Genomic DNA, 461,373 nt, shown 5'->3' on the forward strand with positions numbered 1-461,373 from the left:
GGCGGGCGGCCAGCTCGTCGCACAGTTTCGCGCGGTCGCCCGGGTCGGCCAGGTCGGCGGGTCGCACGTCGACGGTGACGTGATACTGGTCGCTCAGGCGGGCGGCGAGATCCTTCAGCAGATCCTCGCGTCGCGCGGTGACGATCAGATTGTGTCCGCGGGCGGCGAGTTCGGTGGCCAGCGCTTCACCGATGTTCTGCGAAGCTCCGGTGACAACGGCGCGCGCCTCGGGGCTTGGAGCGGGTACCGGCATGCGCCAATCGTAGACAGCCGGCGAAACGCGATCCGCAGCCGATCGGTGGCGCCGCTAGAGTGCCGGGCATGAGTCAGCCGGAGTTGCGTTCCGCCGCCCCCGTGCGATCTCGCGTTGTGGCGTGGGCGCTGTGGGACTGCGGCTCGACCGGCCTGAACGCGATCGTGGCCACGTTCGTCTTCGCCGTGTATCTGACCAGCAGCGTCGGGGTGGGCATCGGGGGCAGCACCACCCCGGCGAGCTGGCTGGGCCGGGCCGCGGCCATCGCCGGGCTGACCGTCGCGATATTGGCGCCCGCGGTCGGTGTGTGGGTGGAGTCACCGCATCGCAGGCGGGTGGCCCTGAGCGTGCTGACGGCCGCGGCGGTGACGCTGACCGCCTCGATGTTCTTCATCCGCGACCGGCCCGGCTACCTGTGGGCGGGCCTGGTGCTGCTGGGGGCGACGGCGGCCTGCGGCGACTTGGCCAGCGTCCCGTACAACGCCATGCTGCGCCAGCTTTCGACACCGCAGACCGCCGGCCGGATATCCGGATTCGGCTGGGCGGCGGGCTACGGCGGCAGCGTCCTGCTGTTGCTGGTGATCTACACCGGATTCATCTCCGGATCGGGCTCGGGACCGGGCGCGACGCGTGGACTGCTGCGAATTCCCTTGCAGGACGGGCTTTATGTCCGCGAGGCGATGCTGGTGGCGGCGGCCTGGCTGGCGGTGTTCGCGCTGCCGTTGCTGTTCGTGGCGCAACGGCTGAGCGGGCCGGCCGAGCTGTATCAGCCCACGAGCATGCTGGGCGGTTACCGCAAGCTGTGGACCGAGGTTTCCGCGGAATGGCGCCGCGACCGCAACCTGGTGTACTTCCTGGTCGCCAGCGCGCTGTTCCGGGATGGGCTGGCGGCGATCTTTGCCTTCGGCGCGGTGCTCGGCGTGAACGTGTACGGCATCTCCCAGGCGGACGTGCTGATCTTCGGGGTGGCGGCGTGCGTCGTCGCCGCGGTGGGCGCCGTGCTGGGCGGGTTCGTCGACCACCGGGTCGGATCGAAGCCCGTCATCGTGGCCTCGCTGGCCGCGATCATCACCCTGGGACTGACCCTGATGGCGTCGTCCGGCCCGGCGGCCTTCTGGGTGTGCGGGCTGCTGCTGTGCATGTTCATCGGGCCGACGCAGTCGTCGTCGCGCGCCCTGCTGCTGCAGATGGCCAAACACGGCCGGGAAGGCGTCGCGTTCGGCCTCTACACCATGACCGGGCGGGCGGTAGCGTTCCTGGCGCCATGGCTGTTCTCGGTGTTCGTCGACGTGTTCGGCGCCGTGCGCGCCGGCCTGGGCGGGATTTCGCTGGTCTTGATCGCCGGGTTGGTGGCGATGCTGGTGGTCCGCGTCCCGCAGCGCGGGGTCCCGGTCACCGAAGCCGTGGCCGAGCCGTCGTAGGGCGCCTCAGCCCGATGGGCCGACCCGCTGCGCCCGGCGCATGCGCCGCGCTTGCGATCGGCACTAGCCCCGCGCGTCGCAGATCGTCAGCCCCCCGCCGACGCGCTTGCTCACCTGAACCCCGTTAACGGTGACGGTGCAGGTGACGCTGTGCCCGATGTTGACGATCGTGACGTTGGCCGGGTGCGCCGCCGACTTCGCCAGGCTGACCTGCTTGCTCCACGGCAGCTCGACGTTGAATTCGGTCTGGATGAGGTCGCCGGTGTCGATGTACATGATGCTGATCGCGCGGCCTTCGCCCGTGACGGTGTAGACGACGTCTTGCATTGCCGCCGGACCCGTCGTCGAGGTGGGCAGCTCGGGGCCGCTCGTCGGGGGTATCGGCGCCGGGATGAGGGTCGGCGACTTACGCGCCGACGGGGTCGGGCTCTCCGGCGTCGTTTCTGGCATCGCCGGCAACGGCGGAACGGCGGTCTGGGTCTTGATCGCGTCGTTGGCGAGCGCCAGCGCAATCACCAAGGCGACGACCAGCAGCACCGCCGCGCCGGCGGCGATCCACAGCCAGCGCGGCGATTTCGGCCCCTCGGGAGGTGGGGGAGCCATGCCCCGCGAGTGCGGGTCGTCCGACGGCGGCAGCTCTTGCTGCCAATACGCCGGTAACCGCTTTGTCGTGTTCGTCTCGTTGGCGGTGGCCGCCCAGGGCGGCATCGTCCCGCCATAGGTGGGCGCGTACGGCGTCTGATCGGCGTACGCGGGGTCGGCGGGCGGCGCGTACCCGCGCTGTTGCGGCCCCGGTAGCGATGGACTAAACCGCTCGGTGGGACGTGAATCGTTCATGTCCACCTCATGGCTTGCAGGGTACCTGTGCGGGGCGCTGAAGCGCTTACTCACCTTGTGGCGGGGAGCTCAGGGGCACTGGTTTCCGGCCTCGAGCGCGGCGATCGTCATCGCCCGCATGACGGCGCGCGATCGTGCGGCGCCCGCGCCCTTGCTGCGCGACGTATCGGGGGATTTCATGCTGTGCGGCGTCGAATTCAGCAGGCCGAACACGGCGTGCGCGGTCAGCCGGGCGTCGGCCTCGGCCAGCTCGGGGCTCAGTTCGCGCAGGACCCCCACCCAGACCTCGACGTATTGACGCTGCGCCTTGCGCACCTGCTTCTCGGCCGCCCCGGGCAGGTACGCCAGGTCGCGATCCTGGATGCGGATCAGGTCGGGTTCGGTCAGGGCGAAGTCGAGGTGGAAGTCGATCAGGCCGTCCAGCGCGGCGGAAGCATCGGAGTTTCGGGCCCGCACCTGCCGGGCGCCGGCGAGCAGCCGGGTGCTGATGCCCACCAGCAATTCGACCAGAAGCGATTCCTTATTGGGGAAATGCCGGTAGATGGCGGGACCGCTGACGCCGGCCGCGGCGCCGATGTCCTCCAGTCGGACCGCGAGAAATCCACGCTCGGCGAACAGCCGCTCGGCGGCGGACAGCAGTTGTAGGCGGCGGTCGGATTTCAACTGGCTCCGACGATTTGGGGCCTCAGCGCCAGCGGCCTGGCCTTCGGAGGCAGACGTTGTCATGACGGACCTCCGTGTGGTGAATCGTCACCAACGTAGCACGAGTTATTCGCAATTAACTCGCGTTATTCGCCGGGCACGGTGCCCCCTGGACCGGCAACGCCGGCAATGGTATTCTCAGGCACCGAGTTAATGACCATTAACTCAAAAGCTGGCCCGCCCGACGGCAAGGAGGCTGCTGCGGCGATGGACAAGGTGATGACCTCGCCCGCGAAGGCTCCCGAGGCGTCGTTCGCCGATGAGCACCGCCGGCTAGTCGGCGAGCTGAACACCAGGCTGGCCGCGGCCGCGCTCGGCGGAAACGAGCGCGCACGGGAACGTCACGTCAGCCGCGGGAAGCTGTTGCCGCGCGAACGGGTGGACCGCCTACTCGACCCCGGCAGCCCGTTCTTGGAGCTCTCACCGCTGGCCGCCGACGGCATGTACGACGACGAATCTCCCGGCGCCGGCATCATCACCGGGATCGGCCGGGTGTCGGAGCGCGAGTGCGTGATCGTCGCCAACGACGCGACGGTCAAGGGCGGCACCTACTACCCGATGACGGTCAAGAAGCACCTGCGCGCGCAGGAGGTGGCGCTGCAGAACCGGCTGCCGTGCATCTACCTGGTGGACTCCGGCGGGGCCTTCCTGCCGCGCCAGGACGAGGTCTTTCCGGACCGCGAGCACTTCGGCCGCATCTTTTTCAACCAGGCGACCATGAGCGCCAAGGGAATTCCGCAAGTCGCCGCGGTGCTGGGTTCGTGCACCGCGGGCGGCGCCTACGTGCCGGCGATGAGCGATGAGGCCGTCATCGTGCGCGAGCAGGGCACGATCTTTTTGGGCGGCCCGCCGCTGGTCAAGGCGGCGACCGGCGAGATCGTGTCGGCTGAGGAGCTCGGCGGCGGCGACCTGCACTCCCGGGTGTCCGGTGTCACCGACCACCTCGCCGACGACGACGAACATGCGTTGCGGATCGTCCGCTCGATCGCGGCCACCTTCGGCCCGCGCGAGCCCAGCCCGTGGCAGGTGCGATCCCCGGTCCCGCCGCCGTGCGCGCAGACGGAGCTCTACGACGTGGTGCCGCCGGACCCGCGGGTGCCCTACGACGTGCATGAGGTCATCGTGCGCCTGGTCGACGGCGGCGAATTCAGCGAATTCAAGGCCAACTACGGCAAGACCCTGGTGACCGCGTTCGCCCACATCCACGGCCACCCGGTGGGGATCGTGGCCAACAACGGGGTGCTCTTCAGCGAATCCGCTTTGAAGGGAGCGCATTTCATCGAATTGTGCGACAAGCGCAAGATCCCGCTGCTGTTCCTGCAGAACATCGCCGGGTTCATGGTCGGCCGGGACTATGAGGCCGGCGGCATCGCCAAGCATGGCGCCAAGATGGTCACCGCCGTCGCCTGCGCCCGGGTGCCCAAACTGACCGTGGTGATCGGCGGATCCTATGGGGCCGGCAACTATTCGATGTGCGGACGGGCGTACTCGCCGCGGTTCTTGTGGATGTGGCCCAACGCCCGGATCTCGGTGATGGGCGGCGAGCAGGCCGCCTCGGTGCTGGCCACCGTGCGCGGTGAGCAGCTCAGCGCGGCGGGCAAACCGTGGTCGGCCGACGAGGAAGAGGCGTTCAAGGCGCCCATCCGCGGGCAGTACGAGGACCAGGGCAACCCATACTATTCGACGGCCCGGCTGTGGGATGACGGGATCATCGACCCGGCCGACACGAGAACATTTGTCGGGCTTGCCCTTTCGGTGTGCGCCCAAGCACCGTTGGAACCCGTCTCCTACGGCGTCTTCCGGATGTGAGTGCAGTGTTCGAGACAGTATTAGTGGCCAACCGCGGCGAGATCGCCGTGCGGGTGATCCGGACGCTGCGCCGCCTGGGCATCCGTTCGGTGGCCGTCTACAGCGATCCCGACGCCGGCGCGCGGCACGTCCTCGAGGCCGACGAGGCCGTCCGATTGGGACCGGCCGCGGCGCGCGAGAGCTACCTGAGCATCGACAAGGTCGTCGACGCGGCCGTGCGCACCGGCTCTCAGGCGATCCACCCGGGGTACGGATTCCTCTCCGAGAACGCCGATTTCGCCGCGGCCTGCGAGCGGTCCGGTGTCGTGTTTCTCGGGCCTCCCGCGCAGGCGATTCAGGTGATGGGCGACAAGATCACCGCGAAGAACGCGGTTGCCGCCTTCGACGTTCCGGTGGTTCCCGGCGTGGCCAAACCGGGGCTGAGCGACGACGCGCTGGTCGCGGCCGCCGACGAGGTCGGATACCCCGTCTTGATCAAGCCCTCGGCGGGCGGCGGCGGCAAGGGCATGCGCCTGGTCGAGGAGCCGGCGAAGCTGCGCGAGGCGCTGGTCAGCGCCCGGCGCGAGGCCGCCTCCGCGTTCGGCGACGACACGCTGTTTCTGGAACGGTTTGTGTTGCGCCCCAGGCACATCGAGGTGCAGGTGCTCGCCGACACGCACGGCAACGTCGTGCACCTCGGCGAGCGGGAGTGCAGCCTGCAGCGACGCCATCAGAAGGTCATCGAGGAGGCACCCTCGCCGCTGCTCGACGAGGCCACCCGGGCGCGCATCGGGGCGGCCGCCTGCAACACCGCGCGCAGCGTCGACTACGTCGGCGCGGGCACGGTCGAGTTCATCGTCTCCGCCGAGCGTCCCGACGAGTTCTTCTTCATGGAGATGAACACCCGCCTGCAGGTGGAGCATCCGGTCACCGAGGCCGTCACCGGGCTGGACCTGGTGGAGTGGCAACTGCGCGTCGCCGCCGGCGAGAAGCTGACGTTCGCCCAGGACGACATCGAACTGCACGGGCACGCGATCGAGGCGCGGGTGTACGCCGAGGATCCGGCGCGCGGATTCCTGCCCACCGGAGGCCGGGTGCTGCGGGTCTTCGAACCCTCCGGCGACGGCGTGCGGGTCGACTCGTCGCTGCTGCCCGGCACGCTGGTCGGCAGCGACTACGACCCGATGCTGAGCAAGGTGATCGCCCACGGGGCCGACCGGGACGAGGCGCTGGCGACACTCGACCGGGCGCTGAGCCAAACCGCGATCCTGGGCGTGCAAACCAACATCGAATTTCTGCGGTTCCTGCTCGCCGACGAGCGGGTACGCGCCGGCGACCTGGACACCGCCCTGCTGGACGAGCGGTTGGCGGACTTCGCGCCGCTGCCGGCCCCCGACGACGTGCTCGCGGCGGCCGGCCTCTATCGGCAATCGGCCCTGGCGTCCCGGGCGCGCCACTTCGCCGGCAATCCCTGGGCGGCGCCCACGGGATGGCGCGTGGGCGGCAGCGCGGCGCCGGTTCGCACCGACATGCGCACCCCGCTGCGCAGCGAGACCGTGTCCGTGTGGGGGCTTCCCGAGTCCGCCACGGTGCAGGTCGGCGACGGGGAAACCTATTCGGCCGCTGTGCAAGTCGAGCCGGCACGGATGAGCGCGGTGATCGACGGCCTGCGCCGCGACTACCGGTGGGCCGAAGCCGACCGGCACCTGTGGATCGCCGACGAGCGGGGCACCTGGCACCTGCGCGAGGCCGAGGAGAACAAGATCCATCGCGCCGTGGGCGCGCAGCGGGCCGAGATCCTCAGTCCGATGCCGGGCAGCGTGATCGCCGTCCAAACCCCCTCCGGCACCGAGGTTTCCGAAGGCGACGTGGTGGTCGTCATCGAGGCGATGAAGATGGAACACTCGCTGGCCGCACCCGTTTCCGGGCAGGTGGAGGTGCTGGTCTCCGTGGGTGATCAGGTGACCGTGGATCAGGTGCTGGCCCGGCTGATCCCGGAAGAAGAAAGCAAGGACGAGACATGACCACATCCATAACCGCGGGGACCCTCCCCAAGGAATACGAGGACCTTCGCGACACGGTCGCCGAGTTCGCGCGCACCGTGGTGGCCCCGGTGTCGGCCAAACACGATGAGGAGCACAGCTTTCCGTACGAGGTCGTCGCGAAGATGGGGGAGATGGGCCTGTTTGGCCTGCCGTTCCCCGAGGAGTACGGCGGCATGGGCGGCGACTACTTCGCGCTGTCGCTGGCGCTCGAGGAACTCGGCAAGGTCGACCAGTCGGTGGCGATCACGCTCGAGGCCGGTGTGGGTTTGGGCTCGATGCCCATCTACCGGTTCGGTACCGAGGAGCAGAAGACCAGGTGGTTGCCGGACCTGACTGCCGGCCGGGCGCTGGCCGGCTTCGGGCTCACCGAGCCCGGCGCGGGCTCCGACGCGGGTGCGACGCGCACCACCGCGCGGCTCGAGGGCGGTGAGTGGGTGATCAACGGCAGCAAGCAGTTCATCACCAACTCGGGCACTGACATCACCTCGCTGGTCACCGTCACCGCCGTCACCGGCAGCGTCGGGGGAGACAAGAAAGAGATCTCGACGATCATCGTGCCCAGCGGCACACCGGGTTTCACCGTCGAACCGGTCTACAGCAAGGTGGGCTGGAACGCGTCGGACACTCATCCGCTGAGCTTCGCCGACGCCCGGGTCCCGGAGGAGAACCTGCTGGGCGAGCGTGGCCGGGGGTATGCGAATTTCCTGTCGATCCTGGACGAGGGCCGCATCGCGATCGCCGCGCTGGCGACGGGGGCGGCGCAGGGCTGCGTCGACGAGAGCGTCAAGTATTCCAAGGAACGCCAGTCGTTCGGCCAGCCGATCGGCTCGTACCAGGCGATCAGCTTCAAGATCGCGCGAATGGAAGCGCGTGCCCATGTCGCCCGCACGGCGTATTACGATGCCGCTGCAAAGATGTTGGCGGGCAAGCCCTTCAAGAAGGAGGCGGCCATCGCGAAGATGATCGCGTCGGAAGCGGCGATGGACAACGCCCGCGACGCCACGCAGATCCACGGAGGGTATGGCTTCATGAACGAGTATCCGGTGGCGCGTCACTACCGCGACAGCAAGATCCTCGAAATCGGTGAGGGCACCACCGAGGTGCAACTGATGCTCATCGCGCGATCGCTCGGACTGTCATGACGGACGGCAAGTCGATTGTCCAGCGCGGCTTGTGGTTTGAAGAGTTCGAGATCGGCACCACCTACCTGCACCGCCCCGGCCGTACGGTCACCGAAGCCGACAACGTCTTGTTCACCACGCTGACCATGAACACCCAGTCGCTGCACCTCGACGCCGCCTGGGCGGCCGAGCAGCCGGGCTTTCGGGGCGAGCGCCTGGTGAACTCCATGTTCACCCTCTCCACCGTGGTCGGACTGTCGGTGTCGCAACTGACGCTCGGCACCATCGTGGCCAATCTCGGCTTCTCCGAGGTGTCCTTCCCCAAACCCGTCTTCCACGGCGACACCCTGTACGCCGAAACCGTGTGCACGGCCAAGCGGGAATCGAAGAGCCGGCCCGGCGAGGGCATCGTCACCCTCGAGCACACCGGACGCAACCAGCACGGCGACGTCGTCGCGCGCGCCGCGCGCACCACGCTGGTCCAGAAGCGCCCGTCCAACCAGGAGGCCAAGTGAACCTGCACGCCGCCGGCCCCGGATGGCTGTTCTGCCCGGCCGACCGGCCCGAACGTTTCGCGAAGGCCGCCGCCGCGGCCGACGTGGTGATCCTCGACCTCGAGGACGGGGTGGCCGAGGCGGACAAGCCCGCCGCCCGCAAGGCGTTGCAGGAGACGCCGCTGGACCCCGAGCGCACCGTCGTGCGCATCAACGCCGCCGACACCGACGAATACCCCCGCGACCTCGAGGCCCTGTCCGCGACCGCCTACACCACGGTGATGCTGTCCAAGACGGAATCGGCGGCGCAGGTGGAAGCGTTGGCGCCCCGCGACGTCATCGCGCTGCTGGAGACGCCGCGCGGCGCGGTCTTCGCCACCGAAATCGCGGCGGTCCGGGGCACGGTTGCGCTGATGTGGGGCGCCGAGGACCTGGTCGCCACGCTCGGTGGTAGCTCCAGCCGCCGGGCCGACGGCACGTACCGGGACGTCGCCCACCATGTGCGGTCGACGGCGCTGCTCAACGCGTCCGCCTTCGGCCGGGTGGCGCTCGACGCGGTCCACCTCGACATCCGCGACCTCGACGGCTTGCGGGCCGAGGCCGAGGACGCCGTCGCGCTGGGGTTCGGCGGGACCGTGTGTATCCACCCGAGCCAGATCCCGGTGGTGCGCGAGGCGTATCGCCCCAGCGAGGACCGGCTGGACTGGGCGCGACGGGTGCTGGCGGCCGCGCGCAACGAGCGCGGGGTCTTCGCCTTCGAAGGACAGATGGTCGACTCACCGGTGCTCAAGCACGCGCAGATGACGTTGCGCAGGGCGGGTGAGACCGTCCCGGGCTGACCGTTTCATGGCTTTCCAGCGACACGTCGTTTGGGGAGCGCGACACGCTCCGCAGTCTTCGCAATCAACGCGGTGTCTTCTCATTTGAGGGCATAATGGGAAATACGCCAGTGTCGCGGCGAGCGAAGCCTTTCGTGTAGCTGGCGATCGACTTCCGCTCGCGGTAGGTCTCGGCTGACCGTTTGCTGTGACCCGCTGTGGCTCGCGGGGCCACGCGGCACCCAGCGAGGGAGGCGGTGTGGCGCAGATGTCTTCGATGGCCATGGCGGTCGACCTCGAACCGGTCCAACTCGTGGCCGCCGATGGCTCGCCGACATCCGAACGCCGTTACGGCCGCGACCTTCCCGCGGAGACGCTGAGCTGGCTCTACGAGCTGATGGTGATCACCCGGGAACTCGACGCCGAATTCGTGAACCTCAAGCGCCAAGGCGAACTGGCGCTCTTTGCGTCGTGCCGCGGTCAGGAGGCCGCCCAGATCGGCGCGGCGGCGTGCCTGCGCAAAACCGACTGGTTGTTCCCCCAATACCGCGAGCTGGGCGCCTTTTTGGTGCGCGGCATCCCGCCGGGGCACGTCGGGGCCGTGTGGCGCGGTACCTGGCACGGCGGCCTGGAATTCACCAAAAAGTGCTGCGCCCCGCTCTCGATCCCGATAGGCACCCAGACCCTGCACGCCGTCGGCGCCGCGATGGCAGCGCAACGGCTGGGCGAAGATTCGGTGACGCTGGCCTTTCTCGGTGACGGCGCCACCAGCACGGGAGACGTGCACGAGGCGCTGAACTTCGCGGCCGTGTTCACCACGCCCTGTGTGTTCTTCGTGCAGAACAACCAGTGGGCGATCTCGACGCCGATCCACAAACAGACCGCCGCACCGTCGCTGGCGCACAAGGCGATTGGCTACGGCATGCCCGGAGTCCGGGTAGACGGCAATGACGTCTTGGCCTGCTACGCCGTGACGGCCGAGGCCGCCGCCCGTGCCCGCGCCGGCGGCGGCCCGACATTGATCGAGGCGATCACCTACCGGATGGGCCCGCACACCACCTCCGATGACCCGAGTCGATACCGGACGCAGGACGAGGTCGATCACTGGGCGGCGCTGGACCCGATCGCGCGGTACCGCTCCTACCTGCGGGCCCAGGGCCTGTGGTCGGAACGCTTGGAGGAACGGGTCATTGGCCGCGCACAGCGGATGCGCACCGAATTGCGCGACGGGGTGGTCGATGCGCCCGATTTCGACATCGACGAGGTGTTCACCTCGGTGTACGCCGAAATCACGCCGGGACTGCAGGCGCAGCGACAGCAGCTGCGGGCCGAACTCGACCGAAGCGATTGAGAGGCGTCAATGACTCAGCTCGCTGATCGTCCCGCCGGCCACGACGAAACACTCACGGCGGCAGTGGAAAACGTTGCCCTCGGTGCGCAGTCGCTGACCATGGTCCAGGCGCTCAACCGCGCCCTGCACGACGCGATGGCCGGCGACGACCGGGTGTTGGTGTTCGGCGAGGACGTCTCCGTCGCCGGTGGGGTGTTCCGGGCAACCGAGGGACTGGCCGAGGCGTTCGGCGAGAGCCGCTGCTTCGACACGCCGCTGGCGGAGTCCGCCATCATCGGGATCGCGGTGGGGCTGGCGCTGCGCGGATTCGTGCCCGTGCCCGAGATTCAGTTCGACGGGTTTTCCTATGCGGCCTTCGACCAGGTGGTCAGCCACCTGGCCAAGTACCGCACCCGCACCCGCGGCGAGATCAACATGCCGGTGACCGTCCGCATCCCGTCGTTCGGGGGAATCGGTGCCGCAGAGCATCATTCGGATTCCACCGAGTCGTACTGGGCGCACACCGCCGGATTGAAGGTGGTGGTGCCCTCCAGCCCCGCCGATGCGTATTGGCTGCTGCGCCACGCGATCGCCTGCCCGGATCCGGTCATGTACCTGGAACCGAAGCGGCGCTACCAGGGCCGCGGCGTGGTCGACGCCTCCCGGCCCGAACCACCGATCGGGCGAGCGATGGTGCGCCGTCCGGGCACCGATGTCACCGTCGTGACCTACGGCAGCCTGGTCGGCACCGCCGTGGGCGCGGCGGAAGAGGCTCAGCGCCAACGCGGTTGGAGCCTGGAGGTCATCGACCTGCGCTCATTGGTGCCCCTGGACTTCGACACCGTCGCCGCGTCGATCCACCGGACCGGGCGCTGCGTGGTGATGCACGAGGGACCCCGCAGCCTGGGGTTCGGCGCGGAGCTGGCCGCCCGCATCCAGGAGGAGATGTTCTACGAGCTGGAGGCGCCGGTGTTGCGCGCGTGCGGGTTTGACACCCCCTACCCGCCTGCGCGGTTGGAGAAGTGGTGGCTGCCCGGCCCCGACCGGCTGCTGGACTGCGTCGAGCGCGCGTTGGAACAGCCGTGAGCGCCCCGTCCGCGCAGGAGCGGGTCAAGCCGTTTCGGGTCCCCGACCTCGGCGAGGGGCTGGAAGAGGTGACGGTGACGCATTGGAACGTCGCGGTGGGTGACGACGTCGAGCTCAACCAGGTGTTGTGCACGGTGGAGACCGCCAAGGCCGAGGTCGAGATCCCCAGCCCGCACGCCGGACGGGTCGTCGAAACCAACGGTGCCGAAGGCGATGTGCTCAAGGTGGGGGAGGTGCTGGTGCAGATCGACACGACACCGCGCAGCGACGACCCACCGGCGGCTGAAACGGCGCCGCCCACACTGGTCGGCTATGGCGCCGATGCCGGCGTCGACAGCAGCCGGCGGAGCGGCCGCCCGCTGGCCGCCCCTCCGGTGCGCAAACTGGCCAAAGATTTGATGGTCGACCTGGCCTCGTTACCGCACCGCCCCGGTGCCGTCATCACCCGCGAGGATGTGCTGTCGGCGGCCGGCGGGACCGGGAACGGCGCCGATGTCCGATCGGTTCGTGGCGTGCAGGCCCGGATGGCGGAGAAAATGGCCCTGTCGCACAAGGAGATTCCGGCGGCGAAGGTCACCGTCGAGGTGGACTGCACCGAGTTGATGCGGCTGTCCGATCGACTCGGCGCGACGGACCAGCAGATCACACCCTTCGTGCTGACGTTGCGGCTGCTGGTCATGGCGTTGCGGCACAACGAGATCCTGAATTCGGCCTGGGTGGAGTCCCCGCAGGGTCCGCAGCTGCGCGTCGAACACCGAGTGCACCTGGGCATCGCCACGGCCACCGAACGCGGTCTGCTCGTCCCGGTCCTCGCCGACGCCCACGCCAAGACCACCCGAGAATTGGCCGCTCGCGCAGCAGAATTGATCGCCGGCGCGCGTGCGGGCACCCTGACGCCGGGTGAGTTGCGGGGCTCGACGTTCACCGTCTCGAACTTTGGGGCGTTGGGTGTGGACGATGGCGTACCAATGATCAACCACCCCGAAGCGGCCATCCTCGGGATGGGAGCGATCAAGCCGCGACCGGTGGCCCTCGGCGCCGAGATCGTGGTGCGCCCGACGATGTCGCTGACCTGTGTGTTCGACCATCGCATCGCCGATGGCGCACAGGCGGCCCAATTCGTCTGTGAGTTACGGGATCTGATTGAGTCACCGGAAATCGCGCTGCTCGATTTGTGACCCTCTACCTCGGCCGGCTACTTGCGTTGCGCGGCGGCCAATCGCTGTGCGAATTCGGGTGACTGGATCGAGTGCGCCTGCGGCCCAAGCTCGGCGCGCATGGCTTGCTGGTGTTGCTCGTGGTCCAGCGAACCCGGACTGATGGTGGCGCGCATGGTCGCCTTGGTCGCCAGCACGACCTCGCGCGGCGCGGTCGCCGGCCCGGCGGCGAGCTCCAGCGCCGCGGCCACCGGATCGTCGGCGACACTGAGCGCCAGGCCATGGCGCACCGCGGCCTCGGCGTCGAAGCGCATGCCGAACAGCAGGGCCGCGCGGGCGGCCTGCGGTCCGACCGCGCGCTGCAACATCCACGTCGCACCGCCGCCCGGGTGGAGCCCCAGCTTCTGGAACCGCGCATCGAACAGCGCCGCGGGTCCGGCGATGCGCACGTCGGCGGCCAGGGCCAGATTCAGACCGGCGCCGACGGCCGCCCCGTTGACGGCGGCGATGGTGGGCAGCCGGCAACTACCGATGGCCATGAAGCCGTCGTACAGCTGCTGCAGGCCGGTCTCGGCCGCCCCGCCGCCGGCGGCGCCCAGGGCGCTGAGGTCGGCTCCCGCGCAGAACGCCTTGCCGGCCCCCGTGACCACCACCGCGTGCACGTCGTTATCGGCTTCGACCCGCTCGACGGCGTCGCGCAGCAAACCCGACATCTCGGCCGTCACCGCGTTGCGGCGGTCGGGATCGTTGACCGTGATGAGCGCGACGCGGTTGTCGATATCGAGCAACACCAGATCGGACTGGGCCATGTCGGGCACCTCCGGCTTGGGGTTTGCGGGACCGCCTGCCCGCCGGTTCGTTCGGCGGCGGAGTGACGGGCGAGGTAAGGGTACTGCGCCGCCGGTTGCCCGGCTCGGCCGGTGTGAGCGCGATTACCGACGGACGCGGGAGAAAGGGCGCTACAAAGAACATCGGCGATCGGTCTTTGGACGTCTCGGTGGTTGAACGCCATTCACCGCCGAGCCGAGTTCGCCGGGCCCCGGAGCGGTGCGACGCGCCAATCTTTGCCGGTGCGACAGGGAAGTCGGAATCTACAACTAATGCTGTGTTTATGAAAACGTTATCTGCAACTTCTGGGACTCTTCGTCCAATTTCCGGAATGACCTGCGCAAACGCATGACCTGCCCGGCCATTGGGCCCTGGGACCCAGGCGGACATGCGGAAGATTAGGACTCCGGTTTCGCCAATTTCTTGGCCAGCTCGTCGAGTTCGGCTTGACGCTCACGCACCGCACACGCCCGCTGATCGAAGCCCGCCCCCTGGATGACGGTCCTCGGCATGGCATTGCTACGCAACTTAATATTGGCGTAATGGATTGCCGCGTCGATCATTTCGATGTAGCGCTCCGCGTCATTCTCCGAGCAGGAGCCCTCGATCCGCTGGACTTCGTCCCAGCACGGATATGAGGAATACCGGGCGTCGAGTTGCTGCTGTGATACCTGAGATCCGAAGTAACATCGCCAATCTCGGCTCAGCCAGCCCCTGGTCTTCACTTCGACTTTGATGCGACTTCCTACGCCGGCTATGAACCTCGGCTCTCCGACACGGACTACCGGCTGCCAGTCATTTGACGCCATATATCGCCAACCCCTCGAAGAGAAGACGCCCTAACTAATGATCTCCCCGAGGGCGTCAACTGCTCGTCACGACACGCTGTTCCCAGAATACTGAATCTGCAAACTTTGGATAGTCACTTTGACCAAGCCCGGGCGTCCGCTGGTATGCGGCCGGGCCGAATAGCCATTACCGCCGGTTCTAACGGTGCGTTCTGTGGCCGTTGATTTTCCCCCTAAATTGCGCCGTGACCTGCATCACCGCGCCAATCGAGCGGGTGTCCGACCGGGTGCGGCGACGCGTGACGCGACCGGCCCCGCCCAATCCCGCGCTGATTCGAAAGCGAGAAGCGGGGTGGCAGTACGTCGCGGCCCGCTGACCTCACAACGACAAGTGGCGCAACAGGTTTTGGTCACTCCCGGCTCCTGCGGGAGTTTCTGCCGTTTCTGCCAAACACGCCGCGGGGAATGCCGCCCGGGCGCACGCTTTCCCATTATGACCAGGGGGAAAAGTTCTGTTCGCGCTGGTCCTCGCATTCGCCGTCTCAACGACGTCGGTGAGCTGTTTACCCATTGACATACCCACCTGCCCGGCGGGCGGCGGTCCGGTCGGCTGCTGATCACCTGCGCTATAAGGCGGGGGCCACCCCGTCGTCACGTGCTGCCCGACGTAGCGGGATTCCCTGCGCCGCCCGCGGATTTGCCTGCCCGCGCCCCCGGCAGGATTCGAACCTGCGACCTAGGGATTAGAAGGCCCTTGCTCTATCCACCTGAGCTACGGAGGCAATGTGCAGGTCAGTCTATCCAACCGCACCCCCCGGCCCGATTCCCCGCCGCCACGCGCACGAAAAGCCTTCCCGCGCCGCGTTTATCGGTTATCGTGATGAACCTCGACACACGTACAACATCGGCCGGCAATCCGCCGTTAACCGCAGCGAGGCGTGTGCCTGACGTCGAGGGGTGACGTTGTCATGAGCGTGGCCAGTGACCTGACTTCGCGCTGTTCGTGGGCCGGCGCCCAGGCATCACGCCTGGCGGCCGACGCCAAAGTCGCCTATCGGGCCGGCAGCCTGCTGCTGCGAGGCGGCCCACTCGCGCTGGGCTTTTTCACCGGCTGGCTCTTCACCGAGTTCCCGCCCCACGTCGTCACCGGTCACGCACTGTCGCGGGTCGCGCATCCGTCGATCGGACGGGTCGGCAAGACGTTGGCCGCCCAGCGGGCGGATCAAACCCTCACCACCGCGCTCGAGGAGGCCTTCGGCCCCGGCTTCCGTGAACAGGTATGCCACCCGACCACCGTCGGGACCGTATGTACCCCCCGCGGTGGCCTGTTGGGCAGGCCCGGGCCCCACCGCCGGTATGCGGCACAGACTTCCGACATCTCCTACGGCCCCCGCGGCCGCGACAACCTGCTCGACATCTGGCGGCGCGACGACCTGGCCCCCGGGTGCCGGGCGCCCGTGCTCATCCAGGTGCCGGGCGGAGCATGGGCGCTGAACGGCAGGCGCCCGCAGGCCTACACGCTGATGAGCCGCATGGTTCAACTGGGCTGGATCTGCGTGTCGATCGACTACAGCAAGAGCCCGCGCAGCGCCTTCCCCGCGCATCTCATCGACGTCAAGCGGGCGATCGCGTGGGTCCGGGAGAACATCGCCGACTACGGCGGCGACCCCGACTTCATCGCGATCACCGGCGGGTCCGCGGGCGGGCACCTGGCCTCCCTGGCGGCGCTCACCCCGAACGACCCCGATTTTCAGCCCGGTTTCGAAGACGCCGACACCACCGTCCAAGCGGTCGCCCCCTACTACGGCGTCTACGACTTCACCGACTTCGACAACATGCACGAACTGATGCTGCCGTTCCTGGAGCAGTTCGTCGTGAAGGCCCGCTACGCCGACGAGCCGGAGCGGTTCACCGCGGCGTCGCCGATTTCCTATGTGCACCCCGACGCGCCGCCGTTCTTCGTGCTGCACGGCGAGAAAGACGAACTGGTTCCCAGTGGCCAGGCCCGCGCCTTCTGCGCGGCGCTGCGCGGGGCCGGTGCCGCCACGGTGGCGCACGCCGAACTCGCCAACGCGCATCACGCTTTCGACATCACCCCGACGGTTCGGTCGCGGCTGGCCGCCGACGCCGTCGCCGACTTCCTGGGTGTCGTCTACGGGCGGCGCGTCAGCTCGGTCCTGGATTCGCTGCCGCTGTCGGCCACTTCCGCCAGCTGACGGCCGGCTGAGCGCGCGCTGCAGTCCTCGCATCTCCTTTCACCAGGGGGGTAACCCGACTAGCGTTGTGGTGACCATCAGGGTTCGCGGACCAAGGCGGGAGCGTGATCGACGGTGACAAGGTTGGTTCGTCGAGTTGATGACCATGACTGAGTCCGTCGAGGCAATCAAACTGTCCGACGAGCTTGGGCCGGTCGACTACCTCATGCACCGGGGCGAAGCGAATCCCCGTACCCGCTCGGGGATCATGGCGCTGGAGCTGTTGGACACCACACCGGACTGGCAGCAGTTCCGGGCCCGGTTCGAAAACGCCTCCCGGCGGGTGCTGCGGCTGCGGCAGAAGGTCGTCGTCCCGACGTTGCCGACGGCGGCGCCGCGCTGGGTGGTCGATCCCGATTTCAACCTGGATTTCCATGTGCGCCGGGTGCGCGTGTCCGAACCCGGCACCCTGCGTGACGTCTTCGACCTCGCCGAGGTCAACCTGCAATCACCGATGGACATCTCCCGGCCGCTGTGGACGGCCACCCTGGTCGAGGGCTTGGCGGACGGGAAGGCGGCGACCCTGTTGCATGTCAGCCACGCCGTCACCGACGGCGTCGGCGGGGTCCAGATGTTCGCCGAGATCTATGACCTCGAGCGCGACCCGCCCGCGAAGCCGACACTGCCGCTGCCCATCCCGCAGGACCTGACGTCGAATGACCTGATGCGCCAAGGCATTAACCACCTCCCGCTCGCGGTGGTCGGCGGCGTCCTGGGCGCGCTGTCGGGGGCGGTGTCGGCGGCCGGGCGAGCGGTGCTGGAACCGGCGGCCACCGTCTCGGGAATCGTCGGATACGCCATGTCGGGCATGCGGGTCCTCAACCGGGCCGCCGAGCCGTCGCCGCTGCTGCGTCGGCGCAGCCTGACCACCCGCACCGAGGCGATCGACATCCCGCTCTCCGACCTGCACAAGGCCGCCAAAGCCGGCGGCGGATCGATCAACGACGCCTACCTCGCCGGGCTGTGTGGAGCCTTGCGCCGCTACCACCAGGCGTTCGGCGTGCCGATCAGCACGCTGCCGATGGCGGTGCCGGTCAACCTTCGGGCCGAAGCGGACAACGCCGGCGGCAACCGGTTCACCGGTGTCAACCTGGCCGCCCCGATCGGCACCGTCGACCCGGTCTCCCGCATGAAGAAGATCCGCGCGCAGATGACCCAGCGCCGCGACGAGCCCGCGATGAACATCATCGGTTCTTTTGCGCCGGTGCTCAGCGTCTTGCCCACCGCCGTGCTGGAAGGCCTCACCGGCTCGGTGATCGGTTCGGACGTGCAGGCCAGCAATCTGCCCGTCTTTCCGGGTGACACCTACCTCGCCGGCGCAAAAGTCTTGCGGCAGTACGGTATCGGCCCGCTGCCGGGCGTGGCGATGATGGTGGTGTTGATCTCGCGTGGCGGGTGGTGCACCATCACCGTGCGCTACGACAGGGCCTCGGTACGCAACGACGCGCTGTTCGCCCAGTGCCTGCTCGACGGTTTCGACGAAATTCTGGCACTGGCCGGTGATCCGCCCCCGCGCGCGGTCCCCGCCTCGTTCACCGAGTCGGCCGTGTCGTCTCGATCGGCGTCGGGCTCATGAGCGCATCCAAAGGGGGGGCCGACGACACCCCGGAAACCGGGGCGGACATGCGACTGCCCGGCTCGGTGGCCGAGATCATGGCCAGCCCCGCCGGCGCGAAAATCGGCGCGTTCTTCGACCTGGACGGCACCTTGGTCGCCGGGTTCACCGCGGTCATCCTGACCCAGGAGCGGCTGCTGCGCCGCGACATGGGCGTGGGAGAACTGCTCGGCATGGTCCAGGCCGGCCTGAGCCACACCCTGGGGCGCATCGAGTTCGAGGACCTCATCGGCAAGGCCGCCGCGGCGCTGGCGGGCCGGTTGATCGACGACTTGGACGAGATCGGCGAGCGGCTGTTCGTCCAGCGCATCGAGTCGCGGATCTACCCCGAGATGCGCGAGCTGGTGCGCGCCCACATGGCCCGCGGGCACACCGTGGTGCTCAGCTCGTCGGCGCTGACCATCCAGGTCAATCCGGTCGCGCGGTTCCTCGGCATCCCCAACACGCTCACCAACAAATTCGAGACCACCGAAGACGGCATACTCACCGGCGGTGTCCAGAAGCCGATCCTGTGGGGTCCGGGCAAAGCCGCTGCGGTGCAACGCTTTGCGGCCGAGCACGACATCGATCTCAAGGACAGTTACTTCTACGCCGACGGTGACGAGGACGTCGCGCTGATGTATCTGGTCGGCAATCCGCGGCCGACGAATCCCGAAGGCAAGATGGCGGCGGTGGCCAAGCGCCGCGGCTGGCCGATCCTGCGGTTCAGCAGCCGCGGTCCGGTGGGCCTGCGGCGCCAGGTGCGCACGCTGGCCGGGCTCGGCTCGATCGTCCCCGTCGGGGCCGGCGCGGTGGCGATGGGTGTGCTGACCGGAAGCCGGCGGCGCGGCGCCAATTTCTTCACCTCCGTGTTCTCCCAAACGGTGCTCGCGACCACCGGAGTGCATCTCAATGTCGTCGGGAAAGAGAACCTGACCGCGCAGCGTCCGGCCGTCTTTATCTACAACCACCGCAACCAGGTTGACCCCGTCATCGCCGGCGCGCTGGTGAACGATAACTGGGTCGCCGTGGCCAAGAAGGAGTTGCAGAAGAACCCGATCATGGCCCTGCTCGGTAAGGCATTGGACGGGGTGTTCATCGACCGGGACGACTCGGCCTCCGCGCTCGAGACGATGCGCACGGTCGAGGAGAGGGCCAAGAACGGGCTTTCCATTTTGATGGCCCCGGAGGGCACCCGCCTGGACACCACCGAGGTCGGTCCGTTCAAGAAGGGGCCGTTCCGCCTCGCGATGGCCGCGGGCATTCCGATCGTCCCGATCGTGATCCGCAATGCCGAGCTCGTTGCCGCCAGGAACTCGGCCATCATCAACCCCGGCACGGTCGACGTCGCGGTCTTTCCTCCGATCTCGGTGCAGGACTGGACAGTTGACACGCTCCCCGAGCGCATCGAGGAGGTGCGTCAGCTGTATCTGGACACGCTCGCCAACTGGCCGGTCGGCGAACTGCCCGAGGTCGACCTGTACGCCGAAAAGAAGGCGGCCGCCCAAGCCCGCAGCCGGACCACCAAGACCACCGCCACCAAGACCACCGCCAAGAAGACCACCGCGAAAAAGGGCGCAGCGAAAAAGGCCCCGGCCAAATCGGCGAGCAAGTCCCGCGCGAAAAAGGCTGCGCCCACGGCGAATCCGAACGCATCCGAGGTTGCTCTCAAGGACGGTGAGGTGCAACAGCCCGCCGCGGACGGAACCGTCGGCGCCGAATCACCGGAATCGCCGCCCCGAGGGCGTCCGTGACCGAACCGGCGGCAGATACCAGCGCCATCCTCGCCGAAACCGACTCGCTGGTATTGGCCTCGATGGCCTCGCCGATCGAAATGGAACTGGTCACGACGTGGCTGGATCAGCAGCGTTCCGACCATCCGGGCGCGAACTTCGACCTGGTCACGCTGCCCGCGCTCAACGCGCCGCCCGAAGCGATGACGTTCTTGGCCGAGCAGCTTGAGTCGGGGGAGGACCGTTCGATCGTGCCGGTGCGGGTGTTCTGGCTGCCCCCGCCGGATCGCGGGCGGCTCGCGAGGCTGACGGGGCTGCTGCCCGGCCGGGACCCCTACCACCCCAACCAACGCATGCAGGCCCAGATCCTGCGCGGCGCTCCCCAGCGGGCGCGGGTGGTGGCCGGCGAATCGGCCACGGTCTCCGAACTCCGCCGGCAGTGGCGTGACACCACCGTCGGCGACGACAAGAGCGACTTCGCCCAATTCGTGATCCGCCGCGCGATCTTGGCGATGGAACGCGTCGAGTACCGGATCCTCGGGCCGCAGTACAAGTCGCCACGGCTGGTGAAGCCGGAGATCTTGGCGTCCAACCGGTTTCGCGCCGGCCTGGCGAAGATTCCGGGCGCGACCGTCGACGAGGCCGGGAAGATGCTCGACGAACTCGCCACCGGGTGGAGCAGGGCGTCGGTCGACCTGGTCTCGGTGCTCGGCAGGATGATCAGCCGCGGGTTCGATCCCGAGATCGACTACGACGAGTATCAGGTCGCCGCGATGCGCACCGGCCTGGAAGCCCACCCGGCGGTGCTGTTGTTTTCCCATCGGTCCTACATCGACGGCGCCGTGGTGCCGGTGGCCATGCAGGAGAACCGGTTACCGCCGGTGCATGTCTTCGCCGGGATCAACCTGTCGTTCGGGGCGATGGGGCCACTGCTGCGGCGTTCCGGTGTCATCTTCATCCGCCGCAACATCGGCAACGACCAGCTGTACAAGTACGTGCTGCGCGAATACGTCGGCTACATCGTCGAAAAGCGGTTCAACCTGAGCTGGTCCATCGAGGGCACCCGCTCGCGCACCGGAAAGATGTTGCCGCCCAAGCTCGGTCTGCTGGCCTACGTTGCCGACGCGTACCTGGATGGCCGCAGCGAGGACATTCTGCTGCAACCGGTTTCGATCAGCTTCGACCAGCTGCACGAGACCGCCGAATACGCCGCCTACGCCCGAGGTGGGGAGAAGACCCCGGAGGGCGTCGGCTGGCTGTACAACTTCATCAGGGCGCAGGGCGAACGCAACTACGGCAAGATTTACGTCCGGTTCCCCGAAGCGGTGTCGATGCGCCAGTACCTCGGCGCCCCGCACGGCCCGCTCACACAGGACCCGGACGCCAAGCGGCTTGCCCTGCAGAAGATGTCGTTCGAAGTCGCGTGGCGGATCCTGCAGGCGACACCGGTGACGGCGACCGGTCTGGTGTGCGCCCTGCTGTTGACCACGCGCGGCGCGGCGCTGACGCTGGGCCAGCTGCACCACACGCTGCAGGACTCGCTGGACTATCTGGAACGCAAACAGAATCCGATGTCCACCAGCGCATTGCGCCTGCGCTCGCACGACGGTGTCCGGGCGGCGGTCGACGCCCTGTCCAACGGGCACCCCATCACCCGGGTCGACGGCGGCCGGGAGCCGGTGTGGCACATCGCGCCCGAACACCAGCACGCCGCCGCGTTCTACCGCAACTCGGTGATCCACGCGTTCCTGGAGACCTCGATCGTGGAGCTCGCGCTGGCCCACGCCAGGCATGCCGAGGGCGACCGCATGGCGGCGTTCTGGGCCCAGGCGACGCGGCTGCGCGATCTGCTGAAGTTCGACTTCTATTTCGCGGACTCGGCGACCTTCCGGGACCACATCGCCGAAGAGATGGCGTGGCACGACAACTGGCAAGCCCACGTCGCCGCCGGCGGCGACGAGATCGACGCCCTGCTGTTCGCCAAGCGTCCGCTGATGGCCGACGCGATGCTGCGGGTGTTCTTCGAGGCCTACGAGATCGTCGCCGACGTGCTGCGCGACGCCCCGGCCGGCATCGGCCACCAGGAACTGACCGACTTGGCGCTCGGCGTCGGTCGACAATATGTGGCCCAGACCCGGGTCCGCAGCAGCGAATCGGTGTCGACGCTGTTGTTCGCCACCGCGCGCCAGGTCGTCGAGGATCAGGACCTGATCGGCCCCGCCCCGGACCTGGCCGAACGGCGAGCCGCCTTCCTGCGCGAATTGCGCGACATTCTCCGGGACTCCAACTACGTCGGACGCATTGCCCGGGATCAGTTCGTGGCCCGCGAGCTCAAGGCGCGTCAGGACCGGCTGGGCAGCCGACCCGGGTAGCCGGCACCCGCGCCCATACCCTGGGTGTATGACCGTCGCCCCGCCGGCCGGCACGGCCCCGACCGCTGCCCCGTCCCAGCGCCGCGCGTTGGTGTGGCCGGTGCTGGCCGGCGTCGCGGCCCTGGCGGGCTGCACGGCCGCCGGGATCGGGACGCTCTCGCTGGCAAGCGCGCTGACCGCGACGGGCCTGCCCGATCCGGGCCCGGTGACCACGCTGGGGTTGCCGTTCGTTCGTGCGGCGGGGGAGATCGCCGCGGTCCTGGCGGTCGGGTCGTTCCTGTTCGCCGCCTTCCTGGTGCCGCCGCAACGCAGCGGCGTCCTCGACGCCGACGGCTACCGCGCGCTGCGGTTGGGGACGGTGGCGTCGGGGGTGTGGGCGGTGTGTGCGGCCCTACTGGTCCCACTGACCATCTCCGACGTGTCCGGTCGCGCGGTCGTCGACATCGGCCCGGCGCGCATCTGGTCGTTGGCGGGTCTGATCGCCACCGCCTCGGCCTGGCGCTGGACCGCGATCCTGGCCGCCGTGATCACGGTGGCGAGCCTGTCGGTGCTGCGCTGGTCGTGGACGCCGGTGTTGCTCGCCGCGTCGGTGCTGACGCTCATCCCGCTCGGCCTGACCGGTCATTCGTCGGCCGGCGGCTCGCACGACCTGGCCACCAACGGCCTGCTGATCCACCTGGTCGCCGCCAGCCTGTGGGCCGGCGGCCTGCTCGCCTTGCTCGCCCACGCCCTGCGTGGCGGCGCCCACACCGGCCTGGCGGCGCGGCGCTTCTCGTCGATCGCGCTGTGGTGTTGGGTGGCGATGGCGTTGAGCGGTTTGGTCAACGCCCTGGTGCGGGTCCAGCCCGGCGATTTGCTCAGCACCGGTTATGGGCGCCTGGTGGTCGCCAAGTTCGTCGCGCTGTGCCTGTTGGGTGGCGTCGGCTGGCGCCAGCGGCGCGTGAGTGTGGCTGCGCTGCAGGCGGATCCGAGCCCGTCGCGGGCACGCGCCGCGCTGGCCAGGCTGGCGCTGCTCGAGGCCGCGCTGTTCGGCCTCACGTTCGGCATCGCCGTCGGGCTGAGCCGCACCGCGCCGCCGCCCCCGCCGGCCCGGCTGCCGTCGGTCCCCGAAGCCGAGATCGGTTATGACTTCGACGGGCCCCCGACCGTGGCACGCATTCTCTTCGACTGGCGCTTCGATCTGATCTTCGGCACCGCGGCCATCGTCCTCGCCGCGCTGTATGTGGCAGGCCTGGTGCGGCTGCGCCGGCGCGGCGACAGGTGGCCGCCGGGCCGGACCGTGTCCTGGCTGCTCGGCTGCCTGGCGTTGCTGTTCGTGACGTCCTCGGGAATCGGGCGCTACATGCCGGCGATGTTCAGCATGCACATGGTGGTCCACATGTGCCTGTCGATGCTGGTGCCGATCCTGTTGGCGTTGGGCGCTCCGGTCACCCTGGCGTTGCGGGCGCTGCCCGCGGCGGGGCGCTCATCCGGCCACCAAGATCCGCCGGGCATGCGGGAGTGGCTGCTGGCCGGGCTGCACAGTCGCTTCTCGCGATTCCTCACCAACCCCGTGGTGGCCACGGTGCTGTTCGTCGCCGGGTTCTACGGGCTGTACCTGTCCAACCTCTTCGACATCACCGCGAGCAGTCACGCCGGGCACCTGGCGATGAACCTGCACTTCCTGTTGAGCGGCTACCTGTTCTATTGGGTGGTGATCGGGGTGGACCCGACGCCGCGACCGATCCCGCCGCTGGCCAAGGTGGCCGTGGTGTTCGCGTCGCTACCGCTGCACGCATTCTTCGGGGTGGTGTTGATGGGCACCAAGAAGGTGCTCGGCGCCGACTACTACCGCTCGCTGGGTCTGAGCTGGCACACCGACCTGCTGGGTGACCAGCGGCTGGGCGGCGGCATCGCCTGGTCGGCGGGGGAATTTCCGCTGGTGATCGTGATGCTGGCGCTGCTGGTGCAGTGGGCGCGCAGCGACCGTCGCACCGCCAAACGATTGGACCGGGCCGCCGACCGCGACGATGACGCCGAGCTGGCGGCCTACAACGCGATGCTGAGCCGGCTGGCGCAGCGCGAGGGGTCGGGACCGGCGCGCGAGGAATCCGCCACCGACTAGGTGTAGTGAAACCGGGCCTGGAGGATCTGCAGGTCATCGCCGACGACCCGATAGACGAGCCGGTGTTCCTGGGTAATTCGCCGAGACCAGGCGCCGACGAGCCCGTATTTCAGGGGCTCAGGCTTGCCGATGCCCGCCTGCGGCGACCGGCAAGCCTCCGCGATGAGCTTGTTGATCCGCTTGAGCACGGCCCGGTCGGCCGTCTGCCAGTGCAGGTAGTCGTTCCACGCCTTCCAATCATCGGCGGACATCAGCATCGATCCACAGTCACGGTTTCGTCCACAGGGCGGGTGGGCCGGCGCCCGTTGTCCCGTCGAGCCGTCGGTGCCGCCGCGCCTACTGGCAGCCATAGCCACAAACGCAATCGAAAGGGATCAACCCATGTTTGAAACACCGCTCACCGTCGTCGGCCACATCGTCAACAACCCGGAGCGACGGCAGGTCGGCACCCAGGAGGTCATGAAATTCCGCGTCGCCAGCAATTCGCGCCGGCGCACGGCCGAGGGCGGCTGGGAGCCCGGCAACTCGCTGTTCATCAACGTCAATTGCTGGGGCAAGTTGGTCACCGGGGTGGGGGCCGCGCTGGGCAAGGGCGCACCCGTGATCGTGGTGGGCCACGTCTACACCAGCGAGTACGAAGACCGCGACGGCAACCGTCGCTCGTCACTGGAGATGCGGGCGACCTCCGTCGGGCCGGACGTGTCGCGCGCGATCGTCCGGATCGAGAAACCCGGATACACCGGTCCGACCACCGCGGATGCCACCGCAGCGAGCGGACCCGCGGACGCCGACGGCGACACCACCGAGGCCGACGACGGCACGGGCGGTGACGGACTGCCTCTCTCGGCTTAGCCGTCGCCCGGCGGTGCCTAGGATGGTCCGCGGGGATCCCCCCGATACCCGCAAGACCAGAAAGGCACAACCGCGGCATGGCTGAGTTCATCTACACGATGAAGAAGGTCCGCAAGGCGCACGGCGACAAGGTGATCCTGGACGACGTCACGTTGAGCTTCTATCCAGGCGCCAAGATCGGCGTCGTTGGGCCCAACGGCGCCGGCAAGTCGAGCGTCTTGCGGATCATGGCGGGCCTGGACAAGCCGAACAACGGTGACGCCTTCCTGGCCAACGACGCGACCGTCGGCATCCTGCTGCAGGAGCCGCCGCTGAACGAGGAGAAGACCGTTCGCGGCAACGTCGAAGAGGGCCTGGGCGAGATCAAGGTCAAGCTCGACCGCTTCAACGAGGTCGCCGAGCTGATGGCCACCGACTACTCCGACGAGCTGATGGAGGAGATGGGCCGGCTGCAGGAAGAACTCGACCACGCCGACGCGTGGGACCTCGACTCGCAGCTGGAGCAGGCCATGGACGCGCTGCGCTGCCCGCCGCCCGACGAGCCGGTGACCAACCTGTCCGGCGGTGAGCGCCGCCGCGTCGCGCTGTGCAAGCTGCTCCTGTCCAAGCCCGACCTGCTGCTCCTCGACGAGCCCACCAACCACCTCGACGCCGAGAGCGTGCAGTGGCTCGAACAGCACCTCGCCTCGTATGCGGGCGCGATCCTGGCGGTCACCCACGACCGGTACTTCCTGGACAACGTCGCCGAATGGATCCTGGAACTCGACCGCGGCCGGGCCTACCCGTACGAGGGCAACTACTCCACGTACCTGGAGAAGAAGGCCGAACGGCTCGCGGTGCAGGGGCGCAAGGACGCCAAGCTGCAGAAGCGGTTGACCGAGGAGCTGGCGTGGGTGCGCTCCGGGGCCAAGGCGCGCCAGGCCAAGAGCAAGGCACGGCTGCAGCGCTACGAGGAGATGGCCGCCGAGGCCGAGAAGACGCGCAAGCTCGACTTCGAGGAGATCCAGATCCCGGTCGGTCCGCGGCTGGGCAACGTGGTGGTCGAGGTCGAGCACCTTGACAAGGGCTTCGGCGGACGCACCCTCATCAAGGACCTGTCGTTCACCCTGCCGCGCAACGGCATCGTCGGGGTCATCGGCCCCAACGGCGTCGGAAAGACCACGCTGTTCAAGACCATCGTCGGTCTCGAGGAGCCGGACAGCGGCACGGTCAAGGTCGGCGAGACCGTCAAGCTGAGCTACGTCGACCAGACCCGCGCGGGCATCGACCCGAAGAAGAACGTCTGGGAGGTCGTCTCCGACGGGCTGGACCACATCGTCGTCGGCCAGACCGAGGTGCCGTCGCGGGCCTACGTGTCGGCGTTCGGGTTCAAGGGACCAGACCAGCAGAAGCCGGCCGGCGTGCTCTCGGGCGGCGAGCGCAACCGGCTCAACCTCGCGCTGACGCTCAAGCAGGGCGGAAACCTCATCCTGCTCGACGAGCCCACCAACGACCTCGACGTCGAAACCCTGGGCTCGCTGGAGAACGCCCTCGAGCAGTTCCCCGGCTGCGCGGTGGTGATTTCGCACGACCGGTGGTTCCTGGACCGCACCTGCACCCACATCCTCGCGTGGGAGGGTGACGACGACAACGAGGCCAAGTGGTTCTGGTTCGAGGGCAACTTCGGGGCATACGAGGAAAACAAGATCGAACGGCTCGGCGCCGAGGCGGCGCGGCCGCACAGAGTGACCCACCGCAAGCTGACGCGCGACTAGTGTCGGCTCTGCCCCCCGCCGCGCGGGAACGGGGCGTTTGAGCGCAGTGACAACCGTCGCCAGTTGGGAGCAGTCGGCATGACGATCGATCCCGGAGCCAAACAGGACCTCGAGCCATGGACGACCTTCACCCAGCAGCAGGACATTCCCCAGTGGATCTCGAAAGCCTATGTGGAGAGCTATCGCGGTCCCCATAGCGACCAGTCCGGCGGCGCGGAGACCAGGCCCATTGACCTGACGGTCCCGGCGGCGATCGTCACCCCGGCCATGCTGAGCGCGCACTACCGGCTCGGCCAGCACCGCCCCGACGGCGAGAGCCGCGTCGCCGTCTACCCCGCGGAGGACCCCGCCGGGTTCGGGCCGGCGCTGCAGGTCGTCACCGACCACGGCGGCATGCTGATGGATTCGGTCACCGTGCTGCTGCACCGGCTCGGCGTTCCCTATACGGCGATCATGACGCCGGTGTTCGACGTGCACCGCAACCCCGCCGGCGATCTGCTCAGCGTCGAAGCGAAGCCCGAGGGGGCATCGCAATACGCCGGCGAGGCATGGATCCACGTGCAGCTCCTGCCGTCCGTCGACAGCAAGGGGCTCACCGAGGTCGAGCGGCTGCTGCCCCGGGTTCTCGCCGACGTGCAACAGGTCGCCAGCGACGCATCGGACCTGATCGCCGCGCTCAACGACCTCGCCGCCCAGGTCGAAGCCAACGCGCAAGACCGCTTTTCGGCGCCGGACCGCGACGACGTCGCGGCCCTGCTGCGCTGGCTGGGCAACGGGAATTTCCTGCTGCTCGGCTATCAACGCTGCCACGTGCACGACGGCCGCGTCTCGGGTGACGGGACGCCCGGGCTCGGCGTGCTGCGCACCCGCACCGGCTCGCGCCCCCGGCTGACCGACGACGACCGGCTGCTGGTCCTGGCGCAATCCGTGGTGGGCAGCTACCTGCGCTACGGCGCCTACCCGTACGCCATCGCCGTTCGCGAATACGCCGACGGCGGCGTGCTCGAGCACCGCTTCGTCGGGCTGTTCACGGTTGCCGCCATGAACGCCGACGTCCTGGAGATCCCCACGATCTCGCGTCGGGTCCGCGAGGCGCTGGCGATGGCCGACAGCGACCCGATCCACCCCGGCCAGCTGCTGCTCGACGTCATCCAAACCGTTCCGCGCTCGGAACTGTTCACGCTCAGCGCCGAACGGTTGTTGGCGATGGCCAAAGCGGTGGTGGATCTGGGTCCGCAGCGAAATGCGTTGTTGTTCCTGCGCGCCGACAGCCTCCAGTACTTCGTTTCCTGCCTGGTGTATCTGCCCCGCGACCGCTACACCACGGCGGTGCGGCTGCAGATCGAAGACATCCTGGTACACGAATTCGGCGGCACGCGGCTGGAATTCACCGCGCGGGTCAGCGAATCACCGTGGGCGCTCATGCATTTCATGGTGCGCCTGCCTTCCGATGACCCCGGCGCCACGCCGGTCGACGTCTCCGAGGACAACCGGATCCGCATCCAGGGCATGCTGAGCGAAGCGGCGCGCACCTGGACCGACCGGCTGATCGCCGCCGCCGCCGAAGGCTCCGTCGGGCACGCCGACGCGGAGTACTACGCGGACGCCTTTCCCGAGGTCTACAAGCAGGCCGTCACCCCGGCCGACGCCATCGATCACATCGCGATCATCAAAGAGCTGCACGACAATTCGGTCAAGCTGGTGTTCCTCGAAGGCGAGGACGGATCCGCCCAGCTGACCTGGTTCCTGGGCGGGCGCACCGCCTCGCTGAGCCAGCTGCTGCCGATGCTGCAGAGCATGGGCGTGGTGGTGCTCGAGGAGCGGCCGTTCACGGTCACCCGCTCCGACGGGCTGCCGGTGTGGATCTATCAGTTCAAGATATCCCCGCACCCGACCATCGAGTCGGCGTCGACGCAAGCCGAGCGCGACGAGATGGCCGAGCGATTCGCCGACGCCGTCACCGCGATCTGGCAGGGACGCCTCGAGATCGACCGCTTCAACGAGCTGGTGATGCGCGCGGGGCTGCGCTGGCAACAGGTCGTGCTCTTGCGCGCCTACGCAAAGTACTTGCGGCAGGCTAGCTTTCCCTACAGCCAGTCCTACATCGAATCGGTGCTCAACGAGCACCCGTCGACCGCGCGGTCCCTGGTCGCGCTGTTCGAGGCGCTGTTCGACCCGAACCCGAGTTCCTCGACCGGCCGTGACGCGCAGGCGGCCGCCGCCGCGGTCGCCGCCGACATCGACGCCCTGGTGGGTCTGGACACCGACCGCATCCTGCGCGCCTTCGCGTCGCTGGTGCAGGCGACGCTGCGCACCAATTACTTTGTGACACGCAAGGGTTCGGCCCGGGCCCGCAACGTGCTGGCGATCAAACTGGACGCTCAGCTGGTCGACGAGCTGCCGTTGCCGCGCCCCAAGTACGAGATCTTCGTCTATTCGCCGCGGGTCGAAGGCGTGCACCTGCGGTTCGGCCCGGTGGCCCGCGGCGGCCTGCGCTGGTCGGACCGTCGCGATGACTTCCGCACCGAAATCCTGGGTCTGGTCAAAGCGCAAGCGGTCAAGAACGCGGTCATCGTGCCCGTCGGGGCCAAGGGCGGATTCGTCGTCAAGCGGCCACCGTTGCCCACCGGGGACGCCGCGGCCGACCGGGACGCCACCCGCGCCGAAGGCGTCGCCTGCTATCAGCTGTTCATCTCCGGCCTGCTCGACGTCACCGACAACGTCGACCACGCGACCGGAAAGGTCAACCCGCCAACGGAAGTCATCCGTCGCGACGGTGACGACGCCTACCTGGTGGTGGCGGCGGACAAAGGCACCGCCACGTTCTCCGACATCGCCAACGACGTCGCCAAGTCCTACGGCTTCTGGCTGGGCGACGCGTTCGCGTCCGGCGGCTCGGTCGGCTACGACCACAAGGCCATGGGCATCACCGCCAAGGGCGCGTGGGAGGCCGTCAAGCGACACTTCCGGGAGATGGACGTCGACACCCAGACCGAGGACTTCACCGTGGTCGGCATCGGCGACATGAGCGGTGACGTCTTCGGCAACGGCATGCTGCTGAGCAAGCACATCCGCCTACTCGCCGCCTTCGACCACCGGCACATCTTCCTCGACCCCGACCCCGACGCCGCGGCCTCGTGGGAGGAACGCCGGCGGATGTTCGAGCTGCCGCGCTCCAGCTGGGACGACTACGACACGTCGCTGATCAGCGAGGGCGGCGGGGTGTACAGCCGGGAGCACAAGTCCATTCCGGTCAGCCCCCAGGTCCGCGACGTGTTGGGCTTGGACGGCTCAGGCGATGACGTCACCGAGATGACCCCGCCCAACCTGATCAAGGCCATCCTGCAGGCGCCGGTGGACCTGTTGTTCAACGGCGGGATCGGCACCTACATCAAGGCCGAGTCCGAATCCGACTCCGACGTCGGTGACCGCGCCAACGATCCGGTGCGGGTCAACGGTTCTCAGGTTCGCGCCAAGGTGATCGGCGAGGGCGGCAACCTCGGGGTGACCGCCTTGGGCCGCGTCGAGTTCGACCTGGCCGGCGGCCGGATCAACACCGACGCGATGGACAACTCGGCCGGAGTGGACTGCTCCGACCACGAGGTCAACATCAAGATTCTGATCGACTCCCTGGTCACCGCCGGCAAGGTCAAGCCGGAGGAACGCAAGCCGCTGCTGGAGTCGATGACCGACGAGGTCGCCCAACTGGTGCTCACCGACAACGAGGACCAGAACGACCTGATCGGCACCAGCCGCGCGAACGCGGCCAGCCTGCTTCCGGTGCACGCCAGGCTGATCCAGTACCTGGTCGACGAGCGTGGCATCAACCGGGAACTCGAAGCACTGCCGTCGGAAAAGGAGATTCAGCGGCGGTCCGAGGCCGGCATCGGGCTCACCTCACCGGAGATGTGCACCCTGATGGCGCACGTGAAGCTGGGGCTCAAAGAGGAGATGCTCGAAACCGAACTGACCGAACAGGACGTCTTCGCGTCCCGGTTGCCCCTGTACTTTCCGAAACCGTTGCGGGAACGGTTCACCGGCGAGATCCGCACCCACCAGCTGCGCCGCGAGATCGTCACCACCATGCTGATCAACGACCTGGTGGACGCCGCCGGCATCAGCTACGCCTTCCGGATCACCGAAGACGTCGGGGTCGGGTCGGTAGACGCGGTGCGCACCTACGTCGCCACCGACGCCATCTTCGGCGTGAGCGAGATCTGGCGCCGCATCCGCGCGGAGAATCTGCCGGTCGCCCTGTCGGATCGGCTCACCCTGGACACCCGACGCCTGATCGACCGCGCCGGACGCTGGCTGCTCAACTACCGCCCACAGCCATTGGCGGTCGGCGCCGAGATCAACCGGTTCGCCGCCAAAGTGAAGGCGCTGACGCCGCGGATGTCGGAATGGCTGCGCGGTGACGACAAGGCCATCGTGGAATCCGAAGCCGCGGAATTCGCCTCCCAGGGCGCGCCCAAAGACCTGGCCTACACGGTGGCCGCCGGGCTCTACCACTTCAGCCTGCTCGACATCATCGACATCGGCGACATCAACGACATCGACGCCGCCGAGGTCGCCGACACCTATTTCGCCCTGATGGACCGGCTCGGCACCGACGGCCTGCTGACGGCAGTCTCCGAGCTGCCCCGCAGGGACCGCTGGCACTCGTTGGCGCGCTTGGCAATCCGTGACGACATCTACGCCTCGCTGCGGTCGCTGTGCTTCGATGTGCTCGCCGTGGGGGAGCCCGACGAAAGCGGTGAAGAGAAGATCGCCGAGTGGGAGCACCTGTCCGCGTCCAGGGTCGAGCGGGCCCGACGGACGCTCCTCGAGATCCAGGAAAGCGGGGACAAGGATCTCGCGACGTTGTCCGTCGCCGCGCGACAAATCCGTCGCATGACCCGCACGAGCGGAAGAGGTTCATCGAGTTGAGCATCGGCTTCGTCGCGCCCGTGCTGGTGCGCTGGTCGGACATCGACATGTACCAGCACATCAACCACGCCACCATGGTCACCATCCTCGAAGAGGCGCGGGTGCAGTTCCTGCGCGAGGCGTTCGAGGTCGACATCTTGACGATCGGGTTGCTCATCGCCGAGGTCAAGGTCACCTACAAGGGTCAGCTTCGGCTGGCCGATTCTCCACTGCAGGTGACGATGTGGACCAAGCGGTTGCGGGCGGTCGACTTCACGCTGGGCTACGAAGTGCGTTCGGTCAACGCGGATCCGGACTCGAAGCCCGCCGTCATCGCCGAGTCGCAACTGGCCGCCGTCCACATCGAGGAGGAGCGGCTGGTGCGGCTCTCGCCGCAGCATCGGGAGTATCTGCAGCGGTGGATCAGGTAGCCGACCGCGGCCTGTGGCTGGGCGCGCAGTTTCGGGCCGAGCACCGCCGGGATCTGGCCGCGTTCCTCGAGCGCGCGCTGCGACTCGACGATGCGGCGATCATCCGCTTGCGGACCCGATCCGACGGGCTTCTGACCGCCTGGGTCGCAACGGGTTTCGACGTGCTGGCCAGCAGAGTGGTGCCGGGCGAGGTCCGGCCCTCGGACCTGTCCGTGGGTGCGGACGCGCTGGCGCGCGGCCTGGCCGCGATGGACGACTCGGGCTACGTCGATCCCGGATTCGCGATGGACTCGGCGTGGCGGGGCGGCCTGCCCCCGGAATCCGGCTTCACCCACATCGAGGACATCCCGGCCAAGGTGGTGCTCGGTCTGGCCCAAAGCGGCGCGCGACTTGCCAAGGAGCACAGCAGTTCTCACGGCCCGCCGGTGTCGCTGCTCGACCAGGAGGTCATCCAGGTGAGTGCCGCCGACGTCCACGTGGGGCTGCCGATGCGCTGCGTGTTCGCGCTGACCGCGATGGGTTTCCTGCCGCAGTCGCCCGATGCCGTCGACGCCCAGGAGTTGATCCGGGTCCGCATCACGCCGACGTGGCTGCGCCTGGACGCCCGGTTCGGTTCGGTGTATCGCCGCCGCGGCGACCCGGCGTTGCTGCTGGGCTGACGCCCCGGTTTGGCGAACGAAATCAGGCTGAGTTTAACGCGGCGTCGGCGGTCCAGTGGCCGCGGACATCAGGGGCCGTAACTCAGCCACAGCGGCAGCACGGCATCCAGGTAGTCCATGAATTTCTTGAGCCCTACCCGGAATTGCCCATACCCGTAGGGGTCTTGCGCATACTGCGGAAACGCGATCCCCACCCCGAACAGGCCGGGGGCAAGGATTCCGTTGGTGCGGTTGTAGTCCAGTTGCCCAAACTGCGGTGTCTCGGGCAATCGCCGGCGTTCGAAGCCGACGGTGTAGACCACCCGGTCACACCGGGCCAGCTGCCCGGAGAACTCCGGCGCCGATACCAGGCATCGCTCCAATCGGTCCGGCAGCACCCCGTCGATGTTTTCCCGCGCCCACACCGCAGCCTGGCCCTTCAGCCCGGTGTCATCGAACAGGATCCAATCCGCAAAGTACACAGCGTATTTCAGTGGGCTTCGGTAAAAGTTGATCACCCGCTCGACGGGATGGCGCAGCAGATTCGGCAGCACGATCATGGACGAGTGCGACGAGCCGAACACGCCGACCGTCGCACCCCGCAGCGGCTCACGCGCGAGCTTCTCGGGATCGAGGGCGACCTCCACCGGAATCTCGTCGAGCTCGGGGTAATGAAGCTTCTTGGCGACCGCCCCGACGGCCAGGATCACGTTGGTGGCCACGATGTCGTCCTGTTCGGTCTCGATGCGCCATCGCCGGTTTTCCAGGTACAGCGCGGTCGCGGTCGTCGTGAAGGTGGCGACCTGCTCACGAAGCTGCCCCGTGATCCACACCAGCGGCTCGGCGACCAGGCCCAGCGCGCACGTCTCCTGGGGGTCGATTTCGCGCAGCGGCAGGGGCGGCGCTTCGTCGAACCGAAATGACTTGGAGCCGTTGAAGTATTCGAGGAACAGACCCACGTGCGTGTTGCTCGACACCGACCGCCACTTTTGCCCGATGTCGCCGCCGGCGAAGGCGGGATCGATCCACGCGATCCTTTCGGCCGCGACGCCGTGATCCAGCAGCCTCCCCACCGCGGCGACGCCCGCCGGCCCGGCCCCGATCACTGCCCACGCGTAGGAAGTCATGCACCACATATAGAGCAGTGCGCGGCGAAACGCCCACCGGGACTCGGGCCGTGAGGCCCGAACCGGCTACGCCAGCCAGGCCGCGGAGTCCGGGGGGAGTTTCCCGTCCAGCAACGGCGCGCTGGCCAGGACGAGTTCCCCCGGCGGCAGGGGCACCGGCTGTGCGCCACAGTTGAGGGCGCACACCAGGCCGCCGGGACGCCGGAAGATCACCGCGTCGCCGGAGGCGTCCAGCCAGTCGACACCGTCGCCGTCGAACTCGACGCGACGCTTGCGCAATTCGAGTGCGCGCCGGAAAAACGACAGCGTCGAGTCGGGATCGGCGCTCTGCTTGTCGACGGTCAGCGCCGCCCACTCCTTCGGCATCGGCAACCAGGTCTCGGCGCAGGACGAGAAACCGAACGGGGGCTCGTCGCCCGACCAAGGGATAGGCACCCGGCATTTGTCGCGGCCGCGCTCGGTGTGTCCCGAGCGTTCCCACGTCGGGTCCTGCAACACCTCGTCGGGCAGCTCGACGTCGGGCAGCCCCAGTTCCTCGCCGTTGTAGATGAACACCGCGCCCGGCAGGGCGAGCATCACCATCGCCATCGCGCGGGCCCGGCGCAGGCCGAGGTCGCCGCCGCCGTAGCGGGTGACCTCCCGGCCGACGTCGTGGTTGGACAGCGTCCAGGTCGGGACGGCGTCCTGCAGGGCGGTGGCGGCGAGCGAGTTCTGGATCGCGTCACGGATCTCGGCGCCGTCGAATTCGATCCTCGCCAGCCGGAAGTTGAATCCGAGGTGCAGCTCATCGGGCCGCAGGTACTCCGCCCAGCGGGCGTTGTCGGTCACCCACACCTCGCCGACGGTCACCGCCCCCGGGTAGTCGTCGATCACCCTGCGGATGTCGCGGTGAATGTCGTGCACGCTCGGGTGGTTGAAGCGCGGGTCGTCGTCGGTGTGGTGCAACACCTTGGACTCGACGTCGGGCGCATCCGGCAGGCCGGCCGGCTTGGCCATGCCGTGCGCCACGTCGATGCGGAAGCCGTCCACGCCGCGTTCCAGCCAGAAGCGCAGCGTCTTCTCGAAATCGTCGAAGACGTCCGGGTGCTCCCAATTCAGGTCCGGCTGCTCGGTGTCAAACAGGTGCAGGTACCACTGGCCGGGTTGACCGTCGGGTTCGACCACCCGGGTCCAGGCGGGGCCGCCGAAGACGGAGGTCCAGTTGTTGGGCGGCAGCTCCCCGTCGGCGCCGCGGCCGTCGCGGAAGAAATACCGCTCCCGCGCGTCGGTGCCCGGCCCGGCGGCCAGCGCCGCGGCGAACCACGGATGGGCCGAACTGGTGTGGTTGGGCACCACGTCCATGGTGATCTTCATGCCCCGCCGGTGCGCCGCGGCGATCAGCCGTTCGATGGCCGCCATCCCGCCGAACAACGGGTCGATGTCGCGCGGATCGGCGACGTCATACCCGTGGTCGGCCATCGGGGAGACCGTGACCGGGTTGAGCCAGATCGCGTCCACGCCGAGCTGCTCGAGGTGATCCAGGCGGGCCGTCACCCCGTCCAGGTCGCCGACGCCGTCGCCGTCGCTGTCGGCGAACGACCGCGGATACACCTGATAGAACACCGCGCTCGACCACCACGCTGCCGGGCTCATGCTGCTCCGTTCGCTTCGCTGGGCATCAGAACTGGGCATCAAAACGACGAGTTCACCAGCGAGTCGGCGGCCATCTCCAGATAGCTGAGCAACTCGCGGCGGTGCTCGTCGTCGAGTGTCGCCGAATCGATGGAGGCCACCGCCGTGTGCATGCAGCGCAGCCACGCGTCGCGCGCCAGGGGAGTGATCCGGAACGGGACGTGACGCATCCGCAGCCGGGGGTGTCCGCGCCGGTCCGAGTACGTGCGCGGGCCGCCCCAATACTGCTCGAGGAACATCCGCAAGCGCTCCTCGGCGCCCTCGAGGTCATCCAGCGGGTACAGCTCGCTCAAAATCTCGTCCTCGGGCACCTGAGCGTAAAACCGCGACACGATCGCGTGGAAGGTCTCGGCACCGCCGACGGCGTCGTAGAAGGACTGTCCTACCTCATCCATCGCCGTCCATTGTGGGGCATCGTCGCGACGGCAAGCCGCGGCGGCCCGACGCCGCTCTCGCTGTTCACCGGTTGGACACGGCGTTTCACCTGCAATAGGGGTGCGATTGGCGGCGAATCATGGTGGACTGTTCGCGGAGGATCTATGGCGCAGGGCAAGAGACGCCGCAGCCACCGCAGTAGTCAAGTGGCCACGGCAGGGTCAACCGGGCCCACAACCGTGTCATCGCTGCACAGTGTCGAGATCCATCCGCCGGCCCGCCCGGAGAGCGCTTCCATCTGGAGTCGCCGGCGGGTGTTGCTGCTGAATTCCACCTACGAGCCGCTGACCGCGCTGCCGATGCGGCGCGCGATCGTCATGGTGATCTGCGGCAAGGCCGACGTGGTGCATCACGACCCGGCCGGGCCCGTCATCCACTCGGCCACCCGCTCGATCGTCGTGCCCTCGGTGATCCAGCTGCGCTCGTATGTCCGCGTTCCCTACCGGGCGCGCGTTCCGATGACCCGGGCCGCCCTGATGCACCGCGACCGGTTCTGCTGCGCCTACTGCGGGGCGAAGGCGGACACCGTCGACCACGTGGTGCCCCGCAGCCGCGGCGGCGACCATTCCTGGGAGAACTGCGTCGCCTGCTGCTCGACCTGCAACCATCGCAAGGGCGACAAGCTGCTCAGCGAGCTCGGCTGGGCGCTGCGCCGGCCGCCGATGCCGCCGACGGGCCAGCACTGGCGGCTGTTGTCGACGGTCAAGGAGCTGGACCCGGCCTGGGCCCGATACCTCGGCGAAGGCGCGGCCTGAGCCACAATCTGGTGTCCGGTCGCGCCGGTGGATCGCTTGGTGGGATACGGTTTGCGTCGTGAGTCCTATGCATCTCCACCTGATCATCGTCGGTATACCCGTGTTGCTGGTGGTCGCGCTGTCGGTGCTGATCTGGTCCCGCAAGGGGCCGCACCCGGCGTCCTACAAGCTGGGCGAGAAGTGGACGCATCCGCCGATCCTGTGGGCCGCCATCGGCGAAGAGGTCGGCCACAGCCATGGGGGGCACGGCACGTCGGAATTCTCAGTCGGAGGTGGCGCCAGTGGCACGTGGTGAGGTAGCGACGAGGGAACCCGCCGAGCTGCCCTACGGCTCGGTGATCACCGCCAGCGGACGGATCTCCGGAGTCACCGAGCCCGGCGAACTCTCGGTGCAGTTCCCGTTCTCGACCAAAGATCTCGTCGCGGTGGACGACGCGCTGAAATTCGGGTCGCGGTCCTCCAAGACGCGTTTCGCGATCTACCTGGGCGACCTGGGCAACGACACCGCCGCGCGGGCCCGCGAGATCCTGGCCGACGTGCCGACGCCGGACAATGCGGTGCTGCTGGCCGTCTCGCCCGACCAGAAGGTCATCGAGGTGGTCTACGGTTCCGCGGTCCGCGGCCGCGGCGCCGAATCGGCCGCGCCGCTGGGTGTGGCCGCCGCTTCCTCGGCATTCGAGCGCGGCGATCTGGTGGACGGGCTGGTCAGCGCGATCCGCGTGCTGAGCGCCGGCATTTCGCCGGCTTAGCTACTCGGCGTCGAAACGGCGCGCCCGCAACGATCGCTTCACCCCGGCCTGGCCCTCGAGCACCAGGCGGCGCAGCGCCGCCGGCACCTCGGGGTCGGACAGGAACTCGTCGGCCGCGGCGATGCCGTCCTCGCTGATGTCCCAGTGCGGGTACAGGCCGATCACCACCGTCTGCGCCACTTCGCTGGACCGGCGCGCCCACACCCCCGAGATCGCCTCGAAATACCGCGCGGTGAACGGCTTGAGCAGCTCATGCTGCGCCGGCGGGGCGATGCCCGCGATGATCGCGCGGGCGGTGATGTTGGCCAGGGTGTCGTCCTCGACCACCCTCGTCCACGCCTCCTCCTTGACCTGCAGTTGGGGCCGCGCCGTCGCGGCCTGGGCGCCGTGCCGCTTGCCGGCGGCGGTCGGGTCCCGCTGAACCTCGGCGTCGATGAACGGCGTGGCGGGCCCGTCGGCGTCGATGTCGCCGGCGGTGGCCAGCGCGGTGACGATCCGCCACCGCAGGTCGGTGTCGATCTCGAGGCCCGGCAATCCCAGGTCTTCGGGGGAGCGGTCGAGCAGGTCGGCCAGCGTCACCACATGGCGCGTCGACAGGACCGACGAGCACAGCGTGTTGACGAAGGCGAGCTGGTGATCCGATCCGGGCTGCGCGGCGCGCGCCAATTCCAGCAGCCGGTCGCCGAACTGCGGCCAGCCCTCCTCGCGCGCCCAGCCGGGCTCGGCGTAGGACGTCAGCGCCGTCTGCGCCTGAAGCAGCAGCCGCTGCGCCACCCCGACCTCGGTTTCGGCGTGCACGCCGCCCGCCACCAGGGCCACGAAATCGCGGGCCCGCAGCTCGGCCTCGCGCGTCATCTCCCAGGCCGCCGACCAGACCAGCGAGCGGGGCAGCGGCTCGGCGATGTCGGCGATGCGACCCAGGGCGGTGCGCAGGGACTCGGCGTCCAGCCGCAACGAGCAGTACGTCAGGTCATCGTCATTGACCAGGACCAATTGGCCCCGCGAAACCCCAACCAACGCAGGGACTTCCGTCACCGGGCCCTCGACGTCGAGCTCCTCGCGGCGCACCCGCACCAGCTTTCCCGACCCGTCATCGTCGTAGACGCCGATGGCCAGCCGGTGCACCCGGGTCTCGCCGGCGCCCGGGGCGGCTCCGCTCTGGGTCACCGCGAACCGCGTGAACCTGCCGTCACCGTCGACGTCGAAATCGGGCCGCAGCGTGTTGAGCCCGGTCGTCTTCAGCCACTGCTGACCCCAGTCGGACAGGTCGCGTCCCGACGCCTTCTCCAGCGCGGCGACCAGATCGTCGAACGTGGCGTTGCCGAACGCGTGGGTGCGGAAGTAGTCGCGCAGCCCGGCCAGGAAGTGCTCGAGCCCGACGTAGGCGACGAGCTGCTTGAGCACCGATGCGCCCTTGGCGTAGGTGATGCCGTCGAAGTTCACCTCGACCGCGGCCAGGTCCGGGATATCGGCGGCGATCGGATGGGTCGAGGGCAACTGGTCCTGACGGTAGGCCCACGACTTTTCGACCGTCGCGAACGTGGTCCATGCCTCGGTGAATTCGGTTGCCTCGCTTTGGCATAGCACCGACGCGAACGTCGCGAAGGACTCGTTCAGCCACAGGTCGTCCCACCACGCCATGGTGACCAGATCCCCGAACCACATGTGGGCCATCTCATGCAGCACGGTCTCGGCGCGACGTTCGTAGGACGCCCTGGTGACCTTGCTGCGGAAGACGTAGTCCTCCAAGAAGGTCACCGCGCCGGCGTTTTCCATTGCGCCGGCGTTGAATTCGGGGACGAACAGCTGATCGTATTTCCCGAAGGCGTAGGGTAAGCCGAAGTTCTTGTGGTAGAAGCCGAATCCCTGCTTGGTCTGGGTGAAGAGCCGCTCGGCGTCCATGTAGGGCGCCAGCGACGCCCGGCAGTAGATGCCCAGCGGGATTTCGCCGTGTTCGTCGGCGTAGGCGTCCTTCCACTCGGCGTACGGGCCGGCGATCAGGGCGACCAGGTAGGTGCTCATCCGCGGGGTGGTGGCGAAGGTGTGCAGGCCGTCGGTCACCGACACCGTCGCGCCGTTGGAGATCACCTTCCAGTGCCGGGGCGCGGTCACCCGCACGTCGAAGGTCGCCTTGAGGTCGGGCTGGTCGAAGCAGGCGAACATGCGCTTGGCGTCGGCGGTTTCGAATTGGGAGTACAGGTAGGTCTCGTTGTCGACCGGGTCGACGAACCGGTGCAGACCCTCACCGGTGTTGGAGTAGCGGCAGTCCGCGTCGACCACGACGACGTTGCGGTCGGCCAGGCCACGCAACTCGATGCCGGTGGATTCGTCGTATCCGGAGACGTCGAGGTCGCGACCGTTGAGCGTGGCGCCGCGCACCGTGTCGGCGGCGATGTCGATGACCGTGTCGGCGCCGGCGAGGGCGTCGAACACCACCGTGGTCACCGAGCGGAAGGTCCGTTCGCCGGGACCGCCGTGGGAGTCGGTGAGGTCGAGGTCGATCTGGTAGCTGGCGACGGTGATCAGCGAAGCGCGCTCGACGGCTTGTTCGCGGGTGAGGTTGGGGAGTGCCACGTGTCCAACTTACGGGTCGGGCGAACCGGGAACAGGAGCGAGAGGCCTACGGTTGTGCAGATCAGACTTTCAACCGACGAGAGGACAGGACATGCCCGACAACGCGCCCGCGAAGAACAAGGCCGATTTCTGGTTCGATCCGCTGTGCCCGTGGGCGTGGATCACCTCGCGCTGGATCCTCGAGGTGGAAAAGGTTCGCGACATCGAGGTGAACTTCCACGTGATGAGCCTGGCGGTGCTCAACGAAAACCGCGAGGGCCTGCCCGACGAATACCGCGAACGCTTGGCGAAGGCCTTCGGCCCGGTGCGGGTGGCGATCGCGGCCGAACAGGCCCACGGCGCCGAGGTGCTGGCGCCGCTGTACACCGCGATGGGAACCCGGATTCACAACGAGGACAACAAAGAACTGGACGACGTGATCAAGCAGTCGCTGGCCGAGGTGGGCCTGCCGGCCGAGTTGGCCGACGCCGCCGACAGCGACGCCTACGACGAGGCGCTGCGCAAGAGCCACCACGCCGGGATGGACGCGGTCGGCGATGATGTCGGCACGCCCACCATCCACGTCAACGATGTGGCGTTCTTCGGTCCGGTGCTCTCGAAGATTCCGCGCGGTGAGGAAGCGGGCAAGCTGTGGGACGCCTCGGTGGCCTTCGCGTCCTACCCGCACTTCTTCGAGCTCAAGCGCAGCCGCACCGAGAAGCCCGACTTCGCCTAGGTGGGCTGGCCCGACGCCGACCGCCCGGCCAGGCGGGCGTTCTACTGCGACCGCCCCGCTGGCCGGGCGCCGGTAGGCCGCCGCCCCGCTTGCCGTCGCCGCCGCCAGGGCGGCGGGTGGCTGTGTAAGGATTGCGGGCATGCGCGTCTACCTCGGCTCTGACCACGCCGGATTCGAGCTCAAGCAGCAGATCATCGAGCACCTCGCGAAGTCCGGCCACGAGCCGATCGATTGCGGCGCCTTCACCTACGACGCCGACGACGACTACCCGGCCTTCTGCATCGCGACCGCGACGCGCACGGTGGCCGACCCGGACAGCCTGGGCATCGTGCTGGGCGGGTCGGGCAACGGCGAGCAGATCGCGGCCAACAAGGTGCCCGGCGCCCGGTGCGCGCTGGCCTGGAGCGTCGAAACCGCAAGCCTGGCCCGCGAACACAACAACGCGCAACTGATCGGCATCGGCGGTCGCATGCACACGGCGGCCGAGGCGCTCGCCATCGTCGACGCCTTCGTTACCACGCCATGGTCGAAAGCCGAACGCCACCAACGGCGTATCGACATCCTCGCCGAATACGAACGCACCCACCAAGCCCCGCCGGTACCCGGCGCGGCGGGCTGACGCTGGAAAGGTCCGCGCGTGCCCGAAGGGCATACCCTGCACCGGCTGGCCCGGCTGCACCAACGCCGCTACGCCGGCGCGCCCGTATCGGTGTCCAGCCCGCAGGGCCGCTTCGCCGACGCGGCCGCGACGGTCGACGGCCGGGTGTTGCAACGCACCAGCGCGTGGGGCAAACACCTGTTTCACCACTACGCCGGCGGCCCGATCGTGCACGTGCATCTCGGCCTGTACGGCGCCTTCACCGAATGGGAACGTCCCGACGACGGGTCGTTTCCCGAGGCGGTCGGGCAGGTGCGGATGCGCATGATCGGCGCCGACTACGGCACGGACCTGCGCGGCCCGACGGTGTGCGAGGTGATCGACGAAGGGCAGGTCAGCGACGTGTTGGCCCGGCTTGGTCCCGACCCGCTGCGCGGCGACGCCGATCCGTCGTGGGCGTGGAAGCGAATTGCCAAGTCGCGCAGGCCCATTGGGGCACTGTTGATGGATCAGACCGTCATGGCCGGCGTGGGCAACGTGTACCGCAGCGAGTTGCTGTACCGCCACGGCATCGACCCCTTCCGCCCCGGCCGCGACGTCGGCGAGGACGAATTCGATGCGGCCTGGACCGATCTGGTGGCACTGATGAAGGTCGGTTTGCGCCGGGGCAAGATCATCGTGGTGCGGCCCGAACACGACCACGGCACGCCCTCGTATCGCCCCGACCGCCCCCGCACCTACGTCTACCGGCGCTCCGGCGAACCGTGCCGCGTGTGCAAAGCCCCGATCCGCACGACCGTGCTGGAGGGCCGCAACGTGTTCTGGTGTCCGACCTGCCAAAAATAATGGCGAAACATCGCCGCCTCCGGTTTGAATTCAATCGGGGTGGGCATGTGTTGTCTCCATGAAGACTCTCGCTCGATCAGCAGCAACGATTTCCGCCATCGCGGGTCTGGGCTTGGCGGGGCTGGGCGTCGCGACCGACGCGCAGGCGCATCCCGCTCCGTTCCCGCAGTGGTGCCCCGGCGATTTCTGGGACCCCGGCTGGGGCGACAACTGGGACACCGGGAATTGCCACGACAATTGGCGCGGACCCGGGCCCAATCCGTACCTCAACCCCGGCGGACCCGGCGGTCCCGGTGGGCTGGGCGGTCCCGGTGGACCCGGCGGACCGGGTGGGCCCGGCGGTCCCGGTGGACCCGGCGGGGGTGGTCCCGGCGGTGGTGGACACGGCGGCGGTGGCGGCGGTGGCGGCGGCCATTAACGGCGCCGCTAGATGACACCCAGCACGGAGTAGACCGCGTTCGACAGGACCAGGCTGCGGGGGTCGGCGTTGGCCTTGGTGGGGTCGAAGTGATTCGCCACATAGGCGTAGCCGATGCGGTGCTCGAGATCGACGAACCCGAACGAACCGCCCAGCCCGCCGTGGCCGAAGATCCGCGGGTTGGGTCCGTTGACGCAGCGTTGGTTGAGCATGTACCCGAGACCCCAGCCGTGGTCGGCGACCCGCGGCCCCAGTACCAGGTCGGTTTCCAGCCCGCCCTGACAGACCCGCACCAGGTCCATGTGCTCGCGGCTGAGCACCTTCTCCTGGGCGAGCGCGTTGTAGAAGGTCGCCAACCCCAGCGCCGACACCTGACCGTTGGTGCCGGGGAACTCGAGTTCGCGCCACAGGCCCAGATCGTGTGAGCCGAGCTCGTCGTCGGGGGCGAATCCCATCGAGATGGACAGGCCCGCCTTGGGGTGCTCGGCCAGGCTGGTCGGCCAGCCCGGCGCCTTCGCGTCGGCCAGCAGGTCCCGGGCGTGCGGCTTGTTGATCCGCTCGGCGCAGCGGTGCTGTTCGGCCAGCGGCAACCCGATGTGGACGTCGGCGCCGAACGGTTCGGCGATCTCGGTCCGCAGGTACTGACCGATCGTGCGGCCCGTGACCCGGCGGAACACCTCGCCCATGATGAAGCCGAAGGTGGTCATGTGGTAGCCCTGCGCGGTGCCCGGCTCCCACCAGGGCTCGGCGGCGGCCAGCTGTTCGCAGACGTAGTCCCAATCCGCGACCTGTTCCCAGCGCATCCGGGTGCGCGGCCCGATCACGCCGGAGCGGTGGCTCATCACCATCGCCAGCGTGATGTCCTGTTTGCCCGCCTGAGCGAACTCGGGCCAGTAGTGGGCCACCGGCGCCTGCAGGTCCAGCTCGCCGCGGTCGGCCAGTTGGTGCACGCAGGTGGCCGACAGGCCCTTCGTGCCGGACAACACGGTGGTCAGGGTGTTCTGCTGCCAGGGCCGGGTGCGGGCCGCGTCGGCCCAGCCGCCCCACAGGTTGACGACGAGAGACCCGTCCACCCACACCGCGACGGCCGCACCGACCTCGTCGCGCAGGGTGAAATTGCGCTCGAACGCGTCGCGAACCCCGACGAAGTCCGACGCGCATGAGCCATGGATCGACGGGTCCGTCGTCAGGTCGCTCATGGCGCCTCTCTATCGAGCAGATAGTTAGCCCCGAGCGGGCGACGGGAATCGAACCCGCGTAGCTAGTTTGGAAGACTAGGGCTCTACCATTGAGCTACGCCCGCATGTATTTAGTCGAGCGTGACTGTAGCTGGCGACGAAGATCAAATCTAATCGACGCGGCTTTGTGATCACTCCGTGAGGTCCGCGAGGTCGCCGCCCAAGCCTGTGACGGACCTGGCTTTGCGGGGCCTTAGGATCATCGAGGTCAGCGCGGGGTGTAGCGCAGCTTGGTAGCGCATCCGCTTTGGGAGCGGAAGGCCGCAGGTTCAAATCCTGTCACCCCGACCAGCACGACCGGCCGCACGCTGCGCGGCCCACCGACGACCAGGAACGAGCACCGAGGAGCACACCCGTGAAGAGCACCGTCGAGCAGTTGAGCCCCACCCGGGTGCGCATCAATGTGGAGGTCCCGTTCTCCGAACTCGAGCCGGACTTCCAGCGGGCCTACAAGGAGTTGGCCAGGCAGGTGCGCTTGCCCGGCTTCCGGCCCGGCAAGGCGCCGGCGAAGTTGCTGGAGGCCCGCTTCGGCCGCGAGGCGATGCTCGACCAGGTCGTCACCGACGCGCTGCCCGCGCGGTACGGACAGGCGGTCGCCGAGTCGGAGGTGCACCCGCTGGGCCAGCCCGAGATCGAGGTCACCAAGAAGGAGTACGGCGAGGAGCTGGCGTTCACCGCCGAGGTCGACATCCGGCCCAAGCTCACCCTGCCCGACCCGGGTTCGCTGACCATCTCGGTGGACCCGATCGAGGTCAGTGACGACGACGTCGACGCCGAACTGCAGTCCCTGCGGGCTCGATTCGGCACCCTGACCGGGGTGGACCGGCCGGTCGCCGACGGCGACTTCGTCTCCATCGACCTGTCGGCCACCATCGACGGCGAAGAGGTGCCGGGCGCCACCGCGCAGGGGCTGTCCCACGAGGTCGGCTCCGGCCGGCTCATCGCGGGCCTCGACGAGGCGCTGGTCGGGTTGTCCGTCGACGAATCCAAGGAGTTCACCGCGCAGTTGGCCACCGGCGAGCACGCGGGCAAGGACGCGCAGGTGACCGTCACGGTCAAGTCGGTCAAACAGCGCGAGCTGCCCGAGCCCGACGACGAGTTCGCCCAATTGGCCAGCGAATTCGACACCATCGAGGAGCTGCGGTCCAACCTGCGCGAGCAAGTCGGCCGGACCAAGCGGGCGCAGCAGGCCGAAGCCATCCGCGACGCCGCGATCGACACGCTGCTCGAGCAGGTCGACATCCCGCTGCCCGAAGCGATCGTGAAGGCGCAGGTCGACAGCGCGCTGCACAACGCCCTGCACAGCCTCGACCACGACGAATCCAAGCTCGACGAGGTGCTCGCCCAGCAAGGGAAGTCGCGCGAGGAGTTCGAGACCGAGACGCGCACCGCCGCCGAGACCGACGTCAAACGGCAGCTGCTGCTCGACGCGCTCGCCGACGAGCTCGAGGTCCAGGTCGGCCAGGACGACCTGACCGAGCGGCTGGTGGCCACGTCGCGCCAGTACGGCATCGAGCCCCAGCAGCTCGTGGCCTACCTTCAGGAGAACAACCAGCTGCCGGCCATGTTCGCCGATGTGCGCCGGGCGCTGGCCATCGCCGAGGTGATCCGCGCGGCGACGGTCACCGACACCGCCGGAAACACCGTCGACACCGACGAGTTCTTCGGCAAGCGCGCGGGGGCGGACGAGGCCGCCGATGACGTCTCCGGTGACGCCGAAGAATCCACGAAGGCCGACGCCGAGGAGTGACCGCGCGATGACGCTGTGAGCGAACGCGCCCGTTTCAGGGGCGCGTGGCCGCGAAACGGCGGGCCCGGTTGGTTAGTGTCGGTGAAGACAGATCTGACAGAAAGCAGGTACCCCGGTCGTGACTGACATGCGTTCAAACTCGCAGGGTCTCAACCTCACGGACTCCGTCTATGAGCGCTTGCTGTCCGAGCGCATCATCTTCCTGGGTTCGGAGGTGAGCGACGAAATCGCCAATCGGCTGTGCGCGCAGATTCTGCTGCTCGCCGCCGAGGACTCCACCAAAGACATCTCGCTCTACATCAACTCGCCCGGCGGCTCGATCAGTGCCGGCATGGCGATCTACGACACCATGGTGCTGGCGCCCTGCGACATCGCCACCTACGCGATGGGCATGGCCGCCTCGATGGGCGAGTTCCTGTTGGCCGCGGGCACCAAGGGCAAGCGGTACGCGCTGCCGCACGCCCGCATCCTGATGCACCAGCCGCTGGGCGGGGTGACCGGGAGCGCGGCGGACATCGCCATTCAGGCCGAGCAGTTCCACGTCATCAAGAAGGAAATGTTCCGGCTGAACGCCGAATTCACCGGCCAGTCGATCGAACGCATCGAGGCGGATTCCGACCGCGACCGCTGGTTCACCGCGCAGGAAGCCCTGGAATACGGCTTCGTCGACCACATCATCACCCGCGCCGCCCACATCACCAATGGAGAAGCCCAGTGAACCCCGAAACCCAGCCCCAGGCGCGCTATATCCTGCCGTCGTTCATCGAGCACTCCAGCTTCGGTGTCAAGGAGTCGAATCCCTACAACAAGCTGTTCGAGGAACGCATCATCTTTCTCGGCGTCCAGGTGGACGACGCGTCGGCGAACGACATCATGGCGCAGTTGCTGGTGCTCGAGTCGCTGGACCCCGACCGCGACATCACCATGTACATCAACTCGCCCGGCGGCGGATTCACCTCGCTGATGGCGATTTACGACACCATGCAGTACGTGCGCGCCGACATCCAGACGGTGTGCCTGGGGCAGGCCGCCTCGGCGGCCGCGGTGCTGCTGGCCGCCGGGACCCCGGGCAAGCGGATGGCGCTGCCCAACGCCCGTGTGCTGATCCACCAGCCTTCGCTGCAGGGCGTCATCCAGGGGCAGTTCTCCGACCTGGAAATCCAGGCCGCCGAGATCGAGCGGATGCGCACCCTGATGGAGACCACGCTGGCCCGCCACACCGGCAAGGACGCCGCGACGGTCCGCAAGGACACCGACCGGGACAAGATCCTGACCGCCGAAGAGGCCAAGGACTACGGGATCATCGACACCGTGCTGGAGTACCGGAAGCTTTCCGCCCAGAGCGCGTAGCCTCTTTTCGCCGAGCGTGCACTCACGGCGAGTTTTCGGCTGATTTTTCGCCCTGGTTGCACGCTCGGCGCAAGGGGGCCAGCTCGGCGATGTCCACCGGGCCGACCCGGCAGCAGCCGCCGACAATGCGGGCGCCCGCCGAAACCCACTGCGCCGCAAGCCCCGTCGCGAACGTGCGCGGGCCGACCCACGCGCGACCGTCCCAGCGTTCGCCGCTGTTCGGATAGACGATGACGGGCTTGCCGATCTCCGATGCGCTCGCGATCGCGGGCAACACGTCGTCGGGCGCGCAGCAGTTGACCCCGACGGCCACGATCTCGTCGACGCCCGCGGCCACCGCGAAGGCCTCGGTCAGCGGTTGCCCGGCGCGGGTACGGGCCCCGTCGATGGTGTAGCTCAGCCACGCCGGCATCCCGACCGAGCGCACCACGTCGACCAACGCTTCCGCCTCGTCGACGTCGGGAACGGTCTCGCAGGCGAGGACGTCGGCCCCGGCGTCCGCCAGGGTCTCCAGCCGGGGCCGATGCCAGCGCGCCAAGGCCCCGACCGACAGGCCGTAGCGTCCGCGGTATTCCGAGCCGTCGGCCAGCGCCGCGCCGTACGGTCCGACCGAGGCCGCGACGAGCAGGCCCCCGAATTCGCCAGGGCCGGCCTCGTCCCGCGCGGCCTTCGCGAGCTCGACGCTGCGGCGCAACAGCAGGTCGGTTTCCCGACGATCCAGTCCGCGCGCCGCGAAACCCTCGAACGACGCCTGGTAGCTGGCCGTCGTCGCGATCGTGGCCCCCGCGCGAAAGTAGGCGGCGTGGACGGCGACGATCTCGCGTGGGGCGTCCGCGAGCAGCCTGGCCGACCACAACCGGTCGGACAGGTCATGGCCGCGCGCTTCCAGCTCGGTGGCCAAGCCGCCATCGAGCAGCACGGTTCCGCTGGGCCACCGCAAGCCCACGGCCAAACCCACGTGGCCACTGTAGGGTGATTTCTTGGGGGTTCACCCACGCCTCGTGTGATCGTCTCGGGGTCGGGTCGGCACCTCCGTCGGAGGCGGGATCGGGCGGCCGCCGGACTCGGTCGCATTACAACCGCGACACGCCAAAGACACGCAAAGCGCGTCTTTCGCGAGCGACGGGCACCGTCTGGCTATATCTTTCCTCCATACGGAAGCGGCATGAACTCCCGCAAATACCATGGGCGCGATTCGGCGTTTATGGTCGCGGCGGGCCCGATCAAGCGGGTAGCGTCGGTGAATACATGCGGGACAGGGAAGTCCAACGGCGAAGAGGAAGTAGGCACTGACGCACCATGGCACGCATCGGAGACGGCGGGGACCTGCTGAAGTGCTCGTTCTGCGGGAAGAGCCAGAAGCAGGTCAAGAAACTCATTGCTGGCCCCGGTGTGTACATCTGCGATGAGTGCATCGATCTGTGCAACGAGATCATCGAAGAGGAGCTTGCCGACGCCGACGACGTGAAGCTCGATGAGCTCCCCAAACCGATCGAGATCCGGGAGTTCCTCGAGGGCTACGTCATCGGGCAGGACACCGCCAAGCGGACGCTGGCGGTCGCGGTCTACAACCACTACAAGCGGATCCAGGCCGGGGAAAAGGGCCGGGACTCGCGCCACGAGCCGGTCGAGTTGACCAAGTCCAACATCTTGATGCTCGGTCCCACCGGCTGCGGCAAGACCTACCTGGCCCAGACGCTCGCCAAGATGCTCAACGTCCCGTTCGCCATCGCCGACGCGACCGCCCTGACCGAGGCCGGCTACGTCGGTGAGGACGTCGAGAACATCCTGCTCAAGCTCATCCAGGCCGCCGACTACGACGTGAAGCGCGCCGAGACGGGCATCATCTACATCGACGAGGTCGACAAGATCGCCCGCAAGAGCGAGAACCCGTCGATCACCCGCGACGTCTCCGGGGAGGGCGTGCAGCAGGCCCTGCTGAAGATCCTGGAGGGCACCCAGGCGTCGGTTCCCCCGCAGGGCGGCCGCAAGCACCCGCACCAAGAGTTCATCCAGATCGACACCACCAACGTGCTGTTCATCGTCGCGGGGGCGTTCGCCGGCCTGGAGAAGATCATCTACGAGCGCGTCGGCAAGCGGGGCCTGGGCTTCGGCGCCGAGGTCCGCTCGAAGGCCGAGATCGACACCACCGACCACTTCGCCGAGGTCATGCCCGAGGACTTGATCAAGTTCGGCCTGATCCCGGAGTTCATCGGCCGGCTGCCGGTGGTCGCCTCGGTCACCAACCTGGACCGCGAATCGCTGGTCAAGATCCTGTCCGAGCCGAAGAACGCGTTGGTCAAGCAGTACCTGCGGCTCTTCGAGATGGACGGCGTGGAGCTCGAGTTCACCGACGACGCCCTGGAGGCGATCGCGGATCAGGCGATCCACCGCGGCACCGGCGCGCGCGGCCTGCGCGCCATCATGGAAGAGGTCCTGCTGCCGGTGATGTACGACATCCCGAGCCGCGACGACGTCGCCAAGGTCGTGGTGACCAAGGAGACCGTGCAGGACAACGTGTTGCCGACGATCGTGCCGCGCAAGCCGTCGCGCACCGAGCGCCGCGACAAGAGCGCCTAACTAGCTCCTGGAGCTCCCCAGCACGCCCCGCGATAGCAGCGACGTGGTCCCGCGGCGCCTTGCGCACGGCCTGGACCTGCTGAACTTCCTGCTCGCCGACGTGCGTGACGGGCTCGGCCCGTACCTGTCGATCTATCTGCTGCTGACCCACCACTGGGATCAGGGCTCGATCGGATTCGTCATGGCGGTCGGGGGCATCGGCGCGATCGTCGCGCAGGCCCCGGCCGGCGCCCTGGTGGACCGGAGCACCGCCAAGCGGGCGCTGGTCATCGGCGGCGCGCTGACGATCACCGCGGCGTCGCTGGCGATGCCGTTGTTCCCCGGGTTGTATTCGATCTCGGTGCTGCAGGCGCTCACCGGCATCGCCGGATCCGTCTTCGCCCCGGCGCTGGCCGCGATCACCCTGGGGCTCGTCGGCTCGCGTCGCTTCGCCCGCCGGATCGGGCGCAACGAGTCGTTCAACCACGCCGGGAACGCCACGGCGGCGGCGATCACCGGCGGCCTGGCCTACTTCTTCGGGCCGGTTGTGGTGTTCTGGGTGCTTGCGGTCATGGCGGCCGCCAGCGTGGTTGCGACGCTGTGGATTCCGGGCGACGCGATCGACCACGACGTCGCCCGGGGCATGGACCATGCGCCGGGGGAACCGCACCCGAGCCCGTCCCGGCTGGCGGCCCTGCTGAGCAATCGCCGGCTGATGATCTTCGCCGCCACGGTCATCGCCTTCCACTTCGCCAACGCGGCCATGCTGCCGCTGGTCGGCCAGCGGCTGGCGCTGCACAACAAGGACGTCGGGACCGCGCTGATGGCGGGCTGCATCGTGGCCGCGCAGGTCGTCATGGTGCCGGTGGCCTACGTCGCCGGAGCCAAGGCCGATTCCTGGGGCCGCAAGCCGATCTTTTTGGCCGGGTTCGCCGTCCTGGCCGCCCGTGGCTTTCTCTACACGCTCTCGGACAACCCCTATTGGCTGGTGAGCGTGCAGCTGCTGGACGGCGTCGGGGCCGGCGTGTTCGGCGCGCTGTTTCCCCTCGTCGTGCAGGACGTGACGCACGGGACCGGCCGCTTCAATGTCAGCCTGGGGGCGGTGACGGCCGCGACGGGCGTCGGCGCCGCGGTGTCGAACCTCGTCGCGGGCTCGATCGTGGTCGCGGCCGGCTACAACGTCGCCTTCGCGTTCTTGGGTGCTCTGGCGGGCGCCGGGTTCGTGTTGTATCTGGCTGCGATGCCGGAAACGGCGGCGGCCAAAAGCGGCGGCGGAGGCGCGGCATCCCGAAGCAGACACGGTATGAACGACGGTTGGGTAACGCGCAAGACGTGACCAACACCACAGTTTACTGGTCTACTCGTCAGTAGACGGCGCTGACGTCGCCTTTTGTCCGCGAACGCGGCCGAGATGATGCGGCGGAGTCGGCCATGGCGATCGAAAATCAGTGCCATAATTGGTACCGCCAGTGACATAAAACCGTGATGGCCGGAGACTCCCTTCGCCGACGCGTAACCTGAAGCTGCGCGAACTGTCTGTCCGGTGAACAAATGGAGGGCAAAGACGTGGATCCGAACGGCAGCGGAGCCGGATCAGACTCACAGAACGGGGCTTCCCCGAACGGATCTGCCCGTCAGCGCCTCGAACAGGTCGTCATTCGCTTCGCCGGTGACTCCGGAGACGGCATGCAGCTCACCGGCGACCGGTTCACTTCCGAGGCAGCGCTTTTCGGCAACGACCTGGCGACCCAGCCGAACTATCCCGCCGAGATCCGGGCGCCCGCAGGCACTCTGCCCGGCGTCTCGTCCTTCCAGATTCAGATCGCCGACTACGACATCTTGACCGCCGGCGACCGGCCGGACGTGCTCGTCGCGATGAATCCGGCTGCGCTCAAGGCCAATATCGGCGACCTGCCCCGCGGCGGCATGGTGATCGCGAACTCCGACGAGTTCACCAAGCGCAACCTGACCAAGGTGGGTTACGTCACCAACCCGCTCGAGACCGACGAGTTGTCCGACTACGTCGTGCATTCCGTCGCGATGACGACGCTGACGCTCGGCGCGGTCGAGGCCATCGGCGCGACGAAGAAGGATGGCCAGCGCGCCAAGAACATGTTCGCGCTGGGCCTGCTGTCGTGGATGTACGGGCGGCCGATCGAAACCAGCGAGAAGTTCATCCGGGAGAAATTCGCCCGCAAGCCCGAGGTCGCGGAGACCAACGTGCTGGCGCTGAAGGCCGGCTGGAACTACGGCGAGACGACCGAGGCGTTCGGCACCACCTACGAGGTGTCCCGGGCGACCCTGCCGTCGGGCGAATACCGGCAGATCTCGGGAAACACCGCACTGGCGTACGGCATCGTCGCGGCCGGCCAGCTCGCGGACATCCCGGTCCTGCTCGGCAGCTACCCGATCACGCCGGCCTCCGACATCCTGCACGAGCTGTCCAAGCACAAGAACTTCAACGTGCTGACCTTCCAGGCCGAGGACGAAATCGGCGGCATCTGCGCGGCGATCGGCGCCTCCTACGGCGGCGCGCTGGGCGTGACCACCACGTCGGGGCCGGGCATTTCGCTCAAGTCCGAGGCGCTCGGGCTGGCCGTGATGACCGAACTGCCGTTGCTCGTCGTCGACGTGCAGCGCGGCGGCCCCTCGACCGGGCTGCCCACCAAGACCGAACAGGCCGACCTGCTGCAGGCGCTGTACGGCCGCAACGGCGAGTCGCCGGTGGCGATCCTCGCGCCCCGCTCGCCGTCGGACTGCTTTGAAACCGCGCTCGAGGCCGCGCGCATCGCGGTCTCGTACCACACCCCGGTGATCGTGTTGTCCGACGGCGCGATCGCCAACGGCTCGGAGCCGTGGCGCATTCCGGACGTCAGCACGCTGCCGCGCATCACGCACGCCTTCGCCAAGCCCGACGAACCGTTCCAGCCCTACGCCCGTGACCCGGAGACGCTGGCCCGGCAGTTCGCCGTGCCCGGCACCCCGGGGCTCGAGCACCGCATCGGCGGTCTGGAAGCGGCGAACGGCTCGGGCAACATCTCCTACGAGCCGGTCAACCACGACCTCATGGTCCGGTTGCGGCAGGCCAAGATCGACGGCATCTCCGTTCCCGATCTCGAGGTGGACGATCCGACCGGCGACGCCGAGCTGCTGTTGATCGGATGGGGCAGCTCTTACGGCCCGATCGGCGAGGCCTGCCGGCGCGCCCGGCGCAAGGGCATCAAGGTGGCGCACGCGCACCTGCGCTATCTCAACCCCTTCCCGGCCAACCTGGGCGAGGTGCTGCGGCGCTACCCGCAGGTGGTGGCGCCCGAAATGAACCTGGGCCAACTGGCGTTGGTGCTGCGCGGCAAGTATCTGGTCGACGTGCAGTCGGTCAGCAAGGTGCAGGGTGTCGCGTTCCTGGCCGACGAGATCGGCCGCGTCATCCGCGCCGCGCTGGGCGGGACGTTGGCCGAAGTCGAGAACGACAAGACGATGGTCGCCAGAATGGCGGCGGCAACGGTTGGGGCGGGCGCATGATTCGCGCCGGCGCCGACGCAGAGCGAAGCGATGAGGAGGAGCGGCGCTCGTGACTGACCTGATCGGCAATCTGGCGGGCAAAGACCTCGGTGTGACCCCGAAGTTGACCAAGAACGACGGGGTCCCCACCTTGTCCGCCGAGGACCAGCCCCAGAAGTCCAAGGACTTCACCAGCGACCAGGAGGTGCGTTGGTGCCCGGGCTGCGGGGACTACGTCATCCTCAACACCATCCGCAACTTCCTGCCGGACCTCGGGTTGCGCCGCGAGAACATCGTGTTCATCAGCGGCATCGGCTGCTCGAGCCGCTTCCCCTACTACCTCGAGACCTACGGATTCCACTCGATCCACGGCCGTGCGCCCGCCATTGCCACCGGCCTGGCGCTGGCCCGCGAGGACCTGTCGGTGTGGGTGGTCACGGGCGACGGCGACGCCCTGTCGATCGGCGGTAACCACCTGATCCACGCGCTGCGCCGCAACGTCAACATCACCATCCTGCTGTTCAACAACCGGATCTACGGGCTGACCAAGGGGCAGTACTCGCCCACCTCGGAGGTCGGCAAGGTCACGAAGTCGACCCCGATGGGGTCGCTGGACCACCCGTTCAACCCGGTGTCGCTGGCCCTGGGCGCCGAGGCGACCTTCGTCGGCCGCGCGCTGGACTCCGACCGCAACGGCCTGACCGAGGTGCTGCGCGCCGCCGCCGGGCACCGGGGCGCCGCCGTCGTCGAAATCCTGCAGGACTGCCCGATCTTCAACGACGGCTCCTTCGACGCGCTGCGCAAGGAAGGCGCCGAGGAGCGGGTCATCAACGTCCGTCACGGCGAGCCGATTGTGTTCGGCGCCAACGGCGAATACTGCGTGGTGAAGTCCGGGTTCGGCCTGGAGGTGGCCAAGACCGCCGACGTGTCCGTCGACGAGATCGTGGTGCACGACGCGCACAGCGACAACTCGGCCTACGCGTTCGCGCTGTCGCGGCTGTCGGATCAGAACCTCGAGCACACGGTGCTGGGCATCTTCCGCAATATCAACCGGCCCACCTACGACGACGCGGCCCGCTCACAGATTCAGGCGGCCCAGTCGGCTAAGCCGTTCGACTCCGCGGCGCTGCAGTCGCTGCTGCGGGGCCGCGACACCTGGACCGTCGACTGACGTGGCCGAGCGGGTGGCGGACACCACAGTGTCCCTGGCTGGAATAGTGCTGGCCGGTGGCGAATCGCGGCGAATGGGCCGCGACAAGGCGACCCTGCCGGGTCCCGGCGGGGCCGCCACGCTGCTCGAGCACGTGGTCGGGGTGGTCTCCCAGCGCTGCGAGCCGATCTTCGTGATGGCCGCGCCGGGGCAACCGCTGCCCGAGGTGCCGGCGCGCGTGCTTCGCGACGAGGTGCGCGGCCAGGGGCCACTGCCGGCGACCGGGGGCGGCCTGCGCGCCGCGGCGGAAACCGGCGCACGCTTCGCCTTCGTCTGCGCCGTCGACATGCCGCTGCTGTCAGCGAGTTTGATCGACGACCTGATCGGGCTGGCCACCGAGACCAACGCCGAAATCGTGCTGCCGTGGGACGGCCGCAGCCACTACCTCGCCGCGGTGTATCGCACCGATCTGGCCGAGCGGATCGACGGCCTGGTCGCCGCCGGTGCCCGCTCGATGCGTGCCTTGATCGACGCCTCCGACGCCCAGCAGATCGTGCTGCCGGAATCGCGTTTCCTGGCCAACGTCAACTCGGAGAGTGACCTGCGCGCTCTGGCGCAGCTGCAGGCCTGACGCCGTCCGCTGCGCCGGTCTGTGAACCGTCGTGATCCGTTGGGGCAGTGTCGATTTGAGGCTTCCTCGCGGAAATGCCCGCGCCCGTCCTGGCCCCGTCCGGGTGCATGCGCCCCAGTGAATCCCGGCCTGCCGGCAAAGTCGCCTCCATTCCTGAAAAATTTTGTCGCTGAACACGTTTAGCGAAAGTCATTGCCAGAAAGCGTAATCACGAGGTCTCATCAACCGATTCGGCTGGGTGGGACTGTGACGGACGAATATCACTGCAAGACACCGTAATTCGTCGTCTCTCGACTTTTTCTTGCCTTTCCCGCGTGGCGACGTGAGAAGCGGTGCCGGCATGCGGTACGCTGCGCCCCCTTCCGACCGGGACGGCAGATGCGTTGTCACTGCGGCGAATCGGCAATATCGACCCGAATAATCGTGCGCCAGCTCACAAAATACGCGTGATTAGGCTCACCATTTGTTTGCGGATCCGGCCGACGTGCCCGTGCCGAAAATTCGACCGTGACCTGCGTGAATGGGCCTGCTATCACCGCGTGATCGCGTCGTTACCGAAACGAGACCTGCGATTTCCGAAGATGACGAACGCGCCGGTGTTCTCTACGGTCCCTGTTAGCCCGCAACGGGTTACGGAAAAGTAATCAACAAAACTGAATCCACAGACCCGCGTGTGAGCGGCGCCACGGACGGCGAGAGCCCAACCGTGGTCGGTGGGTGACAACCCGCCGGGCATACCTGGCCCGCCGCTATCGTGCCTGACCCAGACGGCACGTTCCAAAGCAGGCATTCAAGCCAACACCTTCAGCCCACCTGCGTGGGCTTGCTTTGGCGCGCGCGCAGCGAAAGGAAAGATATTGCAGAACGTCCGTAAGACGCTCATGCTTGCCGCGGTCACGGGCACGCTCGTGACCATCCCGTCGGCCACCGCCCACGCAGACGAAGCGGTGAGCTTCGACCCGAACATTCCTGCTGCCGCCCCGGACGCCCCCGCCCCGGACGCCCCCGCGCCGGACGCCCCGGCGCCGGACGCGCCTCCGGCCCCGGAAGCCCTGCCCCCGGCCCCGGACGCGCCTCCGCCCCCGGCCCCGGACGCCCCTCCGGCTCCGGATGCCCCGCCGGCGCCCGTGGGCTTCGACCCGAACGTTCCGCCGCCTCCTGGCCCGGACGTCCCGCCGCCCCCGCCCGTCAGGGCGTACAGCGTCAACTGGGACGCCATCGCGCAGTGCGAGTCGGGCGGTAACTGGAGCATCAGCACCGGCAACGGCTACGCGGGTGGCCTGCAGTTCACGCCCAGCACCTGGCGCGCGAACGGCGGTAGCGGCTCCCCGTCCGGCGCGAGCCGCGAGGAGCAGATCCGCGTCGCCGAGAACGTGCTGCATTCTCAGGGCATCGGCGCCTGGCCGGTGTGCGGACGCCGCGGCTGACCGACGGCTTCTGGCATACATATAAGCCGCACATATAAGGAGTGCCGGGCCCCGTGCCCGGCACTCCTTGTCTCCAGCGGTCGCCACCCCCGTAGTCGGGTAGCGTCGGGCCCGTGACCGCAACGCCGCGCGAATTCGACATTGTGCTGTACGGGGCGACCGGCTTCGTCGGGAAGCTCACCGCCGACTACCTGGCCCGCTCGGCACCGGACAAACGGATCGCCCTGGCCGGCCGGTCGCCCGACCGGCTGCGCGCCGTCCGCGACACGCTGAGCGAAACCGCGCGGTCGTGGCCCGTCCTGAACGCGGACGCCTCATCGCCCTCGACGCTGAACGAGATGGCGGCGCGCACCCAGGTCGTCATCACCACGGTCGGGCCCTACACGCGCTACGGGCTGCCGCTGGTGGCCGCCTGCGCCGCGGCGGGCACCGACTACGCCGACCTGACCGGGGAGGCGATGTTCGTCCGCGACAGCATCGACCAATTCCACAAGCAGGCCGCGGATACCGGCGCCCGCATCGTGCACGCGTGCGGATTCGATTCCGTGCCTTCGGACCTCAGTGTGTATGCGCTGTACCGCGCGGCGCGCGACGACGGCGCCGGCGAGCTCGCCGACACCGACCTGGTGGTCCGTTCCTTCTCGGGCGGGGTGTCCGGCGGCACCGTCGCGTCGATGCTGGAGGTGCTCGACACCGCGTCCCGCGATCCCGAGGCCCGCCGCCAACTCGCCGACCCGTACACGCTCAGCAGCGACCGCGGCGCCGAACCCGACATCGGTCCGCAGCCCGACCTGCCCTGGCGTCGCGGTCGTCGGATCGCGCCGGAACTGAGCGGGCTGTGGACCGCGGGCTTCGTCATGGCGCCCTACAACACCCGGATCGTGCGGCGCAGCAACGCACTGCTGGACTGGGCCTACGGCCGCCAGCTGCGCTACAGCGAAAGCATGAGCCTGGGCTCGTCGCCGATCGCGCCGGTGGCCTCCGCCGTGGTCGGCGGGGTGGGCGCCGCGACCTTCGGGTTGGGCAGCCGCTATTTCCGGCTCCTGCCGCGCCGGCTGGTGGAGCGCATCGTGCCCAAACCGGGCACCGGCCCGAGCGAGTCCGCCCGCGAGCGCGGCTACTACCGCATCGAGACCTACACCACCACCAGCACCGGGGCCCGCTACGTGGCGCGCATGGAACAGCGCGGCGACCCGGGCTACAAGGCGACGTCGGTGCTGCTGGGGGAGTGCGGCATGGCGCTGGCATTCGACCGTGACAAGCTCCGGGACCTGCACGGCGTCCTCACGCCCGCCGCCGCGATGGGCGACGCGCTGCTGGACCGGTTCCCCGCCGCGGGTGTGTCCTTGCAGGTTGAACGGCTCGCGGGGTGACCCGGCTCACGGTTCGGGCACTTACACGAGGGTAAACGGCGCTCCCTAGAATTGACGGGTGACCGCCAGCCCCAGCCCCGCCACCGACCTGCCCAAGTCGTGGGATCCCGCTGCGGCCGAGGGCGCGATCTACCAGAAGTGGGTCGACGCCGGATACTTCGCGGCGGACCCGGCCAGCGCCAAGCCCGGCTACTCGATCGTGTTGCCGCCCCCGAACGTGACCGGCAGCCTGCACATGGGTCACGCGCTCGAACACACCATGATGGACGCCCTGACCCGCCGCAAGCGGATGCAGGGATATGAGGTGTTGTGGCAGCCGGGAATGGACCACGCCGGCATCGCCACCCAGAGCGTGGTGGAAAAGCAGCTCGCGGTCGACGGCAAGACCAAGGAGGACTTCGGCCGGGAGCTGTTCGTCGAGAAGGTCTGGGACTGGAAGCGCGAGTCCGGCGGCGCCATCGGCGGCCAGATGCGCCGGCTCGGCGACGGGGTCGACTGGAGCCGCGACCGGTTCACCATGGACGAGGGCCTGTCGCGGGCCGTCCGCACCATCTTCAAGCGGCTCTACGACGCCGGGCTGATCTATCGGGCCGAGCGGCTGGTCAACTGGTCGCCGGTGCTTCAGACCGCGATTTCCGACATCGAGGTCGACTACCTCGACGTCGAGGGCGAGCTGGTGTCGTTCCGCTACGGCTCGCTCGACGACTCGCAGCCGCACATCGTGGTCGCGACCACCCGGGTCGAGACGATGCTCGGCGACACCGCGATCGCCGTGCACCCCGACGACGCGCGATACCGCCACCTGGTCGGCACCACACTGGCGCATCCCTTCGTCGACCGTGAGCTGGTCGTCGTCGCCGACGAGCACGTGGACCCCGAATTCGGTACCGGCGCAGTCAAAGTCACGCCCGCACACGACCCGAACGACTTCGAGATCGGGCTGCGGCACGGGTTGCCGATGATCTCGATCCTGGACACCAAGGGCCGAATCGTCGATACCGGAACGCAATTCGACGGGATGGACCGCTTCGAGGCCCGCGTCGCGGTCCGCGAGGCGCTGGCCGCCGAGGGCCGCGTCGTCGAGGAGAAGCGACCATACCTGCACAGCGTCGGGCACTCCGAGCGTAGCGGTGAACCGATCGAACCGCGGCTGTCGCTGCAGTGGTTTGTCCGCGTCGAGTCGCTGGCCAAGGCGGCCGGCGACGCGGTGCGCAACGGCGACACCGTGATTCACCCCGCAAGCCTGGAGCCGCGTTGGTTCGCCTGGGTCGACGACATGCGCGATTGGACGATCTCGCGGCAGCTGTGGTGGGGCCACCGCATCCCGATCTGGTACGGGCCCAACGGGGAGCAGGTGTGCGTGGGTCCCGACGAGACGCCGCCGGAAGGCTGGGAACAGGACCCCGACGTGCTGGACACCTGGTTCTCCTCGGCGCTGTGGCCGTTTTCCACCCTGGGCTGGCCGGACAAGACCCCCGAGCTCGAAAAGTTCTACCCCACAAGCGTTCTGGTTACCGGCTACGACATCTTGTTCTTCTGGGTGGCCCGGATGATGATGTTCGGCACGTTCGTCGGCGACGACGACGCCATCACCCTGGACGGTCGCCGCGGCCCGCAGGTGCCGTTCACCGATGTCTTCCTGCACGGGCTGATCCGCGACGAATCCGGGCGCAAGATGAGCAAGTCCAAGGGCAACGTCATCGACCCGCTGGACTGGGTGGAACTCTTCGGCGCCGACGCCCTGCGGTTCACGCTGGCCCGCGGCGCCAGCCCGGGCGGTGACCTGGCGATCGGCGAGGACCACGTCCGGGCGTCGCGCAATTTCTGCACCAAGCTGTTCAACGCCACCCGCTTCGCGCTGCTCAACGGCGCGCAGCTGGCGCCCCTGCCCCCGCCGGCCGAACTCACCGACGCCGACCGATGGATCCTCGGGCGACTGGAAGAGGTTCGCGCGGAAGTCGATTCGGCGTTCGACAACTACGAGTTCAGCCGCGCCTGCGAAGCGCTCTACCACTTCGCCTGGGACGAATTCTGCGACTGGTACGTGGAATTGGCCAAGACGCAACTGGCCGAGGGGGTCGCGCACACGACGGCGGTGCTGGCGGCGACGCTGGACACCCTGCTGCGGCTGCTGCACCCGGTGATCCCGTTCATCACCGAGGCCCTCTGGCAGGCGCTGACCCACAACGAGACCCTGGTGATCGCCGACTGGCCGCAGCCGTCCGGGATAGCCCTGGATCAGGTTGCCGCGCAACGCGTTACCGACATGCAGAAGCTGGTGACCGAGGTGCGCCGGTTCCGCAGCGATCAGGGGCTGGCGGACCGCCAGAAGGTGCCGGCCCGGATGACGGGCGTCGAGGGAGCCGATCTGGGCACCCAGGTGAGCGCGGTGACGTCGCTGGCGTGGCTGACGGCCGCCGGGCCGGAATTCCGCCCGTCGGCGTCGGTGGAAGTCAGGCTGAGCGGCGGCACCGTCGTCGTCGAACTGGACACCTCGGGCACCATCGACGTCGCCGCCGAGCGTCGCCGGCTGGAAAAGGATCTGGCCGCGGCCCACAAGGAGCTGGCGTCGACCACCGCCAAATTGGCCAACGAGGACTTCCTGGGCAAGGCCCCCCAAAACGTCGTCGACAAGATCCGGGACCGTCAACGCCTGGCCCAGGAGGAAACCGAGCGGATCAACGCGCGGCTAGCCGGGCTGCAATGACCGAGCCGCCCGAGTGGGCCGAGGACCCCGAAGTTCCCGGCGCGGTTCCCACCCCGGACCCGACCCCGGACGAGATCGCTGCCCTGTTGCAGGTCGAGCACCTGCTGGACCAGCGCTGGCCCGAAACCAAGATCGAGCCGAGCCTGACCCGGATCAGCGCGCTGATGGACCTGCTGGGTTCACCGCAATTGGCCTACCCGTCGATCCACGTCGCGGGCACCAACGGCAAGACCTCGGTGGCCCGGATGATCGACGCGCTGATCACCGCGCTGCACCGGCGCACCGGGCGCACCACCAGCCCGCACCTGCAATCGGCGGTGGAACGCATCTCGATCGATGCCAAGCCGATCAGCCCCGCGCAGTACGTGGCGACCTACCGCGAGATCGAGCCGTTCGTGCAGATGGTCGACGCGCAATCGCAGGCCGCCGGCGGGCCCGCGATGAGCAAGTTCGAGGTGCTGACCGCGATGGCGTTCGCCGCGTTCGCCGACGCCCCCGTCGACGTCGCCGTGGTCGAGGTGGGGATGGGTGGGCGCTGGGACGCCACCAACGTGATCAACGCCCCGGTGGCGGCCATCACCCCGATCGCCCTCGACCACGTCGACTACCTGGGCGACGACCTCGCCGGCATCGCGGGGGAGAAGGCCGGCATCATCACCCGGGCGCCCGAGGGCGCACCCGACACCGTGGCGGTCATCGCGCGTCAGGCGCCCGAGGCGATGGAAGTGTTGTTGGCCCAAACCGTTCAAGCCGACGCCGCGGTGGCCCGCGAGGATTCGGAGTTCGCCGTGCTGGGCCGCCAGGTCGCCATCGGCGGGCAGGTGCTGCAGCTGCAGGGGCTGGGCGGGGTGTATTCCGACGTCTACCTGCCGCTGCACGGAGAACACCAGGCGCACAATGCGGCCCTGGCGCTGGCCGCCGTCGAGGCCTTCTTCGGCGCCGGCGCGCAGCGTCAGCTCGACGTCGAGGCGGTTCGCGCGGGTTTCGCCGCCGTCGTCAGCCCGGGCCGGCTGGAGCGGATGCGCAGCGCGCCCACTGTGTTCATCGACGCCGCGCACAACCCCGCCGGTGCCGCCGCGCTGGCGCAGACGCTGGCGGGCGAATTCGACTTCCGCTATCTGGTAGGGGTGCTCAGCGTGCTGGCCGACAAGGACGTCGACGGCATCCTCGCCGCCCTGCAACCGGTGTTCGACGCCGTCGTGGTCACCCACAACGGGTCCCCGCGGGCGGTCGATGTCGAATCGCTGGCCCTGGCGGCGCGCGAGACGTTCGGGCCCGACCGGGTGAGCACCGCCGAGAACCTGCGCGACGCCATCGACGTCGCGACCGCGCTGGTCGACTCCGAGGTGGAGGGGGCCGCGCTCGACGGCCACGCCGAGGACTTCTCCGGGACCGGGATCGTCATCACCGGCTCGGTCGTCACCGCCGGCGCGGCGCGCACCCTGTTCGGGCGTGATCCGCAGTGACCGACCAGAACCGGCCCGACCCCTGGCGCAGCTTCGGCGCGGTGATGGCCCTCACGCTGTTTCTGGAAGCGATCGTGGTGCTGCTCGCGATCCCGGTGGTGGGCGCGGTCGGCGGAGGCCTCACGACGGCGTCGCTGGCCTACCTGATCGGCCTGGCCGTACTGCTGATCCTGATGGGCGGGGTGCAGCGCAAACCCTGGGCCATCTGGGCCAACCTCGGAGTGCAGGTGATCCTGCTCGCCGGCTTCGCCGTGTATCCCGGCGTGGGGTTCATCGGCGTGTTGTTCACCGGGTTGTGGGGCTTGATCGCCTACTTCCGGGCCGAGGTCCGGCGCAGGCAGGGGTAGCCCGGCGGTACGCTGTCCGCCGTGACCGAACGGACATTGGTACTGATCAAGCCGGACGGCGTCCAGCGACAGCTGGTGGGGGAGATCATCGGCCGGATCGAGCGAAAAGGCCTCACCCTCGCCGCGCTGATACTCCGGCACGTCAGCCAAGACCTCGCCGCCCAGCACTACGCGGAACACGAGGGCAAGCCTTTCTTCGAGTCGTTGCTGGCATTCATCACCTCGGGGCCGGTGGTCGCGGCCATCGTGGAGGGACCGCGCGCGATCGCGGCGTTTCGGCAGCTCGCGGGCGGTACCGACCCGGTCGAGAAGGCGATCCCCGGCACGATCCGGGGCGATTTCGGGCTCGAGACGCAGTTCAATCTGGTGCACGGCTCGGATTCGATCGAGTCGGCCAAGCGAGAAATCGGGCTCTGGTTTCCCGACGCCTAGAGCTGCGACGATCGTCCCCGCGGCGCGTTGCGGACCGGGGTTCGTCCGACCGGGCTGCATCAGGTGTGGCTTGGGCGCCGACGTGATGTGGGATACTGATGTCGGGTGAACGTCGCCGGACCGGCGTCAGACACCCGAATGAAGACTTAGACAAGCGCGACCATAGCCCCGTCGCCTTGGTTCGCTGCATGTCAGGCCGTCATTCAGCACGGCGCCGAGTGGGTTCTAACCTGAGCCGCTCGGGGCGAGACCATCACAAGCCCGGGAGAAGTGACCCGGGCCCATAGCGAAGCCCTCGCGTGGCCGCGTCGCAACGACGCGCCCGGGGGCTTGAGGAGAATACGTGGTAGACGGTGCACCAACTGCAGACCCATCAGAAGAATCGGCCCGGTCCGGGGAGCTGCCCGACCGGTTGAGGGTCCATTCGTTGGCCCGGACGCTGGGAACCACCAGCAAACGGGTCCTGGACGCGCTCAGCGAGCTGGACGGGCGCATTCGCAGCGCACATTCCACCGTGGACCGCGCCGACGCGGTGCGGGTGCGTGACCTGCTGGCCGCCCAGCCCCAGGAAGCCCCGGACGCCGCCACCGAACCCGTCGTGGATGGCGGCGAGGGTGCCGGCGAACCCGAATCCCGGCTGATGCTGGAAACCCCCGACAACGCCGCCGAGCGGCCGCATTACATGCCGCTCTTCGTCGCGCCGCAGCCACTGGACAGCGACGACGACAGCGACACCGACACCGACGAGGGCGCCGACTCCGACGATTCCGACGGCGACGACGACGAGCAGGCCGACCGCCCGTCGAATCGGCGGCGCCGTCGCGGCCGCCGGGGCCGCGGCCGCGGGCGCGGCGAGCAGGGCGGACCCGAGGGCCAGAACGACGGCGACGACGACGAGCCGCAGGGCCGGGTCAAGAAGGGCGCCCAGTCCGACTCGGGCGATTCCGACGAGGCCGACGACGAGGACTCCGACGACGGCGACGACTCCGAGGGCGGTGACGACGGTTCGGCGGATGGTGGCAGCCGTCGCCGCCGGCGGCGACGGCGCCGCAAATCCGGATCGGGCGACGACAACGACGAGGGGCCTTCACCCGACGACCCGCCCAACACGGTCGTGCACGAGCGGCCGCCCCGCAATGGCAAGAACGGCGGCGACGGCGGCAGCGCGAGCAACGAGATCAAGGGCATCGACGGCTCGACTCGGCTGGAGGCCAAGCGCCAACGACGCCGCGACGGCCGCGACGCCGGGCGGCGCCGCCCCCCGGTGCTGACCGAGGCCGAATTCCTGGCCCGCCGCGAGGCCGTCGAACGCGTCATGGTCGTCCGGGACCGGGTCCGCAGCGAGCCGCCGCACCAGGGTTCGCGGTATACCCAGATCGCGGTCCTCGAGGACGGCATCGTCGTCGAGCACTTCGTGACCTCGGCCGCGTCGGCGTCCCTGGTCGGCAACATCTACCTCGGCATCGTGCAGAACGTGCTGCCCTCGATGGAGGCGGCCTTCGTCGACATCGGCCGCGGCCGCAACGGCGTGCTCTACGCCGGCGAGGTCAACTGGGAGGCCGCCGGACTCGGCGGGTCCGACCGCAAGATCGAACAGGCGCTCAAGCCCGGCGACTATGTCGTCGTCCAGGTCAGCAAGGACCCGGTCGGGCACAAGGGGGCGCGGCTCACCACGCAGGTGTCGCTCGCGGGTCGCTACCTGGTCTATGTGCCGGGGGCGTCGTCGACCGGGATCAGCCGCAAGTTGCCCGACACCGAACGCCAGCGCCTCAAGGAGATTCTGCGCGAGGTGGTGCCGTCCGACGCGGGGGTGATCATCCGGACCGCGTCCGAGGGCGTCAAGGAAGACGACATCCGCAACGACGTCACCCGCCTGCAGGAGCGCTGGAAGCAAATCGAGGCCAAGGCCATCGAGATCAAGGAGAAGGCCGCCGGGGCGGCTGTGGCGCTCTACGAAGAGCCCGACGTGCTGGTCAAGGTCATCCGCGACCTGTTCAACGAAGACTTCGCGGGCCTGGTCGTCTCCGGGGACGAGGCCTGGAACACCATCAACGAATACGTGAATTCCGTTGCGCCCGACCTTGTTTCGAAGCTGAGCAAATACGAGCCTCCTGCCGGGCCGGACGGGTCGAGCGGGCCGGACGTGTTCGCCGTGCACCGCATCGACGAGCAGCTGGCCAAGGCGATGGACCGCAAGGTCTGGCTGCCCTCGGGCGGCACCCTGGTGATCGACCGGACCGAGGCGATGACGGTGGTCGACGTCAACACCGGCAAGTTCACCGGCTCCGGGGGGAACCTCGAGCAGACGGTCACGAAGAACAACCTCGAGGCGGCCGAGGAGATCGTGCGCCAACTGCGGCTGCGCGACATCGGCGGCATCGTCGTCATCGACTTCATCGACATGGTGCTGGAATCCAACCGCGATCTGGTGCTGCGCCGGCTCACCGAGGCGCTGGCCCGTGACCGCACCCGCCATCAGGTGTCCGAGGTGACGTCGCTCGGTTTGGTGCAGCTGACCCGCAAGCGGTTGGGCACCGGACTGGTCGAGGCCTTCTCGACGTCGTGCCCGAACTGTGGCGGCCGCGGCATCCTGCTGCACACCGACCCGGTGGACTCGGCGCCGTCGAACGGCCGCAAGTCCGAGTCCGGGGGCCGTCGCGGCCGGCGCAAGAAGAACAAGGCCGAGGAGCCGGTGGTGGCAAAGGTGCCCGTCCACGCTCCTGGCGAACACCCGATGTTCAAGGCGATGGCGGCCGGCTCGTCCACACAGGCGACAACCGAGGACGACGAATCCGACGAGGCCACCGAGGAAACCGGCGACGAGTTCGACGAGAAGAAGGCGCGGCGCGGCGAGGACGTCTCCGACGCGGACCAAGAGGACTTCGACGACACCGACGACGACTCGGACGACGACTCCGAAGACGACTCGGACGACGATTCCGACGACGACTCGGACGACGATGACCTCGATGACGAGGAAGACCTGGGCGACGACGACGAGGACCTCGAACTCGACGACGACGACCTGGACACCGAGGACTCCGACGATTCCGACGACTCCGACGATGCCGACGGTGGTTCGGCCGCGGCTGACCAGGGCGGCCCGCCCCCGGGGCGCCCCCGGCGCCGACGCGCGGCGGGCAGGCCCGCCGGGCCGCCGATCCACGCGGACTGAGCCCCGACAGCCAGGTCGTGTCCGGTTTGACCCTGTAGCCGCTGGTCACGTACCCTTGGACAGTTGTCGTCAGGCCGGGCGACTAAGCTTTGGCCGGCGGCAGCGGGACTCCCGGGGAATCGGAGCAGGCCCGCAACCCAGACCCACCACGTGCACCGCGGCTGGTTCGCGCGCGACGCGCCGAGCAGCGGCTAGAAGAAGGAGCAGAGCAACGATGGCGACCTACGCAATCGTCAAGACGGGCGGCAAGCAGTACAAGGTCGCCGTCGGGGACGTGGTCAAGGTCGAGAAGCTCGACTCTGAGCCGGGTTCGAACGTGTCGCTGCCGGTCGCACTGGTGGTGGACGGCGCCAAGGTCACCACCGACGCGGCGGCGCTGGCCGAGGTCGCGGTCACCGGCGAGGTGCTCGAGCACACCAAGGGCCCCAAGATCCGCATCCACAAGTTCCGGAACAAGACTGGCTACCACAAGCGTCAGGGCCACCGTCAGCAGCTGACGGTCCTGAAGGTCACCGGTATCAAGTGATGAGCCGTCAGGCGAAGAACAGACAGCACTGAGTAAAGGACGACGCAATGGCACACAAGAAGGGCGCTTCCAGCTCGCGCAACGGTCGCGATTCCGCCGCACAGCGGCTGGGCGTGAAGCGATTCGGCGGCCAGGTCGTCAAGGCCGGCGAGATCATCGTTCGTCAGCGCGGCACCAAGTTCCACCCGGGCGTCGGCGTCGGGCGCGGCGGCGACGACACGTTGTTCGCCAAGGAAGCCGGCGCCGTCGAATTCGGAATCAAGCGCGGCCGCAAGACCGTCAACATCGTCGCGGCCGGACAAGCCACCGACTGAGCGCCGCGAGCGTGCACCCACTGCGATAATTCGAGGCGATTCTCGCAGTAGCCGCACGTTCGGCGAGCGAGACGGGTGAGAGGACCCACGATGCCTCGGTTCGTCGACCGCGTCGTCATCCACGCGCGCGCCGGTTCCGGGGGCAACGGCTGCGCCTCGGTTCATCGCGAGAAGTTCAAGCCGCTCGGCGGCCCCGACGGCGGCAACGGCGGCCGCGGCGGCAGCATCGTCTTCGTCGTCGATCCCCAGGTCCACACCCTGCTGGACTTCCATTTCCATCCCCACGTCACCGCGCCGTCGGGCAAGCAGGGGATGGGCAGCAACCGCGACGGCGCCGCCGGCGCCGACCTGGAAGTCAAAGTCCCCGACGGAACCGTCGTTCTCGACGACAACGGCCGGCTGCTGGCCGACCTGGTGGGCGCGGGCACCCGCTTCGAAGCGGCCGCCGGTGGTCGCGGCGGCCTGGGCAACGCCGCGCTCGCCTCCCGCGCGCGCAAGGCTCCCGGTTTTGCGCTGCTGGGTGAGCAGGGCGAGACCCGCGACCTGACGCTGGAACTCAAGACCGTCGCCGACGCCGGCCTGATCGGATTCCCGTCGGCCGGCAAGTCGTCGCTGGTGTCCACCATCTCGGCGGCCAAACCCAAGATCGCCGACTACCCCTTCACCACGCTGGTCCCCAACCTCGGCGTCGTGTCGGCCGGCGAGCACACCTTCACCGTCGCCGACGTTCCCGGCCTGATCCCCGGCGCCTCGCAGGGCCGCGGCCTGGGCCTGGACTTCCTCCGCCACATCGAGCGATGCGCCGTGCTGGTGCACGTCGTCGACTGCGCCACCGCCGAGCCCGGCCGCGACCCGATCTCCGATATCGACGCTCTCGAGGCAGAGCTTGCCGCGTATACGCCCACCCTGCGGGGGGACGCGACGCTGGGCGATCTCGCCGAGCGGCCGCGCGCGGTGGTGCTCAACAAGATCGACGTTCCCGAGGCGCGCGAGCTCGCCGAGTTCGTTTACGACGAGATCGCCGAGCGCGGGTGGCCGGTGTTCTTGGTGTCGACGGTCGCGCGAGAAGGTCTGCAGCCATTGATCTTTGGGCTGTGGAGGATGATCTCGGAATACAAGGCCGCCCAACCCGAGATCGTGCCGCGCCGCCCGGTGATCCGTCCGATCCCCGTCGACGACAGCGGCTTTCGCGTCGAGCCGGATCCGCAGCAGCCAGGCGCCTTCGTGGTCAGCGGCGCGCGGCCCGAACGCTGGGTGCGTCAGACCAACTTCGACAACGACGAGGCCGTGGGGTATCTCGGCGACCGCCTGGCGCGCCTCGGAGTCGAGGAGGAACTGCTGCGGCTGGGTGCGCGCGCGGGGTGCGAAGTGACCATCGGCGACATGACGTTCGATTGGGAGCCGCAAACGCCTGCGGGACAACAGGTTGCGCTGTCGGGCAGGGGAACCGACGCGCGGCTCGAGCGCAGCGAGCGGGTCGGCGCCGCGGAGCGCAAGGCCGCCCGGCGCCAGCGCAGAACCAGAGCCGGCGACGATGCAGAGCGCAGCGATGCGGAGGAGCGGCGCCCGTGACCCCGCAGCGTGACGCCATCCGGAACGCGCGCAGCCTGGTGGTCAAGGTGGGCACCAACGCGTTGACCACCGAAGCCGGGGTATTCGACGCGGGCCGGCTGGCCGGCCTCGCCGACGCGATCGAGACGCGGATGAAGGCGGGCACCGACGTCGTCATCGTGTCCTCGGGTGCCATCGCCGCCGGCATCGAACCTCTCGGATTGTCCCGTCGCCCACGGGATTTGGCGACGAAGCAGGCCGCGGCCAGCGTCGGTCAGGTCGCGCTGGTGAATTCGTGGAGCGCCGCGTTTGCCCGGTACGGACGCACGGTCGGGCAGGTGCTGCTGAGCGCGCACGACATCTCGATGCGCGCCCAGCACACCAACGCTCAGCGCACGCTGGATCGGCTGCGGGCACTGCACGCGGTGGCGATCGTCAACGAAAACGACACGGTGGCCACCAACGAGATCCGGTTCGGCGACAACGACCGGCTCTCGGCGCTGGTAGCCCACCTGGTCGGTGCCGAGGCGCTGGTGTTGTTGTCCGACATCGACGGGCTGTACGACTCCGATCCGCGCAAAACCGAAGGCGCGCAGTTCATCCCGGAGGTCGCGGGTTCGGCGGACCTGGTCGGCGTGATCGCCGGGCCCGGCAGTGACTTGGGCACCGGCGGCATGACGTCAAAGATGTCGTCGGCGCTGCTGGCCGCCGACGCCGGTGTGCCGGTGCTGCTGGCCGCCGCCGACGAGGCCTCGACCGCACTCACCGACGCCTCCGTCGGCACGGTGTTCGCCGCGCGGCCCGCGCGGATGTCGGCGCGGAAATTCTGGGTGCGGTACGCCGCGGAGGCGGCCGGCGCGCTGACCCTCGACGAGGGCGCCGTGCGCGCGGTCGTCGGGCAGCGCCGTTCGCTGCTGCCCGCGGGGATCACCGCGGTGTCCGGCCGGTTCTTCGGCGGCGACGTCGTCGAATTGCGCGGGCCGGACGCGGCGATGGTGGCCCGTGGCGTGGTCGCCTACGACGCGACGGAACTGCTCACCATGATGGGCCGCTCCACCAGCGAGCTGCCCGGCGAGCTGCGCAGGCCCGCCGTGCACGCCGACGACCTGGTGGCGGTCTAAGGGCGAGCAGACGCAGAATCGCATGATTCGTTCTTCGAACGTGCGATTCTGCGTCTGCTCGCGCTAGGGGTCAACTCGCCGATGTGGGTTTGAGATACAGTGCGCCCCAAACGATCTCGGCGAGGGTGGCGGCTAGCTCGGCGTCGTAGCCGGGCGGCCGCGCGGGCAGGTTCTGCTGGCAGGCGCGCTCGACCATCCAGGTCAGCGCGCTGGCCGTGGTGAGCGCCGCCAGCTCGGGGCGGATCGAGCCGTCGGCCTGGCCCTCTTCGATGACCCTGGTGAGCTGTTCGGAGATGCCGGTCAGCAGTTCGCGATACGCCTCCCCGGTCGGTGGGTCGTAGGCGGCCATCTCGTTGAGCGCGACCAGCACCGCTTGGTGCCGTCGATAGATGGCGATGATGCTGCTCATCGCCGCGCGCACGTCGTCGGGGTCGTGCCGCCCGGCCACCGTCCACCAGCGCCGCGCGCCGTCGGCCAGGTCGCCGAACACCTGGCCCGCGAGTCGGCGAAGCAGATGGCCCTTGTCCTCGAAGTAGATGTAGAAGCTGGCGCGGGAGATGCCCGCCTCGCCGGAGAGCCGATCCACGCTGAGCTCGGTGAAGCTCGCGCCGTCGCGCATCAGCCGTTCGGTGGCGTCGAGCAGCCGGCGCTCCATTTGCTCGCGCCGCTGCTCGCGCCCCACGCTTCGGTGGCCTTGCGGCTTGCGGGTGAGCGACGGCATGCGCCGAGCATAGCCGAGCTTTCGACATCTTGACTAGACACACTGTCTAGGCATATCGTCGCGTGGAGTTTGTGACCGGCGTCATACAGGAGAGGACAGCGCCATGGCCGTGATGACGGGTACACCCGGGGCCGAGAAGTCCGGCCGCGCCTACGACGAGATCGACCTGTCCTCGCGGGCGTTTTGGTCCACGACGGCGGCGGATCGCGAACGCTCCTTCGCCGTGCTGCGCGCCGAGCGCCCGGTCAGTTGGCATCCTCCGGTCGAAGACTCGCTGATGCCCGACCCCACCGATCCCGGCTTCTGGGCGGTCACTCGGCGCGCCGACATCGTCGCGGTCAGCCGCAACAACGACGCCTTCCTGTCCGGCCAGGGGGTGATGTTCGAGAGCATTCCCGTCGAGCTGCTCGAGGCGTCGCAGTCGTTCCTGGCGATGGATCCGCCGCGGCACACCAAGTTGCGCAAGCTCGCCCACGCCGCGCTGAGCCCGCGGCAGGTGCGCCGCATCGAAGACTCGATCAAGGCCAACGCCAAGACCATCGTCGAAGAACTGCGGACCGCCGGCAGCGGTGCGGATTTCGTCGACCACTGCGCCAAGGAGCTGCCCATCCGGACCCTCTCGGACATGATGGGAATCCCGGAATCCGAGCGCGAGCGCATGGCGCACGCCACCGACGCCCTGGTCTCCTGGGCCGACCCGGAATTCCTCAACGGACGTCCGGCGATGGAAGTCCTGGTCGAAAACCAGCTGTACCTTCACCAGGTCGTCGGCGCCCTGGCCACGGAACGCCGCGAGCGCCCGGGCGATGACCTCATCAGCAGCCTGGTGACCGCCGAAGTCGACGGGGACCGCCTGGAAGACGCGGAGGTGGCCGCGTTCTTCGTGCTGCTCTCGGTGGCGGGCAACGACACCACCCGCCAGACCATCAGCCACACGCTGAAGGCGCTCACCGATTTCCCCGACGAAAAGGCTTGGCTTCTCCACGATTTCGACAACCGGATCGGTACCGCCGTGGAGGAGTTCATCCGGTGGGCGACCCCGGTCATGACCTTCCGCCGCACGGCGGCGACGGATATCGAGCTGGGCGGTCAGACCATTCTGGCGGGGGAGAAGGTGGTGATGTTCTACCCGTCCGGCAACTGGGACACCGACGCGTTCGACCATCCCGAACGCCTGAACCTGGCGCGCGACCCCAATCCGCACGTCGGTTTCGGCGGTGGCGGGCTGCACTTCTGCCTCGGCGCGCACGTCGCCCGCGCGCAGCTGCGCGCCATCTTTCACGAGCTGTTTCGTCAGCTGCCCGGCATCCAGGCGGGCGAGCCGACGTACCTGGCGGGCAATTTCGTGCACGCCGTGCGCAGCATGCCGTGCACCTTCTAATGCGTTGTCAGCGGCGATAACTCGTCGGCAAGCAGCGCGAGCAGTTCGGAGCAGCCGCCGTCGACCTTCACGGTGGCCAGGTCGTCGCCGCGGGTGCTGCCGCGGTTGATGATGGCGACCGGGATGCCCAGGGCGGCCGCGTGCCGCACGAATCGATAACCGGAGAACACCGTCAGCGACGACCCCGCGACCAGCAGCGCGTCGGCCTCGTCGACCATCCTATAGGCCGCTGCCACAACGTGTTTGGGAACGCTGTCGCCGAAATAGACGATGTCGGGTTTGAGCATGCCGGCGCAGCGCGCGCAGTCGAGGTAGCGGAACGACGCGGTATCGGCGACGACGGCGTCGGCGTCGGGAGCCACCGCCAGCCCGCCGATCGCCTCGGCGCGCTCGATGAATCCGGGGTTGAGCGCCTCCAGCTGTTCGGCCAGCGCCGCGCGGCTCGTCGTGTGGCCGCAGCTCAGGCAGATCACCCGCGCGTAGGTGCCGTGCAGGTTGATGACGCTGCGGCTGCCGGCCTTGGTGTGCAGCAGGTCGACGTTCTGGGTGATGACGCCGGTGACCACCGACGCGTCCTCGAGCGCCGCCAGCGCCCGATGGCCCGCGTTGGGCAGCGTGTCGGCCATGTGCCGCCAACCGACGTGGTTGCGCGCCCAGTACCGCTGCCGAAACGCCGCGTCGCCGGTGAACTGCTGGATGGTCATCGGGTTGCTGGGCGGTGAATCGGGCCCGCGGTAGTCGGGGATGCCGGAATCGGTCGAGACGCCCGCGCCCGTCAGCACCGCGATCCGGCGCCCGGCCAGCAGCGTGACCAGCTCGGGGGATTCTGCGCGGGAGACGGTCACCTGCCCAGGGTACGGATCAGGCCGGGTCCAGGCAGTCCGCCGCGGTCGTGAGCTCGGCGGACATGTTCTGCTCCATCATCTTGCAGGCCGCCGCGCCCAGGTCGGCGTCGATGTGGGCGACCGCATCGGTCGGGATCACGACGGGGAAGTGCCGCACGTACGCGTCCAGGGCCGTGTACAGGATGCATTGCTCGGTGACCTGGCCGGTGATGATCAACCGCTTGGTGTCCAGCCGGCTCAGCAGGTACGCCAGCGCAGTCGAATAAAAGGCGCTGTGGCGGACCTTGGTCATCAGCCGGCTGCCTTCGGCCGGCGCGATCGGCTTCACCAGATCGGGCCGCGCGCCGTCAAGCGCCGAGCGGACGATCCCGGAGAACTCGGCGGTGAAATCGCCGTAGTTGTCGTTGACATAGATCAGGTCGACCTCGTCGGACGTGCGTGCCCGCCGGACCAAATCGGTCAAAGGCTCGATGATCTTCTCGACATTGGGTATTAGATCGTCAGCGTCGGGATGTTGATAGGTATTCATCATGTCGACGACCAGGACCGCTGTGTCGCTCATGGCGTTGGGGATACCCGGCGGCGAGGAGTTGACACCCCCGAGGCGACAATGGAAGGGCGATGGACTTTTACAACGCTTACAGCCAGGGCTTTGCCCGCGTCGCCGCGTGCACGCATCACACCGTCATCGGTGACCCCGCGGCGAACGCCGAGGCGGTCCTGCGGATGGCCCGGGAGTGCCACGACGACGGCGTAGCGCTGGCCGTTTTCCCGGAGCTGACGCTGTCCGGTTACTCCATTGAAGACATCGTCCTGCAGGACCTGTTGCTCGACGACGTCGACAGGGCCGTCGCGGACATCGTCGCGGCCTCCGCCGAGTTGTTGCCGGTCCTGGTGGTCGGCGCGCCCGTCCGCCACCGGCACCGCATCTACAACGCCGCCGTGGTCATCCACCGCGGCGAGGTGCTCGGCGTGGCGCCGAAGTCGTACCTGCCCACCTATCGGGAGTTCTACGAGCGCCGCCAGATCGCGCCCGGCGACGACGAGCGCGGCACCATCCGGCTCGCGGGGGTCGAGGCGCCGTTCGGTCCCGATCTGCTGTTCGCCGCCTCCGACGTGCCCGGCCTCGTGCTGCACGTGGAGATCTGCGAGGACATGTTCGTGCCGATTCCGCCCAGCGCCGAGGCCGCGCTCGCGGGTGCGACGGTGCTGGCCAACCTTTCCGGTAGCCCGATCACCATCGGCCGCGCCGAGGACCGCTGCCTGCTGGCTCGTTCGGCCTCCTCTCGTTGCCTGGCCGCCTACGTGTATTCGGCTGCGGGCGCGGGCGAATCGACGACCGATCTGGCCTGGGACGGGCAGACCATGGTGTTCGAAAACGGTGTCCTGCTGGCCATGTCCGAGCGCTTTCCGATGGGGGAGCGGCGCAGCGTCGCCGACGTCGACCTCGAATTGCTTCGCTCGGAACGGCTCCGGATGGGCACGTTCGACGACAACCGGCGCCACCACCGGACGACGGCGGAGTCGTTCCGGCGCATCGAGTTCCGGCTTGACCCGCCTGGCGGCGACATCGGGCTGTGGCGTGAGATCGAGCGGTTCCCCTTCGTGCCCGCCGACCCGCAACGGCTGGAACAGGATTGCTTCGAGGGCTACAACATCCAGGTAGCCGGCCTCGAACAGCGTTTGCGCGCGCTGGATTTCCCGAAGATCGTCATCGGGATATCCGGTGGGCTGGACTCGACGCACGCGTTGATCGTCGCCGCGCGGGCGATGGACCGCGAACAACGCCCGCGCAGCGACATTCTGGCGTTCACCCTGCCGGGCTTCGCCACCGGGGACCGCACCAAGCGCAACGCGATCGAGCTGTGCCGCGCCCTGGGTGTGACGTTCGCCGAGATCGACATTCGCGAGACCGCGCAGCTGATGCTCAAGGAGATCGATCACCCGTTCTCGCGCGGTGAGAAGGTTTACGACGTCACCTTCGAGAACGTCCAGGCCGGCTTGCGCACCGACTACCTGTTCCGGCTGGCCAACCAGCGCGGTGGCATCGTGCTGGGCACCGGCGACCTGTCCGAGCTGGGCCTGGGCTGGTCGACTTACGGTGTCGGCGACCAGATGTCGCACTACAACGTCAACGGCGGCGTGCCCAAGACGCTGATCCAGCACCTGATCCGCTGGGTGATTTCCTCGCAGCAGTTCGAGTCGAAGGTCAGCGAGGTGCTGCAGTCCGTGCTCGACACCGAGATCACGCCTGAGCTGGTTCCCAGCGGCGAAGAGGAAGAGCTGCAAAGCAGCGAGGCGAAAGTCGGCCCGTTTGCGCTGCAAGACTTTTCACTGTTCCACGTGCTGCGGTATGGATTCCGGCCGTCAAAGATCGCGTTTCTGGCCTGGCATGCGTGGAGCGATTCCGAGCAAGGCAACTGGCCGCCGGGATTTCCCGAAGACAAGCGTCCGTCGTACTCGCTCAAGGAAATCCGGCACTGGCTGCAGGTATTCGTGCAGCGGTTCTACTCGTTCAGCCAGTTCAAGCGTTCGGCATTGCCCAACGGGCCCAAGGTGTCGCACGGCGGCGCGCTGTCGCCGCGGGGTGACTGGCGCGCCCCCTCGGACATGTCCGCGCGCATCTGGCTCGACGAGATCGAACGCGAAATCCCCGAGGACTAGGTGTAACCCTTCGACAGGTTGTGAACGGCGTGGTGAGCGGAAGTAGGTGAGGACCTCCGGTATCGGTGTGGTTACCACACACACCCCGATTACCGAGAGGTCCTCATGTCCCACGCTAATGCCTGTTTGACCCCACGTGGCCGGTTGCGGCTTGCTCGTTGTGTCGTCGATGACGGTTGGACGTATGCCCGAGCCGCTGAGCGGTTCCAGTGCTCGACGGCCACGACCAAGAAATGGGCCGACCGTTACCGTGCCGGCGGGCCTGAGGCCATGGTCGACCGCTCCAGTCGCCCACATCGCAGTCCAGGTCGGCTTTCTCAGCGTCGGGAGCGGCGGATCATCAAGGTGCGCTTCACGCGGCGCTGGGGCCCGCATCGCATCGCCGCCTACCTGCGGCTGGCCCGCTCGACGGTGGAGGCGGTGCTGCGCCGTTACCGCATGCCGTTGCTGCGCCATCTCGACCAGGCCAGTGGGCTGCCGGTGCGCCGGGCCAAACCGCGCCGTTATGAGCATCCGCACCCGGGGACCTGGTCCACCTCGACATCAAGAAGCTGGGCCGCATCCCCGACGGTGGCGGGCACCGCAAACTGGGACGGCAAGCCGGTCGACGTAACCGCAGCGGTGTGGGGTATGCGTTTTTGCACCATGCCGTCGATGATCATTCGCGGCTGGCCTACTCCGAGATCCTCACCGACGAACGCAAAGACACCGCAGCCGGGTTCTGGTTGCGGGCTAACGGGTTTTTCGTCGATCACGGGATCACCGTCAGGCGTGTGTTGACTGACAACGGAAACTGTTATCGGTCAAAGGCTTTCACTGATTCTCTCAGCGCGAAGATCACCCACAAACGCACCCGCCCGTACCGTCCTCAGACCAACGGGAAAGTCGAGCGGTTCAACCGCACCCTGGCCAGCGAATGGGCCTACGCGCAGACTTACCTGTCTGATGCCGACCGCGCGGCGACTTATCAGGACTGGCTGCACTACTACAATCACCATCGACCCCACACCGGCATCGGCGGAAAAACACCCATCGACCGCCTACGCGTTCACAACCTGCCAGTGAAGAACAACTAGGGCGCGGCCGCCGCGGGCAAAGCGGCTAGGACGCGTTCTGAAGCGCCTTGTCGATCGCCTCGGCGTCCGGTGCGCAATCACCGGCGCCGGGAACCAGCGTCGCCAGCGCGCCGGCCGCGCAGGCGCGGCGTAGCGCGAGTCGCCGCTCACCCGCCGAGCCGGGATTGGGCGGCCAGTTCGCGGCCAGCACACCGGCGAACACGTCGCCGGCGCCGGTGGTGTCCACCGCGTCCACCGCGGGGGAGGGCACCGAGTACTCGCCGTCGGCGCCGGCGTAGCGCGCGCCGCGCGAACCCAGGGTGACCACCAGGTGTGCTGGGCGCCAAGGCCATTCGTTGGCCTCCTCTTCGTTGGTGATCACCACGTCGGCGGCGGCCGCCAGCTCGCCCAGCGAAGCGGGATCCTGGCCGGCCGGTGAGGCGTTCACGACGACGACCGCTCCGGCCGACCGGGCGTGTTGCGCCGCCGCGATCGCCGTGTCGACCGGAATCTCCAGCTGGGTCAACAGCACATCGCAGTCGGCGACCACGCCGCGCGCGCGGTCATCGGTCAGCGTGAACCGCCCGTTGGCTCCCGGCGCCACGACGATGGTGTTCTCGGCGTTGGCATCGACGACGACGACGGCGGTGCCGCTGGGCCCGGGGATTTCCACGGCCCCGTCGAGCCCGACACCGTTGGCCCGCAGGTGGGCGCGCAACTGCTCGGCGGCCGGGTCGTCGCCGACGGCCCCGACGAACTGCACGCGCGCGCCCGCGCGCGCGGCTGCCACCGCCTGGTTGCCGCCCTTGCCGCCGGGGGCTTGTGTCATCGACGACGCCAACACCGTTTCGCCGGGCCGCGGGAGGGCGCCGACGCCCAGCGACAGATCGATGTTCACGCTGCCCACTACGCATACCCCTGCCATGGGGCCCGACGTTAGTAGCGTCGCGATGGCGATGCACACGTGGGGCACCGGCGCTTTGACGCCCAATCGCGTCACGGCAAACGCATCAATATCTCGGCGTGCGCGCGCTAGTCTGCTGCGTGAGGAGCTGGATCCCGAGAAAAGGGGCAGGCAATTGACGACCAGCGAGCTAACCGATGCCGCACCCCGCATCGAACCCGGCCCGGCTCACCAGCCCGTCACGCGTACGCGCCAGCCGCGCAGCCGTTTCCGGTTCGGCATCCAATCCAAAATCCTGATCACCATGCTGCTCTCGAGCATTTTGGGCGTCGCGGTGATCGGTCTCATCGGAGCCGTGTCCGGCCGCACCGCATTGCGGGAAGTCGAATCCGAACGGCTCATCGAGATGCGCGAGTCCCAGAAGCGGGCAGTGCAGGCGTTGTTCAGGGAGCTGACGAGTTCGCTGATCGTGCAAAGTGGCGGTTTCGGCATCAACGAAGCGACGGCGAACCTCAGCACCGCCTTCGCCCAACTGGCCAACGCGAACATCACGCCGGCCGAAGAACAGACCCTGGTCAATTACTACGAAAACGACATGATCAAACCGATCAAACGGATCACCGGTAACGCGATCGATCTCAAGGCGGTGCTGCCGAGTTCCAACGCGCAGAAATACCTTCAGGCGCACTACACCGCGGCGCCCAGGCCGACGGCCGACTCGCCGCCCGCCGAGGACGCCGGCGACGGCAGCGCGTGGTCGGCCGCCAACGCCCGCTTCGACTTTTTCCTGCGCGGCATCGTCACGCGTTTCGATTACCGGGATGCGCTCCTGCTGGACATGCAGGGCAACGTCGTCTACAGCGTCATGAAGGGTCCGGATCTGGGGACCAACATTCTCACCGGTCCCTATCGCGGATCCAACCTGCGTGGCGCCTACCAAAAAGCCGTGGCGTCCAACGATGTCGACTTCGTCTGGATCACCGACTTTCAGCAGTATCAGCCGCAACTGGACACCCCCACCGCGTGGGTGGTGTCGCCGGTCGGCATGAACGGCAAATTCGAAGGGGTCATGGCCCTGCCGGTGCCGATCGGGAAGATCAACACGATCATGACCGCCAACAAGCATTGGGAAGCCGCGGGGATGGGTCCGGCCACCGAGACCTACCTGGCCGGCCCCGACGACCTGATGCGTTCCGACTCAAGGGTATTCATCGAAGACCCGAAACAATACCGGCACGAGGCCATCGAGGCCGGCACCCCGCCCGACGTCGTGGACCGGGCCCTGCGGCTGGGGGGCACCACGTTGGTCCAGCCGGTGCCGACCGCGGGTCTTCGCGCCGCGCAGCGCGGGGAAACCGGCGTCATGAGCGCCACCGACTACACGGGCAATCGAGAGTTGGAAGCCTACGCGCCGCTGGACATCCCCAACTCCGATCTGCACTGGTCGATCCTGGCGACCCGCGACAACTCCGACGCTTTTGCGCGGCTGGGCCGGTTCAGCAAGAACCTCGTGATCGCAGTCACGGCAATGATTTTCGCCATCTGTGTGGCCTCGATGTTCGTCGCCCAGGCGGCGGTGCGCCCGGTCCGGCGCCTCGAGGAGGGAACCCGAAAGATCAGCTCCGGCGACTACGACATCAACATCCCGGTGCGCACCCGCGACGAAATCGGCGATCTCACGGCGGCTTTCAACGAGATGAGCCGCAACCTCGCGATCAAGGAGGAGCTGCTCAACGAGCAGCGCCGCGAGAACGATCGCCTGATGCTGGCCCTGATGCCCGAGTCGGTGCTGCAGCGTTATCGCGAGGGCGAGGAGACCATCGCCCAAAAACATCAGGACGTCGCCATCATCTACGCCGACATCGTCGGCCTCGACGAAATGTTCACCGAGATGCCGGAAGACGAATTGGTGGGCACCGTCGACGAACTTTTCCGGCAGTTCGATTCGGCCGCAGAATCCCTTGGTGTCGAACGGATCCGCACGTTCCACAACGGTTATCTCGCCAGCTGTGGGGTCGTCACCCCGCGACTGGACAGCATCCACCGTGCCGTGGACTTCGCCCTCGAAATCGGCCGCATCATCGATCGGTTCAACAGCCAAAGCCGCCATCAGCTGGGCCTTCGCGTCGGCGTCAACACCGGCAACGTGGTCAGCGGATTGGTGGGCCGCTCCGGCCTGGTCTACGACATGTGGGGCGGCGCGGTGAGTCTGGCCTACCAAATGCACAGCGGCGCACCGCAGGCCGGCATTTATGTCAGCTCGCAGGTGTACGAAGCGATGCGCGATGTCCGGCAGTTCACTGCGGCGGGCACGATTTCGGTCGGCGGGACCGATCAGGCCATCTACCGGTTGCTGGAGCGGTGATGAACATCTTCGGCTCGTCATGGTTCTACTGGGCGGTCGGTATCGCGATCGGATTGCCGGTCGGGATGATCCTGCTGACCGAACTACACGATGCGCTGCTGCGCAGGCAAAGCCCCCTGGCCCGGCAGGTCGGATTGCTGCGCAACTACCTGCTGCCGCTCGCCGCGCTGTTGTTGCTCCTGGTTCAGGCCTCGGGGATTCCGGCCGGCGACATCCCGGTGCGCATCCTCACCACCGTGTTCGGCCTGCTGGTGGTGGTGCTGCTGTTGTCCGGGCTCAACGCGACCGTGTTCGAGCGGGCTCCCGAAAAGAGCTGGCGCAAAAGGCTTCCCACCATCTTCATCGACGTGGCCCGCATAGCGCTGATCTGCGTTGGCCTGGCGGTGATGTCGTCGTACATCTGGGGTGTGCGGATCGGCGGGGTGTTCACCGCGTTGGGCGTCACGTCGGTCGTCATCGGTCTGATGCTGCAGAACTCGGTCGGGCAGATCGTCTCGGGCCTGTTCATGCTGTTCGAGCAACCGTTCCGGATCGACGACTGGCTCGACACCGGCACCGCGCGCGGACGCGTCGTCGAGGTGAACTGGCGCGCCGTACACATCGACACCGGCAGCGGAATCCGGATCATGCCGAACGCGGCGCTGGCCACCACGTCGTTCACCAACCTCAGTCGCCCGCCCGGGCCGCACAAAGTGGCGATCACGACGACCTTCTCCGCCGCCGACGCGCCCGACCGGGTGTGCGCGGTGCTGTCGCGGGTGGCCCGGGCGCTGCCACAGCTCAAGCCCGGCAGCGTGCCTCGCTCGGTGCCCGTGGGCGCCGGCGAGTATCGCACGACGATCGGGTTGGACTCACCCGCCGACGCCGGCGCCGCGACGGCCACGTTCCTGCGGTGGGCCTGGTACGCCGCCCGACGGGAGAATCTGCACCTCGACGACGCCGATGACGACTTCTCGACGGTCGAACGCGTGGAGCACGCGCTGCACGAGGTGGTGGCGCCGGCGCTGCGGCTCAGCACCGAAGAACAGCGGTCATTGCGCTCCTCGGCGCGAATCGTCCGATACGGCACCGACGAGCTCGTGGAGGACGCCGGACAGGTGCCCACGGCGATGACGTTCCTGGTGGCCGGCCGGGTGCAGCTCACCGCCACCGCCGACGACGGGACGGTCGTGCCCATCAGCACCCTGTCCGAGGGGGCGTTCCTCGGACTGACGGCGTTGACCCGCCAACCCAACCTGGCCAGCGCGTATGCGGTCGAAGAGGTCACGGCGCTCGAAATCGACCGAGAACACATCGAGCATCTCGTGATGCGCGCACCGGCGCTGCTGCAGAACTTCGGCACCATCCTCGAGGAGCGGCGCAGCAAGGTGCGCACCGCCCGGCGCGGCGAGCGCGTCGGGTAGATCGGCCCGCGTCACCCGGGCTTTTGCGGCCGGATACCCTGGTTCAATGAGTCTGCAGGCACCATTGCGCAGCGGAGCGGCCCAACAGCGGGAGCCTGATTTGCGCCGGGAGGTGCACGACGCCGCCCGCCGCGCCCGCGTCGCCTCCCGTGTGCTGGCATTGTTGCCGACCGTCGCCAAAGACCAAGCGCTGCGCTCGGCGGCCGACGCCGTCACCGCCCACGCGGAATTGATCCTGTCCGCCAACGCCGAAGACGTCGAGGCCGCCCGCGCCGCCGGAACGCCGACCGCGATGCTCGACCGACTGGCCTTGGATACCAAGCGAGTTGAGGGCATCGCGGCGGGCCTGCGTCAGGTCGCCGGGCTCCCCGATCCCGTCGGGGAGGTGTTGCGCGGCTACACGCTGCCGAACGGGCTGCAGCTGCGCCAGCAGCGGGTCCCGCTCGGCGTCGTCGGAATGATCTACGAGGGCCGACCCAACGTGACCGTCGACGCGTTCGGCTTGGCGTTGAAGTCCGGCAACGCCGTGCTGTTACGCGGCAGCTCGTCGGCGACCCGGTCCAACCAGGCGCTGGTGCAGGTGTTGCGGGCGTCGCTGGTCAGCGAGGACCTGCCGGCCGATGCGGTGCAGCTGCTTTCGTCCGACGACCGCGCCACGGTGACGCATCTGATCCAGGCGCGTGGCCTGGTCGACGTGGTGATCCCGCGCGGCGGAGCCAACCTGATCAACGCAGTGGTCCGCGACGCGCAGGTGCCCACGATCGAAACCGGGGTCGGCAATTGTCACGTATACGTCCACGAGGGCGCCGATCTGGACGTCGCGGAGCGGATCCTGCTGAATTCCAAGACGCGTCGGCCGAGCGTCTGCAACGCCGCGGAGACGCTGCTCGTCGACGCCACGATCGCCGAGGAGGCGTTGCCGCGTCTGGTGACCGCCCTGCAAGACGCCGGCGTGACCGTGCATGGGGGCTTTTCCCAGGACGCACACGAGGACGATCTGCGGCGCGAGTACTTGTCGATGGACATCGCGGTGGCGGTGGTCGACGGTATCGACGCCGCGATCGCCCACATCAACGAGTACGGCACCGGCCACACCGAGGCCATCGTGACCACCAATATGGCTGCGGCGCAACGGTTTACCGACGCTATCGACGCCGCGGCGGTGATGGTGAACGCGTCCACGGCGTTCACCGACGGGGAGCAATTCGGTTTCGGAGCCGAAATCGGCATCTCCACCCAGAAATTGCACGCCCGCGGTCCCATGGGGCTGCCCGAACTGACCTCGACCAAATGGATCGCGTGGGGAGACGGACAGACGCGTCCGGCCTGAGATCCCCGTGCAGAAAGCGTTTTAGGAGAACCGATTGTGAGTGTGCCCGCCCGGTCAAAGCCGCTGTTCGAGGACATCGACGACGTCTCGCGGCGGTTGGCCGAGACCGGCTACCTGCCCGACACCGCCACCGCGACGGCCGTGTTCCTGGCCGACCGCCTCGGCAAGCCGTTGTTGGTGGAGGGCCCGGCCGGCGTGGGCAAGACCGAATTGGCCCGCGCCGTGGCCCAGGCCACGGGGTCGGGCCTGGTGCGCCTGCAGTGCTACGAGGGGGTCGACGAGGCCCGCGCGCTCTACGAATGGAACCACGCCAAGCAGATTTTGCGCATCCAGGCCGGCTCCGGGGACTGGGACCAGACCAAGGACGACGTGTTCAGCGAGGAGTTCCTGCTGCAGCGTCCGCTGCTGACCGCCATTCGGCGCACCGAGCCCACGGTGCTGCTCATCGACGAGACCGACAAGGCCGACATCGAGATCGAGGGCCTGCTGCTGGAGGTGTTGTCCGACTTCGCCGTGACCGTGCCCGAACTGGGCACGATCACCGCCGAGCGCACGCCCCTGGTGGTGCTGACCTCCAACGCGACCCGCGAACTGTCCGAGGCGCTCAAGCGTCGCTGCCTGTTCCTGCACATCGACTTTCCCAGCCCCGATTTGGAACGCCGCATCCTGTTGTCCCGCGTTCCCGAGCTGCCCGCACACCTGGCCGAGGAGCTGGTGCGCATCATCGGCGTGCTGCGCGGGATGCAACTCAAGAAGGTGCCGTCCATCGCCGAGACCATCGACTGGGGCCGCACGCTGCTCGCGCTGGGCCTGGACACCATCGACGACGCGGTCGTCGCCGCCACACTGGGCGTGGTGCTCAAGCATCAATCCGACCAACAGCGCGCGGCCGGCGAGCTGCGGCTTAACTAGGAACACCGCCATGGCCGCCCGCCGCATACGCCCCTCCCGGCCGCTCGCCCCGCACGGGCTGCCCGGGCACCTGGTCGGCTTCGTGGAAGCGCTTCGGGCAGCGGGGATTTCGGTCGGCCCGTCGGAGACGGTGGACGCCGGCCGGGTGATGGCCACCCTCGGTCTGGGCAACCGCGAGGTGCTGCGCGAGGGGATCGCGTGCGCGGTGTTGCGCCGGTCGGATCATCGCGAAACGTATGACGCCATGTTCGACCTGTGGTTCCCGGCGGCGCTGGGCGCGCGCGCGGTGGTCGCCGAGGACGAGGCCGACGACACCCCAGACGACAACGCGTTGCCACCCGACGACGTCGAGGCGATGCGCCAGATGCTGCTGGATCTGCTGGCCGACAACCCCGATCTGGCCGACATGGACGAGCGCCTGGTGGCGATGATCGCCCGCATCGTAGAGGCCTACGGGAAATACAGTTCCAGCCGGGGCCCGTCCTTCTCGTCCTACCAGGCGCTCAAGGCGATGGCCCTGGACGAACTCGAGGGCAAGCTGCTGGCCGGGCTGCTCGCCTCCTACGGCGACGAACCCACACCCACACAGGAGGAGATCGCCAAAGCCCTTGCGGCGCAGCGGATCACCCAGCTGCGCAAGATGGTCGACGCTGAGACCAAGCGGCGGACCGCGGAGCAACTGGGCCGCGATCACGTCCAGATGTACGGCATACCCCAGCTTTCCGAGAACGTCGAATTCCTGCGCGCCTCCGGCGAGCAGCTGCGCCAGATGCGCCGGGTGGTCGCGCCGTTGGCGCGGACCCTGGCGACCCGGCTGGCCGCGCGCCGGCGGCGCAGCCGCGCCGGGTCGATCGATCTCCGCAAGACGCTGCGCAAGTCGATGTCCACGGGCGGGGTGCCGATCGACGTGGTGCTGGCCAAGCCGCGCCCCGCCCGGCCCGAACTGGTGGTGCTGTGCGACGTCTCCGGCTCGGTCGCCGGCTTCAGTCACTTCACCCTGCTTCTGGTACACGCTCTGCGCCAACAGTTCTCGCGCGTTCGCGTGTTCGCGTTCATCGACACCACCGACGAAGTGACCCACATGTTCGGGCCCGAGGCCGACCTGGCCGTGGCCATCCAGCGGATCACCCGCGAGTCGGGCGTCTACAGCCGCGACGGCCATTCCGACTACGGCAACGCGTTTGCGTCTTTCGTGCAGGCGTTCCCGAACGTGCTCTCCCCGCGCACCTCGCTGTTGGTGCTGGGGGATGGCCGCACCAACTACCGCAACCCGGAAACCGAGCTGCTGTCGCACATGGTGACCGCCAGCCGGCACGCACACTGGCTGAACCCCGAGCCCAAGCATCTGTGGGGAAGCGGCGACTCGGCGGTGCCGCGCTATCAAGAGGTCATCGCCATGCACGAATGCCGGTCCGCCAAGCAGTTGGCCGCGGTGATCGACCAGCTGCTGCCCGTGTGAGGTCGCTGCTGCCCGTGTGAGGCCACGGCTGCCCGTGGGAGGTCCTGGCCGCACCTCTTGTCACACCAGTCACGGCAGTCTCCGTCCGAGACGACACTGCTTGCGCCCACCTCCGAGCGACAAGCCGGCCCGCCTCCGGTGTTGTCGCTCGGAGGTGGGCACAAGGCATGCGACCCCGAGCGGGGACTGATGGGGCGCATGTGACGACAGCTCGGACAGGCCCTGATCACCGCCTCAAGTAAGCTGGCACATCGTGCAAAAGCAGCTTCGCAGGTTAGGAGTGATGGGTGGGACGTTCGACCCCATCCATTACGGCCACCTGGTTGCCGCCAGTGAGGTCGCCGACCTGTTCGACCTCGACCAAGTCGTGTTCGTGCCCAGCGGCCAGCCCTGGCAGAAGGACCGCGACGTCTCCGCCGCCGAGGACCGCTATCTGATGACGGTGATCGCCACGGCGTCCAATCCCCGGTTCTCGGTGAGCCGGGTCGACATCGACCGCGCCGGCCCCACCTATACCAAGGACACGCTGCGCGACCTGCGCGCGCTGAACCCGGATTCCCAGCTGTTCTTCATCACCGGCGCCGACGCGCTGGAATCCATCCTGTCCTGGCAAGGCTGGGAGGAACTGTTCGACCTGGCCCGCTTCGTCGGCGTCAGCCGCCCCGGCTACGAGTTGAGCCACGACCACATCACCGGCGTCCTGGGCGAGCTCGCCGATGACGCGTTGACGCTCGTCGAGATTCCGGCGCTGGCGATTTCGTCGACCGACTGCCGCCGCCGCGCCGAGGAGCACCGTCCGCTGTGGTACCTGATGCCCGACGGCGTCGTGCAGTACGTCTCCAAGCGGCGGCTCTACAGCAAGCCGGGCGGCGAGGAGCCCAGGTGAGCGCCACGCGGGAAGCCATCGACATGGCGACGGTGGCCGCCGGCGCCGCCGCCGCGAAGCTCGCCGACGACGTCGTCGTCATCGACGTCTCCGCCCAGCTCGCCATCACCGACTGCTTCGTGATCGCCTCGGCGTCCAACGAGCGACAGGTCAACGCCATCGTCGACGAGGTCGAGGAGAAAATGCGCAAGGCGGGCTACAAACCCGCGCGGCGCGAGGGCACCCGCGAAGGCCGCTGGACGCTGCTGGACTATCGCGACATCGTCGTCCACATTCAGCACCAGGACGACCGCGACTTCTATGCCCTGGACCGGTTGTGGAGCGACTGCCCGGTGGTGCCGGTGGACCTGGACGAGCGCGGCGGGGACTCCGAAGACTCGAGCGCGCAATGAAGATTCGTCGGCTGATCATGTTGCGGCACGGGCAAACCGAGTTCAACGCCGGCAGCCGGATGCAGGGCCAGCTGGATTCCGAACTCAGCGAACTCGGACGGGCGCAGGCCATCGCCGCCGCCGAGGTGCTGGGCAAGGTGCAGCCGTTGCTGATCGTGTCGTCGGACCTGCATCGCGCCTACGACACCGCGGTCAGGCTGGGGGAGGTGACCGGCTTGGCGATCCGGGTGGATCAGCGGCTGCGGGAGACGCATCTGGGTGACTGGCAGGGATTGACCCATACCGAGGTCGACGCGCAGGCCCCCGGCGCCCGATTGGCCTGGCGCGAAGACGCCACCTGGGCCCCGCATGGCGGCGAAAGCCGGGTGGACGTCGCGGCGCGCAGCGTGCCGTTGGTCGCCGAACTGGCCGCCGCCGAGCCGGAATGGGGTGATCCCGACGGGCCGGACCGCCCGGTGGTGCTGGTGGCCCACGGCGGGCTGATCGCCGCGCTGTCGGCCGCGTTGTTGAAGCTTCCCGTCGGCAACTGGCCGGTTCTGGGTGGCATGGGCAACGCCAGCTGGGTTCAGCTTTCCGGCCATTCCGGCGACGAGGACGACGAATTCGAGAGCATCCGCTGGCGTCTGGACGTATGGAACGCCTCGGCACAGGTGTCCAACGATGTCCTCTGAACAACGTCCCACACTGCTGATCTTCGCCGACTCGCTGGCCTACTATGGCCCCACCGGCGGCCTACCAGCCGACGATCCCCGCATCTGGCCGAACATCGTTGCCGCCCAATTGGATTGGGATGTGGAACTGATCGGTCGCATCGGCTGGACGTGTCGGGACGTCTGGTGGGCGGCAACCCAGGACCCGCGGGCGTGGGCGGCGCTACCGCGCGCGGGAGCCGTCATCTTCGCCACCGGCGGCATGGATTCGCTGCCGTCGGTGCTGCCCACCGCGCTGCGTGAGCTGATCCGCTACGTGCGACCGCCGTGGCTGCGACGGTGGGTGCGCGACGGCTACGGGTGGCTGCAGCCCAGGCTCTCCCCGGTGGCCAGGCCCGCCCTGCCGCCGCACCTGAGCGCCGACTATCTCGAACAGACTCGTGGGGCAATCGATTTCAACCGCCCCGGGATCCCGATCGTGGCCTCGCTGCCGTCGGTGCACATCGCCGACACCTACGGCCGGGCCCACCACGGTCGGGCGGGGACCGTGGCCGCCATCACCGCGTGGGCGCAAAGCCACGATGTACCGCTGGTCGATCTCAAAGCCGCTGTCGCAGAACACGTGATGAACGGACGGGGAAACCCCGACGGAATCCATTGGAATTTCGAGGCCCACCAGGCGGTCGCGGAGCTGATGCTCAAGGCGCTCGCCGAGGCCGGCATCTCGAACGAGAAACCCCGCGGGTAGCGCTCGTGACTGTCGTGGTGGTGACCGACTCGTCGGCCCGTCTGCCGGCCGACCTGCTCGACAAGTGGGGGATACGTGTTGTGCCCCTGCACATCCTGCTCGACGGCACCGACCTGCGTGACGGCGTGGACGACATTCCGGGTGACATCCACAAGCTGGCGGCGACCACCGCGGCGGCGACCCCGGCCGAACTCGCCGACGCGTACCAACAGGCGCTGGCCGACAGCGGCGCCGATGGTGTGGTGGCCGTGCACATTTCGTCGGCGCTGTCGGGAACCTGCCGGGCCGCCGAGCGCACCGCGGCCGACCTGGATCCCAACGTGCGGGTCATCGACTCCAAATCGGCGGCGATGGGCACCGGATTCGTTGCCCTGGCCGCCGCCCGGGCGGCGGCCACGGGCGGTGACCTGAACACCGTCGCGGATGCTGCCCGCGAGGCCGTGGCCCGCGGACACGCCTTCATCGTGGTGCACCGGCTGGACAACCTGCGCCGCAGCGGCCGCATCGGGGGCGCCAAGGCCTGGCTGGGCACCGCGTTGGCGCTCAAACCGTTGTTGCGTATCGATGACGGGAAACTCGTTCTGGCCCAACGGGTCCGGACTATCAGTCACGCGACGGAGGCGATGATCGACCGGGTCTGCCAGGTCGTCGGCGACGGCACCGCAGCCCTGGCGGTGCACCACGTCAACAACCCGGACGGCGCCACCGAGGTGGCGACGGCGCTGGGCAAGCGGCTACCGGCGTGTGAGCCCGCGATCGTCACCGAGCTGGGACCGGTGCTGGCGCTGCACGTCGGCGCGGGCGCGGTCGCGGTGAGCGTGGCGCTCGCCGAAGCTTAGTGGCGATCGCAAGCGCGGCGTAGCCGGGCGCTGCGGGTCGCCACCATCGGCCTAGGCGCTGACCGGCCGTCGCGCGTTGTCGCCGCGCGGGTGAACAACCTGCGGCCACCAGAACCACCGCCCGAGCAGGGTAGCGATCGACGGCATCAGCAGTGTGCGCACGATCAGCGTGTCGAGCAGCAGACCGATGCAGACCGTCGACCCGAACTGACCGAGCACGCGCAGATCGCTCCCCAGCATGGACGCCATGGTGAACGCGAACACCAGACCCGCGGCCGTCACCACCCCACCGGTCCCGGCCATCGACCGAATGATCCCGGTCTTGAGGCCGTGATGGATCTCTTCCCTGAACCGGGACACCAGCAGCAGGTTGTAGTCGGATCCCACGGCCAACAGGATGATGACCGCCAGCGCCATCACGATCCAGTGGATATTGATGCCGAACAAATCCTGCCAAATCAGCACGGACAGACCGAAAGACGCCGCGATCGAGCTGGCAGCGGTGCCGACGATGACCAGCGCGGCCACCACGCTTCGGGTCAGCAGCAGCATGATCATGAAGATCAGCGTCAGTGACGCGATGACGGCGATCATCAGGTCGTACTTCTCACCGTCAGCCATGTCCTTGAACGTCGCGGCGGTTCCGCCGAGATACACCTTGGCGTCGGCCAGCGAGGATTGCTTCAGCGCCTCCTGCGCGGCGGTGCGTTCGGCCGCCACCCGTTCGATTCCCTCCGGCGTCATCGGATCGTCCTGGTGGGTGATGAAGAATCGCGCCGACTTACCGTCCGGCGACAAGAACATGCGCAGACCCGTCTGGAAGTCGGGGTTGTCAAAGGCTTCTGGTGGCAGGTAGAAGAAGTCGTCGTTCTTCGACTGATCAAAGCTCTGACCCATGACGATCCCGGTGTTGCTCATCGCCTCCATCTGGTCGATCATCGCCTTGAACGTCTGATAGAGCGTCAGCGTGATGCCTCTGGTCGTTTTCAAAGTGGCGATCAGCGTGGGAAACAGCTCGGTCAGGTCGCGTGACGCTTTGGCGGTGTGCGTGATGTCGGTCGTCAAATAGTGGAACTGCTCGGCCAATTGGTCGAACCCGTCGAACGTGTCGAACAAAGATCGCAGCCCGATGCACACGGGAATGTCGTAGCAGTGCTTCTCCCAGTAGAAGTACGTGCGGACCGGCCGGAACGTGTCGTCGAAATCGGCGATGTGGTCGCGCAGGCTGTCGGTGATCTGCGACGTCACCTGCGTGGTCTTGGCGCTGTCGTCGGCGGCGTTGGCCAAATCGAGCGACACCTCGTACTGGCGCTGCGTGGTGTCGATTTGGGTCTGCAAGTCATCAGCCATTTTGAGGATGTCGTTCATGCGCTCCTTGAGAAAGCCCATGTTCTGCATCGTCGTCTGGCTCTGGACGCTGTTCTGGAACGGAATCGAGCTGTGCTGAATCGGGATGCCCAGCGGCCTGGTGATGTCCTGAACCATGGCGATGCCGAGCGTGCGCATCTCGTTTTTCGCCACCCGGTCCAATACCAGCATGTCGGCCGGGTTTCGCATGTCATGGTTGGATTCGACCATCAACAAGTCGGGGTTCATCCGGGCCTCGGAGAAGTGCCGATTCGCGGCTTCTTGCCCTTGATTGGCGGGGGCTGACAACGGCAGGTAGTGACGGTCGTTGTAGCTGGGCTTGAAGCCCGGCAGTGCCACCATGCCGACCAGGACGATGGCGGCGCTGACGGCCAAAATCGGTGCGGGCCAACGCACTACCGCGGTGCCCACCCGGCGCCACAGTCGCCCTCGCTTCGCCTGCCTTTCGAAGAAGTGGAAGCGACTGCCGACGAAGACGACCGCGGGGCCGAGGGAAAGCCCGGCGAGCACCACGACCAGCATGCCGATCGCCACCGGCGCGCCCATGGTGTTGAACCAGGGCAGGCGGGTAAAACTCAGGCAGTAGGTCGCTCCCGCGATCGTCAGTCCGGAGCCCAGGACGACCGGGGCGACGCCCTTGAATGTGGTGTAGTAAGCCGTTTCTCGGTCCTCACCGGCGGCCAACGCTTCTTGATATCGCCCGACGAGGAAGATGCCGTAGTCAGTTCCCGCGGCGATCGCCAGCATGGTGAGGATGTTGGCGGCGAACGTGGTGAGCCCGAATGCGTTGTTATAGGCCAGAACCGCGACGACGCCCCGCGCACACGCCAGCGCCACGAAGGTCATGAAAAGCTGGATCAGCGTCGTGACGATCGACCGGTAGACCAGCAGCAGCATGATCGCGATCGCGCCCAGAGTGAACAGCGTGATCTTGGCCAGGCTGGCGTTACCGATGATGTGCATGTCGTCGGATAGCGCCGCGGGGCCGGTGACATAGGCCTTCACGCCGGGTGGCGCCTTGTTCTCATCGATCACCTTGCGGACGGCGTCCACGGAGTCGTTGGCCTGCGTGGTGCCCTGATTACCGGCGAGGTTCACCTGCACGTACGCGCCCTTGGCGTCGGCGCTCTGCGCTCCCGCAGCGGTCAGGCGGTCGCCCCAGAAGTCCTGGATGTGCTGGATGTGCGCGGGATCCTTGCGCAGGTCTCGGATCAGCTTGTCGTAGTACTTGTGCGCGTCCGGGCCCAGCGGCTGCTGACCCTCCAGGACGATCATCACGGTGCTGTTCGAGTTGAATTCGTGGAAGTTACTGCCCAGCCGCATCATCGCCTTCATCGACGGCGCGTCCAGGGGAGTCATCGGCGCCGAATGCGCCTCGCCGACCACTTCCAGGGAGGGGACCAGGACGTTCACCAAGACGGTGATCACTAACCAGCCCAGGATGATCGGGATCGCAAAGATGCGGATCGCGTGGGGGAGGTAGGGGCGGTGGCCGCGCTCGGCCTTCGACAGGCCGCGAGTGCTGATCGGGCCGGTGGCTGCGTCGTCTTCGGCGCTTCTGGCGCCGGAATCGGTCTCGTTGTTCACATTGCTCATGCGGACTTCACCAGGCAGAAGGTCTGGGCGTTATGGCCGTCGGAGTTCTGGTTGTCGCGGACGACGCCGTCCACGGTGATCTTGCAGTTGATCGTGGGGCCGTTGCTTTGCGCCATGATGTTGGCGCTCACCGAGGGCAACGTGGTCGAGATCGTCGTCGACCACGGCAGCGGCGCGTTGTCGACCTGATGCGTGTTGGCGTTCTCGTCCCAATAGTTGATGTTTGCCGTGGTGCCCGGGGCGCCGGAAATCTCGTAGACGACGACCTTCGGGTTGAACTGCACGATTTCGATCCCCTTGCCGGCGTTCGCGTTGAGATCTTCCGAGCCGAAGAGCTTGTGCAGCCGTGACACCACGAGTGCAGACAAAGCCAAAACGACCACCAGCAGCAGCGGGATCCACGCCTTTTGCAGCACGCGGGTCAAGACACCGGGGCGAGGACTTGATTTCGGATCAGCCATCACCCGACCGCCTTTCGCCCACCGCTTCGGGCCTCGCCGCAAAGCTCACCAACCATCGCCGACGACATCGATGTCAACGGAAAATTTGCTCAGCTAGGCATCCTAACCATAGTGCACGCAAGCGTTCCTCCTGGGGCGGCCGGCTGTGGCGAACGGCATAGGCCCTATCGGGCGAGCCGGCCGGTGACCGGCGGCAAATCCGCCAGCGTCACGATGCCCGGCCTGGCCGCCACCACCGCCGGGACGGCGTTGGTCACCGGCATCGCGGTGTAGATCATTCCCAATCCCATGAACCCGGGCTCCGTCCAGTCCTTGGGCGGCAGGCAGTGCAGAACCGTGCGCATGTTGGGCAGGCCGAACACCTGAATGACGTGCCCGTGCTCGAGTGGTTTGGGCGGGACGACATGGTTGCCCATGGTCCAGTTGAACCCGACGCTGACGACGTTGCGATCGCCGACCCAGCCGCGGTGGTAGCCGTAGACGCTGCCGACGGTTCCGGCGGGAATCTTCATGAACCCCAGATCCGAGTCGCCGGTCGCCGCGGTGAACGTGACGTCGAAGGTCATCTTGTCCAGCTTCGCGCCGATCTCGTCGGCCATCATCGCGGCCGACTCGGCGAAGACCTCGCTCTCCCGGCGCACACTGTCGGCCAGCCCCGGGGTGTCGGGGTCTTGCGAGAACCCCATGGCGGTTTGGGTTTCGGCCGATTCGTAGGTCGAGCAGTCCACCGACTCGGTGATGCGAATCTCGTCGACGCGCTCGCACGAGGCGGACAGCACCATGCCGACCATGTTGGTCATGCCCGGGTGCGCGCCGCTGCCGAAGATCGTCGAATTGCCGCGTCGGCAGGCGTCTTCGATTCGCTTGCGGTCCTGCGGCGTCTGCTTGCCGCCGGTGATCCAGGCCGCGCTGGTGCACACGTTGACCCCCGATTCCAGCAGCCGCACCAGCTCGTCGATGTCGGGCCACAACGGGTTGTAGCAACACGCGTCGGCGCCCAGGGCGATCAGCGCGTCGATGTCGTTGGTGGCCTGCACCCCGGTCGGCTCCGGCCAGCCCGCCAATTCGGCGGCGTCGACCCCGACCTTCTCCTCGCCGTGGGCGTACACGCCGACGAGTTCCATGTCGGGCCGCCCGATGATGGCGTGCAGCGAGCGCCGCCCGATGTTCCCGGTCGTCCACTGGATGACGCGTAGGGGACGGTCAGTGCTGGTTGCGCTCATCGTGGCTCCTTTGCCGCTGCGGGGGTGGAACCATTATGCGAAGCGCGCTACCGGCCGGCGCGCGCGCGTCCACCGGGCGGGCTCAGGCGTCCAAACGGGCGAATTGGTGTTGGCTGTACTGCTCCACGCAGGCGGCGCGCCGGATCTTGCCACTTGTCGTGGTCGGAATGGACCCGGGCGGTACCAGGACGAGGTCCCCGACATTCACGCCGTGGTTATTGGAAATCGCCGAGGTGACGTCGGTTTTGATGGAGGTGAGCCAGTGCCTGACGTCGTGGGTCTCCCCGCTGGAATCGCCACGCTTCTTCAGCTCGATGACCGTGACCAGCTTCTCGGTGCTGTTCACCGGCACCGAGATCGCCGCGACCCGACCACCCGTGATCTCTTGGACCGTCGCCTCGATGTCCTCGGGATAGTGGTTGCGCCCGCGGATGATCAGCAGGTCCTTCATGCGGCCGACAATGAACAGCTCGCCGGAGTGGATGAAACCCAGGTCGCCGGTCCTCAGCCAGGGACCGTCGGGCGTCCCCGGTGACGGGTCGACGAGCGTGGCGCCGAAGCATCGCTGCTCGGCCGGCGTTTTGCGCCAGTATCCGTCGGCGACGTTCTCGCCATGCACCCAGATCTCGCCGACCGCGTCGGGCGGGCATTCGCGGCTCGTCTCGCTGTCGACGATCCGGAGCATGGGCGACTGCGGCACCCGGTACTTGACGAGCGCCGTCGCTTTCGCGGTCGCCGTTCCCCTTCCGGGTGCGCACGGCCGAACGCGGCCCGCCCCGAGCTCTTCGGCGTCGAAGTGGCCCGCCGGCGCGGATTCACTCCAGGTGCCGGTCGCCACGAAGACGGTCGCCTCGGCCAAGCCGTATGAGGGACGCATCATGTGGTCCCGGAAATTGAAGTGCGCGAACCGATCCACGAAGCGGTGCAGGGTGGCCGCCTCGACACGCTCCGCGCCGCTGATGATGCCCAGCACGTCGCCGAGGTCCAGGCCGGCCAGGTCTTTGTCGGTGGTCTTGCGGGCGGCCAGGTCGAAGGCGAAGTTGGGCGCCGACGACCAGGTGTGCGGATGTTCGGCCAGCGTTCGCATCCACCTGGCCGGCCTCTCCAAGAACGCGACCGGACTCGTCAGCTCGGCGCGGTGGCCGCTCAGGATGGGCGCGCAGACGCCCAGCACCAGACCCATGTCGTGGTAGAAGGGCAACCACGACACGATCGTGGCCTCGGTCGGAAACTTGGTTCCGAAGTCCACGAAGAAGCTGCGCATCAGCTGTTCGAAATTGGCCTCGAGGTTTCGATGCGAAATCATCACCCCGGTCGGCGTTCGGGTCGAACCCGAGCTGTACTGCAAATACGCGACGGTCGGCAAATCATCCGTCGGAACGTTTGCTTCGCCCTCGACATCGAGGTTCATCGAATCGATTTCGACGATCTTGGGGACATCGTCCATGCGTGCCCGGTCGACGTATTCGGCGACATCCTCCGCGACGTCGGACGTCGTGAGAACCACCGACGGCGACGTGTCGGCGAGGACCGCGCTGACCCGCGCATCACTGGAACCGCGATGCGGCAGCGGCAGCGGCACGGCGATGAGCCCGGCCTGCATAGACCCCAGGAACGCCGCGATGTAATCCAGGCCCTGGGGCGCCAGGATCACCGCCCTGTCGCCGACCGACCCGTGCGGGCCGAGGTCCCGTGCCACATTGAGTGTGCGGCGCGAGACTTGCGACCACGTGAGCGTCTCGCGCACACCGTCCCAGTCGTGCTGGTAGTCGGTGAACGTGTAGGCAACGTCGTGGGGCCGCAGGCTGGCGCGTCCGTGCAGCATGGCGAGGATCGACGACTGAGACATAGGCGCGCTCAGTCGGTAACTTCGCTTGCGCCGTGCGAGAACACGGACGTGGCACCTGCGAGGATCTGCGAGAGCGGGTCGGCGTCGCCGCCGAAGGTCGCCTGGTTGGCCGGCGCGGTGACCTCCGCCGGGTCGAAGCCGTGCACCGGGTCCACCTGAACCGGGGCGGTCGACGGGTCGTCGTTTCGCGAGTAGCCCGCATTCACGCGGGGAATCAGGATCGCGTCGAGCTTGTTCAGCGTGTCCTCGTCAATCCCGACGTATTTCAGCGGCATGACCAGCGGAAGGTGCTTTTCCGGAACCATGATCGTCGTGTCTTTCGCGCCCCTGGAGTTGATCGTCGTCCTGATGTTCTGCGGCGGCACCATGCTCGGGTTCGTGAAGGCCACCGCCGTGTGACCGGTGGCGAGGCCGAGCAGCGTGTTGGCGAGCGCGAACATGTTGTCCGGCCGGTCGGGGAAGTCCGCGATCGAGTCGTACGCGGCCACGAACCTGTTTGTGTCGTACTGGCTCTCATACGGCGGCGGCATGGTGTAGTCGAGCGCGGGGACGACGCTGCCGACCGGGAACATGGCGGTCAGGAAACTCTGACCGAAGGCGTGACGCCCGATCGGATCGCCGAACGTGGCGAAGTTGAGCTTGTCGGGCGGGGGAGCGGTCGGGTCGTTCGCCAGCCGAGCCTGCACGCCGTCGACCACGAACGCGCCCTCCGACAAGCCGATCGCCGTACCCGGGCGGCCGGTGCGGATCGCCGCATCGAGGTTGTCGATTCCCACGTCCACCGACTCGCCGACGCTGGGGCCGTCCGCGCCCAGCCCCGGGAACTGCTCATCGAGCTTGCCGATGCCCGGGAAGAGCCGCTCCAGCACGTGCCCCTGAACCTGGCCCGCCGGGTAACGGACGATTTCGCGCTTCTGACCGGGGAACCATTGGGCGCCCTCCTGACGGATGTACTCGTCGTAGGGGATGCCCAGAACGTGAGCGCCGCCGAGCGCGAACGCAGTCTGGTCGCCCGGGGCCCCCGGAGTCGGCGGACCGCCGATGGGCGACTCGTCGGCGGTCGCGGTATTGACGCCGAAACACCCTGTGGCACCGACGGTTACCAGCGCCGTCACTCCCGCGAGTAGTTTCTTCATCCCTACTCCTGACCGCTCGAATTCGCCTCGTAGTCTCACATACATCATGTGCAGGTGCTAACCGGGCCGCGGCTCGGCGCGTCCATCCAGTGACGGTTTTGGCGACGGCACGCCCCCCTGTGACGGCCACCAGTTCGCCCGTCCGACCAGCGCGGCGATGGCGGGAACGGTGATGGTGCGCACCAAGAAGGTGTCCAGCAATATGCCCACCCCGATCACGAAACCGCCCTGGACCACGGTGCTGATGCTGGAGAACAAAAGGCCACACATCGAGGCCGCAAAGATCAGACCCGCCGCGGTGATCACGCCGCCCGTCGAGCCCAGCGTCCGGATGATGCCGTAACGCATGCTGTGTCCAGACTCCTCGCGCATTCGCGAGACGAGCAGCATGTTGTAGTCGGCCCCCACCGCGACCAACACCACGAATGCCAGCGGGGGCACACTCCAATGCAATTGCTGGCCCAATAGATATTGAAATACCAGCACGCCGATGCCCACCGCCGACAAATACGAAATGACCACGGAAGCAACCAGATACAGCGGCGCGACAACCGCGCGCAGCAGGGCGATCAAGGTTAAAAGGACGACGATGAGCGTCACCGCGATGATGAACCGGATATCGTGCTGGTAGTAGTCACGCGTGTCCTTCAGCGCGACGGTATATCCGGCCATCGACACGGTGGCGTCCGCCAACGCGGTATTCGGCTGCGCTCCACGAGCCGCCGCGATGATCGCGTTGACCTGATCCATGGCTTCCGTGCTGAACGGATTCAGTTTGGTTTGAACCAAATACCGCACCGAGTGGCCGTCCGGCGAAATGAAGACCTTGGCCGCCTTCTGAAACTGCTCCAATTGCAGCAGCTGGGGCGGGATATTGAACCCGGCCATTGCCGGATGTGCCGCATCGCGTTTCAGTGACAACAGAAACGCCGCCGACTCGTTGAGTCCGCTACCGAGCTGCTTGAGTTGGTCGACGAGTTGAGCAACGGCGTCGGCCACCTGGCGGCTGCCACCGGCCAATCGGTTCGCGCCGTCTTGCACAGTGTTCAGATTCGTTTGCATGCCACCGGGTTTGTCCAACCCCATGGAGTGCAACACCTTGGTGAGCTTGGCCAGCGAGGCGCGCACGCGGTCGGTCGACGCCTTGAGCGTCCGTTTGTCCGGGGACTCCTGCAGTCGATGGGCCAACTCGTTGATCGCATCGAGGTCCGCTTGGTTTTGCGGGCCGACCAGTTGCTCGAACGCCCCGCGGGTGTCGCTGCACGACGGATCGGCATCGCATCGCGGGTTGCCCTGCAGCGCCGCCAGCACCGGGCCTATCCAGGCGAAGACGTTCTTGGCCGCCGAGAAGTTCCAACCCATGGAATTGCTGATCGCGTTGACATGGTCGACGAGCTGGGCCGTGAGGTCGACCTGTTTCACCAGCGCGTCGCCGCTGTACTGGTTCTTCGCCGACGCGAAGGCGCTCTCCAGTTCCTGCACACTCGCGGCGAGCTGGACGACCTGGCCTCGCACGTTGCCGAGGTTGTCGGCCAGCGTGCCCGCGCCGGCGACCAACCGGTTGAGGTCGCCTGTGTGATCTTTGATCAGGGTGGACCCGTCCGCCAGCAGGGTGCCGATGGCACCGGCCTGATACGTCGCCCGGAATTGTTCCGGCACATTGCCGGTCGGGCGCGTGATGCCGCTGACGGCAGCGACATTCGGCAGTTGGCTGACCCGGTCCGCCATCTGTTCCAGGTCCGCGAGGGCCTTGGGCGTGCGCAGGTCATGTGGCGATTGGACCAGGATGTATTGCGGAATGGACTGATTCACCGGGAAATGGCGATCCAGCGCGGCGTACCCGATGGAGCTCGGCGCCGAAGTCCGCAGGGCCTTGCGATCGTCGTAGTTGTAGCGCACCAGGCCGGCGCAGCTGGCCAGGACGATCAACACCAGCACACTGGCAATCAGATTGACCTTCGGTCGCCGTACGATGCGGATGCCCGAACGCCGCCAGAATCGTGCGGTCAGTTCGCGCCGGGGTTCGACCCAGCCGCGTCGCCCCGCAAGCACCAGGATGGCCGGCAGCAACGTCACCGCGGCGAGGAATGCCACACCGATCCCGATCGCCGCCGACGCCCCGACCGTTTTGAACACGCCCATCCGGGCGAAGCTGATGAGGAGAAACGTGATGCCGACGGTGGCGGCGGATGCGGCGATCACTTTGCCGATCGAGAACATCGCACGCCGGACCGCCTCATCGGAATTCGCACCCGACCGCAAATAGTCGTGATACCGGCTGATGAGAAAGACCGCGTAATCCGTTCCGGCGCCGGCCATTATGGCGCTGAGGAAGACGACGGACTGGTTCGAGACGCCCGACCCGGTCAGTTGGGAGTAGCCCGCTACCACCGCCTGGGCGATGACCAGGGATGTGCCGATGCTCAGCAACGGCAGCAGCATGGTGACCGCGCTGCGGTAGATCACCAGCAGGACGACGAGCACCAGAACCGCGATCGCCAGCTCGATGGGCATCCGATCCCGAGCGCCGGCGACCGTGAGGTCGGCGACGGTCGCCGCGGGGCCGGTCAGGTTGACCGTCAGCGGCGTGCCCGTGACGACGCGTTGGACGATGCCGTCGATCCGGTTGAACGCGGCATACGAGCTGGGAGTGCCCAGCTCGCCCGCAACGCCGACCGGGAGCACCCAGGCCTTGCGGTCTTTGCTGGTCACGGCCGAGCGCAGGGCCGGTGTGCTGACGAAATCCTGCAGCATCAACACATCTCGCGTGTCCTGGCGCAGCGTGTCCACCAGTGTGCGGTAGGTGGCTTCGTCGGCCGGGCCCAGACCCTTGTCGTTGGTGAGGACCACCAGCAGGAGGTTTTCCGAGCCCGACTCGTGAAACGCCTCGGTCATCTTTCGGGCCGTGACGCTCGATGGCGCGTCGCTGGGCAGGATGGCGAGCGGGTGCTTCTCGGCCATCTCGCCGAGCGATGGGAAGGTCAGCGGCAGCGCGACCGCAATCGCGACCCAGATCCCGATCACTGCCCAGGGCCACCGCACCACAAAATCGGCTAGCCGTCGCATACCGCCCTCACCCCCGGTCGGCGGCAACTCAGCCGCCCTCGACCGGGCCCGGTCAAACCACGCGATTTCGCATCACGTGCCATCGAAGTGCTCCACGCTACGCGACGCGCCCCCAGCTCCCGCTGCCGGCGACCCGCACACAGACCGACTTCATCGCTTCCATATAGCGGACAACCGATTTCCGGGCGACCGGGTTGTCGGGATGCATAATCGCCATGACCGTGCCCTCGCCGTACCGGAATATGTAAATGGTCAGCTGATGTGAATACCGGCCGTCCGGGTAGATCCCGATATTGTTTGCGAGTCCCAGGTCGGCGGCGGCAAGAATGGCGTTGAGGGGGGCGGCGCCGCCGTGAAAGAAGTTCGACACCGGAAAGTTTGGCTGCGGCCAGCTCAGCCACGGCGCCAGTTCCAACACGCGGTAGTAGGGCACCTTTGCCATGTCCAGGCTGTTATCGAAAGAAGCCTGCGCCGCCCATGCGGCGTCGCCGAAAGAGGCGGCGGCTATCGGCACGGTGATCGGAATCAAGCCGGTAAACCAACCCTGCGTCATGAAATTGTCGGTGGCTTTGCGTGAATCCCGGGGAGTGAGACCGTAATACGTCAGGGCGCCGGTGAATTCGTGCTCCACCAGGGCGAGGCAGGCGAACAGGCCCCCGACAAAGCGCGCGCCGGCCGCCGCGCAGGCCGATTCGAATCGCTCCGTCTGCGCGTCGTCCATCAACAGTTCGGACGTCATGTCGCTCCTACTGGATTCCTGCGGGTTACCCAGCGGCAGCGGAAATTCGGGAAAGCCCCCATTATTGTTCTCGGCGAAGTCAATCCACGCGCGCACCTCAGGCGAATCAAGAGTCAACGTCGACGTGTATTCGCGTTCGCGGATGCAGAAATCGTCGAAGCTGCCGGCATCGGGAAGAGTAAGGGCCTCACCGCCCCCGCTCAACGCCGTGTACATGCCGTTGGCCTCCATCATCGTGGTGCCGATCAATGTCGCGTCCCCGTGGACATGATCCATGGCCGCAAAGAACGTGAAATGGTTCTCGCTCTGGATAATTCCGAACGTGAAGCAGCCCCATTCCAGCGGATTCGGTATGGCCACCACGTGAGCATGAATTTCCTCAGCCGTCATCTCGCCGTGTTCAACCGGCGCGAATTCGATGTCGGCGGGATCGCCGATGGTGTGCCTGATGAACTCCCCGTCACCGGTGTCCTCGAACCAACTGCGGAAGGTGTCGTGCCGGCGCAGGTAGGTGTTGACGGCGTGGTTCATGGCGGCGATGTCGCACGTCCCGGCGACCTCACAGGTGGCGATGATCTGCCGTGAGAAATTCAGCCCGGCGGCCGTGCGGTCGCGGTAGTTGCGAAGGTGTTGGCCCTGCATGTAACTGACCGGCACCGAGCTGACCGGGGCTTGTCGTGCCTTTTCGGCGGCCGCGGCGGTCGGGTGCCATGAGGTGACCGAGCCCGGCGTCAGCGTCCAATCATCGAGTGAGCCGATCGTTATCTTCCCGATGCGCAAAACTTCGTCCTCCTCGGTTTGAACTGCCGCGGCACGCTGGCGTCGCGACCAAGATAACCCTCGAAGTGATCGCCGTCGCAGCCGTGCGCGGGCCACCGCCTACACTCGCTCACGGATCCGACCGGTCTTTGGCGACCGAGTTGCGGCGATCGAGTTGTGGCGATCGTGCGGCCGGGCGGGGACGCAGGGCGGCGGCCGCGCCGGCTGTCGCTGCGCAGTGCGGCGCTGCACACGCGGTGCTGGCCTAAAGGACATGATTCTCCGAGTGCAACTGGGCCCCCGCGCGGATCGATCTTGACCGGCCAAGAGAGGACAAGCGCATGGCATCCGTCGAAGGTCTGGGGGAATCGGCATCGGGTTTTGCGATCGTGGGTTATGCGGCGCGATTTCCGGGCGCCGCCGACGCGGATGAGTTCTGGGACGTCTTGCGGCACGGCCGGGATGCGATATCCGAAGTGCCGCAGGACAGGTGGGATGCCGATGAATTCTTCGACCCCGAGCCTGGTGCGCCGGGCAAGGTCGTCACCCGCCGTGCGGGCTTCGTCGACGACGTAACGGGGTTTGACGCCCCGTTCTTCGGCTTGTCGACGCGCGAGGTCAGGTTGATGGACCCGCAGCACCGGATCTTGCTGGAAACGGCGTGGCGCGCGGTCGAGCATTCGGGCTACGCACCAACGGATCTCGCTGACAGCAACACCGGTGTCTTCGTCGGTTTGGCCACGCACGACTACCTCGGAATGGCCTCCGACGAGCTGACCTATCCCGAGATCGAGGCCTACATGGCCATCGGGACGTCCAACGCCGCCGCGGCCGGGCGGATCAGCTATCGGTTGGGGCTGCAGGGTCCCTCTGTCGCCGTCGACACCGCGTGCAGCTCGTCGCTGGTGGCCATCCATCAGGCGTGCCAGGCCCTGCGCCTCGGCGAATGTGACCTCGCGCTGGCCGGCGGCGCCAACGTCCTGCTCACCCCGGCCACCATGATCACGTTCTCCAGCGCACACATGCTCGCGCCCGACGGTCGGTGCAAGACATTCGATGCGGCCGCCGACGGCTACGTGCGCGGCGAGGGATGTGGCGTCATCGTGATCAAGCGCCTCGAGGACGCGTTGCGCGACGGGGACCGGATTCGGGCGGTGATCCGCGGCAGCGCGATCAACCAGGATGGCGCTTCGGGTGGGTTGACGGTTCCGAACGGGGTTGCCCAGCAACGGGTCATCGCCGACGCGCTCAAGCGTGCCGACCTCGAGCCCCGCGATGTCGGCTACCTGGAAGCGCACGGCACCGGGACATCGCTCGGCGACCCCATCGAGGCCCAGGCCGCGGGAGCGGTGCTGGGGGCCGGGCGCGAACCCGACCAGCCCCTGCTGATGGGGTCGGTGAAGACCAACATCGGACACCTGGAAGCGGCCGCGGGCATCGCGGGCGTGATCAAGGTGATCCTGTCCCTGGAGAACGAGCTGCTGCCCCAGCACCTCCACTTTCAGAACCCGTCGCCCCACATCCCCTGGGATCGGCTGGCGGTGGAAGTCGTCAAGGAGGCCACGCCCTGGAAACGCAACGGACAACGGCGCATTGCGGGGATCAGCTCATTCGGCTTCGCCGGGACGAACGCTCACGTCATTGTCGAGGAAGCGCCCGAACAGGCGGTATCGGCCCCCGCGGCACCGGCCCCGGTCGATGCGCCCGGGGGCCGGCGGTTCAGCATCCTTCCGCTGTCGGCCCGAACGCCCGCCGCATTGATGCGGCTCGCCGATGAATACCGCGCCTGGCTGGGCGCGAACCCGGAGGCCACCCTGGCGGACGTGTGCTTTACCGCCGGGGCGGGGCGGGCGCACCTGGAGCACCGGGCCGCGTTGGTAGTCAATTCGCGCGAATCCGCCATGGAGCTGCTGGGCGCGCTCGCCGAGGAGCGCCCGGCGCCCGGTTTGTATCGCGGAGAATCCCATGACACACCGAAGACGGCGTGGCTGTTCACCGGTCAGGGCAGCCAATACCCCGGCATGGCCCGGGAGTTGTTCGACACCGAGCCGGTGTTCGCCGAGACGCTGAATCGTTGCGCCGCTGCCGTCGCCGACATTCTCGAAAAGCCGTTGCTGGACGTCGTTTTCGATGTGGACAGCCCGGACAGCGAAGCGACGCTGCAGCAGACCTCCTACGCGCAGCCGGCCTTGTTCGCCGTGGAGCTGGGCCTGGCCCGGCTGTGGCAGTCGTGGGGCTTCGAGCCCGACGTGGTGCTGGGCCACAGCGTCGGCCAGTACTCTGCGGCCTGCGTCGCGGGCGTGCTCAGCCTCGAGGACGGCGCGCTGTTGATGGCCGAACGCGGCCGTCTGTTCGGCAGCTTGCCTTCCGGTGGCCGGATGGTCGCGGTGTTCACCGCGGCCGAGCGGGTCGAGCGGCTGACCGACGAGTCTCCCAGCCTGTCGGTGGCCGCCTACAACGGCGCCAACACCGTATTGTCCGGTCCGGCAGCCGATTTGGAACGCGCGGTGGCCGCATTGTCGGCCGATGGTGTCCGGTGCGACTGGCTCGACACCAGTCACGCGTTCCACTCGGCGCTCCTGGACCCCATCCTCGACGAATTCGAGGCGTATGCGGGAGGATTCGACTTCGCTGCGCCGCAACGGATTTTGATCGACAACCGCACCGGAACCGCGCTGGGTCGCAGCGTGAAGCTCGACGGTGCCTACTGGCGCCGGCACGCGCGCCAGCCGGTGCAATTCGCCAAGAGCGTGCGCACGCTTGCCGAGATGAACTGCAAACTGCTGCTCGAGATCGGCCCGCGACCGGTCCTTACCGCCGCGGCCCTCGGCGCGTGGCCCGACCCGGCCACCGCGCCCCGGGTGATCACGTCGCTGCGGCGCAATACCGCTGACCACCGCCAGATCACCGAAGCGGTCGCCGACGCGTATGTGCTGGGCCACCTGCCCGATTTCGCCGCCTTGCGGCGGCCGCACGCGCGAAAGCTCGACCTGCCCACCTATCCGTTCGAGCGCCGTCAATACTGGTTCCGGGACGCTCGCGAGCGCCCCGAGCAACCCCGGGACACCGGCGGACCGCGAACCGAAGCCGTCCGCCTGCTCGAGGACGGCCGAATCGAGGAACTCGCCGCCCTGCTCGGCGGTGCGAGCGACGACCAGCACACCCTGCAGGTGCTCACCAAGCTTGCGGCGCAACACAATCAACAGCGCACGACCCGGTCCATCGCGGACGACCGCTACGAGATCCGCTGGGACAGGTCAACCTCTCCGCTCTCCGGTGCCGACGTGGACCAGGCAGGCAGCTGGATCGTCGTCTCCGACGATGCCGACGCGGTCCCGCCGTTGGTCGACCTGCTGGCCGCGCGCAACGAACCGCACCAAGTGGTCGGGTTGCCGGCGTCCGACGCCGACGAGGAACGGCTCGCGGAAACGTTGCGCGCTGCGGCAACCGAGGATGCGACGTTACGCATCGTGCATGTCGCGGCCCTGGAAGCCGGGGCCACACCGTCGATGCGGTCACTGTTGCGGATGCAACACCGGATCCTGGGCGGAACGCGGCGGGTCTTTCGGGCGGCGGTGGCCGCCGAACTGCGCGGCCCCATCTGGATCGTGACCCGCGGCGCGCAGCGCGTCGCCGACACGGACACGGTGGCGCCGCATCAGAGTTGCCTGTGGGGATTCGGCCGAGCCGCCTCGCTGGAACTCCCGCACGTGTGGGGCGGACTCGCGGACCTGTCAGAGGGCGGCGACAACGCGGCCGACGAATGGTCTGCGCTCGTCGACCGGATCGCCGCGCCGCACGGCTCGGCCGTCCGGGAAGACCAGCTCGCGCTGCGTGATCGGGCGGTCTACACACCCCGGTTGGCGCGGCGCTCTGCGCCGCCGAGCGGGACACCGCTGCACCTGCGCGGCGACGCAACATATCTGGTGACCGGCGGGCTGGGCGCGATCGGACTGGAGATCGCCGGCCACCTGGCCGCGAATGGCGCCCGGCATCTGGTTCTGACCAGCCGGCGCGATCCCAGCGATGCCACGCAACAGCGCATCAACGCCCTGGGCGAACAGCACGGCTGCCAAATCCGCGTCGTGGCCGCCGATGTCGCCGACGCGCACGACGTGGCACGCCTGCTGGCAAGCGTTCAGGCCGAGCTGCCACCGCTGGCCGGCATCGTGCACGCCGCGGGCGAGATCGGCACCACGCCGCTGAGCGCGCTGCAGGACGCCGAGATCGATCGCGTCTTCGCCGGCAAGGTTTGGGGCGCTTGGCATCTGAGCGAGGCGGCGGCCGACCTCGATCTCGACTTCTTCATCAGCACCTCCTCGATCGCCTCGGTGTGGGGCGGATTCGGCCAGACCGCCTACGGCGCCGCGAACGCCTTCCTCGACGCGCTGGCCTGGCGCCTGCGCGGGCAGGGCATCTTCGCCGTCAGCGTCAACTTCGGGCCGTGGTCGGCGGGCATGGCCGACGCGGAATCCCGCGCCCGACTCGATCAGCGCGGAGTCCGGACGTTGTCTCCCGCCGATGCGCTCGCGGGTCTGGCCGATGCCGTGGCCGCTGCGGCGGGGCAGGGCCTCGTGCAGGGTGTGGTGGCCCGCATCGACTGGGCCCGCTTCTTGCCGCTCTATCAGCAGGCGGGCAGGCGGGCGTTCCTGGCGGAGTTGGAACGCGAGGTGCCCGGGCTGACGAGTACGGCGGGGCCGTCCGCGATCGTCGCGGGGAAGACCCCGTTGGTGGAGCGGCTCACCGGCGCCCCGGTGCAGCAGCGCAAGAAACTTCTGACCGACTACCTGCGGGACGCGGTGGCGGAGGTGACGCGCGTCGATGCCGCGGAGATCCGGGAGGACGCAGGCTTTTTCGATCTCGGCATGGATTCGCTGATGGCCGTCGAATTGCGGCGCCGCATCGAACAGGGCGTGGGCAAGGAGATCCCGGCCACCCTGGCGATGGACCACCCACGGCTGTCCGACGTGGCCGACTACCTGCTGCGCGACGTGCTCGAACTCGGCGACCCGGGGTCGCCGAAACCGAGACCGCAGCCGGCATCGGTCGTGACGACGCGCACGGATGAACCGATCGCGATCGTCGCGGTGTCCTGCCGCTTCCCCGGCGCACCCGACCCGGAAGCGTTCTGGGAGTTGCTGTCCGACGGGGTCGATGCGATCCGCGAGGTCCCCGAGGACCGCTTCGACATCGACGAGTTCTACGACCCCGATCCGGACGCAGCGGGCAAGACCTACACGCGGTTCGGCGGCTTCCTCGACGAAATCGACGGGTTCGATCCCGAATTCTTCGGCATCTCACCCCGCGAGGCCGTCTGGATCGAGCCGCAGCAGCGGCTGATGCTCGAAACGGTGTGGGAGGGCCTCGAAAGGGCGGGGTACGCGCCGGCCGCCTTGCGCGGCAGCCCAACCGGGATTTTCGTGGGCGTGGCGGCCAACGAATATGCGCACCTGTTGTCCTCGGAGTCGATCGACAAGATCGAACCCCACTTCATCACCGGCAACGCGCTCAACGCCATCTCCGGCCGGGTCGCCTTCGCGCTGGGATTGGAAGGACCGGCGGTGGCGATCGACACCGCATGCAGCTCGGCGTTGGTCGCCGTCCACCAGGCCTGCCAGGCGCTGCATTCCGGTGACTGCGACATGGCGCTGGCCGGCGGCGTGAACGTGTTGCTGAGTCCGGTGACGGTCGTCGCGGCCTCCCGCGCGCGGATGCTTTCGCCCGTCGGGCGCTGCAAGACCTTCGACGCCTCCGCCGACGGTTACGTGCGCAGCGAGGGCTGCGGGATTCTCGTACTGAAGAGGCTGAGCGACGCGGAGCGCGATGGCGACCGGATATGCGCGGTCATCCCCGCCAGCGCGGTCAACCAGGACGGGGCGTCCAGCGGCCTGACGGTGCCCAATGGCGGTGCGCAGCAACGGCTTATCGGCTCGGTGCTGGCTCGCGCCGGCCTGACGGGCGGGGACGTCGACTATCTCGAGGCGCACGGGACGGGCACCCCGCTCGGTGATCCGATCGAGGTACAGGCGGCCGCGGCCGCCTACGGGGATGCCCGCGACGCGGACCGGCCGCTGTTGATGGGCTCGGTGAAGACCAACATCGGGCACACCGAATCGGCTTCCGGCGCAGCCGGTTTGATCAAGGTCGTGTTGTCGCTGCAGCACGAGGTCCTGCCGCAAAGCCTGCACTTCGACGAGCCGTCGCCGCACATCCCGTGGGATTCGCTGCCGGTGCGGGTCGTGGACACGGCGATGCCGTGGCGGGCCAACGGCAGACCGCGGCGCGCCGGGGTGAGTTCCTTCGGGTTCACGGGCACCAACGCGCACGTGCTGGTCGAGGAGGCGCCGGCGAGAGCCGCCTCCGCCGACCGGCACCCTGTCGACGACGACGCGACGGAGTCGACGGACCGGGCCCGGGATGGACAGCCGAGCGTGCTGGCGCTGTCCGCGCGGTCACCGGAAGCGCTGGTGGCGTTGACGCGGCGCTACCAGAAGTGGCTGACCACCCACCCGGACGCGGATCTCGCCGAGGTGTGCCTCACCGCCGGAACGGGCCGCTCGCACTTTGAACACCGCGCCGCGCTGGTCGTGGACTCGGTCGAGGGTGCGCGCGAGGCGCTGGCCGAATTGGCCGAGAACCGCCTGCGACCCGGCGTCGTGCGGGGCGAGCACACCCACCACCCGACGACGGCCTGGTTGTTCACCGGCCAGGGCAGCCAGTACCCGGGGATGGCGCGTGAATTGTTCGACACCGAGCCGGTTTTCGCCGACACCGTGACACGTTGTGCCGACGCGGTCGGCGAGATCCTGCCGCATCCGTTGCTGGAGGTGCTGTTCGCCACCGATCGCGAAACGGGAGGCGAAGCCGGAGAAAGGCTGCGGCACACGTCCTTTGCGCAGCCGGCGCTGTTCGCCGTCGAGATGGGCCTGGCCCGGCTCTGGCAGTCGTGGGGGATCCAACCCGATGTGGTGCTGGGGCACAGCGTGGGCCAGTACGCGGCGGCATGTGTGGCTGGCGTGTTCAGCCTCGAGGACGGCGCCCGGCTGATGGCCGAGCGCGGCCGGATGTTCGGCAGCCTGCCCGAAGGTGGGCGCATGGTGGCGGTGTTCGCCGACGCCAAGCACGTCGAGCAGGCCGCCGGCGAATTCCCGCGAGTGTCGGTCGGGGCATACAACGGACCCAACACCGTGCTGTCTGGGCCGGGCGAGGACCTCGAGCAGATCGTCGCCAAGTGCGGTGACGAGGGGATCCGCTGCACGTGGCTGCAGACCAGCCACGCCTTCCACTCGGAACTGTTGGATCCGGTGCTCGACGAATTCGAGTCGTACGCGGCGCAATTCCGGTTCGCCGCCCCGACGATGCCGCTGGTGTGCAACCGCACCGGCGCCGTGCTGACGACCCAGACGCCGCTGGACGCGCAGTACTGGCGTCGGCATTCCCGGCAGCCGGTGCAGTTCGCCGAAAGTGTGCGCACGGTGGCGGCCCTGGGTTGCTCGGTGCTGATGGAGATCGGGCCGCAACCCGTACTGACGGGCGCCGCGGTGCAGGTCTGGCCGGAGCACCTGTCCGCGCCGCGCGCGATCGTCTCGCTGCGCAAGGGTATTGGCGATCGGCGCCAGATCGCCGACGCGCTGGCCGCGGCCTACGTCGGCGGGCTTCGCCCCGATTTCGCTGCGCTGCAGGGTCAGCCGCGTCGCAGGCTCGAGCTGCCCACCTATCCCTTCCAGCGCCGCCGCTTCTGGCCCAAGACGTCCGGCATCGCCGTCGACGGAGGGGCCGGTTCGTCCTCGGGCATCCTCGGCAACGCGAAGGACCTCGCCTCCGGCGACTCGGTCTACACCAGCAGGCTGTCCGTCAAATCGCAGCCGTGGCTGTCCGATCACGTCATCTACGGGACCGTCGTCGTCCCTGGGGCTACCTACGCGGCGATGGCCCTCGCCGCGGTCGGCGCCCCGGCACGGGTGAAGGACGTCTTCTTCTACGAGCCGATCATCCTGCCCGAGAAGAGCTCTCGCGAGGTGCAGCTCACCCTGCACCCGCTGCAGGACGGCGGTGGGTCCACGTTCCAAGTGCACAGCCGCCCGTACGGTGAACGCGGCGCCGAATGGTCGCTGAACGCCGAGGGCACCGTCGGCACCGGCGCGGATGACGAGCCGGTATCCGAGGGTGATCCGATCGACGAAACGATCGAGCGCCTGAACCGCATGCGCCCGCAGGAATTGTTCGAGACCTTCGCCGACCTGGAGCTGGCGTGGGGGCCGACCTGGTCGGGGTCGCTGAAGTCGCTGTGGCTCGGCGAGGGTGAGGCGATCGGCGACATCCTCGTCGGCGAAGAACTCGCCGAACAACTCGGCAGCGAACCGATGCATCCGGTGCTGATGGACCTGTGCACCGGTGTCGCATTCCCGGCCTTCCCCGCGCTGCTCGCGGCCGAACAGGGCGTCAACGATCTGTTCCTGCCGCTGCGCTACGGCCAAGTGGCGTTGCGGGAGAAGATGCCTCGGCGGTTCTACTGCCACGCGAGGTGGCACAGCAGCGAGCTCAACAGCGAAACCCAGGTCTTCGACCTCGATTTCGTGGACCGGGATGGCCGTCACCTGGGCGGAATTCGCGAATTCACGGTCAAGCGCGCACCGCGCGAGGCGTTGCTGCGGGGCCTGGGTGGGGACGCCACCCGGCTGCTCTACACCCTCGGCTGGCACGAGGTGCCGCCACCGGCGAGCGAAGAAGCCGGCGAGCCCGCCGGTACCTGGCTGATCGCCGGCTTCGACGAACTGGCCGCCAAGGTCCCCGGGTGCATCCCGCTCGACCGCGCCAACGATCCGGATCCGTTGGGGCAGGTGCTGACTGAAGCCCACGAGCGCGGGTTGCCATTCTCCGGTGTCGTCTGGCGCAGCACGGCGCCGAACGGGGAAGAGACGAGCGCGGACGTCACGGCGCGCCTCGAGACCGAGATCGCCAATCTGCTCAGCGCCGTGCACACCGTGCAACGCGGGGAGGTGAAGCTGCCCGGCGGATTGTGGATCGTCACCGAGCGTGCGGTGGCCACCGAATCCGGCGAGCCCGTCGAACCGGTGCAGGCGGCGCTGTGGGGCTTCGGCCGCACCACGATCAACGAGGAACCGGCGCTGCGCGCCAAGCTCGTCGATTGCGACGGCTCACCCGAGGCCGTGCACGCGCTGGCCGCGCTGCTTGGCACCCCGGTCGACGAACCGGAACTGGCCGTGCGGCAAGGAAAGCTGCTGGCCTCGCGGTTGTTGCCGTGGGCGCGCAGCGGTCATCTCACGGTGCCACGCGGGCGCGACTTTGCCCTGGCGCCCACCGAACGCGGCGCGATCGACAACCTGCGGCTGACCGAGGCGGAGGTGCCCGCGCCGGACGAGGGCTACGTGCAGGTCCGGGTCGAGGCCGCGGGCCTCAACTTCCGCGACGTGCTCAACGTCCTCGGCCTCTACCCGGGCGATCCCGGACCGATCGGCGGCGACTTCGCCGGCGTCGTCACCCAATTGGGCGCCGGCGTCACCGGAGTCGAAGTGGGACAACGTGTCTACGGCTCCATGCAGGGCGCGTTCTCCAGCCGGTTCAATGTGCCAGCCCAGTTCCTGGCGCCGATCCCCGATGGGGTGAGCGCGGTCGAGGCGGCCACCATTCCCGCCGCGGCGCTGACGGTGCGGCTGTCCTTCGACTGGGCGCAGCTGAAACCTGGTGACAAGGTCCTCATCCACGCCGCGAGCGGCGGTGTGGGCCTGGCGGCGGTGCAAATGGCGCAGCGGTTCGGTGCCGAAGTGTTCGCCACGGCGAGCACCTTCAAGCGTGCGACGCTGCGCAAGCTCGGCGTGAAGCGCGTCTACGACTCGCGGACAACGGATTTCGCCGATCAGATCCTGGCGGACACCGGCGGTGCCGGCGTGGACGTGGTCCTCAACTCCCTGACCAGCGAGGGGTTCATCGAGGCGACGCTGAAGGCCACCGCCCAGAACGGCCGCTTCGCCGAGATCGCCAAGCGCGACATCTGGACACCCGAGCAGATGGCCGAGGCGCGTCCCGATATCGCCTACGAGATCGTGGCATTGGACACGGTGATGTTCACCGAACCCGATCGCATTCGCGACTTGCTCACCGAGGTGTCGCAAGGCTTGGCCGACGGCGAGTGGACGCCGCTGCCCGCCGAGATCTATCCCCTGACCGAGGCGAGGGCCGCGTTCCGCCGCATGCAGCAGGCGCGGCACATCGGGAAGATCGTGGTCCAGATACCGAATCCGCTGCAGCCGCGGCCCGATCGGAGCTACCTGATCACCGGCGGGCTTGGCGCGATCGGTCTGCACACAGCGTCGCATCTGGCCCAACTCGGTGCCGGAGACATCGTGCTGACCAGCCGGCGCGAGCCCGGTGCGGACGCGCAACGGCTGATCGAGGAGATCACCGAGCGCTACAAGTGCCGCGTCCACGTCTTCGCCACCGACGTCGGCGACGAGTCCGCGGTGGCGGGTCTGCTGGAGCGCATCCGGTCGGAGTTGCCGCCGCTGGCCGGTGTGGTGCACCTGGCGGGCGTGCTCGACGATGCGCTGCTGTCGCAGCAGACCGTGGAGCGATTCCGAACGACGCTGTTGCCCAAGGCGATCGGCGCCTACCACCTCGACAGGCTGACGAAGGCCGACGAGCTGGACTTCTTCATCGTGTCGTCGTCGGTGTCGAGTTTGTTCGGTTCGCCCGGCCAGTCCAACTACGCGACTGCCAACGCGCTGCTCGACGGTCTGGTCGCGCAGCGCAGGGCGCAAGGCTTGCCCGCCACGGGGGTCAACTTCGGTCCCTGGGCCCAAGGGGGCATGGCGTCTTCGGACGCCGCGACCGCCAATATCAGTGCGCAGGGCCTGATTCCGCTGGAACCGTCGGCCGCGCTCGGCGCCCTCGCCGAGGTCGTGGCGAACGGCACCGGTCAGGCCACCGTCCTCAAGGCCAACTGGCAGCGTGCCGCGAAGGTGCTGGGCAGTTCGCGTCCGCCGATCCTCGATCTGGTGTTGCCCAGTGCCGCCGGGGAGGTGACCGGTGACAGCGAGTTGCTCAAGCAGCTGATGGAGATTCCGGTGCCCCAGCGTGCCGGTTTCGTGACCGAATTCCTGCAGCGCGAGGTGCAGAACTTCCTGCGGCTCGCGTCGCCGCCCGCCGCGAGCAGCCGGTTCTTGGACCTGGGCACGGATTCGCTCATGGCCATCGAGCTCCGCAACCGGCTGCACAGCCAGTTCGGCGGCAAGTTCACCATCAACGCGACGGCGGTCTTCGACTATCCGACCATCGGGGGGCTCGCCGAATATCTCGTGGCCCAGCTGCCCGATGCGGAACCGGAACCGGTCGAGGAGGCGTCGTAACATCCGGCGCCGGCGCGCCGGCGCGAACGTGGACTTGTGGCGCGGAAAGCCGGCGTGTCGGCCCAACAACTCGACGTTCGGCCGGTTACGCGCTCAGTCGCTGATGTCGAATCCCGCGTTGATCTTGGTCGGTCGCACCCGCACCACGAGCTCGCCGGGCGAGGAGTTGCGCCGGCCGAACTCCTCGGCGCGCTCGGCGCCCATGTACCGGGCGCCGGTTCGGGTGGCGATGTCCAGCACGTCCGCGGGGTCTTCGCTCACCGTCGCCACGCCCTGCACCTGGACGAACGAGTAGGGCGGGTGCGGGTCGTCGACGCAGATCACGACGCGTGAATCACGCGCTATCGCACGCCCTTTCGACGTGTCACGGCCGGTGTTGAAGGCCAGCTGACCCTCGTCGACGACGAACCACACCGGGGTGACCAGCGGCCGGCCGTCGGCGGCGACGTACCCCAGCATCCCGGTGCGGGTGCCGGCCGACAGAAACTCGATGACCCTGTCCGACAGCTCGGCCATGGGTCAGAGGCGGACCAGCTCGTAGTCGCCGAGCCGGTCGATCAGGTTGTGCAGGTGCTCGCCGGAGGTGCCCAGGGTGTGCTCGATGGCGGTGAGCCGGGCGGCGTAGTGGCTGATCGGATATTCCGCGGTGACGCCGATGCCGCCGTGCATCTGGATCGACTCCTGCGCGATGTGCCGGCCCGAGCGGCCGATCTGCAGCTTGGCCCGCGAGGCGATCACCGGATCGAGGTTGCCGTCGGCGATCGACATCGCCGCGTACAGGCTCATGCTGCGGGCCAGTTCCAGCGACACGTACATGTCGGCGGCCCGCTGTGTCAGCGCCTGGAATTTGTTGAGCGTGACACCGAACTGCTTGCGGGTCTTGAGGTAATCGGTCGTCAGGCGCAGCGATTCCTCCATCGCCCCGAGCGCCTCGGCGCACAGCGCCGACTGGATGCGGATGATGGCGTTGCGGATGGCGCCCGACGCGTCGGCCGCCTCACCCAGAGGTTCGGCGGCGGCGGAGTCGAGGTCGATCTGGGCGCCGCGCTGCCCGTCGAAGGTGCGGTACGGGTGCCGTGTCACAGTCTTTTCGACGCTCGCGTCGACCAGGAACAGGCCCGTGCCGCCGTCGGGCAGGGCGGCGCTGACCACCAGGGTGTCGGCGCAGTCCCCGGCGAGCACCGGGTTCTTACGGCCGCTCACCGTCCACGAATCACCTTGCTGCGCAGCCTTGGTGGTCAACGCGGCGGACGGCCTGCGTTGGCCCGGTTCGAGGTGGGCGAAGGCCAACAGCCGCTGCCCGGACGCGACCTCGTCGAGCAGCTGCTTCTGTTCCTGGCTGCCCAGCTCGGCGACCAGCGCGCCGGGTCCCAGCGCGGCGTGCAGGACGGGTTCGGGGGCCAGCCGGCGCCCGATCTCGGTCAGCACCACCGCGATCTCGATCTGGCCGGACTCGTCGGGCTCGAATCCCAGCCCGAGGATCCCGGTGTCGGCGAGCTGGCTCCAGACCTCGCGGCTCCAGCCCAGATCGGAGCCGATGACCTTGTTGCGGCTTTCCGGGTCATAGGTGCGCGCCAGTAGGTCGCGGGTGGTGTCTCGGAGCAGGGACTGCTCGTCGCTCAACTGAAAGTCCATGGCTGCCTCACAATCCCAGAATGGTGGACGCGATGATGTTGCGTTGCACTTCGCTGCTGCCGCCGTAGATCGACGTCTTGCGGTAGTTGAGGTAGTGCGGCGCACTGTGCTGCGCCCAGGACGGCGACGAGATGTCTTCGCCGTTGGCCGGTAGCGCATCCGGCCCGGCGACCTCGACGAGCAGTTCGGTGGCGATCTGCTGCAACTGGCTGCCGCGCAGTTTGAGCACCGACGAGGCCGGGTTGGGCTGCCCGTTGGCGGAGTCGGTGACTACACGCGACTGCGTGAGTTCCAGTGCGAGCAGCTCGTTTTCGGCTTCGGCCAGCCGCGCCGCGAACAACGGATCGTCGAGCACCCCGGTGGCCGCGGCGTGCTTCTTCACCTCGGCGAGGCGCACCTTGGTCCGGCCCACGCCGGCGATGCCGGTGCGCTCGTTGCCCAGCAGGAATTTCGCGTACGTCCAGCCCTTGTTCTCTTCTCCGACAAGCTGATTGGCCGGCACGCGGACGTCTTCGAAAAACACCTCGTTGATCTCGTGGCCGCCGTCGATCGTCTTGATGGGCCGCAGCGTGATGCCCGGCGTCTTCATGTCGAACAGCAGGAACGAGATGCCGGCCTGGCGCTTGGGCGCCTGGGGGTCGGTGCGGACCAGGCAGAAGATCCAATCCGCGTACTGGCCGAGGGTGGTCCAGGTCTTCTGGCCGTTGACGACGTAGCTGTCGCCGTCGCGGACCGCGGTGGTGCGCAGCGACGCCAGGTCCGACCCGGCCTCCGGCTCGGAAAACCCTTGGCACCACCAGATGTCGAGGCTGGCCGTCGGGGGCAGAAAGCGTTGTTTGACTTCCTCCGAACCGAATTCGGCGATCACCGGGCCCACCATCTTGGTGTTGAAGTTCAGCGGCTCCGGGACGCACGCCAGCTGCATCTCGTCGGCCCAGATCTGGTGCTGGGTCGGCGTCCAGTCCTTGCCGCCCCACTCGACCGGCCAGTTCGGTACCGCCAACCCGTGTTCGTGCAAGATTTTGTGGCTGGTGACGATGTCGTCGCGGTTCACTTCCGCCGAGCCCTGGCGCACCCGGTCGCGCAACTCCTGGGGGATCTTGGTCGTGTAGATGCTGCGGAGTTCGTCGCGGAACGCGGCTTCCTCGGGTGTGAGCGCCAGTTGCATGGCAGCCTCCTGTCGTGTCGGGGTGACCGTGGCGACCCATCACCCAGAGCCGATTTCTGGCGATGCTGGTCGTTCGCTCAACCTCCATCTTGACCCATCCCCTGCGGGCGCTGTGCACAGCCTCGGGTTAATCCACAGATCGGCCCCGAGGCGTCCTGCGCCGGGCCGGTTGCGGCGGCGGGCGGACCTACGGTCGGCCCATGCGAACAGAACTTCCGGCCGAGCGCCTGCAGCGGCGGCTCCGCGCCGAACCGGATGCCGATGCGGCCGCCGGGGATTCCGGGACGACGTCGGCCGAGGACTCCGCGAACGACGACCAGAACTCGCTGCTGCCGCGCTGGCTGCCCGACGCGTCCGACGATCGGGGCTGGGTGGCGAAGGTGCGCGCCGACCCGGGACGCGCGGGCGCCATCGGGCTGGCGATCGTGGCGGCGCTGGCGGTGCTGGTCACGGTGTTCACGTTGGTGCGCGACCGGCCGGCGCCGGTGATGTCGGCCAAGCTGCCGCCGGTCGAGAAGGTGGCGACGGCGAGCCCGCGCTCCTCGGCGAGCCCCGCCGCCGAACCGGACCACCCGGTGGTGGTCAGCGTCGTCGGCCTGGTGCACACCCCTGGGCTGGTGACGCTCGCGCCCGGCGCCCGCATCGCCGACGCGCTGCAGGCCGCCGGCGGCGCGGTGAACGGCGCCGACACCATCGGACTGAACATGGCCCGACCGCTCGGCGACGGTGAGCAGATCGTGGTCGGTCTCGCTCCCGCTCCGGGACAGCCGACGGCGCTGGGCAGTTCGGTGGCCTCCGGATCGCCGCCCACGTCCAAAGCGCCGCCCCCTCGGCCGGGGGCGGGGCCCGGGTCGGCCAAGCCGAAAGCGGGCGAGGCGGTCAACCTCAACACCGCGACCGTCCAGGAACTCGACGCGCTGCCGGGCGTCGGGCCGGTCACCGCCGCCGCGATCGTGGCGTGGCGGCAGGCCAATGGCAGGTTCACCAGCGTGGACCAGCTCGCCGATGTCGAGGGCATCGGGCCGGCGCGGCTGGAGAAGCTACGCGCCCTGGTCCGTGTCTGAGGGTGCATCACCCCGGGTTGGGTGCCCCGCCCGGCGCCCGAGTCGATGTGCGCCTGGTGCCGCCGGCGCTGACCTGCTGGGCGGTGACCGCCGGCGGGATCTGGTGGCCGATCGGGCGCGCCCTCGCTTGGTGCTGCGTCGTGTTGATCGGCGCCTCGGCAGCGCTGGCGTGGCGCGCGCGAGACCGTCCCGCTGCAGGGGCGCGGTTACGGGCGATCAGCGCCGCGCTCGCGGCGATCGGCGTCGTGGGGGCGGGTTTCGGGTTCGCGATCGCGTTGCGCGCCGACGCGGTCGATCGCCACCCGATCGCCGCGGTGTACGGCATGACCGCCGCGGTCACGGTCACCCCCACCGAGAGCCCGGTGTCGTTGGGTAGCGCCCGGTTGATGTTTCGGGCCACCCTGCAACGCCTGCGGGACGACGAGATCTCCGGGCGGGTGGTCGTTTTCGCGCGCGCCGCGGATTTCGGTGGGCTGATGGTGGGACAACCACTGCGGTTCAGCGCGCGCATCGGCCGCCCGATGCGGCGCGATTTGACGGTCGCGGTGCTCAACGCGTCGGGCCGGCCGACCATGGGCGCCGCGGGCGCCGTGCAACGTGTGGCGCACGGCGTGCGCAGCCGGTTCTCCGCGGCGGTCCGCGAGGCGTTGCCCGGCGAGCAGGCCGCGCTGCTGCCCGCGCTGGTGCTCGGCGACACCTCGGCGGTGTCCAGCGACACGGGCCGTGACTTCCGCGCGGCCGGCATGACGCACCTGATGGCGGTGTCGGGGGCCAACGTGACGATCGTGTGTGCCGCCGTGCTGTTCTCGGCCCGATTACTCGGCCCCCGGACGGCCGTCGTCCTTGCCGCGCTGGCTTTGGTGGCCTTCGTCATCGTCGTGCAACCGACCGCCAGCGTGTTGCGGGCCGCGGTGATGGGCGCCATCGCGTTGGCGGGAATGCTGTCTTCGCGTCGGCGCCAAGCCATTCCGGCCCTTGCCGCCGCGGTGCTGCTGTTGTTTGCCGTCGCCCCGCAGCTGGCCGTCGACGTCGGGTTCGCGTTGTCGGCGCTCGCCACGGCCGCGCTGATCGTCGTCGCACCGGTCTGGTCGCGGCGGCTGACGGCCCGAGGTTGCCCCAAGCCGCTGGCCGATGCGCTGGCCGTCGCCTGGGCCGCGCAGATCGTGACCGCGCCGCTGGTCGCGGCGATCTCCGGCCGGTTCAGCGTGGTCGCCGCCGCCGCCAACCTCGTCGTGGCGGCCGTGATCGCGCCGATCACGGTGTTGGGCACCGCGGCCGCGGCACTCTGCCCGGTATGGCCGGCCGCCGCGCGGCTGCTCATTCGCTTCACCGGCCCCGAGTTGTGGTGGGTGGCCGGCGTGGCCCGCTGGGCGGCCGGCCTGCCCGGGGCGACGGTGCCGGTCCCGGAGGGCACGCCCGGCACGATGCTCGTCGGCGGTGTGACCGTGCTGGCGATCGTGCTGTGGCGGTGGCGCCCGTTCCGCCTCGTCTCGGGGGTGGCCGCGCTGGCCGGGCTGGCCTGGGCGCTGTCCGGGATCGTCGGTCGGCCGTGACACCATCATGGGGTGAGCGAGGTTTCGCCGTTGCACCTGGTGCTGGGAGATGAGGAGCTGCTGGTCGAGCGGGCGGTGGCCGACGTGCTGCGGTCGGCGCGGAAACGGGCCGGCAACGACGCGGACATTCCGGTCAACCGGATGCGAGCGGGTGACGTCAGCACCTACGAGCTCGCCGAGCTGCTGAGCCCCTCGCTGTTCGCCGACGAACGCATCGTCGTGCTGGAGGCCGCCGGCGAAGCGGGCAAAGACGCTGCCGCAGTGATTGTTTCGGCCGCGACCGACATGCCGGCGGGCGTCGTGCTGGTGGTGGTGCACTCGGGCGGCGGGCGGGCCAAGGCGCTGGCCACCGACCTGCAGAAGCTCGGCGCCCAGGTGCACCCGTGCGCGCGGATCACCAAGCTCAGCGAACGCATTGACTTCGTCCGCAAGGAGTTCCGCGCCCTGCGCGTCAAGGCCGACGAGCAGACCGTGACCGCGATGCTGGACGCGGTCGGCTCCGACCTGCGCGAGTTGGCGTCCGCCTGCTCCCAATTGGTCGCCGACACCGGCGGGGCCGTCGACGCCGCCGCGGTGCGGCGCTATCACAGCGGCAAGGCCGAGGTGAAGGGCTTCGACATCGCCGACAAGGCGGTGGCCGGTGACATCGAGGGAGCAGCCGAGGCGCTGCGCTGGGCGATGATGCGCGGCGAGCCCCTGGTGGTGCTGGCGGACGCCCTGGCCGAGGCGATCCACACCATCGGCCGCGTCGGACCGCTGTCGGGCGATCCCTACCGGATGGCGTCGCAGCTGGGCATGCCGCCCTGGCGCGTGCAGAAGGCCCAGAAACAGGCCCGGCATTGGTCCCGCGACACGGTGGCCGCGGCGATGCAGGTGGTCGCGGCGCTCAACGCGAACGTCAAGGGGGCGGTGGCGGACGCCGACTATGCCCTGGAATCCGCGGTCAGGCAGGTTGCCGAGCTAGCCGCCCAGCGCGGACGCTGAGGCCGGGCCTCAGAGCTTGTTGAGGGCCTGCGCCAGCGCCGACTTCTTGTTGGCGGCCTGGTTCTTGTGAATCACGCCCTTGCTGGCGGCCTTGTCCAGCTTGCGGTTGGTCGACACCAGCAACTCGGCGGCCTTCTCCTTGTCGCCGGCGCTGGTGGCCTCGCGGAACGCGCGGACGGCGGTGCGCAGCGACGACTTCACCGACTTGTTGCGCAGGCGAGCGCGCTCGTTCGTCTTGTTGCGCTTCTGCTGCGACTTGATGTTGGCCACGCTCGAGTTCCTTCTTCGATCAGACGTTTGGTTGGGGCGCCGGAAATCACCACAGCGATTGCCCAGGTTATCAGTGAGTTACGTTTTCTCCCAAAACGGGAACACGTCGGCTGCCAGAACATCGATTTGAGGCAGCATCTGAACAGTGAGTCTGACGAACCAGCTTGAGGAGACCAGGCGGGGTTTTCGCGCTGCGCGTTCTGAGCGGATTTTCGGCGGATACAACACATCCTCGGACGCCTACGACATGGCCTTCGACGAGATGTTCGAGGCCCAGGGCGCCGTTCGTGGCCCCTACAAGGGCATCTACGCCGAACTCGCGCCGTCGGACGCCTCGGAGCTCGAGGCTCGCGCCGAAGCGCTCTCGCGCGCGTTCCTCGACCAGGGCATCACCTTCTCTTTGTCGGGCCAGGAGCGGCCCTTTCCGCTGGACTTGGTGCCGCGGGTCATCTCGGCCGCCGAGTGGGCCCGGCTCGAACGCGGCATCACCCAGCGGGTCAAGGCGCTCGAGATGTACCTCGACGACATCTACGGCGACCAGGAAATCCTCAACGACGGGGTGATCCCGCGCCGGTTGGTCACCTCGTGCGAGCATTTCCACCGCCAGGCGATGGGCATCGTCCCGCCCAACGGCGTCCGGATCCACGTCGCCGGCATCGATCTGATCCGCGACGAAAAGGGCAATTTCCGGGTCCTCGAGGACAATCTGCGCTCGCCGTCGGGCGTCTCCTATGTAATGGAGAACCGCCGCACCATGGCCCGCGTCTTCCCGAACCTGTTCGCCACGCATCGCGTGCGTTCCGTCGACGACTACGCCTCCCACCTGCTGCGGGCGCTGCGCAACTCCGCGGCCACCAACGAGGCCGACCCGACGGTGGTGGTGCTGACCCCGGGCGTCTACAACTCGGCGTATTTCGAGCATTCGCTGCTGGCCCGTCAGATGGGCGTCGAGCTGGTCGAAGGGCGCGACCTGTTCTGCCGCGACAACCAGGTGTACATGCGCACCACCGAAGGGGAGCGCCAAGTCGACGTCATCTACCGGCGCATCGACGACGCCTTCCTGGACCCGCTGCAGTTCCGCGCCGACTCGGTGCTCGGGGTGGCCGGCCTGGTCAACGCCGCCCGCGCCGGAAACGTCGTCATCTCCAGCGCGATCGGCAACGGCGTCGGCGACGACAAACTCGTCTACACCTACGTGCCCACCATGATCGAGTACTACCTGGGCGAGAAGCCGCTGCTGGCCAACGTCGAGACGCTGCGCTGCTGGCTCGACGACGAACGCGAAGAGGTGCTCGACCGGATCGACGAGTTGGTCCTCAAGCCGGTCGAGGGATCCGGCGGCTACGGCATCGTGTTCGGCCCGGAGGCCTCCGAGAAGGAGTTGGCGGCCGTCGCCAAAAAGATCCGCGACGATCCGCGCAGCTGGATCGCCCAGCCGATGATGGAGCTTTCGACGGTGCCGACGCAGGTCGGCAGCGCGCTCGCCCCCCGCTACGTCGACTTGCGTCCGTTCGCGGTCAACGACGGCAACGACGTCTGGGTGCTGCCCGGCGGCCTGACCCGGACGGCGCTGGTCGAGGGGTCACGGGTGGTCAACTCCAGCCAGGGCGGCGGCTCGAAGGACACCTGGGTGTTGGCGTCGCGGGCATCAGCCGGCGACCACGAGCTCGAGGCGGCGGAGGTGGTGCGCGCGTTGCCGACCTCCATGCCCGACCCCATGCTGGACGACTCGCCGCGGCTGGCCTCGCAACAGCCGCAACCCACCGAACGGCCCGTGCGCGAGCAGCTCGAACAGCAGCAGCAACAACGGGCGGTGTTCGATGCTGGCACGTAACGCCGAGGCGCTCTACTGGATCGGGCGCTACGTCGAACGCGCCGACGACACCGCGCGGATTCTGGACGTTGTCCTGCACCAGTTGCTCGAGGATTCCAGCGTCGACCCCGATCAGGCTTCGCGCCTGCTGTTGCGGGTGCTCGGCATCGATCCACCGGATCATGAACTCGACGTGTGGTCGTTGACCGATTTGGTGGCCTACAGCAAAAACGCCCAGGGCGGCTGCTCGATCGTCGACGCCATCACCGCGGCCCGCGAAAACGCGAAGTCAGCGCGGGAGGTGACGTCCAGCGAGATCTGGGAGTGCCTCAACACCACCTACCACGCCCTGCCCGAACGCGAGCGCGCCGCCAAACGCCTTGGGCCGCATGACTTCCTGTCGTTCGTGGAGCGGCGGGCGGCGATGTTCGCCGGGCTGGCCGACTCCACGCTGTCGCGCGACGACGGGTATCGCTTCATGGTCTTGGGCCGGGCGATCGAGCGCGTCGACATGACGGTGCGGCTGTTGCTGTCGCGGGTCGGGGACAGCGCCTCGTCCCCGGCATGGGTGACGCTGCTACGGTCGGCGGGCGCGCATGACACCTATCTGCGCACGTATCGCGGTGTGCTCGACGCGGGGCGGGTGGTCGAGTTCATGTTGCTCGACCGGCTGTTTCCGCGTTCGGTGTTCTACTCGCTGCGGCTGGCCGAACACAACCTCGACGAACTGGTCCGCAATCGGCAGAGCCGGATCGGGGCGACCGCCGAGGCCCAGCGGTTGCTCGGGCAGGCCCGCAGCGAGTTGGAGTTCGTCCAGCCCGGGGTGCTGCTCGAGACGCTGGAAAGCCGGCTGGCGGGACTGCAGCGCACCTGCCACGACGTCGGGGAAGCCTTGGCGCTGCAGTACTTTCACATCACGCCGTGGGTGGCGTGGTCGGACGCCGGTCAGCGCCCCCGACTGGTCAGCAGGAAAGAGGACGGCTGATGTGGCGGCTGCGGGTGGTGCACACCACGGGGTACGCCTACCAGTCACCGGTGACCGCCTCCTACAACGAAGCCCGGCTGACGCCGCGGTCGAACAACCGCCAGAACGTCATCCTCAACCGCGTCGAAACCATCCCGGCAACCCGGTCCTACCGCTACATCGACTATTGGGGTACCGCGGTGACGGCGTTCGATTTGCACGCGCCGCACACCGATTTGACGGTGATGTCCTCTTCGGTCGTGGAGACCGAACGCGCCGAGGCCCCGGCCACCGAGGTGGGCTGGGACGACCTGCGCTCGGATGCCGTGATCGATCGCTTCGACGATTTGCTCCGCCCCACCGGGCATGCCCCCGCCAGCAAGCGGGTGGCCTCGGTGGGCAAGAAGATCAGCAAAACCCACGCGCCGGCCGAAGCCGTTGTCGCCGCGGCCCATTGGGTGCGCGACGAACTGGACTACCTGCCGGGAACAACCAGCGTGCACTCGTCGGGGCTGGACGCGCTCAAGGCGGGCAAGGGTGTCTGCCAGGACTTCGTACACCTGACGCTGATGTTGTTGCGCGGCATGGGGATTCCCGCGCACTACGTTTCGGGATACCTGCATCCCAAACGCGACGCCGTCGTCGGGGACACCGTGGAAGGGCGCAGTCACGCCTGGATCGAGGCGTGGACGGGCGCCTGGTGGAGTTATGACCCCACCAACGACACCGAGATCACCGAGCAGTACGTCGGCGTGGGTGCGGGTCGCGACTACGCCGATGTTTCCCCGTTGAAGGGCATCTACTCCGGAGAGGGCGCCACCGACCTCGACGTGATCGTGGAGGTGACCCGGCTCGCCTAGGGGCCGGTATGCAGCGCTACCGTGACGTGCGATTGGCGTTGATCTCCTCGTGGTGCGTCATGGCCCATTGGGCCAACGAGATCACCAGCGGTAGCAATGTCCGCCCGAGTTCGGTCAATTCGTACTCGACTCGCGGTGGCACCTCGGCGTAGGCGGTGCGGTCGAGCAGGCCATCCTCGACAAGATGCTTGAGCGTCAGGGTGAGCATCCGCTGCGAGATGCCTTCCACTGCCGCCTCCAGTGCACCGAACCGCATCGGACCGTCACGCAACGTGCCGATTACCAGCAGGCTCCACTTGTCGCCGATGCGATCCAGGACTTCCCGGACCGCACCGCCCTCCGGTATCCGTGGCGTCTTTCGTGTGACGTTGGTCATAGCGAGGTCTCCGTCCTGGATACATACATCGATGTGCCTTATGCGGCCGCCCCAGCGCTGACACACGATATGGCTACGCACAAATGGTAAGGATTGGGGAACATCGTGAACATTGCACTGTGGGCCGTGCAGGGTCTACTCGCATTCGTCTATCTCGTCGCGGGCGGGCTCAAAGTCGTTCGGCCGCGCGAACAACTCGTAGCGTCGGGCCGGCTCGACTGGATGAAGGACCACTCGGACGCCGCGGTCAAGGCCGTCGGCGCGGTCGAGATCGTCGGCGCGCTCGGCGTGATCCTGCCCGAGGCAACCGGCATCGCCCGCATCCTGACCCCGATCGCTGCGGTGGGTCTGGTCATCGTGCAGATCGGCGCGATGCGCGTGCACCTGACGCGTAACGAGCGACAACCTTTGCCCATCAACGTGATTCTCTTGTTGCTCGCGGCTTTCGTCACCGTCGGCCGATCCGTGAGTTGAGCCCTCCGCCAGGGTGCCGCTGTCCTCTCGCCCGACGCGCTAGGTAGCCCGACGCAGAGGCGCCAACGGCGAGCGGGTGCGCGATACCGTTTGGCAATGAACGGTATCCGCGAAACCGGGGCCCACCCCGAGGCGAACCGCCCCCACCGCGGGCCGCCCCTGACGGCGCTGTCCCTGCTGTGCGTCGGGCTGCTCTTCGGGGGGATTGCGATCGGCGTCGGGATCGGCGGTGTCATGCCGTTGCCGTACGGCCCCGTCGGCGCGGTGGCCGCGTACGTGCGGGCCCAGCCAACCGCCGTGCGCGTCATGGCCGTTGCGACGTTCGCGTCGGCGGTCCCGCTGGCGGTCTACGCGGCGACGGCCGCCGCACGGGTGAGGCAACTCGGCGCCGGCCCCGCGGCGGCCGCGATCGCGCTTACGGCCGGCGCCTTGGCCGCCGGCGCGCTCGGCTTGGCCGGCGTGCTGGGTTGGGCGATGTCGTGGCCGGAAGTCAGCGCCGACACCGCCGTGGCGAGAGCGCTGTACTTGCTCGTCTTTCTCACTGGCGGCCCGGCCCACATCGTGGCGTTGGGCCTGTTGGTGGCCGCGATGGCGGCGCCCGGGGGAGTGCTGCCCGGCCCGCTCGCCCGGGCCGGCCTGGCGACCGCCGTCCTCGCCGAATCGGCGGCCGGCGTTTTGATCTGGCCCGCGCTGGGGGTGCTGTTGCCGGTCGCCCGGGTGGTGGCGCTGACCTGGCTGGTGGTGGCGGGTGTCGCGATTACCCGTGCGGCGCAACGCGATTCGTCGTCCCGGTAGGGCGTCAGGTGGGCGCGTCGACCTGAACCCGGTGCAGGTCGTCGCCGAGCTCGATGCGCCCACCGAACTGCTCGGCGGCCAGCGCCCGCCACTGCTCTTCCTGGCCGGGCACCAGCGCGGGCACGTAGTGCGTCATGACCAGGGTGCCGACGCCCGCGCGGGCGGCGGTCGCCGCCGCCTCTTCGACCGAGGAGTGGTAATCGCAGATGTCGACGAGCCGCTGCTGCGGGATGGTGGCGACGATGTCCTTGCGGATCACGGTGTGCACCAGGGCGCCGGCCCCGGCCGCGAGCTCGTCCAGGCTCGCGCACGGCACGGTGTCGCCGGCCAGCACCACCGATGCCCCCTCGTATTCGATGCGGAACCCGATGGTCGGGGCCACCGGCCGGTGATCGGTGGCGCCCACCCGGATCGATACGCCGTCGCGGTCCCACACCGGACCGTCGGTGTATTCGTGGACCTCGACGGCCGGCGGCGCATTCAGATCGGCGTGATGGGCGATGCGGTAGCCGATGTCGTGGTGAAACGCCTTCAGCGTCGCCTCCACCAGTTCCGCGGTGCCGGGCGGCCCGATGATGGGCAGCGGCGCGGGATCGGGGGTGAAGGTGCTGATCCACCGCGTGATGAGGACGTCGCCGAGGTCGCCGACGTGATCGCTGTGAAGGTGAGTGAGGAGCAGCGCCGACAAGCCGGCCGCACCTACCCCGACCGCCGCCGCGCGCTGCAGCACCCCGCGCCCGCAGTCCGCCAAAAACACCTGCCCGCCGGCCCGCACGAGGGTCGACGGCCCGGCCCGGTTCGGGTCGGGGATCGGACTTCCGGTGCCCAGCAGAGTGACCTCGATCATGGCCCTATCTTGCAGGTCCCCGCGGTTTGCGGTGGCCCGATCGAACGATCCGGCAGGCCGGCGGCGCTTGGACACGATCTGTGTGCAGGTTCTCTTGGTGGCTTTTCCGCCGCGCGAGTTAGCCGTAGCCTGATGTGAAGCGGATCACAAACCCGGCTGGAGGCCTTGATGCGGATTGCGGACGTCTTGCGGAACAAGGGCGCGGCGGTGGTGACCATCAACCCGGACGCGACGGTTCGTGAGCTGCTGGCGGGTCTGACCGAGCAGAACATCGGCGCCATGGTGGTGGTCGGCGACGAGGGGGTCGTCGGCATCGTGTCGGAGCGCGACGTCGTGCGCCAGCTCCACACTCATGGCGCCAGCGTGCTGTCACGCCCGGTCTCCAAGATCATGACCAGCATGCTGGCCACGTGCACGAAGGCCGACACCGTCGATGCGATCAGCGTGCTGATGACCAAGAACCGGGTGCGTCACGTGCCGGTGTTGGACGGGAAGAAGCTGATCGGCATCGTCAGCATTGGTGACGTGGTGAAGACCCGGATGGAAGAACTCGAGGCCGAGCAGCAGCAGCTGCAGTCCTACATCACCCAGGGCTGACTCGGCGGCGGCTTGCTCAACCCGCCGGCCCCGCTCGCCGAACGTGCAGCAGGGCGATAACTTCGCCGTTTTCTCGCCGCGAGTGCACGCTCGGCGACTTGGCCGACTCAGCGCCAGGAGTAGTCGGCGCGCAGCCGCGCCGCCACGACATCGAAGATCTCGCGATCCAGAATGGCGCCCTCGCGCCGAATGCCCTCTTCGGGCACGTCGAGCACGCGGTCCAGCCGAACCCAACTGGATCGTCCCTCGTAATCCCAACTGCCCGAGCCGATTCCAACCCACTCCGGATCGGCGGCGTGGCGCTCCTGGCTGGAGACCATCAACCCCAGCAGGGTGCCGCGGTCGCGTCCCACGACCAGCACGGGCCGGTCCTTACCCCGGCTGGGATCGTCCTCGTAAACCACCCACGTCCAGACGATCTCGCCGGGATCGGCCCGGCCGTCCAGGCTCGGCGCGTACACGAGTTTGCGGGCCCGCTGCGCGGTGGGCCGACTGTTGCTGGTCACCGGCCGGCCCGCGACCGTCGTGTCGGACGGTGGCGGCGCCGCGGCGGCGATGACGTTCGCGGTGATCCGCACGGCCTGTTGCAACTCGCGCAGGACGGTCTGGGAATTCTGGACGTGCCGGGCCAGCCGCGGGGCACCGTTGAACACCAGATTCTCGGCAAACCGCTGGAACGTCTTCCACTGCGATTTCCGGGCAGACGCCATATTCGCAGCATAGACGCGAGCAATCGGGCGCGACTGTGTCCAAGTAGGTCCGGGCGACGCTGCATAGATACGCTGGACATGCCGCGAACCGCCAGTAAAACGGCCGCGCAGCGCCCATCACGTTTGACGTAGACCAGGAGATTCCCATCAGCAGTTTCGCCGACAAGACCTTCACCGCGCCGGCGCAGATTCGGAATTTCTGCATCATCGCCCACATCGATCACGGCAAGTCGACGCTGGCCGACCGGATGCTGCAGCTCACCGGCGTCGTCGATGAGCGCTCGATGCGCGCCCAGTACCTGGACCGGATGGACATCGAGCGCGAGCGCGGCATCACCATCAAGGCGCAGAACGTCCGGCTCCCGTGGAAAGTCGACGCCGAAGACCATGTCCTGCACCTGATCGACACCCCGGGCCACGTCGACTTCACCTACGAGGTGTCGCGCGCCCTGGAGGCCTGCGAGGGCGCGGTGCTGCTGGTCGACGCCGCCCAGGGCATCGAGGCGCAGACCCTGGCCAACCTCTACCTGGCGCTGGACCGTGACCTGACCATCATCCCGGTGCTCAACAAGATCGACCTCCCGGCGGCCGACCCGGACCGCTACGCCGGAGAGCTCGCCCACATCATCGGCTGCGAGCCCGACGACGTCTTAAGGGTGTCCGGCAAAACCGGCGAGGGAGTGGCCGAGCTGCTCGACGAGGTGGTGCGCCAGGTGCCGCCCCCGCAGGGCGAGGCCGACGCGCCCCTGCGAGCGATGATCTTCGACTCGGTCTACGACATCTACCGCGGCGTGGTGACCTACGTCCGGGTGGTCGACGGCAAGATCACCCCGCGCGAACGCATCGCGATGATGTCCACGGGCGCCACGCACGAACTGCTCGAGGTCGGCATCGTTTCGCCCGAGCCGAAGGCCAGCGAGGGCCTGGGTGTGGGCGAGGTGGGTTACCTGATCACCGGGGTCAAAGACGTCCGCCAGTCCAAGGTGGGTGACACCGTGACGACGGCCAAGCGCGGCGCCGCCGAAGCGCTGACGGGATACCGCGAGCCCAGGCCGATGGTCTACTCGGGGCTGTATCCCGTGGACGGTTCGGACTATCCGGTTCTGCGCGACGCGCTGGACAGGCTGCAACTCAACGACGCGGCCCTGACCTACGAGCCGGAGACGTCGGTGGCGCTGGGCTTCGGATTCCGTTGTGGCTTCTTGGGTTTGCTGCACATGGAGATCACCCGGGAGCGCCTGGAGCGAGAGTTCGACCTGGACCTGATTTCGACGTCGCCCAACGTCGTCTATCGCGTGGTCAAAGAGGACAACACCGAAGTCGTCGTGACCAACCCGTCGGACTGGCCCGAAGGCAAGGTCCGCACCGTCTACGAGCCGGTGGTGAAGACCACCATCATCGCGCCCAGCGAATTCATCGGCACCATCATGGAACTGTGCCAGTCGCGCCGCGGCGAGCTCGGCGGAATGGACTACCTGTCACCCGAACGCGTGGAGCTGCGCTACACCATGCCGCTGGGCGAGATCATCTTCGACTTCTTCGACTCCCTGAAGTCACGCACCCGCGGCTACGCCAGCCTCGACTACGAGGAGGCCGGCGAGCAAGAGGCCCAGCTGGTCAAGGTCGACATCCTGTTGCAGGGCGAGGCGGTCGACGCGTTCAGCGCGATCGTGCACAAGGACGGCGCCTCGGCCTACGGCAACAAGATGACCACCAAGCTCAAAGAGCTGATCCCACGCCAGCAGTTCGAGGTGCCGGTCCAGGCGGCGATCGGATCGAAAATCATTGCGCGCGAAAACATCCGAGCCATCCGCAAGGACGTGCTGTCCAAATGTTACGGCGGTGACATCACCCGCAAGCGCAAACTTCTGGAAAAGCAGAAGGAAGGCAAGAAGCGGATGAAGACCATCGGGCGGGTCGACGTACCGCAGGAGGCGTTCGTCGCCGCGCTGTCCGCGGACGCGGCGGGGGACAAGGGCAAGAAGTAGCCATGCGGATACTCAAAGCGGCGGCGACGCTCGCGGTCCTGGCCACGCTGGTGACGGGATGCGGCGCGGTCGTGAACGGGACGGCGAAGCCGGCACCGAACCTCAAGCTGCGTCCGCTGAGCGGCGCGACGGTCAGCAAGGTGCTGCTCGACGGCGCGACGCTGTCGCGGATGCTCGACCAGACGCTGATCTCCCGCGAGCCGGCGCAAGTCGGCGGCCCCGAGAAGCTCTACCAGGTCAAGCGGTCGACGTCGCAGGCCGGTTGCCTGGGCGTGACGGCGATGCTGCAAAAGAGCGTGTACCGCTCCGCCCAGGTCCAGGACGTCGCCTCGGTGTCGTGGTGGAACAACGGCGAACCGGCGCAGGTGATCACCGTGATGGAGGGCGTGGTCACGCTGCCCTCGGCCGCGCAGGCTCAGGCGTTGTTCGCGCAGTTCTCGCAGCAGTGGCAGCAATGCAACGGCATGACGACCTCGGAACAGACCGGCCCGATCAGCACGACGAACGTCATCAGCGATGTCCGCGGCACCGCTACCACCATCGCGGCGACCAAAACCGCCACCTCGGTGCTGCCCAACATGCCCGCCCTGCGGCCCACCCCCCAGGCGCGGGCCATCGGTATCCGGTCGAACTGCCTCGTAGAGGTCGAGGTGGTCTTCTTCGGCGGGCGGCGATCCACCGACCCGGGATCGGCCAACGTCAACAGCAGCGCGCTCGACATCGCGCGCGCCATGATGGACAGGGTCAACGCGCTGAGCTGAGGTCGGGAGGGGTGAAGTGAAAAGCACCTGGCGCTCGCTGGCCGCTGTGGTCGCGGTGCTGCTGGTGAGCGGGTGCACCCAAACCATCTCCGGCACAGGCACTTTGGCGCCGAACGCGGGTCGGGTGCCGGCCATCAAGCGGGCCTTGTTCGACGGTACCGCGCTGGCGAAGCTGCTCGACCAGCCGTTCCAGCCGTACCCGCACTACTCGGAGTTCGGGGGCGGCGACAAATTGGGAACCGCGTGGGATAAGGCGAAGCCCGCCGAGTGCATCGGCGTCGTCCATTTGATGCAGCGGGGCCCGTATGGCTCGGCGCCGATTCAAGAAACGGCCGCCGAAATGTGGGTGGGCAAAAGGGATTCGGTGAAGATCGACATTGTCCAGCAAGGCATCGTCGCGTTGCGGACGGCCGCGGACGCCGACGCGCTCTTCGCCAGGTTCGTCGCGCAGTGGCAGAAGTGCGACGGGACCACGCTGACCGTAAAGCCCGGCGCCCGCAGCTGACGCGGGCTCATCTGGCGGTCTACATCGGCGCGTTGGCGGGCTGGAACATCCCGGAGCCGTCGGCCTCCTCCTCGGCCCGGATGACGTGCACCACCGCGTTGATCAGCGCCAGGTGGGTGAACGCCTGCGGGAAGTTGCCCAGCTGGCGGCCGGTGCGCGGCTCGATCTCCTCCGCATACAGGTGCAGCGGGCTGGCGTAGGACAGCAACCGCTCGCACAGGCGTTTGGCGCGGCGCACCTCCCCGATCTCGACCAGCGCCGACACCAGCCAGAACGAGCAAATCGTGAACGTGCCCTCCTCGCCGGACAGCCCGTCGTCGGTCTCCTCGACCCGGTAGCGCAGCACCAGGCCCTCCTGGGTGAGTTCGTCGGCGATCGCCAGCACGGTGTTGCGCACCCGCGGGTCGTCGGGCGGCAGGAACCGCGTCAGCACCACCAACAGCAGCGAGGCGTCCAGCGCGTCGCTGCCGTAGCGCTGGGTGAAGACCCCGCGGGAATCCACGCCGTGCGCCAGGATGTCGGCCTTGATCTCCTCGGCGATGGCCCGCCACTGCTGGGCGTAGCTCTTCTCGCCCTGCCGTTCGGCCAGCTTCGCCCCGCGGTCGAGCGCCACCCAGCACATGACCTTCGACGACGTGAAGTGCTGCGGCTCCCCGCGCACCTCCCAGATTCCGCGGTCGGGCTCGCGCCAGTGCTTGATCGCCTCTTCCACCTGCTTCTTCAGCACCGGCCACAACGTCTCCGGGACCTGTTCGCGCGACTTGGCGTGCAGGTAGAAGGAGTCGAGGATGGAGCCCCAGATGTCGTGCTGGACCTGGTCGAAGGCGCCGTTGCCGATGCGCACCGGCCGGGCCTGGTCATAGCCGGACAGGTGATGCAGTTCCTCCTCGACGAGGCTGCGCTCCCCGCCCACGCCGTACATCACCTGCAGCGGGTGCCGCTCGTTGTTGTTGGCGCCCGAGACGTCGGCGATGAACGCGAAGAAGTCGTCGGCCTCGCGGTCGAGCCCGAGCGTGTACAGGCCCCACAACGCGAACGTGGAGTCGCGCACCCAGGCGTAGCGGTAGTCCCAGTTGCGTTCGCCCTGCGGTGTTTCCGGCAGCGACGTGGTGCTGGCCGCCAGTAGCGCGCCGGTGGGCGAGTAGGTCAACCCCTTCAGCGTGAGCGCGCTGCGCTGCAGGTAGGCCCGCCACGGGTGGTCGGGGAAGTTGCCGATGTTGATCCACTGCCGCCAGCACTCGGTGGTCTGCCACATCTTGTCGGCGGCCTCTTGGTAGGTCTGCGGCGCCGGGTGCTTGGTCCAGCTCAGGGCCACGAACACGTCGTCGCCCTCCTTCATCCGGGTGCGTGCGCGCGCTTCGCGGCCCTCCAGCCCGATCCGCAGGTTGGTGGTGAGTCGCAGCGTGGGGTGGGCGTCGGGCTGCCTGGTGGCGCGCGCGATGGCCTCGCCGTACGCGTTGGCGGAGTATTCCCAGGTGGCCCCGACGCGGTGGTAGTCGAACGCCGGCTCGCAGCTCATCATCAGTTCGACGGTGCCGCTGACGCAGCGCACGGTGCGCAGCAGGATGTGCTCGGCGTCCCAGTCCATCGGGGTGCGGCGATGCGTCCGCGACCGGCGGTCCAGGTCGTGCCAGGGGCCCATGACCAGCGCGTCACGCACGATCAGCCATCCGGTGTGCGTCTGCCAGGTGGTCTCCATAATGAGGCTGCCCGGCAGATACCGGCGGGCCGAGGGCACCGAGACGCCGTAGGGGCCCAGCCGGAAATGGCCGGCGCTGCGGTCCAGGATCGCCCCGAACACGCTCGGCGAGTCCGGCCGCGGCACACACAGCCATTCCACCGACCCGGCCGGCGAGATCAGGCAGGTGGTTTCCCAGTCCGACAGGAACGCGTAATCGGCGATCGGCGGAAACGGGTTACGCAGGGCCGCGCTGGGAGCGAGGGGCCCGGGAGTGCGCAGGTCGATGGACGACGACATCGACGTGGCGGACGCCGCTGGAAACGCTTCCTCGGGCATGTCTTCGTCCGGCTGGGCCGGTTGGTCGTCGGGCTGAACATGCAGAACCATCTGGACATCATCGACCGCACGGCGGCCCGGCGTCCAACGTTTCGCCGACGCGGCGTGGCGCACACCCACCCGGGCGCCGATGTTCACGCATTGGTTTTGTGTGGCGGCGCCACATAGGGTGAGCTCCGTGAACGCGTTCCTCAACTGGTGGGACGGCAACGAGCTGTGGCTTTCGGGGCTCCCTTTCGTGCTGCAGGCCATGGTGGTGATGCCGGTCGTGCTGGCGGTGGCCTACGTGACGGGGGCCCTGCTCGACGGCCTCCTCGGCAAGGGCATCGAGTTGATGCGCCGTGCCCGCCATGTCGGTGAGACCTCCGGGTGACGCGCATGCCTCGGTCACACGTGACGCTGGTTCTCCTCATCTTGGTGGCGCTGGTGATCGGCACGTGGCTGGTCACGCACCTGATGCACCGGTGAGGCGCCCGCCGCGGTGGCGTGCGCCGGCTGCGGTGGCGGCACCGTCAATTCCTGTTAGGCTTCCCGCCATGCGCGTGGCGATTGGCATCCCGGGGTGCTATGCCTTCGTGCACTGTTGTCGCTGACTCCCAAACCCGTGTGCGGTCTGGTTCTGGAGTTCTCGAATCCTCCTGAAGTTCTAGTTGCCTTTCCGCTGAGACGGGACCGAGATCCGATAAGTCCCCCACCGGAAGGCCTTCGATGGACATCAGGACCGCACTGCGTTGGCGGCCTGTACTTGCCCTGGTTTCGACAGCCGGCGTGGCCGCAAGTATCGCCGGCTGCCACGGGGGCGCTAGCGATGCCGTCGGCGGCGGCGGGCTGGCCGGCGCACGCACTTCCATCACGCTGGTCGCCTATTCGGTCCCAGAACCCGGGTGGAGCAAGATAATTCCGGCGTTCAATGCCTCCGAAGAAGGCAAGGGCGTGCAGGTGGTGACCTCGTATGGGGCCTCCGGTGACCAATCCCGCGGTGTCGTCGACGGCAAGCCGGCCGACGTCGTGAACTTCTCCGTGGAACCCGACATCGCGCGACTGGTCAAGGCCGGCAAGGTTTCCAAAGACTGGAACACCGACGCCACCAAGGGGATCCCGTTCGGCTCGGTGGTCACGCTGGTGGTGCGCAAGGGCAATCCGAAGCACATCAAGGACTGGGATGACCTACTGCGGCCCGGCATTGAGGTCATCACGCCCAGCCCGCTCAGTTCGGGGTCGGCCAAGTGGAATCTGCTGGCGCCGTACGCCGTCAAGAGCGAAGGCGGCGCCAACAGCGCCGCCGGCGTGGATTTCATCAAGAAGCTGGTGACCGAGCACGTCAAACTCCGTCCCGGATCGGGACGCGAAGCCACCGACGTCTTCATCCAGGGCAGCGGTGACGTGCTGATCAGCTACGAGAACGAGGCCATCGCGACCGAGCGGGCGGGCAAGCCCGTCGACCACGTCAACCCGCCGCAGACCTTCAAGATCGACAATCCGGTCGCCGTCGTCAACACCAGCCCCCACCTGCAGGCCGCCGTCGCGTTCAAGAACTTCCAGTACACGGCCGCGGCCCAAAAGGTTTGGGCGCAGGCCGGTTTCCGGCCGGTCGACCCGTCGGTCGCCGCCGACTTCCGCGCCCAATATCCGGTGCCGACGAAGCTGTGGACCATCGCCGACCTCGGCGGCTGGAGCGCGGCGGATCCGCAGCTGTTCGACAAGAGCACCGGCAGCATCACCAAGATCTACACGCAGGCCACCGGATGACGGCCATCACGCCGGACCCGCTGGCAATCCGGCCCGAACTCAGCGGCGACCCCGGGCACGGGCCGCTGCCCGGGCGTGGCCGCGGGACCACCGCCCTGCGGGTCGGGGCGGCAACGGTGTGGCTTTCGGTGATCGTGTTGCTGCCGCTGGCGGCGATCGCCTGGCAGTCCGCCGGCGGCGGCTGGCACGCGTTCTGGCTCGCGGTCACCTCCAATGCCGCGCTGGAATCCTTCCGAGTGACCCTGACGATCTCGGCCGGGGTGACCGTGCTCAACCTGATTTTTGGTCTGGTGATCGCGTGGGTGCTGGTGCGCGACGACTTCGTCGGGAAGCGACTGGTCGACGCGATCATCGACCTGCCGTTCGCGCTGCCCACCATCGTCGCCAGCCTGGTCATGCTGGCGTTGTACGGCAACAACAGCCCGGTGGGTCTGCACCTGCAGCACACCGCGTGGGGTGTGACGGTGGCGTTGGCCTTCGTGACGCTGCCCTTCGTGGTCCGCGCGGTTCAGCCGGTGCTGCTGGAGTTGGATCGCGAAGTCGAGGAGGCGGCGGCGTCGCTGGGCGCCAGCGGCCCGAAGATCTTCACCTCGGTGGTGCTGCCGGCGCTGCTGCCCGCGCTGTTGTCCGGTGCGGGCCTGGCGTTCTCGCGCGCGATCGGCGAGTTCGGGTCGGTGGTGCTGATCGGCGGCGCGGTGCCGGGCAAAACCGAAGTGTCATCGCAGTGGATACGGACCCTGATCGAAAACGACGACCGCACCGGCGCCGCCGCGATATCCATTGTGCTGTTGGCGATTTCGTTCGTGGTCCTGCTCATCTTGCGGATCGTGGGTGGGCACGCGGCCAAACGCGAGGAGCTGGCCGCATGACGTCGTCCGCCGGAGTCCGCTATTCCCTGCGATTCGTGGCGCTCGGATACATCTTCGTGTTGCTGGTCGTGCCGGTGTCGTTGATCCTGTGGAGGACGTTTCGGCCCGGGTTCGGCCAGTTCTACGCCTGGGTCAGCACTCCCGCGGCGATATCGGCGCTGAACCTGACCCTGCTGGTGGTGGCCATCGTGGTGCCGCTCAACGTAATCTTCGGCATCCCGACGGCATTGGTGCTCGCGCGCAACAGGTTTCGCGGCAAGGGCGTGCTGCAGGCGATCATCGACCTGCCGTTCGCGGTCTCACCCGTCATCGTGGGTGTGGCGTTGATCGTGTTGTGGGGCTCGGCGGGTGCGCTGGGATTCGTCGAAAACGACCTCGGGTTCAAGATCATCTTCGGCCTGCCGGGCATCGTGCTCGCCAGCATCTTCGTCACCCTGCCGTTCGTGGTGCGTGAGGTGGAGCCGGTGCTGCACGAGCTGGGAACCGACCAGGAGGAGGCGGCGGCGACGCTGGGTTCGGGCTGGTGGCAGACGTTTTGGCGGATCACGCTGCCGTCCATCCGGTGGGGCCTGACGTACGGCATCGTGTTGACAATCGCACGTACCCTGGGGGAATACGGTGCGGTGCTCATCGTGTCGTCGAACCTGCCGGGAAAGTCGCAAACACTGACATTGCTTGTTTCGGACCGATACAACCGCGGCGTCGAGTACGGCGCCTATGCGCTGTCGACCTTGCTGATGGGGGTTGCGGTGCTGGTGCTGATTTTCCAGGTGGTTCTCGACGCCCGCCGCGCCCGAGCGGCGAAGCAGGCCTGACGAGGAGGATGACGTGACAGACACCGGTACCGGCCGGGACGACCTCGCCATCATCGTGCGCGACGCCTACAAGCACTATGGCGACTTCGTCGCGCTGGACCACGTGGACTTCGTCGTGCCGACCGGGTCGCTGACGGCGTTGTTGGGTCCCAGCGGTTCGGGCAAATCGACGCTGCTGCGCACCATCGCCGGTCTCGACCAGCCCGACAGCGGAACCGTCACGATCTACGGTCGCGACGTGACCCGGGTGCCACCGCAGCGCCGCGGCATCGGGTTCGTCTTCCAGCACTACGCGGCATTCAAGCACCTGACCGTCCGCGACAACGTGGCCTACGGGCTCAAGGTTCGCAAGCGGCCCAAAGCCGAAATCAAAGCCAAGGTCGACAACCTGCTGGAAGTGGTGGGGCTCAGCGGTTTTCAGAGCCGCTATCCCAATCAGCTCTCCGGTGGTCAGCGACAGCGGATGGCGCTGGCTCGAGCGCTGGCGGTCGACCCGCAGGTGCTGCTGCTCGACGAGCCGTTCGGTGCGCTGGACGCCAAGGTGCGTGAGGATTTGCGGGCGTGGTTGCGCCGCCTGCACGACGAGGTGCACGTGACCACGGTGCTGGTCACCCACGATCAGGCGGAGGCATTGGATGTCGCCGACCGGATTGCGGTGCTCAATCACGGTCGCATCGAGCAGATCGGATCCCCGACCGACGTCTATGACGCCCCGGCGAACGCGTTCGTGATGTCGTTCCTCGGCGCGGTGTCCACCCTCAACGGCGCCCTGGTGCGTCCGCACGACATCCGGGTGGGTCGCAACCCCGAGATGGCGATCGCCGGCGGCGACGGCACCGCGGAGTCGATCGGGGTGGTGCGGGCCACCGTTGACCGGGTGGTGGCGCTGGGTTTCGAGGTGCGGGTCGAATTGACCAGCGCGGCCACCGGCGGCTTCTTCACGGCGCAGATCACACGCGGCGACGCCGAGGCCCTGGCATTACGCGACGGCGACACCGTCTACGTGCGTGCCACCCGGGTCCCACCGATCGCCCCGACTGCGGCGGAGCCCGGTCACAAAGCGGACGAGGATGAGAACACGCTGACCTCAGCGTGATTCGTCACGAGGCGTGCAGACCGCACTCCGTCTTGGACAGCCCCTGCCAGCGCCCACTGCGCGGGTCGGCGCCCGCCAGCGGCTTGGCCGTGCACGGGGCGCAGCCGATCGACGAATAGCCGTCGTAGATAAGCGGATTGACCAGCACGCTGTGCTCGTCGATGTAGTTCTGCACGTCGTCGTCGGACCAGGTCGCCATCGGGTTGACCTTCACCAACTTGAAGCCCTCGTCGAAGCCGACCACCGGGGCGTTGGCGCGTGCGGCGGTTTCGCCCCGGCGCAGCCCGGTCACCCAGGCCGAGTAGCCGCGCAGCGCCTTGCCCAGCGGGGCGACCTTGCGCAGCCGGCAGCATTCACCGGGATCACGCGCGAACAGGTCCTTGCCCAGCAGTTTGTCCTGCTCGGCGACGGTCTGCTCGGCCGTGACGTTGAGCACCCGGATGTCGTAAACGGACTCGATGGCGTCGCGTGTACCGATGGTCTCCACGAAGTGGTAGCCGGTGTCCAGGAACACCACCGGCACACCCGGGCGCACCTTGGCGGCCAGATCGATCAACACCGCCTCTTGCATGCTGGAGGCCACCACGTAGTTGCAGGTCGCCCATCCGCGCGGTCCGTTGACGCCGCCGAACGTCTCGTCGGTCCAACGCAATACGTCGCTGGCGCTGGCGCCCTCGAGCTCGGCCGCTCCCCGGGCGGCGAGCTCGCGCAGCTCGGCCTCGGAATGTCTGGTTGTTCGTTCGCTCATCGCAAATCGTCCTCGTCTGCCCTCATGGCCCACTGTGCGAAACGTTCACCCTCGCCGCGATATTTCAGGAAGTTACGTGCGACCCGCTCGATGTAGTCGCCGAGCTCGTCGCTGGTGACCTTGTGCTGACGCAGTTTTCGGCCGAAGCCGCTGTCTTGACCCAGGCTGCCGCCCAGGTGTACCTGGAAAGCCTCGACCGAGCCGCCGTTTCCGTCGTCGACCATCTGGCCTTTCAACCCGATGTCGGCGACCTGAATGCGTGCGCACGAATTGGGGCAGCCGTTGAGGTTGACGGTGATCGGAACATCGAGCTGCAGGTTGATGTCCGCGAGCCGACTTTCCAGCTCGGGCACCAAAGACTGCGCCTTGACTCGTGTTTCGGCGAATGACAGCTTACAGAATTCAATTCCCGTGCAGGCCATCACATTCCGGCGCCAGTGTGACGGTTGGGACTGCAGGCCGAGCGCCTCCAAACCGGCGATCAGCTCCTCGAGCTTGTCGTCGGGGACGTCGAGGATCACCAGCTTTTGGTAGGGGGTCAACCGGATCCGGTTCGAGCCGGCCGCCTCGGCGAGGTCGGCCACCGCGGACAGGGTGGTGCCCGAGACCCGTCCCGCAATCGAGGCGACACCCACGGCGTTGAGCCCGTTCTTGAGCCGTTGCACACCGACGTGGTCGATCGGACGCGGGACCGGCTCCGGCGCCGGTCCGTCGATCAGCGGACGCTTGAGGTACTCGGTTTCGAGGACTTCACGGAACTTCTCGACGCCCCAGTCCTTGACCAGGAACTTCAGCCGCGCCTTGGAGCGCAGCCGCCGGTACCCGTAGTCACGGAAGATCGAGGTGACCGCGTGCCAAACCTCGGGCACTTCCTCGAGCGGCACCCAGGCACCCAGCCGTTGGGCCAGCATCGGGTTGGTCGACAGGCCGCCGCCCACCCACAGGTCCAGCCCGGGGCCGTGCTCGGGGTGGTTGACGCCGATGAACGCGATGTCATTGACCTCGTGCACCACGTCCTGCAGGCCCGAGATGGCGGTCTTGTACTTGCGCGGCAGGTCGGCGAAGTCGGGCTGGCCGATGTAGCGGCGGGCGATCTCGTCGATCGCCCAGGTCGGGTCGAGCACCTCGTCGAGCGACTCGCCGGCCAGCGGTGATCCCAGGATCACGCGGGGGCAGTCGCCGCACGCCTCGGCGGTCTGCAATCCGACGTCGGCCAGCCGCCGCCAGATTTCGGGGACGTTCTCGATCTCGATCCAGTGGTACTGGATGTTTTCCCGGTCGGTGATGTCGGCGGTGTCGCGTCCGAACTCGGTGGAGATCTGGCCGACGGTGCGCAGTGCGGCCGTCGACAGCGCACCGCCGTCGCAGCGCACCCGCATCATGAAGTACCTGGCCTCGAGCAGCTCGGCGTTGTCGTCGCCGGTGAAGGTGCCGTCGTAGCCCTGCTCACGCTGGGTGTACAGGCCCCACCAGCGGAAGCGCCCACGCAGGTCGCTCTTGTCGATGCTGTCGAAGCCGTTCTTGGCGTAGATGGTCTCGATGCGCTCGCGCACGTCCAGTGGGGCGCCGGCCTGCTTCATCTCTTCGTTCGGGTTCAGCGGCTCACGATTCCCCAGTGCCCATTGGCCCTCGTTACGGGCCTTCGCGGGTCGGGCGGTGGTCATCGGAAGTTCTCCTTCAAAAAGATCGCCAGCGCGGCCAGCACAGTTCACCGGCACTTATGGGCGGCACGAAACCGTCGGCCTGCTGGAGACACAGTGGGCTGGGTCTACCAAGTCAAGGCAGACAGATACAGCTGCAAACGCGCTTGAGATCGATGTGCCGTCGCGCCACGAGCACAATGTGCGGGCTGGGCTGGGCGACAGTCACGCCCCCATTGTGCCATGGATGCCGGGGGGCCGTGCGAGCAGGTCAAATCTGGGCTCACGATGATTAAAAGTGCCGCTGACGGGCCACCGCGGCATCAAGTCCGGGGGATCCACCGCGCGGCAACGCCGAGCGTGCACCCAGCGCGAAAATCCGGCCGGAATGTCGCAGCCGGCGCACGCTCGGCGCACGGGCAGCCCCCGGCAGCCGGGATCGACGGCGCCGGCGCCGGGCGTCTGCGTGGGATCATTTGGCATGGCCATTCGCGAGGAGCTGGTCGACCTGCCCGACGTGCGGGTGACCGCCGGGCAGCCGTTTGGCATCTACGTGCATGTCCCGTTCTGCGTAACGCGTTGCGGCTATTGCGATTTCAACACCTATACCCCAGCGGAGCTGGGGGGCGTCAATCCAGACGCCTGGTTGGGTGCGCTGCGGGCCGAATTGGAACTGGCGGCCGCGCGACTGGAAGCGCCGCCGGTGAGCACCGTGTTTGTCGGTGGTGGGACGCCCTCGTTGCTCGGCGGTGCGCGCCTGGTGACGCTGCTGGACATGGTGCGCGAGCACTTTCCGCTGGCAGCGGATGCCGAGATCACCACCGAGGCCAACCCCGAGTCGGCGTGGCCGGACCTCTTCGACGCCATCCGCGCGGCCGGCTACACCCGGGTGTCCCTGGGGATGCAATCGGTGGCGCCACGGGTGCTGGGTGTCCTCGACCGCATTCACACGCCGAACCGATCGGCCGATGCCGCCCGCGAGGCGCTGGCCGCGGGCTTCGAACACGTCAGCCTCGATCTGATCTATGGAACCCCGGGGGAGTCCGACGACGACCTGCTGCGATCGGTCGACACCGCGATCGAGACCGGCGTCGATCACGTCTCGGCCTATGCGCTGGTGGTCGAGGAAGGCACCGCCCTGGCCCGGCGGGTGCGTCGCGGCGAACTGGCCGCTCCCGACGACGACGTGCTGGCCCACCGCTACGAATTGGTCGACGCGCGCCTGAGCGAGGCGGGCATGTCGTGGTACGAGGTGTCCAACTGGTCGCGGCCAGGGGGTGAATGCCGGCACAACCTGGGCTACTGGGACGGCGGCCAGTGGTGGGGCGCGGGACCGGGCGCGCACGGATACGTCGGCACCACGCGCTGGTGGAATGTCAAGCATCCCAACGCATATGCCGAGAGGCTGGGCACGGCCGCGCTGCCGGTCGCGGGATTCGAGCGGCTCGACGCCGACACGTTGCACACCGAAGACGTGCTGTTGAAAGTCCGCCTGCGCCAAGGCCTTCCGGTTGGCCTGTTGAATTCCGAAGAGCGTGAACGCGCCGAGGGCGTCGTCTCCGACGGGTTGCTGGTGACAACCGGTGACAGGCTCGTCCTGACGGATCGGGGACGGCTGCTGGCCGACGCCGTGGTGCGGACGCTATTGGGGTAGCGGCCCGGTCAGACCCCGAACCATTGCTCGAAGACCCGGGCGATCTCGATGTAGAGCGGGATTCCGACGGTGACGTTGTAGGAGAACGTCAGACCCAGCGAGGCGGCCAGCGGCAACGTCGGGCTCGCCTCGGGGATGGCGAGCCGCTGCACCGCCGGGACGGCGATGTAGGACGCCGCGCCGCACAGGACCGCGAACAGCACATAGGTGCCCGTCTTGAAGTCGGTGTGGGTCAGCGAGGCGTAGCTGCAGGCGACGAAGATGCCCAGCGTTGCAAAGACATTCGGCGCCACGAGACCGAAGACGATGAATCCGGGGCCCGCCGTGCGCAGGTCTTTCAGCTTGCGCGACGCCGTCATGCCCATTTCGAGCAGGAACAGGCACAGCACGCCCTGGAACGCCAGCACGAAGAACTTGTCGTCGTCGGCGACGACCTTCTGGCCCTGCAGCCCGCTGACGAGACCGATGATGATGCCGCCCATCAGCAGGACTAGCCCCGGATTGAGGAACACCTCCTGAAACAGCTCGCGGGAGAGGATCGGCATCCGCTTGGCCTTGGCGTCGTCCGGGCTCTGCTCGGGCTCCCAGTCCTCCAGCTCGTGCTCCAGGCTTGCTTCCTGCCTCTCGAGGCTCTGGCCCTGCGGGGGCCGCGCGGCGCTGCCGGGGCCGACCCCGACCTTGACGGGCGGCGTGTAGCCGGGCTCGTCGGGCATGTATCCGCCGGCGTCCATGCCCCGGTGGCGCAGTCGGGCCACGAAGTACAGCGCGACCAGGCAGCCCGGGATCTCCATCACGGCCAGCATCACCGGCATGTAAGCGTTGAAGGCGATGTTCACGGCGGCCAGCACGGCCACACAGGTGGCAAAGGTCCCGGCCGAGTCCGACCCGTAATAGCCCGCGATCGTCGCGCGGTCCACCTTCCGCAGCGTTTTCAGTCGGCTCAGGCCCACGTAGGCCAAACCGCCGATGGCACAGTTCAACACGAAGCCCAGGACCATGAATCCGACGATGGCGCCGACGCTCGAGGCGCTGATCTTCGCGAGCTCTTCGCCGCCGTGCCAGCCGATGGCCAGCAGCAGATACATGGTCAACCCCTGATAGATGACATAGGGGAATTCGAAGCGCACCTTCAGGATGGGGATCAGAAAGCCGAAGTAGAAAAACAGCAAGAGCGGCTTGAAGAGGTTGTGGGTGAAGTTGTGCCAAAACTCTTGCAGCATCGATGCCTCCGTTGAGTAGACCCGCGATCAGGGGGAAGCACCGTCCGCAAACGCGGAGCAACCACGAAACATCCCGACGACCGTCAGAAATTTATCCCCGTGGCGGTCGACCTGCCACTCGAAAGCACGGCGGGAAGGACGGGCCTTCCAGACCCGCCTAGCGCCGCAAATGCGCTGGTCAGGCCCGATCTAGCGGAACGAAATCCGGTGCCGGCAGGCGTCCCATCAGCCGTGAGATTGGTGTGAAGATGCTGTCTATTTACTGTGTAGTCAAAATCTGAGTCAGTGGGGCGGCCAGTTGGGCGACGGCCTGACCCCGGCTCCCTTTTGCCGGTGGGTCACCGACAGCCAGGCCGAGGGCGAGTAGTGCGTCGTGATTTCCTCGAAGCCGTCGACCCGGGACACCGAAAGCACACCGGTCTCTTGATTGATTTCGAGCTCGTCGCCTGCGCTCGCCTGGACCTCCTCGCCACTGCTGAGGCGAATGCTGAACACGTCGTTCCTCCAATCAGCGAATCCGGGCGGACGGGCCAGTGCCACTAGGACGAGTCTCGCGGCCCACGCCGTTCGGTGCGCGACCACGACGTAAACGGTGGGAAAACGTTCCAGGTGGCGAGCCTCACACCGGATCGGCAGCGCCTGACCTTCCGCGCCGGCGGCGACCCCGACCTAGCTGCGCGAACGGAACGGCTGGAGCGACGAATCGGCGCGTTCCGGCGGGTAGCCTCGGGCGGGGCCGGGCTTTAACTCCGAGGGAGTTTTAGCCGAAGGCGCCCCGCGGGGGGCAACTCGATGGGATCGGTTGCGCACAGCTACATAGGTTAGGCTACATTTACTAACCGTGACCGAGGTCAGCGTCGAGACAAGTTCCGCCGGTTCTGCGTCGCCATCGATCCCGCTTCCCGCCCATATCGACCCGGCGGACCTGGCGGCCGAGTTGGCCGTGGTGCTCTCCGAACGCGTCGGGGAAGAGTATCTGCTCTACGAGCGCAGCGGGGAATGGGTGCTGGCCACCGGTGTGCACGCCATGATCGAGTTGGACAGCGACGAGCTGCGGGTGATCCGCGATGGGGTCACGCAGCGCCAGCAGTGGTCGGGGCGACCCGGGCCGGCGCTGGGCGAGGCCATCGATCGGCTGCTGCTGGAAACAGACCAACTCTTCGGCTGGATCGCCTTCGAATTCGGGGTCTATCGCTACGGGCTGCAACAGCGCCTGGCGCCGGAAACCCCGCTGGCGCGGGTGTTTTGGCCGCGGGGCCGCATCGTGGTGTCCCGGGAGGCGATTCGTCTGTTCGACGCGTCGGCCGACCACCGCGACGTAGTGCTGGCTGTGCTCGGCGACGGCGTCTCCGGGCTGCGCGAGGCCTCCGCGATCGACGTCATCGCCGACACCTCCGACTACCGCAATCGTGTCGCGTCGGCCGTGGCGGAGATCGCGGCGGGCCGCTACCACAAGGTGATCCTTTCCCGTTCTCTCGAAGTGCCTTTCGCGCTCGATTTCCCGTCCACCTACCGGCTGGCGCGCCGGCACAACACCCCGGTGCGATCGTTTCTGTTGTCGCTGGGTGGGATTCGTGCCGTGGGCTACAGCCCCGAACTGGTCGCGGCGGTCCGGCGCGACGGTGTCGTGGTGACCGAGCCGCTGGCGGGCACCCGGGCGCTCGGTCGTGGCGAGGCGCGTGACCGTGAGGCGCGAGATGACCTGGAGTCGAACTCCAAAGAGATTGTCGAGCACGCGATTTCGGTGCGCAGCTCGCTGCAGGAGATGACCGAGATCGCCGAGCCCGGCACTGCGGTCGTCACCGATTTCATGACGGTGCGCGAGCGGGGGAGTGTCCAGCACCTCGGGTCCACGGTCAGCGGGCGCCTGGGCACGTCGAACGACCGGATGGACGCGCTCGAAGCGTTGTTCCCTGCGGTCACCGCCTCGGGCATCCCGAAAGCGGGCGGTGTCGAAGCGATCATGCGCCTCGACGAAGGACCCCGTGGCCTCTATTCGGGTGCGGTCGTGATGATTTCGGCTGACGGCGGGCTGGACGCGGCGCTGACGCTGCGCGCGGCCTACGAACGTGACGGCAGGACCTGGTTGCGGGCCGGTGCCGGCATCATCGAAGAGTCCACGCCCGAACGCGAATTCGAAGAGACGTGCGAGAAGCTGTCCACGCTCGCGCCCTATCTGATTGCGCGCGCCTAGGCGAGGAATTCGACGAGTCCAAGCGCCTCCGAAGGTGAGGCGCGAAGGGCCGAGAAGATCACCGCCAGCAAAGTCCTTCAAACAGAAGGAACACTGACACTGATTAACGTGATATGCAGCGCAAGCGGCGGCTATGGCCGCGCGACGGGTGAATTCTCAACGGCCGGTAAAGGGTTGACAGCGAATATCCGTCATTCTCAAGTTTTTTCGCGGTGTTGCGTTTAGCATCTGTCCCAACTTCAACGGGATGGAGTATTCGTGGCTGGTCTCAAGTCGAAAGTCGTTCTTGCCGTCATGCTGGCGCTCACTTTTCCCACGGCAGCGGCCTGCACGGGCACTTTTACGTGCCCAACCTGCACTGTCGTCCCTTTTTAGCGCTCCACCGTTAGGTCGCGCGCTCACGGCATGAGGCGGCCGAGGACAATCCCGAAAGCCACCGCCGCTCAGGCCGAAGAGCTCGACTCGGCGAGATAGTCCGCCAGAATGCGGCTCACGAGCGACTCGATATTGGATTCGATCGAGGACGCGAGCGTCGCGGTGACCGTGGCCACGGCTTGAGTCCGAAAGCGCACGAGCATGGTGATCAGCTCGGCGATCTCGGCGTCGGCCGGGAGCGGCTCGCCGGGCCTGATGCGGTCCAGCACGTGTTCGGCGCCGGCGCGCACGAGCATGTCGCTGATCTTGTCGATCTCGGGCACGATCTGCTCGTGCAGGTCGATGAGCTTGTCGAATTCGACACCGTAGCCGCGGATTTCATTGAACGCCTCGATCAGTTTCGGGCGGGTGATCGTCGCGTTGGACCCGTCAATCCGAATCACTTGAAGCGCGACGAGCCGCTCGAAGGCTTGCGGGTCGTCGACGAGTCGCTGGGCGTCGGCGAGCGGCATGGTTTCCGGCTTCTCGGTCGTCCACGGGCCCGCGATGGCGGTTTCGAGGCCCAGCACGTCACCGAGGTTCTTGCCTTCCTCCCACGCGCTGAGCATTTCTCGTACGTGCGCGATGGTGTAGCCGCGGTCGAGCATCGAGGTGATGAGCCGCAACCGGGTCAGGTGGGTGTCGTTGAACAGCGCGATGCGCCCGACGCGCAGCGGGGGCGGCAACAGCCCGCGGTCGCGGTAGACGCGGATGTTGCGGGTGGTGGTGCCGGCCAGCCGGGCCAGGTCGTCGATGCGGTACTCCCCGGAGTTCGCGGCGCCGTGCGGGTGTCGGACCGCCGCGTCGAACAGCTGGGACACCGCCGTTTCGATGAGTTGTCGATATTCCCGCGATTGGCGCCGCACGCGTTTGGGGGCGCGGCGCACGTTGTGCAGCACGCTGGCGATGGTGCCGGGTTCGGGCCGCGACGCACGCTCGGTTGCCATGTCAGGGCGCGATCTCAGGCGGATCGGCTGGCGCGCGCCCGGGCGTGCGCCACCGCCTGATAGTCCTCATACCGAAAATCCCTCATCTGGCGAAGATACTGCGTGGCGAATCCGGGATACATCGACCCGTTGAATCCGTCCTTGGTGAGGTACCAACTGCGGCATCCCGACATCCAGGTCGTCCTGGTCAGCCGGCGCTGGAGATCCTCGTTGTGGCGCCGCTGGACCTGTTCGCGGACATCGAGATAGCGCAGGTCCTCGTCGAGGATGGTGGTGATGCCGCGTACCACGTAGTCCAGCTGGCCCTCGATGTAGACCAGCAGCGAGTTGTGCCCCGGCCCGGAGTTGGGGCCGGTCATGACGAACAGGTTCGGATACCCGTGCACGTTGATGCTCTTGTAAGCCTGTGCGCCGTCGGCCCATTCGGCGGCCAGCGAGCGCCCACCGAGTCCGGTCACGGCGAAAGGCGGACCGGTCAGATGCACGTCGTAGCCGGTGGCGAACACGATGCAATCGAGGCGGTGCTCGATGCCATCACTGGTGCGGATGCCCGCCGGGCTCAACGTGGCGATCGGCCAGTCGATGAGCTTGCAGTTGTCCCGTTGCAGCGCCGGGTAGTAGTCGCTGGAGACCAGCATGCGCTTGCACCCCGGCCTGAAGTCGGGCGTCAGCTGGCGCCGCAGCCACGGATCCTTCACCTGAGCGCGCAGGTGGGCCCGCCCCAGCCGGGCGACCAACGACGTCAGCGGCGTGTCCCACACCAGCGCCGTGGCGCTGGCTTCATGCCCCCAGTACAGCGTCTGGCGCGCAAGCTGTTGGGTGGCAGGAACTTTGGCGAACAAGGCTTGCACGGCAGGTGGGGTGGCGACGTCCAAGCGCGGCAGCACCCAGCATGGGGTGCGCTGGAAAACCTTGACGAATTCGGCGCGTTTGACCAGCTCGGGGATGATCTGGATGGCGCTGGCACCGGTCCCGATGACCGCGACGCGCTTGCCCGCGAAGTCGTAATCGTGATCCCAGCGGGCGCTGTGGATCTTGTGCCCCTGGTAGCTGTCGAGGCCGCGGATGTCGGGGAAGCTGACGTCGGACAGGGGACCGGAAGCCAGCACGACGGTGCGGGCGCGAAATTTCTTGCGGTTCTTGGTGGTGGCGGTCCAGACGCCGGCGTCCTCGTCGAAGGACAAGCCCTTGACCTCGTGGCCGAACCTGATGCGGTTGCGGATGTCGAAGCGGTCCGCCATGTCCTCGAGGTGGCGATAGATTTCCGGGGCGGGGGAGTAGGTTCGCGACCAGGTCGGATTTTTGACGAATGAGTAGGAGTACAGCAGCGACGGGACGTCGCAGCTGGCACCCGGATATGTTGTGTCGCGCCAGGTTCCGCCGACGCGGTCCGCGCGCTCGAGTATCACGATGTCATCGACTCCGGCTTCGGCCAACCGGATTGCCGCGCCCAGTCCGGTGAAGCCGGCTCCGATGATGAGCGCCGCATGGGCGCCGTTGTTGTTCGCCATGCTCATGCCGCCGGCTCGTGGGTGAGTTCTCTGACCCACGTCGGTACCGACGGTAGCAGCGGCCGCGGATACCGGTCGGAAAGCCATACCATCGAATTCGCCAGCAGGTGGTACGGGTGGCGTGGATTCGTGACCACTCCGGCGTAGCGCCTTAGGAACCGGTAAGTCGGTACCCGGCTGGTGCGATCGCCGCGGTCGCCAAGCTCTCTAAAGCGTTTCACGGCCCGGTAAAGCCGCTCGGGCTCCATACCCATGGCGATGATCTCGTTGCGGATCCTGTTGATCAGCGGTGCACCCATGATCGCACCGATGATGAGACCCGGAGTGGCATTGTGACCGACGAAGTCGATCAGCAACCGCCGGATCTTCGCGTGCCCGATCATGTCGAGAACTTCGAAATCGACGACCAGGTGGCGCGATTCGTCGTTGTTGATCTTCTCGAAGACCTGGTGACAAACGGGATCGTGCACCTCGTCGAGGAGGAATTTCAACAGGGCGCCGTCCAGCGCGACTTCGAGCATCGGGATGACGGTGCCGAGCAGAGACAGCGGCATGTCGTCGGCCCAGCGGTCCAGCCAGTCGATGGCCAGTCGGATGTTCACGTTCGGCTCGGGAATCTCACCGTCGGTGAGCATGCCCCAGCGCTTCATCAGCGCCAGTTCGGCGTTGGCGTGGCGCTGCTCCTCGGCGTGGAAGTAGCGGTAGATCTCGGCGATGGTCGGTGTGGGTGCCTTCTTGGCCAGCGCCGCAAAGCCCCTGGCGCCGATGTTCTCGATCCAGCACAGGTCGGCCATGAACGCCTTGAGCTGCGGCCGCTGTTCGTCACTGATCAGTTCGGCGCCGGGCGCGTCCCAGTCGATATCGGCGAGCGCCCACTGCCGGTCTTTGATCTTGGCGAGCATGGCTTCCATGTCGATGGCCATCGCGAGCTCCTTTGCGCGTCGGGTGTTCAGGGCAGGTTGATGCGGGAGAGCAGGCCGGCCGTGCGCGTATAGGCCTGCGGGGCCAGGCGTTTGATGTTCCAGCCCACCTTGGCGTCGAACTGCGGCATGCAGTACAGGTCGCCGTGGTCGTGTGCGTCCAGGCAGGTCCGCGCGACTTTCTCCGCGGATAATCCGGTCCAGCGCATCAATTTGGCGGCCAGTTCGCTGGATTGTTCGCTGATGCGGCCGGAGTCGAGAATGTTGGTCTTGACGAAGGTCGGGCACAGCACGGTGACCCGCACCGGGCTTCCGGCGAGTTCGGCGGCCAGGGTTTCCGATAGTGAAAGGACGCCGGCCTTACTGACGTTGTAGGCGGCCATACCCGGGGCGGCGCCGAATGCCGCCGCGGAGGCCACGTTGATGATGCCCCGCGGCGCGCGGGACGGTTCGGCGTCCCGCAGGATCGGGGTGAACACGTGACAGCCGTGAATCGGGCCCCACAGGTTGATGCCGAGGGTCCACGCCCAGTCGTCCAGCGGCGCATCGCCGATCGCGGCGCCGCCGGCACCGACACCGGCGTTGTTGATCACCAACGTGGGCGGCCCCGCGAACCAAGCCTGCGACTGTTCGGCCAGTGCCTGCACCTCGTCGAATCGTGATACGTCGCAACGGATCGCGATGGCCTTGCCGCCGTGGGCGGTGACCGCGTCGACCGTGCGTTGGGCCGCACTTTCGTCGATGTCGCTGCACACGACCGAGCCGCCGCGACGGCCTAGTTCGACGGCGAAGGCGGCGCCGATGCCGCTGCCGGCGCCGGTCACCACCGCCGACGCGTTGCGGCTGATTTTGGGCTTATTGAGTCCGAACATCGTCAGCGGGCCTCCTCGGCCAGGGCGCGAGCGTCCTGCAGGGCGTGGGCAATGAACCGCGCGACATAGGCCATGGCCTTGGCGGCCTCGGGGGTCATCCGCGGCAACGCCTGGAAGACGTGCACCTGATGCGGCCAGATCTGCAATTCGCATCTGCCCCCGGCCGTTTGGATGTCGATCGCGAGTTGGCGCGCGTCCTCTTGCAGCATCTCGGCGCCGCCGGCCTGGATCAGGGTGGGCGGAAGCGCGGGGCCGTTGGCGACGTGAAGCGTCAGCCGCTGGTGGGTGGGGTCGATGCCGCTGTGGTAGAGCCCGACCAACCGCACCGCGTTCGCCGCGCTGGTGGCGGGGTCGGGGCGAATCCGTTCCCGCGCCAGCGCCAGTTCGAATGTGAGGTCGTACAAAGGAGAGAACAACACCATGGCGGCGGGGTGCTCGACGCCGGGTTGCAGCAGCAGATCGACGGACAGGTGGCCGCCCGCCGAATCCCCGGCGATCACAATGTGTTTCGGCTGTAGGCCGCACGTGTCGACCAGCCAGTCCCAGCCCGCGCGGACATCGTCGGCCGCGGTGGGGAAGCGATGCTTTGGGGCGAGTCGGTAGTCGATGCAGAACACCGGAAGGCCGGTCAAGGACGAAAGCCAGGATGTCAACCGGCGGTGCGTCTTTGGCGAACACACGGCGTACCCGCTGCCGTGCACGTAGTAGATGGCTCCCGCGGTGGTCGATGAGCGCTCGGTTTCGCTGGTGGGGGTGCGCGGCCCGTAGACCCATTCCCCTTTGACGCGGCGGCCGTCGGGCAGCCTGGTGTCGACCGGTTCGACGCGGGTGCCCGCGAGCGAGGGTCCAAAGGTGCCCATGATCCGGGCGATGATCTGACGCGAGAGCCACAGCCCCCAAGCCCGCTCGGGCGGGATCACGCTGGTGATCGGCCGCAGGGTGTATCCACTTATCGCTGCCGCGCCGCGGGACCGCAATGACCCGCGAGCCGGAACGCCGCCCGTCATGCCATGCAGTCAATACCAAATGGTGACATTAGTCAATGGCAGCTTTGAGGTGCTTCGACCTCGGTCCTGACAACTGATGTAGGTTCTCAAATTCGGTGTCATATTCTCAGTTGAGATGTCATATGGATGTCATATATGACACGAACCTGAGACGCTGATGTCTGCCTGGCCGATGGTTTCGAGGCTTGACGGATTGTCTGATTCATGTCGTTCGGGCGAAAGTTACTGCGAGAAAGCCTTATTCGGCGTGCGACTCATTACTCCTGCCCCTGTCGTCGCTGACTCCCGGGCCAATGCGCTCGGTTTTGTCGGCAAGATCCGGCGAGCTATCGCGTCTGGTTGCCGGGGAGCGCCGTAACTTCGTGGCAGGCGGACTCGATCCTTTCTGTGGCGCAACCAGCACCGGCGATGCTTGCAGGCGGGGGGATCGTGGAAGCCGTCAAGTCGATGGATACAGCGGTTATCCATGGGAGCGGACATATGTCGTTACCTACCCGCTTGTGAACAGGCGGCGGCTCGACCGAGCGATCCGCGTAGCGGCGTGCTCGCTGCAACTGTGGTGATAAGTGCCCGAGGTCGCGTTGACGCAGGGCTCGGCGACATCGCAGCGGTACGATCAGCGTCGTGAAGTCGTCGGGGGTCTATCGCGCCCTGGGGTTCTCGGGAGACCTACTCCGACTAAACGCGGTGTGTCCTTATTACACAATGTTCCCGCTAGACTTTCCCCTCGAGCAACTGGCCTCCCATGGGGCGACGACGAGGGTGCTCGACCCCTTCTGTGGCAGGGGCACCACGTTGTTCGCGGCGCGAGCCGTCGGCGTCCCGTCGGTCGGAATCGACGTCAATCCCGTCGCCGTTGCCATCGCCCAGGCCAAGGTGGAGAAGGTAAGTGCCGCCGCGGTCGTCCGCTTGGCCAAGCGAATCCTGCAAGACGGCTTACAGCCGATTGCGCCGCAGGGCGAATTCTGGCAGTTGTGCTACGAAGCAAAAACGCTGCGAGAGATCAGTACGGTGCGCGAAGCGTTGCTGAATCTGCGCACGCCAACCGCAGCAATGCTAAGAGCAATCATGCTAGGTATCCTGCACGGCCCTCGCAACAAGGGCGCGCCCTCTTACCTTTCGAATCAGATGCCACGTACGTACGCATCCAAGCCGGGCTACGCCGTCAAGTTTTGGAAGGCCCGAGCACTGCGGCCCGTTCGGGTAGACACTCTCGACGTAATCGCACGACGAGCCGCGAGACTCCTCGAGGCGCAGCCCCCTTCGTCCGGAGGAAGGGTATACCTAGGTGACTCGGCGGAGGTCTTGAAGACACTGCGTCCCACTTTCGATCTAGTGGTCACTTCCCCGCCCTACTATGGAATGCGGACCTATCTGCCCGACCAATGGCTGCGCTCCTGGTTCCTAGGCGGGGCGCCCGAGGTGCCCTACGGGTCGGCGGGTCAGCTCGCACGCCAGCCGAGCCAGGCGGCTTTTGTCACCGCGCTCGCCGGCGTGTGGCGCGCGACCGCGCTTCGGTGCCATCGCAGGGCCCGGCTGGCCGTTCGCTTCGGAGCCCTGCCATCCGCGCGCACTGACCCGACTCGGCTGCTGCTCGACTCGATTGAGCAGGCGGAGTCGGGCTGGGTCGTCATCGGAGTCACGCCGGCTGGCACTTCGCCCTACCAGGCCAGGCAGGCCGAACAGTTTGTGAGGGCGGGCTCGGCGATAGGCGAGGTCGACGTCGTGGCCGAATTACGTTGAATACGAATTGTTCTCAGAGCCTGCGGCGGACCTAGGACCGCTCGGCGTGACAATGGGAAGGATGACGATGTGAGAGTCTCGCTGCTTCCGGGTGAAGCCATTCATGACCTGAAGCGCAAGGACATTCCACCAGTGAGCGACGCCGATCTGAACCGGCGCTACTCCAAGGAGGGCGTCCGCATCGTGATAGAGCAAGCGCGATATCCGTTGAACCAAATACTCGCGATGTTCACCGACACCTTCGTTACCGAATCGGGTGAAACCGAGGCAAAGTACAAGCGCGATCCGGAATACCAGCGCCGTCACCGTTGGGACGAAGGGCGCCAGTCACGTCTGATCGAGTCGTTCCTCATGAATGTGCCGGTCCCGCCGGTGTTCCTGTACGAGTACGAGCTGGCGCGATTCGAGGTCATGGATGGCCGGCAACGTTTAACTGCATTGATGGAGTTCTACCAAGGCAAGCTCCATTTGACGGGTCTGCAACATTGGCCGGAACTGAATGGAAGAACCTATTCGACGTTGCCAAGTTCAATTCGCGACGGCATCGACCGCAGATATTTATCATCGATCATCTTGCTAAACGAGACGGCATCAGATCCCGAACAGGCCGTCTTCCTCAAGAAGCTGGTCTTCGAGCGTCTGAACTCCGGAGGAGTACGACTCAGTGGCCAGGAGACCCGCAACGCCGTCTACGACGGCCCGCTAAACGACCTGTGTCTCAAATTGTCCCGAATTACTGAACTGAGGTCGGTGCTCGGCACCCCACTCGATCCCAACAGCCTCGCGGACCCTGACACCGACGAGGAATCTGACGACGACGGCGGCGGACTTCAATTGGGTCGCGATGCCCAAGGTGTCGAGGTGACCGCTGCGGGGCTGAAACTGTATAAGGCCATGGAAGATGTTGAAATAGTGCTGCGGTTCTTCGCTTACCGGCACTTCGATAAGTTCACCCAGGGACTGAACAAAATATCCGAGTTTCTCGACGAATTCCTAGTACGAGGCAACCGCTTCGATCAGGACACGCTGGCCGAGTACGAGCAGATCTTCGTCGACAACATTACTTTCTGGCATGCAGTCGGCGGCCCAGTGGCATTCCAAGTCAAGAACAGTAATCGACACTTCAGCAAGATCGCTTACGACGCGTTGATGTATGCCAGCTCGGCGTTGAGCGGCGAGCAGCGAGCGGCGTTGCTGACTCAGCCGGCGATTGTGAAAGCCGCCGTTGACTTGATGTACGACCAACACTCGGAGGTATTTGGTGGTCGCAGGACCAACGCCGCTGACGCGCGCAACCGGAATGACCACGCGTACGAAGCGTTGAACGCCGCGCTGATTCAGATCGAAGGTCAGGCCACACAGTCTTGATTCCTAAGTACGATGCGCTCGCGGCGGATCTGGACTTGATTCGCCGCTACCTCGACACGGTCTCACGACTCCATCAGACGACCGACCAACGCCGATTTGCTTACATCGCCAGTATCTCGGCACTGTACGCCTCGTTCGAGACGTTCGCCGAGCAGCTCGCGTTCCGATTCGGCCAGTTGATGCTCAGTGACCCCAAGGCCTTGTCTACCCTGCAAGTGCAGAATCTGCGCAGCAAGTACGTGCAGAACGCATCCGCTTTGCTGGGCAAGAATCTCGGGGTGGGCCGGTATAAGGAGATCGACGAGCTTGACATTGCGAAGAGCTTGGCGTCATGCCTCGGCGATTCGCATCCCTACGATCTTCGCCTCGAAGTGATTGCACTCCATAACTCCAACTTGCGCTGGGACGCCATGGCCGACCTCTTCCGCTGGGCAGTGCCAGACCTTCCGACCCGCATCCAGCACGCCGATGCGGTCCGCAGCTGGCAGGTGAAATCGGGCCACGGCGACGCGACGTTGCCGACCGAGCTGCTCGCCAGGGAACTGGCAGATCTCGTAGAGCGCCGAAACGAGGTGTCGCACCGGGCAATACCCGATGAAATAGTCTCCCCAGAGCAGCTGCTGGCCAAGGTTGACTTCATTGAGGCGATGAGCCTGGGACTAGTGGCCAGCCTATCGTGTCTGGTGCTAGAGGCTTCCCGCGGCCGGAACGAGAGCGAGGCGTTGGGCGTCCCGACCGAGTACTACCAGCGGGGACGTATTGTTGTCATTCCGACCCTCGGCGCGCCCGTAGGAGTAGGCGACCTCCTCTGGGCATCGAATGGCCGTGTCGCTCGTTGGGGCCGACTCCGGGAAATCCAACTTGACGGCCTCAGCGTTCCACGGGTTGACTCGGCGGTCGAAACCGGCCTTAAGCTCGAGTTCGCCGTGCCCAGAAATAGTGCACTCTACGTGTGGCGCACACCCGATGCGGAGTTTGTCGAACCTCCGGCCGGCATCTTCGGCGACCGCGGCCCGCTGGCCTCCGAAGTCCACTGACTTGCGCCGGCACCCAGATGCCGGCGCCAATCGCCGAATCGGTGGGACGTGCGGCTGCGCCATGCGTATCGATGGGTCCGCTAGCTTAACCGCTGGCCGGGCCGATTAGGAACCGCGCTAATGACGATTAGCCATGAACGGGTTCCGGATTCATTAGCGACGAAACAGGCTGCGCTACAACCAAGTTTCGAACTGCTTCGAAGCTTGCATGCCGCGATGAGCTAAGGCCGAGCGGGCCGCCGGAGGGGTCGCTGGTGTGGCGGCTGCTCGTGATGGCCGATCCGACCGATGGTGTTCGACCCTCTTCGCGATGATGTTGCTCGTTCCCATGGCCCGATGCTCGGCCACCCTGCGCCGCTGCTGAGAGTGATGAGGCACCGTTTGACTCGATCGCGAAATCGCGAGAGGGGGCACCCCCTGGCTCGGTTTACTGAACGTTATGCCGGCGCCGCACGCGATCGCATAGCTCGGCGGCCGTGATATTCCCGCGGGCGTAGGCGAGCTGGTCGGCGCGGGTTGCGTTGGTGCTGCGGGAACCTTCGAGTTCCGTGCTGTGGCGGATTGCCCTGATGGCCTTGATCCGACGTTTGGCATTCTGCAACTCGCTCACGCAAACACCACCTTCGGTCGGCTTCCTTCACCGTAGTTCACACAACAGGGATGGGGTGAAGCGCGAGCTTGCGCCGGATGGTCTTGCGTCGGCGCCAACGATGATAATTGGACGATCGGTAATCCGCGATTTCGATATGAGCTGTAGTCGGTGAAGTGAGTCGTCTATTGGGAGGTGGCTGCCCGGCTATTCCAGGCGGGGTTGATCGCTGGTGCGGCCCTGTATTGAGTGGACAATTCTGTCGGCGGGCATCTCGTTTCGAGAGGTGTGTTCGATCCGTCGGTGGTGACATCTCGTTATAAACATCGGTTTCGGCCGAGAGGGCGAACGTAAGAAGGGCGCTGTGGTTCGTAAGCAAGCGGTGCTTGGGTTTGCGATCAGTGTGCTGGCGTTTTGCACTTGGTGCTGTGGATAGTGCTGTGGTTTCTGCTTGCGAGTGCTTTGGTTTGAATGCTTGCATTTCAAGGATTGCCCGGGTCTTGTAGTCACGCTACAAACACAAATGTGTTAAACGCGTTGCCTTTTGACGCTGATTGACTGCCATTATTCGCTTAGAAGCTTTTTGGTTGCGATGCTGGATGAAGGCGGTGTGATGTCAAGGAAGGCGACCAATCGTAGCGACACCCCCCGCGTTCAATACAGGCTTGCTGACGGCACCGTCGCCGAGGCGCCCTGGGCTGAGATTGACGCGAGGGAATTAGTGAATGGCATGCCGTGCCGTACCTTCCCCTGGTATCTGGGTCGACGTAGCTACGCAGGAGAGTATTGGTGCGCGACCGAGCGCAAACACGTGAATTACGAGTCACGCCTTGAGCTTTCACGGCTGATGATGAAGGACTTCGATCAGAGTGTACGGCGCATCGCAAGTCAGCCTTTCAAGCTGAGGACCAAGGTCGACGGAGTTCTCCTCACCCGAACCCCTGACTTCCTGGCGATTACCGAAGCCGGTCCACTCGTCATCGACGTTAAAGGCGTTCGAGCACTGCAGGATCCGGAGGTATGCCGGACACTCGCGTTGACCCGCACAGTTATCGAAGCGCGCGGATGGGCTTACGAAATCGCCTCTGAACCACCCGAGGTTGAATACGGCAACATCCGGTTTCTGGCTGGGTATCGGCGGGAGTGGTTGTTCCAGCCGGACGTGCTGGCTCGGGTGCGCCGCGCGCTGCAAAGCGTCGCAGAGGCATCGGTAGAAACCATTGTCCGTGCTACGGAGCTTCCCCGGGTGACCGCTTTTCCTGGCCTGATGCATCTGCTCTGGCGGGGTGAATGCACCTCTGATCTTTCCCGGACACTCACTGGCGCAACGACTGTGAGTGTCCGGTCATGAGGGCCGCAACACCGATCGGTGTCGGTACAAAGTTCATCTACGACGGTGAGATCCTCTCCATCATCGAGATGTTCCCGGATAAAACAGGAACGGAGGTTCTCGTGGCAGATCGTGGCGGGACTCGCAGGTTCTGGATTGGCCTACGAGAGCTGACCACGCGGGGTCGTCCCATGGTTATCGGTGATGACGATTGTCCCCGCAGCGACGATCCAGGTGAGGTGGCGTCGGTCGCGCTGTCTCACCTGGATGAAGCTACTCGGCAGGTTGTCGCCGAAAGAGCTGGCCACGTACGGGAGGTTCTCACGGGATATAAGTCGGGTGCCGAAGTGTTGGCTTTGCCCGGTGAGCCTCGCGCCGAGTACTCCGCTGATCGGCCGCTAGAAACGCGCTACCGGGCCAAAGCGGCCGAGGTTGGCTGTACGGCAAGGACTATCGAACGCTGGGTGGCGGCTTACCGTGACCACGGTGAGGCTGGGCTGGCCTCGACTCGCGGCAGTGACCCCTTCGGCGCGGCCGATCCACGGTGGGTCCGCGGCGCCGCGGAGGTCATGGCCGAGCACAGCACTAAGTCAAAGCCGTCCCGAGCGAGTGTCATTCACCAGACGAATGCCCGGATGACGTTGACCCATGGCGACGGTGTGGTCGCGACGCCGTCGCGTGCGTCGGCTTATCGGATCCTGAGCACGTTGGAACGCCAGATACACACATTCGATTTAAGTGCAAAACGAAACCGCGACATCGCCCTACGCCCGGCCCGCGCATATGGCAAGTTGCGGCCCACACGTCCAGGTGAATACCTGGTCATGGATAGCACCAGACTGGATGTCTTTGCCCTGGATCCCATCACGCTGAAGTGGGTCAGCGTCGAACTCACCGTCGCGATGGACTGGTACACCCGCTGTATCACCGCGCTGCGGCTTAGCCCTACTACCAAATCCTCCGATGTGGCGGGGCTGCTCTATCAGACGTTCAGACCACCACCCGCGCCGGCAGACTGGCCCCGCGAGGCCGTGTGGCCCGAGCACGGCGTTCCGCGTTCGGTTTTCCCGTCGGTGGAATGGCTCACCGGCGATTCCACGGGACAATGCCTGCCCACCGTCATTCCCGAAACGTTGGTGGTCGATCACGGCAAGGCCTTTCGCTCCCAACACATCAACAGCGTCTGCCAGCGGCTGGGCATCTCCATCCAACCTGCACGCATCAGGACGGGCCGGGACAAGGGGATCCTCGAGCGTTTCTTCCTCACCGTACGCGAGGGCCTGCTGCAACACTTGCCCGGATACAAAGGCCCCGATGTCTACTCGCGCGGTGAATCACCAGAACACGAGGCGTTCTTCTACGTCGATGAACTCGAACAGATCATCCGTAAGTGGGTGGCCGTGGTGTACCACAACCGCCCCCACGACGGGCTGGTCGATCCCAGCGTGCCGGGCCTGCGCATGTCGCCGGCCGAAATGTATGAACACGGCATCGCGCGCGCAGGCTTCATCGAAGCCCCACGTGACCCCGACCTCGCCTTCGAGTTCTTGAAAACCACGCATGGTCGCATCCATCATTACGGCGTTCAATTCGACAAACGCCGCTACAACGGGCCGGCACTGGACGGCTACCGCAACACCGACAGTCCCTACACCGGCAAAGCCAAACGGCGATGGCCGATCCATATCGACCCCGACGACGTCACTCGCGTCTACTTCCGCGATCCGATCACGCGTAAGTGGCATACGCTGCGCTGGAGCGCGGCACCCAAATCACCGTTCCCCTATGACGAATACACCGTCGCCCACGCCCGCCGGCTCGCGGTCGCCCAAGGCCGAAGCGACGATCCCGCGGCCGCCATGGCGGCACTGTTACGGGACTGGAATCTCGAGCTGGGCAAGACCGCAGCAGGCCGGCGCATCGCGTTGAAACTCTCTCGCGAACGCGCGAGCCTTCTCGATGGCCTTGCGACCGAAGAGGACCGACTCGGATCGGGCGCAGACGCCCCGACATGCGCACATCGCGACGAGCCGAGTGCTCAGCCGGATTCGCCAGTGCTCGACGATCATCTGGATCAATTGGGGGACAGTGACGACGACTGGGACGACGACATTGTCGACGACGACTACTACGCCGACGCATTCGAGGACACCAATGACGACCGAGGACACCAATGACGACCGAGGACACCAATGACGATCAGGCCTGAACGCGATCACTCTCCAATCCGCTCGAACAATCCGGCGCGGACGCCCCGTCGTGAACGGCCCCGGGGGACAGGCGCTACGGCTCTGAGCGGCCTGGACAACCTGACCCTGTCCCGCAAGGAAGGTTGGCAACAGCGAGCCTACGCGCCCGCACGCATCCCGCCAGAACCGTTGACACGCAAACAGATCAGAACGCTCGGTGAGAAAGCGCGACGATGCTACAACCGGCAGCGACGGATTTGGCACGCCAACCTCCCGACGATCAAAACCGAACCCCTGAAGGAAATTCAAAAGGCCGTTGAACTGGTCATCGACAGCAACATGCAAGACGGTGACAAAGCCAAAGGATGCGTGGGAATCGAAGGACCCCCGGCCATCGGCAAGTCCATCGCCATCCAAGACCTCGCCTTCAACTACCATCGGCGAGAAATCGACGAATTAGGCGAGTACGTCGGGGACAACGAACGTTGGCCGGTCTGCCGCGTTGGGATGACCGGCAACACCGATATGAGAGCCTTCAACCGGGCCATGCTCAACTTCTACAACCATGCCGGAGCGAAGACGGGCACCGCCACGGACTTCGCTCGGCGCGCACTGGACTGTGTACTATCCTGCCAAACAAGGCTTTTGATCGTTGATGACCTCCACTTCCTCAAAGTCCGAACGACGAGTCAAGAGATCAGCAACCAGTTCAAATACATCAGCAATGAATTTCCGCTGACCATCGTGTTCATCGGTATCGGTTTGCGCCAGCGCGGACTCTACAGTGACGGCGAATACGCCGGAGACGTTCTGGGACAGTCAGGCCGACGAATCACCGGGTTGACCATGCGTGAATTCAGCATCGACGATGAACCCGGACGATGGGAGTGGCGTCGGCTGCTGCTGTCTATCGAGAAGCGCATCGTTGTGGCGGACAAGGAACACGGCATGCTCGCTGACGACTTATCCGACTACCTCTGGGAGCGCAGCAGTGGTCGCATCGGATCGCTGATGGCGCTGATCACCCGCGCGTGCCACCTTGCCATCACAAGCGGTCGTGAAGTGATAAATCAGGCCCTGCTCGAGGGCATCCGAAACGATGAAGCCTCAGAACAAAAGCGTCCCGAATTGCATGCGGGGTTCGCCGCCGGCCGATTGACCTCCAAACCGAAAGGGTACCGCCGGAAGACGTGATGCCCCCATCGGCCCTATCGGACACCAACGTCCACGCCCGCTCTCTCAGGCACATCCGCTCTATGGAGGCCGTGTCGGCGCGCACGCTTCCCATCAGGATCCCCCCACTTGCAGGTGAAGCGCTCGAGTCATGGCTGGTTGCCCTGGCACATCGACTCGACGTGACCTGGGAGGAGCTCCTTGACACCGTCATGCCCGCGTCGTTGCGACAGCAGACTGTGGTAACAGCCGCCAAGTTCACTGCGTGGCTAAATCCAGACGAACTCGCCCACATCGCCACGGTGACGGCCGTAGACGAAAGTCGCCTGCACGCCATGACACTGCAACCACTCGACGGCACGCTCATTACCATTGACAGGCGCCGACGCATCGCCTGGACCTCCTGGGGAGCGATTACCCGGCAACGCTTCTGCCCGCGTTGCCTGGCCGACAACCACGGCCGGTGGTCTCTTGACTGGCGCCTGCCCTGGGTGACTGTGTGTCAACGTCACCGTTGTTTTCTCATCGATACCTGCCCGACATGCTCACAAACAGTGTCTGTGGCGTATGGCTGGTGTAACGGCAGATTGAGACCTGGGCCTAATCGATGCTGCGCCTCGGTCGGACAGGCCGGAGAACGACGACGCTGCGGCGGCTCACTCATCGATATTCAGCCCGACACTCTGCCACTTGACCACCCAGTGCTGGACTATCAGCGCCAGTTGAGCGCACTGCTGACACAGCCGAGCGTGGGCACCGGAGTGTATGGCGTACAACCGGTCTCATCGGCACAATTTCTCGTTGACATCCACATGCTCGCTAACCGCATCCTGACGACCACCACGCCGCGGGCGATTGCTCGACATCTAGGCACCGTCGATCACAGCCAGCACACGCGCTACTGGCGCACGCGTCTGTGGACCAAACTCGGCCAGACACCCACCCGGCGCGGCCTGGCCGCCACCTCTTGCGCATCAGCAGTGGCCACCGGGACCACGGCAGCCCTAATGGTCTTGCTAAAGCCCTCAATTCCACAAGCCGCGGAAATGTTGCGGGGCTTTACCTTTGGTGACTGCCGCTTCCGCGGCCGGATCAGACCCACGTACAGCAAGTTGGGACAACACCCCAGCCCCGTCCTGTGCGCAATCGATATCGCCTCCTGGGTGGGCCGGCGTCGTTTCATTGCCGCTACCGACCAGCTTCGCTACCGACTCTATTCGGCAGTTCCCTCCTATCCCATGCCGGCCGGTCTCGATGCACTGATTCTGCGTTGTGTGCCCAATGCCCTGTGGGATGACTGGGCATTTCGTTTGCGTATCGGCGGTTTCACGATGGCGACGCAACGACAGGCCTTGGCGCTACTTGTCACCATAGTCGCAACCACGACACCGCAAAAATACCTCGAAAAGGGCATGGGATACCGGATACCCGAGAGAACTACCAGCCAGGTCTATGCCGCTCTACATGCGCATCCGCAATGGCCCGCTATTGCCGCGGCGCTGATTCGTCTTCACGATCGATTGGCAAGTGCGCCGCCGCCCATCGATTACCGGCGTCGCTGCGCGCTCGACTATAGGGGGCTTCTTTCCCTGCGGCAGTGGGAAGGGCTCACCTCGTTGGCGCGAATGAGTTCACAAAGCCCGCTGATACATCACGCGGCACGAACGTGGCTCTTCGACCGCATCAGTGGCCTTCCCTCCACCGCATTGCCTTTCTCCATTCCCCCAGGAAACGGCCGGTTTGCTGCTGACAGATTCTTGTTGATGTTGACACCCGAGCTGGTCACGCGCCTAGATGAGGTGGCTGCAGAATTCCTGCGTCGACGTGGAGTCGACGATGAGCCCGTCAGTTGGTCGCCGCCGCTGGAATGGCTCGGCGAACTGGATCTGCCGGGACAGTACTGCCACGCGGTGCAGACCCATGCGCTGCGCCGGCTTCTTGGTGCGGGCAACGTCTCAATACGGGAAGCTGCGCGCCGCCTCGGCCTATCCGCGAACGTCATACGACACGAGCTGAAACACAATCCGCTCCGCCAAATCCCGCGACACGTCCCTACTCAGTTCGAACGCGCCCGAGCCGCCCTGCCCGAGGCGAGATTACGAAAACTCTACGAGGACAAAGGGCTATCGCTTCCTCAGATCGCCATGCTTGTCGGAATCAAGAAAGGTAACACCATCGGTGACTTGGCCCGCAGCTACGGCATGCACGTTCGCGGCAACGGCCGAAAGTCCATCCCCGCGACGTGGATCCGCGACCGCAGTATTGTGCAGCACCACACCGTGCGCGAGATGAGCGCTGAACTTGGGGTCTCCGAAGATCGCATCCGGCGCTGTGCCCTCGAGCACGGAATTATGCTTTGCGAATACGACCGCCCCCACCCTCCACTTGCTGCCGCCATCGCTCGTCAACTCCCCGGCGGAGAGGCTCTGCTGCCGGCGATGGCCGACATCAAGGCCTGGCGGCGCCTTCGGCGGTTCGCGCGCGCATCACACTGCGAGACCCTTGCTGCGGCGGCGCGACAATGCGGCTGCGGCGCTTCAGTGCTAAGAGGGCAGATCATCCGATTAGAGAGCAACTTCGGCAAGGAACTGCTCGTTAGGAGTGGTTCGCGTCTAAGACCTTGGCGGCCGACAGCTTTTGGTCATACAGTGGCTGACCTGGTGCATCAGATCGAAGCACGCATCGACACCGTAAACGATTGCGCCACTCGGCCAAAGCACTAACGCCCCTTGCACGCGGTACACCGCGTTCGGACAGCGTCGTGTCCGAAGGCAAACGGCGACAGGGTCTTCGCCAACGTCACGGAGTCCCCCTGCGAGCAACCGAGCAGCCGTTGGCGACCACATCGTATCGCGGCAGCAGCCCAGTCCAGATTCAATGCTAGTACCCCAAAGGTGGAGGATGCGATTCAACCGGGCAGGAGCTTATCCGACGGGTGCCACATTAGCGGCTCCCCACCGCATCCGTGTTTCTCCAGAAACTTTGTGGCGAAACGGTCGAGAAGCGCCGCGAGGTTCGGCGTCATCCACTCAGTGAGTTCGGACAGCTGGCGGCGAAACTCGCGGTTACGTTCGGCCGTGGGGCAGCGATGTGCAGGGGAACCGGTCATGCGCTCAAACATCCACGATCTGAGCAACCCGACCCGCAAGATCGGACCGGCCTGTAACGCTGCATCGCAGCATATTTCGCACCACTCATCACCGTCCATCAGCTGGTAGAAGGGGAGTGCGCGCCGCCGTTCGTAGTCGATGGGGCAAGCGCCTGCATCAAGGTCGTCCGCGACGCGAATCAATGCCGCTCTCATTCCTGCCCACTCCTCGGCAGTACTCAACTTTTGAAGAACGCGAGATATGGCCGGTGCCGTCGTGACCGACTCGAGGCGCCAGGCCGCTTCGGCGAGGGTCATTCGCGTGCCGACCACCACGACAGCACAGGCCAGCGTCGCGGCCAACTGCTCGGTCGCTATACCTACTGGGGCGAAACACCGTGTTGCCGGAAGCCATAGCAGGCTAGGAACGTGTCGATGCCGTTCGGCTGACACGGTCGGGTCGCTTGGGGAGTGGGCGCCGATTCGGTAGCGAAGTTGATCACTAGGACCCAAATAGGTTTCAAGCGCCGACAACTGGGCCGCGCGCAGTGCTCCGCTAACGGTTCTGCCTTTGCCGAAATGAGTCGCAGTCACCGAGGTGGTGCGTGCACCCGGTGTCGCTACGATCCAGCGCATCCGCGCCCCAGCGTGTTTTACGTCAGGGCTACCCAGAACATCGAGCGCGGCAATAAGCGCCAACGCAGCACCACCTGCCGTCACCGCGTGATGGCCCACCATCGCTTGGCCGGCGCCACCGGAAACCAGTTGCGCGTAAAGGTCCACAAGGTCACTCGGCGTGCGCTCCTGAACAATCTCGCCAGATGAAAGCCTAAGCACGCGGTTTCCGATCGCGGCGACATCAGCGAAAAACTGCGATACATCAACAGCGCCGCCAACATAGATGCCATCGGACACCCATTGTTGGGCAAGGCACTTCAGGACGCGCCGCTGCGCCCTCAGCACCAGGTGATCAGCGGAGAAACGGTGCACGGCCGACCCTGACAGTGCCGCGCCGCATCGAAACGCCCTGCGACCATGCGGCGCTGCTACCTTGCGCGAACACAACCCCGGCGCCAAAAGCGTGCCCGATGATGACGGTCCCACTCGTTGCCACCCCCCACAAGTAGGGCAGCAGTCGGCAAGCAGGCAGTGGTGAATGGGGCACGCAATAGCCCAGCGCAGCCGCCACCACAGTTGCCACCGACCGCCGCTTTCGGCCAGACACATTGGGCAATAGCGCGACCTTTCGGGCGCCCGCAATATGGGCACCGGCCCAGCCGGCCTCATTGCAGCGTTCGGTGAGCGCATCAGTCCCGCAACCGTCATCGAAGCAAGCTGGCTGCTACGAACCCCGGTGCTCCGGCTCAACGCCGATGACTGCGATCCGGTGAGCCCAACCAGCCAGCCATAGATCCCGGTTCCTGATCCCATCGACTCGTTGTCGAGACCGACAGCACGAAGAAGGTCGCCCCACGGCGTGTGCGACCGGTACGCAAGCGCTTCCAGATAAGAATCAAGTGCCTCACCATCAACTGGCGGCAGACGGATCGGCAGGCTCCGGCATATCGTGGCCGGCCCACCTTCGCCCGAGCTCAGCAGTGCAGGATCGATCGAGGACCGATGCGCGAGGCCGGGAGACCCGTCACGCCCGCCAACCCTCATCCCGATATCGCCAGGCAACGCCGACCTGCCTTCTGGTCGACGAGTGAGGAAAGGTGCCGACACCGAGCAATGTACTACTAGTAGGGCAGACATCGGTAGGGCGCGCCGCTTACCTGAGAGCGTGCCCACGCGCCCGAACCAAAACAGCCCCGAGCGGGTTGCCCAATGGGAACGGTGGCGAGAGGCAGTCGGGCGCAACATTCGCGAACTTCGCATTCAACGCGACATGACCCAGGAAATCCTCGCCCTGCACTCGGGTGTGACGCGCAATGTGCTGATCGATGTCGAGTTCGGCCGGCGCGGCCTGCTCTACGAGCGGCTTTTTGACCTCGCCGAGGCCCTCGATGTGCCAGTAGCTGAACTGCTTGCCGTGCCCGAACCGACGCCAGCGCGTAAGCGACGCTCCAAGCGGCCTGCGAAATGATGCTGCATTCCAGTCTATGCACGCGGGCGTCGACGCCACGGCCGGATGCGCGGGGTCTGAAGCAGTGCAAACCCTTGCACTACTAGTGCTACATTGGGTCAGACGGGCCTGGTCTGCTGGCTGACCAGAAGAGTCGGACAACGGGTGACGATCCGGCCGCGCAGGGGGCGGTTCACCGCCGATCAGACGCCTCGCAGTGCCGCCGGCCAGGTCCGCCCCGCCACCTCGGCCACCCTGGTGTGCCCAGCGCGAGTGTAACTGTGACGGAGGTTGAACGTCGCACAACAGTGGCTCGACACCGCCAAAAACCTCGCACCCGAGCAGCCAGGTGCGCTGCGCAGCGCCAGCCTGCAGCGCTTCGGACTCGCCTAATTGAGCAGTGGGGCAATCAAATTCACCGGATGCGATCGTACTCGTGCAGCTCCGCGTGGTCTCCCGTCTACCAACGATCGTCGATCAAGCAGACGCACTCCAACGTTGAAGAGGCTTTCGGGCTCCGATTGAGGAGCAGATTGCACGGTCGGCAGGATCGACCTGAGCGCGGACCGAAATCGATCAACGGTTGACGAGAAATCAAGGTGTCACCATGACGAGCACAGTATCGACGTCGTGCATGGATTCTGCCATATGACTTCAGAATCGAGGCTAAAAGGGGTCGTCGTGACCGCGAATTCTCGACGCGAATCCGATTTGCGGCTTGCGGCGTGTCGCGTTGGCTGACAAGAACTTGACCGCGCAGGAACTCTGCCGTGGTTTCCCAATCGAGCAAGTCTTCAAGCTCTTTGCCGCGCTGATCCGTGCGCTTCTGTGAGCCCGTAGCGCCGACGGGTGACTGGCTGAGTCTGGGACTGCGCTGTTGATCACAGGTAGGTGCCTTGGGGTAGTTCGGGTTTGAAGCGGCCTGACTGGATGGTGGCCAGGAGCGCGGAGTTGGTGACCGTCCCGGTGGCTAGGACGGTGCGGCGTACGATTTCGCGGATGTCAGCGCCGTTGGTTTCAGCATTGAGGTGGGAGGCGACGTGGCTGGCATCAACGGATCCGGCTCCGGGAATGCCCCGCAAATAGGTGGTCAGGATCTGTGCGGCCGCCTCTCGCGTGGGATAGCCGATCTCGATGATCGAGTCGAATCGTGCGGTCCGGATCGCCGCCGCGTCCAAGGCCGCGACGTCGTTTGTGGAAGCCAGCGTCAAGATCGGCGCTGAGGGATCTGTGTCCATGACAGCCAAGAACTCCGAGAGAGGACGAACCTCGCCGTGGTGGCGGCGATTGCCGACGATGAGGTCGATGTCCTCAAGCACAATCACGGTCGGCCCTAGTGCGCGGGCCTCCTTGTACACTGCGGACAGCACTGATTTGCCGGCGCGGGCATCGACATTGATCACTGTGAACGGCCCGACGAGTTCGGCGGCGATGGTTTGCGATATCGCGGTCTTGCCGACCCCGGGCGGTCCCGCGAGCAAGATCCCGCGACGTACTCCCAGCCCCAACTGAGTCATCAACTGCCGATGAGTAGTCAACGCGGCAATATTGAGGTCGATCTCTTTCCATACCGACTCGGGCACAATCACATTCGTGCGGCTAAGGGCCGGGATCTCGGTGACCTCAAGAACCAGGCCGTTGTTCTCGGATGCGGTCAACGCTCGACCACGGTAGAGGTTTTTGGCGCCATCGGCGTCGGTCATGATCGCCTCGATCACGGCAACGGCATGACCGCGATCAGCAGGGCTGGTGTAGACCTGCAGCCGCGGCGTATCGGAATACAGCGTCGATGAACTTAGTCGGACCACAACAGGCGCGGGGGCGAGCTGGCCGGCAGTGAAGAACGCCGACAGCCGTGCAGGCGGCGCTAGGCGTTTGTCGCCAATCTCGATGTGCGCCCAGGTCGGTGGCTCATCGTCGTCGCTGGGCCCGATCGGGGGAGGGCTTGTCAAGATAACTGTGTAAGGTGTTGCAGCCGTTTATCTTTGGGTCATAGTGGGAGTCGGTCGGGGAATTGGATGGCGAAGGTGTTCAGTGCTTCGGTCCAGCGGTAGGTGCCTGGTCCGTGTGTTGATCCTCGTTTCTGGTTGATGTTGCGGATGGCCAAATACAGCAGCTTCATTGCTGCGGCGTCTGAGGGGAACGAGCCGCGGGCCTTGGTGACTTTGCGCAGCTGGTAGTTCAGCGATTCGATGGCGTTGGTGGTGTAGATGATCTTGCGGATCTCGACCGGGAATGCCAGGAAAGGCACGAACTCAGCCCAGGCCCGATCCCAGACAGCGATGGCTCCGGGGGATTTGGTGCGCCACTGGGCGCGGAACTCCTCGAGGGCCAGTTTGGCGGCCTCTTCGGTGGGTGCGGTGTAGATCGGACGCAGCGCGGTGGCCATCTTGCGGCGGTCGGCGTAGGAGGCATAACGCATCGAGGAGCGCAGCAGATGCACCACGCAGGTCTGGATCACCGCGGCCGGCCAGACCGCTGCGATCGATTCGGGCAGGCCGGCCAACCCGTCGCAACACACGAACAGCGCATCGCGGCACCCGCGATTGCGCAGTTCGGTGAGCACCCCGTGCCAGAATTTGGCGCCCTCGCTCTGCTGGATCCAGATGCCCAGGACCTGCTTGATTCCCTCGACATCGACGCCGATGACCACGTGGGCGGCCTTGTTGGCCACCACGCCGCCGTCGCGGATCTTGATGCGGATCGCGTCGATATACAAGATCGGATACACCGGATCGACCGGCCGGGATTGCCAGGCGGCGATCTCCTCGGTGACCACGTCGGTGACCCGCGAAATCGTGGCCGCCGACACGCGGGCGCCATAGACCTCGCCGAGGTGCTCGGTGATATCGCGCGTCGACATGCCCCGGGCATACAGCGACAAGATCATGTCCTCAACCTGGCCCAGGCGGCGTTTGCGCTTGGGCACGATCGCCGGGCTAAACGTGGCGTTGCGGTCACGGGGCACTTCCAGCTCGACCGGCCCGGCCGTGGTCAACACGGTTTTGCGGCCATGGCCGTTACGGGAATTGCCCGAGCCATGCCCTGCCGGATCGCCGTGCTCATAGCCCAGGTGATCGGCGATTTCGACGTCCAAAGCGCGTTCGAGCACCGCCTTGGTCATCTGCGCGAGCAACCCCTCGGGGCCATCAATCGGGGTGCCAGACGCTTCAGCGTCGGCCAACAAGGCATCGACTGCCGCCGGCGGCAACAACTCGGCCAACTGGGCGGCAGCATCATCTCTTGACGAATCAGATTGCGGCAATGGAACTCTCCTGTCCGGTGGTCAGCCACCACCATTCAGGCCGAACCCCTTACACAGTCAATAAGACACGCCCTCGGGGGATCGAAGCGGTCAATCAACGCCGCCAGCGCCAATCCGGCCGCCACGTGTCCGATCGAGGACAACCGCCGCGACTCACAGACCAGATCCGACCCCGAACGGCCTAACACCGCATGCAGAAACCCCGCGAGGGTCACTTGCGTGGTTACCGACCCCGTCAGGATTTGGCCGACTAACTGCACCGCGCGGCGAACCGACGAATCCTCACCGGCCAACACCGCGGCCAGGTCTGGTGGTTCAACATCGGACATGCTCAGCAGTATGCCCGCGGCTACCGACAACCCCGAAGGAAGCGGCCACTGCGTGGCCACACTCCGGTCCGCGTGCAAATAGCGGCGCGGCAAGATCGCCGACCGCTGGAAGCCCTAACCACTTTCTGCGTACGGATGACGTTGTCGGGCATCACATCCGACGCCGGCACCCATCGAGTGGTCGGCGACCCCTGACGCCGGAGGAGAGTAGTGCCACCGCGCCACGAGAGCCGAACGCAATGCCAAGCCATTGGCGGATCGCCACGAGTTCTGCGCCAAATGGACCACAGCCAAGGATCGGTGGCCGTCATACCCCCGTCGCGGCGTCATATCCGAGGGCCCGCTCGCGTTCAGCTTTTGTGATCGGGGAGCGATCCTTCAGCAGAGCCCAGACGTCGCTTTCGAGCACCCGCAGGACATCGGGTTGCCGGTTGCCCTCCGGACGGTTGTCATCTCTTGCGGCCACTTCCACAACTTATCGCCATCTCGAACACTTGTCCTCAGGGAAAGCACAGCAGGCGTTGTGACGACCGTCGTTGGACAGGCCGCCTTGACTTGCGTGCGATATTCGCCTGGGAAGCAACTGAGTTGTTTCAGCTTCTCGAATCCGTCGCGCTCCGCTACCGTGACGCCTCTGAAGGGGGCTCGAACGCTGAAATCCCGGCCGACCAAAGCGCGCGCTCCCCATGCCGGCGCGGCCAGCATGGCCGGCCCGACATAGTTGGTCGTTATCGGCACGACGCGGCTCGCCGAGTATGGCACCTCGGCTGCATCGCCACGAAGGAAAGCGTAAAGCTCGCCATGAGCGTGTCCTAGCGACGAGTCTTTAGTGTTACGAGACCCGTTGCCATGGGCGCGGGGTTGCCGCTGGCCTGGCGGCGTAGTGCCCACGCCACGGCGATTCACGGCTTCTGCTCGACGCACCGAGGATCTGACGCGATGCGTGGTGCGTCCTGATCGCCACCCGATGTCAAGCCTGGGTTTGCACCACGATCGGTGCGGTCGCAGAGTCATCGCGACGGTGACTAGGACGGTCTTCGGCCCACTCGTTGGGGTAGTCGACGGTATTCTGCATCGAATCCAGAATGGCTTGCTGTGCTTGGTTGGGCAGGGTGTGCAGGATCTCGCGCACCCGCGCCTGGCGGCGGGCGACGGCCTTGCGTTCCGGCATGCCGGGCGATGCGACGATCTGCGGCGGCACGCCCTCGATCTCCTCGACACCACCGGCATGCTGTCCGGCGTCCAGCGCCGCCTGCTCCTCGGCCATGGTCGCCTCGTCCTTTTCCTCCGACATGCCGATCGGCCCGATGCGGCGGCCGTTGAGGAACTGCCGCACGACCGGCTCGTCGCTGGTCAGCAGCACCTCGCGGGGGCCGAACATGACCAGCTTGCGGCGGAACAGCATGCCCATGTTGTCCGGCACCGTGCGGGCGATGTTGATGTTGTGCGTGACGATCAGCACCGTGGCGTCGATCTGGGCGTTGATGTCGAGGATCAGCTGGCTCAGGTAGGCGGTACGAACCGGGTCCAGACCGGAGTCGGGCTCGTCGCACAGGATGATCTGCGGGTCCATCACCAGGGCGCGGGCCAGGCTGGCGCGCTTGCGCATACCGCCGGAGATCTCACCGGGGAACTTCTTCTCGTCGCCGCCGAGGCCGACCAGGGTCAGCTTCTCCATGACAATGTCACGGATCTCGCCTTCCTTCTTCTTGGTGTGCTCGCGCAGCGGGAAGGCAGCGTTGTCGAAGAGGTTCATCGACCCGAACAGCGCGCCGTCCTGGAACATCACGCCGAACAGCGTGCGGATCTCGTAGAGCTCCTTGGCCGAGCACTGCAAGATGTCGGTGCCGTCGATGACCACCGAGCCGCGCTCGGGCCGCAACAAGCCGATGAGGGACTTCAGGAAAACGGATTTGCCGGTACCCGACGGCCCCAGCAGGACGCTGACCTCCCCGGCGGGGATTTCCAGCGTCACGTCTTCCCAAATCCTCGAGGAACCGAAGGACTTCGTCAGCCCATTCACCTCGATAGCGACGCCCATGGGAAATCCTTCCGTCGATATGGGAGTGGTGAATTTGCTGTTGTCGGCCGAGTCGGCAGTGTCGCGTGCTGCTTGCGTCGCACGCGAGAGTTACGCCGCGAGATCCCCGACTGCGTGCCTTGGTCCTCTTGCAGCCCGAAGGCCATGATCTGACAGTCAGCCAGCGTTACGCAGGCTCCGTGATCGGAGCTCGGTTTCATCAAACCTCCGTTCGTGTGGCGGGCCGCCCGCCCCCGGGCTGGCGCCTGAATGATCACAGCACGCTGTCCGCTCCATTTTCTAGGGCGTCGTTGAATTTTTTCAAGCGATTTCATACAACGACGCCGCCTCGAACCTGACTGCGCACTGACCATGGTGACCTTACAGCCGCGCCAAACCATGGTTCAGCGGCCAAGATTGATGCGGCGTAGCTGCTCAAGGAGCTCTAAACTTCTCCCGTGAACCTGCGTACCGTCTCTGCGCGCACGTTGTCCACCACGAAGCCTCGCCATGCTCTGGTAGCTCGAACCATCGAAATCCGTATGACCGTGGGGAGATTCCTTACTGGCGTCATGGTTGCGGCGGCATCGATCGTGGGCTGCGGATCCGCGCAGGCGGCCGTCCCACGCACCATCACGTTGACAGTGGTGCGGCATGCGCAATCGGCTGGCAACGCTTCAGGCTTGATCGACACTTCGGTACCAGGCCCGGATCTCACACCCGAGGGATGGTGTCAGGCGACACTGGCCGCTGGGCGATTGAGCCCCAATCATTACGACGGCATCTACGCCTCGACCATGATCCGGACCCAGGAAACGGCCACACCGCTAGGGCAGGCGCTCGGCGAACCCGTCACCGTGTTGCCCGGTCTCCGGGAGATCGAGGCAGGTGAGTTCGAAGGCCAGCCCGAAGCCAACACCCAGACCTACTTGGCTGCCCCGCGCCGATGGTTGCGAGGAGACTACAGTGCGCGGATTCCGGGCTCGCTGGACGGCAACGAATTCGCTGCACGGTTCGACGACGCGGTACGACACATCTACGAGAGTGGCGAGCAGAACCCGATCGCGTTCTCGCATGGCGCGGCGATCATGCTCTGGGTGCTGATGAACGTGCATAACGCCGATACGTCGCTATTGACCGAGAACCAGCTGACGAATACGGGCCATGTGGTTGTCACCGGAAATCCGTCCGAAGGCTGGACATTGACCGAATGGAACGCCGATCCCCCGCCGTGCTGACCTCACGGTGGCGATCCATGTGCCGTTGTCGTCGCTATCCTCGATGAGGCGCGTGTTTTGAGGCAGATTGCGCTCGCTCACCGACCGTGGACGCGCACGAGTAGAGGGCGTTCGGGAGCAGGCGCGGATATACTTCGACTTCCGTTGCTACTATCTGGCTACTGCCTGATGCCGGTGGAGGAATGCCCGGTTTGGTCGGAGCCTGACGCGATCGGGAAACCAAGTCCTCACCCGCGTACTCACGTTGCAGTCCACCCCGGCGGCGTCTCATTTCGACGATCGCCGCAAGGTGCCTCATTTTTCCTTGCCCTCGAAAACTGTTGGCTTGCACCGATGCTCAACCATACGGGAGCGCAGTGTCTAACGGAGGCTAGCGGCGGCCAGTGCGAACCGTCCTCATGGCATGGTGTATCCACCGCTGACTGAGATCATTTGGCCGGTAACCTGCCGGGCCGCACGCGGCGAAGAAAACCACAACACGGCGCGAGCCACGTCCTCGGCTGTAGTCAAACGACGCAGCGGGGTGTCTTTCAACATGAAGTCGATCTGCTTCTGATTGAACACGTTGTCCTGTCCCACCGCCCACAGACTGGCCTCGCCCACAGCATCGGGCCCCTCGGGAATAACCAAACCTGGACAAACGATGTTGGAGCGGATTCCGTGTCGGCCGTGCTCCCGCGCGGTAGTGCGAGCCAACGCCACCATGCCCGCCTTCGACGCACCATAAATGCTCTGCCGAATCTGACCGAACGCTGCGTCGCTGGCGACGAAAACAATAGCCCCGCCGCCGGCGTCCTTCATCGGTCCGATCGCCGCCTGCGTTGCCGCGAGCGCGCTGAACAGATTGACCTCGATAACGCGCTCCCACTTGCTCCGATCCGTGTCGGTGGCGATGAATCCCGGTACTGTCCAGCCCGCATTGTTGACCAGAACATCAATTCCGTCCCAGGCATCGACGGCGCGCCCCACTGCAGTGTCGGCACCATCAGGACGGGTCATATCGGCGATCACTACTTCAACAGCCGACGCGCCCCGCTCTAGCGCCTCCGCGCGTACCTTTTCCGCCTGCGGCTGATCGATATCGTTCAGCACGACGCGAGCACCTTCGGACGCGAACTCGTGGACGATCGCCCGCCCGATATTCGACGCCCCGCCAGTCACCAACACCCGGGCATCGGCCAAACCTAAGTCCACAATCATTCCTTTCCGGCCCAGCGTGCTTGAGAGCACTCCACCCACTGGTTTAACCTAGATTAGAAATATCGATCAGATTTGTCCATGACTCGACTACATCCACATAGAATGGAGCCACTCGACGATGACGAGGCCGCTGCTGGCAGACAAGGTCGCCGTGGTGACCGGAGCGGGACAAGGCATCGGCCGTGAGATCGCACGCACACTGCATTGCCACGGGGCGCAGGTGACTTTGGCCGATCTTGATGGCAGCGCCGCGCGCGGTGCTGGCAGCGAGACCTACAAGATCGTGGTCAGCCATCAACCGGCGGTGCGGCAGTGACTGAGATGCACGACATCCTCACCGGCGCCCGCAGCTTACTGTTCGTGCCCGGTGACCGTCCCGATCGCTTCGCCAAGGCCGCCGCCAGCGGCGCCGACGCAATCGTGCTCGATCTCGAAGACGCCGTCGCCCCAGAGGCTAAGGGCAATGCGCGCGATGCCGTAGCCGAGTGGCTGGCCGCGGGCGCAACTAGCGTCGTCCGCATCAATGGAACCGGAACCGATTGGCACGACGAGGATCTCGCGATGGTGGCGCGTCGCGAGTGCGGCGTCATGGTCCCCAAAGCGCGTAGCGCTGCTCACCTCGCCGAAATCTCGGGTCAGCTACCTACCGACACACCGTTGATCGCGCTCATCGAAACGGCCCCGGGCGTGCTGGCCGCGGCCGAGATCTGCGCCGCAGACGCCGTGGCGCGTGCGGCGTTCGGCAGCGTCGACCTGAGCGCCGAGCTTGGCATTGATCCCGACGACCATGACTGCCTGCAGTACGCGCGTAGCGCGCTGGTAATGGGCTCCGCTGCCGCCGGACGCGCAGCGCCGCTGGATGGAGTAACGACAGCGGTGCACAACGACGGAGCCGTAAGTGCCGATGCCGCTCGTGCCGTGCGGCTGGGATTCGGTGGGAAACTGTGCATTCATCCCCGGCAGGTGGGCATCGTCAACTCTAGTTTCAGTCCATCGGCGGACGAACTGGCGTGGGCCCGACGGGTAGTTGCTGCCGCCACTGACGGCGGAGTACGGACAGTTGATGGCCGCATGGTGGACAAGCCGGTGATCGACCGCGCGGCCCGCATCCTGGCGCGCACGGATGAGGCTTTCTCCCGCGAGGCGAGCGTCGGCTACCTAAGCCGCGTGCAGCAATGACATTGTCGACGAAGCTGCGTCAGCTTGCCGGCCCCCAGGTGACTATCGCTCTTGGTGACGGGGTTGGCGCACTGAACACCTTATAGAAGATGGCCTCTGCGTGGGCGAGACGCTCAGCCGGTTCGCCGCGGACACAGATTCGGTGACCCTGGTTCTGGGATGGAATCCGGTCCTGCCGCCGCGGTTTGGCACCCGACGCCTTCACTCGTATCGTCACCCTGTTGCCCGGATGGGGCATGCGAAAGTTATTGTCTCAGCCGGTCACCCGGTCAGTTCCAACCAGGATGGCCGCGATTCCTGCGCTACTGGTAGGACATCTTTGCCCCGACTTGCTGATCACCCGGATGACTCGCATCGGCGATGGCCTGCAATTTTGCACAGAGGTGTCCTGGCAGCAGGCACTTGTTGACGCCGGGGTGGCGCTGTGGGTAGTGCTCGACGAGGCCGCACCAACAGCCAGTGCTCAGGCACCCATAGGACTGGACGCGGTCACCGTCGTCGGGCACGCCGGCGACTTTTCGGCCGAAATACCTTCTCGCCCAGCAGATCCAGTCTATACCGTGTTGGCCGACTGAGTTCTGCGGTTCATCCCGGAGGGAGCAACTCTGCAATACGGCCCAGGACAACTGGGCGCCGCAATCTTGCAGCGCGCAAGAAAACCGTTATCGATCGACACCGGCTATCTCACCGACGCCGTCATCGACCTGGAACGGCAGGGTCTGTTGGTAGGTCGGCCCTCTGCGACCTACCTCTTCGGCAGCGCCGATCTCTACCGGTGGGCCGACCGAGAACCAATTTTGCGCGGCGTCGATTACACCCATGATGTCACTCGGCTATCTCGTGGGGCGCCGTTCGTGGCGGTCAATACGGCTATCGAGATCGATCCCGTGGACCAGATCAACGTGGAAGGCGTCGCGGAGAACGTCGTGGGCGGCATTGGCGGCCACCCCGATTATTGCACCGCCGCGCGGCTGAATCGCCGTGGCCTGTCGATCATCGCCGTTCCCGCGCGCTTTAAGGGACGCTCACCCTTTGTCGAACAGCTGAGCGGCCAGTCTCCACCGCCGCGCACGATATCGAAGTGATCGTTACCGAATTCGGCCATGCCGCTCTGCGTTCGGCCGATTGGCCTGAACGACGGCGTTTCATCGAGGATCTATTCGAGCGATCCGCTTAAACGATGACTTGGTCGCAACCTCATGGTTGACGAGTGGCTAAGGGGCATACGGACTAAATCACGAACCCAGCTGGAGGCATATCGTCGCAGCAACCTTGCTACCGCCGTTAGCAGGGAGACGCATTGCCATAGCGCATGTTGGTGCCGCGACACCGTCCTTTGCGCGCAGGTACTGGACAGCACATGGTGCAGAGCCGTTGGCAAGTGGGTGCATCCTGTTGCGGTGCGCTGCAATAGCAGCCACCACGGTGACAAAGCCCGGACCGCATTCCCGCTTGGCGGCTCGGTCGCACCGCCTTGTGCTCAGGTGGCGGCGATGTCTCGCCCGATGATCTTTTTCCATTATTTCGGCGGTGCCGCCGTAGATCGTTTGAATACGGGTATCGAGATACGCTCGTGCTACCGGGTATTCGGTCATATACCCGTAGCCGCCGTGCAATTGTAGGCAGCGGCCGGCGTTGTAGGCCAACACGGATCTGTCTACGTATGCCTGAGCGATGTCGATCTCCGTCGACATTTCGGCAAGTTCGAATCGCACGTGTTGTCTGTCGGTCAATGCGAACAGCTGTGGAGCAGGGTGAGATCGATTCGGCCTCAGTGACGCCATGGAGCGTACAGATTGGCCCGGCGCTCGTCAGCCAGCACTTCGTTGTCACCGGGCGGCCGCCGACTCGGCGGGAGTTGATCCTCATCCTGGACACTGTCATGCGGCCTCGGGCCGTCGAACCCACTGCCGATCGATGACCCAGGTATTTCGCGAACGCCTCGAGTCGACCGAAGACTAAATCGGCTCGGGCTGTTCGGATTCAGCAATGAGGCGTTCAAGATAGTCCAGGTCGCGGCGCAACAGTTCTACCGCCGCGCGGGGGCCGCTTGCGGCCGCTGCCGGTTCGCCCGACCGAACCAGGCTTGCGACCGCCAGATCGGCGATATCGGCGGCGACAATCTCGGCACTGGTCGCGTCATCTTTGTGAAACCACCACGCGACCCAGTTACACATGCCGATGATCTGCAATGCCGCCATCCGCGGCTCCACGTGGCGGAAGTGGCCGGTGTCGATGCCATCACGGATCACGCCGATGAGTATGCGCAGCATTGCGCGCTTGGTCGTTTCGTGGATCGTGGCCAGATCGGTCGGAAGCGCCGCTTCGGAGCGGGCCAGCAGGACGAACCGGGACGGTTGCCGTGCTCGGTTGAGCGCCATGATTTCGGCGGCCTGCGAGAGCTTCGCGACCGGGTCCAAGGCCGCGTTTTCTGCGACCGCGCGAATCTGTGCGGTGTTGCCCGCGGTGATCTCGGCGATGAGTCGAGCCAGTAAGTCGTCCTTGCTCTTGACGTAGTAGTAGAGCGCAGGCCGGGTGATGCCCATTGCGTCGGCGATGTCCTGCAAGCTGGTGCCGGCAAAACCGCGCTGCGCGAACAATTCGGTTGCGGTGGCATACATCCGGTGCTCGACGAGGTCTCGACGCAGACTCGATGAGCTCTCTTCTGAGCGTTGTCGCTTGAGGCGAGCAGGCCTGGCGCCGTCGGAGGGTGTCACCATCTCCCCGCTCTTGTCGCGCTGGGTCTACCGAATGCGGAACCCAGCAAGTTGATCAGCAGCTTACGCTGGGGACTAATTCTTGACCAATTCGTTGACGATGCTGACAGGCGCCGCTATCCTTCAGGGCCGGCGACGGATGCTCGAAATGACTGACCTGGTGACGGTGCGGGACCCGGGCGCGAGCGCACACGCGGCCCCGTAGATCTGCCTGCACGGCCATTCTGTCACGGAGCCGGGAATGGAGTGCGATGAGTGAGATCGTTCTCATCGGTGCGGCCGGCACGGCCGGTCTACGCCTGGTCCGCGCCCTCAACGCTGCACGGGCCGACTATCGCGTGGTCAGCCATAGCGACGTGGGCGCGGCCCGGTTGGTGAAGGCTGGAGCGCCCAGACCTGTCGTTGCGGACCTGGGTGAGCCCGCGAGCTTGGCTCCGGCGTTGGCGAATACCTCTGTGGTATATGCAATCCCGCCCGCCTTGCATCCTCGCGAGGATGAATACCTCATCAACGCCATTCGGGCGGCCGAAGCCGTCGGCGTGGAACGATTCATTTATCACTCCGTGCTGCACTCGAATACGCCCTTCCTACGCAACCATCAGCGCAAGGCCAGTGTCGAATGCGTGTTGCGCGCGAGTTCCTCGCTGAAATGGACCATCCTGCAACCGTCGATGTATGCGCAGGTGGTCTTGGCGATGTTCGGCCCGACTCCTGACAGCACCGTGATGGTCCCGTTCGACATCGACGCCGACGTGTCGATGATCGATCTCGATGACTGGGCTGCGGTTGCGTTGCGAACGTTGCTCGAGCCCGGTGCGCACGACTACGCGGGCTACGAGTTAGCCGGTCCCGCAACGACGATGCGAGAGGCTGTCCGCGCGCTCGGCCGGGCGCGCGGAAGGGACCTGCACGCCTGCACGGTTCCAGTTGCCAGCGGCCCCCTGCCGCCCCGAGCGGTTGATGACCCGGTGGCGGCCGCTGACATGATCTCCACCTACGCCCACTACGACCGCCACGGGTTTCGCGGTAACCCGTTCGTGCTCACCCAGCTCCTGGGACGGCCGCCGGCAACGATCGACGACGTGGCAGCGAGGGAGTACAGTCCGCCGTTGACTACGCCGTGACGGACTCACCAACCGACATCGATGTCGATGGCGCAGGCCGGCAAGTTGGACCAGAGCGTTTGAACCTGGCCCGCGAAGCCATCATCGCTGCACTGCAACGCTTCTCGCATTGGGCGTTCGCCGGCGGCGGGCTGCGACGAGCAACCGTGGTGATTGTCGTTCACCGTCGGGGCGAGGAATTCGGAATCTGGATCATTGAACGGGCGTCGGGACTGCGTCATGCTCCAGGCCAATACGCATTGCCGGGCGGGCGGTCTGAACCGGGCGAGGACGTCATCGCCACCGGTCTACGCGAACTCGAAGAAGAAACGGGGATCGTGTTGGGGCGCCAGGATGTGTTGGGGCGCCTTGATGACTATGTGACGCGCTCCGATCATCTCATCAGCACGATCGTGTGCTGGGCAGAATCTCACCCGACGATTCGTCCGAATCCTGGCGAGGTCGCTCGCGCGTACTTCGTGCCGCTAGCCGATCTGCTGGTGACCCCGCGATTTCCGCGCGATCCCCAGACTGGCCTCGCGTTGATCGAGTTCCCGCTGCTCGGCGTCATCATCCACGCCGCGACTGGAGCCTTGCTGTATCAGTTCGCGGAGGTGGTGCTTCGCGGGCGGCATACCCGCGTGGCGGCAATCGTAGAGCCACGGATCGAGACGTGACGGCCCCAACCTCGCCCTCCGCGCCCGACATCCCGCGGATACGGTAGCGTTGAATAATTGGCGTATCCGTTGAATTGGGTAGAGGGGTGACGCGGTGGATCCAGCTGGTGTAGGAATCGACCAACTCTCGCTCCGCGCTGCGTATGGCCACTTTCCTTCGGGGGTGGTCGCCGTCGCCGCGACCGTCGACGATCAGCCGGTGGGATTTGCCGCGAGCACCTTCGTGCCGGTATCCCTGGATCCACCGCTGGTGGCGTTCTTCGTGCAGAACACGTCGACCACCTGGCCGAAGCTGGTCGCCCGGCCGCGGCTCGGCCTGAGCCTGCTCGCAGAAGACCACGAGAATGCTGCACGGTTGCTCGCGGCCAAGAGCGGCGACCGGTTCGTGAAGCTAACCACGGTGACCGCCGAGACGGGTGCGGTGTTCCTCGAAGGGACCAGTGCCTGGCTGCAGACGGCGATCCACGAGCTCGTCAGTGTCGGTGACCACACCATGGTGGTGCTTTCGGTTCTGGGCGTGACTCTTTACTCCGACGTGCAACCGATCATCTTTCACCGCAGTGGCTTTCACCGGTTGGCTGCGCGATGAGCAGGGTGCGTCGACTCTCGGCCAACGCGTACTAGCCGAGTAATTTCGCTCGAATCTCGTCGAGCTTGTCCGGGACGATCCGGCGCCCCGTCCTCGGGTATCCGTTGAGCCGCCGTACCGGGAGGACGGCCTCCCGTCGCACCGGTCTGCCGATGGCCGGCTACCCGGAACGGGTCCCGGCGCTGTCACGGAAATTTTGCCGAGCGCAGCGGCGAATCATCCTGCGCCACTTGCTCGACCGCCGCTGCTGCGCGAGGTCCGAAGATGGCGCAGTGCAGCTGGGCGAAACTCTGGATGATGCCGCGGAGGAGACCGGGACGACGCATGAGACCGCTCTGTGGCTGATATTCATCTGACGGCGCGTCGGTTCGAGACGCAGGCCAGAAAATGATTCCACATTAGAAATCATCAGGACGGAGTGCCGCGGACCCTTAGGGGCAGGGATACAGACCCCGGGCGGCCGTCAAATGAATTGAGGTTCATCCTTGAAAATAAGTTCAACGCAAGGCTATGCTGACCCAGAGCAGGGCTTAAGACCTCGAACAGCCCACCAAGGGCCGCACGACTCCTGATTGAGCATCAACGCATAGACAGGTGATGAGACGACAATGACCTCGCATTACGAGATCGTGGCCGCGCGCGCCGTTCCCGCGCACCCTCAGACTCCGATGCCGTTCATGCCCGAGGTGTTGTTCACGATCTTCCTGGGCGTGCCCGTTCTGATCGGCTGTTTCTTCGCCGTCAAACACCTGCTGAACGGGCGCGGTCCGCTGCTGACGTACTGCTTGATCGGCGGCGGGATTGCGTGCCTGTTCGAGCCGATCGTCGACACCCTCGGTCTCTGCTATATCCGGCAGGGAGCAGCTACGACGACGTTTTACTCGATGGGCAGAGACTTCCCGTTGTTCATCAACTTCGTCTACATCTGGTACGTCGGGGGACTGGCCTACCTCGCCTATCGAATCTTCAACGTGGGAATCACCCGCCGGATGGTGTTCGCCATCTACCTGATCGATGTGTTCATCAACATCTGGCTGGAAAGTCCGGGAGTCCTGATGGGGGCCTACGAGTACTACGGCCCGCAACCGCTGAACTTCTGGGGGCTCCCGCTGTGGTGGGTGTGCGTGAATCCCCTCATGCCACTCACCGCGGGCACTCTGATCTACCGATTGCGGCCACACCTACCGGGTTGGAGGTTGGCGCTCGTCATCCCCTTCATACCGATGGCCGACGGAATCGGTAACGGCGCGGCCGCATGGCCCGTGTGGACGGCACTCAACCGCAGCGCACCACTATGGGTGACCCATCTGGCTTGGTTGGTCACACTCGGGTTGGCTCTGACCTTCGTGTGGGCGTTGTCGTTCGTTGTCGGTCGCTCCGAAGACGAGGTGCACGTCAGATCGAAACTCGGACTACTCAAAGCCGCGCTGGGTGGTTCGATTGACCACGGGGAGCTGGCGACCGCCGGCGCGTGACCGCGGGCGCCTCGCCCTACGTCAGAGCGGTCGAGTCCGAGCCGGTTAGCGGCCGCACGCCTTCAGAACTCCGGGCGTCACGCTGCCGAAACCCTTCACATCGGTGACTGGGAGCGGATGGATCTCGAAGCCCGCCACCGTCGCCAAGGCGGCCATCATCGACGGCCCCACCACGATCTGGTTGGGCGCGGCCATTGCGGTGAGCCGACTCGCAAGATTCACTGTGTCACCGAATAGATCCCCGCCGTGGGTGATGACTGGCCCGTATTCGACTCCAATCCGTATTCCGGGGACACGGCGCCGCTTGACGTTCTCGGCTATCCGGTGCGCGATGGTAGCTGCGACGGACGGGGAGTCGGCGGCAAAAAAGATTTCGTCACCGATCGACTTCACTATCCGTCCGCCGTAGGCGGTGATGAGGTTGCCTGCTCGCTCCTCGAATCGAGTGACGAGACTGGTGAGTTCGCGATCTGAGAGTTGGCGACTGAGATGCGTGAAGGAAACGAGGTCTGCAAATCCGACGGCAATGCTGCTGCGTGGACCGCGCCGTTGAAGCACCGGCAGCGCGGCGGTGACCTGTCGTCGCCAGCTGTAGACCAGAAGGCTCTCCATGTCGCTCAGCGCACGGATGAGTTCCTCAGTGCCGACGGCGAATGTGCGTTCAGCCCCATCCGCGTCGGGCGGGAGCGGATCGAGCATCGCCTCGACGAATGCGCGCGCTACCCGTGCCGTTGACCCACCCAGTGATCGAGTTATGTGCAGTGCGTGGCTCTCGTCAACGATGCCGTCGGAAATGAGAAGGAGTAGGCGTCGTAGCGCATCACCGTCGGCAGCGGTGAATTCTGCGGCACCCTCCTCGGGGTTGGCCAACCCGAGCGCGCGCCAGAAACGCCGGGCTCGGTACACCGGAACGTCTGCTGCGGCGGCGATCTCGTAGCTGGTGAACTCCCGCGGCGCACCCAAGATTGCATCCGTCAGGAGCTCCGTGTGGCGTGCACCGCTGGCGCTGTGGGTCCCGGCGTCCGCTGGTTCCGCGCCTACACCGTCGGACACTGGCCGGCCTACACGTCGCTAGCCGTCAGGCGATCCGCAGCATGGCCGGTGGCTTGTTGGCACGCGCGAGGGACGAATCGAGTTGGTGCCCAACCAATTGGGTCAGTTCCTCGCGCGCGTCCGCCAGGCGATCTGGCTGAACGCCGGTAACGAAGCCTTCGCGATGCAGGAAGTGCACCAAATCATCGGCGCCGATGTTGCCGGCGGCTCCTGGTGCGAAGGGACAGCCGCCAAGACCCCCGAGCGCGGCGTCGAACCTTCGGATTCCAAGTTGCAACCCCTCCCAGACATTGGCGGCCGCCATGCCGTAGGTGTTGTGCAGGTGCAGTCCCAGTTGCACATCGGTGTACTCAGCGCTGACGGCACTGATTGTGCGTCTGATATCGCCGGGTGACGCCGCGCCAATTGTGTCGGCGAGATGCAACACATCGATGCCGGTACGCATAAGTCGCTCAGCGACCCGCAACACCCGTTGGACCGGGGTGTCGCCGTCGAAGGGACAGACAAAAGCGGTGGCGATGGTGGCTTCGAGGTGTATAGCGTTGTCGCGCAACAGTTCTGCGGCTTCGTCGACGCGGTCGAGTGCATCAGAGGTCGAGACTCCCGCGTTGGCATGGCTGTGCCCGTCGCTGGCCGACACGACGAATCGCACGTTGCGGCATCCGCTGGCGATGGCACGCTGGGCGCCTTTCAGGTTGAACACCAGCGCATGCAGGGTCACCGGAAGGTCGCCGAGCTGGTGCACCACCTCCGCAGAGTCGGCCATGGCCGGTACCTTGGCCGCATTGACGAAGGCACCGACTTCGAGCTGGGTGAAGCCGGCATCGACCAGTCGATGAGCAAAGGCCACCTTCTTGTCGGTGGGGACGATCACGGGCTCGATCTGCAGACCGTCCCGGAGCGAGACCTCGGTGACCACCACTGTGTCGTCTGCAGGCATCGCTATATCACTCCTTGTTCGCGCAGTTCGTTTTCGGCTTCACTGTCGAAGCCCAGTTCGCGGAGAACTTCGCTGGTGTGCGCTCCCAGTTCCGGTCCAAGCCATCGCGTGGCGCCGGGGCGGTTCTGTAGCGCCGGCACGATGCCGGGGAACACGACCGGCTGCTGGCGATCGTGCCCGATATCGACGCAGTGTGTTTCCAGCATCCCTCGATCAGCGAAGTGCGGGTCGGCAAGGATGTCGCTGGCTTGATATATCGGACCGGAAGGTACTGCGGCTCTTTCGAGTTCGGCGAGGATCTGGTCGGACGGCAGGGTCGCCGCCCAGCCTGCGATCGCGTCCTCCAATTCCTGATTGTGGGCCACCCGCCCGGCGTTGTCGGAAAGCTCTGGGTTCTGCGCGAGGTCGGGGCGTCCGATTGTGTTCATCAACCGTTTGAAGATGGCGTCGCCGTTACCGCTGATGACCACGTATTTGCCATCGGCACAGGCGAAGGTGTTTGACGGAGAGATGCCGGGTAGGCCGGCTCCTTCTGGCGCGCGGCGGATACCGAAGGCGTCGTGGTCGGGCACCAGCGACTCCATCAGCGAATACACGGCTTCATAGAGCGCAACATCGACAACTTCGCCGCTGGGCTCGCGGCCTCGTTGCAGTAAGCCCATCAACGCGCCGATCACCGCGTAGAGGCCGGAGACGGTGTCGGCAAGGCTGACGCCTACCCGCACCGGTGGGCGATCGGGGTAACCGACGACATGGCGCAGGCCGCCGATGGCTTCAGCGACGCCACCGAATCCAGGCCTGTCGCGGTACGGTCCGGTTTGCCCATAGCCCGAGATGCGGACGAGGACGGCTTGGGGATTCCTTTGTTTGATCTCGCTGGGTCCAAGGCCCCATTTCTCGAGCGTGCCCGGTCGGAAATTCTCGAGGATCACATCGGATTTCTCGATCAGCCGCAGCGCGACCTGCTTGCCTTGCGGCGTCCCGACATCCAGGGTGATGCTGCGCTTGTTGCGGCCGAGGGTGCGAAACAGCAGTGACGTCGAACCTGCGTGCAGCCGCCACCGACGCAGTTCGTCTCCGACTCCAGGCCGCTCGACTTTAATGACGTCGGCGCCGAAATCGGCGAGGATCCGGCCGGCGGTGGGCGCCGCGATGAAATTGCCGAGTTCGAGGACGCGTATCCCGGCGAGCGGACCCGTGAGGTTCTCGGTCATCGTTCCTTCTGTGGGGTGTGGTCGGGAGAATGCGCAGGTTGGTTCCGGTCAGTCCTGAAGGTCCAGAGCTGCCCGGACGATGCTGTCGGTATCGATGCCGTGGTAGCGATACACGGCGTCCAGAGACCCGACCTGTCCAAACTTGCTGACTCCCAAGGATTTTGTCGGCACCCGGTTGATCGTCGATATAAATGCCAACGTGTGGGGGTGTCCATCTAGAACGGTCACCATAGGTGCAGCGCGGTGCGCGGGGAACACCTGGTCGACGATCCACGAGGGCGCATCGGCGAGACCTCGTCGGGCCTGAACGGCCTCGAAGAGCCGACTTGGGCACGTGACGACGATGACCTCGCAATGCACCCCGAGTTGCTCCAATCGGGTTGCGGCGTCAAGGGCTTCGGTCACGACGGCACCCATTGACACGATCGTCGCCTGCGGCTTGGAGCAGGCTCGAATGGTGTATGCGCCGGCCAGGACATGCTGGCGGCGACGTTCCCGCGCGGCCGGGTCGGTTGGTAAATCGGCGAGCTCCTGCTTGACCAGACGCGTCGAGAGGCGCAAGTAGGCGGATTCACCGTCGGGGCGCCCCAATCGAGACAGGGCGTGCAACAACATCCACTCGACCTCGATGGCGAAAGCCGGCTCGTAGCTCTGGCAGCCCGGTTGCTCCAAACCGATCGATGGTGTCTTGATCGACTGGTGCGCGCCACCTTCGGCGGCCAACGTCACACCGGAGGGTGTGCCGACGAGAATAGATTGCCCACCGGCGTAAATGCCGTAGGACCATGGCTCGAGCGCGCGCTCCACGAACGGGTCGTACAAGACACCGATTGGCAATAGCGGCTCTCCCCAACGGCTCCAGGTGGCGCCGAGTTCGCCGATGAGTCCGACGAGATTCGTCTCAGCGATGCCGAGCTCCATGTGTTGGCCGGTTGGTTTTTCGCGCCAATGCATGATGGTTTCCGCGTCGTCGGCGAACCAATCGAGCCGCTCGGCCGCCGACCACACGCCGACTTTGTTCAACCAGCCGGCCAGATTGGTACTCGAGCTGACGTCGGGGCTGACGGTGACGACCCGGCGGGCGGCCTCGGGGGCCTCGCGGGTCAGGTCGAGCAGAGTACGCCCAAGGGCCGCCTGGGTGGTGGTGACGGCTAGCGGAGTACGTCCGATCTCTACGGGCAGTGCCGGCGGCGACTTGCGCTTGCCGATCGAGCGGCGTAACCGCCGAGCGGCGGCCTCGCAGATCTGGCCCTCTGGAGTGTCGGACGCAAACGTTGACCATGGGCGAGCAGCATCCTGGCCGGTGGCTGCCGCGAGTTGCTCGAACTGCTCCACGCTCAGTAGCGACGAGTGATTCTGCGGATGTCCTTGCGTGGGAAGGCCGAACCCCTTGATCGTGTAGGCGATGATGATCGTGGGGCGAGTGTCGTCGATCTGTGCGAACGCATTCCGCAGGGCTGTGAGGTCGTGCCCACCGAGGTTGCTGATGGCCGCGACGACGGTCTCGTCGTCGAGTGCGCTGATAAGTTGCGCGATCGCCGCCGAGCCGGGGCCGTCACCCGGCAGTCGGGCGCGCAACTCGTCAGCCGGACAGCGCAGCAGGCGCTGGTATTCGGGGTTGGCCATCTCGACGATGCGGGTTCTCAGCTCCGCACCGCCCGGGCGGGTGAACAGTTCTTCTAGCAGCGCACCGAATTTGACATTGATGACCTGCCAGCCGGCGGCGTCGAACATCGTCGCCAGTCTGCCGGCGGCTATGTTGGGAACGACGCGGTCCAGCGATTGACGATTCATGTCGACGATCCAGACGATTTCGTCCAGCTCTTGAACAGATGGATCCAGAATTGCTTCCCAGACCGCACCCTCGTCCAGTTCGGCGTCTCCGACGAGCGAATACTGGCGACCGATGCCGGTGCTGCCGAAGTTCGCGTCGACGTACCGGCGCGCGAAGGCCCCCCAGATGGGGGCGGTGGCGCCGATGCCGACTGATCCCGTCGAATAGTCGACGGGATCAGGATCCTTCGACCGGCTGGGATAGCTTTGCAGCCCACCGAAATCGCGCAGCGTGGTCAGGTACTTCGCATCGAGCCAACCAAGCAGGTAGTTGATCGCGTGCAGGACCGGCGACGCATGCGGCTTGACCGAGACCCGGTCACCTTCTCGGAGTTCTTCGAAGTAGAGCGCGGTCATTATCTCGACCATCGACGCGGATGAACTCTGGTGCCCACCGACTTTCAGCCCGCTGGGGTTTGGCCGGACGTGGTTCGCGTGATGGACGATCGCAGTTGCCAGCCACCGCACGTGGTCGGCGATCCGCTGAAGGGGTTCGGTTGTTGAGGTCGTGTGGTCATCAACTTGAGCAGTTGTCACGGGCGCTCCTGGCGGGCAAGTAGGGCAGGTTCATGCGGACGTGTCAGGCGATGCGCCCGGCACCCGACGCCGCGGGTGGATCGGGGCCGGCTGGGGCCCGGTAGGCGCGTGCACGATGTGCGATGCAGGATCCGGCCAGCGTTCGCAGCGTTCCCCGCAGTACGGTTTTCAGGCTCGAACAATAAGCACCTCTTGTCTGTTGTCACGCGCAATTGGCCGTTGGTGACGCCGGCCGCGGCGGCGGGTTTACAGTGTGCCTCGGCCCTGACTTTTTTGTCGAAAAATAATCATACTCGTAGAACGATCAAAGTTGGTGCGCGGTAGCGCGGAGACCGACCGGTATAGGCACCGATCACTCGAGCGACCTACGGCCACCTCCTGGCGGCCCCGTCGCTGTTCGACGCCCGCATAGGCCGATGCATTGCTACGGCAACGTCGAATAGTTTACTATCGCTTCAATGACTGTGACCCACACCTCATGGACCCCCACGGGTGCGGCCGCGCCACCCGGGGGCGAGGCCGTTGCAGAAATGACCGTCGAGAGCGTCGAGCACGCCGCTGCCGACGTCATCAAGCTCACCTTACGAGCCGAAGACAGCGGGCCGCTGCCAATCTGGACTCCGGGATCACACGTCGATGTGATCATCGACGAGGCAACCGTTCGCCAGTACTCACTGTGCGGAGACCCCGACGACGTTCGCCGATGGCAGATTGCGGTGCGTCGAGTGCCCGACGGCCGAGGGGGATCCATTCGACTGCACGACCAAGTGACTGAGGGGTCGGTGCTGACTGTCCGCGGCCCGCGGAATGGCTTTCCGCTCGTCAGCGACGCTCCACGGTATGTCTTTCTCGCCGGCGGCATAGGCATCACGCCGCTGCTACCCATGATGGCCGAGCTTGCGCGCCGGGGCGCGCACTGGCAGTTGCACTATGGTGGGCGGACACGCGCAGCGATGCCCTTTCTCGCCGAGCTCTCCAGTTACGGAAACAGAGTCGTGAGCCGCCCTGAAGACGAAGAGGGCCTGCTTGACCTCCAAGCTATATGTGCTGAGCTAGAGCCGGGGACGGCGGTGTACTGCTGCGGCCCGGAGCCGATGATCGAAGCCACGGAGCAAATTTGCGAGACCAGAGACGACGTGACACTGCACGTCGAACGCTTCGCGCCCAGGCAGAACGCGATACTCGAGCCCGAGTCGGCATTCGAAGTCTATTGCAGTACTTCAGATCTCACCCTTACCGTGCCTCCCGGTAAATCCATTCTCGAAGTCGCCCAAGAAGCCGGACTCGAGCTGCTCAGCTCATGCATGGAAGGCACCTGCGGCACCTGCGAGGTAGATGTACTCGAAGGCCTACCAGACCATCGGGACTCGTTTCTCAGCCCTCAGGAGCGCGCGTCGAACGAGTCGATGATGATCTGCGTATCACGCTGCCTCGGACCAAAATTGACTATCGATATCTGAACCCAGCGACCCAGTAATTCGAGTGAAAGGCCACCCCCGTTGTCCGCGTCCCACGAAGACCTCATCGAGAAACTCCGCAATTTCTCCTCAGACGAGACCACCCCTGAACTCGCTTATGAACTGTTTGCGGAAGCCAGGGAAGCCTGCCCTGTCGGTCGCAGTGACAAGCAAGGTGGCTTCCGGCTCCTGCTGAACTACGACGACGTCAAGGCTGTCCAGGGTGACTGGAAGACCTACGCATCGTCACCGAGCGTGACGCGCCCGTTCGCCGAACGCCCCGCCTTTCCACCGCTGGAGCAGGATCCACCCGAACACACCTCATGGCGCGAGCTGTTCAGCCGGATATTGAACAACGAGACCGCCGCCCAGATCGAACCTCTTGTCCGGGCCGATGTCATCACACTGATCGACCGGCTGCGTGAGAGTGGCTCCTTCGATCTCGTCGCGGATTTCGCCGAGGAGTTGCCCTTGTTGGCGCTGTGTCACTTTCTCGGCTTCGACGCCGAGAAGCGGGATGCCGTCCGCGCGAAGGCACTAGAGATGGTGGGAAGCCTGGGCGACCAAGAGCTTGCGGGGGCCACTTTCATGGCCCTGGCTCAATTGGGTGTCGAAGAGGTCCTCGCGCGACGCGACCAGCCGCGCGACGACTTCCTCACCGAGTTGTCTACCGCCGAGATTGATGGCGAGTTGCTCAGTGTCGAGCAGATCGCCATGACCATGAGTAGTTTCCTCGTGGCCGGTCACGGCACCACCGTGGCGGCTCTGTCAAGTCTGCTGTGCGACGTTCTATCGGCACCCGAAGTGAAATCTCGGCTCTCTGCCGATCACGACCTGATTCCCATAGCCATCGAAGAGACGCTGCGTCTCCACCCCCCCTTCTTCGGGTTATTCCGCCGTGCGGTCAAGCCGGCGACCATTGGTGACGCCGACATTGCCGAGAACGAGTCGGTGCTGTTGTGCTGGGCTGCGGCCAACCGTGATCCGAAGGTCTACGACGACCCCGATGCTTTTTCCCTGGACCGCAAGCAGTCTCGACGTAACAGGCACCTGACTTTCGGCTTCGGCATCCACGCCTGCCCCGGAGCGCCCATTGCCCGCATGCAGATGAAGGTGGCGCTCGAAGAGCTTCTGACGCGGGCCCCCGATATCGCCCTGGTCGATCCCGCGGCTGCGGTCTACGAGTTCCGCGGGACCGAAACCGCGGCGATCCCATCGCTTCCGGCGGTGTTCAAGTCGTGACCATGAAGGTGAGGATCGATACCGGACTCTGTGAGGGCCACGGGCAATGCGTAAGCGCAGCACCGCAGGTCTTCGACATGGCGGACTCCGACGAATACCCACACGTCGTACTGGAAAGCCCCCCCGAGAGCATGCGTGGAGAAGTCGAATTCGCACAAAAGCTGTGCCCGACCAAAGCGGTCATCGTCGACGGATAAGCGCGTACAGGGGGTTTACGGATATGACCAATAGTTGACGATGGTGTTGACGAGGCGGTCCAGTGCCGCCTAGGCTGGACGACAGCAGCACCTGGATCGAGGAAGGTGGAACACGTGGCTGACAGCACGCCCACGGGGCTTGACCACTTGGCGCGCGGCGTTGACCATGCGGCATTCCCGACGTTCGACCCCGCAGGCACCGTCCGCTTCTACCACGACATTTTGGGTTTTCCGATCGTGCACTCGGTCTGCGCAGTGGGCTGGGGTCCGGCGGACCACCCGGATTTCGTACACTTCTTCTTCGACATCGGCAAAGGCGATCGAATCGCGTTCTTCTATTACTTCGGGGTAGAGCGGTTCAGTCCCGACGGCGACGCGTACGCCACCCACGGCCGGGAAATTCCTGGGTTCTTCCGAGATTCTCGTCACTTGGCGATCCATGTGGATTCGGTTGACGTCCTCGAGGAATACCAACGCCGTCTGCAGTCCAACGACTGGCATGTCGAAATGCGGGTCAAGCACGAGACGATCGAGTCGATCTACACCCATGACCCCAACGGGTATCTCGTCGAATTCACCTGTCCCACGAGGGCGACCACCGTTGCCGACGATGATGATGCCGAATTGACCGTGCGAGCTTTGCTCGATGTGGTGGCGTCGTCGGAAAAGCCTTCGCTGGCGGCGCTGTGGGCGCGCAAAGCCGAACTTATCCTGGAACACAGCGAGGATGTCTCGCCGGCCGCGGAGCTCATTCGGTGATCCGCCTGTATGTGCTCAACGTGCCCGAATTCAAGCCCGTCATCGACGAGGGTAGCGCCGTCGCCGACCATGCGCGGGTGATCGGCCACTACGTCGAGATCAGCAGTGAAGGCTCGTTGATCATCGACCGAAAGAAAGCGCGTGCGCGACGCGCAGTCTGGTTCAGCGCGATCGGCGCACTGAGCAACGGCAAGGTGACCCAGTTCGACAGCGACCAGCTGCATATCCAGCCGGAGTGACGACCGGCAAGAAATCGATCTGACGAGAGAACAACTTGCACCTCGGCAGCTCTTTGGCAATCAACCGCGATTAGATTTCGGAGGAGTGACATGTCGGTGCCTGTGTTGAAAGGCCTTTCCAACTTTCGGGGACCGGTATATACGCCCGGCGACGAAATGTTCGTGCGATCGCGGGCCATTTACAACACCCGGATGAGCGATCAACAGCCATCGGCTATCGCACGTGCTTTGGACGCCGATGACGTCATCGCCGCCGTGCGATTCGCTGCCGAGCAGGGCCGCGGTCTTGCGATCCGGGCCGGCGGGCACGGGGTGGACGGAAGCGCGATGCCCGACGATGCACTGGTAGTTGACCTCAGTGAGTTCAAGCAGATCTCCGTCGAACCCGACTCGCGTCGGGTGCGACTCGGCGCCGGTGTGCTGCTGGGCGAGATGGATGGAGCGCTCGCCGAATATGGTCTAGTGGTGCCCGCCGGGACGGTGAGCACCACCGGGGTCGCCGGGCTCACAATCGGCGGAGGCGTGGGCTACAACATGCGCGCGCGCGGCGCGACGGTAGACAGCCTTCTCGCATGCGACATCGTCACGACCGACGGTCGCCTAGTACGTGCGAGCGCCGACGAGAATCCGGACTTGTTCTGGGCGGTTCGCGGTGGAGGCGGCAACTTCGGCGTGGTGGTCAACTTCGAGTTCCAGGCCCATCCCATACCCCAGATGGTGTCAGCCGGCATGATCCCGTTCTCGCTGGATCAGGCATCCGAGGTCCTCCAGTCTCTCCGCGAGTATATGCCCACGGCGCCAAGGGAATTGGCGCTGATTGCTGCCCTCACCCAGTGTCCCCCCCTGCCGCCGGTGCCGGTCGAAGCACACGGCACTGACGTTCTGATGTTCGTCGTGGTGTTCACCGGTCCACAAAGCGACTCCGATCGGGTGATGGCACAACTGGCAAGTTTGGGTAGGCCGGCTACCGTTGCTGTGCAACCGGTTCCGTGGCCCGCAGCCAATTCGATGCTCGACGTTATCGCGCCATACGGGCGACGTGTGTACACCAAGGGCGGGTACCTGAGCGAGCTGTCCGACAGTGCGATCGACGCGACCATCAAGCACGCGGGGATCGCCCCTGCTCCCACGGCACCTCCGACGCCCAGCACCGTGCAGAACCTTTGGGCACTCGGCGGTGCGATCAGCGACGACTTCGAGGAAGATTCCTGCGCTTTCTCACGAGAGGGCGCCACCTGGTTCTGGGAAGTGGCGACGCAATGGGATGACCCGTCCGACGACGCCACGTTCATGGCGTGGGCTGACGCCCTCGATGCTGAACTGCGGCCTGAGTTCAGGGATAACTGCTACATCAATCTCACAACCGACCTGGGCTCCGCGTGGCGCAAAGGTGCGTGGGGATCACCCGAGAAATATCGCCGCCTAGTCGATGCGAAGATCAAATGGGATCCGCAGAACATGCTGCGATACAACAAGAATATCGATCCGACCCCAACTAGCGCCGTTTGACCGGCCTTTGATTGCCGTCGCTACAGATAACGCCAACCCCCGCATCGACGCGTCACCGCCTGGTGGATGACGTGGCCAGTCATGGCTACCGGTCAGGGTCGGTGAACACTACGATCGGCGCCGGCTTGGACTCATGGGGTGATTGCAACACTTCGTAGTCAGGGGTGTTGATGACGGGCCAGCCTCAGCTGTTGTCGGTGCGACGTCGGCATTGGGAGTTGACCGCAGCCGGGGTGCCTTCGAAGGGTGCCGGGGAGCGGCGGTGTGTCGGCGACGTGTGGTAGCACGTGGTTTCGCCGGTCTGGTGATGGGAATCCGCGATCGTCAGTACCCCACGGGCAGAAACGGCCGCGGTTGTCGGCTGATGAAACCGCCTGGCTGGGCGCAGTCGATGACCGCGCCCGCTCAGGGCGGCAACCGCTCAGGCGCGTGTTCCCCGCATCGCTGAAACTTTACGAGCGGCCCAGCCCATGCGTCGCCGAGGAAAACGTACCCGATGCCTTGCGATGAGCCCGAGCTAGATCGACCCGGTTAAAGCGTTGCCAGGACGTCGAGCCCGGCCTGAGCGATCGCGACATCGTTTTCCGCCGACTCACCTCCGGCGGCGATTCCACCGACGATGGCGCCGTCGATGACGATCGGCAACCCGCCAGGCAACGCGACGAATGTTTGCGACGCCGTGGCGAGCTGGGCTGAGATTTCGGCCGGCACATCGCCGGTGGGTAGGCCGCTGAACGCGGCAGTGCGTGCTTTTTTCGGCACGACTTCCACGGCCAGCGGGGTGGCGCCGTCCATCAGGACCCAGGCTCGCAACAGACCCGTAGCGTCCACGATGGCCACACCCGACGGCGCCTCGAGCTCGCGCGCCGCGTTGACCGCCGCCTTGAGCATCGCCAGCACCGATCCTTCGGGCAGCAGAGAATTGCTGTTGAATTTCGACACGGGACGGCTCCTTGCTCCTTCGAGTTGAATGAGGTCTGTTCGCCCAGCGACAATGCCGTCGGCGACGATGTCTTGGTGGTCTCGTCGAGCTCGGACGGCGACGACGCTGCCCGTTTCGATGCGGATGCGCTCGGCGACAGCTAACCGATCCACCACATCGGAGCGGGTATCGCCGCCGTGTAACGCGATAACGGTGGCGCCGGACTGCAAGTATTCGCGTGCCAGATCTAGATAGTCTTCGCCGTGCGGCCCCCAGGCATCCCCGGAGTTGACCTCGATCGTCGCGACGCCCGAAGCAGCGTCGTGTCCGGACGGCGGCGGCAATCTGCGGTCGTCAAGCTTGATCGCCTCAGTATGCAGCGGGAGATTCAAAACCCAGTCTGTCAAGTTGGAATCGGGTACATCGTCGACAGGAACGTCCGCGAAGTCCGCAATTGCGTTGGCCGCCAACGCCGGCTCTGTCTTAGCCAGGCTGTCCAGCGACACCACGCCGGCGCGACTGAGATAGGCCACTGCCACGCGCGATGGCGAAAGGTGCAGCCGCTGGGAAAAGGACTCCCACCAGAGTTGGCTGCGTGCCGCTCGCTCTTGCAGGCGCGCGACACTGGGCCGCCGACTGCGACTGAACCCGGCCAGGGCATCAGAGACGGGCTGGCCCTCAACGGTGTCCAGGTAGTCGACAAGGGCGATGGCACTTTCGAGGGCCACCTTGGTGCCCGAGCCCAGCGACGGGTGCACGGTCGCCACCGCGTCACCCAACAGCACGACATTGCGGTAGGACCAACGGTCACATGCCAACGTGGTGAAGTGCGTCCAACGTGAGCGGTTGCCGAAGAAGTGGCCGCCCTTGAGCAACGCGCCGAAGGCCTCCGACAGGTAGTTCAAAGCCTCCTCATCGGAAGAGGATTCCGATTCCCACGTGCGGTTGACGAACCCGGCGCGCTCCAGCGTGTCAACGCTGGCGTCGATGACGAACGTCGAAAGGCCGGGGGCATAGGGGTAGGCATGCGCCACAAAAGTCCCAGCAGACGTCTGCACCGGATGAAAGACTGTGCCGTCCAACTCGATGTCAGCGGCGCACCAGATGAAGGCTCCGCGGCCGTTGGACTGGTGGACGCCCAGCTGCGGCGCGAATCGTGCGCGGGTTGAGCTCGATAGCCCGTCGGCTCCGACGACGATGTCGGCTTCTTCCGTTAGATCGTCGACATGGACGCTCTTGCCGATGTTGACGTCGGCGCCGGCCTCTGCGGCACTTTCGAGCAGTATCCGGAGCAGTTCCGAACGCCTGATGGCACCGCTATGGAATTGCCCGAATTGCGTTGTGCCCTGGGGAAGGCGGAAGCTGGCGGAAGAGAAGGGGAAGGTAGCCGCCATCAAGCGATCAAAGACCACCGGATCGGCTACTTGCACGGCGTGCAACAGAGCCCTGGTCAGACCGACGCCGAATCCGAAAGTATCATCGGGCGGCAGCGTTTCGAAAACCTCGATCGTCCAGTCGGCGTGACGCGAGGCTGCTAATCTGGCGGTTAATGCGCCGGCGGGCCCACCGCCGATGATCTTTACGAGCATGGTGTCTCTATGCCTCCGTCAGAAGATTTGTGCAGGTGATGGGAAGAGGCTTCCGATCAAGCGAAGACCATCAGTCACCGTCGCCGATCACGTTGCGCAACGTGTCGACCCCATCGATCCGAACCTCAACGTGATCGCCGGCCTGCAGGAATGCGCCATTAACTCCGCCTTCGATCGCGGTGCCGGCGGGTGTCCCGGACAGAATCATGTCGCCAGCGCTCAGCGGAACGAATTCGCTGATATAGCTGGCGATTCGGCCAAACGGATGGGCCATCTGCGCGGTGCTGCCCGACTGTCGTAACTCGTCGTTGACATGACAGGTGATCGAAAGATTGTCGACGGGCGGGTAGTTGACGACCATCCAGGGCCCGCAGCTATTCCCGGTGCGGAAGTTCTTAGTCAACGACCAGGTCAAGGGTCCATGGTCAGTTTGTGCAGCGCCGAGGGCTGTGTCGCGGATACTGAAGTCGTTCCATGCTGTATATCCCCAGAAACGAGCGGATAGCTCGTCGCGCGCAGCGCTGCCGAGCACCACGGCCACTTCAGCTTCGTAGTCCAGGTATTTGGTTCCTGCCGGAGGTACGATCGTGTGGTTCGGTCCGACCACCGTGCCGGGAATCACGTAGAACCCCCAGGGCGGCGCATCGTGGGCAGCTGAATTCGTCACGGACTCCGGCAGATTCAGCACTCCGGACATCTTCGAGGCGTGGGCCGGAAAGTTACCGCCCATTGCAAAGATCCGAGAGCCCGGATCGGGCAACGGGGGTTCGAGCTCCAACTCATTCAGGGGTGTCAGCGGGAGATCATGAGTACTGCTGTCCCAGCACCCAAAGGCATGCTCGGCAAGCAACCGAAGCGTCTCGCGCGCCTCGGTCCACCGCTCGATCATCGGCAGCCAGCTCTGCCGCTTGTCATCAAACAAAGCTTGAACCCCGTCGGCGATGTGGGGCTTCGCAGCGCGCAGCGTCTCGCCGGCTGCAGCGATGTCGAGTACCTCGAGGCGCCCATCGGCCTCGAGTATCAGGCCGGTGGCACCACCGTGTGCGCGGACGAGCCTCATCCTCGCTCGCCTCGATCGTCGGCGAACCGTCGGGAGGCGGTCATTGTTCGCCGTCACACAGAGCGCGGAACAGCGCCGCCGGCTCAGCGTTGCCGTGGCCTGCATCACTGAGCCGGTGATAGCGATCTGCGACGATCTGCGACAAATCAGTGGGAGCACCGATTTCTCGGGCGAACGCAATGACCTCGTCGACATCCTTCAATGTCATGTCGACGGTGACAAGTGTTGCGTCGAAGTTACCGGCGGCGATCATTGGGGCGCGGATCTGAAACTGCCCCGAGGTGGCGCCGGGGCTCGCCGAGATGAGTTCGGCGACCTGGCTGAGATCGAGACCGGCACGTTGGGCATACACCATCGCCTCGACGGCGGCCGTGACATGGATGGTCGCCAAGAACTGGGCGACGAACTTGATCTTCGAACCGTTGAATTCGGTCCCGACATAGGTGACCTTGGGGCACATGGCCTGCAGTACCGCTTCGTAACTGAGGTACGCGTCGCGGTCGCCGCTGGCATAGATCATCGCGATCTTCATAGCCACCATCGGTGGCGTACCGCTCACTGGCGCATCGATAAATTGAGAACGCCTGTCGATCAACAGCTTTCGCGCGCCTTGCTTGACATCCAAGGGCAGGGTGCTGCACTCGATGACGGTTGGGACTGCACTGGCTCGAAGAATTCCGTCTGGGCCGTCGATGACGTCCTGAAACGCCGCCGCGGACGGCATGCAGGTCACGATGACGTCGGCGGCTTCGGCCACGTCGCGGGGCGAGCCGTCGCCTGCAACAGCACCGCCGGCGGCAATCAATTCCTCGGATCGGCCGCGCTTGGTGGAGAAGACATGAAACCCGTTGTCAAGCAACCCCTTTGCCAAGGGCAAGCCCAGCCGGCCCACGCCGATGAAACCCACTGTGAGCGCACTCATGTAAAACTCCTCTGATCAAGACCACGACGAAGACCCGCCGCGCCGGTATCAGCTGTCGGTGACTGCAAACGTCTCGTTGAGATCCGCTCCCAGCAACGCATCGGGTGGGGGCGGACCCATCAACTCGGCCGGGGGTGCGCCGGTGTTCCATTCATCGACGGCGTGTGAATCGGCGACCGTCCACGTGCGCGGCACGTAGGTCGGGTCGTGGAGGATGATCTCCTCTTCCACCGAGTATTCGAACCAGTAGCCCTCGGCGTCGCGGAAGTAAAGAGCGATGTTATGTCCCGGACCGTGCCGCAACGGGCCCCATTCAATGCGTACATCGTTGGCTTGCAGAGCTTCGGCGGTGGCGTAAAAGGAATCGACATTCTTCATGCTGAACTGCAAATGGTGCAGCGCAGTGGCCGGCGTCCTCACCAACACCACATCGTGATAGAGATAGCGGCCAGGGGAACGCATGAAGCCCATCACCTGTACTCCGCCAGGACCCATGATGCGGCTGGAGTACAGCTGACCGAGCGTGTCGAGCATGAACGCTTCCTCGGCCTCGAAATCCGCGGCTCCAAGTCCGAGATGATCGGCGACAACGGGTTCGGGCCCGCCGGTCTCAGGTGCCTCGATGAGATGGGCAACCGGAATCGCAGTGCTCACGCCTGTCGTCAACTCGAGACAGTGACCGGCCGGCGTCAAAACCCTGACCGCGGGCGCTCCCTCCCACCCGGCCGATTCAAGTTTGGATACCTTGGCGCCCGTCGCTTCCAAGCGGCTGACCGCTGCGTCCAGTGTCTTGGCATCGTGCACGAGATAGCTCACGTGGTGCAGACCGTGATCGTCGCCGGGTTTGTAGACCAGGGAGTATCGATCGACACCGTGCGCACTGAGATAGTGAGTACCGTCAGGATCGGCGTGGACGAGCGAGAATCCCATCCTTTCGGCCGCGAATGCCGCGGCCGTCTCCGGGTTTTTAGCGTTCAGTGCGATGTAGTTGACACGCTCGATGCCGATCGGTGACAACGCTGCCTCCTGATGTCGGGTTGGTTTCGCGACGCGGCTGCTTGTTCGGTGTTGCCACCAGCCGGCAGGTGTCAGCTTACGGTGACGCCGACTATTTGACAATAGCGTTGGGTGCCCCTAACGTGACTGGCATTACAGCGATTCTCGCGCACAAGAACATCGCCTGGGAGGAATTCTGTGTCCGCAATGACCACCACTGACGAGGCCCTGGAACCGGATACAGAGGAGCAGCTGATCGCCAAGGCTGCGGAGTTGTCCGCGCTGCTCGCCGAGCACGCCGACGAAGCGTCGCAACTGACCCGGCCGGCTGATACGGTCATCGAGGCGCTTCGTGACGCCGGCATGTTCAAGCTGACGACGCCTCGATCACGCGGCGGCTACCAGGTGTCGCTACCGACCTTCATCAGGATCGGCGAAGAGTTGGCGCGCGGGTGTGCATCTACGTCGTGGGTCACCAGCATCTACAACGGCGGCATCTATATGAGCTGCACCTTCCCGGACCGGGCGCTCGACGAGGTGTTCGCCGATGGTGCGCCGTTGATGTGTTCGAACTTCACACCCTCAGGGCAGGCCATTCCCACCGATGGCGGCTATCGCATCACGGCCTCGTGGCGGTTCTGCAGCGGCCAGCATCACGCTGACTGGGGCTTGATGGCCTCGATGATCGTGCGCGACGGTCAAGATCCCGAGCCCGCCACGTTCATCATCCGACGTTCCGACATGGCGGCCGCTGACGACTGGCACGTCAGTGGTCTGCGCGGATCGGGATCCAACACGCTCTCGGTTGAGGATTTGTTCGTTCCTGAGCACATGGTGCAGCCCATCGCGGTTGCAGCCATGGCGGAGACCCGTTCTGAATCGCTGGCCTCCGATAGCTACTTCAAGGTGCCTCATATCCCGTTCTTTACTGCCGGAGCCACCGGTGCCCCACTCGGAATGGCGAGGGCGGCAATGGATTTGTTCGCATCGCGAATTCACAAGCGTGGTATCACGTACACGACTTACGCCAAGCAGTCCGACGCGGTGGTGACGCATCTGCAGATGGATGAAGCGATCATGAAGATCGACGAGGCGCGCTTCCATGCCGAGCGGGCCGTCGAGACCGCCTTGAAGGTCTCTGAGAACCTCGCCGATGTGGCGAGCCGGGTGCGAATCCGGTCCGATGCAGCCTGGTGCTTTCGCCGCAGCCGTGAGGCGATCGAGGTCATCCGCCAAGCCGCCGGCGCAAGCGCTCTGACCCTGTCGAATCCGATGGGCCGCATCGTGGATGACATCGAAGCGCTCACGGTCCACTCGTTCCTCGTCTTCAGCACAAATGCCGAACTGCACGGCCGGGTCCGCTGCGGACTGGCTCCGGACGTGCCGTTCTTCTGATCTGTCGGGCTCACCGATCACCGCCGTCGCAGCGAGGAGCGAATTCCGCGTGTCTATGTCAGACCGGGGCCCTGATAGCTCGTCTCTGTTGACACGGAGCTCATTCCGAGTGGTGATGGCCGACACCGACGCGGCGCAGGTTATCTACTTCGGAGCCCCGCTGCTATGGGCCGAGCGGCTGGTTTCCACCTGGCTCGCCGACGTGGGCTGCGGAACCTTTGACGCGCTGGCCAACGGGTATGGTCTGCCCGCCGTGCGGTGCGAAATGGAATACGCGTCAGCGCTGCGGCTCGATGATCGAGTGCAGGCCACATTGTCGGTCGACACGCTCTCCGAGCGATCGGTCACCTTTCGTTCCGAATTCACCAAGGTCGGCGAAACGAGCCCGGCGGTGATCGTGCGTGTGAAGCAGGTTCAGGCCGCTGCCGATGGGTCCGGTCTCCGATCGGTCCGCCTGCTTCCCAAATTAGCTGAAGCACTGAGCAACACGGCAACACGGACGTAATAGCAGCACTAGGTAGGGACAGATGACTCAAACCACCACCGGGCATGCGCCGGCACCGGCCGGCTATCAACCCTCGGGCAGGGGCCGCGCGGCGCTCGCGATCGACTTTTGGCCCGCACGCCTCCCCGATGGCGTATCCGCGCGTTCGGAAACCCTGATTACCTTCGACGGCGAAGTCACCCGCGGAACGCTGTATCAACCGAATGCACGCGCACACACCGTGTTCTGCCTGATGCATCCACGTCAAGACCTTCGTCAACACCCGCTGATCCCCGAGTTACTGAGATCGGGGAGTGCGGTATGGGCACAGGTGGGGCGTGATGTCGGCAACGATCTGCGGCTTGTGCACGAAAACGCGTTACTCGACGTGGCCGCTGCGATGGAGTGGCTGCGGCGGGAAGGCTTTGAACACATCTTCCTGATCGGCCATTCGGGAGGCGGCGGCCTCTACTCGTTCTACGCTGAACAAGCAGAAGCGCAACCGGATTCGCGAATCTCACGTACCCCGGGCGGCGCGCCAACGAAGCTCGGGGATGCGCCGATGCCTGCACCCGACGGCCTGGTGCTCATCGCTCCGCATCCGGGCCAAGGCAAACTCCTGCAAGCGGCCATCGACCCATCGGTTACCGACGAAGCCGATCCTTTCTCGGTCGATCCGAGCCTGGATCCCTTCGATCCTGCCAATGGCTTTGGAACCGCTGAAGAGGGCGGCTCACAGTATTCGGAGGCTTTTGTTATCGCCTACCGGGACGCGCAGGCAGAGCGGGTTGCCCGCATCGACGCGCGGGCGCGCGAACTGATTGCCGAGCAGCTATCGGCCCGCAAGAAGATCAAGGCCGGTACCGCTACTCGCGCGGATAAGCGCCGCAGCATCCTCACCCCGGTCATCACCACCTACCGCACCGACGCGGACCTCCGCTGTACGGACCTGCGGCTGGACAAATCCGAGCGGCCCTACGGTTCGGTGATCAGCGCCAAGCCGTCAGTGTCAAATTACGGCGTCAACGGGTTCGGCCGGCTGACCACACCCGAGGCGTGGCTGTCGACATGGTCTGGTCTGTCGGCCAACGCATCGGTGGCCCGCTCCCTGGCGGGTGTATCCGTGCCAGTGCTCATCATCGAGTTCACCGGTGACTGCTCGGTGTTCCCCAGCGACATCAGCGAGGCGATGGCGAGCGCAGCGTCCGCTGACGTAACCCATCATCCGATTCGCGCCGACCACTTCGGTCGACCGCTCGCGGATGGTGAGCCTGACGGTATGCCGTTGGCGGGACACAAGATAACCACTTGGGTCAGCGAACGGGCTTCGCGATGATCGGGACCGAAGACGTGGACATCGCGGACAAGGTAACTCCCTATCCTGATTCGTTGGCTGCGCGCTATCGGGCAGCCGGGTTCTGGAGGTCTCGGACGCTGTGTCAGGAGTTGCAGGAGTCTGTCGAACGCTTTTCCGATCGGCTCGCTGTGGTCGATCCCGGTGTCAGCTTGACCTACGCCGAGCTGGGAGATCTCACCGATCGGATTGCGACCGGCTTGCTTCAGGCGGGTCTGAAGCCCGGCGAGCGTGTCTTGTTTCAGACGACCAATCACGTCTGGGCCGTGCTGGGCTGGTACGGCGTGCTGAAAGCCGGCCTCGTTCCGGTTGCGACGCTGGCCCAGCATCGTTGGCACGAAATCAGTGCGATCGCCGGGCAGTGTACGCCGGCCGCGCACCTGTACGAGCCCGGGTTCGCCGGTCATGATTTGCGCAGCCTCGCAACAGAAATCGCACACGCACAACCGAGCCTGCGCATCAAGCTCACGGTCGGAACGACCGCACCTGCCGCGGACGAACTTTCGATCGAATCGCTGGCCGAAGCCAACGAATCTACGGCTCAGCAGCGACGTCTCACCATAGAGCAGGTGCAACGCCAACTCTCCCCGGAGAGTCTGGCGGTGCTACAACTCTCCGGCGGAACAACGAGTGTGCCCAAACTCATTCCGCGCCTGAGCACCGAGTACTGGTACAACGCCGCTCAGTGGGGCGACGCGATGAACATGGACTCGACCAGCGTTGCCGTGCATCTGCTTCCGTTGATCCACAATGCCGGCATCGTGTGTGCCCTTCACGCGGCACATTCAGTCGGGGCGTGTTTTGCCACCAGCCCGCCGGATACCGCGGCCTTCTTGCGGTTGGCGTCGACTGTAACTATCACCCACATGCTGATGACGCGACCGATCGCGCGTGTCATCGAGGCTGATACACGGCTGCGGGCGGCCCTGGCGGAGCTGCGCACGGTCGCCTGGGCTGACCGCTCAGTGCCCAGCGCAGTGATCGACGAGTACGAGACCGGAGCGTGCAAGGTCGTCCAGATGTTCGGTATGGGCGAGGGCCTGTGCATGTTCTCCCCACGCGACGCATCGGCGGAGATCCGGCACGGTACACAGGGAACCCCAATCTCTCCCGGGGACGAGGTGCGGGTACTCGAACCCGGCAGTGAGCGACAGGTACCGCCGGGAACATCGGGGGAGCTGTGCGCCAGAGGTCCATACACCATTCGCGGTTATTTCGCTGCCCCGGAACGCAACGCCGAAGCCTTCACTTCCGACGGCTTCTACCGTACGGGCGACATCGTCACAGAGATTCTCGACGGCGACAAGTCTTACTACCGACTCGAGGACCGGATAAAGGACCTGATCAATCGCGGTGGCGAGAAGATCAATGCCGAAGAGGTCGAGCTGTTACTACTCCGGCACGAGGGGATCGAGCGTGCGGCACTGGTGGCGATGCCCGACTCGCGTTTAGGCGAGCGGGCCTGCGCCTTCGTGGTTTTACGTCAGGGATCCGAGGCCATCGAGCTCGAGACCGTAAAGCAATTCCTTTCGGATCAAGGCGTGGCAAAGTTCAAATGGCCTGAGCGCCTTGAGATCCGAACGGAACTCCCGCTGACCAATATCCACAAAGTCAATAAGGCGATTCTTCGCGAAGAGATCGCGACATTGCTCGCCGACGAGGGTAATCGTCGATGAAATGGGTCACGCGCCAGACGGTGCACCTCGATCGTGTCGCCTCACCGTGGCTCATCAAACGCTTCGTGGATCCGGAGGCGCAATTTCTCTTTGTCGATGCCGACGGGCCCTGGCCCGAAGACGCCACACCGTTCGCACTTCCGGGCGCAGCGTTGGGGATGCATGATCACGACGGCACGACTTTCGACAAGATTCTGCGCGCCTACGGCCTGCAATCACCGGTCCTGGCGGATATGGCCGCTGTCATTCGCGCGGGCGTGCACCATGTCCTGCAAGAAGATCAGGGCGATACCCCGGACTCGGTGATCCAACTGGGCGTTGCGTGGGCTCTCTTATCGGAGGGCCTTATGCTTCAGCGCGGCGACGACCAAGCGATCATCGATGCGTCGATGGAGGCATACGACGCACTTTTCGCCGCGTTGTGGGCTCGTCGACTCGACGCCAGGAGCGGTCGAGAAGTCTTCTGGGAACGTATGGCCTCGCTCAGATCGCAGTGGCAGCAGGAGTCTCCACTGTCTTCCGGGCAAGCTTGACGGCCGGCCGATCACGAACCGCACCGGTGCTGGCGGCCCTTGCTCGGCCCGTAGGGGATCAGCGCTTCTTATCGGCATCGTCGAGCAAGCGCTCGAGGTAGGCGACATCCTGACGGAGCAGCGACAACGCGGCTCGCGGTCCAGTCGCCGCTGTCACCCGGTTCTCCGCCTGCAGCACGCTCGCCACCGCCATGTCGGCGACGTCGGTGGCGACCTGCTCAGCGCTGGCCGGGTCGTCTTCGTGGAACCACCACGCTACCCAGTTGCACATACCGATCACGGCCAACGCGGCGATTCGCGGATTCACCGGGCGAAACTGGCCTGCGTCAATACCAGCTTGGATGACTTCGATGAGGTTGCGCAACATCTTGCGCTTGGTGGTCTCGTGAACCTTCGCCAGATCTTCGGGCAATTCGGCTTCGGAACGAGCCAGCAGTAAGAAGCGCGTGGGGTGCAGGGCACGGTTATGCGCCATCAGATAGGCGACCTCGGACAGTTTCTGCACAGGGTCGATCGTCTTATTGTTTGTCACCCGCAGGATCTGCGCCGTGTTTCCCGCCGTGATCTCGGTGACGAGCCTGGAGAGCAGATCTTCCTTGCTCTTGACGTAGTAGTAAAGAGCCGGACGGGTGATGCCCATGGCGTCGGCGATATCTTGGAGACTGGTGCCGGCGAAGCCGCGCTCGGCGAAAAGCTTGGCCGCGGTTTCGTACATCTGGTTTTCGACTAGCTCTTTGCGCATGCTGACCGCCGGCTGGGACTGCGCATTGCCGTCCCGGGTTGCCTCACGCGCCCCGGAACCCGACGCGGTCTCTGTCGCTTTCGCCATCGAACCATCTTAATTGGTGAAATGCTTAATCTTCGGAGATCCGGACGCGCGGTGCGCCAAAGGACCCCACGCCACGCTCGCGAAGACGCGCGGCACCCGTCGGGTCATCCTGCGGGGCGGTGACAGTCATTCGTCGGGTGTCTCCGAACCGCAAGCCGATGGCGCGCCCGTGATCGAATCAACGCTACAGTCAACTATCAGTCGTATGTGTAAACTCATGTCGTTCACAGCTGCTCTGACTCAAGGAGTCGCCACATGGCCATCACCGTCCAAATGCCGACGCTCGGCGAGAGCGTCACGGAAGGGACAGTGACCCGGTGGCTCAAGCAGCAGGGGGACACCGTCGCCCTCGACGAGCCTCTGCTGGAGGTGTCGACAGACAAAGTCGACACCGAAATACCCTCGCCGGCGGCCGGCGTGCTCACAGAGATCCTCGCGCGCGAGGATGAAACCGTCGCGGTGGGCAGCGATCTGGCGCTCATCGCCGAAGCTGATTCCGCACCCACCGAGGTAATGGTCGACAACCGGCCGCCGCCGACTCGTGTCGGTGCGCCGCCCGAAGCTGTCCGGGGGCCCGCTCCCGACAGGCAGTCCGGATCGGAACTCGACGCCGCAGAGCAGGCCCCCAGCGGGGACGCTGAGACGTTGTCGGTGACGATGCCCGAGCTGGGCGAGTCGATCACCGAGGGCACGGTGACTCGCTGGCTGAAGGACGTCGGCGACTACGTGGAAGTGAATGAGGCGCTCGTAGAAGTGTCCACCGACAAGGTCGATACGGAGATCCCGTCGCCGGCTGCGGGGACGCTGTTGGCCATCACCGCCGCTGCAGACCAGGTCGTCCCAGTCGGTGCCGAGCTGGGCAAGCTCGGCGCGGCTCGGACACTTTCATCCGCGCCACCGCGAGCATCAGAGGCGCCGCCACAATCCCAACGAGAAGCTCAGACGGCAGGAGAACCGGCGCCGCAGTTCGTAGCGGACGTGGAGCCCCGTGACGACCCCGCGCCCGGTGCAGAGCCGGCAGCCAGGGTCGCCCCCAAGCCCGCCGCACCGCCCGCGCCGGCACCGGTGGACGGGCGCTCCACTGCCGGACACACGCACCCAGCAGACCGCAGTCACCAAACCTCACCGTCGCGTGCCGATGCGCCGGTGCGCGGCACGGTCCAGAAGGCCAGCAGGATCCGCCAGCTCACCGCCGCAAAGACCCACGAATCACTCTTGAGCACAGCGCAATTGACGCAGACCCACGAGGTCGACATGACGGCGATCGCGGCGCTTCGGGCGCGGGCAAAAAAATCCTTTGCCGAGCGGGAAGGAGTCAACTTGACGTTCCTTCCGTTCATTGCGACCGCCGCGATCGATGCGTTGAAAGCCCATCCCAACATCAATGCCAGCTATGACGAGGAGTCCAAAACCATTACCTACCATGACGCCGAACACCTTGGTTTCGCTGTCGATACGGCGAGAGGACTGCTGGCGCCTGTGGTGTCCAATGCCGGTGACCTCTCGCTTGGCGGGTTGGCGCGGGCAATCGTCGACGTTGCCGCGCGGGCGCGTTCTGGCGACCTGACTCCAAACGAATTGTCGGGCGGAACCTTCACCATCACCAACATCGGCAGTGAGGGTGGGCTGTTTGATACGCCGATCCTGGTGCAACCCCAGGCGGCGATCCTGGCCACCGGAGTGATCCGTAAGGAACCCAGGGTGGTGCTCGACGCGATCGGCAACGAGTCAATCGGCGTGCGGTCGGTCTGCTACCTGTCTATGACCTATGACCATCGACTGGTGGACGGCGCCGATGCCGGCCGTTTCTTGAGCACGATCAAGCGTCGCCTCGAGGCTGCGGATTTTGCCGCCGAACTTGATCTAGAGCGGGGGCGCGGGTGACGGCTTGGGACCTTACGGACTGAGTCATCACATCTTGCTCCACCGGGGGATCGCGCGCCGGCTTGATCGTCGACAATCTTTGCGCCGTCGACGTTTTCGCCGCCGATGCCGCGGCGTGAATTGATCACCCGGCTGGGCCGCAGCCCGGCCACCGAGCAGTTGAGCAACAATCGTTGGCCGATCAACGATGTAGTTGATTTATCAACGCAAACGTAGCATCGTCTGTCGAGTGGCGCGCTACTGCCGATAGGGAGCGCCCTTCGTCGTGGGTAGCGAAAGGTATGAAAGCAATGGCCGACCAGTTTGACAACCGTCCAACTCTGTTCGTAATCAGGCACCTCCCAGGCCCGAACTTTCGACCTGAGGTCGCGCCCACCGAACAGGACGGCGTCGCCGAACACTTTGCATATGTCCGGCAACTCGAAGAGTCGGGGGCGATCCTGCTGAGTGGACCGCTGCTGGCCGAAGGCGCTGGTGGCCTGATGGTCCTCAGTCCCCGCGTCGACGCGGCTGAGGCTTCCCGCATCGCGGAAAACGACCCGGCGATCAAGTCGGGTTTGGTCGTCGCCGACGTGCTGCCATGGATGATTACCGCGGGCGACTTTTCGAACTTGACCTAAACTGGTGTCAAGCCGGCTGGCGGTCAGGCATCTCACCTCGCCTGAGGTGGTTCGAAATCCGAACAGAGACAGATAGTTGCGCCGTACGGTGTACGACCCCGATGCCTCGACGGGCTCCGGCGTTTGGCCTTGGGCGGTGGAGGCAATCTTCCAACAGAAATCACCGAGCTGCGGGCCGGGGCCAGAACCGCGCCCGCGATGCACGCAGGGCCGTCACGCTCCTCTCGGGGACGTGCATTACCGACACCGAGACCTCTCGGCGGCTTGCCTGCGGCGCGGATTCTCCGAAGTATCGCCGTTCACCCGAAATGGCAAGTCCCCCACCACCAAGCGGGATGTTGTCGAGCTGATTAACCTCCCCTACCCGGGAGTCACCGTGCGCTTGGTGAAGTCCAGAACGGTCCAGACACGAGCGCCGGGTCGCCGACCATAGGGAGACCTGGCGATGTTAGGAACGCGTGCGGACCTGGCCATTCCTGCCATAACTTCGACGCCGCCGGACGCCAGGTTACGGTGATGCCGAGTATTTGACAACTGCGTTGGCGGAGGGCTACTGTGACAGCCGTTACAGTCAGCGTTCGCGGTGGCACGGCGGTGCCTCTAAGGGCTGTCGTATGAGGAGTAGGGGCATGCCGCGCCTGGACCCGCAAGCAGCCGGTCAGTCCGCCCGCAAGGGCGTAACAGGTGGCGCCGCGGCCTGTCGTGCGCCCCGACGAGGCATCCTGTCCGAGGTGGCCGACGGGCGACGCGATCGGCGTCGTCAATGACGCCCATGTCCGCGCTGAGCCCCGGGTCGCGCGAATGTCCTTGCCAATCAACGGAATCGACTCGTCTGACCTTCGGCCTTACTCCGTCTTGCGGGACGACTCGGGAGCCGCTGCACGTGTGTCGGCGTCGCGCGGTCTCGTTCCTTGGAAGTTCTATCGAGAATTTTTGAGACTGTGTTCAAAAATGCTCCGATGTGGTGTACCTTGCCTCAGGAGCAGCGTTGTGAGCCGGAGCACAAGGCAAACGACAGTGGTCAGCGCGACGGGGAGGAGGCGAGTTTTCGATGGCGACAGAGACGCCGACGGCGGCGACTACGCGCGCCGGGTCAGCAAACGGCGACAGCGGGCACCGCGGCGCCCTGCATCGCGCACCTTTCGGGAACGGCACCCCGCCGGATGGCTGGCGCGCGGTACTGACGCAGCCCGGCGCCAGCGTCGCCAAGGCTGCATCGCGAGTCGGCACGATTCCGGCGCGCAGCACGGCGACCACGGGTCGCGCTGTACTGATGGCGGCCGCGGTCTTGCGGTATGCCGTCATCGACACAATTTCGATGCGGTTGCCCGTCGGTGAGCTCATCGTGCAGGCCTGGACCCTGCTCAAGGTGACGGCAGTTCCAGCGGTGCTGATGGCGGTGCCCTTCGGCGCGATGATCGCTGTCCAGGTGTCCGGCCTCGTCAACGAGGTGGGGGCAAACTCACTTATCGGGTCGGCAATCGGCGTCGGTGTGGTTCGTCAGGGCGCACCGATGACCGCGGGTTTGCTCATGGGTGGCGCCGCGGCGTCGGCGATCGCTGCCGACTTCGGGGCCAGAGCGATCCGCGAGGAACTCGACGCACTGAGAACACTCGGTATCGATCCGGTGCAGCGTCTGGTCGTGCCGCGCTTTCTGGCCCTGATCCTCATCGCGCCGATCTTGTGCACCATCGTCATCGCATCCGGCGTGGCCGCAGCCTTCACGATCTCGGTCACCGTCAATGACGTGACGCCCGGAAGCTTCTGGCTGTCATTCGGTTCGTTTGCGAAGATGGTCGACGTCTGGTTTGCGATGGGCAAGACCGTCACCTTCGCCGCGTTTGTCGCAATCATCTCCTCGATGCGGGGCATGGAGGCCAAGGGCGGACCGCGTGGTGTGGCGGATGCGGTCAACGCCGCTGTCGTACTCAACGTCGTCTGCATCGTGACCGCAAATCTGGCGATCACTCAGCTGGAGACGATGTTCTTCCCCATGGCGGTGGCATAGTGGCGCAGCCGACACTGCCAGGCTCTCGCGCCGTCCCGTCAAAGTATCTGAATTTTGGCCGGGCACCGGTCAGACTCGTTAATGGCACGCTGAGAACCGCGGGCCAATGGGTGGTGTTCATCGCCCAGACCGTGTGGCTGCTACCGACAACCATTCGGCGGTATTCACGGGAAACAGTGCGAGTGATGAACAGCCTGGCGTGGGGCCGGGGTTCAATAGTCGTCGACGGCGGCGTGATCAGCATCCTGACAATCCTTGGTGTGACCATCGGCGCAATGGTGGCCATCGAAGCCTATGCGACGCTCAACTTGATCGGCCTCGGCGCGCTGTCCGGAATCATCGGCGGGTGGGGAAACGTCCGGGAGATGGCACCGCTGGTCACCGGCGTCGCGTTCGCCTCCCAAGCCGGCTGCCGGATGACTGCCGAAATCGGCTCCATGCGGATCGCGGACGAAATCGATGCCACCGAGTCGATGGGGCTGCGATCGATCCCGTTCGTCGTGGGCACGCGTCTCGTCGGCGGAATGATATGTGTGGTACCCGGCTTTCTGCTCGAGTTGATGGTTGCTTTCTTCACCTCGGATCTGGTGATTCGCGTTTCCTACAATCAACCAGCCGGAACATACAATCACTATTTTGTTCAATTCCTTTCCCCGACAGACATCGCATATTCGCTCACCAAGGCGATTATTTACTGCGCCGCCGCAACGTTGATTCATTGTTATTACGGTTATTTTGCATCGGGCGGACCCGTTGGGGTCGGGCAGGCTTCCGGACGCGCAATTCGCGCGAGCCTCGTCACCATTATGGTCCTCGACATTATGACGACCGTCATGATTTGGGGCTGGACGCCGAAATTCGAGTTCAAGGGCTAGGGGAAACGCTTGCTATTCCGGATGTCGGAGGCGGCCGAAGCGCGCCGGCTGACCACCATCGGCGCGGTGCTCGCGCTGTGCTTGTTGGTGACGGGCGTGTTGATCGCCGTGAACCCTTTCCGAAGCCGCCCGGCGAACCGTATCTCGATCGTCATGGACCTGCCGTATCTGGGTCAGGGAGTCACCGCGGGTACCGCGCTGATAATGCACGGGGTCAACGTCGGCCAAGTCACCTCCGTGTCGAGCCTTGCCAGCGGTGGTGTCCGGCTCAACGCTGACGTCCGATCGGGACCCACTGCCGGTTTAACCGACAAGATGAACGTCGACTTCCGGCCGTCCAATTATTTCGGTGTCACCGCCATCAACCTGGTTGCCGGCACGGGCGGCGCACCGCTGCGAAATGGCTCGCGAATTGACACCGTTCCAAAGGGAAACTTCACCCTGCAGGCGTTGCTCTACCGGCTGGGTGAGATCACCGGCGGCGTGGTGACGCCGCAATTGGTGCGCGTGATGGACCGCGCCACGCGGTTCACCGATGGGCTCAATCCACTCATCGAGACGATCCTGGTCGCGGCCGAGGCGGTGACCAAGGTGCAGACGGTAAGTACCGAGCAACTTTTGAGAAATACGACCGGTGTGAGTGTGGCATTCCCAGGCACGCTGGACTCGATTACTTCTGCTGGCTACAACTTCGATCACAACTCTGGATTCGTGAGGTTCATGCAGACCGCCGACGGCTGCCTGCCCGGTCAGGATTTTGTCAACCTCGCCCCTTCCCTCGGCCAGTATCAAACAGATGAATATTGGAACAAGCGGTCTATAGCGACGCTTGACGTGCTGGCGAATAGGTTCTTCGGTGCATTGGGCAAGCTATTGTCATCCCACCCGCAAGATTTGATGCCTGCGGTCGATCTGGTCAAAACTCTGACCGATGTAGTGCCCGGTCTAATAACACCGGCCAATATCTCCTCTGACTTGGTGGAATTGCGAACTCGACTGGAAAATCTGTATGCGGGATCCCCTGAACAACGGGCGATACAGACACACATCGTCCTGGATGAATTACCCGGTGTGGCTGCCCCGCTCGGTGCGATAGGAGCCCAGTGATCACGCCCAAGGCCGCATTATGGCGATTTGCGTTGGCCGCCGCCGCCGCACTGGCGGTGTTCATCGTCCTGGTCAATGTCCTGCGACAACCAGTTGCCGCACCCACACGCTCCTACACAGCTCAATTCACGGATGCGTCGGGCCTGCACGTCGACGCTGACGTGCGGGTCCGGGGAGTGCGGGTCGGGAAAGTCAAATCGCTGGCGCTCGAGCGTAGGGCTGGACAGAGCGTCGCAACGGTCGAGTTCAGTCTCGACAAGCGCTACGCAGTGGTGTCCACGTCGCGGTTGGCCATCAAGTACCAGGCGCTCACCGGGTTGCGCTACGTCGATGTCGTCAATCCGTCCGAGACGGCGCCGGCGGCGAGCATTGTGTCGCATGTTCCGATCACCATGACGCAACCGTCGTTCGACATCACCACTCTGTTCAACGGCCTGCAGCCCGTCATCGCGACCTTGAGTCCCAGCGATATCGACACCTTCACCGAGAATGCCGCGACGTATCTGTCGGGTGAGGGCGGACTCAAGCCGATGCTCGACAGCGTCCGAAAGCTGACTCAGTTCGCGTCCGACCGCGAACAAGTCATCGCGACGGTGATGCGCAACCTCGACGCTGTGGCCGACACGTTCGGCGGGCATTCGAAAGATTTCGTCCAGGTCCTGAAGTGGCTGAATCAGCCGTTGGACGCGGCGATCTCGGTTATGGACGAGTTTCGTAAGTCGGAGCTGTATGGCCCTGCCTTCACCGGGTCCACTCTCCAAGTCCTTGCCAACGCAGGGTTTCCGCTCGGGCCCGCCACTCGGGTGCAGCAACCCGACGGCAGAATCGACGTCGTCGACTCCTCGCGGAGCGACATCGCCGACGGTCTCGACAAGGCAATCACGCGTTTCGATGACTACAGTCGCGACGTCCTCAAGCTGATACCGGTGATGTGGGATAACGTTCCCCCGCCAGGGGCGCCTGATACACCATTGCCCTGTTCGCGGGGTCGCGCGCAACTGCCCGACTCAATGGACGTGCTCTTGAATGGCCAAAGGGTGATCTTGTGCAATCGATGAAGCTTCTCAAGAGTTCGAGGTTCTGGGGTGTCGCCGCGCTGGTACTGGTCGCCGTGCTGGCGATCACTGCTGCCGAAATCAACATCAGTCCTCCGGGCCAGAAGATGATCTCCTTCTACACCGATGATGCGGCGGCGATCCATCCCGGTGATACCGTGCGGATTGCCGGGATCACGGTCGGCAAAGTGAAAGATCTGTCAATCGAACCGAATCAGGTCAAGGTTCGCGCAACCGTGGATCACGACGCATTTGTCGGTGATCAGTCACAAATTCAGGTCCGTATGCTCACGGTGGTCGGCGGTTATTATGTCAATTTGGTATCGCTTGGCAGAAAGCCACTGGGTGCAAATCCGATCCCGGTAGAGCGCGTGACGATGCCGTACAGCCTGATGCGGGCGCTGACCGATTCGACAAAAATCACCGAGCGAGTTAATCCGAAGCCGATTCGCGAATCATTGGATCAAATCCAGGAGGGACTCACCGGCACAAACGTGCAGACTCTTTCCGCCGTTATCGATGCGGGCAATGCCCTCACGTCCACGATCGAGCGTCAGCGGGGGCAGGTTACTTCGATCCTCAATCTTTCCGATGAGTACATCGAGGCGCTGCGTAATTTCACCGGCGAATTGAAGGTCCTGGTGAGCAAGCTTGCCATCCTCGAGGAGACGCTCGTGCTGTACGGCAAGGGTTTCGGCGAGGCCCTGAAGGGTATGGGCGACGTCGGTGATGCGTTCCTGCGTCCCTTCGGCGACTTCTGGGTGAACCACCGCGAGGAGTTCATCGAGAAGGTTCGCGATTGGCAGGACAGAGTCACCCGGTGGAAGGACCACAACAGCCGGATCATTCCCAGACTTCGGCGGATCAGGAACAAGATCGAGCGGATGCTGGACGCGCAGAACGCGCCGCCCGAGTTGCTTGCCACAGATCTTTGCATCCCTATGGCGGGGAGTCCGTGCTGATGGTCTCGCGAATGGTTCGCCGCATATTTCGTACCGCCGTAGCTACACTCACGGGCGCTGCAACCGTCGCTGGTGCCTCGTCGTGCTCCATGATGGGCGGCGAGAAGAGCGTCGCCTATTGCGCGATGTTCCCAGACACCATCGGTCTGTATGCCGGCAACCCGGTGACCCAGATGGGCTATCAGATCGGCAAGGTCACGTCCATCGCCGCCGGCCCCACCCAGGTCCGGGTCGACTTCTCAATCACACAGAGCAGGGCACTTCCGCCCGACGTCAGGGCAGTCATCCGGTCGCCATCGATCCTTGCCGACCGTTCGTTGGAACTGGTCGGCAACTACAGTTCCGGTCCGCGGCTCCAGGCCGGCAAGTGCATTCAGCTCGACCACTCGTTTTCGGCCAAGACGATTTCGCAGGTGGTCGGATCGACCTACACCTTTCTCAACTCGATCAACCCGAACGGGTCGACGAACGTCGGTGACACAGTTCGCGGACTTGACGAACTGGCGCACAACAACGGTGCCGGGATCAACCAGCTTGTGACCAGGACGTCCGCGCTACTTGACAGCCCGGATGAAGCGATCAGTGACATCGGCTCGATCATCCGCAACACCGCCGAGCTGACCGGTGTGCTGCGCGAACTGATGCCGCCGTTGAAGCAGATCATGTACGACGCGCGCAAGACGACGCCGGACTTGGCGTTGGCGCTGGACGGTACGACAGGGCTCGCCGGTCCCGGCGGCGGAATGGGGACCCTCGGGCCACTGGCCGAGTTGGTGGCGATCCTGCAAACCAGATTGGGTGACGAGACACAGCAAGCGCTCGACACGGTCAGCGTCACGGTGCGGAAGCTGACTCCCCACGCGACCGCGATGTCGGATCTTTTCACCCCGGTGCCGTGGTGGATCAACACGATCGCCAATCACTTCAACAGGCGTGATTTCCACACGTTCAACCTCGCCTATCGGCCCCCGTTGTATCGGGTTCGGACCCACGACGGGCTCGCGCTCTGCGGCATGATGAATGCGTCGATGCCCGGCAGTTGCGCTGATGTCAACGGCCAGCCCTTTGCCGTCGACGTCGCGCTCCTGCAGTACGTGCTACAGCAGGCGGCGAAGCGATGAGGCGGCGGATATGGTCGGCTGTCGCCGTCGCGGCAAGTGCCATGTTGGTTCCGTCGTGTGCTTCCATGACCGTCAACTCGTTACCGCAACCGGGTAAGAGCTACGGCGACGGTTACGAAATCGTCCTGCAGTTCGCCAACGTCCTGAGCCTGCCCGACCGTGCGAAGGTCGTGCAGGACGGTACGACCGTGGGATTGGTAACCAAGATCAATCTGGCGAGCAATCACGTCGACGTCGTAACGCGGATCGACCCCGACGTGGTGGTGCCGGCAAACGTGCATGCGACGTTGCAGCAAGCCACGGTGCTCGGTGACACCTATGTCGCGCTCGAGCGTCCTGAGTCGGGTCCGCCGGCGCCGGCACTGCGCCCGGCCGGGACGGTTCCGTTGGCACAGACCACGTCTCCTCCCCAACTGGAGGACACGATCGCCAACTTGGCGAACTTCGTCGGCAGCGGATCCATTCAGCGTGCCCAAAACACCATCATCGGGATTAACAGGGTGACGCCGGCACGAAGCGGTGAATTCCGCGACCTGGTGAAGCGGGTAGACACCGACCTCGCGGATCTGAGCAACAACATGGACATGGTCGATCAGTGGCTTACGGGCGTATCCGGAACAGCCCAGGTCATGTATAACGACCTACCCGAATACAAGTACTTCTGGTCGACGGAGGGGATGCTGGGCTGGAAACGCTCATTCCAAGTCGGGTCTTACATCGCTACCGTGTTGCCCTCGATCGGCAGTATCTACAGCGGTGGCTATTGGCTTGTGCCCCTGCTGAAGTCGCTCGGCGGTGCGCTTGGAGCCCTGAAAGAGAGCAAATGGGCGTTCGAGAACGAAGCGCCCGCGTGGCAGCGGCTACTCACCGACTACTTCCTTCCCGCAGATAAGTACCCGGCGATAAACATCACGTCGATAAAAGGGCCGGATGGGAAAGAGCTGATCGACAACGTGCAGGACGTGCTGCGGATTCTTGGAGCGACGCCATGAAATTAAAGGGCGCCTTGTCGTTCGCGATGTTCGGAGTGATCATCGCGTTCGCCCTCAGCGTGATCTGGTCGTTCGGTGTTCGGACCGGCCCGCCTGCTCAGCGGACCAACCTGAGTATGGCGGTCCCTGACATCAAGGGCCTCGTTGTCGGTTCGAATGTGCTGCTCCGCGGCCAGCCGGTCGGCAAGGTGACCGAAATCAACACGGCGACTAGCGATGCTACCGTGCAGTTCTACGTCGACGGCGATCACCACATTCCTGTCGACACCGACGTGCGGCTGGACAATCTGTCCGCGCTCGGTGAGGCCTACATCGGACTGGCGCCACGGACGAGCGGAGGCCCGGTATACAAGGACGGCCAACGTATCTCGCCGAAGACGATAGAAGCGCCGCCGTCCATCTCGGAGCTGGCCACCAGCGTGGTGCGCGTGCTCAACCAGCTCGATCCCGGCCAGCTCAAACGAATTCTGGGGGAGGCCGACGCTGCTCTGCCCGCGCCCGAGCAGGTGCTGCCCAACCTGGCACATGCGAGCTCGCTACTGCGGAGTCAAGCGACAAGCATGCATGGCCGGGGACAGGAAGTGATCGACAATCTGCAGGCGCTGCTGCGCAACGCGGGCTGGGTTGGTCCCTTGCTCGGTGATCTCATTTCACCCATTCGAGCGGCGGGTTTCGGGGCCGCCGGTACTTATCAAGGCATGATGCACACCCTGGAATGGAATAACCCGCGAGACATGGCGCTGTTCGGTGATTACCTGGACCGAATTCAGAAATTTCTGGACACGCGGGGTCCTGACGTCAAAGTTCTGACGGAGACGCTTTTGCCGCATTTCAAAGGCATTGGCGGAGCCCTGATGAATTTCGACAGTGGACAGATTCTCTCAAACATATTGAAGAGCATCCCGAAGGAGGGCGCGATTACACTGCACGTTGCCGTTCCCGACCGGTAGGCCGGGCAATCATCGAAGTTTTGAGGGGAAGCCGTGTCCATCACTGACCACGACATCGAGAACGCGTCGTCGGACGTCGTCGACGACGAGAAGCCAGAAGTGAACGAGGAGCCAGAAGCCGACAAGAAGCCGGCAAAGGACCAGAAGCCAGAGGAAACAACTTCAGAACCTGACGAAGCAGCGACCGTCAAGAGCAAGTCCAAGGCGGACTCTGAGAAGTCGCGCGCGCGGGTGTCGATATCGGTGCGGACGTTGGTGATCGCGGCCGTTATCTGCGTTGCTGCCAGCGCGATCGGAGTGCTGGCGTGGCTGTACATCGGCGCGCAGAACAAATTGAGTGCGGAAGCCCGCGCTACCAGCAACAAGAAGCATGCGGAAGAAATAGCCCAGGACTACGCCGTGCATGCCGCCGAGATGAACTTCCAGGACCTCAACGCTTGGAAGGTGCAACTCGTCAAGGGCACCTCCCCGGAACTGAAGGAAAAGCTCACCAAGGCCGCGGGTGAGATGGAACAGATCCTTACTCCGCTGCAATGGGTTTCGACCGCGCGGCCGTTGGCCGCGAAAGTTCGCTCAGATGTGGGCGGGACCTATGTCGTCGACTCCTTCGTCAGCGTTCTGACCAAGACAATGCAAGCTCCTGAGGGACTGCAATCGACCGCTACCTACAGTCTCACAATCGACAGCAACAAAGACTGGCAAATCAGCGACGTCGGCGGCATCGCCGCAGCTCTTGGACAGAAATAACGGGCGATGTTTCAAAGGATGTGCTGAGGGATGGAATCCGTAGCAACCGGCCGGACCGGAACTCGTCTCCGGAGCAGATTCGTGATGATGTGCATGCTGCTCGTTCTCTCTGGGACGGCAACTCTCATGGCTCGCGCCGGCGCTGACCCGCTAGATCCACCGGGCCGCGACTCGGTGCCTCCGCCGTTGGCGCCAGTCAAGCCCATGGCAAATTGGCAGCCCAAATTTCCATTTCCGTTCGACCAGACTCGGGGGAACGTCACCGACGCGGATATCAATGCCGAGCGAGAAATGTGTGGGTGGTTCAATGCGGATTACGCGGATTTGAGGCTCCAGATCGAGAGATTCAACAACAGCGTATTGAGCAGGAACGGTAACTGGGATGCTGAGGGGATCCCGGAGCGGCAAGCTGCCATGACTGCGAATATTGATCAGTCGGTGGACTTCCTTGCTCCCCGTACTCAGTCGCTGACTCAGAGCTATGACCACGCAGGAGATATGTATTTCCCGATTTACGAGGGTCAAAGCTTTTACATCCTCTGGCAGAACCTGTCGAACGTCAGCGCGGGCATCAAGGGCCATCAGCCGACCTGGTTCACCGGACCATCGTTTCAGCGGGTAATGCACTACGGCAGCAAGATCCAGCGGTCCCATGTCTGCGACTGAAAGTGGTCCGGTGGGCGGCATCTCGATGAGGAGGCACACGTGTTGAGAATCCATGTCGGCACGGCTGTGCCGGCTCGGGCACGTCAAGGTCGCGCGCCGGCAGTCGGCGCGACGTTGGTCGCGCTCGCCGCGGCTTTGAGTAGCGCTGTACTGTCCGCTCCGCCGAGCACTGCCGATCCGTCCCCCGCGCTCCAACAAGCCGTCATGTCGGCGCGCAGTGGCACAAGTTGCCCGCCGCTGCGGTATGACCCGATCGTCGAGCACGCTGCGGAGATCGTGAATCACTCGACCGACGCCTACGTCAGCCACACGACGAGGAATTCCCCCGCGGACTCGCCGACAGGCGCACTGCCCATCCTCAAGGACCTCGGCAGCAGCGCGGGCAAATCGTGGTCGCTGCAGGGCGCTGGGCACGACAGCGACGCCGACGCGATCAAAGGAGCGATACTGGAAGGGACTACGCAGGGCGCCGGCGTTAGCTTGAATGTCAGCCCGGGTGTGTTCAAGACGCTGGAAGACACGGGTCCAGCGCCATTGGCGAATTGCTCCTACACCGATTTCGGTGTCAGCCTTCTCCACAATGCAGATACCGGCCTCTCGCTTGCTGTCGTCGTCCTGGCGGGCAAATGATCCCGGCTGGTCAGCGCGCGCAACGGCGGAGTCGCGGTCTCCGGCGCGCCGCGGGGTCGATCGCCGCCTTGGCGGCGATCAGCATTTCCGCGCTCATAAACCCATCGACTGCGCGGGCTGATGAATCCGTCACCTATGAAGTCGTGTCCGACGTGATTACCGTGGCAAACATCGAATACGAGGATTCGTCAGGGCGGGTGGCGATACCGAACGTGCCGCTGCCCTGGCGAATTGAAGCGACGATAGCCTCGGTAAAAGCTCCGCCACCGAGTGGAAGCCAGGTTCGCGCAGATTGGCGTCCGACCGCGGGCCCGTCCAAATGGGTAAGTGCGCGCATCTTTTACCAGGGCAAGCTCCTGTGCCAGAACACTCTCGATGTCGGTGATGCCGCTTGCTACGGCATTACGCCACGTATTACGTAGGCAGCGATGAGACCCACCCTTATCGCCTTAGTAGCCAGAGCAGATTTCCATCGTTTCGCTAAGCGGGCCGTGAGAGGTGGTCGGGAGAATTGGTGATCAGGTCAAAGCCAAGAACTGTTCGACGCGGACGCGGACTCGCTCGAGGGATCAGAGGTGGCCTCTTCCGCACTGCGGCCGCTGTCGGGGTAGGCATGCTGGCTCTCGGCGGTCCCGGGGTGGCGCAGGCCGATCCGGCACCGGGCGCCGGGCCTGACCCTTTTCCGGATATCCGGTTCTACGACGAGGTCAACGCTGAAGACTTCGCATCTCCGGGCGGAGTGTTTTTCTTGTCCCCGACAGGACAGACGTGTGGGATCTGGCGCCGGGGCAGCTTCGGCTGTGCCGGTGATATTCCCGGCACCGGTCCGGGAATCGGCCATATCGGCTGGATCGAGGGAGACCGGGCAGTGCACTATGACTGGTCGGTAGCGGCGCGGTTTCCCGGCAACCAAGCCGACAAACCGTTGCCGCCGCACGCCCGCATCGACCACGAGGGAACGAGCTGCGCGGCAACTGGTGACAACAGAACCTACTGTGAGCGCGGGCCAATGAGATTCGTCATCGAACCCACCAAGACCTGGCTGTCGGCGCCGTGGATAGACCTGGCCTGGGTCCAGCTCGGGCCGGCATCGTGTGCGCCACCCGGCGGCGGCCCGTGCTACTCGTAGTGACGAAGTCGCAAAGCTAGAACGCGAAATCGCGACTGCTCACGGGCTCTGCTGCCGGCGCGCCGATGCTGGCGCTTGCCCTTGCCGGGATGGCCTCTGTTACGGGATCGTGTAGCCGCCGCTGACCGAGATGAGTTGGCCGGTGACCTGCCGCGCCGCCGTCGGCGAACAGAACCACGCCACTGCCTTCGCGACGTCCTCGGCGCTGGTCAAGCGGCGAAGCGGAGTGCCCTTGATCATGTAGTCGATTTGATCCTGGTTGAAGACCTCATCCTGGCCGACGGGGACCACAGGCTCGATTCGCCGATCGCCTCCGGGCCCTCGGGAATCACCAGGCCCGGGCAGATGACATTGGACCTGATCCCATGGCGGCCGTGTTTGCGCGCCACGGTGCGGGCCAGGGCGACCATCGCTGCTTTCGACGCACCGTAAACGCCTTGACGTATCTGACCGAATGCAGCGTCGCTGGCGATAAACGCGATCGCGCCGCTGCCGGCCTCCTTCACCGGGCCGATCGCGGCCTGCGTGGCCGCGATCGCGGTGAACAGGTTGACTTCGATGGTGCGTTCCCACTTTTCGCGGTCGGTGTCGGTCGCGATGAAACCGGGCACACTCCAACCGGCATTGTTGACCAAGACGTCGATGCCGCCCCAACTATCGACCGAGACGCCAATTGCGGCCTCGGCTTGGTCGGGAGCCGTAAGATCACCTATCGCGACTTCGACCTCGGCGGCGCCCCCATCTTGCGCTTCGCGGCGAACCCGGTCCGCCTGAGCTTTATCGATATCGCTGATCACGATTCGAGCACCCTCCGAGGCGAACACATGCACGATGCCGCGTCCGATGTTCGAAGCGCCGCCGGTCACTACCACGCGGGCAGCTTTCAGTCCAAGGTCCATTCCAAGCTCCTCATTGGGGCGGCTGTTGTGACCGCCGTCATCTTAGTTTAATGTGGATTAGAAATAGGGGTAACTGGATTCGATAGAGAGAGGTCACGATGGCTGAGTCGTTGATCGACCAGTGCGCTCGCGCTACCACTGGCGATGGCAGCGGCTCCGGCCGTCCGGCGCTACGACCGGGAATGGGGCTGGACGCCCACAGGGCGATAGCCGACAAGGGCGTCGGGTGAGGGGTACCGCTGATTTGGCCGAATTGACCGTTACCGTAACGCAGTTCACCGGAGGACCCAAGCGATGACGCTGGTGAGACGCGATGTCGTCGATGGAATAGCGTGGGTCACGCTCAATCGACCGGAGAAGCTCAATGCGATCAGCGTCGGCCTGAACGAGGAATTGTCGCAGACCATCCTGGAGGTAAGTGACAACCCCGACGTCACTGTTGCCGTCATCCGGGGCGCCAACGGAAACTTCTGCGCGGGAGGCGATTTCGAGGAAGTAGAGCGCCTGCGGTCGAAGGGACCTGATGCGCTGCGGGAACTTTTTGTGGGGTTTCGGCGTGCGTGTGAAGCCATTGCCCGCGTCGAGGTTCCGGTCATCGCGGCGGTCGAGGGTGTCGCAATGGCCGGCGGTTTCGAGCTGATGCAAGCCGCAGACATTGCGCTGGTCAGCGACGACGCCAAAATCGCTGACAACCACATCAAGTTCGGGATGGTTCCCGGCGGCGGTAGCAGTCAGCGGCTGGCCCGGCTGGTGGGGCGTCAGCAGGCACTGGGACTGCTGCTCTCCGGCGATCGACTTTCCGGCGCCGAGGCGGTGCGCCACGGTTTGGCATATCGAAGTTTTCCGCAAGCCGGTTTCGACGAGGGCGTGAGACGGTTCGTCACCGCGTTGGCCGAGCGGCGCCGAGAGGCTGTCACGTCGATCAAGCGCCTCGTCTACGCCGGAGTCGAGGTGGCATCACCCCGCGGATTGGATGACGAAATCGACACGGTGGTCAACCACATCTGCGAGGGTGCCGGACAGAACGGGGCGGCCGCATTCAGACAGCGAGGAGTCAAACGATGAGCGTCAAAGAAACCGTGGCGCCGGTCGCCCTCGATGTCGCGGACGGCGTTGCCAGGCTGCGTCTGAACCGGCCGAAGGCGTCCAACGGGATGAATGTCGAGTTCCTCAAGGCCCTGCACGAGAAGGTGCTGGCGTGTCATGCGGATCCCGCGGTACGCGTGGTGTTGCTCACCGGCGAGGGGCGCAATTTCTGCGCCGGCGGCGATATTCACACCTTCGAGTCCAAGGGTGCAGATCTCCCCGATTATCTGCGCGAGGCCACGGCATGGCTGCAACTGGCCACTGCCGCGCTGATCCAGCTTCGAGCCCCGGTGGTGACGGCCGTCCAGGGCTTCGCTGCCGGGGGAGGCGGACTGGGATTGGTGTGCGCTTCCGACATCGTCATCTCGGCGCGATCAGCAAAATTCTTCTCCGGCGCGGTCCGGGTCGGCATGGCACCAGATGGTGGCTCATCAGTGACGCTGGCGCAATTGGTTGGTCTGCGGCAGGCGTTGCGGATCCTGCTGACCAATCCCACCCTGACAGCCGACGAGGCGCTTGATATCGGGTTGATCACCGAGGTCGTCGACGATGACGAATTGCTCAATCGCGCAGAGGAATTGGCGGCCGAGCTGGCGACGCTGCCGAACCGCGCCCTGTCGGCCACCAAGCGCTTGGTATGGAGCGGACTGGGGTCGTCGGTCGAAGAACGCTTGGCCGAAGAGGCGCGCACGGTTTCCGAACTCTCCGGAACCGCCGACGCACTCGAGGGCCTGCGGGCTGTCATCGAACGCCGCAAGCCGAAATTCACCGGACAATGAACGCCGATTGTGTAGTCACCGAAGACCGCGGTGCGGTGCGGATCATCACCTTGAACCGGCCAGACAAGCGCAACGCCATCGATCTTCGGGTCCGAATCGAGCTTGCCGGCGCGTTCGAGCGGGCCGACGCCGAAACCGCGATCCATGCAATCCTGCTCACAGGTGCGGGCCCGGCATTCTGCTCGGGTGGCGACATCACATCAATGCAACGTATGGAACCCGAGCCGGCGTTGGAACGGGCTCAGCTGGCACAGCAGGTGATTCGCGCGATTTGGAGAACCCCAAAGCCCGTCGTCGCCGCTTTGGAAGGCTCCGCCTACGGTGCGGGCGTCGCGCTCGCGGCCGCGTGCGACCGTGTGGTCGCCGCCCGAAACGTACGCTTTGCGACGACTTTCACCAATGTGGGCCTGGCGGGGGACATGGGCACCTTCGTCTCGCTGCCGGCCCGTGTCGGCGTGGCCCGCGCCCGACAGATGCTGATGATGCCGACGCCGTTTGACGCGATCGAGGCATTGAGCATGGGTCTCGTCGATGCGCTCGCCGAGCCGGGATCTGCGTTACAAGCCGGATTAATCGACGCTGAGCGACTCGCCGCCGGTCCCACGCACGCATACGGCGTAATCAAATCGCTACTCGCACGGGGGCCTTCGATGGACCCGTTCGACGTCTTGGATCGCGAGGCTCAGCACCAGGCACAATTGTTCGGCACCGACGACTTCGCCGAGGGGATAGACGCTTTCCGCACCAAGCGACGACCGGAATTCGGAGCGCCGGCGCGGTGAGCGCGAAACTAGCCGGGCGCCTTGACTGGTCGTACCTGGACGCCGACACCGGAACGGAGTTGGTGGACCACACCGTCGGTGGCCTGCTGACCAAACGTGCCCATACCCACCACGATGTGGAGGCCTTGGTCGGCCCGCGTCATGGCGATGGGGCGCAGCTGCGATTCACGTACGGAGAGCTGCTGGATGAGGCCTCCCGGGTAGCGACCGCGCTGTCCCGGTTGACGCAGCCCGGTGATTATGTCGCGTTGTGGGCGCCGAATGTGGTGGAGTGGCCGGTAATTCAGTATGGCGCGGCCCTTGCCGGCGTGGTCCTTGTCGCGCTCAACCCTGCGATGCGTGCCAGCGAACTGCGCTACGCGCTGCAGCATTCTGGTGCCTCGGTGCTGATCCATGCTGACCGCAGCCGCGACTACGACTGTGCCTCCGTCGTAGCCGAGATCGCCCAGTCGCTCCCGGCCTTGCGCACCATCAGCTTGTCGTCCCGACCGCAGTGGCGAGCTGACGCTGTCGACGGCGCGGTGATCGCCGCGGCTCCAACCGACCCTGATGAAGCAGTCATGCTGCAGTACACCTCGGGCACCACCGGCACGACGAAAGGAGTACTGCTGCGCCACCGTTCGCTGATCAACGTCGCGAAGCTGACCGTCCAGTATGCGGGCATCCCCGCCGGCGCGGTAACCGTGAACCCGCTGCCGATGTTTCACACCGCCGCCTGCGTGATCAGCACGCTGGGTCCGATGTGGATCGGCGGTACCGAGGTGCTGATCGGCCGGTTCGAGCCCACCGCGGTGCTGGAGACCCTGCGTCGCACACAGGCGTCGGTGCTGTTCTTCGTACCCACGATTCTGTCCAGTCTCGTCGCAGCGCAGCGCACCTCCACCAATCCTCCACCCCGCCTTTCCATCTGCCTCGGCGGGGCGTCCGCCGTATCGGCGGAGCTCATCGAGGCGACCGAACGCACTTTCGGCGCGGCGGTGGTGACCGTCTTTGGTCAGACCGAGCTGGCGTCGGTTCTCACTGCAACGCGGCCCGACGACGCCCGTGCCGATCAGCTCCATACCGTGGGTCGCGCACTGCCGCAGGTTGATTGCAAGGTCGTCGACCCGGCCACAGGTGTGGTATTACCGGTCGGGCAGCCAGGCGAGATCTGCGCGCGCGGCTACCAGCAGATGATCGGATACCTGCACGATCCTGAGGCCACAGCTGCGACGGTTGATACGGACGGCTTTGTGCACACCGGCGATATCGGTGCCATGGACGAGCGTGGCTACCTGACCATCACCGGCCGGCTCAAAGAGCTGATCATCCGCGGTGGCGAGAACATCGCCCCAGCAGAAATCGAGGCATGTCTGTCCACGCATGACGCGAACGCTCGGGTGTGCGTCTTCGGTCTTCCCGATGACCGCTTGGGCGAAGTTGTGGGCGCGGTGATCGAGACCCACGATCCGTTGCCGACAGATCTCGTTGATCGGTTGCATGCGCATGCGCGCAAACACTTGACACCGCATAAGGTTCCGCAACGTTGGTTCTTCACTGAAGACCTTCCCAGAACGTCCACCGGCAAGGTGCGCAAGTTCGCCTTACCCGACCTCATCGCAAACGGTAGCGTGCGCGAGATCTCCCGAGAGGAGCCCCAAGAATGACTTCGTTGATCGAGTCAGCCTCCGCGACCGGCAGTCGCTACGACCAGTTGATCAAACGCGACAAGGTGCATGGATCGCTCTATACCGACCCCACCATCTTTGCCGAGGAGCTACGCAAGGTTTGGTATCGGTCCTGGGTTTTCGTCGGTCACGAGAGCGAAGTATCCCAGGCGGGCGACTATGTGCGTAAGCGCCTCGGATTGCAAGACGTCATCATGACCCGCGACCGCGACGGGCAGCTGCACCTACTGCTCAATCGTTGCGCGCACCGAGGCAATCAGGTCTGCGACGACGCAAAGGGCAACTCGTCGACCTTCCGTTGTCCGTATCACGGATGGACCTACCGCAACGACGGTGAACTCGTAGGGTTCCCGTTCTTCAAGGGCTACGGCGAACGCACGCTGGACTTGCCAATGGGCAGGGTGCCGCGAATGGATACCTACCGCGGGTTCGTGTTCGGCAGCTTCGCCGCCGACGGCCCCAGCCTTATCGAGCACCTCGGCGCAGCCGCCGGTGAGATAGACCGGCTAGTCAGGCTCTCGCCGGAGGGTGAAGTCCAGCTCACCGCCGGCTGGTTGCAGCATCAGACCCGTGCCAACTGGAAATTGTTGGCGGAGAACGAAACCGACGGTTACCACCCCCAGTTCGTGCACGGCTCGATCTTCGGCGTCACCGGTAGCCCGATCGGTGCTCTGTACAGCGAATCGTCGACCGCGGTGACCCGAGACCTGGGAAACGGTCATAGCGAAAACGACTTGCGGCCGGAGTTCCGCAAGTTCGCCCAGCCATTGCGGTGGTTCGGCACCAGCGAGGACCGGGTGCCCAACTATGTCGCGGCGATCCGCAAGCGATACGGCGATGAGGCAGATGAAATCCTCATCGAAGGTGGGCCGCACGTGATGATCTTCCCCAACCTGTTCATCGCGGAGATCCAGGTATTCAACATCCAACCGGTGTCGGTGGGTGAGTGCATCCAGTACTCCACGGCTGTGCAACTGGCCGGCGCGCCGGAGATGAACAAGCGCATGGTGTCGCAGTGCATGGGTTCGGTGGGGCCAGCCGGAATGCTGCTGGCCGACGACACCGAGATGTATGAGCGTAACCAACTGGGCCTCGAGAACCTGACGCCAGAATGGCTCGACGTTCGTCGTGGACTCAGTCGCGAAAGCGTCGACGAGAACGGCTTCACTATCGGCGGAGCCACCGATGAGACTGGGATGCGCGGTTTCTGGTCGCATTACAAGATGCTGATGGAGACTGAATCGTGACGAGCACACGCGATGACGCCGCCACCGTAGGGCGACTGCCTGAGGGCTTCGACCGCTGGGAGGTCGAGCAATTCCTGTACCGGGAAGCGCGCTATGCAGACGAGTCCGACTACGACGCCTGGGAGGCGTTGTGGACCGATGACGCGCTCTACTGGGTTCCGGTCGCCTCGACCGACGATCCGCTGCGCGCGATGTCGGTGATCTACGACAACCGCAGTCGCATCGCGACTCGCCTCAAGCAGGTTCGCACCGGCAAGCGTTACGCCCAGGCGCCGCCGTCGAATCTTCGTCGTCTGCTGTCCAACATCGAAATCCTCGGTACTCAACCAAATCCCAGCGGCGGAGTCGACTTGGAGGTGGGCGCTAACTTCATGGTGCTGGAATCGCGGGCTCGCGGCAATCACCTGTGGGGCGGCCGCGTCACGTACCGGGTGCGTCGCCTGGACGGGGAGTTACGACTGGTGTACAAGAAGGTGGATCTGGTGGATAAAGACCGGCCGATTCCTACCCTCGGATTTCTGATCTGAGTCCTTGATGACGATTGAATTCGGCGACGGCGGTGCCGTGAGCGCGGCCGGTGTGGGTCCGGTTATCGGCAGTGAGTTCGCCCAAGTGTCAGTAAATTTCGATACCAGAGGTAATTCTCCGCGGCTGAGGTTGGAGGACCTTCGATCTGGTCGCGTGCGTTACCTTGATGCGTTGGAATTGGAGACCATCGTCTGGCTGCCTGAGGATCGATTGACCGCCCTGATGAATCCCTCGTCCGATCGTTGGCGGGGCGACGCGTGAGGCGCGCGGCGATAGTCAGCCCGCTGCGCACGGCCGTCGGCGGCTTCGGCGGCACTCTACGGCCGTTGCGCGCCGAGGACCTCGCTGCGCGAGTGATCGACGCGGTCGTCGAGCACAGCGCCGTCGATCCGGCCGCCATCGAGGACGTCATATTCGCGCAGTCCTACGCGAATTCCGAGGCGCCGTGCATCGGACGGTGGGCCGCACTGCATGCCGATCTTCCGATCAGTGTCCCCGGTCTGCAGATCGACCGGCGCTGCGGTGGGGGACTGCAGGCGGTTGTCACCGCGGCGATGACAGTGCAGACCGGCGCCGCCGACGTCGTGCTGGCCGGCGGCGTCGAGTCGATGAGCAACATCGAGCACTACACCACGACGGCGAGGTGGGGATCCCGTTCGGGCAACCAGACTCTCTACGACCGCCTCGACCGCGGACGCGAATTATCGCAGCCCCCCGCGCGATTCGGCTCGATCAGCGGCATGATCGAGACGGCCGAGAACCTGGCCACCGATTACGGCATCGACCGCGAAGCCGCCGACAGCTACGCCGCGCGCAGCCATCAACGCGCCGCGGCGGCCCAGCGGTCAGGCCTGTTCGACGAGGAGATCGTCGCGGTGCACGTGCCGCAGCGTAAAGGCGAGGCGCTGATTTTCGACCGTGACGAGGGCGTCCGTCCAGACACCACATTGGACACGCTGAGCCGCCTGCGCACAGTAATGCCCGACGGCACCGTTACCGCGGGCAACTCGAGCCAGCAGAACGATGCCGCGGCAGCCTGCCTGGTGGTGGCCGAAGATCGGCTAGACGATCTCGGCCTGGAACCGCTCGGTTATTTCGAGGGCTGGGCCGCCGTCGGTTGTGAGCCGTCACGGATGGGCATCGGCCCGGTCGGTGCAGTGGAAAAGCTTTTCAGTCGAACAGGATTGAACTTCGATGACCTGGATCTGATCGAGCTGAACGAAGCGTTCGCAGTGCAGGTTTTGGCGGTGCTGGCCGGATGGGGCGTCAAGCTCGACGACGTCGAGGACCGGCTGAACGTCAATGGCTCGGGCATTTCGCTGGGACACCCCATCGGCGCCACCGGGGTCCGCATACTCACCACGATGTTGCACGAGTTGCGCAGGCGCGGGGGCGGTTTGGCATTGGAGACCATGTGTATCGGTGGCGGGCAGGGTATTGCCGCGATATTCCGTGGAGCGTCGTCATGACCGGCGACCAGGGTGCGCGACGAGTCGAGGTGAAGGTTGTGTGCCGATGAAGGGTCTGGTCGGCTACGCGGCATACCTGCCCCGCTACCGATTGGCCGGCAACGACATCGGGTTACGTCGGGGAGACCGGGTAGTCGGTGGGTTCGACGAGGACAGCACGACGATGGCGGTGGCGGCCGCAGCGGCGATACCCGGCGTACAGAACACCACTGCGCTGTATTTCGCGACGAGCACACCGGCTTACGCCGACAAGACCAACGCCACCGCGATCCACGCCGCGCTCGGTCTGGCGGAGGACAGCCTGGCCGTCGACTTCTGCGGGACGGGCCGAAGCGGGTTCGCGGCAGTCTTGGCCGCCGCGGGCACCGGCGGCCTCGCGGTGAGCGCCGACATACGGGTGGGGCGGCCCGGGTCGGCGGACGAGAAGCTTGGCGGCGACGGGGCGGCAGCATTGCTTTTCGGAGACAGCGATGAGGCTCTCGCCGAGGTCGTCGCTAGCACATCGCTGACAGCGGAATTCCTGGATCGTTGGCGCGCGGTTACTTCGGTGACTGGCGAGCAATGGGAGGAGCGGTTCGGTGCCGAGCGTTACGCGGCGCTCATCCGCGCCGCGGTCGAACGCGTTGTGAAAGTTGCCGGTGTAGCCGACGTTGACCACGTGGTGCTCGCTTGCCCGAATAGTGCGATCGTCAAGCGAGCGGCGACCTTGGTCAAAGGGGAGAAGTCGGTGGTCACCTCGCCCATAGGCTTCTCGGGTGCCTGTGATGCCGCACTGGCACTGTGCAGCGTGCTCGATACCGCCGATGCGGGGGACACCATCCTGGTGTTGTGGGCAGTCGATGGCTGTGACGCGATGTTGTTGCGGGCGACGACCGCGCTGCCGGGCGCCCGTCAACCACGGCCGGTCACCCGGCAACGGGCCGACGGCCTGCCCGTCGCGCACTTGACGTACCTGTCGTGGCGCGGGTTGGTCGAGATGGAACCCCCGCGCCGTCCGGAGCCGGACCGGCCCTCGGGCCCGGCGGCGCAGCGGTCTGCGCCGTGGAAGTTCGGTCTCAGCGGATCGTGCTGCGAGGCTTGTGGATTCGTTCATCTCCCACCGGGCCGCGTCTGTAAGAGTTGCGGTGCGACCGACCAGATGGGCGTGATGCCCGTTGCGGCCATGCGAGGGGCCGTCGTTACCTACACCGTCGACTACCTGGCGTACTCACCGTCGCCGCCCGTCGTGCAGGCCGTGGTAGACGTGTCCGGTGGCGGCCGATTCGCCTGCCAAGTTGCCGATGCCGAGCCGGAACGCATCCAGGTCGGCTCAACGGTGGGATTCACCTTCCGGCGCCTGTTCACCGCAGGCGACGTGCACAACTATTTCTGGAAAGCCCGATTGGACGGGAGCGGCGATGGCTAGCAGGGGAATAGCGGGCAAGGTCGCAGTCGTGGCGATGGGCTGCTCGCGATTCGGCGAACGGTGGGCCGATTCTGCCGACGACTTGCTACTCGAGGCCTACAGCGAGTGCATGACGTCGGTTCCGGGCTTGAGCGCAAATGATATTGACGCCTACTGGCTGGGCACCTTGAGCTCGGGGATGTCGGGCCTGACTCTGAGCCGACCACTGGGAACCGGCGACAAACCGGTGACTCGGGTGGAGAACATGTGCGCCAGCGGATCGGAGGCTTTCCGCAACGCCTGTTACGCGGTCGCCAGTGGTGCCTACGACGTGGCCATGGCGGTCGGGGTGGAGAAGCTCAAGGATTCCGGCTTCTCCGGGTTGTTACGTCAAGATCCGCCCAGCGATGGCACCGCGCCCGAACTGTCGATGACGGCACCTGCGGCTTTCTCGCTACTGGATCCGGCCTACTGCGCGAAGTACGGCACCCACGCTGACGAGATGCGTGCGGCGATGACTCACGTTGCCTGGAAGAACCACACCAACGGCGCCCGTAACCCCAAGGCGCAGTTCCGTTCTGCCGTCGCCAGGGAAACCATCGTCAGGGCGCCGAAGGTGGCCGGACGGCTCGGGGTTTTCGACTGCTCTGGGGTGTCCGACGGTGCCGCCTGCGCAGTAATCGTGCCGGCCGAACGCGCTCATGAATACACCGAAACGCCGATGTATGTTCTCGGACTCTCACTGGTGGCCGGCTCGGGCCGCGGCGCGATGGATCCCGGCTACGACTACACCAGTTTCCCCGAGGTTGTGCGCTCGGCCCAGGACGCCTACCGGCAGGCGGGCATAGTGGATCCGCGGACCGCATTCTCTCTGGCCGAGGTCCACGACTGCTTCACTCCCACGGAGATCGTGTTGATGGAAGATCTCGGATTCGCCGACGCCGGTCAGGCGTGCAAGGACGTGCTGGCGGGTGACTTCGACGCTGATGGCCGGTTGCCGATCAACCCCGACGGTGGCCTGAAGTCATTCGGCCATCCCGTCGGCGCCAGCGGGCTGCGGATGCTGTACGAGGCGTGGCTGCAGTTCCGCGGAGAGGCGGGCCAGCGACAACTGCGCGATCCGCACACCGCGCTTACCCACAACCTGGGCGGGCGTCCGGGCAGTTGTGTCTCTTTTGTTTCGGTAGTAGGCGCGACTCAAGGAATCTAGAGCGCGACGCTGTGTTGGGCGTGTCTTTCGGCTCCGCGAGTACAGGCTGAATCAGAGCAGCTCGTCGGCGGCCGTGCGAACGATGGTTTCGGCTTCGGTGGCCGGCACTCCGAGCGCCGCGAGGACATGCTGGGCAAATGCCCGGTCGGCGTCTGGACCGTGCCGTCCGTCGAGGACCTCGCGAATCAGAGCGAAGGCGCCGCCGATCACGGCAGTCAGTACCACCTCGATGTCGGCGACGACGAAGCGGTCGCTCGCGATACCGCGTTCGACGGCGACCCGAGCATGGGGGTGGACCGCTTCGCCGAACAGGGCCTCCGAATGGCTGATGTTCACGATCAGCCGGGCGAAGTCAGGTTCGTCGTAGGCGAGTCGGATCACCCTGAGGTTGGCCAGCGCCACCACGATCGCTGGATCGGTGTCCGCGTTGATGTCGCTGATCGTTGCCAACGCGAGTTTGGACAGGCTCTCGGTGATCACCGCCTCCAGCAGCTCTTCTTTGGAGGAGAAGTAGTTGTAGAAGCCGCCCAAGGCGATATCTGCTTCCTCGGTGATGTCCTGAATACGCACGCGAGCAACGCCTTTCGCTGCGATCAGCGAGCGAGCGGCATCCATCAGCGACTGCCGCGTGCGGAGTCGCTGACGCTCGACGCGGGTCAGCGTCTTGCTTTCGGGAGCAGAGGCCACGCCCGAATTCATACGCGCTGAATGCGGATTCATGCTTGAAATCCTATTCACTTTCATGTTAGCTTCGATGGGTGGCGCCGTGAACTGGCTCACATGAGTAGGAAGATTCCGATGGTTTCTCCGCTGCCCTAGGCGATCCCGAAGCCGCCGATCTTTCTGGCGATGCCCAGGGCGGCGAGGCAATGGTGAACACCTTGGTGTCCGGCGTGGCGGCGTCGGGAGCACGGTCGCGCGTGCTTCGGGCTGGTAATCGCTGGCCCACCCGCCGGCTGCTGTCTGCCGTCAAACCATTTGATGCATAGGAGCTTTCATGCCGATACACACTCATCCAGCCGCAACCGACCTGCTGTTACCGCTGCCTGCAGCAGGGGAGGAGTGGGATCCACACCTCATCCATACGCATTACTTCGGCTTCTCGGTTCCCGAGGCGGCGATCGGCGTATTCCTCTACGTCCGCTACCAGCCGGCGTTCCCGTTGTCACAGGGCGGCGTCTGCATCTTTCAGGGCACCGACAACATCGAATACACCGACATGGCTTTCCTGGACTACGAGATAACGATGCCGTGGCCCACAGTGTCGGGAAACACGATCACCACTGACAATGGGCTGACGATCGACTTCATCGAGCCCGGAAAGACCGCGCGGCTTACCTACGACAGCGGTGATGGAGCCGCCGCGATCGATGTCATCGCCGAGGCGGTGACCCCGCTTCTGGCGCGAGGGCATGTGATGCCGGGGGAAGAAGATCACCACGAAGCATCCCGGATAGCCGGCGGTACTGAGCAATTCATGCATGTGACCGGCGAACTACGACTGCGGGGCGAGGTTCACGCGGTCAACTGCTATGCACCCAGAGATCGATCGTGGAGCCAGATCCGGGTGGAACGCCGCGGCGCAGTCCCGGTTCCGCCGGTCGGTTGGTCACCGATGTACTTCGGTCCGGATTTGATCTTCAACCAGATCAGCTTTGAACCGCTGGACACCGATCCCGCATGGGCCGGGCTCTACGAGGTCGGCGACCGCGCGTCGCACCACTTCGCCTGGATTCAGCGCGGCGACGAAAGCCGGTCGATCAAGTGGGTACGCCGCAACGTCCTCGAATACCACCAGCGAACGTACCTGCCGATGCGTCAGGAGATCACTACAGAGGACGAGCTTGGCGAGGTGTACCGGTTTCAGGGCGAGGCGATCGCCTGCGCGTCGCTGCCGGCGTGGCCTAACACGTCTTTTCACGACAGCGTCTATCGCTGGACCGACGAACACGGCCGAATGACATACGCGACGTACCAAGAACTGTGGTTTCACGAGTACCAGCAACTGATGAAGCGCCGTGCGCTGGCCGCGTGGCAGTCGTAATGGGAGGGCAGGAAGTGTTTCATTCGAAGAGCAATGACTACGACGTCGTAGTGATCGGCGCCGGCCACAACGGGTTGACGGCCGCGGCCTACCTCGCCCGGGCCGGACTTCGGGTGGTCGTGCTGGAAGCCTCGCCCACGCCTGGCGGCATGCTGGGTACGAACGCCATCTTCGACAGTGCACCACAACATCTGATCAACGAAGGCGGTATCCAGGCTTCGTTGTTCCGCTCGAGCACTGTCGAGGCCGATCTGGGCCTGCAACGCCACGGCCTGCGGCAGGTCATCGCCGATCCGTTCCACGTGCACCTCGATCCTGACGGACCATCGCTGGCTTTCTGGAAGGACCCGGCGCGTACGGCTGACGAGCTGAAGTACTTCTCACGCAAAGACGCTCGCGCCTATCTCGAGTTCGCCCAACAGCTCGACGCGGCAATGGATCTCGCGCTGCCATTTATGAACGGACACCCCACCCACCCATCAGGTAAAGCGATCCTCAATGCGATACCCGTGGCGATGCGTCGGCGCAAGGATCTGCTTCCTCTGATCAGCTTCCTGACCCGGTCGCATGCCGAGATCATCACCGAGCGTTTCGACACTCCGCTATTGCGCGCCGCACTGGCGTCGATGCCGCCGTTTTGCTGGATGACGCAGGATGGCACCGGTTGGGCGTTGATCTATATCGCAATGTGCATGCGTACCAACTCGTCTCGGATGGTCGGAGGTTCGGGCGCGTTGCCGGGGGCCATTCAGCGTTCGTTGGAGGCGTATGGCGGCAAGGTACGGCTGTCCGCACGCGTGGAAGAGTTGTTGCTCGACCGCGGTCAGATCAGCGGTGTTCGACTGGAAAGCGGCGAGGTAGTGCGGGCGCCTTATGTGTTGGCGTCGTGCAGCCCGAAACTCACGCTGTGCGAGCTTTTGCCGCGCGGGGTTCTCGACGACACCATGCAACGACGCGCGGACGCCATCCCGGTCGATGTGGTCGAGGCCGCGACGCTCAAGATCGACGTCGCACTCGACGGTCAGTTGTCCCTGCCGCGCCACCAGGCTTGGCGAGATGACGGCTTGGATCTGCGCGAACCGATCTGCGCCTGGCAGACATTCGAAGAGCATATCCGGGCGTGGGAGGACACCATTGCCGGCCGCTGGCCGGACCCGATCTGCGGCATCGGGATCATTCCGACAGCCCTGGATCCCAGCCAGGCCCCGGCCGGCAAGGACACGTTCTGGTACTGGTCCGGCATCACGCCGGCGCATCCCGACGAGCCGTGGGAGGACGTCCGGGACAAGATAGGTGACCGCGCATTGGGCGCAGCGGCCGACTTCTACAAAGGGCTGGACTCGATGGTCATCGAGCGACGGGTGTTCAACATTCCGGACCTGGCGACGCGCTTCAATGTGCAGGGCGGCAACGTGTATCACGTCGACCCGGCCGGGATGCGGTTCGGACCATTACGGCCCGCAACGGGTTTCGGCAGTTACGACACGCCAGTTCCGGGGTTGTTCCTCAGCGGCGCCGGGACGCATCCCACGGGCGGTATCAGCGCCATTCCCGGTCAGCAATCGGCCAAATGGCTACTGAAAAAGATGAAGCGGTCCAACGGCTTGGTCGGTCGCGCCAGGCAGCGACTCTCGAACTCTCGTTGAGGAGATCTCATGGCACTGAAGAACGTGATCGACACCGATGTCGCAGCCGCCAAGCTGGCTTCCTGGCTGTCCTCGAAAATACCTGAGGCCCAGCAGATCACGATCGCCGACTTGCAGGTGCCCGGTGCCGGCGGGTTGTCGAACGAAACGGTGCTGTTCACCGCGTGCTGGCAGCAGGACGGTGCGGCAGTAACGAGAGGCATGGTCGCCCGGGTGCAGCCCGACGGCCCCGGCGTGTTCCCGGATTACGACCTGCACAAGGAGTGGGCCGTCATCAAGGCATTGGGCAAACACACGAAGGTACCGGTCCCCGAGGCCTACTTCTACGAAGAAGATCCGTCCATTCTCGGTTCGCCGTTCCTGGTGATGGAGCGCATCGACGGACGCATCCCGGCTGACGACCCACCGTTTACGGCGGCCGGGTGGGTGCTCGACCTGACGCCTGAGCAGCGACGTCGGATGTGGCATAACGGCATCGACACGATGGCCGCCATTCACGGTGTCGACTGGCGCGGGGCCGGGTTGGGGTTCCTGGATGCACCCGAGAACCACAGCGGTCTCGACGCCGGCCTGGCTTATTGGCGGAAGATATTCGACTGGGCGGCCGAGGGCGAGCCGAACCCGACGATCGAAGCCGCCCTTGCATGGCTCGACGAGAACCGGCCTGAGTCCGATACAGAGAAGGTGCTCAATTGGGGCGATGCACGGGTCGGCAACATCATCTTCTCCGACAGCCTGGCGGCCGCGGCGGTGCTCGACTGGGAGATGGTCGTCCTGGCCAGCCGTGAGCAAGAAATTGGCTGGTGGCTGTTCCTCCAGCGCCATCACACCGAGGGTGTGGGCCTGCCGCTGCCTGAGGGCATTCCCGATCACGCCGAAACGGTCGAGTACTACGAGCAAATCACAGGTCACCGGCTGCAAAACCTGGATTATTACGAGGTCTTGGCCGGAACCCGGTTGGCGATCTTGATGGTTCGGGCAGCGCACCTGATGATCGGTGCCGGACTTCTGCCGCCGGATGCCACGATGGCGCTGAGCAATCCGGCTACCCAACTGGTCGCGAAGCTGCTCGGTTTGACCGCTCCAGACGCGGTCAGCATCAGCTTCATCGGCAATCGTGGCCAGTGAGGCGACGCGATCGCGGGCGTCATGCACCAGCCCGAAGTTTTTCTATTTAAGATAAAAATCCTGCTGTCACGTCGACGCAGCGAAGCTATGCTGGCCCCGGCGGACACGCTTGAGCGGTTTGCTCGCGCGCCGAGCGAACCGGCGATGAGCAAGTGTCGAAACGGGAGGGGTTGGCGTGGGTATCGGTATTTCGGTTACGGGGCTGACGAAGTCGTTCGGCGCTCAGCGAATTTGGGAAGACGTGACGATGGACATTCCGGAGGGCGAGGTCAGCGTGCTGCTGGGCCCGTCGGGTACCGGTAAGTCGGTGTTCTTGAAGTCGTTGATCGGTCTGCTGCGCCCGGAGCACGGCTCGATCGTGGTCGACGGCACCGACATCACCGAGTGTTCGCCCAAGGAGCTCTACGACATCCGCACTATGTTCGGCGTGCTGTTCCAGGACGGCGCTTTGTTCGGGTCGATGAACCTGTATGACAACACCGCGTTCCCATTGCGCGAGCACACCAAGAAGAACGAAGGCGAGATCCGTGACGTGGTCATGGAGAAGCTGGAACTCGTCGGTCTGGGCGGGGATGAGAAGAAGTTCCCCGGTGAGATCTCCGGTGGTATGCGTAAGCGCGCCGGCCTGGCCCGCTCGCTGGTGTTGGACCCGCAGATCATTCTGTGTGACGAGCCCGACTCGGGTCTGGATCCGGTCCGTACCGCTTACCTGTCGCAGTTGCTGATCGACATCAACGCCCAGATCGACGCGACCATCTTGATCGTGACGCACAACATCAACATCGCGCGCACGGTGCCCGACAATATGGGCATGCTGTTCCGTCGCAAGCTGGTCATGTTCGGGCCTCGCGAAGTGCTGCTGACCAGCGACGAGCCCGTGGTACGGCAGTTCCTCAACGGTCGTCGTATCGGGCCGATCGGCATGTCCGAGGAAAAGGACGAGGCCACCATGGCCGAGGAGCAGGCCCAAATGGAGGCCGGTCACCACGACGGTGGTGTCGAGGAGATAGAGGGCGTGCCCCCACAGATCACCTGCACTCCGGGCATGCCCGAGCGCAAAGCTGTGTCCCGTCGTCAGGCCCGGGTTCGGGAGAACCTGCACCTGCTGCCCAAGGATGCCCAGGAGGCCATCCTCGAATCGTTCGCGAAAGCCGGCAAGCACGCCGCAGCTGAAAACTACGACAGTTACGCCGACCAGCACGACGAGGTCGATACCGCATCGATGCCGATCCTGCGAGGGTCCTGATTCCGGCCGCAAGGGTGGATGTCGGGTTGGTGACGAGGAGCAGCGCCTTACCATAAGTCGACTTATGGTAAGGTCCCTGTGACGGGGGTCATAGACCGTGCTGAGCATACTTCGTGGCACGAAACCTGACTCGGCGACAATTTGAATCTTAATTAAAATAAACTGAGATTAAGGAGACGCGAAACAATGGGGTTCAAGGACTCGGCGGAGGTCACAAAATACATCGGCGGGATTTTCGAGACGGCCTTCCAGGATGAAGAAATCGGGCCGAAGCTGGTTGCCACCGGACTCGTGGTGGCGTTCGACTTCACCGATCCCGAGGCGCTTGTGGTCATCGACATGGCGAACAAATCCGTGCGCGAAGGACTCGAGGGCGGGGCGCCGCCGAACGCCACGATGTCCATGACGGCTGAGACCGGCAACGGGTACTGGCAGGGCAAGGTCAACCTGCCACTGGCAATGGCCAAGAAGAAGATCAAAGTCGACGGCAACGTCGCGAGCCTGCTCAAGCTGGCCCCGCTCGGAAAGAAGCTGTATCCGAGCTACATCGAGCGGCTCAAGAACGACGGTCGCGACGACCTGCTCGTCTAGGCCGATGTTCCCCGGTACACACGCGCAGTCTGCCCCGGACCGACCGGCTGTGATCATGGCTGAGTCGGGCCGGACACTGACGTACGGCGTACTCGACGACCATTCGGCCCGACTCGCGTCGGCGTTGCACGGAATGGGCCTACGCAGAGGCGACGTCATTGCGCTGGTCTCGGACAACGCGGCCGAGGCGTTCGAGATCTATTGGGCCGCATTACGTTCTGGCCTGTACATCACCGCTGTCAATTGGCACTTGGCTCCAGAGGAAGCGGCGTACATCCTGCATGACAGCGGCGCGAGCGTCGTGTTCGCCTCGGCCGGGGTCCAGGAATTGGCCAATCACCTGCGTGATCGGGGTTCAGGGGTACGACATTGGTACTCCTTCGGCGATGCGATCGCCGGCTATCTGCCCTACGACGACCTACTGGCCAGCGCCAACCCGACGATCACGGACCAGCCGCGCGGTTCGGAGATGTTGTATTCATCGGGAACCACCGGACGGCCCAAAGGCATTAGGCCGCATCTTCTTCCGATCCAGGTCGACGAGCCCGGGGATCCGCTGGTGGGGCTGCTGGCCCAGGCCTTCAAGATCACCAGCGATGACGTATACCTTTCGCCCGCACCGATTTACCACACCGCCCCGCTGAAGTGGTGTGGCGGCGTTCAGGCATTGGGCGGCACCGTAATTCTGATGGAGCGGTTCAACGCCGAACAGGCACTGGCCGCGATCGAGAAGTATCGAGTGACAGTCAGTCAGATGGTCCCGACGATGTTCGTCCGCATGCTGCAGTTGCCAGAGGAAGTTCGTAACCGCTACGACCTCTCGTCACTGAGGCTGGCCGTGCACGCGGCAGCGCCCTGTCCGCCAGACGTCAAAGACGCCATGATCGACTGGTGGGGCCCTGTGCTGGTCGAATACTATGGCGCGACAGAGCAACACGGCACCACCGTGATCACCGCCGCGGAGTGGAAAGACAAGCGTGGATCGGTGGGCAAATCCGCGCTGGGTGTCCTGCACATCTGCGACGAGGAGGGCCGTGAGTTGCCCCCGGGTGAGGTCGGGGCCGTCTACTTCGAGCGCGACGTGGCGCCCTTCGAGTATCACAACGATCCGGAAAAGACCGCTTCGTCGAGGCATCCGGCCCACGAGAACTGGACCACTGTCGGCGACATCGGTTACGTCGACGACGACGGCTACCTGTTTCTGACCGATCGGAAGGCATTCGTGATCATCTCCGGCGGAGTGAACATCTATCCGCAGGAGATCGAGAACGTCTTGACGCTGCACCCGAAGGTCTTCGATGTCGCGGTCATCGGCGTGCCCGATGCGGAGATGGGGGAACAGGTCAAAGCCGTCGTCCAATTACGCACTGAGGCAACGCCATCTCCTGAATTGGCAGACGAGATCATCGCCTACGTCCGGGAGCGTATCGCGCATTTCAAAGCACCCCGCTCCGTCGACTTCGTCGACGAGCTGCCCAGGACAGCCACCGGAAAGCTCGCCAAGAGAAGTCTCAAAGACCGCTATATGGAGGCACCCGCATGACTACTGAGACACCAGCCAAAACCGACCGCCCGCCCTTCGACCCGGTAGACATCTCGTCACAAGCATTCTGGGCGCAAAGCTTCGACGAGCGCGAGAAGGCATTCAAGATCCTTCGCGACGAACGCCCGGTGAGCTGGCACCGGCCGATCGAAGGTTCCATGATGGAGCCAGAAATCGACGGTGTCTGGGTCGTGACCCGCCACGAGGACGTCAGCTACGTCAGCAAAAACCCTGAGATCTTCTGCTCCGGGCAGGGCATTACGTTCGAGGCCGTTCCCGAAGAGATGCTCGATGCAACGCAGTCCTTCCTGGGTATGGACGGGGCGAAGCATTCGAGCTTGCGACGGCTGGTGAGTTCAGTCTTCACGCCCCGCCAGGTCGCCAAGATCAAACAACAGATCGAGCACCAGGCGGAATCGATTGTCAGCGATCTGATCAAGGCGAAGGAAGGCGACTTCGTACAACAGGTGGCCAAACGCCTTCCGATGTGGACCATCTACGAGATGCTCGGACTGCCCGAGGACGAGCGCGACGAGGCGGCGCACCTGGCAGAGGGCATGGTGGCATGGGCCGATCCCGACGTCGCGGCCGGTCGTGAACCCGGCGAAGTGCTGACCGACTCCCTTGTCGGGCTGCTCAATATCGGGATCGGTCTCGCCGAGAAGCGCCGGGCGCATCCGCAGAATGACTTGATGACCTCCCTGGTCCAAGCGGAGGTCGATGGACGGCAGCTCACCGACGACGAACTAGGGCCTTACTTCGTCCTGCTCTCGGTGGCAGGCAACGACACCACGCGCACCACCACCACCTTCACCACAATTGCGTTGCAGGAATTTCCCGACCAGAAAGCCTTGCTGGAACAGGATTTCGACGGGCGGATCAAAGTCGCGATGGACGAGTTCGTCCGCTGGACGACCCCCGTCATGACGTTCCGGCGCACTGCCACTCAGGACACCGAGCTGCACGGCCAGCACATCCGCGAGGGCGACTGGGTGACGATGGTCTATTCCTCGGCCAACCGCGACGAGCGAGTGTTCAACAACCCCAACGTATTCGACATCACCCGCTCACCCAATCCGCATGTCGCATTCGGCGGAGGCGGCCCGCACTTCTGTATGGGCGCGTTCATGGCCAAGATGCAGCTGGAGTCGATGTTCCGCGAGCTGATCTTCCGGGCGCCGGGCCTGCGGGTCGGCGAGCCCGAGTATTTGACCGGAAACTTCATCACCGCAGTCAAATCCCTGCCCTACACGATCGACTAGGAGAGCTATGGCCGACTTTTCCGGGAAACGCTACGTCGTCACCGGCGCCGCATCAGGCATCGGACACGCGGTGGCAGAACGTTTGCTGTCCGCAGGAGCGGAGGTGCACTGCCTGGACCGCAACCAACCGACAGCGCCGGTGACCCGACACATCGAAGTCGATTTGGCGAACCCCCACAGCATCGACACGGCGGTGGAGCAACTCGACGGAGAATTCGACGGCTTGATGAACATCGCCGGTATACCGGGAACCGCGCCGGCCGACCTGGTGCTGGCCGTCAACAGCCTTGCGGTTCGTCACTTGACGGAGTCGCTCTTCGAACGACTGAAGCCGGGCGCCGCGATCACCATCGTGTCGTCGACGGCAGGGTTCGGCTGGCCGCAACGGCTCGACCTGATCCGGGATCTGTTGGCGACCGACACCTTTGAGGAGGGCGCGTCCTGGTTCAAGGCCAACCCGCAGCAGGGTAACGCCTACAATTTCTCGAAGGAAGTTTCCACCGTCTACACCATGTCGATGGGTTTGGCGGTGGCAGAGATGGGTTTTCGGATCAATGCGGTGTTGCCCGGACCGGTCGAGACTCCGATCTTGGTCGACTTCGAAGAATCGATGGGCAAAGACACGCTTGACGGATTGAAGAATCTGCTCGGGCGTCACGCCGATCCGGGCGACGTTGCCGACGTGGTGCTTTTTCTGGCCGGCGACGACGCTCGCTGGGTCAACGGTCAGGCTATCGCGGTCGATGGCGGAATCAGCGGAGCGGTCGCGAGTGGCGTAGTCCCCGCGCCCGAAATCTGATACCGCCCAAAGAAGAACCTATACCGCTCAGGAGAATGTGTGACTATCTCGGCACCGAAGATCACCGCTGGCGCCAATGTGCTCGCCGATCTTCGGAAAGTTTTCGACCGCGGTCGAACGCGGGGCTTGCAGTGGCGACTAGAACAGCTACGCGGCATCGAGCGGTTCGTCGAGGAGCGCGAGCCCGCGATCGCTGCGGCCTTGGCCGATGACCTTGGCCGCAGTCCTGCGGAGGCCTGGCTGGGCGATATCGCCTCGACCAAGGGCGAGGCCGTCTATGCGCGCAAGCACCTGAAGAAGTGGATGCGCCGGCGACGGGAATCGTTGCCGATGGCGCAGTTGCCTGGCCGGGCATGGGTGCAATACGACCCGTTGGGCGCTGTGCTGATCATCGGTCCGTGGAACTATCCGCTGTATCTGAGTCTGGCGCCGCTGGTCGCCGCGGTGGCGGCCGGCAACTGCGCCGTGATCAAGCCGTCCGAACTCGCGCCTGCCACATCGGCGTTGTTGGCGCGACAGCTCAGCCAGTACGTCGACCCCGAGGCCGTGCGTGTCGTGGAAGGTGACGCCGCGGTCACCCAAGACTTGCTGGCGGCGGGCTTCGACCACGCTCTTTTCACCGGCGGAACCGAAGTCGGCAAGAAGATCATGGCCGCGGCGGCACCAACGCTCACCCCGGTCACGCTGGAGCTGGGCGGCAAGAGCCCGGTGATTGTTACGGCCGATGCCGATATCGATGTCGCCGCCCGTCGCATCGCATGGGTCAAGCTGCTGAACTCCGGTCAGACGTGCATCGCGCCGGATTACGTGCTCGCCGATCACAGCATCGCCAACGAACTCGTCGGCAAGATCGTCCGCAACCTTCGCGACTTTCGTTCGGACGAAGGTGGTCTGGGGGTACCGATAGTCAACCAGCGTCAATTCGACCGGCTGGTCTCGCTGATCGGCAGCACCGAAGGCGAAGTGGCCGCCGGCGGCCATTGGGACAGCAGCACGCTGCGCATCGAACCGACCGTCATCGTTGATCCGTCACCCAGCGACCCGGTCATGGCCGACGAGATCTTCGGTCCGCTTCTGCCGATCATCACCTACAGGTCAGTCGACCAAGCAGTCGACTTCGTCAACGGCCGACCGAAACCATTGGCGCTATACGTTTTTGGCTCCGGACGCGCTAGCCGCGGCCTTGTTGATCGCATCCCATCCGGCGGCGCGGTGATCAATCACGTTGCTATGCATTGTCTGGTGCCGTCGCTGCCGTTTGGCGGTGTGGGCGCCAGCGGCATGGGCGCCTACCACGGTAGATGGGGCTTCGAAACGCTCAGCCACCGCCGCGCGGTGCTGTCCAAAACGGCGAAACCCGATCCGCGTCTGGTCTACCCGCCCTACAGCCGACTCGCCCTCAACATCATGCGGAGATTGTTCTGATGAAAGTCAAGGTTGACACCACCAAGTGTTCAGGAATCGGGTTGTGTGAGGTCACCGCACCGTCGGTGTTCGAGATCGGCGACGACGGCCAGGCGCACGCCATCAAATCCGAACCAGCGCAGGGCGAAAGGGCAGAAGTCGAAGAGGCGGTGAACAACTGTCCGACCGGCGCGCTGTCTATCGATGAATAGGGAGCATCTGCAATGACTTACGTCATCACCCAAAGTTGCTGCAAGGACGCCAGTTGCGTGCCGGTGTGCCCGGTGGACTGCATCAGGCCGGTGGGAGCGACGGGTGAAATCACCGGTACCGAGATGCTCTATATCGACCCGGTCACGTGCATCGACTGCGGCGCGTGCGTCGACGCGTGTCCCATCGACGCGATCTACTACGAGGAGGAGCTGCCGCCTGAGCTGGAGCGGTTCAAAGACATCAATTCCAGCTACTTCGAACACCATCCCTTGGCGATGGATTCGCAGCGAGCCGGTACTGATCATCCCGCCGTGGAGCGGGGCTCGTTACGGGTCGCGATCGTCGGGGCAGGACCGGCAGCCTGTTACGCCGCAGCGGAGCTGACCCGCGTCGCCGGCGTGGAAGTAAATATGTTCGATCGGCTTGCGACGCCGTTCGGTCTCGTGCGCACCGGAGTGGCGCCGGATCATCAGCACACCAAGGCGGTGGTCAAGCTCTTCGATCCCGCGTTCGCGAGCCCGCGCTTCGAGTGCCACTTCAACGTCGAGGTCGGTGAGACGATCACGCACGAAGATCTGCTGGCGCACCATCATGCCGTGATCTACGCGGTGGGGGCACCGAAGGGCCGCGACCTCGGGATCCCGGGGGAGAAGCTGCCCGGAAGTTATGCCGCCGCGGACTTCGTCGGCTGGTACAACGGGCACCCCGACCACCCTGACACCACGTTCGACCTGTCTGCAGAGCGGGCGGTGATCATCGGCAACGGCAATGTCGCACTGGACGTGGCCCGGATCTTGCTGATGGCGCCGGAGGATCTCGCGAAGACCGACATTGCACAGCATGCGTTGGATAAGTTGTCGGACAGCGCAATTGACGAAGTGGTCATCTTGGCGCGCCGAGGGCTAAGGGAGGCCGCCTTCTCGGTCGGCGAGTTTCTGGCGCTGGGCCATCTGCCGGGGGTCGATGTCATCGTTGACAGCGACGAACTGGACGCGCACGACGACGACGACGTCGAGACACGAATGAAGTTGGAGATCGCGCGCGAGTTCACTCAACGGCCGACGCAGCCGCAGAACAAGCGGATCGTGTTCCGTTTCATGGTCTCACCCGTGGAGGTGGGTGGCGAAGAGCATGCCGAGAGTCTTCGCGTGGTGCATGTAGGCGGGGAAAGCGAAGTGATCGAGAGCCGGTTGATCCTGCGTTCGATCGGACAGCGGGGTGTGCCGATCGACGGTGTGCCCTTCGACGACGCGAACGGCGTAGTATCCAACGAACACGGCAGAGTACTTCGCGAGGACGGCCAGCACGTCCCCGGCGTATATGTCACAGGATGGATCAAGCGTGGTCCGCGCGGCGTGATCGGGACCAATCGGAGCTGTGCCGAGCAGACGGTCCAAAAGCTCTGGGAGGACTACGATTCGGGCTTGCTGGATCGTGAGGTCGCAGACCGGGACGCCATGGCCGATCTGCTCGCGGAACGAGGAGCCGAGCCCGTCGACTGGCAGGGTTGGCGTGCCATCGACGCCGCCGAACGCGAACGGGGTCGCGAAACTTCGCGGCCACGCGTGAAATTCGTTGACATTGCCGAACTGCTCAGCGCCGCCAACTCGAGCGACGCGGCCTGCTAATTTCGCTTGCAGATCACCGCCCCAACACAAGTAGCGAAAGACTATGAGCCATAGTGCATTAGTGATTGACCCGCGATGGGAGCCGCACACCGTCTGCGAGGACGTGGTCGTGGACGCTGGTCGTGTGGCGGCCCTGTCGGCCCTCTTCGACGACAGCAACCCGGCCCCGTTACCGGGTGACGACTTGCCGCCGCTCTGGCACTGGGTCGCGCTACCGCAGTGGTGTTCATCCTCTGCGCTGTCGTCCGACGGCCATCCGCGACGCGGTAGGTTCCTGCCGCCGATCGACCTGCCACGGCGGATGTTCGCCGGTGGTGAGATCGACTTTCACGCTGCGCTCACCGTCGGTCGCGTCATACGACGCGAGTCGTGGGTGGATGGCGTTGAGGAGAAGACCGGCCGGTCCGGCTCTCTGGTCATCGTGCGGGTGACGACGCACTTGTACAACGACCATTCCGACCTGGCCGTCGTTGAGCGTCAGAACCTGATCTTCCGGGAGGCGGCGTCGCAGACCTCCGGCGGTTCCGATCCCGCTGACGCCGCCATCACGCCTCCGACACCGTCGCCACTGCGGCGCACCGGCGAGTGGGAGTGGGAGTTCGAAACGGATCCGTCGTTGCTGATGCGATTCAGCGCCGCAACCGCCAATGCCCATCGCATTCACTACGACTGGCCGTACGCGACCCGTGTCGAGGGATATCCGGGGCTGGTGGTGCACGGGCCGCTCGTGACGTTAGCGCTTGCCGAGATCGTGCGGTTGGAAACGCCGGACGCCGGTGTGCACCGCCTGCGCCACCGGAATGTCGCGCCGCTGTTCTGCGGGCAATCCGCGCGGCTGAAGCGGTTGGCGTCGGACAGCACGTCTGTCGCCCTGTCGGCGACCGGCGACGACGGCCGCGACCACGCCACCGTTGACATTGAATTGCGCTGAAGTTGCTGGGCATCCTGCGTCCGACGCTCTCGACGTTGCGCGCGACATATGTCATGCTGGCCATCAGCCACCAAACAGCGTTAGGTATTCTTCGGAGCCGGTGATGGTGCTGCGCGCGACGGTTTCGCGAGGAAAGGACAGTCCACGATGACGGCAACCGCACGACAGGTCGGGGATCCGGACACGGCAGCGGCCCGGATCGTGGTGCGCTGTCCGGCGGATGGACGAATCGTCGGCAGCGTTCCCGAGATGTCGGCAGCCGAGGTGCACGAGGTGGCCGCCCGGCTGCGCGCCGCCCAGCCGGCGTGGGAGGAGCTCGGGCCGCACGGCCGCAAGAAGCATCTGCTCCGATTCCTCGACTGGATATTGGACAACGAAGACCGGCTGGTCGGCATCATGCAGGAGGAAACCGGCAAGTCGTGGGGCGATGCGGCGATGGAGATCGCGGTGGCCATCGACACGATCAACTACTTCACCAAGCACGCGGCCGACTTCCTCGCGGATCGGGCGGTGAAGCGTGACGGCCCGGTGTCGTTGACGAAGAACCTTCGGGTGTTCATCCGGCCACACCCACTCGTTGGCATCATCACTCCGTGGAATGGTCCGCTGGCGACTCCGATCGTCGACGGCATCCCGGCACTGATGGCCGGGGCCGCGGTGCTCTTCAAGCCGTCCGAGGTGACACCGTTGACCTGGTCAGAGGTCACTCGCGGCTGGATCGAGGAACTCGGCGCTCCCCCTGTGATCGCGTGTGTCACCGGTCGTGGAGCCGCCGGAACCGCGGTGCTCGACGAAGTCGACATGATCCAGTTCACCGGATCGATCGCGACCGGGCGAAAGATCGCCGCTCGTGCCGGCGAACGCCTCATCCCGCACAGCGTGGAGTTGGGCGGCAAAGACGCCATGATCGTCTTGGACGACGCTGACATCGACCGCGCGACCAGCGGCGCAGTCTGGGGCGGCCTGTGGAATTCGGGCCAGATCTGCGTGTCCGTCGAGCGAATCTACGTCCAGGAGCGGGTTTACGACGAGTTCGTCAACAAGCTGGTGGCCAAGGTCCGAGCCCTGCGGCAAGGCATGGATCCCGACGGCAGCTACACCACCGAGATCGGTGCGATGGCCAACGAACGCCAGGTGCAGATCGTCGAGCGCCACGTCGGTGACGCCGTCGAACGCGGGGCGGTCGCGGTTACCGGCGGCCGGCGTAAAGACCAGGGTCTGTTCTTCGAACCGACCGTGCTGACCGGGGTCGATCACTCGATGCTGTGCATGCGCGAGGAGACGTTCGGTCCGACGCTGCCGGTCATGAAGGTCAAGGACGATGAGGAGGCGATCCGCCTCGCCAATGACTCGCCGTACGGGCTGGCGGCCAGTGTCTGGACTGCCGACGAGCAACGCGCTGACCGGGTGGCGCGCCGACTCGAGACCGGCGCGGTCAACATCAACAGCGCGCTGACGGCCACCATGCTGATCCCGTTGCCGATGGTCGGCTGGAAGTCCTCTGGCGTCGGTGGTCGCAACGGGGGAGCCGCGGGAATGCTGAAATTCTGCCGGCAACAGGCGATTGTCTCCGAGCGGTTCCGGCTCAAGTCCGAGCCGCACTGGTATCCCTACGTGCCTCGGATGAGTCGCCTGCAGAAGCGGCTGATCCGGCTCACCGGAGCGCACGACTGGCGTCGTCGGCTTGGGCTGCGCGGACCGAAATGATTTCTGAGGAGCGGAGATAGGTGTGTCACGAATAACGATCGATAGCGGCAAATGTCAGGGTCATGGTCGCTGCGTGCTGATCGCCCCGACCCATTTCGACATGGACGACGACGGCTTCGGCAAGGTATTGGACGACGAGGCCGGGTCATCGCCCGACGTCGACGAAGCGGTCTTCAGCTGCCCTGAGAATGCGATCCGGCTGTCGGACTGAGTGTTGGTCTTCAAGCCGTCGTGGTGATGGTGCCGTCCGCCTGCAGCTCGCGGATCTCGTCTGCGGTGAAGCCGGCCTCGCCGAGCACCGCTGACGTGTCGGCGCCCCGGCTGGCCGGTGCCGGTCGCAGGCGTGCCGGGGTGCGGGATAGCCGCGGCGCCGGTGCCACGGTGACTGTCCCGTCGTCGCTTGCCAGGATCGTGTTGCGGGCCCGCAAGTGCGGGTCGTCGGCCAACTCGTCCAGTTCCAGCACCGGCGCGCCGCAGCCATCGATGTCAGCGAACACCGCCGACCAGTGCGAGCGGGCTTTGGACCGGAACGCCTCGGCGATCCGCTCCCGTAGCTGCGCCCAGCCGGTCGGATCCAGTTGAGCGGCTAAGGCGATGTCCTCGATGCCCAGCGCGGATAAGAATTGCGCGTAGAACTTGGGTTCGATCGCGCCAACGGCGAAAAATCGGCCGTCTTCGCATTCGTAAACGCCGTAGAACGGCGCCCCGCCGGACAACAGGTGCTTGCCGCGACCGGACCACAGCCCGCTATTCAGTTCAGCGAGGTGGATCGCGGCAAGCAGGGCTGCGCCGTCGACGATGGCGCCGTCGATCACCTGCCCTTTGCCGGTGCGGGTCCGTTCGAAGAGCGCCATCATGATTCCGAGGGCGGTGACCAGCGACCCGCCTGCCAGGTCACCTACGTAGGCCAGGGGGGTGACAGGCTTTTCGGAGCCGATGGTGCCGAGGTTGCCGGCTACCGCCGTGTAGTTGATGTCGTGCCCGGCCCGGTCGCTGTATGGCCCATCCTGGCCCCATCCGGTCAACCTCGCATAGATCAGCCGGAGGTTTCGCCCGCACAGTACGTCCGGGCCCAGCCCGCGCCGCTCCATGGTGCCGGGACGGTTGCTCTCCAGCAGCACGTCGGCGTGGTCGGCAAGTCGGGCGATCACCTCGGCACCGCGGGGCGCGCGCAGGTCGATGGCCGCTGAGCGCTTGCCCCGGGACAGATTCGCGGCCGGATCGAAGGGGAGCGGGACGCCCGGTCGTTCGACGGTGACGACATCAGCGCCGAAGTCCGCGAGCAGCATGGAACAGAACGGGCCCGGCCCGAGCGCGCTGAGGTCGAGGACCCGCACTCCGCTCAGCGGGGGAGCTTCGGTCGAAATCGGGGAATCGCCTGTCACGCCATCAAAGTATCAAACAAAGTTTGGTTGTGTGGTCGGACGACGGCGCGTAGGTTCGCGCCGATGAGACCTGGGACGAAGTCGGACGATCCCCGGGGCAGCCGAGCGCAGTCCCACGCGAGCAACCCGACGAGCGTCGAGGCGTATCGAGCGCTGCTCACGCAGCGATTGCGTGCGGAAGGCGCGGTCGGTGCCGACGCTTCCGAGCACGCGGAGTTGGTGTTCAACCTCTCTCGGCTGCACACCCGAATCTCGCAGGACTTCGAGGTCTTGCACCGGCGGCGTGGGTGGACGTGGGCGGGCTTTCGGATCATGAACGTGCTGTGGGTGTTCGGCACTGTTGAGCAACGCGACGTGGCGCGGCTGTCGGGCGGATCGCGCGCAGCGATCTCGAGTGCGCTGAACCCTTTGGAGCGCGACGGCCTGGTGAACCGCGCCAGAGACACCCACGATCGGCGGCTGGTCCGGCTGAAGTTGACCGAGCGAGGACGGACGGAGCTACGCGATGCGATCCGCGAACAGGCCGACCGCGAGCGGCAGTGGCTCTCGGTCCTGGATGCGTCCGAACAGCGCTTGCTCAGCCGCCTTTTGGCCACCGTCGCGGATCGGCGGACCCCCTAACCAAATGTCGATTGTTAAAACCTTGACATATTCGTATGCTGCAGGGCATGAACATGCGAACCCTGATCCAGCACAGCAAGGGCAAGACAAGCCGGCAGGCTCATCGCGACCTGCCGGACTCGAGTTCAAACGGGACGTTGCTCAAAGACGACGAACTGACCCGGCATGGCTTCGACGGACGTGAAGCGGTTCTGTATCGCTCCAACGACCCGACGGTCTTTCGCACCGAAGGCCGCTTCAAGTCCACCTCGGCGGTATTGACCGATATCAAGACCGACGACCTCACCGACGCCCGGGGCGCAGCGCAGCGGCTGTACTACAACGCCGACGCGACGATCTGGCTATCCCGGCGGTCCGAACCGATGCCTTTCTACCGGCGCAACGTCGACGGCGACGAATGCTGGTTCGTGCACCGCGGCGCGGGGACAGTCGAGACCGAATTCGGGCCGATCAGCTACGAGCAGGGCGACTACGTCGTGCTCCCGAAGGCCGTCACCCATCGTTGGGTGGTCGATCCCGGTGAGACCACGCTGTTCGGCATCGAAACAGTCGGCGAGTTGCGGGCGCCGACGTACGTCGGCCTGGGCCGGCACGCTCCATTCGACCCAGATGTCGTGCGCGTACCCGAACCGGTGCCGGTGACATCCGACCAGCATGAGTACGAGATCGGGGTCAAGTACGACGGCGAATATTCATCGATCTACGCCGCCTCTCACCCGTGCGATGTAGAGGGGTGGAAGGGCGACTACTTCCCATTCGCATTCAACATTCGCGACTGGAACGTGATCATGTCCGACAGCCTGCACCTCCCGCCGTCGATGCATTGCTTCCTTGTGGCAGAGGGCATCAACATCATCAATCTGCTGCCACGACCGTTCGAGTCGGTCCAGGGTGTCGAACGCATCCCGTGGTTCCACCGCAACGCCGATTATGACGAGATCGCGCTTATTCACGGCGGCAAGTCTCTCGGTCGACCGTTGAAGGCCGGCCTGGTCAGTCACGATCCGCAGGGCATCCACCACGGCTTCCCTGATCGGGCCCGGATCAAGTCCCGGCGGGAGTGGGAGCAGCACCCGCGCATCGAGTGGGAAATCATCATGGTCGAGGCCTCGCGCCCACTGAAGCTCGACCCCGTGCTGCAGGGCTGACCTCTCGCCGTCTTGACGAGCCACGTCACACCCCTGGCCTAGACGTGACGCAAGACATATGGCATCGTGGCCAATTAATACCGAACAGTGTTTGACCACGGTGACGGTAGTGACGAAGCTGTCGACCTTTGGGGAGCTATGCGATGACCTCTGCACGTACTGACCGCGACCTCGCCGCGCTGCTGGAGTCTTACGATCCGTTCGATCGCGACCACGTCGAGTGGAAGTACGACGCGTTCGCCTACGCGCGGCAGCACTGTCCGGTGGTGCGAACCGAGACCGAGCTCACCGGGCCGATGTGGATGATCACGCGCTACGAAGATGTCCGGCGAGTGCTCGAGGATCCAGAGACGTTCTCCTCGGTGGGCGGATCGCCGGCACCCGCGCCGGTGCGGTTGGGTCCGCTGGATTCCGACCCGCCCGAGCACACCGGCTTCCGCGCGCTGCTCAGCCCATACCTGACCCGCAAGTTCGCGCTGACATACGCCGACGAGATGCGCAAAACCGCCAATGAGCTGATTGACGGATTCATCGAAAACGGCAAGGTCGAGTTGCTCAGCGAGTTTGCGAGCCCGTTCGTCTCCCGCATCTTGGCGCGGATGGTGTTCAACGAGAACGACATGTCCAAGATGGAACGCGCAAAAGAGATCGTGTACCGGGTCACCGAGGACGGCACCGAGGAGTCGTTCATGAACCTCGGGATGCTTTCGGCGGAGTACTTGTTTGCGGCGATCGAGAATCCGCCGGAAGAAGACGGCATCCTGCGGGCGCTGGCGACCGGGACTATCAATGGCGAGCGGTTGACCAACGAGCAGGCACTCGGTGCGATCTCGGTGTTGTTCCTCGGTGGGCTGGACACCACCCGGTCTGCGATCGGCGCCATCGCGATGTACATGGCGCTCAATCCCGAACTCGAGCAACGGGTCCGAGACCCCCGTTGGGTGCGCAACGACATGGACGAGTTCATCCGCCTGACGTCGCCGGTGGGGACGTTCGGCCGCACCGTCATGAAGGACACCGAGATCGCCGGGTGCCCGGTCAAAAAGGGCGAGCGCCTGCTCATCCGGTTCGATTCGGCCAACCGTGACGACGCCAAGTTCCCCAATGCCGACCAGTTGCAGTTCGATCCGCCCCGCGGTGGCAACGCCGGTTTCGGCCTCGGAATCCACCGTTGCATCGGCATGCACCTGGCCCGGGTGGAAATCGCCATCGCGTTCGAGGAATTGCTCGCCCGCGTCACCAACTTCCGGCTGGACGCAGACTCGGCCGACCTGAAGTGGGTGCCCGGAATCGCCAACTACCCGGACCGTGTTCCGCTGATTTTCGACAAGGTCTAGACACTCGCTGTCGATCCCTTTTTCCCACAACATCTTTCAACGAGGAGAACCCTATGACCGGACGCGTCGAGGGCAAGGTCGCACTGATCACCGGCGCCGCTCGCGGGCAGGGGCGCAGCCACGCCCTGCGGTTGGCCGACGAGGGCGCCGACATCATCGCGCTCGACATCGCCGCCCAGGTTGAGTCTGCGCCCTACCCGTTGGCCACTCCTGCCGATCTGGACGAGACCGCGCGCGAAATCAAAGCTCGAGGCCGACGCGTGGTCGCTCGCCAGGTCGACGTTCGCGACGGCGAGGCATTGACAGCGGCAGTCAGCGAGGGGGTGAGCGAACTCGGCCGTCTGGACATCGTGTCCGCCAACGCCGGCATCCTCTCTATCGGTCCATCATTTGAACTGACGGAGCAGACCTGGACAGAGATGATCGACATCAATCTCAGCGGATCGTGGCGGACCACCAAGGCGGCCATTCCACACATGATCGCTGCCGGAAACGGTGGATCCATCGTGCTGACCAGTAGCATCGCCGGCCTGATCGCCCAACCCGGACTAGCGCACTATGTCTCGGCCAAGCACGGCGTCGTTGGGCTGATGAAGACACTGGCACTTGAGTTGGCGCCGTTCAACATTCGGGTCAACAGCGTCCACCCGACCAATGTCGACACTGACATGATCCAGAATGAGCCGACATACCGCGTGTTCCTCCCCGATGACCCGAATCCCACCCGGGAGAAGTTCGCGGTACCGGCTACCGAGATGAACGCACTGGCCATTCCGTGGATCGAAAGTATCGACGTCACCAATGCGGTGCTGTTCTTGGCCAGCGATGAAGCTCGCTACATCACGGGGGTGTCGCTGCCGATCGACGCCGGTGCCTCCATCAAGTGAGTGCCACGACGATCCGCTCGAGCGCCTCCAGTGTTCGACGGGTCCGGTGTTGGTCAGAGTAAAAACCGGCGTCGACGGCAAGTCCCCACAGCAGGTCGACCAGGACCTGCGTGGTGGCTTCGGTGTCGATGTCGGCGTCGACTTCGCCGTCGCGTTGCGCCGCTGCCAGTGCCGCAGCAAAGTGCTCGCGTACCGCGACCAGAGGCTGCATGGCCTGGTCCCGCAGGTCCGGGTGATGGATCGCGTCGGCCGTCGACGTGACGAAGAAGCGCACGAAGGTCTGGTCAATCCGGATGGTCGCCACCGCACGGTCGAAGACCGCCACGATCCGGCGGTCGATCGAACCGGTCTGGCAGAGCGCCGGGCCGAGGATCTCCGAGATCACCACCTCATGCACGGATGCCAAAGCGGCCCGGTACAACTCGATCTTGCTCGGGTAATAGTTGGCGATTGCGTTGCGGGTGAAGCCGGCTTCCTCGGCGATCTGTCGAAGGCTGGCACGGTCGAATCCTATGGTGCTGAACACATCTCGGGCACTGTGCAGAATCTTGAGCCGGGTTTCGGCTCCGTCGGCGCCCAACGGACGGCCGGGTCCGCGGCGAGCGCCAGGTTGAGTCATCCCAGCAACTTTACGACGTGCGGGAGGCAGTGATGACCAATCACGCAGAGAGCCTGGCGACCTACGACGCGATAGTGATCGGCGCCGGGGCCGGCGGAATGGCCGCCGCGGCCCGGCTGAACGCCAGCGGCTTCACGACCCTGCTGGTGGAAAGATACGACCGTGTCGGCGGGCGGGCTTCCACCATTGATGTCGACGGATTCCGGGTCAACACCGGTGCCTTGATCATCGAGCTCGGTGGTGAAAACGCCAAGCTGTTCAAGGATCTCGGCCTCACCATCAACGCGCGGACGCCCAAACGGCCCCTGGTGCTGCGGCTGGGCCGCTGGAATGTGCCGATGATGAGCGGGCTGACGGGCCTGATTTTTCGCGCGCTGCTCGCGCTGGTCGGCGCCGTCGCTCGCCGCGCGCCACGGATGCGTCCGCAACGCGGTATCAGCACCGCGCAGTGGCTGTCCCGCATGCGGGCCGGGGCGTTCGTCCATGGGTTGGTTCGCAACCTCACCAGCGCGATGTTCGCCGCCGAACCCAGCGATGTCGAGGCAGCCGTATTCTTCGACTACCTCACCAAGCCCAAGGCGCTCGACACTTATGCCATGCATCCGGAGGGCAGCATCGGACCGTGGCGGCAGCTGGCAGATCACTTCGAGCACAGCGGCGGCACGCTCTGGCTTAACAGCCAGGCCGTCGCGTTGACATTCGACGATTCGGGTCGGGTCGACGGTGCCACGATCCGCCGGCCCGACGGGACGGTCCACGTCAGCGCCCGCGTGGTGGTCAGCAACGCCGGACCGGTTGCGACGGTACGCATGTGCGGCGACGCCAACCTGCCCGGTGGTTACGGCGAACATGTTCGGGCACAGTCGAATCCGAGCACCCTGATCACCGTGAATTTCGCCAGCGAGCAGCCGTTGGGCTCGGTCACCGGCCTGGTGTTCTTCGGCCCTACCCGCCGGCTGGCCTACGCCGCCAATCTCACCGCGACATGTCCGGAGATGGCGCCCGCAGGATGGAACCTGTACGCGGCGGCCTCCACGCCGCACCCCGCGACCGGCGATTTCGACGTCGACCACGAGGTCGCGTTGCTGAAAGCGGATCTGCACGAACACTTCCCGGGCTTCGGCTCCGCCCGCATCTTGTCGGTCGAGATTTGCGCAGGGGAGGACTGGCCCGCACAGCGAGCCATCGCCGGCCGCGATCTGCCGCAAACGACCCCGATTGCAAACCTTTTCAACGTCGGGGACGGCGTGCGTGAGTGGGCCACGGCAGGCCAGAGCGGCTGCGTGCAATCCGCACGCTTGGTGACCGAGCGAATCCGGGCCGCGATGTCGCCCTCGGCGCAAAGCGTCACCCGCGCCTGACTCCGGCACCCAGTGGCCGGTCGTGTCACCGTGACGACAGCGCCGGAATGTGTCCGGTCATCCCGCCGTCGACAACAAGAACCTGACCCGTGATCATCGCGGAGGCGTCGGAGGCAAGGAAGACCGCGACGCGGGCGATATCCGCCGGTTCGGCGAGCCGACCCACTACCTGGCCCTCGATGATCAGCCGGCGCAGTTCGTCAGAGACGTTCGCGCGCGCAGCCGGCGTATCGACAACGCCCGGCGCGATCGCATTGCAACGCACACCTGACGGACCGTATGTCGTCGCGATGATGCGCGTCAGTGACTCAATGGCGCCCTTCGCCGACGAGTACGCGACCTGGCGGGTGGAGCCCGAGCGCCCTTTGACCGACGAGGTGTAGATGATGCTGCCCCGGCCGGCTTCGATCATGTCCGGCAGGGTGTGTTTGGCACTGAGCATCGATCCGCGGGCCGCAACGGCGAATGCGCGGTCCCACGTCGCGACCTCCAACGTGAGTAAGTCGTTGTCGCGGTCGAAGATCGAGACATCGGCGGCGTTGCTGTGCAAGACCGTGACGGGCCCCAACCGGGCGCGCACGACCGGCATCGCGGCGGCCCAGTGTTCTTCGTCGGCCACATCGAGCCGCAGCGCGAGGGCCCGCCCACCCGTTCGCTCGATCGCTGCGGCAACGGCTTCGGCGGAGTCGATGTTGATGTCGGTGACCGCGATTGCCGCTCCCGCCTCGGCCAGCGCCTGCGCGCTGGCCGCGCCGATCCCGGACGCGGCGCCGGTGACAAGCGCGACCCGGCCGTCGAGCTCGCCGCTCATGCTTGGTGGACGCTCAAATCGCGGCCTTTGAGGTATTGGCGCAGATCTTCGATGAATTGCGAGTAGATCGCCCGGAAGGTCGCGGTCATCGTCTCGAGAGCAGCTGGCTCGCAGTCGAACTCGCCGTACCACTCGAGAAATGTGGTGTTCGAGTCGGTCACTGGCAGCACGCGGATGGTGCCGCGGTAGGTAGACACCGGAAAAGGTATCTCTTCGGCGAAGTCGTAGGAATAGCTGCGGGCGGGTGCGTCATAGCGCACCAGCCGTTCGCGGGCGGTGCCGCCGCCGGGCTCCAGCGTGAGGTTGCGCACCGAACCCACCGCGCCCGGTCCGGCACCGTTCTCGGGCGTGCTGGACCGAACCATCGTGACCCAGGCGGGCAACCCGTGGAAGTCGCCGATCACCGACCACACGGTGTCGACGTCGCTTTCGATGATGGTGCTGACGTAGGCAAGGCTCATGCAACCCTCCGCTCAAACCAAACATTGGTTGATTTAAAATTCAATCATAGCTGCGGTCGACCGGGCTACGCCTAATGCCGACGCTATAGCAGCGCCGAGCCGCCAGATGGCCCGACCGCACCCTCATCAGGGCAGGCGGTGGCCAAGGCGGCCGGGCATGTGGTTGTATAGAGAACCAATTGCCGTTTGGTTCGGTAGATAGGCGGATGGAGTATGAAAGCGCTCGTCATCGGCGGGAGCGGCGCAACCGGCGTCCCGGTGCTGCAGGGACTTCTGCAACGGGGTCACGACGTGACCATGCTGCACCGCGGCGTGCACGAGCCGGCCGACCTGCCGGACGTTCCGCACATCCACGCCGACCCACACTTCGCCGAATCGATCACCGAGGCGGTGGGCGACCAGTCCTTCGACATCGTGCTGGCGATGTACGGGCGAGTCGCTGCGATCGCGGAGGTGTTCGCCGGACGGTGCGGGCAGCTGATCAGCATCGGCGGGGTGCCGGCCTACCGCGGTTGTCTGCAGCCCGAAACCGTCACGCCCTACGGCATGGCGCTCAACGCGCGTGAGGATGGCCCGCTGGCCGACGGCACCGAACCGGTGCCGCGTTTCGCCAAGCTGATCCGGTCGGCCGAGCGCGCCGTCCTGGATCGGGCGGCGTCCGGCGCGTTCCGCGGCACGGTGATCCGGTACCCCGCGATCTACGGCCCACGCAACCTGGTGCCCTGGGAATGGTCGGTGATGCGCCGTATCCGTGACGGCAGGACCCGAATGATCCTGCCCGACAACGGTTTATGGATCATCTCCCGGGCCGCTGGGCGTAACGCCGCCGAGGTCGTGCTCGGCGCCGTCGACAACCCCGACGTCGCCAACGGCCAGGCCTACAACGCCGGCGACGACGACCAATACACCGTGCGTCAGTGGGCCGAGGCGATCGCTCAGATCATGGCCGGTGAGCTTGAATTCGTCGGCATTCCCGGCGAACTCGCGGGTTCGGCGCTGATCGAGCTGTTGCCTCCGACCGGGCGGCCGCACATCCTGCTGGACACCAATAAGGCGAAGCGCGAGCTGGGCTACCGCGAGGTCATATCCGCTCGCGACGCGATGGTGGAGGCCGTAGAGTGGCTCGAGGCGCACCCGGTCACCAGCGAGGACTACCCGCTGTATCCGGCGAGGTTCGATTACCCGGCCGAGGACCGACTGATCGAGGCCTACATGCAGGCCGTCAGTTGGGTGCGAGACCAGGCCCCGGACGAGGCGCCGGACGTGCGTCACCCGATGCCCCATCCGAAGACCGTTGCCGTTGGCCGTGACCAGGACGGCCGCTGATTTCTTGCAGGAGGAACCCATGACGACCATGTGGCGTCGTTTTCAGGACATGGTCGGGATCGAGTACCCGATCGTGCAGGACGGCATGGGCCCGTCGCCGACCACTTTGCTGGCCGCCGCGGTGTCAGCGGCCGGCGGGCTGGGCACCGTCAGCTGTCCTTCCATCGTGAACAGCTCAGAGCAGTTCCTCCGCGAGGGATTCCGCGCGGCGATCGAGCACGTGGCGTCCAGCACGGACCGTCCGTTTGCCGTCAACGTCCCGGTCGGCCGGACGGCCAGCGGCGAGCTCCTGCTGGTCAGCCGCATCTGCATCGACGAGGCCATCGCAGTCAAACGCGACGGCGGACGGACCGGCGACCAGCTGAGGGCCATCGTCACCTCGGCCGGCTTCGCCGGTGAGTTCGGCGCAGCCATCCGGGAATCCGGCCTGGTGCACATGGCCAAGGTCGGGTCGGTCCGGCACGCGCTCAAGGCCGCCGAGAGTGGTGCCAACGTCATCATCGCTTCGGGCTACGAAATGGGCGGGCACACGCACGCCAAAGGGGTGCACACCATGGTGCTGGCCCCGCAGGTGATCGACGCGCTTGACATCCCCGTCGTGGTATCCGGCGGGATCTGCGACGGCCGCGGGCTGGCCGCCGTGCTGGCGATGGGTGGCGCCGCCGCCGCAATGGGCACCCGGTTCATCGCCACCCAGGAGCACCAGTGGCACGCGGCGTACAAACAGCGCATCGTCGACGCGAAGGAGTGGGAGGATGTCGTTTACGGCGGCATCTACGCCCCGATCCGTGGCCTGCGCAACAAGGGTTTGGAGCTCATGGAGGACGTGCGAAAGACCATGTCTCCCGAGGACTTTCAGGTGTGGGAGGAAGAGCAGATCCGCAAGGCCCAGCGCGAGGGCGACGTGGTCGACGGCCTGATGGTGGCCGGTCAGGTGTCCGCGGCCATACACGACATCCCGACGGTCGCCGACCTGGTCGGGCGGATCGTGACCCAGGCGCGCGGACTGTTGGGCGAGGCAGGGGTGGCGCTGGGAGAACCTGCATGCCGGTAACCGAGACCGTCCACGATAGCGGTCGACTGGCGGGTGTCGCGGAACTGGTCGTTGAAAGCCCGCCCGTCAACGCCTATTCGATCGGCGACCTGGCCCAGCTGACCGAACTGTTGCGCAGCTACGAGCGTCGCGAAGAAGTCCGGGCCGTGGTGTTGCGAGCGCAGGGCAAGGGGTTTTGCGGCGGCGGTGACGTCAAAGAGGTGCAGAGCCTACCGGGATTCGACGGCATCCTCGGTCAGGCTCGAGGGTCCCAGGACACCAGCGTGGCCATTGCCGAGTGCGCGGTTCCGGTCATCGGCTGCATACACGGCTACTGCGTCGGCCTGGGGGTGCTGCTGGCCGGCACCTGCGATGTGCTGATCGGTTCCCGGGGAACACGATTCGTGCTCGCCGAGGCGGACAACGGCGCTACGACCGGCGCGGTGCAGGCGCTGGGCCTGCTGCCGGAACGCCGGCTGCGTTCGGCGATGTTCACCTGCGAGCCGTTCGACATCGCCGAGTTGCACAGTTATGGCAGCGTGTACCACGTGGAAGCGACGGTCGAGGCCGCGCTGGCCAGAACCTACGAGGTCGCGGCGACGATCGCGGCCAAAGCGCCCCGGGTGATCAGGGCCCTCAAGTTGACGCTCAACAACACCGCGGGCCGTGACTTGCGCCGGCTGTATCGGCAAGAACTGAGCTACACCTTCGAGCTGAATATGCTCGGTGACAGCAGCAAAGCCCGCCAGACCTTTCTGGACGGCACCCGCGACAGCTATATGAGCGACACCTCCGCGTCGTCCTCGTGATCGCGCGGCGGTCGGAGTCAGTTCCCGTCGCCCATCATGCGGCCGACCAACGGCAACCACATTCGCCGCGGGGCGTGGCTACCCACCCAGGCGAAGGCGCGAACGCTTCGGCGCGGGATGACGACGCGTTTGCTCTGTGCGAGCGCCCGTAACCCGGCCTCGGCGATCTCGGCAGGCTCGGCCATCAACGCGCTCGGGGTGCGGCTCTCGGTGCCGAGCATCCCCGCCACCTCGGAGAACTCGGTTCGCACGCCGCCGGGACACAACCCGGTGACCGTCACCCCGTGGCGCCCGAGCTCCCAGTGCAGCGCTTCGGCCAGCGAGGTCACCGCCGCCTTTGTCGCGGCGTACGCCCCGAAGTTCGGCATCGGCTGGTTGCCCGCCATCGATGAGACCAGCAGAATCGCCCCTTCACCCCGCGCCACCATCGCGGGAGCGAGCGCCCGGGTGAGCAGGAAGGTTCCCTCGACGTTGGTGCGGATCAGCTCCTGGATCCGCCCGGGGTCGGCGTCGATGAACGGTCCGCCCATCCCGAACCCGGCGCATGCCAGCAGCACGTCGATCTCCAAACCGGACTGCGCCAGGTCCGCGAGCAGTCCGGCGCGGCCGTCGGGATCGCTGACATCGGCGGCGATCACCTCGATGCGCCGCCGGCCGCCGGCGGACAGCTCGCGGGCATACGCCGTCAGCCGATCACGCCGCCGCGCCACCAAGATGGCGTCATGGCCGCGCGCAATCAGGCCGCGCGCCAGTTCCGCGCCGATGCCTGAGGACGCGCCGGTGATCAGCGCCGCCGCGCCGCTTCGGGGAGATGGGATCGCCATCGTCTCGCTCAGCTCAGTAGCAGCGCGTCCGCGCCGGTGTCCGCGACGATCGATGCCGAATTGGTGAACATCTGCGCCCACATCTGATCACCCCGCTCGGTCTGCTGCAGCGTCATCGACACCGCGATCGTCAGTAGGAACGGATACAGCGAGCTCACCCGGTAGCTGTCTTGGCACTGGGCGAAGGAAAAGTCGTCGACACCGGCCGCCCGCAGTCCGTCGTGATACAGGTGCAGCAGGCGGTCCTGGTGCGCGCGGCGCTCGTCGACGCCCAGGCACGACCCCAGGTAGATCGCCACGTCAAGCAGAGGTGGCCCGAGCCGGGCGCCCTGCCAATCGATCACTAAGACCGGTGGCGCTCCGCCGAGTCGGGCGAACATCATGTTGTCCAGCCGGTAGTCGCCGTGGGCTATCACGAACGGCGGACCCCACAGCCGCCGTGCACTGCCGGCCGCGGCGGGAGCCAGCCGCTTGGCCAACTCCAGATGAGTGGGGTCGACCCGGTTGTGGAATCGAGCGACGAACGCCTCGATCAAGGGTTCGACGGCGGCGAACAACAATTCGGTGCGCGCGAGGCCGGCCCACGGCAGCTCGGCCAGGCCCGGGTCATTCCAGATCGGTGCCTGCAGCCCGGGCAGCGCTCCGATTGCCAGTTCGGCCTGTGTCAGGGTTCCGCCGCCGACCATGTCGCCGACGTCCGAGGTCGCCTGCAGATCTTCGAGCACCAGCGTGAACCGCCCGCTGTCCGGCTCGACGTCGCCCCAGTAGATGGCAGGTATCGCGGCACTGAGTCTGGGCGCAACCTGCTGATAGAAGCGAACCTCGGATTCGTAGATGCCCATCGCCGCACCCATCTGCCGCGAACTGGCATCTGCCGAGGGCAGTTTCACGATCAGCGAGGCCGGACCGGCGGCGCCACCGGCGTACCCCAACTGTGCGCGAGCAACGAACCCAGCCTGCCCGGTACCGATCACCCGGGCATCGACCGAGCCCACCGCGTCCTGCGCTCCGAGGGCGCCGCTGGTGCGCAACACCTGTGTGAACCATTGCGGCGTCAGCTCGTCGGTCGTGTCGACGATATGTGTCATCGGACTTCCTTACTGTCGGCGCCGGCCCACAGGGGTCGAACGACGTCGGGTTCGCACCGCTCGTCGACGATCCACTTCACCATTCGACGCATCGGCTCGATTCCGTCTTGTGGCAGCGACACGCTCGGGTCGGCCGCGTACCCCAGCGACACCAGGCGCTGAGCTCCGTGCAACGGAAGTTGCTCCCGCAGCTGAGCTTTGAGCGACTCGGGATAGATGCCAACGGTCTGGGTGTACGCGTTGATCCCGCGGATCGCGTCTGCCGGATCGTCGATGGGCACGATGTTGGCGACCCGGCCCGACAGCCGTCCCGAAAAATCGACCGGCTCGTCGAGCTGCGACACGATGACGGCCCCCTTGCCGCCCCGGCCGCCGATGACCCGGTACCAGTCGGGGCTGGACCGCAGCGCGTCGATCTCGGCGACGAGTTCTGGATCCGACCATTTCGCAGGCGTGCTGAGGTGCTCCGGCAACCGCTGCAGTTGTGCATAGATCGCCTCACCGAGCCGGTTGGCAAGCTCGAGCCCGTCGGGATCGGTGCCACTGGCCACGTAGACAACGCGCGCGTTGACGCACCCGAGCTGGTTGAGGGCACCGATGTCGGTGGCCGTACGCAACGCGACATCGACGAACGCCTCCTCGGACGCGAAAGCCTGCGGCCCGATGATCGTCGCGCTGCGTTTCGGATCGAGCGAGATCAGCTCGAGCCCCGGCTGGACATAGCGGAGCACATGGGTGACCGAGGCGAGCCCGCCCCAGGCGATGATCTTCTCAACGCCGGCGGGCTGGAAGAGCCGCTCCTCGAACCCGGTATCCCCACCCTTCCAGTACGCGACGGACAAATGACGGGTGATCGGGTGCGCCGGGTCGAGCTCGCGCATCGTGCGGGCGATCGCAAGCGCGGTCAGCGGATCGTTGGACGGGGTTTTGATGATCGCGTCCGAGCGCCCGACCGCGTTGCGGATGATGCTCAGCGCCGCGATCAGTGGGCTGTTGCCGGCGATGATGTGTACGGTGCGGGCGCCGAACGCCCGCACCGACGCCGTCCGGCCGTCGGCCATCACCCGAGGGACCCAGCCCTCGAGGTAGGGGATCCCGACTGTGGTCTCGGCAAGTTCGCTCACCGCGGCGGCGCTGAACAGAGCCGGCAGCTGTTCGAACGATGAGCGGACCAGCGGAGGGGTCATGTCGGAGAACTGCGCGGAGAGCTCCAGCGCCTCTTGCATGTGGGCATTACGGGGCAGCGTCAGCGCGTCACCGAGGGCCGCCAGGTAGGCGACGATCTCGCTGAACGGCAGGTCCTGAACCTCGCGCAGTCGGCTGGGGTCCGACAGCTCCAAAGAACCCAGCAGGCGATGCGGGTCCGGTGCGCGAAAGGTGGCGGTGCCGCTGCGGCCGCCGAAAGTTACGAGGTCGTCGTCGATCAACTGCCCGCGGATGATCGCGGGTGCGGCGAATCCGGTCATGGTGTTGTTCATGGTGTTGTTCATGGGTGGACGGTCACGAGTTCGCCGGTGAGAAATTCCAGCGCCGCGCGGTGCGCGTCCTCAGCGGCCACGCAGGTGATTTTGTCGTCTCCGTTGTGTTTGTCGCTGTAGCGCTCGATGGTCGGCGCGGCGTGGGCGGTGGTCCGCCCACATCCGCATGGCTCGAAGCTGAGGGTGAACTCGTCGCCACTGACGAAACCGCCCCAGTAGGTGGCGGCGAGCAGATCGAATACCGCCATCCGCCCGGTGTGCTCGCCGGTCCGCGGGAACGGCGCTCCGTCGACAGGATCGAGGACAAACGGGATGATCCACGGTTCGAAGTGGTAGCGGCCGCGTTCGCACATCTTGTTGAGCGCGGTGATCTCCGACATCACGTAGCTGTGCTGGATGTGTTCCACGCCGGAGAACCGCCGGACCGTCTCCTCCCAGTCATCTGGGACGACCTGGCCCTTGGCGCCACCGCCCGTGGTGATGAGCGAATCGGAGGCGAACACGTTCTCCAGGCCGGCGTCGAGTCCGGCCTTGGAGATGTTGTACAGCACGTTCCAGGTGGCCAGCATCCAGATCCGGCGTCCGCGCATATCCCGGCTGATCTCGTTGATGAATTTCGGCAGCGATTCCGCCATCTCGCGCTGCTCGCGTTCGAACTCCTCCCGCCGCGCCCGCAACGCGGGGCTGATCTCGAGCTTGGCGAGCTCGCCGCGGGCCGCGGCGGCGCGTACCCGTCCGGCGAGATAGGCCGCGTCCGAGCTCATCCGCCCCGGGCGCAGCGCATGCAGTCGGTCCTCCGAACCGAGCAGGTGGGGAAGGGCCATGCCGGGAAAGCGGGTGATCGCGCTGCGGCCCGAGCGCCACAGCGGCCAGATCAGCTCGAACCATTCGCCGTCGTGGCGGCCCCCCACGCCGAGCGGGTCACTGTATTGGAACAGTCCGCACCGCGACGCCCGGCCCATCTGATCCCACTCGTGTGTCGAGCGCGGCAGAAACGACATCGTCCCCGTGGTGCCCGAGGAGTGCACGGCCCGCAGGGGCGTGGCCGCCTCCAGTGTGTCGAGCCAGGCATCAATCGTCTCGCACTCGGAGACGTCGACGCTGGCGAGGTCGATCGTGGTCAGCCGATCAAGCCAGCGGGTGAGTTCGGTGAACCGACTCCGCACCAGCAGCGCGGCCGGGTAGGACTTGTACACCGTATGCTGGAACAGCAGCGGGACAACGTCATTGAGCTGACCGACCGCGTCGACCTCGGCTTCGTCGGCGAGCCGGGTGAGCGTCGCAACGGTGTGACGGAGCTGGCCGAAGCGCAGCTGCAGTGCCTCCAGCTGCAGAGCAGCGAGCTCGTCGACCGGCACATGCTGCATCGCGTGCCATGAATGGCCGAAGAACTCGGCCGGGGCGTTGGCGAACTGCCGGGCGTCCGCCGCGACGGTCACGACGCGTCAGCCCGAGAGCTTGCCGCGACCGATGTCGTCGCTTGTGGTCGCTCCCGCCATGCCGCGAGCAGCGCCGCGTTCTGCCGGGGAGTGGACCCGTATGTGGTGACCTCGTCGGCGCCGGCGTCGATGAAACGCTGCAGCGACGTTACGCACTCGGAGACGGTGCCGACCGCGCTGCAGTCGGTGATCCAGCTCCACGGCAGCACCGATGCCGGCCCCAGCATCTCGTGCCGGTGGAACGTCAGGTCCGCGGCGCGGTTGAGGTTGTGGAACTGCTCGTGGTTGCGCATGCGGTTGACGGTCTCCAGATCCCAGTGGTTCGCGGTGGCCAGGACGTCGCCGTACAGCGGGTATTGGAGATAGGTCACCAGTCGCCCGGCCGATATGGACTTGGTCTCGATCTCGTCCATGTCTGGGGCGGTCACGACCGGGGCCACGATGCGGATTTCTGCGGGGTCGCGACCAATCCGCTCGCAAGCCGTCCGGATGCGCTGGACCGCGTCGGCGACGGCGTCGGGGGTCAGCATGGGCGGCAGGATCACCCCGTCGAACGCCTCGGCCGCCGCCGCCGCACCGCGTTCGTGGCAGAAGCCCGCGATCCAGATCGGCGGTTGCGGTCCCTGATAGGTCTCGGCGAAAGCCAACGCGGTGAACGAACCGAGTTGACCGGTGTAGGACACCGACTCGCCGGCCCACAGCCGGCGGGTGATCTTCGCGCTTTCCACCATTGCCTTGGTCGTGGTCACCGGGATACCCATGCCGCGGAACGCACCGGCCTCACCGCGGCCGAGCCCGAGCACGAAACGCGGACCGAAACACGAGTGCATCGTGGCGCCGAGTGCGGCCGGCATCCAGGGATGTCGCGTGGTCGGCACGATGATCCCGGTGACCAGCTCGAGGCGGGTCGTCAGCGCACCGATGCCCGCGAGGATGACGTCGGCTTCCTTCAGATCCCATCGTTCGGAGATGAAGACGCGTCGAAAGCCGATCTGCTCGGCGTCGACCCCATCCTGGATGCCCTGAGCCGGGGTCCGGCCTTCGGTCTCGCGCTCGAACTTGCTTCCATCCGAACTCACCGCGCCGGCGATGATGAAGGCGCTGAAATCGTCTGTCACAGGCGGGAGTTCGACGCTGCCGAGCTGTCCCTTATCTGCGGTAACGGTCATCGGTCCGGACTCCTCGCTGAGTATTGAACGTATTTCCGTACCTCATACGGAGTTTCTGTCTCGGACCGTACTGTGTACGGTGTGGGAGTGTCAAGAGAGTCGACGACCCTGCCCGCGAAGCGAGGGCCACGTCCCCGGCTCACCCGCGACGAGGTCCTGTCGGCGGCGCTGCGGGTCATCGACTCGGTCCCGCCTAGCGCCTTCACGATGCGTCGGGTCGCCGATGATCTCGGCGTCGGGGTCATGACCTTGTACGGATACGTACGCAGCAAAGAAGAAATTCTGGAAGGCCTTGTCGCGCGGCTCATGTCAGACCCCCTTCCCACCGCGGGGACGGCGCCGATCTGGGATGAGTGCCTGCGGGCCGAGGCGCGCCATCTGCACGGTGTCGGCCGCCGCCACCCGAACCTGGTGATCCTCGTGCTGGGTCAGCACTCGGCGACCCCCGGCTTGTTTCGTCTGCGTGAGCGGATGCTGACCGCCCTGCTGGACGCCGGCTTTACCGAGGTGACCGCGCTGCACGCCCTTGGCGTGCTGTGTAACTACGCGCTCGGCTTCGCGGGAGCGCAGGCGGCGGCGGCGCCGATCGACTTGCCGGAACGCATCCGAGAGCTGCCCGAGACCGAGTTTCCCAGCCTGTCCGGCCTGGCAACGGACTACGCCATCCACCTGGACGACGAGGCCTTCACCTTCGGTCTTGAACTGCTGATGGCCGGTTTGCAGGCGGAACTCGCCAAGGACGGATGACGCTGAGCGGCGGTCGACGGCGCTGAGGCGCGGCCACTGCCGTCCGCGCGGCGCGCGGAGCGAGTTCGACCGGAGTGCCATCGCCGACCCGACGCTAGATCCGGAATCGCGCGCGCCGTCGGGGCATCGACGATCAGCCTCGGCCCACGACCTCGGGTTCCAGCCGAATCGGCAGCGCCTCGGCGTAGCCGCTCAGCACCCGTGGTCCCGGCGTGAATGTTGCCGGCATCGCGAGGTAGCCGTTGACCAGCGGAATCGTCGGATAGTGCCGGACCCGGTCCCGACCGATGCGGTAGTCCGGCAACCGGCGCAACACCTCCTCGAGGAGGATGGCGATCTCCACAGGAGCCAAAAACGCACCGAGGCAGCGGTGCATGCCGAACCCGAATGCCAGGTGTGTGCTGCCACGGTCGCGGTCGAAATTGATCCGCTCGGGATCGGTGAAGGTGGCGGGATCGGCATTCGCCGAACCAAGTGCGAGCCATACCCGGTCGCCCGGTTCGAGGTGCTGGTCGTTGATGTCGACCGGGCGGGCGACCGTGCGGGCGACTCCGGGGCCGGGCGTGAAATAGCGCAGCATCTCGTCGATCGCGGCGGGAATCAGCCCGGGGTCCGCTTGTAACCTAGCCCGCTGGTCGGGGTGCTCGTCCAAGTAGAGGAACATGCTGGCGATCAGCGCAGTGGAGGTGTCAACGCCCCCGTTGAGCAACATGAACACCATCTCGGTGACCGTTTCGTCGTCGATGGGCACGCCCTCGACCTCGGCATTGAGCAGCGCCTCGGTGAGATTGGTCGGCGGGGTGTGCGCCGTCGCGCGTCGCGCCTTGACGGTGGCGCGCAGGTCGTCCAGCAGCCCGGCGAGGTCGCGCGCAGAGCCCGGCTCACGGTAGACGGCCTTGTGCAGGATCGTCGCGTAGTCACTCCATTTCTCCAGCGACAAGCCGAAGTAGTCGAGCGAGACCATCGCGGGCAGCGGGTTGGCGATGTCGTCGACGAAATCGAGCTCACCGGCCTCGACCACGCGGTCGACGATCCAGGACACGATCTCCTGCATGCGGGGCCGGTAGTGCTCCACGGCCTTGCGTGACAGCCACGGTGCCAGCACTTGCCGATAGGCCTGTGACTGCGGAGGATCCATCTCCATCATGCCCATCCGCACCGGGTTGGTCGGCACGGTCACCCCGCCCTTGACGACGGTATCACCAAATGTCAGGTCGCGCCCGCAGACGAAAGTGTCGGACTCCCGCAACACCCGCTTGGCATCGTCGTAGCGGGTGAGGACATAAAAGCCCCCGTGCTGGTCGCTGTGCGCCACCGGGCATTCGTTGCGCATGCTGGCGTAAATCTCTCGCCAGTTCTGCGCAAAATCCTCGGAATGGTGGTCGAACTGCGTCATGGTGATCTCCGGTTATCGACAGGGCCTCTTCGTCCGGCGCCATTGGGATGGACGATACCGATCAGCGTTTGGTAAAACAACATTGCCCTGCCTGCCGAGCGGCTTCGGAGTGAGCATGGGCGCCTTTTACTACCATTCATACGTCGTTTGGTAACTCCGTCGCGATTGGAGCGAAATTGGCCTTCTCCGCCACCGACTGGGTGGATTACCATGCGCAGCACCGCCCGGATGCGCTCGCGCTCGGCTGCGCCGAAGACGGAATCCGAACGACGTGGGCTGAACTCGAGCAACGGGTGGCAGGTCTTGCCGCCACGCTGCGCGGACTCGGCGCCGGTCACGGTGACCGGGTTGCGCTGATCGCCGAGAATCATCCCCGGGTGTTCGAGGTGCAATTCGCGTGCATGCGCCTCGGGGCGCTGTTCGTCCCACTCAACTGGCGCCTGCATACCGCTGAGATCCAAGAGATATGTCTGGACGCTCAGCCACGCATCATTGTTTACGACGGTGTCTGGGCAGAGGTCGCTCTCGAGGTCGCCACCAAGGCAGGGATCCCGCGTCAGCTCTCCTGGGATTGCCCGCAAGGCCCGATCGACTATGAAGATGCGATCTGGACAGCCAGGCCGTTGCGGGCGACGGGTGAGATCACGATGGATGACCCGACCCACATCCTCTATACGTCGGGCACCACGGGAAAGCCGAAGGGTGCCATCTCGACCAACTCGACTTTGGTGTGGCAGGCCCTCAGCGCCGCGCACACCACCGGCTTCTCACAACCCGGCTGCCACCATCTCAACCCGATGCCGTTGTTCCACGCCGGGGGACTGAACGTGATGGCCAATTCGATTCTTTACTTCGGCGGGGCAGTGACGACGATGGCGCGCTTCGACCCCGAGCAGGTGCTGCAGCAGATGCTGAGCCGGCAGCCGCCGATCACGCATTTCGCCGCGATTCCACTGATGTACCAGCGCATCGCCGACCTGCCCGGCTTCTCGAGTGCGAACCTGTCGCACCTTCGGCACGGGGTGATCGCCGGGGCGGTCGCCGGACCGGAGTTGCTACAGCGGTGGGCCGACCACGGTTTTCCGCTTCAGCCTCAGTACGGCGGCACCGAGATGGGGCCGATGGCAACGGTTTTGGACAACGAAAGGGCGAACATCGGCGTCGCCAAGAAGGGGTCGACGGGCCGCGCGGCACCACACACCCAGATCAGGTTGGTCGATTCCGCCGGCCGTGACGTCGAAACCGGGGTGACGGGTGAAATCTGGTTGCGCGGTCCGAGCATCACCGTCGGCTACTGGGGGCAGGACAAGGCCGCATACTTCACCGAGGACGGCTGGTTCAAGACGGGCGACGCCGCCTACCGCGACGTCGACGGCTTCTACTACCCGTCGGGACGCACCAAGGAGATGTTCAAATCAGGCGGCGAGAACGTCTACCCGGCCGAGGTCGAGCAGGTGCTCGCTCTGCATCCGCACGTCGGTGACGTCGCCGTTGTCGGCGTCACCGACGCGACGTGGGGCGAAGTCGGGCTGGCGGTCGTGGTACCGGCCCCGGGCACGGCAGTGACCCTCGACGAGCTCAACGCCTTTGCCGCGCAGCGGTTGGCGCGCTACAAGCTGCCCAAGCGACTGTCGGTGGTGGATCAGTTGCCTCGCAACGTGACCGGCAAGGTGTCCAGGGCGCAGCTCAAGTTGGACTACGGCAGCAATTAAGAGTCGCCCGGCCGCTCCGGCGGTCGTGCCGACGGCCGACATCAGGTCGCGTGCTGTGCCAGTCGTGCGTTGTCCGACGTGCGTGTTCTCCCTTTGCGCACGTCGCGCAGCAGGGTGCGGGCAGCTTGCTGACCGGGCAGGCCGGATACCGAGGGCCCCGGGTGGGTGCCGCCGCCGCTGAGATATAGGCCCGGCACCGGTGTCCGGTAGCCCCCGAAACCCCACGCCGGCCGGAATGGGCCGAGGTGCATCATCGTCATGTCGACGTGGTAGACGTTGCCGGTGGGCACGCTGGTTCGCGCCATCATCTCCGGTGGTGACTCGACCCAGCGAGCGACCTCCAAAGACTCGAAGCCGTCCAGGTAACTCATTGCGTGTTCGACCAGAGCCTTCTCCGTGGCGGCCTTCATGTCGTCCCACCCTTCGGCGGGTTCCAACGGCACCCATCCCGACCACAGGCTCAGACAGTCTTGGCCGGCGGGCGCCAGGGTTGAGTCCATCGCGGTGTTGATCATGCTCGCGTAAGGCAGTGGGTCGGGCAGTCGGCCGCTACCCGCGTCGGTGATCGCCCGGCAGATATCGTCGATGCTTCCCACGACGTGGGTGGGCGTCCGTAGATCGAGTCCGTCGGTGCGCGCGGCGTTGTGCCGCTTCAACTGCAGCTTGCCGCGAAAAGCGACCTGAATCTTGAAGTGTGCGCAGTTGCCGCTACGCGTCGGTATGTGTGAAGCGCGCGCGGCCATGCGTTCTGACAATGCACCGTCCGGTAGCCATTTGTTCAACACCTGCGTCGGCTCGGTCGCCGTCAGCACGGTGCGGGCGCGCAGCTCCGCACCCGTGGTCAGCCGCACGCCGGCGATGTGACCGCCGTCGAGCAGCAGTTCTTGGACGCGGGCAGACGTCTGGACCCGGCCGCCGGCCGCGACCAGTGAGCGTTCCAGCGCTCGTGGCAGCATGCCCATCCCGCCCCGCGGACGTGCCATGCCGACACGCATGATCAGCGGGACGATCAGCAAGTTGATCCCGGTGTGCTCCATGGTGATCGGCGAACCGAAGTTAGCGAGCTGAGCCAGGCCGCTTTGCACTAGCGGATGTTCGAACCGCTCCTGAATCGCCTGGGCGGCCGAAACGGTGGCCAACGAGGCGAGGGTGGGGATACCGCGTGGGCGGCGCAGCTTGCTCGCGGCGCGCAGCACGCTGCCCAGATCGGGTCGCGTCGGATTGGTCGCCATCAGTTCGATCGCGGCATCCGATATCGGCATCAGCTGCTCGATGAGCTGTTCGAAAGTCCGGGCGTCGCGCCGGGAGAAATGTGCTACCTCTGCCACGGTGCGGTCGACGTCGCGCCAGAACGCGAGCGACCCGCCGTCGGGGGCGAGCGCTACGTACGGGGGATCGACGTCGATCTCGTGGTAGCCGTACCGGGCGAGCTCGAGATCCCTGGGAACCGTCGAGGCTCGAAGCGATATGACGTCGTCTGCGCAGGGGCTGAACCAGTGCTCGGGCGCTTCGGGGATCAGGATCTCCGTGGTCGTACAGCCCCCGAGCACATCGCGGCTTTCCAGCACCAGGACGTCCAGCCCGGCTCGAGCGAGATAGCACGCGGCTACCAGCCCATTGTGGCCGCCGCCGACAACGAGGACATCCGCGACGCGCTCTGTGGACAAGGGTCCGCTCACTGACTGTCTCCTCACCACGATGTGTTCGAGCAGCGTGTTGGGAGCTGAGGTTATCAAACAACGTTAGGCTGCTCAATGCCGTCTGGTGGAGGAAGTGTTACGGACGCCGGCCGATACTTTCGGAGTAAACCAATCAGTGTTAGCTTTACACGCTGTGAGTGCGGTCACCTGGCGCTACCAGCCGGGCCGCATCGACTGCCTGCTACCTCACTCGAGAAAGAGAAGGCGAGAACTATGGTCGCGATGACGATCAACGGGAACAAAGTCCACGCGCAGGCAACCTTTGACGTGATCAATCCCGCGACGGGCGACGTGGTGGGTCAAGCGCCGGAGTGCTCCGTCGAGCAACTCAATGACACGCTGGAAAGTGCGCAAGCCGCCGGGCGGTCGTGGCGGCTGGAAGAAGCCGAGCGACGCAAAGCGCTACTGCGGCTGGCGGACGCGATCGCCGCTGCCCACAGCGAACTCGCGACCACGCTGACAGCGGAGACGGGCAAGCCCGCCCCGCTGTCCGCCAGTGAGGTGCAGATCTGCGTCGCGTGGTTGCAGGTTTTCGCCCAGATGGAAATCCCGCGGCGGATCCTGCAGGACGACAGCAGCGCGCTCATCGAAGTCGCGCAGCGGCCCATCGGTGTTGTCGGCGCGATCACGCCGTGGAATTTCCCGCTGGGGCTAGCGATGTGGAAGATCGCGCCGGCGCTGTTGGCCGGCAACACCGTCGTCGTCAAGCCCTCGCCCTTCACCCCGATGGCAACCCTGCTGCTGGGCGAGATCATGGGCGAGGTATTGCCGCCCGGCGTGCTGAACGTGATCTCGGGTGGAGACGATTTGGGACGGGCGCTGGTAGCGCATCCGATTCCCCGCAAAATCACCTTCACCGGTTCGATCGCCGGCGGCAAGGATGTCGCCGTGGCGGCCGGCGCCGACCTCAAGCGGCTGACATTGGAACTCGGCGGCAACGACGCTGCAATCCTGTTGCCTGGCGCCGATCTGGCTTCGGTGATCCCGGCGCTGCTCGGCGTGGCTTTCTTCAATACCGGCCAGGCGTGCGCCCTGCCCAAGCGGATCTACGTGCCGGACGGGGTGTACGCCGAGGCGATCGAGGCCTTCGGAGCCGCAGCATCGGCGATCGCGGTCGGTGACCCGACCGATCCGGCCACGCAAATGGGTCCGCTGTCCACCCGACCGCAGTTCGAACGCGTCAAAGGCCTGGCGCAGGACGCCGTGGCCAACGGTGCCCGGGTCGTCGCCGGTGGTGACGCGATCGACGGGCCGGGCTACTACTTCAAGCCCACCATCCTCGCCGATGTCGCCGAGGGTGTCGCGGTCGTCGATGAGGAGCAGTTCGGTCCGGTGCTGCCGATCCTGCGCTATTCGCGGGTGGACGAAGCGGTCGAGCGGGCCAACGCGACGATGTACGGCCTGTGCGGTTCGGTGTGGGGCTCCGATGAAGTGGCTGCCCGTGAGGTGGCCGAACGCCTCGAGTGCGGTACAGCCTTCGTCAACACCCACGCGGCGCTGCTGCCGACGGTGCCGTTCGGTGGCGCCAAATGGAGCGGCATCGGTGTGGAGAACGGGGTCGACGGGCTGCTGGCGTTCACCGAGCCTCAAGTGGTGCATACCGCACGAGCCTGACGTCACGTCGGACGTGTCACGAAACCTGTTGAGCAACCGCATGGAAGGACATGCTCGATGACCCGAAGTTCCTCGCCGCCCTCACGTGGCGACGTTCAGGTTGACTCGCTCGCTGATGCCCGCGCGTTCACACTCAGCGACGAGGAGGTCGCGCAACTGCTGGCAGAGCAATTCGAGTGCACCTTCTGCTGGACGAACCGCGCTGGCGACCCGGTCGCGCTGACTGAGGCTTTCATTCACGCTGAAGGCGCAATCTGGTTGTGCGCCGAGGAATCCCGGGTTCGCGTCAAAGCGATCATGCGCGATCCCCGCTCGTGCGTGGTCATCTCTTCGATGGGCACCTCGATGGGTCATTCAAAGTCGGTTTCCTTCAAGGGAATTAGCGAGGTCGTCCGGGAACGCGAACGCATTCTGTGGTTCCTGGCCGAGATCGCCCGCCGCTACGACCCGCACGACGAGCAGGCGCAGCAGGCCCATGCTCGCGCAGCCGATCACCCGGGGCGCGTCGTGATCAAGTTCGTGCCCACCGTGCGGACGAATGCCTTCGATGGCCATCGGGCACGTAGGAGAAGGGCGGGCTGACGAAACATGCATTGTTCGTACATCGTTGCCACGACGCCGGCTTCAGACGGTCGTGCCCCCTGGTGACAATGCCGTCGAGGACTTTCCAATTTCCGGTATCGGATTGGGTCGCGCACCACGCTTCGGTTCGGCCGCACGCCATCGCGCTGGCCAGCGCCGACACTGGCGAGCAGGTGAGTTGGGCCCAGCTGGAGCAGCGAGTGGGCTTGGCCGCTGCCGCGCTGCTGGCACATGGACTGCGGCCGGGAGACCGGATCGCCGTCGTCGCCGACAACGCGCCACGGGCGTTCGTGCTGCAGTTCGCCGCGATGCGGGCGGGTGTGGTCATGGTGCCGCTGAACTGGCGGCTGGTCACCGCGGAGATGCGGCACCAGTGCATCGACGCCGCCGTGTCCGCACTGACCCACGACGCAACCTGGGTCGAACCCGCGCGCGACGTGGCCGACGGCGCGGGCGTGCAGACCATTCTCGAGCTGGAGACATTGACCAGCGCCGAGCCCGGCAATGGACTCGTTCCGCTGCCGCCGCAACCCCACGACCCTGACGCCATCACGCACATCCTCTACACGTCCGGCACCACCGGTACGCCGAAGGGAGCGTTGGTCTCGCACGCATCGATGATGTGGAACGCCTTCAACATCCTCACCGCGGCTCAGGTCGCGGCCCCGGCTGTGAACATGCTCAACCCAATGCCGTTGTTCCATGCCGGCGGGTTGAACGTGCTGGCCAACCCGATACTGATGCATGGCGGGCAGGTCACCACGATGGCGCGCTGGAACCCGGCGGCAATCCTGGCTTACATCGGCGAGCAGACCAACGGGGTGACCCATCTGACCACCGCGCCGTCGCTGCTTCAGACCCTCATCGACGATCCGACGTTCGGCACCACCGACTTCGGCACGATGCGCAAGATCGTCCTGGGCGGCGGTACCACCACTCCGCAGCTGCTGCGGGCCTTCCCTGCCAAGGGTGTCGCGCTGCACCCGCAGTACGGCGGCACCGAGACTGGCCCGGCCGCGCTGGTGCTCGAGGAGGGACTGGAGCGGGCGCTGTCGGGGACGTGCGGCAAGCCGGTGCTGCATACCGCGGTGCGGTTGGTCGATCCCGACACGTTGACCGATGTCGCCGACGACGTGGTCGGCGAGGTGTGGCTGAAGGGGCCGGCGGTCACCCCTGGCTACTGGAACCTGCCCAACGAACAGTATTTCGTGGACGGCTGGTTCCGCACCGGCGATGCGGCCCGCCGCGATGCCGACGGCTATTTTTATTTCGCCGGTCGCTACAAGGACATGTACAAGTCCGGTGGCGAGAACGTCTATGCGGCCGAAGTCGAAAACGTTCTCATCGACCTGCCCGAAGTCGCCGAGGTGGCGATCATCGGCGTCCCCGACGCGAAGTGGGGCGAGGTAGGCCTGGCGGTCGTGGTGGCGAGCCCGGGCGCCGACGTGACCCTCGACGCTCTGCAATCTGCGTGCGCGGGCCGCATCGCCCGCTACAAGTACCCCAAACACCTTGACGTCGTCGCGGCGCTGCCCCGCAATGCCACCGGAAAGGTGGCCAAGGCGGCGCTGCGTGAGCACTACCACTCGGCTACGGCAACGCCCGCGCCAACCGACCACGAATCCCTGGTCACTCACCAGAAGGAGAGTCACGATGTCAGTCGCCGCTAATCGAGACATGCTGACCCGCTATTGGAATGCGTTCGCCGCCAAGGATGTTCCAGCGGCGCTGGCCTGCTTCACCGACGACATCAGCTACGAGGATCTCGCTGTCCAGCAGATCCACCGGGGAAAAGATTCGGTGCAGGCTTTCTGGGACCTCTACTTCGAGGCGGCGGGCGACTCCTTCAATGCGGTGCAGGAGAGCCTCGTGGTCGACGAGGACAGCTACAGCTTCGAGTGGACCGTGTCCGGTGTGATCGACGGCAGCTTCGGCATTTTCACCGGACAGGGCCAGCAGTTCACCATCCGTGGGATTTCGACCGGTGTCATCCGCGGTGAGTTGATCGCGCAGAACCGCGACTACTGGAATCTGGCCGATGTGCTGCGCCAGATCGGCGTCTCGGAGGTTCCCGCGCTCGTCTAGCGCGGCGCGTTATTCCACCGATCGGCTTACGACAGCGAAGGAGGCGGACACATGCTTGACGAAGAACGCCACACGCGGGACATGATCGCGCTGTGGGAATCAGGGGTGGACGGCATCGTCGATGCGTTCAAACGGTATTGCGCCCCCGACGTGAAGTGGATCAATACCGGCATTCCCAGCGTCGAAGGCCTTGAAGCGTGCATCGAACTGCTGACTGCGCAAGCGCAGGCTTGGAAGTTCAGCAGCACCAGGGTGGACGTCCGTTCCCTGCTGGCCACGCCGGGCCTGGTGATGGTCGAGCGGATAGATCGGGTGTTTGACGCCGACGGAGAGGAGATCTTCGCCGCTCCCGTGGTCGGTGTCCTCGAATGGGCGGACGGCAAGATCACCCAGTGGCGCGACTATTTCGATCCGGGACCGCTGCTGGCCGTCGGCCAGCTCGATTGAGGCGGCCGATGATGACCAACGAGGAACGGATCGTGCGACACATCCTCGAGATGTGGGGACCGGGTGTCGAAGGAGTCAAGGAATCGTTCCGCCGGTACGGCACGGACGACCTGGTCTGGTGGAACAGCGGCCGTGGTGCCCTGACGGGTCTCGACGAGTGCCTGAAGGGTCTCGACGAGCTGTTCGACGTTCTCGAGATCGCGACGGTCGATTGCCCGATCCGGACCTTGCTCGCAACCTCGGGCCGAGTGGTCGTGGAGAGGTCGGACAACCTGTACCGCGCCGACGGCACGGTGATCGCGGAAATTCCGGTTATGGGAGTTCTCGAATTCGACGCAAACAAGGTCACCACTTGGCGCGATTACTGCGATGACTGGATTTCAAAGCTCGAGCTCGGCCAATCCGTCGTGTCAGCACCCACTGCGGCCGAAACGAGGCACGGGGTTTCCGAATGAGGGAGTCGGGGACATCACCGGGCACTAGGCCGACGTCCACCGGATTCGACCACGGCGATCCGGAATTGCCACCGCGGATGCACCAGACCCTCGCGGATCTCCGGAGTCGCTGCCCGGTCGGTTGGAGCGACAACTATGGCGGGTTCTGGACGCTGACCCGTTACGACGACGTTGTCGATGCCGCACGCGATCACTCGGTATTCACGACAACGCAGGGGATCATGATCCCGCCGACCGGGGCATCGATGCGCCTGGTGCCGGCCGAGTTCGATCCGCCCGAGCATTCCGCGTACCGCAAGATGGTCATGCCGTTCTTCACGAACAAGGCCGTCGCGCTGAACCACGATGCTATCCGGGAGCTGGTGCGGGAGTGCTTCGACAAGTTCGTCGCGGATGGCCACGCGGACCTGGTGTCAGCTGTCTCCGACCCGGTACCGCCCGCGGTACTGGCGCACTATCTCGGCTTGGACCGCAATCGAGCCGACGAGATGCGCCGGCTGATGATGGAGTACCTCTCGTCGGCCAAGGTGAGTCTCGACGAAAAGATGGCCAGCGCCAAGCGGTTCGAGGCCTTCGTCCAGCGCGAGATCGACGAGAGAATCCACGAGCCCGGCAACGACACTCTGAGCAAGATCATCGGGGTGGCGTTGTCCGGCGAGAACGGCGACCCGCTCGAGCCCGCCGCGATCCTGGGAATGGTTCGCCTGATCATCTCTGCCGGCCACGAGACGACGGTGCACGGTATCAGCAGCCTCTGTTACCGGATCCTGGCCGAGCCGGGTTTGCGGGGCCGGCTACTGGCTGACCCGTCTCTGCGTCACGTGGCTATCGCCGAGGCCCTGCGACTCGATGCGCCCGTGATGCACATGGCCAGGACGGTGGTGGCCGACCATGAGAAGCGCGGGCAACACCTGCACAGCGGCGACAAGGTGATGCTCTGTTTCGGCGCCGCCAACCGTGACGACGAGGTGTTTCCGGAGCCCGACACGTTCAGCTTGGATCGGCCGCGCTCGCCGTCGGACGTGACGTTCGGCACCGGCCGGCATCGCTGTCTGGGCGAACACCTCGCGGTGGCCGAATTTTCCGCGGTGGTCGACGAGTTGTTGAGCAGGTTGCTCGACGCCCGGATCGCTCCGGGCGCCGAGATTCGCTGGACGGGAGGCGGCAACACCCGGGGCGTCGAGTCACTGCCGATCGTGTTCACACCGGAGAAGACCGGTCCGTGACTGGTTTTCCTACGCTGCTGTCCCCGCTTCAGGTCGGGACGGTGGAGTTGCGCAACCGCGTCGTCATGACCGCCACGAGCGTCAGCGAACCCTGGCGGAACCCGTTGCTGCCCGCCGACTCGTACATCGAGTTCGCCCGGCAACGAGCTGCGGGCGGCCTGGGACTGCTGATTGCCCACCCGTTTTACGTCAACCCATTCGGCGAATACCCGCCCGAGATCCTGGACCGGCACGCGCGGCTGGCCGAGGCGGTGCACCGGGAGGGCACGCCACTGATCGTGCAGCTGGTGCACTTCGGCGCCACGTTCCGCACCGACAACGATGTCGCCCGGCCGGCGTTGTGGGGGTTCGACCACACCCAGACGCCCGAGGGCGAGCCGGTGCACAAGATGACCGGCGCAGAGATCGAGCAGGTCCTCGACGCGTATCGACGCGCTGCGCGGCTTGTCGCACAGGCGGGGTGCGACGGGGTGGAACTCCACGGCGGGCACGGGTATTTGATTCAGCAGTCCCTGACACCGTGGAACAATTCGCGCGAGGACGAATGGGGGCCGTCCGGCAACGGCGATCGAACCCGTTTCGCCCGCTGCCTCATCGAACAGGTCCGCGCCGAAATCGGTGCAAACCGCATACTCGGCTATCGGACCCCGACCGACGACCTACGGGCAGCTGCCGACGGGGGACAAGGCCCTCGAGCTATCGCAGAAGGTCTGCAACGCCTACTCGACACCGGCGAGATCGATGTGCTCAACACCACTGTCGGGTACGGCGGGCCGAGCTACGACCGTGCGATCCCGAACTACCGGCAGCCCGAGGGCGCCAACATCCGCTATCTGCGGCGGCTGCGCGAATCTCTGAACACAACCGTCCCGATGATCGGGACCGGGCGGATCGCTTCTGCCGGTACCGCCGAGGCGCTGCTGACTCAGGGGGAGTGCGAGTTGGTAGCCATGACCCGCGCATACATCGCCGAGCCCGCGCTGATACGCAAGCTCGAGTCCGGGCAGGCGCATCGGATCCGTCCCTGTGTCGCGGCGAACGTCTGCGTCGACCGCAAGCTCGCCGGTTCGCCGACCGCAAGCTGCTTTCACAATCCGGCGGTGCTGCGCGAGGAGGAGCTCCGCATCCGGCCCGCTACCCACCGCAAGCAGGTCTTGGTCGTCGGCGCCGGGCCGGCGGGTCTAAAATCCGCCGAGATCGCCGCGCAGCGCGGGCATCGAGTTCGCATCCTCGACGCCGGAACGCGCACCGGCGGTCGGCTGCGCGCCGTCGAACTCACCGCGGCAGCCGACCTGGCCAGCTCGCTGGACCATCTGGTAAACGAACTCGCCGAAGCACAGGTGAAAGTCGAGCTCGGCGTGGAGGTCACCGCAGCCATGCTCGCCGACCTCGCGCCGGATCACGTCGTTCTGGCGACGGGGGCGACGTTCGCGCCGGACCTGGTCGGCGCCGAACACATGATCAGCACCGCCGCGGCGCTCTCCGGCAGCGTGCACGACGACGTCCTCGTCTACGACGCGCTCGGCACCAACGAAGCGGCGCTGGTGGCCGAGGCGCTGGCCGCCGACGGCAGGTCCGTCACCTTTGTCACCTGCTATGAGACGGTGATGCCCTTCGGCGGAACTCTGCATCGCTTCGAAGCCCCCCGTACCTGGCACCGGCGGCTGAAACGCATCATCACCCAGGGCATTTTCGGCGACCTGGAAGACGGCGTGGCCACCATCGTCCGGCCGGACGGCGAGACGATCGATGAGCTGGCCGTCGGATCGGTGATCGCCGCAGTGCCGATGCGGCCGGCGCTCAGTCTTCTTCCAGTCGTACAGGCGCTCAGCATTCCCCACTCGGTGGTCGGAGACGCCGTAGCACCGCGAACCGCCTTCGACAGCTTCAAGGAAGCCCATCAGGCCGCGCTGGCGATATGAGCGCTTCGCTCAGCTGCGCGGCACCGAAGAAAATCGGTCGGCGTCCAAGGCGTCGAGCAACTGGCTGACAATCCACTCGAGCGCGGCTGGGTCGGGAGGCAAGGTGGCCTGCTCGTAGCCCACCAGCAGGTAGACCGCCCAGTCGGCGAACAATTGCGCCTGCCGATCGTTACGCAGAATCTCGAATGCGCACTCTCGAAGAATCTGGTGGCGCTCTTTGTCGACGGCGGCTTGTACCGCATACACGTGGGCATCCACGCTGCTCCACGCGCGGATAGCCGCCTCAGCGCCGTGGGGCAAATTCAGGCCGATGTCGATGATGCGGTCGATGCGTCGGCGCGGATCGGGTTCGGTCCGAATCCACTCCACCAACCGAACAGTGTTTACCTGACGCCAGTGCTCGACCAGTTCGCGGGTGTAGGCGGGCCAATTTTCGAAGTAGTGATAGAAGGAACCGGTGCTGATCCCGAGCCGCTGACACACCTCGGCCAACTTCAGCCCGCCGTAACCCAGGTCGGAGAGGACGTCGAGACCCGTGTCGAAGTAGGCCCCTCGGGAGACGCCGTTCGCCATCATTGGCACTTTAGTCGGCCGCTGCGTCGCGGGTGCGCGCGTGCGCAAGGGATTCGAAACCGCCAGATCTTCGCGACTCTGCCCGACGCCGGTTGACTCGAGTGAAAATTTGAATCTACATTAAACCGAGCTGTCAGCGTCTGAAACCGACTGGAGGATCATAAGTGCCCGGATTGCAGGACAAGGTTGTCATCGTCACCGGCGCCGGCGGGGGCCTCGGTCGGTCCTATGCGCACTTCCTGGCCGGCAACGGAGCGCTCGTCGTCGTCAATGACCTCGGCGGGGCACGGGACGGCTCCGGATCGGGAACCAGCATGGCGGACAAGGTCGTAGGCGAGATCGTCGGTGCCGGTGGCTGTGCGGTCGCCGACTATTCCAGTGTGGCCACCCGGGAAGGGGCCGAGGCGATCGTTGCGACCGCGATCGATAACTTCGGGGCTGTGCACGGTGTGGTGAGCAACGCGGGAATCTTGCGCGACGGCGCGTTTCACAAGATGACCGATGAGAATTGGGACGCGGTCATTCAAGTGCACCTCTACGGCGGCTATTACGTCACCCGTGCGGCGTGGCCGCACATGCGCGAGCAGAAGTTCGGTCGCGTCGTCATGGCGACCTCGACAAGCGGGCTCTACGGCAATTTCGGTCAGGCCAACTATGGCGCCGCCAAGCTCGGACTGGTCGGCTTGCTCAACACCCTGGCGATCGAAGGCGCCAAGTACGGGATCACCGCGAACGGGGTCGCGCCGATGGCTGCCACTCGGATGACCGCCGATATCGCACCCCAGGAGGTGCTCGACAAGCTGAACCCCGACCACGTCGCGCCGGCCGTCGGTTACCTGGTTTCAGAAGAGAACCAGGAATCCGGTTCGGTTTTCGTCGTCGGCGGCGGCCTGGTGCAGCGCGTCGCGCAGTTCCAAAACGACGGCGTCACATTTGGCACACCGCCGACTCTGGACGAAATAACCAAGCGCTGGGCCGAAATCAGCGACATGTCTCATGCAAAACTCGGCACCAACCCGGTGGGGTAGGGAAGCGGCGGACATGGTGTGGGTAAGTCGTTGACCGCGAGCATCGCTGCGCGACGGGAGCTGCTACGCGCGCGATTCCCCGTGTGGCGATCTCACACCCTGTCCGAGTGGCTTGATTGGTGCGCTGCGCAGTACGGCGAGCGGCCCTTGGTGCTCACCGACGATGCAGAACTCAGTTACGTTGCGGTGGCGGCAGAGTCACGCCGGCTGGCCGACGGCCTCGCGGCACTCGGTGTCCGCGCGGGCGATCGCGTCGGCATGGTGATGGCCAATTACCCAGAGTTTGTGATGGTCAAGTTCGCTATCGCCCGGGTCGGAGCCATCGCCGTTCCGGTCAACTTCTTCTACCAGCAGGACGAATTGCGCTTTGTCCTCAATGACGCCGGGTGCCGCGTGTTAGTCACCATGACCGGCTTCCGTGGCCTCGACTATCAGTCGATGCTGGACGACATCATGCCCGGCTGGGATTCACCGCGGTCCGGTTTCGCGCCCGATGTAGTGCTGCTCGACAACGACGGCCGGGCACGCCGCGGCTGCCTGACGGTGCCCGGACTCGGTGGCCTCGGCGACGAGAACCGCGGTGCTGCCGACGATTTGGCGGCCCACCCCACCGACCCCGGCGACATGCTGTACACCTCGGGTACGACGGGCTCGCCCAAAGGCGTACTGGTCACCCACGACGCGGTGTTGCGTACCGCCTATGCGTCGGCATTGACACGAGCCTACGAGGACGGGCGGCGCATCCTGTTCTCGTTGCCTTGCTATCACATGTTCGGTTACATCGAAGGCTTGCTCTCGGCGATGTTCGCCGGCGGTGCGGTCGTTCTGCAGCCCACGTTCAGTCCCGAAGGGTACTTCGCCGGTGTCGACCGGCACCGCGCCAGTGACATCCTGTGCGTGCCGACCATGGCGGTCGCGTTGGTCGAGAGTGCCGCACGCCGCGATTACGACCTCACCTCCCTGCGGGCGATGCTCTGCGGGTCGGCCCCTGCGCCGATCTGGTTGTGGCGCAACGTCGAAGACCGTCTTGGTATCAGCGAGATCGTCACCGGCTACGGGATGACCGAGTGCGGCGGGGCGATGACGCTGACACGACCCGAAGACCCGTTGGAATTCACCGCCGAAACCGCCGGGAAGGCGAAAATGGCCGGTGCCGCGTCTATTCCAGGCACCGACGCTCTGGTGCATTACGCGACAGTGCATCCCGAGACGCATAAGGATCTGCCGCCCGGCGAGGAAGGCGAGCTGGTGTCGTCTGGGCCGACGGTGATGCTCGGGTATTGGAACCGTCCACAGGAGACCGCCGCGACGCTGCGGCAGGGGCGGTTGTTCTCCGGAGACCTTGGACGGGTGCGGGCCGACGGCTACCTGCAGGTGACCGGTCGGAGCCGCGAGTTGTACAAGAGCGGAGGCGAACTGGTGATGCCCAAGGAGATCGAGGATCTGCTGGCCTCCCACGACGAGATCAGCCAGGCTTTCGCTGTTGGCATGGTCGACGACCGCTGGGGTGAGGCCGGTTGGGTGGTCGTCGTTCCGGCGCCGGACGCGACAATTACCGAAAACGATGTCCTCGACCTCTGCCGGGACAATCTGGCGCGGTTCAAGGTGCCCAAGCGGGTGGTGTTCTACCGCGCCGAGGACCTGCCGCTCACACCGACCGGAAAAGTCCGCAAACACAAGCTGATCGAACAGCTCAGTTCCGCGATCAATCGTTGAGGCAGTGACGATTTGGATTGCCCGGTCATGTCGGCTACCCGACCCGACGCCGTGGGCCCGGCGCCTGACGCCGCAGGGCGTCGATGATGCATCCGAGCCCGACGCGAAAGTTTTCTGGAGTGTCGAGACCCTCCCCCGCGGAGACCGACAATAGAGCCGAAAAGCGTTCCGGCTCCTCGGCGAGGCGACCGAAACGGCGTGCGCGGACACCCGGGGCGCGGCGATGCGCGGCACGCCGGTGCGCGTAGCCGGTGGCGAAGGCACTCAGTGTCGCCAGTCCACTTCTGACCGCGCCGTCGTCGAATCCCGCGGACCTCAAGGCTCGGGCGATGCGTTCCATCGCGTCCAACACCGCGGCGGCGTCGATCGGTTGAACTGCCAGAATCTCCGCCAGCTGTGGGTGCGCATCGAACGCCGCCGCGACGGTCAGCACGACCCGTTCGATCGCTTCATCCCAGGGCAGGTCGTCCGTGGACGGCAGCTCGACGTCGGCGAGATAGGCATCCACGACGGCGTGCAACAGCTCCTCTTTCGTGGCGACGTGCCGGTACAGCGACATCGGCGCCGCTCCACAGGCACGGGCAAGCTTGCGCATGGTCAACGTGTCGACGCCGTCGGATTCGATCAGCGCGATGGCGGTCGCGATCACGGTTCGGCGGGTGAGTTGGCCTCCACCTTTCAGCGATGCCGGCATCTGCAAATTGTCGCACTGTCGCGTTGCGTACAAGTACTCTTACTGTTATTGATTGAAAGATGCCGGTGGTCAATGGCATTGATCACGGCTGCACGCGCCGACGTCACCGAGGAGCACAGCAATGGATACCGTGAATCACGACCCGAGCGGCCAACTCGCGCCGGTCGTCGACGACCTCAGCATCTACCTCATCTGCGGGCGGGTGACCACCAAGCGGGAGCGCGGCTTCACCCACATCAGCACCGCGCTGACGGATGCGCAGGCCGCCGAGCGCCTCGGCTTTCGCCGTGGCTGGCTCAGTGAACGTTTCGACCTCAAGGACTCCGGCGCCATTCTGGGCGGCATCGCTGCGCGCACAACACGTTTCGGCGTCGGCACCGGGGTGTGGTCGGCGTCCTCGCGCCACCCCATGGTGGCAGCGAGCTTCGGCGCGACGATGAACGCCCTCTACGGGCCGCGGTTCGTGCTCGGACTTGGGCGCGGCGTGCCGCTGCCGGACATGCCGGAACTGTCCTACGACCACTTCGTTCATTACGCCGAGACCGTCAAAGCACTCTGGCAAGGCGGCGTGGTCGACTACAACGGCACCCAACTGCGGACCATCGATGCTCTGGGTGATGTTCCCAAGCCCGAGGTCTGGGCGTGCGGGTACGGCCGACCGAAGTTCGCCAAGGCTGTCGCCCACGACGCGTTCGACGCCGTGATGCTCTATCCCTTCCTCACCGTCGATGCGGTGCGCACGGTGGTGGAGCGGCTGCGCAACGCCTGCGCCGACCGCAATCGCGACCCGGCCTCGCTGCGTATCTGCCACCCGATCGTGGTGGCCGCCGAGCTGGACGAGTTCAGCACGCGCGCCTACGCGCACGCACGTGCGGTCACCTACCTCGAGTGGCCCGGGCACGGCGAGGCGCTGACCAACTCCAACGGCTGGGATCAGTCGGTGCTGGGCAAGTTGCGGACGCACAAACAGCTGATGGGTAAGAACGCCGATCAGGATTTCCACCGTGCCGAGTTGATGGAGCCGGCACGGCTCGTGCCCGACGAGTGGATGGCCGAGTCGTGTGCGATCGGTTCCGTCGAGCACTGTGCCGACCGGCTCGCCGAGTACCGGGCGGCGGGGGTCGACGAGATCGCGATCTACGGCAGCACGCCGGCCGAGAATGCCGAGCTCATCCGGTGTTGGCGTGAACGCGCGGCCCGGCCGGCCTCGGTCGGGGTCTGACTGGCGTCGAACTCGGACGGCGGTTCCCGTGTCGTGACAGTCGAAGCAAGGCGCGCCGACGGCCGAGACTTGCTCGCGGTAGCCAATCATCGTTAGATTAATGGCGACTGTGATCTGGACTACTCCGAAACTGCGAGCGCCGGATCGCTCCACGCGGTCGGCATGCTCATCGGTTGGCCGCACAACGCTGCACCAGCGGCACGGCGAGAGGGGACCGTTTCCATGACCGACACGGCGAATAGCGATGCCGAACTCGCGTCAGTGCTGACCGAAACTGAGATAGCGGCCCTACTACCGGACTTCGATTTCTTCGACAAAGAGCACGCGGACCGATCGGTACAGATTCTGGGCTACGCGCGCCGGCACTGTCCGGTCCCACACACCTCGGCCAACGGCGGCTACCACATCGTCACCCGCTACGACGACGTCCGGCGCGTGCTGACCGACTCCGAGACCTTCTCCTCCACGGAATACACCAACATCTCCGGCAATGGCGGGGTGCCACTGCCTCCGCTGGATACCGATCCGCCGCTGCAGCACGGCTTTCGCCAGTTGCTCAATCCGTTCTTTCACCCCAAACGGCTCGCCGCCAGCGACGAGCGCGTCCGCGAGATCGCTCGCTGCGCCATGGACACCTGGGTCGGGTCGGGCCGATGCGAAGCAATGCAGGATTTCGCCGGACCGTTTGTCACCAACGTCCTGGCGTCGGTGATCTTCGAAGACGACGACGGCGAGCTCTTCCGCAACGCCGCGGAGTGCAACGAGCGCTTCATCACCGGCGACACTCAGGGTGTCTTGGACTTCTACCAGCTGATGGTGCAATTCGTCGAGAAACGGGCGGCGAGTTCGCAGCCGGGAGCCATCGTCGACGCCGTCACGACGGGAACGGTGCTGGGCCGCCCGTTGACCGATGCCGAACGGATCGGCGTCGTGCAGGTGCTGTTCGTCGGCGGTCTGGACACCACCAAGGTCGCGATCGGCGACATAGTGCTCCAGCTGGCCACCGACCCCTCGTTCGAGGAGCTGGTGCGCGAGCCGGGCTGGGAACGCACGATCCTGGATGAGTTCCTGCGGTACACCTCGCCGGTCAATGCGATGGGACGCATCGTGACCCGCGACGTGGAGCTCAACGGCACTCAGCTGCACGCCGGCGACCGGGTGCTGGTGCACTTCGGCAGCGCAAACCGTGACGCCGACGTTTTCGACCATGCCGACGAACTCGACTACACCCGGGAACGCAACCCGCATGTCGGTTTCGGTATGGGCGTGCACCGCTGCATCGGCATGCACCTGGCGCGCCAGCAGATTCGCATCGCCATCGACACGCTCCTGGAACGGGTCACCAACCTGCGGCTTGCTCCGGGGGCCGAGATCGCGCGACGGTCCGGGATGAGCCGCGTCCTGTACGCCTTGCCGATCGAATTCGACATCCGGTAGCTCCGCGACTTCTGCACGCTCCCTTACTTTCAGTCACGAAGGAGAACCAGTGAAGACAACGGCGGCGGTCTTGTGGGAAGTCGGGCAGAAGTGGAGTGTTGAGGACGTCGAACTCGACGACCCGCTGCCCGGCGAAGTGCGGGTCAGGCTCGCCGCCAGCGGCCTCTGTCACTCCGACGACCATGGTGTCAAGGGAGACATGCCAATTGGGCTTCCGATCGTCGGTGGACACGAAGGCGCCGGTGTCGTGGAAGAGGTCGGCGCCGGGGTGACGCGGCTCAAGCCGGGTGACCACGTTGTGATGGCCTTCATGCCGGCATGCGGGCACTGCCGGTGGTGCGCGAGCGGTGATTCGGTGTTGTGCGACTACGGTGCCGTCATCATGGCCGGAATGCCGATCGTGGACGGCAAACCGCGCACCCATGCTCGCGGACAAGGTTTGGCCCGGATGTCGTTGTTGGGCACTTTCAGCCCGTACGCCGTCGTTCACCAAGACTCGTGCGTGAAGATCGACGACGACATCCCGCTGGAGCTGGCTTCGCTCGTGGGATGCGGCGTGGCAACGGGATTCGGGGCGGCGGTCAATCGTGCACAGGTCGGTCCGGGGGACACCGTCGTCGTGGTTGGGTGCGGCGGCGTCGGGTCGAGTGCCATTCAGGGGTCGCGGATCGCCGGCGCCGAGGTCATCGTTGCGGTCGATCCGGTGCCGTTCCGCCGGCAGCAGGCCGAATTGCTCGGTGCCACCCACTCGGTCGCGTCGATGGAGGAGGCGATGCCTCTAGTCACCGAGCTGACCCGAGGTGTCATGGCCGACAAAACCATCATGACGGCAAGCCTGATGAGCGGCGACATGCTGATGCCCCTCATGCTGCTGACCCGCAAGGGCGGTCGCGCCTGCCTGACATCCGTCGCGCCTCCTAGCGTGACCAACGTCGACGTCGTGCTGGTCGACGTGATCCTCAGCCAGAAAGAGATCGTCGGCAACGTGTTCGGAGGGTGCAACCCGCACGCCGACCTGCCCCGTCTGCTCTCGTTGTACAAACGGGGCGAACTCAAGCTTAAGGAGCTCATTACCAAGACCTACCGCCTCGAGCAGGTCAACGAGGGCTACGACGATTTGCTCAGCGGAACCATCATGCGCGGCATGATCACGTTCTGACCGACGGAAGCTATTTCGCCATGGTGGCCCTAACCAAACGGTGATGGTTTAATCTGATTTACGCTCCTGCGTGAACTGCGCGGATGACTAAGTGGCGATGAAGGGCATGGTGGTGGATGGTGTCCAACCCGGGGATCGATTACGAAGAATTGCTTCCACACTTTGACATGTGGGATCCCGCGCACGAGAAGATCAAGTGGGATGTACTCGCGTACGCCCGCGAAAAATGCCCTGTCGCGCACACTGATGCCGACGGCGGTGGCCAGTACATCGTCTTCCGCTACGAGGATGTGCGACGAATCCTGGAAGATCCATACACCTTCTCGTCGAAGGGTGTGGCGCCTCGGCCATCTCCGGTGGGACTGAACCCACTGGACGCCGATCCGCCCTATCAGCCTGATCTGCGCAAGATTCTCAACCCCCTTTTCACCCGCACCTTCCTGACGAAGTTCGAGCCTGAACTGCGCAAGAATGCAGCCGAGTTGATCGATGGATTCATTGGCAACGGTCGGTTCGATTTCGTCCGGGAATTCGCCGGGCCGTTCGTCGGAAATGCCTTGTCCCGCGCTGTTTTCAACGAAGACGACCCCGTGCGAATGGCGCACGCCCAAGACGTGGTGGTCCGCGTCGCGGTCGAAGGAACCGACGAGGCCTACGGCGAACTTGTTGCGCTGTCCGTGCAGTACCTCGCCGAACAGACGGAAAACCCCAATCCGGCCAACGAAGTGATGAACGCCATCTCCACCGGCACCGTCGAAGGCGGTAGACACCTGACCGAGATGGAGCGACTCGGCGTCGTGGCCGTGCTGTTCCTCGGAGGCCTGGATACCACGCGGGGTGCGCTCGGCGGTATCGCCCATCAGTTGGCAATTCATCCCGAGTTGGAAACGCGGCTCCGCGACCCTGCCTGGATCCGCCAGGACATGGATGAGCTCATCCGGCTGACCTCGCCCGTCGGCTGTCTCGGACGAACGGCCACCAAGGACGTCGAAGTCGGCGGATTGCACATCAAAGCGGGCGAGCAGATCCTGGTGCGGTTCGACTCGGCGAACCGCGACGAGACGCACTTCGAGGATGCCTCGCACCTGAGGTTCGATCTGCGTCGCGGCGGCCATGTGGGGTTCGGGCTCGGGTTGCACCGTTGCCTGGGAGCCCATTTCGCCAGAATCCAGATCGCGATCGCCTTCGACGAGCTCTTCAAACGGATCACGAACTTGCGCCTCACCGACCCCGAGGCCGAGGTCCATTGGGCGGCGGGAATCGCGAACGGCCCGGAGAGTTTGCCCTTGGTTTTCGACGTGGTCCAGTGACGCGGAGGTAGACGTGTGAACTTCCTTCCGGGGGAGGATGCCGAGGAGCTGCGCGCGGTGGTGCGCGACTTCCTCGACAAGCATTCGGATGAAACGTCGGTGCGCCGGTGCATGGAGACCGAGATCGGCTTCGACCCGGCCGTCTGGCGTCGCGCGGCCGACCAGCTGGGGCTGCAGGGCCTGGCAATTCCCGAGCGATTCGATGGCAGCGGTGCGACAGCGGTCGAGCTCGGCGTGGTGTTCGAAGAGATGGGCGCCGCGTTGTTCGGCGGGCCATTCCTGTCCAGCGTGGGCATGGCTGCGAGCGCTCTGCTCGCGCTGGATGACGACGCTGCCGCCGCTCGATGGTTGCCGGGAATCGCCGGCGGCACGACCATCGCGACCCTGGCGTGGTCGGGCCCAGGCCCCGCGGACAGTACGTTGGCCGCGGCAAAGCGCGCCGGCCAATGGGAGGTATCCGGTACCGCCGCGATAGTGGTCGACGGGCTCGCGGCCGATGTGTTGTTCGTCGCCGCCCGCAGTGCAGCGGGCCCGTGCCTGCTGGCCGTCGGTGGTGATGCCGACGGGGTCCAGCGCAAGACGCTGAGCACCATGGACACCACCCGCAAGCTGGCTGAAGTCACCTTCGACCACGCGCGGGCTGACCTGCTGGGCGTCGATGGTGGCGCCGCAGACGCTCTGCAGCGCAGCGCGGACCTGGCGGCCCTCTATCTGGCCGCCGAACAACTCGGGGGTGCGACACGGGCCCTCGACCTCGCGGTGCGGCACGCCGCCACCCGGGTGCAGTTCGGCCGGGCGATCGGCTCGTTCCAGGCCATCAAGCACCGCTGCGCTGACATGCTCGTCGATGTCGAATCGGCGAGGTCGGTGGTTTACCACGGCTTATGGACGGCCGTGCACGATGTGGCCAACCTGTCGGTCGCAGCCAGCCTGGCCCGCAGCGTGTGTTCGGACGCGTATACCCGAGTGGCGGCGCACAATATCCAGATCCACGGCGGTATCGGGTTCACCTGGGAGCACCCGGCGCATCTGTATCTCAAGCGCGCCAAGAGCTCTCAGCTGTTATTCGGATCCCCGTCCAGCCACCGCGCCCGGCTTGCCGAATTGCTCGACATGGCTGGCGCGTCCGGACTGCCGGCCGCTGAAGGCACCTTCAACGAGACGGAGCCCGGTGACCCGTCGCCTGAAGTCGACGCGGTCGAAGAAGCTGTTGCTGATTTTCTGCGGCGACACCCGGTCACCGATCCGGCTGACGGCGAATCGGATCGCGCGCTCCGTGAAGCTCGCTTCGATGACGGACTCGCGGTCGTGAGCTTTGCCTCCGGGTATGGTGGGCGCGGCCTTGACAGCTCGCTGCAGTCGGTCGTCGATCGCAGGTTCGCTGCTGCGGGTTGTCCGGATCATCAGGCGCGCAATGTAATCGGGCTGGGGATGGCTTTGCCGACCATTCACGCGCACGGCTCTGAAGAGCAGAAGCGCCGCTATTTACGCCCCTGTTTCTCCGGCGAGGAGATCTGGTGCCAGCTGTTCTCCGAGCCGGGCGCCGGCTCTGATCTGGCCGGGTTGGCGACCCGTGCGGTGTCCGTCGGCGACGAGTTCGTCGTCAACGGCCAGAAGATCTGGACGTCGCTGGGCCACGTCGCTCGGTTCGGGCTGTTGCTCGCGCGTACCGATCCCGAAGTTCCCAAACACAAAGGGCTCACGTACTTCATCCTCGACATGCATACGCCGGGCGTTGAGGTGAGGCCACTGCGTCAGCTCACCGGTGAGGCCGAGTTCAACGAGGTGTTCCTGACGGACGTCCGCATTCCGGCGGCCAATGTGCTCGGTGAGGTCGGCGGGGGCTGGCGAGTCGCAATTACCACTTTGGCCAGTGAGCGGAACGCCATCGGCGCGCGCACCACGCCCCGCGGGCACGGGACGATCGCCCGAGCCGTCGCGACTTACCGTGCGGCGGCCGCGGCCGGGCGGGTGACGGCCGTCGCCACCGAGCGGCTCATGCTGCTGTGGGCGCAGGCAGAAGCCGCTCGCCTGACGAATGTCAGGGCCGCGCAGGCCGGCCGGGAAGCCGGGCCCGAGGGCTCGATCGCCAAGCTGCAGATGGCCGAGCTTAATAAGGCGATATTTGAGTTCGGCGTTGACATTTCGGGCACGGCCGGACTGCTGATCGACGGTTACGCAGAGACCGCGCCGACCGCATCGTCGGCGTACGGCGGCGACGATGTTCGCAAGGCTTATCTGCGCTCGTTGGCCAACTCCATCGAGGGTGGAACCTCGGAGATCCTGCGCAACATCCTCGGAGAGCGCGTTCTCGGCCTGCCTGGTGAGCCTCGGGTCGACACTGGCATCCCGTGGCGTGCGACGCGACGTTCCTGACCCGCGACTTCACAAACCAAACAATGTATGGTTACGATGCTGTGGTCGCCACGACCAGGAAATGAGGGACGCGATGCGCAACATGCGGAAAGTGCGCTACTTATGACCGCCGAACTAGTCTCGGTTGAGCGGTCCAAGTACCGGCGGACGCCCTATCTGGTGGTGTCGACCGAACGGGCGGCGCGCAAGGACGTGTATGGGACTATCGGCGATAACGTCGTGCGTCAGGCCCAGCTACTGCGTGGGGACCGTGACTCCGACACCGTGATCGTGGCGTCGCACCCGATCGGCTCGCCGGCCTACCTGCCGTTCTTCCCCGAGTTGGCGCGGACCGGCCTGCATGTCATCGGCTGCGCGAATCGCTACACGTTGGGCGACTCGGCACTGCAGATGGAAAACCATCTCCTCGATGTCGGCGCCTGCGTGCGCGACGCCAAAGAACGGCTTGGATACCGCAAGGTTGTGCTGGCCGGATGGAGCGGCGGCGGCTCACCGATGATGGGCTACCAGGCCGAAGCGGAAAAACCTAGTATCACCCAGACCGCGGCGGGGGAGCCGACGCCGCTGGCCGAAACCATGCTGACGGCCGCCGACGGCGTGATGCTGCTGGCCGCCCCGCGCAGTCGCCACCGGCTGCTCACCGAATTCTTGGATGCCTCCGTTACCGACGAATTGGTGCCCGAGCGAAATCGCGACGCCGAGTTCGATCTCTACGATCCGGCGAACCCGAATCAACCGCCATACTCGGCGGATTTTCTGGCCGCATACCGGGACCGGCAACGTGAGCGCAACCGTCGGATCACCGCGTTCGCTCAGGAGAAGTTGGACGAATTTCGTCGGAACGGCCGCCCACACGCCGAGCACGCGTTCGTCGTACACGGCACCATGGCCGATCCTCGCTGGCTGGATCCGACCATCGAACCCAATGGACGCCGGCCCCGCTGGAGCTACCTCGGCGATCCCGAGATCGCCAATACCAGCCCGGGCGCGCTGATGCGCTTCACCACCGCGCGCAGTTGGCTATCCCAGTGGGGCCTGGACACCGCACAGGTCGACGCAGGCGACGCCGCACCAAGGGTGTCGGTTCCGATCCTCATGATGTGCAACGGCACCGACGACGCCGTGCCTACCAGCCACCAAGAGCAGGTGTTCGACGCCATCGGCCACCAGGACAAGGAACGCATCGATCTGGTCGACGCGAACCACTACTTCACCGGCAACGACCAGCGCTCCCACTTGTCAAAAGCCGCCGATCACGTCCACGACTGGATGCAGCGGCACGGCTTCGCCACTTCCTGACCGACCCTTTCTACTCCTACAGGAGGCCAACATGAATTTGAGCTTGATGACGCTGGGGGACGTGGTCACCGATCCTGTCACCGGTGCAACCGAGACCGCGGCCGAACGGCATCGCGGCATCGTCGAAGCTGCTGTGGCAGCTGACGGCGTCGGTTTCCACGGCGTCCATATCGGCGAGCACCACGGACTGGAATACACGACGTCGGCACCGCCGGTGATCCTGTCGGCGATCGGCGAGCGCACCGAGCACCTGCGACTATCCACCGCGGTCACGCTGGCCGCGAACCTCGACCCGATACGGGTGGCCGAGGACTATGCGACCGTGGACGCGTTGTCCGGAGGGCGCTGCGAGGTGGTCGCTGGACGCGGCAATTTCTTCGTCTCCACCTACACGCTGTTCGGCAACCGATTGGAAGACTCCCACGAGCTCTTCGCCGAGAACATCGAACTGCTCACCCAGTTGTGGGCGGGCAAGAAGATCGACTGGCCCGGATCGCGCCACCGTGGGCCGATCGACGACTTCGTGCTTCAACCCGCGCCGGTCGGCGCCGTACCGTTGTGGATCGGCGGTGGCGCCTCGGAATCGTCGCTCGAACTGGCCGCCCGACTCGGTCTCGATCTGATGCTGCCCTCGGCGTTCGGCAATCCGGAGATGTTCAAGCCGGTGGTCGAAAGCTACCTGGAAAAGTTCGCCTCGTACGGCCACTCGCGTCAACCCCGGGTCGGCGCCTGCTGGCATGTCAATGTCGCCGAAAGCAGCCAGGCGGCCAGGCAGCGGTGGGAACCGCGCTACCACAACTACTTCGAGCTGATGAAGACCATCATCTGCAGGGTCAACCCGGACCCGCCGCCATTCATCAAAAAGCCGTTCGACTTCGAATTCCTCACCACGCGTGGCCCTGCGATCGTAGGTAGTCCGGCAGAGGTCGCCGACCGGCTCAACACCTGGGCACAGCTGTTGTCCAGCACCACCAACCTCATCTACATCGACATGGGTGGCCAGCCCGCGGGCGAATTCCGTGAGATGGTCGAAGTCATCGGTAGCGCGGTCATTCCGCAGCTTGACTGACGACGCAGCAGGACGGAGATTATGAGCGTTCACCCTCTGGCTTCTGACCCGGTCAGCTATCACAGCCGCAGCAGGCCGCACGCACCCGCGCTCGAGGACGTCACGACCGGAGAGGTCATGACGTGGCGCGCGCTCGACGAGGTGGTTGGAGGTCTGGCCGGCGCGCTCGCCGACGACCTGGGGGTTGCTCAGGGCGATCGGGTGGCCGTGCTGGCGAACAACGACCCTTGGGTGCTAGCGGTGCAGTTCGCCTGTATGCGACTCGGCGCGATCTTCGTCCCGCTGAACTTCCGACTGGCTCGCCCGGAACTGGAATTCCTGTGCACTGATTCGGATCCGATCGTGTTGATCCACGACGCCGGCATGCGTGAGGTGGCTGTCGACATCGCGGCGGCGGCCGGGATCCCGCGGCTGGCATCCTTCCCCGGCGTGGCCGGAGCCGACGAGTCTGGCGTTCCAGCCGATTGCGCGTACGACATCGTCGCCGGCGCTGCGGCCGCCGCACCGAGAGCCGCCCGCCCAATAAGCCGCATCACCGATCCGGTGCAACTCCTCTACACCTCAGGAACGACCGGCCGGCCCAAAGCGGCGATCTGCACCCATCAGACGTTGCATTACCAGCTGCTGAACTCGGTGCAGCCCTACGCACTGTCGTCGTCCAGTCGTTATCTGGCGGTGTTGCCGTTCTTTCACGCGGCCGGTCTCAACAGCATGACGAACCCGGTGCTGGCACTGGGCGGAACGGTGGCGGTAGTACCCAGATTCGATCCGGTCGGAGTAGTCGAGTTGCTGGCCGACCGGGACAGAGGTTTCACGCATTTCTCCGGGGCGCCGGTCATGTATCAGATGATGAGTGCTGTTCCCGCGTTCGCCGACGCTGACTTCAACCACATGGTGCACGGTCAGATTGGCGGCGGCTTCCTGAACTGGGAGGTCACCACAGCCTTCCACGATCGTGGGTTGCCGCTGAGTGTCGGTTACGGTTCCACCGAGATGGGTCCGATCGTCAGCATCGTTCCGCCCACGGCCACGCTGACGAAGTTCGGCTCATGTGGACTTCCCGTGCAGTACACCGCTATTCGGATTGTCGGGCCCGACGGCGAGGACGTCGCGCCCGGCCAGACCGGTGAGGTGTGGGCGCACGGCCCGGCCGTCACGCCGGGTTACTGGCGCCGCGACCGCGACGACACCTCAGCATTCGCGGGTGAATGGTTCCGCACCGGAGATGCCCTCGTCCAAGACGAGGACGGGTATTTGACGATGGTCGACCGCTATAAGGACATGTACAAGTCCGGAGGCGAGAACGTGTATCCGGCCGAGGTCGAGCGCGTCATTGCGGAGCATCCCGACGTGGCCGACGCCGCGGTCATCTCGATCGCTGACGAGCGCTGGGGCGAGGTCGGTCGCGCGCTGATCGTGCCGCGGCCCGGTGTGCAACTCGATACGACGCCCATCGCCGAACACTGTCGGACCCGATTAGCCAAATACAAGGTGCCCGCCGACTTCCTGGTCGTGGAGCCGTTCGAACGCAACGTCACCGGCAAGATCCCGAAAGCCGAGCTGAAGCAGAAGTACGGTTCTGGACGTTCGACCGTGGCGTCGGCACAGCGGTGACGACCGAGTCCGACGAATCACCGCGACAACGCGGACCGCTCCCTAGTGCGAGAGCCATCGTGATGACACCGCCGTTGCGGTGCTCAGCAGCGGGTACGGCGTTTGGTTAAGCTGTCAGCAACATCGTGGGAGGAGCACGCATGGCTCGACCGAAGGTGGCGCTGATCTCGCGGCGGAAAGTCTTGGAGACGGCCCTGGCCATCATCGACGAAGACGGACTCGAAGGGCTCAGCATCCGTAGGTTAGCCGACGCCCTCGGAGTCAACGGAGCTTCCCTGTATCACCACTTCGACAACAAGGATGAAATCCTCATCGGCGCAGCGGAATTCGCGCTGGCTGACGTCCGCGCTCCGGAGGAATCTGACGACCACTGGCGGCATTGGCTGCCCGAAAATGCCCGGAAGTTGCGTGCCGCGCTACTCAAGCACCCCGCGTTGGTCCCGCTGATCGTCGGCAAGCGCTCGCTCGGAATGGGGGCTCGCATGCTTGATACTTCGGCGCAGCGGTTGGTCGAGGAGGGCGTTCCGGGCGCGGCGGTGATGCCCTTGCTCGATGCTCTCGAGCTCTTCGCCATCGGCAGCGCCTTGCACGAAACGCAGGGATACACGCCCGAGAGTCGGCACGACATCGACGCCGATCAATATCCGGCGTTGGCCAAAGCATTGTCGGAACGTGGACTGTCCTTCGACGAGATCTACGACCTGGTCACCAACAGCATTCTGGACGCGATCGACACGGCGGTGAAGGAACGTCAGGCACGGTGGTTGCCTGCCGCCGAGCTCGGTAAGCGCGCCTAGCGTCACCGACCAACGAATGCCGGTTTGGCGCCCGGCCCTCGCGACAGCATGGTCTGTAGCCCGATCGCCGCGTCCTCGCTGATGAGAACCGGTCCGGCCAGGTCCGGGGTGATGTCGTCGGCGGCGGCCACGCCGCGATTGCGGGCCACGGCGATGATCTGTTTCGCAATCGCTGTCGCGACGGTGGGGCCAGCCGCCAATTCATCGGCGAAGGCGCGGGCCTGGGTGAGGAGCTGGTCGGATGGCAGGACCTTGTCGACGACACCCCACTCGCGCAATCGCGACGCGTCGTAGGTCCGTCCGGTGTAGACCATCTCGGTGGCTCGTGCCACGCCGGCGCGCGCGACCAGGCGTTGGGTGCCGCCCGCCGCCGGCGTGATGCCAACGGTGGCCTCGACCAGGCCCATCCCGACATTTTCAGCCGACCAGATGAAGTCGCATGCCAACGCCAGTTCCAGACCGATCGTGAGGTTGAGCGCGTGGACGACCGCCACCGTCGGTATGGGCAGTTGCTCGATCCGGCGGACCAACGTGAGTAGGCGCCTGCTGAAATCCGCGCCGGCCCGGTCGTCCATGACGGTGAATTCCTGGACCCGAACCCCCGCGCAGAAAACCTTGCCCTCGGCGCGCAGCAACAGAGCGCGGATGTCGCTGGGCAGCTGGCCGAGGATCGCCTCGAACGCCTGGGCCACGTGTGGGGTGAACAAGTTCAGCTTGGGCGCTGCCCAGATGATCTCTGCGACGTTGCCGTGGCGCTCGAGTCGAAGGTCCCCGTGCCGGACTGTCATCCGTGCAGCTTATCGACGTACGCCCACCTTAATCAAGCAGCGATTGGTATTGGCCGTGGACCGTCAATATCCAACGGTGAATCGTCGGCGCGGATATTGGGACTTCTCCACCTCGTCCACCACGGCGACGGCGAGGTCGGCGGCGGAGATGCGCGAGGAGCCGGCCTCGTCGACGATGAGATCGTCGTAGGCGGTTCGGTAGCTGCCCGTGCGCGTCCCGTCGAACTCGATAGCGAGGGGCGGCGAGACCACGGTCCACACGAGGTCCTCGGGGGCATCGTCGATCAGATCATGCAGCGCCGCACGGAATCCCAGTGACTCTCGCTTGGCGACTTCGGGAAAGCTTGGCGTGTCGACCACGTCGACACCTGAGGCCGTTCGGAGGCTGCCCGCACCGCCGAGCGCAATGAGGCGGGCGCCCGCGCCGCCGGCGGCGTGGGCGGCGCGACGTATCAGCGTCACGGGTGTCCGATCACGCTGGGCCTCGTCACGCAGCGCCACCGAGCAGAGCACGACTTCGGTGCCCTGCGCAGCGTCGTCGAGGAATGCGCCGTCGAAGACGTCTCCGATCCGGTGATGTAGGGACGCGTCGGCCGGGGGCAGTCGCGATCCGTCGCGCACCACAGCGGTCACCTCGTGGCCGCGCTCCCGCAATTCATCGCGGATCGGCGCGCCGACCTTGCCGGTTGCCCCTAACAGCAGCACATGCATCAGACGCTCCATTCTGTCCAGGGATTGCTTGCGGTCCTCACCTAACGACGTTAGATTAGCGGTAGCTCGAATCGCAATGCCCTGCGCGGCCGCACATCCGCGAGGGCGCAGCGCGGCGAATGTGGCATCTGCCTCGGTCGGCTTCCGCGCTCCCCCATGGAACGACTCGCGGTGAGGAGTCCCCGATGACCACCGATGCCCCGGGGAGCGTTCGCTGCCCAGCGATCGACTACGACTTCGCCGACCCAACCGTGCAGTCCCACTTGCATGAAACCCTCGCGGCGATTCGGCAGACCTGTCCGGTCGGATGGAGTGATCAATATGGCGGCTTCTGGCTGCTCGCCACCTACGACGATGTGCTCGAGGTGGCGCGCGACCACGAGCGCTACACCACTACGGCAGGCATCATGATCCCGCCAACGGGTGCATCGATGCCGGTCGTCCCGGCGGAACTCGACCCGCCGGAGCACACCCCGTACCGCAAACTGGTCATGCCGTTTTTCACCGCCCCCGCCGTCGCGGCTATGGAGCCGCAGTTACGCGAGATAGTTCGGGACTGCATCGCGGCGTTCTCGGCCGATGGGCACACCGATCTCGTGCAATCTGTGGCAGAGATCGTGCCGTCGCTGGCGATCGGCCTCGCGCTGGGCCTCCCGCGCGAGGATTGGTCGGTGGCGCGCCGCCTGACCGGAAATTTCCTGTCGACGGCGAAGGTGGGCATCGAGGCGAAACGAGCGGCGGCCAAGGAGCTGGAAGATTGGCTCGAAGAACTGATCCGCAGCAGGCGTGCCAACCCGACCGATGACACACTCAGCAAACTTGTGAATGCCCGCATCGACGGTGCAGAGATCCCGCCCCAAATCGCCCTTGGCATGGTGCAACTGACGGTATTGGCCGGACACGAGACGACCGTCCACGGCATCGGAAGCATGTTATTCCGGGTTGCCGCCGAGCCCGGTCTCAAGGACCGCCTGCTCAGCGACGCCACCCTGATGAAAGCGACGGTGCACGAGTCGTTGCGCATCGACCCGCCGATCATTCACATGGCCCGCACCGTCGTCGACGACCACGATCGAGCGGGCGCACGGCTACACCGCGGTGACAAAGTGATGCTCAATTTCGGTGCGGCCAACCGCGACCCGGCAAAATTCAGCGAACCGTTCTCCTTCAACATCGATCGGACGCCGAACCCCCACCTCACGTTCGGGTCCGGGCGTCACAGGTGTCTCGGCGAGCACCTCGCGGTGACGGAGATGTTGATCGTCCTCGAGGAGATCCTCGCGACCATTCCCGACTACCGGCTGTCCGACGAGGGCGGCCCGGCCGATATTGAATGGCGGGGAGGCGGCAATACTCGTGGGCCCGCGAAGCTAGAGGTGGTCTTTACTCCGGTCCCGCGATGAGCGGCTACGAGCATGTGCTGAGCTCGACACACATCGGTCCCGTATTGCTGCGCAATCGGGTGGTCCGCACCTCCCAGGGCAGCGGGCTGGCGGTCAACCAGTTGGTGAGCGACGACATGATCGCGTTCTTGCTGGCTCGGGCCCGCGGTGGGGTAGCGCTCGCATTCGCCGATGTCGCGCAGGTCCACTGGAGTTCGCCCGCCATGCTCGATTTGACCAGCGACCGCGTCCTGCCGGGTCTGACAAAGCTCACCACCGCCGTGCATGCCGAGGGCATGAAGCTGTTTCAGCAGATCTGGCATGGCGGTCCGACCCAGCTGACCCGGGACAGCTCAGCGCCGTGGGCCGCGTCGCACGTTCCCGATCCAGGCCTCGGGATGCTGCCTGTGCCGATGACCCGCATGATGATGGACGAGTTGACCGAAGCCTTCGTCGCATCCGCGCTGCGCGCGCGCGAAGGGGGGATTGACGGCATCGAACTACACGCCGGACACGGCTACCTCTTCTCGAGCTTTCTCTCTCCGGCGACCAATCTGCGCGATGACGAGTATGGCGGGTCATTGGAAAATCGGTCCCGATATCTGGTGGAGGTTCTCCGCGCGGTCCGTACCGCGGTCGGACGGGACTATCCCGTCGGACTGCGAATATCGCCCGACGGTCCGGAGGACCAAACGACACCGTCGCACCTCAGCACGCTCATCTCGATGCTGGAGCGTGAGTCTTTGGTCGATTTCTGGGACGTGTCGCTGGGATCGCATTACGCGCGCGACCTGCTGATCGGCGGCGCGCATCAACCACCCGGATACATGCTGCCGGTCAGCGAACGGATGACCCGCGCGACAACGCTGCCGACGATCGTCGCCGGTCGCATCGCCACTTTGCAACAGGCCGATCAGATAGTGGCTTCCGGCGTCGGAGATCTCGTCGCCATGGTTCGCGCCACGCTCGCCGAACCCGAGCTCATAACCAAGACGGTAAGCGGTCGCGGCGCCGAGATACGCCCGTGTATCGCGTGCTTGCAGAGCTGTGCCGGCGGACTGAACACCCGCGGTCGCGCCATGTGCACGGTCAACCCCGCCGCCGGTCGAGAACTGACCCACGATGACGGCACCATCGTCCGGCACGCGCCAGGCCTGAAGGTAGTTGTGATCGGCGGTGGCCCGGCCGGTATGGAAGCGGCCCGCAGCGCCGCTATCGCCGGTCACCGCGTGACTCTGTTGGAGACGGACGACGCACTGGGGGGACAGCTCCGGCTGGTGCCGCCCACCCGGCCGGAGATCGCAAGGTTGCTCGATTTCTACGAGCACCAGATGCGCTTGCATGCCATCGATGTACGGCTGCGGGCTCCCGCTGACGTCCAGACGGTGCGGCGCATGGCACCGGACGCCGTGATCGTCGCTACCGGCGTCAAGCCCCGCCAAGACGGATTCCAGACTTTGCAGCCGCGCCTGCCGTTGCCCGGAATCAGCACGGTCAGCGTCCACACCGGTTGGGACGTGCTGCGCGGAGCCAGTCTCGGGCACACGGTGTTGATGCTCGACGAGATCGGCCATTACGAGAGCACTGACGTCGCACAACAGCTCGTCGACAGCGGCCGTCGCGTCCTCATGGTCAGCCGTTATTCGCTAGTAGCGGCGAACCTGGAAATGCGGTGGGAAATGGTTGGTAGCCCACTTCTAGCGAAACTTCTGAAGGGCGACTTCACGTTCTTCCCGCGAACGGTCATCCACCGACTGTCACCCGGTTCTGCGGAGGTGGCCTGTTTCGAGGCCCCGCACCGGATGCAACGACTTGCTTTCGACGATGTGGTCTTGATGAGCGGAGGGACACCCGATCGGGCCTTGCAGCAGGAACTCGTCGGAATTTGCCCCATAGTGCGGGTGATCGGGGACGCAAGCTCCCCGCGCCGGCTGGAGGTGGCGGTGGTCGAGGGGCGGCAGGCCGTCGACTGCCTTCACCCGGACTGGATTAGGCCGGTCGCGCGATACGGCTGGGGTGGAAGTGCCACGTGAGCGGTCTCGCCGGGCAGCGTCACTCAGATGGCCGACGGGCGCGGGAGCGAGCGCGGGCGCCGGTCGGTCGTGCCGATGTCGCCGCACGCTTGGCAGCGCGTTGCGTTGCCGGTGCGGATGCCTTGGTCGCCGAGGTGAGACCACTTCGGACCAAAAGTTGCGCGTTGGCCACAATGGCGTCGACGGATCCGCGGCGAGGGTCCCACCATTCCGCAGTCCAGTTCATAGCTCCCATCACCAAGAATCGGGCCAGCTGCGGATCCAACTCGGGGTTGACTTCACCCTCTGCGACGGCGTCGGCGAACAGCCCCTGCCAGATCCGGCCGTAGGCGGCCTCCTCCTTCTTCTGCCGCTTGCTCAGCCGGCTGGGGATCTGTCCTGAGTTCCGGATCGACGCGGTGGTGTAGTCGGAGAGTTCGAGCGCGTGCCGCAGGTGAGCTTCGACCGCGACCATGATCCGATCCATGGGCGCCATGCCGGCCGGCAGTGCGTCCAGCGTCTTCTGTAGGTGCGTGCGCATATCGTGGATCCCGCAATACATCACCTCCTCGATCAGGTCCTCCCTGGACGGGAAGTAGTAATAGATCGCCGGTGCCTGTATCTCGGCGTCATCCGCTACATCTGTCAGCCGCGTCCCGGCGAAACCTTTGACGCTGAGCACACGGGCGGCTGCGTCGAGAATTCGCGCCCGCGTGCGTTGCGACTTCGTGTTCGTGCTGTCAGCGTCGGCCTTCGTAGAAGACGGGTTTCTAGGCACGGTTCAATAGTATTCAACACAAGTTGTAGGCACCGAGCATCGGCAAGAACCCTGCGGCAATGCCGCCCTCTTTTTGCTGACAGCAGCAACGAGCGGAACGCCGGATTCGATGGCCCGAAGAGGCTCGGCGAGGACATGCAGCGTGGCTTGAACCCGGCGAGACCTGACGGATGTCTCGTTGATGTCGACATGGACCGGCGAGACCGGAGCAGTACGCGGTCACTCGCGAGGGCGCAGCGCATCATGATTCATGATGCTGGTCGAACGGTTTTGGTCGTCACCGAGATTTGCCGATATCAGGGCGATCAGCCCGGCTCCTGTGGCCGAGTCATGCACTGTGGCCTGAACTTCGCTAGAAATCTAATCTTGTGTCAAAATCTCCGACACTCATCTAGAATCTAATCTCATGTCAAAAATAGGTGAGGGAGCGAGTCCCTCGGTCGTCGCTCTGGACGGCCGGGCCGGCCTTGGCCGTGAGGTGCTTGGAAACAAGGGGTACGGCATCGATTCGATGCGACGGCAGGGGTTGCCGGTGCCGCCGGCATTTTGCATCACGACCAGCGTTTGCGCGGAGTTTTTCGCCGATCGCACTCAGTGCATCGACCGGCTGTGGGCCGAAGTATGCGAGCACGTACGTGTGCTCGAGAATCAGACATCCCGCACTTTTGGTCGCGGCCCACGGCCGATGTTGGTCAGCGTGCGCAGCGGAGCCGCTCTATCGATGCCCGGGATGATGGACACTGTGCTCGACCTCGGGATCAATGATGACGTCGAGAAGGCACTCGCACTCGCTGCTTCCGCTGAATTCGCCCGCGACACTCGCCAGCGCTTCAACGAGATGTACCGGCGCATCGTGTTGGGAGGAAACCCAGAGCTCGAGGTACCGGCGGATCCGTGGAAGCAACTCCGGGGAGCGGTCGAAGCCGTCTTCGCCTCATGGAACAGCCCGCGGGCCGTCGCGTACCGAAGACACCATGGCTTGGATGCCGACGCAGGAACGGCAGTTGTCGTGCAAGCCATGGTGTTTGGCAATCTCGCGCGCGATTCAGGTACCGGGGTGCTGTTCTCGCGCAATCCTGTCACCGGAGCCGACGAACCATTCGGTGAGTGGCTTGCCAACGGCCAAGGTGAGGACGTGGTCTCAGGCAACGTCGATGTCGAACCTATCGCGGCGTTGCGGAATGAGCAGCCCGCTGTCTACGACCAGCTCATGAGCGCGGCGCAGACCCTGGAGCGGCTCGCCGCAGACGTCCAGGACATCGAATTCACCGTGGAGGAGGGCAAACTGTGGCTGCTGCAGACTCGGGCGGCCAAGCGGTCCGCTCAGGCTGCGGTACGGCTGGCGCTGCGGTTGCGCCACGAAGAGCTGATCGACGATGCGGAGGCACTGCGCCGTGTGACACCGGGCCAGATCGACACGCTGCTCTCACCGGCGCTTCTCCCTGAAACCCGGTTAGCCGCACCACTATTAGCACGCGGACTGCCGGCGTGCCCAGGCGTGGTATCGGGCAAAGCCTATTCCGACGTCGATGAGGCACTCGATGCCGCCGAGGAGGGGGAAGATGTGATCCTGGTGCGCGCAGCCACCAGCCCCGACGACGTCCAGGGCATGCTGGCTGCGCGGGGAATCGTCACGGAGACGGGTGGCGCAACATCGCACGCCGCGGTGGTGAGCCGCGAGATAGGCAGACCGGCCGTCGTCGGATGCGGAGACGGGGTCGTCGCGGAGCTCGAGGGCAAGCTGATAACGGTTGATGGGGCCGAGGGTGAGGTGCGCGAGGGGATCCTGGAACTCACCGCGTGGTCCGAGACTGATTCCCCGGACCTTGCTGAGCTAGCCGAGATCGCGCGCCGTGTCAGCCCGATTCGCGGCCATGCAGTGGGCGATTACCCGATGCTTACCGATTCGTCTCCATCAGCGGTGGCCAACGCGCTTGCTGCCGGCCTCACCGACGTCGTTTCCCCGCACCCGCTCATCACCATGTTGGTCGCGCACCAACTCGACAACAACACAAAGGTACTGACCGATGTCTGATTTAACTGTCCTGCAAGCGATCCGCCTCAAGGGTCGGGTGCGTGAGCCGGATTTGATCGCCACCGTCGGTGAAGATCCTGCAACGGTGGCATCGACTCTGGAGCAACTGATTTCAGTGGGTCTCGTCGTCGAGGGAAAGACTGTCCGGCTCAGTCCTGCGGGACGCGATCGGCTTAACGCTCTTCTGGCTGAGGAGCGGTCGGGCGTCGACCAAGGTGTACTGGCCGGCATCTACGACAGTTTCCGTGACGCCAACAACGAGTTCAAGGCTCTCATAACGGACTGGCAGATCAAGGACGGCCAACCGAACTCCCACGACGACCTCGACTACGACGCAGCTGTGATCGCTCGTCTCGATGACGTCCATCTAATGGTGCGGCCGGTCATCGATTCTGCTGCAACATATTTGAACCGGCTGAAGGCGTACGCCGACAAACTCGAGTCGGCCTTGGCGAAGGTCAAAGCCGGCGATACCAGTTGGCTGGCCAGGCCGATCGCCGACTCCTACCACACCGTATGGTTCGAACTTCATCAGGAATTCATCGAGGCCTCGGGTCTCACCCGTGAGGATGAGGCACGCGCCGGGCACGCCAGCTAAACGCGTCGGGTAGTCGGCTCGGCCATCGATCACCGTTTGGCCCACGTCATCTCCGGCCGATCGAAAGAAGGGTGGGCATGCGCCAAGTGCTCGCACCTTCGTTTAATCTAGAATAAAATCTAGCCCGAGAGGTGATGGCGTGAGCACTGTATTGACCGATGAAGAGACCCTGCTCGTCGAGACCGTGCGCGGGTTCATCGATCGGGAGGTCAAGCCGACAGTTCGCGAGGTCGAGCACGACAACGAGTACCCCGAGAAGTGGATCGAACAGATGAAACAGATCGGGATATACGGACTGGCGATCCCCGAAGAATACGGCGGCTCTCCGGTGTCGATGGCATGTTATGTGCTGGTGACGCAGGAATTGGCGCGCGGTTGGATGAGCCTGGCCGGGGCCATGGGTGGGCACACCGTGGTGGCCAAATTGCTGACACTGTTCGGGACCGAGGAGCAGAAGCGAGCCTATCTCCCGGCGATGGCATCCGGCGATATGCGTGCGACCATGGCGCTCACCGAGCCCGGCGGCGGATCAGATCTGCAGAGCATGACGACCACCGGGGTCCGTGACGGTGACGACTTTGTGGTCACCGGTGCTAAGACCTGGATCTCCAACGCGCGCCGATCGGGTCTGATTGCTCTGCTGTGCAAGACCGATCCAAAGGCGACGCCGCGACACACCGGCATCTCTATCCTGTTGGTTGAACCCGGCCCGGGACTCACGATCTCGCGCGATCTGCCCAAGCTGGGCTACAAGGGCGTCGAGAGTTGCGAGCTGTCCTTCGACGGCTACCGCGTCGCCGAATCGGCGATCCTCGGTGGGGTGCCGGGCAAAGGTTTCACGCAGATGATGAAGGGCCTCGAGACCGGCCGGATCCAAGTCGCGTCCCGTGCGCTCGGTGTGGCCACGGCCGCCCTTGAGGACGCGCTCGCCTACTCCCAGCAGCGCGAGAGCTTCGGTCAGCCGATCTGGAAGCATCAAGCCATCGGCCATTATCTGGCCGACATGGCGACAAAGCTCACCGCCGCTCGGCAGCTCACTCTCTATGCGGCCGACCGTTATGACAGCGGCGAGCGCACCGACATGGAGGCCGGCATGGCCAAGCTCTTCGCATCGGAGACGGCAATGGAGATCGCGCTGAATGCCGTCCGAATTCATGGTGGTTACGGGTACTCGACCGAGTTCGACGTCGAGCGGTACTTCCGCGATGCGCCGCTGATGATTGTCGGCGAGGGAACCAACGAAATTCAGCGTAATGTCATTGCAGGTCAGCTTGTTTCGCGCGGCGGTATTTAACGCTCGACCAGGCTTGGCGGTCGGCGTTCAGCTGGGCGGGCCCCACTACCTTCCTGCGTAGGGCCTCGAGCGGGGTGAGGACGCGAGCAGCGCGGACGACGTCACGGGATTGAAAGAGCTTCCCGCGTCGATCAACCGTTTCGCACTATGCCTCCGCGGGACGAGTGCTTATGATATTTCTAATACGGATAAAAAAACTCTGATACTCCAGTAGCGGGAGGCTCTCGTGGCGGAAGCGGCCGGCGTTGTGGCGGAGTCTGCTCTGCATGCTGTTTCGCCTCCGGATGCGTCGTGGAGTTCGGTCAACCTGGCTGAGGCCGTCCCGGGTGTGATGACGCCGCTGTGCGCCAGCGTGTGGGTTCCGGCCAGCGAACTCGGACTGCGTGCCCCGTTCGTGGCCATGGGTGTGCTACCGGCCAAACAGGCGGCTATCCCAGAGCGTGACGAGCACCGGATCACTTGTGCCTTCTATGGCCGCATGGCCGTGCGGGTGGATTTCCTCTGCGCGATGGGTGATCTGATCCCTGGGCAGTCAGGCGAAGCGCTCTCCCGGGACTTCTTCGGCTTTGTTCCCGATGACTTCGTCAGAAGGCCGTCTATCCGGCGACTCCCGTGGATCGCCGTACGCTACCCCCGGACGCTGCTGTACATCGCGCGGCGAATCGAGCGGCTACGCACCGAAACTGACGCTTGGTGGCGCAGCGCGATCGGCATGATCGATTCGCTGTCCGGCGAGCAGGTCCGATCGTTGATGGCAGAGGCGTTTTTCCGCTTCCAGCAAACACTCGCCGTGCAGGCCGTGGTCAGCGCCTGCGCTATTCAGCCGTTGCACGAGCAACTGACCAACCTGGCCGCCATGGCCGGCGTGGATGCCACTGAACTGTTGCGCGGCCACGGCTCTCACGAGGAGGCCCGGGTTTTGGCCGACCTGTGGCGCGTCTCGCGCGGCAGCCTCGAACTCCCGGAATTTCTGCTCTGGCACGGTTACCACTGTCCGGGGGAGGGCGAGTTGTCCAGCGTGACCTGGCGGGAGAACCCCGAACCCGTGCGCAAGCTAATCGCGCAATACCGGGCGATGGACGATACGGCGGCGCCCGACAGCGATCCCGCTGCGCAGCGCCGCGCGGGCAAGCCAGCCGAGAGCCGCTTCTACGCGTCGTTCAGGGGTGCGCAACGGCTCAAGTCTCGGGTGGTCCTGCGACTTGCCCGCCGATTTCTGCCGCTGCGCGGTGTCGGGAAGGTTTCATACCTGCAAAGCCTGGACGTGGTGCGGGCCTGTGCCCGTCGTCTCGGGGACCAGTTGGTCGCTGAAGGTGTCCTCGGCGATCGTGACGATGCATTTTATCTCACCGCAGAAGAACTGTCCGCCAGCCTGCCGCCCGACGTCAAAAGCATTGTGGCTCAGCGCCGCAAGCTTCGAGACGAGTACCGTCAGGTCGCGGTCCCGTCGTCGTGGAAGGGGCAGCCGCAACCGGTCGTGCGGACCGGCGGAGAGGCCGAGGATGTGACCACCCTGTCCGGTGTGGGCGCATCCGGAGGCGTCGTCGAAGGTCGCGCGGTGGTGGTCGACGAACCCGCGGATGCCGAGATCAACGACGGTGACATTTTGATCGCGCGCACCACCGATCCGTCCTGGGTGTCGCTGATGTTTCTCGCCAGTGGGCTCGTCGTCGATATCGGCGGCATGATGAGCCACGCCGCGGTGGTCGCGCGTGAACTCGGCATCCCATGCGTCATGAACACCGCCCGCGGCACGTCCACTCTGCAGACCGGCGACTTGATCCGCATTGACGGTGCCGCCGGAACCGTTGAGATCCTGCAACGAATAGGAGTTACCACCTGATGACCGCTGCCGAAATCACCAAGGCATGGGGGCCACTGGCCGAACCCATCCACGCCGACGCCGCCGGACCCGCCGATCCGGTCTGGAAAGACAACGCCTACCTGTCCTTCTGGGACACCCATAACCAGGTGTTCGGCACATTCCATGTCTCCACATCACCCAACGGAACGGGCGCGCGGCGGGCCCGGTGCAGCGTGTCCGTGCAGGGCAAGGTTCTGGAAATCATCGAAGATCTGCCACCGGGCAGCTTTGAGAGCGCGTCGATCAAATTCGGGCTCAACGGCCGGATCGCGGTGCGCCATGAGCGGTTACAGGCCGATTTGGTCAATGTTCCGCTGTTCGTCGCGGCCGACTATGCGGTGAGTGGGGTTGTTCCCGAGTTGGTGCCCGGCAAGCCGCTGCAGCACTTCCAGCAGGCCTGCGAGATCAACGGCATCCTGGTGCTCGACGGCGTCGAGTCGCCGGTGCGAGCGCAGGGAATGCGCGACCGCACTTGGGGTTTCCGCGACGAGTCCGCGCAGTGGATCGAGTATGCGGGTCTGGTGGCCGTTATCGGCGACACCTTCGTCACCGTTATGAAATTTCTGGGAGCAGACGGCTCGCTGCGGTCGGATGGGTTCCTTATCGACGCGAATCGATCGGTCACGATCGTCGACGTCACATTCGGGCGCGATGCTGCCGGGCAATTCCGGTTGGCCCGTCTGCGAGACGCGGAGGGTGGCAGCCGGCTGGTGACGGTCTCGTCGAGGCTGGCCGGATTCTTTGTGCCAATGGGCGCAGACTCCGAGGGCCCGTCGTTTGGAACCTATGACGACTTCATGTCGCTCGACAGCGAAAACACCTCCGGTGCAGGGTTTTTCGAGCAAGGCATCCTGCACCGAGTGTTCTGATCGAGTGTCCTACGGATAGCCATCGAGCACCCGCGCCGACCAGGACGACCGGGAACGGGGCCGAGGACGGGTCAGCGGTGCCCGGTGATCCACCCGACCGCGCCGGTCGGTGCGGGCAGATCGAGCAGGGAGGCCAAGACCTGCGAGGCCGGATTGTTGAACGGCATTGGCGCATCCGGGGGCAGCAGGCCCAGCTCGATCATCTGCTTGCCGACGCGCAGCAGCAGGATCGCGCCCCGCAGCGCAGCCCACGCTTCGAACCAGTCGAGGTCGTGGATTGTGCGGCCGGTGAGCTGTTCGAAACGTGTTACCGCCGCACTACGGTCCGGAAAGCCCTCCAGGCGCGGCAGCCCGATCCCGGCCGAATAGACGCGGTCGAAGAACAAGAAGTAGCCCAGGTCGACTTCGGGGCGCCCGAGGGTGGCCATTTCCCAGTCGAAGACACCGGTGACCTTCTGGTCGGGGCCGAACATGAGGTTTCCGAATCGGGCGTCGCCCCAGGAGACGACCAGCGGGTGGTCCTGTGTCGGTCGGGAGGCCGCCAGCAGCTCGAAGGCCTTATCGATGGTCGGGCTGAGTGTGTCGCCGGCGGCCCAGTTGTAGAAGCGTTGCCAGTACTGCAGTTCTTGCTCGATGACCGTGTCGCCCAGGTCGGCGTGCAGTAGCTCGGTCAGGCCGAGCGTCACCGGATCCGCCCGCTGAATGTCCGCGATGACCTTCAGAGCCTCGTCGAACATGGTCGCGCGCTGTTCGGGGGTCAGGTCGACAACCCAGCCCGCGGTCACAAAGGGCGGATCATCGCCAGGCACTTCGCCATACGCTCGCTCCAGCAATGCGAATGGTGAACCGAGAACGTCGCCGGTGGTCTCGTGGGCCAGGACCCGGGGAATCGGGGCGTCGGTGTGCGCCGACAGCAGTGACATCACCCTGAGTTCACGGCCCAGGTCGTAGGTCTCGAACAATCCGCCGTCCTGAGGGGGGATCCGAACGACTAAACCCTCTTCCACCAGCTCACCGTGCTGCCGCCAGCTGGCCTCGAATAGTACCGTCTCACTGGACATTCCACTCGCCGAGGGAATCATCACGTTCGACACCTTGACGGGCCCGGAGGCATCGACCACGGTCGGCAGCCAGGCGGCAAGGTGTTCGCCGACGGCATCCGCGTCCAGTTTGTTCTTCAGCGCCATGATCATCCTCGATCTGATGTTGATCCGACAAAAATTTAACTGGCATTAGAATATACCTCGAAGGTCAACCAGGGCCTTCAGTCGCGGGCGGCATTCAGACCGCGTACAGCGTGCCTCGCCACATGGCCACCAGAACGTCGACCGTGCTCTCCTCGTCGGGAAGGCTCGACTCGACACCGAGCCCAGCGATGTGCAGCACTCTTTCGGTGCCCCAGAACAAGCTTGCCGCAAGCATTCTGCTCGGTATCGGTGAGGTGATCATCCCGGCGGCGCGTTCGCGTTCGATCTCCGCCGCCCCGGCGGCGATGAATCGCTCGGCTATCGCCAGCCACAGATCGCGCAGTTCGGGCTCGGCATGCCAGTGATGGTTGGTCGCCTGGAATACCGGTCGGTGTCGATGCCAGGCGCGTGTCACGGCCCGAATGCTGCGTTCTAGGGCAACCGTTGGCGAGTCCTCGGGGGATCGAGCAAGAAACGGCTGCACGGTCTGGAAGATGTCTTCCATCGCGCGCTCGAGCAGACCGCTGACGACGGAGAACTTGGAGGCGAAGTAAAAGTAGAAGGTCGCCCTCGATACTTTCGCTTCAGTGAGGATCTGCGCGACGCTGATATCTGTCAACGATTGGCGTGCGAGTAGGCGCGTGGTGGCGGCCAGGATGTTCTCGGCCGCTGAGGCGCTGTCGGTGTCTGCGACTCTTCGTCGGCCGAGCGTTCGCCTCGTCGTTTCGGTCATCGCCGCCACCTTACTCCCGATTCGCCCACCTCAGCGGTGTCGTACGACGATTTTAAGCTGATTTCAAACCTGGTATACATGCTGTATGGACAGTGTGTTAGTGTGAGCCAGTCCACACCTGCGGGGAGCTGTCAGCGCCGTCATTGGCGCCCAGGGGTGTCTCTCGCTGTTGCACAGAATGCCGATGGATAGGCGGAAAGGTCAGATTCGGATGAGTTCGATGATCAGCGTCAGCGCGTGGCCGCTGGTAGGTCACGAGGGATGGCCACCCAATATCAAACCGAGCCCGGGTGATTTCGTTGCCGGCACCACGGCTCAGATAGCCTTCTTCTTCATCGCTGGCGCCGCTGTGGTCTTGTTCGCGCTGCCGTGGGCGATCAGGGCGGCTCTCGGACGGGGCGCCGCGATGCGAAGGAAGAACTACGTCCCTCTGCTAGCGCTCGGCAGCGGCCTGCTCTGTTGCTTGGTGGAGCCCATGCTCGACATGTTGGGCCACCTGCATTGGGCGAAAAATCTGGTGCCTGCCTTTACGAACTTTGGCATCACCGTGCCAGCCTTGATCCCCTTGTGCTACGTCGCTTTCCTCGGACTTGAGGCTCACTTTTGTTACTTCGTCATCCGTAACGGCGCGCACGCCCGGCACTTCGTTATGCTTCTCGGGCTAGGCATTTTCACCGATGCGGTGATGGAGACCATCGGTATCAACTTGGGGATCTACACGTATTACGGCGTACAACCGTTCTCGTTCCTCAACTTCCCGTACTGGTGGGGATTCATCAACGGCGGGTCTTTCGTCACCATCGGTGCGATTTTTGCCTATGCGGTACCCCGCCTGGAGGGAACCCGCAAGCTGTGGCTGCTGCTTCTCGCGTCGCCGACCGGCATGATGATCAACTACTTTGGTGTCGGTTGGGTGCACATTCTCGCCCACAACTCGACACTGCCGGTCGCGATTCGCTGGGTCGCCGCGACCATCATGATGGCGATGATGGTCGGCTGGATGTTCGTGCTTCATCATCTCGTTGGACGACCGAACAATCTACCGGCGCCGAACTGGACTTGGTGGCGCGTCTTCGCCTACGGCAAGGTCACGCCTACTCGTGCGCGGCGTATGAGCATGTGGCAGAAGATGTGTGAGGAAAGCGGCATTCGTCCCGGCGCCGGAATCGCATCGGATCCAGAAGATTCCGATCAGGCGCTGATCGTTGGCCCCACCCTGGTGTTCGCGCACGGCTCAGACCCAGATCCCCGGCGCGACCGCGCCGGCGTCTGATCATCGTCGTGGGTCGTCCAGGTTGCTCCTGGACGACCCACGACTGATCTGTCGGCACGCCTGGCGCGACCCGGCTTCTCCAGCCGGCGATCGAGGGAATGCCGCGATGACGCAGGGTGTGCAGCGAACGATGGCCTCCTGCGGTGCGGTGTCCGTGCTCGTACTGTTTCCAGCGATCATTATGGTCGGTCTGCCGCCACCGGTTCTGCGACGCAGACCGCTGTCGAGGTGGCGCACTTCTGGTCCACAAGCACCGGCCTGAAGCGGTTCGGTCGCATGTGATCACACGAATCTCAGCAGTTTTCGGTGCCGTCAACACCTTGCTTTCAGGGGCGAGTTCACGACTCGTGGTGGTCGGCGTCCAGAAGGTACTCGGTGGACGTGTCGGCGCGTGGCAGTCGATTAAGGTGGCGCCTTGTTGCGGTGCGGGTTCCGTCGCTTTCGGCGCCGATCTCATGGCGTGCGCTCTGCGCCAACGGACTTTGGCGGACCCTTAAAGGGTCCTCCTGGTTGTCCTATCGGTTTCGGTAGCTTTTCGACGTTGTCGTCAAGGCCAAGACCGCCGAAGCCGGCAAGGTGTTGCGTATATTTAATCCAGATTATAATCTGCGTCTGTGTCTCATCCCGTAACCGCTGAAAGCCGGTTACTCACTGGCAGTAACCCCTTCAATGTCGAACCCGAAATGGACCTGTTGCATACAGCGCCGGCTGATGCACCGGGCTGGAGCGAGACCATGTTCTTCCACGCATGGTCTCCCCGGGAGAAGGTCGGTGTATTCGTGCACACCGGCAGGTGGCCGAACGACCTCGATCTGTGGTGGGCTCAGGTAATCGCGTTGCTGCCCAATGGTGAGTTGCTGGTCGATCGGTCGTGGGGGCGAGCAACAGACGATCGGGGTCCGGCGACGGGAAACCTCAAAGTCACGTGCACTACTCCGTTGCGCAGCTGGCGCTTGGCCTTTGACGGGGCTGGGGCGATCTGTGACCTCAGCGCAATGGCGGCAGGCCCGGTGGGCGCCGGACCGGCGCGTCGGTTGTCTTTCGACCTGGAACTAGAAGCCGCCGCCCCGGTGTGGGACCTGCACGGCGCGCTGGGTATCGACCGCCTGAGCTGGGCCTCCTTCCACCACAACCAGGGGTTCCGAACGAAGGGCTCGCTGACCGCGGGCTCGCAGCGTTGGGACATCGACGGCGTCGCCATTCGGGACCATTCCAGCGGGCCACGGGACGTCGGGCAGTTGGGTGGGCTGCACTTCCTGTTGTTGGTGTTTCCCGAGAGTGGTCGCGTGGTCAACGGCCTGGTGAACTGGCGTCAGGACGGCAGGGTCGACCATCGCACCTTCTGCACTCAGCAGGCCGGTGTCCGTGAGGTGGGGACCGATGTCCGAGTCACCGGTTTGCATTCGGTCGCGACTCACGAACCACGTTCGATGGACATCACCCTGCAGCGGGCGGACCATTCCTCCGAGGTTTTGAAAGCCACATGGCTGCACGGCTATTCGTTGACGTATCTACAGCCCAACGAGAACATCAATGGAGTCGACGTCGTTACCCAGCCCGACCCTCTCATCGTCACGCAGAGCACGGTTCGTGTAGTGGCGCCTGACGGCGAAGTCGGTTACGGCGTCATCGAGCGTGACTACCGACCGTCTGCTCTTCCGTCAACTGAGGAGCGGTGAGGGTGTCGCTGAATCGGTCGGAATCCGCCCTAGACCTGTCCGAGGAAGAACTGGCCGCAAGTCCGGTTCATCATCCGGGCGCCAAGCGGCGATGGACCACCGCCAACGTCGATGAAGGGCTGCCCGGAACCATCACCCCGCTGACTTGGTCCATGTACTTCCCGCCCACCGAGTCCACCATGCGCGGTTGCTGGGTGGATCTCGGTGTGCTGCCGGAATCGCAGCGCCCGATCCCAGACGACGTCGACGGTCGCTTCCTCTCCGTGGCCTACGGCCATGCCATCGCCAACGTGGATCTCTTAGGCCAGATGGCGGCGCGTGTGCCGGGAGGCTCTGCGGCAACCATGGAAGCTCAGTTGTTCGGATCGGTCGAGCGCGATGGCGAACCGGAGCCCAGTGGATTACGCAAGATGCGCCGCTATCCGTTCGTCGCGGCGAAGTTTCCCCGCGCATTGCGTCGCGCGATGCGCGAGCTTGAACCGTGCGCGCAGAATACAGCCCGCTGGTGGCGGGCCACTGTCTTCGAACCCGAGGCGCTGGTGGGCAATTCGGCTGTGCTGGCACTGGCCGAGGCGCGCCGGCGGTTCGAGGAAATCCTGGTCACGCACATGGTGCTCTCCATGGCGTGTCAGGGCTTGATGGGCCGCGTCGAGGCATTGGCCGTCAAGGCCGGGCTGGACGGCGTGCAGCATGAACTCATCAAGAGCGATGAGGGGACTGCCGAGTTCGACTTGGTCCGCGATCTGTGGAGCCTGTCGGCCGACACGATCACGCTCCAGGATTTCCTGCATCGGCACGGCTTCCACGGCCCCCGCGAGGGGCTGGTGGAATCGACGGTATGGCGGGAGAACACCCAACCCGTCGCGGATCTGGCCGCCGCCTACCGCTCCCGTCGCGGCGGTGAAGACATTGACGCCCTGGTGTTGCGACGGCGGAGCGAGCATGTGGCCGCAGTCCGCCGTCTGGAGCAGGCGCTCGGCCCGATCCGATCGATCCCGGCACGCGCGCTCATCCGATTCGCGGCGCACGCGCCGACGTGGCGCGAAACCGGACGAGCCAGCATGTTGCAAGCCGTCGACGTCGCCCGCGCGGCATCACGCGTCGTCGGTCGGGATCTTGCCGAGGCGAGTGTGCTCGACGATCCCACGCACGTGATGTTCCTGACGATCGACGAGATCGTGCGTGGTGATCGTGGCAACTGGCCTGATCTCGTCCGTCAACGTCGATCCGACCATGCCACGTTCGACCGGATCGTTCTTCCGCACGTATGGCGTGGCGTGCCCGAGATTGCCGCCGCCGCTGCCGCGGCCACCGGGCCGGCATCCGAGCACCAGCCCGACGTCGTGGAAGGTCTAGGGGTGAGCGCCGGTACCGCCGAAGGAATCGTGCGCGTCGTTCGTGATCTCGATGACGCCGACATCGACGAGGGCTCCATCCTGGTGTGCCGCGCGACCGATCCCAGCTGGGCATCGCTGTTCGCGCTCGCCGAAGCGGTGGTCACCGATGTCGGCAGCGCGATGAGCCACGCCGCCATCGTCTGCCGGGAATTGGGGCTGCCCTGCGTCGCCGGCACCCGCACCGGCACCACAACGCTGCGCGACGGGATGCGGGTCCGGGTTGACGGCACGACTGGTCGCGTGGAAATCCTGCACGACGCATCGCGTGTCGACGCAGCCGACTAGCTAGAGCGCCGTCTTTCGCTGAATTCGGCCTTGCCCGGACACAAATCTGCGCGTATCCCAGAATCTGGGGTTCGGCTGCACTTGGACGGCGCCGTCCCGTCAGCGATCGGGACGGCGCCTCACATCAACGCGCTACCGGGAAGGGGTCGTTCTGACCGCTCGAATAGGGGTCGGCGTCTGCTGACTTCCTTGAGCTCATCAACTCTTTCAACACGCCCGCGATGCGCTCACCTTTCTTCTGAAGGTGGAAATCCTTGAGCATGGTTCGCGCAGCGTTCTGGCCGGGCATGCCGCTGATACCGGCGACCGGGTGGGTGCCGGATCCGGTCAGGTAGAGACCGTCGATCGGTGTCTTATACCCGGCGAATCCGGCGACCGGCTTGTTGGGGCCGAAGCGACTGATGGTCGGGTCCACGTGGTAGACCGAGCCGTCGATCGCCCAGAACCGCTCTTCGATGTCGGGCAACACCAAGGGACGCACGGCCACCTGCAGGTCTTCGACGCCTTTGTAGTACTCGTCGGCATCTTTGATGATGCTGTCGGTGATCTTCTTGCGGGCCACGTCCCAGCCGTCCTCTGGATAAGACGGGGTGAGGCCGGTCCAGAACCACCAGAGGTCCTTACCGGGAGGCGACATCGACGGATCGAAAGAGTTCGTCACCTGGGCCAGGCCCGGGATGGCCTCCGGCACCTTGCCCCGCACGCAGGCGCGGGCGGCCTCGACGGCTTGTTCGTACGTGTGGTAGCAGTTGCACGCCTGCCGCATATCGATACCGTCGCCGCGCCACTTTTCATGCTTGGACATGTCGATGCGTCCGGACAGCGCGACGTTGACTTTTGCGTCGGCGATACCGCGTTTGCGGGTCGGGATGTGGTCGGCGGCGTTCTGCTTCTTCGGTTCCAGAACGCCACGCGGGAGCAACCGCGTAAGCGTCGTCTTCGGACTGCATGCGGTGAGAACGGCACGCCGAGCGCGGATTTCAACCCCGCCCTTGACACGTACCCCGGTGCAGCGGTTGTTGGTGATGATCAGCTCTTCCACGGGGGAGCTGGTGATCACGTCACCATGATTGTCCTTGATAACGCTGATCAGCGCTTTCGGCAGCGATCCGGTGCCGCCGTGGAACATGGCCACGCCGTACTTGCTCAGCACCCCCAGGTAGATCAGCGACCAGCCAGACATATCAGCGTCGAAAGGCATGAACGGGAGACTGGCCAGCATCGGTGCACGGATCATGTCGTGCTCAAAGCTCTCCTCGACCGCCTCCATTTGAGAGCTCGACATCCACCGACCGAGCGCTGCGAGCTGTTTCCGGTTCTTCAGCACCGCGCGTGCCGATTTCAAGATGTTCTTGATCTCCGGCTCACGGACGTTGGTCTGCATCATGGGCAGCCCGATCTCGACGGCCGCGTCGATTACCTCGTAGAGCTCGAGTAGCGCGCGGGCGTCCTTCTTCGAGAAGTACTCGAGTTCTGCGGCGGTCTTGCGGGGGTCGCGCCACAATCCCAGCGATGCGCCGTCAGCCGAGAGTTGAAAGTGTGCGGGGTCGATAACCGTCTGCCGCAGACCGTAATAACGGGACAGCCCAAGATCGCGGTCGATCGTTGTGGTACGGAACAACGACGCCTGAATCGACGCCTCGTTGATCATGTACTCAGGCGCTTCTGGGGCGAAGGAATTCGTCGACGTCATACCACCGGCGGTCGGGGACGCTTCGACGACGAGAACATCCAGCCCGGCCTTCGCGAGATACGCCGCGGCGACCAACCCGTTGTGTCCCGATCCCACAACCACAATGTCGGCTTCGCGCGGCGGGAGAGCGTCCTTCATCACCAGTCCTTCGATCGTCCGAGAGCGAGACTCGCTCAGCACTCCAAAATCTAACCATTATTAAATACTGCTACCGCGGGCACGGTTGCGGCCGAAGTGGGTTGGCGCCCTACCGAATCCCGCTCAAGTGCGTGCCTGCCCGAACATCCGAACAAGGGTCATCGGCACCGGGGCCATCGCCACGGTTCTGTTGCACCATACACACTGTATGCTCAATGCGATCCAGAGCACAACCCACTGTCGAAGCCCACTTGGGGCGCGGTGGCCGCAGCGTCGAGACGCGACCGCGAATGGCGTGCGCCATCGGCCCCCGGCGCGGCCGGCCCCGGGGCCACTGTGGCATCGTTCGACCCGAACCGCAAAGCATGAGAACGGGAAATTCGCCCGAATCTTGCGCAAGACTTTTTACTCGAATATAGATTCAATAAGCGAGATCAACTCACGTCGTCGAAGCCGGGAGCGCTGCCACCATGGTCAACCCAACGTCTACCGTCGATGCGCAACGCCGACGGACGGCCATCATTGATTCCCTCGATCAGGCAACGCCGGCCTGGCTCACCGGCACCCTGCAGGCTGCCGGCGTGCTGCACCAGGGCGAGGTCACGGAAGTGACCAGCGAACTCATGAATGTCGGTCAACTGGGACTGGTCGCGCGTTTGAATCTCGCCTACGACAGCATGGAATCGGATGCACCTTCCTCCGTCATGTTGAAGCTGCCATCAACCGATGCCGGGAGTCGAGGCCTCGGCGTGACCCTTGGCTTCTACGAAGCCGAAGTGGGGTTCTACCAACAGATAGCGCCCACCGTCCGCGTCCGGGTTCCGCTGGTTTACCAGGCTGACATCGAGCCCGAGACCGGGCGCTTCACGCTGCTGCTGGAAGATCTCAGCTCGATCGCTGCACCCGGAGACATGATCGCCGGTGGCACCGTGGAGCAAGCCGCGCAGGCGCTGGACGGACTGACGACGCTGCACGCGCCCAGGTGGTCTGACCCCAGGCTGGCCGCACTGACGTGGTTGGCCGAGCCGCAACGCCTGCAGAACTTCTTCGCCGGCGTCGAGCCGATGCTGCCGAGCTTTCTCGAGCGCTTCGGCGACCGGCTCGACTCTCGCGATGTGGCTCTCGCCGAGCAGGTGGCACCCCACGCCAACTCATGGGCGGAGCGAACGAATCAGGGGCGCAAGACGGTTCTTCACGGTGACTACCGCATGGACAATGTGTTCTTCCCGACGGTGCCCGACCAGCCGGCCGCTGTGATCGATTGGCAGGCCGCCCAGCTCGGTCCGCCGCTGATAGATGTGGCCGTCTACCTGGGCGGTTGTCTTTCGCTGGAGGATCGGCGAGGGCACGAGCGTGATCTGCTACAGCGATACCAGGACGGGCTGGTGTCTGGCGGTGTCAAGGACTTCTCCTTCGACGACGCGTGGGCGAGCTATCGCTGGTGTGCCTTCTACGGCTTCATGCTCTCGATACCAATGGCCGTCCAACTCGAGCGATCCGACCGGGGCGACGCGCTGTTCGCCGGCATGTTCGCCGCATACGCCCACCAAGTTCGCGACCTCGACTCGATGGAGCTGCTGAAATGAGCCGCCGACCTGTGACCACGGCGCTGGCATTCTCGTGTGATCGCTACACGCCCCCTGCGGTTTTCGGGCAGGCGGCCGGGACCGCTTTGGACAGCGGCGCCATCGACGAACTGCTCGTCTGGGATCAGATGACCAATTTCTGGCCGCGACAGCTGTGGTGCCCCGGCAATACCCCCATGGCGTCGGTCATGCCCGACCTGGACTCGTACTGCGACGCGTTCGCGATGAGCGCCTACCTCGCGGCGAAGGCTCCCGGCCTCGGCGTGACAATCAGCACCGACGCCATCCGGCGCGGGCCTGCGGAGCTGACCCAAACCATGATGACTCTGGCCAACCTCACTGACGGTCGCGCGAAGATCATGATCGGAGCGGGCGAGGCTAAACAAATAACGCCTTTTGGGTGGCGGAGGTCAGAGGGTCTAGAACGTCTCGAAGATCAGTTCAAGGCCTTCGACGCGTTCTGGAATACCGACGGACCCGTCAACTTGGCAGGCAATCACTGGACTTTCAAAAACGCCTGGCTGGGTGAAGCGCGTGGTCACCGACCTACCGTCTGGGCGTTGGGGGGAGGCCCAAAGCTTCTCGACCTCGCCACCACGTACGCCGACGGATTTTCTGCCATCGTGCCCTGCGTCGCCCCGAACGTGGATTCGTGGGCTCAAACGGTTACCACGCTCAAGACCGACTTGGAGCGGAAAGGACGTGACCCGGAAGCCTTCGAATTCGGCATCTGGTTCATGTCGTTGATCCATGAAGATGAGCAACTCCTCGAAGAGGCTTTAGACAATCCGCTGATGCGCTGGATGGCAGGAGTCTTCGGTCGTGTCGACCAAAGCGCATGGGACGCAGAGGGAATGGAACCGCCGCTGCCGAGAGACTGGCATTACGCCATCAAACTGCTCCCGGTTCAATGGACCGACTCCGAGATCGACGGTGTGCTCAGTCGCACAACACATGAGATGGCTCAGAAATCATTCGTATACGGCACCCCGGCCTCCGTCGCCGATCAGGTGGCGCAATATGTTGAGGCTGGGGCCACCTGGGTCAGCGTCTGCGACATCCTGCCCCTCATCCTCGACCCCGCGGACGCACAACTCGGACAGCACAGGAACCTCGAAGTCTGTGCCCGTTTGAAGAAACACGGATGACGCGGAGGATGAGCAAGCAGTATTCCTACGACGACGAGGGCAGCCACGAGCCGGCCAGCGACGATCCCGACTGGCAGGAAAGTGTGTTCGTGCACTGGTATGACCGCGCCGCCGGGATCGGCGGAGTCAGCCGGATCGGCCACGAACCGAACCGACCGGGCGGTGGCCGGTCGGCGCTGCACTGTTTCGTGGCGACCACCGACGGCATCCGCTTTCGTCGCAACGATTTTCAACTTCCCTTCGAGCCGGCCGCATCACCACGTGGATTTCGCTCCGGCGGCTCGGAGTGGCATGTCGACGCGGGAGCACCCAGGCTGGTAATCAATGAACCCGGCGTGCACGTCGACTTGCGCATGGACAACTTCTATCCGCTGACCGACTTCTTCCCACCCAAGGGGAGCATGACTGAGGATTTCGCCAAGGACCACTACGAGACGTCGGGACGTATCCGCGGTAGCGCCCGCATCGATGGCCGGAGTTTCGACGTCGACGGGATGTACCATCGCGACCACTCGTGGGGTTTACGCAAGACGATGACCCTGAAGAGCCACCGGTGGATCTCTGGAACCTTTGGCCCGGACCTGTCTTTCGGTTCAATCATCTGGCATGCCGCCGACGAGTCGATGGTCAGGGTCGGCTATCTCGTCCGCGACGGAGAGGTCAACTACGCGGCTGACGTTGACGCCGTGACGTTTCTCGAGCCCGATGGATTGACGCACCGAGGCGGCGAAGTCCGCTGGTGGATGCCCGACGGAGATGTCTTCGAGCTTCGGGCCGAACCCGTCGACGCCGTCGTGGCCCATCTGCACAACGCCTACTACGTCGACTCCATCTGCGACGTCCGATTACCCGGCGCCGACCGTTGGGGGATCTGCGATTTCGAAATCAGCAACAACGCTCGATTAGGAACCGCGCCCGTCGGCACTTCAATCAACGCTGCGCTCGCCAGCGGCCTGACGAAAAGGCAATGACCATGAGCGTCTTCGATCGAAAATCGCCGCGGTTGCCCGCCCGAACCGAGGCGACGACTAGCACGGACGCGAACGCTACGACTGAGGTGATGCCCTCTGCTGCAGCAGGTTCGTCACCGAGAAATATATGTTGACGTTGCGAAATATTCAGCAGCACGCTGCGCGGGGGATTGTCAGGTGACGCGGGTAAGCGACATGCTTGAGACGCTGGACACGGTTGATCCGCGACCGGGGGTGCGGTGGACTACCGGGAACATCGCCGAGGCTTTTCCTGGCGTGTTCACCCTGTTCGGCATGACGTTCGCGTTTGAGCCGATGGAGATGTCATTCCGGCGTCTTTTCGTCGACCTGGGGGTCTTCGCCCGTAACGAGCTGCGGGTGCCCGAGGATGTTGAGGACTGCTTCCTCACGGTGTTCTCCGGTTGGGGCGCAGGCAATATCGACAAATTCCGCGAAATCGCCAATGTCATGCCGGGGACTACCGCAAAAGCCGTCGAGCAGCAGCTTTTCGGGTATGCGCGGCCTGAGACCGTCGACGAGAACACCCGGAAGCGCTACCCGGCGATCATCGTGAAAGCCCCGCGCTGGATGCTGCGCACCCCCAAGCGGCATAACGCGATGTTCGCCGAGCTCCGTAGATGGCGGCTCGATCAGCTGTCGAGAATCCCCAATCTCGACGAGAACGGTTGCCTGGCAGTGCTTGCCGACTCGCGGCGCCGCTTCGAGGACATGATGAAGATTCACATGGGCGTTGCGATGATCAGTTCCTCGATCGCCGAGAAAGTCGCTGCTGCTGCTGCCGCCGCCGGTAAGCCGGGACTGGAAGCCCAACTGCTCTCCGGCGTCGGTTCCGATGAAAACGAGGTCGCATACGATCTGTGGGCATTGGCGCACAACCAGACAACGGTCGGCGAATTCACGGACCGGCACGGCTACCACGGCCCCAACGAGGGTCAGTTGATCGGCGTCACGTGGCGCGAGAACCCCGCTCCCGTCCTGGCGCGCCTTGACGACTATCGGGCGATTGACGCCGCAAGCCCGCGTGCACCACGCAACCGCAGCGCCGCGCAAGCGGCCGCCCGCCAGCGGGCGCTCGCCGAACTGTTGGCCGCGACTCCTAGATTCAAGCGTCGGCTTACTGCGATGATCGTGAAACTGGCGGCCCGTTTCCTGGCTCTGCGGGAACAGGGTAAAGCCGGTTACCTGCTCACCTACGACGTGGCTCGTGCGACGGCTCGTAGGCTCGGTGCGTTACTCGTCGAACGCGGCATCATCGCCGACTCCGACGATGTTTTTCACCTTTCGTATCAAGACCTGGTAGCTGGAATATCCGGCGATCAGCGGGCCGCGGTCGCCGATCGGATGGCGCAGTACGCCGAACGTCAAACTATTCGGCTGCCCAAGGCATGGTCGGGCAGCCCGGAGATCACCAAGCTCGCAACGGCTACCGGCAAACTGCTCGACGTCGGAGGGATAGTGGCCGGCGTGGCCGCCAGCGGCGGCATCGCCGAGGGGCGGGCGCGGGTGGTGCGTGACCCCGGCGACGTGGACATCGACGACGGTGACATTCTCGTGTGCGAAACCACCGACCCGTCCTGGGTGTCACTGTTCCTGGTGGCAGGGGCGGTGGTGACCGACCACGGCGGCATGCTGAGCCACGGCCCGATCGTCGCCCGCGAGATCGGCATACCATGCGTGTGCGGTACCGAAACCGGCACCAACCGCATCCCCGACGGTGCGCAGTTACGGGTCAACGGCGATGTCGGCACTGTCGAAGTGATTGGGTGATACGCCCAATAAGAGCGTTCCTGCTCGTGATGCGTGACTTCGCCCAGTCTTGCCGTGTATGCGGTTGAAGGGCGGCCGCGACGTAAGACGCTTCGACTCGAGCTGTGGCGGGGTTAAACCGCCGGACCGCCACCGCGCGCCACTGGTCGACTTCTCCGGCGAGAAGTCCAAAGTGTCTTAACGCTGTTCGTCGCTCGTTTCGGTTTTCACATGAGATCTGCGCTCAAGATCCACCCGAAACACGCTGAGGAACCACCCCATCCGCCGACTTGAATGGACTGAGGCAGGACCGGTTCACCATTTTTTGAGTCTATGTTAAATTACAGAAGTGACTGAAGCCTTTATCGTTGACGCAGCTCGTACACCTGTGGGTAAGCGCGGTGGTGGATTCGCTGACGAGCACCCGGCCGACATGGCCGCCCACGTGATTCGTACTGTCGTCGATCGACACGACATCGACGCCGAGTCGATTGATGACGTCATCCTGGGCTGCCTGGACAACATCGGTTCCCAGGCCGGCGACATCGCGCGGACAGCGGCCCTTGCGGCTGGCCTGCCCGAGTCGGTTCCCGGCGTCACGATCGACCGCCAGTGCGGATCCGCTCAGCAGGCCGTGCATTTCGCCGCGCAGGCCGTGATGAGCGGAACTTCTGATCTGATCGTCGCGGGCGGCGTGCAGAAAATGAGCCAGTATCCGATCTTGTGCGCTTTCGGGGCAGGTGAGCCCTTCGGCGCGAGCGATCCATGGACTGGATGCCGGGGATGGGAAGCTCGGTTCGGCACCCAGGAGATCTCACAGTTCCGCGGTGCGGAGATGATCGCCAGTCAGTGGAAGCTGAGCCGCGAGGACAACGAGAAATTTGCGTTAACCAGCCACCAGCGCGCCGTGGCAGCTATCGCCGACGGCCGATTCACAAGGGAGGTAACGCCATACGCGCGCGTCACGGTGGACGAGGGGCCGCGCGCCAACACCTCACTGGAGAAGATGGCGGCCCTGCCGACCCTGGTTGAGGGCGGAGTGCTAACCGCGGGGGTGGCCAGCCAGATTTCCGACGGGGCGGCGGCACTGCTGATCGCGTCGGAAAGCGCTGTCAAGCGGTTCGGACTGACACCGCGGGCCCGAATTCACCACATGTCCGTGCGTGGCGCCGACCCGGTGATGATGCTTACGGCCCCGATCCCGGCCACCCGACACGCACTCAAGCGAACGGGACTCTCGATCGACGACATAGATCTCGTCGAGATCAACGAGGCGTTTGCTCCGGTGGTGCTCGCCTGGCTGGCAGAACTTGAGGCCGACCCGGATCGCGTGAATGTGAACGGTGGAGCGATCGCGTTGGGTCACCCCATCGGCTGCACCGGCGCCCGCTTGATGACCTCGCTGTTGCACGAGCTCGAGCGAACCGGCGGCCGCTACGGACTGCAGACCATGTGCGAGGGCGGCGGTCAAGCCAACGTCACGATCATCGAGAGGCTCTAGGCGGTGCGCCGAACGCTCTACGGCCCTGACCATGAGGCCTACCGCGAAACGGTCAAGGAATTCTTAGCCCGAGAAGTGGTCCCGCACCAGCACGATTGGGACCGAGATCACCGGATCGACCGCGACGTGTTCGCCCATGCAGCCAAAGCGGGCATCTACGCATTGGAGGTGGACGGACGATACGGGGGTGCCGGTGAACACGACTACCGCTACCGAATGGTGGTCTGCGAGGAGATCGCCCGAATCAACGCTTTGTCGTTCGGCTTGACCATCAGCCTCCAAGACGACCTCGTGTTGCACTACCTCCTCGATCTCACGTCTGAGGAACAGAAACAACGTTGGTTGCCGGGCTTCGCCTCCGGTGAATTGATCGGCGCCCTCGCTATGACGGAACCGGGTACCGGCAGCGATCTCCGAGGGATCCGCACCAGTGCTCGCCGCGACGGCGACCACTGGGTTCTCAACGGGCAGAAAACGTTCATTTCCAGTGGGATCATGGCCGACCTCATCGTGGTAGCCGCTTGCACCGATCAAGAGGCGGGCTCGCGAGGCTTCAGCTTGTTCGTTGTCGAGCGCGACACCCCAGGATTCAGACACGGACGCCAGCTGGACAAGATCGGGCTACCGGCCCAAGACACTGCCGAGTTATTCTTCGACGACGCTCGCGTACCAGTCGAAAATCTGCTCGGCAAGGAAGGCAGCGGCCTCCAATACTTGATGAGCCATTTGCCGCGCGAGCGATTAGGTGTTACGGCACAGGCTATCGCGACTACACGCGCAATATTCAACCTCACGGTCGAGTATTGCCGACAGCGCAAGGCATTCGGTCAGCCGCTGACCGCAAAGCAACATATCCGCTTCGAACTGGCAGAGATGTCAACGGAACTCGATATCGCGGAAGCCTACGTCGACAAATCGGTAGAAGCGTTCAACGCGGGTGAACTTTCACCAGTCGATGCGGCAAAAGGCAAGTGGTACGTCAGCGAGCTTCAACACCGCCTCATCGACCGGTGTCTGCAACTCCACGGCGGATACGGCTACATGCTTGAATACCCTGTTGCCCGAGCGTATGTCGACACCCGAGCGCAGACTATCTATGGCGGCACGACGGAGATCATGAAGGAGCTCATCGGCCGCGAGGTCGCCGGCTCGGAACCGACTTCCAAACGGAGATGAAGTGACGCCGTTTTCATCTCGGTGTCCGCGCCTGCTACCGCTGCCACTGGCGAGGGGCTCGGCCGGCATGCTGGGACTTTGCCGTGGCGGGGTGACGTTGCCCCCCGCTACGGCAATGCATATGTTGATCAACGGCATTGAAGCCCGTGGTGCACCGCAGACGGACGCAAAGCCAAACGGCGAAGCGATACGCCGCAGGTCCGGCTCCCGAGGAGAAGAGCTCATGAGTGACCTCGCCTGAAGCTGCAATGGCAGCCGCCGACAATCAAAGTATCAGCGAACCGACCAAAGTCGTTTTCGCTCAAGAGGTTATACTGCGGACGTGACTCGGCAGAAGATCCTTATCACCGGTGCGAGTTCCGGCCTGGGTGCCGGTATGGCTCACGCGTTTGCGGCCAAAGGGCGCGACCTGGCACTGTGCGCTCGGCGTACCGACCGGCTCGCTGATCTCAAAGCTGAGCTCGTGCAACAACATTCTGATGTAAATGTTGCCATCGCAGCGTTGGACGTCAATGATCACGAGCAGGTGCCGAAGGTGTTCGAGGAGCTGGCGGATGCACTCGGCGGCATCGACCGGGTGATCGTCAACGCCGGCATCGGCAAGGGTGCGCGCCTGGGGTCGGGCAAACTGTGGGCCAATAAGGCGACTCTCGAGACCAACTTGGTGGCGGCGCTGGTGCAGATCGAGACCGCGCTGCAGATTTTTCATGAGCAGGGATCGGGGCACCTGGTGTTGATTTCCTCGGTGCTCGGCGTCAGGGGAGTGCCGGGCGTGAAAGCGTCTTACGCGGCCAGCAAGGCTGGGTTGAGTTCGCTGGGCGAAGCGTTGCGCGCCGAGTATGCGCGTGGGCCGATCAAGGTTTCGGTGATAGAGCCCGGTTATATCGAGTCGGAGATGACCGCCAAGTCACAGACCACAATGTTCATGGTGGACAACGAGATTGGGGTCAAGTCCTTGGTTTCGGCGATCGAGCGCGAGCCGGGACGGGCGGCTGTGCCCTGGTGGCCATGGGGGCCGATGGTGCAACTCATGCGGGTACTGCCGCTGCCGCTGATCAAGCGCTTTGCCTAACGCTTGGCGACCCCACACTGGGCGATCGCACGCAGATACCAGGCTGAACAGCAGATTTCGGCATACTCACCACATATGGCCTAACCTCGCCATGGGCGACTAGCGTGGTTCGTCGGTGTACCGCTCCTGTAAGAGTTCACCGGAGCTGACGCCCTTATTGCACTTACGGCATGTCGTGGTGCCGGTTGCCGCATGACGGCGGCGCGTTTCCCAGATAGACGAAGTTGCCTAGTTTCGGCACCACCGTCTGGTTCTCGGATCCGCCATGAAGATGAGAAAAACGGCTCCGCCATTTTGTTGAGAACTCTTCAAACTTGCCGGTAGAGGCACCGCCGCGCGCCACGGAGTTTGAGAACCTACATAGTAGTAGCGCTGTCGGTTCTCATTTTGGATGTCATATTCTCACTTGAGATGTCATATGGAAATGTCATATATGACACGAACCTGAGACACTGATGTCTACCTGGCCGATGGCCGATGGCCGATGGCCTGTGGCCCGACGGGTAACCCTATTTGTCGCCTGCCAGGGTGATGGGACCTCTGGTTTGCCATGAGCATGGGACCGGGTTGTTCCGGTTGTAGGCCGTGTGTTGATAGTGGCCGAAGGGGTGGTTGCCGGTCAATCCGACGCAGTCGGAGAGGCCGGCTTTCGGTTCCCTGGCTTCTGGCGTTGCCGATAGGACTCGCCTTCGACGACGAGTTCGTAGGCCGCTGATTGCAGCCGGTCCATCGCGGATTGGGCCAGCAGCGGGTCGGCCATCATGGTCAGGATCTCGGGTGGTTCGCGGTTGCTGGTGATGACGGTCGATGCGGCGCGGTGGCGTTCGACGATGATCTCGTAGAAGTCGGTCGTCTCGGTGGCCTCCAGACGGTGCAGCGCGAGGTCATCGATTATCAGCAGTTCGACGCGGTGCAGTTTGCGCATCTCGTCTTCGTAGCTGCCGTCCAGGCGTGCCCCCCGAAGGCGTTTGAACATTTTGTCGGCCCGTTCGATGTGCACGCTGTGATGCCGGCGTACCGCGATGTGACCTAATGCGTTGGCCAGGAACGTCTTTCCCACTCCTACCGGTCCCATGACGAGCACGTTGTAGGCGTCGGCGAGGAACCGCAGTGAGGTCAGCTCGGCCCATAGTTGTTGATCGAAAGCCACGGCGGCGGAGTCATCCCAGGCCTGCAGCTGCATGGCCGGATCGAGATGGGCAGCCTTGGCGCGGCGGGTCGCGGATTCGCGGTCGCGGCGGGTGACCTCATCTGCGAACAACAGTTCCAGGAAGTCGTGGTGTGGTAGCCGGTTGGTACGGGCCAGCGCCAGCCGTTCGGGCAGCGTGTCGAGCAGCTGGCCGAGTTTGAGGCGGCGCATCAACGCTTTGAGCTCGCCGGACACCTCGATCGGCTTGACCGCCGGCGTGGCGTCGGGGCGCTGTGGGCTCATGAAGGCCTCCGCACCGCGAAATCAGAGCTTTCTCGGACAAACCGCGACGCTGCCCCGGGCGGTTTCGGTAGCAGGGGCAGTTGTTCACCGCCGCCGCGGGTCAAGATCCGCTCGATCAGCCCGACGTCGATCACCTCGGCGTCCAGGGCACGCCGGCACGCGTCGTCGACCTCCTCGGCGCCGTGGCGGCGCACCAGCCCCAGCAGCCGGTAGACCTGACGCATCTTGGTCCACGGCAGCGGATGCTCGAGCACCGCTGCCGCGTAGGTGCCGACATGGGTGCCCTGGGCGGCTGCCTTGCGCTGCAGGGCATTCAGATCACGCATCGCATAGACCGAGACCTCAGAGGGAAGATCGGCCGGATCAGTATGGCGGCGACCCGGGGCCACGACCGGATGCACCTTGATCAGCTCACCACGCCAATAGAGCTTGACCGAGTGTGCATCAGCACGGGCCTCGATGCGCTTGCCGACCAGCTCTCCGGGCACGCTGTAGAGGGCTTTGGCGACCTGGACGTGGCGGTCCGGGGCCACTTTCGGGCGCGTCCAGATCGGAACGTCGAAGGCGGTGTCGGGTACGGGCCCTAGTGCGGGCAGCTCATCGCCGATGAACACCTCGGCCGGCCGCAGGCGGGTGGTGCCGTGAATGCGCATACCGGCGGTCTGAGCGCACCAATGTTCGGCGCGGCTGCGACAGTCATTGAGATCCCGAAAGTCCTCTCCGGCAAAGAAATTCGATCGCACATACTGCACCATGCGTTCCACCCGCGGCTTATCTTTCGGGCTGCGCACCCGCGCCGGGTCGACCGCAAACCCACGAGCCTGCGCATACTCGCGGAACGCATCGTTGAGCCGAGGCTCGGTCGCATGCGCGGTGGTGACGATGGCTTTCATGTTGTCAGGGATCACCACCGCGAACACCCCGCCGAAGAACGCCCACGCCGCCTCGAACCCGGCGATCACATCGTTCAGGGTCTGGCGGTAGGTGGGCCAGACGAACATGTGCCGCGAATACGCCGCGGTAAAGATCAACCCCTGCACGACTCGGCGCCGACCATCGCTGGCGTCGGTGAGCATCCCGAGGCGGCCGAAGTCGACCTGCACCTCCGCACCCGGTTCGCAGTCGGCCACCGGCACCGTGGCTTGACGGCGTCCGAAATCCAATTCGGTTGTGACGTAACGATTCAGCGTCCGATAGGACACCACCACACCGCGGCGCCCAAGCAGCGTGTGGATCTTGGTCAGCGTCAATCCGTCTTTGAGCCAGGCCTTGATCTGCTCATGCTCTGCAGCGATCGTCTCCCACGCCAGGCTCTTGCCGCTGGGCCGGTGCGTACGCACTCCGGCAATCACCGCCGCGATCAACTCATCAGTGAGCTGACCGTCTCCGCCATCGCGGTCCAGCCCACTGGCACGGGCTCGGTCGACGTAGCGTCGCACCGTTTTGCGGTCGGTGCCCGACAGCCGGGCCACCTCCCGCAACCCCAACCCCTGCAGCCACAGCCGCAGCATCTCCACGATCTCGATCACCGACACCTCCCGGTAGCTCATCAGGCCAATACAGCGGCCCAACAACCGGAAGAACCCGACACCACGCCGGGTGGTCCCATAACTGGCAAACCAGCCAGTCGAGTGGTCCCATCAATGGCAAACAGGTGGTCCCATGCTCATGGCAAAACCAGCTCTGAAGTGGTCCCATTCACCTGGCAGCCGACACTATTCATCGTCGTCCTGGCGAAAATCGCTGCACCAAAGCATTATGCGCCGTGCAACTCATTTGCCGCTGCCTAGTGTCGGCACTGACTTTCGCGCAATGCACTCGGCTGGGCCGGCCGACAAGGGCCCACGAACCACCAGGCCTGATGCCTGATCGCCCCCGGAGGCCTAACTTCGTGGCCGACGAGTCGATCCTTGCCCCGACGGGGGCTGTCAGATTAACGGTGGATCCGACCCTGGCATTTGTTAGTTGCCGGTCGGGGTGATCCGGCCGTTGAAGGTGATCGCGAACGCATTGAGTGCGGGCTTCCACCTCATTGCCCATCGTGCCTTACCGCGGCCGGTGGGGTCTAGGGATCGGGTCACCAGGTAGAGACACTTGAGCGCGGCCTGATCGGTCGGGAAGTGCCCGCGGGCCCGAATCGCCCGCCGGTAGCGGGCATTGATCGACTCGACGGCGTTCGTCGAGCAGATGACCCGGCGGATCTCGACGTCGTAGTCCAGGAAGGGTACGAACTCGCTCCAGGCGTTCTCCCAGAGCCGGGTGATCGCCGGGTATTGGGCACCCCACTTCGCCGTGAATTCCACGAAGCGTTCCTTGGCCGCGGCCTCGGTCGCCGCGGTGTAGACCGGCCGGATATCTTTGGCGATCTGATCCCAGTACTTGCGAGACGCGTAGCGAAAGGTGTTGCGCAGCAGATGAATCACGCATGTCTGGATGATCGCGCGGTCCCAGACGGTGTTGACCGCCTCCGGCAGGCCCTTGAGTCCGTCGCAGACCAGGATGCACACATCGCCGGTACCGCGGTTCTTGATCTCGGTAAGCACCGACAGCCAGAATTTCGCACCCTCCCCACCGTCGCCGGCCCACAAGCCGAGGATGTCGCGCTCCCCGGCACAGGTCACCCCGACCGCGACATAGATGGGCCGGTTGGTGACCTGCCCGTCGCGGATCTTGACGAAGATGGCGTCGATGAACACCACCGGGTACACCGCTTCCAGCGGACGGTTGCACCACTCGGCCATCTCATTGACCACCTTGTCGGTGATCCGGGAGATGGTGTCCTTGGAGACGGTGGCGCCGTAGACGTCGGCGAAGTGCGCGGCGACCTCGCCGGTGGTCAATCCCTTTGCCGTCAGCGATAATACGATCTCGTCGATGCCGGTCAGGCGACGCTGCCGCTTCTTGACGATCTGTGGATCGAAGCTGCTGTTGGTGTCGCGGGGGACCTCGATCTCGACAGGACCGATCTCGGTGAGCACCGTCTTGGCCCGACTACCGTTGCGGGAGTTGCCGCTGCCCCGCCCGGCGGGTCGTGCTTGTCATAGCCCAGGTGCTCGACCATCTCCGCGTCCAGGGCGGTCTCGAGCACGTTCTTGGTCAACTGGTTGAGCAACCCGTTCGGGCCGACCAGCTCGACACCCTGTTCCTTCGCTTGCGCCAGCAGCTGCTCAGCGAGCTGCCGTTGATCCAGTTCCATCGCCACGGGATCGAGTGTTTCTGACATCGTCAGTCCTTCCCGCCAAGCTCACGCTCGGCGTGTCAGACCAAGATCAGATCCACCGTTGTTCGGACAGTCCCCCCCGACGCGACCGGCATTGGCGACGCTTTAAGGCGCGGATCGTGGAGGCCTCAATACCGGTAACCCGTCGTATTCAATTCCGTCGTGTTGCGCGGTTTTCAGTTCGACGGGGGAGCGGTCACGTTGGATGCGAGACGGTACTCGTTGGATGGTTTCCTGGAGATGCTGGGGAACGCTCCGCCCTGCCGGCGGGTTGATCCGTGTTTGCTGAGGCTGGTGAAACGGCAAGGCCTTAGATGACGTATCGCGCCCAGGGTTGGGCTGCTAGTCGTGCGTGGTGCTGGGTGGTGTTGTGGCTGTAGCCCAGTAGGTGGGCCACGACGGGAGGCGGTATTTCGGCGACCAGGTTCTGCAGCGCGGTGTTTCGTGCGCCGAGCACGCTGATGCCGCGATCGTGCAATCTGTCCAGCATGGTTTGCGGGTGCAGGTGTTGTCCTGCGTTATAGCCTGGGAAGAGCCACGGGTTGCCGGCCAGGCTGGCACTGGTGCGAAGGTTCGGCCGGTTGTGTAGGTGGTGTTCGAGCATGCCGGCGAAGGGGTCGGGTACCGGGATGGGTTCGGCCCCAAGGGATATGCGGACTTGGTCTTGGGTGACGTCGACGGCGGTGGTCTTCAGTGCGGCGATCCGTACCAGTGGTTGGGCGTAGAGCAGCAGTAGTGTGCCGGCGACGCGGTAGGGAAGGGATTCCACGTCGCCGGTTAGGAGCTCTTTGATCCATGCCAGCCGCTGATCTTGGGTGAGCAGGCGGGTGCTTTTGGGCTGCTGGAGATCGAGGTGGACAGCGGTGTTGAGCTTGGTTTTCTTGGCCCATGCGACGAAGCTGCGAATCTTGGTGCGGGTGGTGGGGCCGGTGGCTACCCACTCGTCGAGGTCTTGCTGGCGGCAGGTGGCTGCGGTGCGTTGATAGTGGTTATGCAGCCAGGTCAGAAACTTGATCGTTTCGGTGATTTCTTGTTTGGCTGCGCGTTTCGGAGGGTCGCAGGCCTGACCCGGCGTGGAGTCTCGGCGTAGCCGGCGCAGGTGATGCCAGGTGGCGAACTGTTCTACGGGGGCGCGGACCACCGATGCCGGGATGGCGTCGAGTTTGGCGGCTAGCCAGGTCTCGAGCAGCGCGAGGTGTGCATCGCGTGGCGCCAGCACACCGTGGTGCTCGAGCAGGCTGCGTAGGTGGGAGATGTGGAGGCCGTGACCAGCGTTGTCCAGTCCGTCGTGGCTGAGTTCGATGTCACCGCAAGACAGCCCGGTCAACAGTGTCTGTACTTTGGGGTGGCGTTTCCAGGTGAGGATGCTTTCGGGCCGGTCGACGCCGCACAGGATGTCCACGATTGCGCCCATGGCGATCGGATCGGCCGCACCGTCGACCATTAACGCGGTGAGGTCCTGGCGCAGGGCGCAGCGCGCGCACCGCCCGTGTCGATAGATTTGACCTTCGGTGTGGCAGGTTTCGCATCGGTAGTCGTCGGGGATCGCAGCGCAGGCCCGGCACACTGGCCGGGACTCTTTTTCGTCGGTGCGGCCGGGCAGCAGGCCATTGTATCCGCAGAGAGGGCAGATGCCGTGGGTGCGCGCATCGCGATGTAAAAGCAGCTGTTGCACAGCCTTTCACGCGGCCACGAGGGGGTGCGGTGCTGGTTGGACATCCGCCCGCACCGGGTGCACTTGAGGCGTCCATTGGTGATCGGGGGTCGTCCGCGTCGTACGGTCCGAGAGTTGGGGTCAATCGTCATCGCGAATCACCCGCGCACGGCGGGGGCGCACCGACTTGTTGAGATTGACGACGTTAGGAGCCGGGGCCGCCGCTGCCTTCGTGGAGGCGGTCTTGCGGCGGCGGACGTCAGCGGCGGTCACCGTCACTAAATCCTCGATACCGCAGCCGAAGATATCGCACAGGGCGGCGAGCAGCTGCAGCGAAACGCGTTCAGGGCGTTGGTGAACAATGCGATATACCTGCGGGCGCGAGAGTTCGATGCCGCGCTCGGCGAGTCGGGGAATCAACGCGGTGCTGTTGTGCAGGCCGTGGGCGGCCATGATTTCAGCCAGCCGCCAGGTGTAGTCGACTTGTCGTTTCATGAGGACTTTCCGTCGCCGAGCAAAAGCGCTTCTGTGATGGTGGTGTCCAGCGCTCGGCGCAGGGTTCGCACCCGAAAGTCGCTGGATACGCAGGTGTAGATCGAGGTGCTGCTGGCGTGGTCGTGGCCCATCTGGTCCTGGACGAACTTGGCGTCCCAGCCATCTTCAATCAGGTGGGTGGCGTAGGAGCGACGCAGCGAGTGCAGATCCAGCCCGACCGACAGATCCAACTCATCGCAGTATCGACGAAACCGGCGAAGCAGTGTGCGTTCGGCCACCAGGGCGCCCTTCTCGCTCGGAAACAGATCGATCCCGCCGTCCATGCACTGCTGGCCATGCGCCAACCAATCAGCCAGAATCTCCGGCGTCCAATCGAATACGGTCAAAACGCTGCGCCGTTTGGGGGGCGATCCTTTTTTGGCCTTGCCGTAGCGCACGTGAACTAACCCGTAGCGGCCGAATTCCGGCGCGTGCGGGTTGCGGGAGAAATCCACCGTCTGCAGATGCCGTAGCTCGTTGAACCGCAGACCGTAGGAATAGGCGACCTTGAACATCACCGCATCGCGGTAAGCCGGCAACCACCCCTTACGGCCGGAGGCCGCAATCAGTGCAACCTGGTCGTCGGCATGGTCGAAAAAGTCTTGCAGCTCGCGCTTGGTGAACGCGCGCTTCGCGGGTCTCTGCTCGTTGTCTTGAACGTGGGCCGCAGTGTTCCACTCGAAGAACACCTGAGCAGGATGGGTACCGAACCGTTGTTCGCACACCCGATCCCAGCCGTAGTCGGGGTGACTGACATAGGAGCAGAACAGCCGCAGCGCATTCTGATATCCACGTGTCGTCGACAGCGCGCGGTGATGCACCGAGCGCAGATCACTGAAGAACTCCTCGGCCATCGCCGGCGTCCATGTCCACGGGAACTCATTGGTGTGGTCCACGAACCGCTCCACGATCCGGATCCGAGCCTCGATCGTGTCGTGGCCCAGGTTGCGGCATAGTTGCTGATTGCGCCATCCGTCGAGCATTTCCCGCACGGTCTGCGCCTCGACGTGCAGCAGCGGAACCGACCCGACCACGTACACGCGACCGCTCTTATCGACTGGCAAAACGGCCTCCAAACCTGTCTCGCCCGGTGAATCATTGAATCAGCTACTGAATCAATACCACATACCGGCAGGTAAGCGCATCAGGTTGTCGACCGTGTCATGGTGAATCGGCACAGCCCACCTCCTCCGCGTCGATCCAGAGTCCATCGCACCTCGTTTAAACGCTCGCCCTGGCAACACTTTTCGCAATCGAAGCTGCGGCCACCAAGCCTTCGATTGATGGGCAGGTGCTGATTCATCTGATGAAAACGGCGAGGTCATTGATGGATAACAGCAGTTATCCATGATGTCGGCTGCCAGGTGAATGGGACCACTTCAGAGCTGGTTTTGCCATGAGCATGGGACCACCTGTTTGCCATTGATGGGACCACTCGACTGGCTGGTTTGCCAGTTATGGGACCACCCGGCGTGGTGTCGGGTTCTTCCGGTTGTTGGGCCGCTGTATTGGCCTGATGAGCTACCGGGAGGTGTCGGTGATCGAGATCGTGGAGATGCTGCGGCTGTGGCTGCAGGGGTTGGGGTTGCGGGAGGTGGCCCGGCTGTCGGGCACCGACCGCAAAACGGTGCGACGCTACGTCGACCGAGCCCGTGCCAGTGGGCTGGACCGCGATGGCGGAGACGGTCAGCTCACTGATGAGTTGATCGCGGCGGTGATTGCCGGAGTGCGTACGCACCGGCCCAGCGGCAAGAGCCTGGCGTGGGAGACGATCGCTGCAGAGCATGAGCAGATCAAGGCCTGGCTCAAAGACGGATTGACGCTGACCAAGATCCACACGCTGCTTGGGCGCCGCGGTGTGGTGGTGTCCTATCGGACGCTGAATCGTTACGTCACAACCGAATTGGATTTCGGACGCCGTCAAGCCACGGTGCCGGTGGCCGACTGCGAACCGGGTGCGGAGGTGCAGGTCGACTTCGGCCGCCTCGGGATGCTCACCGACGCCAGCGATGGTCGGCGCCGAGTCGTGCAGGGGTTGATCTTTACCGCGGCGTATTCGCGGCACATGTTCGTCTGGCCCACCTACCGCCAGACCCTGAACGATGTGATCGCCGGGTTCGAGGCGGCGTGGGCGTTCTTCGGCGGGGTGTTCGCGGTGGTGATCCCTGACAACATGAAAGCCATCGTCACCACCGCGCATGCGACCGAGCCTCGGCTCAACGATGCGTTCCGCGAGTATGCGCAGGCTCGTGGGTTTGCGGTCGACCCGGCGCGGGTGCGCAGCCCGAAAGATAAGCCGCGGGTGGAACGCATGGTGCAGTATGTGCGATCGAATTTCTTTGCCGGAGAGGACTTTCGGGATCTCAATGACTGTCGCAGCCGCGCCGAACATTGGTGCGCTCAGACCGCCGGTATGCGCATTCACGGCACCACCCGCCTGCGGCCGGCCGAGGTGTTCATCGGCGATGAGCTGCCCGCACTAGGGCCCGTACCCGACACCGCCTTCGACGTTCCGATCTGGACGCGCCCGAAAGTGGCCCCGGACCGCCACGTCCAGGTCGCCAAAGCCCTCTACAGCGTGCCCGGAGAGCTGGTCGGCAAGCGCATCGAGGCCCGTGCTGATGCACACTCGGTCAAGCTCTATTGGCGTGGTGAGCTGATCAAGGTGCATCCGGTCGTGGCCCCGGGTCGCCGCCATACTGATCCGGCCGATCTTCCCTCTGAGGTCTCGGTCTATGCGATGCGTGATCTGAATGCCCTGCAGCGCAAGGCAGCCGCCCAGGGCACCCATGTCGGCACCTACGCGGCAGCGGTGCTCGAGCATCCGCTGCCGTGGACCAAGATGCGTCAGGTCTACCGGCTGCTGGGGCTGGTGCGCCGCCACGGCGCCGAGGAGGTCGACGACGCGTGCCGGCGTGCCCTGGACGCCGAGGTGATCGACGTCGGGCTGATCGAGCGGATCTTGACCCGCGGCGGCGGTGAACAACTGCCCCTGCTACCGAAACCGCCCGGGGCAGCGTCGCGGTTTGTCCGAGAAAGCTCTGATTTCGCGGTGCGGAGGCCTTCATGAGCCCACAGCGCCCCGACGCCACGCCGGCGGTCAAGCCGATCGAGGTGTCCGGCGAGCTCAAAGCGTTGATGCGCCGCCTCAAACTCGGCCAGCTGCTCGACACGCTGCCCGAACGGCTGGCGCTGGCCCGTACCAACCGGCTACCACACCACGACTTCCTGGAACTGTTGTTCGCAGATGAGGTCACCCGCCGCGACCGCGAATCCGCGACCCGCCGCGCCAAGGCTGCCCATCTCGATCCGGCCATGCAGCTGCAGGCCTGGGATGACTCCGCCGCCGTGGCTTTCGATCAACAACTATGGGCCGAGCTGACCTCACTGCGGTTCCTCGCCGACGCCTACAACGTGCTCGTCATGGGACCGGTAGGAGTGGGAAAGACGTTCCTGGCCAACGCATTAGGTCACATCGCGGTACGCCGGCATCACAGCGTGCACATCGAACGGGCCGACAAAATGTTCAAACGCCTTCGGGGGGCACGCCTGGACGGCAGCTACGAAGACGAGATGCGCAAACTGCACCGCGTCGAACTGCTGATAATCGATGACCTCGCGCTGCACCGTCTGGAGGCCACCGAGACGACCGACTTCTACGAGATCATCGTCGAACGCCACCGCGCCGCATCGACCGTCATCACCAGCAACCGCGAACCACCCGAGATCCTGACCATGATGGCCGACCCGCTGCTGGCCCAATCCGCGATGGACCGGCTGCAATCAGCGGCCTACGAACTCGTCGTCGAAGGCGAGTCCTATCGGCAACGCCAGAAGCCAGGGAACCGAAAGCCGGCCTCTCCGACTGCGTCGGATTGACCGGCAACCACCCCTTCGGCCACTATCAACACACGGCCTACAACCGGAACAACCCGGTCCCATGCTCATGGCAAACCAGAGGTCCCATCACCCTGGCAGGCGACATCCATGACGTGTCGGGAGACCGAACGGTTGAGTAGCGGTGGCCAATCACCGCCAACATCCGCCGGGGCGGCGCAAGCATGCAGAAACTCCGGCGGCACCAGCCGGAGTGGATAGTGAAGAGCCGTGACTTCGACAAACTGAACATGCCTAAGCAGCCTGATCCAAGGGCCGCGTACTTCCGCCGCGGATGGCCCCATGGGCAAGATTGATTTGTGCCATCCCGGACGACGTTGACCTCTACGCGTCGAGGTCAACCTAGTCTGATTCGGTTGGCGATGGCATCGCCCTAGTCAGCACTCCGAGTGTTAAGGGGGGAATCGCCAGCCGGCCCGTCAAGTCGTAGACGTACTCGCGAATGTATGGATACAAAGCGAAGCGCGCGGTGGTCTCTGCGTATGCTTGCAGCTCGTCTTCGGACAGCGGGTCGTCACCATCCCGCATATCGCAGTCGAATAGAGCAGCGTACTCGAAATCAGCGGTCACGATGGCGATCTCATCGTCCGTGTCTTCAGTCGATTCATCGTCATCTGCGATGTCGATCTTAAGTCGACATGCGATCCGGACGACGAACTGGTCGGGGATCTCTTCAAACCAATCAACCGCTGGCTCAAGCTCGATGTCGTAACTCAGTCTGCGATCAGGATCTGGTTGGCGCCGTAGAGCAGCCTCGGTGCGTAGGAGTCTGACATCGATGATCTGGGCGCGCGCTGCTAACCGTGCTGCCTTCTGTAACTGCGTCAGAAACGCCGCGTCCGTCTCGTCCGTCACGCCACTCCGACCCAGTCCAAACGGCTGCTGGCCCAGGTACCCGACGACTCGTCCGACGTGTGCCTCCAGGTTGCAAGAATTTTGCAGTTCTTATGTGTCGACGAACCTACCTGTGTCGTTTGACCTCGAAGATAAGCTTGCGTTCCTGGCGAGACCCAGCCACACGTCGAGGGGTTCTCCACAACAAAGCGCAATCGAGCTTCGACCGCGCGAGCGTAACGCTGAAGCGTGGACATACGCGGGTCGCTCTGCTTCTCAAATCCACTCACCGTCGGTTGACGTACACCCATGCGCTCAGCAACGTCGGTCTGGCTGAGGTGTCGTTCTCTGCGGAGCGTGATCAGCGTGTCCAAGAGCCGCTGGAGTTCCTCGGCGTCCTCAAGCGCAACCTTAAAACCAGGGTCGGCGTCCGAGGTCTCCTCGATGTAGCGCTCAAGATCGTCGGTCAACGGCACAGACGTTTCGGTGCCTTGGCTTCCGGTGATCATTGTGGTTCTCCTCCGTACTCGATTGGGAGCACTGTATAGGTTCTAGCCTATAGAGTGCCTATTCCAACATCTATATCTCTTTGAAGACAACTTCGTTTCGATGATCTAGGTGGCGGGGTGATCTCTGAAGGCATCGGTCCACGCCTTGCGGCGCTTCTTGGCAAGGTCAACCTTGGACTTGGGGGTTCGTTGCTGGTTCTTGAAAAACGCCACTAGAGCAACTGGGTGGCAACCCCACCGGAAGAACAACACCCTGTAGTGGTCGTTGCCGTCGCGCCAACGAAGCTCGCTAATTCCACCTTGAACAGGTTTGAGATCCCCGGGCCGCAGTTGCCCTAACAAATATCGCCGCATGAGGTTAGCGAGCGCTGCCCGCGCATCGCGAGGAAGCTTGTCCAGCTCCTTCTCAAAAATTGGCCGTCCCTTGGTGGATGCGCGAAAGAACTGCCACTTGCCCTCGCGAGCTGGTCCGCTGTGTTGCGTCGACACTCGTCCTTCTGCGCCTTCCTGATGGCGAAGCTCCTCCAGATGGGCAACGAGGCTACCGCGTTGGCTGTCGGAAATTTGCAATTGACACCATTAGGCACCAAACCCGGCGGTTCCGGCTGAGTCGATCGTTAGCTGTGGCGCTTTTCCGACTTCGGGATCCCAGAGTTATTCGCTTCAGCGGGTAAGAGTCCGGAGCTGCGAGGCCGGACTCTGATGAGCGGTAAACCGCCGAGCCGTGCTCCCTGGCTCGGCGGCGATCTCTCCACTGCCGTCGGCGCAGGTTCCGAGACGGCTGCGGCCGGTTCGGACCATTCTCACCCCCTTCCGGGCCGGCAGGGCGTGCGCCACCACGCTCCGCGCATCTGCTACCGCGCCGGTTTGAGGCCCTGAGCTGGCTAGTTGCGTATCGCCTACAGCCTATATAGGCTATAACCTATATTTTAAGTATGCTGGGGTGAGCGGGCCCAGCGGATGACAGACAGCCATAGGAGAACCCACGTGAGCGCATTGCTCATCGCCTACGACCTGAACAAGCCAGGTCAGAACTACGACGAGCTGTTCGAGCAGATCCAGAAGATGGGCGCATGGTGGCACTACCTCGACTCGACATGGGTCATCGACACCCATCTGACCGTTGAGGACGTCAGCAACCGCCTGAGGGCAGTGATTGATGAATCCGACCGCCTCTTGGTTCTGGACGTGACGGGCGACAAGCGTGGCGGGTGGCTTGAGCAGGATGCATGGGACTGGCTCAACAAGCACATGTAATCCGGATCGCTACATATCTCAAAGGTAGAAATGAAATTTCACGGACTCTTCATCGGCATTGATCGCTACGCTGATCTCAACATCCAGTGGCTCAGCGGAGCTGTGCGTGATGCCCGTGCAATTCACGCGCTGTTTGCCGACACAATCCCGGACTCCTCGCATGTGCTGCTAACCGATGGCGACGCCACCGCAAGCGGAATACGAGCGGCCTTGGCAGCTCTGGCAGCGCAATCTGGGCCCGATGATGTGGTGTTCATCTTCTACGCCGGGCACGGCTCGGAGACGCACGAGATCGTTTGTTTCGACACCGACGTCCGCGACCTGGCCGGAACATCCCTGCCTCTCGACGAGCTCGCGGACACTCTGTCCGGCATCGAAGGCACGACGATCCTGTGCGCACTGGATTGTTGCTTCTCTGGTGGTCTCGGCAGTCGCGTCTTCGCGACAGGAGCACGAGCGCGCGGCTTGACGCGATCGACGGCCTCTGACATCCTCTCCCGCTTCGTCGGCACCGGCAGGCTTGTACTGACCGCTTCGGCCGATGACGAGGAGGCCTTCGAATCAGCAGTCCATGGGCACGGGCTTTTTACCTACCGACTTCTTGAAGCTCTGCAGGGTGTCGACGAAGTGCGGCAAGGCGATCAGATCGACCTCCTGAAGGTCGTCAGCTACGTCAACCAACGCGTACTCGCAGATTCCGCACAAATGTTGGAGGTTCAAACCCCCACTCTGCGTGGACAACTCGATGGAACGTTACTGTGGCCCACCTTCATACCCGGACCGCAGTACGGCGCGCTCTTCCCAGATCGCGTCCGACAGCCGGCGACGGCCGACCCAACGTCGTTGGCCGCCTTCGGGGTTCCGCAAGACGTGCTTGACATCTGGGCCGCCAACATCGATCAACTCAACGAGTTGCAGCTCCGTGCTGTCAATGACTTCGGCGTACTGGACGGAAACAACCTTGTCGTCACCGCGCCGACGTCGTCCGGCAAGACGATGGTCGGTGAACTGGCGGCGATCAAGGCGGCGGCTTCCCGCGGCCGCACGGTGTTCCTGCTGCCGATGAAGGCGCTCGTGAACGACAAGTACGAACAGTTCACTCGCATATATGGACCCGCGGGCATCAAGACGATCAGGGCGACGGGTGACTACAGCGACCAGATGTCCGAATTCCTGCGCGGCCAATACGACTTCGCACTATTGACTTACGAGAAGCTGACGCATCTCGCGCTCGCGAACCCCCATGTGCTCGACTCGATTTCGGTCGTTGTCGTCGACGAGGCGCAAACACTCACCGATCGCACCCGCGGATCCAACCTCGAGTTCCTGATGACGTTGCTCAACAACCGTCGTGGACGCGTGGGATCTCCGCAGGTCATTACGCTTTCCGCCGTCGTGGGAGATCTCGGCGGACTCGATCGATGGATCGGCGGCGGCCACCTACACTCGACAGCAAGGCCAGTCCCGCCGCGGGAAGGGGTCGTTGGACAATCCGGCGCGTTGCAGATCGTCAACGAAGATGGCACCGAAGCGACCATCCCGGCCTTCATCCGGCCGATTCCGCATGAAGGTAGCTGCAGCCTCGTAATTCCCCTCGTAAGGAAGTTGGTTGGAGAAGGCAAAACAGTGATCGTGTTCCGCGAGACCAAAGGTGAAGTGGCGGGGTGCGCCGTCTATCTTTCCGACGCTCTCGGACTACCGGCTGCGGATGGTGTCCTGGAGGCAATGAATACCGGTGAGGTTTCATCGAGCACCGAGACCCTTCGGCGCACGCTTGCCCGCGGTGTGGCAATGCACACCGCCGATCTCGATAGGACCGAACGCCACGCGATCGAGTCCGCATTTCGTGATCCGGATTCCTCACTCAACGTCATCGTGGGCACAACGACACTCGCAATGGGCGTTAACACGCCAGCATCTGCAGTGGTCATCGTTGGCCTAACACATCCGGGCCCAAGACCGACTCCCTACTCCGTGGCCGAATACAAGAACATGGTGGGTCGAGCGGGCCGGCTCGGATTCTCTGAACTTGGCGAGTCCTATCTAATTCCCAACGACACTCTGGGCACGGGAAATGCCTGGCACAACTACGTTCACGGCGAGCTCGAGCCCCTGCGGTCGCAGCTCGTTGCAGACGGCGATCCTCGAACACTCATGCTGCGCGTTGTCGCGCAATTCCAGGGTGAGAGCGGCCATGCGGTGAGCGAGGAGGCCGTCATCGGATTCTTGGATTCGAGTCTGGCCGCCCAGCAAGCGCGTGAAGGCGGCAATCGGCAATGGACTACAGAGCAGCTGGGGTACGGGTTCGATCAGCTGGTCGCAGCTCGGCTGCTCGAGGCAGAAACCGACGGATACAGACTCACGGCTCTCGGTCGCTTTACGGGAGAATCTGGGGTCCATGTCGATTCCGTCGTCCGACTGTCATCGGCTCTTGCTGGACTCGATGCCACAGCTCTCAACAGCACGACGCTGATTGCAGCTGCCCAGCTCACAGTAGAAGTCGACGCCGTCTACATTCCGGTCAGCGGGCGCAAGAATAACCCGGAGCCAACTGTCTGGGTGAGCACTCTCTCGCAGCAGCAAGTGGCTCGCCCAACCCTGAGGGTCTTGCAGAATACGGCGCCAGACATAGCGACTATGACGCGACGCGCAAAGAAGGCCTCGGCCGCGATAATGCTGATCAATGGTATCGATATTGCGGTCCTCGAAAGAAATCTGAACCAGCACGTATGGGGCCGTCCCGCTATGGCGGGCGCAGTCCGATCTGCAGCAGACCGGACGCGGGACCTACTCCCAGCCGTAGGCGCTGTTCTTGTTGAGCTATACCCGGAACACGTGGACGCCATCCAATCACTAGTCGGACGAACGCTCACTCGACTTGAGTTCGGCGTCCCGCCAGAACTCATCGATCTTGCAAGGCTCGACGCTGGCCTCAGCCGACAACAACTCCTTGCGCTTCTAAACGCCGGCTATGCCAATCCGCAGAGCGTGGCCGAGGCGGATATCGCTGCCCTGGCCGAGGCCATGGGAAGTAAAGAGGGTGCTGATGTCCTCGTGGAGGCCTGCCGCACGGCGATCGGGCAACCGGCGCCGAGCGGCATAGAATTACCTACTCCTAGTGAATAAGTTTGTGTTTCAAATGAACTGAGAACCGACAGCATGCCTGACAGTCCAAAAGAACGACCGAAGTTGACGGATGCACAACTTGAGCAGATTCGGAATGTATTTCAAGGTTTGACCGCCGGTATGCAAGGGCTCGAGCTGTCGAGGATCCTGCGATCCGTGAAAGACCTTCAGCTAAATGCGGTGCCCGACGTGAAGTCACTAGCAGCACAGGCACTGGTACCAGCGAATAGTCTTGGGTTCGATTTGGCGAAGCCTCTTCAGGTTAACCTTCCCAAGTTCAAGGTTGATCTGCCGCCCCTCGGGCTCGACTATACGCGGCTCTTTGGTCCTGCTCTAAATATTGAAAACCTCGGCCTAAAGAACATCATCGACACATCGAGTTTGAAAGTATTCGATGGTATTTACAACGCTCAGCGCGCTCAGTTCGAAGGACTATTCGAGAGCATAAACCGCATGTTCGACGGCATTCTGCCGCCGAACTGGCGCGGAGTTCGCGGGCTAGATCAGATCGAAACCATCCTCTTGGATGAAGGGCTCGCTCTTGCCTGGGTCCCTCCGACGGACATCCTCAACGCCTTGCTGGGTGCATCGTCGAAGCAGGAGCGTCGGCGCATCCTGGGAAGGCGGTGGAAACGTATCGTTGCGGCATGTCGCGATTCCATTGAATCGGCGTCTAGTACCGACTTCGCCCAGTACCGCGGGTTCGCGTTAAACGTGGTCAGGATGTTGGAAGGCGGCCACTCCGAGGGAGCGCAGGCGCTCGCAGCCAACCTGCTCGACACGATGCTGCGCGGGACGCTCGATGGACCATCACGTCAAGAAGTGACCAATCAGCGCAACCGGCTCTTAATCAACGATCTGCCGATGCGCGCTGCGATGGTGTTCGGCGGAATCTGGGGCTCCCATACGGAGTTCTGGCAGAGTCGCGGCGACAGCATCCCCCGTGAGTTCACTCGACATGGGAGTGCTCACGCCGTTTCCCGGCTGCAATATTCACGAATTAACGCAGTGATCGCTCTCATGCACGTCACGGCGTACATAATGCTCCTCGACAGCGGGGATCTGTCTTAGAACTTGGCACGGTTCTCCACGCTAGGACCGATCGGTTCGTCGCGCCAGCCGAGGCGGAGTTTTTCATGGATAATGACGATTATTCATGAACTCTCGAGCGCTGATCCGCTCTCGGACAACGTGTTTCAATAACCACGACACAGTGCGAAGTAACGCCGACCTGCTTCTGCGCTGAAGTGTCCGCCCTCTGGCCGCTGTCACATGACGTAATGGTGCTCATGCCTGACGGCCGCGCGGAGAGGTGACCAGAGCTTGCCAAAGCCACCCAAATGCAGCACCTGAGAAATGACACGAATATGAGACAAAACGCAGATGACACGATGTGAGACAACTGGCATCGCCGCAGGTCGGGGGAGCGCGATATGACACCAGAAACGAGAAGCTACAACTGAATCCTGGCTGGACGTAGACTCTCCAGTTATGAACAAGGTTACGAGAGTCTTGTTTGCGTTGTTGCTCGGCTTCGCCGTCTCAACAACGTCGGTGAGCTGCGTACCTCCCTATTGCCCGCTCACCGGCGGCCCGGCCGTCATCTGCTAGTCGCCTGGGCGCTGACGGGTGAAATGCCCGCCGCGCGGATAAGCCACCGCTCGGCAACTCGTGGCTGGCGTTCGGCACCGCAGCGACGGTCGTATTGGTGAATCAGGTTGGGCGGTCAGAGATCTGGGACCTCAGGCGCGAAGCGCATGTTTTGAGTTTGGCCCGGCGCACCGCGGTTACCGAGGTCGCGGTCAATGGTTTGCGTCGTGCTGTGGTAACCGCGCGAGCGAAGCGGTCGTCGACGTCGATGACCGCGTCGTGTGACGGCCGCGGCGAGATTGGGAGGAGCCCGCTTGGGGGTTCCGGCACGGACGTGACAGAAGTGTGTCCGCCATTTCGATGAGGTTCTGCAAACTCGCACGTGACGGGATCGCCATCCGCCACGCACAATGAGGATCTAATCGGACCCGAGCGGTGCGCTGTGGCGGCCTTAGGGGGCTGGTTGCGGGAAGGCTGATCACCGAGCCGCGGCTGTGCGCGCTGGTGTCCTGCTGGTGCAAGCGGCAGCACGCGACGCAACGCTATTCGAACGCGATGACGCCGCGAATGTTCTTGCCGTCGCGAAGGTCTTTCATCGCCTCGTTGATGTCGTCGAGCTTGTATTTCTGCGTGACCAGCTCGTCGAGTTTGATCAGGCCCGCCTCGTACATCGCCAGTAGTTTCGGCATGGCCTCGCGTGGGTTCATCTCTCCGTAGAGCACGCCTTTGAAAGTCTTGCATGAGCTGACCATGTCGGTGAGAACGATCGGCACCATCAGGTCGGTGATTTTGGGCATCCCGGTCAGCACGCAGGTTCCGCCCTTGCGCAACAACATCATCGCCGTCATTATCATGTCCGCGGGCACGACCCCGGGTGTGAGAACAACCCGGTCGGCCATCACGCCCCAGGTGATCTCCTTGACCAGATCCAGCGCTGCACCGATGTCGACGGCGGTATGCGTGGCGCCGAATGTCGGCGCGACCTCGCGCTTGAACTCGTTGGGGTCCACGGCGACGATGTGCTTGGCGCCGGCCACTTTCGCGCCCTGCACGGCGTTCATGCCGATGCCGCCGACACCGATCACGACGACGGTATCGCCGGCTTGGGTACCTGCTGCCACCGATCCCGACCCGAATCCCGTTGTCACCCCGCAAGAAACCAGCGAGGCGGCCTCGAGGGGAATCCAGTCGTGGACTTTGACCAGCGAGCGCTCGGAGGCCACCACGTACTCGGAAAACGTGCCGACCTGCATCATGGCCATCAGGTCCTCGTCGCCGAGGTGGCGCCGTCGGGTGCCGTCGGTGGTCATCGCCTTGCTGTAGATGTCGGCGCCCACGTCGCACAGGTAGGTGTAGCCGCTGGCACACCATCGACAGTTGCCGCAGGCGGGCAGAAACGAAATCGCCACGTGGTCACCGGGCTTCAGCGTCTTCACGCCTGGGCCTACCGCCTCGACGACCCCGGAGCCCTCGTGCCCGCCGAGCATGGGGAACCATTCCGGCACCGGGAGTCCGGACGCCCGCATCATCTCTTCCATCTCGGCGGTCGGCACACTGTCGCCGGTATAGAAGTGCTCATCGGAGTGACAGATCCCCGCATACGCCATTTTGACCAGCACCTCGCCCGCGTGCGGTGGGTCGAGTTCTACGTCGGTGACTTCCCAGTCCTCACCGACACCGCGCAGGACTGCTGCCTTGGATTTCATCGCGCATCTTTCGCTAGGGGCCGGTCAGGAAGCCGGCCAGCCGACAGTCTTTGTCTCGGTGAAGATCTCGAGTCCCTCGATGCCGCATTGCCGGCCCACGCCCGACTGCTTGTACCCGCCGAATGGTGCGTCTGCGCCGTACCAGAGTCCGCCGTTGATGCCGAGCGTTCCGGTTCTGATCCGACTCGCCACGGATTTGGCGCGGTCGAGGTCGTTGGCGAATACCACCCCCGACAGGCCGTAGATCGAGTCGTTGGCGATCCGCACGGCGTCGTCGTCGCCGTCGAATCCGATAACCGAGAGCACGGGCCCGAAGATCTCCTCCTGCGCGATCGTCATCTTGTTGTCGACATTGGCGAACACGGTCGGCTCGACGAAATAGCCCTTTGGCAGGTGCTCGGGCACCCCGCCGCCGGTGACGACGCGGGCGCCTTCCTGCTTGCCCTTCTCGATGTATCCGAGGACCCGCTCGTGTTGCTTCTTGGAGACCAGCGGCCCTTGCAGTACTGAGGGATCGGTGGGATCGCCGTATTTGTTCTTTTCCATCGCGGCCTTGACGATTTCAACCGCTTCGTCGTACCGCGAGTTCGGCACCAGCAGGCGGGTGGGCATTGCGCAGCCCTGCCCGGCATGCATGCAGATGAAGGCGCTGCCGCCGACCGCGCCGCTGATGTCACCGTCTTCGTCCAAGACGAGGTAGACGGACTTGCCGCCGAGTTCGAGAAAGGTGGGTTTGACCGTCTCGGCAGCGGCGGCCATGATGCGCCTGCCGGTGGCCGTCGAACCGGTGAACGCCACCATGTCAACCAATGGTGACGTCGAAATCACCTCCCCGACAAGGTGATCGGAGGAGGGCACGATGTTGATCACGCCGGGTGGGATGTCGGTGTGTTCGGCGATGATGCGGCCGATCCTGGTGGCGTTCCAGGGCGTATCCGGGGCGGGCTTGAGCACGCAGGTGTTGCCCATCGCCAGGATGGGGCCGATTTTGTTGAGGATGATCTCGAAAGGGAAGTTCCACGGGGTGATGACACCGACGACACCGACCGGCTCTTTCCAGACCTCGCGGGCGGTGAGGCTGCCCATGCCGAACGCGTCCTTGTCGGGAAGCACACGCTTCCAGGCGAATTCGTCGATCATATCGGCGGGCCAGGTCAACGCCTCGTTGAGGGGCACGTCGAGCTGTGGCCCGTACGTGGACAACACCGGGCACCCCACCTCGGCGACGAGTTCGGTGCGCAGCTCCTCACGTTCCGCCTCGAGCGCCGCCTGCAATTGCCGGAGTCCGGCGGCGCGCGCATCGCCGCTGCGCGACCATTCGGTGTTGTCGAACGCATTCCGCGCCGCGGCGATGGCGCGTTCCATGTCGGCGCGGGTTCCGTCGCTGGTGGCGCCCAGGACCTCTTCCGTCGCCGGGTTGATGTTGTCGAACTGTCGTCCGGTCTCCGACTCGACGAGCTTGCCGTCGATGAGCATTCGCGATTCGTGATTCACCATTGCCGGAGTTCCTTCACTGCGTCGGAGGCGCGCGGGGCGAGCGTGAGGGAGGGGATGAAACTGCTGTTGCCGCACCGGATGACGGAATGGACGACTTCGGTGAGATGTTCGGCGTCGACGAGACCGCCCAGCATGTACTTGTTTTCCATCCAGAACTTGATCGCCGATTCCAGAGCGTCTGGGTCCCAGCTTTTGTTGAACTCGGTTTGCGCGTCACCGCTGCCGCCGAGGCTGTCGCCCACCGCCAGACGGGTGAAGCCAATCTCCGGATGTTCGATGCGCCAGGCCTCGACGAGCTTGTCCAGCGCCCCCTTGGTCACCGCGTACGCGCCGAGCAACGGCCACGGGGTGGTGTAGGAGGCGCTGAGCGACGACAGGTACACGGCCGAGCCCGCCGATGCCGCCAGGTGCGGCGCGGCGGCCGCGGTGACCAGCGAGGCCCCGGTGACATTGGTGGCGAACAACTGCGCCCACTGTTCCGCGGTCATCTCGCGCAGTGGCGCCAGCACTCCCATACCGGTCGTGTACACCAGGGCGTCGAGACCGCCGAGCGCGTCGATCACCTCGGACATGGCCTTCTGGCACGCGTCGGTCGCGGTGACGTCACACGCGACGGCCACCGCGCCGTTGCCGGCGTCCTTGGCGGCCTCGACCAACCTGTCGTATCGGCGCGCCAGCAGCGCGACATGGGCGCCGCGGTGCGCCAGTCCGGTGCCGATGCAGCGGCCGAGACCGGCGGAGGCGCCGACGACCGCGACTCGCAAAGGTGGTTGTCCCGTGTCAGCCATTGTCAGACATCGAGTTTCGCGCTGACGGAGCCGAGGGTCGCGCCCGCGGTCCGTTCGAACCGGCCGTGGTCGAAGCTGCGGATCTCAACGTTGTGGTCACCGACCGCGACGCGCAGGGCGCCCACGGTGCACTGCTGGCGGGTTCGGTGCTCGAATGGGTCGAACGAATACCACCGGCAGGCATTCTCGTAGGTGATCTTGTTGACTTCGTCGTCGGGCAGTCCGGCCATGACGATCGCGAGCTCCTCGGCGGCCGTGGGCCACGACGAGTCGGAGTGCGGATAGTCGCATTCCCACGCGATGTTGTCGATGCCGACGTCGTGGCGCAGCTTGACACCGATCGGGTCGGCGATGAAACAGGTCAGGAAGCGCTCCCGGAAAACCTCGCTGGGCAGCCGGTCACCGAAATCCTGGCCCGTCCACAGGTGGTGCATCTCGTACGTGCGGTCGAGCCGGTCGACGAAATACGGGATCCACCCGGTGCCGCCCTCCGAGAGGGCGAACCGGACGTCGGGGAACTCCTTGATGACGCGCGACCACAGCAGGTCGGCGGCCGCCGAGCAGACGTTCATCGGTTGCAGCGTGATCATGACGTCGATGGGGGCGTTGTCCGCGGTCATCGTGATCTTACCCGAGGACCCCAAGTGGACCGAGAGCACCGTATTGGTGTCCGAGAGCGCGCGCCACATGGGATCCCAGTACTCGTCGTGGAAGCTCGGGAAGCCGAGGGTGGCGGGGTTCTCGGTGAAGGTTACTGAGTGACAACCCTTCTCGGCATTGCGCCGGATCTCCTTGGCGCACAACTGCGGATCCCACAGGACGGGCAATCCCATGGGCAGGAACCGTCCGGGATAGGAGCCGCACCACTCGTCGATGTGCCAGTCGTTGTACGCCTGGGTGACGGCAAGGGCGAGGTCTTTATCGGGATGCGTGGCGAACAAGCGGCCCGCGAAACCGGGGAAGGACGGAAAGCACATCGACCCGAGCACACCGCCGGCGTCCATGTCCCTGACCCGCTCATGGATGTCGTAGCACCCCGGCCGCATCTCGTCGAAGGCGGTGGGCTCGATGCCGTACTCCTCGCGCGGGCGGCCCGCCACCGCGTTGAGGCCGATGTTGGGGATGATCGCGCCGTTGAAGGTCCAGACCTCCGAGCCGTCGGCTTGCCGGATCACCCGCGGCGCCTCGTCGGCGTACTTGTCCGCGACCCTGCCCTCGAACAGGTGCGGCGGCTCCACAAGATGGTCGTCGACGCTCACCAAGATCATGTCTTCGGGCTGCATGGGTCTCCTAGTGCAGATGTTGAGAGCGAGGGTATCAGGTTGTAGAGGAACAATATTCAATTGTGGAAATGTACGTTTTCACGACGGCCGCGTTCGGCCAGGGCTTGGGACAGGATGTTCACCGCCGCAATACTTTTCGGGGCTCGACGGCGAAGGAGAGCAACAGCCGGTCGAGGACCTTGGCGGCCCGTCGGCGCGCCGTGGCCGGATTGGCGGCGTGCGCGACCAGAAGCGAAGCCTCCTCGAGCGCCGCGACGAGCATGTGCGTCAGCTCCCCGACGGGCTGGTCGTCGATGATGCCCTCTGCGATCGCCTCGCGGACCAACTCGTTGATGAGGGCGATGCTGTTGCCCTCTTGGATTTCACGCAGCGTCTGCCAGCCCAGCACCACCGGACCGTCGACGAGGATCACCCGCTGTACGGCGGGCTCGGTTGCCGCTTCGAGAAACCCGTGCAGACCGATCGTGAGCCGCTCCCACGGGTCGACGCCGGGCGGGGGAGAGGCGATGGACCGAAGCGTGAGGTCGTTCTCGACGTCCTCGAACACGGCGCGAAATAGCTCGGCCTTGTCCTTGAAGTGGTGATAGAAGGCGCCGCGCGTGCCGACGCCCGACTCGGCCACGAGGTCGCCGATGCTGGTGTTGAAGAATCCCCGTTCCACGAACAGTTGCCGGCCCGCCTCGATCAGGTCGCGCCGCGTCTGCTCGCCGCGCGCGCGTCGATCGTCGTCCGCTCCACCGCGCTGCGCCATGCCGACGATCGTAGCAACATTCATCATGAATGTTGAGTGCCGGGCTCCGCCGGCGTCGGCGCACGACACCGCGCGCCGGCGGGAGCCCTGGATTCAACCTTCATCCTGTATGTTGCCGGTTATGGCAGACGAGGTTCGCGCATACGGTTCGGTCGCACCGCTGAAAGTCGGCGTGCTCAACGACTATCCGACGTCCGGCGACACCGACAACGACACCGTCGCCGCGCTGCGGCTGGTGATGGACGAAGCCCATGCCTCCGGGCTGCTCGACCGGCCGATCGAACTCGTCATACGCAACGTGGTGGGCCTGCCGAACGGCACCTACCTCGCAGTCGAACGGGCCTTCGACGAGCTCGTCGCGGAAGGCTGCCTGGCGATCTTCGGCCCTTGGGTATCGGACAACGTGGTGCCGCTGCGTTCCCATGTCGAGGCCACCGCGCGGGTTCCGATCCTCACCCTGTCGGGATCGGAGGGGGCGCTCGGCGAGTGGTGCTTCGCTCTGAACAACGGCTCGATGCCCGAGGAGCCGGTCATGCTGGCCGCGGTGATGATTGGCGACGCTCGGTCGCGCATCGCCATGGCCTACGAGTCGTCGCTCATCGGCAAGGAGTATCTCGCCTTCGCGCAAAGGGCCTACGACGCAGCGGGTTTGAACGTCGTTGCGACCGTGGCGATTCCCCAGGTCGAGGCCGACAAGTCCGCGGCGGTCACCGCGTTGCGGGCGGCGGAGCCCGACGCGCTGGTGCACGTCGGATTCGGGCACGGCCTATGGGGTTTCACCGATGCGCTGCGGGCCGCAGGTTGGGATCCGCCACGGTACACGACGACCGCATTCGAAATGGCGCACATCAGTGCGGAGTGGATGCGGCACTTGTCCGGCTGGATCGGCCTGGACAGCTACGACGAGCGCAACACCGTCGGACAGGCCTTCCTCGACCGCTTCGAGGCGCGATACGGTCGCCGGCCGCGACACTCGATGCCTGGTCTGTCGCACGACGCGGCCACGGTGATCGTGCGCGGCCTCGCCGCCGCGCGGCCGCTGACCGGGGAGGGGGTGAAAAACGGGATGGAGCAGGTGAAGCTCGTCCCGTCGGCCAGTGGCGCACCGGGAACGTTCCTGCGGTTCGGCCGGTTCATCCGACAGGGCTGGATGGGTTCCGACTACCTCGTGGCCCGAAGGGTCCTGCCCGACGGCAGCGCGCACGTTTTCCACGCGGCGCCCAGCGACCACATCGCCCGCGCGGTCGCTCGCGCCTCAAGCTAGTTGGATCGCGCCGAACACCGGTGCGGTCACGATGCCGGGTGGCCGGGCAAGCACGTAGGGAATCGCGCGAACCGCGCCCATCGCGATCATCAGATGACCGGGCATGGCGTGCTGGCCCGAGGGTGCGACGCCGTCGAACCCCACGTCGAGCTGGAGTTCAAAGCTCGGCTCCCCTTGGATGACCGCGCGGATCAGCGGGGCCTTCTCGCCGGGCGCCAGCGGCGCCATGCCCCACTGGGGAAGGTCGCGGGTGAGAACCCACTCTTCGTGAATCGCCAGCAGCGGACGGCCGGACCAGTGGCCGACCCACGAGAACCGCTGCCCGACAACCGTTCCCGCCTCGATCGTGCCGGCGGGGACCTCGATGTCGTGCGGCAGTGTAGTGGCGTCGATCGTTACGTCGATGTGAGACAGGGTGATCCCGAGGACATCGGCCGTGGCATTGAGGGCCTGGCGGTAGGCCATGTCGAGCTTCTTGATGATCGGGGAGTCAATGCTGACGTCTTCCGGCGGCCTCCCCATCCCCATCAGGTCGATGAGCATCGGCCGACTGTCCACGGCTGAAACGTCGGTGGCCTCGTAGAGGTCGATGCGGTCGATGGACTTGCTCAGTCCCGTCACCGTCGCGACGAGCCGCTCGAGCATGAAGCCGGGGTTCTCGCCCGCCGCGTGAAATCGTGACCCGCCCTGTCGGCACGCCGCGGCGAACGCGGATTCGGTTTCTTCGCCATAGGTGGGTAGGTGGTTGTACGACGTCGTGGTGATGACGGTGCTGCCGGCCGCGAGCAGGCGGCAGATGTCCGCGGCGTTCGTCTCGACGGCGTGGGCCTTGCTGGCCGCGTGCACGACGACATCGGCGCCCAGGGCGATGATCGCGTCTTTGTCCGCGGTCGCGATCACGCCCGTCGTCGGTGGTAGCCCGCAGAGCGCGCCCGCGTCGAGACCGGCCTTCGCCGGGTCGTACACCAGCACGCCGACCAGTTGATAATGCGGATTCTCGATCAGCTCCTGCAGCGCGGCCCGGCCGACGGCGCCGGTTGCCCATTGCACGACTCGAATGACCAATCGAATGCTCCAGGTTGCGCTTTCGGATTATCGCGAGGTTCTGGTTCCTTCAACCTACATCATGTAGGTTTGCAACCGACAAGGTGTATGTTGGGCGGCCGTACGGGAGGTGGCACGTGGCGGAGCCTACGGTTACTGACGACATCGAGCAACGCATTCGCGAGGCGCAGGACAAGTTCAACGCCGGAATGGGCGCCGACGGCGACGCGACCCCCTACCCGCTGCTGCGTGAGCTGCGTATGAAGGCGGCCGTTCATCCGGGCTGGCCGGAGATGGGCGTTCCCGAGGACGGGCCCGACCCCGCGAAGACGTTCACGGCGTACTCGTTCGACGCGGTTAAAGCCGTCTTCACCGACAACATCACGTTCAGCACCCGGATCTATGAGGACGTCGTGCGACCGTTGCAAGGACCGACGATCCTGGAGATGCAGGAACCCGAGCACGCCACCTACCGCAGGTTGCACGAATTCGCGTTTGCCAGGTCGTCGATGAAACGCTGGGACACCGAACTCGTTGGGCCCCTGGTGGATCGCACGATCGCGAAGTTCCGCGACGACAAACGCGCCGACTTGGTCGCCGCGGTGTTCATGCCGATCCCGGTCCGGATCATCGCCGCCCTTCTCGGGTTGCCCGAATCCGACATCGGTGAGTTCCACCGGTTGGCGATCGACCTGCTGGGCTTTCGCGCCGACATGGAAACCGCGTTGCGGGCCTCGGCGGAGATGAAGGAGTATTTCGTCGGAATCCTTGCCGACCGGCGAAAGTCGCCGAAGGACGACATGGTGACCATCCTGTCCCGGGCCGAGATCGACGGGGTCAGGATGTCGGACGAACAAATCTACGGGTTCATGCGCAACCTCCTGCCCGCGGGCGCGGAGACCACGTCGCGCTCGACGGCCAGCCTCGCGTTCGGCCTGTTGACCCACACCGACCAACTCGATGCGGTGCGCGCCGACCGCAGCCTGCTGCCGCAGGCGATCGAGGAGGGCATCCGGTGGGAGACGCCGCTGCTCAACTTCATCCGTGAGGTCACCGCCGACACCGAGTTTTTCGGGCGCCATATCCCGAAGGGCTCGACGATGGTGGTCAACCTCGGCAGCGCCAACCATGACGAAACACGATGGGAGGACGCCGAGTCCTTCGACATCTTCCGGGAACGCAAGCCGCACATCGGGTTCGGCCACGGCGCCCATGTGTGCTTGGGAATGCACCTGGCGCGGTTGGAGAGCACCAAGATCTTCAACGCGCTGCTCGACGAACTGCCGGGGCTGCGGCTCGACCCCGAGGCCCCGCCGCCCTACGTGACCGGCACGATGTTCCGCTCGCCACCCCGCCTCGACGTGGTGTGGGATTAGAGGAGATCGCCTGACATGACTCGCGTGATCCAGTGGGCGACCGGGGTGACCGGCACGATGTCGCTGCGCCACGTCTTGAGCCGGCCGGACCTGGAACTGGTCGGCGTGCGGGTGTACGACGCGGCAAAAGCCGGGGCGGACGCGGGCACGCTGTGCGGGCTGCCGCAAGCAAGAGTGCTCGCGTCTGACGATCGCGACACCATCATCGGCACCGATGCGGACGTGGTGCTCTACATGGGCAAAGTGGAGACCGACACGCCGGGCTGTTTCGCCGATGTCTGTGATCTGTTGGCCTCGGGCAAGAATGTGATAGCCACCGGCAGCCGGTTTGTCCATCCCCGTTCCCTGCACGAATCGCTGGCGGACGGCATCGAAACAGCTTGCCGTGCAGGCAATTCATCGTTTCTCGGCCTGGGCCTGTACCCGGGCTTCGTCGCCGAGTCGCTCGCGCCGGTCCTGTCCCGGCTGACCGAGCGCACCGAGCGGATCAGCGTGCGGGAGGTGCTGAACTACTCGACCTACGCGAGCCATGACCTGATCTTCAACGCGATGGGTTTCGGTCATGCACCGGATGATCAGACGCCGTTGTTGGCCAACAAAGAGTATGCGGCGAGCGCATGGATCGGCAGCGCGACGGTCCTTGCGCAGGCGCTCGGACTCGGTATTCGGTCCGTCGAGGGGTTCCGCGAGGTCGTGGCGACACCGAGGGCGCTGACGGTGGCTGCTGGGGAGATTCCGGCAGGGACCGTGGGCGCCATGCGCTTCGGCGTCGTGGTCGACTGCGGCGAAACGATACTCGCCGTCGAACACCTCACCAGGATGGCCGACGACCTGGCCCCCGACTGGCCGACGGAGATCGGTTATGCGGTGACCTTCGAGGGCAAGCCCAACATGACCCTTCAACTCGTGATCGGCTCCCACGGGGAGGATCACGCCGAACAGGGCTGTCTGGCCACCGCCATGCACGCCATCAACGCCATCCCCGCCGTGATCGCGGCTGAGCCGGGATTCTACGACTTGTCGACGATCACGCCGTTCGTCGCGCACTGGACTGAGCGCGGCGTCGTGCCCACGACATAGGCGCTTGCCCCCACATCCACCGCGACCCCCGCGAGGAGACTGAGTGTTCAAATCGATTGACTTCCAGGTCCTTCGCGAGACGCCGTCCCTCGCCCATTACCGGCGCGAATGGGTCCCGAGCCCCGGGATGGGGCTGTCGGGAATCTGGCTCGGCGCAGTCGTCGCCGACGCATCCGGTCAGAACTACTGGGGGGTGCGGGGATGCGACGACTTCCTCACCGGAATGACTCACGTCGTGTCTCCGGTGTGCGGATTTCGATCACTACCGAAAGACCTTGGCATCGACGCGCCTCACCTCTACCCTGAGTACTCGACGCTCGATTGGTTCGAACCGTTGCAGTACGTCGACGACGGCGGGAGCGTGCGGCTGTCGTATCCAAGCGGCCGGATCGAACGCGATGCCAACGGCTTTCACTGGTATGACGCCAGCAATCGTTGGGAGATCCACGGGCGGACGGTCAGCGACATCGTCCTCACGCACGTGCCTGCGCAGGACGGCATCGACGACGACGTCTACTACCGCCACGAGCTGATGTACGCCACGGGCACGGTGGACGGTGTCGAAGTGTCCGGCTACGCGCATCAGGACTTCGCGTACGGGCCGCCGGGAAAGGTGTACACCGAACTCCCCATCGCCCGGCACCTCCAGGGCATGTGGGTGTCCTGGTTGCACGAGCTCGACGACGGGCAGCTGGGCGGCGGCAGCTTCTGGCAGGGGCGCGAAGGTGTGGCCTTCGGCCCGGGCTATCAGCTCAAAGACGGTGTCACCACGGTGCACAAGGACATCACCACGGATCCGACGTTCAACGAAGTCGGCAGGATGACCGGGCTGGATGCGACCATCGGCACCGACTCGTACAGTTTCGCGTTCGAATCCAGCGGCAGCCCGCTGCACGTGTTCGGTCCCGTGTCAAGCACCTCGTCGGGTGCACGGCCGGCGCGCAGCTGGTGCTGGGTCGAATACAGCGGGAATATGCTGACCCCGGAATTGCTCGACGCGGCCACGGCCGTGTTCAAGCTGGCGCGCGGACTCGATCGATGACGTGGGTCAGATGAAGTCCGATCCGCCGTCGACGTTGACGGTGGCCCCTGTCACGTAGCCGTTTCGTCGTGACGCCAGATAGGCGGTGAGGGAGGCGATCTCTTCGGGCAACCCGGCACGGCCGATGTCACAGGGATGGCCGTAGGTCTTCTCGACCCAGGTCATCACGTGCCTCGGATCCGATGAATCCAGCCCGTCGGCGGCAAGCACCTCCCGCAAGGTCTCGGTGAAACTGGCCGTCACGATGGTTCCGGGACAGACACAGTTGACCAGTATCCCCTCGGCGCCAAGGCTTTTCGACAGGTTCTTGGTAAAGCTCGACAGTGCCGATTTGGCGGCCGTGTAGGCGACCAGGCGCGAGCTCTGGCGCTGGATCGAGTGCGCCGAGAGTGTGACGATGCGAGCCCAATCCGCGGATCGCAGCATGGGCAGTGCGGCCCGCACCGAGCGCACGGCGGACAACGTGCCGAGGTCGAAGGCGGCGTGCCAGTCGTCGTCGTCGAGGTCTTCGAATGCGCCGGCGCTCGGGCCGACGGTGTGCACCAGGACATTCAGGCTGTCCCAGGTATGACCGATGGACGCGAACGCCGATGTGATGGACTCGGCATCGGACATGTCGACGCTGATGGTCAGGACTTCGGGGGCGCCCGCGCTGCGGATTCGCCGCGCAGCGGAGTCCAACGCGGTCCGGCCGCGCGCCATGATCGCCACCGAAGCACCCTCCGCGCCGAGACTCTCGGCGATCGCCAGGCCCATTCCCTTGCTGCCCCCGGTGACCACCGCCGTCGCACCGTCGAAACCCAGGTCCATCGAGTCGTCCTTTCTTTACCGGTTGCCGGTGAACGCCTGCTGGCCCTCGATGATTCGGGGTGCCAGGTGAACGATCTCGCTGACCACGGTGGGATTGGCGCGCGAAATGGCGACGAGGGAAAGCATGGCATGGGCCACGTCCTCGACGGTGGACATCTCGTCAGGGATCTGGCCCCCATGCTCCCAGGACCGGTAGAGATCGGCCAGCAGGTCACGGTCGGCCCCGCGCAGGATCTCGGTGTCACAAGTGGGGCCAACGCTGACCCGGATCACGGCGATCTCGGGGTGTTCGGCCCGCCAGCTGCGTAGGATCTCGTCGAGCGCGGCCTTGCTCGCATGGTAGGCCGCCACACCCGCACGCGGGCGCCCCACGTCGTGGCTCGACGCGACGACGACCGTGGCGTTGTCGGCCAAATGGGGGAGGGCCGTCCGCAGTACGTGGGAGGCACCCACGGCATTGACGGCGTACGCGTGCAGCCACGTCTCTACATCGGTGTCTTCGATCAACGCGAATGGCACCACGGCACTGGTGAATACGACAGCGTCGAGCTTTCCGAAGTGGGCGGCGACGGCGTTGACGACGGATTCGATGGCGCGCGGATCGGACACGTCGAGCTCGTGTGCCGATCCGCCGAGCCGATCGGCCAGCTCCGACAGGCGGTCCACCCGCCGGGCGGCGAGGGCCACCGCCGCGCCCCGGGAGTGGGCGGCCAGCGCCAGCGCCTGTCCGATGCCCGAAGACGCCCCGATGATCAACATCCGCGTTCCCGCGATGTTGGAGTGCCGGTCGCTCATACTCTGCTTCCTTCGCGTGATTTCATGATTGACGGCTGCGCCGACGCTACCCCAATCCTCGCATGTGAGAATTGTCATTCTCGGTCGGGGTATCGGCCTGGCTCGGCGAAAGCTTGTTTACGGCGGACGAAAACACATATTCTCGACGGGTTGGATCCCGGAGGCTGACGATTGACAAACGCAAAACCAGCCCGCACCACGAGTGCGGGAGATCTGGCTACGCTACGGGCGAGGCCGGCATGACGAACACCGTTGACTCGGCCAGTGAATCGGCTGCAGTCGGGCCGATGGACACGGGCATCGGCGGTTTGTCATGGCCGTCTAGGGTCGGATGGGGATTGTTCGTTGTCGCCTACCTGGCCTTTGCGGTCGTAACGGTCGCGACTGTCCAGTCGGGCACTCACGGGGATGCCCGCACGGCAAACCCCACTCCAGTCGCGGCGCCCTATCCGCCGTTCCTCGGCTTCGATGATTGGCCACTGGTCGTGGCGCTGAGTTCCATCCCGCTGGCGATCGGTCTGATCGCAACGTTGGTGTGGCTCTCGGTGCGATGCGGCAAGGTGCATTGGGCGGTGGTGATCGCGTTCGCCGGTCTGATCACCGGCGCGCTGGATCCATTGGCCAACTGGGCGACATTCGCCATTTTCGATCCGCGCATGCTGCACTTCCCGCCGTCGTGGCCGTATATGAACATTGCGCCGAATCTCGAGCCCGCCCTGTCGTTCCTCGGCGGCTACGCGGCCTATTACCTCCTCAGTGGGCTGGGAATCCTGCAACTGCACGAGCGCTTCGTGGATCCGATGGTCCCGCGCACCAGTTGGCTTGCGCGTCACCGCCTTGCCGCGGTCTTCCTGGGCGCGTTCCTCATCGCGATACCGGTCAACACGCTCGTCCAGTTCACCTGGTTGAGATTCGGCATCTTTTACTACTCCGAGGCGGTCGGGCCCAGCCTGCAAATCGGCCACATCCATTTCCCACTCGTCATGGCGGTGTACGACTCGTTTATTTTCGCGATGGTCGCCGTCATGTGCGTCCGTGACGACGGAGGAGAGCTGGTGCTGATCACCCGGATCTGCCGCCAACTTCCGACGCCCCCTGGCCGCACCAAGGTCACGTTGACACGCCAGCTCCTCGTTTCGGCTGCAGTGGGTCTGGTGTCGTTCGCCATACCGCTGGCGGTGCTGGCCGGCCTGCGCGCCGCGGGGCTGTCCTCACCCGCGTATGAGCAAAACCCGTATCCGAATGTCAAGGTATACGACCCCTACGGGCACCTCGAGGAATCGGGCAAGCGGGGACCGTTCTACAAATGAGTCGGATGACGGACAACGCCTGCGGCCCCTATCGCGTCGCCCATATCGGGACGGGTCTCACAGGAAGAGAAGCGTTACGGGCCACGATTCTTGACCCTGCACTGGATCTCGTCGGCGTAAAGGTCTCAACGCCGAACAAGGTTGGAACCGATGCGGGCCTGCTGTGCGGTGTCGAGGCCGTCGGGGTGACGGCAACAGGCGACATGGCGGAAATCATTGCGCTAAAACCTGATTGCGTATCCTACTGCGCGACGGCGGTCCGCCGCGAGGAAGACGCCATCGCGGATATCGCCGCGCTGCTGGAATCGGGGATCAATGTCGTGACAATCTCGACGATTCCGATGGTGTACCCGGATGCCGCGCCGCGGCACTGGCGTGCAACGCTCGATTCAGCCACCCAAAAGGGCCGTTCGACGTTCTATGCGACCGGTAGTGAGCCCGGGTTCATCAGCCTCAACCTTCCTACCGCGCTGCTTTCTGGCGCGGGTGCCGTGGATTCGTATCGTATGGATGAATACGCGGTCGACTTGGACAAGGCCTATCCCATTTGGGATGTGCTGCATGAGTCGATGGGATTCGGCAAGCCCGACGGCCACGTCCCGGTCCGCATAGCCTCGGGCAAGGTAAATCACGACTGGGAGACGGTCGTGCGCTATATCGCGGACCTGCTCGGCATCGAACTCGACGGTGTAGAACTCGACTGGGAGACATTGCTCGCTCCGGTCGATCTACCAACGGCCCTCGGCGTGGTGCCGGCGGGTACGATCTGCGGGCACCGCTGGCAGCTGGCCGGAGTGGCCGACGACCGAAAAGTGGTGGCCGTGCAATACTTCGCGACCGTGAGTTCGACCCCGTGGCCCGAGCACTGGCCCAAGCCTTCGCGCGAGGGACAGGGCGGCATGGTTTTTCGTGTCGAAGGCGACCCCAGTATGAGCCTGGAACTGTACTTGGAACAGTCGAGGGAAAGCCGCACCAACCCGGGAATCACGGCCACCGCCATGGCCGCGGTGAACGCCATTCCATGTGTGGTGGGCGCGCCGCCTGGCATCATCGAATCACCGTTGGCCGGAACTGGAATCGTTAGTCGACTCTCCCGCACGCGACGGTGACCGTCTTCGCGCTGCTACACGGCGGGCTGCATTACGGCTCCTGCTGGGATGCGGTCTCCGCACAGCTGGAGCGGCGAGTCCATCGCGCGGTCGCGCCGGACCTCCCGGTCGATGACGATTCGGCGGGAGCGCTGAAATGGGCGCAAGTGGCGATCGATGCGATCGAGCGAGAAGTTGACAGCGCTTCCGAGGACGTTGTCGTTGTCGCACACTCGATCTCGGGACTCTGCGCACCCGTCATCGCCACCTTGTACCCTGTGCGCCACATGGTTTTCGTCGGCGGGCTCCTGCCCGTCCCCGGCCAATCGTTCGCCGAACACCTTGGCGCCAACCCCGACGCGATCACCTTTCCCGAACCGCAAGAGCATGGTGACGGCCCGTTCGGCCTCACCTGGGAGGCGGTCCGGGAAGGTTTCTACCATGACTGCCCGGAAGTATTGGCACGCCGCGCATTTGACGAACTGAGGCACCAATCATTCACCGCGTTCACCGAGAGCTGTCCGATCGACCGCTGGCCCGATACGCCGTCGACCTACGTTCTCATGCGGCACGACCGCGCGGTGGGGGAGTCGTGGGCCAGGCGCAATGCGGTCGACAGGATTGGCGCGTCCATTGTCGAATTGGACGGCGGCCACTCGCCCTTCTTTGCCCGCCCGGCCGAGCTGAGTGCGGTCCTCCTCAGGTTGGCGACTCCGACATGATTGGACATTGATGAGCACAAACATGGCCGATGGGCAACCGGTCACCCCTTAGCGGCGCGCCAGCAGTCCGCTGAGCTGCTGCGCGAGCTGCGACTTCTTGACCTTTCCGGTCGCGGTGAAAGGGAGATCTTGCTTCGCGGTGACCCAGATGAACTTCGGCACCTTGTATGCCGACAGCCGGTCACGCAGCTGCGCGCGCAAGGACTCGCCGTCAAGCACCGATTCGCCGCGCGGGACTACGGCCGCCGCGACCACCGTCCCGTGCTCGTCGCTCTCGGCGCCGACCACGTATGCCTCCAGCACGCCGTCGCAGTCGGCCAGCGCCTGCTCGACTTCGCTCGGTGTGACGTTGGTGCCGCCACCCGTCTTGATCAGATCGCCCAACCGACCGGTGAACCTGATCCAACCGTCGTCGTACTCGACGCCGCAATCGCCCGTCCGGTAGTAGCCGTCAGCGGTGAACACCTCCTCACGCTCACGTTTGTGCAGGCGTTGCATCAACGAGTATCCGCGAACCCAGATTTCGCCGGGCGTGCCGATGGGCGCCGGCTGACCCGTGTCAGGGTCGACCAGCACATGGTGCAGCCCTTCGATTGGCAGACCGCCGGTTTCGGACCGATCGGGCGGCTGCGGCAGATAGGGGTCGACCCCGATGTGATTGCCACACAGCTCCGTCATTCCCAGGCCGCTGGAGCCCTTTGGCCGACGCTGGGGTGGCACCATCGCGGGCATGCTGGTGCGTTGCACCGAACTCAGATCGCGTGCGGGAAAATCGGGGTGCTCGGCCAAAGTCTTGCCCTGCTGCGGCCAGCCCAACGCGATTGTCGCGCGGTGGCGCTCCATGAGTTCTAGCGCCTCGGCCGCGTCGAACGCGGGCTGGGTGACCAGTGTCGCGCCATGGTGGATCACCGCGAGTAGTCCTGTGATCAGTCCTCCCACCCAGAAGAAGGGCATGGCGGTGAACATCACGTCATCCTGGGTGACGCCGTACATGAACGTGAGGTTGTAGGTATGCCGTACGAGTGTGCCCTGGCTGTGCACGGGCCCCTTTGGGTCGCCGGTACTGCCCGAGGTATAGATGATGGTCACGTCATCGGCTGGCGTTACGCACAATTCCACGTCGACCAGGAAGTCGGCGTCGTCGACCGACATCTCGCCATCACCGTCGATCGCTGTCACCCACGGCTGATCGGATGGTCCCCACACCGCAACGGTCCGCAGGAACGGCGCTTTTCGTACCGCGATGCGGCCGGGCTCGCGCTGAGCGGATAACCCCGGCAGCGCTTCCTGCAGTCGGGCGACGAAATCGTGATTGCGGAATCGCGACCACGCCAGGATCGCGCGCAGGTCAGCATGGCGTGCGGTCCAGGCGAGTTCGGATGCCCTATAGAACGTATTGAGGGGGACCGCGACCGCGCCGATGCGTGTGGTGGCAAACCAGGCTAACGCCCAATCGACGCTGTTCGGCATCAAGATCCCGACGTGATCACCCTTGCTTATACCCGCTGACAACAGGGCAATCGCCAGCGCAGCCGAGCGGCGGTCAAGGTCGGCGTAGGTCAACTGGTGGCCATCGGCGATGAGAAACGGCCTGTCCCCGAAATGTGCCGCGGAGGATCTCACCAGAGCGGGAATCGTGGGCAAGATATTCGGGAAGGGCATGAGCGCAGGATAGTAGGCTTTGCAGAAAACGAGAACAGAGGTTCTCATTGGTTGCTTTCGGCCTACAATTTCGCCATGGCCACAGAAGCCGGGCGTCGGCCCAGTGCCGATCGTTTGGACCGGGTGGAATCGAGTCTCGCGATCACTCAGCTGCCCAGTAGGTACGCCATGGCCCTCGACGCCCGGGATCTCGACGCGCTGGTGGCGCTGTTCGTCGACGATGTCGACGCCGGCGCGGAGGGGTGCGGCAGCGACGCGCTGAAGCGTTGGTACGACCGGGTGCTTCGGCGGTTCTACCGCAGCATCCATCTGATCTGCGGCCACCAGTTCGACTTCGTCGACGCTGACCACGCGACCGGATCTGTGTATTGCCGCGCCGAACACGAGGACGGCGACGGGTGGTTTGTGATCACGATGCGTTACGACGACGTCTACGAGCGCCGAAACGGCCAGTGGTGCTTTGTCAAGCGGCGGGAGCATCCTTGGTACTCGGTCGACGTGACGGAGCGCCCGGGTCCGGAGTTCATGCGCTGGCCGACCGACGTTCGGTTGCGCGCAGCCATGCCCCAGCGCATGCCGACGTGGCGGGCCTTCTGGGCCGACGGAGACCCCGCGCTGCCCGAGCGGCTATCGGCGCGCCCATAGCATGTGGCGCCGCCCGCCACGGTTTACAATCGTGTTCGAAACTGACATTCTCACATAATGTAATCGGGCGTTTCCGCCCCGTTGCTAATCTGTCGGTGCGCTCGCACTCGTACCACTGCGATCAATGGAGGCCGTCATTTCCGTCGACAATGTGCTCACAGGTGTGCGCGTACTGGAGGTTGCCGCGTGGACCTTCGTACCGTCGGCCGGCGCCGTGCTGGCGGAATGGGGCGCCGAGGTGATCAAGGTCGAGCCGCGCGAAGGCGGGGACCCGCAGCGTGGCCTCGTCACGATGGGAATCGTCGACGAGGGCGGGGGCACGGTCAATTACATGATCGAGATACCGAACCGGGGGAAGAAGTCGATCGGCGTCGATCTGAGCACTCCCGGCGGTCAGGAGGTCATCCGGAAGCTCGCCGCCACGTGCGACGTCTTTCTCACCAGTTATCTGCCGAGTCGCCGCAAAAAGATGGGCATCGACGTCGACGACATCAAAGCCGCGAATCCGGGCATCGTGTACGTGCGCGGATCGGGGCACGGCCCGAAGGGCCCCGATTCGGACAAACCTGGCTACGACGGCGTCTCCTACTGGGCGCGCGGCGGCATCGCCACCATGCTCACCGAAGACGGCGACGAGTTGGTGCGATCACGGCCGGCCTTCGGAGATCTCCTCGGGGGCATGGCAATCGCAGGCGGGATCGCGGCCGCACTGTACAAGAAGGCGATCACCGGTCACGGATCGGTCGTGGATGTCTCGCTGCTCGGCCTCGCGGCCTGGAACCTCAGTCCCGATGTCGCGGTAAGCCAGATCCACGGCGGCAGCTCGATCCCGAAGTACAGCCACGCCGACGCACCCAACCCTTTGGTGGGGACCTACCGCACTAAGGACGACCGTCACGTCCAGCTGATGATGCTGCAACTCGACAAGTTCTACGCCGAAGCGATGCGCGCTATCGGCCTGCCCGAATTGATCGACGACGAGCGATTCGCCGATCCCGCATCGCGATTCGCCCACCGAACGGAACTCATCTCGCTGATGGACGATGTGTTTGCAAGGCGCACACTCGCCGAATGGCGCCAACAGCTGGCCGGCCTCTCCGGCGCCTGGGGGGTGGTGCAGACACCGGACGAGCTCTGCCATGACCCGGCGGTGAGTGCGAACGGCTATGTCGCGACCACCACGACGATGAACGGTTCGCCGTACTCGTTGCCCACGAATCCCGTCCAGTTCGACGAACGGGCCGTCGTCCCGCCGGGGGCGCCCGAACACGGCCAACACACGGAAGAGGTCTTGATGGACGCAGGCTTGGACTGGGACACCATCGTGAACTACAAGGAAACCGGGGCGATCCTATGAGTGCAACGCCATCGCGGATTGCGTCGGATAACCCTGTTGACTTCGACCCGTTTTCGGACGACTTCTTCAACGGTGCGTTCGACACGTACCGTCGCCTGCGCGACGAGGCTCCCGTCTATTACAACGCGAAGTGGGACTTCTGGGCCTTGACCCGTTACGACGACGTGGCGCCCGCTACCAAAGACTACGAAACATTTTCGTCCGCCAAGGGCGCCACGCTGGACATGGTCCAGGCGCACGACGACGCGCTGCCGGTGCCCAAGGTGATCATCTCGATGGACCCGCCCGAACATCAGAAGATGCGCCGACTGGTCAGTAACGTGTTCACCCCGCGCGCCATCGCCGCGCTGGAAGACATGGTGCGCGAAAAGGTCTACGAACGCGTCCACGCGCTCGACCCGTCCTCCTTCGACGTGGTGGCCGACTTCTCGGCCCTGTTTCCGAACGAGGTCATCACCACCATGCTGGGAGTGCCGAAGCAGGACCGCGACCAGATTCGGCTCTGGCTCGACCTGCTGCTCGAGCGCCGGCCCGGTGAGATCGCCACCACCCCAGAAGGTTTCGAAGCCTCGACCAAGACCGGGATCTACTACTACAACCTGGTGCAAAAGCGCCGCGCCGAGCCCCGCGACGACATGATCAGCCGACTCATCGAAACCGAGATCGAGCGAGACGGGCAGGTGGAGAAGCTCACCGACGTGGACATCACCGGCTTCGCCACCATGCTCGGGGGAGCGGGCGCGGAGACCGTCACCAAGCTCGTCGGCAACGCCATGGTCGCCTTCGCGGAATTTCCCGACCAGTGGCGAAAGTTACAGGAGGACCGCACCAAGGTTCCCGCGGCGATCGAGGAATTGTTGCGCTATGAGGCGCCATCGCAATACCAGGTCCGCACCGCCACCCGCGACGTGATGTTGCACGGCACGGTAATTCCCGAAGGCAGCGCCGTCCTGCTGGTCACGGGATCGGCGACGCGCGACGAGCGCATGTTTCCCGATCCCGATCGGCTGGACATCGACCGCGAGCGCAAGATGGGCTTCAATCTCGCATTCGGGTACGGCATACACAGCTGTTTGGGAGCGGCGCTGGCGAGGATGGAAAGCCGCATCGCACTCGAGGCACTACTGGATCTCCTCCCCGAATACGAAGTCGACCGCAGCGGGTTACACCGGGTAGCGATGTCCAACGTCTGTGGGTGGGCCAACGTGCCGGTGCGCAGGACCAGATGAAGTGTTGCGGACGCCGACACGGGCCAGACGGTGCACGAGCTGCACAAGCATCAGCTCGCCCATGAACTCGAATCGTGCAACAAGAGCCGGGGTCGCGAGCGTGAATGGGCTGGAGTCGAGTTGACAGCACACAGTCGACGGAGGCTCAGGGCAGGCCGCTGCGATCCGACGCTGAACGCAACCGCGAGCGCGTCGTGATCGCCGCAAGTCGGTTATTCGCCGTGCGATCGGCGCAACTCAGCGGCTTTGAGCGGAGCCCACGGACAGCCTTGTTCGCCGCGATCGAATCCCAAAGGTGATCGCGCGCAACGTCAGGGGAACGTCACGACAACTTTGTCCGCGGCGCCGGCGGTGGCCGCCAGCCGCAGTGCCTCCTCGACGTCATCGAACGGAATCGTGTGGCTGATGATGACGGCGTACTTCTGCCAGTTGGCCACCAGATCCTTTGTCACTTCGAAGATCTCGTCGGGGTATCCACAGGATCCGACGATCTCGATTTCATTGCCCATCACGTTAAGCAGCTCCACCGACACGGGTTCCTTATGGACGCCCACGATCGTCAGTCGCGCACCCCTCTTCGCCGCCGATAGGACGGTGTCCACGACGGCTTTCGCGCCCGCAGCGTCGAGGTAGACATCGGTCCCCACCCGACCGCCGAACATCGACTCGCCCTCGCCGTGCAGTTCCAAGAGCCGAGTGACGACATCCTCCTCGGATGGGTCAATCACGGCGTCGGCGCCGACTTGCAGCGCCTTTTCGAGACGGCCCGAGATTGGGTCGACCACGACCACGTGGCCCACGCCCAGTGATTTGAACGCCAGCACTGCACCGAGGCCCACCGGTCCGGCTCCGAAGACGACGACCTTGTCTCCGGTTCGGGGGTTGCAGCGATTGGCGCCGTGAAGGGCGACGGCCATGGGCTCGTTGAGCGCTGCGACCTCCCACGGCACGTGCTCGGGTATCACCTCGAGACTGCGTCCGCGTATCGCATTCTCGATGAGTAGGTACGGCGCCAACGCCCCTGTAGTGCCGCCGTTTCCGATAATGCCGCTCGGCGCGCTCATCGGGTTGACCACGACGTGGTCCCCTACCTGGATGCCTACGACTTCCGCGCCCACCTCGACGACCTCACCCGCGGGTTCGTGGCCCAGAGGCATGCGACCCTCCATGGGTGGGACCCCGCCCATGGATATGTAGATTCCGTCAGACCCGCATACGCCGCAAGCACGCATTCGCAAAAGGACGTCGCTCGGCCCGGTTCGCGGCTTTGGAACGTCGAGTAACCCCGTCTCGCCGACGGCAATGACTGTCGCCTGCTTCATGGCATCGGCCGATCGCCGGCCACGCGTGCGGGGTCGGGTTCCGCCATGGCGAAGAAGCTCTCCATCACGGGCTGCATCACGCGGTTGACGAGTTCGATCCGCGGACCAATCGGTCCTTTGCAGTAGGACCAGAGTGTCTCGCCTTCGGGCGTGAGACCCCGGCCCTCGACAACAAAGTGACGTTCTCGCAGCGCCGCGATGTCGTCATCGATGTCGTCGGACCAGTATCCGAGATGGTGTAGGCCCGAGTTCGACGGGCTCCACAGGGTGTTGGGAACGGCCTGGACGAGTTCCAGGCGTGGTTCGTTCAGCGAGAACGCCAGCCGCAGGGGGACGGTCTCGACTCGGCCGTCGATTTCGACCGTCTGGTCCACCTCGAAAGCCTGGGTCCACCGATGCCCCACGACGTCGGTGAGGAACGCCATTTCGGTGTCGAAGTCGTCGACGACGAGTCCGCAGTGGTACAGATCTTCTGCCTTCATTCCCGTTGCCCTTCTTCCATTTTCATTGCCTTTCTTCGTGCGCGGTGTGGGACGGCCGTCAGATGGATGCGAGTAGTTGGCGCGCCGCTTCGATGCCGGGGCGCAGTCGTTCAACGGCCCCGATACCGGCGAGGGCGGCCTCGCGTTGCGGCATCTCGAGGCCGACGACGACGTCTCTGGGGAGCTCGGCCAGGTACTCCTTCAGAGGCACCTCACCGGCACCGGGGACAAGGCGCTCGTTCATGGCCTCGAAGTTGTAGTCGTCGAATTGGCTGACCATGGTGGTGTCGGACAGCTGGATGTATCCGATGCAGGATTCTGGAACTTCTGCGAGGTCGGCGGGCTGCGTGCCCAACCGGGCGATGTGCATGGTGTCGATCAGCAGGCGGAATTCGGGTCGGTCGACGTACTCAACCACCGTCATGCCAGTGTGGAGGTTTCCGACGGTGAAGCCGGGCACGACCTCCGTGACCGTAGTCATTCCACGCTGGGCAGCCATCTCGGTGATCGCGGCGAACTCGTCACAGCTTCGCCGTAGATCGGGTTCGAAGCTCACGACATTGATCTTCTCGGCGCCCAGTTCGGCCATCACGTCGAGATCGGCTGCCACCGTGGCCGAATCGCGCTCAGGCAGGATCAGCAGTCCCTCGCCCAACGAGATTTTCACACCGGTATCGGCCAGGGCGGCGATAACCTCACGCCGCAGACGTTCATCGTCCTTGAGCGAATACGTCGGGTAACCCAACTCCGCCAGCGGCACCCCATATAGCGCAGTGGAAATGTAGTGGCATCCCAATTCGGCTGTCAGAGAGATGAATTCGAGTGGCGGCATGCCGAAGATGCTCAAGAATTCGATGCCTAGCCGGTCCATTGTGTACTCCGATCGGTGTGGTGTCTCAAGCGCCCAGCATGACGAGGCCGCCATCGACGGCAAGCAGTTGGCCGGTGATGAACGCAGACCCCTCGCCGGCTAGGAAAACCAGAAGCGGACAAAGGTCCCTCGCCGGGTCACCGAGGGTTCCCCCCAGCGGGATGGCCAGCTTCATTTGGTCGTCCATGAACGCCGCACCTTCGGGACCGAGAAAAGTACGCAGGCGGTCGGCTCCGGGTGTCTGCATTGCCGGCGCGACCGCATTCACGGTGATCCTGTCGTTGGCCCACGCCTTGGCGGCGGAACGCGTCCACGCGTGTACCGCTCCCTTCGTGGCGGCGTAGACCGCCGAGATGGGGCTGCCCATAACCGCTTCTGCCGAGCCGAAGTTTATGATCCGGCCTGGGGAGCCCTGCATGATGCGGTGAGCGGCTTGATTGACGTGAATGGTCCCTCGCACATTGATCGACACGAGCCGGTCGATGTCGGCGTCGGTGATCGCTCCCGCGATGCCCGGTAGCCAGAGGCCGGCGGCATGGATGACGGCGTCCAAGCCTCCCATCTCCGCCGCGGCTGCGTCGACCGTCTCGTTGACGCTGTTGACGTTGGTGACGTCGCAGCGAAGCCAGGTGGCTTGGGAGTGCTCGGGAGCCGGCGTCTCATGGAAGGTGGCGACGACGTCGGCGCCGGAATTCAGGAAGACGTCGACGATGGCTGCGCCGATGCCCGTGGCCGCGCCGGTAACCAGGACTCGTCTGCGAGCGGTTACATGCGCTCCAGTTTCGGGCATGTCACGCAGTCCCTTCAAGTTCGATGTCGAAGGCGGCTAAGTACTTGTCGAACACGGGCCGGATCCCGTCGACAGTCAAGCCGTACTGCTCCAATGAGTAGGCGGCAGAACCGAACCGATCTTGAGGATGTTCGGCAAGCCATCGACGCATCCGCTCAACGGTGGCATCGGTGAGTTCATCGCCGGCCCAGTCGTAGAGACTGCGCATCACTGAAATCGGATCACGCATCATTTCCGAGTAATACATGTCGAAGAAGCGGTCATCTCCGATGCGGTCGCGGACTCGAAGTGGGCGGGTGACGTGCGCGCGCATCTGATTGGTGGCCTTGCGGCCGAGCGCGTGCCGGTCGATGTCTGCTTCATTCATCACCACCTGCTGGGGCATCATCAGCAGGTTGCACAGCGAACCCGTGGCCTTGAACGGGTCACGATGCGCCCAAATAATACGCACGTCGGGGAACACGGTCAGCAGGGTTTCGATGTGCACCGCGTGCGATGGCATTTTCAAGTTCCAGGTGCCAGGCGCCTTCGATTGCAGGATTTGCAGCACCAACTTTTGATACTCATAAGTGCTTGTCATGTCCGCTTCGCCGATGAGCCATTCGGAGTATCGAGGAGTGGGCTGCCATGATTCCCACGACAGGGCCTTGAAATCGGCGGCGTGGATGAACATGTCCTCGGTCGGACCATCCGCGTCTTCCCAGTGCGGGATGGCGACTTTGGCCTTCCGCACCATCTTCAGCATCACCTTCTGCTCTTCCAGGAGGGCCAAGCATCGCGGATCACTCTTCAGAGTTGCAGTGGTCGCGGGTGGCACCGGGTGGATGCACTCCCAGTGCAGCAGCGAGCGGCGTGCCGGGTCTTCGCCCAGTAAATAACTGATCACCGTGGTGCCTGTGCGCGGCATCCCGAGGGTGACGAGGGGCCGTTTGATCTCCTGCTCGCGCACTTCGGGGTGGCGCTTCGCGTAATCGTGCACTTCCAGGCGGCTCGCGAGGACCCGCGCGAAGTTGCTGATCAGGTATTCGCGGCCGGAGTCGGTGATCAGCGGCGAGGAGTGAATTTCGTCGAGCAGGATCGCCAATCCTTCGCGCCAGGAATCGGAATCGATTTCGCGTAAACCGCTGCGCTGCTGCGCCAGGCGGAGGACGTCATCGGGGCTGCGGACCGCACGGTAATCCACCGCGGACGGCGTGTCGGTGCTCATACGGTCAGGTACCCTCCGTCGACGGCGATGGTGGTCCCGGTGATGTACCTGGCCGGTTCACTGCACAGGAAAAGCACTGCTGCCCAACAGTCTTCAGGCTTTCCGGGACGCGCGAGCGGAGTATGGAATCCGATTTCAACATCGACGATTTGCGGGAGGTTGATGCCGGGGTCACTCAGTCGCGTGTGGATGAGGCCGGGTGCGACGGCGTTGACGCGGATGCCATCGTTGCACCAGCGGCGCGCGAGGTTCCACGTCAGTGCGGTGAGTGCCGCTTTCGACGATCCGTACCCCGGTGACAGGATCGCCGAACGGAACGCTGACATCGAGGTGGTGTTGACGACGTTGGCGCCGCCGGGTGCCGTGCTGCTCTTGAGCAGACCCTCACAGGCCATAGTCAAACGCATCGCGCCCAACAGGTTCTGCGTCAGGGACAGGGCGAACCCTTCTGGCGTCCATTCGTCCTTCCACTCCGGGAAAGGGCCGCCCGCGTTGTTGACCAGAATGTCCAGTTCGCCGAGCGACGCGGCCAGTTCGTCGACTGATTTTTCGTCGCGGAGCTGGCATTGCCGGTAGGTGAATGCGCTGAGGTCGTCGTCATAGTCTTCGGCTGACGCACGGGTCCCGGTGATGGAAACCGCGGCACCTGCCTTGGCGAATTGGGTGGCAATCTCCTGTCCGATACCGCTCGTGCCGCCGGTGACGAGTACCTTGGCGCCGGTGAAGTCGAAGGTGACCGCGTTCATGCCGATAAACCTTTGACGGAGTGCTCAATCCAGGCCTTCACCCAGAAGTTGTCTGCATCGCTGAGCAGATGCTCGTGTGCGGCAATGGCGACACCCTTCGCGGCCGCGTTGGAGTCGTCGCCGGCCAGGATCAGATCGGTCAAGTGCAGCGCCTCGACCGCCTGGCCGGCGTCCAGACGCGCGCGGGCAGCCGCGACGAGTCGTTCAGGGCCGGCGGCCGCCACGACATCCGGCGCGACCGACCACGGCGGGATGGGGAACAGCTCGGTGGTGGAGCGGTGGTGGAACCAGCCGCCGTAGAGCTCCCAGATGGCGCGGGAGTTCCACGTGGTCCGCCCGTAACCCTCGCCGACGTCGAAACGTTCGGGCAGGTGGATTTCGTTCATCAGGCTGTAGAAATCGGAGCCCGACACCATGGCATCGATGACGCGGTCGTGTACCCACTGCATGGCATCGCGCATGGCGGTGACCTCGGTCGCGATAAGGTCCGCGCCGTCGATGGGGTCAAAGTGTCCGGTGATGAGGCGATCGGGCTGCAGGGACAGCACCAGATCCAGCGCCTCGATGTACTGGATCGGATCGCGGTACCGGTCACCGCGGATCGTCACCAGATTTGGGACGTGACCGAACAGCGGGCCAAACAGGTTGCCGGTGAATAGGACTCGGCTTTCGGGTAGCCATGCAACCAGTGCATCGGTGGTTTCGCCTCCGGGCGTCCAGTGCAGATCCACTTGCCTTCCGCCGACGTTCAGGCCCAGGTGACGATCGAACGTCGTAGTCGGCTCGGGAAACGACATGTCGAGCAGCGACATGTCGACGTCCTTGAGGTATTCGAGTGTTGCTCTGGTGAATTTCTCGAAGGCAAAGGCCGTGTTGCGCACTCGGACCGGCAGGAGTCGCTCGTTGTCGTCGCGCCAATAGTGGTAATTGGCGTGCATCACCACCGCGGTGTCTGGTTCTCGAAGTGCGGAAACTCCGCCCCAGTGGTCGCCGTGGCCCTGGGTGACGATGATCGTGTGGGTCGGTCCCGGCACCGCCTGGTAGGCCTCGCGATGCAAAGGCCCCTCGTAGAAAACTCCGGCGTTGATGATGACCCGCCCGCTGTCGGTCTCTACGGCATAGGAGTTCGACACCCCTGGTGACATCCAGATGCCATCACCCAGCGACGTCGCTGGTTGACCCGAAGCAGCCGCAATCGCCTCGACACCGGGTCGGCGGTGATGAATTGACGCCATGCGCCGTACTTCCTCTCCACTGGCCGTGAGGCGTGGTCCAATCGGCCGGGCTTGCTATATCGAATATTCGATATACAATCGATATTGTGACACCGAGCGTAATCATGGGTTCCCATCCGCGTCAATCCGTTTCGCCACCCACTGATCGTGTGGTCGCCGTCATGAGCCTGTTGGGCGGTGCCCCAGACCGCCGTTTCACGGTCACCGAAGTCGGTCGAGCGCTGGAAATCAGCAGAGCGACCGCACACGCAGTGCTCAATGCACTGGCCGTTCACGATTGGGTAATCCGGGACCCCGAGTCTGGTCAATTCAGTTGCGGCCCAGCCGTCGAGACATTGGCTCGTCCGTCCGGGGCAGGACGACGGCTCGTGCGAGCCCGCCTGGCTGAACTAGCAATTGAACTTCAGATGCAGGTTCTGCTGGTACGGCGCAACGGAACTGACATGACGGTGATCGACACTGCTGGTCAGACGGCAACAGCTGCCCAGGTGGGCCTTGGCTTTCACGTCCCGTTCCTGGCCCCTTTCGGCCGCGAGTTCGTCGCGTGGGCCGATGACCAAACGCATGGGGCTTGGCTCGCACGCTTGAAAGCGGCGAGGCCCGAATTTCGTTCTCGCATGGACGAAGTGCTGGCCGACGTGCGCGACCGCGGCTACGCCATCGAGCGTCTGAGCCCAGAATGGCTCGCCGTGCACACTGCGCTTCAAGCGCTGAGCGGGCATGGCGACATCGACATCGTGACCACCAACCTCGCCGCTGCCATCGCCGACGGCACCGTGGTCGACTTCCTGACCAGGGAGCTCCACCCTGGCCAATTGAATGAAGTGGCCATGGTGATGGCTCCGGTGCGGAACGGCGACGGCGCGGTCGTAATGTCGCTTTCGGTGATCCCCTTCGCGTCGCTAGAAACGACTGTCCTGAAGGAGTTGGGTCAGCGAATGTGTCGCACCGCCGCCGAACTCGAAACGGTCATTGCTCGCTATGAGGCGACGTGATTAGGCAATGCCGCTGCCCGCCAGCGACTAGCGCCTCTTGAGTCCGCTACCCAGAAATCCCCGCACCACGAAGCCGCGGACGAAGGCCGCGACCACCTCGTCGTCGCCCATGTCGAGGTAGGGCGACGGAGTGGTGAACAGCGAGAACAGCATCCGCGCAAACCATTCCGTTGCCGAACGGATGTCGAGGTCACCGCGGACCTCGCCCGTCAGTCGCGCGGCCGAGACATAGGGCGCGAGAAACTCGCTGCATTCCCGCAACAGGGTCGACGCATTCTTGGTCAACATCAGGCTGACCTCGTCTTGATCGAAATAGGTTTCGGGTTCGACCACCCGGCGGGCCTGCGTGACGAAAACGCCCGCCCGGACCAGTTTTTCTTCCAGGGTGCTGCCGCCGTGGCGGTCGATCGCCTTGGCCAGCCTGCGATAGAAGCGCTGAGACGCCGCCTCCGCGCAGGCTTCGACAATGGTCTCCTTGTCCCGAAAATATTCGTAGAAGGTGCTTCTCGACACGTCCGCGGCGCGAGCGATATCGACGATCGTCGTCTTCCGCAACCCGTGCGTTCGGAAGCACGCGAACGCCGCCGAGATGAGCACCTCGCGAGTGTCGACCGCCGTTGCGTGCGTCATCTGGAATCGCGGCTTCCCTGCTCAGTGGTCGGGTGCGAGGATCAGACCGCTCGTCGGCACGCCCGTGCCCGACGTGACAAGCACGTGTTCGACGTCGTCCACCTGATTGTGCGACGTGCCGCGCACCTGGCGGACACCCTCGGTGATGCCGTTCATGCCATGGATATAGGCCTCGCCGAGCAGTCCGCCGTTGGTGTTGATCGGCATCCGGCCACCCAGCGACAGTTCCTCGACCGAGACGAAGTCCTTGGCCTCGCCGCGGCCGCAGAATCCGAGCTCCTCGAGTTGGGTGAAGACGAACGGCGTGAAGTGGTCGTAGAGGAATGCCGTCGAGATGTCTTGCGGTTTGAGGCCCGAATTGCGCCACAGCTTGTCACCGACCACGCCCATCTCGGGCAGGCCGGTGATCTCATCACGGTAGTAGCTGGTCATCACCTCGCCATCGTAGGCGGCTCCTTGCGCGGCGGCGGTGATGACGGCGGGGGGCTTGGCGAGGTCGCGCGCGCGCTCGACACTCGTGACCACCATGGCGACGCCGCCATCGCTTTCCTGGCAGCAGTCGAGCAGCCTCAGCACGGGTTCGATGATCCACCGCGATTGTTGGTGTTGCTCAAGGGTTATCGGCTTCTGGTAGAACCAGGCGTCGGGATTCTTTGCGGCATGCTTACGGTCGATGACCGAGATCTTGCCGAAATCGGCGTTGGTGACGCCGTATGTGGTCATATAGCGCTGCGCGTGTAACGCGACCCAGGCGGCCGGCGTCATGAACCCGAACGGCGCATAGGGAGCCATCCACAGCGGCGTCACTCCCGGCTGACGGCCGGCGCCACCGAAGCGGAACCCGGAGCGCTCGTTGAACGCTCGGTAGCACACCACCGCCTCCGCCACGCCCGTCGCGACCGCCATCGCGGCCTGCATCACCGTTCCCGCGGCGGCGCCACCGCCGTGGGGGACCCTGGTGAAGAACGTCAGGTCCCGGATCCCGACATTGCGGGCGACCTCGATCTCCTCGTTGTCGTCGACGCTGAAGGTGACCATGCCGTCGATGTCGGCGGGACGAAGACCGGCGTCGCCTATGGCGGCTTTGACTGCCTCGCAGGCCAGTTGCATCTCGCTGCGGCCCGATTCCTTGGAGAACTCGGTTTGGCCGATCCCGACGAGCGCGGCCTTGCCGCCAATCCCGCAGGAGCCCCTGTTCATGCATCCACGCCTTCGAGCAGGCTGAGCACCGCGGTTCCCGAGACGTGGTCGCCGAGGCTGTTGGCGCCCCTGAACGTGACCTCGATGAATCCTTCGCCGTCGGCCGACGATTTGTCCGTGACCGATCCGGTGAAGCGCATCGGATCATTCGGGTAGGCCGGGACGCCGAGGCGAATGGACAACTTTTTGATCATCGCCTCGGGGCCCGCCCAGTCATGAAGGAACTTCACGCAAAGCCCATTAGTCGTCAGGATGTTCAAGAAAATGTCTTTGGATCCCTGGGAATTCGCAAAGTCGCGGTCATGGTGCACGGGCATGTAGTCGCGGGACGCGATGGCCCCGGCGACGATCAGTGTGGTGGTCACCGGGACGTCCATCGGGGTGACTTCCTCGCCCACGTTGATGGAATTCCATGCGCGCGTGGTGGTGCGGTCGACGGTGGAGGTCATGCGTTTCCTTCCGGGTATGCGGCGCCGAGGCGGGCGAGTTGTTGGGGGGCAGAGCCGAGCGAGAGCTCGATCTGCTTGGCCCACAGGAAATAGCGATGAAGCGGGTAGGTGACGTCGATGCCCATGCCGCCGTGGACCTGTTGGGCTGATGCGACGACCCGTGCACCCGCCTCGGCGGCCCAGAATTTGGCGATGGCGGCCTCGCGGGCGGCGGGTCGGCCTTCCGCGATCAGCCACGCCGCGTGCCAGGTGGTCCACCGAATCGCCTCGACGTCGATGAATGCATCGGCCAACCGCTGCTGCACGGCCTGAAATGAGCCGATCGGCCTGCCGAACTGCTCGCGCTCGCCGGTGTAGGACGCCGCGATCTTCAACGCGCGCTCGGTCACCCCGACCTGCATGGCGCACAGTCCGACGAGCGCCCTGGTGTACAGCGAGTCGACGGCATCCCGGCCACCGGCCTCGTTGAGTCGGAGCGCGACGGCCCCAGCGAACTCGACGTCGGCGTAGGGCTCACCGTTGGTGGTGATTGCCGGTGTGACGACGACGCCCTCGGTGGCCGTCTCGACGACGAACAGGCCCGGTCCGTCGTCCGCGCGTGCCGAAACCACGATGGCGTCGGCAAGCTGCGCTGCGGGCACGAGTTCCTTGACGCCGTCCAGGATCCAGGCGTCGCCATCGGGCCGTGCGGTGGTGCGTGGGGCGGCCGGGTCGGAGCTTCCCGGTTCGGCGAGCGCGGCGGTCAGTATCGTGCTTCCGTCCACCACCTTCGGTAGGTACCGTCGCTGAGTGGTCGAGTCACCGTGCCGCGCAATCGTATCCGCGCCGAGCACCAGGGTCGCATAGACCGGCACCGGCGCAACACTCCAGCCCACTTCCGCGAGCAGCACGCCGAGGTCGAGGAAGCTGCCACCGCTGCCGCCAACCGATTCGGGTAGCGCGATGCCCAGCAAGTCCGACGCCGCCAGCTCACGCCACAGTGCGGGGTCGAAACGAATCTCGCCCGATTCCAACTCGGTGAGGTGCTCGGTGGTGGCGCGGTGCTCGAAGAGCTGGCGGGCCACCTTGCCGACGGTCTCTTGTTCTTCGGTGAAGGAAAAATCCATGTTCGCCTGGTGCCTCGTGTTCAGCGGGCGGGCCGGAACTGGTGCAGCACCAGCTCGTCCCCGCTCGGGATTGCTTCGAACGTCTCGTAGAAGACCTCGACGGGCATACCGACGTCGATGGCCGCCGGTTCGATATCGCACAGGTTCGACACGATGCGCACACCTTCGTCGAGCTCGATCAGTGCCACGACGTAGGGGTATTGGAGGAAGGGGAGCGGCGGGTATTGCGGCATCACGAAGCTGTAAACCGTTCCGCGCCCGGTTGATTCGATGGAATCCCAGTTGAGCGACTGGCAATTTCCGCACATCGGGCGGGGCGGCACCCGCAACGTCTTGCAGTCGGCGCAGCGCTGGATCAGCAGCTTGTGGTCCTTGAGGCCCGACCAGAAGAATTCGGTGTCCGGGCTGATCGACGGAGCAAGTCTGGTCGCCATCAGTCCCCAGCCGTTCCGGCGGGGGCCCCGCCCGTCTTGAATCGCAGCGTGCGGAACCATTGGCGGCCGATGACTTCGCCGTTCTGATCGCGGTAGGTGGTCACCCACGTGACGAAGAATCCTTTGCCCATCGCGGTCGTCTTCTCGTCGGAGATCGAGTCGAACACCGTCTCACCGGTGATCTCGTCGCCGACGCGGGGATAGCGTTCGATCTCAAACTCAGAGTTCGTCGCGATGATGCCCGTGTAACCGGCGTCGGAGAGGAATTGCAGCGGGTTCGTCTTGATCTCGATCGGCACGCCGCCGCGCTCATGGATGCCGGCGAGCTTGGGCGGCGGCATCGTCCAGCTCTGCAGCATCACCGGCGGGGAAACCAGGCCACCGTAGCGGGAGTTCTCCGCGAACTCGGGATCAAGGTAGGCGGGATTCATGTCGTCCAACGCGTACGCCCAGTGCCGGATCATCGCGGCGTTCACCGGATCAGGGGCGCGGGAGGGTCTGCCGACTCCGTCGGTGGGCGTCCCGATCAACGCGTCGAGGCGCTCGCGCAGGTCGTCTTTGGCTAGCTCTGTCACGTGGATTTCTCCTTTCCGGAGGCCCGCACGTCTCGGGGTGCGCGGGGCATCCCGAGGCCGGCCATAGCGATGATGTCGCGTTGAAGTTCGTTGGCTCCGCCGCCGAATGTGTTGATGACCGCCAGCCTGTAGGCGCTCTCCAGCTCGCCCTTGAGCGGAGCCGCCGAGTCCTTGCGGACACCCGCCTGCCCGACGACTTCGAGCAGCTCGCGGGCGACCTGTTGAGTGAGTTCGGTGCCGAAAACCTTTGCCGCCGAGGCCTCGCCCATACCGAGGGCACCCGAGCTCATCGTCGCGTTCACGCGCAGGTTCAGCAGCCGGTAGGCGGCGACCTGCGCTTCCACCCGGGCCAGGGCCTGCTGCACCCAGGGCTGATCGATGACCATGCCGTCGTCGAGCGGTGTCGTCGACGCCCACTTGAGCGTCTTGGCGAAGAGCGGCTCCAGGGCACCGAGGTTGCCCAGGGCGGCGCGTTCGAGGTTGAGCTGGTTCGTCACCAGCGTCCAACCCTGGTTTTCGCCGAGCACGATGGCGCTCTCGGGTACCCGGACGTCATCGTAGAACGTGTAGTACGTGGACACCCCCGGCATGGTGTGTAGCGGCTTCCAGGAGAACCCGGGCGAGTCCGTCGGCACGATGAACAGGGTGATTCCCTTGTGTTTCTTGACGGTTGGGTCGGTGCGCGCCGCCAACCAGATGTAGTCGGCGAACTCCGCGCCGCTGGTGAACATCTTTGAACCATTGATGACGAACTCGTCGCCGTCCCTGACCGCGGTGGTCCGCAGCGAGGCGAGGTCGCTCCCGGCGCCGGGCTCCGAGTAACCGATCGCGAAATCAACGGTGCCCTTGAGGATCGCCGGGAGGAACTTGGCCTTCTGCTCCTCGGTGCCGTACTGAATGAGCGTGGGGCCCACAGTGTTTAGGGTGACAAACGGCAACGGTGCGTTGACCCTGCGCGCTTCCTCCGAGAAAATGTACTGCTCCAACGCGGTCAGCCCGCCGCCACCGTATTCGACCGGCCAGGCGACGCCGAGCAACCCGGCATCGCCGAGCGCCCGCCGGCACTCGGTCATCGCGGCGCCCCCCTCGGTGAGGTTGGCGACGGCGGCGCGGCGCTCCGGGGTCATCACCGCCTCCAGGCGCGTCCGGTAGTCCTTTCGGAGCTGCTCCTGTTCGGGCGTGTAGTCGAAGTCCATCAGTTGCCCGCCCCCAGTCGGATTGGCATGCGTTTCACGCCCGGCACCATGGTTGCGCGCAGCCGGGTCACGTCACCGGTGAGCTCGATCGTGGGAAAGGCGCCCAGTAGCACCTCAAACATCACCCTGGCTTCCAGGCGCGCGAGCTGGGCGCCAAGGCACGCGTGCTCCCCGGCCCCGAACGCGATGTGCGGGTTGGGATTACGGGTGATGTCGAACTCTTCGCAGGTGGGCCCAAAGATCTCTTCGTCGCGGTTGGCGGAGCCGTAGAGCATGACCACTGTGTCGCCCGCCCTGATCTGCTGGCCGCGGATCTCGACGTCCTCGGTCGCGCGGCGGGCCATGTGGGTGACCGGGCTGGTGAATCGCAGCATCTCCTCGACCGCGCTGGGCAGCAGCGACGGGTCCGATCGCAGCAGCGCGAACTGGTCGGGGTGGTCGATCAGCGCCAACGTGCCCAACGCGATCAGGTTGCGTGTGGTTTCGTTGCCGGCGACCAACAGCAGGAAGGAGAAGTTGAGCAGATCCGCGTCGGTGAGCCGCTCGCCGTCGACCTCGGCCGCGGCCAGGATGCTCAGCAGGTCGTCCTGCCCGCTGACCTCGCCGGACCGCCGCGCGGCGATGAGCTTGGTGAAGTATTCGTACAGCTCACCGAGGGCGACGATCGAGTCCAGTTCGATGTCCGGGTCGGCGGTGCCGACCGCCGCGTCCGACCACGCGCGGAACTGCTCCCAGTCTTCGGGAGGGGCACCGAGCATCTCGGCGATCATCCGGGTGGGAAGGGGCGCGGCGATCTCCTCGGCGAACTCGTACTCTCGCGACGGCTCGACACTGTCCACGATGCCCTTCACGATCTGGCGCACCTTGGGCTCGAGCAACTGCACCTGCCGGCGGGAAAAGCCGGAGTTGATGAGCTTGCGGAGCTGCCGGTGGCGGGGAGGGTCGGTGAAAATGAGGTTGCCTTCCTGAACGGGTTCAGGCTGGCTGGGATCCGGAATCGTGATGCCCTTCGTCGACGAGAAGGTCAGTGGGTGGCCCGAAACGTAGCGGACGTCCTCGTACTTCAACAGCGCCCAGAAGTTCGTGACGTCGTTCCACACCACTGGCGTCGTGTTGCGGAGTTCCCGGTAGACCGGGTAGGGATCGCCGGCGTAGAAGTCCGGAGAGTGCAAGGGAACAGTAGTAGTGGGCACCGCATGCCTTCCTTGGACACTGGGCTGGCCGGACAGATAACGCAAGAATGTCCGTTTCCATGCTGTCTACAGGAGAGCCAGATCATCTGTCAATCGCCGCATATTGGGCTAAAACTGGCTCAAATTAGCCGTTGACGGCGTCGCGGTCGGCGTGTACACACAGGTTGAGTATGTAAGTTATCTCGGTGGCGTCGCCCGCGCTGCTTCACGATCGTGCAGTCAGGAAGGCAGGCAGGATGGCTGGGTCGGGTTCGCTCCTCGAGGCCTACGGTCACTACATTGACGGCCAGTGGACCGACCCGGACTGCGGACGCTACGACGTCGTCAATCCCGCCACCGAGGTGGTGATCCAAACGGCGCCCGATGCGAGCGTGGCGCAGGTCCGGCAGGCGGTCGCAGCGGCCAGGTCCGCCTTCGACACGGGCCCGTGGCCCGCGGCAGAGCCCGCGGAACGGGCCCGATGCCTGCAACAACTCAGCGATGCGCTGATGGCCAGGAGCGAGGAGATCTACGCACTCGCGCTGGCCGAGTGGGGTTGTTCCGCGAACGAACGGCTGATTCACGTCGACGGACCGGCATTCATGGTCGGCCATGCCGCCGAGCTCGCGGCGGAGCCCGCCGAGGCACCGATGGATGCCTGGGGGGCCGCGGGCACCACACTGCTGCGCTACGAACCCCTCGGTGTGGTGGCGGCCATGACGCCGTGGAACTTCCCGCACACCCTCAACGTCATGAAGTTGGGCGCGGCACTGGCGGCGGGAAATACGCTGGTGCTCAAGCCTTCCCCGCTGACACCGCTGGCCGGGCTGGCGTTGGCGCGAATCATCGACGAGGACACGGACATTCCCCCTGGCGTCGTCAACGTGGTGACGCCGACCAGCGTCGAGGCCAGCAGGAGCCTGACCCTGGATCCCAGGGTCGACATGGTGAGCTTCACCGGTAGCTCTGTCGTCGGCCGCGACGTGATGGCGGGAGCGGCGACCACCATGAAGCGCGTTCTGCTGGAATGCGGGGGCAAGTCGGCGACCATCCTGCTGCCCGACGTCGACGTCACCGACGACCTGTTGGAACGGCTGTTGTTCGAGGGATGCACGATGCATGCTGGTCAAGCCTGCATTCTCAACAGCAGGTTGCTGCTGCCCGAGGCGATCCACGACGAGGTGGTGGACCGGCTCGCCGCACTGTCCCGCGAAGTCGTGATCGGCGATCCCGTCGATCCGGCGGTCACCATGGGTCCGTTGATCAGCCGCGAGCACCTCGACCGTGTCGAGGGCTTCGTCAAACGCGCCGAAGCCGACGGTGCGACCGTCGTGGCCGGGGGAGCCCGCCCGAAGGATCTGAACAGCGGTTTCTATTTCGAGCCAACGATACTCACCGATGCCGCCGCCGATTCGTATATCGCGCAGGAGGAGGTGTTCGGTCCCGTGCTGACCGTCTTGCGGTATCGCGACGACGATGACGCGGTGACCATCGCCAACAATTCGTCTTATGGCCTCGGCGGCGCGGTGTGGGGAAGCGACATCGACCGCGCGGTGGCCATCGCCCGGCGGATGAGGACCGGACAGGTATCGGTCAACGGCACAATCCCCGGAGACGCGCCGTTCGGAGGCTTCAAGCAGAGCGGCATCGGTCGGGAGGGCGGCGTGATGGGACTGCGGGCCTATATGGAGCCCAAGGCCATCGGGATACCCGCGTGAACCGACCCCTGGCGGGCTTGCGCGTCGTCGAGTTGGCCTCCGAGATCGCGGGTCCCTATTGCGCGAAGCTGCTGGTGGACCTGGGCGCCGACGTGCGCAAGGTCGAGCCCCCGTCAGGTGACCCACTGCGCCGTTGGGGTCCCTTTCCCCCAGAGGGCCCTCATCCGGAGCGAAGCGGGCTGTTCGAGTACCTGAACGCCGGAAAGTGCGGCGCCACGGTTGATTTCGCGCAGGAACGTGGCCTTGAGGTCCTGCGCGAGATGATCTCGCAGGCGGATGTCCTGGTCGAAGACTTACCGGGGGGCGCACCTGAGCGCCGGGCGTGGGGTCTGGACGCGCAAACCCTGGCCCGGGTCAACCCGGATCTCGTCGTGGTCCGGATCTCCAGCTTCGGCCAGGAGGGGCCACTGCGTGACCGGGTGACGACTCCGCTGACCCTGCAGGCGGCGGCGGGTTGGATCAACGTGCGCGAGCCCGGCCGGGCGCCGCTACAGGCCGGCGCCCGCATCCCGGAATACATCGCGGGCGGATACGCGGCCCTCGGCGCGCTGACGGCCCTACGCGTCGCCACGGCCGAAACGCACCGGCCGGTCGAGGTGGACGTGTCGATGTTCGAGTCGCTGTTGGCGACGCTGCCCTATCCCATGCTGATGGCCGCCCGCTTGAAAAGCCTTGGCTTGCCGACGAATTCCAAAGCCGCGCCGATGCTGGGTATTGTGCGTGCCTCCGACGGCTGGATCGGGATCAACTGCCTGACCGGTCAGCATTGGCTGGACGTCTGCGCGATGGTCGGGTTGCCCGAGTTCGGCGACCACCAGCTCGCGATCATGCTCGGCGGGCCCGAGCGCGACGAGTTCTTCGCCAAGGCCCAGCCGTTCCTGGAATCGATGTCCGTCGCCGATCTGGTCGAATTGAGCCAGGCCATGCGCATACCCGCGGCGCCGATCACCGACGGCGACACGATCCTGGGCTGCCCGCAGTATGCGGAGCGAGGGTTTTTCGTCGACGCGGCCACCGACGGATGGCGATTCACCAGGCCAGGCGCGCCGTTCCGGCTCTCGAAGACCCCGGTACCGCCGCCATTGCCCGCTCCCGCCCTCCGAACAAACGGAGCGCAGGCCAAGTGGAGCAAGCGCGACGCACCGCGCCCGACGGGTGACGTCGCCGACGTCTCTTTGCCGTTCGCCGGGTTGAAGGTCTTCGACTTGAGCACTTTCTGGGCGGGCGCGTATCTGACGTGCTACCTCGGTGCGTTCGGGGCGGACGTGATCAAGGTCGAATCCATTCAGCGGCCCGACGGACACCGCTACTCGGGCTCGCTGCTGCGCGAGAGCGACGACTGGTACGAGCGCGGGCCGCTGTGGCAGGGAACCAATCTCAACAAGCGCGACATCACGCTGGATCTCACCTCTGCCACCGGTCGAGAGTTGGCGCTGCGACTGGCTGCGGAGGCCGACGTGGTGGTGGAGAACTTCTCGCCGCGCGTCGTCGAACAATTCGGACTGGATTACGACTCCATCGCGCGGGTCAATCCCGGCGTGATCATGGTGCGGATGCCCGGGTTCGGGCTCCAGGGGCCGTGGCGCGACTACGTGGGCTGGGCGCTGAACATCGAACAGGTGTCAGGCATGTCGGCCGCGACCGGTTATGCGGACGGCCCGCCGTGCAATCTGCAGGGGCCCGCCGACCCGATCGCCGGCGTACACGCCTGCGTCGCGCTGCTGGCCGCCCTCGAGCACAGGCGGTCCACCGGCGAGGGGCAGCTGATCGAGGCGGCGCAAATCGAGGTCGGCGCGGCGGTGACAGCCGAACCCGTCATCGAATACTCGTTGACGGGATCGGTGCGCCCGCGTGAGGGAAACCGCCACCGCGAATACGCGCAGGGCGTCTATTCGACCGGCAATGTCGACGAGTGGGTCGCGCTCTCGGTGCGTCATGACGATGACTGGCGAGCGGTGCTGGACGCCATTGACCGCCCCGACCTGCGCGACGACCCGAGATTCGCCTCCGCTGCAGCGCGCCGGGAACACCACGACGAATTCGACGAGGTACTGGCGAATTGGACGTGCGAGCGAACCGCGGAGGAGGTCGTGGCGACGTTTGGCCGGCATGGTGTGCCCGCCGAGCGACTGTTGACGGCCGATCGGATGTATGACGTCGAGCAACTCGACGCGCGCGGCTTCTATCAGGACCTGGACCATTCGATCACCGGCCGACAGAGGTTTCCCGGCTGGCCTTTTCGCATCTCGCCGGGACCCATACACCAGCACAGGGCCGCCGCGCCGACACTCGGGCAGCACAACGCCGAGGTGCTTGGAGCGCTTGGACTTTCCGCTCAGGAGATTGCCGCGTTGCGGGAGCAACGAGTGATCGGGGAACGCGTTCTCAACGCATAGTCGATGAACTCGGCCCGTTCGGTCAGGCGTCGATCATCGCGGCGATCGTGTCGACGACGCACGCCGGGCGATCGCTGCCCTCCACTTCGACGGTGACGCGAACCGTGGCCCGGCCGCCTTTGTCGTTGCGCTCAACCTTGAGCAGTTCGGCGCCAGCCCTGATGCGGGAATCGACCGGTACCGGGGCGGGGAAGCGCAGCTTGTCGCTTCCGTAATTGACTTGCATCGCCAAGCCGGTTACCCGGTAGATCTGTTGCACGAGAATGGGTACCAGCGACAAGGTCAGATAGCCGTGGGCGATGGTCTTGCCGTAGGGACCGGCGGCCGCCTTCTCAGGGTCGACATGGATCCATTGATGGTCACCGGTCGCCTCGGCGAACAAGTCGATTTCCTTCTGCGTGACCTGGCGCCAGTCGCTGAAACCAAGGTGCTCGCCGACGTGAGCCTCGAAGTCGGCGATTCCGTCGTAAACCTTCGGGGATGTGCGCGCCCGGGTCATGCCGGAACCTTGAGCCCCAACTGCTCGATAGCGTTGCCTCCCATGATCTTCGCCTTGGCGGCCTCGGAGACACCGTCGAGCCGGTCGACAAAGCTCAGCGGATCACCGATGCCCTCGGGGTGCGGGAAATCGGAGCCGAACATCACGTGATCCTCGCCCATGATGTCGATAATCCCCTTGAGGTCGTCCTCGAGGAACGGATGGATGTAGATGTTTCGCTTGAACACCTCGACCGGGTGCTCGTCGAACTCCTTGGGCATGATCTTGTACGCGGTGTTGAGCTGCTCGAGCAGATTGCGGACCCACCCGCTGCCGTTCTCGACGCAGAAGATCTTCAGATCGGGGAAGCGCGACAACGCGCCGTGGCAGATCATCGCGGCCAGGGTGTCCTCGATGGCGCGGTGGCCCATCACGACTTCGCGTAACGCGCTCGGCTTGAAGGACAGATACTCGTCGCCGCCTTCCCACTCCATGAGGTGTTTTTGGTAGCCGCTGTCCGAGGCGTGCATGGTGACCGGCATGCCGGCGTTGACGACCTCTTCCCAGAACGGGTCGAACTCGGGGAGGCCCATGGAGCGCGAACCGCCGAACCGGCTGGGCACGGGTGCGGGCCGCACCAGGAATGTCTTCATGCCGCGCTCGAGGCCCCAGTGGAATTCCTTGATGGCTTCGTCCACCAGGGGCAGGCAGATCACGGGGGTGGCGAAGATCCGGTCGTGGTAGTTGAACGTCCAGTGCTCGTGCATCCACTCGTTGAGCGCATGAATGATCGCGTGCGTGAGGATGACGTCGTCGGTCGTGCGTTCCTCGATGAGACTGGCGAGCGTCGGATACATGACGCACTGATCGATGCCGAGTTCGTCCATCAGTTCCAGTCGCGGCGCGGGTGACTGGTATGCCGGGATGACATCCATTGCCTCGCCGATGAATTCGCGGAAGTTGAGGCCTTCGGGATTGTTGCCCAGGAAATAGTCCTCCGCGCTGCCCGGCCTGGCGACTCGCTCGAACGTCGGGTTGGGGATCATGTGGCTGATGTGGTCCTTGACGACGAGTTTGGGTCGGCCGTTGACCTCGACGTAGCCGACCTTTCCGCGGTGCTCCTTCGGCAGGTACTTGGTGAGCGCGTCCGTCGTCTCGTACATGTGGTTGTCGATGTCGAAAACCGGGTACGGCAGAGACCGGGGTGACATGAGGCTATCCCTCCTCCGAGCAGCGAATATGATCGTTTACGATAAGTGAGAACGACGTTATCACTTTGGCTTTTCAACATCCAGACGGGGTCAGGACGCCGGGATCCCTTTCCACGCGTCAATCACGGCATCGGTGGTGGTCACCGTGGCGAGCAGGGACAGCGTGTTATCGATGATGGACTCGGCGTACTCCCGTGGATACCCGCTCACCGCGTCACGCGGCAACACGAACTGATAGCTGCGGTTCACCGCGTCCATCGCGAAGTTCTGGATGGCGATGTTGACCGAAACGCCCACTCCCACAATGGTCTTGATGTTCATGTTCCGCAGCACCGAGTCAAGATCGGTACCCGTCATCGGTCCGACGCCGTGGGTGCGGGTCAGCACGAGGTCGCTGGGTACCGGACCGAGTTCGGGCAGGACCGATGCGCCGGGGCTGCCGGGAGTCAGGTCGGCGGCGAACGATTTTCCGGCCATGAACAGCCGGGCATTGCTGTTCGATCCCCGGTTGTCCGGGCGCTTCTCGATCAGGCAGTGCACGACCGCGACACCGGCCGCCCTGGCGGCGCCGAGCAGCCTGGCGATGTTGGGAATGGCTTCGCGCCGGGCCTCTTCGGCGAGCAATGGAAGGCCGGCCTGCGGCCCGATCACCCCGCCCTGGCACTCCTGGGTCACCAGCGCGGTGGTTGCGGGATCGAGCATGGCTTGAAGGCTGGGTTGTGGCATGAGAATAGACGTTATCGTGTGCTGGAACTCAATTTCCACGAGGAGGACCGATGGAGGCTTGGGAGCTTGAAGTGCGGGAGTCGGTACGGCAGACGTTGGCCGACTACACCGCCGCCACCGATCGATTCGATCTTCGTGCGCTGGCGGCGTGTTTCTGCGACGAGGGAGTGCTGGAATTCACCGGCGGTGCCGAGCGCTTGACGGGGCCCGCGCAAATCGAGGCCGGCCTCGGCGCCGCGGTGACCCGGCCTTCGACACCGGGCCAGCCGGCACGGCGCGCTCCGACCCACGTCCGCCACCATGTCTCCAGCATTCGGTTCGGGTCGGTGGCAAACACCAGGGTCGAGGTCAGCAGTTACTTCGCGGTCCACACCGACATCGGACTCGACCACTGGGGCCGCTACCGCGACGTTCTTGTGCCCCTGAATGGTCGGTGGCTGTTCGCCCATCGCCGGATCAGTGTGGACGCGTTCGCGGCCGACAGCCTGATGGCCTAAGGGTCATGCCGTGATGAACTCCTTGGCGAAAGCGCGCGAACGTTCGATGAGTTCGCTCCGGTCGGAGCCGGACGGGGCGATGGTCAACCAGGTGACCCCGGCGGCAGCGAGCCGCGCGATGATGGCGTGACGTTCGTCGGCCGATCTGCTGTCCTCCAAGAGGTTTCCCGCGGAGAAGCAGATGTCCAGCGGTGCGGTGCGGCCGATTTGGGCCGCGTACTGCTTGGCCCAGCCGATCGCGACCTCCAAATCCTCGATGGTCGAGATCTCCGCGGTGCGCGATGCGGCGGCGTAGCCGAACGTGTTGAACGGCGCCCACCCCTGAGCGCGCGATACCGCCCGGCGCACGGCCGGCTTGCTGTTGCCGCCGACCCATACCGGTGGGGGAGTCGTCGGCAGCGGGCGCAGCCGAACACCGCGGGCGGCGAATGACGTCCCCTGGTAGGCGATGTCCTCACCGGTGAGCACCTTGTCCAGCACGTCCAGCGCCTCATCGAGCAGAGCGCCGCGGTTGTCGAAATCGATTCCGAGCGCCTTGAATTCGGGTTTGAGATATCCGGCGGCAGTTCCGAGGATGAGGCGCCCGTTGGACAACGCCGCGAGGCTCTGGATCGATTTGGCGCCGAGAAACGGATTGCGGTAAGCGGCGATGTAGACATTGGTCAACAGCTTGACGTCGGTCGTTGCGGCGGCCGCGAAAGCCAACGCGACGAACGGATCAAGGGCGTGGTGGCCGCCGTGGTCGAGCCACTTCGCATCGGGTGCGGGGTGATCGGTGACGTGGACGGCTGCGAACCCGCTCTCCTCGGCCACTCGCGCGATTTCGGCGATCGCTTCAGCGGTTACGAACTCATCGACCGTTTCGACACGATGAGTCGGCAGTTCGAGGGAAAAGGAGACGGTCACGAGGATCCTTTCATTCAGAGACGAGCGTGGCCAGGCGCTGCGCGTGGTAGTCCGGGTCGCCGAAGATCAGCTGACTGGCCTTGGCGCGCCGGACGTACAAATGGGCGTCGTGTTCCCAGGTGAAGCCGATTCCGCCGTGGATGCGCATGTTGTCGAGCGCAACCTGCAGGAAGGCTTCCGAACACACCATCTTCGCGACCGACGCGGCGGTCGGGAGATCATCGGTGCCGGCCACTGCGGCCGCATGCGATTGGGCCGATCGCGCGCCCTCCACCTGAACCAACATGTCCGCGCACCGGTGCTTCACCGCTTGGAAACTACCGATCGGCCGACCGAACTGAATTCGATTCTTGGCGTAGTCGACGGCCATATCGAGGCACCGTTGCGCCGCGCCGACCTGTTCGGCCGTCAGCGCGACGAGCGCGAGGTCCGATGTGCGGGCAAGGAAGTTCGCGGCACCACCGTCTGTTCCGATCAGCTCCGCCGGTGCGCCGTCGAACTGCACCCGCGCCACCTTGCGGGTGCGGTCGAGTCCGGCCAACGGCGTGCGACAAAGCCCCTCTGGCCCGGCACGTACCGCGAACAACGACACGCCCGCGTCGGTGATGGCCGGCGCCAAGACGACGTCCGCGGTGTGACCGTCGATAACGAGCGGCGCCTCACCACGGATCCGATAACCGGCGCCCCGGCGGTCGGCCCGCAACGTCACGGCATCCGGGTCCCACGCGCCGAGTTGGCCGTTGAGGATCAGCGTCGCGGTGGTGGAACCGTCGACGAACCCAGGAACGAACCGCTCCACCGCCGCGTCGTCCTCGCTGGCGAGAATGGCCTGGGTCGCCAGCGCCACGGTGGCGAAGAAGGGGGAGCACACCAGCGCGCGTCCCATTTCCTCGAACACCACCGCAAGTTCGACCACACCGGCACCGGCCCCGCCCCATCGTTCCGGCACGACTATGCCCTGCAGTCCCAACTCGCCCGCCATCTGGCGCCACGACGCCTCGTCGTACCCGATGTCCGTCGCCATCAGCTTGCGAACGGTCTCGCTGGGCGATGTCGCGCTCAAGTAGTCGCGGACGACGCTGCGAAGTTCGTCGACCTCACTTGACGGCACGCCGGGCCTCCCGGTTCGGCCTCACCCGGGCTGCTGCGGGATCTGTGATACGCAACGCGGCAGACCGAACGCTCAGCGGTGCCCACCCGATCATGTTGTCGTACAGCGGTTTTGATGGAGTCATGTCTTCCTTTGCGCGATCGCGGCTGACGCCGGCGTCCCTCACTCGGGCGCCTGGCCATCCCGCGCGAGATGGCCATTGTCGGATCAGGATAGTATGTTTTGTGAAAATAGAGAATAATCATTCTCGCGCTTAAGGAGCGAAGCGGTGACGACGAAACTCGACTACGGCATCTTTGACTGCGACACCCACTGCTACGAGACGCGGGACGCGTTCACCCGTTATCTGCCGGAGGAGTTTCGGGACCGGGCGATCACCACCGTGCGCGGAGCGGACGGCGTCGAGGTGATCCTTGCGGGACATCGGGTCGCCACGTTCAACAGCGAAGGGGGACTGGGCCTCGATGTCGCTTATCGGCCGGGCTCGCTCAAGGAGATGCTCAAGCAGATGGGATCGGGCAACCCCGAGGAGTCCTACGAGCCGCAACCCATGCAACCGGAATTCATCGAGCGCGGTGCACGCCTTGCCGTCATGGCGGAGCAGAACATCGAGCGTATGGTCATCTATCCCAGCGGTATGGCCCTGGCCGCCGAACACTACGTCGACGACACAGCGGCACTGTACGCCAACCTGCGCTCGTTCAACCGATGGTTCGACGAAGAGTGGGGTTTCAACTACGAAGACAAAATTTTCGCCACGGCGCTGATGTCGTTGCGCGACTTGGATTCTGCGATCGCCGAGACGGAGGCCATCATCGCGCAGGGCGCAAAGTTCGTGCTGTTGCCGACCGGGCCGGCTTACGGTCGATCGCCTGGCGACCCGTACTTCGACCCGATTTATGCACGCTTGCAGGAGGCCGGCTGCATCCTGGTGTTCCACATCATGCCGTTCTGGTACTTCAATGCGATCTCGCCCGCCTGGGGACAAAACTCCGACCCGGCTTCTTGGCACATGTCGGCGTGGCAGTGGATGAATGTCTACGGCCAGCGCCCGATCGAGGAGACGTTGTCCGCTCTCATCTTCGACAACCTCTTCGGTCGCTTCCCGGGCCTGAACGTCCTCGTCGCCGAGCACGGGGCGGAATGGGTGCCGTTCTTCGTCAAACACATGGACAAGAGCAGAGGGATGGGCCGCAACGGGCCTTGGATTGGTGGGAAGCTGACGGAGCGGCCTTCGGCGATCTTCCGCCGTCATGTCCGTGTCGTGCCGTACCCCGAGGACGACATCCCAGGAATCGTCGCGGGCTTGGGATACGACGACTGCTTGGTGATGGGCTCGGATTACCCGCACGCCGAAGGCCTGGCCGTGCCGGCCGAATTTGCCAAGCTGCTCGACCCGCTCGACGACGCCACCAAGCGGCGGATCATGCGTGACAACGCCGACCAGTTGCTCTCCCGGAGCTAACCGCCCGATGGCAGACGACGACGTCGACCTCGACCTGCTGCGCGGGTCTGCGCGGGAGTTTTTGGCCGAGCGCGGCGAAAAGGAATCCGTCAAGGACCTTGCCGCGATGGACTGGACCGCGCTGCTCGTCGGTGAGGAGGCGGGTGGCGCAGGCTGGCGTCCCGTCGAAACGTGCGTCATAGCCGAAGAACTCGGACGAGCGAACGACAGGTCGGCATGGTTCGGTACCACAATGTCGGCCGGCGCGCTTGCCTCGGCGCCCGCCGATGTGAGGGAACAGTTGCTCCCCGGTCTGCTCGCCGGCACGACGGTAGCGGGCTTCGCCGCCGCGGACGCCTCCGCACGGATCATTCGCGGCAATGAAGTCGACATCATTGTGCTTCTGGGACGCAACGGAATTCACCTGATTCGTGACCCGGATCCCGCGCGGACGGTGCTGGACGGCGACTTGCTCGACGTCACCAGAACGGTCTGGCGTATCGACCTCACCGACGCGCCCAGCACCCTGATCGGGCCGCCCGGCAGGGCCACAGAGCTGATGGCCGTGGCTCGGCTGCTCGTTTCCGCCGACTCCTTGGGCGCCGCCTCGATGACCCTTGAACGTCTGACGGCATACCTGCGGGAGCGCGTGGCGTTCGGGGCACCGATCGCGAGCTTCCAAGCGATTCAGCACCGGCTCGTCGAGCTGCTGGTCTTCGAGGTCAAAGCCCGGGCCGTCATCATGAAAGCGGCGCGCGCCATCGCCTCCGGCGACGAACGGGCGACCGCCCTGGCGGCGGCCGCGCACGCGTTCGTGGCGGCGAAAGCATCGGCCGCCGTGGACGAATGCATGCAACTGTCGGGCGGCATCGGATTCACTTGGGAGTACCCGCTGCACTACGAACTGCGTCGCGTCTTCACCAACTCTCACCTGATCGGCACGGCGCGGTCGAGTCGCGCGCTGCTGGCGGAGGTGTCCGGCTGGTGAGCGCTTTCGTCGACCGGCCCACCGAGGCGCAGCTGACCGAGTTCAGGCATCGCGTCAGGGCACACATCGCCGAACACGCACCGGCGATCGAGGCGCGCGAAGGCCACCGAGCGCCCGAGACCGCCGAGCAGGAAGCCCTGTTGCGCACGTGGTTCGCCGGCTTGTTCGAGGCGGGGTTTGCCGGTGCGGACTGGCCGGTCGAATACGGCGGTCGCGACGACTACCACCCGCTGCACGACCGCATCGTGAGCGAGGAGATCCTGCGCGCCCGCGCGCCGCGCCCGGTGGACCAGGTGAACCTGGCCGCCCATGTCCTTCTGCACTTCGGATCCGACGAGCAGAAACGAATGCTGCTGCCATCGATTCGGCGCAGCGAACATGTCTGGTGCCAGTTGCTCAGCGAGCCCGAGGCCGGCAGCGACATCGCCGGAGTGCGCAGCCGCGGTACGCGGCAAGGCGACGGCAGCTGGCGCCTCGACGGGCAGAAGACCTGGATCACCGACGGCCACTGGGCCGACATGGGCCTCGCTCTGATGCGCACCGACCCGGCGTCGTCGCGCCACCACGGCCTGTCGGTCTTCGCCGTGCCGCTCTCGGCAGACGGCGTCGAGGTTCGTCCGATCCGCACGATCGGTGATGCGATCGAGGTCAATGAGGTCTTCCTTACCGGAGTCCGCGTCGGTGCCGAGAGCCTGATCGGCGCGGCGGGCGACGGCTGGTCGATCATCATGGCGGGCCTGGACTTTGAACGATTCGGCATCGGTGGAAACGTCGTTCTGCTGGAACTGCTGATCGATGATCTGGTCGTCGTGGCCCGCCACGCGCAGGTCGACGGCGCACCCGCGCTGGAGTCCGCCGACATACGCCAGAAGGTCGCCGAGTTGGCCATGGAGGTCGAAGTGGCCAAGGCGTTCATCGACGATCACGTGGAGCGGCTGACATCGGGCGACGAACAACCGGGTGACGGCTCGATCGCGAAGTTGAGCTTCGCCGAGACATACCACCGAGTAGCGGCCTACGGCGCGGAATTGGCGGCGTCGACGGCGGTCGTCGGCGGCGAAATCCATGAACTGGGGCAGGCCAAACAACGGTTGCGCGAATGCTGGCTGTGGTCGCGCGCCTACACGATATCCGGTGGCAGCTCGGAGATGATGCGCAACATTCTTGCCAAGCGCCGACTGCACCTGCCGAGCCGATGACCTCACGTCCTGCGGCGCAGACCTACTGGTCCCTGGTGGAGACCGCCGCGCGGGCGCACCCCGACTGGGTCGTCCTCGCGGACGACTATGGGCGCAGCCTGTCGTGCGCGCAGCTGCGGGACTCCGCACTGACTTGTGCGGCGGCGCTGGCGCAGCGGGGGATCGGTGCGGGCACGGTGGTGTCCTGGCAACTGCCGACCACGCTGGAGACGATGGTCGTCATGACGGCGCTGGCGCGCCTCGGTGCGGTGCAGAACCCGGTGCTGCCGATATGGCGCGAAAGCGAACTGCGGTTTGTGACAGCACAACTCGGGACCGAAGTCATCATCGTCCCGGGATTGTGGCGCGACTTCGACCACACCGCGCTCGCGTATCAGCTCGCCCGTGAACGTGCCGGTGAGCGGCACATGACCGTCGTGGTCGTCGACCACGACGCACCCGTCACCGGCGGACTTCGGCTGCCTGTGGGGGAACCAAAAGAGCTGCCTCCACCGCCGCGCGGCGGCGAGGAACCGCGGTGGATCTACTATTCGTCGGGCACGACGGCGGCACCGAAAGGAGCGCGGCACTGCGACCGGTCGGTCATCGCCGGTTCGGCAGGGGTCATCGGGATCGTCGGGGCGTCCAGTCGCGACGTCAACCCGATCGCGTTTCCGGTTTCGCACATCGGAGGCGCCGCGATGCTCGCCGCGGCCCTGCTCACCGGGATGAAGCTGGTGCTGTTCGACGCCTTCGACCCCGTCGAGACCCCCGTCGCCATCGCGGCGCACCGCCCGACTCTGCTGGGCAGCGCGACGCCCTTCTTCGTCGCCTTCATGGCGGCGCAGGCGAAGCATGGTGACGAACCGCTCTACCCCGATCTGCGGGGCTGCGTCGGAGGGGGTGCGCCAATCACCGCCGAGCTCGGTCACCAAGTGCGACAAACGCTTTCGGTCGACGGCGTGGCCAATGCGTGGGGCTTGACCGAATTTCCGGTCGCCACCTCTCAGGCGCCGAACGGTCCGGCGGAGCTGCTGGATCACACCGTCGGCAAACCGGTGCCCGGCGTTGCGGTACGGGTCGTCGACGAAGCTGGACAGCAGGTGTCGCGTGGCACGGAGGGGGAGTTGCAGCTCAAGGGGCCGCAGTGCTTCCTCGGCTACGTCGACGCAACTCTGGATGCCCACGCGTTCGACGCCGAAGGATGGTTTCGCACAGGAGATCTGGGCCGCATCGACGACGACGGCAACGTCGTCGTCACCGGCCGGATCAAGGATGCGATCATCCGCAATGCGGAGAACATCTCGGCCTTGGAGGTCGAGGGTGTCCTGGCCAGCCACCCGGCGGTGGCCGACGTGGCCGTCATCGGGGTGCCGGATGAGCGGACCGGCGAGCGTGTTTGCGCTGTCGTCGTCGCGCGCCCGGGTGTGGCGGTGACGCTTTCGTCGGTCTTCGAACACTGTCAAGCGCGGGGACTGAGCAAGCACAAAACGCCCGAACGACTCGAAATCGTGGATGCGCTGCCCCGGAATAGCACCGGCAAGGTCCTCAAGACCGAGCTGCGGGCGCGGTTCGGCTGAAGCACTTCATCGGGCCCGCTAGACGCCGATGAGCTCCTTGAGGTTGCCGCCCATCACTCGTGCCCTGGTGTCCTCCGGAAGACCCTCGAGCTCCTTGACGAAATCCGCGGGCTCGGCCAGCCCCTCGGGGTGCGGGTAGTCCGAGCCGAACATCACCCGATCCGCACCCAGGATGTCGACGAGGTGCGACATGTCCTCCTCGTGGAACGGATTGATCCACACGTGTCTGCGGAAGACATCGCAGGGATGCTCGCTGAAGTCGTATGGCCTCTTGCGGTATACGCGGTCGAACACGTCCAACAGGCGGTGTGCCCACGAGCCGCCGTTCTCGACCACGCCGATGCGTACCCCGGGGAAGCGCTCGAACACCCCGTGCGCGATGAACGCCGCAAGAGTGTCGAAGATGTTTCGGCTCTCCTCGTAGATGAAACCCCGCAGCTTGCTCAGCGCGAATCCGTTGAACTCCGTAGCTTCCTCCCAGTCGTCGACGTAGCGCTCATAGCCGGAGTCCGAGTTGTGCATCTGCACCGAGATACCCGAATTCTCGACCAGTCGCCAGAAATCGTCGAACTCCGGCAGCGCCGGTGACCGCGACGTGCCGTCCTCGCGCGGAACGGGTGCCGGCCGGATCAATACCGTCCGGGCGCCATTGTTCAGGCACCATTCGAGTTCCTGCACGCCCAGCGCGGGATCGTTCAGCGAGATCGCAGGAACGGGGAAGATCCGGTCCTGGTAGTTGAACGTCCAGTCATCAAGCAGCCAGCGGTTGAACGCATGCGTGACCGCGTGGGTGAGCTCGGTGTCGGATTTGGTCCTTTCTTCGAGCATGCCCGCTGTCGTCGGGAACATCACGGCGCCGTAGACGCCCTGCCGGTCCATCAGCGCCAGGCGTAGGTCGGGCCGCCTGAACTCATCGGGGCAGCGGATCGGTTCGGCGAGCTCCCGCAACGTCTTGCCCTCTGGGTTTATGCCCCGGAAGTAATCGGACCAGGCGCCCGGGGTGGGAATCACCTCGTATGTCGGGTTGGGGATGCACTCCGTGACCGTGCCCAAGATCTGCAACTTCTTGCGCCCGTTGACGTCGATGAACTTCAGCGCCTCGGAGTATTTCTCCGGCAGATACCTCGTGTAGGCGTCGATGGTCTCGTACATGTGGTTGTCGGCGTCCCAGACCTCGAACGCTTTGTCGTCGCTCACCAGCACCTCCAGCAGGCGTGAGAATAGTGATTCTCAATCATAGCGAACGTTGGTATCTGTAGCGAAGGGGCTCAGAGATTCGTGAAATGGCCGCCATCGACTCCGAGGGTTTGCCCGGTGACGTAGCGAGCGGCGGGACCGATAAGGTATGCCACGGCTGAGCCGATATCGCTTTCGGGGTCTCCGATGCGTCCCAGCGGGATTCGGCGTGCCAGCCTTTCCTCCATCGCCGGATCGGCGCTTATCGCCAAGGTCATCGCGGGTGAATATGCCAGCGGTGAAACAACATTCACCGTGATGCCGTGAGGGGCCCATTCCCGCGCGAGGCTCTTGGCGAAACCGCGCAACGCGCCCTTCATGGTTGCGTAGAGCGGCAGGGTCGCGCTGCCTTCGATGCCGGCGGGTGAGGTCATGACGAGGAAGGTGCCGCCCCTCTTCCTCAAGGCGGGAAATGCTGAAACGGCGCAGAAGTGCGCTCCACGAAGTGACACCGAGTAGTGGTCGCCCCAAACGGAACGATCTACATCAGCCAGTTGGTGCGGCTGGCTCGAGGCGTTGCTCGTGGCGTTGTGCACCACGGCATCGAGCCGCCCGGTGGTCGCCAGGGACAGCTCTATCGCGCCCGTCACTGCGTCACCGTCGGTCACATCGCATCGCGCCCACGTCGCATTCTGGCCCCGCGCGGTGATTTCCTCGGCGACGGCCAACCCCGTCTCGGACCGGGTGGCGACGACGACGTGCGCCCCCGCCGAGGCGAGAGCCATCGCGATGCCACGACCAACGCCGGCGCCCGAACCCGTCACCAGCGCGGTGAGACCGTGCAGGCTCATGGCAGCATCACCGCCCCTCCGTCGGCGACGATCGTCTCGCCGACGAGGTGATCGATATCCGGCCGCAAGAGGAATTTCACGGCCTCGACGACGGTGTGGAGAAGCGTCGAATCGTCGTGGACCACAGCCGCGGTGAGGTGCGCGGTAAACGAGTCCATCTCGGGCGCGAACAGTCGCAGAGGGGCCGCGACCAGGTTGACGGACACGCCTTCGGGCTGCCATTGCCGCGCCGCGGATTTCGCCATCGCGCGGATGCCTTCCACCGCGGTGGTGTACGCCACCAGTTGGGCCGCACCCGCCATGCCGATTGTCGGCACGACAACGACGATTCGTCCCCCGTGCGGTGCTAACGCGGACCGTGCCCGCTGGAGCGCAGCGAGCGCGGACCACATCATCCCGTCGACGATGTGATCCCACTCCTCGCCACTGAGGCCGACCGCGTCGGACGGCCGCGGGGTCGCATCGGTACCGACGACTACGACCGCTCCGGTGATGCCCGATGCCAGTCCACGCCCGGGTGCCGCGACGATGCCATCGAGTCCGTCTGCCAGCTCGCGCGCCAGGCCGTCGGCCGCGCCCAAGACGACCGTGGGCGACGCCACGTCATCGACTCGGCTGGCGCGCTAGGCGGTCATCGTGAATTTTCACCAACTCCCTGAACCCGATACGCACGTACCGGGGCTTCGGTTGGATGCCCCAGTCGTCGCGGGCGGTGTGCTGGCCGGCCGCTTCGGGTGCTCCCCCGAACGGGGGCCCGCCGAGTGGATAGGGCTGTTGGCATTGGAGACTCTCGTCGGAGAAGCGCACCTTCATGAGCTCACTGCAGATCTCGGTCAGCGATAGGGTTGGCCAGCCGTACCAGACCGCCATCACAGGTACGGTCAACGAGCCCTCGATGACCAACCCGAACAGGCAGACGTACAGCCCGCGTTTGAGCCATTTGTGCATTCGCGCCCACGTCGGGGTGGTTCCGACCGGCAACGGCTCGACCGAATCCTCGGTCTCCACAGTGGAATTAGACACGGCGGTCCCTCCTTCGGTGCTAGTCGGAAAAGATCTCTCGGTTGACGGTGTGCAGGTACGGGATCGCGAGGAACGGCGTCACGTAGAAGATGTTGAATGCCCACCACCCGAGGACCGGTAGCCCGACTGCCGTATAGCGGACGTCGGCGTACATCGTCATATTGAAGATGTAGCCGGTCCACACGATCACTCCGAACCAGCACGTCACGATGGTCCACTGGTGTCCCCAACGTTTCATCTGCAGCAACGCGATCGCGGCCGCGATCCGCATCGGGAACACGATCAGGACGCAGACCATCACCCACGCCTTTTCCCCTGGGGCGCCTGCACCGCCGATCCAGAGTTCGTTGTAATGCCAGAAATAGCCGGCGTCGATCCAGTTGCCCCACGCGGTGAAGACGGTGCGGGTGATCAGGGCGTGGTTGGCGAACAGGTCGAGCGCCCAGCCGATGCTGTTGATCGCACCGTCGAGGATGATGACGTATCCGATGAGCGTGACCATCATTGGCCGAACCGACAACCCGTCGCGCTGCGCCTTTCTCAACAGATAGATGCCTCGGCAAAATAGGGGCAGGCCGACGACTCCGAGGACGAGGGTGCCCATGAGTGCGGTGCCGGCGATGCACCATCGATCCGCGCGCCGTTGCATCTCACGCGTTTGTGCCTCGTGCTCGTCGGTGGCGAGCGATCGGGTTGGACTCGTCATTGATCACCAATCCCTCGTGAGATACATCTGGAGTTGGATCGCGAACATCGCGATCAGCACTCCGTAGATGAAGACCTGGAACGCGATCAATCCACGTTTGCGTCGTCGATCCTGCTCGTCCACTGTGTCTCCTGCGTCTATCAGAAGGTGCCGATGTTGGCCAGCATCCAGTAGAAGAATGCGACAAGCCCGCACATCACTGCCCAGGTCACAGCCAGTCGGACCAGTTCCTGCCACATGAGACCCTCCTACCGAAGCGATGACTTGCCACCAAACGTTAACATCACTCTCACTAATGAGAACAATCGTTTCCGCCGCGGAGGCGTTCAAGAGATAGGGTCACATGTCCGCGAGCGCAGCGAGATCGCGTTTGACCACCTTGCCGACATCGTTGCGGGGCAGCTGTTCGACGAACACGATGCGTACCGGAACCCGGTAGGGCGTCAGACGCTCTCGACACCACGACACGAGGCCGGCGTCGGAGACCGACTCATCGCCTCTGACAACGAACGCCCACGGCACCTCCCCGAGCCGCTCGTCCGGAACGCCGACGACGGCGGCTTCGCGCACTCCGTCGGCGGCCAGAAGGACGTCCTCTACCGTGCCGGGAAACACTTTGAGGCCACCACGATTGATCATGTCCGAGACTCGGCCGTCGAGCCACAGAAAGCCGTCGTCGTCGAACCAGCCGAGGTCGCCGGTGTGGAACCAGCCGTCGTCGGTGAGCCGGTCCAGGAAGGCTGGATCGATCTTCCGGGCGGCCGTCGTGGGCGTGCGGACCATCACCTCGTCGTCGGCGATTGTGACGTCGATGCCGGGCAGCGGCCTGCCGACCGAACCCAGTTTGGTCTCGCCCCACTCCCGGGCGTCGGCGGCCGACCAGCCCACCACCTCACCCCCGAGTTCGGTCTGGCCGTAGGAGTTCAGCACTATCACCCCGAACTTGTCCCGAAACCGGCGCGCCTGCACGGGCGACAGGGGAGCGGTGATCGACCGCACGATCTTCAGTGGCGAGAGGTCGGCCACCGAGTCGTCGTGCAGAACCATGGTCAGCGCCGCGGGCGGCAGCACCGTGGATCGCAGCTGGTGGCGCCGGACCAGCGCGGCGAAATCCGTCGGGGAGAACCGGTCCATCAGCACGACGCCCGAACCGGCCCGGAACGCGAACAGCACCTGGTAGATGCCGGCCCACAGCGACAAGGACAAGGGCACCAGGTTCGGCATGGGGGGCCGCTTCGGTGGGGCCGACGCGTTTTCCAAGCCAGGTTTCGTGCCGCGAAGTTTGGCCAGCAGCCGGTCGATCAGATCGAGCACCGTGCTGTGACGAAGCGGCACCGGCTTCGGCGGTCCCGTGGTGCCGGACGTGAACTGCAGCAGCGCGACGTCGTCGTCGTAGCACGGCTCGTCGGCCGGGTGGCCTGACGACGCGACCCTGGTCCACGACAGCGCCTCGCCGGCGATTACGGGCAGGTGATGAGTCGAGAAACGTTGTGCGAGTGCGGGGGTCGTGATGATGGCAACGGGGCGCAGCGTTTCCAGCTGGGCGAGGATCTCGGGATCGGCCGCCCTGGGGTTCAGGGGTGTGTACACGCCGCCGGCGTGCCACGTGCCGAACAGCGCGGCGATGGTGGTGGCGTCGTTGGGCAGCATCGCGGCGACGACCTGTCCCGTCACCAGCCCGGACTCGGCGAGCAGCTTGCCGAGTTGCTGGGCACTGGCCGACAGCTCGTCACGGGATACCTCGGCGCCGACCGTGTGCACCGCGATGTCGGGCAGACCGTCCAGCAGCGTTGCGAGGTTCACGAATCAGCCTCTAGGGGAGCCCAGTTCGGAGTTCGCTTGTCCGCGAAGGCCAGGGGGCCCTCGTTCTGGTCCGGATGGCCCCACATCGATGTCAGGTGTTTCGCACCTTCGCGGCACGCATCGGTGAGGCCGTATTCGAGCGCGCCCCACAGCGCCCGCTTGGTGGCGCGCATCGCCGCCGGTGAGTTCTTGGCGATCTTCTCGGCGAGCTCCTGGGCGGCGGCACGCAGCTTGGCGGGCGGGTCGATCACCTGGCTGATCATGCCGAGTTCGTACGCGCGCTGGGCACTGAGCCGTTCGTGACTCCCGACGAGCGCCATTCGTAACACGGCTTCGGCGGGCATCTTTCGCATCAGTGCGATGGTCTCCAGCGCGCTGACCTGACCGATGGAGACGTGGGGGTCGACGAAGGTCGCATCCGACGACGCGATGACGATGTCGGCGTCGGCCACCCAGTGCAGTCCGCCGCCCGCGCAGACCCCATTGACGGCAGTGATGACCGGCTTCTCGACATTGCAGTGCCAGGCGCTCAGCTTCAGATCCAGTGTGCGCATGGTCTCCTGGAATTGCTGCACGGCCTCGCCGTCGAGGTCCTCGACATCGGCACCCACCTGAAACGCCCGACCGTTTCCCGTGTGCACGATGACGCGGACGTCCGGATCGGCGTTCAATTCCGCCCATGCCCTGGGGAATTCCTCGCGCATCACGGCGTCGTAGGCATTGAGACGGTCAGGGCGGTCGTTGATGATCCATCCGACGGGACCGCGCCGTTCGACGATGAGTCTGTGGTATGTCATGGAACCTCCGCTACGTCGGGCAGCGGTTGCCACTGCGGCGCACGCTTCTCGCGCCACGCGCGGACACCCTCGGCATGATCGGGGTGATTGCGGAGCCGCCAGATCTCCTCGGCGGCGTCGCTGCGCGCCTGCGTCATGCCGACTTCCAAACTGTGCCAGAGCGCCTTCTTCGTGGTGCGTATCGCGGTCGGCGAATTCGTGGCGATCGCGGCTGCGAGACGTCCCGCCGCCGCGCGGAGCTGATCGGCCGGCACCACCTCGGACACAATGCCCAACTGGTAGGCACGCTGCGCCGAGATGCGTTCACCCTTGCCGCTCAGCGTCATTCGCAGGACGGCCTCCATCGGCGACTTGCGCAACAGCGTGATCGCCTCGTACGCGACGGCCTGCCCGATGGAGACGTGGGGGTCGGTGAAGGACGCCTGCTCGGCGGCGATGACGATGTCGGCGTCTGCGACCAGATGCAGGCCCCCTCCCGCGCACACCCCGTTGACCGCGGCGATCACCGGTTTCCACACGTCGCAGTGCCAGGACGAGATCTTCAGCTCGGCATCCCTGGTTCGGCGGGAGTGTCGTCGCATGGCCGCCTTGTCCCGCGCGACCTGGACCACGTCCATCCCGGTGCAGAACGCCCTGCCGTTGGCGGCGTTGACGATCACCTTGACGTCCGGATCGGTATCGAGGTCGGCCCAGGCGGCCTCGAGCTCGTCGAGCATCAGCGCGTCGAAGGCGTTGCCCGCCTCGGGCCTGTCGAGGATCAACCATCCGATCCCGTCGGCCTTGGACACGATCAAGCGTTCATAGGCGCTCACGAACGGGGAATGTCCTTCCAGGGCTTGCCCTTCCAGGGGTCCGGCTCCTTCGGCAAGCCGAGCACGCGTTCGCCGAGGATGTTCTTGTTGATGTCGGTGGTGCCGCCCTCGGTGCCGTTGGCGAGGCTGCGCATCATGCCCTGCACATCCCGCGGCAGAGCGTCCGGATCGTCGTGGGCGGGCCAGGCGATCGCATCCGTGCCCAGCAGATCGACCATGAGGTCCTGGATCTGCTGATTGATGGTGGCCTGGTGCACCTTGCCGATCGACGAGGCCGCGCCGGGGGACTGGCCGGCCGAAAGCGCGGCGCGCACGCGCTCATTGGTCCAGCCGCGTACCCGCTCTTGCGCCCACAAGCGCATCACCTTGTTCCTGATCACGGGATCTGCCCAGCGTCCGGTCTCCCTGGCGAGGATGATCAGCCGTTCGGCGCTCGACCCGCCGAGGCGGCCCATCCCACCCGAGCTCGAACCCGACACCATCTGTCGCTCGCTGGACAGCGTCGACGCACTCACGCGCCAGCCGTCGTTGACGGCTCCGACGCGGTGGACGTCGGGCACCCGCGCTCCGTCGAGGAAGACCTCGTTGAATTCGGCCTCGCCGGTGATCTGGCGAAGCGGTCGCACCTCGACGCCCGGCTGGTGCATGTCGAGCAGGAAGTACGTGATGCCCTTGTGCTTGGGCTGTTCGGGATCCGTCCGCGCCAACAGGATCGCGAAATCCGCCTCGTCGGCCCACGTGGTCCACACCTTCTGACCGGAGATCACCCAGGAATCACCGTCGCGCACTGCGCGGGTGGCCAACGACGCGAGGTCGGAGCCAGCGCCAGGCTCGCTGAAGAGCTGGCACCACTTCTCCTCGTTGCGCACGATCGGCGGCAGGAAGCGCAGCCGCTGATCCTCGGTACCGTGGCTGAACAATGCTGCCGCCGCATTGTTGAGCCCCAAGGGATTCAGACGCGTCAGGCGAAGCGGGCGGAGCACCTCATCGATCGCGCGCGCGACTTCATTGCCAACACCCAGGCCGCCGTGTTCACGCGCCCACGTGGGTACGACTAGGCCGGATTCGGCGAAGGTCGGATACCACTGTTGGTAATCGGCGGGGCTGCGGACCGCCCGCAGGGTCGCAGGGTCCTTGGCCGCGGCCGAGCGCCAGGCGGCCGGAACCTCGGCCTCGGTCCACTGCCGCACCGCCGCCACCGCATCGTCGACCGGCGTGTCAGGGTCGATCGCTAGTTGCGTCATGATCTCAACCTCTTCAGCGGCCCTTGAATGCTGCGCCGCGTTTGTCGCGGAAGGCCGCCAAGCCTTCCTTGAAATCTTCACTGCGACTCGACAATTCGAGTGCCAATGCCTCGTTTTGGAGATGGCGGTCAAGGTCGAGGCCGTTGGCGCTGTGCAGCAACCACTTGGTGAGTCCGAGCGAAACCGTGGGCGCTTCACCCAGTTCTTTGACGAGTTGTTCGGCCACCGAGGGCAATTCGTCGGATGCGCAGGCGCCGTGGATGATGCCCCACTCGGCGGCGCACGTTCCTCCGATTTCCCGGCCGAGCATCAGCAGCTGTCGGGTGCGTACCAATCCGATGAGCCGTGGCAGCAACCAGGCTGCGCCGCTGTCGGGGGTGAAGCCGCGCGCCATGAACGGCTCCCAGAACCGGGCGTCGTCGGCGGCGACGCAGAAGTCCGATGCCAGCGCGATGTGGAACCCCAGGCCGATCGCCCAACCTCGGACCACGGCGACAATGGGCACCTGCGTCTGAAGCATCAACGGAATCAGCCGATTTGCCTTGTTCGGTAGGCGGCGCTGCGTGCTGCCCACGCGTGGTTTCCGTTCGGATTTTGCGTTGTTGGCGATCAGGTCCGCGCCCGCGCAGAAATCCGGTCCGGTGGCGTCGATCCTGATGACCCGCACCGATTCGTCGGTGCCGGCATCGACCAGATGACCGATCATCGCGTCCAGCATCGCGTCGTCGACGGCATTACGGCGTTCGGCGCGGTCGAGGGTCAGCCGCAGGGTCGGGCCCTGCTGTTCGGCCAGAAGGCCGGGAACACTGCGGTAACTCATGTGCTCAGCGCTCGGCGAACTGTTCCGTTACGGCGGTCAGCAATTCGCCGAGGTTCGTCGCGCCGCCCGGCGGGTCGGGCAGGCGCACGGGCCCTCGGTCGCGGCTGGGCAGCAGGACGGTCGCGTGTCCCGGCGCGGTGATCTGGCCGCGGTGGTTGGTCGCCGCGAGTTCGAGGTCGACGGCGGGGCGTTCACCGTCGGCGAGGTACTTGCGGACGACGGTACCGGTGACGGTGTGGACGTCGCCGACGTAATTGAACAGACGAAACTCGCAATCGAGCTTCCACAGCCAGGCGTCATCACCCATCCAGTCCGTGCACAAGTGGATCAACCACGTCTCGCGCATGCGCCCGTAGTCGAACGTGGTGGGATTGCCCGCGTTGCGCGCGGCGTCGGGCTCCCAGTGCACGCGTTGCTGGGCATCGGGGACGCCGTGCTCGTTGGGCGTGTAGAAGCGGGGGATGCGCTGCCGGTTCCGCCACGCCAGTCTCAACGGACGCACACCGTACATGCCCATACCCATGCCGACGTGCCAGCAGACCATGTCGGTGACCGTCAGCGGACCCTTTGTCAGCGACCCCAAATCGTCGCCTTCGTCGACGTCTTCCCACCACCGCGGCTCGGCGCCGCGCGGGCGTTCGCGCCCGTAGCGTTCGTCGAGCTCGGCTATCTCGTCAGCGGTCCACGTCTTGAGTTGGACGGCTTCGTATTTCTTTCGGCCGCGCGCCTTGTTGCGCTCGGTGCGAATCATGTTGCGGTACTGGCCGCCCAAGATCGTACCCTCGTCGTCGCGGAACACCTGGGCGGACCATTCGTGGATGGCGCGGCCGGCAAACTCACTGCTCTTGTCGAGCGCGGCCACCAGGGCATTGCGCCTGAAGACGCGGTGGTTGGCGCGCAGCGGCGCCCACCATTCCCGAGCAGATGAGGCGTAGAAGGCATGCACCCCGCGCAGTGGATCGCCCTTGGTCAGTGCGCGGTCCTCGTCCGAGAGTGTCGTGACTTCGTCCTCCCCGATCAGCGTGTCGCCGCCGACGAGGGCGGGTGGGGCCACAGACTCTCCCCATACAGACTTCGCGGCGTAGTCGGGATCGGCCCACAGCGGGTTGGCGTCACCGTAGCTTTCGGCGACGTGACGAAACGTGTCCTCGTTGGGGCGGTAGTAGTGCGGCGGCTGCGTGTGCGGGACGGCAATGCCGATGGTAGCCCGCAACCTGGCCAATCCCTCGTCGGTGATCCGCCCCGTCTGCCCCATCGGATTGCCTCCTCGTTGTGGCGGCCCGTGTCGTCGCCCGGACAAGGTGGAAATTAAGATACCCGAAAAACGGAAACGCCGTTAACGCAGGGGTGAACGAGATGTCAGAAGAAGCGTCCGGAATCGTGTGTGCGATCGGCGCCGATGGCGTCGCGCGGGTGACAATAGATCGCCCGGAAACAGGAAACTCATTGTCTCCGTTGGCGCGTGACGCACTGACCGAAGCCTTCGTACGGGCCAATGACAACCCCGCCGTCCGCGCGGTGCTGTTGAGCGCCAGCGGCACCCGGCACTTCTGCGCCGGGGCCGGCCTCGCACCGCAACCGGCGGGCGCCGGGGCCGCCGTCGAGCCGGTGCAAAAACGTCCGGGTGACATCGCGCGGATGCTTCAGCAGGGCTGGCAGCGGCTGGTCGCGTCCATTCTCGACTGCGACAAGCCGGTGATCGCGGCGGTCAAGGGCACGGCCGCCGGGGCGGGCGCGAGCCTGGTTCTGGCTTGCGATCTCGTCGTGATGTCAACGGAGGCAAAGCTTGTCGAGGCGTTTGTGCATCGCGGAATCCTGCCGGATTCCGGCGCCATCCACCTCCTGACGAGGATCGTCGGCCTGCGCAAGGCGACCGAATTACTGATGCTCGGTGAGCCGGTCGACGCGGCCGCCTGCGAAAGGCTGGGACTGGCCAATCGCGTGACCGCGCCGGACGACACCGACGCGGTCGCCGAGGAACTCGCCGGACGGTTGGCCGCGGGCCCGACGGTGATGCTGACGCTGACCAAGCGGCTGCTGTCGGTGTCGTCGGAGTCGGATCGGCACCGCGCATTCGAGCAGGAGGCCTGGGCGCAGGAGGTGGTGTCGCGCACGGCGGACCTGCAAGAAGGCCTGGCGTCGTTCGCCGAGCGCCGGAAGCCCAAGTTCCTCGGCCGCTGACCTTCCGCGTCAGCCCGCGATGGGTCCGCCCCGAATGGTGAACGTGGCGCTGTCGTCGATCTCGTCGATAGACGACGCCACCGACTCCGCGGTCAGCGCCGTGTCCTCGATTCCCTTGGTGACTCCGATGAACACCCGTGACACTTTGCCCGCGCCCACCGAGTAGATGTGCGCGGTGCGGTCGCAGGACCGATGACACAGATAGACCACGACGGGGGTGACGAGCTCGGGATGCATGGCCTTGCCGGCGTCGCCCATGATGTTTTCCGTCATTCGGGTCCGCGCTATGGGGGCGATGGCGTTGACGGCAATGCCGTTGCGGGCGCCTTCGATGGCGAGAACGTGCATCATGCCGACCAGGCCCATCTTGGCGGCGCCGTAGTTGGCCTGACCGAAATTTCCGAAAAGGCCGGTGCCCGAAGTCGTCTGAACGATTCGGCCGTAATTCTGCGCCCGCATGATCGGCCACACCGCCCGCGTGACGTTGAATGCGCCGGAAAGGTGCACGGCAATGACGGCGTCGACCTGCTCGGCGGTCATGTTCTTGAACGCCGCGTCGCGCAGAATCCCCGCGTTGTTCACCAGCACATCGACCTGCCCGAAGGCCTCCAGCGCGGCCGCCACGATCGCCGCACCGCCCTCCTCGGTGGCCACCGAGTCGCCGTTGGCGATCGCGGTGCCCCCGGCCGCGGTGATCTCGTCGACCACGGCCTGGGCCGCCGATATCGACGCCCCGTCGCCGTCCACCGAACTGCCCAGGTCGTTGACCACGACCCGGGCGCCGCGGCGGGCGAGCTCGAGTGCATGGCATCGGCCCAGTCCGCCGCCTGCCCCCGTGACGATGGCTACCTGGTTGTCAAAAGTCATTGAATGCATGCGTGAGAGGTTACATTTACCTAACCGAGAACAACCATTTGCATCCGAGGCGCCGGAGGAGGCTCATGACTGGCCCGGCTGAGTTGCTACGACATGCGCGCCGCAGAGCCGAAGAATTGCGGCCCCGCTACCGAGCGGCCGGTTTCTGGACGGCGGAGCCGATCGACCTGGTGGGACCCCCCGCGGCGCGGCACCCTGCCCGGCTTGCCGTCGCGGATCGCGGCGCCGAATTGACCTACGGGGAACTGGACAAGCGCATCGACTCGGCCGCCCGAGCGATGGTCGACGCCGGCCTTGTTCCGGGTGGCGCGATCGTCGTGGTAGTCGGTAACGACGTGGACTCGGTGGTGTCGGTCCACGCGGCGCTGCGGGTGGACGCGGTGGTTCTGCTCGTGCCGCGCAGTGCCGGGGCGACGCAGATCGCCGACATCCTCACCCGCACCGGTGCACGATTCGGCGTAGCGCCGAACTGGGCGACGATCACCGACCCGGAGCTGTCCGGTCGCTGCGATTGGATCGAACTCGGTGACGATGGCCGAACGGGTACCACCCAGGCGCCGCGGTCGGCGCGGTCAGCCGATGAGCCGTGCCTTGTGCTTTACACCTCGGGCACAACCGCGCGGCCCAAGGGCGTGATTCATTCGCTGAGCACGCTGGCCAAGGCTTCGGCGAATTACATTGCGGCGGCGGGCCTGGGTTCCGACGACCGGATCTTCTTGATCAGCCCGCTCGCGTCGGTGACCGGCGTGTTGCAGGCGCTGTTCATCGGTCCGATGCTGGCGGCTCCGGTGATTCTGGAAGATCGCTGGGACCCGGCGGCGACCTGCGACCTCCTGGTCAGCTCGGGTGCGACCTGGTACGGGGGCCCGGACCGGCTGCTGGACCGGATGCTCGACCAGGCCGTGGCGCGCGGCGCCGTCGTCCCATTACGCGCGGTGTACCTGGGCGGCACGATGCTGGACCGGCGGATCGTCGAACGCATCGAAGACGAGTTCGGCATCGTTGTGATGCGCGCCTATGGATCCTCGGAGACCCCGGTCAGCACGTCCGGTCTGCGGACCGAACCCCGAGACATCCGCCATGCCGACGACGGTGTGGCGCTCGGCGACGTCGACGTGCGCGTCGGATCCGAGTCCGAACCCACCGAGTGCTGCATCAAGGGTCCGCACACGTTTCTCGGTTACACCGACGCCGAGGACGACGAATACGCGTTCGAGGGGGAGTGGTTCCGCACCGGTGATGTGGCGGAGGTGGTCGGCGGCCGGGTTCGGATCGTCGGCCGGATCAAGGACATCGTGATTCGTAACGGGCTGAAGATCCCGGCCGCCGAAGTGGAGGAAGCGGTCTCGAGGATCGGTGGGATACGCGAATGCGCCGCTTATTCCGTTTCCGATCCCACCACCGGTGAGCGATTGGCTATGGCGGTCGTGCTCGAACCCGGCGTCGAGATCTCGCTCGCCGAGATCACCCGGACCCTGGGCGCGGAGGGATTGCCGAAATACAAACTGCCCGAAGAACTTGTCTTCTGGGACGAGCCGCTGCCCGTCAACGCCAACGGCAAAGTCGACCGCGCCAAACTCGAAGCGCGGTCGGTCGGGCGGCAGCGGCTGCTCGCCGACCGTCTCGCCACTACCGGATGAGAGATCCCGCCGCCGAACCTAGTCGGCAGCGGGACGGAAGACCGGGACGACGAATCCGTCTTCGTCGTCGCGGAAGGCGATCACCAATTGCATGTCGGCGCGCAAATCTTCGACGCGGCAATTCTCCACGACCGTCATCAGCCGCGGTCCCTCCTCGAGGTCGACCATCGCCAGCACGTACGGCGTGCGCGTGTCAAAAGGTGCGGCGTTGTGGTGGATAACGCTCCACGTGTAGAGCCGCGCGCGACCGGTTGCCGGCGCCAACTCGACGTCCTCAGCCCAACAATGCGGGCAGAACGGCCGGGCGTACAACGATTTGCGACCGCAGGACCGGCAGGCATTCACCAACAGCCGGCGGTCCTGCGTGGCTGACCACCACGCCTGACCGTCGGCGTCGATGGTGGGGCGATCAGGAGCCGTCATCGCTACCTCCCGAGAATCATTGTGGCGCTGTGGGTGAAAAAGCCCCCCATCGCGTGGACGCAGGCCAACCTGGCGTCGGCGACCTGACGCGCTCCGCATTCACCGCGCAACTGCCGCACCGCCTCCACCATGAGGAACATTCCTCGCATACCCGGGTGACACGACGCCAGGCCTCCGCCATCGGTGTTGGTCGGCAGCGACCCGCCCGGGCGAAGCGCTCCGGACTCTATGAAGGGGCCGCCTTCTCCCTTGGCGCAGAAGCCGAGGTCCTCCACGGTCAGCAGGACGGTGGACGTGAAGGAGTCGTAGAGCTGACACACATCGATGTCGGCCGGGCTGACCCCCGCCCGCGCGAACGCGGGTGGCCCCGAGCGCGCCGCCGGCGATGTCGTGAAATCGGGCCATTGGCCCATGCTGACGTGCGACGTCGCGTCCGCCGAGCCAAGAATCCACACCGGATCCTTCGCGCAATCTCTGGCGACGCGCTCGCTGGCGAGCACGACGGCGCCGCCACCGTCGGTGCGCAGGCACACATGCTTGGAGGTGAACGGCTCCGCCAGTAGCGGCGCGGCCGCGACGTCGGCAACGGTGATGCGGTCTCGCTCAAATGCGTTGTCGTTCATGGCCGCCCACTCGTGGGCCGCGACGGCGACTTCGGCCAGTTGGTCGACGGTGGTGCCGAATTGGATCATGTGCCGGCGGGCTGCCATGGCGTACTTGGCGATGAGGGTCGCGCCGTAGGGTGCCTCGTACTGCAGGGCACCGCCGGTTGCCATCACGGCAGCCGACGCGCGCAGCTGTCGCTTGACGTCGGAGCGTGCGGTCGACCCGTAGGTCAACAGAACGACCTCGATTTCGCCGGCCGCGATCGCGGCGGCGGCATGGCCGGCCATCACTTCCCAGGAGGATCCGCCGACATTGGTCGCATCGACCCAGGTAGGACGCAGACCGAGGTACTCGCTGACTTCCACGGGGGGAAGCAACGTTCCGTGCCCGCCGAAACCGTCGATGTCCTCCTTCGTGAGCCCCGCATCGGCGACCGCCCGCCGCGAGGACTGGGCCATCAGCGCCATGGCGGTCTTGTCGGGCACCCGGCCGCAGTCGGACAAGGCTGCGCCGACGATGGCGACGCGGTTCGATGACATAGCTCATGGTTATCACATCGACGTGGCGTCCGATAATGACCGTTGACAATATTGTGGAAACGTTATTCTCGGTCGGCTACCGTGAGCCTATGACGACGGCGCTGCGGGACGCCTTGCGGGCAGAGACGCTGGTGTTGTGCCTCGCGCTGCTCCACGCGCGCACGCCCGACGTTCCGGCGATCGCTGCGGCGTGTGGATACGACGCGGTGTACGTCGATCTCGAACACACATCGACGTCCCTGGATACCGCGCAGATGCTGTGCGCGAGCGCGCTCGGCGCGGGGATCTCCGGCCTGGTGCGGGTGCCGTCTAACGATCCCAGCGTCATCGCGCGCGTCCTGGACGGCGGCGCGGTGGGAGTTATTGTGCCGCATATAAATTCGAAGAAGGAGGCCGAACGAGTCGTGCAGGCCGCGCGATTTCCACCGATCGGCAACCGGTCCATTTCGGGTCCCAACGCGGTCAGCGGATACGCACCGCGAACAGCGCCCCAATTGGTGGAGCTGCTCGAACGGCGCACGGTCGTGGCCGTGATGATCGAGACCCCGGAAGCTGTCGAAGCAGCCGACTCCATCGCCGCCGTCGACGGCGTCGACATGATTCTCATCGGACCGAGCGATCTGACCGCCGAAATGGGCGTCCATGGACAGTATGAGAATGATCATTTCCACAGTGCAGTAGAATCGGTCGCGGCGGCTTGTCGTAGGCACGGCGTGGCGCTCGGTATTGCCGGAATAAAGTCGGTTGACCTGCTGAATCGATTCGTGGGACTGGGATTGCGATTCATCTCGGCGGGGACTGATGTCGGGATGATGACCGAGGCAGCCTCAGCCCGTGCGCAAGCGCTTCGCGGACTGCAGGGCCACCGCGACCACTGACAACGATCACCGAGAGTGACGCCCACACAACAGGAGGACCGGATGCCGACAGCCATCTACACCGAACGCGTCACCGACCCAATGGCGTGGACCGGCGCGGACTTCACGAGCAAGGAAGACTTCGCCTTCGACCTGTCCGCCCGCAATGTGGCTGCGCTGGAATCGATCCTGGCCAAGACGGCGAACAAGGACCGCGATGACATCACGCCAGAGGATGCTCGGCACCCCGACCTCGACGACGATCTGGCGCGGCTCTACCACGATCTGATGTTCGGCAAGGGCCTGGCCTGCGTGCGCGGCTTTCCGGTCGAGCAGCATTCGATTGAGGACCTCGAGCGCATCTACTGGGCGTTCTGCACGCACCTCGGCTATCTGGTGTCGAACAACTCCTTCGGTCACCGCATGGTGCGCGTTCAGGAAGAGATCCTGCCCGGCGGCGTGCAACCCGCTCGCGGCACGAAGTCTCGTGCCGAACTCGCGATGCACAACGACGCCGCCGACATCCTGTCGCTGCTGTGCGTCTACCCGGCGGCCCAGGGCGGCGAAAGCCAGTTCGCCAGCGGCCCGGCCGCGCACAATCGGATCCTGGCCGAACGCCCCGATCTGCTCGACGTGCTCTACGAGGGCTTTCCGCACCACCGACGTAGCGAACAACCCGATGACCAGCCCGATGTCACGCCCTACAACGTCCCGGTCTTCTCCCAGATCAACGGGCGAATCTGCATCAACTTCACCTACAGCAGCATCCTGCCGGCCATGAAGACGCTCGGGCGCGAATTCACCCCGAAGCAAGAAGAGGCCGTCGAGCTGCTGCGCAACATACTCGTCGACCAACAGGTCGAATTCCGTTTGGAGTCCGGGGAAGCGGCGGTGGCCAACAACTTCGCGATGTGCCACTCACGGTCGGACTTCGTCAGCAGCGACGACCCCAAGAAGGCCCGCTGCTTCCTGCGCGCCTGGATGGAGGTCCCGCGCGAAGATCGTCGGCTGCCGATCGGTCGCGAGTACTTCCACATGGAGAACAAGGATCTGCGGCTCGGATACGACGTGGTGCCCGGGCGCGACGGCGCGATCGCGCGCAACGACTACCGCAACGTCGACACGGCGCTGGCCGACATGTTCAAGGCGGCACAGGCCAAACCCAAGGCACGGCCATGAAAGGCGCACGACAAAGATGACCGGCGCGCCACGACCGCGGTTGGTCGTCGAGCGGTGGACTGACCCCGCCGCAGCGGACGTCCTGGAACTGTCCGGCATCGATATCGTCAAACTCGATCTGACCGCGCCCGCCGAATCAGGCTGGGCGGCATTGGAGTCCGCGCACGGCTATCAAGTCGCCACGCGAACCGATGTTGCCTCCGTGGCCGACGGCGCACAGTGGCTGGCCGGTGAGGCATTGATCGCGCGCTGCCCGTGCCTGCTGGCCGTCTGCTCGGCAGGAGCCGGATATGACGTCATCGATGTCGACGCGTGCACCCGCGCGGGGATAGCGGTGTGCAACAACTCTGGGCCGGGAGCGGAGGCGGTGGCCGAGCACGCCCTGGGATTCATGCTCGACCTCGCCAAGAAGATCACCGTCTCCGACCGCGCGCTACGGAGCGGTCCGCTTCGCGATCGGCTGGCCCTGCGGGGAACTCAACTGTTCGGCAAGACGCTCGGTGTCGTCGGGCTCGGTGCTATCGGGGGCCGCCTCGTCGAGTTGTGTGCGCCGTTCGGCATGGAGGTGCTGGTCTTCGATCCGTACCTCGACGAGACGACCGCGCGGTCTCGCGGTGTGCAGCAGGTGACGCTCGCCGAGCTCGTCGAACGTTCGGACTTCGTGCAGGTGACGTGCCCGCTGACGAGCGAGACGCGCGGGCTCATCGGCAGAACGCAATTCGCCGCGATGAAGCCGACCGCCTTCTTCATCACCACGGCGCGCGGGCCTGTTCATGACGAGGCGGCGCTGCTCGACGCGCTCGTCAGCGGCGGAATCGCCGGCGCGGGCCTCGATGTGTTCCACGAGGAGCCGCCCCGGCAGGACAACCCGCTGCTGCAACTCGACAACGTCGTTGCGACGCCGCACACCGCGGGCATCACGGTGGAGGCCGCGCGGGACATCGCCGTCGCCACCGCGACTCAGTGGCAGACGATCTTCGAAGGCCGCATGCCGCCTCGCTTGTTGAACCCGCAAGTCTGGCCTCGCTATTGCGAACGATTCCACGACATCCTTGGTGTTCACCCGACCGCGCGCGTCCCCGCGGCGGCGGAGTGAAAACGACTACCCCCCAACGAGTGTGAGAGAAGGACCGTGACTTGGCGACACACTACGACACGATCGAGGTCGAGGTCAGGGGCCATGCCGCCTGCGTGACCCTCAACCGTCCTGAGGTGCTCAACGCGATCAACGACGAGATGATCGCCGAACTCGCGGTGGCTTATGCGGAAATCGAACGCTCGCAAGATATCTGGACCGTGATCATCACGGGTGCCGGCCGTGCGTTGTGCGTCGGAGCCGACGTCAACAAGGCCGCCGACCACGACATGGAGAACGCGGCAGGCATCGACAACCAGGGCGAACCCATCCTCAGCTCGATGCGGCAGTGGGACGCCCCGCAGGAGGCGACGCCGCCGTGGCTGCAGATGACCAAGCCGATCATCTGCGCGGTGAACGGCATCGCCTGTGGGGCGGGAATGGACCTGGTGACCACGGCGGACATCACCATCGCGTCCGAGCGCGCGACGTTGATGGACCCGCATGTCAGCATCGGCGTGACCTCCGGGCGCGAGGGGGTCAGGCTGGCCCGTGTGCTCCCGCTGCCCGTGGCGATGCGGCTGATCCTGATGGGCAAGCACGAAAAGCTCGACGCGCAGCGCGCTTATGACTTGGGCGTCTTCACCGAAGTGGTCGCGCACGATGAGCTCATGGCGCGCGCCTGGGAGATCGCCGACATCGTGAATTCGAATGCACCGCTGGCGGTGCGTGGTTCACGGATGGCCGTGCGCAAAGGTCTGACGATGCCCATCTACGAGGCGGAACTGCTCGCCGAGAATTACCGGATGAAGGTGGCGCTGACGAAGGATGCCATCGAGGGGCCGCGCGCCTTCCTCGAGAAGCGCCAGCCGCAGTGGAAGGCGCTGTAGGGCTCGACCGGCTGCGTTACACCATCCCGAAGAAGTTCTTTGCGTTGGTGGACAGCACCTTTCGCTTGGTGTCCTCGTCCAGGCCCTCCGTCGCCTTGTTTGCGACCTCGAGACTCCGCGGCCAGTTCGTGTCGTTGTGCGGGTAATCGGTCTCGAACATGAGTTGGTCCGGCCCGACCAGATCCAGGATGCGGAACGCGACCGGATCGCCGAAGGTGGAGAACCACACTCGTCCGGGCACCTGGCTGCTCGGCGGTTCGGTCAAGAGGGGGTGGATGCCGCCCCACGCGCGCCGGTCCTCCCAGACCTCGTCGACACGCTGCAGGTAATAGGGGATCCAGCCCGCTTGTGCCTCGGCGAACGCGAGCTTGAGGCCGGGGAACTGCATGAGCTTGCCGGAGAACAACCAGTCGACCATGGCGATGGTGCAGTTGACGGCCATCAGTGCGCTCGTCACGACATGCGGGGAGTCGGGGGAGGACTTGGTCAGCGAAGAACTCGATCCGATGTGGAGCATGATCCCCACCTGATTTCGCTCGCACGCGGCGAAGAACGGGTCCCAATAGCCGCTGTGAATGGACGGCAGGTCGAGGCGAGAGGGCAGCTCGGAGAAGCACACCGCGCGCATCCCCCGGGCGGCCACCCTTTCGACCTCTTTCGCGGCGAGCTCGACGTCCCAGAGCGGGATGATGCCGAGCGGGATCAGCCGACCGTTCGAGCTGCCGCCCCACTCGTCGATCTGGAAGTCGTTGTAGGCCTCGACACAGAGCCTGGCGAGCTCCTTGTCCTTGCCGTACAGGAAGCGTTGGCCGCAAAAGCGTACGAGGGTGTTGGGAAAGCAGGCCGAGGCTTCGATGCCGGCAATGTCCATGTCCGCGAGCCGATCCGCGGGACGGTAGCAGCCGGGGCGCATCTCGTCATAGGTGATGGGGTCGGTGGTGAGTTCGTCGATTTCATAGCCGGCGGCCGCGCTGATGAGCGGGATCGGGATAACCGCGTCCTCGTAGTGCCAGATGTCCGCGTCGCGGCCCTCGTCGTCCTCGACGAAAGCCACATCGGACGTGACGGATGGATCCATGCGCCCGCGCGTGCGAACGATCCGCGGGCCGATGTCGCGATAGCGCTCGGGCAGCCGGCTGGTCCACAAATCGGCCGGCTCCACCAGATGGTCGTCCGGCGAGACGATGAGGATGTCTGCGCTCAACGCTGCACTCCTTCGAGAACGGCCCATGGCTTCAGTGAGTGGCACACGGATTCGGAAATGAGAATGACCGTTTCCACGGTACCGCATGAGGCGGCCCGGCGCGCCGGGGCACCTCTGGGCTGTCGTCGGACCAAGGTACCTCGGAGGCGTACCGGCGCTGGGAGAACCGCCCCACTGCGGGCCGCCGTCGAACCTTCGGGGCCGATGCCGGCAGTAATCACTTACCCGCAGTGAGAATCAACATGCACGTGTAGGTAGATCGCACATTTTCCGCGTCGGGCGGGTAGTCTTTTTCGCATTATGCCTACGAAGAAGCCCGCCGGCCCCGATCCCGAAACCGGCTTGGAATTGGTCGACAACAACGTCGAGCTGCACGGCTCGTGGCAGCAACGCACGATCGAGCGGCGTCTGAGTTCTGCCAGAGCGCGTGCTCTCGCGCGCAGTTCGCGGTTCCTGGCCACCGCGCTGGAATTGGTAGAGGAGTCGGGCAAGGCCGATTTCACGATCCAGACCCTCATCGACAGGTCGAATCTCAGCCTGCGAGCGTTCTACCAACACTTCGCGGGTAAAGAAGAACTGATGTTGGCGCTCTACGAGAACGTCACGAGTCAGTTCACCGAGGACATTCGCCACGAGGTCGCGGCCGCCGACGGTCCGATGGAGCAACTCGAGGCTTTCTGCCGGGGCGTTCTGTCCCGCGCGGAGTCGTCGGAAGCCGTCGGGGGCCGGGTCATGACGATCTACAACCTGAGCCTGGAGATCGAGCGGCCGGACGACTTCGCAAAGGTCTGGGAGCCGCACCTGAAGCTGCTGACCAAGATCCTCACGTCGTGTGCTCGGGCCGGACTGGTACGCACGGATCTGACCCCCGCGCAGCTGACCACGTTGCTGAACACCACGCTGACGGCGCTCGCTCAAATCGGCGTTTTTCATCTGGGCGGCAAGGGTTCCAAGCTGACGGAGGACCAGTTGTGGGCGTGGTGCAAACAGGCCGTCACGCCGCCCGCGTCGGACGTCAAAGCCAAGCCGGCGCGCAAGGCGCCGCGTGCCGCAGCCGGCGGACGGGCCGGACGGCCGAAGAAACTAACGGGGTAGGCCGAGCCCGCGCTGGGCGATGATGCTGCGCTGGATCTCGCTGGTGCCCGCATAGATCGTCGTGCCCAACGAGAATCGCAGCGAGTGGTCAAACCGCCCGCGTTCGGGAGCGGTCGGCTCGAGGTAGCTGCGTAGACCGTCCGGGCCGACGAGTTCGAACACGTCCTGGCTGGCACGCTCGAGCGCCTCGGTGCTGAACACCTTGGACATCGACCCCTCGGCCACAGGTATGTCGCCCTGCTCGACCATCCACACGCACCGGCGCTGCAGCAGCATCGACACCTCAGCCTCCATCGCGACGCGGGCGAGCCGGCGCCGGACGTCAGTATTGGCGATCGGCAGTGAGCCGTCGCGGGACGCGCTGGTGGTTGCCCAATGCTCGGCATGGTGCAGCAGCCGGATCAGGTGCGGCCCCCATCCGGACGCGTGCTCGTCTTGCAGCGACAGGCTGAGCACCTGCCAGCCGCCATCGACTTCGCCGATGCGCCACTCGTCGCCGATCCGGACGTCGCTGTAGAAGGTGATGTTGGTGCGTTCCCCGGAAAGCGTCCATACGGCTTGTGCCGCAAAGCCATCAGAGTCGCCCGGCACCAGGAACATCGTCAGGCCTTTGTGTTTCGGCTTGTCCGGGTTCGTGCGCGCAAGCAGGAACACGAAGTCGGCGAGGTGACCGTTGGTGGTGAACATCTTGGAGCCGTTGATCACCCACCCGTCGCCGTCGCGCACGGCGCGGGTGGCGGCCGCCGCGACGTCCGACCCGCATTCGGGTTCGGTGAAGCCGAGCGCAATGGTGATGTCGCCGTTGATGGCTCCGGTGAGGATGCGGTCCTTCAAGAAGGGGGTGCCGATCTGACGGATGATCGCCGCCACCATCCTGGTTGTCTCGGAGAGGTACACCGGCGCGTCATACCGCATCAGTTCCTCTTTGACGACCTGATCGTCCCAGGCGTTGCGGCTCTGTCCGCCGAACTGGACGGGCCAGGCCGGAGCGAAATAGCCCTTTTCGACGAGACTTTTGGCGAACTCGTCGTCGTGTGCGACCCCGCTGCGGTAGATGCGTTCCTCGAATTCGGGGGTCAACACGTCGTGCAAGTGGGCACGGAGTCCGTCGCGGTAGGTCTCGGTCTCCGTATCGAGCTGAAAGTGCATGTATGCACGCCAATCTGTCGTGGCACGCGGCCCAGGACGGTACGCATGGCAATGTTAATCTCAATTTTGAGAGTAACCATATCCGCACGTGACGGGGCGATAACGTGGACCTGAGCCTGACGGGCGAACAGAGACAGTTGGTGGATTCGTTCGCCGCGCTGTTTGCGCGCGAGTCGACATCCGAACGAGTCCGGGCGGCCGAGCCGTTGGGCTTCGACCTCAAGCTGTGGAAGGCCCTGCTGGAGACGGGGGCGGTGGAGATGGCGGTCGACGAGGCGGCCGGCGGATGGGGCGCGCCCGAACTGGAACTCGCGTTGATCGCCGAACAGTTCGGACGCGCGGTCGGGTCCGCTCCCGTCATCGAAGCGCAGGTTGCCGCGCGGCTGCTGGCGGCGTCCGGCGAGGCCGGTACCGGGCTTTTGAATGAGGTCCTCGCCGGGGAGCAGCTGGTCACGTTCGCGCCTCGCACCGGTCGCGGTGGGCGGTTGGGGTTGGTGCCCGGCGGGGCGGTGGCAGACCACGTCATCGCCCTGGCCCAGGGGCGGCTGCTGGTGGTTCCGATCGGAGAGAACCGCACCATAGTGGAAAATCTTGGGTCAATGCCGCTGGCGGACATCATGATTGACGATCCCGTCGTGCTTGCGGATGGACCGCGGGCGCGCGGCCTATTCGATGGCGCCGTTGACCTGTGGCTCGCGCTGACCGCCGCGGCTTTGGCGGGCGCGGCCCAGAGGGCCGTGGAGATCGGCGTCGACTACGCCCAGCAACGTCATGCGTTCGGAACCGCGATCGGCTCGTTCCAGGCGGTGTCTCACCCGCTGGCTGACAGCGCCACCGCCGCCGATGGGGCGCGGCTGCTCGGGCTCAAAGCCGCGTGCGCATTCGCCGACGAGCCCGATTGCGTTCGCGAACTGGCTGCGATGGCGTTCGCATTCGCCTATGAGACGGCGCGCGACGCCACGCGGCGCAGCCTGCACATTCAGGGCGGATACGGGTTCGGCATGGAGGGCGACATCCAGCTTTACTATCGCCGGGTTCGGGGATGGGCAATGGTTTTCGGCGAACCCGCGGTCGCATTGGACCGGGTGGCCGATGCGCGCTATGGCGCCGCCGCGGAGTGACCAGAATCGCGACGCGCAAGGATCGCGAAGCTCAGCGTGGCACGCGCCGCGAGTCGGTCGCGGCCAACGTCGAAGACGTCGACGGCGACAACGATCATCCGTTTTCCCGCGCGCACCAACGTGGCGACCGCACGCGCGGGGCCATCGACGATCGGTGCCAGGAAATGGATGGACATGTCCGCGGTTCCCGCGCCGTCGCCGTCGCCGGCATATTTGACCGCAAGGCGCCCTGCGGCGACGTCGATGAGAGTGGCTACCAGCCCACCCTGCAGCGCGCCGCGAATGTTCCTCAGGTCTCCTCGGTTGTGCAGGTCAACGACGACCGAGTCATCGGTGTCGACGACGTCGTAGAACGGCAGCTGGGCGAAAAGATGTCCCGGAACGGTGACGTCCATAGGGCGTGGCGCCGCGGGCGAGTTATTGGTCACCGGCACAACGTTAGACGCTGGACCGGACCTGATCTTTCACGGCCAAGACAACCGGGGGAGCGCTCCGCCAGTTCGGCACCCCTTGCTCCTCGCCGGCGGTGGGGAGCTTGTCCTCCCGGATCTGGGCCCAGTGCGAGTGATTCAATTGGTGCAACGCGAAACACGACTGCAGCGCGTTGTAAAAACCCATGTTGTCGACCGATTGGTTTACCGACTCTTTGATGAGCAGGGCCGCCATCGTGGGCACCTCCGCGATGCGTCGCGCCAACTCGAGAGTGCCCTCGGCCAGTTCGTCGCGCCGGAAGATCTTGCTCACCATGCCGAGCCGGTAGGCCTCTTCGATCCCGATCGCGTCACCGGTGAGCATGAGCTCCTTCGCGCGCCGCGGTCCGAATTCCCAGGGATGGCCGAAGTATTCCATGCCGCACATGCCCAGCCGCGTGCCTACCACATCGGCGAAGCGCACCTCTTCGCTGCCCACGATGAGGTCACAGGCCCAGATCAGCATGAGTCCCGCCGAGAACACGTCGCCGTGCACCTGGGCGATGGTGATCTTTCGTAGGTTGCGCCAGCGCAGGTTGTTTTGAAAGAAATAGTGCCATTCCTGCAGCATGGTCCGCTCCGCTCCATCGCGCGTACCGCCGTTGATGGTCACGGTGGGGTGCTGGCCGGGCCCGGGGCCGAACTCGGCACGCGCCTGCTTGGAGCCGATATCGTGGCCCGACGAAAACATCGGGCCCTCGCCGGCCAAGACGACGACGCGGACGTTGTCATCGGATTCGGCGCGGGCAAACGCCTCGTCGAGTTCGACCAGCATGCCGCGGTTTTGGGCGTTGCGCTGGTCGGGGCGGTTCAGCGAGATCCGAACGATCACGCCGTCGTCGAAGGTCTCCCACTTCAAGAATTCGTAATCGCTCACCGTTCGCCCCTTCTTCCCGCATCCGGTAATGGTGTTATCTCTATATGAGAAGATATGTTCTCACAGTTCGGCGCGCGACGACCGGAAGGGGTGCCGATGGCGGACGGTCGAGGTAAGCCACGAGTGATCCTGTGGGGTCCTGGTCAGGTCGGCATCGGCGCGTTGCGTGCCCTCATCGCCCATCCCGGCCTAGAGCTGGCCGGCGTCGTGGTGCACGCGGAAGCCAAGGACGGCAAGGACGCCGGCGACCTGTGCGGGATGCCCGCGACCGGCGTCATCGCTACGCGGGACATCGGTGCCGCACTATCGGTGGACGCCGACGTGGTGGCCTACTTCGCGTCCGGTGACTATCGCTACCACGACGCGGCGGTGGACATCGCGCGCTGCCTGCGCGCTGGCAAGCACGTGGTGTGTACCTCGTTGGTGCCCATGTGTTATCCGCCCGCTGCAGACCAGGAAACCGTCGAACTGCTCGAGGCGGCCTGTGCGGAGGGCGGCACCAGCTTTTTCAACAGCGGTGTCGATCCGGGCTGGGCGAACGATGTGATCGCGCTGACGATGACGGGCTTCAGCAGCCGTGTCGACGGCATCACCATGCTCGAGATGCTCGATTACGGCCCGATCAATCAACCCGACATCATGTTCGACTTCATGGGATTTGGGCATACCCCCGATCATCCGGCGCCGCTCTTCGACCCCGACCGCCTCGCCGCGTTGTGGGGACCCACCGTGCATCTGGTCGCGGATGGTGTTGGCCTGCCACTCGATCGCGTCGAGACGACGATCGAGAAATGGTTGGCGACAGAGCGTTACGAAGTGGCGTCGGGGTGGATCGAACCGGGAACCATGGGAGGAATGCGATTCAAGCTCGCCGGAATGGTCGGCGGAGAGGAACGCGTTGTGCTGGAACACATCACCCGAATGGGCGACGGTGCCGCACCGGATTGGCCGCGGCATCCATCACCGCTCGGTGGCTACCGGGTCATCGTGGACGGCCTGCCCACCTACACCGTCGACATCGAGATGCACGGCCGCGGGAACAACATGCGCGGCCTGACCTACGCGACGGTCATGCGCGAACTCAATGCCATCCCCGCGGTGATGGCCGCACCAGTTGGTTTGCTGTCCACCCTCGATCTGCCGTTGGTCACCGGTCCCGTGCGCGGCGGAACCTGGCGGGGCGTGCTGCCCGCAAAGGCGAAGCTGTGAGCGAACAACCGGTCCCGCCCGCATCGGTGGATCTATGGGAGGTCATGCGGACCGCGTCGGCGGTACGGCGCTATCGCGACGAACCCGTCTCCGACGAGGTCATCGACGCGTGTCTGCGCGCGGCGAGTTGGGCTCCGTCCGGCGGCAACCAGCAGCCGTGGAAGTTTGTGGTGCTGCGATCGAGCGCTCTGCGCGACGTGGTCACGGCGGCGGCTCACAAGACATGGGAGGTCATGACCGAGTTCTATCGGCTTTCGATGCCCGAGGACGAGGCTGACGACCCCAAGTCGCGCGTGCTGCGCGCGATGGCTGAGCACATGAGCGTCGGTGGCGCGGCGCCCGTGCTGGTGCTGTTCTGTGTCCAGCCGCAGCGGGGAACCACCGAACTACAGCAGGGAGGGTCGATCTTTCCCGCGGTCCAGAACTTCCTGTTGGCGGCCCGCGCGCAAGGCCTGGGCGCGGCGATCACCCTGTGGCACGGGTCCTGCGAGGATCAGCTGCGGTCCATGGTCGCAATCCCTGACGACTGGAAGATCGCGACCTTGCTCACGGTGGGCTGGCCCAAGGGCGGGCACCACGCGGTGCGGCGCAAACCGCTTGAAGAGGTGGCGGCGATCGATCGTTGGGATCAATCCTGGAGCAAGAGGATGGCGTAAGGGACCCAGCGGTCGAAATCGTGCTGCTTCAACTGCATTCCTGTCGCCAATGTGCGGGCGGCCGCGTGGTCTGACGCGCCTCACCCGGTCGACGGGACGGGAGATGAGCCGCCCCACCTGCTGCTCAGCGGGGGGTGAGTGAGCACGGCTGGCGTTACATTTGCCTGTGCTAGTGTAACTGCGTTGTCGCAACGGGCCGACGGGAAACTGATGACCGCTGAGCAAGTCATGCCTGCGGAGATCGCCGCAGGGACCCGCACCGACGTCGGCGAAGTCATGAGCACTTCGCTTACACCGCGACATTCGACATCGAAATCGTGCAGCCCGGCGCCGACGGCGTCGGCCCCATTCAGCTGAACAGCCCTGCAGCCCCGATGGAGTTCTGATGACCGTGCCCACCGCCCCCACCGAATCCGACCTGTACTACGACCCCTACAACATCGACCTCAACATGAACCCCTATCCGGTGTTCGCCCGGATTCGGGAAGAGGCCCCGCTGTACTACAACGAACAGCACGACTTCTACGCGCTGAGCCGCTACGACGACGTCAACAAGGCGGTTATCGACCACGAGACGTTCATCTCCGGGCGCGGAGCCCTGCTTGAGATCATCAAGTCGGGCATGGAAATACCGCCGGGCACACTGATTTTCGAGGATCCGCCGATCCACAACATTCACCGCAACCTGCTGTCGCGGGTGTTCACTCCGCGCAAGGTGCTCGCACTCGAGCCGCAGATCCGCGAGTTCACCGCGCGCTGCCTGGATCCGCTGGTCGGGTCGGGTCGGTTCGACTTCGTCAACGACCTCGGCGAGCAGATGCCCATGCGCGTCATCGGCATGCTGCTGGGGCTCCCGGAAGACCGGCAGCGGCAGATCACCGACCACGGCGAGGAGACCCTGCAGGGGAAGACCGTCGACGCGCTGGCCACCGGCGAGGTGTTCGCGGAGTTCGTCGACTGGCGCGCCGAACACCCGTCCGACGACATCATGACCGACCTTCTCAACGCCGAGTTCGAGGACGAGACCGGCACGGTGCGCAAGCTGCGCCGCGACGAGCTGTTGATGTACTTGACGGTCATCGCCACGGCCGGTTCCGAGACCACCACCCGTCTGATCGGCTGGGCCGGTAAGACGCTGGCCGACTACCCGGATCAGCGCCGTGATCTGGTGGAGAACCCGGGACTGATTCCTCAGGCGATCGAGGAGATCCTGCGATGGGAGCCGCCGGCGCTCCAGATCGCCCGCTACGTCACCCGCGATGTCGAGTACTACGGCCAGACCGTGCCGAAGGGTTCGGCGATGCTGATGCTCGTCGGCGCGGCCAACCGCGACCACCGCCGGTTCCCGCCGGACGGTGACGTCTTCGACATCTACCGGGAACAGCGTTCGCACATGACCTTTGGCGCGGGCACGCATTTCTGCATGGGCAACGCGCTGGCCCGCCTGGAGGGTCGGATCGCGTTGGAGGAGATCCTCAAGCGTTTCCCGGCATGGGAGGTCGACTGGGCCAACGCGGCGCCGTCGGAGACCGCCGCGGTCCGCGGCTGGGCGGCCATGCCCACGTTGGTGTCCCGGTCATAGCGAACGTCGGCTACGGGCCCGCCCACTCCACGACGTCGCAGAGCGCGCGCCGCGGCGTGGGCGGCAAGGCGGCCGCGCTGTCCGCGGCCCAGCCCACCCGCAGCAGCATCTGCGGATAGCCCTGCGCGCCCCACACGTCGTCGCGGACGGCGTCGCGTGTTTCCGGGATTTCCAGGGGCTCGGTGATCGGGCAAGACGCCAGTCCCATCACCGTCGCCGTCAACAGCAGCGCGCTGGTGGCCTCGCCGGCGCGGAGTTGAGCCAGGCGGTCCTCGGCTTCGCTGCCGAGCACCAGAATGATGGCATTGTCCTGCGCGGGTGAGGTGCCGGGCGGCTGCGCGAGGCCCGGTCCGGCGAAGATGCGGCCGGGGATCGGTGCGCCGCAATCGTGTTCGGGGATGTTGCGGGCCGGCACCCCGGCCCGCGACCCGTATCGACCGCTCCATCGGGCGAGCTCGACAAGGTAATCGCGGTCGGTCGCGTGGGCCAGCGCGGCTCGCTTGACGATGTCGTGCAGCCTTTCCCGCGCGTCGACGACGCGCAGCGTCACTCCCATCTGAGCGGCCACGGCCGCCATCGCGGCGATTTCAGTTGCCGCCACCGGGCGCGCGCTATAGGTCCGCCGATCCGTTCGGCGCCGCGGGATTGCCTCCGCCAGGACGGTCTCGGCGCTATCGGGGGAGTGCGGGGATACCTCGATGGCGGCAAGGTGGCCGGGATCGGCTGGATCGGGTAGGCGGTGCACGTCAGCGCGCCAACCCATCGCCGCCAATGCGACGACGCAATGGTGAAGCGCTGCACCGCAACTCAAGATCAGATCCCGGCCGTCTGTGTCGGTGCTGGGTAATTGCATGCCCGGATCGGTGTAGAGGTGCAGGCTCGTGCGGTCCACGCGCCACCGCCACGGCTGCGTGTTGTCGATGGAAGGGGCCCGCGTGGCCAGCGTGAGGACCGCCTCGATGTCCCGAGCGTCGGGGAAAGGCCGAAGGGCTCCGCCGCTGTGCCGATGATCTTGCTTTGTGACCGTGTCCAACACGACTGCCTCCGGGTTTTCGGCGACCGATCCTCTTGCGTCCAGGGATATATAAATGAATAATATCCTCTAAATAGGCAGTGGGCAACAAGGCGAAGGGATGCTCGGCGCAGATGGTCCCCGAGACGGCAACAACGTCCGAGCGAAGGGCGCTGAGTGTTAATGCACGGCGCCAAAACATCTTTGGCCCGCAGGCCGCCGCCTATTCGGGGTATTACCGCCTCGGCTTGGGACTTTTGGCCCTGCCGCCGCGGCCGCGCCGGGAAGAGAATGGTGTTACGACTAGTTGCAGATAAAGTTGGGAGGTGGCGGCCGTGGATCAACTGACAACCCTTGACGCCGGCTTTCTGAAGGCGGAAGACGCCGACCGGCACGTGAGTTTGGCGATCGGCGGTCTGGCGGTCATCGAGGGACCGATCCCGGAGCGTGATGCGCTGATGGCGACCCTCGCCGAGCGGATTCGCTTGTGCCCGCGGTTCGGACAGCGCCTGCGAACGCGCCCCTTCGACCTCGGTGCACCCGTGTGGGTGGACGATCCGGACTTCGATCTCGGCCGTCACGTGCGGCACATCGCCCTACCGCGACCGGGCAACGACCGAGAGTTGTACCAGTTGGCCGCCGACGTGATCTCCCGCCGCCTCGACCGGGATCGCCCGCTGTGGGAAATCTGGCTCATCGAGGGCCTCAGCGACAACCGGTGGGCGATGCTCACCAAGATCCACCACTGCATGGCCGACGGCATCGCCGCTACCCACATGCTTGCCGGCCTATGCGATGACGGCATCGGCGAGAGCTTCGCAAGCCATATCCATGCCGCCAAAGGATCTGAACGACAAGGAGTCTCATCCGGTCGACCGGCAATCAATCCGTGGAAAATCCTCGGCGGGCTGTGGAACACCTCGGTCGCGATCACGGCCGCCACCGCCCGCACCGCGTTGGGCGCCGCGGAGATTACCGCCGGTTTATTGCGTCCCACGACGACGTCGCTGAACGGGCCGATAACCACGTTGCGCCGCTACGGCGTCGCGCGGGTTCCCCTGGCCGACATCGCGCAGGTGTGCCAAACCTTCGATGTCACCATCAATGACGTTGCGCTGGCCGCCATTACGGAGAGTTACCGCAACATCCTCGTTCAGCGGGGTGAAGCACCGTTGCCGGACGCGCTGCGGGCGCTGGTGCCGGTGTCGATGCGATCGGTCGATGCGTTGGACAGGACGGACAACCGCGTGTCGGTGATGCTGCCGTACCTGCCGGTCGACGAGGAACACCCGATAGAGCGGCTGCGGACCGTCCATTCTCGCTTGGGCCGCACCAAGTCTCACGGGCAGAGCCAGGCAGGCCACGCATTCGTGTCGATGGCCAACCGCATTCCCTTTCCGCTGACGGCGTGGGCGGTCCGGTTGTTGACCCAGCTGCCGCAGCGCGGTGTCACCACCTTGGCGACGAATGTCCCCGGGCCGCGCCGGCCGCTGCGGCTCATGGGCCGACGGGTGCTCAGCGTGTTCCCCGTCCCGCCGATCGCCATGCAATTGCGGACCGGGGTCGCGATGCTGAGCTATGCCGAGGACCTGTTCTTCGGGGTCCTGGCCGACTATGAGGCCGTCGCCGACATCGATGCGCTGGCCCGCGGGATCGAGCTGGCCGTGGCACGGCTGGTCGCGATCAGCAAGCAACGCAAACGAACACGCGGTCGCCGGGGGCTATCGCTGGTGGTCAACGTCTAGCCATCACCGCGGACGGAAAGACGCGGTCAGTCATGATGCCGCACAACGGGTTCGGGCAAGAACAGTCGGCAGGCACCGGGTTCGGCGAACGGAATGAGGTCCAGGCCCGGTGTGTCGGTGACGCCGAGCCGCTCCAGCATTCCCTCGACGATCCCGAGGTGGACCTGACAGACGATGGCCGGGTAGCGACGGGCGGCGTCCAGCAGCGGGCAGCGGCGCAGGGCGATGCCTCGGTGTGCGCCCGCTACGTCGGGCGCGAAACCGAGGCGGGCCAGCGCCTCGAGCACGGACCGCCGCGCATCGCCGCCGGCGTGGCTGCGCTCGTCGAGGAGTTCGCGTCCCCACTCGACGCCTGCGGCGCGCGCGTCGCGCTCGGGCTGCGCGCTGGTGCGAGCCAGCTGTCCGGCCAGCGCGGTCGCCAAACCCGCGTAGTCCCGCATCGCCACCGCGGGGTCGGCGGCCGAAGCCCGATACAGCGTTGCCGGACGCCCGCGCCCGGGTGTCCTGGCGGTGGATCGCTCGACGAGCCCGAGCTCGACGACGGCGTCCAGATGCTCGCGAACGGTGTTGGCGTGCAGGTCAAGAGCCGCTGCCACGTCGATGACCCGGACGGGGGAGTGCGCGCGCACGTGGTCGAGCACCCGCAGCCGCTGCCCGGACAGCGCGACGGGCGCCTCAAGCACCGGCGTCGGTCGGGGGCCCAGGACGACCGGCTCTTTTTTCACGGAATTTATTGTAGTAAATTATTGGACGTCGCACACTGCAATGAGCTCAGCGTGGCGATCGGGCTCGACGAAAGGAACCGAACATGCCGGCCAACGATGTGATCGTGGCGTCCACAGCTGCCGATGCCGGCGCGGTCGAAGCCATCACGAACCACCACGCGCAGCTGGCCGGGCAGCTCGCGGTGCTCACCGACGCGATGGTCACGGCGGTCGAGCGCGGCGCGGACTTCGAGCCGGCGCGTGCCGCGGCCCTGGTCTTCCTGGCCGGTGAATTGCTGCCGCACGCGGCCGCCGAGGAGGACCGCCTGTACCCGGCCGCCACGCGCACCCCGCGGGCGCGGCCCCTGATCGAATCGATGATCGCGGCGCACCGCATCATCGGCTCCCTCGTCGACGGCATCCGCACGGAACCGCCGGTGCGCGCGGCCGGTTCCGCCCAAGCCCTGCGGGTGCTGTTCGACGCACACCTGGTCGACGAGAACGAGCGGATCCTGCCGATCGTCGCCGCCGACCCGGATGTCTCCCTGGTGGAGGTGACCGAGGGCATGCACGAACTCCTCGGCCGCACGCATGCCGTCAACGGCGCGGAGCCATCGCACAATTGCGGCTGCGGCGAAACCGATTCCGATGATCCCGTGCTCGACGTCCGTGAGGTGCCGCATTCGATCCGGCACGCGACGGTGTTCGGCGCGTTCGACGCGGTTCCGGCTGGTGGTGCCCTGGTGCTGGTGGCTCCCCATGACCCGATTCCGCTGCTGCGCCAACTCGACCACCGCGTCTCGGGCCGACTCGAGATCCGCTACGAGCAGCGCGGTCCGGAGGCGTGGCGGTTGCGGCTGATCAAGCGATGAGGGTCGGTACGGCCCAGGCCTAGCCCGGAAACCGTTTGCTGTCAGGGTGATTCGCCGAGCATCTAGTCTTCGCGCGAGAGCGCCGCGCGCGGGCACGCGGCGACGGCCTGCTCGGCGAGCGCTTCCTGCTCTGGGGGAACCGGGTCGGTGCGGACCACGGCGTACTCGTCATCGTCGAGTTCGAACACCTCGGGTGCGATGTTCACACAGAAAGCATTGCCCTCACAGCGATCACGGTCCACAACCACGCGCATTCGAGAATCCTCCTTCGGCAGTTCAGCGGGCTGAAAGCCTCACGCGTTCGCCTGCTGGCACTCCCATCCGTCGGGAGTGCGCCCGGTCTCGATGAACCGGGCCAGTTCCGCGCTCGTGTGCGGCGGCAGGTCGGTGTCGGCGCTCGGATAGATGACCGGCTCCTCTTTGGAGTTGTGCTGCTGCAGCTGATCCAGCAGCTGCGTGCACGTATCCCGGAGCTGCTGGCTGTCGTCACCGGCGGCGAGCAGATCCGTCAGCGTGGCCATGGTGTGCCACAGCTCGCCGTGCTCGCGCATCATCACGAAGATGGGCATCGCCATCCCTCCTTCCCGCAGCGGCGGGAACAGGAAGACCTCCTCGAGGTAGATGTGCCGGCGCAGTGCTTCCAGCGTGGTGGTCATGAGTTCGCGCTGCAAGCTGCCACAGTCGAGCTTTTCGATGAAAGTCGCTATCGCATCGTCGATTTCGTGGTGTTCCCGTGTCAGCTCGGCGGATAGCGTCAGGCTGGCCATACGTGTCTCCTCTGCGTCGGGCAGATTCTGTTCTAGTCGAGCTCGGCGTCGACACTGATCTTGGCGCCGGCGAACAGTCGCGACACCGGGCACAGGGCGGCGGCCTGATCGACCACGGCGGCAAAGGATTCGGCATCCACACCCGCGACGCTTGCCCTGACCTTCAGCTGCGACGTGGTGATCGTCGGGACTCCATCGACCGCATCCAGGGTCACGGTGGCGGTGACCTCGAGTCGCTGCGGCGGAGTGTGGTTTTCGCCCAATTTCAGGGCCAAGGCCATCGAAAAGCACGACGAGTGCGCCGCCGCCGCAAGTTCTTCCGGACTTGTCTTGCCGCCGGGCTGCTCGGTGCGAGAGGCCCAGGTCAGCGGTAGGCCATCGAGGGCTCCACTGCTGCCCTGCGACAGTTTGCCCTCGCCCGACGCCAACGGGCCTTCCCAGGTGGTTCGCGCCGCACGTTCCGCGATGCTCATAGTCCCCGATCCCTTTCTCCGGTGTTCTCGGCTTTTATACAAGTTCCATTTGTGTAAACTCTAGATGTCGTTGCGCGGGTTGGCCAGAGCGATCGGCCATCGTCATGGTGCTGACGGCCGCCGGTACGCGGTGATGACGTCAGAATCGGGGTCGATGCCCAGGCCCGGCCCCCGCGGGACCGAAATCCGGCCCGCCGTCGGGGTGAGGGCATCGCCGTAGATGAACGCTTCCAGCTCGAACCAACGCCACTCGATCATGGCGTCGGTGCCGCCGAGCGCAGCGGTCGCATGAAGCGCCGCGAGCAATCCGGGACCGTCGTAAAAAGAGTGCGTCATCACCGGGGTGTTGTGGACGGCCGCGAGAGGAAAAACCTCGCTCAACTCGCTGATGCCTCCCATCTTGGCCGGGCTGGGCTGAACAAAGTCCACCGCTCCCGCGGCGAGCATCCGCTCGAATTCCAGTAGGGTAGAAGCGTTCTCGCCGGACGAGATCGGCATACCGGTGTTTCGTCGCAGTGCGGCCAGGCCCTCGAAATTCTCCGGCGGCCACAGCGGCTCCTCGAGGAATTTGAGCCGAACCGACCTGAGTTCGTCAGCGACGGCAGCGGCTTCAGTCAGGGTCCAGAGGCAGCCGGCGTCCACGATCAACTCGACGTCGGGCCCGGCTTCCTCGCGGGCCGCACGGATCGCCGGCATGTCCGCCTCGTGCAGCTTGAGCGCCGCAAAGCCGGCGTCGAGGGCTTGCCGGACGACCGCGCGGACTAGCGACGGGTCGTTATAGCAGGCGAGGCTTGCATAGCACGGCAGGGCGGCGACCCCGCCACCGAGGAGCTGGGACACCGGAGCGTTGGCGAGCTTGCCGGCGATGTCCCACAGGGCGATGTCGACCGCCGAGAGGGCATAGGTCAACGCACCGCCACGCCCGAACACGTGCAGCTTCTTTTGAATCTCCATCATCAGCGGGCGGATTCGCGTGGCGTCCCTGCCGAGGCAGAGCGGTGCGATGAGTTGATCGACAGCGAGTTTGGCCGAATCGACGGCGCTGAAACCGAACGCTTCCCCCCAGCCTTCCACTCCGTAATCGGTGGTCACCTTGACAAGCAGCGAGTCCGCCGCGGTCAACGGGTCGCCCCACAGCGACGCTCCAGGTGTGCTGCCCGCCTTGAGCGGGATTCGCAGGGGAATCGTCTCGATCGTGGCGATGACCGCGGCGCGGTCAGCGGTGATGGGCGTCATTCCGCTCCTGTGTGGCCCGCGGGTGTAGGCCGTCTTTCATGAGCGTCTCCTTCTCGAGTTATTGTGTCCGGCAAGCGGTTTGCGTTATTTTTTGCTGAGCAATTTGCGCAGCACGTACTGCATGATGCCGCCGTGCCGGTAGTAGTCGGCTTCGCCGGGAGTGTCGATGCGCACCTTCGCGTCGAACTCCACGTCACCGGCTTTGACGTGCAAGGTGTCGGGCAGCTCGTCGTTGAATGCGCTCACCCCGGTGATGTCGAGGGTTTCCTCACCGGTCAGTCCCAACGACTCGGCATCCTGTCCGTCCGGGAACTGCAGCGGCAACACTCCCATCCCGATCAGGTTGGAGCGGTGGATGCGCTCATAGGAAACCGCCAATACGGCGTGCACGCCCAGCAGCAGGGTCCCCTTGGCCGCCCAGTCTCGCGACGAGCCCGAGCCATATTCCTTACCCGCCAGGATCACCAGCGGCGTGCCGGCTGCGATGTAGTTCACCGAGGCGTCGTAAATGGTGGTAACCGGCCCGTCGGACTGGGTGAAGTCGCGGGTGAAACCGCCTTCGGTGTCCGGGGCAAGTTCGTTGCGCAGCCGGATGTTGGCGAACGTACCGCGGATCATCACCTCGTGGTTGCCGCGCCGGGATCCGTAGGAGTTGAAGTCTTTGCGCTCAATGCCGTTCTCGGACAGATACTTTCCAGCCGGCGAGTCGGCTCTGATCGATCCTGCCGGACTGATGTGGTCGGTGGTGACCGAGTCGCCCAACTTGGCCAGCACGCGCGCGTCGGTGATGTCATCGATCGGTCGGGGTTCGCGTGTCATGCCGTCGAAGTAGGGCGGCTGACGCACGTAGGTGGAGTCGTCGTCCCACTGGAAGGTGTCGCTATCGGGCACCGGAAGCGAACGCCAGTTCTCGTCGCCCGTGAAGACATTGGCGTAGCTCGCGGCGAACATCTCGGCCTGCAGATGGTCCTTGACGACCGCGTCGACCTCTTCGGCTGACGGCCAGATGTCCCGGAGGTATACCGGCCCGCCGTCGCTGCCGGTGCCGATCGGATCACTCAGCAGATTGGTGTGCAAGGTACCGGCCAGCGCGTAGGCGACCACCAGCGGTGGGGAGGCCAAAAAATTCATCTTGGTCTCGGGGTGAATGCGGCCCTCGAAGTTGCGGTTGCCCGATAGCACCGAACACACCGTCAGGTCATTGTCGGTCACCGCTGTGCTCACCTCGGGGATCAGCGGGCCAGAGTTCCCGATGCACGTGGTGCAGCCATAGCCCACTAGGTTGAAGCCGAGCTTGTCCAAATACGGTGTCAGTCCCGACTTTTCGTAGTAGTCGGTGACCACCCGTGAACCGGGGGCCAGTGAGGTCTTGACCCAGGGTTTGCGGCTGAGACCCTTCTCCACCGCCTTCTTGGCCAGCAGTGCGGCGCCTACCATCACCGACGGGTTGGAGGTGTTCGTGCACGACGTGATCGCTGCGATCACCACGTGACCGTTGTCGACTTCGGTGCGGGTGCCGTCGGACAATTCGACGACCACGGCGGTCGATAGCCACTCACCCTCGACGCAGTCGGTGTCCGGCGTACGCGGTCTGCCCGCAGGGCTGCTGGTGTTGCCGAACGCGATCGGGTCGCTGGCCGGGAACGAGTCTGCCGAAGCCTCATCGAGTTCGGACAAGGCCTCCTCGGTTGTCTTCGCCCCGCCGAGCAGCGCGCACACGGTCTGCGGCGCCAACCGCAGCGGGATGCGATCTTGCGGCCGTTTCGGCCCGGCGATCGACGGCTCGATGCTGCCCAGGTCCAACTCGAGGACTTGCGAGTACGTCGGCTCGCGGTCGGGGTCGTGCCACATGCCCTGCTCTTTGGTGTAAGCCTCGACCAGCTTGATCTGGTGTTCGGAGCGGCCGGTCAGCCGCAAGTAGTCGCACGTGACGGCGTCGACGGGGAAGATCGCGCAGGTGGCCCCGTACTCCGGACTCATATTGCCGATGGTGGCCCGGTTGGCCAGCGGCACGTTGGCCACCCCGGGACCGAAGAATTCGACGAATTTGCCGACCACGCCGGTACGACGCAGCAGCTCGGCCACGGTCAACACCAGGTCGGTGGCCGTGGTGCCGGCCGGTAGTTCGCCGCTGAGTTTGAGGCCGACGACCGGCGGGAGCAGCATGCTCATCGGTTGGCCCAGCATCGCCGCCTCGGCCTCGATGCCGCCCACGCCCCAGCCCAATACACCCAGGCCGTTGACCATCGGGGTATGCGAGTCGGTGCCGACCAGGGTGTCGGGGTAGGCCAGCGGGCCGTCCGCGCTGTCGCGGGTGAACACCACTCGGGCCAGGTATTCAAGGTTGACCTGGTGGCAGATGCCGGTGTCTGGAGGCACTACCGAAAAGTCGTCGAATGCCTGCTGCGCCCAGCGCAGCAATTGGTAGCGCTCAGCGTTCCGCTGAAACTCCAGCTCCGCGTTGATCTTGAACGCGTCCGCGCGTCCGAAGACATCGGCGATCACCGAGTGGTCGATCACCAACTCGGTCGGGCACAGCGGGTTGATCCTCTTGGTGTCGCCGCCCAGATCGGTGATGGCGTCGCGCATCGCGACCAGGTCGACCACACATGGCACGCCCGTGAAGTCCTGCATCAAGACACGGGCGGGGGTGTAGGCGATCTCCTGGCCATGTTCGGCGGCCGGATCCCAATCTGCCAGTGCCTGGACTTGCTCGGCCGTCACCAGATGGCCGTCTTCGTTGCGCAGCAGATCTTCCAGCAGAACCTTCAGGCTGTACGGCAGCCGGGCCGAACCGTCGATTCGATCAAGGCGGTGGATGAGGTATGACTGCTCGTCGACCGTAAGCCGGTCCAGGGTTCCAAAGCTGTTCGATGCCATCGCATTCACCTCACCGGTTGTGGGCGACCCCTTCACCACCGTAGTCAAAGAAGCGGATCAAAGGGCAGTGGTCGCGGGGGCGAGACTCAACTCGTCAGCCGCAAGACATCGGCGAGCGCGCGCCGCGGCGTGGGTGGTGGTGCCGCGTCGAGTGCCGGTGCGACACCCACTCGGATCAACACCTGGGGGAGATCGGTATGGCCCGTCAGTGCCGCGAGTAGTTCACGGCTGACCGATAGCTCGGTCAGTTGCGATACGGGGCAGGTGGCCAAACCGGCCATCGTGCATTCCAGAAGGACGCTCGAGAGCACCTCGCCGCACGCCAGCGCGTTGGCGTGACTGTCATCTTCGGTGGACAGCATCAGGATCTTCGAGAAATCTCGCGTCACGCCGGCGCGCCTGTCCAGATCGCGGGTGAAGGGAAAGTGGCGGTTGACGCCAACCCGCTTTGACTCGGCCGCCGAAATCAACGAGCTATAGGGGATCCCCTCTGATGCCTCGAACGGCCCTGTCCACCAGTCGAGTTCGAGATGGTACGAGGAGTCATAGAGGCGCAGCGACTCGGTGAACGCGGCAGCTTCGGCCAGCCGTGGGCGCATCTCCTCCGGCAGTACATCCAATCGCACCGCGCCGGCGCCGAGTCGACCGCGCAGCGCGGCCTCCAACGATTCCCAGTCCACCGGCGCGAGGAACGGCAGACGATCGGTTCGACGTCGCAGGATCGCGTCGGCGCGCCGCCGCTGCTCGTCCGTCACTGCGTTCGTGGGGGCGATGGTCACCCTGGCCAGGTGCGCGGGATTGTCCGGATCGGTAAACCGGTCGACCTCGGCGCTCCAGCCCGCGGCGGCCACCGCCACCCGAAGGTGTTCGAGCGCACCGCCGCAGCCGATGTGGGCCTCGCGCATCGATCGATCCGCGTGTACGACACGGGCCACATCGAGAAACAGGTCCAGCCGGGGGCCGTCGGCCACCCACCGCCAGGGCTGGGTGTTGTACAGCGACGGAGCGCGGCAGGCCAACCGGACCGCGTTCTCGATGACCTGGGTCTCTACCATGGTGTCCAACACGGCGCACCTCCGGTTTCTGTGCTGCCCCAATGTCGTTCGCTACCGGAGACATCTGGGGAGTGCGGTGCTATTATTAATGAATAATATCCTCGAAATAGCCAGAAGGCAACCGGACGAGAGGACGGACGGGGTGGGCGAGCAGCACGGAGACGAGGCCGGACGGCCGCACCGCGCGGCGCAGAACCGGCAGCGCCAACGAGTTTTTGAACTGGTGCGCGAGCATGGCGAACCGGTCGATGCGGCCGAACTCGCCGCGCGGCTTGCGCTGCACACGACGACGGTGCGTTTTCATCTCGACGCGTTGTGCGCCGAGGGACTGGTCAAGCGGACCCGGATCACGAGGACCGGTGTGGGCCGGCCCCGCACCGGCTACCGCGCGGTGCGCGAGCGACTGGATTATCGAATCCTGGCCGAGATCCTGGCCTTGGAACTCGGTGATACCGCCGATAAGAGGCGGCGCCGCGCCGAAGCCGCCGGCCGTCGCTGGGCCGAGCGGATCGCCGACGACGTCCCGCACGAAGACGCTGCGGGACAACGTGTTCCATCCGACGCGGCACCGAAGAAGGCCGCTGACGAGCGATCGGCGATGATCACGACGGTATTCGACAGGATGGGATTCGGTCCCGAGCCGGTTCCGGCACAAAAATCGACTCGCGACTATCAGCGGACGATCCGCCTGCACAGCTGCCCGGTCCGCGATCTGGCCCGTGATCACCCCGAGGTGGCGTGCGCGTTGCATCGCGGCCTGCTGCAGGGTCTGGCCGGCCCGACGAAGCCGGTCGGTTCGACTCCGGGGATGCACGTCGAGCTGGAGCCGTTCGTCGAACCCGAATTGTGCCTCGCGACGGTGATCGCGCATGACTGAGTTGTGTGTTCCCGTCGGCCAGGCGGACGCAGATCTGGTCGCCCGCGCGGACATCGAGGCGCTGTTGCGCCGGTTTTATGGCCGGGTGATGGTCGACGACACCCTCGCCGAACCCTTCTCGGAGTTGCGGAGCAAGGGCCTGGAGTCGCACATCCCGGTGATGGCCAACTTCTGGGAGACGGTGCTGTTCCGCGCCGGACTGTACCGCGGCAGCGCATTGCACGCCCACCGGCACGTCCATCAACGAATCCCGTTGGGCGACAGCCATTTCGTCCGCTGGCTGACCGTATGGAACGACACCGTCGATGAGATGTTCCGGGGGCCCATCGCCGAGCGCGCGAAGATCCAGGGCGCCCGGATCGCCTGGGCGATGCACCGACGGCTGACGGGCGCGGACTCGCCGGAACTCGACAGCCTGGTCCCGCGCTGAACGCCGAGGGGCGCACTACCGGCGAAAGAATTTGCGCCCCAGCCAGGCCGCCCGGTCGTATCTGCGGCCGGCGACGCGTTCCTTCATGGGAATGATGGCGTTGTCGGTGATCTTGATGTTCTCCGGGCAGACCTCGGTGCAGCATTTGGTGATGTTGCACAGTCCCAGTCCCTGCTGATCGTGGGCGAGGTCTCGTCGATCGGCGGTATCGAGGGGATGCATTTCCAGTTCGGCGAGGCGAATGAACATGCGTGGTCCCGCATACGCTCGCTTGTTGTCCTCGTGGTCACGGATCACGTGGCAGACGTTCTGGCACAGGAAGCATTCGATGCACTTGCGGAACTCCTGCGAGCGCTGGATGTCGACCTGGGCCATCCGGTACTCGCCGGGACCAAGATCCTTCGGCGGTGCAAAAGACGGTATCTCTCTGGCCTTTTCATAGTTGAACGAGACATCGGTGACGAGATCGCGAATTACCGGGAAGGCTCGCATCGGGGTGACGGTGACGGCTTCGTTCTCGGTGAAGCTCGACATGCGGGTCATGCACATCAACCGCGGGTAGCCGTTGATCTCCGCGGAGCACGACCCACATTTGCCCGCTTTGCAGTTCCAGCGCACTGCGAGGTCGGGAACTTGCGTGGCCTGCAGCCGGTGGATGATGTCAAGCACGACCTCGCCCTCGTTGACTTCGACGGAGAACTCGTGGAATTCGCCCCCGTGCTCGTCGCCGCGCCACACTCGAATATTCCCGTTGTAAGTCATCAAACGCCTCCGTCCCGTCAGTAGGCTATGCATCCAATCGGTCCCTGCCGCGCAGGAAATAGCCAGCGAGCCGACAACTTCCTTGAATCAAGGATTGTTGCCATCGCTTCCTCCAACTACGGCGGCAGGATTTTCCACTTCTGGTTCACCGTCAGGTAGCGAAGTCCGTCCGGGCCGGCGATGAACTGCGGACGCGCCCGACCTGGGAGCCATAACACGGCGCCGGGCGCCAGTTGGATCGTGTTCTTGGCGGTGGTGAGCCGGCCGCTGCCGGACAGCACGTGGATCATGGCGTCGACTTCGGTTCCGGGGGCGTCGATTTCGCCGTCGGGCGGCAGCGTGACAATGTTCCAGTCCAGGTGTTGTTCGCGCATGCCGGACCGCTTGGCCACTCGGGCGTCTTCGCGCAATCGGCCTGTCGGCAAGCCGGCATCGGCGGCCAGGACCGTCGATCGCATGCCGGACCTGGGCAGCCGCGCGTCGCCGAGTTCGTTGTCGGCCAGGGGTTTCGCGTTCTCGGTCATCGGCGCCCACTTCATCTGGTTTATACAACCGCACTTGTGTAAACTCTACGGCATGGCATATGTGATAGGGAAGCCATGCGTGGACGTGATGGACCGGGCCTGCGTCGAGGAGTGCCCGGTCGACTGCATCTACGAGGGTGGCCGGGCGCTGTACATTCATCCCGACGAGTGCGTGGATTGCGGGGCGTGCGAACCCGTTTGCCCCGTCGAGGCGATCTACTATGAGGATGACCTGCCCGAGGAGTTGCAGCCGTATCAGGCGGACAATGCGGCGTTCTTTTCCGAGACGCTGGAAGGCCGTGACGAGCCTCTGGGGTCGCCGGGCGGGGCCGCCAAGATCGGCCCGCTCGGCGTCGACACACCGCTGGTGGCCAGCCTGCCCAAGCAGGAACCCGAGCAAGCGTGAGCGCGGTCGTCATGCCGCGCGAGGGGCCACGGGGAATCTCGGGGTGAGCACCGCGGGCGTGCTGCTGCTCGTTGCCTCGTGACGCGAATCCCCGTCTCGCCCTCACATTCGCCCATACGCGACGGCCATCAACAGGAAGATCCCCGCGACCAGAAGAAACATCGTCGCCAACGGGTCGATCACATCGAAAATCATGGGATCGCCGTCAGCTGAGGCCCGCGAGGTGAACGCCGTAGGGGACGGCCTTCAGGAGGGTGACGCTGAGCGCGACACCGCTGGGCAGTGTGTAGGTGCGCTGCTCGCCGGGGCGCGCACCGGCGATGGCGGCGCCCAGCGGTGATCGGATCGAATAGACCTCCATGCCACCGTATTCGGCGCCGCGCACGCTGAACAGGAACGTTTCGACCTCGCCGGTGTCGTCGTAGCGGATGGTCAAAACCATGCCGGGCTCGGCGATCCCGTCATCGGGCGGGTCCTCACCGACGACCGCATCGACCAACAACTCATGGATCCGTCGGATGCGCACCTGCCACGCACGCTGGACGGCGATCGAATTCTCGTCATTGGCGCTACCGACGGCGTTGGTGTCACACAACTCCCGCAGCGTCGCCAATTCCCGCTGAAGCCGCTCGTAGGCCTGCGGTGAAATCCATGCGGGTTGAGTGCTGGTCATATCTTTTCCCTTCTTCTGACAGCGTTGGAGCGCGCCCGAGAACGTGCTCGCGGGCGAGGATTGGCGGAAGGCTTGCTTTCCGGGGTTAACGGGTGGCGTGACGCAGGGTCCGGTGCCGCGGGTCGAATTCGGCGAGAGCCTGGGGCTGCTTGCCGGTGGTGATCTGTTCGGCGAGCAGCCGCCCGGTCACCGGTCCATGTGCCAAACCCCACATGCCGTGCCCGCCGGCCACGTAGACGCCACGCGCCAGCTCACCGATCAGTGGCCGGCCGTCGGGGGTGACCGTGCAGGCACCGACCCACACATTGCTGCGCGCGGCCCAATCCACCCCGTCCAGCAGGGAACTGGCGTCGGTGGCGATGGCCTCCACCCGCTCGCGTGGGTGCGGCTGGTGGCGGCGACGGAATTCCAAGGCTCCTGAAACACGCAGCGCCCCTTTGTAGGGCGTGCACGCGACGCGAATGTCCGGCAGGTAGATCGGCGCCAGTATCGGGCGGTCCACCGGCACGGTGAACGAGTAGCCGCTCTGGGCCTGGACGGGGACGCGCAGCCAGCGGCCGGCCAGCCGCGACAACCGATCACCGGTGGCGATGACCGCGGCATCGGCGGTCAGCGGGTCGCCGCGGCGCGGGTGCACCACGGCCCCGTGATTCCAGCCGTGGACGTCGTCGACTTCCAGCCTGTGCATCGCCGCCCCGCGGGCCATCACCGAGCGGCCCAGGGCTTCGACGAACCGTCGCGGGTCGACGAACCGCTGTCCATTGATGTTCAGCCCCGCGGTGACTTCCGGGGAGGCCAGGGGCACTTGCTCGCGCAGCGCCGCGCCGGAGAGCGCGGTGACATACATTGGCTGTCCGGCGTTTTCGAGCTGCTGCAGCGATTCCAGCATGCGCTGCGCCTCTTTGGTGCTGCGAAACAGCGCGGTGATCGGCGCGTCGGTGACCGGTGCGTCGACCCCGTTGGCGATCAGCACGTCGAAGGCTTCGATGCAGTCCTCGTTGAGCGCCACGCCGGCGCGCAGGGCCCGCTGCGACGACGCACGCCGATGAGGCGGGGACAGCTGCATGAAAATGGCCCCCAGGTGCGCGCCGAGGGTTGACGGCAGCTGCGGCGGCACGGCCGGCTCGCGAACGGCCTGCCATTCGTCGCGCAGCACGCCGGCGGGCTGGAGCGGAAAAGTCAGTGCCGGGGCGATCCATCCCGCATTGCCCCATGACGCGCCCGCTGCAACGCCCGCGCGGTCGACCACCGTGACGTCGACACCACGTTCCTGGAGGAACCACGCCGTGGACAACCCGGCGACGCCGGCGCCCACGACGATCACGGATCTGGGCCCGCCGTCAATAGATTCGACGCCACCCATCGCGCACCTCCGCAACTGATCTTCTGACTGGTGAAGTCCATGGTGGTGTGGACGGGTGCCGCGGTGGTTGCCGGAATCCGACAATGCGGGACTGGGCCGTTGTGCCGAACCGACAACGCCGTTGTTGCCGTTACCTCATCGATGCCCAACCAGGTTGTCGAAGTCCCGTTGCCATCGGGCGTAGCGCGACCGGTCGAGGGCCACACGGACGACGCCGAACAAGCCCGCCGCCAACAAACTCATGGTGGACCAGGTCGCCACGGCGAACGCCACCCCCGCGTCGACAGCGGTCCGCGCCGCTGGGCGCACCGGGGCGCCCTTGCCATCGACCCAAATCTCAAACGCGTCACCGGACTTCACGTTCAACGGCGCGGAAACGTCGCCGGTGTGCTCGATCCCGTCGACCGACCATCGTGCAGGCACCGTCACCGTTGGGCTTTCGAGATCCCTGCGCGAGTGGCTGTCGCCGATGGACGTCGCGGTCACCTGCCGGCGAGCCTGCTCGGCGTGAACGCGGCTGCTGGACTCGTGGACGGCGGTGCCCACGGCAGCCCCGATGGGAACCCCCAGCAGCGAGATCGCGACGGCCAAGACCAACACCAGCGCCTCCACCCGGTCGCTGGCGCGTATCAGCGGGTTGTGCCCGAACAACCGCGAAGACAGTCCCCGCGGCAACGGCACTGTGAAGCTCTCCATGGCGGCGCCATCGTCCGGGTCGCCTGCGGGCCGAAGATGATCGGGACGGTGGGTGCTCATCGGGTGTTTCCTATCGACGGGTCGGCGCGGGCTTTGATCGCACACGGCAGCCGGAAACACGCCGCCACTGAAACCGGCCACGAGTGACAACCTCATGATGGCGGGCATGATCGCCACAGGGTTTGCCGAGCCAAGACAACCGGGCCGCGGCGCTTTGTCGGATCCCGACAGCCCCGTCGGTCAGTCGGTGTCGGTTGCCGCGAGCTCGATCATCATCGCCAGCCGCTTTCTGGCGTCGTCCAACGACAGGTTGGTGAGCTCGGCCATTTTGCGCAGCCGGTAACGGACGGTGTTCTCATGCACTCCCAGGCGTTCGCCGGCCTCGGTCGGGTCGCCCTGGGCCTGTAGCCACGCTCGCAGCGTGAGCACGTAGTCCGTGCCGTTGGCCTGATCGTGGCGGCGCAGTTCGGCCACCGGTCCGCGGGTCGGGGCGCGCCCTGAGCGTGCCGCGGCTCGCAGCCGCTGCAGCAGGATGTCGTCCCACGACTCGTCGTAGGCCGGCGGCGCGGCGGTCGGCGACATCTCGTGCAATGCCAGGCATTCGTCGGCCTCCTGGCGGGCGGCGGCGAGGTCCGCCAGCTCGGCCACACCGCTGATCCCGGCGATCACCGTCACCCGCTCGGGCAGGGCCGCGTGCAAAGTCATCACCCAGCGCCGCGCCGTCGCCGCGTCCTCGCCGGGGAGCACCGTGTAGACGATATTGCCCGCCAACGCGCTGCGCCCCGGCCGTGACCAGCCGAACCCCGTGGTGGCGCGCTCGAACGCCAACAGCAACGCCGCATCGCGGTCGGTCCCGACGAACGCCTGCACCGCGATCACGCGCAAACCGTTGTGCGCCAGGCCCAACCTGCTCGCCACCGTGGACGCGTCGGTCGCGCCCTCCAGCAATCGGATCACCAGCTCGGACTCGACCTGGCGCTCCAGGTCGGCGCTCGCGCGTGACCGCAGCAGGTGCAGGGCCACGGTGTGCGCGCCATCGGCCAGGGCCCCGCGCGCCGCGTCGTCCAGCGGCGCCGGGCATGCCACCCACACCGACCCGATCAGTTCCGCGCCGGATCGCACCGCAACCACCATGCGTCCGGTCAGACCCTGGTCAGGGGCCTCGGCGATAAACAGCGGCTCGTCGGAGACCGCCAGGTGAGCCAGCACCCCACGCGCCTCGAACAGCGCGCGCAGTGGTTCCGGCGTCTGCCGTCCAAGGATCGTCTCGACCCGTGCCGGGTCTGCATGTTGCTGCAGCCTCGAGTACGCCAACACCCGCAACAGACGGTCGTGGATGACGACGGCGCTACCGATCGCGTCTGCCAAACTATCGGCCAGCGCGAACAGATCGGTTGGGCCGCGCCCGGATTCCGTCTCGCGACCTTCCAGCACCAGGCCGTAGACCACCGCCGCGACCGCGCTCCATGACACCGCCTCGTCGATGACCATCACCGCGCCGACACCGGTGTCGCTGTCAAAGGTCACCGGCGCGTCACGGTCGCTCAGCACCACCACGATCGCGCGCGCCGACGCCGCCCAGCGCACCGCCTCGTCGTGGGAGCCGGCGCCGATGGCCAGCAAAACGTCGCCGACGACCGGCCGTTCGGTGGGCGGCTCGTGGACGACCACGCTGCGCAGCTCGGTCGAGCGGGGCACCGACGACCAACGCAACCGGACGCCATACCCACCCAGGACGTTCACCAGGCGGTCCAGTGTGATCATGCGCCAGCTCCAACGGTGTGCAGAAACGAGAGGTAGGTGCCTTGTATTGTGCCCCGGATCGCGAGCGGTAAGCCGATTGTGGCTGCGGAGTCGGAATTCGCAGCGGTCTACCGCGGGTTTCGGCCGGACCGCCCTAGGCGGTCAGCCGCAGTGAGGCAAGCCATCACGCCGCGCCAGTCGTCCGATGCGGTCCGTTCTGGTCAACGCGCCCGACGACGTCTAGACTTTTCACAATTTCATTTGTAAAAACATAGGGCGGGCATGTGCCGCGCGGGCCGCGATCAGCCACCGGCCGGCGATGGGCATCTGCGAAGAAAGGGCAGCGGCGCAATGAGTTTTCGCGACGACGGCAAGGTGTACCTCGAAGTCGGGGTCAACGAAGACGTCAGCAAGGATGAAAACCCGAATGTGCCCTACGGCGCCGAAGAGACGGCGCGCGACGTGGTCGAGTGCATTCAGCGCGGAGCCACCGCCGTCCAATTCCATGCCCGCTACGACGACGGCCGGCAGGCGTGGGCCGACGACGAGGTCTCCCGCACCATCTTGGCTGCCGCGGCCCGCGACGTTGACCCGTTGGCCTACCCGGGCTACGCCGGTAGCCTCGACCACATCTGGGCGCTGGCCGAGCACCCACCCGCCGGTGCGGGACTGCTGCTCGCGCCGTTCGACCCCGCCCAACATGTCAAGCGTGTGCTGTGGCAGGAGGACGAAAACCAGTTCAAGACGGTCGGTTCCGACGACTCGAACGGTTCGCAGCCGTCTTACCCGCCCGAACTCGACCGGTTCACCAAGCTGGGCCTGGTGCCCAGCATCGGTGTGTTCAACGACGTCGACTTGCGCTGGGTGATACTGGCGGGCCGCATCGGGATCTTGCGGCAACCGCTGAACATCAAGTTGTTCTTTTCCGATCGCTGGGTTTCCTATAACGATCCCGACCCCGATGTCCTCGATTACCTGGTCTCGCGCATCCCGAAGTGGATCGACCACGAGATCGTTGTCGTTCCGTATGCGATGAGCTCCGCCGAACGGCGCCAAGAGCTTTGGGAACATGCGCTCAACCGCGGGCTCGGCATCCGGGTGGGCATCGGGGATTGCCCGACGATATCGCGGACCACCACCAACGCCCAGCTGGTGGATCGCGCGGTCAACCTCGTGACCAAACGGGAACTCACGCCCGCCACGCAGGATGACGTACGCGCCCGCTTCGCCGCGGCCGAGGTGGACGAAAGCGAGTTGGTAAGGGTCGTCGTCAACCGGAACCGGTGTATGGGATGGGGCGTCTGCTACTCGCACGCGCCAGAGATCTACCAACCCGATGCCGAGGGATACTGTGTCGTCGTGAAGCCCCACGTCGACCCCAGCCTGCTGGAGAAGGCCCTCGAGGGCGCGGCGAGCTGCCCGGAACGGGCGATCCGCGTCGAAGTGTGACATCGCCTCGCGGCCGGACGATGCCCAGCGAGGATCACGGCGGGGATGTCACCGAGCGCTGCAGGAAAGGCGTGAGTATGTCGACGGGCAGTGGGAAAACCACGGTCGAATTCTGATCGGCGCCCAACTCCAAAAGTGTTTGCAGGTACCGGAGTTGAAGCGAGGCCGGATTCTTCGACAGGGTCTCGGCGGCCTGGCTCAGCTCGTCGGACGCCTGTAGTTCGCCGCGGGCGTTGATGACCTTGGCGCGGCGTTCACGCTCGGCTTCGGCCTCCCGGGCCATCGCCCGCTGCATGGATTCGGGGATCTCGACGTCCTTGATTTCCACGACCCGGACCTCGATCCCCCAGGGCCGGGTCTGCGCCTCGATGATGGTCCGAAGATCGTTGTTGAGGTCCTCGCGTTGCGCCAGCAGGGTGTCGAGGTCCGCGCGGCCCAGCAGCGAGCGCAGGGTGGTTTGCGCGATCTGTGAGGTGGCCACCGCGTAGTTCTCCACGGCGAGAATCGCTTTGAGGGGGTCGACAACCTGAAACATCACCACCGCATTGACCCGGGCGGGCACGTTGTCGCGGGTGATCACCTCCTGCGGCGGGATGGTCAATGTCACCACCCGCTGATCGACCCGAATCATCTTGTCCACCAGCGGAATCAACCACCGTGGGCCCGGCCCGTACAACGGGCGGGCATGGCCCATCCGGAACACCACGCCACGCTCATACTCGCGCACCACCGCAAGCGAAAGAAATGTCAGCACGACCACCAGCACCGCGATTGTCACCCCGGCCACCCACAACAGCGCGCTCACGTCGCCGCGTCCTTCTCCGGTCGGCCCGCGCCCCAGCGGGTCGAATAGCGGTCGACCGCGAGAGCCGCCTGGTCTTCCAGCGCGGAGCGGTGCGCCACGTGCCCGGGAGCGTTGGACGGGGTACGCCACAAATGGCCCGCCAGCGGCGTCCCCGCCGCCAGCGCGATGGCTATGACGCCGATCAGTACCAGCAGGTCGGCGGGGGAGTGCAGCCTGGCAAGCATCACCAGCGGCATCACCACCCCCAAAGCCGCTACGCAGCAAGCGATGCCGCGGTGAAAGCGTCCGGCTTCGGAATGCGGCCAGGGGTCGATCTCGCGGCTGATCTCGCGCCCGTGCTCCGAAGTCGTACAGGTCGATTTGACCGGGCAGCTGTTGCACACGCTGGGCTTGGCCCGGTAACGCATCACCCGGTGCTTCGGATCGAAGGAACTCGGCCACAGCCAGTGGTCCTCCGGGCACACCCACGCGTCATGGTCGGCGTGGTAACGGAATTGGCCGCTACGCCACTGCGCGGCGCGCTGCGACACGCGCCGTGCCATCGCGTCGACACCCCAGGCGGTGGCCACCAGTGCCAGTGCGTACCCGGCAACCAGCCATGCCGCGGCGGTGGGGGATGTCATCGTCAACCCTTCTGGGATGCAGCCGGAGTCGGGTCGAGTTCGGTGTAGAGCGGATGTTCGTGCAGCTCGTCGCTGGTCGGCGCGCGTCGGACGTTGCATATCGCGGTCCACGCGATCCAGACGAACGGCAAGACACCGCCGAGAATGAAGACGAAATCGCCAGGCAGCCGCAGCCATTCGATCAGCGAGTTGCCGGGACGGGTGAGGTAGCCCAGCGACCGCGCCTCGAAATACCCCGTGCTCACGGAGTGGTACAGCTGCAACACCCCCAGCGGCAGCAAGGTGGCGAACACCATCCAGGCCAGCCCGATGTTCATGCACCAGAAGGACAGCCGCGCCCACTTCTCCGGCCACTTGTCGGCCGGGATCGCGTAACGGAAGGCGAACATGGCCAGCCCGACGGCGAGCATGCCGTACACACCCATCATCGCTCCATGGGCGTGGTTGGCGGTCAGGGCGGTGCCGATCTGGTAGTAGGACACGATGGGCAGGTTGATCAGGAACCCGAAGATGCCCGCGCCCAAGAAGTTCCAGAATCCAACCGCCACCAGGAACATGACCGCCCAGCGATGCGGGAACGGTGTTTCGTGGCTTTGTTGGCGAGATCCCAGCTGCAGGAACGCCCAGGCCTCGACGGTCAGGAAGGTCAGCGGGATCACTTCGGCGGCGGAGAAGAACGCGCCCAGCGCCATGTGTTCCACGGGCGTGCCGGAGAAATACAGGTGGTGCATCGTCCCGATCACACCGCCGGCGGAGTACAGGATGATGTCGAGGAAGATCACTCCGAGCGCGATCCGCTCGCGCACCACCCCGAGCAGGACGAAGATGTAGGCCACCATCACGGTGGTGAACAGCTCGAGGAAGTCCTCCACCCACAGGTGGACCACCCAGAACCGCCAGAAGTCGGCCACCGAGTAGTGGGTGTCGTGGCCCGCCAACAGGCCCACGGCGTAGAAGGCCGGGATCGCCAGCCCGGTGAAGAAGAACATCCACGGCAGGTTCATCTTCGACTCGCCCTTGAGCTTGCCGCGGATGCCGCGCCAGATGATCGCGATCCACAGGAACAGGCCGACCGTCAGCAGGATCTGCCACAGCCGCGGCAGGTCGAGGAATTCCCACTGCTGGGAGAACAAGCCACCCGCGGGAATCACCCCGTAGATTGAGAGGGCCTCGCAGATCAATGAGCCGCCCACCACCAAGACGAGCGCGCCCAGCAGCCCGTACACCAGCCAACTCTGTCGTCGCGGTTCCCGACGGCTGATGAAGGGCACCAGGAAGATTCCCCCCGCCAGAAACGCGGCCGCCGTCCAAAACAGCGACAACTGCACGTGCCAGGTGCGGGCGAGGTTGAAGGGCAACAGCTTGGCCAGATCCAGCCCGTAGAACGCCGACAGGTCGGCGCGGTAGTGCTCGACGGCGCCACCCATCAGGGTCTGCGCCAAGAACAGCACCGAGACGATCGCGAAGATCCAGATCGCGGCGCGCTGCGAGGCGGTCAGTCCCACATCGCCGGGCTGGCGGAACGACAACGTGGATGCCTCCGCGCTGTGCCACCCGATCTTCTGGCTCCACCGCCCGTACACGGCGAACATGATGCCGGTCCCGCCCAGCAACGTGACCAGCGACAACACCGACCACACCACGATCGATGCGGTGGGCCCATTGTCGACCCGCGGCTCGGCCGGCCAGTTGTTGGTGTAGCTGTAACTGTGACCCGGACGCTCGGCCGCGGACGCCCACGCCGTCCACGCGAAAAACGCGGTGAGGTCATGGATGTCGGCCGTGCTGGTGATCATGCGCGGCAGCAACCCGTACTTGGTGGAGTTCTCGCCGAAGTAATCCGCGTAATGCTGTTGGAGATGGTCGAAGGCGGCCGCCTGCTTATCGGTGAACACCAACGTCTTGGTGTCGGCGTCGTAGCGGTTGGTGCGAAACTCGGCCACCACCCGTTCCTTCGCGTCAGCAGCCCCCTGTGCCCGCCATTGCGCGGCCACATCGTTGGTCGACATGCGCAGATATTCCGCGGTGTAGTCGGGACCGAGGTAAGCGCCATGTCCCAGCACCGACCCGTACTGCATCAGGCCGCGCGCCTGATAGAGCTCTTGGCCGCGGGTGATCTGGGCGCCGGTGAACAGCACCTTGCCCGACTCACTAACAACGTTGGCCGGCAACGGCATTGAGGCGGTGTAGGTCCGGTACACCAAGATTCCCATCACCAAGAACCCGAAGATCATCACCAGCGCCACGCCCTGAGCCCAGCCCTTGCCGATCAACGACGCGGCGGGTGCCGGTGTGGAAGGTCGTGACGGTGCTGATCGGATTGCCATGTGCCGGTGCGCTCCTCGGGCTGAGTGAGGGAGGGAAACGTGTCCGGGTAATTACACAATGGCGATTGTAGAAATTCACTATGAGCTGCATCACGCCCGAATGCGGGGCGCATGACCCCGGTTAGCCGGCTAGCGACCGCGTTTCGTGCCCGCCTGCTGGCAAACCCATCCATCGGGTATGCGGCCCGTGACGACGAACCGGGTGAGCTGCGCGCTCGTCGGCGCCGGCAAATCGTAGTCGGCGTGCAGATACACCACCGGCTCCTCTTTGAAGTTGTGCCCGTGCAGTTGGTCCAGCAGCTGGTTGCAGGTGGCGTCGAGCAGTGGACCGCCTGTCCGGTCGGCGAGCAGTCGCGTCAGGGCTTCCATCGTCCGCCATAGCTCGCCGTGTTCACGCATCATCACGAAGACGGGCATCATGATCCCCGCCTTGCGGATCGGCGGGAACAGGAAGGTCTCCTCCAGGTAGATGTGCCGGCGCAGCGCATCCATCGTCGCCCTCAGCAGCTCGGGTTGGCGGTCGCCGCCGTCGAGCTTTCCGACGAAAAGTTCTATGGCAGCAGCTATTTCGCGGTGTTGCCGCATGAGTTCGGCGGATAGCACCCGGTCGGGCATCACGTGCTCCTCTACGTCAATGTGCAGATCGGGGCAGGCCAGTTCCTAGAAGGCGGCAGGTCAAGCCGGTGGCTTTGCCGGCGACGAGGCAAGGTTCGGCTCCCGTTGCCCGACAGCGAGTCCCTGCTGTAAGCCCCCGATGAGCTGCTGCCGCTGGGCGGGGGCGCCGGCAGGGCTGGTCTGTGCGCAGCTGCAGCTGAGGCCGCCAAAGGGATTGGGGCCGTCGTCACCCGGATCCGGGTCGGCGCCGGCGTGTATCGGCGTCGATGCCCCGAGCGCCACGATGACCGCGGCGCACAGGTTTGTCAGGAGCGCCAAAGGTTTTCGGTTCGGCGGCCGGTGCGCAGACCGGTGTGGTGTGGGTGTGTCCATTGCGATTTCCTTCGGATTCGACGAGCTTGCGCTTCCCGGGACGGGCTGCGGACGGGGGCGCTGCATCATCCGGCCACTGGCGAATGCGGGATGAGCGAGACACGCAAACCGACGCGCTGAACCGCACCCTCGGACTCGCGACCGACCATGCCGCCCAGCGGCAGCTTGGACACGGTCGGGCCGGGGGACGGCGCCGCGGCCCATCCGCCCGGCATGGCGCTGGAGTGGAGGGCCTGCAGGGGCGTGACCGACGAAACGGTGGCGGCCCAACTCGGGGGCACGGACAACGTGCTCAGCGAGCTGGCTTGGCCCACGCCCGCCGCAACGCTGTGACCCAATCCCGCGACCGGCGGGAGATTGCCCAGACCCGCGGCGGCGCCCATACCGCTGATGCCCTCCACGCCGCCGGCGCCCTCGGCCCCCAAAATGGAACCGGCGCCCGCGTAGTCCAGTGCCAACCCCTGGTAGTCCAAACCGAGCCCCTGGTAATCCAAATCGAGCCCGTAGAGGTCTATGCCGATTCCTCCGGTGTCGGCGATCAGGCCGGCGCCGTCGGCGCCGAAACCCGCCGCCTCTCCCGCCAGCGCGCCCGTACCGCCGTCGAGCGCCGGCGCGGCGGCGAGTGTGGAGGCCAGTCCCGTCGCGGCGCCCGCGCCCGTGCTCGCGCTCTTCGTCGCGCCCTTGCCGGAGGCGTTGGTCAGACCCGACAGCGCGCTGAGCGGGGCGGTGGCCCCCGACGATCCCAGCGAAGCGCCCGTGCCCATCGCCGCCTGCGACAGCCCCGTGCTTGAGGACGAGCCGGGTGTCGAAAGGCCTTGCAGGGTTTGCGGCACAGAGGAGGCCCACTGCGTCGCCGTCGCGTGGGCGGTGCTGCCGGATTGCAGCGCCGCGTGGGTGACGGCGCCGATGTGGCCGGCGACGGCGGTCGAAGTCGCCGTTTGGGGCGGCGGCGACGCCACGGGCGAAAGCGCCGAGGCCGACGCCGAACTGGCGGCGTAGCCGTACATCGCGGTCGCGTCTTGCGCCCACATTTCGCTGTACTCGGCTTCGGTCGCCATGATCGCCGGCGTGTTCTGCCCAAAGATGTTCGTTTGGATCAGGGCCAGCAGCCGAATCCGATTGGCCGCGACCAGCGGAGGGGGGACCGTCATCGCGTACGCGGTTTCGAAGGCCGCCGCGGCGGCCGTGGCCTGGCCGGCGGCCTGCTGGCATTGCTCGGCGGTCGCCGTCATCCACGCGATGTAGGGCATGACCGCGGCCACCATCGACATCGATGCCGGCCCCGACCAGGACTCGTCGGTGAGGCCGGCGATCACGGCTTGGTAGCTGCCGGCGGCATCAGTCAGCTCGGCCGCCAGCGTCTCCCATCCCGCCGCGGCGGCCAGCAAACTTGCGGGACCGGGCCCCAAATACATCCGACCAGAGTTGATCTCCGGTGGTAACGCGCCAAAATCCATGCCTATCTCTGTCCCCTTGTCAGTTCTCTGGGCGGACCGTGCTGACGCCGCGGCGGTCGCACGCGACATCCGGTCACGCAATCGATGTGGTGATGAAAAGCCCGAGTCCCCAACGCATCACGCGACGCGACCTGGTGAGCCCGCATACCCGGGTTCGTTGGATTGACCTCGCTATTGCGCGAATTGGCACACCTGTTTCCCGGCAGCACCGGGGTGTGTGTGATGGCCACAACACGTCTGCTGAACGGCCCAGACGACGACCGATCAGCAGATGCCGGGGGCACCGGAGCTGATCGCGGCTAGCGTCTGATCCGCCGCGGGTGGGTATTGCGCGCCGGCGAGGTGACGCGCCCGATCAGCAACGGGCGACGCAGAACTGAATCAAAATATTGTGCCCGGCGGGACTGGACGCCGGCGCGCGTGCCGGCGTATCGACGCGCTGCTGGGACCAAATTATGCCGAGGGTGGGTGGGGCCGACGATCCGGATTGCCGAGGCGTCGAAAGAGCGAAAGTGCTTCCACGATCACGCTTTAACGCGACGCTCTTGAACGCCTTGTCGTCGTTCACCGTGGATCCGACGCCGAGGCGACGTACCGGAACCGACTCGTGGTCGGAGTGCATGGGGTTGGAAAGCGGGCTGGCCGACGAGGCGGCCGCCTCCGGCGGCGAGGCGTTGGCGGCCATTTCGGCTCGCAAAGCCCCGCAACCGAGTACAGCTGCAACGAGTGCCAGCGCAGCAACGATGGCCAACGCGGGTTGCCGTCGCGGCCACCGTGAAAGCAGTCCAACTCCGAAATTCACAGTGCCATGCACTCTACCAGCCGCGATACATCGACAGGCAACGCGTCACGTCCAGCAAAACCCCGATCGGGCGCCCCCGTCAGACCATCCGCGGTCCGCCGAAACCCGGAACCGCGCCCACCGGGATCAGCGCCAGCGCGATGACGAGAAGGATGAACAGCCGCACCGTCTTTGGTGTGGGTCGCCGATCGATCTCGGGCCTGCGCGCCGCGAAAAGGAGGAAGACGATCGCGACGTCGAGCGCTACGATCGTCAGCCAACGGGTCCAGTCGAAGCCGGTCAGAAAGACCGGGATGACCAGCAGCAGACCGGTGATCACCCAGGGAGTTCGCCCGCGCAAGGCGTCGACGAACGCGCGCAGCGGGACGCCCGAAAGGGCGCTGAGACCCCACACCGTCACCGCGGCGGCACCGGCGCCGAAGAACAGTGAGACGGTGAGGCCGAGCGCGCCGATGTGGCCGACGGTTCGGATGGCGTCCGCGATTCCGTTGGCGTAGTTGGGCATCACATTGCGGCACACCCAGTCGTGGTAATCGGTTTGATTCGGTTGTCCCGCAAGCACGTAGTGCATCAGCGTCGCAGGCGATGTGACCGTGGCAAAGGGGTTGGGCACCGGGTGATGTGGCACCGCCGCGCACAGTTGAGGGGCGATGTCGTGGCGACCGAACGCCGCCACGGCAGCCGTGGTGAGGACTCCCGGCAGCACGGCCAGGAGCATGCCACGGCGCCAGGTGGTTTCCAGGGCCCCGCCGAGGACGATGATTGCCAGGAATGCCCCCAACGCGAACTGCAGCCCTATCGCCTCGTGCACCAGCGTCAAGGCGGCGATGACGGCGCCGTAGGCGGCGCACCATACAGTCGCGACGGGCCGGGATCGTGTGAGCGCCAACGCCGAGCTGAACGCCGCGAGGGCCGCCCCACCGAACAGGTCCGGCCGAGCCGAGAACGCCGCGAACGGGACACCGAATGGCAACAGCGGCAAAACCGCCGCGACCATCAGTCTGCGTTCAGACCGATGGCGACCCGAGACCACCACACCGGCGACCGTTGCCAGCCCGCCCAAATAGACCAGCGTGGACAGCCACCGCAGACCGAGCGTGGCCGCGAAGTAGTGGTTCGGGGCCAACCGGACCAGTTCACCGGCGAGCCCGCGGCGGACGAAGCCATGCGTGTAGTCGGCCGTGTAATACGACATCCAGTACACGTCGAGGGGAACGACCTTGATCGCGAACCACAGCACGGCCGCCGCCCACGCCGCGATCGCGACGGCGACACCCACGTGAAGGCGACGCGCGCGTTGATCGGCCTCGAGGGCGAGGTCCACCGTCACGACCCGTCCCCATAGACCGTGGTGGCGGACAAACGCAGGTCGGCCAGCGCGTCGCACGCGAGCTCGCTCGTGGCCGCGGTGATGGGGTGGGCGCCGCTGTGGTAGCCGACGATGGTGAGAAATCGGCTGCCGTTGACCGTTCCTGTGCCGCAGAACAATTGGCCGTGTGTTTGCTCGATGCGCGACCGGGTGATGCCCTGCTCGGCCAGCCGCATCGAGAACTCGGTGGCGTCCGCACCGTCGATGCGGCCGACGGCGGCATCGAGGCTGCCGAGGTTGGAGCAGCCCACCGGCAGCTGGCCGGCCGACATGGCGATGCCCTCGGCGCGACGCACCAGCCATCGTGGCGTGAACGGAATGAGTGGCAATCCGGCGAGCATCTCGTTGGGTTGGCGAACCAAAGACGCCAACAGCTCTTTGACATCCGCACGCACGCCGCTCAAGTCGCCGGCCACGGTGTGGGCGTCGACGGTGAGCGTGATCGAGGTCAGCGCGTTGGCGCGGTCGTCATCGGCGGTGCGATCGCTGACCGGAAGCACCACCGTCACGGAGTTTTCGCCGGGGAGCACCCTGCCCATCCGGTGCGCCAGGCGAGCGGCGAACGCGACGCACAGCGTGTTGCTGCTCCCGCCGAGGCTGCGCGCACGTGCCTCCCATGCCGCGGCGTCGGTTTGAATCGTCACCGACCCGAATCCGTTCTGGCGCTGGCCCATTGGGCCGGACGCCCGAGGTGCGCGCGTTTGCGGCTGCGCCTGTCGATCCGCCGCGGCCTTGATCAGTATCGCCAGCGTCGCGATCAGCGCCCGGACGGCCGCCGGCAGGCTGAGAACGGCGTGGGACAGGTCCTCACGAATCGCGCGCCACCGGCCACGCGAATTCGGCTGTGGGTAGCCGCGATTGCGCGGTTCTCCCTTGACCGCTTCGGTGATGGCCGCTGCCATCGCGAGGCCGTCGACTACGCAGTGTGACGCCACCAGGGTGACCGCCGCCCCACCGTCGTCCAACGGCAGCACGCCGAGGTGAAATGTCGGGCCGTGCTCGGGGTCGACGCGCACCCGCGCGCGTCTTTCGATCCACGCGCCGATCTCGCTCCGGGGGCGCGGCGGTTCGCACGCGATGTCCGGTGAGCGGCTGTCGGCCACCCAGCGGTGGCGCCCGAACGGCAGCGGCGAACGCTCGATCCGGCGCCCGAGCAGACCGGCACCGAGACTGTCTCTGAAGGACCGCAATTCGTCGATATCGACGGCGCGGTCATAGACCCATGTGCATTGCACCGTGCTGCCTTGACCGGTGGCGCGCAGCCGCAGAAACGCGGCCTGGTCCAACAGTGCCAGCCTCGTCACTAGCACCCCGCCTCGGCCGCGGCGCGATATCCGCGCACCGCCACCGGCGCGAACACCGCGACCAGGACGCCGGCCCACAGGGCGGCCTGCCACAGCGGCGAGAGCACCGGCCCGCCCTCTGCGAGCGCGCGCATCGCCTCGATCGTCGGTGATATGGGCGAAAAACGGACCACCGGTTGCAGCCAGCCCGGAAAGACCCCGGCGGGCGCGACACCGGTGTTGAGGAACAGCAGCAGCACGCATCCCGCACCCAGCCAGGTCACCATGGCTTTGCCGTCCGCGCGGGCGGCGATCGCGATCACCAACGTCGCCATCCCGGCCGAAATCGCCACGGGTACCAGCACAAAGGCCAGCGCCGCGATCCAGCCGTAGCTGAATCGCAGCCCCAGGGCGACACCGAAGATGGTAAGCACAACGGCGGACGCGGTGGTGCGGGCGGCCTCGGCGACCAGCCGGCCCGCCACCGTGCTGGCCCGATGCACCGGCTGCACCCACAACCTCGTCAGTACGCCCGACTCTCGTTCCGCCGGCAAAGCCAAACCGGCGCCAAGGGTTCCGAACACGGCGCCCACCACCGCACACATGGGAACCAGCCCGTACAGGCTGTCGTGTCCCGTGACGGCCAGAACGGCTTTGCCGATCAGCAATTTGTAGACGATGAGGAGGAAGGCCGGGAACAACAGGGCCTGCACCGCGACGATCGGGTCGCGCCGCCAGCGGCGCAGGAGCCGGCCGGCCTCCGAAGCGCTGTGACTGACGAAGGCCGTCAGTGACGGCGCATACGAAACCCGTTGCGTCGCATGGGTAGCCACTGCTCCCCGCGACGGCCGCGCGGACGCATCCCGCGCCTGCCGAGCGCCCTGAGACGGGATCCGGACCGTGCGGGGCGCCCGGGGGCGTCCGCCGCCGACGCGTCGCTGCATCCGCACCGCCAAAACGCCGAACAACGCCAGCAGCCCCAGGCACCACGCCGATGCCACCGCCAGGTCCCTACCCGTTGCGTGACCGGCGGCCAGTCCGCGCAACGTGTCGGTGACCCGGGAGACCGGCTGGTGACGGACGAACGGGCCCAGCCAGGCCGGAAACGACTCCGCGGGAGCGATACCCGTGGACAACAGGACCAGCACCAGCTGGGGCAGCAGCAGCAATTGGCTCGACGATTCGACGGAGCCGACCCGCGAGCCGAGGGCGTCGGCGCCGAGGCACACCGCCATCGCGAACGCCACGACGATGATCACGAACAGGCCCGTGTCGCCCGGACCGCCGGCCATCCGGAAGCCGAGCGACCACCCGACGGCGACAGCGGCGACGAGCGCGACGACCGAGCGTATCAAGCAATAGAGCATCCGCGCGGCCAGCGGCACCGCCGCGGGAACCGGCAAAGTCTTGAGACGAGACCCGAAGCCGGAGAGCCGGTCTCGTGCGGCACGGTCGGCGGTCGTCATCGCCCCGAACAGCATCGCCTGCACGATGACCACCGGCAGGACATATTGCGGATAGGTCATCGAGCCGGGATGGATCAGGCTGCCCAACACCAAGGTGAATCCCAGGAAGCAACCCACGGGCGCCAGCGCCGCGAACAGCAGGTCGGCATCGCGCCGGGAGCCGGAAAGTGTGCGCAAGGTGAGTGCCGCCAAGGCACTCATGCCGAGACCTCGGTCGGCGGAGACAATTCCGCGTCACGCATCGGTGTTCAGCCCGGCGTCGGCCACCCGGGTGAACTCGGCGCGCAACGTCTCGACGTAGCGGGAGACCGACCTACGCGCGACGTCAGTGCCGGGGTAAGCGACCACCAGCTGCGTTTTGTCGTGCATGCGATTGACCCACATGCACACCGTCTCCGACAGCCTGTTATCGCCCCACACCCCGGCACGCAGACCGTCGAAGTAGTCGCCGAACGGCAACTTGCGAATATCGATGTACGACAGCATCGGGACCGGACGGTCCGGAACCTCGATGGGGCCCGACGATCCGTCCGGCGACTCGAGCAAGTGGTAGTACGGCACGGCACCCAGGGCCGTGTTTGCATCGAACGATGCCTGGGCGGCGCTGACGACCTCGTCGAACGAAGCGCCGGCGGTCGGAATTGCCAACGGGACAAAACTGGCCAACCATCCGACCGCGGTGGCGTGGGCGGGATCCCGCCGGTTGTCGAACGGGGTGAGGCCGAAATACGTTGCGGCGCCCGTCAACCGGTGCTCGGTCAGGGCGGCGCAGGCGAACACGCCACCGCTGAAACGCGCGCCCGCGGCGCGGCACGCCGCTTCGAACCGCCGTCCCTGGTCGTCATCGATCAGGTCGAACACGTCGATGGCCCCTGGGGTATCGGCGGCCGCCTCGCCAAGTTCCAGCGGAAATTTCGGCAGCGCCCCGTTGTTCGCCGCGAGAAAGGCTCGCCACGAACGGATCTCGGGTGATTCTTCGGTCAGGCCCCTGGTGTACGCATGCTGATTCGCGCTGTATTCGCGATGGCTGGCGGCGGGTGCCAGCGGACACTGTGCCTGCTGCAACGCGCTGAAATACATCGTCTGGATGTCGAGGAAGATCACCCCGGCCGACATACCGTCGGCACGCAGGTGGTCGACGGCGATCAGGACCGTGAACCGGTCATCACCCTGGATGACGCCGAAGGTGAAGCAGTCCCATTGCAGGGGATCGGGCGTGTCGAGCAGGAGTTTGCGGATCTGCGGTGGTCCCATCTTTCCGAGATCCGTTGGCGCCAAAGTGATGACCTCCGGCTCGGCAATGACGTAGCGAAGGACCTCGTCGTCGTCACCGAAGGCGAACCGGTCGTGGTAGGTGTCGTGCCGCCGCAGGTGCGCATTCACGGCGTAGGTCATCGCATCGATATCACAGACACCGCTGATTTCCCAGGCCCCAATGCACAACCGTGGGATATCACGACCCCGGCTGACCTGGCGTCGGTAGTATCGAAGATGCTGCGACTGCTGATAACTCACCGGCGCCGGATGGTATTGCGCTTCGGCAACACGCCGGTAGGTGGTCGCGGTGGGGTACCAGGATACGACGGTGCCCTCGGCCGTCCAGTCCTCAACCGTTCCCAAGAACATGCGCTACCTTTCGTCCGTCAGCTGGTGACGCCAGTTCGGATGACCTTAATGGCACAGCGCATGAGTTGCTGAACAAGTTGAGGACCCGAGGAGCCCCGTTACGCGGGCCTCCCGATCGCCGCACCGCCGGATGCGTCGACCAATGCGCGCGAGGGATTAAGTTCACCGTGATGTGAGTTGGCGGCCCGCATGTTGTCAAGCGGCGCAAAGTCATGACTCGCCGGCGCACCCGCGGCGCAATCATAGAATTCCCCTCTCGGGCCCGAGCAATCTCTCAGGAACTTCTGACAACCCATGGTGTGCCCGTGTGAGGTAGTCAAAGACAGGGAGCCCAATTAAATCGCGCGGTTAACACAGAACCGTTGGCCGAACAAGCATTTCTCTCGACGCGATGACCCAATCTGTCGATTCCCACCCACAGAGCGGCGCTGTCTCGGCATGGCCACCCGAGACGATGCTGGGCCTGCCGAAACGGCGCTTCGGTTACCATATCGTGATGTATGGCCGTATTGGAATAGTGTCAGCAAAACCTTTCTTGCACCGGTGAGTCGGGCAAACAATCACACGATCCGCATAAGTTCCCCGGCGCTGCATCACATGCTCCCGTTGATGCGAAGCCTCGCATGGGATTCGGGCCGATTCCCGACTCCGGCAGCAAACTGCGGCCAACCGGGAATCCGGTCAATAGGGGGCGCCGCGGGCTTCCTCACATCTGAGAACGCATCGTTCCCCTATGCCCCTCAAGGCATTCGACGAGCCCAGGCCCAGGTCGTTTTGGCAGCGCACTGACACTTTGACGGCTTTGACGCCGGGTTACGCGCAGACAAACAGCCGGGGATCATCGATGATGGTTCGGACACTCCCTCGTTCCCCTCCCGCGAGATTCGTACAGAAGGGACGTTGACGATGCCCGATGAGCTCCGGGGGCCGGCCAGGTTGTTCGATGCCCTGACCACCAAGGGCACCGCCTTCACCGAGGACGAGCGACGGCGATTGGGCCTGATGGGTCTGCTGCCGACGACCGTCAAGACCCTCGAGCAACAGGCCGAGCACTGCTGGCACGAATTCTCCACGCGCCGCGACGATCTCGACAAACACATCTATCTGCGGGAGTTGCAGGACCGCAACGAGACGTTGTTCTACCGGGTTTTGCTCGACCACATCCCCGAGGCTCTGCCGATCGTCTACACGCCCACGGTGGGGGAGGCCTGCCAGCGTTTCAGCGAGATCTACCGCCGGCCGCGGGGATTGTTCGTGTCCTACGCCGAGGGGGACTGCCTGGACGAGGTGCTCAACAATCGGCCCCAGCGCGAGGTCGACGTGATCGTGGTGACCGACGGGCAGCGGATCCTCGGCCTGGGCGATCAGGGCATCGGCGGCATGGGCATCCCGATCGGAAAGCTGTCCCTCTACACCCTCATTGGCGGCATCGACCCCGCTCGCACACTGCCGATCGTGCTCGATGTGGGAACCGACAACAGCGAGCTGCTTGATGACCCTCGGTACCTGGGATGGCGGCACCGACGCGTCGACGACGACGATTACTACGCGTTCATCGACAAGTTCGTCGCCGCGGTACGCAGGCAGCTACCCCATGTGCTGCTGCAGTGGGAGGACTTCGCGTCCACACATGCGCAGCCGATCCTCGCTCGCTACCGCGACGAACTCCTTACCTTCAATGACGACATCCAGGGGACCGCCGCCGTCACCCTTGGGGCGCTGCACGGTGCCGCCAAGGTCGCGGGACGCCCCCTGTCGCAGCAACAGGTTGTCATGCTCGGCGCCGGCTCGGCCGGCATCGGTGTGCTCGACATGATTCGCCGCCAAATGGTGAACGAGGGATTGTCCGAAGGCGCTGCCTCGGAGCGCATCTGGGTCGTCGACGTGGAAGGGCTGCTCACCGATGACCGCACCGATCTGTCCGCCGCGCAGCGCGGGTTTGCTCAGCCGGCCGCGCGGGTGGCGGGCTGGGGCGTGTCCGGGCGCGCCCGGCTCGCCGATGTCGTCCACCGTGTCGACGTCGGCGTGCTGCTCGGCTTGTCCACCGCCGCGGGCGCGTTCACCGAAGCGATCGTGCGGGAACTCGCGGGCAAGACCGACCGACCTATCATCTTCCCGCTGTCCAACCCGACGAGCCGGGCCGAGGCGCACCCGGCGGAGTTGGATCGGTGGACCGACGGGCGCGCCCTGATCGCCACCGGATCGCCCTTCGCGCCGCTGCGCCGCGACGGGCTGGAACGCCCTGTCGCCCAATGCAATAACGTCTATATTTTCCCCGCGATGGGTTTGGCCGTCACGGCGGCCCAGGCGACCCGGGTCACCGACGAGATGATGCGCGTCGCCGCGGAGACGTTGGGCGAGGCGTCGCCCGCCCTCACGGACCCCGACCGGCCGTTGCTGCCCGCGTGGTCGGACGTGCCCGATGTCGCCGTCCGCATCGCGCACGCGGTCGCCATGCAGGCCGTGGTGGACGGCGTCGCCCCGACGCGCAGCGACGCGGAGCTCGCCGACCGTATCGCCGAGGTGCGTTGGCGCCCGGAATATCCCACCGCCGCGAGTCAGTGAACACCGGCCGTCAGTAGACGTCGCGCACGTACCGGTGATTCTTGATCAGCTCGTTGACATAGGCGTGGGCGGCCTCGGCCTCCATCGCGCCGGCGTGGGCCACCAGCGCTCGCAACGCCTCGTCGACGTCCTTGGCCATTCGCTCGGCGTCGCCACACACATACACGTGCGCACCCTCTTCGAGCCAGCCGAAGATTTCCGCGGCGTTCTCCCACATGCGGTGCTGCACATACTGTTTCGTGGCATCCTCGTTTCCGTCGCGGGAGAACGCCAGGTCGAGTCGCGTGAGCACGCCCGATTCCCGGAAGCCGTGCAGTTCGTCGGCGTAGAGGAAGTCCAGCGCCCGATTCCGCGCGCCGAAGAACAGCCACGCCCGGCCCGGCGCCCCGGTCGCCTGCCGTTCCTGCAGAAAGCCGCGGAACGGCGCAATGCCGGTCCCCGGACCGACCATGATGATCGGGACGTCAGCGCCGGGCAGGCGGAAGGAGTGATTCGGTCGCAGGTGCACGCGTGCCGTCTCGCTGCGGTCGGCCAGGAAGGTCGAGGCCACCCCGCCATACCGGCGCCCACGGGCGGTGTACCGCACCGTCGCGACCGTCAAATGCGCGCGATCGGGATGGACCACCGGGCTCGACGCGATCGAATAGTCACGGAATTGCAAGGGACGCAAGGCGTCCACGAGTTCGTCCACACTGAGCTCGCCCAGCCTGATCAGGTCGAGCACGTCCCTGCCGTACAACCACGTGCCAGGCTTCGCGGTTCCGTCACCGGCGAGGGCGGCGACCGCGTCGGCATCCCCGGCGCGGGATGCCACCAGCGCCCGCAGCGCCCGCGACGGAGCCCGAATATCCAGGTGGTGGGCCAGCAGGACGCCGAGCGGCTCGTCGTAGCCGGCCACCGCATGGTCGGGGCCCGCATCGAGTTCGGCGAGCACTGCGTCGACCAAGTCGGGGTCGTTGGCGACATGCACCGCGATCGAATCGCCGGCGCTGTAGGCGATTCCGGCACCGGTGAGGTCCAACTCGTAGTGACGAACCTCCTTCTCCGAACCCGGCGCGCTGAGCAGCCGGTTCACGACTATCGGTGCCTCAAAACGCTGATGGTGATCCCGGCCCGGCGGGGGAGGAGCGGCCGTTGCCTCCTTGGCAACCGTCGCGACACGCGGTCCCGCATGAGCGCGGTCGGCGGCCAGCAGCTTGACCAGGTCGCCCGTCCACGCCGTCGCGAGTTGCTGGTAGGCGCCGTCCACATCGACACGCGCGGTCAGCCTGACCGCTCCCAGCGCTTCCAGGCGCTCGTCGAGGAGCCGGCCGGCATTGCAGAACAGTTCGTAACTGCTGTCGCCGAGCGCCAGCACGGCGAACTTCAAATGGTCGAGCCGGCCGGCGCTTTCGGCGCTGATCGCCTCCCAGAACAACGCGGCGCTGTCGGGGAACTCGCCGTCGCCGAACGTCGAGGTGACCACGATGAAATGGCTCGCCGATTGCAGGTCGGCGATTTCGACCTGGTTGAGTTCCACCGCTTCCGATTCGATGCCCATGGCTTCCTGGACGGCCTCGGCGAACGACATGGCCGCGTCTTCGGCGTTACCCATGTCGGTGCCGTAGCCCACGATCAGTGAAAACTTCGGTTGGGCGGTCATGGTCGCTTCCTCTGTGTGCGCGGACCTGTGTCGCTGACCGGGCGGGAGCGCCGCCCGACCCAGGGCTAGCGTAGGATAGCCTAACCTAACTGACACGGGAGGTTGCTCACATGCGCACCGCGATTCACCATCCGCTGATATCGGGGATGGACATCCGCCGGGAGCTTCCGGTGCATGAGTCCAGCCGTCGCCTGCGCGCACTCTTTCCCGGGTGTCCCTTGGTGTATGGCATCGCCGTGCTCGACGATGTCTCGCGACAGCGCTGGTGGCCTCTCGATTCACAGCGGACCGACACATTGCTGCAGGCGATGTTCGACGATGCCGCGAAAAACATCGGTCCCCACGCCGCCGCGCGGCAACTGGTGGCCAGCCTCATCCACGAGATCATCGGCCGGATGCTGCCGCTGGTGCTGCTGGAAGGAAGAGCCTGGGACGCCGGCCTGGAAAATCTCTGGCTGCACCGCGATCGCGACGGTGCAATTGATTGGGCCGCCGTGGTGGACCCCACGCTGCGCGTGCTGCCCGACGATCCCTGCGCGGCCGCGCGCAGTGGCGATGCCTTCGGGCGGCGCCCGCGCCGAGAGGGCGTGCTCACGCTGCCGAACGAAGCGGCACTGGCGATTTGGGTGGCGCATCGCTGCCACCGAAGCCTGTCACGGCTGTTCGACTCCGTGCACGCAATCAGCAACGGCGCCGTCGCGGTCACGGCGATGTGGCACATCGTGGGGTCGGCGATCATCGGGGTGGCCGCTCAGATCCCGCGCCCGGCGCCCGTGGACGACCATGTGATCACCCGCCGAAGCCAGGCCATCCTCGATGCGATGGTCGGATTCGGGCTGCCGGTACGCCGATCACGCCGCGCGACAGCGCCTTTGGTCGCCGCACACGCCGGCTCAATCTGACACGGGCGGTCCCGACGAATGCCGGAAGGCCGACGTCTTTGGTGGTCGATACCAACTTCGATGTTCCACTTGAACCACATACATACCGTGTGTATGTTAATACATACTGTATGTATGTGGAGGTGGGATCATGAGTGCCGTGCTCGAGGCCATAGCGGAAGAACGTAGGACCGTTTTGGAGCTTTGCTCGCAGATGCCGGATTCGATGTGGGCCAAGGACAGTGGATGTTCGGGTTGGTCGGTGCAAGATCTCGTGTCCCATATGGCGTGCAGCTTCTGGTTGGCGGTCGACCCATCGGCCCTGCCCGATCCCGGCGATTTGCCGGCCGAGCGCGCGGCGGACATCTATGTCGAGTCGCGACGCTCGATGACCCCCCAAGAGGTCGTGGCCGACTACGAATCGGTGAGCGCGCGGGGTCTAGAGGTGCTCGCCGCCGTCGAAGGTCAGGACGTCGACATTCCGATAGGCGATGTCGGCACCTATCCGGCGTCGGTCGTGCCGACAACCTTCGTCTTCGAAGCCTTCGTCCACATCCGGTACGACCTTTTTCCTCCGGATGGGCCGCTGCAAGGTGCACCGCCGCCCGTCGACCAGCTACGGCTCGCGCCCACCCTCGACTGGATCGAAGCGGCCCTGCCGCAGCAGAACACGAGTCTGCTCAACGAGTTACAGACAGGCGTGGAGCTTCGCCTCGACGGCCTGTGCCCTCGGATCCTCCGCATCGGCGACCACGACGATGTCGCCACGCACATCACGTCTGATTCGCAAGCTTTCGTGCGGTGGGTTACCCAGCGCGGTACCTGGGAAAGCTTGGGCGTTCAAGCCGAGGGGGATCCATCGACTCTGAACGTGATTCGCCGGCTCAGGGTGTTTTGAGTCCACCGCCGACCTCGACGCTACGCCGTCGGGCGGGACATCCCACGACCTCCGCGCGGTATGTATGAGAATGCACACGTGAGAGGCGGGGATTGATGGCGACGGGCGGTCGTCGCACACAGGCAGAGCGCGCGGCCGGCACGCGTGAAGCGCTGGTCGCTGCCGCCCGGCCGTTGTTTGCGTCGTTGGGGTTTGCCGACGCATCCCTGGAAACGATCGTTCGCAACGCGGGGGTGACCCGCGGCGCCCTGTATCACCATTTCGCCGACAAGACAGAGCTGTTCGCGGCGGTGTTCGAGCAGGTGGAGGGGGAGATGGCCGCCCGAATGGGAGACGCCGTCGCGGCTGCGGGGCACGGCGATCCCGTCGAGATCATGCGGCTGTGCGCCGCCCTGTGGTTGGACGCGTGCGCCGATCCCGAGATTCAACGCATCGTTTTGCTCGAGGCGCTGGCGGTGCTGGGATGGGAACGCTGGAGCGACATCGGGCACCGATACAACATTGGATTTGTCACGGCGCTGCTGACCGAGGCCATTGAGTCGGGCAGCATCCCGCGCCAGCCGATCGAGGCGACGGCCCTGACCATCATGGGGGCGCTGCGCGAAGCAACGCTCTACATCGCACGTGCGGACGATTACCACCAGGCGCGGGCGGACGCCGGCGTGGTGATGGACAGACTCCTTAGCGCGTTGCGCACCAACGCGATTGGCTAGTCTGTCGCCACGTGCGGCGGGTCGTAGACGACCGGGAAAACGAGTTCCCCGAACGAACGTTTGGCGGCCGCACGTGACCGCGGGCCTATCAACCGGCTTCACGTGGAGCGACGGCTGTCAACGGGCCCGGCCCCACATGGTATGTTCGCCCACGTGAACATCGGCGTGCGCGCGTATTGGCGCTTTATCGAGGCTCCGGGCGGAGCCGGCGATGAGGCGTCTGGTTGACGCACCCGCACGACTGAGACCCGGAGCCCAGCAGTGACCACACGGTCGCTGCTTTTCGCTTTTCAGGGCATCGGGAACCAGCGGGCGTGCCCTGGCAGCCAACACAGAAAGACACACCCACCATGTCCCTCACCGACGTCACCACAGCTGTCGACACGTCCGACCATCGGATCGTCTCGTTCCGAGAACTCTCGGCTCCGGCCGCGATCCGCACCGAACTGCCACTGACACCCGCGCGCGCCGAGCCCGTCCAGCGCGACCGCGACGAGGTGTCGGCAATCCTGGCCGGCCACGACGACCGCCTGCTCATCGTCGTCGGCCCCTGCTCGGTGCACGATCCCGTCGCGGCCCTCGACTACGCACGCCGGCTCTCCCCGCTTGCGACCCGGTACGCCGAACGGCTGAAGATCGTGATGCGGGTCTACTTCGAAAAGCCGCGCACCACCGTCGGGTGGAAGGGGCTCATCAACGACCCCGCCATGGACGGCAGCTTCGACGTGGAACGGGGGATCCGCACCGCACGAGGGTTGCTGCTCGACATCATCGACGTCGGCCTCCCGGTGGGCTGCGAATTCTTGGAGCCCACCAGCCCGCAGTACATCGCCGACGCCGTCGCCTGGGGCGCCATCGGCGCGCGGACCACCGAGTCGCAGGTGCACCGCCAGTTGGCATCGGGGCTGTCGATGCCGATCGGATTCAAGAACGGCACCGATGGCAACATCCAAGTCGCCATCGACGGCGTCAAAGCCGCGGCGGCGCCCCACAATTTCTTCGGAACCGACGACGTGGGCCGCGCGGCCGTCGTCGAGACCATGGGCAATCCCGACTGCCACGTGATCCTGCGGGGCGGTACCGCCGGCCCGAATTACGATGCGGCCTCGGTGGTCACGTCCATCGAACGGCTGCGCGGGGTCGGGCTTTCCGAGCTGGTCATGATCGACTGCTCACACGCCAACTCCGCCAAAGACCACGTGCGACAGGCCGAGGTCGCCGCCGAGGTGACCGCGCGCATCGCGGCGGGCGAGCGCGGCATCGCCGGCCTGATGCTGGAGAGCTTTTTGGTGGCCGGCGCCCAATCGCTCAGCGGCGAACTGACATACGGCCAATCCGTCACCGACGCCTGCATGGACTTCGCGACCACGGCGGAATTGCTGGCGAAGCTTTACGCGGCGATGGGTGATCGCGGGTAGGTGGCCCTGAGGCGGACAAGGCCGCGCCGAGTGTGGGGCCCAGGTACGGATTTCGTTCGGCCATATCCCACACACTCGGTGAACCCAGCGCCCTTGCAAACCAACTAGTGATCGCGGCTACCATACGCACGGGGTGGTGCTAGCGCGCCGAAATCTGGCCGGCGATCGCCTTTTTGTCGATCTTGCCGATCGGCGTGGTGGGCAGCGTGGTCATCGGAACCAAGACGTCGGGACGCGCGTGCGCGGCCACGCCACGCCCGTCGAGGTAGCCGTTAAGCTCCGCGAGCGATAGCTCAGGGCCGTCGAAAACGATTGCCGCACAGATCTTCTCGCCCAGATAAGGGTCGGGGAGCGCCACCGCGGCCGCCGAGAAGATCGCCGGGTGGCTGTGCATCTGCTCCTCGAGGTCCGCCGCGGAGATGGTTTCGCCGCCGCGGCAGATGACGTCTTTGACGCGGCCGGTGACCACGACGTAGCCGTCGTCGGTGATCCGGACCAGATCACCGCTGCGGAAGAAGCCTTGCGCGTCAAAGCAGCGCTCGTTGTCGCGCTCGGCGCGAAAGTAGCCGTTGAACGTGTAGGGTCCGCGGACCAGCAATTCGCCTTCCTCGCCGGGGGGCACGGGCTCGCCCGCCGCATTGACGACGCGCAGTTCGTCGGCGGCGGACAACGGCCGGCCCTGCGTGTGCTCGGTGACTTCGGGCGGATCGTCGGGGCGCGTGTAGTTCAGCAGCCCCTCGGCCATCCCGAACACCTGCTGCAGGCCCGGCGTCAAGGCGGTGCGCACCAGGCGGGCGTCCTCGGGCTCCAGCTTGGCGCCACCGACTTGTAAGAGCCGCAAGGTTTTTGGAGTCACCGTTTCCCACTCGCAGGCCTGCGCCCACAGTTTGGCCAGGGCCGGCACCAGGGCGGTGACCGTGACGCCATGGCGGTCGATGGCGGCGAAGGCCGCCTCGGGGCTGGGATCGGTGCCGAAGACGGTGGTGGCGCCCACCGTCATCGCGCCGAGCAGGCCGGGACAGGCGAGGGGAAAATTGTGTCCGGCCGACAGCACAGCCAGATAGACGTCATCGCAGGTGAGCCGGCAGAGTTCGGCGCTGGCCGTCGCGTTGAACACGTAATCGTCGTGGGTGCGGGGGATGAGCTTGGGTGTGCCCGTGGTCCCGCCGGAAACCAGAAGCAGCGCAGGCGATCCCGGGTCAGCCGAGGACGGCGGGCCGGGCGCCCGCTCGCACAACTGCGCCCACGAGGTGAACGGCCCCGGGTCGCCGTCGACGATGACGTGCCGCAGCGTTGGGTGTTCCTCGATGAGGCCGAGCGCCATCGTGCGATAGTCGAAACCCGCCGCGGTATCGGCGATCAACAGACCGGTGGCCGCGCTGACCGCGGCGAAATGCCCAAGCTCGGCGGCCCGGTGTCCCGGCAGGCACATCACCGGGACCGCCCCCGCCCGCAGCAACCCGAACAAGGCCACCGCGAACTGGCAGCTGTTCGGCAACTGCAGCAGCACCCGGTCGCCCGGCGCGATACCCAGTGCCCGCAGCCCGCCGGAGGCGCGGTTAGCCTGGTCGTCGAGGTCCGCATAACTGAAGCCGGTACCGGCCACGGCGTCGCGCACCGCGGTTCGATCGGGCCACTGCCGGGCCGCGTCGGTCAGGATCGTGTCCAGCGTCCGTCCCGCCCAATAGCCGGCCGCCCGGTAGGCGGCGGCGCGATCAGCGGGGAAGGGCACGAACCCGTCGAGGACTCCGGCCGGCGGCGTTGTGTTCGGGGTCATGGCTCCTTAGACGGGGGCTTAGTAGCGGGGATGCACCGAGTAAGGATAGGGTAACCAAAAAATTAGGGCAGCCTGTGCTAATTCAGGGAGGGTCTGTGGTGCACGCCCCGGCACGCTCGGAGGACA

393 protein-coding genes, 3 tRNA genes and 8 pseudogenes (2 of these 404 cut by a window edge) are annotated in these 461,373 nt (G+C 65.4%); 238 read left to right on the forward strand and 166 right to left on the reverse strand.

Going from position 1 to position 461,373, the window contains the following annotated elements; genetic code table 11:
• On the reverse strand, nucleotides 1–253 hold the 5' portion of the coding sequence (gene cmrA / locus W7S_RS07370; RefSeq protein WP_008255108.1) for a mycolate reductase. The gene continues 554 nt to the left of window position 1, outside the view; 253 of the gene's 807 nt are visible here — the first part of the coding sequence; the start codon lies at nucleotides 251–253; the stop codon falls past the left edge of the window.
• 68 nt (nucleotides 254–321) lie between these two features.
• Between cmrA and W7S_RS07375 the strand changes: the two genes are divergently transcribed.
• The gene (locus tag W7S_RS07375) at nucleotides 322–1,674 is read left to right on the forward strand and encodes an MFS transporter (protein WP_036428674.1); all 1,353 of its coding nucleotides are present in this window, start codon (nucleotides 322–324) and stop codon (nucleotides 1,672–1,674) included.
• A gap of 63 nt (nucleotides 1,675–1,737) precedes the next feature.
• Here W7S_RS07375 and W7S_RS07380 read toward each other — a convergent pair whose 3' ends face one another.
• Both W7S_RS07380 and W7S_RS07385 read right to left on the reverse strand, forming a co-directional pair.
• Nucleotides 1,738–2,517: an MmpS family transport accessory protein gene (locus tag W7S_RS07380; RefSeq protein WP_020822085.1), complete on the reverse strand. Its 780-nt coding sequence runs from the start codon at nucleotides 2,515–2,517 to the stop codon at nucleotides 1,738–1,740.
• Between the two features lie 63 nt (nucleotides 2,518–2,580).
• Nucleotides 2,581–3,237, reverse strand: coding sequence for a TetR/AcrR family transcriptional regulator (locus W7S_RS07385; protein ID WP_008255115.1), 657 nt, complete (start codon nucleotides 3,235–3,237; stop codon nucleotides 2,581–2,583).
• Nucleotides 3,238–3,432: 195 nt separating this feature from the next.
• On the opposite strand from W7S_RS07385, the gene W7S_RS07390 reads away from it, so the two are divergent.
• The 8 genes from W7S_RS07390 (at nucleotide 3,433) to W7S_RS07425 (ending at nucleotide 13,073) form a co-directional block, all read left to right on the forward strand.
• Nucleotides 3,433–5,022 carry a carboxyl transferase domain-containing protein gene (locus W7S_RS07390; protein WP_008255118.1) on the forward strand — a complete coding sequence of 530 codons (1,590 nt, stop codon included), beginning with the start codon at nucleotides 3,433–3,435 and terminating at the stop codon, nucleotides 5,020–5,022.
• Nucleotides 5,023–5,027: 5 nt separating this feature from the next.
• Nucleotides 5,028–7,025 (forward strand): acetyl/propionyl/methylcrotonyl-CoA carboxylase subunit alpha, encoded by a 1,998-nt coding sequence (locus W7S_RS07395; RefSeq protein WP_008255119.1) that lies wholly within the window; start codon nucleotides 5,028–5,030, stop codon nucleotides 7,023–7,025.
• Nucleotides 7,022–8,188 (forward strand): acyl-CoA dehydrogenase family protein, encoded by a 1,167-nt coding sequence (locus W7S_RS07400; protein ID WP_008255120.1) that lies wholly within the window; start codon nucleotides 7,022–7,024, stop codon nucleotides 8,186–8,188. Before W7S_RS07395 ends, W7S_RS07400 begins: the two co-directional genes overlap by 4 nt.
• On the forward strand, nucleotides 8,185–8,682 hold the full coding sequence (locus tag W7S_RS07405) for a MaoC family dehydratase (RefSeq protein WP_008255121.1): 498 nt from the start codon (nucleotides 8,185–8,187) through the stop codon (nucleotides 8,680–8,682). Before W7S_RS07400 ends, W7S_RS07405 begins: the two co-directional genes overlap by 4 nt.
• Nucleotides 8,679–9,500: a CoA ester lyase gene (locus W7S_RS07410; protein WP_008255122.1), complete on the forward strand. Its 822-nt coding sequence runs from the start codon at nucleotides 8,679–8,681 to the stop codon at nucleotides 9,498–9,500. Before W7S_RS07405 ends, W7S_RS07410 begins: the two co-directional genes overlap by 4 nt.
• 247 nt (nucleotides 9,501–9,747) lie before the next feature.
• On the forward strand, nucleotides 9,748–10,830 hold the full coding sequence (gene pdhA / locus W7S_RS07415; protein WP_014711122.1) for a pyruvate dehydrogenase (acetyl-transferring) E1 component subunit alpha: 1,083 nt from the start codon (nucleotides 9,748–9,750) through the stop codon (nucleotides 10,828–10,830).
• Between the two features lie 9 nt (nucleotides 10,831–10,839).
• Complete coding sequence (gene bkdB, locus W7S_RS07420; RefSeq protein WP_014711123.1) at nucleotides 10,840–11,895, forward strand: 3-methyl-2-oxobutanoate dehydrogenase subunit beta; 1,056 nt, start codon at nucleotides 10,840–10,842, stop codon at nucleotides 11,893–11,895.
• Entirely contained in the window at nucleotides 11,892–13,073 is a 1,182-nt protein-coding gene (locus tag W7S_RS07425) for a dihydrolipoamide acetyltransferase family protein (RefSeq protein WP_008255128.1), read from the forward strand. Before bkdB ends, W7S_RS07425 begins: the two co-directional genes overlap by 4 nt.
• A 17-nt stretch (nucleotides 13,074–13,090) precedes the next feature.
• Here W7S_RS07425 and W7S_RS07430 read toward each other — a convergent pair whose 3' ends face one another.
• The 3 genes from W7S_RS07430 to W7S_RS07440 all read right to left on the reverse strand — a co-directional run bounded on the left by W7S_RS07430 (nucleotide 13,091) and on the right by W7S_RS07440 (nucleotide 15,450).
• Nucleotides 13,091–13,861 (reverse strand): enoyl-CoA hydratase, encoded by a 771-nt coding sequence (locus W7S_RS07430; protein ID WP_008255130.1) that lies wholly within the window; start codon nucleotides 13,859–13,861, stop codon nucleotides 13,091–13,093.
• Nucleotides 13,862–14,278: 417 nt separating this feature from the next.
• Nucleotides 14,279–14,689, reverse strand: coding sequence for a hypothetical protein (locus W7S_RS07435; protein WP_036428676.1), 411 nt, complete (start codon nucleotides 14,687–14,689; stop codon nucleotides 14,279–14,281).
• Between the two features lie 687 nt (nucleotides 14,690–15,376).
• Nucleotides 15,377–15,450: transfer RNA gene (locus tag W7S_RS07440), tRNA-Arg, on the reverse strand.
• Nucleotides 15,451–15,636: 186 nt separating this feature from the next.
• Here W7S_RS07440 and W7S_RS07445 point away from each other — a divergent pair.
• The 5 genes from W7S_RS07445 to W7S_RS07465 all read left to right on the forward strand — a co-directional run bounded on the left by W7S_RS07445 (nucleotide 15,637) and on the right by W7S_RS07465 (nucleotide 24,726).
• Nucleotides 15,637–16,884: an alpha/beta hydrolase gene (locus tag W7S_RS07445; RefSeq protein WP_008255134.1), complete on the forward strand. Its 1,248-nt coding sequence runs from the start codon at nucleotides 15,637–15,639 to the stop codon at nucleotides 16,882–16,884.
• A 145-nt stretch (nucleotides 16,885–17,029) separates the two neighbouring features.
• Nucleotides 17,030–18,499: a wax ester/triacylglycerol synthase family O-acyltransferase gene (locus tag W7S_RS07450; protein ID WP_008255135.1), complete on the forward strand. Its 1,470-nt coding sequence runs from the start codon at nucleotides 17,030–17,032 to the stop codon at nucleotides 18,497–18,499.
• Nucleotides 18,496–20,271, forward strand: a complete 1,776-nt coding sequence (locus W7S_RS07455; RefSeq protein WP_008255136.1) for an HAD-IB family hydrolase/lysophospholipid acyltransferase family protein — start codon at nucleotides 18,496–18,498, stop codon at nucleotides 20,269–20,271. The genes W7S_RS07450 and W7S_RS07455 overlap by 4 nt, the downstream gene beginning before the upstream one ends.
• On the forward strand, nucleotides 20,268–22,622 hold the full coding sequence (locus W7S_RS07460) for a glycerol-3-phosphate 1-O-acyltransferase (RefSeq protein ID WP_008255138.1): 2,355 nt from the start codon (nucleotides 20,268–20,270) through the stop codon (nucleotides 22,620–22,622). The genes W7S_RS07455 and W7S_RS07460 overlap by 4 nt, the downstream gene beginning before the upstream one ends.
• A gap of 28 nt (nucleotides 22,623–22,650) precedes the next feature.
• Nucleotides 22,651–24,726, forward strand: a complete 2,076-nt coding sequence (locus W7S_RS07465; RefSeq protein ID WP_008255139.1) for a cytochrome c oxidase assembly protein — start codon at nucleotides 22,651–22,653, stop codon at nucleotides 24,724–24,726.
• On the opposite strand, the gene W7S_RS07470 is transcribed toward W7S_RS07465, so the two are convergent.
• A complete protein-coding gene (locus tag W7S_RS07470; protein WP_008255141.1) occupies nucleotides 24,723–24,983 on the reverse strand; it encodes a Txe/YoeB family addiction module toxin in 261 nt (86 codons plus the stop codon). The two genes, W7S_RS07465 and W7S_RS07470, sit on opposite strands and share 4 nt — an antisense overlap.
• A gap of 124 nt (nucleotides 24,984–25,107) precedes the next feature.
• On the opposite strand from W7S_RS07470, the gene W7S_RS07475 reads away from it, so the two are divergent.
• From W7S_RS07475 to W7S_RS07495, 5 genes are all read left to right on the forward strand, one after another.
• Entirely contained in the window at nucleotides 25,108–25,578 is a 471-nt protein-coding gene (locus tag W7S_RS07475; protein WP_008255143.1) for a single-stranded DNA-binding protein, read from the forward strand.
• A gap of 77 nt (nucleotides 25,579–25,655) precedes the next feature.
• Nucleotides 25,656–27,332 carry an energy-dependent translational throttle protein EttA gene (ettA, locus tag W7S_RS07480; protein WP_008255146.1) on the forward strand — a complete coding sequence of 559 codons (1,677 nt, stop codon included), beginning with the start codon at nucleotides 25,656–25,658 and terminating at the stop codon, nucleotides 27,330–27,332.
• Between the two features lie 78 nt (nucleotides 27,333–27,410).
• Nucleotides 27,411–32,261, forward strand: coding sequence for an NAD-glutamate dehydrogenase (locus W7S_RS07485; protein WP_008255148.1), 4,851 nt, complete (start codon nucleotides 27,411–27,413; stop codon nucleotides 32,259–32,261).
• A complete protein-coding gene (locus W7S_RS07490) occupies nucleotides 32,258–32,671 on the forward strand; it encodes a thioesterase family protein (protein WP_008255151.1) in 414 nt (137 codons plus the stop codon). The genes W7S_RS07485 and W7S_RS07490 overlap by 4 nt, the downstream gene beginning before the upstream one ends.
• Nucleotides 32,659–33,330, forward strand: a complete 672-nt coding sequence (locus tag W7S_RS07495) for a hypothetical protein (RefSeq protein WP_008255153.1) — start codon at nucleotides 32,659–32,661, stop codon at nucleotides 33,328–33,330. Before W7S_RS07490 ends, W7S_RS07495 begins: the two co-directional genes overlap by 13 nt.
• Before the next feature lie 68 nt (nucleotides 33,331–33,398).
• On the opposite strand, the gene W7S_RS07500 is transcribed toward W7S_RS07495, so the two are convergent.
• From W7S_RS07500 to W7S_RS07510, 3 genes are all read right to left on the reverse strand, one after another.
• Nucleotides 33,399–34,415, reverse strand: a complete 1,017-nt coding sequence (locus W7S_RS07500; protein WP_008255155.1) for a hypothetical protein — start codon at nucleotides 34,413–34,415, stop codon at nucleotides 33,399–33,401.
• Nucleotides 34,416–34,502: 87 nt separating this feature from the next.
• Complete coding sequence (locus tag W7S_RS07505) at nucleotides 34,503–36,068, reverse strand: glycoside hydrolase family 13 protein (RefSeq protein WP_008255157.1); 1,566 nt, start codon at nucleotides 36,066–36,068, stop codon at nucleotides 34,503–34,505.
• Between the two features lie 38 nt (nucleotides 36,069–36,106).
• Nucleotides 36,107–36,502, reverse strand: coding sequence for a globin (locus tag W7S_RS07510; RefSeq protein ID WP_008255158.1), 396 nt, complete (start codon nucleotides 36,500–36,502; stop codon nucleotides 36,107–36,109).
• 144 nt (nucleotides 36,503–36,646) lie between these two features.
• On the opposite strand from W7S_RS07510, the gene W7S_RS07515 reads away from it, so the two are divergent.
• The 3 genes from W7S_RS07515 (at nucleotide 36,647) to W7S_RS07525 (ending at nucleotide 38,046) form a co-directional block, all read left to right on the forward strand.
• Nucleotides 36,647–37,297 (forward strand): HNH endonuclease, encoded by a 651-nt coding sequence (locus W7S_RS07515; protein ID WP_036428682.1) that lies wholly within the window; start codon nucleotides 36,647–36,649, stop codon nucleotides 37,295–37,297.
• Between the two features lie 67 nt (nucleotides 37,298–37,364).
• Nucleotides 37,365–37,592, forward strand: a complete 228-nt coding sequence (locus W7S_RS07520; protein WP_008255162.1) for a hypothetical protein — start codon at nucleotides 37,365–37,367, stop codon at nucleotides 37,590–37,592.
• Nucleotides 37,579–38,046 carry a DUF5130 domain-containing protein gene (locus W7S_RS07525; RefSeq protein WP_008255165.1) on the forward strand — a complete coding sequence of 156 codons (468 nt, stop codon included), beginning with the start codon at nucleotides 37,579–37,581 and terminating at the stop codon, nucleotides 38,044–38,046. Before W7S_RS07520 ends, W7S_RS07525 begins: the two co-directional genes overlap by 14 nt.
• Here the strand turns inward: W7S_RS07525 and pepN are convergent, their stop codons facing one another.
• Complete coding sequence (gene pepN / locus W7S_RS07530; protein WP_014711125.1) at nucleotides 38,047–40,620, reverse strand: aminopeptidase N; 2,574 nt, start codon at nucleotides 40,618–40,620, stop codon at nucleotides 38,047–38,049.
• A gap of 91 nt (nucleotides 40,621–40,711) precedes the next feature.
• On the opposite strand from pepN, the gene W7S_RS07535 reads away from it, so the two are divergent.
• The 4 genes from W7S_RS07535 (at nucleotide 40,712) to W7S_RS25960 (ending at nucleotide 43,197) form a co-directional block, all read left to right on the forward strand.
• Nucleotides 40,712–41,335, forward strand: a complete 624-nt coding sequence (locus W7S_RS07535) for a DsbA family protein (protein WP_008255169.1) — start codon at nucleotides 40,712–40,714, stop codon at nucleotides 41,333–41,335.
• Nucleotides 41,336–41,474: 139 nt separating this feature from the next.
• Nucleotides 41,475–41,954, forward strand: a complete 480-nt coding sequence (locus tag W7S_RS07540; protein ID WP_008255170.1) for a ribose-5-phosphate isomerase — start codon at nucleotides 41,475–41,477, stop codon at nucleotides 41,952–41,954.
• A gap of 18 nt (nucleotides 41,955–41,972) precedes the next feature.
• Nucleotides 41,973–42,779, forward strand: a complete 807-nt coding sequence (locus W7S_RS07545) for an Fpg/Nei family DNA glycosylase (protein WP_014711126.1) — start codon at nucleotides 41,973–41,975, stop codon at nucleotides 42,777–42,779.
• Nucleotides 42,780–42,837: 58 nt separating this feature from the next.
• Nucleotides 42,838–43,197 carry a hypothetical protein gene (locus W7S_RS25960; protein WP_074020979.1) on the forward strand — a complete coding sequence of 120 codons (360 nt, stop codon included), beginning with the start codon at nucleotides 42,838–42,840 and terminating at the stop codon, nucleotides 43,195–43,197.
• Between the two features lie 8 nt (nucleotides 43,198–43,205).
• On the opposite strand, the gene W7S_RS07550 is transcribed toward W7S_RS25960, so the two are convergent.
• Complete coding sequence (locus W7S_RS07550) at nucleotides 43,206–44,396, reverse strand: serine hydrolase domain-containing protein (RefSeq protein ID WP_008255174.1); 1,191 nt, start codon at nucleotides 44,394–44,396, stop codon at nucleotides 43,206–43,208.
• A 33-nt stretch (nucleotides 44,397–44,429) separates the two neighbouring features.
• Nucleotides 44,430–44,500: transfer RNA gene (locus W7S_RS07555), tRNA-Gly, on the reverse strand.
• Nucleotides 44,501–44,649: 149 nt separating this feature from the next.
• Here W7S_RS07555 and W7S_RS07560 point away from each other — a divergent pair.
• From W7S_RS07560 to clpP2, 4 genes are all read left to right on the forward strand, one after another.
• Nucleotides 44,650–44,726, forward strand: a tRNA-Pro gene (locus W7S_RS07560).
• A 64-nt stretch (nucleotides 44,727–44,790) separates the two neighbouring features.
• Complete coding sequence (gene tig / locus W7S_RS07565) at nucleotides 44,791–46,185, forward strand: trigger factor (protein ID WP_008255176.1); 1,395 nt, start codon at nucleotides 44,791–44,793, stop codon at nucleotides 46,183–46,185.
• A gap of 127 nt (nucleotides 46,186–46,312) precedes the next feature.
• Complete coding sequence (gene clpP1, locus W7S_RS07570; RefSeq protein WP_008255177.1) at nucleotides 46,313–46,903, forward strand: ATP-dependent CLP protease proteolytic subunit ClpP1; 591 nt, start codon at nucleotides 46,313–46,315, stop codon at nucleotides 46,901–46,903.
• Nucleotides 46,900–47,535 (forward strand): ATP-dependent CLP protease proteolytic subunit ClpP2, encoded by a 636-nt coding sequence (gene clpP2, locus W7S_RS07575; RefSeq protein ID WP_008255179.1) that lies wholly within the window; start codon nucleotides 46,900–46,902, stop codon nucleotides 47,533–47,535. The genes clpP1 and clpP2 overlap by 4 nt, the downstream gene beginning before the upstream one ends.
• 22 nt (nucleotides 47,536–47,557) lie before the next feature.
• On the opposite strand, the gene mmuM is transcribed toward clpP2, so the two are convergent.
• Entirely contained in the window at nucleotides 47,558–48,475 is a 918-nt protein-coding gene (gene mmuM, locus W7S_RS07580; protein WP_168160331.1) for a homocysteine S-methyltransferase, read from the reverse strand.
• Nucleotides 48,476–48,834: 359 nt separating this feature from the next.
• Between mmuM and clpX the strand changes: the two genes are divergently transcribed.
• The 16 genes from clpX to proB all read left to right on the forward strand — a co-directional run bounded on the left by clpX (nucleotide 48,835) and on the right by proB (nucleotide 69,815).
• Nucleotides 48,835–50,115: an ATP-dependent Clp protease ATP-binding subunit ClpX gene (clpX, locus tag W7S_RS07585; RefSeq protein WP_008255183.1), complete on the forward strand. Its 1,281-nt coding sequence runs from the start codon at nucleotides 48,835–48,837 to the stop codon at nucleotides 50,113–50,115.
• 43 nt (nucleotides 50,116–50,158) lie between these two features.
• Entirely contained in the window at nucleotides 50,159–51,430 is a 1,272-nt protein-coding gene (locus W7S_RS07590) for an MFS transporter (protein WP_014711128.1), read from the forward strand.
• Between the two features lie 230 nt (nucleotides 51,431–51,660).
• The gene (locus W7S_RS07595; RefSeq protein WP_085976484.1) at nucleotides 51,661–53,616 is read left to right on the forward strand and encodes a 2-oxoacid:acceptor oxidoreductase subunit alpha; all 1,956 of its coding nucleotides are present in this window, start codon (nucleotides 51,661–51,663) and stop codon (nucleotides 53,614–53,616) included.
• Nucleotides 53,617–53,665: 49 nt separating this feature from the next.
• Nucleotides 53,666–54,766, forward strand: a complete 1,101-nt coding sequence (locus W7S_RS07600; protein ID WP_014379675.1) for a 2-oxoacid:ferredoxin oxidoreductase subunit beta — start codon at nucleotides 53,666–53,668, stop codon at nucleotides 54,764–54,766.
• Between the two features lies 1 nt (nucleotide 54,767).
• A complete protein-coding gene (gene mobA, locus W7S_RS07605) occupies nucleotides 54,768–55,376 on the forward strand; it encodes a molybdenum cofactor guanylyltransferase (RefSeq protein WP_036428687.1) in 609 nt (202 codons plus the stop codon).
• Between the two features lie 857 nt (nucleotides 55,377–56,233).
• On the forward strand, nucleotides 56,234–56,803 hold the full coding sequence (locus W7S_RS27105) for a transglycosylase family protein (RefSeq protein ID WP_081490074.1): 570 nt from the start codon (nucleotides 56,234–56,236) through the stop codon (nucleotides 56,801–56,803).
• A gap of 113 nt (nucleotides 56,804–56,916) precedes the next feature.
• A complete protein-coding gene (locus W7S_RS07615; RefSeq protein WP_014711129.1) occupies nucleotides 56,917–58,176 on the forward strand; it encodes a trans-acting enoyl reductase family protein in 1,260 nt (419 codons plus the stop codon).
• Between the two features lie 58 nt (nucleotides 58,177–58,234).
• Entirely contained in the window at nucleotides 58,235–60,883 is a 2,649-nt protein-coding gene (locus W7S_RS07620) for a valine--tRNA ligase (protein WP_014384170.1), read from the forward strand.
• Nucleotides 60,880–62,349, forward strand: coding sequence for a folylpolyglutamate synthase/dihydrofolate synthase family protein (locus tag W7S_RS07625; protein WP_009955948.1), 1,470 nt, complete (start codon nucleotides 60,880–60,882; stop codon nucleotides 62,347–62,349). The genes W7S_RS07620 and W7S_RS07625 overlap by 4 nt, the downstream gene beginning before the upstream one ends.
• A gap of 44 nt (nucleotides 62,350–62,393) precedes the next feature.
• The gene (locus tag W7S_RS07630) at nucleotides 62,394–62,696 is read left to right on the forward strand and encodes a DUF4233 domain-containing protein (RefSeq protein WP_263645441.1); all 303 of its coding nucleotides are present in this window, start codon (nucleotides 62,394–62,396) and stop codon (nucleotides 62,694–62,696) included.
• A gap of 21 nt (nucleotides 62,697–62,717) precedes the next feature.
• The gene (ndk, locus tag W7S_RS07635) at nucleotides 62,718–63,128 is read left to right on the forward strand and encodes a nucleoside-diphosphate kinase (protein WP_014382181.1); all 411 of its coding nucleotides are present in this window, start codon (nucleotides 62,718–62,720) and stop codon (nucleotides 63,126–63,128) included.
• Nucleotides 63,129–63,471: 343 nt separating this feature from the next.
• Nucleotides 63,472–66,303, forward strand: coding sequence for an Rne/Rng family ribonuclease (locus W7S_RS07640; protein WP_041297792.1), 2,832 nt, complete (start codon nucleotides 63,472–63,474; stop codon nucleotides 66,301–66,303).
• 214 nt (nucleotides 66,304–66,517) lie between these two features.
• On the forward strand, nucleotides 66,518–66,829 hold the full coding sequence (rplU, locus tag W7S_RS07645; protein WP_008255206.1) for a 50S ribosomal protein L21: 312 nt from the start codon (nucleotides 66,518–66,520) through the stop codon (nucleotides 66,827–66,829).
• Nucleotides 66,830–66,876: 47 nt separating this feature from the next.
• Nucleotides 66,877–67,143, forward strand: a complete 267-nt coding sequence (gene rpmA / locus W7S_RS07650) for a 50S ribosomal protein L27 (protein WP_008255217.1) — start codon at nucleotides 66,877–66,879, stop codon at nucleotides 67,141–67,143.
• A gap of 90 nt (nucleotides 67,144–67,233) precedes the next feature.
• Nucleotides 67,234–68,715: a GTPase ObgE gene (obgE, locus tag W7S_RS07655; protein ID WP_008255218.1), complete on the forward strand. Its 1,482-nt coding sequence runs from the start codon at nucleotides 67,234–67,236 to the stop codon at nucleotides 68,713–68,715.
• Nucleotides 68,712–69,815, forward strand: a complete 1,104-nt coding sequence (gene proB, locus W7S_RS07660; RefSeq protein WP_008255219.1) for a glutamate 5-kinase — start codon at nucleotides 68,712–68,714, stop codon at nucleotides 69,813–69,815. Before obgE ends, proB begins: the two co-directional genes overlap by 4 nt.
• A gap of 70 nt (nucleotides 69,816–69,885) precedes the next feature.
• Here the strand turns inward: proB and W7S_RS07665 are convergent, their stop codons facing one another.
• Nucleotides 69,886–70,536 carry a TetR/AcrR family transcriptional regulator gene (locus W7S_RS07665; protein WP_014711131.1) on the reverse strand — a complete coding sequence of 217 codons (651 nt, stop codon included), beginning with the start codon at nucleotides 70,534–70,536 and terminating at the stop codon, nucleotides 69,886–69,888.
• A 103-nt stretch (nucleotides 70,537–70,639) separates the two neighbouring features.
• On the opposite strand from W7S_RS07665, the gene W7S_RS07670 reads away from it, so the two are divergent.
• Nucleotides 70,640–71,917, forward strand: coding sequence for a cytochrome P450 (locus W7S_RS07670; protein WP_008255221.1), 1,278 nt, complete (start codon nucleotides 70,640–70,642; stop codon nucleotides 71,915–71,917).
• Here W7S_RS07670 and W7S_RS07675 read toward each other — a convergent pair.
• Both W7S_RS07675 and W7S_RS07680 read right to left on the reverse strand, forming a co-directional pair.
• On the reverse strand, nucleotides 71,914–72,762 hold the full coding sequence (locus tag W7S_RS07675) for an NAD-dependent protein deacetylase (RefSeq protein ID WP_014711132.1): 849 nt from the start codon (nucleotides 72,760–72,762) through the stop codon (nucleotides 71,914–71,916). The two genes, W7S_RS07670 and W7S_RS07675, sit on opposite strands and share 4 nt — an antisense overlap.
• A 16-nt stretch (nucleotides 72,763–72,778) precedes the next feature.
• Entirely contained in the window at nucleotides 72,779–73,324 is a 546-nt protein-coding gene (locus tag W7S_RS07680) for a cysteine hydrolase family protein (RefSeq protein WP_008255223.1), read from the reverse strand.
• A 59-nt stretch (nucleotides 73,325–73,383) separates the two neighbouring features.
• Here W7S_RS07680 and W7S_RS07685 point away from each other — a divergent pair, with 59 nt between their 5' ends.
• Together W7S_RS07685 and W7S_RS07690 are read left to right on the forward strand one after the other, a co-directional pair.
• Nucleotides 73,384–75,426, forward strand: a complete 2,043-nt coding sequence (locus W7S_RS07685) for an NAD(+) synthase (protein WP_008255224.1) — start codon at nucleotides 73,384–73,386, stop codon at nucleotides 75,424–75,426.
• 105 nt (nucleotides 75,427–75,531) lie between these two features.
• Nucleotides 75,532–76,502, forward strand: a pseudogene (locus W7S_RS07690) (IS481 family transposase).
• 25 nt (nucleotides 76,503–76,527) lie between these two features.
• Here W7S_RS07690 and W7S_RS07695 read toward each other — a convergent pair.
• A complete protein-coding gene (locus tag W7S_RS07695; RefSeq protein ID WP_080588112.1) occupies nucleotides 76,528–77,406 on the reverse strand; it encodes a ribokinase in 879 nt (292 codons plus the stop codon).
• Between the two features lie 154 nt (nucleotides 77,407–77,560).
• On the opposite strand from W7S_RS07695, the gene W7S_RS07700 reads away from it, so the two are divergent.
• The 10 genes from W7S_RS07700 to W7S_RS07745 all read left to right on the forward strand — a co-directional run bounded on the left by W7S_RS07700 (nucleotide 77,561) and on the right by W7S_RS07745 (nucleotide 88,369).
• Complete coding sequence (locus W7S_RS07700; protein WP_008255227.1) at nucleotides 77,561–79,750, forward strand: adenylate/guanylate cyclase domain-containing protein; 2,190 nt, start codon at nucleotides 77,561–77,563, stop codon at nucleotides 79,748–79,750.
• Nucleotides 79,750–81,153 (forward strand): mechanosensitive ion channel domain-containing protein, encoded by a 1,404-nt coding sequence (locus W7S_RS07705; protein ID WP_009953582.1) that lies wholly within the window; start codon nucleotides 79,750–79,752, stop codon nucleotides 81,151–81,153. Before W7S_RS07700 ends, W7S_RS07705 begins: the two co-directional genes overlap by 1 nt.
• 46 nt (nucleotides 81,154–81,199) lie before the next feature.
• Nucleotides 81,200–82,483, forward strand: a complete 1,284-nt coding sequence (locus tag W7S_RS07710; protein ID WP_026071540.1) for a glutamate-5-semialdehyde dehydrogenase — start codon at nucleotides 81,200–81,202, stop codon at nucleotides 82,481–82,483.
• A 36-nt stretch (nucleotides 82,484–82,519) separates the two neighbouring features.
• Nucleotides 82,520–83,395: a MoxR family ATPase gene (locus W7S_RS07715; protein ID WP_008255233.1), complete on the forward strand. Its 876-nt coding sequence runs from the start codon at nucleotides 82,520–82,522 to the stop codon at nucleotides 83,393–83,395.
• A gap of 10 nt (nucleotides 83,396–83,405) precedes the next feature.
• Nucleotides 83,406–84,854, forward strand: a complete 1,449-nt coding sequence (locus W7S_RS07720; protein ID WP_009953585.1) for a VWA domain-containing protein — start codon at nucleotides 83,406–83,408, stop codon at nucleotides 84,852–84,854.
• A gap of 253 nt (nucleotides 84,855–85,107) precedes the next feature.
• On the forward strand, nucleotides 85,108–85,740 hold the full coding sequence (gene nadD, locus W7S_RS07725; RefSeq protein ID WP_014382188.1) for a nicotinate-nucleotide adenylyltransferase: 633 nt from the start codon (nucleotides 85,108–85,110) through the stop codon (nucleotides 85,738–85,740).
• Nucleotides 85,737–86,132: a ribosome silencing factor gene (rsfS, locus tag W7S_RS07730; protein WP_008255239.1), complete on the forward strand. Its 396-nt coding sequence runs from the start codon at nucleotides 85,737–85,739 to the stop codon at nucleotides 86,130–86,132. The genes nadD and rsfS overlap by 4 nt, the downstream gene beginning before the upstream one ends.
• Entirely contained in the window at nucleotides 86,129–86,803 is a 675-nt protein-coding gene (gpgP, locus tag W7S_RS07735; protein ID WP_008255240.1) for a glucosyl-3-phosphoglycerate phosphatase, read from the forward strand. Before rsfS ends, gpgP begins: the two co-directional genes overlap by 4 nt.
• Entirely contained in the window at nucleotides 86,793–87,530 is a 738-nt protein-coding gene (gene octT, locus W7S_RS07740) for a diglucosylglycerate octanoyltransferase (RefSeq protein WP_008255242.1), read from the forward strand. The genes gpgP and octT overlap by 11 nt, the downstream gene beginning before the upstream one ends.
• Nucleotides 87,531–87,535: 5 nt before the next feature.
• Nucleotides 87,536–88,369: a DegV family protein gene (locus tag W7S_RS07745; RefSeq protein WP_014711134.1), complete on the forward strand. Its 834-nt coding sequence runs from the start codon at nucleotides 87,536–87,538 to the stop codon at nucleotides 88,367–88,369.
• A gap of 51 nt (nucleotides 88,370–88,420) precedes the next feature.
• On the opposite strand, the gene W7S_RS07750 is transcribed toward W7S_RS07745, so the two are convergent.
• From W7S_RS07750 to W7S_RS07780, 7 genes are all read right to left on the reverse strand, one after another.
• Nucleotides 88,421–91,333: an RND family transporter gene (locus W7S_RS07750; RefSeq protein WP_009953589.1), complete on the reverse strand. Its 2,913-nt coding sequence runs from the start codon at nucleotides 91,331–91,333 to the stop codon at nucleotides 88,421–88,423.
• A complete protein-coding gene (locus tag W7S_RS07755; RefSeq protein WP_172417500.1) occupies nucleotides 91,330–91,794 on the reverse strand; it encodes an MmpS family transport accessory protein in 465 nt (154 codons plus the stop codon). Before W7S_RS07755 ends, W7S_RS07750 begins: the two co-directional genes overlap by 4 nt.
• 164 nt (nucleotides 91,795–91,958) lie before the next feature.
• A complete protein-coding gene (locus W7S_RS07760) occupies nucleotides 91,959–93,017 on the reverse strand; it encodes a dihydrodipicolinate reductase (protein WP_009953591.1) in 1,059 nt (352 codons plus the stop codon).
• A gap of 82 nt (nucleotides 93,018–93,099) precedes the next feature.
• Nucleotides 93,100–94,866, reverse strand: coding sequence for an AMP-binding protein (locus tag W7S_RS07765; protein WP_009953592.1), 1,767 nt, complete (start codon nucleotides 94,864–94,866; stop codon nucleotides 93,100–93,102).
• 8 nt (nucleotides 94,867–94,874) lie between these two features.
• The gene (gene pe / locus W7S_RS07770) at nucleotides 94,875–96,002 is read right to left on the reverse strand and encodes an acyltransferase PE (RefSeq protein ID WP_009953593.1); all 1,128 of its coding nucleotides are present in this window, start codon (nucleotides 96,000–96,002) and stop codon (nucleotides 94,875–94,877) included.
• A gap of 57 nt (nucleotides 96,003–96,059) precedes the next feature.
• Entirely contained in the window at nucleotides 96,060–99,068 is a 3,009-nt protein-coding gene (locus W7S_RS07775; RefSeq protein WP_050989373.1) for an RND family transporter, read from the reverse strand.
• 97 nt (nucleotides 99,069–99,165) lie between these two features.
• The gene (locus W7S_RS07780; protein ID WP_014384183.1) at nucleotides 99,166–100,587 is read right to left on the reverse strand and encodes a condensation domain-containing protein; all 1,422 of its coding nucleotides are present in this window, start codon (nucleotides 100,585–100,587) and stop codon (nucleotides 99,166–99,168) included.
• Between the two features lie 320 nt (nucleotides 100,588–100,907).
• Here W7S_RS07780 and W7S_RS07785 point away from each other — a divergent pair, with 320 nt between their 5' ends.
• Nucleotides 100,908–111,932 (forward strand): type I polyketide synthase, encoded by an 11,025-nt coding sequence (locus tag W7S_RS07785; protein WP_014711138.1) that lies wholly within the window; start codon nucleotides 100,908–100,910, stop codon nucleotides 111,930–111,932.
• Between the two features lie 93 nt (nucleotides 111,933–112,025).
• Here the strand turns inward: W7S_RS07785 and W7S_RS07790 are convergent, their stop codons facing one another.
• From W7S_RS07790 to W7S_RS07800, 3 genes are read right to left on the reverse strand one after another with little or no spacing between them, the layout of a single operon-like run.
• The gene (locus tag W7S_RS07790) at nucleotides 112,026–112,448 is read right to left on the reverse strand and encodes a PPOX class F420-dependent oxidoreductase (RefSeq protein WP_008255252.1); all 423 of its coding nucleotides are present in this window, start codon (nucleotides 112,446–112,448) and stop codon (nucleotides 112,026–112,028) included.
• A gap of 3 nt (nucleotides 112,449–112,451) precedes the next feature.
• A complete protein-coding gene (locus tag W7S_RS07795; RefSeq protein ID WP_014379697.1) occupies nucleotides 112,452–113,567 on the reverse strand; it encodes an acyl-CoA dehydrogenase family protein in 1,116 nt (371 codons plus the stop codon).
• A gap of 7 nt (nucleotides 113,568–113,574) precedes the next feature.
• The gene (locus W7S_RS07800; RefSeq protein ID WP_008255257.1) at nucleotides 113,575–114,735 is read right to left on the reverse strand and encodes an acyl-CoA dehydrogenase family protein; all 1,161 of its coding nucleotides are present in this window, start codon (nucleotides 114,733–114,735) and stop codon (nucleotides 113,575–113,577) included.
• A 200-nt stretch (nucleotides 114,736–114,935) separates the two neighbouring features.
• On the opposite strand from W7S_RS07800, the gene W7S_RS07805 reads away from it, so the two are divergent.
• From W7S_RS07805 to holA, 3 genes are read left to right on the forward strand one after another with little or no spacing between them, the layout of a single operon-like run.
• The gene (locus tag W7S_RS07805) at nucleotides 114,936–115,799 is read left to right on the forward strand and encodes a ComEA family DNA-binding protein (protein ID WP_009953600.1); all 864 of its coding nucleotides are present in this window, start codon (nucleotides 114,936–114,938) and stop codon (nucleotides 115,797–115,799) included.
• Between the two features lie 47 nt (nucleotides 115,800–115,846).
• Entirely contained in the window at nucleotides 115,847–117,352 is a 1,506-nt protein-coding gene (locus tag W7S_RS07810; protein ID WP_014711139.1) for a ComEC/Rec2 family competence protein, read from the forward strand.
• A 30-nt stretch (nucleotides 117,353–117,382) separates the two neighbouring features.
• Nucleotides 117,383–118,336 carry a DNA polymerase III subunit delta gene (gene holA / locus W7S_RS07815; protein ID WP_085976485.1) on the forward strand — a complete coding sequence of 318 codons (954 nt, stop codon included), beginning with the start codon at nucleotides 117,383–117,385 and terminating at the stop codon, nucleotides 118,334–118,336.
• Between the two features lie 9 nt (nucleotides 118,337–118,345).
• On the opposite strand, the gene rpsT is transcribed toward holA, so the two are convergent.
• Entirely contained in the window at nucleotides 118,346–118,606 is a 261-nt protein-coding gene (rpsT, locus tag W7S_RS07820; RefSeq protein ID WP_008255272.1) for a 30S ribosomal protein S20, read from the reverse strand.
• A 145-nt stretch (nucleotides 118,607–118,751) separates the two neighbouring features.
• Between rpsT and W7S_RS07825 the strand changes: the two genes are divergently transcribed.
• The 3 genes from W7S_RS07825 to W7S_RS07835 are packed head-to-tail and all read left to right on the forward strand — an operon-like array spanning nucleotide 118,752 to nucleotide 122,243.
• A complete protein-coding gene (locus tag W7S_RS07825) occupies nucleotides 118,752–120,440 on the forward strand; it encodes a circularly permuted type 2 ATP-grasp protein (RefSeq protein ID WP_014711140.1) in 1,689 nt (562 codons plus the stop codon).
• Nucleotides 120,427–121,404 carry an alpha-E domain-containing protein gene (locus W7S_RS07830; protein ID WP_008255276.1) on the forward strand — a complete coding sequence of 326 codons (978 nt, stop codon included), beginning with the start codon at nucleotides 120,427–120,429 and terminating at the stop codon, nucleotides 121,402–121,404. The genes W7S_RS07825 and W7S_RS07830 overlap by 14 nt, the downstream gene beginning before the upstream one ends.
• Nucleotides 121,404–122,243, forward strand: a complete 840-nt coding sequence (locus W7S_RS07835) for a transglutaminase family protein (protein WP_008255278.1) — start codon at nucleotides 121,404–121,406, stop codon at nucleotides 122,241–122,243. The genes W7S_RS07830 and W7S_RS07835 overlap by 1 nt, the downstream gene beginning before the upstream one ends.
• A gap of 16 nt (nucleotides 122,244–122,259) precedes the next feature.
• Here W7S_RS07835 and W7S_RS07840 read toward each other — a convergent pair whose 3' ends face one another.
• Nucleotides 122,260–122,619 (reverse strand): helix-turn-helix domain-containing protein, encoded by a 360-nt coding sequence (locus tag W7S_RS07840; protein WP_014711141.1) that lies wholly within the window; start codon nucleotides 122,617–122,619, stop codon nucleotides 122,260–122,262.
• Nucleotides 122,620–122,724: 105 nt separating this feature from the next.
• On the opposite strand from W7S_RS07840, the gene W7S_RS07845 reads away from it, so the two are divergent.
• Together W7S_RS07845 and W7S_RS07850 are read left to right on the forward strand one after the other, a co-directional pair.
• Entirely contained in the window at nucleotides 122,725–123,093 is a 369-nt protein-coding gene (locus tag W7S_RS07845; protein ID WP_014711142.1) for a DoxX family protein, read from the forward strand.
• A 96-nt stretch (nucleotides 123,094–123,189) separates the two neighbouring features.
• Nucleotides 123,190–123,888, forward strand: coding sequence for a hypothetical protein (locus W7S_RS07850; RefSeq protein ID WP_014711143.1), 699 nt, complete (start codon nucleotides 123,190–123,192; stop codon nucleotides 123,886–123,888).
• A 4-nt stretch (nucleotides 123,889–123,892) separates the two neighbouring features.
• Here the strand turns inward: W7S_RS07850 and W7S_RS07855 are convergent, their stop codons facing one another.
• The gene (locus W7S_RS07855) at nucleotides 123,893–124,735 is read right to left on the reverse strand and encodes a ribonuclease Z (RefSeq protein WP_008255282.1); all 843 of its coding nucleotides are present in this window, start codon (nucleotides 124,733–124,735) and stop codon (nucleotides 123,893–123,895) included.
• A gap of 168 nt (nucleotides 124,736–124,903) precedes the next feature.
• Between W7S_RS07855 and W7S_RS07860 the strand changes: the two genes are divergently transcribed.
• A complete protein-coding gene (locus W7S_RS07860; RefSeq protein WP_008255284.1) occupies nucleotides 124,904–125,332 on the forward strand; it encodes a CBS domain-containing protein in 429 nt (142 codons plus the stop codon).
• A 107-nt stretch (nucleotides 125,333–125,439) separates the two neighbouring features.
• Here W7S_RS07860 and W7S_RS07865 read toward each other — a convergent pair whose 3' ends face one another.
• Nucleotides 125,440–126,042 (reverse strand): type II toxin-antitoxin system PemK/MazF family toxin, encoded by a 603-nt coding sequence (locus W7S_RS07865; protein WP_008255287.1) that lies wholly within the window; start codon nucleotides 126,040–126,042, stop codon nucleotides 125,440–125,442.
• 116 nt (nucleotides 126,043–126,158) lie between these two features.
• Between W7S_RS07865 and lepA the strand changes: the two genes are divergently transcribed.
• Genes lepA through W7S_RS07880 form a run of 3 tightly spaced genes read left to right on the forward strand, consistent with a single transcriptional unit; the run spans nucleotide 126,159 to nucleotide 129,296 of the window.
• Nucleotides 126,159–128,030, forward strand: coding sequence for a translation elongation factor 4 (lepA, locus tag W7S_RS07870; protein ID WP_081490075.1), 1,872 nt, complete (start codon nucleotides 126,159–126,161; stop codon nucleotides 128,028–128,030).
• 2 nt (nucleotides 128,031–128,032) lie between these two features.
• Nucleotides 128,033–128,791: a sensor domain-containing protein gene (locus W7S_RS07875; protein ID WP_014711145.1), complete on the forward strand. Its 759-nt coding sequence runs from the start codon at nucleotides 128,033–128,035 to the stop codon at nucleotides 128,789–128,791.
• Nucleotides 128,792–128,807: 16 nt separating this feature from the next.
• Nucleotides 128,808–129,296: a sensor domain-containing protein gene (locus W7S_RS07880; protein ID WP_014711146.1), complete on the forward strand. Its 489-nt coding sequence runs from the start codon at nucleotides 128,808–128,810 to the stop codon at nucleotides 129,294–129,296.
• Between the two features lie 19 nt (nucleotides 129,297–129,315).
• On the opposite strand, the gene W7S_RS07885 is transcribed toward W7S_RS07880, so the two are convergent.
• Nucleotides 129,316–131,274, reverse strand: coding sequence for a glycoside hydrolase family 15 protein (locus W7S_RS07885; protein WP_172417567.1), 1,959 nt, complete (start codon nucleotides 131,272–131,274; stop codon nucleotides 129,316–129,318).
• A 217-nt stretch (nucleotides 131,275–131,491) separates the two neighbouring features.
• On the opposite strand from W7S_RS07885, the gene W7S_RS07890 reads away from it, so the two are divergent.
• The 5 genes from W7S_RS07890 (at nucleotide 131,492) to W7S_RS07910 (ending at nucleotide 135,842) form a co-directional block, all read left to right on the forward strand.
• Nucleotides 131,492–131,686, forward strand: a complete 195-nt coding sequence (locus W7S_RS07890) for a hypothetical protein (protein ID WP_009952319.1) — start codon at nucleotides 131,492–131,494, stop codon at nucleotides 131,684–131,686.
• Between the two features lie 335 nt (nucleotides 131,687–132,021).
• Entirely contained in the window at nucleotides 132,022–133,062 is a 1,041-nt protein-coding gene (locus tag W7S_RS07895) for a sulfate ABC transporter substrate-binding protein (protein WP_050989374.1), read from the forward strand.
• Entirely contained in the window at nucleotides 133,059–133,931 is an 873-nt protein-coding gene (gene cysT, locus W7S_RS07900) for a sulfate ABC transporter permease subunit CysT (RefSeq protein ID WP_009952316.1), read from the forward strand. The genes W7S_RS07895 and cysT overlap by 4 nt, the downstream gene beginning before the upstream one ends.
• Nucleotides 133,928–134,746, forward strand: coding sequence for a sulfate ABC transporter permease subunit CysW (gene cysW, locus W7S_RS07905; protein WP_008255299.1), 819 nt, complete (start codon nucleotides 133,928–133,930; stop codon nucleotides 134,744–134,746). Before cysT ends, cysW begins: the two co-directional genes overlap by 4 nt.
• 13 nt (nucleotides 134,747–134,759) lie before the next feature.
• On the forward strand, nucleotides 134,760–135,842 hold the full coding sequence (locus W7S_RS07910) for a sulfate/molybdate ABC transporter ATP-binding protein (RefSeq protein ID WP_008255301.1): 1,083 nt from the start codon (nucleotides 134,760–134,762) through the stop codon (nucleotides 135,840–135,842).
• A 4-nt stretch (nucleotides 135,843–135,846) separates the two neighbouring features.
• Here W7S_RS07910 and W7S_RS07915 read toward each other — a convergent pair whose 3' ends face one another.
• The 3 genes from W7S_RS07915 to W7S_RS27775 all read right to left on the reverse strand — a co-directional run bounded on the left by W7S_RS07915 (nucleotide 135,847) and on the right by W7S_RS27775 (nucleotide 138,459).
• Nucleotides 135,847–136,590, reverse strand: coding sequence for a phosphoadenylyl-sulfate reductase (locus W7S_RS07915; protein ID WP_014711148.1), 744 nt, complete (start codon nucleotides 136,588–136,590; stop codon nucleotides 135,847–135,849).
• Nucleotides 136,587–138,254 (reverse strand): nitrite/sulfite reductase, encoded by a 1,668-nt coding sequence (locus W7S_RS07920; RefSeq protein WP_008255305.1) that lies wholly within the window; start codon nucleotides 138,252–138,254, stop codon nucleotides 136,587–136,589. Before W7S_RS07920 ends, W7S_RS07915 begins: the two co-directional genes overlap by 4 nt.
• Before the next feature lie 112 nt (nucleotides 138,255–138,366).
• Nucleotides 138,367–138,459 (reverse strand): Ms4527A family Cys-rich leader peptide, encoded by a 93-nt coding sequence (locus W7S_RS27775; RefSeq protein ID WP_350494745.1) that lies wholly within the window; start codon nucleotides 138,457–138,459, stop codon nucleotides 138,367–138,369.
• A gap of 252 nt (nucleotides 138,460–138,711) precedes the next feature.
• Between W7S_RS27775 and hemW the strand changes: the two genes are divergently transcribed.
• Nucleotides 138,712–139,884, forward strand: coding sequence for a radical SAM family heme chaperone HemW (gene hemW / locus W7S_RS07925; RefSeq protein ID WP_014711149.1), 1,173 nt, complete (start codon nucleotides 138,712–138,714; stop codon nucleotides 139,882–139,884).
• Nucleotides 139,885–139,892: 8 nt separating this feature from the next.
• Here hemW and W7S_RS07930 read toward each other — a convergent pair whose 3' ends face one another.
• Nucleotides 139,893–141,104, reverse strand: coding sequence for a sodium-dependent bicarbonate transport family permease (locus tag W7S_RS07930; protein WP_014384199.1), 1,212 nt, complete (start codon nucleotides 141,102–141,104; stop codon nucleotides 139,893–139,895).
• 282 nt (nucleotides 141,105–141,386) lie between these two features.
• Nucleotides 141,387–141,599 (reverse strand): hypothetical protein, encoded by a 213-nt coding sequence (locus W7S_RS07935; protein ID WP_009956568.1) that lies wholly within the window; start codon nucleotides 141,597–141,599, stop codon nucleotides 141,387–141,389.
• Between the two features lie 346 nt (nucleotides 141,600–141,945).
• Here W7S_RS07935 and W7S_RS07940 point away from each other — a divergent pair, with 346 nt between their 5' ends.
• Nucleotides 141,946–143,298 (forward strand): salicylate synthase, encoded by a 1,353-nt coding sequence (locus W7S_RS07940; protein ID WP_009956566.1) that lies wholly within the window; start codon nucleotides 141,946–141,948, stop codon nucleotides 143,296–143,298.
• A 443-nt stretch (nucleotides 143,299–143,741) separates the two neighbouring features.
• Here W7S_RS07940 and W7S_RS07945 read toward each other — a convergent pair whose 3' ends face one another.
• From W7S_RS07945 to W7S_RS07965, 5 genes are read right to left on the reverse strand one after another with little or no spacing between them, the layout of a single operon-like run.
• The gene (locus tag W7S_RS07945) at nucleotides 143,742–144,659 is read right to left on the reverse strand and encodes a MerR family transcriptional regulator (protein ID WP_009956565.1); all 918 of its coding nucleotides are present in this window, start codon (nucleotides 144,657–144,659) and stop codon (nucleotides 143,742–143,744) included.
• A gap of 14 nt (nucleotides 144,660–144,673) precedes the next feature.
• Nucleotides 144,674–146,176: an NAD(P)/FAD-dependent oxidoreductase gene (locus tag W7S_RS07950; protein ID WP_009956564.1), complete on the reverse strand. Its 1,503-nt coding sequence runs from the start codon at nucleotides 146,174–146,176 to the stop codon at nucleotides 144,674–144,676.
• Nucleotides 146,173–147,093 (reverse strand): hypothetical protein, encoded by a 921-nt coding sequence (locus W7S_RS07955; RefSeq protein ID WP_014711150.1) that lies wholly within the window; start codon nucleotides 147,091–147,093, stop codon nucleotides 146,173–146,175. The genes W7S_RS07950 and W7S_RS07955 overlap by 4 nt, the downstream gene beginning before the upstream one ends.
• Nucleotides 147,094–147,119: 26 nt before the next feature.
• Nucleotides 147,120–147,962: an SDR family NAD(P)-dependent oxidoreductase gene (locus tag W7S_RS07960; RefSeq protein WP_014711151.1), complete on the reverse strand. Its 843-nt coding sequence runs from the start codon at nucleotides 147,960–147,962 to the stop codon at nucleotides 147,120–147,122.
• A 2-nt stretch (nucleotides 147,963–147,964) separates the two neighbouring features.
• Nucleotides 147,965–148,969 carry an alpha/beta hydrolase gene (locus tag W7S_RS07965; protein WP_020822109.1) on the reverse strand — a complete coding sequence of 335 codons (1,005 nt, stop codon included), beginning with the start codon at nucleotides 148,967–148,969 and terminating at the stop codon, nucleotides 147,965–147,967.
• Between the two features lie 762 nt (nucleotides 148,970–149,731).
• Here W7S_RS07965 and W7S_RS07970 point away from each other — a divergent pair.
• The 3 genes from W7S_RS07970 (at nucleotide 149,732) to W7S_RS07980 (ending at nucleotide 153,117) form a co-directional block, all read left to right on the forward strand.
• The gene (locus tag W7S_RS07970) at nucleotides 149,732–150,712 is read left to right on the forward strand and encodes a site-specific DNA-methyltransferase (RefSeq protein ID WP_238535822.1); all 981 of its coding nucleotides are present in this window, start codon (nucleotides 149,732–149,734) and stop codon (nucleotides 150,710–150,712) included.
• Between the two features lie 69 nt (nucleotides 150,713–150,781).
• Nucleotides 150,782–152,080 carry a DUF262 domain-containing protein gene (locus W7S_RS07975; RefSeq protein WP_041297793.1) on the forward strand — a complete coding sequence of 433 codons (1,299 nt, stop codon included), beginning with the start codon at nucleotides 150,782–150,784 and terminating at the stop codon, nucleotides 152,078–152,080.
• Nucleotides 152,077–153,117, forward strand: a complete 1,041-nt coding sequence (locus tag W7S_RS07980) for a HEPN domain-containing protein (protein WP_014711155.1) — start codon at nucleotides 152,077–152,079, stop codon at nucleotides 153,115–153,117. Before W7S_RS07975 ends, W7S_RS07980 begins: the two co-directional genes overlap by 4 nt.
• A 427-nt stretch (nucleotides 153,118–153,544) precedes the next feature.
• Here W7S_RS07980 and W7S_RS07985 read toward each other — a convergent pair whose 3' ends face one another.
• Nucleotides 153,545–153,727 (reverse strand): antitoxin VbhA family protein, encoded by a 183-nt coding sequence (locus W7S_RS07985; RefSeq protein WP_014711156.1) that lies wholly within the window; start codon nucleotides 153,725–153,727, stop codon nucleotides 153,545–153,547.
• 523 nt (nucleotides 153,728–154,250) lie between these two features.
• On the opposite strand from W7S_RS07985, the gene W7S_RS07990 reads away from it, so the two are divergent.
• From W7S_RS07990 to W7S_RS25980, 5 genes and pseudogenes are all read left to right on the forward strand, one after another.
• Nucleotides 154,251–155,057, forward strand: a complete 807-nt coding sequence (locus W7S_RS07990; RefSeq protein ID WP_238535823.1) for a TnsA-like heteromeric transposase endonuclease subunit — start codon at nucleotides 154,251–154,253, stop codon at nucleotides 155,055–155,057.
• Nucleotides 155,054–157,213, forward strand: a complete 2,160-nt coding sequence (locus tag W7S_RS07995) for a Mu transposase C-terminal domain-containing protein (protein WP_041297794.1) — start codon at nucleotides 155,054–155,056, stop codon at nucleotides 157,211–157,213. Before W7S_RS07990 ends, W7S_RS07995 begins: the two co-directional genes overlap by 4 nt.
• Nucleotides 157,214–157,414: 201 nt before the next feature.
• A complete protein-coding gene (locus tag W7S_RS08000) occupies nucleotides 157,415–158,419 on the forward strand; it encodes a TniB family NTP-binding protein (protein ID WP_014711159.1) in 1,005 nt (334 codons plus the stop codon).
• Between the two features lie 62 nt (nucleotides 158,420–158,481).
• A pseudogene (locus W7S_RS27780) lies at nucleotides 158,482–158,910 on the forward strand (TniQ family protein); the annotation flags it as partial.
• Between the two features lie 210 nt (nucleotides 158,911–159,120).
• The gene (locus tag W7S_RS25980) at nucleotides 159,121–161,121 is read left to right on the forward strand and encodes a LysR family transcriptional regulator (RefSeq protein WP_238535824.1); all 2,001 of its coding nucleotides are present in this window, start codon (nucleotides 159,121–159,123) and stop codon (nucleotides 161,119–161,121) included.
• Nucleotides 161,122–161,306: 185 nt separating this feature from the next.
• Here W7S_RS25980 and W7S_RS27430 read toward each other — a convergent pair whose 3' ends face one another.
• A complete protein-coding gene (locus W7S_RS27430) occupies nucleotides 161,307–162,476 on the reverse strand; it encodes a hypothetical protein (protein WP_238535825.1) in 1,170 nt (389 codons plus the stop codon).
• A 162-nt stretch (nucleotides 162,477–162,638) separates the two neighbouring features.
• A pseudogene (locus W7S_RS27785) lies at nucleotides 162,639–163,364 on the reverse strand (TniQ family protein); the annotation flags it as partial.
• Here W7S_RS27785 and W7S_RS08010 point away from each other — a divergent pair.
• Nucleotides 163,270–163,572, forward strand: a complete 303-nt coding sequence (locus tag W7S_RS08010) for a helix-turn-helix domain-containing protein (RefSeq protein WP_050989375.1) — start codon at nucleotides 163,270–163,272, stop codon at nucleotides 163,570–163,572. The pseudogene W7S_RS27785 and the gene W7S_RS08010 overlap by 95 nt on opposite strands.
• 860 nt (nucleotides 163,573–164,432) lie before the next feature.
• Here the strand turns inward: W7S_RS08010 and W7S_RS08015 are convergent.
• From W7S_RS08015 to W7S_RS08030, 5 genes are all read right to left on the reverse strand, one after another.
• Nucleotides 164,433–165,503, reverse strand: coding sequence for an ATP-binding protein (locus W7S_RS08015; RefSeq protein ID WP_238535826.1), 1,071 nt, complete (start codon nucleotides 165,501–165,503; stop codon nucleotides 164,433–164,435).
• A 38-nt stretch (nucleotides 165,504–165,541) separates the two neighbouring features.
• Entirely contained in the window at nucleotides 165,542–166,774 is a 1,233-nt protein-coding gene (locus tag W7S_RS08020) for an IS256-like element ISMysp7 family transposase (protein ID WP_008258297.1), read from the reverse strand.
• 77 nt (nucleotides 166,775–166,851) lie between these two features.
• Nucleotides 166,852–167,145 carry a hypothetical protein gene (locus W7S_RS08025; RefSeq protein WP_238535827.1) on the reverse strand — a complete coding sequence of 98 codons (294 nt, stop codon included), beginning with the start codon at nucleotides 167,143–167,145 and terminating at the stop codon, nucleotides 166,852–166,854.
• 307 nt (nucleotides 167,146–167,452) lie between these two features.
• A complete protein-coding gene (locus tag W7S_RS27110) occupies nucleotides 167,453–167,611 on the reverse strand; it encodes a hypothetical protein (RefSeq protein ID WP_168160316.1) in 159 nt (52 codons plus the stop codon).
• 504 nt (nucleotides 167,612–168,115) lie between these two features.
• Nucleotides 168,116–169,186 (reverse strand): ABC transporter ATP-binding protein, encoded by a 1,071-nt coding sequence (locus W7S_RS08030; RefSeq protein ID WP_014711165.1) that lies wholly within the window; start codon nucleotides 169,184–169,186, stop codon nucleotides 168,116–168,118.
• A 521-nt stretch (nucleotides 169,187–169,707) separates the two neighbouring features.
• Here W7S_RS08030 and W7S_RS08035 point away from each other — a divergent pair.
• Nucleotides 169,708–170,403, forward strand: coding sequence for a histidine phosphatase family protein (locus tag W7S_RS08035; RefSeq protein WP_041297797.1), 696 nt, complete (start codon nucleotides 169,708–169,710; stop codon nucleotides 170,401–170,403).
• A 396-nt stretch (nucleotides 170,404–170,799) separates the two neighbouring features.
• Here the strand turns inward: W7S_RS08035 and W7S_RS08040 are convergent, their stop codons facing one another.
• The gene (locus W7S_RS08040) at nucleotides 170,800–171,597 is read right to left on the reverse strand and encodes an SDR family NAD(P)-dependent oxidoreductase (RefSeq protein ID WP_014711167.1); all 798 of its coding nucleotides are present in this window, start codon (nucleotides 171,595–171,597) and stop codon (nucleotides 170,800–170,802) included.
• 124 nt (nucleotides 171,598–171,721) lie between these two features.
• On the opposite strand from W7S_RS08040, the pseudogene W7S_RS27435 reads away from it, so the two are divergent.
• From W7S_RS27435 to W7S_RS08055, 3 genes and pseudogenes are all read left to right on the forward strand, one after another.
• Nucleotides 171,722–171,866, forward strand: a pseudogene (locus tag W7S_RS27435) (SDR family NAD(P)-dependent oxidoreductase); the annotation flags it as partial.
• A 58-nt stretch (nucleotides 171,867–171,924) separates the two neighbouring features.
• Nucleotides 171,925–172,782 carry a CoA ester lyase gene (locus tag W7S_RS08050; protein ID WP_041298185.1) on the forward strand — a complete coding sequence of 286 codons (858 nt, stop codon included), beginning with the start codon at nucleotides 171,925–171,927 and terminating at the stop codon, nucleotides 172,780–172,782.
• Nucleotides 172,779–173,959, forward strand: a pseudogene (locus W7S_RS08055) (acetyl-CoA hydrolase/transferase C-terminal domain-containing protein). Before W7S_RS08050 ends, W7S_RS08055 begins: the two are co-directional and overlap by 4 nt.
• Nucleotides 173,960–174,262: 303 nt before the next feature.
• On the opposite strand, the pseudogene W7S_RS27115 reads toward W7S_RS08055, so the two are convergent.
• Together W7S_RS27115 and W7S_RS08065 are read right to left on the reverse strand one after the other, a co-directional pair.
• Nucleotides 174,263–174,410 (reverse strand): annotated as a pseudogene (locus W7S_RS27115) (acyl-CoA dehydrogenase family protein); the annotation flags it as partial.
• Between the two features lie 330 nt (nucleotides 174,411–174,740).
• Nucleotides 174,741–175,403, reverse strand: coding sequence for a TetR/AcrR family transcriptional regulator (locus W7S_RS08065; protein ID WP_014711172.1), 663 nt, complete (start codon nucleotides 175,401–175,403; stop codon nucleotides 174,741–174,743).
• A 347-nt stretch (nucleotides 175,404–175,750) separates the two neighbouring features.
• On the opposite strand from W7S_RS08065, the gene W7S_RS08070 reads away from it, so the two are divergent.
• From W7S_RS08070 to W7S_RS08085, 4 genes are all read left to right on the forward strand, one after another.
• Nucleotides 175,751–176,623, forward strand: coding sequence for an SDR family oxidoreductase (locus tag W7S_RS08070; protein ID WP_014711173.1), 873 nt, complete (start codon nucleotides 175,751–175,753; stop codon nucleotides 176,621–176,623).
• Entirely contained in the window at nucleotides 176,620–177,279 is a 660-nt protein-coding gene (locus tag W7S_RS08075) for a CoA pyrophosphatase (RefSeq protein WP_041297799.1), read from the forward strand. Before W7S_RS08070 ends, W7S_RS08075 begins: the two co-directional genes overlap by 4 nt.
• 115 nt (nucleotides 177,280–177,394) lie before the next feature.
• The gene (locus W7S_RS08080; protein ID WP_050989412.1) at nucleotides 177,395–177,868 is read left to right on the forward strand and encodes a flavin reductase family protein; all 474 of its coding nucleotides are present in this window, start codon (nucleotides 177,395–177,397) and stop codon (nucleotides 177,866–177,868) included.
• Between the two features lie 608 nt (nucleotides 177,869–178,476).
• Nucleotides 178,477–179,343, forward strand: a complete 867-nt coding sequence (locus tag W7S_RS08085) for a hypothetical protein (protein WP_014711176.1) — start codon at nucleotides 178,477–178,479, stop codon at nucleotides 179,341–179,343.
• A 45-nt stretch (nucleotides 179,344–179,388) separates the two neighbouring features.
• Here W7S_RS08085 and W7S_RS08090 read toward each other — a convergent pair whose 3' ends face one another.
• The 4 genes from W7S_RS08090 to W7S_RS08105 all read right to left on the reverse strand — a co-directional run bounded on the left by W7S_RS08090 (nucleotide 179,389) and on the right by W7S_RS08105 (nucleotide 184,920).
• The gene (locus tag W7S_RS08090; RefSeq protein WP_238535828.1) at nucleotides 179,389–180,306 is read right to left on the reverse strand and encodes an adenylate/guanylate cyclase domain-containing protein; all 918 of its coding nucleotides are present in this window, start codon (nucleotides 180,304–180,306) and stop codon (nucleotides 179,389–179,391) included.
• A gap of 115 nt (nucleotides 180,307–180,421) precedes the next feature.
• A complete protein-coding gene (locus tag W7S_RS08095; RefSeq protein WP_014711178.1) occupies nucleotides 180,422–181,336 on the reverse strand; it encodes a hydroxymethylglutaryl-CoA lyase in 915 nt (304 codons plus the stop codon).
• Nucleotides 181,337–181,338: 2 nt separating this feature from the next.
• Entirely contained in the window at nucleotides 181,339–182,550 is a 1,212-nt protein-coding gene (locus W7S_RS08100) for a CaiB/BaiF CoA-transferase family protein (protein WP_014711179.1), read from the reverse strand.
• Nucleotides 182,551–182,598: 48 nt separating this feature from the next.
• Nucleotides 182,599–184,920: a pyruvate dehydrogenase gene (locus tag W7S_RS08105; protein WP_041297801.1), complete on the reverse strand. Its 2,322-nt coding sequence runs from the start codon at nucleotides 184,918–184,920 to the stop codon at nucleotides 182,599–182,601.
• A 530-nt stretch (nucleotides 184,921–185,450) separates the two neighbouring features.
• On the opposite strand from W7S_RS08105, the gene W7S_RS08110 reads away from it, so the two are divergent.
• The 6 genes from W7S_RS08110 (at nucleotide 185,451) to W7S_RS08130 (ending at nucleotide 190,323) form a co-directional block, all read left to right on the forward strand.
• Entirely contained in the window at nucleotides 185,451–186,380 is a 930-nt protein-coding gene (locus W7S_RS08110; RefSeq protein WP_014711181.1) for a PDR/VanB family oxidoreductase, read from the forward strand.
• 39 nt (nucleotides 186,381–186,419) lie between these two features.
• Nucleotides 186,420–187,619, forward strand: a complete 1,200-nt coding sequence (locus tag W7S_RS08115; RefSeq protein WP_014711182.1) for a cytochrome P450 — start codon at nucleotides 186,420–186,422, stop codon at nucleotides 187,617–187,619.
• Between the two features lie 2 nt (nucleotides 187,620–187,621).
• On the forward strand, nucleotides 187,622–187,816 hold the full coding sequence (locus tag W7S_RS25995; protein WP_081490079.1) for a ferredoxin: 195 nt from the start codon (nucleotides 187,622–187,624) through the stop codon (nucleotides 187,814–187,816).
• A gap of 105 nt (nucleotides 187,817–187,921) precedes the next feature.
• Nucleotides 187,922–188,575 (forward strand): VOC family protein, encoded by a 654-nt coding sequence (locus W7S_RS08120; RefSeq protein ID WP_014711183.1) that lies wholly within the window; start codon nucleotides 187,922–187,924, stop codon nucleotides 188,573–188,575.
• 20 nt (nucleotides 188,576–188,595) lie between these two features.
• Nucleotides 188,596–188,814, forward strand: a complete 219-nt coding sequence (locus W7S_RS08125) for a glyoxalase (RefSeq protein WP_238535830.1) — start codon at nucleotides 188,596–188,598, stop codon at nucleotides 188,812–188,814.
• A gap of 90 nt (nucleotides 188,815–188,904) precedes the next feature.
• On the forward strand, nucleotides 188,905–190,323 hold the full coding sequence (locus W7S_RS08130) for an FAD-binding oxidoreductase (protein WP_014711185.1): 1,419 nt from the start codon (nucleotides 188,905–188,907) through the stop codon (nucleotides 190,321–190,323).
• A gap of 531 nt (nucleotides 190,324–190,854) precedes the next feature.
• Here the strand turns inward: W7S_RS08130 and W7S_RS08135 are convergent.
• From W7S_RS08135 to W7S_RS08150, 4 genes are all read right to left on the reverse strand, one after another.
• The gene (locus W7S_RS08135) at nucleotides 190,855–192,834 is read right to left on the reverse strand and encodes a heme-binding protein (protein WP_014711186.1); all 1,980 of its coding nucleotides are present in this window, start codon (nucleotides 192,832–192,834) and stop codon (nucleotides 190,855–190,857) included.
• 70 nt (nucleotides 192,835–192,904) lie between these two features.
• Nucleotides 192,905–193,894 (reverse strand): fumarylacetoacetate hydrolase family protein, encoded by a 990-nt coding sequence (locus W7S_RS08140; protein ID WP_014711187.1) that lies wholly within the window; start codon nucleotides 193,892–193,894, stop codon nucleotides 192,905–192,907.
• Nucleotides 193,895–193,934: 40 nt separating this feature from the next.
• Nucleotides 193,935–194,816, reverse strand: a complete 882-nt coding sequence (locus W7S_RS08145; protein WP_041297802.1) for an NAD(P)-dependent oxidoreductase — start codon at nucleotides 194,814–194,816, stop codon at nucleotides 193,935–193,937.
• 48 nt (nucleotides 194,817–194,864) lie between these two features.
• Nucleotides 194,865–195,833: a VOC family protein gene (locus W7S_RS08150; RefSeq protein ID WP_014711189.1), complete on the reverse strand. Its 969-nt coding sequence runs from the start codon at nucleotides 195,831–195,833 to the stop codon at nucleotides 194,865–194,867.
• 186 nt (nucleotides 195,834–196,019) lie between these two features.
• Between W7S_RS08150 and W7S_RS08155 the strand changes: the two genes are divergently transcribed.
• The 5 genes from W7S_RS08155 (at nucleotide 196,020) to W7S_RS08175 (ending at nucleotide 201,254) form a co-directional block, all read left to right on the forward strand.
• Complete coding sequence (locus tag W7S_RS08155; protein WP_014711190.1) at nucleotides 196,020–197,207, forward strand: acyl-CoA dehydrogenase family protein; 1,188 nt, start codon at nucleotides 196,020–196,022, stop codon at nucleotides 197,205–197,207.
• A gap of 115 nt (nucleotides 197,208–197,322) precedes the next feature.
• A complete protein-coding gene (locus W7S_RS08160; protein WP_148277766.1) occupies nucleotides 197,323–197,712 on the forward strand; it encodes a thioesterase family protein in 390 nt (129 codons plus the stop codon).
• A gap of 22 nt (nucleotides 197,713–197,734) precedes the next feature.
• Nucleotides 197,735–199,027: an alpha/beta hydrolase gene (locus W7S_RS08165; protein WP_014711192.1), complete on the forward strand. Its 1,293-nt coding sequence runs from the start codon at nucleotides 197,735–197,737 to the stop codon at nucleotides 199,025–199,027.
• Complete coding sequence (locus tag W7S_RS08170; RefSeq protein WP_081490080.1) at nucleotides 199,000–200,721, forward strand: AMP-binding protein; 1,722 nt, start codon at nucleotides 199,000–199,002, stop codon at nucleotides 200,719–200,721. The genes W7S_RS08165 and W7S_RS08170 overlap by 28 nt, the downstream gene beginning before the upstream one ends.
• The gene (locus W7S_RS08175) at nucleotides 200,718–201,254 is read left to right on the forward strand and encodes a chromate resistance protein ChrB domain-containing protein (protein ID WP_014711194.1); all 537 of its coding nucleotides are present in this window, start codon (nucleotides 200,718–200,720) and stop codon (nucleotides 201,252–201,254) included. The genes W7S_RS08170 and W7S_RS08175 overlap by 4 nt, the downstream gene beginning before the upstream one ends.
• 58 nt (nucleotides 201,255–201,312) lie before the next feature.
• Here W7S_RS08175 and W7S_RS08180 read toward each other — a convergent pair whose 3' ends face one another.
• Nucleotides 201,313–202,083, reverse strand: coding sequence for a TetR/AcrR family transcriptional regulator (locus W7S_RS08180; RefSeq protein ID WP_014711195.1), 771 nt, complete (start codon nucleotides 202,081–202,083; stop codon nucleotides 201,313–201,315).
• A 255-nt stretch (nucleotides 202,084–202,338) separates the two neighbouring features.
• Between W7S_RS08180 and sucB the strand changes: the two genes are divergently transcribed.
• From sucB to W7S_RS08250, 15 genes are all read left to right on the forward strand, one after another.
• Nucleotides 202,339–203,967, forward strand: coding sequence for a 2-oxoglutarate dehydrogenase, E2 component, dihydrolipoamide succinyltransferase (gene sucB, locus W7S_RS08185; protein ID WP_014711196.1), 1,629 nt, complete (start codon nucleotides 202,339–202,341; stop codon nucleotides 203,965–203,967).
• 290 nt (nucleotides 203,968–204,257) lie between these two features.
• Entirely contained in the window at nucleotides 204,258–204,587 is a 330-nt protein-coding gene (locus tag W7S_RS08190) for a YciI family protein (protein ID WP_014711197.1), read from the forward strand.
• 1,051 nt (nucleotides 204,588–205,638) lie between these two features.
• Nucleotides 205,639–206,595 (forward strand): ABC transporter permease, encoded by a 957-nt coding sequence (locus tag W7S_RS08195; protein ID WP_014711198.1) that lies wholly within the window; start codon nucleotides 205,639–205,641, stop codon nucleotides 206,593–206,595.
• Nucleotides 206,596–206,705: 110 nt separating this feature from the next.
• Entirely contained in the window at nucleotides 206,706–207,470 is a 765-nt protein-coding gene (locus W7S_RS08200) for an ABC transporter permease (protein ID WP_014711199.1), read from the forward strand.
• A 21-nt stretch (nucleotides 207,471–207,491) separates the two neighbouring features.
• Nucleotides 207,492–208,577: a hypothetical protein gene (locus W7S_RS08205; protein ID WP_014711200.1), complete on the forward strand. Its 1,086-nt coding sequence runs from the start codon at nucleotides 207,492–207,494 to the stop codon at nucleotides 208,575–208,577.
• Nucleotides 208,574–209,635, forward strand: coding sequence for an MlaD family protein (locus W7S_RS08210; RefSeq protein ID WP_014711201.1), 1,062 nt, complete (start codon nucleotides 208,574–208,576; stop codon nucleotides 209,633–209,635). Before W7S_RS08205 ends, W7S_RS08210 begins: the two co-directional genes overlap by 4 nt.
• On the forward strand, nucleotides 209,632–210,594 hold the full coding sequence (locus W7S_RS08215; RefSeq protein WP_014711202.1) for an MlaD family protein: 963 nt from the start codon (nucleotides 209,632–209,634) through the stop codon (nucleotides 210,592–210,594). Before W7S_RS08210 ends, W7S_RS08215 begins: the two co-directional genes overlap by 4 nt.
• A gap of 89 nt (nucleotides 210,595–210,683) precedes the next feature.
• A complete protein-coding gene (locus W7S_RS08220; RefSeq protein WP_014711203.1) occupies nucleotides 210,684–211,715 on the forward strand; it encodes an MlaD family protein in 1,032 nt (343 codons plus the stop codon).
• Nucleotides 211,712–212,707, forward strand: a complete 996-nt coding sequence (locus W7S_RS08225; protein ID WP_176218135.1) for an MlaD family protein — start codon at nucleotides 211,712–211,714, stop codon at nucleotides 212,705–212,707. Before W7S_RS08220 ends, W7S_RS08225 begins: the two co-directional genes overlap by 4 nt.
• Nucleotides 212,704–213,657: an MlaD family protein gene (locus tag W7S_RS08230; protein WP_014711204.1), complete on the forward strand. Its 954-nt coding sequence runs from the start codon at nucleotides 212,704–212,706 to the stop codon at nucleotides 213,655–213,657. The genes W7S_RS08225 and W7S_RS08230 overlap by 4 nt, the downstream gene beginning before the upstream one ends.
• A 33-nt stretch (nucleotides 213,658–213,690) precedes the next feature.
• Entirely contained in the window at nucleotides 213,691–214,404 is a 714-nt protein-coding gene (locus tag W7S_RS08235; protein WP_014711205.1) for a hypothetical protein, read from the forward strand.
• Nucleotides 214,405–214,488: 84 nt separating this feature from the next.
• Nucleotides 214,489–215,070: a hypothetical protein gene (locus W7S_RS08240; protein WP_014711206.1), complete on the forward strand. Its 582-nt coding sequence runs from the start codon at nucleotides 214,489–214,491 to the stop codon at nucleotides 215,068–215,070.
• A gap of 39 nt (nucleotides 215,071–215,109) precedes the next feature.
• Entirely contained in the window at nucleotides 215,110–215,700 is a 591-nt protein-coding gene (locus W7S_RS08245) for a hypothetical protein (RefSeq protein WP_369751731.1), read from the forward strand.
• Nucleotides 215,701–215,768: 68 nt separating this feature from the next.
• Complete coding sequence (locus W7S_RS26005; RefSeq protein ID WP_081490153.1) at nucleotides 215,769–216,122, forward strand: hypothetical protein; 354 nt, start codon at nucleotides 215,769–215,771, stop codon at nucleotides 216,120–216,122.
• Nucleotides 216,123–216,313: 191 nt separating this feature from the next.
• Complete coding sequence (locus W7S_RS08250; RefSeq protein ID WP_014711209.1) at nucleotides 216,314–216,829, forward strand: hypothetical protein; 516 nt, start codon at nucleotides 216,314–216,316, stop codon at nucleotides 216,827–216,829.
• 99 nt (nucleotides 216,830–216,928) lie between these two features.
• Here the strand turns inward: W7S_RS08250 and W7S_RS08255 are convergent.
• A pseudogene (locus W7S_RS08255) lies at nucleotides 216,929–217,728 on the reverse strand (SDR family NAD(P)-dependent oxidoreductase).
• 294 nt (nucleotides 217,729–218,022) lie between these two features.
• Between W7S_RS08255 and W7S_RS08260 the strand changes: the two are divergent.
• From W7S_RS08260 to W7S_RS08305, 10 genes are read left to right on the forward strand one after another with little or no spacing between them, the layout of a single operon-like run.
• Entirely contained in the window at nucleotides 218,023–218,793 is a 771-nt protein-coding gene (locus tag W7S_RS08260; protein WP_014711210.1) for an enoyl-CoA hydratase/isomerase family protein, read from the forward strand.
• A complete protein-coding gene (locus tag W7S_RS08265) occupies nucleotides 218,790–219,593 on the forward strand; it encodes an enoyl-CoA hydratase/isomerase family protein (RefSeq protein WP_014711211.1) in 804 nt (267 codons plus the stop codon). Before W7S_RS08260 ends, W7S_RS08265 begins: the two co-directional genes overlap by 4 nt.
• A complete protein-coding gene (locus W7S_RS08270) occupies nucleotides 219,590–220,375 on the forward strand; it encodes an enoyl-CoA hydratase/isomerase family protein (RefSeq protein WP_014711212.1) in 786 nt (261 codons plus the stop codon). The genes W7S_RS08265 and W7S_RS08270 overlap by 4 nt, the downstream gene beginning before the upstream one ends.
• Nucleotides 220,372–222,021, forward strand: a complete 1,650-nt coding sequence (locus tag W7S_RS08275; protein WP_014711213.1) for a class I adenylate-forming enzyme family protein — start codon at nucleotides 220,372–220,374, stop codon at nucleotides 222,019–222,021. Before W7S_RS08270 ends, W7S_RS08275 begins: the two co-directional genes overlap by 4 nt.
• Nucleotides 222,018–223,289, forward strand: a complete 1,272-nt coding sequence (locus tag W7S_RS08280) for a Rieske 2Fe-2S domain-containing protein (RefSeq protein ID WP_014711214.1) — start codon at nucleotides 222,018–222,020, stop codon at nucleotides 223,287–223,289. The genes W7S_RS08275 and W7S_RS08280 overlap by 4 nt, the downstream gene beginning before the upstream one ends.
• Nucleotides 223,286–223,816, forward strand: a complete 531-nt coding sequence (locus W7S_RS08285) for an aromatic-ring-hydroxylating dioxygenase subunit beta (RefSeq protein ID WP_014711215.1) — start codon at nucleotides 223,286–223,288, stop codon at nucleotides 223,814–223,816. The genes W7S_RS08280 and W7S_RS08285 overlap by 4 nt, the downstream gene beginning before the upstream one ends.
• 7 nt (nucleotides 223,817–223,823) lie before the next feature.
• Complete coding sequence (locus tag W7S_RS08290) at nucleotides 223,824–224,078, forward strand: hypothetical protein (RefSeq protein ID WP_041297803.1); 255 nt, start codon at nucleotides 223,824–223,826, stop codon at nucleotides 224,076–224,078.
• Nucleotides 224,075–225,286: an acetyl-CoA C-acetyltransferase gene (locus W7S_RS08295; protein ID WP_041297804.1), complete on the forward strand. Its 1,212-nt coding sequence runs from the start codon at nucleotides 224,075–224,077 to the stop codon at nucleotides 225,284–225,286. Before W7S_RS08290 ends, W7S_RS08295 begins: the two co-directional genes overlap by 4 nt.
• Before the next feature lie 46 nt (nucleotides 225,287–225,332).
• The gene (locus W7S_RS08300; protein WP_014711217.1) at nucleotides 225,333–226,691 is read left to right on the forward strand and encodes an OB-fold domain-containing protein; all 1,359 of its coding nucleotides are present in this window, start codon (nucleotides 225,333–225,335) and stop codon (nucleotides 226,689–226,691) included.
• Nucleotides 226,684–227,880, forward strand: a complete 1,197-nt coding sequence (locus tag W7S_RS08305) for an acetyl-CoA acetyltransferase (RefSeq protein ID WP_041297805.1) — start codon at nucleotides 226,684–226,686, stop codon at nucleotides 227,878–227,880. Before W7S_RS08300 ends, W7S_RS08305 begins: the two co-directional genes overlap by 8 nt.
• A 51-nt stretch (nucleotides 227,881–227,931) precedes the next feature.
• On the opposite strand, the gene W7S_RS08310 is transcribed toward W7S_RS08305, so the two are convergent.
• Nucleotides 227,932–228,579: a TetR/AcrR family transcriptional regulator gene (locus W7S_RS08310; protein ID WP_014711219.1), complete on the reverse strand. Its 648-nt coding sequence runs from the start codon at nucleotides 228,577–228,579 to the stop codon at nucleotides 227,932–227,934.
• Between the two features lie 298 nt (nucleotides 228,580–228,877).
• Between W7S_RS08310 and W7S_RS08315 the strand changes: the two genes are divergently transcribed.
• From W7S_RS08315 to W7S_RS08380, 14 genes are all read left to right on the forward strand, one after another.
• Nucleotides 228,878–229,924 (forward strand): DUF4124 domain-containing protein, encoded by a 1,047-nt coding sequence (locus W7S_RS08315; protein WP_014711220.1) that lies wholly within the window; start codon nucleotides 228,878–228,880, stop codon nucleotides 229,922–229,924.
• Nucleotides 229,924–231,570 carry an NAD(P)/FAD-dependent oxidoreductase gene (locus tag W7S_RS08320; RefSeq protein ID WP_014711221.1) on the forward strand — a complete coding sequence of 549 codons (1,647 nt, stop codon included), beginning with the start codon at nucleotides 229,924–229,926 and terminating at the stop codon, nucleotides 231,568–231,570. Before W7S_RS08315 ends, W7S_RS08320 begins: the two co-directional genes overlap by 1 nt.
• A gap of 9 nt (nucleotides 231,571–231,579) precedes the next feature.
• Nucleotides 231,580–232,698, forward strand: coding sequence for a phosphotransferase family protein (locus tag W7S_RS08325; RefSeq protein ID WP_014711222.1), 1,119 nt, complete (start codon nucleotides 231,580–231,582; stop codon nucleotides 232,696–232,698).
• Nucleotides 232,699–232,873: 175 nt separating this feature from the next.
• Nucleotides 232,874–233,944 carry an ABC transporter ATP-binding protein gene (locus W7S_RS08330; protein WP_014711223.1) on the forward strand — a complete coding sequence of 357 codons (1,071 nt, stop codon included), beginning with the start codon at nucleotides 232,874–232,876 and terminating at the stop codon, nucleotides 233,942–233,944.
• A gap of 186 nt (nucleotides 233,945–234,130) precedes the next feature.
• Nucleotides 234,131–234,535, forward strand: a complete 405-nt coding sequence (locus W7S_RS08335) for an SCP2 sterol-binding domain-containing protein (RefSeq protein WP_014711224.1) — start codon at nucleotides 234,131–234,133, stop codon at nucleotides 234,533–234,535.
• A gap of 4 nt (nucleotides 234,536–234,539) precedes the next feature.
• Nucleotides 234,540–236,078: an acyl-CoA synthetase gene (locus W7S_RS08340; RefSeq protein WP_081490081.1), complete on the forward strand. Its 1,539-nt coding sequence runs from the start codon at nucleotides 234,540–234,542 to the stop codon at nucleotides 236,076–236,078.
• Complete coding sequence (locus W7S_RS08345; protein ID WP_014711226.1) at nucleotides 236,075–237,340, forward strand: cytochrome P450; 1,266 nt, start codon at nucleotides 236,075–236,077, stop codon at nucleotides 237,338–237,340. The genes W7S_RS08340 and W7S_RS08345 overlap by 4 nt, the downstream gene beginning before the upstream one ends.
• Nucleotides 237,341–237,347: 7 nt before the next feature.
• Nucleotides 237,348–238,139: a coniferyl-alcohol dehydrogenase gene (locus tag W7S_RS08350; protein WP_014711227.1), complete on the forward strand. Its 792-nt coding sequence runs from the start codon at nucleotides 237,348–237,350 to the stop codon at nucleotides 238,137–238,139.
• 39 nt (nucleotides 238,140–238,178) lie between these two features.
• Nucleotides 238,179–239,564 (forward strand): aldehyde dehydrogenase family protein, encoded by a 1,386-nt coding sequence (locus W7S_RS08355; protein ID WP_014711228.1) that lies wholly within the window; start codon nucleotides 238,179–238,181, stop codon nucleotides 239,562–239,564.
• Nucleotides 239,564–239,755: a ferredoxin gene (locus W7S_RS08360; RefSeq protein ID WP_007170544.1), complete on the forward strand. Its 192-nt coding sequence runs from the start codon at nucleotides 239,564–239,566 to the stop codon at nucleotides 239,753–239,755. Before W7S_RS08355 ends, W7S_RS08360 begins: the two co-directional genes overlap by 1 nt.
• Nucleotides 239,756–239,767: 12 nt before the next feature.
• Nucleotides 239,768–241,384: an FAD-dependent oxidoreductase gene (locus W7S_RS08365; protein WP_014711229.1), complete on the forward strand. Its 1,617-nt coding sequence runs from the start codon at nucleotides 239,768–239,770 to the stop codon at nucleotides 241,382–241,384.
• 61 nt (nucleotides 241,385–241,445) lie between these two features.
• On the forward strand, nucleotides 241,446–242,315 hold the full coding sequence (locus W7S_RS08370) for a MaoC family dehydratase N-terminal domain-containing protein (RefSeq protein ID WP_014711230.1): 870 nt from the start codon (nucleotides 241,446–241,448) through the stop codon (nucleotides 242,313–242,315).
• 147 nt (nucleotides 242,316–242,462) lie between these two features.
• Nucleotides 242,463–244,022 (forward strand): aldehyde dehydrogenase family protein, encoded by a 1,560-nt coding sequence (locus W7S_RS08375; protein WP_014711231.1) that lies wholly within the window; start codon nucleotides 242,463–242,465, stop codon nucleotides 244,020–244,022.
• A 22-nt stretch (nucleotides 244,023–244,044) separates the two neighbouring features.
• Nucleotides 244,045–244,233 (forward strand): ferredoxin, encoded by a 189-nt coding sequence (locus W7S_RS08380; RefSeq protein ID WP_255348942.1) that lies wholly within the window; start codon nucleotides 244,045–244,047, stop codon nucleotides 244,231–244,233.
• Between the two features lie 10 nt (nucleotides 244,234–244,243).
• On the opposite strand, the gene W7S_RS08385 is transcribed toward W7S_RS08380, so the two are convergent.
• Nucleotides 244,244–245,359 (reverse strand): CaiB/BaiF CoA-transferase family protein, encoded by a 1,116-nt coding sequence (locus W7S_RS08385; protein WP_014711233.1) that lies wholly within the window; start codon nucleotides 245,357–245,359, stop codon nucleotides 244,244–244,246.
• A 111-nt stretch (nucleotides 245,360–245,470) separates the two neighbouring features.
• Here W7S_RS08385 and W7S_RS08390 point away from each other — a divergent pair, with 111 nt between their 5' ends.
• From W7S_RS08390 to W7S_RS08405, 4 genes are all read left to right on the forward strand, one after another.
• Nucleotides 245,471–246,028, forward strand: a complete 558-nt coding sequence (locus W7S_RS08390) for a MarR family winged helix-turn-helix transcriptional regulator (RefSeq protein ID WP_041297807.1) — start codon at nucleotides 245,471–245,473, stop codon at nucleotides 246,026–246,028.
• Nucleotides 246,029–246,075: 47 nt separating this feature from the next.
• Nucleotides 246,076–247,176, forward strand: a complete 1,101-nt coding sequence (locus tag W7S_RS08395; protein ID WP_238535832.1) for a homogentisate 1,2-dioxygenase — start codon at nucleotides 246,076–246,078, stop codon at nucleotides 247,174–247,176.
• Between the two features lie 143 nt (nucleotides 247,177–247,319).
• Entirely contained in the window at nucleotides 247,320–248,513 is a 1,194-nt protein-coding gene (locus W7S_RS08400) for a cytochrome P450 (protein ID WP_014711236.1), read from the forward strand.
• Nucleotides 248,514–248,566: 53 nt separating this feature from the next.
• Nucleotides 248,567–249,400, forward strand: a complete 834-nt coding sequence (locus tag W7S_RS08405; protein ID WP_014711237.1) for a mycofactocin-coupled SDR family oxidoreductase — start codon at nucleotides 248,567–248,569, stop codon at nucleotides 249,398–249,400.
• Here W7S_RS08405 and W7S_RS08410 read toward each other — a convergent pair.
• Nucleotides 249,393–249,980 carry a TetR/AcrR family transcriptional regulator gene (locus W7S_RS08410; protein ID WP_014711238.1) on the reverse strand — a complete coding sequence of 196 codons (588 nt, stop codon included), beginning with the start codon at nucleotides 249,978–249,980 and terminating at the stop codon, nucleotides 249,393–249,395. The genes W7S_RS08405 and W7S_RS08410 overlap by 8 nt on opposite strands.
• Nucleotides 249,981–250,051: 71 nt before the next feature.
• Here W7S_RS08410 and W7S_RS08415 point away from each other — a divergent pair, with 71 nt between their 5' ends.
• The gene (locus tag W7S_RS08415) at nucleotides 250,052–251,380 is read left to right on the forward strand and encodes an FAD-dependent oxidoreductase (RefSeq protein WP_014711239.1); all 1,329 of its coding nucleotides are present in this window, start codon (nucleotides 250,052–250,054) and stop codon (nucleotides 251,378–251,380) included.
• A gap of 25 nt (nucleotides 251,381–251,405) precedes the next feature.
• Here the strand turns inward: W7S_RS08415 and W7S_RS08420 are convergent, their stop codons facing one another.
• Both W7S_RS08420 and W7S_RS08425 read right to left on the reverse strand, forming a co-directional pair.
• Entirely contained in the window at nucleotides 251,406–252,191 is a 786-nt protein-coding gene (locus W7S_RS08420) for an SDR family NAD(P)-dependent oxidoreductase (protein ID WP_014711240.1), read from the reverse strand.
• A complete protein-coding gene (locus tag W7S_RS08425; RefSeq protein WP_014711241.1) occupies nucleotides 252,188–252,652 on the reverse strand; it encodes an SRPBCC family protein in 465 nt (154 codons plus the stop codon). The genes W7S_RS08420 and W7S_RS08425 overlap by 4 nt, the downstream gene beginning before the upstream one ends.
• Nucleotides 252,653–252,865: 213 nt before the next feature.
• On the opposite strand from W7S_RS08425, the gene W7S_RS08430 reads away from it, so the two are divergent.
• Genes W7S_RS08430 through W7S_RS08440 form a run of 3 tightly spaced genes read left to right on the forward strand, consistent with a single transcriptional unit; the run spans nucleotide 252,866 to nucleotide 255,820 of the window.
• Nucleotides 252,866–253,978, forward strand: a complete 1,113-nt coding sequence (locus tag W7S_RS08430; protein ID WP_014711242.1) for an epimerase — start codon at nucleotides 252,866–252,868, stop codon at nucleotides 253,976–253,978.
• 19 nt (nucleotides 253,979–253,997) lie between these two features.
• Nucleotides 253,998–255,032 (forward strand): nitronate monooxygenase family protein, encoded by a 1,035-nt coding sequence (locus W7S_RS08435; protein ID WP_014711243.1) that lies wholly within the window; start codon nucleotides 253,998–254,000, stop codon nucleotides 255,030–255,032.
• Entirely contained in the window at nucleotides 255,023–255,820 is a 798-nt protein-coding gene (locus W7S_RS08440; protein WP_014711244.1) for an enoyl-CoA hydratase-related protein, read from the forward strand. Before W7S_RS08435 ends, W7S_RS08440 begins: the two co-directional genes overlap by 10 nt.
• 17 nt (nucleotides 255,821–255,837) lie before the next feature.
• Here the strand turns inward: W7S_RS08440 and W7S_RS08445 are convergent, their stop codons facing one another.
• Genes W7S_RS08445 through W7S_RS08465 form a run of 5 tightly spaced genes read right to left on the reverse strand, consistent with a single transcriptional unit; the run spans nucleotide 255,838 to nucleotide 261,818 of the window.
• On the reverse strand, nucleotides 255,838–256,644 hold the full coding sequence (locus W7S_RS08445; RefSeq protein ID WP_014711245.1) for an SDR family oxidoreductase: 807 nt from the start codon (nucleotides 256,642–256,644) through the stop codon (nucleotides 255,838–255,840).
• Nucleotides 256,645–256,652: 8 nt separating this feature from the next.
• Nucleotides 256,653–257,732, reverse strand: coding sequence for a phosphotransferase (locus W7S_RS08450; protein ID WP_014711246.1), 1,080 nt, complete (start codon nucleotides 257,730–257,732; stop codon nucleotides 256,653–256,655).
• The gene (locus W7S_RS08455; RefSeq protein WP_014711247.1) at nucleotides 257,729–259,222 is read right to left on the reverse strand and encodes an acyl-CoA reductase; all 1,494 of its coding nucleotides are present in this window, start codon (nucleotides 259,220–259,222) and stop codon (nucleotides 257,729–257,731) included. The genes W7S_RS08450 and W7S_RS08455 overlap by 4 nt, the downstream gene beginning before the upstream one ends.
• Complete coding sequence (locus W7S_RS08460) at nucleotides 259,219–260,649, reverse strand: hypothetical protein (RefSeq protein ID WP_014711248.1); 1,431 nt, start codon at nucleotides 260,647–260,649, stop codon at nucleotides 259,219–259,221. Before W7S_RS08460 ends, W7S_RS08455 begins: the two co-directional genes overlap by 4 nt.
• Entirely contained in the window at nucleotides 260,646–261,818 is a 1,173-nt protein-coding gene (locus W7S_RS08465) for a TIGR03857 family LLM class F420-dependent oxidoreductase (protein ID WP_014711249.1), read from the reverse strand. The genes W7S_RS08460 and W7S_RS08465 overlap by 4 nt, the downstream gene beginning before the upstream one ends.
• Nucleotides 261,819–261,905: 87 nt before the next feature.
• Here W7S_RS08465 and W7S_RS08470 point away from each other — a divergent pair, with 87 nt between their 5' ends.
• Nucleotides 261,906–262,565, forward strand: coding sequence for a TetR/AcrR family transcriptional regulator (locus W7S_RS08470; protein ID WP_255348948.1), 660 nt, complete (start codon nucleotides 261,906–261,908; stop codon nucleotides 262,563–262,565).
• A 133-nt stretch (nucleotides 262,566–262,698) separates the two neighbouring features.
• Here the strand turns inward: W7S_RS08470 and W7S_RS08475 are convergent, their stop codons facing one another.
• Nucleotides 262,699–263,961: a cytochrome P450 gene (locus W7S_RS08475; RefSeq protein ID WP_014711251.1), complete on the reverse strand. Its 1,263-nt coding sequence runs from the start codon at nucleotides 263,959–263,961 to the stop codon at nucleotides 262,699–262,701.
• 176 nt (nucleotides 263,962–264,137) lie between these two features.
• On the opposite strand from W7S_RS08475, the gene W7S_RS08480 reads away from it, so the two are divergent.
• Complete coding sequence (locus W7S_RS08480; protein WP_014711252.1) at nucleotides 264,138–265,673, forward strand: AMP-binding protein; 1,536 nt, start codon at nucleotides 264,138–264,140, stop codon at nucleotides 265,671–265,673.
• Between the two features lie 41 nt (nucleotides 265,674–265,714).
• Here W7S_RS08480 and W7S_RS08485 read toward each other — a convergent pair whose 3' ends face one another.
• The gene (locus W7S_RS08485) at nucleotides 265,715–267,352 is read right to left on the reverse strand and encodes an NAD(P)/FAD-dependent oxidoreductase (protein WP_014711253.1); all 1,638 of its coding nucleotides are present in this window, start codon (nucleotides 267,350–267,352) and stop codon (nucleotides 265,715–265,717) included.
• Between the two features lie 243 nt (nucleotides 267,353–267,595).
• Here W7S_RS08485 and W7S_RS08490 point away from each other — a divergent pair, with 243 nt between their 5' ends.
• The 8 genes from W7S_RS08490 to W7S_RS08525 all read left to right on the forward strand — a co-directional run bounded on the left by W7S_RS08490 (nucleotide 267,596) and on the right by W7S_RS08525 (nucleotide 275,704).
• Nucleotides 267,596–268,987: an aldehyde dehydrogenase family protein gene (locus W7S_RS08490; RefSeq protein ID WP_238535834.1), complete on the forward strand. Its 1,392-nt coding sequence runs from the start codon at nucleotides 267,596–267,598 to the stop codon at nucleotides 268,985–268,987.
• A 57-nt stretch (nucleotides 268,988–269,044) separates the two neighbouring features.
• Nucleotides 269,045–269,569 carry a hypothetical protein gene (locus W7S_RS08495; protein WP_014711255.1) on the forward strand — a complete coding sequence of 175 codons (525 nt, stop codon included), beginning with the start codon at nucleotides 269,045–269,047 and terminating at the stop codon, nucleotides 269,567–269,569.
• Between the two features lie 68 nt (nucleotides 269,570–269,637).
• The gene (locus tag W7S_RS08500) at nucleotides 269,638–271,239 is read left to right on the forward strand and encodes a class I adenylate-forming enzyme family protein (RefSeq protein WP_014711256.1); all 1,602 of its coding nucleotides are present in this window, start codon (nucleotides 269,638–269,640) and stop codon (nucleotides 271,237–271,239) included.
• Complete coding sequence (locus W7S_RS08505; protein ID WP_238535835.1) at nucleotides 271,223–271,654, forward strand: nuclear transport factor 2 family protein; 432 nt, start codon at nucleotides 271,223–271,225, stop codon at nucleotides 271,652–271,654. The genes W7S_RS08500 and W7S_RS08505 overlap by 17 nt, the downstream gene beginning before the upstream one ends.
• 51 nt (nucleotides 271,655–271,705) lie before the next feature.
• Nucleotides 271,706–272,101, forward strand: coding sequence for a limonene-1,2-epoxide hydrolase family protein (locus W7S_RS08510; RefSeq protein ID WP_014711258.1), 396 nt, complete (start codon nucleotides 271,706–271,708; stop codon nucleotides 272,099–272,101).
• An 8-nt stretch (nucleotides 272,102–272,109) separates the two neighbouring features.
• Nucleotides 272,110–272,556, forward strand: coding sequence for a limonene-1,2-epoxide hydrolase family protein (locus W7S_RS08515; RefSeq protein WP_014711259.1), 447 nt, complete (start codon nucleotides 272,110–272,112; stop codon nucleotides 272,554–272,556).
• Nucleotides 272,553–273,782, forward strand: a complete 1,230-nt coding sequence (locus W7S_RS08520; RefSeq protein WP_238535836.1) for a cytochrome P450 — start codon at nucleotides 272,553–272,555, stop codon at nucleotides 273,780–273,782. The genes W7S_RS08515 and W7S_RS08520 overlap by 4 nt, the downstream gene beginning before the upstream one ends.
• Nucleotides 273,779–275,704, forward strand: a complete 1,926-nt coding sequence (locus W7S_RS08525) for an NAD(P)-binding protein (RefSeq protein ID WP_014711261.1) — start codon at nucleotides 273,779–273,781, stop codon at nucleotides 275,702–275,704. The genes W7S_RS08520 and W7S_RS08525 overlap by 4 nt, the downstream gene beginning before the upstream one ends.
• Nucleotides 275,705–275,713: 9 nt before the next feature.
• Here the strand turns inward: W7S_RS08525 and W7S_RS08530 are convergent, their stop codons facing one another.
• A complete protein-coding gene (locus tag W7S_RS08530; protein ID WP_014711262.1) occupies nucleotides 275,714–276,280 on the reverse strand; it encodes a TetR/AcrR family transcriptional regulator in 567 nt (188 codons plus the stop codon).
• A 161-nt stretch (nucleotides 276,281–276,441) separates the two neighbouring features.
• Here W7S_RS08530 and W7S_RS08535 point away from each other — a divergent pair, with 161 nt between their 5' ends.
• Together W7S_RS08535 and W7S_RS08540 are read left to right on the forward strand one after the other, a co-directional pair.
• Nucleotides 276,442–277,305, forward strand: a complete 864-nt coding sequence (locus W7S_RS08535; RefSeq protein ID WP_014711263.1) for an SDR family oxidoreductase — start codon at nucleotides 276,442–276,444, stop codon at nucleotides 277,303–277,305.
• Between the two features lie 18 nt (nucleotides 277,306–277,323).
• Nucleotides 277,324–279,021, forward strand: a complete 1,698-nt coding sequence (locus W7S_RS08540) for a class I adenylate-forming enzyme family protein (RefSeq protein ID WP_014711264.1) — start codon at nucleotides 277,324–277,326, stop codon at nucleotides 279,019–279,021.
• A 34-nt stretch (nucleotides 279,022–279,055) separates the two neighbouring features.
• Here W7S_RS08540 and W7S_RS08545 read toward each other — a convergent pair whose 3' ends face one another.
• Complete coding sequence (locus W7S_RS08545) at nucleotides 279,056–279,715, reverse strand: TetR/AcrR family transcriptional regulator (RefSeq protein WP_041297808.1); 660 nt, start codon at nucleotides 279,713–279,715, stop codon at nucleotides 279,056–279,058.
• Between the two features lie 121 nt (nucleotides 279,716–279,836).
• Here W7S_RS08545 and W7S_RS08550 point away from each other — a divergent pair, with 121 nt between their 5' ends.
• From W7S_RS08550 to W7S_RS08590, 9 genes are all read left to right on the forward strand, one after another.
• Nucleotides 279,837–280,937, forward strand: coding sequence for a TIGR03857 family LLM class F420-dependent oxidoreductase (locus tag W7S_RS08550; RefSeq protein ID WP_014711266.1), 1,101 nt, complete (start codon nucleotides 279,837–279,839; stop codon nucleotides 280,935–280,937).
• 222 nt (nucleotides 280,938–281,159) lie between these two features.
• On the forward strand, nucleotides 281,160–282,374 hold the full coding sequence (locus W7S_RS08555) for a cytochrome P450 (RefSeq protein WP_014711267.1): 1,215 nt from the start codon (nucleotides 281,160–281,162) through the stop codon (nucleotides 282,372–282,374).
• A 49-nt stretch (nucleotides 282,375–282,423) separates the two neighbouring features.
• Nucleotides 282,424–283,533 (forward strand): NDMA-dependent alcohol dehydrogenase, encoded by a 1,110-nt coding sequence (locus W7S_RS08560; RefSeq protein WP_014711268.1) that lies wholly within the window; start codon nucleotides 282,424–282,426, stop codon nucleotides 283,531–283,533.
• A gap of 116 nt (nucleotides 283,534–283,649) precedes the next feature.
• Complete coding sequence (locus tag W7S_RS08565; protein ID WP_014711269.1) at nucleotides 283,650–284,843, forward strand: cytochrome P450; 1,194 nt, start codon at nucleotides 283,650–283,652, stop codon at nucleotides 284,841–284,843.
• Between the two features lie 15 nt (nucleotides 284,844–284,858).
• Nucleotides 284,859–287,219 (forward strand): acyl-CoA dehydrogenase, encoded by a 2,361-nt coding sequence (locus tag W7S_RS08570; RefSeq protein ID WP_014711270.1) that lies wholly within the window; start codon nucleotides 284,859–284,861, stop codon nucleotides 287,217–287,219.
• Nucleotides 287,220–287,321: 102 nt separating this feature from the next.
• A complete protein-coding gene (locus tag W7S_RS08575; RefSeq protein ID WP_014711271.1) occupies nucleotides 287,322–288,518 on the forward strand; it encodes an alpha/beta hydrolase in 1,197 nt (398 codons plus the stop codon).
• 31 nt (nucleotides 288,519–288,549) lie between these two features.
• Complete coding sequence (locus tag W7S_RS08580; protein ID WP_014711272.1) at nucleotides 288,550–289,587, forward strand: LLM class flavin-dependent oxidoreductase; 1,038 nt, start codon at nucleotides 288,550–288,552, stop codon at nucleotides 289,585–289,587.
• A 21-nt stretch (nucleotides 289,588–289,608) separates the two neighbouring features.
• Nucleotides 289,609–291,201 carry an AMP-binding protein gene (locus W7S_RS08585; protein WP_041297809.1) on the forward strand — a complete coding sequence of 531 codons (1,593 nt, stop codon included), beginning with the start codon at nucleotides 289,609–289,611 and terminating at the stop codon, nucleotides 291,199–291,201.
• Nucleotides 291,202–291,341: 140 nt separating this feature from the next.
• Nucleotides 291,342–291,998, forward strand: coding sequence for a TetR family transcriptional regulator (locus W7S_RS08590; protein WP_014711274.1), 657 nt, complete (start codon nucleotides 291,342–291,344; stop codon nucleotides 291,996–291,998).
• A 2-nt stretch (nucleotides 291,999–292,000) separates the two neighbouring features.
• Here W7S_RS08590 and W7S_RS08595 read toward each other — a convergent pair whose 3' ends face one another.
• Nucleotides 292,001–292,786 (reverse strand): enoyl-CoA hydratase/isomerase family protein, encoded by a 786-nt coding sequence (locus W7S_RS08595; protein ID WP_014711275.1) that lies wholly within the window; start codon nucleotides 292,784–292,786, stop codon nucleotides 292,001–292,003.
• 63 nt (nucleotides 292,787–292,849) lie between these two features.
• Nucleotides 292,850–293,497 carry an NAD(P)-dependent oxidoreductase gene (locus W7S_RS08600; RefSeq protein WP_238535837.1) on the reverse strand — a complete coding sequence of 216 codons (648 nt, stop codon included), beginning with the start codon at nucleotides 293,495–293,497 and terminating at the stop codon, nucleotides 292,850–292,852.
• Nucleotides 293,498–293,682: 185 nt separating this feature from the next.
• Between W7S_RS08600 and W7S_RS08605 the strand changes: the two genes are divergently transcribed.
• Together W7S_RS08605 and W7S_RS08610 are read left to right on the forward strand one after the other, a co-directional pair.
• Entirely contained in the window at nucleotides 293,683–294,900 is a 1,218-nt protein-coding gene (locus tag W7S_RS08605) for a cytochrome P450 (protein WP_014711277.1), read from the forward strand.
• Nucleotides 294,897–296,912: an FAD-dependent oxidoreductase gene (locus tag W7S_RS08610; protein ID WP_014711278.1), complete on the forward strand. Its 2,016-nt coding sequence runs from the start codon at nucleotides 294,897–294,899 to the stop codon at nucleotides 296,910–296,912. The genes W7S_RS08605 and W7S_RS08610 overlap by 4 nt, the downstream gene beginning before the upstream one ends.
• Nucleotides 296,913–296,931: 19 nt before the next feature.
• Here the strand turns inward: W7S_RS08610 and W7S_RS08615 are convergent, their stop codons facing one another.
• Nucleotides 296,932–297,669 carry a TetR/AcrR family transcriptional regulator gene (locus W7S_RS08615; protein ID WP_245849196.1) on the reverse strand — a complete coding sequence of 246 codons (738 nt, stop codon included), beginning with the start codon at nucleotides 297,667–297,669 and terminating at the stop codon, nucleotides 296,932–296,934.
• Between the two features lie 406 nt (nucleotides 297,670–298,075).
• On the opposite strand from W7S_RS08615, the gene W7S_RS08620 reads away from it, so the two are divergent.
• From W7S_RS08620 to W7S_RS08640, 5 genes are all read left to right on the forward strand, one after another.
• The gene (locus W7S_RS08620) at nucleotides 298,076–299,704 is read left to right on the forward strand and encodes a pyruvate, phosphate dikinase (RefSeq protein ID WP_014711280.1); all 1,629 of its coding nucleotides are present in this window, start codon (nucleotides 298,076–298,078) and stop codon (nucleotides 299,702–299,704) included.
• Nucleotides 299,697–300,302, forward strand: coding sequence for a hypothetical protein (locus W7S_RS08625; RefSeq protein WP_041297810.1), 606 nt, complete (start codon nucleotides 299,697–299,699; stop codon nucleotides 300,300–300,302). Before W7S_RS08620 ends, W7S_RS08625 begins: the two co-directional genes overlap by 8 nt.
• Nucleotides 300,303–300,441: 139 nt before the next feature.
• A complete protein-coding gene (locus tag W7S_RS08630; RefSeq protein WP_014711283.1) occupies nucleotides 300,442–301,596 on the forward strand; it encodes an acyl-CoA dehydrogenase family protein in 1,155 nt (384 codons plus the stop codon).
• A 331-nt stretch (nucleotides 301,597–301,927) separates the two neighbouring features.
• A complete protein-coding gene (locus tag W7S_RS08635) occupies nucleotides 301,928–303,439 on the forward strand; it encodes a PEP-utilizing enzyme (protein ID WP_014711284.1) in 1,512 nt (503 codons plus the stop codon).
• Entirely contained in the window at nucleotides 303,439–304,329 is an 891-nt protein-coding gene (locus W7S_RS08640) for a hypothetical protein (RefSeq protein ID WP_014711285.1), read from the forward strand. The genes W7S_RS08635 and W7S_RS08640 overlap by 1 nt, the downstream gene beginning before the upstream one ends.
• Before the next feature lie 71 nt (nucleotides 304,330–304,400).
• On the opposite strand, the gene W7S_RS08645 is transcribed toward W7S_RS08640, so the two are convergent.
• Together W7S_RS08645 and W7S_RS08650 are read right to left on the reverse strand one after the other, a co-directional pair.
• A complete protein-coding gene (locus W7S_RS08645) occupies nucleotides 304,401–305,516 on the reverse strand; it encodes a phosphotransferase family protein (RefSeq protein ID WP_014711286.1) in 1,116 nt (371 codons plus the stop codon).
• Between the two features lie 94 nt (nucleotides 305,517–305,610).
• Nucleotides 305,611–306,249 (reverse strand): TetR/AcrR family transcriptional regulator, encoded by a 639-nt coding sequence (locus W7S_RS08650; RefSeq protein WP_193375018.1) that lies wholly within the window; start codon nucleotides 306,247–306,249, stop codon nucleotides 305,611–305,613.
• A 220-nt stretch (nucleotides 306,250–306,469) separates the two neighbouring features.
• On the opposite strand from W7S_RS08650, the gene W7S_RS08655 reads away from it, so the two are divergent.
• The 3 genes from W7S_RS08655 to W7S_RS08665 all read left to right on the forward strand — a co-directional run bounded on the left by W7S_RS08655 (nucleotide 306,470) and on the right by W7S_RS08665 (nucleotide 310,883).
• A complete protein-coding gene (locus W7S_RS08655; RefSeq protein WP_369751747.1) occupies nucleotides 306,470–307,522 on the forward strand; it encodes a hypothetical protein in 1,053 nt (350 codons plus the stop codon).
• Between the two features lie 734 nt (nucleotides 307,523–308,256).
• On the forward strand, nucleotides 308,257–309,201 hold the full coding sequence (locus W7S_RS08660; RefSeq protein WP_238535838.1) for a hypothetical protein: 945 nt from the start codon (nucleotides 308,257–308,259) through the stop codon (nucleotides 309,199–309,201).
• A 2-nt stretch (nucleotides 309,202–309,203) separates the two neighbouring features.
• Nucleotides 309,204–310,883: a PEP-utilizing enzyme gene (locus W7S_RS08665; protein WP_014711290.1), complete on the forward strand. Its 1,680-nt coding sequence runs from the start codon at nucleotides 309,204–309,206 to the stop codon at nucleotides 310,881–310,883.
• A gap of 124 nt (nucleotides 310,884–311,007) precedes the next feature.
• Here the strand turns inward: W7S_RS08665 and W7S_RS08670 are convergent, their stop codons facing one another.
• Complete coding sequence (locus tag W7S_RS08670; protein ID WP_014711291.1) at nucleotides 311,008–312,714, reverse strand: NAD(P)/FAD-dependent oxidoreductase; 1,707 nt, start codon at nucleotides 312,712–312,714, stop codon at nucleotides 311,008–311,010.
• Between the two features lie 470 nt (nucleotides 312,715–313,184).
• Between W7S_RS08670 and W7S_RS08675 the strand changes: the two genes are divergently transcribed.
• From W7S_RS08675 to W7S_RS08705, 7 genes are all read left to right on the forward strand, one after another.
• Nucleotides 313,185–314,300 carry a phosphotransferase gene (locus tag W7S_RS08675; RefSeq protein ID WP_014711292.1) on the forward strand — a complete coding sequence of 372 codons (1,116 nt, stop codon included), beginning with the start codon at nucleotides 313,185–313,187 and terminating at the stop codon, nucleotides 314,298–314,300.
• A gap of 11 nt (nucleotides 314,301–314,311) precedes the next feature.
• Nucleotides 314,312–315,448, forward strand: coding sequence for an LLM class flavin-dependent oxidoreductase (locus W7S_RS08680; RefSeq protein WP_014711293.1), 1,137 nt, complete (start codon nucleotides 314,312–314,314; stop codon nucleotides 315,446–315,448).
• 8 nt (nucleotides 315,449–315,456) lie between these two features.
• Complete coding sequence (locus W7S_RS08685) at nucleotides 315,457–316,419, forward strand: hypothetical protein (RefSeq protein WP_014711294.1); 963 nt, start codon at nucleotides 315,457–315,459, stop codon at nucleotides 316,417–316,419.
• A gap of 177 nt (nucleotides 316,420–316,596) precedes the next feature.
• Complete coding sequence (locus tag W7S_RS08690) at nucleotides 316,597–318,207, forward strand: PEP-utilizing enzyme (protein WP_238535839.1); 1,611 nt, start codon at nucleotides 316,597–316,599, stop codon at nucleotides 318,205–318,207.
• Nucleotides 318,208–318,535: 328 nt separating this feature from the next.
• Nucleotides 318,536–319,687, forward strand: a complete 1,152-nt coding sequence (locus W7S_RS08695; protein WP_014711296.1) for an acetyl-CoA C-acetyltransferase — start codon at nucleotides 318,536–318,538, stop codon at nucleotides 319,685–319,687.
• A gap of 3 nt (nucleotides 319,688–319,690) precedes the next feature.
• Nucleotides 319,691–320,863, forward strand: a complete 1,173-nt coding sequence (locus W7S_RS08700; RefSeq protein WP_014711297.1) for an acyl-CoA dehydrogenase family protein — start codon at nucleotides 319,691–319,693, stop codon at nucleotides 320,861–320,863.
• Nucleotides 320,864–321,185: 322 nt separating this feature from the next.
• Nucleotides 321,186–321,935 (forward strand): SDR family oxidoreductase, encoded by a 750-nt coding sequence (locus W7S_RS08705; protein ID WP_014711298.1) that lies wholly within the window; start codon nucleotides 321,186–321,188, stop codon nucleotides 321,933–321,935.
• 619 nt (nucleotides 321,936–322,554) lie between these two features.
• Here the strand turns inward: W7S_RS08705 and W7S_RS08710 are convergent.
• From W7S_RS08710 to W7S_RS08735, 6 genes and pseudogenes are all read right to left on the reverse strand, one after another.
• Entirely contained in the window at nucleotides 322,555–323,367 is an 813-nt protein-coding gene (locus W7S_RS08710; RefSeq protein WP_014711299.1) for an ATP-binding protein, read from the reverse strand.
• Nucleotides 323,364–324,917 (reverse strand): IS21 family transposase, encoded by a 1,554-nt coding sequence (istA, locus tag W7S_RS08715; protein WP_041297812.1) that lies wholly within the window; start codon nucleotides 324,915–324,917, stop codon nucleotides 323,364–323,366. The genes W7S_RS08710 and istA (W7S_RS08715) overlap by 4 nt, the downstream gene beginning before the upstream one ends.
• A gap of 411 nt (nucleotides 324,918–325,328) precedes the next feature.
• Nucleotides 325,329–326,563, reverse strand: a pseudogene (locus W7S_RS08720) (IS256 family transposase).
• 334 nt (nucleotides 326,564–326,897) lie between these two features.
• Entirely contained in the window at nucleotides 326,898–328,262 is a 1,365-nt protein-coding gene (locus W7S_RS08725) for a recombinase XerD (RefSeq protein ID WP_369751734.1), read from the reverse strand.
• Between the two features lie 120 nt (nucleotides 328,263–328,382).
• Nucleotides 328,383–328,736 carry a helix-turn-helix transcriptional regulator gene (locus W7S_RS08730; RefSeq protein WP_014711304.1) on the reverse strand — a complete coding sequence of 118 codons (354 nt, stop codon included), beginning with the start codon at nucleotides 328,734–328,736 and terminating at the stop codon, nucleotides 328,383–328,385.
• The gene (locus tag W7S_RS08735) at nucleotides 328,733–329,839 is read right to left on the reverse strand and encodes a site-specific integrase (RefSeq protein WP_041298200.1); all 1,107 of its coding nucleotides are present in this window, start codon (nucleotides 329,837–329,839) and stop codon (nucleotides 328,733–328,735) included. Before W7S_RS08735 ends, W7S_RS08730 begins: the two co-directional genes overlap by 4 nt.
• 452 nt (nucleotides 329,840–330,291) lie before the next feature.
• On the opposite strand from W7S_RS08735, the gene istA (W7S_RS08740) reads away from it, so the two are divergent.
• Nucleotides 330,292–331,845 (forward strand): IS21 family transposase, encoded by a 1,554-nt coding sequence (gene istA, locus W7S_RS08740; RefSeq protein WP_041297812.1) that lies wholly within the window; start codon nucleotides 330,292–330,294, stop codon nucleotides 331,843–331,845.
• Nucleotides 331,842–332,654 carry an ATP-binding protein gene (locus tag W7S_RS08745; protein ID WP_014711299.1) on the forward strand — a complete coding sequence of 271 codons (813 nt, stop codon included), beginning with the start codon at nucleotides 331,842–331,844 and terminating at the stop codon, nucleotides 332,652–332,654. The genes istA (W7S_RS08740) and W7S_RS08745 overlap by 4 nt, the downstream gene beginning before the upstream one ends.
• Before the next feature lie 360 nt (nucleotides 332,655–333,014).
• Here the strand turns inward: W7S_RS08745 and W7S_RS08750 are convergent, their stop codons facing one another.
• The 3 genes from W7S_RS08750 to W7S_RS08760 form a co-directional block, all read right to left on the reverse strand.
• The gene (locus W7S_RS08750; RefSeq protein WP_014711306.1) at nucleotides 333,015–333,527 is read right to left on the reverse strand and encodes a SecB chaperone Rv1957; all 513 of its coding nucleotides are present in this window, start codon (nucleotides 333,525–333,527) and stop codon (nucleotides 333,015–333,017) included.
• Nucleotides 333,524–334,015, reverse strand: coding sequence for a helix-turn-helix domain-containing protein (locus W7S_RS25700; RefSeq protein ID WP_014711307.1), 492 nt, complete (start codon nucleotides 334,013–334,015; stop codon nucleotides 333,524–333,526). Before W7S_RS25700 ends, W7S_RS08750 begins: the two co-directional genes overlap by 4 nt.
• A gap of 105 nt (nucleotides 334,016–334,120) precedes the next feature.
• Nucleotides 334,121–334,585: a type II toxin-antitoxin system RelE/ParE family toxin gene (locus tag W7S_RS08760; RefSeq protein ID WP_168160317.1), complete on the reverse strand. Its 465-nt coding sequence runs from the start codon at nucleotides 334,583–334,585 to the stop codon at nucleotides 334,121–334,123.
• 417 nt (nucleotides 334,586–335,002) lie between these two features.
• Between W7S_RS08760 and W7S_RS08765 the strand changes: the two genes are divergently transcribed.
• Genes W7S_RS08765 through W7S_RS08775 form a run of 3 tightly spaced genes read left to right on the forward strand, consistent with a single transcriptional unit; the run spans nucleotide 335,003 to nucleotide 339,469 of the window.
• Nucleotides 335,003–335,272, forward strand: coding sequence for a hypothetical protein (locus W7S_RS08765; RefSeq protein ID WP_014711309.1), 270 nt, complete (start codon nucleotides 335,003–335,005; stop codon nucleotides 335,270–335,272).
• A 30-nt stretch (nucleotides 335,273–335,302) separates the two neighbouring features.
• The gene (locus W7S_RS08770; RefSeq protein WP_014711310.1) at nucleotides 335,303–338,398 is read left to right on the forward strand and encodes a DEAD/DEAH box helicase; all 3,096 of its coding nucleotides are present in this window, start codon (nucleotides 335,303–335,305) and stop codon (nucleotides 338,396–338,398) included.
• 33 nt (nucleotides 338,399–338,431) lie between these two features.
• A complete protein-coding gene (locus W7S_RS08775; RefSeq protein ID WP_148277768.1) occupies nucleotides 338,432–339,469 on the forward strand; it encodes a hypothetical protein in 1,038 nt (345 codons plus the stop codon).
• Nucleotides 339,470–340,530: 1,061 nt separating this feature from the next.
• On the opposite strand, the gene W7S_RS08780 is transcribed toward W7S_RS08775, so the two are convergent.
• The 5 genes from W7S_RS08780 to W7S_RS08800 form a co-directional block, all read right to left on the reverse strand.
• On the reverse strand, nucleotides 340,531–341,694 hold the full coding sequence (locus W7S_RS08780) for an NDMA-dependent alcohol dehydrogenase (protein ID WP_014711312.1): 1,164 nt from the start codon (nucleotides 341,692–341,694) through the stop codon (nucleotides 340,531–340,533).
• Nucleotides 341,695–341,718: 24 nt separating this feature from the next.
• Nucleotides 341,719–343,191 (reverse strand): aldehyde dehydrogenase family protein, encoded by a 1,473-nt coding sequence (locus tag W7S_RS08785; protein ID WP_014711313.1) that lies wholly within the window; start codon nucleotides 343,189–343,191, stop codon nucleotides 341,719–341,721.
• Nucleotides 343,185–343,979: an SDR family oxidoreductase gene (locus W7S_RS08790; RefSeq protein ID WP_036428705.1), complete on the reverse strand. Its 795-nt coding sequence runs from the start codon at nucleotides 343,977–343,979 to the stop codon at nucleotides 343,185–343,187. Before W7S_RS08790 ends, W7S_RS08785 begins: the two co-directional genes overlap by 7 nt.
• A gap of 2 nt (nucleotides 343,980–343,981) precedes the next feature.
• Nucleotides 343,982–345,262 carry an amidohydrolase family protein gene (locus W7S_RS08795; RefSeq protein WP_014711314.1) on the reverse strand — a complete coding sequence of 427 codons (1,281 nt, stop codon included), beginning with the start codon at nucleotides 345,260–345,262 and terminating at the stop codon, nucleotides 343,982–343,984.
• A gap of 118 nt (nucleotides 345,263–345,380) precedes the next feature.
• The gene (locus tag W7S_RS08800) at nucleotides 345,381–346,013 is read right to left on the reverse strand and encodes a TetR/AcrR family transcriptional regulator (protein WP_014711315.1); all 633 of its coding nucleotides are present in this window, start codon (nucleotides 346,011–346,013) and stop codon (nucleotides 345,381–345,383) included.
• Nucleotides 346,014–346,134: 121 nt separating this feature from the next.
• Here W7S_RS08800 and W7S_RS08805 point away from each other — a divergent pair, with 121 nt between their 5' ends.
• On the forward strand, nucleotides 346,135–347,277 hold the full coding sequence (locus W7S_RS08805; RefSeq protein WP_014711316.1) for an ABC transporter substrate-binding protein: 1,143 nt from the start codon (nucleotides 346,135–346,137) through the stop codon (nucleotides 347,275–347,277).
• Here the strand turns inward: W7S_RS08805 and W7S_RS08810 are convergent.
• Nucleotides 347,269–348,327, reverse strand: a complete 1,059-nt coding sequence (locus W7S_RS08810) for a dihydrodipicolinate synthase (protein ID WP_014711317.1) — start codon at nucleotides 348,325–348,327, stop codon at nucleotides 347,269–347,271. The two genes, W7S_RS08805 and W7S_RS08810, sit on opposite strands and share 9 nt — an antisense overlap.
• A gap of 131 nt (nucleotides 348,328–348,458) precedes the next feature.
• Here W7S_RS08810 and W7S_RS08815 point away from each other — a divergent pair, with 131 nt between their 5' ends.
• Genes W7S_RS08815 through W7S_RS08825 form a run of 3 tightly spaced genes read left to right on the forward strand, consistent with a single transcriptional unit; the run spans nucleotide 348,459 to nucleotide 351,819 of the window.
• Nucleotides 348,459–349,697, forward strand: coding sequence for a cytochrome P450 (locus W7S_RS08815; protein ID WP_014711318.1), 1,239 nt, complete (start codon nucleotides 348,459–348,461; stop codon nucleotides 349,695–349,697).
• 15 nt (nucleotides 349,698–349,712) lie between these two features.
• A complete protein-coding gene (locus W7S_RS08820; RefSeq protein ID WP_014711319.1) occupies nucleotides 349,713–350,777 on the forward strand; it encodes a dihydrodipicolinate reductase in 1,065 nt (354 codons plus the stop codon).
• A 43-nt stretch (nucleotides 350,778–350,820) separates the two neighbouring features.
• A complete protein-coding gene (locus tag W7S_RS08825; protein WP_014711320.1) occupies nucleotides 350,821–351,819 on the forward strand; it encodes a hypothetical protein in 999 nt (332 codons plus the stop codon).
• A gap of 6 nt (nucleotides 351,820–351,825) precedes the next feature.
• Here W7S_RS08825 and W7S_RS08830 read toward each other — a convergent pair whose 3' ends face one another.
• Both W7S_RS08830 and W7S_RS08835 read right to left on the reverse strand, forming a co-directional pair.
• The gene (locus W7S_RS08830; protein WP_014711321.1) at nucleotides 351,826–352,629 is read right to left on the reverse strand and encodes an SDR family NAD(P)-dependent oxidoreductase; all 804 of its coding nucleotides are present in this window, start codon (nucleotides 352,627–352,629) and stop codon (nucleotides 351,826–351,828) included.
• Between the two features lie 15 nt (nucleotides 352,630–352,644).
• Nucleotides 352,645–353,424: an SDR family oxidoreductase gene (locus W7S_RS08835; RefSeq protein WP_014711322.1), complete on the reverse strand. Its 780-nt coding sequence runs from the start codon at nucleotides 353,422–353,424 to the stop codon at nucleotides 352,645–352,647.
• Nucleotides 353,425–353,495: 71 nt separating this feature from the next.
• Between W7S_RS08835 and W7S_RS08840 the strand changes: the two genes are divergently transcribed.
• From W7S_RS08840 to W7S_RS08850, 3 genes are read left to right on the forward strand one after another with little or no spacing between them, the layout of a single operon-like run.
• Nucleotides 353,496–354,734: a spirocyclase AveC family protein gene (locus W7S_RS08840; protein WP_232525827.1), complete on the forward strand. Its 1,239-nt coding sequence runs from the start codon at nucleotides 353,496–353,498 to the stop codon at nucleotides 354,732–354,734.
• Nucleotides 354,735–354,739: 5 nt separating this feature from the next.
• Nucleotides 354,740–355,843: a dihydrodipicolinate reductase gene (locus tag W7S_RS08845; protein WP_232525828.1), complete on the forward strand. Its 1,104-nt coding sequence runs from the start codon at nucleotides 354,740–354,742 to the stop codon at nucleotides 355,841–355,843.
• Nucleotides 355,840–356,544 (forward strand): alpha/beta fold hydrolase, encoded by a 705-nt coding sequence (locus tag W7S_RS08850; RefSeq protein WP_014711325.1) that lies wholly within the window; start codon nucleotides 355,840–355,842, stop codon nucleotides 356,542–356,544. Before W7S_RS08845 ends, W7S_RS08850 begins: the two co-directional genes overlap by 4 nt.
• 48 nt (nucleotides 356,545–356,592) lie before the next feature.
• Here W7S_RS08850 and W7S_RS08855 read toward each other — a convergent pair whose 3' ends face one another.
• Nucleotides 356,593–358,206, reverse strand: a complete 1,614-nt coding sequence (locus W7S_RS08855; protein WP_041297815.1) for a class I adenylate-forming enzyme family protein — start codon at nucleotides 358,204–358,206, stop codon at nucleotides 356,593–356,595.
• A 114-nt stretch (nucleotides 358,207–358,320) separates the two neighbouring features.
• On the opposite strand from W7S_RS08855, the gene W7S_RS08860 reads away from it, so the two are divergent.
• The 3 genes from W7S_RS08860 (at nucleotide 358,321) to W7S_RS08870 (ending at nucleotide 361,437) form a co-directional block, all read left to right on the forward strand.
• Nucleotides 358,321–358,851, forward strand: coding sequence for a nuclear transport factor 2 family protein (locus tag W7S_RS08860; protein ID WP_041297816.1), 531 nt, complete (start codon nucleotides 358,321–358,323; stop codon nucleotides 358,849–358,851).
• A gap of 124 nt (nucleotides 358,852–358,975) precedes the next feature.
• Entirely contained in the window at nucleotides 358,976–360,208 is a 1,233-nt protein-coding gene (locus tag W7S_RS08865) for a CaiB/BaiF CoA-transferase family protein (RefSeq protein ID WP_014711328.1), read from the forward strand.
• Nucleotides 360,205–361,437, forward strand: coding sequence for a cytochrome P450 (locus tag W7S_RS08870; protein ID WP_008255373.1), 1,233 nt, complete (start codon nucleotides 360,205–360,207; stop codon nucleotides 361,435–361,437). Before W7S_RS08865 ends, W7S_RS08870 begins: the two co-directional genes overlap by 4 nt.
• A 311-nt stretch (nucleotides 361,438–361,748) precedes the next feature.
• Here the strand turns inward: W7S_RS08870 and W7S_RS08875 are convergent, their stop codons facing one another.
• Genes W7S_RS08875 through W7S_RS08905 form a run of 7 tightly spaced genes read right to left on the reverse strand, consistent with a single transcriptional unit; the run spans nucleotide 361,749 to nucleotide 368,090 of the window.
• Entirely contained in the window at nucleotides 361,749–362,759 is a 1,011-nt protein-coding gene (locus W7S_RS08875; RefSeq protein ID WP_041297817.1) for a zinc-binding dehydrogenase, read from the reverse strand.
• A complete protein-coding gene (locus W7S_RS08880; protein WP_014711330.1) occupies nucleotides 362,756–363,241 on the reverse strand; it encodes a VOC family protein in 486 nt (161 codons plus the stop codon). Before W7S_RS08880 ends, W7S_RS08875 begins: the two co-directional genes overlap by 4 nt.
• 58 nt (nucleotides 363,242–363,299) lie before the next feature.
• Nucleotides 363,300–364,112, reverse strand: a complete 813-nt coding sequence (locus W7S_RS08885; protein ID WP_014711331.1) for a sugar phosphate isomerase/epimerase — start codon at nucleotides 364,110–364,112, stop codon at nucleotides 363,300–363,302.
• Nucleotides 364,113–364,137: 25 nt separating this feature from the next.
• Complete coding sequence (locus W7S_RS08890; protein ID WP_014711332.1) at nucleotides 364,138–364,902, reverse strand: SDR family NAD(P)-dependent oxidoreductase; 765 nt, start codon at nucleotides 364,900–364,902, stop codon at nucleotides 364,138–364,140.
• Nucleotide 364,903: 1 nt separating this feature from the next.
• Nucleotides 364,904–366,109: a sulfotransferase gene (locus W7S_RS08895; protein ID WP_014711333.1), complete on the reverse strand. Its 1,206-nt coding sequence runs from the start codon at nucleotides 366,107–366,109 to the stop codon at nucleotides 364,904–364,906.
• Entirely contained in the window at nucleotides 366,106–366,855 is a 750-nt protein-coding gene (locus tag W7S_RS08900; protein ID WP_014711334.1) for an SDR family NAD(P)-dependent oxidoreductase, read from the reverse strand. Before W7S_RS08900 ends, W7S_RS08895 begins: the two co-directional genes overlap by 4 nt.
• Nucleotides 366,852–368,090: an alkyl sulfatase dimerization domain-containing protein gene (locus tag W7S_RS08905; RefSeq protein ID WP_041297818.1), complete on the reverse strand. Its 1,239-nt coding sequence runs from the start codon at nucleotides 368,088–368,090 to the stop codon at nucleotides 366,852–366,854. The genes W7S_RS08900 and W7S_RS08905 overlap by 4 nt, the downstream gene beginning before the upstream one ends.
• Nucleotides 368,091–368,194: 104 nt before the next feature.
• Here W7S_RS08905 and W7S_RS08910 point away from each other — a divergent pair, with 104 nt between their 5' ends.
• Nucleotides 368,195–369,085 carry a helix-turn-helix domain-containing protein gene (locus W7S_RS08910; RefSeq protein WP_081490083.1) on the forward strand — a complete coding sequence of 297 codons (891 nt, stop codon included), beginning with the start codon at nucleotides 368,195–368,197 and terminating at the stop codon, nucleotides 369,083–369,085.
• A 27-nt stretch (nucleotides 369,086–369,112) separates the two neighbouring features.
• Here the strand turns inward: W7S_RS08910 and W7S_RS08915 are convergent, their stop codons facing one another.
• From W7S_RS08915 to W7S_RS08950, 8 genes are read right to left on the reverse strand one after another with little or no spacing between them, the layout of a single operon-like run.
• A complete protein-coding gene (locus W7S_RS08915; protein ID WP_014711337.1) occupies nucleotides 369,113–369,715 on the reverse strand; it encodes a TetR/AcrR family transcriptional regulator in 603 nt (200 codons plus the stop codon).
• A gap of 21 nt (nucleotides 369,716–369,736) precedes the next feature.
• Nucleotides 369,737–370,915, reverse strand: coding sequence for a lipid-transfer protein (locus tag W7S_RS08920; RefSeq protein ID WP_014711338.1), 1,179 nt, complete (start codon nucleotides 370,913–370,915; stop codon nucleotides 369,737–369,739).
• The gene (locus W7S_RS08925) at nucleotides 370,912–371,364 is read right to left on the reverse strand and encodes a MaoC family dehydratase (RefSeq protein ID WP_009956512.1); all 453 of its coding nucleotides are present in this window, start codon (nucleotides 371,362–371,364) and stop codon (nucleotides 370,912–370,914) included. Before W7S_RS08925 ends, W7S_RS08920 begins: the two co-directional genes overlap by 4 nt.
• The gene (locus W7S_RS08930) at nucleotides 371,361–372,470 is read right to left on the reverse strand and encodes an acyl-CoA dehydrogenase family protein (RefSeq protein ID WP_014711339.1); all 1,110 of its coding nucleotides are present in this window, start codon (nucleotides 372,468–372,470) and stop codon (nucleotides 371,361–371,363) included. Before W7S_RS08930 ends, W7S_RS08925 begins: the two co-directional genes overlap by 4 nt.
• A 20-nt stretch (nucleotides 372,471–372,490) precedes the next feature.
• Nucleotides 372,491–372,904 carry a Zn-ribbon domain-containing OB-fold protein gene (locus tag W7S_RS08935; protein ID WP_014711340.1) on the reverse strand — a complete coding sequence of 138 codons (414 nt, stop codon included), beginning with the start codon at nucleotides 372,902–372,904 and terminating at the stop codon, nucleotides 372,491–372,493.
• Nucleotides 372,904–373,479, reverse strand: a complete 576-nt coding sequence (locus tag W7S_RS08940) for a MaoC family dehydratase N-terminal domain-containing protein (RefSeq protein ID WP_014711341.1) — start codon at nucleotides 373,477–373,479, stop codon at nucleotides 372,904–372,906. Before W7S_RS08940 ends, W7S_RS08935 begins: the two co-directional genes overlap by 1 nt.
• Nucleotides 373,476–374,675, reverse strand: a complete 1,200-nt coding sequence (locus tag W7S_RS08945; protein WP_008255398.1) for an acyl-CoA dehydrogenase family protein — start codon at nucleotides 374,673–374,675, stop codon at nucleotides 373,476–373,478. Before W7S_RS08945 ends, W7S_RS08940 begins: the two co-directional genes overlap by 4 nt.
• Complete coding sequence (locus W7S_RS08950; RefSeq protein WP_008255399.1) at nucleotides 374,675–375,847, reverse strand: cytochrome P450; 1,173 nt, start codon at nucleotides 375,845–375,847, stop codon at nucleotides 374,675–374,677. Before W7S_RS08950 ends, W7S_RS08945 begins: the two co-directional genes overlap by 1 nt.
• Nucleotides 375,848–376,104: 257 nt before the next feature.
• Between W7S_RS08950 and W7S_RS08955 the strand changes: the two genes are divergently transcribed.
• Both W7S_RS08955 and W7S_RS08960 read left to right on the forward strand, forming a co-directional pair.
• Complete coding sequence (locus W7S_RS08955; RefSeq protein WP_008255400.1) at nucleotides 376,105–377,565, forward strand: aldehyde dehydrogenase family protein; 1,461 nt, start codon at nucleotides 376,105–376,107, stop codon at nucleotides 377,563–377,565.
• Nucleotides 377,562–379,961 (forward strand): CaiB/BaiF CoA-transferase family protein, encoded by a 2,400-nt coding sequence (locus W7S_RS08960; RefSeq protein WP_008255401.1) that lies wholly within the window; start codon nucleotides 377,562–377,564, stop codon nucleotides 379,959–379,961. Before W7S_RS08955 ends, W7S_RS08960 begins: the two co-directional genes overlap by 4 nt.
• Nucleotides 379,962–379,983: 22 nt before the next feature.
• On the opposite strand, the gene W7S_RS08965 is transcribed toward W7S_RS08960, so the two are convergent.
• The 3 genes from W7S_RS08965 to W7S_RS08975 form a co-directional block, all read right to left on the reverse strand.
• Nucleotides 379,984–380,460, reverse strand: a complete 477-nt coding sequence (locus W7S_RS08965; RefSeq protein ID WP_008255402.1) for a MaoC family dehydratase — start codon at nucleotides 380,458–380,460, stop codon at nucleotides 379,984–379,986.
• On the reverse strand, nucleotides 380,457–381,650 hold the full coding sequence (locus W7S_RS08970; RefSeq protein ID WP_008255403.1) for an amidohydrolase family protein: 1,194 nt from the start codon (nucleotides 381,648–381,650) through the stop codon (nucleotides 380,457–380,459). Before W7S_RS08970 ends, W7S_RS08965 begins: the two co-directional genes overlap by 4 nt.
• A gap of 90 nt (nucleotides 381,651–381,740) precedes the next feature.
• Nucleotides 381,741–382,352 carry an isochorismatase family protein gene (locus W7S_RS08975; protein WP_009956502.1) on the reverse strand — a complete coding sequence of 204 codons (612 nt, stop codon included), beginning with the start codon at nucleotides 382,350–382,352 and terminating at the stop codon, nucleotides 381,741–381,743.
• A gap of 74 nt (nucleotides 382,353–382,426) precedes the next feature.
• Here W7S_RS08975 and W7S_RS08980 point away from each other — a divergent pair, with 74 nt between their 5' ends.
• Nucleotides 382,427–382,873: a nuclear transport factor 2 family protein gene (locus W7S_RS08980; protein ID WP_008255405.1), complete on the forward strand. Its 447-nt coding sequence runs from the start codon at nucleotides 382,427–382,429 to the stop codon at nucleotides 382,871–382,873.
• Nucleotides 382,874–382,876: 3 nt separating this feature from the next.
• Here the strand turns inward: W7S_RS08980 and W7S_RS08985 are convergent, their stop codons facing one another.
• Nucleotides 382,877–383,779, reverse strand: coding sequence for a TIGR03619 family F420-dependent LLM class oxidoreductase (locus W7S_RS08985; RefSeq protein WP_008255406.1), 903 nt, complete (start codon nucleotides 383,777–383,779; stop codon nucleotides 382,877–382,879).
• Nucleotides 383,780–383,789: 10 nt separating this feature from the next.
• The gene (locus tag W7S_RS08990) at nucleotides 383,790–384,890 is read right to left on the reverse strand and encodes an acyl-CoA dehydrogenase family protein (RefSeq protein ID WP_008255407.1); all 1,101 of its coding nucleotides are present in this window, start codon (nucleotides 384,888–384,890) and stop codon (nucleotides 383,790–383,792) included.
• A 268-nt stretch (nucleotides 384,891–385,158) separates the two neighbouring features.
• Between W7S_RS08990 and W7S_RS08995 the strand changes: the two genes are divergently transcribed.
• Genes W7S_RS08995 through W7S_RS09010 form a run of 4 tightly spaced genes read left to right on the forward strand, consistent with a single transcriptional unit; the run spans nucleotide 385,159 to nucleotide 390,080 of the window.
• Entirely contained in the window at nucleotides 385,159–386,355 is a 1,197-nt protein-coding gene (locus W7S_RS08995) for an amidohydrolase family protein (protein WP_008255409.1), read from the forward strand.
• Between the two features lie 7 nt (nucleotides 386,356–386,362).
• Entirely contained in the window at nucleotides 386,363–387,322 is a 960-nt protein-coding gene (locus tag W7S_RS09000) for an acyl-CoA dehydrogenase family protein (protein WP_008255411.1), read from the forward strand.
• Nucleotides 387,319–388,521: an acyl-CoA dehydrogenase family protein gene (locus W7S_RS09005; RefSeq protein ID WP_008255413.1), complete on the forward strand. Its 1,203-nt coding sequence runs from the start codon at nucleotides 387,319–387,321 to the stop codon at nucleotides 388,519–388,521. Before W7S_RS09000 ends, W7S_RS09005 begins: the two co-directional genes overlap by 4 nt.
• On the forward strand, nucleotides 388,518–390,080 hold the full coding sequence (locus tag W7S_RS09010; RefSeq protein WP_008255416.1) for a class I adenylate-forming enzyme family protein: 1,563 nt from the start codon (nucleotides 388,518–388,520) through the stop codon (nucleotides 390,078–390,080). Before W7S_RS09005 ends, W7S_RS09010 begins: the two co-directional genes overlap by 4 nt.
• Before the next feature lie 18 nt (nucleotides 390,081–390,098).
• On the opposite strand, the gene W7S_RS09015 is transcribed toward W7S_RS09010, so the two are convergent.
• From W7S_RS09015 to W7S_RS09070, 11 genes are all read right to left on the reverse strand, one after another.
• Nucleotides 390,099–391,283, reverse strand: a complete 1,185-nt coding sequence (locus tag W7S_RS09015) for an amidohydrolase family protein (protein WP_008255418.1) — start codon at nucleotides 391,281–391,283, stop codon at nucleotides 390,099–390,101.
• A gap of 65 nt (nucleotides 391,284–391,348) precedes the next feature.
• Nucleotides 391,349–392,107: an SDR family NAD(P)-dependent oxidoreductase gene (locus W7S_RS09020; RefSeq protein WP_008255419.1), complete on the reverse strand. Its 759-nt coding sequence runs from the start codon at nucleotides 392,105–392,107 to the stop codon at nucleotides 391,349–391,351.
• A complete protein-coding gene (locus tag W7S_RS09025) occupies nucleotides 392,104–392,709 on the reverse strand; it encodes an SDR family oxidoreductase (protein WP_008255420.1) in 606 nt (201 codons plus the stop codon). Before W7S_RS09025 ends, W7S_RS09020 begins: the two co-directional genes overlap by 4 nt.
• 1 nt (nucleotide 392,710) lies before the next feature.
• Nucleotides 392,711–393,115 carry a hypothetical protein gene (locus W7S_RS09030; protein WP_008255421.1) on the reverse strand — a complete coding sequence of 135 codons (405 nt, stop codon included), beginning with the start codon at nucleotides 393,113–393,115 and terminating at the stop codon, nucleotides 392,711–392,713.
• A gap of 34 nt (nucleotides 393,116–393,149) precedes the next feature.
• Complete coding sequence (locus W7S_RS09035) at nucleotides 393,150–393,836, reverse strand: hypothetical protein (protein ID WP_008255422.1); 687 nt, start codon at nucleotides 393,834–393,836, stop codon at nucleotides 393,150–393,152.
• Nucleotides 393,837–394,175: 339 nt separating this feature from the next.
• Nucleotides 394,176–395,639: a class I adenylate-forming enzyme family protein gene (locus tag W7S_RS09045; protein WP_008255426.1), complete on the reverse strand. Its 1,464-nt coding sequence runs from the start codon at nucleotides 395,637–395,639 to the stop codon at nucleotides 394,176–394,178.
• On the reverse strand, nucleotides 395,636–396,436 hold the full coding sequence (locus tag W7S_RS09050) for an enoyl-CoA hydratase/isomerase family protein (RefSeq protein ID WP_008255428.1): 801 nt from the start codon (nucleotides 396,434–396,436) through the stop codon (nucleotides 395,636–395,638). Before W7S_RS09050 ends, W7S_RS09045 begins: the two co-directional genes overlap by 4 nt.
• A complete protein-coding gene (locus tag W7S_RS09055; protein WP_008255430.1) occupies nucleotides 396,433–397,248 on the reverse strand; it encodes an enoyl-CoA hydratase/isomerase family protein in 816 nt (271 codons plus the stop codon). Before W7S_RS09055 ends, W7S_RS09050 begins: the two co-directional genes overlap by 4 nt.
• Nucleotides 397,245–398,492 (reverse strand): acyl-CoA dehydrogenase family protein, encoded by a 1,248-nt coding sequence (locus W7S_RS09060; RefSeq protein ID WP_008255433.1) that lies wholly within the window; start codon nucleotides 398,490–398,492, stop codon nucleotides 397,245–397,247. The genes W7S_RS09055 and W7S_RS09060 overlap by 4 nt, the downstream gene beginning before the upstream one ends.
• A 13-nt stretch (nucleotides 398,493–398,505) precedes the next feature.
• Entirely contained in the window at nucleotides 398,506–399,312 is an 807-nt protein-coding gene (locus W7S_RS09065; RefSeq protein ID WP_008255435.1) for an enoyl-CoA hydratase/isomerase family protein, read from the reverse strand.
• A 4-nt stretch (nucleotides 399,313–399,316) separates the two neighbouring features.
• Nucleotides 399,317–400,567 carry a hypothetical protein gene (locus W7S_RS09070; RefSeq protein WP_008255437.1) on the reverse strand — a complete coding sequence of 417 codons (1,251 nt, stop codon included), beginning with the start codon at nucleotides 400,565–400,567 and terminating at the stop codon, nucleotides 399,317–399,319.
• A gap of 92 nt (nucleotides 400,568–400,659) precedes the next feature.
• On the opposite strand from W7S_RS09070, the gene W7S_RS09075 reads away from it, so the two are divergent.
• A complete protein-coding gene (locus W7S_RS09075; protein ID WP_008255438.1) occupies nucleotides 400,660–401,493 on the forward strand; it encodes an enoyl-CoA hydratase/isomerase family protein in 834 nt (277 codons plus the stop codon).
• 9 nt (nucleotides 401,494–401,502) lie between these two features.
• Here the strand turns inward: W7S_RS09075 and W7S_RS09080 are convergent, their stop codons facing one another.
• Entirely contained in the window at nucleotides 401,503–402,369 is an 867-nt protein-coding gene (locus W7S_RS09080; protein ID WP_020822153.1) for an SDR family NAD(P)-dependent oxidoreductase, read from the reverse strand.
• A gap of 116 nt (nucleotides 402,370–402,485) precedes the next feature.
• Between W7S_RS09080 and W7S_RS09085 the strand changes: the two genes are divergently transcribed.
• Nucleotides 402,486–404,009: a class I adenylate-forming enzyme family protein gene (locus W7S_RS09085; RefSeq protein WP_008255440.1), complete on the forward strand. Its 1,524-nt coding sequence runs from the start codon at nucleotides 402,486–402,488 to the stop codon at nucleotides 404,007–404,009.
• Nucleotides 404,010–404,027: 18 nt separating this feature from the next.
• Here the strand turns inward: W7S_RS09085 and W7S_RS09090 are convergent, their stop codons facing one another.
• Both W7S_RS09090 and W7S_RS09095 read right to left on the reverse strand, forming a co-directional pair.
• Entirely contained in the window at nucleotides 404,028–404,432 is a 405-nt protein-coding gene (locus W7S_RS09090) for a Zn-ribbon domain-containing OB-fold protein (protein ID WP_014711344.1), read from the reverse strand.
• Nucleotides 404,433–404,434: 2 nt separating this feature from the next.
• Nucleotides 404,435–405,577, reverse strand: a complete 1,143-nt coding sequence (locus tag W7S_RS09095; RefSeq protein WP_008255442.1) for an acetyl-CoA acetyltransferase — start codon at nucleotides 405,575–405,577, stop codon at nucleotides 404,435–404,437.
• Nucleotides 405,578–405,612: 35 nt separating this feature from the next.
• On the opposite strand from W7S_RS09095, the gene W7S_RS09100 reads away from it, so the two are divergent.
• From W7S_RS09100 to W7S_RS09115, 4 genes are read left to right on the forward strand one after another with little or no spacing between them, the layout of a single operon-like run.
• The gene (locus tag W7S_RS09100; RefSeq protein ID WP_020822155.1) at nucleotides 405,613–406,455 is read left to right on the forward strand and encodes an HpcH/HpaI aldolase/citrate lyase family protein; all 843 of its coding nucleotides are present in this window, start codon (nucleotides 405,613–405,615) and stop codon (nucleotides 406,453–406,455) included.
• A gap of 42 nt (nucleotides 406,456–406,497) precedes the next feature.
• Entirely contained in the window at nucleotides 406,498–407,613 is a 1,116-nt protein-coding gene (locus W7S_RS09105) for a TauD/TfdA family dioxygenase (protein WP_008255444.1), read from the forward strand.
• Between the two features lie 16 nt (nucleotides 407,614–407,629).
• Nucleotides 407,630–408,709, forward strand: coding sequence for a hydroxyacid dehydrogenase (locus W7S_RS09110; protein WP_008255445.1), 1,080 nt, complete (start codon nucleotides 407,630–407,632; stop codon nucleotides 408,707–408,709).
• 41 nt (nucleotides 408,710–408,750) lie between these two features.
• The gene (locus W7S_RS09115; protein ID WP_008255447.1) at nucleotides 408,751–409,578 is read left to right on the forward strand and encodes an enoyl-CoA hydratase/isomerase family protein; all 828 of its coding nucleotides are present in this window, start codon (nucleotides 408,751–408,753) and stop codon (nucleotides 409,576–409,578) included.
• Between the two features lie 16 nt (nucleotides 409,579–409,594).
• On the opposite strand, the gene W7S_RS09120 is transcribed toward W7S_RS09115, so the two are convergent.
• Nucleotides 409,595–410,782 (reverse strand): amidohydrolase family protein, encoded by a 1,188-nt coding sequence (locus tag W7S_RS09120; RefSeq protein ID WP_008255450.1) that lies wholly within the window; start codon nucleotides 410,780–410,782, stop codon nucleotides 409,595–409,597.
• Nucleotides 410,783–411,082: 300 nt separating this feature from the next.
• Between W7S_RS09120 and W7S_RS09125 the strand changes: the two genes are divergently transcribed.
• The gene (locus tag W7S_RS09125; RefSeq protein WP_008255452.1) at nucleotides 411,083–411,877 is read left to right on the forward strand and encodes a TetR/AcrR family transcriptional regulator; all 795 of its coding nucleotides are present in this window, start codon (nucleotides 411,083–411,085) and stop codon (nucleotides 411,875–411,877) included.
• Here W7S_RS09125 and W7S_RS09130 read toward each other — a convergent pair.
• Complete coding sequence (locus W7S_RS09130; protein WP_008255454.1) at nucleotides 411,866–413,026, reverse strand: acyl-CoA dehydrogenase family protein; 1,161 nt, start codon at nucleotides 413,024–413,026, stop codon at nucleotides 411,866–411,868. The genes W7S_RS09125 and W7S_RS09130 overlap by 12 nt on opposite strands.
• 104 nt (nucleotides 413,027–413,130) lie before the next feature.
• On the opposite strand from W7S_RS09130, the gene W7S_RS09135 reads away from it, so the two are divergent.
• Nucleotides 413,131–414,147: an acyl-CoA dehydrogenase family protein gene (locus tag W7S_RS09135; RefSeq protein WP_008255456.1), complete on the forward strand. Its 1,017-nt coding sequence runs from the start codon at nucleotides 413,131–413,133 to the stop codon at nucleotides 414,145–414,147.
• Here the strand turns inward: W7S_RS09135 and W7S_RS09140 are convergent.
• On the reverse strand, nucleotides 414,126–414,542 hold the full coding sequence (locus tag W7S_RS09140; RefSeq protein ID WP_008255458.1) for a PaaI family thioesterase: 417 nt from the start codon (nucleotides 414,540–414,542) through the stop codon (nucleotides 414,126–414,128). The genes W7S_RS09135 and W7S_RS09140 overlap by 22 nt on opposite strands.
• A 43-nt stretch (nucleotides 414,543–414,585) precedes the next feature.
• The gene (locus W7S_RS09145) at nucleotides 414,586–415,494 is read right to left on the reverse strand and encodes an enoyl-CoA hydratase (RefSeq protein ID WP_008255460.1); all 909 of its coding nucleotides are present in this window, start codon (nucleotides 415,492–415,494) and stop codon (nucleotides 414,586–414,588) included.
• Nucleotides 415,495–415,617: 123 nt separating this feature from the next.
• Between W7S_RS09145 and W7S_RS09150 the strand changes: the two genes are divergently transcribed.
• The 3 genes from W7S_RS09150 to W7S_RS09160 all read left to right on the forward strand — a co-directional run bounded on the left by W7S_RS09150 (nucleotide 415,618) and on the right by W7S_RS09160 (nucleotide 418,941).
• Nucleotides 415,618–416,703: a dihydrodipicolinate reductase gene (locus W7S_RS09150; protein WP_008255462.1), complete on the forward strand. Its 1,086-nt coding sequence runs from the start codon at nucleotides 415,618–415,620 to the stop codon at nucleotides 416,701–416,703.
• Between the two features lie 44 nt (nucleotides 416,704–416,747).
• Nucleotides 416,748–417,359 carry a nitroreductase family protein gene (locus tag W7S_RS09155; RefSeq protein WP_008255464.1) on the forward strand — a complete coding sequence of 204 codons (612 nt, stop codon included), beginning with the start codon at nucleotides 416,748–416,750 and terminating at the stop codon, nucleotides 417,357–417,359.
• Nucleotides 417,360–417,744: 385 nt separating this feature from the next.
• Entirely contained in the window at nucleotides 417,745–418,941 is a 1,197-nt protein-coding gene (locus tag W7S_RS09160) for a cytochrome P450 (RefSeq protein ID WP_008255465.1), read from the forward strand.
• 10 nt (nucleotides 418,942–418,951) lie between these two features.
• Here W7S_RS09160 and W7S_RS09165 read toward each other — a convergent pair whose 3' ends face one another.
• Nucleotides 418,952–419,977 (reverse strand): nitroreductase family protein, encoded by a 1,026-nt coding sequence (locus W7S_RS09165; protein WP_014711347.1) that lies wholly within the window; start codon nucleotides 419,975–419,977, stop codon nucleotides 418,952–418,954.
• A gap of 311 nt (nucleotides 419,978–420,288) precedes the next feature.
• Here W7S_RS09165 and W7S_RS09170 point away from each other — a divergent pair, with 311 nt between their 5' ends.
• Entirely contained in the window at nucleotides 420,289–421,698 is a 1,410-nt protein-coding gene (locus W7S_RS09170; RefSeq protein WP_008255467.1) for a wax ester/triacylglycerol synthase family O-acyltransferase, read from the forward strand.
• Nucleotides 421,699–421,724: 26 nt separating this feature from the next.
• Here W7S_RS09170 and W7S_RS09175 read toward each other — a convergent pair whose 3' ends face one another.
• Nucleotides 421,725–422,423, reverse strand: coding sequence for a metalloregulator ArsR/SmtB family transcription factor (locus W7S_RS09175; RefSeq protein ID WP_008255468.1), 699 nt, complete (start codon nucleotides 422,421–422,423; stop codon nucleotides 421,725–421,727).
• Between the two features lie 83 nt (nucleotides 422,424–422,506).
• On the opposite strand from W7S_RS09175, the gene W7S_RS09180 reads away from it, so the two are divergent.
• The gene (locus W7S_RS09180; protein WP_008255476.1) at nucleotides 422,507–423,274 is read left to right on the forward strand and encodes a DUF2249 domain-containing protein; all 768 of its coding nucleotides are present in this window, start codon (nucleotides 422,507–422,509) and stop codon (nucleotides 423,272–423,274) included.
• Nucleotides 423,275–423,336: 62 nt separating this feature from the next.
• Here the strand turns inward: W7S_RS09180 and W7S_RS09185 are convergent, their stop codons facing one another.
• From W7S_RS09185 to W7S_RS09210, 6 genes are all read right to left on the reverse strand, one after another.
• Nucleotides 423,337–423,528 (reverse strand): ferredoxin, encoded by a 192-nt coding sequence (locus tag W7S_RS09185; RefSeq protein ID WP_008255478.1) that lies wholly within the window; start codon nucleotides 423,526–423,528, stop codon nucleotides 423,337–423,339.
• 39 nt (nucleotides 423,529–423,567) lie between these two features.
• Nucleotides 423,568–424,041, reverse strand: coding sequence for a hemerythrin domain-containing protein (locus W7S_RS09190; RefSeq protein ID WP_008255480.1), 474 nt, complete (start codon nucleotides 424,039–424,041; stop codon nucleotides 423,568–423,570).
• Between the two features lie 32 nt (nucleotides 424,042–424,073).
• A complete protein-coding gene (locus tag W7S_RS09195) occupies nucleotides 424,074–424,514 on the reverse strand; it encodes an OsmC family peroxiredoxin (RefSeq protein WP_008255483.1) in 441 nt (146 codons plus the stop codon).
• Between the two features lie 102 nt (nucleotides 424,515–424,616).
• Complete coding sequence (locus tag W7S_RS09200) at nucleotides 424,617–425,750, reverse strand: mandelate racemase/muconate lactonizing enzyme family protein (RefSeq protein ID WP_008255485.1); 1,134 nt, start codon at nucleotides 425,748–425,750, stop codon at nucleotides 424,617–424,619.
• A gap of 84 nt (nucleotides 425,751–425,834) precedes the next feature.
• A complete protein-coding gene (locus W7S_RS09205; protein WP_008255488.1) occupies nucleotides 425,835–428,630 on the reverse strand; it encodes an aconitate hydratase in 2,796 nt (931 codons plus the stop codon).
• An 86-nt stretch (nucleotides 428,631–428,716) separates the two neighbouring features.
• Nucleotides 428,717–429,697, reverse strand: coding sequence for a nitroreductase family protein (locus W7S_RS09210; RefSeq protein ID WP_008255490.1), 981 nt, complete (start codon nucleotides 429,695–429,697; stop codon nucleotides 428,717–428,719).
• Nucleotides 429,698–429,827: 130 nt separating this feature from the next.
• Between W7S_RS09210 and W7S_RS09215 the strand changes: the two genes are divergently transcribed.
• Nucleotides 429,828–430,562: a metalloregulator ArsR/SmtB family transcription factor gene (locus W7S_RS09215; RefSeq protein ID WP_008255493.1), complete on the forward strand. Its 735-nt coding sequence runs from the start codon at nucleotides 429,828–429,830 to the stop codon at nucleotides 430,560–430,562.
• Nucleotides 430,555–430,992, forward strand: coding sequence for a group III truncated hemoglobin (locus W7S_RS09220; RefSeq protein WP_008255495.1), 438 nt, complete (start codon nucleotides 430,555–430,557; stop codon nucleotides 430,990–430,992). Before W7S_RS09215 ends, W7S_RS09220 begins: the two co-directional genes overlap by 8 nt.
• 15 nt (nucleotides 430,993–431,007) lie before the next feature.
• On the opposite strand, the gene W7S_RS09225 is transcribed toward W7S_RS09220, so the two are convergent.
• Together W7S_RS09225 and W7S_RS09230 are read right to left on the reverse strand one after the other, a co-directional pair.
• The gene (locus W7S_RS09225; RefSeq protein WP_008255497.1) at nucleotides 431,008–431,754 is read right to left on the reverse strand and encodes a succinate dehydrogenase/fumarate reductase iron-sulfur subunit; all 747 of its coding nucleotides are present in this window, start codon (nucleotides 431,752–431,754) and stop codon (nucleotides 431,008–431,010) included.
• 116 nt (nucleotides 431,755–431,870) lie between these two features.
• Entirely contained in the window at nucleotides 431,871–432,278 is a 408-nt protein-coding gene (locus tag W7S_RS09230) for a cupin domain-containing protein (RefSeq protein WP_008255499.1), read from the reverse strand.
• Between the two features lie 52 nt (nucleotides 432,279–432,330).
• Between W7S_RS09230 and fdxA the strand changes: the two genes are divergently transcribed.
• Entirely contained in the window at nucleotides 432,331–432,684 is a 354-nt protein-coding gene (gene fdxA / locus W7S_RS09235) for a ferredoxin (protein ID WP_008255500.1), read from the forward strand.
• Between the two features lie 205 nt (nucleotides 432,685–432,889).
• On the opposite strand, the gene W7S_RS09240 is transcribed toward fdxA, so the two are convergent.
• The 4 genes from W7S_RS09240 to W7S_RS09255 all read right to left on the reverse strand — a co-directional run bounded on the left by W7S_RS09240 (nucleotide 432,890) and on the right by W7S_RS09255 (nucleotide 437,180).
• Nucleotides 432,890–433,357, reverse strand: a complete 468-nt coding sequence (locus W7S_RS09240; protein ID WP_008255502.1) for a GreA/GreB family elongation factor — start codon at nucleotides 433,355–433,357, stop codon at nucleotides 432,890–432,892.
• Nucleotides 433,358–433,442: 85 nt separating this feature from the next.
• Nucleotides 433,443–434,720, reverse strand: a complete 1,278-nt coding sequence (locus W7S_RS09245; protein ID WP_014711348.1) for an FAD-binding oxidoreductase — start codon at nucleotides 434,718–434,720, stop codon at nucleotides 433,443–433,445.
• A gap of 135 nt (nucleotides 434,721–434,855) precedes the next feature.
• The gene (locus tag W7S_RS09250; RefSeq protein WP_008255508.1) at nucleotides 434,856–435,476 is read right to left on the reverse strand and encodes a membrane protein; all 621 of its coding nucleotides are present in this window, start codon (nucleotides 435,474–435,476) and stop codon (nucleotides 434,856–434,858) included.
• Between the two features lie 180 nt (nucleotides 435,477–435,656).
• Complete coding sequence (locus W7S_RS09255) at nucleotides 435,657–437,180, reverse strand: CdaR family transcriptional regulator (RefSeq protein WP_008255510.1); 1,524 nt, start codon at nucleotides 437,178–437,180, stop codon at nucleotides 435,657–435,659.
• A 330-nt stretch (nucleotides 437,181–437,510) separates the two neighbouring features.
• Between W7S_RS09255 and W7S_RS09260 the strand changes: the two genes are divergently transcribed.
• Complete coding sequence (locus W7S_RS09260) at nucleotides 437,511–438,608, forward strand: 3-keto-5-aminohexanoate cleavage protein (protein ID WP_008255513.1); 1,098 nt, start codon at nucleotides 437,511–437,513, stop codon at nucleotides 438,606–438,608.
• A 34-nt stretch (nucleotides 438,609–438,642) separates the two neighbouring features.
• On the opposite strand, the gene W7S_RS09265 is transcribed toward W7S_RS09260, so the two are convergent.
• The 10 genes from W7S_RS09265 to W7S_RS09305 all read right to left on the reverse strand — a co-directional run bounded on the left by W7S_RS09265 (nucleotide 438,643) and on the right by W7S_RS09305 (nucleotide 451,353).
• Nucleotides 438,643–439,413: a slipin family protein gene (locus W7S_RS09265; protein ID WP_008255514.1), complete on the reverse strand. Its 771-nt coding sequence runs from the start codon at nucleotides 439,411–439,413 to the stop codon at nucleotides 438,643–438,645.
• Nucleotides 439,410–440,036 (reverse strand): hypothetical protein, encoded by a 627-nt coding sequence (locus W7S_RS09270; RefSeq protein WP_008255516.1) that lies wholly within the window; start codon nucleotides 440,034–440,036, stop codon nucleotides 439,410–439,412. Before W7S_RS09270 ends, W7S_RS09265 begins: the two co-directional genes overlap by 4 nt.
• Before the next feature lie 2 nt (nucleotides 440,037–440,038).
• A complete protein-coding gene (locus W7S_RS09275) occupies nucleotides 440,039–442,363 on the reverse strand; it encodes a nitric-oxide reductase large subunit (protein WP_020822180.1) in 2,325 nt (774 codons plus the stop codon).
• Between the two features lie 129 nt (nucleotides 442,364–442,492).
• Nucleotides 442,493–442,978, reverse strand: coding sequence for a hemerythrin domain-containing protein (locus W7S_RS09280; RefSeq protein ID WP_008255526.1), 486 nt, complete (start codon nucleotides 442,976–442,978; stop codon nucleotides 442,493–442,495).
• Between the two features lie 437 nt (nucleotides 442,979–443,415).
• Nucleotides 443,416–444,807 (reverse strand): PPE family protein, encoded by a 1,392-nt coding sequence (locus tag W7S_RS09285; RefSeq protein ID WP_036428736.1) that lies wholly within the window; start codon nucleotides 444,805–444,807, stop codon nucleotides 443,416–443,418.
• 355 nt (nucleotides 444,808–445,162) lie between these two features.
• On the reverse strand, nucleotides 445,163–445,492 hold the full coding sequence (locus W7S_RS26025) for a hypothetical protein (RefSeq protein WP_074021617.1): 330 nt from the start codon (nucleotides 445,490–445,492) through the stop codon (nucleotides 445,163–445,165).
• Between the two features lie 196 nt (nucleotides 445,493–445,688).
• Nucleotides 445,689–446,939, reverse strand: coding sequence for a hypothetical protein (locus tag W7S_RS09290; RefSeq protein ID WP_014711350.1), 1,251 nt, complete (start codon nucleotides 446,937–446,939; stop codon nucleotides 445,689–445,691).
• Complete coding sequence (locus W7S_RS09295; RefSeq protein WP_014711351.1) at nucleotides 446,936–448,282, reverse strand: wax ester/triacylglycerol synthase domain-containing protein; 1,347 nt, start codon at nucleotides 448,280–448,282, stop codon at nucleotides 446,936–446,938. Before W7S_RS09295 ends, W7S_RS09290 begins: the two co-directional genes overlap by 4 nt.
• Nucleotides 448,282–449,928, reverse strand: a complete 1,647-nt coding sequence (locus W7S_RS09300; protein ID WP_014711352.1) for an ABC transporter permease — start codon at nucleotides 449,926–449,928, stop codon at nucleotides 448,282–448,284. Before W7S_RS09300 ends, W7S_RS09295 begins: the two co-directional genes overlap by 1 nt.
• 33 nt (nucleotides 449,929–449,961) lie before the next feature.
• On the reverse strand, nucleotides 449,962–451,353 hold the full coding sequence (locus W7S_RS09305) for a condensation domain-containing protein (protein ID WP_014711353.1): 1,392 nt from the start codon (nucleotides 451,351–451,353) through the stop codon (nucleotides 449,962–449,964).
• Nucleotides 451,354–452,259: 906 nt separating this feature from the next.
• Here W7S_RS09305 and W7S_RS09310 point away from each other — a divergent pair.
• Nucleotides 452,260–453,918 (forward strand): NAD-dependent malic enzyme, encoded by a 1,659-nt coding sequence (locus tag W7S_RS09310; protein WP_041297819.1) that lies wholly within the window; start codon nucleotides 452,260–452,262, stop codon nucleotides 453,916–453,918.
• A 10-nt stretch (nucleotides 453,919–453,928) separates the two neighbouring features.
• On the opposite strand, the gene W7S_RS09315 is transcribed toward W7S_RS09310, so the two are convergent.
• Nucleotides 453,929–455,560 carry a sulfite reductase flavoprotein subunit alpha gene (locus tag W7S_RS09315; RefSeq protein WP_014711355.1) on the reverse strand — a complete coding sequence of 544 codons (1,632 nt, stop codon included), beginning with the start codon at nucleotides 455,558–455,560 and terminating at the stop codon, nucleotides 453,929–453,931.
• A 110-nt stretch (nucleotides 455,561–455,670) separates the two neighbouring features.
• Between W7S_RS09315 and W7S_RS09320 the strand changes: the two genes are divergently transcribed.
• The 4 genes from W7S_RS09320 to W7S_RS09335 all read left to right on the forward strand — a co-directional run bounded on the left by W7S_RS09320 (nucleotide 455,671) and on the right by W7S_RS09335 (nucleotide 459,470).
• Nucleotides 455,671–456,462: a hypothetical protein gene (locus W7S_RS09320; protein ID WP_014711356.1), complete on the forward strand. Its 792-nt coding sequence runs from the start codon at nucleotides 455,671–455,673 to the stop codon at nucleotides 456,460–456,462.
• Nucleotides 456,463–456,592: 130 nt separating this feature from the next.
• On the forward strand, nucleotides 456,593–457,339 hold the full coding sequence (locus tag W7S_RS09325) for a maleylpyruvate isomerase family mycothiol-dependent enzyme (protein ID WP_072501263.1): 747 nt from the start codon (nucleotides 456,593–456,595) through the stop codon (nucleotides 457,337–457,339).
• A 95-nt stretch (nucleotides 457,340–457,434) separates the two neighbouring features.
• Entirely contained in the window at nucleotides 457,435–458,052 is a 618-nt protein-coding gene (locus W7S_RS09330) for a TetR/AcrR family transcriptional regulator (RefSeq protein ID WP_014711358.1), read from the forward strand.
• A gap of 350 nt (nucleotides 458,053–458,402) precedes the next feature.
• Nucleotides 458,403–459,470 (forward strand): 3-deoxy-7-phosphoheptulonate synthase, encoded by a 1,068-nt coding sequence (locus W7S_RS09335; RefSeq protein ID WP_014711359.1) that lies wholly within the window; start codon nucleotides 458,403–458,405, stop codon nucleotides 459,468–459,470.
• 139 nt (nucleotides 459,471–459,609) lie between these two features.
• Here W7S_RS09335 and W7S_RS09340 read toward each other — a convergent pair whose 3' ends face one another.
• Nucleotides 459,610–461,247: a (2,3-dihydroxybenzoyl)adenylate synthase gene (locus W7S_RS09340; protein WP_014711360.1), complete on the reverse strand. Its 1,638-nt coding sequence runs from the start codon at nucleotides 461,245–461,247 to the stop codon at nucleotides 459,610–459,612.
• Between the two features lie 95 nt (nucleotides 461,248–461,342).
• On the opposite strand from W7S_RS09340, the gene W7S_RS09345 reads away from it, so the two are divergent.
• Nucleotides 461,343–461,373, forward strand: the 5' end (the start) of a protein-coding gene (locus tag W7S_RS09345; RefSeq protein ID WP_041297820.1) for a non-ribosomal peptide synthetase. It continues 3,473 nt past the right edge of the window; only the first 31 of its 3,504 coding nucleotides appear in the window; its start codon is at nucleotides 461,343–461,345; the stop codon falls past the right edge of the window.

The organism is Mycobacterium sp. MOTT36Y (assembly GCF_000262165.1).
Classification (GTDB): domain Bacteria; phylum Actinomycetota; class Actinomycetes; order Mycobacteriales; family Mycobacteriaceae; genus Mycobacterium; species Mycobacterium intracellulare.

Excerpts from the sequence above, each read along its gene's own strand:
- W7S_RS07375 (WP_036428674.1), top strand. The coding sequence starts at position 322 with ATGAGTCAGCCGGAGTTGCGTTCCGCCGCCCCCGTGCGATCTCGCGTT.
- W7S_RS07385 (WP_008255115.1), bottom strand. The coding sequence starts at position 3,237 with ATGACAACGTCTGCCTCCGAAGGCCAGGCCGCTGGCGCTGAGGCCCCA.
- W7S_RS07390 (WP_008255118.1), top strand. The coding sequence starts at position 3,433 with ATGACCTCGCCCGCGAAGGCTCCCGAGGCGTCGTTCGCCGATGAGCAC.
- W7S_RS07400 (WP_008255120.1), top strand. The coding sequence starts at position 7,022 with ATGACCACATCCATAACCGCGGGGACCCTCCCCAAGGAATACGAGGAC.
- W7S_RS07405 (WP_008255121.1), top strand. The coding sequence starts at position 8,185 with ATGACGGACGGCAAGTCGATTGTCCAGCGCGGCTTGTGGTTTGAAGAG.
- pdhA (WP_014711122.1), top strand. The coding sequence starts at position 9,748 with ATGTCTTCGATGGCCATGGCGGTCGACCTCGAACCGGTCCAACTCGTG.
- bkdB (WP_014711123.1), top strand. The coding sequence starts at position 10,840 with ATGACTCAGCTCGCTGATCGTCCCGCCGGCCACGACGAAACACTCACG.
- W7S_RS07430 (WP_008255130.1), bottom strand. The coding sequence starts at position 13,861 with ATGGCCCAGTCCGATCTGGTGTTGCTCGATATCGACAACCGCGTCGCG.
- W7S_RS07435 (WP_036428676.1), bottom strand. The coding sequence starts at position 14,689 with ATGGCGTCAAATGACTGGCAGCCGGTAGTCCGTGTCGGAGAGCCGAGG.
- W7S_RS07445 (WP_008255134.1), top strand. The coding sequence starts at position 15,637 with ATGAGCGTGGCCAGTGACCTGACTTCGCGCTGTTCGTGGGCCGGCGCC.
- W7S_RS07450 (WP_008255135.1), top strand. The coding sequence starts at position 17,030 with ATGACTGAGTCCGTCGAGGCAATCAAACTGTCCGACGAGCTTGGGCCG.
- W7S_RS07455 (WP_008255136.1), top strand. The coding sequence starts at position 18,496 with ATGAGCGCATCCAAAGGGGGGGCCGACGACACCCCGGAAACCGGGGCG.
- W7S_RS07465 (WP_008255139.1), top strand. The coding sequence starts at position 22,651 with ATGACCGTCGCCCCGCCGGCCGGCACGGCCCCGACCGCTGCCCCGTCC.
- W7S_RS07470 (WP_008255141.1), bottom strand. The coding sequence starts at position 24,983 with ATGCTGATGTCCGCCGATGATTGGAAGGCGTGGAACGACTACCTGCAC.
- W7S_RS07475 (WP_008255143.1), top strand. The coding sequence starts at position 25,108 with ATGTTTGAAACACCGCTCACCGTCGTCGGCCACATCGTCAACAACCCG.
- ettA (WP_008255146.1), top strand. The coding sequence starts at position 25,656 with ATGGCTGAGTTCATCTACACGATGAAGAAGGTCCGCAAGGCGCACGGC.
- W7S_RS07485 (WP_008255148.1), top strand. The coding sequence starts at position 27,411 with ATGACGATCGATCCCGGAGCCAAACAGGACCTCGAGCCATGGACGACC.
- W7S_RS07505 (WP_008255157.1), bottom strand. The coding sequence starts at position 36,068 with ATGAGCCCGGCAGCGTGGTGGTCGAGCGCGGTGTTCTATCAGGTGTAT.
- W7S_RS07510 (WP_008255158.1), bottom strand. The coding sequence starts at position 36,502 with ATGGATGAGGTAGGACAGTCCTTCTACGACGCCGTCGGCGGTGCCGAG.
- W7S_RS07515 (WP_036428682.1), top strand. The coding sequence starts at position 36,647 with ATGGCGCAGGGCAAGAGACGCCGCAGCCACCGCAGTAGTCAAGTGGCC.
- W7S_RS07520 (WP_008255162.1), top strand. The coding sequence starts at position 37,365 with ATGCATCTCCACCTGATCATCGTCGGTATACCCGTGTTGCTGGTGGTC.
- W7S_RS07535 (WP_008255169.1), top strand. The coding sequence starts at position 40,712 with ATGCCCGACAACGCGCCCGCGAAGAACAAGGCCGATTTCTGGTTCGAT.
- W7S_RS07540 (WP_008255170.1), top strand. The coding sequence starts at position 41,475 with ATGCGCGTCTACCTCGGCTCTGACCACGCCGGATTCGAGCTCAAGCAG.
- W7S_RS25960 (WP_074020979.1), top strand. The coding sequence starts at position 42,838 with ATGAAGACTCTCGCTCGATCAGCAGCAACGATTTCCGCCATCGCGGGT.
- W7S_RS07550 (WP_008255174.1), bottom strand. The coding sequence starts at position 44,396 with ATGAGCGACCTGACGACGGACCCGTCGATCCATGGCTCATGCGCGTCG.
- clpP1 (WP_008255177.1), top strand. The coding sequence starts at position 46,313 with ATGCGTTCAAACTCGCAGGGTCTCAACCTCACGGACTCCGTCTATGAG.
- clpX (WP_008255183.1), top strand. The coding sequence starts at position 48,835 with ATGGCACGCATCGGAGACGGCGGGGACCTGCTGAAGTGCTCGTTCTGC.
- W7S_RS07625 (WP_009955948.1), top strand. The coding sequence starts at position 60,880 with ATGACCGAGCCGCCCGAGTGGGCCGAGGACCCCGAAGTTCCCGGCGCG.
- W7S_RS07630 (WP_263645441.1), top strand. The coding sequence starts at position 62,394 with ATGGCCCTCACGCTGTTTCTGGAAGCGATCGTGGTGCTGCTCGCGATC.
- rplU (WP_008255206.1), top strand. The coding sequence starts at position 66,518 with ATGGCGACCTACGCAATCGTCAAGACGGGCGGCAAGCAGTACAAGGTC.
- rpmA (WP_008255217.1), top strand. The coding sequence starts at position 66,877 with ATGGCACACAAGAAGGGCGCTTCCAGCTCGCGCAACGGTCGCGATTCC.
- obgE (WP_008255218.1), top strand. The coding sequence starts at position 67,234 with ATGCCTCGGTTCGTCGACCGCGTCGTCATCCACGCGCGCGCCGGTTCC.
- W7S_RS07665 (WP_014711131.1), bottom strand. The coding sequence starts at position 70,536 with ATGCCGTCGCTCACCCGCAAGCCGCAAGGCCACCGAAGCGTGGGGCGC.
- W7S_RS07670 (WP_008255221.1), top strand. The coding sequence starts at position 70,640 with ATGGCCGTGATGACGGGTACACCCGGGGCCGAGAAGTCCGGCCGCGCC.
- W7S_RS07680 (WP_008255223.1), bottom strand. The coding sequence starts at position 73,324 with ATGAGCGACACAGCGGTCCTGGTCGTCGACATGATGAATACCTATCAA.
- W7S_RS07685 (WP_008255224.1), top strand. The coding sequence starts at position 73,384 with ATGGACTTTTACAACGCTTACAGCCAGGGCTTTGCCCGCGTCGCCGCG.
- W7S_RS07695 (WP_080588112.1), bottom strand. The coding sequence starts at position 77,406 with ATGGCAGGGGTATGCGTAGTGGGCAGCGTGAACATCGATCTGTCGCTG.
- W7S_RS07705 (WP_009953582.1), top strand. The coding sequence starts at position 79,750 with ATGAACATCTTCGGCTCGTCATGGTTCTACTGGGCGGTCGGTATCGCG.
- W7S_RS07710 (WP_026071540.1), top strand. The coding sequence starts at position 81,200 with ATGAGTCTGCAGGCACCATTGCGCAGCGGAGCGGCCCAACAGCGGGAG.
- W7S_RS07720 (WP_009953585.1), top strand. The coding sequence starts at position 83,406 with ATGGCCGCCCGCCGCATACGCCCCTCCCGGCCGCTCGCCCCGCACGGG.
- gpgP (WP_008255240.1), top strand. The coding sequence starts at position 86,129 with ATGAAGATTCGTCGGCTGATCATGTTGCGGCACGGGCAAACCGAGTTC.
- octT (WP_008255242.1), top strand. The coding sequence starts at position 86,793 with ATGTCCTCTGAACAACGTCCCACACTGCTGATCTTCGCCGACTCGCTG.
- W7S_RS07750 (WP_009953589.1), bottom strand. The coding sequence starts at position 91,333 with ATGAGCAATGTGAACAACGAGACCGATTCCGGCGCCAGAAGCGCCGAA.
- W7S_RS07755 (WP_172417500.1), bottom strand. The coding sequence starts at position 91,794 with ATGGCTGATCCGAAATCAAGTCCTCGCCCCGGTGTCTTGACCCGCGTG.
- W7S_RS07760 (WP_009953591.1), bottom strand. The coding sequence starts at position 93,017 with ATGAGCGCAACCAGCACTGACCGTCCCCTACGCGTCATCCAGTGGACG.
- W7S_RS07765 (WP_009953592.1), bottom strand. The coding sequence starts at position 94,866 with ATGTCTCAGTCGTCGATCCTCGCCATGCTGCACGGACGCGCCAGCCTG.
- pe (WP_009953593.1), bottom strand. The coding sequence starts at position 96,002 with ATGAAGAAACTACTCGCGGGAGTGACGGCGCTGGTAACCGTCGGTGCC.
- W7S_RS07775 (WP_050989373.1), bottom strand. The coding sequence starts at position 99,068 with ATGCGACGGCTAGCCGATTTTGTGGTGCGGTGGCCCTGGGCAGTGATC.
- W7S_RS07785 (WP_014711138.1), top strand. The coding sequence starts at position 100,908 with ATGGCATCCGTCGAAGGTCTGGGGGAATCGGCATCGGGTTTTGCGATC.
- W7S_RS07790 (WP_008255252.1), bottom strand. The coding sequence starts at position 112,448 with ATGGCCGAGCTGTCGGACAGGGTCATCGAGTTTCTGTCGGCCGGCACC.
- W7S_RS07795 (WP_014379697.1), bottom strand. The coding sequence starts at position 113,567 with ATGGACTTTCAGTTGAGCGACGAGCAGTCCCTGCTCCGAGACACCACC.
- W7S_RS07800 (WP_008255257.1), bottom strand. The coding sequence starts at position 114,735 with ATGCAACTGGCGCTCACACCCGAGGAAGCCGCGTTCCGCGACGAACTC.
- W7S_RS07805 (WP_009953600.1), top strand. The coding sequence starts at position 114,936 with ATGCGAACAGAACTTCCGGCCGAGCGCCTGCAGCGGCGGCTCCGCGCC.
- W7S_RS07830 (WP_008255276.1), top strand. The coding sequence starts at position 120,427 with ATGCTGGCACGTAACGCCGAGGCGCTCTACTGGATCGGGCGCTACGTC.
- W7S_RS07835 (WP_008255278.1), top strand. The coding sequence starts at position 121,404 with ATGTGGCGGCTGCGGGTGGTGCACACCACGGGGTACGCCTACCAGTCA.
- W7S_RS07840 (WP_014711141.1), bottom strand. The coding sequence starts at position 122,619 with ATGACCAACGTCACACGAAAGACGCCACGGATACCGGAGGGCGGTGCG.
- W7S_RS07850 (WP_014711143.1), top strand. The coding sequence starts at position 123,190 with ATGAACGGTATCCGCGAAACCGGGGCCCACCCCGAGGCGAACCGCCCC.
- W7S_RS07855 (WP_008255282.1), bottom strand. The coding sequence starts at position 124,735 with ATGATCGAGGTCACTCTGCTGGGCACCGGAAGTCCGATCCCCGACCCG.
- W7S_RS07860 (WP_008255284.1), top strand. The coding sequence starts at position 124,904 with ATGCGGATTGCGGACGTCTTGCGGAACAAGGGCGCGGCGGTGGTGACC.
- W7S_RS07865 (WP_008255287.1), bottom strand. The coding sequence starts at position 126,042 with ATGGCGTCTGCCCGGAAATCGCAGTGGAAGACGTTCCAGCGGTTTGCC.
- W7S_RS07875 (WP_014711145.1), top strand. The coding sequence starts at position 128,033 with ATGCGGATACTCAAAGCGGCGGCGACGCTCGCGGTCCTGGCCACGCTG.
- W7S_RS07885 (WP_172417567.1), bottom strand. The coding sequence starts at position 131,274 with ATGTCGTCGTCCATCGACCTGCGCACTCCCGGGCCCCTCGCTCCCAGC.
- W7S_RS07895 (WP_050989374.1), top strand. The coding sequence starts at position 132,022 with ATGGACATCAGGACCGCACTGCGTTGGCGGCCTGTACTTGCCCTGGTT.
- cysT (WP_009952316.1), top strand. The coding sequence starts at position 133,059 with ATGACGGCCATCACGCCGGACCCGCTGGCAATCCGGCCCGAACTCAGC.
- cysW (WP_008255299.1), top strand. The coding sequence starts at position 133,928 with ATGACGTCGTCCGCCGGAGTCCGCTATTCCCTGCGATTCGTGGCGCTC.
- W7S_RS07915 (WP_014711148.1), bottom strand. The coding sequence starts at position 136,590 with ATGAGCGAACGAACAACCAGACATTCCGAGGCCGAGCTGCGCGAGCTC.
- W7S_RS07920 (WP_008255305.1), bottom strand. The coding sequence starts at position 138,254 with ATGACCACCGCCCGACCCGCGAAGGCCCGTAACGAGGGCCAATGGGCA.
- hemW (WP_014711149.1), top strand. The coding sequence starts at position 138,712 with ATGGCCATTCGCGAGGAGCTGGTCGACCTGCCCGACGTGCGGGTGACC.
- W7S_RS07930 (WP_014384199.1), bottom strand. The coding sequence starts at position 141,104 with ATGCTGCAAGAGTTTTGGCACAACTTCACCCACAACCTCTTCAAGCCG.
- W7S_RS07945 (WP_009956565.1), bottom strand. The coding sequence starts at position 144,659 with ATGGCAACCGAGCGTGCGTCGCGGCCCGAACCCGGCACCATCGCCAGC.
- W7S_RS07950 (WP_009956564.1), bottom strand. The coding sequence starts at position 146,176 with ATGAGCATGGCGAACAACAACGGCGCCCATGCGGCGCTCATCATCGGA.
- W7S_RS07955 (WP_014711150.1), bottom strand. The coding sequence starts at position 147,093 with ATGGCCATCGACATGGAAGCCATGCTCGCCAAGATCAAAGACCGGCAG.
- W7S_RS07960 (WP_014711151.1), bottom strand. The coding sequence starts at position 147,962 with ATGTTCGGACTCAATAAGCCCAAAATCAGCCGCAACGCGTCGGCGGTG.
- W7S_RS07965 (WP_020822109.1), bottom strand. The coding sequence starts at position 148,969 with ATGACGGGCGGCGTTCCGGCTCGCGGGTCATTGCGGTCCCGCGGCGCG.
- W7S_RS07995 (WP_041297794.1), top strand. The coding sequence starts at position 155,054 with ATGAGGGCCGCAACACCGATCGGTGTCGGTACAAAGTTCATCTACGAC.
- W7S_RS08025 (WP_238535827.1), bottom strand. The coding sequence starts at position 167,145 with ATGTCCGATGTTGAACCACCAGACCTGGCCGCGGTGTTGGCCGGTGAG.
- W7S_RS08030 (WP_014711165.1), bottom strand. The coding sequence starts at position 169,186 with ATGGGCGTCGCTATCGAGGTGAATGGGCTGACGAAGTCCTTCGGTTCC.
- W7S_RS08035 (WP_041297797.1), top strand. The coding sequence starts at position 169,708 with ATGACCGTGGGGAGATTCCTTACTGGCGTCATGGTTGCGGCGGCATCG.
- W7S_RS08050 (WP_041298185.1), top strand. The coding sequence starts at position 171,925 with ATGCACGACATCCTCACCGGCGCCCGCAGCTTACTGTTCGTGCCCGGT.
- W7S_RS08065 (WP_014711172.1), bottom strand. The coding sequence starts at position 175,403 with ATGTATGCCACCGCAACCGAATTGTTCGCGCAGCGCGGTTTTGCCGGC.
- W7S_RS08070 (WP_014711173.1), top strand. The coding sequence starts at position 175,751 with ATGAGTGAGATCGTTCTCATCGGTGCGGCCGGCACGGCCGGTCTACGC.
- W7S_RS08085 (WP_014711176.1), top strand. The coding sequence starts at position 178,477 with ATGACCTCGCATTACGAGATCGTGGCCGCGCGCGCCGTTCCCGCGCAC.
- W7S_RS08095 (WP_014711178.1), bottom strand. The coding sequence starts at position 181,336 with ATGCCTGCAGACGACACAGTGGTGGTCACCGAGGTCTCGCTCCGGGAC.
- W7S_RS08100 (WP_014711179.1), bottom strand. The coding sequence starts at position 182,550 with ATGACCGAGAACCTCACGGGTCCGCTCGCCGGGATACGCGTCCTCGAA.
- W7S_RS08110 (WP_014711181.1), top strand. The coding sequence starts at position 185,451 with ATGACCGTCGAGAGCGTCGAGCACGCCGCTGCCGACGTCATCAAGCTC.
- W7S_RS25995 (WP_081490079.1), top strand. The coding sequence starts at position 187,622 with ATGAAGGTGAGGATCGATACCGGACTCTGTGAGGGCCACGGGCAATGC.
- W7S_RS08130 (WP_014711185.1), top strand. The coding sequence starts at position 188,905 with ATGTCGGTGCCTGTGTTGAAAGGCCTTTCCAACTTTCGGGGACCGGTA.
- W7S_RS08135 (WP_014711186.1), bottom strand. The coding sequence starts at position 192,834 with ATGCTCGTAAAGATCATCGGCGGTGGGCCCGCCGGCGCATTAACCGCC.
- W7S_RS08140 (WP_014711187.1), bottom strand. The coding sequence starts at position 193,894 with ATGAGGCTCGTCCGCGCACACGGTGGTGCCACCGGCCTGATACTCGAG.
- W7S_RS08145 (WP_041297802.1), bottom strand. The coding sequence starts at position 194,816 with ATGAGTGCGCTCACAGTGGGTTTCATCGGCGTGGGCCGGCTGGGCTTG.
- W7S_RS08155 (WP_014711190.1), top strand. The coding sequence starts at position 196,020 with ATGACCACCACTGACGAGGCCCTGGAACCGGATACAGAGGAGCAGCTG.
- W7S_RS08160 (WP_148277766.1), top strand. The coding sequence starts at position 197,323 with ATGGCCGACACCGACGCGGCGCAGGTTATCTACTTCGGAGCCCCGCTG.
- W7S_RS08165 (WP_014711192.1), top strand. The coding sequence starts at position 197,735 with ATGACTCAAACCACCACCGGGCATGCGCCGGCACCGGCCGGCTATCAA.
- W7S_RS08175 (WP_014711194.1), top strand. The coding sequence starts at position 200,718 with ATGAAATGGGTCACGCGCCAGACGGTGCACCTCGATCGTGTCGCCTCA.
- W7S_RS08180 (WP_014711195.1), bottom strand. The coding sequence starts at position 202,083 with ATGGCGAAAGCGACAGAGACCGCGTCGGGTTCCGGGGCGCGTGAGGCA.
- sucB (WP_014711196.1), top strand. The coding sequence starts at position 202,339 with ATGGCCATCACCGTCCAAATGCCGACGCTCGGCGAGAGCGTCACGGAA.
- W7S_RS08190 (WP_014711197.1), top strand. The coding sequence starts at position 204,258 with ATGGCCGACCAGTTTGACAACCGTCCAACTCTGTTCGTAATCAGGCAC.
- W7S_RS08195 (WP_014711198.1), top strand. The coding sequence starts at position 205,639 with ATGGCGACAGAGACGCCGACGGCGGCGACTACGCGCGCCGGGTCAGCA.
- W7S_RS08205 (WP_014711200.1), top strand. The coding sequence starts at position 207,492 with ATGTCGGAGGCGGCCGAAGCGCGCCGGCTGACCACCATCGGCGCGGTG.
- W7S_RS08215 (WP_014711202.1), top strand. The coding sequence starts at position 209,632 with ATGAAGCTTCTCAAGAGTTCGAGGTTCTGGGGTGTCGCCGCGCTGGTA.
- W7S_RS08220 (WP_014711203.1), top strand. The coding sequence starts at position 210,684 with ATGATGGGCGGCGAGAAGAGCGTCGCCTATTGCGCGATGTTCCCAGAC.
- W7S_RS08225 (WP_176218135.1), top strand. The coding sequence starts at position 211,712 with ATGAGGCGGCGGATATGGTCGGCTGTCGCCGTCGCGGCAAGTGCCATG.
- W7S_RS08230 (WP_014711204.1), top strand. The coding sequence starts at position 212,704 with ATGAAATTAAAGGGCGCCTTGTCGTTCGCGATGTTCGGAGTGATCATC.
- W7S_RS08240 (WP_014711206.1), top strand. The coding sequence starts at position 214,489 with ATGATGTGCATGCTGCTCGTTCTCTCTGGGACGGCAACTCTCATGGCT.
- W7S_RS08250 (WP_014711209.1), top strand. The coding sequence starts at position 216,314 with ATGCTGGCTCTCGGCGGTCCCGGGGTGGCGCAGGCCGATCCGGCACCG.
- W7S_RS08260 (WP_014711210.1), top strand. The coding sequence starts at position 218,023 with ATGACGCTGGTGAGACGCGATGTCGTCGATGGAATAGCGTGGGTCACG.
- W7S_RS08265 (WP_014711211.1), top strand. The coding sequence starts at position 218,790 with ATGAGCGTCAAAGAAACCGTGGCGCCGGTCGCCCTCGATGTCGCGGAC.
- W7S_RS08270 (WP_014711212.1), top strand. The coding sequence starts at position 219,590 with ATGAACGCCGATTGTGTAGTCACCGAAGACCGCGGTGCGGTGCGGATC.
- W7S_RS08280 (WP_014711214.1), top strand. The coding sequence starts at position 222,018 with ATGACTTCGTTGATCGAGTCAGCCTCCGCGACCGGCAGTCGCTACGAC.
- W7S_RS08290 (WP_041297803.1), top strand. The coding sequence starts at position 223,824 with ATGACGATTGAATTCGGCGACGGCGGTGCCGTGAGCGCGGCCGGTGTG.
- W7S_RS08300 (WP_014711217.1), top strand. The coding sequence starts at position 225,333 with ATGAAGGGTCTGGTCGGCTACGCGGCATACCTGCCCCGCTACCGATTG.
- W7S_RS08305 (WP_041297805.1), top strand. The coding sequence starts at position 226,684 with ATGGCTAGCAGGGGAATAGCGGGCAAGGTCGCAGTCGTGGCGATGGGC.
- W7S_RS08310 (WP_014711219.1), bottom strand. The coding sequence starts at position 228,579 with ATGAATTCGGGCGTGGCCTCTGCTCCCGAAAGCAAGACGCTGACCCGC.
- W7S_RS08315 (WP_014711220.1), top strand. The coding sequence starts at position 228,878 with ATGCCGATACACACTCATCCAGCCGCAACCGACCTGCTGTTACCGCTG.
- W7S_RS08320 (WP_014711221.1), top strand. The coding sequence starts at position 229,924 with ATGGGAGGGCAGGAAGTGTTTCATTCGAAGAGCAATGACTACGACGTC.
- W7S_RS08325 (WP_014711222.1), top strand. The coding sequence starts at position 231,580 with ATGGCACTGAAGAACGTGATCGACACCGATGTCGCAGCCGCCAAGCTG.
- W7S_RS08335 (WP_014711224.1), top strand. The coding sequence starts at position 234,131 with ATGGGGTTCAAGGACTCGGCGGAGGTCACAAAATACATCGGCGGGATT.
- W7S_RS08340 (WP_081490081.1), top strand. The coding sequence starts at position 234,540 with ATGTTCCCCGGTACACACGCGCAGTCTGCCCCGGACCGACCGGCTGTG.
- W7S_RS08345 (WP_014711226.1), top strand. The coding sequence starts at position 236,075 with ATGACTACTGAGACACCAGCCAAAACCGACCGCCCGCCCTTCGACCCG.
- W7S_RS08350 (WP_014711227.1), top strand. The coding sequence starts at position 237,348 with ATGGCCGACTTTTCCGGGAAACGCTACGTCGTCACCGGCGCCGCATCA.
- W7S_RS08360 (WP_007170544.1), top strand. The coding sequence starts at position 239,564 with ATGAAAGTCAAGGTTGACACCACCAAGTGTTCAGGAATCGGGTTGTGT.
- W7S_RS08365 (WP_014711229.1), top strand. The coding sequence starts at position 239,768 with ATGACTTACGTCATCACCCAAAGTTGCTGCAAGGACGCCAGTTGCGTG.
- W7S_RS08375 (WP_014711231.1), top strand. The coding sequence starts at position 242,463 with ATGACGGCAACCGCACGACAGGTCGGGGATCCGGACACGGCAGCGGCC.
- W7S_RS08390 (WP_041297807.1), top strand. The coding sequence starts at position 245,471 with ATGAGACCTGGGACGAAGTCGGACGATCCCCGGGGCAGCCGAGCGCAG.
- W7S_RS08395 (WP_238535832.1), top strand. The coding sequence starts at position 246,076 with ATGAACATGCGAACCCTGATCCAGCACAGCAAGGGCAAGACAAGCCGG.
- W7S_RS08400 (WP_014711236.1), top strand. The coding sequence starts at position 247,320 with ATGACCTCTGCACGTACTGACCGCGACCTCGCCGCGCTGCTGGAGTCT.
- W7S_RS08405 (WP_014711237.1), top strand. The coding sequence starts at position 248,567 with ATGACCGGACGCGTCGAGGGCAAGGTCGCACTGATCACCGGCGCCGCT.
- W7S_RS08415 (WP_014711239.1), top strand. The coding sequence starts at position 250,052 with ATGACCAATCACGCAGAGAGCCTGGCGACCTACGACGCGATAGTGATC.
- W7S_RS08420 (WP_014711240.1), bottom strand. The coding sequence starts at position 252,191 with ATGAGCGGCGAGCTCGACGGCCGGGTCGCGCTTGTCACCGGCGCCGCG.
- W7S_RS08425 (WP_014711241.1), bottom strand. The coding sequence starts at position 252,652 with ATGAGCCTTGCCTACGTCAGCACCATCATCGAAAGCGACGTCGACACC.
- W7S_RS08430 (WP_014711242.1), top strand. The coding sequence starts at position 252,866 with ATGAAAGCGCTCGTCATCGGCGGGAGCGGCGCAACCGGCGTCCCGGTG.
- W7S_RS08435 (WP_014711243.1), top strand. The coding sequence starts at position 253,998 with ATGACGACCATGTGGCGTCGTTTTCAGGACATGGTCGGGATCGAGTAC.
- W7S_RS08440 (WP_014711244.1), top strand. The coding sequence starts at position 255,023 with ATGCCGGTAACCGAGACCGTCCACGATAGCGGTCGACTGGCGGGTGTC.
- W7S_RS08445 (WP_014711245.1), bottom strand. The coding sequence starts at position 256,644 with ATGGCGATCCCATCTCCCCGAAGCGGCGCGGCGGCGCTGATCACCGGC.
- W7S_RS08450 (WP_014711246.1), bottom strand. The coding sequence starts at position 257,732 with ATGACACATATCGTCGACACGACCGACGAGCTGACGCCGCAATGGTTC.
- W7S_RS08455 (WP_014711247.1), bottom strand. The coding sequence starts at position 259,222 with ATGAACAACACCATGAACAACACCATGACCGGATTCGCCGCACCCGCG.
- W7S_RS08465 (WP_014711249.1), bottom strand. The coding sequence starts at position 261,818 with ATGACCGTTACCGCAGATAAGGGACAGCTCGGCAGCGTCGAACTCCCG.
- W7S_RS08475 (WP_014711251.1), bottom strand. The coding sequence starts at position 263,961 with ATGACGCAGTTCGACCACCATTCCGAGGATTTTGCGCAGAACTGGCGA.
- W7S_RS08490 (WP_238535834.1), top strand. The coding sequence starts at position 267,596 with ATGACGATCAACGGGAACAAAGTCCACGCGCAGGCAACCTTTGACGTG.
- W7S_RS08495 (WP_014711255.1), top strand. The coding sequence starts at position 269,045 with ATGACCCGAAGTTCCTCGCCGCCCTCACGTGGCGACGTTCAGGTTGAC.
- W7S_RS08500 (WP_014711256.1), top strand. The coding sequence starts at position 269,638 with ATGCCGTCGAGGACTTTCCAATTTCCGGTATCGGATTGGGTCGCGCAC.
- W7S_RS08505 (WP_238535835.1), top strand. The coding sequence starts at position 271,223 with ATGTCAGTCGCCGCTAATCGAGACATGCTGACCCGCTATTGGAATGCG.
- W7S_RS08510 (WP_014711258.1), top strand. The coding sequence starts at position 271,706 with ATGCTTGACGAAGAACGCCACACGCGGGACATGATCGCGCTGTGGGAA.
- W7S_RS08515 (WP_014711259.1), top strand. The coding sequence starts at position 272,110 with ATGATGACCAACGAGGAACGGATCGTGCGACACATCCTCGAGATGTGG.
- W7S_RS08520 (WP_238535836.1), top strand. The coding sequence starts at position 272,553 with ATGAGGGAGTCGGGGACATCACCGGGCACTAGGCCGACGTCCACCGGA.
- W7S_RS08530 (WP_014711262.1), bottom strand. The coding sequence starts at position 276,280 with ATGATGGCGAACGGCGTCTCCCGAGGGGCCTACTTCGACACGGGTCTC.
- W7S_RS08545 (WP_041297808.1), bottom strand. The coding sequence starts at position 279,715 with ATGCCGGCATCGCTGAAAGGTGGAGGCCAACTCACCCGCCGAACCGTG.
- W7S_RS08550 (WP_014711266.1), top strand. The coding sequence starts at position 279,837 with ATGGATACCGTGAATCACGACCCGAGCGGCCAACTCGCGCCGGTCGTC.
- W7S_RS08555 (WP_014711267.1), top strand. The coding sequence starts at position 281,160 with ATGACCGACACGGCGAATAGCGATGCCGAACTCGCGTCAGTGCTGACC.
- W7S_RS08565 (WP_014711269.1), top strand. The coding sequence starts at position 283,650 with ATGGTGTCCAACCCGGGGATCGATTACGAAGAATTGCTTCCACACTTT.
- W7S_RS08575 (WP_014711271.1), top strand. The coding sequence starts at position 287,322 with ATGACCGCCGAACTAGTCTCGGTTGAGCGGTCCAAGTACCGGCGGACG.
- W7S_RS08580 (WP_014711272.1), top strand. The coding sequence starts at position 288,550 with ATGAATTTGAGCTTGATGACGCTGGGGGACGTGGTCACCGATCCTGTC.
- W7S_RS08585 (WP_041297809.1), top strand. The coding sequence starts at position 289,609 with ATGAGCGTTCACCCTCTGGCTTCTGACCCGGTCAGCTATCACAGCCGC.
- W7S_RS08590 (WP_014711274.1), top strand. The coding sequence starts at position 291,342 with ATGGCTCGACCGAAGGTGGCGCTGATCTCGCGGCGGAAAGTCTTGGAG.
- W7S_RS08595 (WP_014711275.1), bottom strand. The coding sequence starts at position 292,786 with ATGACAGTCCGGCACGGGGACCTTCGACTCGAGCGCCACGGCAACGTC.
- W7S_RS08600 (WP_238535837.1), bottom strand. The coding sequence starts at position 293,497 with ATGCATGTGCTGCTGTTAGGGGCAACCGGCAAGGTCGGCGCGCCGATC.
- W7S_RS08605 (WP_014711277.1), top strand. The coding sequence starts at position 293,683 with ATGACCACCGATGCCCCGGGGAGCGTTCGCTGCCCAGCGATCGACTAC.
- W7S_RS08610 (WP_014711278.1), top strand. The coding sequence starts at position 294,897 with ATGAGCGGCTACGAGCATGTGCTGAGCTCGACACACATCGGTCCCGTA.
- W7S_RS08620 (WP_014711280.1), top strand. The coding sequence starts at position 298,076 with ATGTCAAAAATAGGTGAGGGAGCGAGTCCCTCGGTCGTCGCTCTGGAC.
- W7S_RS08625 (WP_041297810.1), top strand. The coding sequence starts at position 299,697 with ATGTCTGATTTAACTGTCCTGCAAGCGATCCGCCTCAAGGGTCGGGTG.
- W7S_RS08635 (WP_014711284.1), top strand. The coding sequence starts at position 301,928 with ATGACGCCGCTGTGCGCCAGCGTGTGGGTTCCGGCCAGCGAACTCGGA.
- W7S_RS08640 (WP_014711285.1), top strand. The coding sequence starts at position 303,439 with ATGACCGCTGCCGAAATCACCAAGGCATGGGGGCCACTGGCCGAACCC.
- W7S_RS08645 (WP_014711286.1), bottom strand. The coding sequence starts at position 305,516 with ATGGCGCTGAAGAACAAACTGGACGCGGATGCCGTCGGCGAACACCTT.
- W7S_RS08650 (WP_193375018.1), bottom strand. The coding sequence starts at position 306,249 with ATGACCGAAACGACGAGGCGAACGCTCGGCCGACGAAGAGTCGCAGAC.
- W7S_RS08655 (WP_369751747.1), top strand. The coding sequence starts at position 306,470 with ATGATCAGCGTCAGCGCGTGGCCGCTGGTAGGTCACGAGGGATGGCCA.
- W7S_RS08660 (WP_238535838.1), top strand. The coding sequence starts at position 308,257 with ATGTTCTTCCACGCATGGTCTCCCCGGGAGAAGGTCGGTGTATTCGTG.
- W7S_RS08670 (WP_014711291.1), bottom strand. The coding sequence starts at position 312,714 with ATGAAGGACGCTCTCCCGCCGCGCGAAGCCGACATTGTGGTTGTGGGA.
- W7S_RS08675 (WP_014711292.1), top strand. The coding sequence starts at position 313,185 with ATGGTCAACCCAACGTCTACCGTCGATGCGCAACGCCGACGGACGGCC.
- W7S_RS08685 (WP_014711294.1), top strand. The coding sequence starts at position 315,457 with ATGAGCAAGCAGTATTCCTACGACGACGAGGGCAGCCACGAGCCGGCC.
- W7S_RS08710 (WP_014711299.1), bottom strand. The coding sequence starts at position 323,367 with ATGAGCCCACAGCGCCCCGACGCCACGCCGGCGGTCAAGCCGATCGAG.
- istA (WP_041297812.1), bottom strand. The coding sequence starts at position 324,917 with ATGAGCTACCGGGAGGTGTCGGTGATCGAGATCGTGGAGATGCTGCGG.
- W7S_RS08730 (WP_014711304.1), bottom strand. The coding sequence starts at position 328,736 with ATGAAACGACAAGTCGACTACACCTGGCGGCTGGCTGAAATCATGGCC.
- istA (WP_041297812.1), top strand. The coding sequence starts at position 330,292 with ATGAGCTACCGGGAGGTGTCGGTGATCGAGATCGTGGAGATGCTGCGG.
- W7S_RS08745 (WP_014711299.1), top strand. The coding sequence starts at position 331,842 with ATGAGCCCACAGCGCCCCGACGCCACGCCGGCGGTCAAGCCGATCGAG.
- W7S_RS25700 (WP_014711307.1), bottom strand. The coding sequence starts at position 334,015 with ATGATCACCGGAAGCCAAGGCACCGAAACGTCTGTGCCGTTGACCGAC.
- W7S_RS08770 (WP_014711310.1), top strand. The coding sequence starts at position 335,303 with ATGAAATTTCACGGACTCTTCATCGGCATTGATCGCTACGCTGATCTC.
- W7S_RS08775 (WP_148277768.1), top strand. The coding sequence starts at position 338,432 with ATGCCTGACAGTCCAAAAGAACGACCGAAGTTGACGGATGCACAACTT.
- W7S_RS08780 (WP_014711312.1), bottom strand. The coding sequence starts at position 341,694 with ATGAAATCCAAGGCAGCAGTCCTGCGCGGTGTCGGTGAGGACTGGGAA.
- W7S_RS08785 (WP_014711313.1), bottom strand. The coding sequence starts at position 343,191 with ATGGTGAATCACGAATCGCGAATGCTCATCGACGGCAAGCTCGTCGAG.
- W7S_RS08790 (WP_036428705.1), bottom strand. The coding sequence starts at position 343,979 with ATGGCTGACACGGGACAACCACCTTTGCGAGTCGCGGTCGTCGGCGCC.
- W7S_RS08795 (WP_014711314.1), bottom strand. The coding sequence starts at position 345,262 with ATGCAGCCCGAAGACATGATCTTGGTGAGCGTCGACGACCATCTTGTG.
- W7S_RS08800 (WP_014711315.1), bottom strand. The coding sequence starts at position 346,013 with ATGGCGCAGCGCGGTGGAGCGGACGACGATCGACGCGCGCGCGGCGAG.
- W7S_RS08805 (WP_014711316.1), top strand. The coding sequence starts at position 346,135 with ATGGCAGACGAGGTTCGCGCATACGGTTCGGTCGCACCGCTGAAAGTC.
- W7S_RS08820 (WP_014711319.1), top strand. The coding sequence starts at position 349,713 with ATGACTCGCGTGATCCAGTGGGCGACCGGGGTGACCGGCACGATGTCG.
- W7S_RS08830 (WP_014711321.1), bottom strand. The coding sequence starts at position 352,629 with ATGGACCTGGGTTTCGACGGTGCGACGGCGGTGGTCACCGGGGGCAGC.
- W7S_RS08835 (WP_014711322.1), bottom strand. The coding sequence starts at position 353,424 with ATGAGCGACCGGCACTCCAACATCGCGGGAACGCGGATGTTGATCATC.
- W7S_RS08845 (WP_232525828.1), top strand. The coding sequence starts at position 354,740 with ATGACGGACAACGCCTGCGGCCCCTATCGCGTCGCCCATATCGGGACG.
- W7S_RS08855 (WP_041297815.1), bottom strand. The coding sequence starts at position 358,206 with ATGCCCTTCCCGAATATCTTGCCCACGATTCCCGCTCTGGTGAGATCC.
- W7S_RS08865 (WP_014711328.1), top strand. The coding sequence starts at position 358,976 with ATGGAGGCCGTCATTTCCGTCGACAATGTGCTCACAGGTGTGCGCGTA.
- W7S_RS08870 (WP_008255373.1), top strand. The coding sequence starts at position 360,205 with ATGAGTGCAACGCCATCGCGGATTGCGTCGGATAACCCTGTTGACTTC.
- W7S_RS08875 (WP_041297817.1), bottom strand. The coding sequence starts at position 362,759 with ATGAAGCAGGCGACAGTCATTGCCGTCGGCGAGACGGGGTTACTCGAC.
- W7S_RS08880 (WP_014711330.1), bottom strand. The coding sequence starts at position 363,241 with ATGAAGGCAGAAGATCTGTACCACTGCGGACTCGTCGTCGACGACTTC.
- W7S_RS08885 (WP_014711331.1), bottom strand. The coding sequence starts at position 364,112 with ATGGACCGGCTAGGCATCGAATTCTTGAGCATCTTCGGCATGCCGCCA.
- W7S_RS08890 (WP_014711332.1), bottom strand. The coding sequence starts at position 364,902 with ATGCCCGAAACTGGAGCGCATGTAACCGCTCGCAGACGAGTCCTGGTT.
- W7S_RS08895 (WP_014711333.1), bottom strand. The coding sequence starts at position 366,109 with ATGAGCACCGACACGCCGTCCGCGGTGGATTACCGTGCGGTCCGCAGC.
- W7S_RS08900 (WP_014711334.1), bottom strand. The coding sequence starts at position 366,855 with ATGAACGCGGTCACCTTCGACTTCACCGGCGCCAAGGTACTCGTCACC.
- W7S_RS08905 (WP_041297818.1), bottom strand. The coding sequence starts at position 368,090 with ATGGCGTCAATTCATCACCGCCGACCCGGTGTCGAGGCGATTGCGGCT.
- W7S_RS08910 (WP_081490083.1), top strand. The coding sequence starts at position 368,195 with ATGGGTTCCCATCCGCGTCAATCCGTTTCGCCACCCACTGATCGTGTG.
- W7S_RS08915 (WP_014711337.1), bottom strand. The coding sequence starts at position 369,715 with ATGACGCACGCAACGGCGGTCGACACTCGCGAGGTGCTCATCTCGGCG.
- W7S_RS08920 (WP_014711338.1), bottom strand. The coding sequence starts at position 370,915 with ATGAACAGGGGCTCCTGCGGGATTGGCGGCAAGGCCGCGCTCGTCGGG.
- W7S_RS08925 (WP_009956512.1), bottom strand. The coding sequence starts at position 371,364 with ATGACCTCCACCGTCGACCGCACCACCACGCGCGCATGGAATTCCATC.
- W7S_RS08930 (WP_014711339.1), bottom strand. The coding sequence starts at position 372,470 with ATGGATTTTTCCTTCACCGAAGAACAAGAGACCGTCGGCAAGGTGGCC.
- W7S_RS08935 (WP_014711340.1), bottom strand. The coding sequence starts at position 372,904 with ATGGCGACCAGACTTGCTCCGTCGATCAGCCCGGACACCGAATTCTTC.
- W7S_RS08945 (WP_008255398.1), bottom strand. The coding sequence starts at position 374,675 with ATGGACTTCGACTACACGCCCGAACAGGAGCAGCTCCGAAAGGACTAC.
- W7S_RS08955 (WP_008255400.1), top strand. The coding sequence starts at position 376,105 with ATGGCTGGGTCGGGTTCGCTCCTCGAGGCCTACGGTCACTACATTGAC.
- W7S_RS08965 (WP_008255402.1), bottom strand. The coding sequence starts at position 380,460 with ATGACCCGGGCGCGCACATCCCCGAAGGTTTACGACGGAATCGCCGAC.
- W7S_RS08970 (WP_008255403.1), bottom strand. The coding sequence starts at position 381,650 with ATGTCACCCCGGTCTCTGCCGTACCCGGTTTTCGACATCGACAACCAC.
- W7S_RS08975 (WP_009956502.1), bottom strand. The coding sequence starts at position 382,352 with ATGCTCGATCCCGCAACCACCGCGCTGGTGACCCAGGAGTGCCAGGGC.
- W7S_RS08980 (WP_008255405.1), top strand. The coding sequence starts at position 382,427 with ATGGAGGCTTGGGAGCTTGAAGTGCGGGAGTCGGTACGGCAGACGTTG.
- W7S_RS09000 (WP_008255411.1), top strand. The coding sequence starts at position 386,363 with ATGGCAGACGACGACGTCGACCTCGACCTGCTGCGCGGGTCTGCGCGG.
- W7S_RS09010 (WP_008255416.1), top strand. The coding sequence starts at position 388,518 with ATGACCTCACGTCCTGCGGCGCAGACCTACTGGTCCCTGGTGGAGACC.
- W7S_RS09020 (WP_008255419.1), bottom strand. The coding sequence starts at position 392,107 with ATGAGCCTGCACGGTCTCACCGCGCTGGTGACGGGTTCGGGCGCCGGC.
- W7S_RS09035 (WP_008255422.1), bottom strand. The coding sequence starts at position 393,836 with ATGACGAGTCCAACCCGATCGCTCGCCACCGACGAGCACGAGGCACAA.
- W7S_RS09050 (WP_008255428.1), bottom strand. The coding sequence starts at position 396,436 with ATGACATACCACAGACTCATCGTCGAACGGCGCGGTCCCGTCGGATGG.
- W7S_RS09060 (WP_008255433.1), bottom strand. The coding sequence starts at position 398,492 with ATGACGCAACTAGCGATCGACCCTGACACGCCGGTCGACGATGCGGTG.
- W7S_RS09065 (WP_008255435.1), bottom strand. The coding sequence starts at position 399,312 with ATGAGTTACCGCAGTGTTCCCGGCCTTCTGGCCGAACAGCAGGGCCCG.
- W7S_RS09070 (WP_008255437.1), bottom strand. The coding sequence starts at position 400,567 with ATGGGGCAGACGGGGCGGATCACCGACGAGGGATTGGCCAGGTTGCGG.
- W7S_RS09080 (WP_020822153.1), bottom strand. The coding sequence starts at position 402,369 with ATGCATTCAATGACTTTTGACAACCAGGTAGCCATCGTCACGGGGGCA.
- W7S_RS09090 (WP_014711344.1), bottom strand. The coding sequence starts at position 404,432 with ATGACGGCTCCTGATCGCCCCACCATCGACGCCGACGGTCAGGCGTGG.
- W7S_RS09095 (WP_008255442.1), bottom strand. The coding sequence starts at position 405,577 with ATGTCATCGAACCGCGTCGCCATCGTCGGCGCAGCCTTGTCCGACTGC.
- W7S_RS09100 (WP_020822155.1), top strand. The coding sequence starts at position 405,613 with ATGACCGTTGACAATATTGTGGAAACGTTATTCTCGGTCGGCTACCGT.
- W7S_RS09105 (WP_008255444.1), top strand. The coding sequence starts at position 406,498 with ATGCCGACAGCCATCTACACCGAACGCGTCACCGACCCAATGGCGTGG.
- W7S_RS09110 (WP_008255445.1), top strand. The coding sequence starts at position 407,630 with ATGACCGGCGCGCCACGACCGCGGTTGGTCGTCGAGCGGTGGACTGAC.
- W7S_RS09125 (WP_008255452.1), top strand. The coding sequence starts at position 411,083 with ATGCCTACGAAGAAGCCCGCCGGCCCCGATCCCGAAACCGGCTTGGAA.
- W7S_RS09130 (WP_008255454.1), bottom strand. The coding sequence starts at position 413,026 with ATGCACTTTCAGCTCGATACGGAGACCGAGACCTACCGCGACGGACTC.
- W7S_RS09140 (WP_008255458.1), bottom strand. The coding sequence starts at position 414,542 with ATGGACGTCACCGTTCCGGGACATCTTTTCGCCCAGCTGCCGTTCTAC.
- W7S_RS09155 (WP_008255464.1), top strand. The coding sequence starts at position 416,748 with ATGCGGACCGCGTCGGCGGTACGGCGCTATCGCGACGAACCCGTCTCC.
- W7S_RS09160 (WP_008255465.1), top strand. The coding sequence starts at position 417,745 with ATGACCGTGCCCACCGCCCCCACCGAATCCGACCTGTACTACGACCCC.
- W7S_RS09180 (WP_008255476.1), top strand. The coding sequence starts at position 422,507 with ATGCCGGCCAACGATGTGATCGTGGCGTCCACAGCTGCCGATGCCGGC.
- W7S_RS09185 (WP_008255478.1), bottom strand. The coding sequence starts at position 423,528 with ATGCGCGTGGTTGTGGACCGTGATCGCTGTGAGGGCAATGCTTTCTGT.
- W7S_RS09190 (WP_008255480.1), bottom strand. The coding sequence starts at position 424,041 with ATGGCCAGCCTGACGCTATCCGCCGAGCTGACACGGGAACACCACGAA.
- W7S_RS09195 (WP_008255483.1), bottom strand. The coding sequence starts at position 424,514 with ATGAGCATCGCGGAACGTGCGGCGCGAACCACCTGGGAAGGCCCGTTG.
- W7S_RS09200 (WP_008255485.1), bottom strand. The coding sequence starts at position 425,750 with ATGACGCCCATCACCGCTGACCGCGCCGCGGTCATCGCCACGATCGAG.
- W7S_RS09205 (WP_008255488.1), bottom strand. The coding sequence starts at position 428,630 with ATGGCATCGAACAGCTTTGGAACCCTGGACCGGCTTACGGTCGACGAG.
- W7S_RS09220 (WP_008255495.1), top strand. The coding sequence starts at position 430,555 with ATGACTGAGTTGTGTGTTCCCGTCGGCCAGGCGGACGCAGATCTGGTC.
- W7S_RS09225 (WP_008255497.1), bottom strand. The coding sequence starts at position 431,754 with ATGACTTACAACGGGAATATTCGAGTGTGGCGCGGCGACGAGCACGGG.
- W7S_RS09230 (WP_008255499.1), bottom strand. The coding sequence starts at position 432,278 with ATGACCGAGAACGCGAAACCCCTGGCCGACAACGAACTCGGCGACGCG.
- fdxA (WP_008255500.1), top strand. The coding sequence starts at position 432,331 with ATGGCATATGTGATAGGGAAGCCATGCGTGGACGTGATGGACCGGGCC.
- W7S_RS09240 (WP_008255502.1), bottom strand. The coding sequence starts at position 433,357 with ATGACCAGCACTCAACCCGCATGGATTTCACCGCAGGCCTACGAGCGG.
- W7S_RS09245 (WP_014711348.1), bottom strand. The coding sequence starts at position 434,720 with ATGGGTGGCGTCGAATCTATTGACGGCGGGCCCAGATCCGTGATCGTC.
- W7S_RS09250 (WP_008255508.1), bottom strand. The coding sequence starts at position 435,476 with ATGAGCACCCACCGTCCCGATCATCTTCGGCCCGCAGGCGACCCGGAC.
- W7S_RS09255 (WP_008255510.1), bottom strand. The coding sequence starts at position 437,180 with ATGATCACACTGGACCGCCTGGTGAACGTCCTGGGTGGGTATGGCGTC.
- W7S_RS09260 (WP_008255513.1), top strand. The coding sequence starts at position 437,511 with ATGAGTTTTCGCGACGACGGCAAGGTGTACCTCGAAGTCGGGGTCAAC.
- W7S_RS09270 (WP_008255516.1), bottom strand. The coding sequence starts at position 440,036 with ATGACATCCCCCACCGCCGCGGCATGGCTGGTTGCCGGGTACGCACTG.
- W7S_RS09275 (WP_020822180.1), bottom strand. The coding sequence starts at position 442,363 with ATGGCAATCCGATCAGCACCGTCACGACCTTCCACACCGGCACCCGCC.
- W7S_RS09280 (WP_008255526.1), bottom strand. The coding sequence starts at position 442,978 with ATGCCCGACCGGGTGCTATCCGCCGAACTCATGCGGCAACACCGCGAA.
- W7S_RS09285 (WP_036428736.1), bottom strand. The coding sequence starts at position 444,807 with ATGGATTTTGGCGCGTTACCACCGGAGATCAACTCTGGTCGGATGTAT.
- W7S_RS26025 (WP_074021617.1), bottom strand. The coding sequence starts at position 445,492 with ATGGCCGCCAACGCCTCGCCGCCGGAGGCGGCCGCCTCGTCGGCCAGC.
- W7S_RS09300 (WP_014711352.1), bottom strand. The coding sequence starts at position 449,928 with ATGAGTGCCTTGGCGGCACTCACCTTGCGCACACTTTCCGGCTCCCGG.
- W7S_RS09305 (WP_014711353.1), bottom strand. The coding sequence starts at position 451,353 with ATGTTCTTGGGAACGGTTGAGGACTGGACGGCCGAGGGCACCGTCGTA.
- W7S_RS09310 (WP_041297819.1), top strand. The coding sequence starts at position 452,260 with ATGCCCGATGAGCTCCGGGGGCCGGCCAGGTTGTTCGATGCCCTGACC.
- W7S_RS09315 (WP_014711355.1), bottom strand. The coding sequence starts at position 455,560 with ATGACCGCCCAACCGAAGTTTTCACTGATCGTGGGCTACGGCACCGAC.
- W7S_RS09320 (WP_014711356.1), top strand. The coding sequence starts at position 455,671 with ATGCGCACCGCGATTCACCATCCGCTGATATCGGGGATGGACATCCGC.
- W7S_RS09325 (WP_072501263.1), top strand. The coding sequence starts at position 456,593 with ATGAGTGCCGTGCTCGAGGCCATAGCGGAAGAACGTAGGACCGTTTTG.
- W7S_RS09330 (WP_014711358.1), top strand. The coding sequence starts at position 457,435 with ATGGCGACGGGCGGTCGTCGCACACAGGCAGAGCGCGCGGCCGGCACG.
- W7S_RS09335 (WP_014711359.1), top strand. The coding sequence starts at position 458,403 with ATGTCCCTCACCGACGTCACCACAGCTGTCGACACGTCCGACCATCGG.
- W7S_RS09340 (WP_014711360.1), bottom strand. The coding sequence starts at position 461,247 with ATGACCCCGAACACAACGCCGCCGGCCGGAGTCCTCGACGGGTTCGTG.